Below are 347,140 nucleotides of genomic sequence, written 5' to 3'. Positions count from 1 at the left end.
CTATAACCTTCTGAGGTTCATGATGGCGCAGATGGCGTACAGCCTGAAAGGCGTGGAACCTTATCAGATGAGTTTTAAGCAGTCCGCACTGTATCTGAGAAGTCATCTGAGCCTGCTACCGGGCATCTCACCGGGAAAAATACCGCGGATAATGGAAGAGATAATGGCGATGGCTCCAGGGCTGGTGCTGCCGGAAAGAAGAGTGCGGCATTACCCAAGGGCGGTAAAAAAGAGGCCACAACGTTATCCGTTGCGGCCTCCATTAAGATCTTAACTGACAAGCATTACGCCATTGGCGGGCTTGATAGCAGCGGCTATCGAATAATCTCGTAGGTGACGCGCGTGTATGTACTGCAACCACGATTGTGGCAGTCCATTATTGCAGGAATATTTTGTTACTGAACATACCGTTTCCTGATGGCTGTATAGCCTTGGACTTCAAGCGCTGACTCATACGTATTGAATATTGAGCGCACCCTGTGCTGATGTGGTGATCTGCGCCTGAACCCGCCACGTTGTGTGTATGCGTTCGGGTGTGAGTACTGCTTTGGGCTTACCCGTAGAAACCACACGACCCTGATCGAGTACCACAAGGTGTTGGCAATATTTTGCCGCCAGATTCAGATCGTGAAGAGCAATCACCACCGTCACGGGCAGCGAAGAGATAAGACGCATCAATTCAAGCTGGAATTGGATGTCGAGGTGATTGACGGGTTCATCCAGCAGTAAAACATCCGGTTTTTGCGCCAGTGCGCGGGCGATTTGGCAACGCTGGCGCTCACCGCCGGATAATCGTTGCCAGCAGCGGTCGACCAAATTTTCCAGTTGCATTAACGCCACCGCCTCGTCAACGGCGCTGGCATCCTCTGCCGTCCAGAACTGGAATGCGCCACGATGAGGTGTGCGCCCGAGACGAATAATGTCAATCACCGTGAGTTCATCATCGGCCTCGGCGTGTTGCGGGACAAAGGCCAGTTTGCGCGCCAGCTGATTGCGCGAAAGTTGGTTCAGCCTCAGTTCGCCGAGCGTTATCTTCGCGCCCGAATCAGGCATTAGCCCAGCCAGCGCACGCAGTAGCGTTGATTTTCCTGAACCGTTGGGCCCAAGCAAACCTACGGTTGCAGACTGAGCTGCGTCGAAGGAGACCGTGGTAAGGATGCGGCGCGCTTGAAGTTGGACGCTGAGGTCACTGACCGATATCGTCATCGTTTAGTTGCCCTTTCGTTGATAGAGAAGGAAGGCAAAAGCAGGGGCGCCCACCAATGCAGTCACCACGCCAATGGGTAAAACCTGATGTGCGATCAACGTTCTCGACATCAAGTCGGCAAGGATCATGAAATGGCAGCCCGACAGGAATGTCACGGGAAGGGTGATAAGGTGTCGCTGTCCAACCAGCATGCGGGTCACGTGCGGGATGACCAATCCGACAAATCCCACCGCCCCAATTGAGCTGACAATCACCGCCGTGATGAATGCCGTAATCAACAGCAACACCACCCGCACTTTCACAACCGGAGTACCTAACGTTACCGAGACATCGACACCAAATGAAAACGTGTCCAGCGTGCGTGCATAGCACATGATCACCCCAAATCCGCTGACGATGACGATGGCGCACAGAACGGTATCTGCCCAACGAACGCCGCTTAAACTGCCTAAAAGCCAAAACATCACACCGCGCGATTGCTCCGCATTGGCTGATGTGCTGACGATGTAAGACGTGAGCGCATTGAACAGCTGTGTTCCGGCAATACCGGCCAAAATGATGCGTCCGGTGTTTTCCCCCATCCCTCGTGAGAGCAATATGATCAAGCCAAACGCCAGGCAAGCGCCGGCAAAGGCACCACTGCCAACCGTCAACACGCCGCTGCCAATACCCAGCAGCATCACCATTACGGCCCCGGTGGAAGCACCCGCAGAGATACCCAACAGATAGGGTTCCGCCAGCGGGTTTCTTAACAGCGATTGCAATACCAGACCACAAATCGCTAAGCCACCTCCGCTGCAGGCTGCCATGAAGGCCCGGCTCATCCGATATTGCCAGACGATGCCAGCTTCAACGGGAGGGAGATCATAATGCGTCAAGCCCACCCCGTTGGTGATCGCCTGGAAAGTGGCGCGCAATGAAATGGACATATCGCCAATGCTGGATGAGAAGATCATCATCACGGGCAGGCTGATAAGGCCCGTGATGAAAATAAAGCCGATCTTAAATGGGTAAGCCCGATTCATACTATTTAAACGCGGCAATCTGCTGACCGATCAGCTCAACCGCATCGACATTGCGCAGGGACGGATTAAGTGACATCGCAGGCACGACCACGATATGACCCTGCTTAACCGCGTTCATTTCTCGTGTGACGGGATCGCTTTTGAGAAAGGCTTGCTTTACCGCGACATCATCGGCTGGATACAGCCTCCTCTCCATGCTGGCGATGACGATGATATCGGGCTGAGACTGTGCGATATGTTCCCAACTCACGGCGGGCCATTCATCGGAGGAATCAATGATATTTTTGAGGCCTAGAGTCTGAGTGATCCAGCCTGGCGCACCATCACTGCCTGCGATCCACGGATCGCCTTTAAGGCGTGTGCTTGAGAACCAATACACCACCTTAAGGGGTTTGCTGGTGTGAAGCGCCGCCTGTTGTTGTGCCTGAGCGATTCGTGCAGATAACTTCTCCTTTAAGGCATCACCACGCTCCGTCACATCGAAGATGTTGGCAAGCGCGGTGATTTCATCATAAATCACCTCAATCGAGTAAGGTTTCACGCGCGCACCGTCGCCGTTTGAAGTGGCGGTGACCGATTTGCCCTGACAATCAGCAGGTGAAATCCAGGTTTTGATGCCAAGCTGTTCAAATTGATCGCGAGTAGCGACTTCACCCTGAGGCCCAACATGCCAACTGTACTGCGCCAAAACCAAATCAGGTTTTTGCGCGACGACGGCTTCAAACCCCGGTGAGTTGTCCGCGAGGCGTTTAATACTACTGCCAGCCTGTGCTAATTCAGAGGGGAGAGGGCCGAACCAGACGGCGCTTCCCGCGATTTTACTCCCCAGGCCAAGCGCCAGAAGGAGTTCAGTTTCATGCTGACCAATGGTCACCACGCGTGCAGGTGGTCGCGAAAAGGTTTCCGTTTTACCGCAGTTTTCAATGTTGAGTGGAAAGGCGGAAGCCAGTGCGGCTGAACTGCTGAATACCATTATGAGTGCTAAAAGGCGGGTCGAAAAAGTGCGCATGATTAACCGATTATGTAGTGTTATGTTATAACGTAACATAATGGCAAGCCTGATGTATTCATGTCAATTGATTCTGATACCCATTGTGAGTGTTAAGTGTTAAGGCTGTTGAAGCGAAGTCCGTGGCCCGGACTTCACTCTGATCTTAACCCGGACCATCACTTCCTGCCGCCAGCAGAGGCACCACCACATCACTGATCGGTGTCGCGATGCCTTGTGCTTTGCCGCGTCGCTGCACCACGCCATTACGGATGTCCCACTCAAGCGGGCGATTGGCCTGACGATCCGCCAGGATCGAGGTGCCTAAATCTGCCGGGGCGCGATGGAAGCCAGCCATAATTTCCTGCGGCACGTTGTCGCTCAGATTGGCGCCTTCCGCACGCGCCACAGTCATACACTCCCGCAGATAGGCCAGACCCAGCTCGGTGATATCTTCGCGCTGAAACATCCCGGCGCGGCGATTGGCGAGCACCATTAAACCGGCGACGGCGTTTTGCAACAGTTTGCGCCAGGCAATGGTGAGGAAATCTGCCTCCAATTCGACCGCACAGCGCGAGTCTTGCAGTGCTTGCACAATACGCTGTGCTGGCGCGACGTCGGGCACAGTCAGGCGCGGCTTCGCGCGTAACCACACCGAGGCATCAGGCTCGCGCTGAGCCGGGAACCACACCACAGAAGGCAGTACCGTTGCGCCATTGACTAACGGAGACAGCTGTTCAACTTGCTCCACGCCATTTTGCAGCGCGCACACCACCGTATTCTCATCGCACAACACCGCCAGCCAGGGTGCAATTTCCGCCACCTGGGTGGTTTTGACCGCCACAAACACCAAATCAAAGGGCCTGGCGATCGCTTCAGGATTGCTCAGCACCGGGCCAGGCACCACAACCTCACCGTCTTCGTGGCGCAGCAGCAATTGTGTATGTGCTGTACGTCCGCACAGTGTTGGCGTGCGATTCATTTCATGTAGCGCGGCAGCCACAGTGGTACCGATGGCGCCGGGTCCGACAAGGGCGATGGTTGGAAACTCAGACATGCAGCTATTCTCCTGTTTATCCAGTGCTGCCCACAGGGTCAGCGAAAACTCTCTATTACAGCCTGGCATTGTGACTGAATGATGTGCGTTCCATCGGCCAGATAGAAAAATAATAGCGCGGGATAATCACTCAACGCCTGCCATAAAAGGGCGAATTACAGCAGGGCTATCTGTTTCTGTTGCAGCAGTTGCTGCATCTCAGCATCAGGTTCTCCATCAACAATCAGTGTGCTGGCCAGTGACAGATCGCCAATGGCGAACGCCGATGCTGAGTTGAGTTTCTCTTTAGAGACCATCACCACCGTTTCCGCCGCACGCGCCGCCAGTGCACGTTTCACACCGGCTTCTTCGTAATTACCCGTGGTTAACCCTGCGGTTTTGTGTACTCCCGTGACGCCCATAAAGAACAGGTCTGCATTGATGTGTGCAATCGCTTCGATCACCGCTGATCCCACGGCAACCACCGAGTGACGATACAGTTGGCCGCCAATCAGAATCACCTCAACCAGAGGAAAATCAACCAGGGCGACGGCAATACTCGGACTGTGGGTCACCACGGTAAAAGCCAGTTCTTTGGGCAGCAGTTGCACCATTTCCGCTGTGGTTGTACCGCCATCAATGATCACCACCTGACCCGGTTGAATCAGTTGCACCGCTTTTTGCGCGATCAGGCGCTTAGAACTGATTTGCACGTTTTTGCGTGTTTCGAAAGGGGCAATAGCAGCAGAAACCGGCAGCGCACCCCCGTGGACACGTTGCAGTAATCCCTCGCTGGCCAACTCCCTTAAGTCACGGCGAATCGAGTCCTCAGAGACGCTAAAGCGCTGGCTAAGCTCGCCTGACATCACTTGCTGCTCATCGGCAAGAATCGTCAATATCTGCTGTTTACGTTGACTGGAAAGCATAATTCTCTCATTCGTGTTTTTGCTTGTATGTGCACGATTATGCATGATAACGTCTGTTTTGTCAGCCATCGGGAGACCAAACATGCAGCATAAAGTGCGCAATATTCGTGAGCAGTTGTTATCCGACAACTGGTACACCTTAAAAAAATACACCTTCGATTTACAGCGTGCCGACGGCAGTTGGCAACAGCAAAGCCGCGAAGCTTACGACCGTGGCAATGGTGCGGTGATCCTACTTTATAACCGCTATAAACAGACAGTCGTCCTGACACGGCAATTCCGCTTTCCCATCTTTATCCATGGGCATGATGGCTTTTTAATCGAGGCAGCAGCCGGTTTGCTGGATAACGCCTCGCCGGAAACGCGCATTATTGCCGAGGCAGAAGAAGAAACTGGTTACACTGTCACAAATATTGAGAAGGTGATGGAGGCTTATATGAGCCCGGGTTCGGTGACGGAGAAGTTGTTTTTCTTTATCGCGGAATATCACGATGGCGACCGAAAGCATGCTGGCGGCGGTCTGGAGGAAGAGGGGGAAGATATCGAAGTACTGGAGTGGCCTTTCGCACGCGCGATGGACGCGATCCGAAACGGTGAAATCGAAGATGCCAAAACCATCATGTTGCTGCAACACCTGGCATTAAACATTCAATTTGAGGAGAAAGTGCAATGATGATTCTGATCGCAGGTCCGGTTCGCAGTGGCACTCACGGTGATCAGCAATTGATTGAGCAAAATATGCAGAAACTTGATCACATGGCGTTGCAGGTTTATCAAAAGGGCCATACCCCGGTGATAGGTGAATGGCTGGCGTTACCGCTCGCCAATGCGGCGGGTTCGCAGCGGATCGGGGATGAAATCAGCGAAGCCTTCCTTTATCCCGTTGCGCATCGTCTTATTCAGAGTTGTGATGCCATTTTACGCATGCCTGGCGCTTCAACGGGTGCGGATCAGGATGTGCAAGTTGGCAAGGATTTGGGGTTGAGTATTTTTTACGATATCGAACAGGTCCCCTTGGTTCAGGCCCAGGCAGGATACATATAGACAGATAGGGCAAGCTCTGTTTTGCCGATTTGAACACCAAGGGCGGAGGATAGTGTTATGGATAATGTGATGACGGAGAGAGCCTACTATTTCAGCGATCTGCTGGAGATGGATACGGAAGTGGTGCGGTGTGAAGCGCAGGAAGATGGCCGTTTTCGTGTGCAACTGGCGGCGACGCTGTTCCATCCGCAAGGCGGCGGGCAACCCGCTGACCAGGGTACGATAGGTGAGGCGACGGTGTTACAGCTCATCCAGCAAGAGGGTGAGTTGATCCATATCACTGACCGCGAAGTGGCGCTGGGCTGCGTGCATATCCAAATTGATGCGACATTGCGTAAGCTGCATACCCGTTACCATTCTGCGGGGCATCTGATTGCTTATGCCGGCGAGAAGTTTGGCTGGTTAGGTTACAAAGGCGATCATCGGCCCGGCAATGGACGTATCGTTTTTAAACCGCAGGGCGAACCGCAAGCCGTTGATGAAGCGATCATCGCTGAGGGTGTCGATGAGCTGGTGGCGCAGGATTTAGCGCGCGTGCTGCGGGATGAAGCCGGACGCAGAATGGTCAGTTGGGGCGATCTCACACCTTACGCCTGCGGTGGTACGCATGTGCATCGCACCGGAGACGTTGGCGATATCGTCATTACCCGAGTGAAAGAGAAGAAGGGCGAACTTTCGGTGCAGTATGAAGTGCGGGATTGATGAGCAGGCGGATTAACGCCTGCACTGCGCTACTTAAATTCATCTATTTTTAATTGTGCGAAAGCCTGATCAACATCGCTATACGCTTGTGAGGTGGTATAAGTGCCAGACAGCTGCCAATAAAAAACCGGAGCGCCAGGTTCTTCGCTGCTTTCCGCTACCCGATAGCGAGAGAATTTTATTTGCGCGGCTTCAGTCAGATCATCATTGTCCTGATTTGACGAGAATTTCATCGCGCGGATCAGGTAATAAACGCCCTGGATATTGTGCAGTTCAAAACCAATGATTTTGTCAGAGGAACCCGCAAGACGAAAATCAGACCAGGTAAAACCATCATCATCCGGAACCGGTAAAATAAACCAGTTGCCGTTTTTATTGATGAAGGCAGAGAGCGTCTGGCTGGGATGCGAGGTGTTATTGTCAAAGGTCGCAGAGACCAGCAAATCCGGTACGCCATCCTGATTAAGGTCGATATTATTCGCCCCTGCCAGCAACCCGACCCGCGTAGCACCCTGCGCACCGAAAACGGTACATAATGACAGAACGATAAACGCGAAAGTTTTTAATTTCACAGCACGCTTTCCTTACTGGTTAAGACAATATCAGGGATTAACACCTGAATATTGAAAGACAGCATGGTATTGCTGCCTGATAGCCATCATGGCGTATTTTAAAAATTTTGCTCTCCAATCGCGCTGAATTATGGGTGTTTTTTCTGAGATGTGAAAGGGTGAGAGGAATAATTAAAGGCATAGAGATTAACCGACGAAGCGCGTCATCCGTTTACGCACTTCGTTAGAGGAAAACAGACCTAATGTTAACGTCTTTCCTGAACCATCAACTCATACTTGCGCCATGCCACCATCCACGAAAAGTTCGGCGGCATTAATAAAACTCGAAGCATCGGATGCGAGAAACGCGACGACCTGACCAATCTCACCGGGTTCCCCCAGACGGCCCAAGGGCACCTGAGCAGCTAACGCATCGAACAATCCCTGACGCTGATCTTCGGGCACTAAATCGCCTAAACCTGGCGTGCGCACCGGACCGGGGCTCACCACGTTGACACGAATACCGCGATCTTTCACATCCAGCGCCCATGAGCGGGCAAAGTTGCGCACGGCGGCTTTACTGGCGCTATAGACACTGAATCCTGCGGTGCCCTGAACCGAAGTGGTGGACGAGGTCAAAATCACCGAGGCTTTGTCGCTCAGCAGCGGCAGCGCTTTCTGTACGGTAAACAGCACGCCTCGCACGTTGGTGCCAAAGATACGGTCAAAGTGCTCTTCAGTAATAGCACCGAGCGGTAACATATCGCCGCCGCCTGCATTGGCGAACAGAATATCCAGACGACCCGCCTGACGTGCAATCTGCGCATACACCGCATCCAGATCGCTCAGCACAGAAGCATCAGCGCGGATACCGGTTGCCTGTGCGCCGATAAGCGTCACTGCGGCATCCAGTTCTGGCTGGCGACGACCGGTAATAAACACGCGAGCGCCCTGTGCTGCCAGCGCCTGAGCGGACGCTAAACCAATTCCGCTGGTGCCGCCGGTGACCAATGCAATTTTACCGTTTAATGAAGTATTCATGTTTGCTCTCCCAAATGGATTTAAGTGTGTGATGACTGCATCGCAGTGCATGGGAGGCAATGTAACCGTGCGCGGTTTAGTGATAAATAGTGTAAAATCGAAATCACTATTCCTGTGTGTGGATAATCAATATGGACCAACTGTTGGCAATACGAGCCTTCGCGCGCGTAGTGGAGGCGGGAAATTTTACCCGCGCGGCCGATTCATTGGATATGCCCAATGCCACGTTGAGTAAACTGGTGCAGGAGTTAGAGGGGCATCTTGGCGTTCGCCTGCTACAGCGCACCACACGACGCGTCACCGTCACGCCGGAGGGACGTGATTACTACGATAAAGCGCTGCGTATCGTGCGTGACCTGGAAGATATTGATGGTGCATTTAACGCGGTAAACGGTACACCGCGCGGGTATCTGCGCATTGATATTGGTGGATCAACGGCGCGTGACGTCCTCATCCCACTGTTACCTGATTTCGTCGCGCGATTTCCCGAAATCCGCCTCGATCTCGGCGTATCAGACCGGGCTGTGGATCTGATTAGCGACAATGTAGATTGCGTGATTCGTGGCGGTCCACTCGGTGATTCATCGCTGGTAGCGCGTCATCTTGGTGATGCTGAGATGATCACCTGCGCGGCACCCGCTTATCTCAAAACTTACGGCGTGCCAGCCTATCCGCAAGAGCTTAAAAATGGCCATCACTGGATTAGCTATTTATCTCCGCAAAGCGGGCGCGCCTTCCCGCTGCGCTTTCTGCAGGGTAATGAGAAACAGGAAATGAAAATCGAGCATCGTATTGGGATTAACGAAAGCAATGCTCATCTGGCCGCAGCGGTGGCAGGATTAGGCATCATTCAGACTTTCCGGTACGCAGCAGCCAAAGATTTAGCGTCAGGCGCACTGGTGGAAATACTGAAGGATTGGCGGCCCGCCAGCTATCCGTTTCACGTGGTATATCCGCAAAACCGCCATCTGACCCAGCGTTTACGGGTGTTTATCGAATGGTTGCGTGAGGTATTTCCTGCGCGACTCAATGGATGACAAGCGCAAAGCAATCTGTTAACTTTTTGTTTCTGAACTCCCTATTTTGACTACAGGCCTGCGTAAATGACATTTTCAGCCGTACTTTCCCCGTCATACGAACATGGCCTGTATGCGATCTGCTGTCCGCCACCGCCTCCTGCACGCGTTGTGGTTCGCTAAGAACCGGAAGTCTTCACGCTTAAATTTCCAACGTTTGTTTTAGGAGCATTTTCATGCGTTCTTCGTCTTTGACGTCGCAAGCGGCGACGTCGGGCTTCGTGCTGCTGTGGGGCAGTGCGGCCATCTTCTCACGCCTGGGTTTGGACAATGCCTCACCCATCGCGCTATTGATCGTGCGCTTCGGTGTGGCGCTGGTTGCATTATTGCTGGTGGGCCTATTTCGGCGTTGCTGGTTACCCGATGCGGGCAGCCGAAAAACGGTGATGTTTACCGGTCTGATTTTGATTGGTGCCTATTCGGTGTGTTACTTCCAGGCGATGGCCGAGGGGGTGACGCCAGGTTTAATCGCCACCATCATGGGCATACAACCTATCCTGACCCTCTGCATCGTGGAAAGGCGCATGCAGGGCACGCGATTACTGGGATTGGTGATCGCCTTAGCAGGATTAATACTGCTGGTGTGGCGCAGTCTGGCGGCATCGCAGTTGCCGTTGAGCGGCATTGTCTTCGCTCTCGGCGCACTGCTGTGTATGACGTTTGGTGCCATCATGCAGAAAAAGGTGTCCCAGCATCCCGCGCAGGTACTGCCGCTGCAATACGCGGTGAGCCTGGCGCTGTGTGCTCTACTGCTTCCGGTTAAAGCCTTCCATATCGACTTTACGTTGCACTTCTGGATTTCCGTACTGTTTCTTGGGGTGATGATCTCGGTGGTGGCGCAGCTGCTGCTGTATCGGCTGCTGGGTGCGGGAAGCATCGTTAACGTCACCAGTTTGTTTTATCTGGTTCCGGTGATAACGTCAGTACTGGATTACCTGTTGTTAGGTAATGCGCTGCCGTGGTCGGGGATGATGGGAATGCTGGCTATTCTGCTCGGCATCATGCTGGTGTTTCGCACACCGCGCCTGAAAACATCGGGGTAAGATCGAACAGGGCGCATCAAAATGGATGCGCCCTTTATCGTGGTTAAACCGTGCCGGTGCCGCCATCAGAACACCAAACCTGTCCCGACGTGAAGCTATTGGTGGTTTCCGCAAACGTCACATACAGCGGCGCGATTTCAGCAGGCTGACCGGGCCGACCCAGTGGCGCGGAAGCGCCAAATTGCTCCACTTTCTCCTGCGGCTGTCCGCCACACACCTGCAATGCAGTCCAGTAAGGGCCGGGTGCCACGGCGTTGACGCGGATTTGGTCTTTACTCAACTGCTTGGCTAAAGCTTTAGTAAAGGCCGCAATCGACGCTTTGGTCTGGGCATAATCCAGCAGGATGGCGCTGGGATCGAAGGCCTGCACTGACGACGTGTTAATGATCGATGAACCGGCCGGTAGGTACTCCAGCGCCGCCTTCGTGATCCAAAACATGGCATACACGTTAGTCTTAAAGGTCGCATCAAAATCTTCTGTCGAGAGGGTACGAATCGATTCATTGAACTGCTGACGGCCGGCGTTATTGACCAAAATATCCAGACCACCGAGTTTCGTCGCCGCTACCTTTACCAGTTGCTGGCAAAAGGCTTCGGAGCGAATATCTCCCGGTATGGCAATCGCCTTACGACCTTCCGCTTCAATCAGTTTTATCACCTCTGCCGCATCCTGTTCTTCATCGGGCAGGTAATTTATCGCCACGTCGGCACCCTCACGCGCGTAAGCAATCGCCACCGCACGACCAATCCCGGAATCGCCGCCGGTAATCAGCGCTTTACGACCGGTTAAACGACCAGTGCCACGATAGCTGGTTTCACCATGATCCGGGCGCGGTTCCATTTTTGCCGCCAGCCCAGGAAAATCCTGTAATTGTTTTTTAAAGGGAGGTGTCGGATATTGATGGGTGAGCAGCGTTTTATTAGTCAATGAACTCATCTTAATCTCCATGTTCTTCGCTAGTGATAAATTAAGCCTGGCATAAATGTGATATATGTCACGTCAAAAAATGACCAATTGAAATTTTTCAGCTTAAGCGAGGCGTTATTATGGCTGCGGCGATGGAAATAAAAGGCGTGACTGGAATGAGAGGGGAGAGCAGAATAAGCGCAAGACGTCAGTCATATATCGTCATTGCACTTATTCAATTGCCAGTAGAATGTATTGGCATCCTTGTCGTTGAGGCGACTAGCACGCCCGATGCGGCTTAAGAGCCTTTGTTACTGCTTTTTCCGCCTTTTTTCCCGGCTTCGGAGGCTTTCTCGGGGTTATCTTTAAAACTTCCGCCGCCGCTGCTTTGCCCACCTTTTTTACCCGCTTCAGATGCCTTTTGTTTATCATCTGCGAAGTTACCGGAACCGCCTCTATGCTCGGCCATAAAATGCCCTCATTCATGCATTGCGATTACATAATCGTGGATAGCGTCACACGTTATGTCCAGACTGCAGAATTAAGGTTAGTGCCACTGTGAATATTAACAAGCGTGGCGGCAGCGTATAAGTGGATTATCGAGTATTTTTTTCGCATCTTATTTTTTAAGCAAATGAATTATGAAGGTTAATATTTAATCATTAATATAATCGAAACGTATTTAACGCTTCGATTATAAATAAGGTCGATTATCTCGCAGGGATTTGAGTGAAATAGGTTCCGCTATAGGGTATGGGTAGGAAATCATGGAAGATTTGCTTTAACGTTTGCTCGGGTTCGACATCCGCGAACAGCTGAGGATAAAGCGTTTTTGCCATAAATTCCGTTGCCGCGATGTGCCATGGGCTGAGGTAAAAATTCATCCAGATGACGGCGGAGTGGCCGTTACGTAGCGCGGCTAATTCACGCAATCCGTTTTGCTGCGCGGTCAGTTGGGCGAAGCTGCTTTGCACCGCTGGCAGTGCCACTTCAGGCCCCAGCTTCAGCAAACCCTGCGCCTCGTTATCGCCAAATCCGGTGGCGAAATAATAATCCGGCTGCGCCGCGATCACCATTTCTTCACTCAAGCGACCAAACACGCCGTGCTGCGTTTCAGCCGCGATATTGTCGCCGCCCGCCGCATTTAACAGTTCGCCCAGGCTGCCGTTAATTGCGGTGACGCAACATTCATTGCGACGACCAAGATGCAGCTGCAACAACACTGAAGGCTTAGCGCCGTGATAACTGGCCAGCCGATCACGAATCACCTGCATATGCGCGTCATAAAAACGGTTAAACGCCTGCGCGCGAGCTTGCTGATTCAGCACCTCGCCAAAAATCTCCACGCTGCGACGGGTATTCTTCAGAAGATGCACGCGCAGATCGATCTTCACCACCGGAATATGCGCGGCTTTCAGCATACTCACCAGGCGCAGATCAGCATCATCGTAGCGCGCCAGGCTCGGCAGGATCACCACATCCGGTTTGAGCGCCAGGATCTGCTCAGGATTGATGGCATTCGGGCCGCCCGAACCGAGCGAAGGGATTTTCAGCATTTGCGGGAACTGACGCGCAAAACTGTTCCACATCTGGCTATCGTACTTTTTCAAATCCTGAGGCCAGGCAACGATATGCTGAAAAGGATTGCCCGGTTCCAGCAACGCCAGCGTGTAGAGCATGCGACTTTCGCCCAAGACAATGCGCTGCGGATGGTCAGGGATATCCACCTGATTACCGTCAATATCCGTGACGGTTTTTGCCAGCGCGGCGCTACTAAGCACCAGTAAGAAGCAGGCCAGAACAATCAGCATTGGCCCCCAAAGGGAAGGGGCGCGCCGGGCGCCCGCTTTAACCACAGAATCAGAACTCAACGCTGGCCTCGACCATTAGGTTACGGGTTTCACCCTCACGCACGCGCAAATTGCCGCCGCTGGAGGTGTAATAGTGCTTGTTGAACAGGTTGTTCAGATTCAGCTTAAGTTGTGTCTTTTCACCAAACAGCTGATTGTTCCAGGCGATAAAGCTGTCCGCCACCACGTAATCCGGCATGGTGAAGCTATTTTCAGGATCGCCCGCTCGCGAGCCGACATAGCGCGCGCCGCCACCGACGCGGAAATCACCGGGAATGCCGTTGATACTGAGGTTGTGGCTGAGATAGAGCGCGCCCGAATGACGCGGTGCATTTTGCAGCCGATTGCCATTGTTAGCAGAATTTACGCCATCATCAACAATCTCAGCCTTATCGTAGCTATAGTTAGCGCTGAGATCCCAACCCGGCAATACTTCGCCGTTCAGCTCAAACTCTGCGCCACTGGAACGGGCTTTATCAATTGCCCGCGTTGAACCGTTAATGCTGAGCGACATGTCACGTTCATCAATGCGGTACAGCGCGACGCTGGCAAACAGCTTTGGCGAGATCTGCCATTTACTGCCGACTTCCCAGGTCGTGCCCTGTTCGGGTTTACCGACATTGCCGTCATCGTCCACATCGGTGGAAGGCGTAAAGGATTTGCTGACGCTGCTGTAAAGCGAGACATCAGGGGTGATTTTATAAATCAGACCCGCTTGTGGCAGGAATTTATTACCTTCACTGTTCAGTGTTTCCACCACCGGGTCGAAGCCTTTGGACGCACGCTGCTCGTAATGCTGATAGCGTCCGCCAAATACCGCAATCCACTGTTCCGTCAGTGAAATACTGTCTTTAGCGTAAACCGAACGGCTATGAATGCGGTTCAGGTTATTGGCGTTGGCGGTGTTTTCCGTGGTGCTATTGGTGACCGGTGACAGGATGTCGTATTGCGGATCGGTAAAGTTAAACCCGGTGTTGGATTTCCCTTGATACTGATGCGCGCGATAAGTCTGGTTCATCTCATAATCAGTCCCGATCACCACATCGTGGGTCATGCCCAACAGCTGTTGTGAGCCGAGCAGATCCCATGAAACGTATTTCGTTTTGTGGTTAAAGCCACGGTTAGCATCGGCACGACGCGTCACAACGCCGGTGGAGGGGTTAATGGCGGTGACGCGCACTTCGTTGTTGTCGTATTGACGCTGATTCCAGCCAAAAGTGACGCGCGTGCTCCAGTCATCATTAAACTGCCAGTCATAGTGCGCATTAAGGGTTTTGTTGTGACCCCAGGCATGATTTGCCTTGTCGTCGAGACGATCTTTGTAGCCGATATCCAGCGGTTTGCCATTGATAAAGGCGGTGCCACGGTCGTAGGGAATATCGTATTGATAATCTTCATAGCTCACGAGGAAGCTGGCTTTTTCACCGTACCACTGCAGCGAAGGCGCGATCAGCGTATGTTTGTCGCTGCCAAAGTTGCGCCAGTAATCCTGATTCTGCTTTTCGGCGATCAGGCGGAAAGCAAAGCCGTTGCCCAGCGGGCCGGTGATATCGACGGTGCCAGCGCCACCACCTTCGCTGGAGGAACGGCCGCTGACTTTGGTGTGCCAGTCATATTGCGGTTTTTTGCTCACCACGTTAATCACACCGCCCGGATTTTGAATGCCATAGAGCAGGGATGCCGAGCCTTTTAGCACTTCGACGCGTTCGGTGGTGGCATCGAAGTTCAGCCCCTGGCTGCTGCGAATGCCATCACGATAGATTGACCCATCAGAGTTGCTGCCAAATCCGCGACGTACAAAGCCATCTTCGGTGCCTGCCAGGGTATTGCCCTCTGTGACACCACTGACAAAGCGCATCGCATCAGTGAGACTAGCGGCCTGATAGTCTTCAAGCTGTTGTTGGGTCACCACACTCACCGATTGCGCTTCGTTCAGACGCGGCGTGGGCGCTTTGCTGGCGACGGAACTGCTGGTGGCGTTATAGCCTTGCGGGCTACTTTCCTGCGCTGTCACCGTCAGGGTATTACTGCTTTCCGCTGCCAGACTGCCTGCTGCAGTGAAAACGCTGACACCGTATATTGCGGCGATAATAGCCGGATGGCATTGTGCTTTAACAGCGAAACTCTTGTTGTTATTCATTTAAATAAACCTGGTGTTGGTGCGGAATTAATCTCGTCCATGAAACGAAGCTGGGATTAAATTATTTTCAGCAGAGAAAAGTGCATGAAATAAGCATTCTCTGTGGATCGTGCGCCTTAAACTGAGATGGCGTGATGTTATTGAGAATCATTCAAACATGAAAGAATGTAGTAGTAAACGGAAATAATGGCGTGGATACTACAGCAGGAATAGAGTCCATCAACGCCATTTCCATTTGAGGTTTAATTGTTATAAATGCAACAAAAACAGTTAGATAAATAGATTTCTTGCTGTAATCAAACGTTCCACCCCAAAGGAGCAATAGCGATCAGGGTGCTGGATTAAGCAAGAAATATCACTACAATACCGTGCCTAAATGGGGGACGAAATCACGCCCTGATGATCAACAGGTAAAAAGATGGCCATAAATAAAATTAAAAATCGGGTTGATGTATTAGGTGAACGCTATCGCGCACGCGCTCCGTCATTATCGTCCAGCCTTCAATCCGTCGCGCGATATATCCACGATAATCGTGAGGCAATATTAGATGCCACCGCCATGGAAATAGCCGATGCGACTCATACCTCGGATGCCACCGTGGTGCGTGCCGTTCAGGCATTGGGATTTGCCGGTTTGCGTGATTTGAAAACCACGCTGAAAGCCTGGTTTGGCCCGGCGATGAATTCAGAAGAGAAGATGAGCGCCACCGTCAGCGAGCTGTCGTGTGACATCAATTCGGGGATCGATTTCGTACTGGGTGGCCATAAACGCGCCTGCGATGCCCTTTCGGAACCTCACAATCGTCAAGCGGTGTCGCAGGCTGTCGCGATGTTGATCGACGCGCGTCAGGTCGCGCTGTTTGGCATTAATGCTTCAGGGATTCTGGCGGATTACAGTGCTCGGCTGTTCACGCGCATTGGCATTCCTGCCGTCACGCTCAATCGTTCGGGTATTGCCCTCGCTGAACAGTTGATCACCTTACAGCGTGGTGATGTGCTGATTATGATGGCGCAGAAATCTGCCCATAAAGAAGGGCTGACTACCCTGAAAGAGGCGAAGCGGCTGGGGATGCCGGTGATTTTGCTGACCAATGCCTTAGATTCAGCCTTCGCTAAAGAAGCGGATGTGATTATCAACGTGCCGCGCGGTGGGGAAAACGGCCGCATGCCGCTGCATGGCACCGTGCTGGTGTGCTTAGAGATGTTGATTTTATCAGTGGCTTCAGCGACTTCTTCGCGCACGGTAAAAACCATGAAGCGTATTCAGGATCTCAATCGGTCGCTAAAGCCCACCACTAAAAAATAGCGCTATTGACTGCCAGTGGTAGTCGGTCTGGCAGCTTTAACCATTCCGCTGCGCGTGACAAGCCATACCGCCAGCACGATCAACAATGCACCGCCCATAAAGCCCTGGTTGATCTGTTCATCCAGCACTAACCAGCCCCACAGGATACCAAAAGGCGGAATCAGGAAGGTGACGGTGAGGGTGCGCAGGGGGCCAATATCGGCCAGCAAACGGAAGTAGATGATGTAAGCCAGCGCGGTGCAAATAAAGCCGACGGCCAGGATACAGGCCCAAACTTCAGGAATGTGCCAGTTCGCCGCCGGCGTTTGTGGCGCGCTGAAGGCAAAGAAAGGCAGCAGGAATAGCGAGGCACCTAACTGGCTGCCGAACGCGACTTTCGTGGCATCAAGCCCGCCGCGCGATCCAATCCAGCGCTTAGCGAGAAAGCCGGCAAAACCATAACAGGTGGTGGCGACCAGACAAGCCGCGATACCGAGCACCAGCGCGTGTGAGAGCACCCCTTCGCCAGTGGTGCTGATTAACATAATGCCGACAACACCGGCCACCATGCCCAGCACTTTACTCACTGTAAGTTGTTCATTGAAGAACGCCGCACCAATCACGACACCCATTAACGGCGCAGTAGCGTTGAGTATTGCGGAGTAGCCTGCGGGCAGCACGCGAGCGGCAAGGCAATACATCAGGAAAGGTAATCCTGAGTTAATCACACCCAGCAACATTGCCCAACCCAGTTTGCCTTCGAAGCGACGCGGAATGCGCAGTACTGCCATCACGATGATTAAACCCAATGCGCCACATAACACGCGCAAAAAAGCCGTATTTATCGCACCCAGCGCGGGAACGGCAATACGCATAAAAAGAAAACTGGCTCCCCAGATAGCCGCCAGCAGCAAAAGTCGCAACGAGTCCGATGTTCGCATGGTTCAGATTCAATCATTAGCAAGATGGGCTGACATCATAGCAAAAATTCTTAACACTCAAAGCGATGTCGCGGTGCTATGTTACTTCACTGCATCACAAAACAAACGGCGAGGAAATGAATGCATTGGGAGTCTGAAAGGCTGCTGTATCGGCCGATTGAGCGCACGGATTTGCAGGCGCTTTTTCGCATCTATGGCGATGCACGAACACATCAATTTAACCCACGCGGGCCTTATCCAAGCCTTGATCATGCGCGAGAAGTGTTATTACGCAGAATCAAAGACCGCGCTATTCATGGTTTCGATGACTGGGTCATCATGGAGAAAAGCGATCCTCAACACGTGATTGGTTTCGGTGGCGTTTTCGTTAGCGAATTTAACGGTCGCAGAACCAATAATCTCGGTTACCGTTTTGAACCGGATGCCTGGGGAAAGGGCTATGCGACAGAACTCGCGCATCGCGCTATCCGCCACGGTTTTGAAGATGTAAAAATGAAAGAAATTGTCGGTGTGGTGAGAGAAAACCACACCGCATCACGCCGCGTACTGGAAAAGGTCGGGATGACTTTCCTCGAAAGGGTGTTTAATCCGCAAGATCCGCCCGCCAGTTTGATGTTCACCATCACACGCCAACAATGGAGAGAAAGAAATGGAACAGGTCATTAGAAAACTCACTGCAGAGGATTACGCACAGTGGAAATCGCTGTGGTTGGGCTATCTCGACTTTTATGTCAGTGAGGTCACGGAAGAAGTCACCAATACGACATTTCAACGATTGGTTGCGGAAGGCGAACCGATGCATTGTCTGGTGGCGGAGGAGCAGGGAAAATTGACTGGGCTGGTGCATTTTATTTGCCATCGCAGCACCTGGACCCTGGGTGACTATTGTTACCTGCAGGATCTGTTCGTCAGCCCAGACGGGCGTAAACAAGGCACGGGTCGCGCGTTGATCGCAGCGGTGAATGCTGCCGCTGAGGCATTGAACTGCTCGAAAGTGTATTGGATGACGCGCGAGAATAATTACCGCGCCCGAGCGCTGTATGATCAGGTCGCGACGAAGACTGATTTTGTGCAATACCGTGTTGCACCCTAATCAGCAATTTCACTCACACCGCTTGTCAATTCTTCCTACCATCCTGTACCATTTGGGAATCGATCATTTCCTAAATGGTATTTCCCCTACCGCAAACTCAAATCTTGATACGAGAACGCGGCCAACCATGCTAACCAGGAACGATTATGTTTTCGACCTATCCGACCAAAAATTTGACCAATTAGGAAGTAACCATTTCCAATTTTAGGAGTAACGGATGAATGCCTCAGAATTGAAATCAACGTCACGCTGGTCGCAGCCCGTTGACGGCCTGCCTGATTTTTCCCATCACTACGCCACCGTAGACGGAGTCCGATTGCACTACGTTAGCGGCGGCAACCCACAAGGTGAAACCCTGGTGCTGTTAGCCGGGTTCCCGCAAAGCTGGTTTGCATGGCGCAAGGTGATGGCTCTGCTCGGCGATCGTTACTCCATTATCGCGCCCGATCTCCCCGGTCAGGGGGATTCCGATAAGCCTTACAGCGGCTATGACACCACTTCTCTGGCAGAAAAAGTACAGGGCCTGCTGCTGCAACTGAACATCCATCACTACTATCTTGCGGCGCACGATGTCGGTGCGTGGGTGGCCTGGCCGTTTGCCCTGCGTTATGCCAATCAGATAAAAAAACTGGCACTGCTTGACGCCGGCATTCCGGGCGTGACCTTGCCGGATGCGCTGCCTGCCACGCCCGATAAGGCCTGGAAAACCTGGCATTTCGCCTTCCATCTGCTGCCGGATCTGCCTGAAGCCTTAATTGCCGGGCGCGAAGAGATCTATCTGGATTGGTTCCTGAAACGCAAAGCCGTCAGCCCAATGGTTTTTGACGCGGAAGATATGGCGGAATATGTGCGCTTGTTGCAACAGAACGGGGCATTGCGCGCAGGCATGGCGGCCTATCGCGAAGTGAGCGTCTCGGCGGAACAAAACCGTGCATGGCTGCATGATAACGGCAAACTGACGGTGCCGTTGCTGGCGGTCAGTGCCGATCAGGGTTCGATCCCCGACATGGCTATTCCGCTTCAGGAGTTTGCGGCTGAGGTTTCAGGCATCAAAATCGCGCACTGCGGTCACTTCATCCCGGATGAGCAACCGCAGGCGCTGGCTGAAGCACTGCGCGAGTTTTTTAGTTAGTTGCGCAGACTGGCGATCTCCACACGTTGACCACTGGCAGATGAGCGCACCATCGCTTCAATGATTTGCTGATTCTCCAGGCCAAAGCGGAAATCCGGGAAACAACCGGCTTCGCTGCTGAGGCCTTTAATCAGGTCGTAAATTTCGATCACTTTCACATCGAAGTATCCCAGGCCACCGCCAGCGAAATCGAAGCCAAAGAAGCCTCCAAACTGCTCGACCTGAGAACCGGCATAAATGGTTTTAAAGCCGCGATCGTGTTTCGCATCGCCATAACGTGCAATCTTCAGTTCGTTAAAGCGCTCACCGTCCATGATGATGGTGCCTTCGGTGCCCGAGATTTCCCAGGCAATGCCGAACACTTTTCCTGCGGAGATGCGTGAAGATTCAATCACGCCACCGGCGCGGTTCTCGAAAGTGACCAGCGCCTGGAACTGATCGTCGTTTTCCACTTTCAAACGCGCCGCCTGTTTATCTGCCTGGGCACCATAGCCTGAACCACCACCCGCAGCAGGACGCGTGTCAATAAACAACTGCTCCTGTCCTACCACGCTCTTGATTGGCCCCATCAAATATTGCGCCACGCTCACCACGTGTGAGCCTAAGTCACCGAGTGAGCCAGAACCGGCCTGTTCGCGTGAGCAACGCCAACTCCATGGCAGCTCGGGATCGTTGAAAAATCCCTGATCGAACCAGCCACGGAAGCGTGTCGGTGTGCCGATGTCACCGCGATCGATCATCTGCTTCGCCAACTGCGCTGCCGGCGTTTTGATGTTATTGAACGCCATGATGGTTTTCACACCTGCTCGCTCAGCTTCCTGGGTCAGGGTTTGCGCTTCCTGCAGCGAAACGGTGAGTGGCTTTTCGCAGTAGACATGTTTACCTGCACGAATCGCGGCCAGCGCCATGTCGAAGTGCATGCTATTAGGCGTGGTGATATCAACAATATCGATTTCAGGGTTGTTCACTAGCGACTGCCAGTCCGCCGTGCTGTGCTGGAAGCCGTAACGTCGTGCTGCTTCCTCGGCCAGCGGAGGTGTCACATCCGCCAGCGTATGCAGAACCGGCTGTAGCGCCAGGTTGCGATACAGTAAACCCGCGCGGCGCCATGCATCGGCATGTGCCTGGCCCATAAAGCCTGAACCGATCAGGCCAACATTCAGTGTTTTTCCAGCCATCAGCGGCTCCTTAAGCGTTTGCAGGTAAAATGTGTTGGGCAACAAAACGTTGTGCGCGAGTCACGGTCTCCAATGGGGGCGCTTTCGCCGGATCCTGCTCGGCTTCCACCACCATCCAGCCCTGATAACCGCTGCGAGCGATAAACTCTGCCAGCGGCCGATAATCAATACCGCCGTCGCCTGGCACGGTAAACATCCCTGCGAGCACGGCTTCGTTGAAGGTCATACCGCTGGCCCGTACTTGTTGCAGGCGATCCAACCGCACATCTTTTAGATGGATGTGGCAAATGCGGTCGGCGAATTCCTCAATAAGTTGCATATAGGAGAATCCGGCAGCGGTGGCGTGACCGGTATCCAGTAACAGGCCAACGGCGGGCGAACAGGCATTTATCAGCGCACGGATTTCCGGCAGTGTTTCGGCCACCATCATGAGATGGTGGTGATAGGCGAGGCGTAAACCGTATCGATCAAACAGGGCTTCGGCAAAGCGGGAAAGACGATCGGCATAGTCGGCGACCTGACTCTCCGGCAACAAGCGTCGGGTGTTCAGTGGCACATCCAGCGCGTTGTCAGCCATCCAGCCGCATTCGCCGTACACCATCACGTTGGCGCCATTTTCCTGCAGCAGGGCGGCATGGTTGTGCACTGCATCCAGCTCCTGCTCAACGCTGCGTTCGGTGAGAAATCCGTCATGCCAGCCTGACACCAGTTGCAGTTGATGTTGTGCCAACAGCTGCTTCAATGCACCCGGCTCGCGCGGGAATATGCGACTTAGCTCGACGCCCTGAAATCCGGCCTGTTTCGCTTCCTTCAAACAGTGTTCGGCCGAGGTCCCTGCGCCGAGGTATTGCAGCACTTCATTAACCCAGGAGAGTGGGCTGACGCCGAGTTGAGGTGCGGGGTGACCTGTGCGATAAAACGCTTCTTTGATCATCGGTTATATCCTGTAGGGGAGATAGTGATGAAATTAGCGGATGCGATGTGCAGCGGCGAGCGGTTATTTGACGTAAAACCATCAAAATTTGCAGGCTAAACGTCAAAAAAATATTGATGTGATTTTGGATGGAAATTGATGGGTTAACAGGGAGATAGGAATGCAAGTCAATAGAGGTGGCCTTTAGAAGGCCACCCATCAGGACTCAGAACGACAGGGTGACGCCAGCGTAATAGGCGCGGCCCGGTTCGTTGTAGGTCGATGCACCTGAGTTTTCGCGATAGATGCGTTTATCAAACAGGTTGTTGATACCCGCATTAGCACGCAAGCTTTTGGTGATATCGTAATTGAGGTTCAGGCCAACAACGGAATAAGGGCTGATCTCCTGTGTGGTCATGTTGCTCGTGTCGATATTCGTTTCAGCATTCTGACGCGGTTTTTGGCGACCATATTGCGTCCAGTTAATGTTGGCGCTTAGATCTTGAGTGGCCTGCCACTCTAACTGCGAGTTAATGGTGAATTCGGGAATAACCGAAAGTGGATTACCTGTTTTTTTGCTTTCAGAGCGGAACATGTACGTTGCATTCGAACGCCATTCCAACACGTCAGCGATTAACGGTATGGTGAGGTTTCCTTCCAGCCCTTCAACGATGGCTTTACCGCCATTTTCCCAACGCAGTACGTTATAGCCACTGTCAGTCACGGCAACACGATCGGTTCCTGAAATAATTTTGTTTTTGTAGTCATTACGGAAATAAGTAATGCCTGCGGAATATCCCGCGTTATTGAACTCAAGTCCTACTTCTTTATTGACGCTGACTTCAGGGTCGAGTTCATCGCTGCCAATCAGGTAGCATTGCGAGGCAATGCCAATCGGACATCCATTGCCACGTGTTGAGAGCAAATAACCTGGAGTTGACTGGTAAAGATTGGGAGCTTTAAAGGCGCGTGCAATCCCCGCTTTCAGCGTGAAGTAGTCACCCAAACCTTGGGATATGTTCAGGCTAGGGCTCCAGTTAGCACCAAACTTATCGTGATAATCGAAGCGTAAACCTGGAATCACTTCGGTGCTATCCGTTGCGGCGATATTGTCTTCAAAATAGAGGGAGCTAATGGTCGCGCTGTTCTTGCTATTACGCTGCGAAGGATCACCTGAAATACCACCAATATCTGTGTCGGTGCTGGTAGCGGAAAGCATTGATGCCGGATCGTTAAGTTCATCACGATTCCACTCCGCGCCCAACGTAACAGTCTGGTCGACCAACAACTGGAGCGGGAAGTTAATTTCCCCTCCTGCACGATAGCTCTCCAGGCGACTGGTTGCATACTCGTCAGTATTGATCATTCCTTCAGTTCGCCCAGCAGTACCCTCTTTCAGGCGGGTGTTGTTGGTCTTTTCATAGTTGAAGTTGAGTTTAGACGTACCCCAATCCCAAATACCGTTATGCGCAATTCCGTAAGTCTGACGATAGAGGCGGTTGGTTTCATCGCCGTACAGTGATTCCACCAATCCACCGGCGCTGGCATTACTGTTGCTGTTCTGGGTATCACCGGCGTAGATGTTGCCTTGACGGCTGTAGCCGTATGAGAAATCAATCACCTGCAATGGGGTGATTTTCCAGGACAACACACCGTTAATATCTTTATTGCGCACACCTTCACGACCGGCCGCGTATGAACCATTTTCTGCCGTGTTGATGTCGAACGCATCCGCATCAGTGCGGTTGATGTTGCCATACAGACGCATGGTTAACGCATCGCCTGCCAGCGGGCCGCTGAGGTTAAAGTTGGCGCGACGCGTGTCACCTTCTTTATTGTTCTCAGGCTGATTGGTGAACAGTGACAGCGATCCATGCCAGTCATTGGTCGGACGCTTAGTGATGATGTTCACCACGCCGCCCGCTGCACCGGAACCGTAACGCGCGGCGGCTGGGCCGCGAATCACTTCAATACGTTCTACCATCTCCGCGGGCACCCAGTTGGTATCACCACGCGAGTCACGTTCGCCACGCCAGCTGTAGCGCACGGAGTTACGCGAACTCACTGGCACGCCATCGATCAGGATTAAGGTGTTTTCCGGGCCCATGCCGCGAATATCAATCTGGCGGTTGTTGCCACGACTACCGCTGGCCCCGTTACCGGTCAGGTTGACGCCCGGCATTTTGCGGATGATATCGGAGAGGTCGTTAACCGGTGGACTTTTCTTAATGTCCTCAGCGGTAATGGTGGAAACGCCAGGCTGTTGTTTCAGCCCCTGTTCTGCAGTGACGATCATCGATTCATCGTCAGCCAGTTTTTCCGTGGGTTCTGCGGCATAAGCAGGTGAGGTGAGCAAGGCTGCCACAATCAGTGCAAGAGGGCGCTTCCTGACATACAAAGTTACATTCACTTAAATCTTCTCCCTGAAGTATTAACATATGTAAGCAAATGCGCATGATAATGAGAATGTTTCTCATTGTATATGCGACAAACCGGCGTCTCCTTTTTTTCTCCATGATTGGTGCTAAATGCGGGGAAAACGTGAAGAAACGTAAAGCCAGAGTGACGTTTGTGCTTAAAAAACGTTGCGGAGGAAAAGCGTTCATCAAACTGTCATCAATTCCTTGCAAATCAGTAGACTAAAATCAGTGATAACGCACAGTAACTACATGGGAATCCGTTTAGCTTCGAGCCTGCACCAAAAAGGGTGCCTGGGACTCTCATAAATCAAGGAGAAAGTGTGCGCCAGATCATACAAACCTTTACATTCCTGTTACTGATTTCGTTCACTATTTCTGTTGCCAGAGCCGCCGATAAGATGGATTTCTGGCTGCAACCTCAACATGGCGGCAACAGTTTTAATCGCATTCCACCCAATACTGCTTATTTCAATGCTCTCCACACTTACGGTGCCTCTTGGGTGCGGCTCTCCTGGGATAAATGGCCCACCAAACAGCGTGATTTTCTGCTGGGCAGTGCGGATCGCTACCAGGGATTAGTGGCGGAAGATGTCGCCACTTTGAGAAATGTGCTGGATAACGCTGAGGCAGCAGGGTTGAAAGTGGTGATTACGCCGCTTTCCTTACCCGGCATGCGCTGGTCACAAAATAACGGCGGACAGTTCGACGACCGGCTGTGGCAAGACAACGCTTTCTGGCAGCAAAGTGCCCGTTATTGGCGTGACCTTGCGGCTGCATTGCAAGACCACCCTGCAGTAGCGGCATACAACATCATTAATGAACCCGCACCGGAGAAAATGGGCGGTCTGGACGAACATGCGTCTGCCGCAACCATGAAAAGCTGGTATCTGCAGCACAAGGGTACCGCGCGGGATTTACCGGAGTTTTACCGCACCGTGATTGCGGCGATTCGCGAAGTCGATCAGCAGACGCCGGTGATGGTCGACAGTGGCTGGTACGCTGCCGCCGATGCCTTCACGTATTGGCCACAGCCGCTCGAAGATAAACGGGTGTTATATAGCGTGCACATGTATGAGCCTTATTCCGCCACCAGTGCACCGAATGCCAAACGCAAAGCGCCCTGGCCTTACCCGGGTAAAGTCCCGTTTGCGGGATTGCAGCAACAGTGGGATGCACAACGCGTAGCAGAATATTTAGCGCTACCGTTTGAGTGGGCGAAATCGCACGATGTGGCCCGCCATCAAATGGTGGTTGGTGAGTTCGGTTGTGTCCGCACCTTACCAGGGTGCACGCAATATCTGGAGGATGTGTTAAAGGTGCTGGATCAGCAGCAGTCGCACTGGGCGTTTTACAGCTTCCGGGAAGACAGCTGGGATGGGATGGATTACGAATTGGGCGACAAGAAAGTACCGTGGCAATACTGGCAGGCTGCGGAGCGGAATCTACCCGATACCGTTCCACGCCATGCGACGAAAGAGTTTGAGCCTATACGCAAACGCTTAGAACGATAGTGTCTTGCTAAGAAGAAAACGATCATAAGCCATGGTTAAAGCAGGCTGCCGAATACCTGACAAAATCTGAATACCTTACCTGATACCGCGCCATCGCTGGCGCGGTCATCCCCGTCACCACGGGTGCCGAGTTCTATTCCCGAAATCTGGCAATAGATATCCGTTTTTCGCATTTGTGATCGCTGCACATCTTACTGAGAATGGCTGCGGGACGTTCAGAGGATGAAAATTTCTTTCCGCCGTAAGGTGAGAAAGAAGAAAAATACATCGCTACCTCAACGCCTTTTCCCTACAGGGAAACATTTATATATATCAGGAGAAGGTTCCAGTGAAACTCGCCAAAGGTATCACCTTGCTTGCACTTGCATTGAGTGCGCACACCGCGTTTGCCGCCGATCAATCCGTCCCAACTGACAGCTCACTCCATGTTCAGGACGACCCTGCGCTGAAAAGCCTGCTGCCGGCGGATGTGGTTAAGCGCGGCTACATCGTGGCAGGAACCAACCCCAACACGCCGCCGACCACCTTCTATAAAGAAGACAACAAAACCCTGGCCGGACGTGAAATTGACGTGATGAACGCCGTGGGCGAACGCTTAGGGATCCAGGTCCAGTGGCGTGACACCGGCGGTTTCGACAACATCATTCCCGGCCTGAAAACCGGTCGTTACGATGTTGCGCTCTCGAACATTAATGCCACCGCGACCCGCGCCAAAATTATCGATTTCGTGAGCTATTACGATGCCAGTCTGTTGGGCATTATCTCGCGCAAAGATGCCAATGTGGCACCGTTCAAAACCCTGGACGCCGTGTGCGGCCTGGAAGTTGGCGCAGGTTCAGGCACCACGCAGGTGACGCGTCTGGAAGAAGCCAGCAAAGCCTGTGAAGCAGCGGGTAAAAAACCGATCAAAGTATCCGTATTCCCGGATCGTCCAGCCGGTGTTCAGGCTGTCGTCAGCGGTCGCGTACCGATGTTCCTCGGCCCGTACGAAGGTCTGCTGTGGCAGGCGAAGGTGATTAAACCTATCACCCTGAGCGGCGAAATCACCGTGCATGACGCGCCCGTTTCTGTGGCTTTCCCGAAAGATTCTGCGCTTGAGCCTGCGGTGCAAGCGGCACTTAACTCGCTGATCAAAGATGGTAGCTACCAGAAGATCCTCGACAACTGGGGCATCGGTTTTGGCGCGGTTAAAGAATCCAAACGTAACCAGGAAATCTTTCAATGAGTGATGTACGTGACCACACCGATGATTTGAAAATTGTCGGCAAACGTTACTACGGACGCTGGCTGAGTGCGCTGGTGGTGCTGTTGTGCGTCGTGGCAATGGCGCACTCGATGATTAACAATCCACGCTTCGAATGGAGCGTGATTGCGGAAAACTTCACCGGCGAATCGATCCTGCAGGGCGTATTAATGACGCTGCAACTGACGGCGATTTCGGTGGTGCTGGGCTTTGCGTTTGGTACGGTGCTGGCGCTGATGCGCCTCTCATCCAACCCCGTGCTGGTGGGCGTGAGTTGGTTCTACACCTGGTTTTTCCGAGGTGTGCCGATGCTGGTGCAGCTATTCCTGTGGTACAACATTGCCGCACTTTATCCAACGATTTCACTCTCTATTCCCGGATTGGGCGAGCTGTGGAGTACCCAGTCTAATGCGTTGGTGAGTCCATTCAGTGCGGCAGTGATCGCGCTGGTGATGCATCAATCTGCCTATGCCGCAGAAATTGTGCGTGCCGGTATCCAAAGCGTAGGAAACGGACAACTGGAAGCCGCACGTGCGCTGGGTTACCGCCCCGCGCAGATTTTCCGACACACGGTGTTGCCACAGGCAATGCGCGCGATTATGCCCCCGGCGGGAAATGAAATTATTGGTCAGTTGAAGACCACGGCGGTGGTGTCGGTGATTTCCCTGCAGGACGTATTGTTCTCCGCGCAGATCATTTATCAGCGTACTTATGAAGTAATTCCGCTGCTGCTGGTGGCGACGCTGTGGTATCTGCTGATGACTTCGGTGCTGTCGATTGGTCAGTTCTACGTTGAACGCTATTTTGGCCGTGGCGTAACGCGCCGTGAAAAACGCAGCCTGTTTAAATCATTGCCGGGCTTTAGCGCGCAGAAACCTGAAAGGAGCGTGAGCAATGGCTGAAGCGATCGCCTTACGTAAAGTCACTAAACGCTTCTCTGGCGTCACGATTCTGGACGAAGTGAATCTCGATATTCCTGCCGGTTCTGTCACGGTCATTCTTGGGCCTTCTGGTTCGGGGAAATCCACTTTGCTGCGCTGCATCAACCACCTGGAAAAACTGGATGGCGGCACCATTCGGATTGGTGGCGAAATCATTGGCTACAAGCAGAAAGGCCAGGCGCTGCATGAGTTAAGCAGCAGTGAGATTGCGCGTCAGCGTGCGCAAATTGGCATGGTGTTCCAGCAGTTCAACCTGTTCCCGCATCGCACGGTGTTACAGAACATCGTTGATGCACCGATGCGCGTGAAAAAGCAGAACCGCCAACAGGCGACCAGCAAAGCGCTGTCACTGCTTAAGCAGGTGGGGCTGGCAGGGCGCGAAGAGGAGTGGCCGCAGAATCTTTCCGGCGGACAGCAACAGCGTGTGGCCATTGCGCGCGCGCTGGCGATGGACCCGGGTGTGATGCTGTTCGATGAGCCGACATCGGCACTGGATCCAGAACTGGTGGGCGAAGTGTTGCAAGTGATTAAGCAACTGGCGCACTCCGGCATCACCATGGTGATTGTGACGCACGAGATTGGTTTCGCGCGCGAGGTTGCCGACAACATTGTCTTTATGGAAGACGGCAAAATCGTGGCAGCTGGACCCACTCAACAAGTCCTCGACGACCCGGAAAACGGGCGCGTAAGAAACTTTATTGCAACGGTGCTCTAAGCACCGTTTTTCATTTTTGACAGCCAGGAACAGTGATGACGCAAAAACCGGTAATGCACAGCGCCCACTGGGGCGCTTTTCATGCCCAGCAATCGGGCGACCAGCTCACTATCGAACCCTTTAAAGGCGATCCCGATCCCAGCCCGCTGCTGCAAAATTTCCGCACCGCTTTAAATCATCCGGCACGCGTCTCGCGCCCGATGGTGCGTCGTGGCTGGCTGGAAGAGGGCCCCGGCCCCGATCAGCGCCGGGGCAATGACGAATACGTTGCGGTTAGCTGGGAGCAGGCTTACGAATTAGTAGCGCGTGAATTGAAGCGCGTGGGCGACACTTATGGCCCAGAAGGCATTTTTGGCGGTTCTTATGGCTGGTCGAGCGCCGGCCGTTTTCATCACGCACAGAGCCAGGTGCACCGTTTTCTCAATACCACACTGGGCGGTTACGTACGTTCAGTGAACAGTTACAGTTCGGGCTCTGCTTCGGTACTGCTGCCACATATCGTCGGCGACATGAATGAGATTGCGCGGCGCGGCGTGAGCTGGGAAGAGATTGCTCAGCACAGTGAAATCGTCATCGCCTTTGGCGGCCTGGCGCTGAAAAACTCGCAGGTGGCGAGCGGTGGATTAAGTGAACACACCGAGCGCGGTTTTATGCAGCAGGCTGCACAACGCGGCACACGTTTTATCTCAGTAAGCCCATTGAAAAGCGATCTACCCGACGAAGCTAAAGGGGAGTGGCTGGCCTTGCGTCCAGGCACCGATGCCGCCTTTATTCTCGGTGTTCTGTCCGTATTGATTGAAGAACAGCTAACGGATGAAGCATTCCTGAGTCGCTATACCGTGGGTTGGCCGGAAATGGTCGCTTATATCCTTGGTGAAGAAGATGGCACGCGACGCGATGTCGCTTGGGCGGCAGAGATCTGCGGCGTCAGCGCGGCCTTTATCGCTGATTTTGCCCGTCACTTACCCGGTAAGCGTGTGCTGGTCACCGTTGCGCATGCGCTGCAACGTTCGGAGCACGGCGAACAACCGGTGTGGCTTGGGCTGGTACTGGCCGCGGCGCTGGGCCAACCGGGTTTACCGGGCGGCGGTTACACCTATGCGCTGGGCGCGTTGGGTCACTACGGTAAGCATCACAACCTGGTGAGTTTCCCGGCGTTACCGCAGGGCAAAAATGGCATCGATCGTCTGATCCCGGTGGCGCGCATCTCAGACATGTTGCTCAATCCCGGCAAACCGTTCGACTACAATGGTCGCCGCCTGACCTATCCGCATATTCGTCTGGCTTACTGGGCGGGCGGTAATCCGTTCCACCACCATCAGGATTTAGCGCGACTCCGTCAGGCATTTTGCCAGCTGGATACGCTGATTGTGCATGAGATTGCGTGGACGGCCAGTGCACGGCATGCCGATATCGTATTGCCCGCGACCATGACGCTGGAGCGAGAAGATATCGGCGGTGCGCCAACCGATCGCCATCTGTTTGCTATGCAGCCGGTCGCACAACCGCACGGCGAAGCCAAAGACGATTACGCCATTTTTGCTGAGCTGGCGCGCAGGCTGGGACGTGAAGAGGCATTTACTGAAGGTCGCGATACGCGTGGCTGGCTGAAACACCATTACGCGCAATTGCAGCAAAAGCTGGCAACGCATCAGGTCGACATTCCCGATTTTGAACAATTCTGGCAGCAGGGCGTGCTGGAATTGCCGCAGCTTAAAGACGGTGGACGGATGATGAATGCCTTCCGCGCCGATCCGGATGCTGCACCACTGCCAACGCCGAGCGGGAAAATCGAAATCTACTCGGCGACTATCGCCAGTTTCGATTATGAAAACTGCCCCGGACATCCGGTGTGGCGAGAGCCGCAGCAAAAGCCCGATGCCGACCATCCGTTCTGGCTTATCGCTAACCAGCCCGCGACGCGTCTGCACAGCCAACTGGATTTTGGTGATTACAGCTTGAGCGGTAAACGTGATGGGCGTGAGGTGTGCAGCCTGAATCCTGCTGATGCCGCCTCGCTGGGGATTACCGACGGAGAGATTATCGAGCTATACAACCAGCGCGGCCATGTACTCGCCAGCGCGCGTGTAACCGACACGGTGATGCCCGGCGTGGTGCAGCTACCGACGGGTGCCTGGTACGACCCCGTCGATCCCACCGCGCTGCGGCCTTTATGCCGCCATGGTAATCCCAACGTATTGACGCTGGATATTGGCACGTCGTCGCTGACTCAGGGTTGCAGTGGACAGATCACCGTAGTTCAGGTGCGCAAATACACCGGTGAACTGACGCCGGTGCAGGCATTTATCCCGCCGCAATAAACAACAAAGCGGGCTTGTGCCCGCTTTAGTTACTCTTCAGGCTGCAACCACATCACACGCAGACGATGTCCATCAGGATCGATGGCGGTAAAGGTGTAGCCAAAATCCATCTCAGCGGGAGACTGAATGATAGTGATCTCCCGGAACGCACCCCATTCGTTGTAAAGGAAATCCACGTCCGCTTTGTGTTGCACCTTGAAAGTGATTTCACCGTTGGGCGTGAACTGCTGGGTATCCACAGACGGCAGAACGGTGTATTTCGACCACAAACCCAGTTTGAATCCGTTCTCAAAAACAAACATCGCAAAAGTGGGCGTGACATTGATTGGCTTGATATCAAACAGCGATGCATAAAAGTCGGTGCTCTTCACAACGTTCGGGACGTACAGAATGGTCATATCAGCAGTGAACATGGTTTTTCTCCTTGTGTGTTTACCGCTGCAGAGTACGAGAGGGCTGTGACAGAATCTGTCAGTAGTCAGCTACGGTATACAGATATCTTTTCGTCATCGTATGTCTTAACAAAAAGTCCTTTTCAAACGGTCTCGATTTTTGAGTCGGTCTAAATGATTACGCTCAGTTCTTGAGTTAAAATCCGCATAACAAAATGGAGTGGAGGTGAAAAATGGACTTAAAAAACAGGTTTGAAGACTACACAGAAGCAGAATTCACTCATTTGGTGAGTGAGATCTTTAGCGCTGAAGGAAGTGACAGTTATCAGGACGAACTACTTGAAAACTTCATTGCGGTGACTCAGCATCCTGATGGATCGGACCTGATTTATTACAATTATGACGATGACCTCACGCCTGAAAAAGTTGTCGCGACAGTAGTGGAATGGCGTAAGAAAGCGGGGTTGTCTGAACTCCGTTCTTAGTCCTCGCTGTGCGCAATATACGATATTAAGGGAATAGGGCATCAACCTTAACATCTACTACGAGTAGACAATGCCTGTGTTAAAGAACCACTCGCCGCTGTGTTGAACTACATTAATCATCAGATCCTGTGCCAGAGCACTGCCACTTATAAAAACCAGCAGAGATAAAATAATGCAGTAAGCCGTTGGTTTCATATAACCCCCAGAAGGTTAAGTATCTTTAGCGTTAAAATGTGTAGCTGTAATTCATGCTGAAGAAATAGATATCAGGATTATGATAAGTGCCTTTCAGCAAGGGGTTGGCTACGCTGGAGGAGTCCATTTTTAGATATTCAAACGCAGCTCCGACATTGCTGGACTGTGTGACCTGATATTGTGCGCCTACACCGAAACGCCACGCTTGTCCTGATGGCATCGTCATAGAAGTATCATTTTGATTACGGTAGAAGCTACTGTCATACGCAACACCCGTATTTAAGCGCCAGCGATCGTTCGGGCGATACTGGACACCCAATGCGGTATGCCAGGTATCCTTTAACCGGTTATCGCGTTGAAGGGCATCACCTGATACGTAGATCTGGTTTTCGCCATACTGACTCCAGTTCTGCCAACCCAGATCGCCCATCACTGACCACTGCTGATTGAAATCATGCACCAGACTCAACATCAGTTGATCCGGTGTATTGATTTGCGCAGAAAGCGGCAGGTTATATTCAACATCAGGCAACTGAGGAAAACGTGCCTTTCCATCGATACTAAAATGATATTCAGTTTTGCTGGTGTAATTGAGACCGACGCGTGTCTTATCCGTCACATCAAACAACAGGCCAGTACGGAAATTTAATGCCCAGTCATGATCGCTCGCCTTCTCGTCCACGCCCTCCACGTTGCGTGTTAATGACAAATATCCGTAGTTAATGCCTAAACCAATACCCCATGACAACCGTGGGTTAATTTTCCACGCAAGGGCGGGACTGAGCGTCATGCCAACCAGCGTACTTTTCTTAATCAGCCGGTCGCCAGCCCATTCACCAAAGTCGAGCCCCAGCCCGTAATTGCCATAAAGGCCTATTCCTGCAGAAAGGTCATCCGTCAGACGATGGTGATAAAACAGGCTGGCACCGGGGAACCAGCCGATGGTATTGCCGGGGCTTTTGCCCTGATAGCCGGCATCACTATCAAGGCGGTAGGGTGTGTCACCGTAAAGTGCCTGCAATCCCCCGGTAATCATGTTGTCCGGCAGGCGTGTCATGCCTGCTGGGTTAGTCATCAAGGTTGAGGCATCTTGTGCACGTGCCGCTTGTCCCGCACCCGCCAGGCCTGTGTCTTCCGTCGCGATTTCATATAAATATAAACCGCTGCTGTGAGCCTGACTGGCATAAATAAAACCTGAAAGAGTGAGGATACGTAGCAAAGATTGGTGTGCGTTCTTGTCCATCATGGCATCCTCATTGTTTTTCAAAGGTTGGGCAGCGAATGTTCCCAATCATTGCCTGATACTCTTGTTGACGCCCTCCCTTTAATGCACTGCCCGCTGCGCTGAGCGATTGATGATTAATCTGGCTGTTAAGAAAGACGGATTTCACTTTCTCATCGGGGACAGTTTGAGGAATATCACAATGCGTTCGCAGGTCTTTAATCATGACCTGTTCGTTTAATGCATGGGCCAGCGTATCGTAAGGTGACGCCCATACAGACATCGATGAAACTAATAAGGTCGTTAATATAAACATTTTCATAGTATTATCGCCTCTGCTTATGACTTTATTTATTACTCGCTTATCTCAATTTAAAAACTGAATGTTCAGGCCAGCAAATATCTGCCATCGAGGTTGACCTGGGCCATGATCGGCGACTGAACCCTGCGGTTCGATAAAGAAGTTGTAAACCGTTCCCTGACTTTTAATCACCTGCCCAATACCTAACCCTAAAGGAACGCCGTAACTGTCATTCTGGAAATTATAGTTCCAGATGGGAGCCGATCTCAGATAGGTTCCTCCGCCCAACTGGAAAAACAAGAAAGGCTGGAAAGCCGCGACGTTAACATCACTGCGGTTGCTCTCTCCTGCAAAGCTATGCTGCCAGGAAGCCAAATAGCCGTATTGGAATTGAGGTGAACTGGCGTCGAAAAGCACGTTCACCAAACCAGCAGACCATTTTTCACTGCCTAATTCGTCCTGTGTCGCGGTTGGTGCGGTCAATTGCGGACCAAAACCAAAGCTGACAGCCGGATTTCCCGTATCGATTAACCATGCGGTAAACAGGTTGAGATCGCCTAAGCCTGTCTGGTGTCCTCCTGTTGGAGCAGAAGGCCAGGTATTAATCGGCAGAGAGGCGCGCAATAGCCAGTTACTTTCACCCAGAGAGAAAGGCTGGGCATAGCGGAACCAGAATTGATTGGCATCTTTATCACTGCCGCTCACATCACCTATATAGTAGTTCTGCATATTAAATGCAGTCATATTCGCCAAAGGGTTATTTGCTTGCGCAGAATCTCCACCCCCTTCAGCGGCAAAGACCGTTATTGGAAGTGCGATTACACTTGAGAGAAATATTTTTTTAAGCAGTGAATTCATAAAAACCTCCAGAGTATTGATTTCAGTTTCAACATGATGGACGAAATTATTGAATAATCTTTTCTTGCGACTAACCTGATGATATTTCGTATTGGATAACTGGCTTGGCCGGCCCTTTAGTTTCATCGAATTGCAGTAAACGTCCTGTATTTGCCAGTACCATTAGGGTACTCAGATTGTGTAATAGAGCTGCAATCAGCGCGCCAGCTGCACCTAATAAGCCCAGAGCCGCCGCCGAAACAATAAGGAGTGTCCAACCTAAACCGATAAAAACATTCACCACTAAAGTCCGTCGGCATTTGCGACTTAATCTTATCGCTGTCGGTAATCTTCTTAAGTCGCTACCCGTTAAGACGATATCAGCAGAAACCATGGCAATATCAGCGCCGTTTGCGCCCATCGCCATGCCCACTGCACCTGCTTTAAGGGCCAGAGCATCGTTAATTCCATCTCCTACCACCAGTGGACGCCATCCTTCGCTGACGGCTTTTTGTACCTCAAGCAATTTTGTGGAGGGTAGCGCCTGTGCAACCACTTCTTTTATTCGCAGAGTTTGCGCCACCTGGTTTGCGGCTGAATGCCGGTCACCGGTGAGCAATAAACGCCTCTCAATGCCCAGTTTTTCCAGTGACTCCAGCGCTTCTGACGCTTCCGGTCGGAGGGTATCAGCAAGAAGCAACCATCCTAAAAAATGGCCTTGATGTGCTAACCCTACAATGGGGCCGTCATGTTCCGGCGTGGCTGTGGGGGTAACTGAATACGCAGCGAAGAGATCTGCTCTACCCAGTAATGCGATACCCGTCTCCGTTCTGGCAACAACACCCAACCCCTGTTTTTCTTCGACATCGCTGATCTCTGGCCAGTATTCTTTAGCAACACTCGCAGCCAATGCGTGGCTCACCGGATGGCTGCTGGTGGCACCAAGCGCGGCAGCAAGAGCCAACACATCCTGATAGATAACTCCGTCTACCAAACGTGAATCCATAACGCGCAAGCGGCCCTGAGTCAGTGTGCCGGTTTTATCGATAATCAGGGCATCCACATCCGCCAACTCTTCAAGAAAAGCGGCATTACGGATCAAGATGCCATGACGTGCGGCAACAGCTATGCCAGCCATGGACGTTGCGGGGGCAGAAAGTACCAACGCACAGGGGCAAGCGGCGACCAAAACGGCCAGCATCGCCTGACTGTCATAGGTTAAAAACCAGGTACTGGCGGCGATCAACAACACAAGGATTAAGTAATGGGATGCGTAGCGTTCAAGTAATCGGGTAACAGGAGGCTTGGCCTGTTCCGCATCCTTCATCAATGCGATCACTTTTCCCAGTGTAGATTCATCACCGGTATGGGTGACCGCCATGCGCAGCAAACCATTCAGATTAATGGCACCGCCATAAATCATATTGCCGGGCACCGCTTCCTGAGGGACGGATTCTCCCGTGATCGAAGCAACGTCAAGGCTGGCATAGCCACTCAATACTTTCCCGTCAGCAGGGACGCTATCTCCGGCACGAATCTCAACAATGTCGCCGACCTTGAGCGATAAGCTGTCCACCTCTTCAAAGGTTTCATTGCTGTGCAATCGTCGGGTTCGGCTCCGCGTCAATTGGGTCAGCCCGGCAATAGCCTGACGTGTTCCCATCACGCTGCGCTCTTCGAGAATGTGGCCAAAGATCATCAAAACAGGCAGTAGTGCGGCGGTGATCAAATCGCCCAGCGCCCAGGCACCCAGCATTGCCAGAACGATCAATAAATCAGTGACGCCATGCAAATCGGGATGTCTTAGGCTATGCCAGCCTGCCCGAAAAACCGGCACCGCCACAATGAGCCACGCGACTCCCGCCAGCAGATCGCTTATCGCAGATTGTTCAGGTGAAAAAGTTCTCCACAGCAGGCTCAACAGAATGAGGCCAATCGTGGTCATTGCCAGGGTTAGCTGGATGGCCATATGGCGTCGTTCTTCGGGTGTTAACAGACCCTGACTGAAGTTGGGATGAATATGACCATGACTGCAGTGGTGGCTCATGGGAAGCTCCCGTAAATTTTTTGCGAGGAGGGGGTTGAAGTCGAAGCACCTGGGGCGGGGCCCTGCAGCAGCAATTGGCTGCTATTACCCGGTGCAACCGTAATGACCTGACCGGCAGAAGAGAGAATGTGCGTAATATTTTCCCGCCAGAGCCTTGGTAGCAGTCCCACCGCTGAACCTTCAGCTCGAGCCTGCGCCAGTTTGGTGATGGTTTGGGTGGAAACTTCCGCCTGAGCACGTGTTTCACTGCTGGTCGCCTCCGCCTGTTGCAACAATCGATCGGATTGTTGCTGAGCCTGCTGTAATCGCAGTGTGGCTGCGTTTTGTGCCTGAGCGATATTTTGTTCGGCTTGCTGACTGGCAGTCAGAACTGAATCAAAAGCGGAAACGGCATCGAAGGGCAAGGATGACGCAATGTCAACGCGCTCAATTTCAATGCCTGACGCGTTGCCGTTAGTCGCAAGCTGCTGGAGGTCCTGCTGAATTTTCTGCTTTAAGTCTGACCGCAGTTTTGAGCGGGCCTGCGCTGAATCACTATCATTCTGAACGCTTTCCGGACGAGCAACCAAAATGGTGTCCAGATCGCGACTGGCACTGACAATGGTTGCTGCATGCAGCGCCAGACGATCGATCAGCGCATTGATATGGGGGCGTTGAATCACGAACCGCAATGGGTCATTGATGCGATAGAAAATCTGCATATTGAGCTGGACCACCCCCGCATCTCCGGTGAGCAGGTAACCCGCTCCAGCTCCCGCATCGGATTCATACTGTTCAGGTGAAAGTTGCTTCAATTGCTGACTGCGCTGCAATGGCAGCACATTATGCTGAAGAATTCGGGCTGGACCTGGAATGACCTCAACGTTATCGACAGGATTTGGCCAGGCGAATAACACACCCGAATGTTCTACGGCGATGGGTTTGCCAAAACGCAGCACTACCGCCTGGCTATCCGGTGGAATCTGATGAAAACTCGAAAATAGCCAGGCCAGAGCAGCCAGTAACGTTGCAGCATACAGACCGAAAAAGGCGATGCGATAAGATTGTCCCCAAGGGGAATAGAGGGTTGACGGGTTTTTCATGGTGCGGGCCGCTCCCCGTCATTGGGTTGCTGTACCAACGCTCTGAAAGGCGCCGCATTTGTGCTCAGCACAATGCGCGTACTTTTATTGACCACATCATTCAACGTATCCAGAGAACGAAGCAGATTGTAGAGCTGTGGATCCAGTGAATACGCCTTTGCATAAATCGTCGCAGAGTCCCGTTGAGCCTGAGCCGTGATAGTTGCGGCCTTAACAGATGCATCAGCTTCCAGAACGCGTGCATCCCGATCCGCTTTAGAGTGGATCTCTGCGGCCATGCGTTTCCCTTCGGCGGTGCGTTCTGTTGCTATCGTCTCGCGTTCAGCGCGCATCCGGTCAACCGTCGCGTTTAGGGTCACCGCGGGTAAAGTCAGCCGTTCAATGCCGACATCAATCAGCTCGACACCGTAGCTATTCAATAGCTGCTCTTTTAATTGCGCTTTAATTTGCTGTTCCAGCTGTGGAATTTTTATCTGTTTACCATCAGTGTTCACGATTTCTGACAGGGCATAATTACTGGTGGTGGTTTCCAGAGAGGATCCGATGAAGGTACGGATTTGTCGTGCGGCTTCATCTGGCTGATTCTGGACCGCGCGAATGAAACGCAGGACATGTGACGCGTCAGGCGAGACTTTCCAGATGGCCCACGCCTGAACGATGATTCGCAGTCCATCCCGGGTCCCCACATCCTGTAGACCACTTGAGGTCGAACGACTACGCAAATCAACTTCCATTGGCGTTTCAAATGGGGCGGGTAAACGCCATGCAAGGCCGGGATTCAGAATGACCCTGACTGGGCTGCCAAAGCGGGTGATAACGGTGGCACTTCCTGCATGCACCTGGACTAAGCAGGCTATCAGCAGTGTGAGTACAAGAAGTAAAGCCGCAACTAAATAGCGTTTCAGGCCGCCTTCATTTTTACGTGTACTGCCATTGTTTTTAAAAACTTTGCCAATTTTGTCGGATTCGACAGCTGATGAGATTGTTCGAATTTTCATTATGCGCCGCCCTTTAATTATTCACGTCTGAGGATTGCCAGAACTGTCTTAAGTCGAGGATGGGAGCGTGCTGCTTCGAAATTTCATCATCCAGAATAAGAAGTGGCGTATGCGACAGGGCTTTGCTGAGAATCTGGTAGCGTCTTTCATTCACAAAGGCTTCCGGATTCATCTTCCATGAATCATTTTCAGCGTTAGCACGCGTTAGCGCATTATCTGCCATCGCTTGCTGTTCATGAGAAAAGGCCTGGGCGGTATTAATGGCGGTCAGGGCAACACGCTGGGAATCATTGGCGAGTGCGGCAGCGTAACCTTTCTCTCGCGCAATCAGCGCATTGGCTGCGATTTGTGCTGCCTGAACGCCGTGATAAGCATTGGCAGCGCCAGCGGGGGGATGAATAGATTCAACGCGTGTGAAAAGTAGCTCCACACCGATATTCATTTTATTCAGACGTTGTTGAATTTCTTTATTCAGAATAACCGACATACCAGCACGTTGTTCATTTAACAAGACATCAAGTTGTTGGTGCGCAAAATATTGCGTAAGGACTTGCCTCGCCACACGCTGAATGGTGGTAGGGATATCGTCCGCTTGATACAGGCTGTTCATGGCATCGGTATCATTCATGCCAACACGCCAGATGAGTCGAATGTCCATATTAACTATCTGGAAGCTTTGCTTTTCACCTGCAGCACTGGCGATGACTTGCGCCTGATCGGTGGCATGTGTGTTGTCCCACAGACGCCAACTCTCCTGAGGGGGTGGCCCCTCAATGAGGTCGTCGATTTTGGGTGCAGAGGTTTTAACCGGTGGAAGCTCATCACTCAGTTGCAACTCATAAACGGCTCCGAAGTCTACCGGACGCACTCGACCAAATGGCCATGGCAAACCGACATGCAAACCCGAGGATAAAACTTTGACGGGCTGTCCAAATCGCTCGTAAATGCCGCGCTGAGCAAGCGGTATCTGATGGAGCCCACTGATTAACCAACCCACAACAATAATACTCAGCAGCACAGGCGTAAAAATGCGCGCTATCAATGCAAATGCCTGGATCTTTCCAATATCTACACCGAAATGCTGATAAATCTTTTTTCTGACTATCAATAGTGGATGAAGTGGCCAGCGATAATATTCAGCAACGATACTTTTACTCAGGAAAGGCGAACGCCATCCTGCCCTGGGCAGAGTAAAAATACTCGTAACAGTGCGCAGCACAAATTCGGTTGCGATAGCGAATAAAATCGCACCAGCTATATAAAGAACCACAAGTGAGACTTTAGGAATGTAAGTGTAAAAAGCTAACGCTATGGTGATCGCCAACAAGATGCTTAATAACGCTCGCGTCAGTCCTGTGAGCATTGAATGGAGTGGCCACTGGCGTATGGGTTTGAAACTGAGCATGCGCTCACCGACCAACACGGAAAAACAAGCGGCCAGTAAAATGCAAATAACAGGAACTATCCCAGTTTTTATCGGCGTCAATAAAAAGGTATTGCTGAAGTTTGTCACCAGCATATAAATAGCCAGGACCGAACATGCGGCGGTTAACATATGTTGGTAGACATAGGTTAACGAGGTTTTGATGCCCGGCGACTGCAATTTCCTCCAGTATCGTTGGGCAAAACGTGGCTCTGGGGATTTTTCAGATGAAACTGACGTGTTGGGAGATGAAAGGTTCAGTGTTAGGTTTTCTAACACAGCAAAAACCAGCAAACATGCAGCAACGAGAGGTCGGGCGAAGATAAGCCAAGCCTGAAGCCCCGCATTATTATTAAGGTAGTCATAAACAAAGCATGCGAAGAAAAGCAAAATCAGGGCTAAGGATCGATACCACCTTAGACTTTTCCGTGCTCTCCAGAAAACATGTTGGTTATTCTCGTCTCTGAGGTTCGACATTATAAATTCTCCACCAGATCATCCAGGATTAAATGAAGCAGAGGGTAATTGAAAAGAATCGCGTTGCGCTTTAAGCAGTCCTAAACACACTATTGATATAATTATCAAACAAACAGTTTTTAGAATGCGGGCTACTTCTTTCGAAATAGCCCGCTTACCATTAAGGGGTGACGATGTTAAACCAGAATTCAAATTTATCCATTGAATTTAGCAACACATTAAGCTTGTCAGCATCGCCAGTGATTTTGATTTCACCCTTGTCCTGAGCTTGCTGTAAAGTTTCATCCTTAAGAATGATCTTGTTCAGTGTTTCACGACTCAAGGTCAAAGTTGCATCAGCATTATCAGCCTGAGAGTTAGCGCTATGGTTAAGCACGCCATTTTCCAGTTCAAGCTTGTATTTACCGCCGTCTTTGCCGAGATCCACATTCAATGTGGCTTTAGCGTCAGCGGCTTTTTCGCCATTGATATGTACCGCGAGATAATCAAAGAACATCTCTGGAGTCATTGCCCTGACGGTATCCGGGCTGGCGGTGTTAGGCGTCGGGCCTTTCACCACACCGCTGCGTAATTCCTGCGCGCCAGTAAGGTAGAAGTTACGCCACGGACCTGATTCAGCCTGATATCCTAACTGCTCAAGGGCATCCGCCTCCAGTTCGCGCGCGGCTTTGTTGTTCGGATCTGCAAATACAATTTTACTGACGACCTGAGCGACCCAGCGATAGTTGCCCTGTTCATAATCAGTTTTAGCCTTCTGCATGATGCTATCAGCACCGCCCATATACTCGACGAATTTCTTCGCGCCTTCTTCTGGTGGCAGTTCATCCAAAGTAGCAGGGTTGCCGTCGAACCAGCCAAGGTAAAGAACATAGGTGGCTTTAACGTCATGACTCACGGAACCATAATATCCACGGTTAGCCCAGGTGTTAGCCAGTGCTGGAGGAAGTTTAAACTTGGCCGCGATTTCGTCTCGCGTCAGGCCTTCATTAGCCATTCGCAGTGTCTGGTCATTGATATAACGATAAAGGTCGCGCTGAGATCTCAGTAAGTTGTTGACGTTATCATTGCCCCAGGTTGGCCAGTGATGCTGAGCAAGAATAATTTCAGCTTTACCGCCCCAACGATTAATGGCGTCATTGATATATTTTGACCATGGCAGCGGTTCTCGAATTTTCGCTCCGCGCAGTGAATAGGTATTGTGCAGGGTGTGAGTGACATCCTCTGCGGTTTCGATAATCTTTTTCTCTTCGATATACCACAGCATCTCAGAAGGTGCTTCTGAACCCGGTGCCATCATAAATTCATAGGTCAGCCCGTCGATGGTGTGCTTTTCACCTGTCTTGGTGATGTAATCGGTCGGTGCAATCAGCGTAACAGTACCTGCTGATGTTGTCGTACCTAACCCTGCACCCACTTGCCCTTTAGGATCCGCTTTGAGAAGGTTGCCGTACATATAACTGGCACGGCGGCTCATCACGTTACCCGCCATAATATTCTCTGCGACCGCCGCATCCATAAATCCTTCAGGGGCATAAATTTTGGTTTTACCGGACTTAACGTCCGCTTCGTCAACTACGCCACGCACACCGCCATAATGGTCAACATGACTGTGGGTATAAATAATGGCGATGACAGGTTTCTTACCTCTGTTTTTGTAATAGAGGTCCATACCTTCTTTTGCTGTTTCAGCAGAGACGAGGGGATCAACGACAGTGATCCCGTTCTTACCTTCAATGATTGTTATGTTAGAGAGATCCAAATTTCGGATCTGATAAACGCCTTCAGTCACTTCAAACAAGCCGCTTATGTTAATTAACTGAGACTGACGCCATAGGCTGGGATTGACCGTGTCCGGTGCTTTTTCACCCTCTTTAATGAAGGCATATTGGGCAGGATTCCAGATGACATTGCCGGCTTCGCCTTTGATGACCTCCGTTGGAAGTGGGGCGATAAACCCCTTGTGCGCATTAGTAAAATCAGTGTTATCAGAGAAAGGTAACTGGTCATACAACGCATTATTCGCTTGTTGCGTGGGGCCTGCTGCATCTTTTCTTAGCTCGTCTGCTGCTTGAACAAATGTTATTGAGCTCAGTGATGCGGCAAGTGCCATATACACCATTAAAGGCTTCAGTTTCATAATTGTCCTCAAAGATAAAATATCTAACAGTTTGAATTTAATGACTGAAGGATGAGCCTACCAGGAGGTATTCCATGCTCCTGATAGGTGGTACATGGCGAAATGGGAAATTACTCGAAACATTTCGATTTAAACGTAGTACACCGCTGTGCTTAATCAAATGTTAGTGATGGATTTAAATTTATTTAATTTAAAATGTTGACGGCGCTCAACTAATTACAATTAAATCTCATCGCAATTCTGAGTGTTTTATTTCTGATTTTTCAATGCTATGGATTGAAAATGGCACTTACCATGCAACTTTGTTGTAATAATATCACATTAAATTTAAGTGGTTGTTTTCGCATCTCTCGCTACTAAATTTTGAAGGGGTGGTAGATTTATTGGGTGGCGCAGTTCCAGAGAAAACGAATTATTTAACAATCTATTTACATTTCAATTGTTTTTTATGAAAATATCACTAAGCCATGTTGTGGTATATATTTTCATTATTTCAATGCGTTGGCTTTTCGCTGCTGGACTTTTAGGTCGGTTTTTTATTCATTTGATAATGATGAGGATCGGTACTAAAAATTTTGATCAATCACAATTTCAAAAATCAGACAATTCCTAAGGAGGGTTGTATGTTGCTCAATAGAATTAATAGTCTGGAGATTAAACTCTGGGAGAAGTTTATCCCCATATTTGCCAATCACTTAGGCTGTAAAAATGAAGACCCCTACAACTACTTTTCCGTTTACTTTAGAGACACCGATGACGCCTGTTACCTTCTCTCTGGGGCCAACTATGATCATGAGAAAAAAATACAACATGTATTATTATTGGAGGAAAAAGATAAAAACATGGCCGAAGTTAAGTTGCCAGCACTAGTAGAAATGAAATGTGAAATCACTCATTTTAAGAAAAACAGTTCTTCAGTCTATTACAACATAATCTCCTTTGGTCTGGACAGATACACTAAGTTATTTTTTTTAAAAAGAACGATATCCAGGGGGAAGGGAGGGGTTATTTCACTTGTGACCTCTAACACTTTAAGCCTGAGTCACAATCGTTGCGCCATTTTGAAAATAATGCTCAACGAGCACATTAAACTTAGAGCAGGTCGTCGAACTAATGGTTTTAGCGAGCAAGATGTTTTAAGTATTATTCATGGCCGATTATGGTATAAACACATTCGGCAGGAGGAATATAAAGTTAAGCTCAGGTTACTACTGGAATCATTAGTTATAACGGGCGACTTAAGTGAGTCTGATGGAATTTATTATATTCAAGGAAAGTCGATCAACACTATTGTGGATTATGAAAAAGAGTTGTCCTTAAGTAAACACCAGGCAAAGGTTCAAAATAATATCCTCAGGCTGACTATTGTCTTAACAGCTCTGCTGGCTATCATCATCCTTATGCTGCTTGCATTGGCGGGTGTTGTTGATCTCGAAAATGTCTGGAGTAAAGTGCTCGAAATCAAACCGGTCAGATTTTTGATGAAATTCATATAATCTTAATAATTTGCCAGCCTCGATAAGCGCTTTAACCAAGGGCAATTTAGGGTTTTATGTGCCGAAATAAACATAATCGAATTTATTGATGTTTTATCACTCCCTCACTCCCTCACTCCCTCACTCCCTCACTACCACCAGTATCTGCCAGGTTATGCCGTCGCTTAAATAAGCAAACGAGCATCATTTGCATGACTCACAACGAAATAAGCTTCCCGCGAATCTGATGTAGGCTTCTTCTATGATAAGAGAGGGACGTTTTGACTCAGCGACAGCAAGGGGCAGACGCCCGGCGTGAACTTTTAGTCGCACTCGCGCTCAATATCCTGATAATGCACGCAGGATTTAATTTATTGAACGCTCTAAACGGAGAGATGAAATGGTCAATGACTACTTTGCACCACCACCAATGGGTATGACGCCGGAACAACACAAGCGGACCATCGCTGTGGCGGCCGCTTTAGCTGTGGCGAAGGAATCCGTCAGTGCCTCAACCTCCGCCAGCGGTTCAAAAGCGTCGTGGGATCTTCAGGCAGTTGCCAATGAAATCTCCAACCTGGCGGATGCGATTCAGGACGCGCTCGAGCCAGAAGACCAGATTTAACCGCAGGTGACTGCACACATGACGGCTGTTTTGGCCGTCTTGTGATTTTTTTTAAAAATATTTTCTCTACCCTGCATCCAGTTGTGCCCCTCCTTACGTATATCCCGTTGTGAGCAACTCCTTCGCTCCCCTACAACGAGGATTTATGATGAAAAAGCTAATCACCACTGCAGTCATCTCAGGCGCGTTAATGTTCACTGCCACCACCTTCGCTGCCATGAATTCTGATTCTGTCATGGTCGGCGGTGCCGCCATGTACCCGCAGAAAAACATCATTGAAAATGCCCTCAACTCTAAAGATCACACCACTTTGGTTGCAGCAGTAAAAGCGGCGGGATTAGTGGAAACACTGCAGGGTAAAGGTCCCTTTACCGTGTTCGCGCCAACCAATGCCGCGTTTGCGAAATTGCCTGCTGGCACCGTGGATAATCTGGTGAAACCGGAAAACAAAGCCAAATTGACCAGCATCCTGACCTACCATGTCGTGGCCGGTAAATACGATATGAAAGCGCTGGAAATGAAAATCAAACAAGGCGGCGGTCATGCGGAACTGAAAACCGTTAACGGTCAGCCTTTATGGATTATGAGCAACGGTCCTCACAATATTCAGTTGAAAGATGGCATGGGCAATGTGGCCAATATCAGCACTTATGATGTGAACCAGAAAAATGGTGTGATCGACGTCATCGACACCGTCCTGATGCCTAAGTAATTGTCTATACTCGGAAGGCATTTCAATGCCTTCCGGGAAAAACATGGATAACGTTTTGGCTCAACAGCAGGTGAAATTATTGCGGGCGATTGCACAAGGCGATCGCCCGGCATTTGAACAACTGTATCGACTCACTTCTCCGCATTTGTTTGCAGTTGCATTGCGCACTTTACGCCAGCCAGCCTGGGCAGAAGAAGTGCTGCATGATTGCTTCCTCACCATCTGGAATCGTGCCGACAGCTATGATGCCGCACTTAGTGCACCCATGACATGGATGACGCATATTGTGCGTAACCGCTGTATCGACTGGTTGCGCAGTGGGCAGGCGCGTGAAACGCTGGCGTCAGAGGAATACAGTGACAGTACTCAGGAAACGGATACTGATAATACAGAGCAGCCGTTCGATGATTCGCAGGCGGCTCGTTTACAACACTGCTTGCAGCACCTCAGCAGTGAGCAACGGCAAAGTGTGACGCTGGCTTACTACCAGGGGATGTCGCACAGCGATATTGCCGCCTGGTTACAACAGCCGGTAGGGTCAGTGAAAAGTTGGATCCGTCGTGCGATGGAGCATCTTCGGGAGTGCGTGGGCCTATGAACAACAACAAGCAACATGATGACGCACTCGCGGCCGAATATGCATTGGGGACACTGCGCGGCAATGCCCGTTTGCGCTTTGAACGGCGACTACAGCAGGAGTCTGAACTCGCTGCGAAAGTCGCCAGTTGGCAGACGATGTTAACTGGATTAGATACGCATTTGCGGCCTCAAACGCCGCCTGAACGCGTCTGGAAAAAAATCACCTTAAGCCTGCCCGCCAAAACACCGGTCAAACGCGCCAATCCTTACGTCGGTTGGCTGGTTGCCGCGGGGCTGGCGGCGTTCACGCTGGTGTCATACTACAACCATCGACCGGATGAGTTTGCGCCGTTGATTATCTTGGGCGATGCCCAGCAGCAGGGGCAATGGGTCGTGAGCCGCAGCAGCGACAGTCATTTATTACAGCTAACGCCGCTCAAACCTGTCGTCCTCAACGCGGCAAATAGCCTGCAACTCTGGCTGATTCCTGCTGGCAAGCAGCCAATATCATTAGGCTTGCTGGCTAACAATGCGGCGACCCGAATTGAGCTGGACAACAAAACGCTGGCGGCAGGGAGCACCATTGCTATCAGTCTGGAACCACAAGGTGGCTCGCCGACGGGATTACCAACGGGGCCGGTATTGTATAGCGGTTTACTCTAATCCTTCGGAATGGCAGGTGTTATCCGATTTCTGACATACACTCAATGTGCACAAGGTCGTCAGGAATAACACCATGGCTCCATTGCAGCGCAGGAAAGACGATTGGGTTAAACAGGATTGGCACACACGCGACGAGATGGTTGCTCACGCCTTGTCGCTGAATTTGCTCTGGTTAGGCTTCATTAGTACCGGCTTTGCCGTCATTATTCTGCTACGCAATAGCTTGTTTCCCGGCTACGACCAAAATCTACCGGCCAGCCATCACACGCTATGGGTGGTTGACGGTTCCATGCTGTGCATTATTGTCCTGGTACTGTTTGCGATCCTGGTCGTTAAAAGCCGACGATTACCCCCAATCACCAGCAAACTCATTCTTGCCATTTTGTTGTGCTGGCAAGGTGTGCTCTGGTCAGTCTGTGCTTATCAGTTTGTTGCCGAGTGGCAATTACCGTTTGCTTATCCGTTCAGCGTGATGTTGATGCTGTCCGCGATGGCTGCGCTGTATGTTTATCCCCTCGCATTATTCCTGTTTATTATGCCGATTTTACTGGCGCTGCTGCTGGCGAGTTTGCATCTAAATCAGGGGATTAATAGCCATTTTCTGCTGATCTGGATGTTCTTTGGTGTGATTCTGATCACCGGCAGTCTGTTGCTGCAACGATGGTTTACGTTAGCCTGGCAGCGGCACAGTGACAATCAGTTGCTGATATCACGTCTGGACATGTTGGCACACCAGGATGCCTTAACGGGGGTGGCCAATCGACGAGTACTCGATGATTACCTTGCATTAATGCTGTCTCAACAAAAGCCTCTGGCGGTGATCATGCTCGATGTCGATTACTTCAAACGCTTTAACGATCACTATGGTCACCAGGCCGGCGACAGTTGTCTGAGCCAGATTGCTGACGTGCTTAATCTCTCTGTGCGCACACCAGAGGATTTGGTGGCGCGTTACGGCGGTGAAGAGTTTGTCTTGTTACTGCCGGAAGCGGCAATGTCACAGGCTATGACGGTGGCGGAACGCATTAAAGCAAGGTTGATTGCCACTGCGATCCCGCATGCAGCATCAGACGTTAGTTCAGTGGTCACCGTCAGCATGGGCATCGCTGTTTCAACAGGCCATACGCCAGCCAGGGCCCTTATCGCCGCAGCCGACGCGGCGCTATATCGTGCCAAGCAAGCCGGACGCAATGGTATTGCGCGGTGACGCTTCAGGAGTCGCGCATCACCACTCAACAAATTAAGGTTTAGCGGGCGCAAACATCGCTATTTTCGGGCAACTCACCTGTTCGATGTGCTGATGATAACCCGCCTGATTTTTCTTTTTCAGCGCATCCGCCGCGCTCACGATGGCATCGTGATTGTCCGCGCTGTTGAGAAACACCTGCTTAATGCGATCGTCAGGAATATCCTGCGCCAGATGGCAGTGAGCGCGCAGGTCAGTAATGATCTGCTGTTCGCGCAACGCATAGGACAGGTTGCTATAAGGGGATTTCGCCACCGCGAGAAACGAGATCATCACCAGCAGTGTGCTAACGCCAGTTTTCCAGTACATAGTGCCTCCTTTAAGGGGTGAGATAGTGATAGCGAGTAAAATAACTATCACGAATCTATGTATTGAAGAGTGATCGATAATCAGCCGTTCGGGTAGTTTTCTTTTGCAGATTCAGCCACTGCCCTCAAGGCGATGGCATAAAATGGTCGCTTCTGAGGATGATCATGGATCACGATACCCATTTTCCAGCCGCACCTGGTGATAATCCTTCCAGCGTTTGAGCAGTTGGTGACGAGTGCCAGGATAATATTCCTCACTCACTACAATCTCTTCTATGCGATCGACGCGGAAGTTGCGAAATTCCTGGCGAAGTTCGCACCAAGCGCACAGCAGGCGCACTTGGTCAAAATAGCCCAGCACCACTGGCCAAATCACCCGGGTTGAAGTGGCGTCTTTCAGATCTTTGTATCGTAAGGTGATCTTGTTGCGCGTATGGATTGCCTGGCGAATTTCGGGCAGATGAGTTTCAAACAGCACTTCACCACGTGTGGCAACCAGCAGCGATTGATGATCGAGCGCGTGAGATAAATGTTCCGGCAATACGGCGTGGATTTTAGCCAGCGCATGTTGTGCGGCAGATTTCAATTCGGCATCGGTATGGCGACTGACCCAGTCCAACCCCAACGCCAGCGCATCGAGTTCATGGCGCGAGAACATCAGCGGCGGCAGATGCCCATCCGATTTCAACAAATAGCCCAAACCCGCGCTGCCCTCAATCTCAACACCTTGCTGTTGCAAGCAGATGATGTCGCGATAGACGGTGCGCACGCTAATGCTGAGTTGCTCCGCAAGATGCTGCGCAGTCACCGGATAGCGGTGACAACGTAACAATTGCACAAGCTCCATCAGTCGCTGGGTTTTGGTCATGGTGTGTGCCTAAGCTAAGAGTCTGGCAGTCAGGAGCGGTTCAGGCCGCACGCCCAGAGTGGATTCCAGCGCAAGTACGGCGATAAGACCTGTAGTTTAATACGGCACTCGTCATCCCGATAGACGCAACTTCGTCTGTAATGTGGTGAACTAAAAGCGCTGCAACGGACGTGATATTAAACGCGTAATAACTGCTGCAGCACTGCCAGATCAGCGGTTGTCTGCAATGCGCTGCTTTGCAGCACCTGTTGCCGTCGCTCGCCCGATTCCTGACGCAGTGCCAGACGCAATTTACCTTCAACGTCCACACCATCGGCCAGCGATTGCTGACGGGTGCGTCGCTGTTGCAGCCGAGTGCCATCGCGCAAGGTAAGAGTGACCAGATGAAAACGTAATGCGGGATTAATGGCATCTGGCGGTGCGGTGTCGTCAGGTACTCGTCTTACTTTGGCTGCCAGTGGCATCACAGCACGGTTAAGATCGCCTTCCGCAAAATCTTCCAGCCGCAGATCGTTATAGATCAGCATTGCGGCAATCACGTATTCCAGACTGAAACGCGCTTCAATCCCATTGGTGGGCGATGTGACGGAAGCGGCAATATCGCCCCCTGGCGGGAAAGCTACGCTGATATCGGTAATGGTATCCAGCAGCGCTTCCAGCGAATTGCCGCTGGCTAACCAGCCATCACGCAGAATGCGCGCGGCTTCCGCTGCGCTATGCGTTCCGGCGCAGGTCGGGAAGGGTTTGTACTCCAGACCAGGTGACACAATGCGCCACGGCTCGCCCCAATGCGCGACCAATTTTTCAGGTTGAGCTGCGCCGTTGCTGCTGGCCGTAAGGAAAGCCTCAACCACGCCATCCTGTTTGCCATCGAAACCGGCCAGCGTCAGCTGGGCTGCAGTAACCGCACGTTCCGCCGCCAGACCCGCGTGGAGCGGTTTGACAGCGGAACCGAACTGCGCACGCAGCCCGCTGGCCTGAGTGGTGGCGATGCCGAGCATGTTGGCCGTTGCGCCGACATCCAGTTTTAATAGACGAGCCAGCGCGGCGGCGGCGGCCAGGGTGCCCAGCGTCGCGGTATTGTGATGACCTAACGCATAATGCTGCTGGCTGGCGGCCAACCCTAGTCGTCCGGCCATTTCCACACCGATGGCATAAGCATCAAGGAAATCATCAATCGCTGCCGCTTGTTGCTGCTGCCAGGCAAACAGCGCAGGCAAAATCACCACGCTGGGATGACCGCGAAAATCAGCGTGGAAATCATCGTAATCCAGCGCGTGAGCGGCGTAACCAAGCAGCAGCGCCTGCGATCGCGGACTACCATCGCCATAAACGGTTCGTAGTGCCGGCAAGCCGCTATCCGGCACCTGACCTTGCAGTACCGGCCAGCTGACGGCGAGAAAATCCTTTACCCCTTCGCGCGCCGCTTCACGTGCAGCGGCATCGGGTTGGCTGTGGATGATTAGCTCAGCGAGGGCAGCGGTTATACTCATTGCGGCGCCACACTGTTCAGTGCCGCTACGGCGAGATTGGCCAGATAGCGTGATGTTGGCAGCAGTACATCATCGTTAATACGAAACGCCGGATGATGCAGCGCATAAGGTTCACCGGTGCCAATCATCATAAAGGCACCCGGCAACTGCTGTTGATAGAAAGCAAAATCTTCACCAATCGGGCTGGCCTCTACCACGCGCGCTTCAAAGCCGCTGGCCGCTGCCTGCTGCAAGGCGAAATCGGCCCAGTGTGCATCATTCACCACCGACGGTGGACCTGCGTGCCAGTTGAATTCGACTTTGGCCGCAAAGGCCGCGCCAATACCCTGCACAATCTCGCGGAAGCGCTGCTCCAGTCGCTCGCGCGTCTCCTGCGAGAACGAACGCACTGTGCCTTCCAACCAGGCGCTGTCCGGGATGACGTTCCAGGTACTGCCGCTGTGAATCTGGGTAATTGAGACCACCGCATTGTCGCCGGAAGGGGCATTACGGCTGATCAGCGTTTGCGCGGCAGAAACGATTTGCGCGGCGATCACAATCGGATCGTTGCCCTGATGCGGCTTCGCAGCGTGGCTACCGGTGCCGATAATTTTGATATCAAAGCGGTCGACGGCGGCGGTCAGTGGGCCGGCTTTGCTGCCAATCACGCCCGGTGGTAATGAAGGATCGTTATGAATGCCGAAAATAGTTATCGCATCCTGCAGTGCGCCGGTAGCAATCACATCCGGCGCGCCCTGGCCGGTCTCTTCAGCGGCCTGGAACAGAATACGTACGCGGCCCGATAAATTCGCTTCCTGCTGTTTCAGCAGAATCGCCGCGCCTAAGGCTGCGGAACTGTGGAAGTCGTGGCCGCACGCGTGCATCACCCCCGGACGTTCTGAACGGAACGTCACATCAGACTGCTCTTCAATAGGCAGTGCATCAATGTCGGAACGCAGCACGATCAATGGCCCATCAACAGGACCTATCTCAGCCACCAATCCGGTTTTCAGCGGAAGATCCAAAACGCGAATCTGGTGCTGATCCAGTTGCTGGCGAATACGCGCGGTGGTTTCAAACTCTTCATTGGAGAGTTCTGGAAAACGGTGTAACTCATGGCGGAAGGCAATCAAATGTTGACCCAATGCGCTCTCATCAAAACTCATTATTTGCTTCCTTGTTGTGCGGCCTGACGTGTCATCCACGCATCATGCGCGCTGTCATCCAGCACTTTCTTCATATATTGGGTGATGTGGCCTTTGCCGAGATCGGTGGTATGCATCAACTGGAAGCCGCGTTTTTTATACATCTCGATCAGCCACGGATGGCTGGTGGCGGTGCCCAGTGACACCGCAGGGGCGCGCAGTTTGCCTAGCAGGATCTCGTGTTCCAGCCGGTCCTGTACCTGGCGGCCATACTGTTTGCCGGGATAATCGGGATGGGCACCGAACCAGCCAATATGCGGCAGACCAAACGGGCCTGGCAGCGGCCCCCACGGATAGCGCACGGTAACGGAGGAAACCATCACACCCTCCGCGTAAAGCGCATAAACGCCGTGGCTTTGCAGGTGACGCAGCGTCTTTTCACGGTCTGCTGTGGCGGCATCAAATTTGATGCCCAGTGCCAGCGTCGGCGCATACGCGGCGTGCATCAGCGCCTGATAGGTTTCAACCTCATCTTCTCTAACCTGACGAAATTCAAGTGACATAACTATCCCCGGAAAACCGCCTGGAAGCGGTAAATTGAATGCAGATTGAGCAGCGCATAGCGGTTGAAACAGCGCAATTTAAAGCGCTAATTCAAAATACCCAGCGTGCTAAGCAACTCAGAATATCAGTAATGCCTTGTGCTTCTATATGTGAAAAATGACTAAGCTAATGCGAATTTGTGAAAATGAAATGGCGGCTTTTCCATTGCTTATATCGCGATTTACCGTAGTATGCATAAATTACATAGCGCTATAACTATTTCGCATTAACCCCATGAAATAAAATAACTTTTCTCGTTATAGCCTTATTCTTAATCAGGGTGACGACGTGTTAGCGATCAAATCTCCGCGTGCTTATGCACATGAAGCTGGCCTGCGTAAGCGTGCCGGTGAATTTATCAAACCTTATGCCACACATATCCGCATCTTCACTTCTCCCAACGCCTGGCAAGCCGTTAATCCGGAATTAAGCCAGAGTTTAGAAGCCAACGGTATCCGCTGGGAGTTGGAGTATCTGCAAGGTGAATGCACTGATGCCGCCATCGAAACGCTGAGAAACAACGTTGAGCAACAGCAAGCCGAGCTGCTGTTTGCCGTGGGCGGTGGGCGCGTACTGGATGCTGCTAAAGCGGTGGGCAGCCAGTTACCCGATCTTAAGGTGATTAACTTCGCTACTTTGGCGGCGACCTGCGCTGCGTGGTCGCCGGTTGCCATCATTTATAACGAGCAGGGCGGCCACGTGCGCAGCCAGCCACTGGGTAAAATGCCGGAGCTGGTGCTGGTGGACAGTGAAGTGATCGCCCGCAGCGATGTACGCTACCTCAAAGCCGGAATTGTGGATGCGCTGGCGAAGTACTACGAATTCGCCCCATACCTGCGCAATAACCCGCACGATCTGGCGCTCGATCTCAAAGTGATGACGGCGCAACGTGCGCTGGATGTTTATCGCCAACTGGGTGAAGCCGCCGTCAGCGCCAATGAAAAACAGCAAGTCACGCCGGAGTTGGTAAAGGTGATTGATGCCAACATCGTACTGGCAGGCCTGGCCAACAGCGTGCGCGATCAACTTCCCACCCCCGGCTTTGCTCATGCCATTCATAACCGTCTCACTCACCAGCCCGAGCTGCATCATTGGCTGCACGGCGAGAAGGTTGGCTACAGCCTGCTGGTGCAATCGCTGATTGAAAACGATGGCGTGCCGGATGCAGAACTGCTGGCACTGCTGCGTCAGTATGCGATGCCACTGACGCTAGCGCCGTTGACTGGCGACCGCGCGGCGGCGATACGCACGATTGCGGAACAAATTAAATTCCCGGCGGCCAGCGCTGAACGTCTGCCGTTCCGCATTCATGCGGATGCGTTAGAACAGGCGCTGCTGGCAACCGAAAACCGTTTCTAACTTTTACTCTTTTATCGACCAGGACAACTTCATGGCTACTGCACAACCACAACGCATCCGCTTGGGCCTCTTCGTACAACCCGTAGGGCAGCACGTCAGCGGCTGGCGTCTCACGGAAAAACTCGGCGATCCCACTGACATTGACTGGCTGATCACCATCGCAAAAAAAGCCGAAGCGGGTAAATTCGATCTGTTCTTCGTCGGTGATGCGCTGGCGACCAGCATGTACCGTTTGCCTTCGACCATGGCACGTCTTGAGCCGCTGACCATGCTGTCGGCGCTGGCGGTGAACACCAAACGCATTGGTCTGGCGGCCACCGCGTCCACCACCTTTAGCGATCCATTCACCATGGCGCGCAGCTTCTCGTCGCTGGATCACATCAGCCGTGGTCGCGCAGCGTGGAACGTGGTGACGTCATTCTCCACCGACGTAGCGCGTAACTTTAGCCGCAACGATATGCCAAACCATGCCGAGCGCTATGCGCGTGCGCGTGAGTTCCTCGAAGTGACCAACAAGCTGTGGGAAGGTTGGGAAGCGGGGGCGGTACAACCGAACAAAGAGACCGGTGAATACTTCGTTAATGACAAAATTAAGTCGATTGATCATGACGGCGAGCACTTCCAGGTGCAGGGTCCGCTGAACATCACGCGTTCTCCGCAGGGACGTCCGGTGATCATCGAAGCCGGTTCATCAGCAGACGGTCAAAAACTGGCGGCCGAAACCGCCGAAGTGATCTTCACCGCTGCCGCCAGTCTGGAAGAGGCGCAAACCTTCTACCGCTCGCAGAAAGATCAGGTGATTGCCGCCGGGCGTAATCCGGATCATGTGGTGATCATGCCGGGCGTGATGCCGATTGTCGGACGTACCCGTGAAGAAGCCAAAGCGCTGTGGAAAGAGCTGAACACGCTGGTGGATATCGAAAACGGTCTGCGTCAGCTATCGCTGCGTTTCAGCATGGATCTGAGCCAGTATCCGCTGGATGGTCCGGTTCCTGAAGTGCCGCTCGGCGAAGGTAATCAGAGCCGCGTCAAGCTGATGACGGATATGGCGAAGCGCGAAAACCTGACCTTGCGTGAGCTGGCCGCCGTGGCAGCCGGTTCGCGTGGCCATCGCGTGATTGTCGGCACCGCAGAAGACATCGCCGATGACTTTGAGCTGTGGCTGAAAGAGGGCGGCGCTGACGGTTTCAATATCATGCCTGCCATCATGTCAGAGCAACTGGATCTGTTCGTCGAGCTGGTGATCCCGGAACTTCGTCGCCGTGGTCTGTTCCGCGACGATTACGAATTCGCCACGCTGCGCGAGAACCTCGGTTTGCCCGCGCTGTAAACCTTTTAGGAGCTGAACATGGTCACCTTATCAAAGCGTGTGCAGTCTGTGTCGCTCTCTGCCAATGCCGCGGCGCGCCAGTTGACGCGCCAGCTGAAAGAGCAGGGCGTAGATATTCTGGATCTCACCACTGGTGAGCCGGATTTTGATACGCCACAGCACATCCGTGATGCTGCCGTTGAAGCTATGAATAATGGTGAGACGCGCTATACGCCGACCAATGGCACCACGCCGCTGCGTAAAGCGGTGCAGGCCAAGCTGGCACGTGAAAATCAGCTGGATTATGCGTTGGGGCAGATTTGTATCGCCAACGGGGCGAAGCAGATCATCTTCAACGCCTTCGCCGCCACCTTGAATGACGGCGATGAGGTGATTGTGCCGGTGCCATACTGGCCGACGTTCCCGGATAGCGTGCGTTTTAACGGCGGCGAAGCTGTGCTGCTGGAGTGCCCGCTGGAGCAAGAGTACAAGCTGCAGCCGCTGCAGCTGGCGCAAGCGATCACCGACAAAACCCGCTGGCTGGTGCTGAATAATCCCGGCAATCCATCCGGTGCGGTGTATAACGCCGCAGAATTAACTGCACTGGCGGCGGTGCTACGTGACCATCCCAACGTATGGATCATGCTGGATGAACTGTATGAACACATTCTGTTTGATGGACGTGAACACGTCAGCTTGTTGCAGGTAGCGCCAGATTTAGCCGAGCGCATTCTGCTGGTGGGCGGCGTATCGAAAACCTATGCCATGACCGGCTGGCGCATCGGCTTTGGTGCCGGTCCGCAAGCGCTGATTGATGCCATGGTGGTGGTGCAGTCGCAGAACAGTTCTGGTGCCAGCGCCATCAGTCAGGCGGCAGCGGTAGCGGCGCTGAACGGCGGCCTGGATTTCCTGCCACCGCAACGTGCGGCCTATCAGGCACGTCGCGATGCGATTATGGCGCAGCTAAGCCCGGTTGAAGGCATTGAGGTGCTGAATCCCGAAGGGGCGTTCTTTATCTTCTGTCGCTGTGCTGGCCTGTTGGGCAAATCGCGTGCTGATGGACGTACGCTGGAAAGCGAACAGGATGTGCTGAATTATCTGCTGGAGAGCGGCGTATCCGGCGTAGCGGGCAGTGCGTATGGCTTGTCACCGTATTTCCGTTTGTCGATTGCCACGGATATTGAAAGCGTGCGCGAAGCCGGAAAACGCATTGCGACGGCCTGTGCAGCGTTGAAATAGGGATTTAATCGGTCGCCAGGATTGGCGACCCTACAATATCCATGCGGATCGTTTAAATCAGAAACTCATCCATCGAACCGCCCGCATCTAATACGGATTTGATCGGTGAAGGTGTACGACCCTGACCAGTCCAGAATTTTTCCTGACCGTTTTCGTCGGTGAACTTATATTTCGCCGGACGTGGAGCGCGTTTCGCTTTCGGTTTGGTTTCGCTCTGGTTTAATTTCGTTAATTCACTAATATCGATGCCATCATTCAGCAGCATCTCTTTATACAGCGCCAGTTTTTCTTCTTTTTCGCGCTGAGCGGCATTATTTGCTTCCGCTTCTTCACGGCGTTCTGCAACCACCACGGCGAACTTTTCCAGCATTTCGTCTAATACCGCAATCTCAACATCACGCGCATGGGCACGCAGCGTACGAAGATTGTTCAATGCTTTGAGTGCATCGCTCATGAATAAACCCTTATAACTTTTATAACGAAGATGAAAGTGGGCATTCTACGTTAATTTTAATCAAATGAAAATATTACCCATAATGCAGAATTGTCCGGAAAATAAGCTTTCAGCAGAGTGGTGTCAATATCGAACAATAAGACATAAAGCAGATATTTCACTCAAGCCAGTCGAGGGTGTAGCCGCGGAAAATAGCGGCTACAAGGGTATAAATATATTCTATAGACTGCGATAAAACGGGAAGCAACCGGTGATCAGTGCGACCACTAATAATACAATTGAGGTGATAAACGACCAACGCAGCGTGAACCGTTGTGTCTGTGCATAATCCAGTTTCAGCATGCCGACCAATAAATAGGTCGAGGCGACCAGTGGGCTAAGAATATGAACCGGTTGACCGACCAGGGCAGCGCGAGCCATTTCAATCGGTTCGATACCATAATGTCCCGCAGCCTGCACCAGCACCGGCAGCATGCCGAAATAGAACACATCGTTCGATACCATCCAGGTGACGGGAATACTGATCAAGGCGGTAATCACCGCAAGGTAAGGACCCAGCGCCGCAGGGATAGTGTGCACAATCGCCTGTGCCAGCGCGTTCGCCATACCGGTTTCAGCAAAAATACCGGTAAACACCGCCGCAGCGAAAATCAAGCCTGCCACGGCAAGAATGGCGGGCGCATGGCGGCCGATCTGCTCCTGCTGCTGGCTGAGTTGCGGATAATTGACGACGAACATGATGGCAGTAGCCAGCATAAACAGGTACGCCATGGGCATGACATCCAGCACCAGGAAGGTCATCAATGCAATGGTCAGCGCCCAGTTAAACCAGAAACGCCAGGCCACGCAGTGTTTCTCTTCGAACTGAAGTACGGCAGGTTCCAGCGGGACATGCGGCTGGAAACCCAGACGTTTGCGTTCACTTCTGCCGAGCATCACCGCGAGGATAAAAGTCCATGCCACGCAGGCCAGCAGCGGAATCAGCAGCGGGACAAACAGAGCAGAGACGTCAGCCTGAACGGCGGCGGCCGCACGCGCCGTGGGTCCACCCCACGGAAACATATTGCCCAGCCCGGTGCACTGTAATAGCAGAGCGGCAACGCTGAGCTTTGATAATCCGATGCGTTCATATATCGGCATAAACGCGGAAAGCACGATCATATATACGGTCGCGCCATCACCATCCAGGGCAACAATAAAGCCAAGCAGTGCGGTGCCGACAAATATTTTCACCGGATCGCCATCGACTGCAGAAACGATTCTTTTAATAATCGGATCAAACATCCCGGCATCCGTTACGCTCATAAAATAGAGCATCGCGAATATCAACATGACGCCAGTGGGCGCAACGGTACGCAATCCTTTGATCACCATGGCACCCATATCCGTGCCATGGCCAGATAACAGTGCGAATAGCGTAGGGATAAGGATTAATGCAGTCAGAGCGGAAAGCTTTTTGCTCATTAATAAGCCAATAAAGCAGATTATCATAAGCAGACTGATGATCAGCAGCATGACGAGGGTTCCTGTCCAGAGGGATAGAGCACGTTTGTGGGTAGCAAACGCAACGTGTTCGGAATAAATAAAAAACAGCGAATGATTATTTATTGTTCAAATTAACCTTCTGCAACCTCGTCTATCTGGCAATATTATCCAGCGTTTTTTTCGGCAGGCACAAGGTTAGGTATACGCGAAAGTTGTGCGTAACCTCTTAGTTTTAATAAATTTAAAATAGCGAACGGTGATGATTTATCTGAGTGTTATTTCCACCTGTTTATCAATAGAGAGATCGTTGAATAAGCGCGGCGTTACTACCGCGCTAAATAGCTTTAATCGGCACGTTATGGCTTATTGATGATCCCGCGGCGAAGGCTTAATCGGTAACGGCAGACGGTACAGCTTCACCGGATATTCCACGGTTGACGGTTTACCGCCGGTGGTCGCGGGCGTGCGATTGATCTGTCCGGACGGCATCCACAGTGCGCCGTTGGATACCCACATCGCGTCAATCCATACCAGTCGTGGATCCTGCACCACGGTGGTCACTTTGCCATCGGGCGCAATACGTTTAATGCTGCGGGTATTGATATCCGAAGCGTAAATGTTGCCCTCGGCATCAATGGCTGTTCCGCCGGTGCTCCAGGTTTCGCGTACTTTCTCCGCATGCTTCGCCACTTCTGCAGCCGATAGGGCACTGTCGTTCAGATAACGGGTTTCAATGCGAGCCAGCGGCCCCGGGATCGCCTGGTAATAGAGCCATTTGCCATCCGGCGAAACTTCCAGCTGATCGAGACCCACGCGTTTTTCACGGCCATCGCGCAGAATCAACTTCTTGCCATCTGCATAAATCGGCTGATGATCAATCGAGAGAGGGTGGTTATCCAGCACCCGCCAGCTTTTGCCACTTTTCAGGTTCAGCACCACTAATCCCACCGCACCCGGATCGGTGATATAGGCAAAATCGCCATTAAAACGCACATCATCCAGATAGCTGGTGGGTTGCAGCGTCGGTGCCTTGAACACATAGCTGTTCAACACTTTGCCAGTGGCCAGACTAATGTGGACCAGCTTAGCGCCACCGGGCACGGCCTGATCGCCAGTACCAATTCCTTTATTGCCCGAATCCATCACCCACAGATTGCCATCTGGGCCGATACGCAACGCATTCACGTGGTAGAAATGATGCTCCGGATCGTTAGCGTTCCACTGGTTCCAGCTGTCATCGGGAAACGCTCTCAGCTGATTGTTGATCACTTCTGTCAGTTGCAGACCCGTCCCTTCCGATTGTGTTAACGAGGCGAACAGACGGTTGTCATGACTGACGGTAATGCCATTCCACACGCGTGGTGAGGTGGCGACCTGCTCCAGACGACTGTCCTGTTGCGTTGGCAACGTCACGGGCAGCGTGTCTTGTGCCAAAACCTGGGCGCTGCTGGCCAAAGCGATCATCGCGACCAGTGCTTTCAGTGAATGTTTCATCCTTTACTCCCTTGTTAAGCGCCACAAGGTGACGCGAACAGCGTGTTGCTCTGTTGTTAATGTCATTCCATCCTGGCAGCGTAGAGTGATAAATTATATTCTCTGAATTTTATCAATTGATTCCTGGTGGGAATGAATGGAACTGAAAGATCTGCATTATCTGCTGGCGGTGAAGGAAACAGGACATCTGGGTAAAGCGTCGCAATCCCTTGGTATCACTCAGCCCGCTTTAACCAAATGTCTGCAACGTCTGGAGAAGTTTTACGCCACGCGGTTAATTCTCAAGGTGGGGCGTGGGATGCAACTCACCGAAGCGGGACTACTACTTTGTGAACGTGCTCAAAAAGTCGTGCACATGATGCAGGTCACCCGACAGGATTTACAGGCGCTGGGTGCGGGAACGGCGGGTGTAATCCGGTTGGGCGTGGCGGCCACGGCAGCGGAATTTATGCTGCCAGTACTGAGTAAAGACCTGTTGCACAAAGCCCCAACCGCCAGACTCGAAGTGACGGTCGGGATGAATGATTTGCTGCAAAAGTTACTGCGTGAGAACAAGGTCGATCTGATTCTTGGTTTTCTGCCACAGGGGAACAGCGAGTTTATTACCCGTCCGCTGATTGAGGATCCGGTGGTGATTGCCGCCAGCCGTCACCATCCGCTGGCGAACATTCATCCGACGCCTGAACAGCTTGATGAATATAACTGGTTGTTACCTTCCGATAACGTTGCGACGCGTCAGTGGCTGGAACAACGCTTGCGCAGCGGTGGCTATGCGGCGCCGCGTGCGCAAATGGAAAGTAATACGCTGTCCCCGCTGCGCGCCGTACTGGCGCAAACCCAGTTGTTGAGTTTTCTTTCCCGCCGCTTATTAAAAGGTGAGGGCGGTGAGTTGATTGAAATTCCGCTGCCACTGGTCATGATGCCGCGTACCTTTGGCTGGCAATTCCGCTCTCTCAGTGAGCTTTCCCCCGCGTCACGTCTTCTGGTGGATTTGGCGGAAAAACGCTGGCCCTGGTGATCCGTTGAATACCATCACGACGAGAACCTGTGATTTATCACAGGTTTGCTCCAATAATCTGCGTGATAATGTCCGAAAATAACCCACCTGTATTATTAATCATTGAAGAATAAGGAAATATCCAAATGTAAAATTGCCGGATAACCGGTAACAATTTCTTGCAATAGTAATCTTAATGCGTATATTTCTCATTTGCTTTCTTAACGGCATCTTTACGGTCGTTCTGTTTGTGCCAGGACGGCACGGTCGGGAAATACCTCATCCTGATATCCCTTTTCAGCACGTTATTTATGGCTGGATCTAACAGACGTCAGCAGCTATGCCGCCAACACAAAATAACGATAAGTTGATTGAGGAATATTATGTCTTTCAAAGAAAAGCGCGTCAGGGAATCTGGCCGTGCGCCGCAACGTGCCTTGCGTGTCTCTCTGCTGGCTATGATGGTGGCGTCAGGTATTGCCCAGGCCGCTGATAGTAGCAACACAGAACAAACTCTGACTGTGGATGCCAGCGCCAGCAGCGATGCGCAAGAGCAGGCAGCAAAAGATTACAGCGTCCCGGTCACCCGTGCCGGTACCAAAATGGCATTGACCGCGCGTGATATTCCGCAATCGGTCAGCATTGTCAGCAAGCAACGCATGCAGGACCAGCAACTGCAATCCCTGAATGACGTCCTGTCGAATACCACAGGTATCAAAGGCGTCAGCGGCGACATGGATCGCACGAACTATTATTCGCGCGGTTTTATCATCGATAACTACATGATCGACGGCATTCCAACGGCGTTTGCTTCGCGCTGGAACTTGGGGGATGCCCAAACCGATATGGCGCTGTATGAGCGCGTTGAAGTGGTGCGTGGTGCAACGGGCCTGCTGACTGGCCCAGGTAACCCGTCTGCTGCGATTAACATGGTGCGTAAGCACGCCGACAGCAAAGAGTTTACCGGCAACCTGGAAGCGAGCTACGGCAGTTGGGATAAGCAACGTTACGTCGCCGATCTTTCCGCGCCTCTTTCGCCTGAAGGCAACGTGCGTGGTCGCGTGGTGGCGGGTTACGAAGATAAAAACAGCTTTATCGAGCGTTATGGCTTCGAGAAGAAATTCATCTACGGTGTGGTGGATGCTGACCTGACCGATAAAACCAAGCTGTCTGTGGGCTATGAGTTCACGCAGGTGAATACCGACTCGCCGATGTGGGGTGGTTCACCGCGTTGGTATACTGATGGTTCTCAGGTGAAATTGCGTCGCGGCTATAACACCTCAACGGATTGGGCGTATAACGACAAAGAAAACAAAAAAGTCTTTATTAACCTGCAGCAGAACTTCGATAACGGCTGGAACATCACGCTTAACGGCACGCATAACGAAATGTTCCTCGACAGTAAGCAGCTGTATATCGACGGCTATGTGAATAAAGATTCTGGTCTGCTGGTTAACCAGTACGATCCTTCCTATGCCTATGATGCGGTTGGCGGGACGGGTTATAACACCGGTAAACGCAAAGTGGATTCCGTCGATGCGTTTGCCAGTGGTCCATACGAAATGTTTGGCCGTCAGCATGAGTTGATGTTCGGTGTGAACTACAGCCGTCAGGACAACAAGTATTACAGCGCCTGGACCAACATTTCACCTGACCAGTTGGGTAATTTCTACGACTACAATGGGAACTATCCTGAGTCCGACTGGAACCCTCGTACCCCAGCGTCTGATACGCAACTGGTGCGTCAGAAATCGGCCTACCTTGCCACTCGCATTACTTTAGCCGATCCGCTGCATGCCATTTTAGGCGCACGTTACACCAACTGGAATCGCCAAGGTTTAACCACCCGGCAGGAAGAAAACAACATCACGCCATACGGTGGTTTGATTTGGGACTTCTATGATAACTGGTCAGCCTACGCCAGTTACACTTCGGTGTTCCAGCCACAGGATAGCCAGGATGCCTCCGGCCAGTTCCTGAATCCTGTCATTGGTAAAAACTACGAAGCGGGTGTGAAATCTGACTGGCTGAACAGCCGTCTGACCACCTCGGTGTCGATATTCCGCACTGAACTGGATAACGCGCCAGTGAGCACCGGAACGTACACGGCTTCAGGCAACGAAATCTTTGAAGGTAAGAATGGCGTGGTGAGCCGTGGTGTCGAGTTCGAAGTGAACGGTGCGCTGACAGACAACTGGCAGATGACCTTCGGCGGTACCACTTATGTGGCTGAAGATCGTGATGGTGAGAACTACAACTCACAGCTGCCACGCACCTCGTTTAACCTGTTCACCAGCTATCGTCTGCCGATGCTGGATCAGCTGACGCTGGGTGGTGGAGTCAACTGGCAGTCGAAGACCTACAAAGATATTACCGGTCCGGAAGGTGTGGGCACATGGCGTGCACGTCAGGGCAGCTATGCGCTGGTGGATCTGTTCGCGCGCTACGACGTGACCAAAAACGTCACCCTGCAGGCCAACCTGAACAACCTGTTCGACAAAGAGTATGACGAAAACGTCGGTAACGGCGGTATCGTTTACGGTACGCCGCGCAACTTCTCAGTTACCGCGTCTTATCGTTTCTGATTTCAACCAACCGGGCACGCAGCGATGCGTGCTCTGCCAGTATTCACGCGGGTGTTTGTGAGTTAATGGCAGGGGCGGCAAGGATGCCGGCCCGGCGTTCTTCACATCAGACTTGATAAATTCTCAACATCCCGCCGCAATATAATCCCCGTTTGCACTGATCGGCACCACGGTTAAAAACAGCACCAGCGCAAATAAGATCAGCAAAGCGCCTCCGGCAATACGTACCATCCCCAGTATTTGCTGCGTGCGTGGCGATGACTCAGCCAACCATAATTCTCCCGCGCGATGGCGAAAATGGCGTACAAACAGGGCCAGCGCGACCAGTGCCATACCGGTGCCGAGTGCCATGGTCATCACCGCAAACATGCCCCAACGGGTAATACCAATCACGCTAGCAAACAGCAGCACCGTGAGTGCGCCGCTGCAAGGGCGTACACCCGTGGCAATAATAATGCCGATCCACGCTTTCCAGTTATCCACTGATTCCGTAGTTATGCCGTGATGGTGGCCGCAGCCGTTATGATGCTGCTCATGCTCATGCTCATGCTCATGCTCATGCTCATGCTCATGCTCATGCTCATGCTCATGCTCATGCTCATGCTCATGTTGGTGCAGATGCTTATTGCGGGCTCGCCAGGCTTGCACCATCATCATCACGCCCAGCGCGGCGATAAACAGCGCGCTGGCTTTTTCCAGATACCAGCGACTGGTGCTGAGATCGCCGGTCGTCAGGTTAAAGCCAACGGCCAGGCTAAACACAAAGGCGATGGCGCTAAGGCCCTGCACCAGGCTGCCAAGAAACGGCACGGTGAGGGCGACACCACGCGGCGGTTGATGAGTGGTAAGCCAGGTGGTAACGATAAATTTGCCATGGCCGGGGCCAACCGCGTGCAAAATGCCATAAATAAAAGTCACGCCGATCAACCACAACCCCGCGCTGTATTGCCCGCTATTGATTTGCAGCAGATGCGTCACCAGCAGGCGGTGGAGTTGGATCTGCGTTTGCAGTGACCAGGCGAGAAAATCCGTCCAGTGGGAAAACAGCACGGCGAGCGCGGCAAAAATTGCCAGCGCTGCAAGGGTAAATCCGGTTTTGGAGGTCATCATCACTATCGACTGTCATGGCGCTAAAAATGACTAGCATGCGCCATCACACCACGAAGTAAAGCGGGATAGTGATCTTAGGCGATGGAACGCTTAAACAGCAGTGGAAAACAGTAATTCACGCAACCAGCGGTGTCCGGCATCGCGGTGCGTGCGTTCATGCCAGACCACGATTTTGTTGAACCCCTGGATTGCTAACGGAGGAGGCAAGACCTTCAAACCAGGTAAATCGTGCGTTAAGCGACGTGGCACCACGCTGATCAAATCACTGACGCGTAAGATCTCAGGTAAGACTAAAAAACTGCATACCGAAAGTGTCACACGTCGTGAACGTCCAATCGAGGCTAACGCCTCATCCGTCACGCCCTTGAAGTTGCCTCCCAAGTAGGAAACTAAGGCGTGGTCCTGTGCGCAGAAACTGTCGAGCGTTAAATCTTTCTGCGCAGACAGCGGGTGGTCCTCGCGCATGAGACACACATACTCTTCATCGTACAGCGAGCGGGCGTGCAGATCGGGTGGGGCACTGTCTGGCGTGATCAACGCGATATCGATGTCACCTCGTTCAAACTGCGCAGATAACTGCTCGTTGTTAACGGGCAATACCGCCACGCGGATACCCGGTGCCTGCACTCGTAATGCGGCCATAAAAGGCACAATGACCGCACGGAGAGCATAATCGGTGGCCGCGATTTTGATGGTCATTTCGGCGGTCGCAGCGTCAAAGGCTTTGGGCTGCAACAGTTCTGACACTTCCGCCAGTATGGCCTTCACGGGCTGAGCCAACTCCAGTGCCCGCATCGTTGGGACAACGCCGCGCTGCACCCGCGTGAACAGCGGATCATCAAAACACTCTCTCAGACGCGTTAGCATGCCGCTGACTGCGGGTTGCGTCAGGGCTAAACGCTCAGCCGCGCGGGTGACGCTGCGCTCATCCAGTAAGGCATCCAGCGCTTTGAGCAAATTGAGGTCGAGGTTGCGGATATCGGTTTTCATCATCTTCCGGCGATGGCGAGGCAATGCTTCATCTTACGCTGCCTCCAGATATCACGAAAACGTATATTAAAAATAAATAATGGCAATTGGTCTTATTTCATAGGGAGTCAGATACTTCACCTACGATTTATCCACGGTGAGACGAATGAAATGAAAATGAACGCGATTAACTGGCCAGAGGGATTTGTACCGGGCTTTAGCGATAACTACTGTTCCAACGAAGTGATCGTTGCAGGTTTGAGTACCCAGGATATCTGGCCGCTGTTGAACACGCCGTCACTCTGGCCGACTTATTATCAGAACTCGGCGAATGCGCGTTTCTATGACAACAAAGGCCCCGAACTGGCGCAGGGCGTCCGCTTCTATTTTGAAACCTTTGGCTTCCCGGTGGAAGCGCAGGTCACCGAGTACGTAGCACCCGAAGCGGGTGAAGCCGCCCGTGTTTCCTGGCACGGCTGGGCGGGCGAGGTGGGTAGCGAGGACCGTTTAGATGTTCTGCATGCCTGGCTGATTGAAGATCTCTCTGACAATCGCGTGCGCATCCTGACCCAGGAAACGCAAAACGGCAAACCGGCGGTTGAGCTGGCGAGCGCGAAACCCAATCCGATGATCAACGGTCATCAGGATTGGCTGGATGGACTGGTCGCGGCTGCGAAAGCGCGCAAATAATCCCTATATTTTCGCTTCACGCCGGTTCAGTGCTTGCTGTGCGCGTGTTTAAAGTGATCAATCCGCCAGCGCCTTATGCGCACTGGGCAGAACGCTATCAGGTAAGCGAAGGATAATCACTCACGGATAAAACGCAGCCTGGCACCGATAAACAAATGCCGGTGGCAGGTTGCGCATCACGCGTGTGCGCGTCCAGTAAAAATGCTGTGACAAGAGGGGTTCCGACAGCGACGTATATTGAAATTGCACAAACACGCCACCGGGAGTCAGCGCGCGGCTGATTTGCATTAAAATCCTTTCACGCAGCGCCTGCGGCAGGGATAGCAGCGGTAACCCCGAGAAAATCGCATCGTAGCCTGTGTCGAGTGTTTCTGCGGAATCCGCGTGTACCGTCAAACGGAGATCGTTGAACGCATTGAGTTTATGGGCTAGATGCGGATTGATTTCATATGCCGCCAGCGTTGCATCGGCTCTCATGCTATGTAGTAAATGACGCGTCAGCACACCATCGCCAGCGCCGAGTTCCGCAATCCGTTGCGTCTGCTGCCAATCTACGGCTTCAGACATGGTGCGACACAGCGCAGAAGAGGAAGGTGCGATAGAACCAAAAGCGCGCGGGTTGGCGAAAAATGCCTGTAAATAGCGGGTTTTTTCTTTAAGTAATGAATACGTCGTTGTGATCACGATTATTACCTCCGGGTTATTGGAGGTGATTCAACCATCAATTTCTTAAGCAAAGCTTAAAGCCGTATTCTTTTATGCCCAGATGACAAACTTGTCATGATAAAGAAATATCCTGGTATAAGTTCAGTTAAATCTCCCTCATTGCAAGGATTCTGAGCCTTTTAATTGGGTTTCCATAAAATCAGTCACATGGTGCATCCAGCATCGCATACCAAACAGATCCAGGATTAATCCGCTCCAAACCAGCGCCACACAAACCAGTAGAGCTAAAGCGACATAATAAGGGAATGCTGACATAAATCCGTCCTGGACATTAAAACATGCATGGCGCGACAGTATTCTATAAATGGAGCACGCCAGCAACCTAAATAGAATTTTTCGCCAGGCTTACACAACGCGATAAGAATTTCTGGTTAATTTGTGTAATACAGGTGCGTTAATTTCCCCCCACCGCAGATGCGCAGTAGGGGGACAATTTATTTAAGGGAAGGGTTAGCTTTTAGCGAAAATCCACAGATCCTCTTTCGGCAGTGAGACGCGGAAGCGCTGATTCCCGCGGAACTCCTTGCCATACGCGCGCAGCGCAAAATCATCCCCTTCGGTGCGGAACAGGTATTCCCAGCGATCGCCTAAATACATACTGGTGAGCAAGGGCAGCTCAAGTGCGTTGTCATCAGCGGTGTCAGCGATATTCATACGTTCGACGCGAATCACCGCTGTCCCATCCTGTCCAACCCGCACATCGCCACTCGGTTTACCCCATAGCGCCCATTTTGCCCCGGCAATGCGCGCCCGGCCGCCTTCAACGTGGGTGATTTTGCCGTGCAGACGGTTATTGCTACCCATAAACTCAGCGGCAAACAGCGTTGAGGGCTGGCTGTACATCTCTTGCGGTGTGCCTTGCTGTTCGATCACGCCGTTATTCAGCAACAGAATACGGTCAGAGATCGCCATGGCTTCGTTCTGGTCATGCGTCACCATTAAGGCAGACAGTCCGAGACGAATAATCAGCTCACGCAAGAACACGCGCGCCTCTTCACGCAGTTTGGCATCGAGGTTAGAGAGCGGCTCATCCAGCAAAATCACGGGCGGGTTGTAGACCAGCGCACGACCAATCGCCACGCGCTGCTGCTGACCGCCGGAAAGCTGATGCGGGTGGCGTTTGCCAAGATGCCCGAGCCCCAGTTGATCCAACACCGCCTGAACGCGTTGATTAATCTCTGCTGTGGCCACTTTGCGCAACTTGAGCGGGTAGGCCACGTTCTCAAATACGGTTTTGTGCGGCCACAGCGCGTAGGACTGAAAAACCAGGCCGAGATTGCGCTCTTCAGCTGGGATTTCACTTTTCGGCGTGCCATCAAACACCACATTTTTGCCGATAGTAATGCGCCCCTGTGACGGTTTTTCCAGACCAGCCACGGCACGCAATAAGGTGGTTTTGCCGCTGCCGGATGGGCCCAGCAGTGAAACCACTTCGCCTTTCTTCAACTGCATCGATACGCCTCTCAATACAGGATTATCGCCGTACATCAGATGCAAGTTATCTACCGATAATTCAATCATGTAATTTCACTCCAAAGCGTAACGCGATGCCGAGGCCGATCACCACCAGCACGATATTAATCAGGGAGAGCGCAGCCACGATATCAATGGCGCCCGCTGACCACAGTGAGACCAGCATTGAACCGATGGTTTCGGTGCCGGGTGACAGCAGATACACACCGGTTGAGTATTCGCGCTCAAAAATCAGGAACATCAGCAACCATGAGCCAATCAGGCCGTGGCGAGACAGCGGTACGGTCACGTGACGCGTGGTTTGTCCCGGGGTGGCACCCACGCTGCGTGCAGCTTCTTCCAGTTCCGGGCCGACCTGCAACAGCGTTGAAGAGATCAGGCGCAAGCCATAAGCCATCCACACCACGGTGTAAGCCAGCCAGACGCTAAAGATGGTTTGACGCAACGAGCGGAGCCAAACAATAAAGTTTTCGCGCAGCCAGTCAGCAACCAGCAGGCTGGAGAGCCAGCCGTTTTTCAGGGACTGATCGAGCCACATCGGAATGAACAGGAACACCCAGAGAAAAGCCAGACCGGCTAACAGACCCGGCACGGCACGCGGCACCAGCACGCTGTAATCCAGGAAACGTGTAACCTGATCCTGCTTGCGATGCATGGCGATGCCGACAAACAAATAACAGATCACCGCCACCGCGCCACCGATCACCCCAATCAGCATCGAGTTGACGATGGCACGCAAAAGATTGGGTTGATCCCAGATACTGCGGAAGGTCGCGAAGGATATTTCATCCCACAGTGAGACGCCGACGCCCCAATGCGAGATGAACGCACGCATCACCACGCCCAGTAGTGGCACGCCGATGGTGATGGTCAGCCAGGCCAACACCACCGCACCGGCAATCCAGCGCCATTTGCCCAGAGGCAGGGCGCGCGCTTGTGACGCTTTGCCTTTCATGGTGACAAAACGGTTGGTGGTGCGCATCAGCCAGCGCTGCAGCATCACCAGCGGCACGGTAAAGCAGATCAGCACCACGGCAACAGCGGCCATCAGGTGGTAAGAAGGGGTGCCGAGCTTGTTAGTCAGCTTATACAGATAGGTGGCGAGCACCATGTTGCCTTCCGGATCGCCCAATACCAGCATCAGGCCGAACACCTCTAATCCCAGGAAGAATAGCAGCACACAGGCATACAGAATCGAAGGGCGCACCATCGGCAGGCTGACCGAAGTCATTACCTGCAACGGTGAAGCGCCGACTGTGCGCGCGGCTTCCTCTACATCGGAGCTGACGCTGCGCAGTGCCGATGAAATATAGAGATAGGCGTGTGGCACGTGAGTGAGTCCGGCGATCACCACGATGCTGGTCATCGAATAGATATTCCACGGCACCACGCCAAACAGTTGATTCGCCCATTGAGACAAGAATCCCACCGGCCCGGCGGCAACCACATAGCCAAAGGCCAATACCATCGGTGACACAAAGATCGGCACCAGAATCAACGGCTCAATCAGGCGGCGTCCTGGCAGGTTGGTTCTGACCATCAGGAAGGCCAAAATACCGCCGAGTGGAATAGCAATGATCACCAGACCAAACGCCAGAATAAAGCCCGACTCCAGCGCCTTATAAAAATCAGGATCGGAGAAAATAAATCCAAAAGAACCGAGAGTCAGCTCTTTCTTTTTGGCAAAGAATGGCGCGGAGAGAAAACTCTGCACCACAATAAACATCAGCGGTACGTAAATAACCAATGCCGTGATCAGAACAATCAATGCACGTGGCAAACTCTGCCACTTTTTCAGTAACCTGCTCATATGCCAACCCTATCAAACACCGGAGGCGAAAGGAGATGTTATGCGCCGCGACGGGCGCATAACGTGGGGAGCATTATTTCCCGGCGGCGGTACGCCACTGTTTAATAAATTCCAGGCGTTTTGCCGGTTCCAGATATTCCAGCAGAGATTCATCCACCGGAATCGGCTTCAAGGCATTGCCCAACGTTTTGGTCATACCGTCAATATCGTTTTTGCCTTCAATATCATTGCGCAGGGAAGGGATGTCCGCCTGATTCGCCAGAATGCTCTGTCCCTTTTCTGACAATACATAATCCAGCCACAATTTAGCGGCGTTCTCATGCTCACCCTCTTCGGTGATAAACGAAACGCGAGACAGCACCAGGATATAATCTTTCGGATAAGCGATGCCCAAAGCCGGATCGTTCTTCGCTCGGGCTTCGGCATAAGAACCGAGAATATTAAAGCCAATCAAATTCTCGCCTGAAGAGACGCGCTCCATCATCGTGCCAGTCGAAGATTGTACCGTCAGACCGCCTTTCGCCATCCCCGCCAGATTTTCTTTGTAGTGCGGATCCACTTTGCTGTCCTGAACCGTCAGCATGAAACCTAATCCTGATTTTTCAATATCGTAAGTGGTCACTTTATTTTTGAATTTAGCCGGATCGGCTGCAATCATTTTAGCCAGTGCGGTGTGAGAGTCAGGCGCGGTGTCTTTTGGGATGAGTTTATTGTTGTAAATAAACACCACCGGTTCGTAGGTCGTGCCGTAAGCTTTATTTTGCCACACTGCCCATTTTGGTATTTTTCCCTGCTCAGGAGAGGCATATTCCGCAGCGTAGTCGGTGGCCAGCTTCAACGCGGTATCCATTGATGAGCTCCACACCACATCACCGCTGCCGCTACCCGAAGCCTGCTCGCTAATATAGCGGTTGTAGAGTTCGGTGCTGTTCATGTCGTTATATTCCACTTTGATGCCCGGATAGAGCGACTCAAAGCCTTTGATCAACGGTCCCGCCGCTTTGGTATCTGTCGTGGAATAGACCACGACTTTTCCTTCTTTGGTACCGGCATCGATAATTTTCTGATAATCAGCAGGATAACCAGCAGGCACAGCAGCGATCGCAGAGAAGGAGAGCCCGGCCATTACAGAGGTTGTTAAAAAACGCAGTGAGGTTTTCATACAGATCCTTTTGGTTACATTTGTTACAAGAATTTAACAGTAACCCATTGCGACCCCGATGCAATCCGCTCTGTAAAGTTTTTACAGCTTTTGTGACCTTAGTTAAATTATTCATTTCTTCGATAAATTATTTCACTCTCATTATTGGACTAATAAATCATTTTTCAGTGATGCGCTCATGAAATCCTTAATTGAACATTAAGAAAGAGATTCATTTATTAAGTTTTCAGAAAAAGATAATCACAAGCGGAAAAACTATTTTTCCCTTTTAAGGGAGATTTAAGTTTACCCGGTCATCATGAGCGCAATATGTTGACGGGGAAACCGATCATGACTGACACCTTCTCAGAATTAAAAGCGAAAGTACCGCAAGCCACGTTGTTGTTTTGGGTGCTAAAAATGATGTCTACGACGGTCGGTGAAACCGGCGCTGACTGGATCAACTTTGGGCTGGGCTTTGGGCTTACCGGCACGTCCCTTATTTCTGCACTGCTGTTTTTATTTATCCTGCTATTTCAGCTGCGCGCACCCCGTTATATCCCATGGCTTTATTGGCTAACGGTGTTAATGGTGAGCATTACCGGGACCTTACTTACTGACTATTTGACCGATCAAATGCAGGTGCCACTGCTCTATTCAGTGGCGATGTTTGGATCGGGCCTGGTGATGGTGTTGATGTTTTGGCATCGCACTGAAGGCACGCTGGAATTCTCATCCATCAATACCAAAGGTCGTGAAATCTATTACTGGCTCGCCATTATGATCACCTTCGCGTTTGGTACGGCGCTGGGTGATGCGTTAGCGGAAAGATTATCGCTCGGTTACCTGACCACCACCCTGTTGTTTGCGGTGCTGATTGCGGCAACTGCGGCGCTCTGGCGTATCGGCAGGCTCAGCAGCGTGGCCTGTTTCTGGACGGTTTATGTGCTGACGCGCCCATTAGGCGCCTCCCTCGCCGATCTGTTCTCTCAACCGATTAAAGAGGGCGGATTGGGTTACGGCACCACGCCGGTCAATATTATTTTCCTGCTGGCGATGGCGATATTAATCGGCGCATCAACACTCTACGGCCACTCTTCGCGCCAGATATCCAAACTCTAACCCGATCAGGAATGAATATATGCTTCAGCATCTGATGGATTATCTCTCGGGCAGTCACCTGATTGCCCTGGTTAACGCCGACCCGTTGTGGGTGGTGGCGATCGTTGCGATGATGATTTTATGCGAAACCGGTTTAGTCATTTTGCCGTTTCTGCCAGGTGATTCGTTGTTATTCACCACAGGCGCCTTTTTACCGGCCACCTCTCTTTCACCTGTCACGGTGATCGCCCTGTTAACCGTTGCCGCGTTTATCGGCGATACGCTGAATTACCATATTGGCAAAGGTGCGGTGGGGCGGTTTATTTTACGCCGCCAGTGGCTGAAAGTTCAGCATCGTGAAAAGACGGAAGCCTTCTTTGGCAAATATGGCGCCGCCACCGTGTTTATCGGTCGCTTCGTGCCGATTGTGCGGACGCTCGCGCCGTTTATTGCCGGCCTGTCATCCATGCCTCGTTCGACATTCCTGCTGTGGAACTTCGCCGGAGGACTGGCCTGGTGTGGCGGTTTTATTGCGCTCGGTTATTTCCTTGGCGATATGCCCTGGGTGCGCGATCACCGCGAGTGGCTGGCGCTCGGCATCATTGGCGTTTCACTGCTGCCAGTGCTGACTGCGGTGATACGTCCTGCTCAGCAGGAAGAGTCATGAGAGTGCTGCTGGTCGAGGATGACCGCATGATCGGGGATGCGGTGTATGCGGCGCTAAAGGATGCCGCCTACGCCGCCGACTGGGTTCGTGATGGCGAACAGGCGCTGCTGAGTCTGGCCACGCACAGCTACGATTTGGTGCTGCTCGATCTGGGGTTACCGCGTCGCGATGGCGTGGAGGTGCTGCAACAACTGCGTCTACAGGGCAACCAGGTACCGCTACTGATCGTGACCGCGCGCGATGCACTGGAAGATCGTCTGAATGGCCTGGACGCGGGTGCCGACGATTATGTGCTCAAGCCCTTTGCCATGAGTGAACTGCTGGCGCGTGCGCGTGCGGTGATGCGGCGCAAAGCAGGCAATGCCGCGCCGTTGATGAGCAATGGTCGGTTTACGCTGAACCCGGCGACCCGCCAGGTGTGTCATCTGCAACGTGACGAAACCCACACGCTGTCGGCTCGTGAGTATGCGCTGTTGCAGGCGCTGATCGCCCAGCCCGGTCAGATTTTTTCGCGCAGCGAGTTAGAAAGCAAAATCTACGGCTGGGGCGAGGAAGTCGAGAGTAACGCGATTGAGTATTTCATTCACTCGCTGCGGAAAAAGCTTGGTAGCGATGCGATTCAGAACGTGCGGGGCGTGGGATGGAAAGTCTCAAAAGACGCCTGAGTGAATCCGTGCAGTTGCGGTTGTCGCTGGTGCTGTGTGTCGCCGTTGGCAGCATCGCCTTTCTCAGCGGTGTGCTGGGATTTCTCTCTGCGTGGGATGAAGCACATGAGTTGCAGGATTCCTCGCTGCAGCAAATCGCCAGTCTCGCCAAAGACGGCATGCTGACGCCCGGCAACAGCAGTTTCATTAGCCCACCGCTACAGGATGAAGAAGCCTCACGCATTGTGGTGCACTTTATCATGCCTGATGCTGCGCCAGCTGCTGATTTTCCGCTGCCCACGCATTTGGATGTGGGTTTTCACACCTTGAAAGTGAATCAACAAAGCTACCGCGTGCTGATAGAAAATATGGCGGGTGGCGTGCGCGTCGCGGTGGCACAGCGTGCTTCAGTACAGGAAAGTGTCGCGCTCTCATCCGCGCTACGCACACTGGTGCCGTTTGGCATTCTGTTCCCGGTATTGCTGTATTTAATCGCCGATCTGGTGAAGAAGATATTCAGGCCCATCAGACAGTTGGCCGCAGAGGTCGATCAGCAGCGCGACAGTGCCGCGATGTCGCTGAATGGCGCAACCATTCCCCGTGAAATCCAGCCCTTTATCACGGCGATCAATCGCCTGCTGCAACGTTCTTCTGACGCTATCACGTTGCAACGACGCTTTGTCGCCGATGCCGCTCACGAGCTGCGCTCCCCATTAACCGCGCTGATGCTGCAATCCGAGCGGCTGGCAAGCAGCGAACTTCCACCTGAGAGCCAGCATCGGCTGCGCGATCTACGTGCCGGTATGGAGCGTGCCAGCTGGCTGGTGGAGCAACTGCTGACCTTAAGCCGCGCCCAGAGTGGGGAAGCGGTGGCACTGCCGCCGGTCGAGCGCATACAAGTGTTCGCGGTGGTGAAACAGGTGATTTCCGATCTGCACCCGTTAGCGGAGCACAAAGTCCAGGATCTGGGAGTTCTCAGCATCAGTGATGCGGTGGTGAGGGTTCGTCCCTCTGATCTCTATACCGTGCTGCGCAACCTGTTGCACAACGCTATTCAATACACGCCGGAAGGTGGATGCATCGATATGGCTATCGAAAAGCATCACGGACAGGTGTTGATCACCGTCGAAGATTCCGGCCCCGGTATTCCCGCTGATAAACACACGCGAGTGTTTGACGCTTTTTATCGCATGGAAGGCAATGACGCCAACGGCTCAGGCTTAGGTCTGTCGATTGTCCACGCCATGCTGGTTCGTATGCAGGGTGAGGTGGTACTCGCTCCCGCCTCACGCTTCCCGTCAGGTTTAAAGGTAAGTGTTTCCCTGCCACTGGCTTAATTGATTACAAGGAGATAGCGATGTTTCTGACATCTGAGAACGCGGAAAATATTAACGATACGGTTTTTCTGCTGTTAAATGCGCCGGCACATGCATCGACGGCAATGCTGAGTTTTGGCAATGCCTGCGCGTCGTGGCTGATATTTACCTACCCGCTGGCGTTACTGATTTATTGGTTTAGTTTTAATCGCAATCATCAACAGGTGGCGTTGTCCGCTTTATTGACGTCACTGATAGCCTTGAGTATCAACGTGATCATCGGGGATTTCTTCCCGCATCCACGCCCCTTTATGGTGCCGATTGGCCACACCTTTATTTCCCACGTCTCAGACTCTTCATTCCCGAGCGATCATATGACCCTGGCCTGCGCGGTGACCTTTAGCTTGTTCTTTAGCCAACGGCTGATATTGGGTGCTGTATTGCTGATATTAAGTGGCTTTATTGCCTGGGGCCGAATCTATATGGGGGTGCATTTCCCTGGCGATATGCTGGGTTCCGTTCTGGTGGCATTAGGTTGTGCCTTCGCCGTTAATAAAGCGGAACCGTTACTCATTCCACTGTTTGATAAACTCAGTGATCTGAATGCTTATGTATTCGGCTATTTAAAGCTCACGCGCGCCAAACATTAATTTGAGGGTAAATAAACCGATGCGATTTTTAACGCGCCCTTATCTTGCGCTGATAATCTGCTGTGCATCATTGTTTGCTATTCCGCTGTTTGCCTGGGGCATTCACTGGAACTGGAATGCCAACGATCAATCCGCGCTATTATGGTGGTTTTATTTGCTGACGCAGACCGTGAGTAAACCTTTTGGCTTTATCACTTCGGCGTTAATGCTGTTTGTTTTGATTTATACCTTAAATATTCGCCGGGGAGAGTGGCTTAAATTTGCGCTGGTGATGTTGTTGCCGGTGATTGTCGGGCAAGTGGCGGTGAGCGAAATTAAAAAGACTAACCAGGAGCCACGCCCCTATGTGGTGTGGCTGAGTCAGACGGACACTGAGATCGATCGTCACTTTTATCAGGATGCTCCTGTCCAGCGGCAGCAGTTGATTACCCAGCGACTGGTTAATAACACCCAGATTCCGGATTGGCAGAAGCAGCACTGGCTGCAGCAGGTCGATCCGGCGTTTCCTTCCGGCCATACAATTTTTGCTGCTACCTGGGCACTCATGGCAGTGGCGCTGCTGGTGGCGCGGGGGAGATGGCTACTGGCGGGAGGGGTGCTGCTGTGGGCTTATGGCGTGATCATCAGCCGTCTGGCACTGGGTATGCACTGGCCGGGGGATCTGTTTACGTCGATTATGATCGCGCTGTATCTGAGTTTGCCGGCGGTGTGGTGGTGGTTGCGGTGGCAGTCATAGTCGCGGGGTGCGGGCCTTAACGCCTCTGCGGCTGCCGGGCCGTCCTCGCGCCGCTAGCGCGGTGCCTTCGGCTTCCACGTCGTGCCAACGGAACGTTCGGGTAAGGCCGTCCTGGCCAACCCGAACTGCCTTGCGCATCCCTGCGCCAGGCTCCTGGCCCAACGTAAAAGCCTCAGCGCTGCGGATAGCCCTTGCAGCCGCAGAGGCGTTATGGCCATTAGCATCAAGCCCTTTTTAGCTAAACTTACTCAAGCTATTGAGTAGATTTATTGCTGTTGATAGACCGGTGAATGCACCGATTTATCGGTCAAAGGGTGTTGCTGGCTGTCATTATCAAAATGACGGGGTTGATCCTCATCTCCCATATTAATTTTGCGCTCGCCGAGATCGAAAGGATAATTCTCGTACAGTTTATTTGGTGTGCCGGGATGCCAACTGGCGGGAGTTAATAGCCAGGTATTGGCGGTGCGTTCGACGCCGATATTGGCTTCAACCTGAGTGACAGCTAACAGGGAAAACGCGGCTAAAAGAATCATCACTAATTTCTGTTTCATGGTGGTCACCTTGTGGTTAATAACAACGGTTGTGTTGATAGCGTTATTTTCTCACTGTGGTGGTGACCACACTCAAACCTGAAGATGACAATTTTGACAGGCGATATTATTGCGGAATCGAGAAAGTAAAGGTGCTGCCTTTACCGAGTGTGCTGATGACCGCGACTTTACCGCCGTGCAACTCGGCGATGGTTTTCACAATCGCTAATCCCAGGCCGGTATTTTCGGTGCTGGTGCGTGAAGGGTCGGCACGATAAAAACGCTCAAACAGATGCGGAAGATGTTCGGGTTCGATGCCTTCACCATTATCCTGCACGCTAAAATGCAGCCAGTGAGGCTCGCGGACGGCGCGCAGAGTGATCTCACCGCCATTGGGCGTGTAGTGCAGAGCATTCGACAGCAGGTTAGAAATGGCGCGCTGAAAATGTAGCGGATCAGCGATAAATGACTCTTCGCCCGTTTGTATCAGCGTGATGTTCTTCTCCTCCGCCAGAATGTCGTAAAAGCCAATCAGACGACGGAACTCATTGGCGCTATTCAGCGACTCCTTTTTCAACGGCTCGCGACTGTTATCGGCACGCGCCAAAAACAGCATCGAGGAGACGGTGCGCGACAGTCGTTCACCTTCTTCCACTATCGCCTCTAACGTCTCCTGATAATCTGCCGCACTGCGCGGTTGATTCAGGGTCACGCTGGCTGCTGAAATCAAATTATTGATCGGTGCGCGCAGCTCATGCGCGAGGTCGGAAGAGAAGCGCGTCAGCTGGGCAAAGGAGGCTTCCAGTCTCGTGAGCATACTGTCGAACGAAGAGGCTAACACCACTAATTCTGACGGCCAGCGCTCGGTGGCCAACCGCGTGTGCAGCTCTTCCACGTTGATGGTCTCAATCTGGCGACTGATCACCCGCAGCGGACGCAAGCCTCGACGCGCCAGACCATAGCCGCAGGCAGCAAACAGCAGGATCGCCAGCGCAGCAGCAATCTGCATGCGCGCCCAGTAATTTTCGATAATTTCATTATTGCGTGAGACGTTGAGCGCGGCCTGCACCAGCCACAGCTCTTTGTCTTTGAGCGGGAAAGTGGTGGCGGTAATCAGATACTTCTCGTGCAGCTCACCGTCATGGTGCTTCCAGCTCTGGTAGTTAAAGTCTTTGGTCGGGGCAGGATAGGCGGATTGCGGTACGCGCATATTTTTCGACTGAGACCAGACCTTGCCATCCGGGCTGATAATGCGCAGTGACAGGCGATCCTGCTCAGCGATGAACTCGAACAACTCCTTTTGCCACTGCTCCTGCGGACCCTGACGTTCGCTGATGGTGCTGGCAATCTCTTTCTGGAACTGTAACGTGCTGCGCAACTCATTGACATCCTTGCTGTTGAGCTGGTCGCGTAACGTTTGATAGAGCAGGCCGGAGACGCTGTACAGGACTATCGCCATCGCCACAGAGAAGAACAGGGTGAGACGAACGGTGATCGGGACGTTACGGGGTATCAGCATGCTCTTTTTCTTCCAGGACATAACCGGCACCCCGGATGGTGTGCAGCAGTTTTACCTTGTAGTTATCATCAATTTTGCCGCGCAAACGGCGGATCGCCACGTCAATCACGTTGGTTTCAGGATCGAAATTCATGTCCCACACCTGCTCGGCGATCACCGTTCGCGATAACACTTCACCGCTGCGGCGCATCAACAGGCTCAGCAGCAGAAACTCTTTCTGCGTCAGCTCGATGCGGTTACCCTCGCGTGAGACTTTGTGCTTCACAAAATCCAGCACCAGCCCGCCAATCTGCAACTGGGATTCGTCATTGCTCAACACTGCACTGGGCGTCTGACGGCGTAGGATCACCCGCGCGCGTGCCAGCAGTTCACTGAAAGAGAAGGGCTTGATCAGGTAATCTTCCGCGCCCAGCTCCAGCCCTTTGACGCGATCTTCAATATCGTCTCTCGCGGTGAGAAACATGACCGGTGTGGCGCGATCGGCTTGCCGCGCCATCTCCAGCAGCTTCCAGCCATTGATACCGGGCAACATCACATCGAGGATTGCCAGGTCATAATCGTGGGTAAGCAGCAGGTGCAGACCATCAATACCGTTGGCGGCCACATCCACCACAAAGTCATTCTCGCGCAGGCCTTTGGCGATGTAATCCGCCGCCATCTGCTGGTCTTCTACCAATAACAGTCTCATGCTTCCTCCGTTGCGTGGGTCAGCGCATCCAGCCGCGAACCGGTACGGTCAAACAGTAGATACAGTACCGGCGTGATAAACAGGGTGATGAATTGTGAAAACACCAGGCCACCGACCACGGCCACGCCCATCGGCTGGCGTAACTCGGCGCCAGCACCCCAGCCGCAGGCAATCGGTAGCGCACCCATGATGGCGCACAGGGTGGTCATCATGATGGGACGGAAACGCTGCAAACAGGCCTGAATGATGGCGTCATGTGCGCTCAACCCCTGTTCACGCTGCGCCGACAAGGCAAAATCGATCATCATGATGGCGTTCTTTTTCACGATACCAATCAGCAGCAAGATGCCGATCATGGCAATAAAGGTCAGGTCCAGTCCCATCAATCTGAGCGACAGCAGCGCGCCAACGGCTGCAGAGGGCAGGCCCAGCAAAATGGTAATGGGGTGGATCCAGCTCTCATACAGTATGCCGAGAATCACATAAATCACCGCCAGCGCCAGCACGATCAACCACACCTGGCTACTCTGAGACTGCTGAAACAGCGCCGCTTGTCCGGCGTAGTTGCCAAACACCGTGGCGGGCAGGTTGATGGCGCTTTCCGCCTGGCTGATGGCTTGCGTGGCATCGGACAGAGACTTGCCTGGCGCAAGGTCAAAGGAAATGGTAATCGCGGGCAACTGGCCCTGATGGTTCACGGCGGTGACGCCCTGTACGCGGCTGATGTGCGTGAAGGTCGACAGCGGCAACAGATCGCCCGACGCAGAACGGACATAGATCTGTGACAGGTCACTCTCGTTCTGACGGAACGGTTGCTGCACTTCCATGATCACCTCATAGCTGTCTTCCGGTGCATAGATGGTGGAAGCCTGCAATGTGCCAAAGGCGGCGTACAAATTGCTGCGGATCTGGTCGAGATCGACGCCCAGTAGTGAAGCTTTGTTACGGTCAATGGTGAGCTGCGCCTGTAAACCGTTGAGCTGGGCATCGCTGTTCACACCGACAAACACGCCGCTCTTGTTCATCTCCGCCATCAGTTGATTAGTGTAGTCGTTGAGGCTTAAGCCGCTGCTGCTGCTCACCGATTGCAGCGTGTACTGATAAGTACTTTTCGCTGCACGGCCTCCAACCTTAAAGTTCTGCACCGGACTGAAGAACACCTGGATACCCGGCATGTAGTGGGTTTCAGCCCGCATCTGCTGCAATACTTGCGCCATGGCCGGGCGCTGGCTGGCGTCCTTCAGCGTAATGTTGAGCTGAGTGGTGTCGTGATCCACTTTCGTCACCAATGTCTCAACCGCGCTGTCCTTTAACAGCGTATTACCCAACTGGAAGGCCACTTCTTTACGTGCGTCGTAGGACATATCCTGCGGCGTATCGATATTCGCTGTGACCTGGCCGATATCCTCCTGTGGGAAGAAACCTTTGGGGGCACTGGTATACAGCCAGGCGGTGAGTGCCACGGTTAACACCGCCACCGAAAGCGTGACCGCGCGGTGATCCACCGCCCAATTCAATCCGCGCGCATAGTGCTGGCGCAGATTCTCAAACCCGCGCTCAAACAGCTGGCTCCATGCCGGTTCAGGTTTGGCGTGATGAGGATCATGACGCATCAACATTGGCACCAGCAGCGGGATGATGGTGAGTGAGGCGGCGGCCGATACCAGAATCGCCAGTGACACCACCCAGGCAAATTCATGGAACAGCAAGCCCATGGTGCCGGGCATAAAGAAGATGGGGATAAACACCGCCACCAGCGACAGCGAGATGGAAATCACGGTAAAGCCGACTTCCCTGACGCCTTTCAGCGCAGCCTTTTTAGGATCTTCGCCCTGTTCGATGTAGCGCATGATATTTTCCAGCACCACAATCGCATCATCCACCACCAGCCCGACGGCGATGGTCAACCCCATCAATGAAATGTTATCGAGGCTCAAACCAAAGGCATACATCAGGCCAAACGCACCCAGCAGCGAAATCGGCACGCTCAATGCCGGGATCACCGTGGCGCGCACATGGCGCAGGAACAGCAGGATCACCATGATCACCAGCGCAATGGTCAGCAGCAGGGTGAGGTTGACGTCGTGAATGGCGTTGCGTACCGAGATCGAACGGTCATTCAGCAACTGCATGTGCACCGACGCGGGCATCTGCTGCTGTAATTTTGGTAACAGTTGCTTGATGGTGTCGAGCGTCGCCACCAGATTAGCACCCGGCTGGCGTGTCACACTCAGCACGATGGCGGTGTGATTATTCACCGCACTGTGGCTCAGGGTGTTTTCGATGCTGTCCTGCACGCTGGCAATGTCTGAAAGCCTGACCGGCTGGCCATTGCGCGTTGCCACCACCACCTGACTGAAGTCGCTGGCATTACGCAGGTCGCCGCTGGTCTGCAACATCATCATTTGCCGTTTGCCATCCAGCTCACCCACCGGAGAATTGTCATTGGCTGCTTTCAGCGCGGTGTGCAGTTCTTCCAGCGTCATGTTGGTGGCAGCAAGCTTGGCGGGATCGACTTCCACGCGCACGGCATAGCGCTTCTGACCAATCACCGTGACTTCCGCCACGCCCTTGATCATCGACAGCGACGGCGAGATCAGATCGTCCGAGTAACGGTTGAGATCGGAGAGCGTCATCGAGGGCGAATCCAGACTGATCTGTGCAATTGGCGCATCCGCGGGATTCACTTTGCGGAAGGTCGGCGGCGTGGTCATCTGCGAAGGCAGTTTTTTCAGTGACTGATACAGCGCGGCTTGAACATCAACCGAGGCCGAATCGATGTTAACCGAGGGATCGAACTCCAGCACGATGGTGGTGGCGCCTTCGAGGTTGGTCGAGGTCATGGTCGCCACACCCGGAATAGTCGCCAGATTCTTCTCCAGCGGGGTGGCCACTGAGGAAGCCATGGTTTCCGGGCTGGCACCTGACAGTGAGGCGTTCACTTTGATGGTGGGCGTATCAAATGTGGGCAGGGCGGCCACCGGCAAATGCTGCCAGCACACTTCACCTGCCACCATGATGGCGATCCAAAACAACAGCACGGCAATCGGCCGCTGCAAACAGCGTTCAGAGAAGGTCATGGCTGCATTACCGCCTTATCAATGTTGCTGGCGATTTGCACCGTCATGCCGGGGCGTAAGTTATTCGCACCTTCATTCACCACTTTAGTGCCTTGCGCGAGTCCATTGATCACCGCCAGCGACTGCTGCACGCGCAGCAGTGTAATGGTTTGTGCTTGCGCCTGATTGTGCCCATCAATTACATAGACGAAGTGACCATCGGGGCCGTTTTGCACGGCTTGCGGCGGCAAAACTACGGCATCGGGCGTGACGCCCGCATCAACTTTGACGTTCTGGAACAGACCGGGCCACAGCAGGTGCTGATGGTTATCGAAGTGGGCTTTAAGCGTAATGGTGCCGCTGGTGGTGCTGACGCTGTTATCAATAAAGTCGAGGGTGCCTGGCGTCGGCTTACCGCTGGCATCCTCCACCCAGACGGTCACCGGGCCTTGTGACTGAGCAGCCAGTACGGGCTTTAGATCGTTCTCAGGCAGGGTGAAAGCGACACCAATCGGGTCGAACTGAATGAGCGATACCAGAGGCAAGGTACTGCCGGGTTGCACCAGGCTGCCGGGATGCACATTCAGCGCCCCGGTTTTTCCACCAACAGGTGCGGTAATGCGCGTATAGCCGAGGTTGACCTGTGCAGTTTGCACATCTTGCTGTGCGGCCTTGAACTGAGCCTGATACTGCTGAAGGTTACTTTGCAGCGTGTCCCAGTCAGACAAAGAGATGTAGTTTTTCGCTTTTAACAGGCGACCGCGTTGCAGATCATTCTGTGCTTTCACCAGCAACGCTTTGGATTCCCCTGCCGCGGCCACCGCCCGATCATAGGCGGCCTGCTGGCTGGCATCATCAAGCGTAAACAGTTGCTGCCCGGCTTTAACGAAATCCCCTTCATGGAAATCGACACTTTTCACCGTGCCAGTGAGTTGCGCCTGGATATCCACCTGGTTGAGTGGCACCACATGGCCCTGTGTTGCCAGCGTAATCGGCAGCGGTTTCACCGTGGCACTGATCATGCTCACCAGCACCGGGGCGTGGGCGGGTTTCACGGCCGCATCGGCCGGTTGTTTCGGCCAGAAATACCAGCCGCTCCCGCCGACGATCAAGCCGACCATCAGCAGAAGGGAGTGTTTAGATTGAAAAGCCATGGTGCCTCGACGAGCGTTGTCATTTTTCACAAGTTTATCGAAGGCCACCGAACAGAATGGAAAGAGGCAGATGACAAATTTGTCATCTTCAGATGCGCAGATACTTCAGTGGGTTACAAAAAGAAAAACGCCACAGTGTGGCGTTTTAGCGGGTGAACCAGATAGTCAGAAAACTCACAACGGCAAACAGGCTCAGCGCCAGCGCCATATATTCGCTGGCGGGACGAACAAACATCGATTTCATAAAAATATCCTCGTGGTCATGAGGCTATTTTCGCGAATCAAGATTAATTCAACCTTAGGACTGATGCGCTTCGGTTAGCCGCCCCAAAAAAATCAATTGTGGGTCCAGTAGGTGCCGGTTTCTGGAATCGGCAGGAACTGCCGGTTCATCTCTCTTAGCGTGTCGTCGGGAGAAAGATCGTGGAACAGCTGTGGATGGAACGTTTTGGCAAAAAATTCGGCGGCCAGCAGATGCCATGGGCTCATGTAGAAGTTTTGCCAGAAGGCGGCGGCGCGCTGCTGTTGCAGGGCGGGCAGGGCCGAGACCGTGCTATCCTGGGCTAACGCACGCAGGAAGGTGGTTTTGGCTTGTTCCGCATTCACCAGTGGCCCGAGTTGCAGCGCGCTGGTCTCTTCCGGGCCCGAAGATCCGGTGGCGATATAAATATCGGGATTAGCGGCAATCACTGCTTCCGGGTTGAGCTGACCAAACACGGCGGGGAAACGCCCGGCGGCAATATTGTCGCCCCCGGCGAAGGCGATCAAATCCGCCAGATTGCCATGCGCCACCGTGGTACAGCATTCGGCTTTCTTACCCAGATGTAATTGCAGCATCACTTTCGGCCGCGTACCGTGCCAGTTGGCTAAGCGATCGTGAATACGCTGCATGTGCTGCTGATAGAACGCGATAAAGCGTTCGCTTTTGGCTTCATCATTGAGTGCTGCACCGAGCGTACGCAGACTGGCAACGGTATTCGTCAGCGGATCAACGCGGAAATCGAGAAACAGCACTGGGATATTCGCGGCCTGTAGCTGCAGCATAAACTGCGAGTTATTGGGCGGAGTACGCGCATACACCGGCAGGATCACCAAATCCGGCTGCAGCGCGATAATCTTCTCTACGTTCAGCTGCGAGAAGTTAGAGTTGCCAATCTGGGTAATCTTGCCAATCTCCGGGAAGGCTTTGACGTAACGATCCCAGGTCTGTTTATCCAGATTGCGCAGATCTGCAGGCCAGCCCACCACCCGTTTCGCCGGGTTGCCGTCTTCCACCAGGGCGAGGGTATAGATCATCCGGCTTTCGCCAATCACAATCCGCTGTGGATTGTCCGGAACCTTCACCTGGCGTTGCAGGCTATCCGTCAGGGTTTTGCTCTGCGCCGCCAGTGGCAATACCAGCAGCAAAGTCAGTAGCACTCTTTTCATCGCATTGCTCACAGTGGGCTCCGCCCTGAAAGGCGGAGCGCAACAGATTAGAAGTCGACAGCGGCCTGTAAGTACATAACGCGCGGTTCACCCTCAATCACGCGCAGATTACCGGCGCTGGATTCGTAGTATTCGCGATTGAACAGGTTTTTCACGTTGAGCTTCAGCTGGGTGTGCTTACCGATCAACTGGCTGTCCCAGGCAATAAACGCATCGGCCACGGTGTAAGCAGGCATCACGAAGCTGTTTTCCGGATCGCCAGCACGAGTACCGACATAGCGTCCGCCGCCGCCCAGGCGCAGTTCACCCGGCAGCCAGGAGAAACGCAGGGTGTGGCTGAGATACAGGCTGCCCATATTGGTCGGGGCGTTCACCAGACGGTTGCCGACGTTGTCAGGATTCACGTTGTCGGAAACAATCTCAGTTTTGTCGTAGCTGTAGTTGGCGATCAGGTTCCAGTCAGGCGCAAACTCGCCGTTAACCTCCAGCTCCGCACCGGTCGAGCGTGCTTTGGGAATGTTGCGCGTCACGCCGTTAATGAAAATCGACATGTCCTCTTCATCAATGCGGTACAGCGCCAGTGTGGCCGCCAGATTGGGCGCAACCTGCCATTTAGAACCGACTTCCCAGGTGGTGCCTTTCTCGGTGGACGCCACGTTGCCGTCATCGTCGGTTTGGGTGGATGGCGTAAACGATTTGCTGTAGCTGCCGTACAGTGAGACATCCGGCAATACTTTGTACACCACCCCCAACTGCGGCAGGAAAGCGTTGCCGCGATCGTTGAGTGTGGTTTCAGGATCGATAAAGCCGTTGCTGGAGGTTTGGGTATAGCGCTGGAAACGGCCACCCAACACTGCAATCCATTTATCCGTCAGATGAATGCTGTCTTTGGCAAACACTGAGCGGCTATAAAGATTGGTGCGCAGATTGCTCAGCGCATCGTTATAGGTGCTGTCGCTGACGATCGGCTCTTCGCCGTACACCGGGTCGTACATATTGAAGGTGCGTGAAACAGTGCCGCGATAAGATCGCGCTTTATAGGTTTCGTTCTGCTCATAATCGACACCCACCAACAAGTCGTGCTGCATGCCCGCGATAGTGGGAGAACCGCTGATATCCCAGGAGACATATTCCGTCTGATGGTTGAAGCCGCGGTTAGCATCAGCACGGCGCGAAACGATACCGGTCGTGGTGTTGATGGCGGTGGCGCGCACTTCGTTACTGTCATAACGGCGCTGCATCCAGCCGTAGTTGAGATGCGTATCCCAGATGTCATTCAGGTTGTAACCGTATGAGACGTTCAGGCGCTTGTTTTTGCCCCAGGCATGGTTCGCATTGTCGTCGAGACGACGGTTATAAGGAATATCGACCGGTTTCCCGCCAATAAACGCCGTACCACGGTCGTAGGGCACATCGTATTTATACTCGACGTAGCTGACGTTGAAGGACGCGCGATCGCCGTACCAGCTTAATGACGGCGCCAGCAGGGTATGTTCGTTAACGCCAAAATTACGCCAGTAATCCTCGCGCTGACGTTCAGCCACCATGCGGAAAGCAAAGCCGTTACCGAGTGGACCGGTGATATCGACCATGCCAGTGCCACCGCCGTAACTGCTGGATTCACCGCTGATGTGGGTGTTCCACTCGTATTGCGGCTTTTTACTCACCAGATTGATAATGCCGCCGGGATTCAGAATGCCGTACAGCAGCGATGAGGATCCTTTCAGCACCTCAACATGATCGATGCTGGCATCCATGGTCAGACCCTGGTTACTGCGTACGCCGTCGATGAAGATTGAACCGTCGGTGTTGGAGCCGAAACCACGCTTAACAAAACCATCCTCTGTCCCCCCCAGCGTATTGCCCTGGGTGACACCACTGACGAATTTCACCGCATCATTCAGGCTGGTGACCTGATAATCCTTCATCACTTGTGGCGTCACCACGCTGATTGACTGCGGTGTTTCGTTGCGTGGCGTTGAGGTGCGCAGTGTCGCCGCAGCATCGTCCTGGTTGTAGCTGCTGGAGGTGGTTTCCGGAGCGGCTGTCACGGTCAAGGTTTGATCCGCGCCGCTGGCTGAATAACTGTACAGCAGGGTGGAAGCCAGTAATACCTGAGAGCCAGAGAGCGTATATTTTACCGCTGATGAAAATAAGCAAAGATACTTCATTAAGTTAAATCCGCATCAAAAAGGGAAATATTCAGAAGAGCGGATGGTAATGAGATTGATTTCCATTTACAACAAAATAATGCCGATTTTTCATCTCATTGACGTATTTTATTGATTATTTTTTTATTGGATTCTGCGGCATAAAACACCTGCTTCATGCAACTGTCGTTGATATGTAGTTTTTAAATGCACTGTTTTATCTAATATTATTCTAAAAATGTAGTAGTGAATGTAGTTTCATTAATCATGATTTAATTTTACTACATTTTATCGACGCTCGCCTCTCACTCTCCAGTGTCGTTAATATATTTGAGGCATTCATTTATTTTAATTAAATTAAGGTATTCTTAATTTTCATCGGAATAATACGTTTACTGCTGCCTCTTTTGTGAAGGGGTAAAGGCGCATTCACGCTTTGCTTCGTGACCTGTTCTGGATTACTCTCGCGCTGCGTGACGTTGCGAAGGTCGCGTTTGGCAGCGTAACTTACTTATTAACAAGGTGTTTTAACCGTGACTGATTCCGTGCCTAAAACCAGCAAGCGGCCCTACGATCTCTACGGAGAGCGTTTTCACACCGCTAAACATCAGCTCACGCCGCGCCTGTTTAAAGTGGCGAATTACATCCATCAGCACCGGAGTGTGGTACTGGATAAAACCGCGCTGGGCATTGCCATCGATACCCAAACCTCGGATGCCACAGTGATCCGCGCCATTCAGGCGTTAGGATTCTCCGGTTTCCGCGACTTGAAGATTGTGATGGCGGAGTTCCTGGGCGTCACACAGCGCTCGCCGGCACGCGTGGCTTCCACGGTGAATGCCTTGTCACAGGATGCCAAAGGCAGTGTTGATTTTGTGCTGGATAGTTATCGTATTAGCTGCGATATGCTTGCCTCCAGCGCCAATCGCCAGGCGATTCAGCAGGCGATCGACCTTTTGCAGCAGGCGGATCGCGTGGCTATTTTCGGCATTGGTGCGTCTGCAATACTGGCCGACTACACAGCCCGTCTGTTCAAACGCAATGGCACATCCTCATATGTCCTGAATCGCACCGGCATTGCCCTCAGCGAACAAATTGCCGAGATGCGCCATGCCGATGTGTTGATCATGCTGGTACAAAGTAGCGCGCATCCGGAAGGGCTGGTAACGCTGGCCGAGGCTCAGCGGCTGGGAATGAAAATCATTGTGCTCACTGGCGCGCCAGACAGCATCTTTGCCCAACGCTCTGATGTCACCATTGAGATCCCCCGCAGTCGCGACGCGGATAAAATGCCGGTACATGCCACGCCAATGATCTGTCTGGAAATTTTAGTGCTGGGGTTGGCGGCCACCACGCCGGTTGCCACCATGGAAAGCATGAGCAAACTGTATGAGATCAGTAATGCCTTGACGCGCCCCGGCGCGCGCAAAACCAACAAGTCCTGAACCTATTGTGGAAGCGAACATGACCAGCGATTCTCCTCTGCTTGAAGTGCAGAGGGTTACTTATGCTATGCAAGGGCGAACCTTACTGGCACCTGTTTCACTGCAACTTAACGCAGGTGATTTTTTGCTGCTGACCGGGCCCTCAGGCAGTGGAAAAAGCACGCTGTTGAAGATTCTGGCCTCGCTACTGGCCCCCACCGCTGGACAGATCCGCTTTGAGAACCGTGATATCGCCATGATAAAAGCCGAGCTGTATCGCCAGCAGGTATCGTACTGTTTTCAAACGCCGCAGCTGTTTGGCGAGACAGTGTATGACAATCTGGCGCTGCCGTGGCAAATCCGGCAACAGAAGCCGCCACGCGAGGCGCTGATGGCGTCTCTGGAGAGCGTGCATCTGGATGCTGAGATGCTGGATAAACCGGTTGAACAGCTGTCAGGAGGTGAGAAACAGCGCGTAGGTTTACTGCGCAATCTGCAATTCCTGCCCAAAGTGTTGCTGTTAGATGAGGTGACGAGCGCACTGGACGAAGAGAACAAGACGGTTGTCCAGCAGCTGATTCAGCAGCGGGTGCAGGAGCAACAGTTGGCGGTGGTGTGGATCAGTCACGATCCCGATGAGATCCAGCATGCGGAGAACGTGCTGCGACTGACGGCACCGGAAAGAGGAGAGTTGCATGAGTCAGCATAATATTACCGACTGCTCACTGCTGCTGTCGCTGATGCTGGTGATAATCGCACTGATCATCAGCCAGAAAGAGAAGCTCGGCATGAGCAAAGACATCATCTGGAGCGTGTGCCGGGCCATTGTGCAGTTAGTGATTGTGGGTTACGTGTTGAAGTCGATCTTTGACCTCAATAACCGTTGGCTGACCATCCTGATGGTGCTGTTTATCTGCGTGAATGCGGCACTGAACGCGCGCAAACGCAGCCGTAATATTGACCATGCGCTGACGATCTCTTTCGTGGCGATCACCACCGGCACGGCGCTCACCCTCACCATTTTGCTGTTGAGTGGCGCCATTGAGTTTATCCCGATGCAGGTGATCCCGATTTCCGGCATGATTGCGGGCAACGCGATGGTGGCGGTGGGTCTGTGTTTCACCAATCTCAATCAGAGGTTTAGCGATAATCGGCAGAAGATTCTGGAGATGCTGAGTCTGGGCGCTTCGGTGAAGCTCGCCTCGGGTCGGTTGATTCGTGACAGCATCCGCGCGGCAATGATCCCGACAGTCGATGCTGCAAAAACCGTGGGGCTGGTGAGTCTTCCCGGCATGATGTCAGGATTGATTTTTGCCGGAATCGATCCGGTGAAAGCGATTAAATACCAGATTATGGTGACCTTTATGCTGATCGGTACCGCCAGCCTCTCGACCATCATTGCCGCGTATTTGTCGTATCGTCGTTTCTATACTGCGCGTGCACAGCTGAAGATCGGGATTTAACTGGGTAGGGCGCGGCCCTCAGGGCCGCCCTGAATGTGAAGATTACTCCTGAAACCGCAGTGCCACGCCAAAAGCATGCTCAGCACTGACGATAAGCGCGGATTCCTCTTCGTGGAACGGGATATCGCCCAGCAGCAAACTGGCTTTCACCTTGCGCAGATCCACACTGCGTAAGCTCAACGCCGCCATGCGTGCACTACCGTTGTAATCGGGTGGTAATCCGGCGAAACGTTGTGTGACATAGCCGGCAGCCGCGAAGCGCACCGTCGCCACGCCGGCTTTTAATACGAAGGCACCTTGCTGGCAGGCGGTGAGCGCATTAGCCCCAAACAGCCGACTGTAAGGTTGTGCTGCCGCCGCAGGATCCTGCGCCACCACCACAAATTCGACAATATCAGTCACGCCATTGGGATGCTGACGCCATGTATCCTGCCATACCGCGTGTGGGGTCTCGTGCTGGCAGAAGAAACTGCGCCCATTCGGCACCAGCGCGGGTCGTAATTGCACGGTGCGGAAACGTGCCTGATCCTCATTGCCATCCGGCAACTGCACCGGACGGAAGAAGCTGGCAGGCAGAGCGCCATCAATGTCCTGGCTCTCAAGATAACGCCATACTGCATCGGCATCCTCGGTCTTCCACACCAACCCGCTCAGGCCAATCGGTGACTGCCACACATCCTGACGTAAACTGGCACGCCCCGGCTCGAAGCCGAGCAGCTCAAGATAGTTATCACCAAACACGGCCAGATGGTTACTGGATCCGAGCGAATGATGGCCGCGTTTGGTGAGCTGAAACCCCAACCGACGAAACAGCGCACTGGCCTCATCTAATTGATCGGCCACGTTGATCACCACGTGATCCAGCCGGGGAATCGGTACGGGAATCGCCATCGCTTTCCTCCTTGCTCTTATGGTCACCGCGCCCATGCTGGCGCGTCCGGTTCGGATGCTGACAGTGGCTGCCAGTGGACGTGCGTTTCCGCGCCAAAACCGGCGGCAATGCCGGCAATCAGGGTGGTGATTTGCTTATCGGTGTGCTGATCCTGACTGCGGACGATGCCCTCGATCTCCGCTGTCTGAGGCAGCACATTCCAGCTGTTACCGGCCGTTAAGCGCGTAATACCCAGCGTCCATTGGCGATGACGACTGGGGAGTGCATAGAGCGCAGAAACGATATGGCTGCCGATCACAATCACATCAATGCCTTCATGTGGCCGTGCGGCATGCGCGCCTTTACCGGTCAGGGTGATGTGAAAACGCTGCGCGGAGTGGGTTTGCCCGGTCATGGTCATCCTTGTGAGTGTTCAGGTAAAAAAGGCTCGCCCAGCGTCAACATCAAACGGTTTGCCCAGGCAAAGAAAGCAGCGGACTGGATCACATCAAGCAGTTCCAGCGTGGTGAAGCCCTGATCGCGTAATGTCTGCACCTGTTGCAGGCTGGCGGCAGCGGGAGTGATGGAAAGCGTCGCGACCAGGTCAATAATCGCGGCCCAGCGTGGTGACTGACCGTGTGCCAATTCTGCGCCCGGTGCAACATTCAGCAGCTTTTGCACTGCCGCATCGTCTTTTGATAACTGGCTGGCTTTACGCGCGTGGACCGAGGCGCAGAAGATGCAGCCATTCACTTTACTGACCACGGTGGCCGCCAGTTCACGCTCGGCACGCGGCAATCCTCCAGCGGTGTAAAAGATGCCTTTGTCGGTCAGCGTTCGCTGTTCCAGCAGCGGCAGATGACGTGCCAGCAGGCGGAAGTAATCGGAGTCGCTGTGGCCGTTTTTCTTCAACGTAGCCTGTTCATCGGCGGTAAATTCGTTGAGCGGTTTGGCTGCCAGCCAGGGTTCCCAGCCTAACTCTTGCTGGGTAAAGGCGGTGAGGGCGTTTTGGCCACTCAACGTCAACGGTGCATCGTGCCACTTGCCAGCCACGGCGTGCGCTTGCGCGTCACTCTGCTCGCCGTTGAGCAGGCGTAAACCGGTCAGTAAACGACTCTGGAAGCTCACAAAGGCGATTAACTGTGCGAGGGTGACGATGCCACGCGGTGCCCAGCCAGCGCTTTGCAGGTTTTGAATGTGTTTGGGCGCTGCATCCACCGGGTGCAAGCTGAGCAGTTCGGCAAAGGCGTGACCGGCCGCAAAGCGCGCGTCATGTGCCTTGTTGTTCACCTGTTGCTGATAATGCGCCTGTAAGCGGGTGGCGCCGTGCCAGTCGGCGACCTGCGCGGCTAAGGCAAACCGCCATTGCAGCGGGAGATCCGCATCATCTTCACCAAACAGCACCTCATAGCTCCCTTGCGTGTGCTGAGTGGCAGCCTGGCGCTCGTTGCGTGCTAACGCGAGTTGCGATGCGGGATCGATATCCGCTAAGGCGGCGAGTAAATCAACGGGTTGAGACATCATCTTCTCCTGTTAAGCCTGTTCCAGAGCACGCAGCTCTGGGGCGATGTGATCAGCGATTAATTCAATGGAACGCAGAATGTCGGCGTGTGGCGGATCGATCGAGTGCACCTGGAAGGTGATATCGGTGACACGTTGCAAGGTGGAGTCGGCGCGCAATGACGCCAGGACGGAAGGTGCATCGCCAAAGTGCGCATCAAGCTGGCGCGCATGGCTTTCCAGTGTATGGCCAGTGATGACGTGGCCAGCAGCCTGAAACTGCTCAGCCTGGCGCCGCAATCCTGGCTCTGCGAGACGACGCGCATAGTCATTCGAATCGGCAACAAACGCGGTGCGCGAGGCGAGTATGCGCGGTGCAATACCGGCCGGTAACGCGGCCAGATAGGCATCGATCATTGGATTTTGTATCGCCTCCAGCGGCAAATCAGGCTGGCCTGGCGGACGCGGTTGCGTGCGTGACAACATCAAGCCATGGCCAGCAGCGCCGGCTCGCGCGGCACCCTCAACCGAGAATGTGGCGATCCACACGCGCTGTGCCAGCGTTGGCGCGGGCGGGTAGAGATGATTATCCGGATGGGCCAGCGTATCGCCGCGCCAGGCGCTAAGCAGCGTGTGCAGCTGGTCGGCAAACACACTGGCGCGTTGATCGATGGTCAAGCCAAAGGGCAGGAAAGAGGTTTTTGTGCCGCCCGATCCCAATCCGACTTCCAGCCGCTCATGACTGAGCAGGTCTAATACGGCAGCATCCTCTGCCACGCGCAGCGCGTTTTCCATCGCCAGCGTAATAATGCCAGTGCCAAGACGAATCGTGCGGGTGTGCGCGGCCACGTGGGCGAGGAAAACCAGTGGCGCAGGCAGACCGCCTTCCTTCTCATGGAAATGATGTTGAGCGATCCAGGCGCTGTCGAATCCCAAACGTTCGGCGTGCTGAATCTGTTCGGTGGCGAGGCGATAACGCTCTTGCGCCGATACCTCATCCAGCAGGCGGGTGAAAAAGCCAATGCGTTTACGCGTCATGCAGACTCCTTAATCAGCGGACGGATAGCGGGGATGGCGTCAATGAGTGCACGGGTATAAGTATGCTGAGGTGCGTTAAATAATGTGACGGTGTCACCTTGCTCAACCACTTCCCCCGCCCTCAGTACGGTCACGCTGTGCGCAATGCGGCGCACCGTAGCGAGATCGTGGGTGATAAACAGATAGGTTAATCCCAGTTCCTGTTGCAGCTGTTGCAACAACTGCAGGATCTGCGCCTGTACGGTGACATCCAGTGCTGAAGTGGCTTCATCCAGCACCAGTATCGCCGGTTGCAGGATCAGTGCGCGCGCAATCGCCACGCGCTGGCGTTGACCCCCGGAGAGTTCACGCGGTTTACGTGTCAGTAATTCCAGCGGTAGTGCCACTCGCTGAGCCACGGCTTCAACCCGCTGGCGACGATCATCGGCACTGAGTTTTTCGAAATTACGCAGCGGTTCTTCGATTATGGCAAACAGCGTCTGGCGCGGATCCAGTGATGCAAACGGATTCTGATACACGAACTGGATTTTGCGTCGGAGTTGGCGCAGCGCTTCACCGCGCAGCGCACTGGCATCAATGCCGTCAATCACCACGCGTCCGCTGTCAGCCTGTTCAAATCCCAGCAGAATGCGCGCCAGCGTGGTTTTACCAGAGCCGGATTCACCGACCAGTGCGTGCGTGGTGCCGCGTGGCACTGTCAGGCTGACCTGTCTGGCGACCTGTAACTGCTGTTGTTTGCCAAGTGAGAACTGCTTGTTGATGGCTGAAAGCTGGATCGCGGGTGTCGAAAACTTTGCTTCAGGTGAAATCGCCAGCGCCGTGTGGTTCGGTGAAGCATCTTGCAGCAGCTGGCGCGTGTAAGGGTGCTGAGGCGCATTAAACACCTGAGCGGCTGGCCCTTGTTCCTGAATCTCGCCGTGACGGAATACCAGCAACCGGTCGGCGCGTTCAGCCGCCAGCGCCAGATCGTGCGTGACAAACAACACCGCAGTGCCCGACTCACGGCGCAGCACATCCAGCAGATCCAGAATGCGTTTCTGCACCGTGACATCCAGCGCGCTGGTGGGCTCATCCGCGATGATAATTTGCGGTCGCAAGGCGAGGGCGATCGCAATCAATACCCGCTGCTTCATGCCGCCAGAAAGCTGATGCGGATACTGCGTCAGTCGCTGTTGCGGATGGCTCAACCCGACTTTTTCCAGCAGTTCCAGTACACGCTGCTGGCGCTCAGACTTGCTGATTTTCTGATGCAGTTGCAGCATCTCACCCACCTGATCGCCGATGGTTTTCACCGGGTTGAGTGAGTTGCCGGGATCCTGCGGTACCAGGCTGATACTGACGCCGCGCAGGCTGTCCATACGTTTGGCTGACCAGTCGGCAATATCGGTGCCGTTTAACACGATCTTGCCGCTGTCGCGGCGACCATTTTCGGCCAGCAGGCCAATGATCGCCTGTGCGGTGGTGGTTTTACCGGAGCCGGATTCGCCGACTAATGCCACCATTTCGCCTGCCTGCAAGGTGAAGCTCACGTTGTGCACCACTTCACGCCACTGCCCGCTCTGTTGATAGCTGATGGAAAGATTTTCTATTGCGAGTAATGCTTTCATGCGTCACCTCCGGCGATCTGTTGGCTAATGCGATTCGCCGCCAGCACCACGGCCACCACCACAATGCCTGGGAAGGTGGTGAGCCACCAGGCGGTGGCCAGATAGTTACGCCCTTCAGCAATCAGTAATCCCCATTCTGGCGTAGGTGGCGGTGTGCCATAACCCAGGAAACTGAGGGTGGAGAGCGCCAGAATCGCCTGACCAAATTGCAGTGCGGCAAAGGCAATTACCGCCGTCAGCGAGTTGGGCAGAATGTGGCGCCACAGCACCTGCCAAAAGCTGCCGCCGCTGCCGTAGGCCGCTTCGACATATTCGCTGCGCCGCACACGCACCACTTCACCACGTGCAAGGCGGGCAAAACTGGCGATGGAGGCAATCCCCACGGCCAGCGCGGCATGCACTGTGCCAAATCCCAGCAGAATCAGTACGCTGAGTGACAGCAGCAATGAGGGAATCGACAGCAGCACGTCAACCAGGCGCATCAGGGTGTTTTCCGTACGCCCGCCTACCGCGCCCGCCAATACGCCCAGCGTGATGCCGCCAATCAGGCCCATCGCCACGGCGGCAAAGGCGGCGGACAGTGACTGTGAAGCACCGTAAACAATACGGGCAAACAGGTCGCGGCCGAGCTGATCGGTCCCGAGCCAATACGCGGCCTGCGGCGCTAAACGTTGCGCGCCGGGCACCCCTTGGGTCGGGTTGTAATGAGTCAATAATCCTGGCGCGAATGCCGCTAATAGGGCCAGCAGCATCACCGCCCAGGCCAGCCAGAGTCCGGGCTGAATCTGCCAGCTGCGTTGGGTACGTGGAGTGGCGCCGCGCTGGCGGGCGGTGGCGTAATCGACGAGGCTCATCGGCTTCCTCCGGCGATAGGTTGCAAACGGGGATCGAACAGTGGCATCAGCACATCGACCAGCAAATTGATCAGGACAAAGGCCAGCGCAGAGATCATCACCACCGCCTGTAACACCGCGACATCCTGATTATTGACCGCCTGCTGCGTCAGTTGGCCGATACCGCTGAGACCAAATACGGTTTCGGTGATCAGCGCGCCGGCGATCAACTCGCCCAGTAGCAGACCGGCCACGTTGAGCACCGGCAGCAGCGCATTGCGCATCACGTGTCGCCACAGCACGCGATTGGCGCTGGCGCCTTTGGCTCGTGCCACCGCCACATAAGGCTGCGTTGAAATCTGGTCAATACTACGCAGCAGGATTTGTGCCAGCGGCGCGGAGATCGGGATCGCCACCGTGATCACCGGCAGGATTAAACCCTGCAATGGCGACGGGTTGATCACCGGTATCCAGCGCAACTGGAAGGAGAAGAGCTGAATTAACGCGATGCCGAGCCAGAAGGTGGGCAGCGAGATAAACAGCGCAGGAACGGATTGCAGCAACGAACGCAGCAGACGCAGTGCGGGCAAGCGAGACAGTGCCGCCAGCGCAAAGGCCAGTAACGTGGCCAATGCAAAACCCAGCACCGCCAGCTGCAGGGTGGCGGGCAGGTTGCTGATCAACAAATCGCTCACTGACACGCCTGCCTGTACTGAATAGCCAAAATCACCGTGCAGCATCGCCAGCAGCGTATGAAAATATTGCTGCCACAGTGGATTATCCGCGCCATAAGCCAGCCGCATCTCAGCGATCTGATCCGGGCTCAAGCCCAGATCCGGGTTCTGGAATTTAATCAGCACCGCATCGCCCGGCAGCACCTGCAGCAGCAAGAAGGACAGGGTAAACGCGGTCCATAATACCAGCACGCTTTGACCCACTCTTCGCAGCAGAGAACGTTGCATCATCAGCCTGCCTTAGTGTTTTTCCAGCCACGCGCCGTAGAACGAAGGACGACCCACCGCTTCAAAGCTCACGCCTTTGAACCAGGGAGCACCCGCGAACACTTGCGGTTCTTCGAAGATCGGGATCACGTAAGCCTGATCGAGCAGATAGCGTTGGACATCACCGGTCAGTGCTAGGCGTTTAGCCGGATCCACTTCCGCTGAGATATCCACCAGCAGTGCATTCAGCTTGTCATCGCGGAAGTTTTGCACCTTGTCGCTGGAGCCGCCTTTTTGCAGCAGCGCGTTACGGTTGGTGGGGTAGAAACTGCTTTTGATCACATCCGGATCGGCACGGCCAACTTCCGTGACGTTGAGCGGCGTTTTCAGCGGATCGAGATTATCCAGCGTGGCGCTGCCCGCATCGCCCGCTTTCACCGCTAAGGCGACGCCCACCTGACGCCACTGCTGTGCCACCAGTTGCAGAACTTCTTTGTTCTGCGGCTGTGGCAGGGATTCGTAGATGGCGAGGGCGAGTTTTTTACCCTCTTTCTCACGGATGCCATCGCTACCGACCTTCCAGCCTGCTTCATCAAGCAGCTGTTTTGCCAGGGTGGGATCGTACTTCAGCTTGTCGGCGAGGTTGACGTAACCGGCTGCAGAATGAGCAATAACCGACGTGGCCTGCGGATAGTTAGGCGAGAACAGTGTCTGCACCACTTGCTGCGCGTTGGTAGCGTGCAACAGCGCCTGGCGCACCTTCAGATCACTGACCAGCGCATTGTCAGGACGGAAGCTGATGCTGTCGTTTACACCGCGTGTGGGTGCGGCATAAATCGGGAAGTTTTGCTGCTGCGCCTGTTTTTCGTCATAGGCCTGCACCTGGCGGATAAAGTCTGCCTGGCCCGCCAACAATGCGCCGATGCGCACGCTATCTTCCGGCGTGACGATAATTTTGATGCCATCGAGATTGGCCGGGCCTTGCTGGGCGATATTTTTCGGCCCCCACTGATAATCTTTACGCGCGGTGAGATCGACTTCACGCCCGAGTTTTTCATCACTGACCACAAACGGACCGGAGCCAATAATATGGCGTGCGTCACCCAGTTGATCGAAGCTTCGTTGCAAAGTGCTTAGAGAGACTAAGCCAGATCCGATGGTCGCGGTGCCCTGTAAAAATCCCGGAGAGGGTTTTTTGAAATAGAACTTCACCGTCAGCGGATCGACAACTTCGCTGTGATCGTAGTTATTGATCACTTCTGAAACCGGCAAGCGAAGGGCTTTATTGCCGAGGCCGTAGGTATCAAAGTTTTTGGCTACCGCGTTGGCATCCAGCGGCGTGCCATCGGAGAAGGTGACGTCCGGACGAATTTTAAAAGTGTATTCAGTTTTATCGGCGTTGCTGCTCCAGCTTTCCGCTACCCAGGGTTCAACCTGCAGCGTCGTTGGATTCTGCCACGTCAGTTTATCGGTGATCTGGTTGAGGATACCGCCGTTGGGGTAGAAACCACCAGCAGGCGGATAAAGGTTGGTATGCGGTTGCTGTTCAAGATACACCAGCGTACCTCCCTTGACCGGAGTGTCCGCCGCGTGCGCGCTAAATATCCCTGTCAGCAGGGCTAAGCTTAATGCCTGCAAGTGAAAATGCTTACTCATGGTGAATTCCTTATGATTCAATAGCCCGGCGGGCGGATTTCATCATCAAATGCCGCACCCGCGAGGAGAACCAAGGAATTGCACTAAGCTTTTGCGAAAAAAATAAAATGAATGGACTTGTGGGAAATAATTAAGATTCTTCGCCGATTAAAAGTGGCGTTAACTCTCTATAATGTAGAGGTTTTATATTTATGGTTTACAGCTTGAGGGGCGTTTAATGAGAGCATATTGGATCCCGGTTTTAATGTTTATGCTGTCAGCGTGCTCAAGCTCCGTCGGGCATAATTTCGATAGTGCGAACATTCAGAAAATACAGACCGGTAAAACCACCAGAGCCGAGTTGATAAATATGTTTGGGCCGCCTGACTCTGAATCCCCTTATCCGGAAGGGCAACGCCTTATGATGTGGAAATACAGCGAAACCCGTACGCTGGATACTACCGCAGGCAAGACACTTACCGTGCAAACCAAGAATGGCCGGGTGTTTACTTACACATTGAGTAAGAGTTGAGGGCAGTAGAAGTTGATGCCTGGTAAAACCATGCAGTACACCAACGATAATCTGACCTCAACTTGAAAACATTACGGATTGAAACCAGGTTCACCCCAGTAATTTATCTACCTACACGCGCCCTAAGGGATTCTGGATAACGCTCGCCAACCACATCGATAGCCTGAAGAGCTGTGGTGATTTTTTGTATTTCATGCGTGTTTAACGCTACTTGCGACGCCCCTAAATTTTCTCCCAGGCGATGCAATTTCGTCGTACCAGGAATAGGCACGATCCACGGTTTTTGCGCCAGTAACCAGGCAAGCGCAATTTGTGCAGGCGTTACCCCATTTTCGGTCGCGATATTTTGCACCAACGTCACCAGTTGCAGGTTGGCTTCCCTGGCTTCGGCAGCAAATCGTGGCACTTTGCTGCGAAAGTCATCTTCTCCAAATGTCATTTGCGCATCTATGGTGCCGGTAAGAAAACCTTTACCGAGCGGAGAGAACGGCACAAAACCAATGCCCAGTTCTTCAAGCAAAGGCAGGATTGTTTCTTCCGGCTCACGCCACCACATTGAGTATTCGCTTTGCAATGCGGTCACCGATTGCACGGCATGAGCACGCTTAATGGTCTCTGGGCCTGCTTCAGAAAGGCCGAAATGTTTAACTTTCCCTTCCGCAATTAGATCTTTAATCGTCCCCGCGACATCCTCAATGGGTACGTCAGGATCAACCCGATGCTGATAATACAGGTCAATCACATCGGTTTTCAGGCGTTTTAATGAGCCTTCAATCGCCTGGCGAATATGATCCGGTCGGCTGTTGAGGTTCTGCTGCTTATTATCATCGCCAAAGGTAAAGCCAAACTTGGTGGCAATCACGACTTTGTCGCGATAGGGGGCTAACGCTTCGCCCACCACCTCTTCATTGAGATAAGGACCATAAACTTCCGCCGTATCAAAAAACGTCACGCCCTTTTCGTAGGCGCTGCGGATCAGTTCAATGGCATGCTGCTTGCTTACCGCAGGGCCGTAGCCATGACTCAGGCCCATACACCCCAAGCCAATTGCAGAGACTTCGAGCTTAGTGTTTCCAAGATATCGTGTTTGCATTGGTCACTCCTATAAGTTTGGAAGCAAGGGATTAGACATCGAGTTTTCGACCGGTCAGCCACTCAACCATGGCCGGATCGCGATGCGAGAAGAAGGCGCTGGTTGCGGTATCCAGTGCGGTAATGCGGCCCATTTCATCGCTGCTTAATTCGAAATCGAGCACGTCAATATTTTCCGCCATACGCGCTTTGCGCACTGATTTTGCGAGAGACACCACGCCACGCTGGAAGATCCAACGCAACACCACCTGGCCCACACTTTTGCCATGCTTTTCGCCTATCGCAGTCAAAACCGGATGCTGGAACAAACCGTTTTTACCTTCGGCAAAGGGCGCCCATGCCTCTGGTTGAATGTTTCGACTCTTCATCCATGGCACCGCATGCAACTGCTGCTGAAAGGGATTGACTTCAATCTGATTCACAGCGGGCACAACCTTATTAAAGGCGATGAGATCGGCCAGGCGATCGGGATGGAAATTGCTGACGCCAATGGCTTTAATTTTGCCCGCTTCGTACAACTCTTCCATCGCACGCCACGCGCCATGCACATCGCCGTACGGTTGGTGGATCAAATAAAGATCGACATAGTCCATCTGCAGCCGGTTTAAAGAGCGTTCAAACTGTGCTTTAGCGCCTTCGTAGTTTGTATCTTGTAGCCACAATTTGGTGGTCACAAACAACTCGTCGCGCGCTATGCCGCTTTGCTGGAGCGCATTACCTACCTGCGTTTCGTTTTGATAAGAGGCCGCTGTGTCGATTAGGCGATAGCCGGTTTCGATAGCATCAATCACTGCGCGTTCGCACTCGGTGGCATCCGTCATCTGAAACACACCAAAGCCCAGCAGAGGCATATCGAGACCGTTATTAAGTTTTACTGTCTGCATGAGATTACCCTTTCGTGAATTTCGAAAAGCATAACGTCAGGAGATTGATTTGATTAGACCCTGTAATCAGCTAGGGTTTATTAGTTCAATTCATTAATAAACCCCGGCGGTTACGCTACTGCAGATTTTTTTCTTTTAAAAACTGACTCACCAGATCGGCTATTTGTACATTGTTGAGATCCGAGAAGGGGAAGTGGGTATTTCCTGTAATGCCAATCTCCGGAAGATGGATGACTTTCACATCTCCACCGTGTTTGTTCACGGCATCGCGCCATTGGCGAGCCATTGCCAGCCGCACACGCCAACTGTCCTGCGCTGGCATTGCGCTGGGTTTATCCGGGATATTATCTCCATAGATAATCAGAATGGGCATTCTGGTTAAAGCCATAAACTTATCAAGCGCAATTGACTCGCCCTTGAGCGTATCGAACGCGCTAGGCATTGGGGCCGGAAGTTCATTTTCGGGGAAAACAAAGCCGCTTCCAGGTTCAAAAGCGACTATCGCTTTGACCTTGCTATTCTTGATGGCGGTATACCAGCCAGGGCCGCCGCCCTGTGAATGGGTGAATAATATGGCAGGGCCGCTTTTGTCGATAACAGCGGACATGGCATCGGAGATCACATTGACGTCAAACGGTCCGGTATTCGGCGTCATTTGGCGGAAATACTGGTTCAGTGCCTCTTTATCCTGAGAAAACTGCACACCTTTAAAAAATGTGGGCCATACACCAAGGCGGAACTGATTGAACCATAGTTGCTCATCCGGTTTCGCTGTCAGCGTGGCGGCTATTGTGCTGCGCCCAGCACTGCCGCGGCGTGGTTGATCAACCAGATAGGTGGTGAATCCCCGACGGAGGAAAAGGTTCTGAAATCCTTCACGGCCATCTGGCGTGCTTTCCCAGGTTCGCGAGAACTGTCCTGCGCCATGGAGCATGACGATGGGATATTTGTGTGGATTTTGAGGTATTTGATAAAACACCGCTGCGTGGTCGCCGTGATACGTCTGGCCTGCAGAGTCCAGTGGTTTTCTTGCATCAAATTCCCCTGGCGCAGTAACTACCGTGCCGCCAGCAGCAAAGCTTCCTTGTTCCGCTATTACCAAGGGGGCAGCTTTCGACGTGGTGACAAAGCCTGTAACCAACAGACAGATCCACCAGGCACTTAGTTTTCTTCCCATACATTTTCCCTCTTCATATATAACCTCAGCGACGAATCGCTGTTAGCCAGTGAGTGACGGTTTCGGTGGTTTTCCTTTCCTGATTGCATTCGATAACCAGCGGTTTTTCTCTTTTTGCCGTGGCTGCCAATGTGGAGAGAACCTCTTCACTGTGACCCACCCCGTAACCACCATGGGTGATAAACGGGATAATCAGTTTGTTGTTCCAGTCACCACGACTGAGAAAAGTCTGCACGATCGGTGGCACCGTCATGCCCCAAATCGGAAAGCCAAGATAGACGGTTTGATAGCTTTCAAAATTCCCGACACTATTTTTTAATTCCGGTTTGAAATTTTGACCGCTTTGTTTTTTTGCCTGCTCAACCGTTGCGAAATAGTCTTCGGGATAGGCAGTGGCCGGTTCAATTTCGAACAGGTCAGTGCTGAGATGACGATGAATGACACCCGCAATCACGCGGGTGTTACCACTTCGGGAAAAATAGGCCACCAGCGTAGTGTTGTTGCTTTGTCCGTTGGACGTTCGGGCCTCTGCGTGGGGGAGTATAGAACTGGACAGTGCCACGCCCGCCAGCGCAGTGAGCAACATTCTTCGGTGGGCATCCGGTGAGTCGGACATCATTTCACTCCATCGGTCAGAAAGTTATTGAATAGCACTCAGCGCAATTTCTGCGCGTGCCGCAGCCTGCTCGTCGCCATCGGCCCGTAATATCTCTACGACCTGATGCAGCTGTTCTCGCGTTAACCCCACACGCAAGCTGGCACGGATATGCGAAAGCAATTGCGCTTCTACGCCCGGCGTGGCGGCTAGTGCACCTACAGTGGCCAACTCACGGCTTTGCCAGTCGAGGTTGTCACGGGCAAAAATATCGCCAAACAGATGAGCTTGCAGAAACTCATTGATCACCGGAGCAAACTCAAAAACAGGTCCTTTAACGGGCGCGCCTGATATTTTGGTTTGATTGTCGGTGCCCACCTGGCGTAATGCCTCTCCTACAGGAATTGGCTGGGTGGGTTCTTTGCCGGCCACATCTTTGATGCCGCGCTGTTTACGCGCTTCGGTGACTTTCATCAGCGCGTTCAAAGCATTCAGACTGCGAGGGAACCCGGTATAGGCATAGAGTTGCACCAAAATTTCTTTAACTTCATTCACCGTCAAACCGGCATCCAGCCCCTGCTTGAGTGCGATATCCAGTTTTGCCATGTTGCTGGTTGCCATAGCAGCAGCGATCGGTGGAATGGCTTGCTGGCGAACGGACAGCACCTTAGCCATCGTCGTGGCAGGGGCGGGCGTGTCAGCAGCAGCCGAATAAGGTGCCAGACTGCAACAGCTAATGACCATTAACCCGGCAGCCAACTGCTTAATTCGCGCGGTATTGTTCATCGGTCACTTTCTCCATCCAGTTAACGTTTTTTCCATCAACATTGCCTGTTACGGCGAGATGGGTCATTGCACTGTTGGCGCTGGCGCCATGCCAATGTTTCACGCCCGGTGGGCACGTCACCACATCGCCTGGACGGATAACCTGCACAGGTTGTCCTTCCTGTTGAGTTAACCCCACGCCTGACGTCACGATGAGCCGCTGTCCGGCGGGATGAGTGTGCCAGGCTGATCGCGCACCTGGCTCGAAGGTGACATACGCAGCCGATGCATTAATGGCGTTATCGGCGACAAACAGTGGATCAACCCGAACCTGACCTGTGAAGTTGATGGCCGGGCCCGTCACCGATTTTTGGCTGCCTGCCGGGGCAATATGGACGTCGTGCTCTCCAGGAAGAGAGGCGAAAGTGATGAAGGGCAGTAAAAGCCCGAGATAACCCCATTTAGCTGTCATGCAAGGCGTCCTTATGAGTTAAACGCGAAGGCTGCGTTGCAATGATTTTAACGAGGCTGAGATGTCCTCAGGCTGACGGCTTACTGACAATGCTGTCAGAATTCAGTGAGAAAGCAGGCAAGATGGCCTGCGCTGAGTCAGGAAATTGACCAGATTCAGATGTCAGAGCAAAGGTCAGGCCGAAGGTGTTGACGCCATTTTCACTGCGTGCGAACACATCGCCACGATGCATGATGGCGACATCAGGGAAAACGTGGCGGGCAAGGTCAATATTCATCCGGTGAAATATGATCTCCATGGCTTGCAAATCGCTGCCAACGTCTACACACCCGCGAACTACGATCCAGCGAAAAAATATCCGGCAATCGTGGTGGCACATCCCAACGGCGGTGTGAAAGAGCAAGTGGCTGGCCTATATGCGCAGCGACTCGCAGAACACGGCTACATCACCATTACCGCCGATGCGGCTTATCAGGGTGCCAGCGGCGGTATGCCACGCAGCGTGGATAAACCGTCTAACCGCATCGAAGATATTCACGGCATGGCGGATTACCTTAGTCGCTATCCCGGTGTAGATGGCGAACGCATCGGTTTGCTGGGCATCTGTGGAGGCGGCGGATATTCACTCAAAGCCGCCCAGACCGACAAACGTTTAAAGCACTGGCCACACTGAGTATGTTTGATTCTGGCCTGGTGCGGCGCAACGGTTATCAGGATTCACAGCTGGTGACGCGTCAAGAGCGTTTGCAAGTGGCCAGTGATGCTCGTCGTAAAGAGGCCTTAACCGGGGAAGTAACCTATTCCGGCGATGCCAATCTGACGGACGAGCAGATCGCCAAACTGCCGTTTGATCTCTATCGTCAGGGCTATGAGTATTACTGGAAAACCCACGCGCATCCGAACTCCACTTTTCGCTACACCACCAGCAGTCTGTTAGAACTGATGCGTTTTGACGCGCAAAGCAATATGGACCTGATCAATCAGCCTTTGTTAATGATGGCCGGGAGCAAAGCAGATTCGCTGTATATGACGCAAAGTGCCTTTAGCAAAGCAACGGGAACCGCGAACAAAAAGCTTTATCTGATTGAAGGCGCCACTCATATCGAAACCTATTGGGTGCCGCGTTATGTCGATCAGGCGATGAGCCAACTTGATCCGTTCTTCGATAAGAATATTTAGTCTGATGCTTCCCCGTGGCAGCGGCACCGCCACGGGGAATAATTTACCGCGTCGAATTCAAATACCAGCAGTAGAATTACGCGTCATCGTCCTCGTCATCTGTCTTGCCAGCAAAGCGGCTGCGCACCACCACAAAGAACACCGGCACAAAATAGATCGCCAGTAACGTTGCAGCGACCATACCGCCAATGACCCCGGTGCCCACCGCGTTTTGCGCACCCGAGCCGGCGCCGGTGCTGATTGCCAGCGGCATAACACCGAGGATAAACGCCAGCGACGTCATCAAAATAGGGCGTAAGCGCATGCGTGAGGCTTCAAGGGTGGCTTCGATGATGCCTTTACCCTCTTTCTCCGTCAGGTCCTTGGCGAATTCCACGATCAGAATCGCGTTCTTCGCCGCCAGGCCAATGGTGGTGAGCAGGCCGACCACGAAGTAGACATCATTGCTTAGACCTCTGAGCGTCGTCGCGGCCAGCGCACCGACCACACCCAGCGGCACCACCAGCATCACCGAGAAAGGAATCGACCAGCTCTCATACAGCGCGGCGAGGCACAGGAACACCACAATTAACGACAACGCATACAGCGCAGGAGCCTGATCGCCGGAAAGACGCTCCTGGTAAGACATGCCTGTCCAGTCATAGCCGATGCCGTCAGGTAACTGAGAGGCGAGTTGCTCCATCAGCGCCATGGCTTCACCGGAACTACGTCCCGCCGCGGGCTGTCCGAGGATCTCTACCGAAGATAAACCGTTGTAACGCTCCAGACGCGGTGAGCCATAAACCCATTGCGCGGTTGAGAAGCTGGAGAAGGGCACCATTTTCCCGTTGCTGGCGCGCACGTACCAGTCGCCCATGTCTTTCGGCATCATGCGATAGGGTGCATCACTCATCACGTAGACTTTTTTCACCCTGCCGTGATCGATAAAATCATTCACGTAGCTGCCACCCCAGGCGGCACTCAGCGTGGTATTAATATCGTCCAGCGTTACGCCAAGCGCGGTGGCTTTTTCCTGATCGATATTGATTTTGTATTGCGGGTTATCTTCCATGCCGTTGGGACGCACGGCGGTCAGAACATCGGGATGCTGACGCGCCAGATCCAGCAGCTTATTACGGGCTTCAATCAGTTTGTCATGGCCGAGGTTTGCCTGGTCAATCAGTTCAAAATCAAATCCCGTGGCATTACCCAGCGCAATAATTGGCGGCAGGTTGAACGCGACGACCGTACCATCGACGATGCTGGAAAAAGCCTGTGTGGCGCGGCTGACAATGGCATCGACTTTATTCTCCGCCCCAGCGCGCTGTTCCCAGTCCTTTAACCCTATGAACGCGATGCCGACATTCTGACCGCGTCCGGCAAAGCCAAAACCGTTCACGGTAAGCACGTTTTCAACGTTGGCTTTTTCCTGTGTCAGGTAATAGTCATTGATTTGGTCGAGCACTTTTTGCGTGCGTTCCTGCGTCGCACCCGCTGGCAGAATCGCCTGCGTCGCGAAAACGCCCTGATCTTCAGCCGGTAAGAATGAGGTGGGCAGGCGCATAAACAACACCGCCATCCCCACCACAATCACGCCATAAATCAGCAGGTAGCGGCCTGTTTTATGCACCATGCGGCCAACGGAAGAGGTGTAATGCTCCGCGCTTTGATCAAACTTACGGTTGAACCAGCCAAAGAATCCGCGCTGATGGCCGTGTTGACCCGGCTTAACCGGTTTGAGGATGGTGACGCATAACGCCGGGGTGAGAATTAATGCCACCAGCACTGAGAGCGCCATGGCAGAGACGATGGTGACTGAGAACTGGCGATAGATAACGCCAGTACTGCCGCCGAAAAAGGCCATGGGAACAAACACTGCGGAGAGCACCAGCGCAATGCCGACCAGCGCGCCCTGAATCTGCTCCATCGATTTACGCGTGGCTGCCTTGGGTTTGAGACCTTCCTCGGCCATCACGCGCTCAACGTTTTCAACCACCACGATGGCATCATCAACCAGTAGCCCGATTGCCAGCACCATGCCGAACATGGTCAGGGTGTTAATCGAATAGCCAAACATGCTGAGGATGCCGAAGGTGCCCAGTAACACTACGGGTACGGCAATGGTCGGGATCAGCGTGGCGCGGAAACTCTGCAGGAACAGATACATCACCAGGAAGACCAGGATGATGGCTTCGGCGAGGGTCTTCACCACTTCATGAATCGAGATGTTGATAAATGGCGTGGTGTCGTAGGGATAAACCACCTTCATACCCTGAGGGAAGTAGGGTTGAAGCTGCGCGATTTTGGCCCGGATGGCTTTGGCGGTGTCTAATGCGTTGGCACCGGTGGCCAGCTGGATCCCCAGCGCAGAGGCCGGTTTGCCGTTGACCTTCACCACAAAGTTATAGTTTTCGCCGCCGCGCTCGATGCGCGCCACATCATGCAGACGCACCTGCGATCCATCCGCATTCACCTTCAACAGAATATTGCCGAACTCTTCCGGTGAGGTGAGTCTCGTCTGCGCGATGATAGAGGCATTCAGCTGCTGGCCTTTCACCGGTGGCGCACCACCTAACTGCCCTGCGGCAATCTGCGCGTTTTGTGATTCGATCATGCTCATCACATCCACCGGCGTCAGTTGGAAGTTATTCAGCTTATTGGGATCGAGCCAGATACGCATTGCGTATTGCGAACCGAACAGCGTGGAATCACCGACACCGCTGATACGACTGAGAGGATCTTTGATATTTGAGCCAACGTAATCGGCGATATCTTCCATGCTCATTTTGCCGGTTTCATCGACAAATGCCGGTACCAGGAAGAAGGTGCTGGAGGATTTACGAACGGTAATCCCCTGCTGCTGGACCTCTTGCGGCAGCAGCGGTGTCGCCAGCTGCAGTTTGTTTTGCACCTGTACCTGGGCGATATCCGCATCGGTGCCATTTTCGAAGGAGAGTTTCAGTTCCAGCGTGCCGGATGAATCGCTGGTCGATGACATATACATCAGCCCATCCAGCCCACTCATATTCTGTTCGATCACCTGGGTGACAGTATTTTGCAGGGTAGTGGCATCGGCGCCGGGATAAGTTACGCGGATCTGAATAGCGGTCGGTGCGACGTCAGGATATTGCTCCACCGACAATCGCATGATGGAAATAGCCCCTGCCAGCATGACAATTATGGCCAGCACCCAGGCAAAAATCGGGCGATTAATAAAGAATTTGGACATCAGTGAGCAGTTCCTTGTGCAGCAGCATTGGCAGTCATATCAATCGGGGCGACACGTTGGCCGGGTTGAGCGCGCTGAATGCCCGAGACAATCACCCGTTCCCCGGCCTGAACACCGCCCGTCACCAGCCATTGATCACCTTCGGTTTGTGAGACCGATAGATTGCGAACTTCCACTTTATTGTCAGGACTCACCACCAAAGTGGTGGCATCGCCACGTGGTGTGCGCGTCACTGCCTGTTGCGGGATCAGAATGGCCTGTGGATTGGTGCCCTCATCAAGACGTGCGCGAACAAACATGCCCGGCAGCAAGGCGTGATCCGGGTTAGGTACGATAGCGCGCAGGGTGATTGAGCCAGTGGTCTGATCCACGGTGACATCAGAGAAGGCTAAGGTGCCCTGTTGCGGGTAGACGGAACCATCGGTCAGGATCACGTGCACCAGCGCTTTGCCGTTGTTTTGCTGCAACTGCCCTGAAGCCAGCTCCTGTTGCAACCGGAGGAAATCCTGGCTGGATTGAGTGACATCAACGTACAAAGGATCGAGTTGTTGCACGGTTGCCAGCGCATCCGTCTGGCCATTTTGCACCAGTGCTCCTTCGGTAACGGAAGAACGGCCAATGCGCCCTGCAATGGGAGCCGCAATGCTGCTCCAGTTGAGGTTGATGCGCGCACTGTTGAGTGCTGCCTTTGCCGAGTCTACGTTAGCGCGCGTCTGTGCTGCAGTGGCTTCCGCCTGATCCAGATCCTGACGGCTGATGTATTGCGTGCCGGCTAAGGGGCGATAACGTTGCAATGTGGCTTGTGCCATGCGGGCGTTAGCTTCTGATTCCGCCAGTGCGGCGCGCGCATTGTCATAAGCTGCCTGAAATGGCGCGGGATCGATTTGATATAGTTTTTGTCCGGCGGTTACATCACTGCCTTCGGTAAAAGCACGCTTTAATACCAAACCCGATACCTGCGGACGTACTTCTGCCACGCGAAAGGCAGAAGTACGTCCGGGAAGTTCGGTGGTAACCGGCAGGGATTGGGCATGTAGCGTAACCACGTTTACCTGGGGCGCATTTTTCGCCGGCGTTTCACTGCCCGTCGAGTTATCACAACCTGAAAGCGTCAATGCAATAAATGAACAGAATAGCGCACTGGGGGGTAGCGCCCATTTAATCGGCATTACTGAGATCCCTTGTAAGTGAAATTATATTGGTATAGTGAGATGCTGCGTATTTAATCGACGAAATCTTGCAGGTGGGAGGTTATATTTGCGCACAAAAGATCGGGTAAATGACTGTTGTGAGTCATAACCATATTTCACTGAAATATCGATAACCGCCTCGTGGCTACGCAGCAAGTCTTTGGCTGCAGATTCCAGCTTTCGGTCACGAATGTAGTGACCAAGGCTGACATGCATAATACGATGAAACATTCTTTGCAGATGCCATTTGGAGTATCCTGCACGCTCGGCAACCTGTTCTATTTTTAACGGAGAATGAATGTTAGCTTTAATCCACTCGGCCAGTTCATAAACAATTTTTTCATAACGATCCATAATTTCACCCGTTCTATTCTTAATCAAAGTAAAGGCGAAACAATTGAAAGCAATAGAATGCCCGGCGCTCTGTTTAATTGAGCGGATAAGCTATTAAGACGGTATGTTGTGCTTTCGAATCTATCTCGCCAGTGAACGATATCTCTTGCGACTGAATTAAGAGTAACATTACAAGATACAGATTATTAGCATGTGGAATCAGATAAGCTTTATGATCGGTGCTCATGAATAATGCATCATAAAGTGAACAAGTTGGTGGTACAGATGCTATAGAGTGATCCACTTCAAAGTGAACACCTGCGGTAAGCCGCGATATGTGAGATAGCCACATATGTTTCAGCTTGTTTATGATAGTTTCATTGAATCCGGACAGAGATGTGAGTAGGCGATGCTAAGAGAAAATTTCAGCGATCTGGTGTATCTGGTGATGGTCGCCCGGGAACGCAGTTTTACCCGTGCCGCCGCCAAATTGGGTGTCTCTCAATCCGCGCTAAGCCATGCCATGCGCGGTCTTGAAGAGCGGCTTAAGACGCGTCTGTTGACGCGCACCACCCGCAGCGTGGCACCCACGGAAGCTGGCGAGCAACTTATCCAGAATATTGCGCCCTTGATGTCAGATATTGAAAAAGCGCTGGTGGCTTTGACCGAACACCAGACGCGCACCTCGGGCAATATCCGGATTACCGCCGGTGAACATGCGCTGCACTCCACGCTTTGGCCATTAATTAAGCCCTATCTTCAGGAATACCCTGACGTGAACATTGAACTCTCCGTCGATAACACCCTTACCGACATTGTGAGCGGGCGTTTTGATGCCGGGGTGAGATTAGGCGAGCAGGTGGAAAAGGATATGGTGGCGGTGCGCATCGGTCCTGACTGGAGAATGCTGGTGGTTGCTACCCCCGAGTATTTTAAACATCACGGTATTCCTGAAACGCCGTATGAATTGCAGCATCACAACTGTATCAATATGCGCTTGCCGACACTGGGTGGATTGTATAACTGGGAGTTCACCAAAGATAAAAAAGAGATTCGCGTTAAAGTTGAAGGTCAGCTTATTTTCAATAACCTCAGTTCGCGTATTGAAGCGGCACTTAGCGGCATGGGGATTTTGTATGCGCCGGAAGATTCTGTGCGGAAATATATTGATGAAGGTCTGTTGCAGTGTGTGCTGATAGACTGGTGCGAACCTTTTAGTGGTTACTATTTATATTATCCCAGCCGCAAACAGCATACGGCGGCGTTTTCTAAATTGATTGAAGCGGTGCGCTACCAAGGCTGAGTGTTATTAGGCGCACTCTATTTTCAAAACTCACCACGCCGTCAAAGTCATTCCGATTCCATACTAAGGCGATTTTTCATTCTGAATAAGTTGCCTTTTAATTCGCTTTGCTTCCTCTGCTTTCTGCCGCATCCGCCCCTGCATGGTGACTTTGCTTCCTGGTTTCGCTTCAACCAGTAGCACTCAAATATTGGTGAATTTTACTCATAGAGGCATTCAGCTGGCGTGTATTCCGCATTTCACTATTATTTGTAAGGATAAAAAATTCCCCTCCGAACCGCCTTTTGTGAGCGTTGTACTACCAATGGGAGCGCATACCGATGGAACTGCACATCAACAATAATACCTACCAATCAGATGCTGAAGCGGACACGCCACTGCTTTGGGTGATCCGTGATGATCTGGCTATGACGGGCACCAAGTATGGCTGCGGCCTGGCGCAATGTGGGGCATGTTCAGTGATGATCGACGGACAGGTTGTTCGTTCTTGCGTGACTCCGGTTGAGAAAGCCGTGGGTAAACAGATCACCACCATCGAAGCCATCGAAAGTGATGACATAGGCAAGCGGCTGGTGGATGCGTGGATCAAATATCAGGTACCGCAATGTGGCTACTGCCAATCGGGCCAGGTGATGGCCGCAAGGGCACTGTTGGAAAATAATCCACACCCTTCCGAAGAGGAGATTGCCGCCGCCATGGTGAATCTGTGTCGTTGCGGAACCTACAACGCCATCCGTGCGGCGATTCATGAAGTCGCTGGCATAGGGGTAAAAGTATGAGCCGCCTTGCAGAATCCCTCGAAACACTTGGCGAGCAGCCCGCGAATCTCTCACGCCGCCGCTTTTTGCTGGCCAGCAGCAGCCTGGCCGGTGCTTTTGTGCTGGGCGTAGGTTTACCGATTGGTGAAGGGCGAGCGCAAACTGCGGACGTTTCTCTGCCTCCCGTCACTCGTGTGCCAGCCTTCCTGGAAATTCGCCCCGATAGCTCCATCAAATTCCTCTCGCCTTTTGTTGAAGGCGGACAAGGGATCTTTACCGCCATGGCGCAAATTGTCGGGGAAGAACTGGATGCCGATCCCGCTACCTTTGTGGTTGAGAATGCGCCCGCGGGTTCGCAATACAAAGTAATGGACAGTGGAATGCGCATCACCGGGGGCAGCCAGTCCGTTCGTTCCAGCTATACCACGATGCGACGCCTGGGTGCGCTGGCGCGGCAGATGTTATTGCAGGCTGCGGCTGCTGCGCTCTCCGTACCGGTTGATCAACTGCAAACTGAACCGGGACGTGTCATTCACGCCGCCTCTGGTCGCTCCCTCACTTATGGAGAACTGGCTGAGCGTGCGCGCGATTTACCGGTGCCGTCGCCTGAATCAATAAAGCTTAAAGATCCCGCGCAGTTTCGCTGGATAGGTAAGCCGGTTCAGCGCCTGGATATGCATGAGAAATCCACCGGACAGGCCATTTACACCATTGATTGCCGGGTTGATGACATGCTGCATGCGGCCGTTCAGCATGCGCCACGACTGGGGCTGACAGCGGGCGATATCCGTAATCTGCAACAGGTGAAAGGCATGAAAGGCGTACATTCAGTCCATGTGCTGACTGGCGCGGTTGCCGTGGTCGCTGAACGCTGGTGGCAAGCCAAACGCGCGGCCGAAACGCTCCAGGTTGACTGGCGAGAGCCGCAAACGCCAGATGCGAATTACATGCCTGCCGATTTCTCCAGTGAGGCGTTTGCCGCAGCACTGGCGCAGGAGCCCGGCAACGGTGAGGATGCGGAAGTGAAGGGGGATTTCGCCCAGGGGATGTCAGCAGCGAAAACAAGGCTTAGCGCGACCTATCACAGCCAGTATCTCAATCACGCTCAGCTGGAGCCGCCGTCAGCCCTCGCGCGCTTTAATAACGATGGCACGCTGGAATTGTGGATCCCCAATCAGGCCCCGGAGATGTTTCAGGCGGATATCGCTAAGCGCACCGGTCTGAAACCAGAAAACATCACCATCCATTCACCGCTGCTCGGAGGATTTTTTGGTCGCCACTTTGTTTATGACACAGCGATGGTCTATCCGCAGGCGATTCAGCTGGCAAAAGCGGTGGGCCGTCCCGTCAAACTGATTTGGAGCCGTGAAGAAGAGTTCTTGCGTGATACCCACCGACCTATGGCTGCCGTTCGCTTCCAGGCAGGACTGGATGCGCAGGGGTACCCGGTTGCACTGGAGGCCATCAGCATATGCGAGGGGCCAAGAGAAGGAATAGCCGGTAAACACGGTAGCAAACTGGATCCCACGGCGGTGGAGGGACTGGCTGGGAAATCCTACGCAATTCCTAACGTGCGCATCGCGCAGATTTATAAAAAGGGTCCGGTCAAACTCGGTTACTGGCGTTCGGTGGGCAACTCGATGAATGATTTTCTCTATGAGTGCTTCCTCGATGAAATGGCCGATCACAGCAAACTCGATCCCTTTGCCTTGCGTCTGCATTTGCTACAGGGCAACGAACGTTTAACCACTTTGCTGAATGCGGTGGCAGAGCTTTCAGGTGGCTGGCAGGCGGGGCCCTACACGGCGGCTGATGGTACTCGTCGTGCACGCGGTGTGGCGATGGCCTCGCCGTTTGGCACTGAGGCGGCAGCCATTGCTGAAGTGTCTATCGAAAACGGTCAGGTCACCGTGCATCAGATATGGGAAGCCATTGATCCCGGCAGCATTGTCAATCCGGCGATAGTTGAGGCGCAGGTTAACGGCGCCGTGGCGCTGGGGTTATCACAGGTTCTGCTGGAAGAAAGTGTGTATGAGAAAGGGCAGCCGGTAGCGCGTAACTACGATATGTATCCCATCTTGCCACCCTCACGGATGGCGCAGGTGCACGTACGTATCGTGGAGAGCGGCGCAAAAATGGGCGGCATCGGTGAACCGCCGCTGCCTGCGGTGCCGCCTGCCGTGGCGAATGCGGTGTCCCGACTGACTGGTGAGCGCATTCGCGCCATGCCTCTCTCTCGCTTTACCTTCAGCTGACAGGAATAGACCATGAATCTCAAAAGGTTTGGGCTGATATCAGCTGTCGTGGTTTGCGTGGCTGTGCTGGCATGCCTTTGGCTTATGCGCGCGCCTGCTTCGCATTTTGATGATCATCCCGTGACGCCGACTGTGGCTTCGGCGGACATGGTGCGCAAAGGCGAATATGTTGCCCGTCTTAGCGATTGTGTCGCTTGCCATAGCACTCCTGATGCACCGCCGTTCAGCGGCGGACTGGCGATGGCCACGCCGGTGGGCAAGATTTTTACCACCAACATCACGCCAGATAACGATACCGGTATTGGTCGCTACACACTGGCTGATTTCGATCGTGCAGTACGCCATGGCGTGGCGCAGGACGGCCATCGGCTCTATCCCGCTATGCCGTTTCCCTCTTATCAGAAGCTGTCCGATGACGATATTGCGGCGCTGTATGCGTTTATGAAGCAGGGTGTTAAACCGGTTTCTCGCCAGAACATCGCTTCTGAGATTCCCTGGCCATTGAACATGCGCTGGCCGCTGGCATTCTGGAGCGCGGCATTTTCACGTGGCGGACCTTATCAGTCGCAGGAAGGGCATGATGCTCTGTGGAATCGGGGTGCGTATCTGGTTGAGGGTCCCGGTCACTGTGGTAGCTGCCATACGCCGCGCGGGCTGGCATTTAATGAAAAAGCGCTGGATGCCGGCAGCCCTGATTACCTGGCGGGGGCATTATTGGACGGCTGGTACGCAACGAGCCTGCGTAATGACGCCAATACCGGCATCAGTCGCTGGAGTGAACAGGATGTTGTGACGTTCCTGAAACAGGGGCGTAATCAGCATGCAGTGGTGTTTGGATCAATGGCTGACGCCTTCAATAACTCGACGCAGTTTATGAATGAGGACGATCTGCGTGCGATAGCGCACTACCTGAAAGCGCTGCCATCGGGCAGTCAAAATGCAGGCAGCAGTTGGCAGTATCAAAATACGGAAAGCACGCTCGCAGATAACCCCTCTGGTAGCCAGATTTATACAGCGCGATGCAGTAGTTGTCACGGTGCCGATGGTCGTGGTCAGGCGCCGTGGATCCCACCGCTGGCGGGTGCAACCTCGATGCAAGTGGATTCCGCTTCGGCTATCAACGTGGTCCTCAATGGTTCAGCCCGAATTGTTGCCGATGGCGTGCCAGATGCTTACCGCATGCCACCGTACCGGAAACAACTGACCGATCAGCAGGCTGCTGAAGTGCTGAATTTTATCCGTACTTCGTGGGGAAATCAGGGTGAAAAAGTGGATGCAAAAGCGGTCAGTGAGCTGCGGGGTAAAACCGATCCGGCCAGCAGTAACGTGATTATTTTGCAGATGCGTTAGCCATGAAACTAGCGACTTTTGATAAGACGATGGAATGCCAAACGGGAGAACCCCATGCACAACCTTGATGAGCAGGTCATCAGTACTGCGCTGACGTGGGCAGAGGAATCTCCCCTATGGCTCTGCACGGTGCTCAGCACCTATGGCTCATCACCGCGGCAGCCGGGCGCAATGATGGTGATCAGAGAAGATGGGCGTTACTGCGGTTCGCTATCAGGCGGATGTGTGGAAGAGAGCTTTCTCACGCGCATTAGCGATGCGGTATTCTCCGCTGCTAGCCAGATAGTGCGTTACGGTGAGGGCGGCTTTGCGCCTGATCGCGCGCTGCCCTGCGGTGGCGTGCTGGATATTCTGGTAGAAAAATTGCTGCCCGGCATTGCCGCGACGGACTATCTGCAGCGCATGCAACAAGCGATGATCAGTGCCCACTCACTAGAGAAACGGCTGGTATTACCTCATGCCTGCCATGTTGTTAAACCCAGCGCTTATGCCAGTCACACCTTTGCTCAAATCAAGGGGGCTGAAGTGGTGCTCACACTGTCTGCTCCGCCCAGAGTGATTATTGCGGGCCTGTCGAACGTCGCGCTGTATTGCGCTAATTTCGCGCTGGCTCTGGGATTCGAAACGCTGGTGTGTGAACACAGTGAAGAGGTGCTGCTCAACCTGGCGGGCGATCTTGATAGTGGCATCACACTCATCAGGCAATTTCCGGCGGCTTATCTGGAACGAGAGGGCTGCCATCCCGGCACGGCGATCCTTTCACTGACCCACGATCCGCGGATTGATGATCTCACGATGATGGAGGCGGTGAATCTGCCGGCCTTTTACATTGGTGCGATGGGATCGATGAACAACAGCCAGCGACGTAAAGAACGGCTGGTGCGGATTGGCGACTTAGAGCCCCGGCAGGTCAGCAGAATCCATGCACCGGTGGGTATTGATATTGGTAGCAAAACACCCGCTGAAATCGCGCTGTCGATCATGGCGGATATCGTTCGCTATAAAAACGGTGTGTGCCGATCCGAGGTCGCCACGGCACATGACGTGAGCGCTGCGCATCCATGAAGTTCGCCATATTGATAATGGCTGCTGGCTTAAGCCAACGTTTCAAGCAGGCAAATAGCGGGCATAAATTGCTGGCGTTGCTACAAGGCAAACCTGTTCTGCAGCATACACTTGAGCAGGCACTTGCCAGTGAAATGGATGTCTATGTGGTATCCCGGCCTGAAGACAGAGACATTCATCTGCTGGCCTGTCGGGGGCACCTGATTAAAGTGGCAAGCGCAGGATTGGGCCACTCCATTGCCGCAGGTGTTGCAGCCACATCACAATATGATGGCTGGTTAATTGTGCTGGCAGATATGCCGTTACTGACCACCGCCAGCTATCTGGCGGTGGGGCGGGCGTTAAAGACATCCCCTTTGGTGCGCAGCGAAGTAAACGGTATACCCGGTCATCCGGTGGCTTTTCAAAAACCGTTTTATGCCGATTTGATTCAGTTAGAGGGTGATAATGGCGCGCGTGCGTTGCTCAGCACCCATCCCGTAATGCCAGTCAAATTAACCGATCAAGGGTGCCTGCAGGATGTTGATACGCCCGCGATGCTCAGCCTGTTAGCTCAGCGGTTATCCGAAGGCTAAAGAGGAAGCGTAGAGCGAGGGATAATTACTCCGCTTTGATTGTTGAATTTTGTTCATAAACCCATCCTGATTTGACTACCTTATCAATCAATCCGCGTGATCCTACACTCTTAGCTGCTATCAATGTGGCCGCCCATTCCAGAGCGGTCACCACCCAAACCTGAAGCACGGAGCTCCCATAATGAGAATGGCTGTTGCCCTCATACTGGCGTTATCTGTTTCAGTTGTTTCTGCAAAGGAGAACACATCGATGATCACTGTCTGGCAAAGTGGTGAAAAACCTTCGGTTAAAGGCAACTCAGAATATTTCACCGGTACGGTGCGTATTGATGCGCCGTTTCAGGGAAGCGAACCTGCACGTATCGGCGGCGCAACGGTGACCTTTGAACCCTCCGCGCGCACGGCATGGCATACCCATCCGCTCGGGCAAACGCTGATTGTGACAGCAGGTCTGGGGCGTGTGCAGGAGTGGGGCGGTGAAGCACGTGATATCCGTCCTGGCGATGTTGTGTGGATCCCGGCAGGCGTAAAACATTGGCATGGTGCCGCACCAGAAAACAGCATGTCGCACATTGCCATCGCTGAAGCTGAAAACGGCAAGGTGGTGGAGTGGCTGGAGAAAGTGAGCGATGAGCAGTACGGTTCCTCGGCCTCTTTGTAAGGAGTAAAAGATGACGAAAAGCATCAATGCCTCGTTAATGATGTGCGCTGCGCTCGCCTCTTCAGTGAGTCTGGCTGATGAACCCTCCGAGCCAGAACAGAAAAAATATGTCGCGCTACAGCAAAAACAGACTCATCCATTGACCCTGCAACAAAAGAGTATCGCGGTGATTGCGGCCCATGCCGCCACAGGCAATATTGCCAAACTGAATGACGCGCTGAATCAGGGATTGGACGCGGGTCTGACCCTCAGCCAGTGCCGTGAGGTGCTGGTGCAACTTTATGCCTATGCCGGTTTCCCTCGCAGCCTCAACGCGCTGGGAGAATTGATGAAAGTAACGGATGCCCGCCGCTTACAGGGCAAAAATGACCAGCCAGGCAACGAGGCCGGGCCGGTTCCTGCGCCCGAAAACATGCTTTCCGCCGGTACGCGCAATCAGACGGCGCTGGTCGGCAATCCGGTGAAAGGGCCATTGTTTGAATTCGCCCCGGCGATCGATCAGTTCCTCAAAGCGCATTTGTTTGGCGACATTTTCGCGCGCGATAACCTCGACTGGAAAAGTCGTGAGTTAGCTACTGTGGGCTCTTTAGCCGGAATGAGCGGTGTCGAGTCGCAACTGCAGTCGCATCTGCGCATCAGCATGAATGTCGGCTTCGACAAATCACAACTGGCGGAACTTCAGACTGTGTTTAACGCGCAGGGAGAAGAAGCGGTCGCTCAGCGAATTGAAGTGGCGTTGGCACAGATAAAATAATAAATCCCTTATAAACGCACCGGTATTTATTCCGGTGCGTTTCGCTGTTTAATATAATAACGAAGAGTATATTCCCTCAGGCTTATATCCAATCGTGCAAACCTTTCCCGATTAGTTTATTACGCTCAACCACCCGTCATTCGCAACGCTGAATGATGCACAACCCTCTGTTTTACATTATCTATTTATCTATGAATATTCCGCACCACCCTGATATGCATTAATTAAAAATGCATACGACAATAATATGTTTTACCCATTACCCGCCGCCATCACACACTGCTCGCCATCATCATTGAGGAAAAGGATTTGGCGTATGTCATATCGACTGAGCTTATTAGATAAATCGCCGATTGCCGATGGAGAGAGCGCGTCGCATGCCCTGCATCGCACATTACAGCTGGCGCAGCAGGCTGAGGCCTGGGGCTATCACCGCTTCTGGCTGGCAGAGCATCACAACACTGACCGTCTGGCGAGCCCCTCTCCTGAATTGCTGATCGCCTGGATCATTGGGCAGACGCAGCATATTCGCGTCGGCTCTGGTGGCGTGATGTTGCAACACTACAGTCCTTACAAAGTTGCCGAAAATTTCAACCTGTTAGCCTCGCTCGCGCCAGGCCGTATCGATCTCGGTGTGGGTAAAGCGCCCGGCGGTTTACCGCTCTCCACCCGCGCTTTACAGCAGGGCATCCATCAGGAAGAAAAGGGCAGCTTTGCTGAACAGCTTTCACTGCTGGATAGCTGGCTGGATGTTCCGCCGGTGGGCGATGAAGAGATCCTGCGCGCCACACCGCAGCCGCCACGTCCGGCTAACCGATTCCTGCTGGGTGCCAGCGAACAAAGTGCCAGGCTGGCAGCAGAACTGGGCTGGCAACTGGTGTTTGCGGCACATCACAACGGCGATCCGCTGTTAATGGAACAGGTGCTTAACAGCTATCGCCAATACAGCAACGGCAAGCAGGCGCTGGCGGCCGTGCAGGTGGTGGTCGCTGATTCCCCGGCTGAGGCTGATTTGCTGGTGGATAATCTGCGCGTCTATCACGTCAGTGTGAAAGACGGCCCAAGCGTCAACGTGGGCAGCGTTGAGCAAGCTGAACGTTACGTGAGACAGGGCGGTTATACCGATTATGTCATTGAGCCGCGCACGCCATCGTTGCTGAAAGGCACTGCCGCGCAGGTGCACGCCAAACTGGACGCCTTGCACCAGAATTTCGGCATTGAAGAGTTCGTGATTGATACCCCGATTGCTGAGGAGCAGGCGCGAGTGACATCTCTCGAACTGCTGGCAACGCATCGACTGGTTGCGGCGTAATTGGGAGATAACCATGACTCACACAAGCGAACAGCAACTGATTGACTGGCGACGCGAGCTGCACAGCTGGCCTGAGCTGTCTGGACATGAAGTGGAAACCACAGCGCGTTTGCGCCGCTGGCTACAGGACGCTGGCTTGCGGTTGCTCGATTATCCGCTGGAAACCGGTCTGGTGGTTGAAGTGGGTCAGGGTGAGACGCTGATCGCGTTGCGAGCTGATATTGATGCCCTGCCGATTCATGAAGCCACCGGCCTCGCCTACCGCTCACGTAATGCGGGTGTGATGCACGCCTGCGGCCATGATGTTCATAGCGCGGTGATGCTGGGCGCGGCACTGCAACTCCATGCGCTGGAAGATCAACTGCCGGGACGCATCCGTATTCTGTTCCAGCCAGCCGAAGAAAATGCCACCGGTGCGCGCAAGTTTATCCATGCTGGTGTGTTGCAAGATGTGCAGGCGATCTTTGGTATGCACAACGAACCAGGCTTACCGACGGGTGCCTTCGCCACGCGCGGCGGGGCGTTTTATGCCAATGCCGATAAGTTTGTGGTGCGCGTCGCCAGCCCTGAACAGGGAGTGGATGCCATTCTCGTGTCCAGCCAGATCATTCAGGCACTGCAATCACTCACCAGCCGCAGTTTTAACACCCTGGATAGCCTGGTGTTGAGCGTGACGCGCATCGATGCCGGTCAATCTGGCAACACTTTACCGAGAGAAGCCGAATTTGGCGGCACGGTGCGCACCCATGACAAGCAGGTGCGGGCGCAACTGGAACAGCGCGCGCGTCAGATTGTCGAGCACATTGCGGCGGCAAACGGTGCGACCGCGACCTTCAGCTGGCATCCGGGCCCGCCGGTGCTAGAAAACGATGCAGGCTGGGCGCAGTTTGCCAGTGAAATTGCTCAGCAGGTGGGGTATCGGGTGCAAACCGCAGAACTGCACCTCGGCGGCGAAGATTTTGCGTATTACTTACAACAGATCCCTGGCGCGTTTGTCAGCATTGGCAGCGCCAGTGAATTTGGTCTGCATCACGGCGGTTTCAACCCCGATGAAGCACTGATCGCGCCTGCCGCGCACTATTTCACCCAACTGGCGCAGCAGGCCTTGCAGCATCTCAATGCACGATGTCGTGACGCAATTCTGAGTTAGCCCATTTAACCCAATATCCTCCGCTTTGTATGGCGACGAAACCGTCGCCGTCAGGCTATGCCATGGAAAAGAGAGAACACTATGACTGCAAGACAACTGCGACTTGGCACTATTCTGCATGGCGCATCCGGCAATATGTCCGCCTGGCGTCATCCGGCGGCGCAGGCTAATGCCAGCATCAATTTTGACTATGCGAAGCATATTGCGCGCAAAGCGGAAGCCGGCAAGCTGGATTTTCTGTTTGTCGCCGACGGTTTGTTTATCAATGAGAAATCGATCCCCCATTTTCTTAATCGCTTCGAGCCGTTGACGCTGCTGTCGGCGCTGGCGGGGGTGACTGAGCATTTAGGATTGGTGGGTACGGTCTCCACTTCTTACAGCGAACCCTTTACGGTTGCACGCCAGTTTGCCAGTCTCGATCACCTTAGCGGCGGACGTGCAGGCTGGAACGTGGTGACCTCGCCATTGGAAGGATCGGCGAAAAACTTTTCGCGCCAGCAGCATCCGGAGCACGCGCTGCGCTATCGCATCGCCGACGAGTATTTGCAGGTGGTGAAAGGGCTGTGGGATTCATGGGAAAAGGATGCCTTTGTGCGGAACAAAGAGAGCGGCCAGTTCTTTGATGCCGCTAAACTGCATACCCTTAATCACCACGGTGATTTCTTCCAGGTGCAGGGGCCACTGAACATCGAACGCACGCCGCAGGGACGTCCGATCGTCTTTCAGGCCGGTGCGTCAGAGGATGGTAAAAAGCTGGCAGCGCGCCACGCCGATGCCATTTTCACCCATCAGCCGACGCACGAAGAGGCGCAAGCTTTCTATCAAGATGTGAAAAAGCAGCTGGTGGCGAACGGACGTGAACCGCAGGATCTGCATATCTTCCAGGGCGTTGGCGTCATCGTTGGCGATGATGCCGAAGACGTTGAGCGTCAGTACCAAACTACCGCTGCACTGGTTTCCATCAAAGATGCATTGAACTACCTCGGTCGCTTCTTCGATCACCACGACTTCTCGCAATACCCGCTGGATGAACCCTTCCCGGATATTGGCGATATCGGCCAAAACAGCTTCCGCAGCACCACCGATGAAATCAAACGTAAGGCGCAAGCGCACGGTCACACACTGCGTCAGGCCGCACTGGAAGCGGCCACGCCGCGCCCGCTGTTCTTTGGCACGCCAGAAGAGGTGGCGGATGGCTTACAGCTGTGGTTTGAAACCGAGGCCACCGATGGCTTCATTATTCAGGGCGGCACGCCGGATACCTTCGAACGCTTTGTTGACCGCGTTATCCCCCTCTTGCAAGCGCGCGGCCTGACCCGCAGCGAATATCCCGGCACCACGCTGCGTGCCAGCTTCGGTCTGAAAGACCCGGTTAATCAGTTCACACAACAATAAATTAAAGAGAAAACACGCTATGCAGAAAAAATCCCTGATTGCGCTGATGTTGCTGAGTTTAAGCAGTGCGGCTTTGGCTGAAGAAGTGGCGGTGAACGGTCAGCAGATCAGCATCGAAGCCAATAAAACACCGGTGAACACTGCGGCAAATCCCGCTGCGGTGGCGCAAATTCCGGCCGGACATAAGTTTGCCGTGCCAGGCTCATTTACCGTAGCGGTGGCCGCACTGAACTCCCCGCCATTAACCGTATTTAGTGATGACAACAAAACCCTGCTCGGCAGCGAAGTGGATATCGCTCGTCTGGTGGCCGACAGCCTGGGATTGAAACTCAATGTGGTGCCGACCTCGTGGGAAGACTGGCCGCTGGGCGTGGCTTCCGGCAAATATGACGCGGCGATTACCAATGTCACCGTGACCAAAGAGCGTAAAGAGCGCTTCGATTTCGCCACCTATCGCAAAGATTCTCTGGGTTTCTACGTGAAATCCAGCAGCCAGATTAAGTCCCTGAACAAAGCCGAAGACATCGCCGGGCTGCGCATCATTGTGGGTTCCGGCACCAACCAGGAAGCGATCCTGCTGGCGTGGGACAAAGAGAATCAGGCGAAAGGACTGAAGCCTTTCACGCCGGTGTACACCAAAGATGATGCTGCGCAAACGCTGGCGCTGCAGTCCGGTCGCGCAGATGCCTACTTCGGTCCGAATGTGATTGGCGCGTGGAAAGCCGCGTTAACCCATCAAACCAAACTGGTGGGCAGCGTGGATGGGGGTTGGCCGAAAGCCGCACACATTGCGGTGACGGTGAAAAAAGACAACGGTCTGGTACAGCCGATTAACACCGCGCTCAACGGCGTGATCAAGAACGGTGATTACGACAAGGTGCTGAACCGTTGGGGTGAAGGCGTGGAGCGTCTGGATCGATCTGAAATCAACCCAGCCGGTCTTGGCGACTAAGGAGGCTGCATGAGCCAGCAATTTTTCCGCGAAGTGCATCCTGAAGCCGCTGAGTTGCAGCCGATTATCACCGGTCTGTTTGGCGAGTATGCGGCACGTTACGGCGATTTCTTCAAAAGCGCGAACGAGGTGGAATTAACCGAATGGTACTTGCCGCCGCGTGGGCTGTTTATCGTGCTGGAGCGTGACGGCGAGATCATCGCCATGGGCGCCTATAAACCTTATGACGAGGTGACCGCGGAATTTAAACGCATCTGGACGCGTAGCGATCTGCGCCGTCAGGGATTGGCGCTGCTGATTTTGCAGGAGCTTGAACGGCGTGCGTTGCGCGCCGGTTATCAGCGCGTGTTCCTGACCACCGGATTTCGCCAGCCGGAAGCCGTGCAACTATATATCGGCCACGGCTATCAGCCGCAGTTTGCGCTACGCGAAGATATGGAAATCTACAGTCGGCCACCTCATGACGGGCGTTTACGCTTCCTCAAGGTGATTGATGTGCACAGCGTGGCGCAGGCCAGCTAAGGAGTTGAGATGAGTCAGGAAAAACATTTAACCGTGGTGCCCGCACGCTATCCAGGAAGGATCATCGGGGCGATTGTCGCACTGTTTATTCTCGCCAGCGTGATTGATTCGGTGGCCTTTAATCCCCGTTGGGAATGGCGCGTATTTGCCCGCTGGTTCTTTGATCCGGTGATTCTCACAGGGCTGGGACAAACGCTGTTACTGACGTTGTTCGGCACGGTGCTGAGTTTGATTTTTGGCGGCCTGCTGGCGCTGGCGCGGCTCTCTTCGTCATGGTTATTGAGCACGCTGGCGTTTGGTTACATCTGGCTATTTCGCTCGCTGCCGCTGATTGTGGTGCTGATTATTCTCTATAACTTCTCCTACCTGTACGACACGCTGTCGCTCGGCGTGCCTTTCACGGCACTGTCGTGGGGCCATTTCCAGACCATCAATGTGCTGGGGCAGTTCCCGGCAGCGGTGATTGGATTGACGCTGGTGCAGAGCGCCTACAGTGCGGAGATTATTCGCGGCGGCTTTTTGGGTGTCGATCACGGTCAGTTCGAGGCGGCATCGGCGCTGGGATTATCATCGTCCCGTCGAACCTTCCGCATCATTCTGCCGCAGGCATTGCGCGCCATTATTCCCACCACCTTTAACGAAATCATCAGCCTCGCCAAAGGGACTTCCATGGTGTACGTGCTGGCGATGCCGGAACTGTTTTATACCATCCAGATGATCTACAACCGCACGCAACAGGTGATCCCGCTGTTAATGGTGGGTGCGGCCTGGTATCTGATTATCACCACCGTATTGTCACTGCTGCAGCACAGCGTTGAACGTTGGCTGGCCCGCAGCGTGACACATGAACCGCAACCGTCGCGCTGGCGTCAATGGCGCAATCGCTCTGCTACCGCCAATGAGGAGCTTTCTCATGTCCGAAGCCATTGATTATCGCAATCTGCACACTACCGGTGCCATCAGCATTACCGGCGTCAGTAAGTCATTTGGTAAACACAAAGCGCTGGATGACGTCTCGCTGGAGCTGGAACCTGGCTCGGTGACGGTGATTCTTGGCCCGTCAGGATCAGGGAAATCCACGCTACTGCGCACCATTAATCACCTTGAGCGCGTGGACGAAGGTTTTATTCAAATCGACGGTGATTACATCGGTTACCAACGTCGTGGTGACAAGTTGTATGAGCTGAAAGAGAAGGCGATTTTGCGCCAGCGCATCAACGTCGGTTACGTGTTTCAGAACTTCAATTTATTTCCCCATCTGACGGTTTTAGACAACCTGATTGAAGCACCGATTGCCCATCGTCAATTGTCACGACGCGAGGCGATTGAGCGTGCAGGTGAGTTGCTGGATATCGTGGGATTGCGCCATAAAGCTGATGCCTGGCCGCGCCATCTTTCGGGTGGCCAGCAGCAGCGCATTGCCATTGCACGCGCGTTAATGCTGAATCCACGTGTGATGCTGTTTGATGAACCGACCTCGGCGCTCGATCCCGAGTTGGTGGGTGAGGTGCTGGACGTGATTAAGAAGCTGGCACGCTCTGGCACCACCCTGGTGATTGTCACGCACGAGATTGGTTTTGCGCGCGAAGTGGCGGATCAGGTGGTGTTTATGGTTGATGGTCGTATCGTCGAGCAGGGCAGTACGCACCAGGTGTTGAACCAACCGCGTCATGAGCGTACGAAACGATTTTTGGCGCGGGTGCTGTAATGGAAAGAGTGATAGTCAGCGCGCTGGCCGCATGGTTGTTCAGCTCGCCACTGTTTGCCGCAGAAACGCTGGATGCAAAAAACAACGAAACGCCAATCCACATTCCGGCTAACCCGCAAGCCATTGCCAAAATTCCGGCCGGTTTTCATTTTGTGACGCCGGGATATTTGACGGTCGCGACTTCCGCATCCAATTCCCCGCCAATAGGCTTGTGGGCATCAGACAATAAAACGCTGATTGGTAGCGACCCTGATTTCGCCCGGCTGCTGGCCGACAGTTTGGGGTTGAAACTCAAGCTGGTGCCTGCCGCCTGGGAAGACTGGCCGCTGGGCCTCACCGCCGGACGTTATGATGTGGCGATGTTTAATATCGCGGTGACGGAAGAACGGAAACAGAAGTTCGATTTCGCGACTTACCGCGCGGATAACCATGCGTTCGCCGTGAAAACGGACAGTGCAATCACGGCGATCAAAGGGCGCGAGGACGTGGCGGGTAAACGCATCATTGTCGGTTCCGGTACTAACCAGGAGAAAATTTTGCTGAGTTGGGATGCGAAAAACCGTGCACAGGGGTTGGCACCGGTTCAGCCGATTTATCTCAATGATGATGCTTCAGCGACGCTGGCGTTGCTCTCCGGGCGCGCCGATGCTTCATTTGGCCCACAAGCCATGGCGGCATGGAAAGTGGCGTCACGCGGTCAAACCAAAATCGTCGGTCACGGTCCGTTCCGCGCCTGGGTGGCAGTGACGACTAAAAAAGGTAATGGGCTGGATGTGGCATTACAGCAGGCGATCAATGGAGCGATAACCAGCGGACAGTACCAACAAGTGCTGGCACGCTGGGGAGAACAGGAGGAGGGCGTGGAGGCGTCACAGGTCAATCCGCCTGGGATTGTTTATCAATAAATAATTTTTTTGTTAATTGAGAGAAAACTCACAGCTTGATTGTTGTGAGTTTTTTATTTTCAGCGTTGTTGTGAACTTATTCATTCTTTTATTTATTTTTTTTTGGCATGAATTAAACGGTAAATCTCGATTTTTGACCGTGAAATAAACTCGCCTTGCATTTAATTAATCGCTTCAGATGTTTTTTGTATCTTCTCTTACAAGGAACGGTATTGTTTAGCCTGTCGGTAAAGTGTCATATTGACATTTCCTGAGGGAATGTGAGGTTGAAAAAGAGTAAAAAGGATTTTGAATGAGTCTGGCTTAACCTGCATTACCCAATCAACGTATAAAAGATTGGGGTTAACATGTTAGTTGAAAATATAAGAGGTCAACTTAATATCTGCCACGCGCAATCCCTACAGTGCAGAGAAATTAAGCGGCCGAGATTGGGGGGCGTTTTCATGGAGTCAAGAGTCAGGAAACGGGAAGAGACGGTTGCCATCATCGCTACAGATGTTGCCGTTATTAAATCGAATTACGCCACTAAACAGGATATGGCTGGAGTCAGGACTGAAATCGTTGAAGTCAAATTAGAAATAGCAGAATTACGGTCCGAGGTTCGCGAAGTGAAAGCCGATGTTGCGTCCATAAAGGAAAATTACGCGACCAAAGCGGATGTACTGGCGATCAGGGGCGATCTGTACCAGGCGTGAACAAACAAACCAAATGGATGGTTTCAATGCAACTCGTCACGTTAGGACTGGCGTTAACGATCGCCAAAGCGATATTTTAATCCTGTGCACAATGGCGGCTCAGCCGCCGCCATTGCAAAAGTCTCTTATGTGGTGGCTTTACGGATCCAAAGCGCAGCCTCTCCCGCAGGGAGCGGACGGGCAAAGTGATACCCCTGGAACAAGTTACAGCCTTTGTCGCGCAGGTAGTCGAAATACTCTTCGCTTTCGATCCCTTCAGCCAGCACGTTCAATCCCATTTCACGCGACAGTTCAATCGTTTTGTGTACCACAATGGCGGCGGATTCATTGTCAAAAATATGCATGATAAGCGATTTATCGATCTTGATATCATCAATCGCGAAATCACTGATCGATTTCAGCGATGAATAGCCTACGCCAAAATCATCGATCGCCCATTTAATGCCTAACTGACTGAAGTGCTCAATGACACTGCTGATTCTTTTTTGATCGTAAATAAAGGTGGTTTCAGTTATTTCAAACTTTAGTCTTTCCGGACTGATTTTGTGATGTGAGAGCGTCAGCAAAGTATCCTGGGTAAAATCCCGATGCATCAACTGCAGTGGACTGATATTGATCGAAAACATCAAATTACTAAGATGATACATGCGATCCCAGTCAGACATTTGCTGCAGGGTTCTCTCCATCACCCATTTGCCAATCTCAATAATCAGCCCACTTTTCTCCGCCACAGGAATAAACACCTCGGGCGAGATAAAACCTTTAACCGGATGTTTCCAGCGCAATAAGGCTTCGAAGCCTATCAACTTTTTATTGGTATCCACCTGTGGCTGATAGTACAGCTCCAGTTGGTTCTTTTCGATGGCGTTGGAAAGCTCCCGTTTAATCAGGTCGGTCTCCGAATAATCACCGCGTGACGTAAACACGGTTAACAGTAGCGCGATAATCGACACACTGCAGTTAACAATATAGAAACCAGGTTCCTCAGGTATGCTCAGCCTGAAAGCCCCACTTTGCCAGGTTAATCCCGTGGCGATAAACAGCAGATAAAACGCCAGGCAAATGAGAGGAAAAATTTTACTGAGGTAATTCGATTGCTGGCGTAGCACCAGCGCGGAACCGATGGTCAGAGCCATCAGATAATTGTATTCCGAGCGCTTAACAATTGAATGATAATTATCCAGTAATAGTAGCAGGATAATACTGAATAAGAGTGCATGCACGATGAGGTAAAGGTTGCGTTTTAAGCCACTGCAGAAGGCTGCACTGGTGATGTAACCACCCAGTAATGTGCTGGCAGCATATAACCAGGCAATGTCATGGTGCCCCCTGACAACGTTAAACAATACCATGTAAATACCGGCCACAATGCTGGATGTCCCGGCGATCAACAAGGTTAAACGCAATTTCTTTTCCAGGCTATCGCCTTTCAAAACAAACGGCAGATTGCGAATGATTGAAAATCCTGAACTGAAATAAGAGATCATTAGCTATTCTCAGTTTTATAGTCATAATTATTTAATGTTTTCAGTCAGGTATATTAAGGAAAAGCGTGACGGCTGTCATAACTGTTTTCACGTTATTTACACTCATTCAAGCTGCATTATGATTTGACCTATGTTAGGGGAAGCGGGTGCTTTTCCGGATTAAACTGGCTGCTTGAGGTGACTTAAGTCGATTATTTCCATTTGTATGCGGCAGGTTAAGAAATCGCGAAAGCCGCAGCGCATTTTCTGCTTAGCGCGATTGTGCCTACCCTATGGCAAGTCCACACGTTAGAATGAAATCTAAATGCCTTAAGGTAGTTGCAGTGCCAGAGGCAAAAACAACAAGCGCTGGACACGTATTCAGCCTGGCCTGGCCCGATTGTGAAACCCACTTTTAAACGACTGGTTGCAATGAAAATACGCTTTCTATCTGCCAATGAGCTAAAGCTTGCCGAAGTGCGCACCATCCTGGAGCCGGTCGGCGTCGAAGTCATTCCCATCGCCCGCCGCATCGAAGAGATCCAAACAGAAAATGAAGTTGAACTGGTACGTGACAAACTCACCAAAGCCTTTTCCATCATTGGGCGTCCACTGTTTGTTGAGCACACCGGCCTGTATCTGGATGGGTTGAATGGTTTGCCTGCCGGATTGACGCGCATTTTCTGGAGCCGACTGAACGCTGAGCGCTTCACTAAACTGGTCAGCGGGCTGGACACCCCAAGCGTTACCGCCAAAACCGTGCTGGGTTATTGCGATGGCCGTAAAATGTACCAGTTTGAGGGCGAGCTGCGCGGCACCATCGCACCGGCACCGGCAGGACCGCGCGAGTTTCAGTGGGACTGCGTATTCATTCCAGAAGGCCATTCGCAGACCTTCGCTGAAATGGGTGAATTCAAAAACGAAATATCCATGCGCCGCCTGGCACTGGATCGCTTCGCCACCTTTCTTAAAACATCACGGGGACTGGCATGAAACCGGAACTCAAACGCGCCTACGATGCAGGCAAACTGATCCTGTTTGCGGGCGCGGGTATTTCACGCAATCTGGGTTTGCCGGAGTGGCATGAGCTGATTGCGCATCTGGCCAAAGAACTGGGTTACGACCCGAAGATCTTTAATACTTATGGCACACATCTTTCGCTGGCGGAGTATTACAAGCAACGCAAAGGTTCGCTCGGACCATTACGCAGCTGGATGGATCGTGAATGGCATCGCCCGGATATTGACGTGCGCAGCTCTGAAATTCACACCATGATCACGCAGGGCAATTTCTCCCGTATCTATACCACCAATTACGATCGCTGGCTGGAGATGGCGCACGAAGCTCACAATGTGCCGTACAGCAAAGTGGCGAATGCGGCAGATTTGGTGTCACTGACCGAAGACAAGCGTCATATCATTAAACTTCATGGTGATTTTGACGATGATACGTCCATCGTGCTGGATGAGAGCAGCTACTTCGAGCGCCTCTATTTCGATTCGCCGCTGGATATCAAACTGACGCATGACGTGATGGGCAACTCAGTGTTGTTTGTCGGTTACAGCATCAGTGACTTTAACATTCGTCTGTTATTCTATCGCCTGACGAAAATGTGGGGCCGCACCGGATTAGCGACCGCACGGCCGAAATCCTACCTGTTTACCAACCGCAATAATCCGGTGGCTAAAGAAGTGTTGGGGCAGTGGGGTATTGAAATGATCGTTTCAGAAGAGGACGATCCGCGCAAAGCGCTGGCGACGTTCCTGGAAGAATTACTGGCTTAGTGAGCAGAAAACGTTTGCTCAAAAAAGTTTGCTTAGAATATACTGTATATAAATACAGTTAACCGAGGTGCATCATGGCAGTCGAAACCAAATATGTTGTTGTCAGAAAGGGTGAAGAAAAAATGACGTTTGCCAATAAAAAAGACGCGGATGCCTGGGACAAAATGCTCGATATGGCGGACGCCTTCACCGACTGGCTGCAGCAGCATCAGCCTGAACTGGATGAGGCACAGGCTGAAGCGTTAGGCATGTTACTGGCTGAACAGAAGGATGCGGTGCAGCATATCCTGCGTACCAGCAAATTACCGGATGCGGTAAAGGAAGAAGCGTCAGCTGAAGTCGAGACTGAGGCTTCTGCGGAATCTGAAACCTCTGCGGAATCTGAAGCCTCCGCTGAAGCAGACACCGGTAAATCCGAAAAGAAAGTGCGCGCGGTTAAAGCTGCCTGATACTTTGCTAAGAGCTAAGAGCTAAGAGCTAAGAGCTAAGAGCTAAGAGCTAAGAGCTAAGAGCTAAGAGCTAAGAGCTAAGAGCTAAGAGCTAAGAGCTAAGAGCTAAGAGCTAAGAGCTAAGAGCTAAGAGCTGAGAGCTGAGAGCTTAGAACTTAGAACTGGGAGCGGCGAGAAGGTCGCTCCTGTTGCCTCACTAAACTCTACAGCTTGATCTGATAACGCGTACTACGCCCACCGCCCGGTAGTTTCTCCAGACAGCCTTTCTCCAGCAACTCCGTTAAATGGCGCGTCGCCGTGGCTTTACTGACCTTTGCCACTTTTTGATATTGGCTGGCGCTGATGCCGTCCTCAAACCCTTGTTCTCCGCCATCGAGCAAGCGATTCAATACGCGATTTTGCTCAGCGTTCAATTGGGCATTGTGATGAATCAGCCAGAATTTCGCTTTGTTCTGTATCCGCGTGACCGATGCCAGCGCCTCTTCCAGACTGTCATTAAGCACATCGAGGAACCACAGCATCCAGGCAGTGATGTCCAAATCGCCACGCTGTGTCTCTTGCAAAATCCGATAATAATCCGTGCGCCGGGTCAGAATCGATGACGACATGGCATATAAACGAATGCTTTGGCTGTCTGCTTGTGCCAGCGCCAAATCCGTCAGCGCACGCGTAATACGGCCGTTGCCATCATCAAAGGGATGTAGCGTGACGAACCACAGATGGCAAATGGCGGCGCGCAGCAGCGGATCGAGCTGAACCTCGTCATGGCTCTGATTAAACCAGCGAATAAACTGATCAAGCTGCCGTTCAAGCCCATCACGCGGTGGCGCTTCAAAATGGACAGTTGGACGATCGATGCGTCCGGACACCACCTGCATCGGTTCTTCACCGCGCAAACCGCCTACGTTTAAACGCTTAATCGTCCATTCACTCGACGGGAAAAGCCACTGATGCCACAGACACAGCCGCTCAAACGTGAGTGGCGTATCGCGCTGAGTGATGGCATCCATCATCATAGTGGCCAGTCCTTCAGATCGTTCGGAAACGGGATAGGGCTGCTCCAGCGAGACACCTAATCGCCGCGCAAGGGAAGACCTGACCGATTCGGCGTTAACACGCTCATCTTCAATGGCGGAGGAAGACAGGATGTTGGTGAGCAAAGTATTCAACGTTTGCGTATCGGTGTTATCGGAGATGCTTGCGCGGCCCAGCAAAATGCCGCGCTGCTGCTGGAGATAGCGCAATCGTGGCAGGAGTTTTTCCTCTTGCCAGCGAAAACTTGGCCAATCAGGTTTCTGCCATATCCACATATATTGCCTCATATCCTTTGCGAGTGAGCCAAACAGTCTGGTGATTAGGCTCAATTACTGAGCCATAAAGCCGCTTTATTCGGCTCACATAATGAGTTGAATGATACTGCCTAATCGGCTTAAACGCCAGTTCATTCAGCCCACCAACGAATGTAAGCCGCATGAGAAGGCGAAATGGGTGGCGATTTCAGGCTGAAATTTTAGGTGAGCCAGGAAAGGGTCTGTGTGCCAGATGGCGACCTGAGCGCCGCCATCTGGGAAAATGAAGTGACTATCGCTGTAGCAGTGATGGAGAGCAGATCAATGGGTGAAAAGTGAAAATGTTCCAGAGTAGTAACTCACCATCCACGCCACATACACCAGCCAAACCAATAGCAATCCTGTTAAGCCTAATTTACCTGTCATGATGCATTCCTCTTGTTATTTGGCGTCATGCGCCCTGTAACGAATAAGCTGACAGGATGATGAGATGACGATCTTGCGCCAGATCAAAAACAGCAGGATTTTGTCGCGGAAATGCACAGGTAATAAATGATCCAGGCAGAGAAAAGGTGTTGGGTCTCGCTTCGCTAAACCATTTATCACAGAAATTATAAGGAATTTAAGCGGATAAAAGTGCCGCTTATTGAACATATTTGCCAAATATCCCGGCATAACCCTCCAGATATTCTAGAGTTAATCGCGAAGTTTAAAAAATACACAATCCTGCAATCGTTTATGGCAAAGGACATTATTTTGAACATCGCAAACCCAATACCCAGACTTTCGTTCTGGAATAAACTATTTGCTCTTATTCTGCTGTTGTTGGGGATTATTCTGGCCGCAGGCGGGGGCTGGCTGGTGGCCTTAGGCGGAAACTGGTACTACGTGCTGGCCGGCATAGGGCTGATCATCTCTGCTGTACTGATATTGATGAAGCGCACCAGCGGTGCAGGCTGGTTCGCGCTGGTGTTTGTCGGTACGCTGATCTGGACCATTCAGGAGTCAGGGCTGGATTACTGGCGCTGGGTGCCGCGCTTTGCCTTGATGCTGATTCTCGGCATCGTGTTTGCCTTTCAGTTACCCAATCTGGCGCCGCGCGTCAGTCGGGGTGCGTCACGCGCGCTGGCGGCCGTGCTGATTGTCGCCTTTGTGATTGCGGCTGCGCTGCCCTTTGCACCACTTAATGAAACGCCGGCTACCGATGTACCCGCTGCGGGTTCGGCCAACTTCATGGCGGATACCGGTAATGGGAAAGCGTCCACGCCAGACAATGGTGACTGGTATACCTACGGCGGTTCTCTGGCATCGCAGCGTTTCGCCAATGCCAGCCAGATTACCCCGGATAACGTGAAAGACCTCAAGCTTGCCTGGCAATTCCGCACCGGTGATTTACCCAAAGCGCGTTGGGGTGGTGAAAATACCCCAATCAAAGTGGGCGATACGCTCTATACCTGTACCGCACGCAATATGGTGTTCGCGCTGGATGCCGCTACCGGCAAAGAGAAGTGGCATTTTGACCCGAAAGTCAGCGACAAATCTATTCCGTACACCGCCGCCTGTCGTGGGTTAACCTGGTATGACAGCCAGACCAACAGCCATGCAACCACTGGACAGGAAGCGGCTGTTGCACCGAACAGTGATAACAGTGACTGCCAGCAGCGCATCATTCTCGGTACGCTGGATGCCCGCATCATTGAGTTGAACGCTAAAACCGGTGAAGTGTGCCGCAGTTTCGGCAATCAGGGCACGGTCAATCTCGCAGAAGATATGGGGGAAACCTACGACGGCTATGTGGCTATCAACTCAGCGCCGGTGGTGATACGCGACACGTTGGTAGTGGGACATCAGACGATCGATGGACAGCGCGCATTTGGCCCGCCGGGCGTCATCAAAGCCTATGATGTGCGCACGGGCGCGCTGAAATGGGCATGGGATGCTGCCGACCCGGATACGGCGACACCGAAGAAAGGACCTAATGCTTATAAACGCGGTTCACCGGATGTCTGGACCTCGTTCACCGGTGATGACAAGTTAGGATTAGTGTATCTGCCGGTCGGGAACTCCTCCGGTGACTATTGGAGCGGTACGCGCTCGCCTGCCGAAAACAAGTATTCGGTCTCACTGACGGCATTAAATATCGATACCGGCTTACCGGCCTGGACTTTCCAGACAGCACACAAAGATGTGTGGGATTACGATCCCGGTTCTCAGCCCACGCTGGTGGATTATCCGGATAAAAACGGCGGTAAGACACCGGCAATTATCATGCCGACCAAACAGGGTGAGATTTATGTGTTAGATCGCCGCACCGGTGAATCGCTGTTTGGTGTGGAGGAACGTCCTGTACCCGGCGGCGGCGTCGAGCCGGATCAGCGTTCGCCAACCCAGCCTTATTCGTTGTTCCATCACCTGAGCAAACCGGATCTTACGCCGCAGGATATGTGGGGCTTAACACCGGTGGATCAGTTGGTGTGCCGCATTCAGTTCCAGCAAGCCAGTTATAAAGGGCAGTACACACCACCGGAAGCCGATCGTCATTCGATTGAGTATCCGGGTTATAACGGCGGTTCTGACTGGGGCAGTGTGGCAGTGGATCCGACTCGCGGCATCATCATTGCTAACTACAACGATATGCCGAACTACAACATTCTGGTGCCGCGTGCGAAAGCCGATGCGATGGGCTGGAAACCCCGCGATGAAATCCCGTATAACCCACACGATACCGGTCATGCGGAAGGGGCAGGCGATCCACAAATCGGCGTGCCTTACGCGGTGAACGTGAATGCGGGTTGGCGCTTGCCGTACACCGGCATGCTGTGTAAAGAGCCGCCATATGGTGGCATCCGCGCCATTGACCTGCGTGATGGCCGCACTATCTGGGATCGTCCACTGGGCACCGCACGTCGCAATGGCCCGTTTGGCCTGCCAACCGGATTGCCAATTAACATTGGTACGCCGAATAATGGCGGCTCTGTGGTGACATCCAGCGGCCTGATCTTTGTCGCGGCAGCCACCGATGACTTAATCCGCGCCATCGACATGAAAACCGGTAAGGAAGTGTGGAGCACGGAACTGCCTGCAGGAGGCCAGGCCAACCCCATGATCTACACGCAAAATGGACGTGAGTATCTGGTGATTGTCGCGGCAGGGCATCACTTTATGGAGACGCCGGTGGGCGATTATGTGTTGGCATACGCGCTGCCTGAACAGAAATAACCACCATTGAAAACGGGATTAGGCTGCGGCCTAATCCCGCCATAAACACATTGTCATCACATCTCTGTGGTCATCACGTTCTCAGGGATTCACCTCTTCCAGACGGCGATTCAGCGTGCGTGGACCAAACACACCAATGGTAAACACCACAATCGCCATCGCGCCGGAAATCACGGCAAACACTGAACTGACCCCCATCTCACTCAGCACCCAGGCAATGGTAAAGCCTGACAACATGCCGCTGATACGGCTCACCGAATAGACCAAACCAATCGCTTTAGCGCGGAAGCGCGTCGGGAACAATTCCGCCTGATAGGCGCGGTAGGAGAAGGTCATACAGGTGCTGGCCAGCGACAATAGCAGTCCCAACGTCACCAGCATCACCGGTTGCGACTGCCAGGAAAACACCGTGCCGACGAGGGCAATGGCCAGCGCGGAGCCACTCACCAGCCACTTACGCTCAATGCGATCGGCAAAGGTCATTGCCACCAGCGGCCCCAATGGGCTGGCAAAAGCAATCAGGAAGGAATAGAGCAAGCTGTGGGTGAACGTCACACCTTTTGCTGCCAGCAGTGTCGGGATCCAACTGGCAAAACCGTAATAGCCAATCGACTGAAAGAAGTTGAATACCAGCAGCATGAGGGTGCGACGGCGGTAAGGCGGACGCCACATCTCATTTATCACTGCCGGTTTAGATTCAATGGGCTGCAACAAATGGTTATCAATGGCAGGCAGCGCCGCGCCGGTGGATTTAGCCACGCGCGCTTCGAGTCTGCGTACTACGTCTTCCGCTTCTTTGTAACGGCCTTGCTCAACCAGCCAGCGCGGGCTTTCGGGTAAGCCCATGCGCAGGATCCACACCAGCACAGCGCCGATACAGCCAAACAACACCACCCAACGCCAGCCGCTCAGGCCGAGAATTTCCTGGGGGACCAGCTGCCATGAAAGGAAAGCGATGGTCGGAATCGAGGTGTACTGGATGGCCTGCACGAAGGCATAAGATCTGCCGCGCAGACGCGCCGGAATGAATTCGGAGACATAGGCATCAATGGTGACCAGCTCGGCGCCAACGCCAATCCCCGACACAATGCGCCAGAACACAATGGAAAACGGATGGTGCTGAAACGCCATAATGCCACTGGCGATCGCGTAAACCAGTAGCGCGATGATAAACACCTTTTTGCGCCCGATGCGGTCGGCCAGATTGGCAATCAACAAGGTGCCGAGGAAAACCCCGAGGAACATCGCCGCGACAAACGCCCCCAGGCTATGGGGATCAAAAAAGTTATGGCTGCCGTGGGAAAAAATCCCCTCACGCACCATACCGGGACCGATATAGGCGGTCAGGAACACGTCATACACTTCAAACCACCCCCCCAACGCCAGTGCAAAAATAATCAGCCACAGCGGGCGGGCGGCAGGTAAGCGTTCCAGACGCGCAGAGAGTTGCGCACCAAATGCTTTGCCTTCTTCTGGTGTGAAGTTGTCACGCCAGGTCATCGGCGGGGGGATCGACTCGCTCAGCGAAATTTTTTTCAGCACGGTAGGGTACTCCGTTGTTTTTATAATGGTTTGTTAAGGGCTGGCCGGATGGCCATACCCGAAAACACAGGTGATTCAGGGTGTTAACGTTAAACCGGGCAGCCTTTCGCACGCAGAATAGCGTTGAAGCGCTCAGGGTCGTTATTGCCTGCCACGTTGCTGGCGCGGATCTTCTCCTCACGCTGTGCATGTTGCTGTACGCGAGGCAGCAGCACACTTAGCTCATCCTGCGGGATCGCAATCACGCCGTCGGCATCGGCGACGATCAAATCGCCTGGTGACACCACCAGTCCTGCACAGTGCACCGTGGTGTTCACTTCACCAGGGCCTTCTTTGGAAGGGCCGCGCAGAGTGTTACCCCGAGCCCAGCAGGCAATACCGCCTTCTGCCCATTCATTCAGATCGCGCACGGCGCCATCAATCACGAAACCGGCAATCTTTTTGGTGACGGCAGAGGTGCGCATCAAGCCGCCGATCAGCGCCTGAGTCAGATCGCCCGAGCCATCGACCACAATCACATCGCCCGGCTGCGCCATCTCGATGGCTTTGTGGATCATCAGATTATCGCCAGGACGCACCTTCACGGTGATCGCCGCGCCGCACAGCACCAGGTTGGCATCGTTGTGATACGCCTGTAAGCCAAGCGCACCAACACTGCGCCCCATGGAGTCGCCAATGTTTGGCACCGGCAAGGCACGGAAGGCATCAATCACGCCCGCATCAATCTGTGCGCCGCGCTCACCGATGAAATAGCCAATCGGCCAGTCTTTGTGGATGGTCATAAGTTAACTCCGGTTTAACACCTGCGGATTGACGCAGGCGGATGGGTTGATCTGTTGGTTATCAAGAAAAGCGAGACACTGACGTGCTGCGCTCTGTGCGACGGCATCCAATGCCTGCGGGGTGGAACCGCCAATATGCGGGGTTACGATCAGGTTGCTGAGCGCGCGGAAGGGATGATCGGCAGCCAGCGGCTCAAGGGTCACCGTGTCCAGCGCTGCGGCACGCAGTTGCCCGCTCTGTAATGCGGCAGCCAGCGCCTCTTCATCAATCAATTCACCGCGTGCGGTGTTGATCAGCGTGGCGTGAGCAGGCAACTTTGCCAGGCATTGTGCGTTGATCATCAAACGGGTTTTGGGCGTGACCGGACAGTGCAGACTCAGCACATTTGCCAGTGGCAGTAAATCGTCGAGTGAATCACAGCGTTGCGCCCCTTCAAAGTCACCATCAGCCGGAGCTGCGGGATCGAAAAATGCGACCTGCATCCCAATCACACTCGCGAAGCGCGCCACGCGGCGGCCGATTTCGCCAAAGCCGATCAGACCCAGGGTTTTGCCCTGTAGTTCTTCGCCATCACCGCTGCGGGTCCAGCGCCCGGCGGCGACTTCCTGCTGAAAATAGGGCAGACGGCGCGCGCAGTTCAGCATCAGCGCCAGCGTCAGTTCGGCAACAGATTGCGCATTGGTGGCGGGCGTGGTCAGCACCGGGATGCCACGTTCGGTAGCGGCAACCACATCAATATTGGTGACGCCCACGCCGTGTTTGCAGATGATTTTCAGCGTTGGACAAGCGTTGATGGCTTTCGCGTTCAATTCAACGGTGCGCGAGATCACCGCGTCATACGCCACGCTGCTCATACGCTGTTCAACTTCCGCAACGTCATTGGCGTCATCCAGATAATCGACCACACAGCCTGCTTCAGCGAGCAGTTCACGGCCGCCCTGGCCGAGGCTGGTAGTGGTCACGAGAAAGCGATAAGTCATGTCGGTTCTCCGATAGGGTTTACGTCATCCTGACATCGACAACCGATAAAAAATATTCTGCGAAGGTTATTAATTCATTCCTGACAGGAATAATGACTTGAGACGGAAGTTGAATCGTCACACGCCATAACGTTGGAATTTTGTTAACAAACAGATCGCATGTTGCTGGGATTGTGTTCTGCTATACGCTTTAGGATTTTTACTTAAAAAATCGTTAAAAACGCAGAGTTAGCGGAGCGCAGCGGCCGTATATCAGCAGGCTAAAGACCGCATAAATAGTGTGATCTACTTCAAAAGCCTCCCTCAGTACCCTGACACCCCTCAGTTATTTTATCGTCGTTGTTTTGAGCAAAGTGAGCCGCAAAGTTGCACAACTCATGCATTGCGCGTTTTTTAGCCGCACGAAATGATAAATGTAACTAAAGTTATAGAGTGTACCGTTTGGTTCATTAACAACTACATAATAGAACGGTTACATCATGTCTCACTCAAAAGATCTCTTCGCTGTGCTCGGCCGCGTCATGGCGGTGGGTCTGTTCTTCGCTTCGGGTCTCGACAAGATCACCCACTACGCAGACAACCTACAAACCATGGCGAACAACGGTGTTCCGACCTTTTTCCTGCCGCTGGTGATCCTGCTGGAAGTGGGGGGCGGTCTGGCCATTGCCTTTGGCTTTCTGACGCGATTCACGGCCATTTTTATGGCGGTGTTCTCGGTTCTGGCCGGATTCCTGTTCTATCAGGGATACAGCCACGCACACCTGATGGTGTGGTTAAAAAATATCTCCTGCGCTGCCGGTTTCCTGATGCTGTGTCTGAACGGCGGCGGTAAATGGAGCCTCGATCATCTGATTCAGCAACGTCTAGCACGTCATTAAGATTTTCACCTAACCCTTTAATTATTCAGGATAACACCCATGAAAAAACTCCCGACAGTGCTGCTGTGCGGTGGACTTTTCTGTGCCGCGAGCCAGGCCGCCGAACCCGTTAACCAGGTCGCCGTATTAACCCATCACCAGGCGCAACAACTGGTGGAGAAAGCCGAGCAGATTATTGGCAGCCATCACATCGGCGGAGCGATTGCGGTGGTCGATCCTTTTGGTCAGCTGATCGCTTATGAGCGTCTGGATGGTGCCACGCTGGCCAACATCGAACTCGCGCCGAAGAAAGCGCACTCAGCCGCAGCCTTTGGCGTGCCAACGTCCAGCTTCCAGCAGAAAATCGCTGCCGGTAATGTCGGTATGCTGGGTAACCCGGTGGTGGTGCCGCTGCCAGGCGGGGAGCCAGTGAAAGTGAACGGTGTGGTTGTGGGCGCCATTGGTGTCAGCACGCCAGATGGCAACGTAGATGCGGAAGCGGCGCAGGGCGCGCTGTCGGCATTGAAAGCAGGTTAGCCATGGAAAGAAGACGTTTTTTACAACTGATGATGACCACACCGGTCATCGTTTCTATCCCGTTGCAACCGCTGTTGGCCGCACCTGCGGATGCCGCTCAGGCGCTGCTGTTGCGTGCCAGTGAGCTGTTAACCGGACGCCGTGGCCTCGATATCGGCATTTCTGAACGGTTATGGACGCTGCTGTGTGAACAGGATGCAGGATTCCCGGCTCAGTTAGCGCGCCTGATGACGCGCCTCAACGCGCTGCACAGCGAAGATCGTGAGCAGATCGTCGCGCAGCTGGATGACGCGGATGTGAAGACCGCGCTGACAATTATCTCGCCGTGGTATCTCGGCTATACCGGTCATCCGTCTACGACCAAAGCGGTAGATGACGCGCACTTCGTTACCTTCCTGTCGGCGCTGATGTATGAGCCCACGCGTGATCACACCATTCGCCCAAGTTATGCCAGAGCGGGCGGGGATTACTGGGCCGAAGTACCACCGGGCGTGACAGCGCCACCGATGTCCACCTTGATCCGCGAATGGGGCGATCAATCGCCCCTCGCCGCAAAGCAGATTAAGCAGCCTGATGCACCCTGGTTACTGATGGTGCAGGGCAAAGCCAAAACCCTCGTGGAAGCCGAGGCGATGCTGGCGCAGCACAATACCCTATAACAAGAATCGAGCAGGTACATCATGAGTGAATTTGATGCCGACGTGGTGATCGTCGGCTCCGGTGCGCTGGGCGCCAACGCCGCTTATCAGCTGGCGAAAGCGGGCAAATCGGTGATTATGCTGGAAGCAGGGCCTTATATTCCACGCTGGAAAGTGGTGGAAAACTACCGAAACGGCGCCAGTAAACGTAACTGGTGCACGCCATATCCGAATCTGCCGTGGGCACCAAACTCTTACACCGAAGGCTATATCGATGCCAAAGGGGATGACGATTTCGAATACGTCACCAGCTACTTACGCGTGGCCGGTGGCAGTACGCGTCACTGGGCATCCGCCTGCTGGCGCTTGTTACCTAACGACTTCAAGCTGAAAAGCGTGTACGGCGTTGGCCGCGACTGGCCGTTTGAATACAGCGAGCTGGAGCCCTGGTATGTCAAAGCCGAGCGTGAAGTCGGCGTCGTCGGCACCGCCAATGAGGACCAAAGCGGGCAAGGGCGCGGTCACTATCCGCCACGTTCAGCGGAATATCCGCTGCCGCCGGAAGCCAAGCCGTATATGGTGCAGCGCATGCAATCAAAGCTGGGCCCGATGGGTTATCAGGTGATCCATGAGCCGCACGCGCGCGTGTCACGGCCCTATGATGGCCGTCCGGCTTGCGCGGGTAACAACAACTGCGAACCGATCTGTCCGATTGGCGCGATGTATTCCGGTGATATGCACGTCGATAAAGCCGTGGCGCTGGGCGTGCAGTTACGCACCGAATGTGTGGCCTGGAAGCTGGAGAAAGGCGCAGGTAACAAGATCGTCGCGCTGCACTACCGTCAGCCCGATGGCAAAGACACGCGCCTCACCGCCAAAACTTTCATCATCGCTGCTCATGGGCTGGAAACGCCGAAACTGCTGCTGATGAATGAAGTGGCCAACAGTTCCGATCAGGTCGGTCGTAACCTGATGGATCACACCGGTTTGAGCCTGACGTTCCTTGCCGACGAGCCGCTGTGGACCGGGCGCGGTTCAGTGCAGCACGGTACTATCGCCAATCGCCGCGATGAAGCCAGTCGCGCACAGCACTCGGCGATCCGTTATTCACTGCGTAACCTGGTGCCGAACGTTGATGTCACTGTGCCGCTGCTGAAGCAAGGCATGATGGGGCAAGCGCTGGATGATGCGATTCGCGACCGCGCCTCGCGCATCATGAACATCAGTACCATGAGTGAAACGCTGCCAAGTCCGACCAACCGCGTGACGCCAAATTACGATCGCAAAGATTCAATTGGCCTGCCGATGCTCAACGTCAATTACCATCTTGATGATTACGTGCGCGGTATGCGCCCGCAGGCGTACAAGGATTTCGCTAACTTCCTGCAGGCCTTTAACGGTGAAGTGATTGAAGCCCCGACCGGCTGGCGTAATCAGTATCACATCATGGGCACCACCATCATGGGGGATAATCCGCGTGATTCGGTGGTCGATGCGCATTGTCGTAGCTGGGACCATCCCAATTTGTTCCTCGCCACCACCGGCGTGATGCCGACCTCTGCCACGGTGAACCCTACGTTGACGGGGATCGCGCTGGCGTTGCGTATGGCCGATACCATCGCGAGGGAGATCTGATCATGCGCAAACATATCAGACATCTGGCTGCGGCAAGCCTGTTGCTGGCCGGTGCCGTGCAGGCACAGGATGCTTCGCCGGATCTGGTCAAACGAGGGGAATATCTGGCCACCGCCGGAGACTGCTCGGCCTGCCATCGCGATCCGCACAGTGGCAAACCTTTCTCGGGCGGTTACGCGATTCAGTCACCGATGGGGATGATTTACGGCTCCAACATTACGCCGTCGAAAACCGCGGGGATTGGCAACTATAGCCTGGCGGATTTCACTGCGGTGATGCGCAAAGGCAAAGCACCGGGCAATCATTACCTCTATCCGGCGATGCCTTATACCTCATTTGCCGGACTTTCAGATGAGGATATCCACGCACTTTATTCCTATCTGATGCTCGGTGTGCCAGCCGACGATCATCCAGCGCCTGAAACCGATCTGCCGTTCCCGTTCTCTTTCCGACCGGTGATGGCGATGTGGAATCTACTGTTCCTGGATAGCTCGGCAGTGCCAGGCAGCGATGCGGCCGCAGGCAGTGCAGAACGTGGCGAGTATTTGGTGCGCACGCTGGCGCACTGCTCCACCTGCCATACCCCACGTAACGGCATGATGGCGGAACAGGGCGATCGCTTCCTGTCGGGCGGCAAGGTTGGCAGCTGGACGGCACCGAATATCACGCCAGATGCACAGGCGGGCATCGGTGACTGGAGCGAAGCGGAAATTGTCACCTATCTGCGCACCGGCGCGCTGCACGGTAAAGCGATTGCCGCGGGTGAGATGGGCACCGCGGTGCAGAACTCGTTCTCGAAAATGCAGCAGAGCGATCTGGAGGCAATGGCGCATTACCTGAAGCAGGTGCCTGCGATTGGCGGCGCGGATCGTAAAGCCCCGTCGGTAGCGCCACAGCCTACACCGCTGTCAGCCATTGAAACCGGCATGAAAAATGAGATCGCCGATTATGTCTCCGGCGATGCGATGAGCGGGGCGCAACTGTACAACGGTGCCTGTGCCACCTGCCACGCCAGTGACGGGCGCGGAACCCACGATGCTCAGCGTTTCTATCCCTCGCTGGTGGGATCTTCAGCGGTGCTGTCGGACGATCCCGCCAACCTGATCATGACGATTGCGGAAGGTGTTGATCGCCAGACTGGCAACGATCACGCCTTTATGCCGGAATTCCGCACCCAGTTTAGTCAGGCCGAACTGGCCAAAGTGGCGAATTACGTCTCCACCAACTTCGGCAACCCGCAGCATGCGATTACGCCAGCTGATGTTGAGCAAACGCTGAAAGGCGAAAGCGGCAGCTGGCTGGTGCGATACGCGCATGCGTTAAGCATCATCGGTGGCGTCGTTGCGCTGCTGGTGATCGTGGGGGCGTTGATCCTTCTTCTGCGCCGCCGGAAATAACTTTTACGGGCGGCGTTGACGTCGCCCGCATTCAAAACGGTATGACCCTTTAAGGAGTAACTTCAATGAAAAAGGCTTTATCCCTTGCGCTGTTGAGCGCCGCGCTGTTCGGTTCTGCTGCTGCACATGCCACCTTGACGCAAACCATTCTTTCTCAGGGCGATGCGCAGAAGTTGATCGCGGCCGCGCAGGAAAAAGCGCACGCGCTAAACGCCAACGTCTGTATTGCCGTGTTGGATCAGTCAGGCCAGCTGCTGGCGTTTAACCGTATGGACAATGCCCCCGTTGGCTGCATCGATTCCTCCATTCTAAAAGGCCGTGCGGCTGCGTTGTATCGCACGCCAACAGACAAATATATGGATCGCGCCAACGGTAAAGAACCGGCGATTGCGACCTTACCGGGCGTCATTCCGCTCGGCGGCGGCTCACCGGTGTTGTGGCAGAACAACACCATTGGTGCGGTGGGCGTCAGCGGTTCTGCTAACCCGAACGAAATCGCCATCGCCAAAGCAGCAAGCGACAGCTTTAAATAACGACGCCGGTCGTTGCTCAAATATTCATGACGCAAAGGTGCACTTTGATGCACCGGTGGGCGGCCTGAGGGGCGCCCGCGCAACACAACACCTCATTCAGTTCTCCTCCGACCTGCTCATCCATCAAGTTCCTGCGCCGCGCGCCGATAGTCTCTACAGAGGGATGTAGGTGCACAGGGAGTGGTTCATTTTTTAACCGAAAAAGTGTCAACTCCAGGAGCGCCATAATGGCCAAACACGCATCAAAGAAAACAATGAGCACCCGCACGCAGATGCTGCTGACGGGCGCCTTAACCATCACCCTCGGCTTTGCCGTCACCATCGGCGTGTTGAGCTGGCAGTCTAGCAACGAGCAAAAGTCACTGGCCGAAAACTATCTGCAGCAGATTGCACAAACCCAGGCACTGCAAATCCAGCAGGAGCTGAGCTATGCGCGAGACGTGGCGCATAACCTCGGCCACAGCCTGATAGCACTGCCAGCCGCAGGGATTCAGGATCGTAAAGTCGTCGATAAAGTCATGGAGTCGGCACTGCGCGATAACCCTGACTACCTGTCGATTTCAGTGGTCTTTGAAGAAAACGCCTTCGATGGTCGCGACGCCGAGTTCGCCACCCAGCCAGGTGCTGCACCGAAGGGGCGTTATGCCTTCTTCGTCGATCGCGATCAGTCGGGCAATTTCAAGATGCACCCGCTAACCTCGATCTTTACACCGGGCCAGGGTGACTACTACCTGCTACCGCAGAAAAGTCAAAAAGACACATTAATTGAACCCTACAGCTATGCCTACAACGGCGTTCCCACACTGCTGACGTCCGTGGCGGCGCCGATTCTCAGCCAGGGGAAATTGTGGGGGGTTGTGACTTCAGATATTTCGCTGGCCTCGCTGCAGGAGAAGGTGAATAAAATCAAACCCTGGGAAGGCGTGGGCTACGCCATGCTGCTGTCCAGCGCGGGTAATGTGGTGTCATACCCGGATAAAAACCAAACCAGCAAAGCGTGGAAGGGCGATACCCATCACTACAGTTCAGACGTCATGGAACAGCATGACGCGTTACTGGGTGAAGATGCATTGGTCACCTGGCAGCCGGTGGTGATCGGTAATAGCGATCAGAAATGGTATCTCGGGGTGGTCGCGCCGGTGAGCAAAGTGATGGCGGCGGCGCATCGTCAACTGGTCAACGCCGTGATCCTGATGATCATTAGCATTCTGGTGGTCTGCGCCCTGCTGGGGCTGTTATTCAGCCGCAAAGTATTGAAACCGATCGGTGGCGAGCCGCTGGAAGCCGCGACCATTGCGTTGGCGGTGGCGGACGGCAAGCTGGATAACGTCATCACACTGAAAGGGCGCGATAACAGCAGCCTGTTCTATGCGCTGCATACTATGCAAAACCAGCTGCGTGAGATTGTTGGGCAAATTCAGGACGCCAGTTCCTCCGTTCGTCAGGGCGCAGGCGAAATTGCCAGCGGTAACCTCAATCTGGCCTCGCGCACGGAAGAACAGGCGGCGGCACTGGAACAAACCGCCGCCAGCATGGAGCAAATCACCGCCACAGTGAAACACAACGCCACTAATGCGCATCAGGCCACGGCGTTGACGGAAAACGCCACGCAGATCGCCAGCCGGGGTGAATCGCTGGTGGGTGAGGTGGTACAGACCATGGCGCAGATCGATGACAGTGCGAAGAAGATTGGCGATATCACTGCCATCATCAACAGCATCGCTTTCCAGACTAACATCCTTGCATTGAATGCGGCGGTGGAAGCGGCGCGTGCCGGTGAGCAGGGGCGTGGTTTCGCGGTGGTGGCTTCTGAAGTGCGTAATCTGGCGCAGCGCAGTGCTAACGCCGTGAAAGAGATTGCGGCGCTGATTGAGGAGTCGAGCCAGCGTGTCGGCAGCGGTGTTCAGCTGGTGCAGGACGCCGGTAAGACTATGCAGGAGATGACCCAGGCAGTGAATTCAGTGCGGACTATCATCGGTGAGATCGTGGTGGCATCCGATGAGCAGGCGCGCGGTATCAGCCAGGTCACCATCGCGGTGAATGAAATGGACGGCACCACCCAGCAGAACGCCGCGCTGGTGCAACAGATGTCGGCGGCGGCCAGTTCGCTGGAAGATCAGGCGGCACAACTGGCACAAACGGTGGGACGTTTTCAGTTGAGTTGAGCCAGCCGTCTGCGTTGAAGACCTTGTCACAACGGGCCGCGCCTTATAACGTAAGGCGCGGCCTTGTGCTATTTGCTCAAGGCCGGCAATCACTTCCACACATCGGGAACCCTCATGAATCGCCAGCAACTGTTCGAACACATCAGCCAAACCTACCAAGTTGAACCCGACTATCCGTGGAAAAAACACAGTGAATACGCGGTACTGCGGCACCCTCGCCACCGTAAGTGGTTTGCGCTGGTGTTCCCGCTGGAGAGCCACAAACTCGGATTGGACGCAGGCCCGGTGGTTCAGGTGATGAATATTAAAACTCGTCCCGAACTCACTGGCTCTCTGCGCCAGCAGCACGGCGTCTATCCGGCTTATCACATGAACAAAGAGCACTGGATCAGCCTGACGCTGGAAAATGGCTTGCCGGATAGCGAGATCATTGCGTTGCTGGATGACAGCTTTAGCTTAACGTTTTAGGCTTTCGCGCCACGATGACATTGAGCGGTGACATCGGGAAGGGTTGCATCCGCTGGACGCGCTCAATATCAAATCCTGCCTGCCGCAATTCCTCGCACAGCACACCCTCATTAGTGACGTTGTAACCTCGCATCATTAACGGGGTAAAGAATGGCAGCACCTGCCGTGCTTCCTCCGGCTGCTCAGGGACTTCTGCATGGGCGCTGAGCAGCAATCCGCCTGGCTTTAAGCGTGTTAACCACTCGCGCAGCATCGCCTGTCTGTCCGCCATAAAATAAAGAAACGATGAGCTCCAGATAATGTCCACCTGACGCCCTTCAGGCAATTTCGCCAGCGCGCAACAGCGATCGCTCAGGCCGGCTTTTTCGATGTTGCGCTGTGCCACGGTGGCGGTTTGAGGCAGGTCGAGCACGATCACCGAAAGCTGCGGAAAGCGTTGCGCTAACGCAATGCTGATCAACCCCGGACCGCCACCCATATCCAGCAGTAGCGCCGGACGCTGAAAATCAGCCAGGTTATCAGCGATTGCGCAGGCTGTGTCCGCGCTCAGCGCACGCTGTTCCTGGGCGATTTGATGCAAGGCGGCATCCGCCCAAGCGGTATCGATTTGCAAAGGATCCTGCCAGCCGGGTTCCGCCTGCGTCAGCAGTTGTGGCAACCGCTGAGCGAACTGCTGTAACACCTGATGACGATAGCGCCAGGCATCACCGATATAGCGGCGACTGTCGTGACACAGATAAGTATGCACATCGGGTGCCAGCACAAAGCACTCAGCGTCATGCGTTAGCAGTTCGGTACTCCATAACAGGCGTAACAGATGATAGGTCTGATGCGGCTGCCAGTCATAATGTTGAGCGACTTGCGCAGCCGTTGCAGGTAACGCCAGAAAATCAAACAAGCGGTGTTCAAATGCCAATGCCACAGCGCCGTTAAGGGCGTGCTGAGCCAGCAGGTGATCGAGGGTAGGAAGCGGTGAACGCATGGCAATCTCCTGAACAGGTAACGTGAACATCAGACTAGCCTTTGGCGTAAATGCAATTTATTCTCATTTGTCTGCGAGACGGTGATTTAACTCTGCGAAAGGAGAAAGGATGCAAAAACCGGGTGAAATGCGTGTGCGCCAGCATCAACTGTCACGAGAGATGCGCATGGTGCAATCGGATTACTGGCCCGTGCAGGCACTCTGCGAGTCTTCACAACCCGCTAACGAGCAGCCACAGCTGGTGCTGACTTTTGGTGTGCAGGGAGAATCGCGCTTTCGGGAAAGCAACGGACGTGAGATCGCTTTCAGTGCCGGGCATCTCACCGTGACCAGTTTTCAGGCCAGCCAGGGCGAGCGTTTGTATCGCGCGGGAGAGCGGGTGCAGCAGGTACGCCTGATTCTCAGTGCGGCGAATGTACGCCACTATTTTGGTGAACAGGCTGCAGAAGGATTGTTACAGCCTCAGCTTAAGCGCCATCTTTTTAGCCGTTTCGGCCACGCCACTGCGGCGCAACTTAGCCAGGTGCATGAGGATCCGCTGTTGCTGGAAATTCAGGCGCTCAGCCTGCTGGCTTTGCATCGCCATCAGCTTCAACCCACCAATACTCAGCACAAGCTACATCCTCAAATGGTTGAACGGCTGGAACAGGCACGCGACTGGATGCGCGATCATCTGGCTGAGGTTTTTTCACTGAACGCGCTGGCGCTGGCGGCAGGATTGAGTGACTACCAGTTGAAAACAGGGTTTCAGCAGCATTTTCACTGCACGCCGGGCGCGATGCTGTTACAGATGCGCATGGAGCACGCGTATCGCTTGCTGGAGGAGGGATTTCAGGTGGCTCAGGCGGCATGGCAGGTGGGATATCAACATCCGCGCAATTTTAGCGTCGCGTTTCAACGCTATTTTGGACGCCCGGCCAGTGCGATTACCGGGCGCAGAAAGCAGGATTAGCGTGAACGACGAGACGGCATCATGCGCAGTAACGTGTTGTCTTTGAATAAATAATGATGCGCTAGTGCCGCAACAGCATGAATACCAATCAGCCAGTAGCCGTAAGGGGCGAGTGTTTCATGCCAGTCTGTAATGCTGTCAGCAAAATCAGGATCGGGATCGCCGCTCACCGGCATCGGAATACCAAAAATCCACCAGGTGCGGCCCATATAGAAGCGCGACAAAATGCCGAGAATCGGCAACACAATAAAGAACAGGTAGATCGCCAGATGCATGAGGTGCGCCAGGCCGGTTTGCCAGTGTGGCGGTTTAGGGACTATCGCCGGGCTGCGATGACGAAAACGCAGAATGACGCGTGACAGCATTAGCACCAGCACACAACTCCCTGCGCTGAAATGACCAATGATCATGGCAAAGCCCTGCCAGGATCCGCGCGTCGCTAATCCGCGAAATTCCATGGTGCAATAGGCCGTGACGACCAGCAAAAAGGTCAGCCAGTGGAGAAAAATCTGCGAAGGTGCGTATTTGGTGCTCATCATTTATTCCATCAAAAGGCGTAGCAGAAGCGCTAACATAGCGGAAAGCGTACTGAATTAATTCATATTTTGACACATCCTCCGACGAAATGCTTACCGCTGGGCTTCCGATGCCTGCATCAGTTGGCTGAGTAAAGACTGCAGCTGCTGTTGCTGATCAACACTCAACATCGCGAGCAGATCACGTTGAGTCTCTGTATGCACCAGCAGGGCTTGCTCAATCTTCTCACGACCGGCATCGGTTAAGGCAACCAGCATGCTGCGTTTATCCTCGGGATCGGCCACGCGTTCAATGGATCCCACCTCCTCAAGACGATTGAGCCGATTGGTCATTGCGCCAGAAGTAATCAGCAGCGATTTGTACAACTGCGTGGGAGAAAGGCAATAGGGAGGGCCCGCACGACGCAACGTAGCGAGCACATCAAACTCCCCATCGCGAAAATGGAAAGGAGCCAGTGCCTCCGCGCGCCGGGTGGCGAGGTGCTTCATGATGCGCAACATGCGGCCAAATATCGCCATTGAGGAGGCATCCAACTCCGGCATGGCGTTGGCCCACTGCTCGATAACAAAATCAACGTGGTCGGTCATATTTCCCCTCGAATGTGTTGCTTAGTGCGCATCCCTCTATCGAAATGCCGTAAAGTATCTTAACGTTAAGATACTTTCGACGCACATGGAGATGCAAAGTGACTCGTACCTTACCTGCTTTAGGCATGTTTGCTTTACTGGTTTTCATCATCGCACTGAATTTACGCCCGATCATGGCCGCCATCGGACCGCTGTTTCCGCTACTGCAACGCGAATCCCACCTCAACGCCATGCAACTGAGTTTACTCACCACCTTGCCGGTGGTGATGATGGGGTTGTCTGCCCTGGCGGGGCCGTGGTTGCTGCGTTGCGTTGGTGAGGTGCGCGGCATCGCCGCCGGTTTGATTCTTTTAGCGTTAGCTTGCCTTGTACGCGGTGCTGTCCCAACTGCTGAGATGCTGATTGCCAGTGCGCTGGTGGCGGGCATTGGCATAGGCTTAATTCAGGCATTGATGCCTGCGCTGATTAAACGGCACTTTGCTGCACAGGCCGGCACGCTAATGGCACTGTTTACTACCGGAATTATGGCGGGTGCAGCGCTGGCTGCCGCGACGGCCGCCCCATTGGCGGATGCGCAGGGGTTGGGCATGGCGCTTGCCATACCCGTTGTGCCCGCGATTGTTGCGGTACTGCTGTGGTTGATCACGTTGCGCCACAGCGTTTCTGCTGCGAATACTCAGCGCGTTAAACCCGTACGGACACGCCGTAGTGGGTTGCTCATGGTGTTCTTCGGAATTGGTACGGGGGCTTACACGCTGGTGCTGGCCTGGTTGCCGCCGTTTTATTTGCAGCATGGCTGGACGCCGCAGCACAGCGGCTATGTGCTCGGTGCACTGACGCTAACGGAAGTGGTGGCGGGCTTTATCGTGTCGGGCTTGATCCATCGCTTCCGTGACCGCCGTTTTCCGCTGCTGCTGGTGCTGACCTCCTTGCTGCTGGGATTAATCAGCCTGATGTGGCTGGGCGGTGCGCTGGCCTGGTTGCCCACGGTGCTGCTCGGATTGGGGATTGGTGCGCTGTTTCCGCTTTCACTGATCGTGACGCTCGACCATGCGCATTCTCCGGAAGAGGCGGCGGGATTGTTATCCTTTGTGCAAGGTGGCGGCTATTTGCTGGCCGCATTGATGCCACTGATTGCCGGCATCGTCCGCGATCGTGCCGACTCACTGGATAGCGCATGGGCCATCATGAGCGTCGGAGTGGTGGTTTTGATGGTGATGGCATTGCGATTCAAACCTCACCTTACGCAGGGATGATGACGGTATGAAACGGTTGAATCGATATATATCTTGTTTTATAACGCCTGCCTGACTCTTCTATGTCCATCAAAAGGAAATGACCACGTGAACCTGTTTATCTTTTACGTTGGCGGTAATGCCGGAAAATCTAACATTGAAGTGCATGATATCCAGTTCGTTGCTGCAGAAAAGCCTGAAGATGCCTGGCCTGCATTGCGTGAAGCCTGGTTTGGTGATGCGGATAAAATCCACGTCGATGGCTATGCGCGCGTGACCTGGGCTGATGGCTATCGCGTGTCTCTGTCTGATAAGCCCACCACCGGCAGTGAAAAGCTGTTTTTTGTTAACGCCGGTGCGTACCATCCTTCCACTTTGGCTGAATTGCATGCCTTCGATCTTTTCGTTGCCAAAGACGTTAAGGAAGCGAAAGCCAAAGGACTTGCTAACCTGTTGCCCGGAACAGACCATCAGCACAAAGATAATCTGAAAGATGTGGATGATTGTTTGCTGCTGGAAAAGATCGGTGACCTCTATATTCAATTAACGCCGGATAGCGATGGCGAACCCTTCCGCCCGGAGTGGCAGGGTTATCAGCCGATCGGTATCGCGTGATCGTCGGGGCGCCGGTGGAGGCGCCCGCAAAACCCTGGAGGTTTTATGTCACCACAAGTGGGTGTAGGCGTTTTGATTTTCCGTGAAGGAAAACTGCTGCTGGGCCGCCGCAAGGGCAGCCACGGTGCAGGGGATTGGTCAGCACCGGGCGGGCATCTGGAATTTGGTGAATCTCCGGATGAGTGCGCACGACGTGAAGTGCTTGAAGAAACCGGATTAACCCTGACCGAATTGCAAAACGGCGCATTCACCAGTGATGTGTTCCCTGAGGCCAACAAGCACTACATCACCTTGCTGCTGGTGGCACATCACCCGCAGGGGGAACCGCAGTTGATGGAGCCGGAAAAGTGCGAAGGCTGGCAGTGGTTTGCACCTGAAGCCTTGCCGCAGCCGCTGTTCGCGCCGCTGCGCACATGGATTGCTCGCGATGGCTTAGCCGCGTTGCAACATCTCGCACAGGTTACAGCGCGATAATCGCCTCAATCTCAACCTTCAGATCCGGTGAGAACAGCTGGCTAATTTGCACCAGCGAACTGGCGGGTAGATGCTCGCCATAATGCTTAAAGAGTACGGCCCGCAGATCATTAATCTGGGCAAAGGAGGTGATGAAAATGGTCACTTTAATCAGATGGCTCAGCGAGGTATTTTCGGAAGCCGCAATCAGGTGCAGCTGCTGAAAGATAGACTCAGCCTGTGAGGCAATATCGCCTTGCTGCGAGGGTGTGGCAAAGGCTGTTAAACCTGAAACATATAAGGTGTCGCCATGCTTCACCGCGTGCACATATGGCGCTTTCACTTCGCCCAGTTCCGGGTAATTTTTGCGTATCAACATCGATTGCTCCTTAATCCAGTTTTAACACCATCACCGTGACGTCCTCATCGGCGATGTTTCGCTGTTCCACGTCCTGCCAGCCAAAGCGGCGATACAAGGCCTGTTGGTCAGGTGTATATAGCCAAAGTGCAGGGATCGATTTTGCTCGCGCTTCGGCAATCAGGCGGGTCACTAATGCACTGGCCAACCCTTTACCGCGATGTTCGCGGGCGGTGATCACTTCACCCAGCCAAAATTCACGCTCGTGGATGTCACTCAATTCGTAATGGATGATGCTGGCGGTGGCCATCAACTCGCCTTGGTGAGTGATGGCAAACAGCGTCATCGTCTGGGAATCAGCGGCATTGCGTGATTGCAGCCGCTGGCGGATCACATCGCGGTCATGCCAGTTAGGCAGCTCGGACCATTCGCGGTGTAGCATGTCAGCAATTTCATCATAGAAATGTGACATCTGGGCCAGACAGTGTATCTGCATCCATCATTCTTCAAGGTTAACAGAGGAGTCAAACAACATAACCGTTAACCTCGAAAGGAACCAGGCTATTCGCCTGGTTCTTATGCTTAGGTTGTCTGGTTGGCCACCGCCACCGCATCTTCCCCGGCGGGAATGCGCATCGGTGCGTTGGGATCGGTTGCCGCTTGCCATATCGCGGCGGCGACATCTTCGGCTTTGGTGGTAGGCTGCGGTTGGTGCATGCCCGCCATAATCCCATCCAGCATCGGTTGATAGGCGTCGAGGAAGGTTTGCTCCATGCGCGGCATGGCGTTCTTGCCGAAATCGGTGGTGGGTGCCAGGCCCGGTAACACCAGTCGCACATTAACATTAAACGGCTGCAACTCCAGCGCCAGTGATTCGGTAAACGCATTGACGGCGGCTTTGCTGCCGGCATACACCGCCAGCAGCGGCAGGGATTTCAGCGTCACGGTGGACGTCACGTTGATCACCGTACCGCCGCGTTTGGCGCGGAACTGAGGCAGCACCGCCTGCGTCATGGCGATAGTGCCCAGCGTGTTAGTCTCAAACACTTCGCGTACCGTGGACATCGGCGTACCTTCCAGTGAGGTCAGCACACCAATCCTGGCGTTGTTCACCAGTACATCGATTTCGCCTGCGTCAGCGATTGCCCGTTTGATGCTTTCTGCATTAGAGACGTCCAGCGGCAATAAACGTCAATTTTCCGAAGCCGGGAATAGCTCGGGGCGAGGATGACGCATAGTGGCAATCACCTTCCAGCCGCGTTCCAGGAAATAGAGCGCGGTGGCGTGTCCGAAGCCAGAAGAACAGCCGGTGATGAGGATCGTTTTCATTCTTCACTCCTGCATTGCATTGGGTAGATGCTCACTATAGAGTCAGCGAGATGGACTCACTACAATGCAAAGTCCATATTTCATTCGCAGGAGTCCATAATGATCGATCCCCTTGCTGAGATAGTGTCGCTGCTGCAACCTCAGGCGGCCTTTTCCAAACGAGCACGCGCCAATGGTCGCTGGCGCGTCAATCGCAGTGAAACCGGACAGCCGTTTTACTGCCTGGTACTGGCTGGGCGCAGTCAATTGAAGATGAAAGGGCATGAACCCATCTCACTTGAGCAGGGCGATTTTGTCCTGATCCCGGCGGCGTGGGAGTTCTGCATGAGCAGTGCCGAGCCACCCGATGACGATGCGCCCGAAACATTGCCGGAAATGCTTAGCCCCGGTGAATTCTGGATTGGCGATCAGCAGCAGCCTGCTGAAGTGCAAACGCTGATTGGCTATTGCCAGTTTGGTGCGCCTGACGCGGGATTGATCGTCTCGCTGTTACCCCAATTTATTCATATTCGCGGGGAGTCACGGCTGACCACTCTGGTACAACTGGTGATGGATGAGTGTCGTGCGCAGCGTCCTGCTCGCCATGTGGTACTAGAACGCCTGCTGGAACTGCTGCTGATTGAGGCGCTGCGTTCGATGCCAATCTGTCATGCTTACCCTGGCGTGATGAGTGGTTTAGCCGACGAACGTCTGGCGGCGGCCATCCGCGACATGCACGCCAACCCGGCGCATCCCTGGACTGTGGCGCAATTAGCCAAAGTTTCCGCGCTATCCCGTTCGGCATTCTTTGTACGTTTCCGCGCAGCAGTGGGCGTAGCGCCGATGGTTTATCTGCTCACCTGGCGCATGGCTTTGGCCAAAAATTTACTGCGTGGCAAAAATATGGCGGTAGCGGATGTCGCAGAACGCGTCGGCTATCGTTCCGCCAGCGCGTTTAGTGTGGCCTTCACCCGTTATGTGGGGCAACCGCCCGCATGGTTTGCCGCTCAACAGGAAATTTAGCGGAACAGCTTAAGATTGCCCGTCAAACCCGTAATTTTCTTTTTAGGGCCAATCAGACCAATCGCAACCAGCTCTATATGGTCACTGTGGGCGCTGGCAATCCGCTCGCCGTACTCCTCGTAAGTTTTGCAGGACTGCGCCAGCGCACTAAACGGCATCGCGAAGATCTCTGGGTCCGCGTTGCTTGCCTTTTGCAGTTCACGCAGATAGCCACCTTCCGCCAGCAGCACAGGCAGGGGAGCATAAATCACACCGGGATAGTTGAACCCATCTTCACTCTGCAAATCCGGGCCGACGATATGATCAATCAGCTTGCCAAAGCTGATGCCGATGACGCTGGCTGCATTCAGCGCCAGCCCGGTGGGTAACTGGTTGTCGATGATGAGTGTGCAGCGATGTTGGTGAGGATCGAATTGCATGGGTAACTCCGTAAGCAACTGAGATAAAGCGCCATGGTGGCTGAGGTGAAAATTATGCGGCAGGCAGTGAGAAAAGTGCTTGCGGAGTTCATTGAAAAAAGCATGAATTAAGGATGAATATTCCTGTTTAACGCTATCAATAGAAAGGATTAACCTGAAATGAGTTTGAGCAAGACAGATATCCAAATACTAGAACATTTGCAGCGGGACGCACGCGTAACGAATCAGGATCTCGCGGATGCCATCGGCCTCTCTGCATCACCGACATGGCGCAAGGTGCGCAAACTGGAAGAAGATGAGGTGATTCAGGGCTATCGCGCCGTGCTCAATCGTAGAAAGATTGGCCTGAATGTGATGGTGTTTGTGCGTGTCACCATCGACAGCCATAGCGAAGCCGAAGCGCGTAAATTTGAAGCAGAAGTGACCGCGCTGGAAAATGTGGTCTCCTGCTACAGTATTGGCGGCGATGCAGACTTCCTATTGCAGGTGGTATCGGCAGATATGGATGCCTATGCGGACTTTGCGATGTCGGTGATTCGGCGATTGCCGGGTATTAAAGAGATGCAGAGTATGTTCGTGTTGAAGGAAGTGAAAGGGATGGCGGGTCTGCCCATGACGGGGAACGTAAACCCATAAGGTTGAACTCGAGATTTCAACAACGTTGTCAAAACAACAAAAAAAACACTGTATGTATTGCCAGTTACATTGCTTTCAAAACGAAAATAAATTAGCATAAATTCCGTTTAACGCAACTAAGGTGGCTAAATGGAAAGCGCGCAGATTTTCAGTAGTATCAATAAATTGCTTACAACGCACTTTAATCGAGAGTTTTGGTTAAGCTTAGAAGATGAACTCACCACAAGTTATGCGAATGCAAACGCATCGATTGAAGGTCCCCTTGCAAAATTAGAGCAGCCGCAAAAAAGGCGATTACTACCGCAAACGCGGCATTATTATTTAAATTCTGCGTTTTACCGAGCGGCTAAAAGTTGTGGATTATCCTGCGATGACGCGTTTACTGAACCTAGAGGTGAAAACTATTACATCGTTCAATCTGGTCAGATAAAAGTCAGCCGTATTGGCTTAAGGTATGATGAAAACCTCATAAGAAAAGCGAATCACAGATTGTTGATCGCCGAACTGAATAGCGAATACGAAGGATTTACTCCCGATTTCTTTCAGGAACAGACGCAACAATCGTTCCCAGATGGTACTCTCGGCGTGCTCATCGTTAATGTAAACCCTCCATTTTCTCGCTCTCAGGGAGAGATGCTCGATTTACGTGTCACCGTCCCTTTCACCAATCTGAAGAACTATCATTACAACCAGTCGTTACGCGATGTCTTAGCGTTATACAATGAAATCGAATTCGCGCCAGAGGTGCCGGATTTAGCTATTCCACTATTAAAGAAGCGCTTGAAACAGCAAGAAGGTTAGTGTGGTGAACAAATGAGAGTGGGTGTTGCGGGCTTTGAACCAAACCGGTTGACGCAGATGCGTGAAGCGAGAGGTTTGTCAAAAATCAATCTTGGGCGTTTGGTTGAGCGATCCCCCTCGACAATTACTAAGTGGGAGCAGGGCTTTCATTCGCCAGATGCAGAAGCCCTGTTGGCGCTTTCAAACGTGTTGGAATGCCCAATGACTTGGTTTACCAAGCCGATGCCGCGTCACGAAAACAATCCAGTGTTTTTCCGCACGCTGGCAACAACAGCCAAAGATTTGTGCGCCGCGTCTGACCGCTACATGGAGTGGTTACAGGAAATCACATTACATTTGCAGCACGATCTCGATTTTCCTTCGGTGAATATTCCCTTCCTGGAGGTCACCGATCATCGCCAGATTGACGATCAAATGATTGAAATTATGGCGAGTCGATGCCGCAAACTATGGGGGTTAGGCTTAGCCCCTCTGAGCGATTTGCTGCTGGTCATTGAGAACGCCGGGATTATTTGTTCGCGCTTTGAACAAGGTAGCGTTGTCATGGATGGCTATTCACAATGGAATGAGTGTGAACAGCGTCCTTATATCATCCTCGCAGCCGATAAGAATAATTTTTATCGCAGCCGTTTCGATGCCGCCCATGAGCTTGGGCATCTTGTATTGCACCGTTACATTCGGCGTTTGGATTCGGTGAATTTCAAGCCAATTGAAGCCCAGGCACATAAATTTGCAGCCAGCTTTATGCTGCCAGAAGAAGCCTTTGCCGTTGAATTACCACCCAATCCTACTTTAGAAAATTTTGTCGCGTTAAAGCAGCGATGGGGGATGTCAGCCCAGGCAATGATGGTTCGTGCAAAAGAATTGCAATTGATTACGGATGTTGAGTACCAACGACTCTATAAGCAGGTGTCGGCACGTGGTTGGCGCAAAGGGGAACCTCTTGACGATCAGCGTGAACCAGAATCGGTGAGATTGCTGCCGCGCAGCTTACACCTGCTGCTGGACGAGGGAATTTATACTAAGCAGAGTTTTGTCGCTTCACTGAACATGGCTCAGAGGGATATCGAGAAGCTGTTATCTTTGCCAAGAAATGCATTGGCCGACACGGCCATATTGAAGCTAACACCTAAATTAAAAGTGAAAAGCGACAGCCTTAGCAGCGATCAACCTGTAGATAACGTGATCAGTATCTTTGGCCATAAATCCCCGACTTAAAGTTGAGTCCACGTTTATCTGAATCTCAATTCTTGAACAGCAGACCCAAATAATATGTCCATAACTAAAGGGCGCACCATAAAAGGGTGCGCCTTTTTAATGCCGGAGGATGATTACGCCTCTAACCCCGCATTATGCATCCCACGGCGCAGCGTGAAGTTCACGCCCATGGTCAGGAGGGGATCTGGCGGATTCCACTCAGGCTTCGGCAGTGACAGCAGGTAATCAATGGTATCGTTGCGTTTACCCGCCAGCCAGTCGGCCAGCATGGTGCCCATGGCGGTACAGCGTACCGTACCGAGACCATTACAGCCCAGCGCGCCATACACATTCTTGCGCAGTTCGCCAAACAGGCTGGAACCGTTGCGCGTCATCCCTAAGCCACCGCCCCAGGTGTGTTCGAAAGGCACATCTTTCAACGTTGGATAGCGACGTTCAAATGACTGGCGATGGGTTTGACGATACTTCTCGGTGTAGCCTGGCTTGTGGCGTCCATCTTCGTTGAAGCTAAAGCTGTTACGAATCAGGATGCGATTGTCATGGGTACGTCGCGAAGTGGTGCCAAACGGATCCGCTGGAATAATGCCCCAGAAATCCTCACCGCCAATGCTGTCCTGCTCGGACTTGGTCAGCGGGCGGGTCAGGCTGCCGTAGGTGAAAATCGGGAAAATGGTGCGTGGGCCAAAGCCAAAGTGGGTACCAAAGGCGTTATTGCCCAGAATCAGCTTATCGGCAATGATGCGGCCGGTCGCATGATGCAACACGATCTGCGGTTCATACTCAATCGCAGTAATGGCGGTATCTTCATACAGCGTAACGTTTTCTGGCAAGCTGTCTGCCAGACCTTTCACCAGTCCTGAAGGCTGAACCAGAATGGTACCCGGCGTATAGAGCGCTTTGCGATAGAAGCTGGTGCCGAAAATATCTTTCAGCGCACTGCCTTCGATGATTTTGCACTTCTCACCTAAAGCTTCAAGGCCACCGCGATAGGCATCCAGCACCGCCATGCCGCTGTCTTCAACGGCTGCCTGATATTTACCGGAGTGGCGCATATGCGCGTCGGTAATATTATGCTCCTCCACCAGGTCCTTCAGGATGCGCTGGCCGGTCTGGTTCAGATTGAGGATATTGCGGGCAACGGTTTTATCGCCGATGTAATCCGGTGCGCTGATGTCGTGCGGAACGTCGATCAGGAAGCCCGCGTTACGTCCAGAAGTGCCAAAACCAACCTGTTGGGCTTCGACCAGAATCACCTGATCGTTAGGGAAGTTCAGCGCCAGACGACGCGCGGCTGCCAGGCCAGCAAAACCTCCGCCGATCACCACCCATGGCGCTTTGGCATCACCGACCAGCGCGGGCTTAGGAATACGCTTCTGGCTGGTGTGGAACCAACCCGGCGTGGGATCATCGGAAGGCAGCGCATCAATGCGCAGTAACGATTCAGGATCGTTTGGCAGATTGTCTGTCAACAGCGTTGCGCCACCGCCCGCGGCAATGACTCCGGCACCGATTCCTGTGCCCACCAACAATTTCCTTCTGGAAATACCCATGTAAAAAAGACTCCTCGATGCAGATAAGTTGTTCTAAAAATTGCCTGCGCTGCCTGAATTCGGGTCAGATAGCGACGTTACGCATTGCTAAAAATGTGTGACTTATGTTTCTAGGTATATTTCATGTATACATGATGTATTCAGATTATTTCGATTTGTAAAATCCGTGTCAACCCTGTTTTGTGTAAGCCGATGGCGAGTGGGCAGGTCAGTACCTGGAATAACTCTTGCATCTTCACCAGCGATCAATGCCGTGACTTGCTGGAGAAAGCTGTGAACCTCAATACTTATAAATATTTCAATGAAGTCGCTGCGACGGGATCGATACGCCGTGCCGCAGATCGCCTGCACGTTGCGCCATCCGCCATCAGTCGGCAGATTGCACTACTGGAGCACACGCTCGGTGTGATGTTGCTGGAACGCACCAATACAGGGATTCGATTAACCCCAGCGGGGACACTGCTGGAAGGTTTCACGCGTAAGATGTGTCGCGATCTCGACCGTATTCATGAGTCGATAAAGAATTTAAAAGGCTTGCGCGAAGGTGAAGTCAAAATATGGGTGATTGAAGCAGTGGTGCAGGCGATTTTACCGCGCATCATGACGGACTTTAATGAAAATTACCCGGCGATACAGTTTTCGATTAATAGTGAATCGTCCGACCGCACGATAGAAGCGATTATTCGCGATGAAATCGATATTGGTATTGTGTTTAACATGGGTGACCGACCTGGAATAGAAGTGATTAAACGCTGCGCTGCACCCATTCAGTGCCTGGTTTCACCCGGTCATCCCCTGGCACAACATCAATCCCTGAGTCTGGAAGATATTTGTTTTTATCCGATTGCGCTGCCGGTCTCCAGTTTTGGCATGCGACAAACCTTCGATAAAGTCACGCGCAGCCTGCATCTCCATCCGCACTCGATCGTGAATACCAACAACCTGGAACTCACCAAAGCTATGGCGATCGCCGGGCGTACACTGACCATCGGTCCGAAGCAGATTGCTGCCCGCGAAATCGAACAGAATATGCTGCGTGCAATCCCCATTGATAATGAAGCAATGGAATCCGCCAACATTGAAATATGTGTCCATCGCGACCGTACACTCTCTTTTGCTGCTCACCAATTCCTTAAACATGTGTGCCGGGAATTCAATTAAAGATGAATTCATCCGTTATCGTCATAATTTTCCCTTATCCATAAATTAAAAATCGAGGAAATTGACCGGGTTAATGCGTTGGTTTTTGGTGTTCTAAAAGCGGCAACACAGCGTGCTGCATTCGATATTACGGATAGCCCGAAATTGCGTGGTATTTATTTCCCATCGCAGAGTTTACACACCAGAAGTGAATGCTTGTCGCCAACCAGGGGAAAAACATGCCGGACATCATGACTAACGGAATTCGAACGCATTACGACATCGAGGGAACAGGTCCGGCGCTTATTTTTGTGTCAGGACTCGGCGGCACGGCCGCGTACTGGCAGCCGCAACTGGCGGCTTTTGCCCAGCACTATACCGTGGTGACTTACGATCAACGCGGTGCAGGCAGCTCAGATCATCCAGCCGGGCCATACAGTATCGACACGTTGGTCGAGGATCTGCTGGCGCTGATTACTGCACTGAAACTGGAGAGACCGGCGTTGATTGGTCATTCAACCGGTGGCGCGATTGGTCAGCTGCTGGCCGCGCGCCATCCTGAGTTGCTTTCCGGCATGGTGCAATATGCCAGCTGGGCAAAATCGGATAGTCATTTTAACTGGTGCTTCCGCATGCGCCGTGCGCTGCTGCTCGGTAGCACCATGGAAGAGTATGTGCACGGTAGTGCGCTGTTTCTGTATCCGCCTGAGCATATCAAAACCCATGCGGAGAGCCTGTCACCGGGACTGCTGGCCTCAGCAACCCGTTTTCCCGCACGCGATGTGGTGCTCAGCCGTATCGATGCCATCATGGCGCATGACGCCACCGCGCAACTGGCCGCCATTCAAACACCAACGTTAGTGCTGTGTGCGCAGGATGACATCCTGACGCCGCCCTATCAGTCGCGCTTTCTGGCGCAACACATCCCCGGCGCGGAACTAAAAATTGTGCCGCAGGGTGGCCACAGTTTTTCCGAAAGCGAAACATCATTATTCAACCAAATTACGCTCGAGTTTATCGCGGGCATTCACGCGTCAGCGTAATGAATGAAGGAGTGTCACATGAGCCAATCTGATCAACGCAATGTGGAATTCGGCGTGTTTCTGCCGGTGGGCAACGGCGGCTGGATCACCTCAACCACCAGCCCGCAGCTGCCAGCCACCTACGACTACAACAAACAAGTGACGATTCTGGCGGAGCAACTGGGGTTTGATTTTGCCCTGTCGATGGCGAAGTGGCGCGGCTACGGCGGTCCTTCGCAACACTGGGATGTCACGCTGGAAAGTTTAACCACCATGGCGGGTCTGGCCGAAGCCACCAGCCGGATTGGTGTTTGGGGCACCGTGCACACCATGGTGTTTCACCCTGCGGTGGTAGCCAAAATGAGCGCCGTGTTGGATCAAATATCCAAAGGACGTTTTGGCCTCAACATCGTATCGGGTTCGAACCCAACCGATCAGGGACAGATGGGCTTATGGATGGATCTCGACCACGCCGAGCGTTATGAACTGGCGGCTGAGTGGCTGACGGTGCTGAAGCGCTTGTGGACCGAGGATCGTGTCGATCATCAGGGCAAGCATTATCAGCTGACCGACTGCATGTCGAATCCTAAACCGGTTTCGCCGCCGCCGATTATCTGCGCAGGCGCGTCGGATCGCGGTTTCCTGTTCACCATGGAGCACTGCACCGGCAGTTTTATGCTGGGTTCTGATCACGATGATTTCATCAAAACCGGATTGCGTGCCAAAGAGCTGGCGATGCAGCAGGGCAAGCCGGATTTCAAAACCTACGGCCTGTTCACCATCGTACCGGGCGCGACTGATGCCGAAGCGCGTGAACGCGTGGCGCTGTATGACGCCGGTGTCGACACCATCGCGCTTGATAACCAGACGCGCGAGTACTCCGGTGATAAGAGCTTTAAACAGAACACCATGGCGCAGCGCTTTGTTTCGCAGGGGGAACAGCGTAACTCCATGACGCGTGCCGCGCTGGTGGGGTCAGCAGAAACCATCGGCAACAAGCTGGCTGCGATTGTGAAGGGCGCACAGCTGGATGGCGTGACGGTGATCGTGCCGGACTTTATCGATGACCTGCGCATTGTCGGTACCGACGTGCTGGAAGTGCTGGAGCATCACGGCGTGAATACCCATGCACGCGCCTATCAAAAATCCATGACCGCTTCGTAGGGGAATTCCCCTGCCAAAACGTAAATCACTTTACCGGGAGTCAAATGATGAGAATAAAGATGATGATGGCTGTTGCTGTGGCTGCGGTATTGGCGAGCAGTGCAATTCAGGCGGATGAGAGCAAACCGCGCGTGGCAGGTCTGTTCACGCAAACGGTGACACAGGGTTCCTGGGATATGGCGGGCTATGCCGCGTTTAAATCCATGGCGGATAAACAGGGCTTTGCGCCCAGCTATCTTGAGCACACCACTTATGAAGCGGCTCCGTCGGTATTACGTCAACTGGCTTCCGATGGCGTGAAGTTAATTATCGCGCACTCTTCGGGCTATTCAGCGGCCATCAAAGAAGTCGCTCCATCGTTCCCGAACACCCAGTTCGTGTTGTATTCCTACGAGGGGTCTACCGCCAACTTGCCAAACTACTCGGCGTGGTCCGTGGATTGGGATGAATACGGCTTTGTGCTCGGCGCATTAGCCGCCAGCGCCAGCAAAAACGGGCACATCGCGGTGATCAGCGGTGAACCTATTCCGTCTGCGGAACGCACCGTGCAGTTCATCAAGAAAGGTGCTGCCTACGTGAACCCGAAGGTGCAGGTGGATTCTGCCTATGTCGGTTCATTTACCGATGTCGCGCGCGCCAAAGAGATCGCCACTGGCGCCATCGCACGCGGTGCAGACTTTGTGATTCCTTCTGCGGATACCGCCGACGCGGGTATCCAGCAGGCGGCGGATGAAGAGGGCGTGCTGACCATCGGTTCCTACACTGATCAATCCAAATCCTTTCCGAACTCAATCATGACCTCAACGGTGATGAACTTTGAAAAATCCTATGCGGATATTGGCAAACACTATGCCGATCACCAATTAGGTAACCGCATCATCACCGAGAACCTCTCCACCAATGGCTGGACGCTTTCGACGCCGTTTGCGCACGTCGACAAATCAGTACAGGACAAGGTGTTCCAGGTTATCGCCGACCTGAAGTCCGGCAAAGTGAAGATTGAGGAGTAGTGCATGAGCAGCCCGCTAATCGAACTCGATCATGTTTCGAAGCGCTATCCCAATGGCTTCGTGGCGCTGGAGAACGTGTCACTGTCGCTGTTTCCTGGTGAGATTCATGCGTTGTTGGGGGAGAACGGAGCGGGCAAATCCACGCTGATGAACATTCTGTACGGCGTGCACGAACCCAGCGCTGGCGGGGTACTGATGGGCGGACGGCAGGTGATTCATCGGCGACCGGCAGATGCCATCGCTAATGGTATTGGTATGGTGCATCAGCACTTCAAGCTGGTAGCACCGTTTAGCGTGGCCGAGAATCTGGCGCTGGTGGCGCGAGGCGCGCAGCGAAAAACGTTACGGCGTCACGCAGAGATTCGCGCCTTTATGCAACGCTATGGCGTGGATCTCGACCCTAACGCGATTGTGGGGCATTTACCGCTGGCATTACAGCAGCGCGTGGAAATCCTCAAGGCGCTGGTGAATGACACGCGCGTGCTCTTGCTGGATGAACCCTCCACCATTCTTACGCCGGTCGAAATCCGCGCACTTTACGCTACGTTGCGCCGCATCAGTGATAGAGGCACGGCGGTGGCGGTGGTGACGCATAACGTCGATGAAGTGCTGGCGCACGCCGATCGCTATACGGTGTTGCGTCGCGGTAAAACCAACGGCAGCGGACTGACGGCGGCGTGCAGCGCAGAACAGTTGGTCGAAAAAATTGTGGGCCGCACTGTCAGCAGCGGCACACGGTTGGGCGCGCAGCGTCTTGCGGGCGGAGAACAGCTGAAGATTCAAGGGGTGAATGTACGCCCGGGCAGCGGCTCGCCGGGTTTGCATGACATTAACCTCAGCTTAGCGGCGCGCGAGGTGGTGGGCGTAGCGGGTGTGGAAGGTAATGGTCAAAGCGAACTGTTTGCGCTACTGGCCGGGGAGTCTTTTCCGGACAGCGGTGAAATTCAACGCAGTGATGCACAGGTAACGCTGGCGCTGGTGCCACAAGACCGTCATCACGAAGGGTTATCCCTCGATCTGCCGGTGTCTCACAATCTGCTCTATCCCGACATTATGCAGGGACACTATCGCCGCTTCGGGCTACTCGACCACTCAGCGATTGCGCAGCGCGCCTGCGAGATGATCACCCAGTCCGACATTCGTACGCATTCACACGCCAGCCCGGCCCGATCTTTATCGGGCGGTAATCAGCAAAAAATCGTCGTGGCGCGCGCCATGGCCCAGGACGCCTCGATCATCGTGGTGTATCAGCCAACGCGCGGTCTGGATTTGGCCGCCGCTGAAGCGGTGTTGATGCGCCTGGCCGATGCTGCGGATGCGGGCACCACGGTGCTGATTATCTCCTCCAACATCGAAGAACTGATTCGCGTATCAGATCGCATTGTGGTGATGAATGGCGGGCGGATAACAGGCGAAGTCACGGGCGAAGCGATGAATATTGAACGTATCGGTACGCTGATGACATCGGGCCGTAGTCTCTCTTTACAAGGTGCAGGAGAAGTTCATGTCTGAATCATTAAGCGCCTTAACCGAGACCCGCGCGGGATTGCGGCGGGCATTGTCGCAGCTGAGCGCTTCGCGATCGCTGTGGGTCACGCTGAGTGCTTTTGTCGGATCGCTTATTTTGGGGTTGGCGCTCATCACCGCGCTCGGCGTGCCGATGCAAGGGGCGATGAGCACCGCCTTTGACGGCGCGTTTGGTTCGGTGCGCGCGCTCTCCGACACGCTGGTGTTTATGACGCCGCGCTTGCTGGTAGCGCTGGGGGCGTTAATCGCCATTCGGGGAGGCATGTTCAACCTCGGCGGTGAAGGGCAACTGCAGATGGGGGCGATTGGCGCCATGCTGCCATTCCTCGCCTTCGGTGACCTGGGGCCCGCGCTGCTTCCCTTCGCCATCCTGAGCGGTGCACTGTGTGGAGCCCTTTGGGGCGCAATTCCGGCACTGCTGAAAGTGTGGCGCGGCGTGGATGAAATCATCGTTACGTTAATGATGAATTTCATCGCCATCTACACGCTGAAATATCTGGTACAGGGGCCGATGCGTCCGATGGGTTCCAACTTCAATATGTCCGCGCAAATTCCCGCCGATGGGGTGTTTCAGCCACTGATTGAAGGGGCGCGATTGCACGCCGGCGTCTTCCTCGCACTGCTTATCGCGCTGGCGGTGTGGGTAATGCTCAATCACACCGCGTTTGGTCTCAAGCTGCGGGCCAGCGGACAGAGCCCGCGCTTTGTGAAATTGCAGGGGCAGTCAGCCGCCAAAACCGTGCTCTCCAGCATGGCGATTTCGGGTGCGGTGAGTGGGCTGGCGGGCACTTTTGAAGTCCTCGGCGTGCAGTATCGCCTGATTGATGGCTTCTCTTCCGGGCTGGGCTTCGAAGGACTGGCGGTGTCATTTCTTGCCGGATTACAGCCGATTGGGGCGGTGATCGTCTCCCTTTATTTCGGGGCGATTAACAGTGCGGCGCTGGCGCTGCAAAGCACCTTCTCGATTCCGGCCGCGCTGGCGGATGTGCTCGGCGGCATGCCGATTCTGATTCTGGCGGTGTTGAGTGGCGTGATGTTAGTGAAAGGGAGGCCGGTATGGAATTCAACACTGTAACGCTGGCGCTGTTTCTGGCTGGCGGCTTGCGACTGTGTGTCCCGGTGCTGCTGGCGGCATTAGGGGAAACGATCTCTGAGCGCGCCGGTGTGTTCACCATCGGGCTAGAAGGATTGATGCTGTTTGGTGCGGCGAGTTCCGCGCTAGGGCTGATGTGGAGCGGTTCGCCCGTGCTGGCGCTATGCGTGGGCATGCTCGGCGGATGCGTGGCGGCGCTTCTGCTGGCATTGGGCACGGTGATCGCGCGGGCTAACCAAATCGTGATGGGTATTGGCTTTAACCTGTTTGCCATTGGGGCGACTTCGCTCATGCGTCAGCTGTGGCTCAGCGGTGCACCGCCAGCAGGTTCAATGCGTGCGGTATCCATGCTGAAACTGCCGGGGTTGTCCGATCTTCCGGTGGTGGGACGCGCGCTGTTTTCCCAAAGCCCGGTGTTTTATCTGGCGGTGCTGGTGGCGCTGGTGCTGTGGAGCGTGTTGCGCTTCAGCCGTGCTGGCTTGCTGCTGCGTGCCGTCGGGGAAAATGCGCTGGCCGCCGATGCGGCCGGGCACTCGGTGTTGCGTATTCGTTTTAGCGCCACCTTGTTTACCGGTCTGATGGCCGGGCTGGGCGGCGCGTATCTGTGTATCGTCGCGTCCGGTGGCACCTTCGTTGACAACATGACCGCCGGTCGCGGCTATCTGGCCATCGCCATTACCCTCTTTGCGCGCTGGATGCCACTGCGCGTGCTGCTGGTCGCGATGGTGCTGGGCCTGCTCGAAGCCCTGCAGTTCCAGGGGCAATATTTGGGCGTCAACATTGCGCCCTCGCTACTGATGGCGATGCCCTTTGCTGTTGCACTGATCGCCTGGATCATGATGGGCAAGGCAGGTGCGGCACCGGGTGATTTAGGGCGTCCGTTCCTGCGCGGCAACGGGCGCTAGTGCATTTTCAACTAACAGGAGTGACAGATGAATCAGGCAATCAATCCAGAAGGCTGGATTATCGGCAAAACCGCAACGGGTCTTAATCACCTGAACTGGGGTATTAAAGCAGGCAATCACGTGTATGTGGCCGGCATGTTGTCTACCGACCCCATTGATGGTGGCCTGGTGGGGGTGGGCGATATTGAAGTGCAAACACGCCGTGTGCTTGACAGTATCAAAGTGGTGCTGGAATCGGCAGGCAGCAGTATGGATCACGTGGTGATGAACCAGATCTTCCTGCGCAATCTGGAGGATTACCACAAGTTCAATGAGATCTACGTCAGCTATTTCCCGGCGATTTTACCCGCACGGTTCTGCGTCAAGCTGGAGATGGTACGACCGGAGTTTCTGGTTGAGATCGCCACCACGGCAGTGATCCCCGCATAAATGGGCGGCTCCAGGGCCGCACTTCACTGAACAGCACTCACTATTGAGGATGTTTGCATGCAATACCGTTATCTCGGGCGCAGCGGGCTAAAAGTGTCCGAAATTTGCCTCGGTTCCATGATGTTTGGTGGAGCCACCGATGAAGCCATAGCCCAGCGCATTATCGCCGATGCCAATGCCAGCGGGGTCAACTTCATCGACACCGCTGATATGTACAACAAAGGCGAGTCAGAACGCGTGGTGGGTCGAGCCATCGCTGCCGATCGTCATCGTTGGGTGCTGGCGACGAAAGTGGGCAATCCGATGGGCGATGGCCCGAACCAGCGCGGCATGTCACGCAAATGGATTCGTGAGGCAGTGCACGGTTCTCTGACGCGTCTGGGTACCGATTACATTGACGTGCTCTACATGCACAAAGCAGATTTCGCCGCGCCACTGGAAGAGATGGTACTGGCCTTTGCCGACCTGATCCGTGAAGGGAAGATCGGCTACTTTGCCGTGTCGAACTTCAAAGCCTGGCGTCTGGCGGAAACCGTGCGTCTGGCACGTGAAGCGGGGATTGCCGGGCCAGTTGCCACTCAGCCGCTGTATAACCTCGCCAACCGTGAAGCCGAAGTGGAGATTCTGCCTTCAGCCGCCTATTTTGGCGTCGGAACCGTGTGTTATAGCCCGCTGGCACGCGGCATTCTCACCGGAAAATACCGCGTTGGTGAAGCGCCGGACAGCACCAGCCGTGCCGGGCGCGCCGATCCGCGCATGCTGGAAGCCGAATGGCGTCCGGAATCGTTGCAGATGGCCAGTGAGTTAGCGACTTATGCCGAACGCACCGGACGCCAACCCGCGCACTTCGCGCAACAGTGGGTGATGCGCAATCAGTTGGTGACCAGCACGCTGGTGGGACCGCGTACTTTTGAACAGTGGCGTGAGGGCATTGCCGCGCTGGATTGTCCGTGGTCCGAAGAAGATGAAATGTTCTGCGACCGTTTGGTATCACCGGGTAAAGGCACCAGCCTGGGTCCGGTCGATCCCCATCATCCGATTGAAGGCCGCATCGTCGGTCGATTTGCAGCAGGTGTAGAATGACAGATTCACTTCTGATGCCGGACATCGCCGAGGCCTATCGCGGCGGTATGCGCCAACTGGCGGCGGGCGTCTGCCTGATTACCAGCGCTGATCAACAACAGCCGGGCGGTATGATCGCCACGGCGGTGACGTCGGTCAGCGCTGAACCTCCCACGCTGTTGGTGTGTGTCAATCGCAATGCTTCGATGTTTGAACTGATTCAGCGTAGCGGCCATTTTTGCGTCAATGTTTTGTCAGCTGACGCGCTGGGATTGGTAGACATTTTCAGTAATACAGCACGCCGCGCTGAACGGTTTGCGACCGGTAAATGGCATCAGGATGCTGAAGGATCGCCAGTGGCGGCGGATGCGCTGGTGGCGTTTAGCTGCAAACTGGTCAATACCGTTGACTGGCATACGCACGCGATATTTCTTGGCGAGGTGACCCACGTGGCACACCCCAATAGTGATGGGCAACCGCTGTTGTATCACGACCGGGGGTTCCATCAACTCTCAGCGCTGTAACTTAAAGAACGGGAGGGCAAGTGCCTCCCGTTATGTTCAGGGCAACATAATCACCACATCAATTTCCAACAGCAATTCCGGTTCGGCGAGCGCAGAGATCTGAAACAGCGTGCTGGCAGGTAACTCAAGTCCTTCAAAGAAGCGCTGGCGCACCGGATGAATATGCGGCACCAGCGCCAGGTCGGTGACATAAGTGGTGGTGCGCACAATCCAGTCACGCTGTGCACCCAGCCCCTCCAGCAAACGATCGATATTGGCATACACCTGTTCGACCTGCTGCTGCATATCTCCAATGCCGACCACGTTTCCTTCTTCATCCCACGCGACTTGCCCGGTCGGGAATACCGGCGTTCCGGGACGAATTTTGACGTGATTGTAATAGCTGCGCGCCTTCAAACCGGCGGGATTGATAATGCTCATAACGCTCCTTAACCCTGTTTCGTTCGCGAATGTTCTCGCTTCAAGGCTATCACTCGTGCGCGTTGCCGGGTAAAGGTATCCTGGCAACGCCGCATTGCCGCTAAAGCAACACGGCGGCGGTTACAAACGCTTTTGTGACGCGGCATCGAACAGCATCGCACGCGCATAATCCACTTCAACGGCAATCATATCGCCTGCTGCGGCACCGGAACGTTGGGTGGTAAACAGCATCACCTCATGCCCGAATAAGTTGCCGTGGATGAGCTCGGATAAACCGGTGGGTTCGACGAGAGAAACCTCCAGTGGCAGCGCGTGTGGAGAACCTGCTGAAGCCAGTGCGATGTTTTCAGGTCTGATGCCATAAATGACTTCACGACCTTCAGGCTGATTGGCCCATGCCGGATTAGCGGGCAACAGCGCGCTGTCGCCGATGCGCACGCCATTCGGGGTGACAACGCCGTTGATAAAGTTCATGGACGGTGAACCGATAAAGCTGGCGACAAACTTGTTGGCTGGCGTGTCATACAGTTCCAGAGGCGTGCCCACTTGCTGAATCACGCCATGGTTCAGCACCACAATCCGGTCGGCCAGCGTCATTGCCTCAACCTGATCGTGCGTGACATACACGATAGTGTTGTTCATCTGCTGATGCAGGCGTTTAATCTCGACGCGCATCTTGCCGCGCAGTTGTGCATCCAGATTGGAGAGCGGTTCATCAAACAGAAAGACCTGCGGCTGGCGCACGATCGCGCGTCCCATCGCCACACGCTGGCGCTGGCCGCCGGACAGTTCTTTGGGACGACGATCCAGAAGATGTGAAAGATTAAGGATATCCGCCGCTCGCTTCACTTTCTCCTTAATCTCCGCACGCGGACGTTTCTGGATTTCGAGGCTAAAGCCCATGTTGCGTGCCACCGTCAGGTGCGGGTAGAGCGCATAACTCTGAAACACCATTGAGATATCACGATCTTTCGGGGCGACATCATTCATCAGTCGTTTTCCGATGCGGAGATCGCCGCTACTCGCCAGTTCCAGACCCGCAATGGTGCGCAGTAAGGTGGATTTGCCACAGCCGGACGGCCCGACCAATACCACGAACTCACCATCGTTAATGGTGAGGTTGATATCGCGCAGGACTTCAACATTGCCGTAGCGTTTGTCGATCTGCGCCAGTGTAATTTCTGCCATATTTACCCCTTAACCGCGCCAGCGGTCAGACCCTGAACCAGATAACGTTGAATAAAGGCGAAGAACAAACAGGCAGGAATCAGCGCCATTACGGCGGCTGCCATCATTTCACCCCATGAAACGGCAAATTTGGAGACGAAGCTGAGTAAACCCACCGGGAAGGTCATCACTTCGTTTTTGTTGATCAGCATCAGCGAGAACAGCAGTTCGCTCCATGCCGCGGTAAACACGAAGCCGAGCGTTGCCGCCATTCCCGGTAACGTCAGCGGAACCAGTACCCGATACAGCGCCTGAAAACGTGTGCAGCCCTCAAGCATCGCAGACTCTTCCAGATCTTTGGGAATGGCATCAAAGAATGACTGCATCAAAAAGGTGGCGAAAGGCACGTTAAAAGCGGTGTAAATCAGGATCAGGCCCAACAGACTGTTGGTCAGGCCGAGCGGAGCCATGACGCGATAAATCGGGGCAATGATCATCACCAACGGGAACATCTGCGTGAATAACAGCAGCGCCGCCATCACCATCTTGCCGCGAAAGTGAAACCGCGAAAATGCATAGCCGGCACCAGCAGCAATCAGCGTGGTCAGGAATGCGGTGCTGAAAGAGACGATCAGGCTATTGCTGAAGAAGGTGGGGAAATCACTGTCGGTCAGCACTTTTTGAAAGTGGCCTAAAGTGAAGCCGCCCGGCAACAGCGTGACGCCCTGGCTGAACAGCAGCTGATCCGGCGTGACCGAAATCTTAATGATCCAGTAGAGCGGAAACAGGGCAAACAGCAGGTAGAGGCCAATACTCAGGCGATGACCAATCATGGGTAACAGTTTCATTTCGCCTCCTTATTTCAACAGTTGATGACGAATGCGCAGCAGAACCAGCGCGTAGCAGGTCATCAGCAGTAACAGAAACACCGCCATTGCCGAGGCATAGCCAAAATCGAGTTTGCGATAGGCGGTGGTGAAGATGTAGCTGGACAGAATCGAGGTGGATCCGGCGGGGCCACCGTCGGTCATCACCACGATCAGATCGGCGAAGTTGGCGATCCAGATGGTACGTAGCATCACGGTGATGGCAATCATCGGTGCCAGGAAGGGCAGCGTGACGCGACAGAATTGTTGCCAGCCGCTGGCACCGTCAATCGAAGCCGCTTCATACAGATCTTTCGGGATGGATTGCAAAGCGGCCAGCAGGGTAATGGCAAAAAACGGAATACCAAACCAGACGTTAGCAATGATCGGTCCCCACATGGCCAACTGAGGATCGGACAAGATATTGTATGGCTCGCTCAGTAACCCGAGATCGCTCAGCCACTGTGGTAACGGGCCGACCACCGGGTTAAGCAGCCAGGACCAGGTCAGGCCGGAGAGAAAGGCGGGCACCGCCCAGGGCAGAAACACCAGCGCCTGCACCCAGCGACGAAAACGAAATTCGCGGTTGAGCAACAGCGCTAACGCCAGACCGAAGATAAACTGCAACAGCAGTGAGCTGAGCGTCCAGTTCAGCGTGTGACCGAGTGCTTTAAAAAAGCGCCGATCGTCAAACATTTCGGCAAAGTTATCCCAGCCCACCCACCCGCTATCCATCGGATTGAGCAGATTCATGCTCTGAAACGCGTAGGAAATGCCGATCGCCATCGGCACAAAAATAAACAAGGCGATCAGCAACAGTCCCGGCGAAAGATAAAACCACGGCTCAGCCAGCCGCAGCCAGCGCGTGAAGCGCAGGCGCGGCGAGCGGGCATCAAGTGAGGTTTCTAACATCATCATTGTTCTCCGCGCGATCGGTGATTACTGCGTGGCGAGCCAGCTTTTCTGCTCTTTGGTCAAATATTTAGCCCAGTCTTTCACCATGTCTTCGGTGTCGTTTTCACCCAGCAGGGTTTCCTGGCTGCTCTCTTTCACAATCACCGAGTTAAAGTAACCCCAGCCTTTCAGATGTGTCGGCATGGTCAAGGGCACATAGTTCGGATCGTTTAACTCTTTAAACCAGCCGGCAAACTGCGGTGTTTGATAGAAAGGATCCTGCTCTGCACCTTTATAAATCGGCAGGGTGCCAACAAATTTTGCCCATGCGAGGTTGTTGGTCTTATTACTCAGGAAGGTGATGAGTGGCCAGGCGAGATCTTTTTGTTTGCCCTGTTTAAACATCGCCCAGCCGGTATAGCCAATGGTAGGGAAAGCTTTACCCGACGGCCCGACAGGCATCGGCGCAACGGCAAAATCATCGGCGGCCATGCTGTTTTTAATCGCAATCAGCGCATCGGGGTCCTGATCGAGCATGGCGCACTTGCCGGAATAGAAACCGGAGACGATTTCGTTAAAGCCCCAGTTCACACTGTCCTTTGGCGCGCCGCCTTGTTTGTACATGTCGACCAGCAACTGCGCCCCTTTGATCGCCCCTGGCTGAGTCAGAGTACTGTTGCCGGATTTATCGAAGAAATCCGGTGAGCCGTTCATTGCCGCCATAAACATCATCCAGGCGTTGGTGCCGCCGACGCCGCCGCGCATACAGTAGCCGCTGATGCCGTTACCCAACTGGCTGATGCGTTTAGCATCGCTGGCAAACTCATCCATGGTTTTTGGCGGCTCACTCAATCCGGCCTGCTGGAAGAGTTTCTTATTCCAGAACAGGGCGCGCAGGTAGAAGCCGTAAGGGATCATGGTGGCTTTGCCATTGGCGGCACGCGCCATCGCCAGCGTTTTATCGGTTAACTGGGCGGTGCCATCCCAAGTTTTGAGACGTGGTTCCAGATCCTCCAGCATGTTGTTGCTGGCATACAGCCCTTGCCAGGTATCTGGCATTTCCACCACATCGGGCACTTGTCCGCTTTGCAACATGGTGCCTAATTTTTCAAACGCCTGACCCCACGGCAGCGAGATCAGCTCAATTTCCGTGCCGGGATGCTGGGTTTTGTATTCGGTCAGCATCTTCTGCAGCAGTTCAGTACGGGGCGGGCTGGTAATCACTTCCACCACGGTTAATTTTGCCGCCATACTGCTGAGTGCTGAACCCAATCCAATGGCTAAAACCAGTGCGTTAATCGCAAAACGAGTCGTCATTGCAGCTTCTCCTGGGAGTGAGTGATTATGCGCGGGTTGCGGTGGCCAGCGCCTGTTGCAGGTCGTTCCAGAGATCTTCGGTCTCCTCCAGACCAATCGAGATGCGGATCAAACGTGGCGAGACGCCGAAATCAACGGCTGAGTTAAATTCGCTGGCTTGATTGATGACTGAGATGGCGGGCATCACCAGACTTTCGAATCCACCCCAACTCACCCCCATATGGAAATAGTGCAAGGCGTTGCAGAAGGCGGGGATATCGATTTGTTCGGTCACTTCAAACGCAAACAGGCCACTGTAGCCGCGCAGCGATGACCAGGATTTGGGGGACAAACCGGGATGGCACACTGCCGTAACCTGTGGATGGGCACTCAACTTTTGCGCCAGTTCCATGCCGCTTTGGTGATGCTGCTTCATGCGCAGGGGGAGCGTGCGCAGACCACGGATCAGCAATGAGGCTTCATGCGCCGATAGCTTGCCGCCGAGGAACGGGCTGATGTGGCGTGCGATATTGCCGATGTGCTGTTGACTGGCAATGACCAGGCCGGCCACCACATCACTGTGCCCGCTGATGTATTTCGATGCCGAGTGCACCACGATGTCGATCCCACACAGTAACGGCTGCTGGAAAATCGGCGACGCCCAGCTGTTATCGATAATGGTGACCGCACCAGCATCACGCGCCAGCGTGGCCAGTTTATTCAGGTCCAACTCGCTCATCACCCAACTCACCGGACTTTCCAGGTAGAGCAGGCTGGCACCCGGCAGCGCGGCACGAATTGCCTCTTCATCATCACCATCGACGAACTCGGTGGTGATACCAAAACGCTGGCAGAAGCCACGCAGGAAGCGATACGTATCGGGATAGACGTGATTAACACACACCACTTTTGCGCCGGGTTGCAGCACGCTGAGAATGGCATTGCTGATGGCGGCCATGCCGCTGCCGAACGCCAGGCAAGCCTCGCCCCCTTCCAGTGCGGCAACTTTCTCCTGCAGCGCTCGGACCGTGGGATTATCGACGCGCGAATAGAGCGGTTGATCGCTTTCGCCACGGAAGCGGGCAATCATGCTGTCGTAATCGCTGAAGGTGAACAGTGACGATTGGTAGATCGGCGGGGTGACCGCGCCTTTTTCATGGCGTAAATCATGGGACAAAAGTGTTTGTTGCGAGACCGGTTTATCGTTTGGCATTGATGACATCCTTCATGTCGCGTTCAGTGATATCGAGAATTTGATGGCAAATGGCGCGCGCGGCTTCGCCATCCCGCTGGCAAATGGCATTGAAGAGATCGCGGTGTAACGGGAAGGAGTCGGCAAACAGTGCCTGCTCCGGTGGCGATTCAAAAAAGGCGTGCATGCTGTCGTAGATGCCGTTAAGCATTTGCAACAGAAGGGGGTTGCCGGAAGCGCGATAAATGCTGGTGTGAAACGCCCAGTCTTCGGCACCGGCTGAGCCGACCGCCAAATGCACGCGCTCCATTTCTATCAATCGCTGTTCGATTTCCAGCAGGTCTTCAGCGCTTGCACGCTGTGCAGCGAGCACACAGGATTCCGATTCGATAATGCGACGGACCTCCAGTGCGTGCAGCATATTGGCGGAGTCATTTTTGAATCGCAGTGAGAGAAAGCTGTCGTTGATGCCGACATCTGCCTGCAAAAACGTGCCGCTGCCTTTCTTACGCAGAATGATGCCCAGTGCTTCCCAGCGTTTTAACGCCTCACGCACGGTGTTGCGGCTCACCCCGAGTTTTTCCGCCAGCTCGCGTTCAGGCGGTAAGCGACTCCCCGGCTGCGCGCCGGATTGCGCCATAAAACGCGTGAGTGCATCAAGAATCAGCGTGTCACTGCGCGGTGTGATTATCGGTTGAAGCTCAAAAGGGGATTGCATAGCGCTGCCTTAATTGGTCCAACATCTCTACCAATTTCATAGCAAGGCGCGTGCCATTATTTTTATGCCTGATTTAATTGACATTTCTGGGCAGTAATAAGCAGGAGATCTGAGTTTTACTGGTGCAAGGCGAAAAAATATGCACCGGGATGTCACAGCGAGGATATAAAAAAGGCGCGAATTAACGCGCCATTTATATATGCGTAAATAAATTAGCTGGCGTCAAAAATCACATACAGTTTACGCATCGTGTTTTCAATTACCCAGGTCCCTTCAGTATTGGCTTCGAAGAAAAAGGAATCACCCGGTTTAAAATTTAGGGTTGCTTCGCCATCAGGAGTAAATGAACCTGTGCCGTTAAGAAAATGCATAATTTCAGCCTGTTTCACTGAGCGACGATAGGAACCTGCTGCGCATTCAAATATGCCCGTATCGATATCTTCTTTGCCGGGAATCACTTTCTGGATACCGGAAAGGGCAATAGTGCCGCTGCCCGGTAAGCCTTCCACGCTGCCCCAGGGTTCCATTGTTTCAATTAACGCCGGCTGTTCAATTTTTTGCACTTTCATCAGTTCTTTTTCCTGTAAGCAGTGACAAATAGCACTCACCACAATGGCAAAGTGCATTGGGGAAAAACTCAATTCAGACTAAGCGATTGCAGTAAAACCTGAGGGGACTTATTGCCGTGCGAATAACATATTTGAATGATTATTCGCACGGCTTTGGCAGAAACTTTTGTTTCCTCACCATGCTTCAAGCTGCAAGTGGGGGGGCGGCGTCCATTCACCCCCGATCAGTCATCTGAGTCGGTTCCAGGCGATGCCTGCCTGCACTTTGAAAGGGGGGGAGAGCGCCGCCTAACTCAGCGTTTGGCAGCATGAGCAGGGTTGCGCCACGGTATTACCCAGAACACGGCGCAGGAAATCTTGCGTGCGCGCTTCTTGTGGTCGCAGTAACAGGTTGTCAGCGGGACCTTGTTCTACAATCTGTCCGCTGTGCAGGAAGCAGACGCGATCGGCCACTTCACGCGCGAACTGCATCTCATGGGTGACCACGATCATGGTCATCCCTTCACGGGCGAGATTGCGCATGACCTGCAGCACTTCACCCACTAATTCGGGATCAAGCGCGGAGGTGGGCTCATCAAATAAGATCGCTTTGGGCTGTAGGGCCAGCGTGCGGGCAATCGCCACGCGCTGTTGCTGTCCGCCAGATAACTGGGCTGGCCATGCGTTGATTTTCTCAGCCAGACCTACCATTGCCAGTAAGTCTTTGGCGCGCTTTTCCGCCACGTTGCGAGATTCACCGTTGACGTGAATCGGACCCTCCATCACGTTTTCCAGCACGCTGCGATGCGGGAAAAGGTTGAAACGCTGAAACACCATGCCAATCTGACGCCGCAGGTCGTTAATGCTCTTGTGCTTGTTGTTGACGCGCTGGCCCAGTACGGTGATATCGCCGCCTTCATAGGTTTCAAGGCCGTTGATACAGCGCAGTATGGTTGATTTACCTGAACCCGAAGGGCCAATCAGGCAAACCACTTCGCCTTCGCTGACCTTGAAACTCACGCCTTTCAGCACCTCAATGGGGCCGAATTTTTTGTGTACCTCATGAATTTCAATCATCTTAAGCCCCTTTCATCTGACGTTTTTCCAGCTTCTTGGTGAGTGCCAGCAGCGGCAGGCAAAGCACCAGATACAGCAGTGCCACCAGCGTGTACACCGTGGTGTTATCGAAGGTTGAGGCAGCAATCAGCTGGCCCTGACGTGTCATTTCCGTCACCGCAATGGTCGAGGCAAGCGCAGAGTCCTTGAGCATCATCACGAGCGTATTGCTGAACGGGGGTAAGGCAACATGGAAAGCCTGAGGCAGCACCACGCGGCGCATGGCTTTGCCATAACTCATGCCCATTGATCGCGCGGCTTCAAGCTGCCCGCGATCAACCGATTCAATGCCGGAACGAAATATTTCAGCGATATAGGTCGAAAAGCAAAAGGCAATCCCAATAACACTGGCCTGAAACGAGGTGAGGGTGATGCCAATATCCGGGAAGACAAAGTAGATATAAAACAGCACCACAATCATCGGCAGACCGCGCGTGATATTAATGATGGTGGCAATCGGCCATGAAATGATTTTCCACGGACACATTTTGGCTGCGGCAAAAATCAACCCCAATGGTGTACTGATTATCAGAGACAAAAGGGTGATATAGATCGTCATTTCAGCCCCTTTCAATAAAAAGGGCAGATACTGGTGGATGCTGCTCCAGTCCATTTTGTTCTCCTGGCTTGTGGTGTCACCCTAAAATCAGGCGATAAATTCATTATAATGAATATCGTTGATAGCAAATCGCTGTCAATCTTTACTCTCATGACAGAGATAGCATTTACTTATTACGCTCATACGAACAAGCTATAGGTGTGATATTTAGTGAAATCAAAGGCTTTATTGTTAATTTGTGAGTTGGCGCATTTTCATTAAATAAATCGTTGACAGCAGGCATGCAATTTTCATTATAGTGAAAAAGAGCGTTATTCCTTCCATTGCATCCAGGAGTGAGTCATGTCTGCCATGCGTTCCCCGTTAATGATCCTCGGCCTTACGGCTGCGTTGAGTTTCAATGCCAGTGCAGCGGTGTTAACCGCGGGTTCACCGCCATCGAGTGCACCCACTACCTTTCTCAATACCCAAACGGGCAAGATTGAGGGTTTTATGCCGGATGTGGCCGCAGAAGTGGCTAAACGTGAGCATTTGGACATCCAATACAGCGCAATCCCTTTTTCCACGCTGATACAATCTGTTATTGCCGGCAAGATTGACATGATAGTGGCGGGAATGACACCGACTGAAGAGCGCGCGAAACGTATTACGTTCTCTCAACCGGTGACGGCTTTTGGCGCGGGATTGATCGTGCGGGATGACAATAAAAAAGCGTATAACTCGTGGCAGGACCTTAAGGGTGAAGTGGTAGGCACCATGGCCGGTACCGATTATACCCAAAGCCTGATGGCCAGCGGTATTGCGAAAGAAGTGAAGGTCTACGACAGCCCTGCGGATATGACGCGAGATTTGTCACTGGGTCGCGTGGCGGCCGGATTAAATGACTATCCGATATTAAAAGCGCAGGAAAAAGCCGGTGGACTAAAAGGCATGCACGTGGTGGATAATTATAAGCCGGAACATGTTTCCCCCATGGCGTTTGGCGTGAAGAAAGGCAACGATGCCTTAATGGCGCAGATTAATAGCGCGTTAACCAGCATGAAAGAGGATGGCACGTTGCAGACGATTAAAACCAAATGGGGCATGCCCTGATTGATGACACCCTTAAGCTCAGCTGACAGGGATGCGAATGGAATTCAGCCGATGAAAAAAGAACCGATCATCAAAGGGGAGTCAGGCGCGCAGGAAGCGGATATCGGCTCCCGCGTAAAACGTGTGCGCAAGGCGCGGAATATGACCATTACTGAACTGGCGCTGCTGGCGAATGTCTCCGCTGGCGCGATCAGTCAGATCGAACGCAATCTGACGAATCCGACAGTGCGTGTGCTGGAACAACTGCGTCTGGTCTTAAAAGTCCCCCTTTCGGCCTTTCTGGAAGAGGCCGAAGCTCACACTCGTGGTGCTGAGCATTATGTCCGGCGCGCAGCGGAACGCCCGCACTTTAACGTGGGTAAACAGGGCATTTCAAAACAGATGCTTTCCCCCTCGGGCGACCATGATTTGCAGTTCATGTTCATCAATATCCCGGCTGGCGTGCAGTCCGCTGAGATGTTAATGGGGAAGGGGGAAAAAGCAGGCTTAGTGATGGCGGGTGAACTGACGCTGGAGATTGACGGTGACACCGTGCTTTTGACACCCGGTGACAGTTTTCAATTTCAGAGCCATCTACCGCACAACATTTTTAACCCGACGTCCAGTGACGCCACTGTGTTGTGGATCATGCATATTTCCTCTGAGCAACATTTATAAAGATCAGGATTGAACATCATGCGCATCAACGTGAATACCTTAGCAGACAGTGAAACTTTCCCCAGCGCGGTGGATGTCATCGTCATTGGCGGCGGGATTATTGGTACTTCCGTCAGTTATGAACTGGCAAAGCAGGGCGTTTCCGTGGCGCTGTTTGAAAAAGGCGTGATTGGCGGTGAGCAGTCGGGACGCAACTGGGGCTGGGTCCGCCAGCAGAATCGCGATCTGTATGAGCTGCCGATGGCGATACGCAGTTTGCAGCGTTGGGAAGCGTTGAGCGGCGAAATCGGACTCGATCTTGGCTTTAGCCGCCAGGGAATCACCTACGGCACATTGAGTGAAGCGGATGTGGCGCGCTGGGAAGCCTGGGGCAAGCAGGCGAAACAAATCGGCTTTGTTAGCCACTTATTGACGGGCAAAGAGACGCGCGAGCGCATTGGTGAACAGGCCCAATGGGTGGGCGGCGTGTGGTCACCGAGCGATGCGCGTGCCGAACCCTCCATGGCCGCCCCGGCCATCGCCACGGGCGCGAAAAATCTGGGTGCTTCGGTGCATCAACAATGCGCGGTGCGTGGATTGGACATCAGTGGCGGGCGCGTCACCGGTGTGTGGACCGAGCGCGGCTTAGTGAAAGCGAACCGGGTGATCTGCTGTGGTGGTGCCTGGAGTTCACGTTTCTGCAAACAGTATGGTGTTGAACTGCCGAGCGCCAATATTTTGGGTACAGCGTTTAAAACCACGGTGGCGCCGGAAGTGATTAAAGGGTGTCTGAGCATCGGGGGATTGTGCATTCGCCGTCGTCAGGATGGCAGTTACACCGTGGCACTCTCCGGTCGTGGGCAGATCGACCTGGCTCCGCAAAATATCCGCTATGCCACCAAGTTTTATCCGATGTATCGCAGCAAAATTGCCAAAAAACTCAAAGTGCGCATTAACGGCTCTTTCTTTAATGGTCCGGAAGCCGCGGGTTCCTGGTCGAATCAGAGCTTATCGCCATTTGAAAAGATCCGTGTGCTCGATCCCGCCGGCGATCCGTCGATTGTACAGGAAGCGATGCAACTGCTGGTTCAGTTTTACCCGGAACTTGCCGGGATCAAAGTGGATCATGCCTGGGGGGGCTGGATCGACACCACGCCGGACCTGGTGCCAGTGATTGATGAGATGGATAATGTGCCGGGCCTGTTTATCGCCTCAGGCTTCAGTGGCCATGGTTTCGGCATCGGTCCTGGAGCGGGCTTATTGTGTGCGCAGATGGTGAATAACCAACCGCTGTTTACGGATGCTGAACCTTACAGTCTGGCGCGCTTTGCCAAAGGTAATGCGATTCGCGAACCGCAGATGATGTAAAAGTTTGCCAGATACTGACCGATTGTGGCATCGGTGATGTCATGCGCGGTTAAAAGTGAAAGGCGGCCTTCAGGCCGCCTGAGTATCGCTGATGGGTGATCACCTAAACATCCAGTCGATGAATGACATTCACAAACTCATGCACACCACTGTTTATTTCACGCAGGCTGCGCGATAGCACGCTGATTTTATCTTGCTCTGTCACCACGAACTGTTTCACTTCGCCTAACTGCTGCTCCATCTGATGAATCAGCATGGCGTTGTGCTCCACGACTTGAGTGATCTTTTTGGTTGCGCTGGAGGTGGAAGCCGCCAGACGCCGCACTTCATCCGCTACCACACTAAATCCACGCCCCGCTTCACCTGCGCGCGCGGCTTCAATCGCGGCATTTAACGCCAGGATATTGGTTTGTGAAGCTATCAGGTTGATGGTTTCCACCACTTCGTTGATGCTTTTCGCTGAGGCATTTAACTGGGTGCCAATATCGGTGGCGGCATTGACCTGCACTGCCACCAGGCCGGAGTTGCGGATGGTTTCATCCAGCACTTCGTTGGCGTTATCCGTTATTTGCGAAGTTTGTTCTGAGGTGGTGAGGGCAATATCAGCGACCCGTTTTGCCGCTTCAACCCGCGTGGTGATATCGGAAGCAATTTTGATCACCTTGTACACTTTGCCGTCGGCATCAAACACCGGATTGTAGCTCGCCTCCAGCCAGATACGTTCGCCTGCGGCGGTCTTCCGCTCAAAGCGCCCGACAAAGTGTTGTCCCTTAGCGATTTTGCGCCAGAACTCGGGATTTTCCCGATAAAAGTTATCGAAACAGAACAAGCGATGATGCTGACCGACAATCGTTTTGAGCTCGTAACCCATGTGTGTCAGGAAATTCGCGTTGGCTGTCAAAATATGACCATCGGGCGTGAATTCAATGACGGCCATAGAGCGGTCGAGGGCGGTGATCACTGCCTCTTTATGCTCGAGTTCTTCATGGCGGGCGGTGATATCGCTGGCGACCTTAATCACCTTGTAGACTTTGCCTTTATCATCGCTAACCGGGAAGTACGTTGCGCTCAGGTAGAAACGTTGGCGTTGTTTATTAAAGCGCTCAAAGATTCCAGTGACGGATTCGCCGGAAGCCAGCGTCTGCCAAAAAGCAAAGTACTCTGATGACTGGCTGTAGGCCGGGCTGCAGAAAATGCGGTGATGTTGTCCCTGAATCTCATGCAGACTGTAGCCGGTGACTTCCAGAAAGAGCGGGTTGGCACTGAGGATTTCCCCGCTGGGCGAAAACTCAATCCATGCCACATGTTGTTTAATTGCATTGATATCTTTGAGTACATCGCCACTTTTATAAAATGGCAGAGAAAGGCTGGATTTCTTCACCCCAAACATGTGTGACCTCAGGCGATATTATGTCATTGAACATAATGCGTGCAGCTTTTGCCGCTCCGCTGAATTTACTCAGCTGAACACTTTTCTTGCGATGTGCTTCTCTGCGCGTACGCAGGCTGGGTGTATTGAGTTTTGATTGCCTGATGTTGTGGTAAACGGACCGGTTACGGTCCGCTTTGATAAAGGTAGCTTAATTATCGGCGCGGTTTCCAGAACATTTAACTAAAATGCATGAAAAAGCGTTTCACTTGCCAGACTGCGGATAAGCAAGGGTTTTCAACCGATCATTTGGTGGTCGCGAGACGATAATGCCAATCACGCCACCCGCGATCAGTGCCACCGCCACCACCAGTAAACCTGAATGATAACTGTGGGTCATATCCTTGAGTTTTCCCAGTACGGGTGGCAATCCCAAACCGACAAATGAGAGGAAAAGTAAACTCATACCCACAAGCAAATTATCGCGCCACAACCCTGTATGGCGCGAATAAATGCGGCTTAATGCAACTGTTGCGCAATCGCGCTGTACATCAGAGCCGCTTCGAGTGGCTGCGCGCTGAAGGAGGGTTCAGCCTGAGGCCAGGTTGACCATTGTACGATGACCAGGTTTTCTGCACGGTTAACCATAATGATTTGCCCATAAATGCCCAGAGCCCAGAGTGAGTGCTTCAGCCCCTCTGCTGCAGTGGGCACGACATGTTTTGCATTGGCAGGGATAGCATTATTCCACCATTGATAACCGTAAATACCCTCCGGATGGGCCGCACTGACAGAGTCTTTTGCCTGTGTCCAGGTAGCTGCGTCATTCACCCAATTGTCAGGCAAGATTTGCTTACCATCGGGCAGGCGACCTTCGTTGAGGATAAATTCACCAAAGCGACCCCAATCTTCCAGCGTGGCGTTGAAACCATGAGCACCCACGTCATGCTTTCCTGATTGGTAAGCATGCCAGACGCCATCACTGGCCATGCCATTGGGTTGCCATACGGTTTGCTGCAGGTAAGCCGCCAATGACATGCCTGTTGCCCGTTCCAGCACATCCCCCAACAACCATGCGCCACCGGAAGAGTAAGACCACTGTTCACCCGCTGGATGCGCGCGTTTCAGATGAGTGACGATATTACGCACACAGGCATAGGCGCCAGCTTGCGCTTCGCACTGAGTCAACTGCGCAAAGTCAGAGTTCGGATTAGTGTAGTCCTCATTCCATGCCACGCCGGATGTGTGCTGGATGAGCTGTTTAAGGGTTATGCCATCCCAAGCGGTTCCCTTCAGTTCGGGTTCATATACTGTGATGTTGTCATCCAGTGAATGAATTTTTCCCTGCTTGATGGCAATACCCACCAGTGTAGACACCACCGATTTACCCACTGAGCGCGAGGTCCACAGGGTGGTGTCGGTATTACCTTCGGCAAAATATTTGTAGGCGACTTTGCCGTTTTTCAGCACCAGCATGCCCGCGACATTTTCACGTTTTAAGTAATCAGCGAGGTGATAGGTGTGGCCATTAACCTGATACTGCGCATCGACTAACAGGTTATTGGCACGCGCCAGTGGCTTCGCTTGCCCATGATGAAACACATCTCCCGCATAATTTCGGTAATCATTACGGAAACCGACTACTCGATCTTTTTGACTCCAGCTCAGCATCTGGTGAGGGTCAGGTAACTGATGATCAAAGGGTGCAGGACAGGGCGTGAGCGCCACGCCATCGCACTCTGTCGCAGCAGTTGCATAGCTACTCACAGCTAATGAGAGGGAAAACAGCAGGGGTTTAATCACGGTGTGACGTTGCATGAAAAGTGCCTTTGTAGTGCAGTTAAGAGTGCGGCGAGTATAGAAATCTATGGGGCGAGGTTAAAATCACCCCATGGGGGAAATTCCCCCCAAGTGTTAGACATAGGATTTCAGATGAATGCGCTGCGCTATTCCTTTTCACAAATTGAAGCCTTTGCGGCGATTGCAGAGTTCGGCACGGTTTCCCGTGCAGCAGAGAAACTGAGGAAAGATCGCACCACCGTGCGCGATCTCATCGATTACCTGGAGGATGCCCTTGGCTACTCGTTGTTTGAGCGTGAAGGGCGCAAATTGGTGCTGACATCCAGGGGGGAGCAGTTACATCGTCAGGCGCATTTGCTGGTACGTCAGGCACATGCATTTGAAGCTTTCGCGCAGACCTTGCCGGAGTCGCGCATGCAGCAAATCACGCTGGTGTATGACCCTTTTGTCCCGCAGTTATTTTTGCAGGCTTTCATCAGTGAGTGCAGCAGGGCGCAGGTGCAATTAAGTCTCTGGTGTGCTTCGCGTTTCGAAGCTGAGAGTGCCCTAAAATCGGGCAAGGCCGACCTGGCAATTTGTCAGGCAGTGAATCGTTCGTTGGGTAATGAGATGGAGTGGAGCGCGTTAGGTGCCATTGAACTGAACTTTTATGCGGCGACAGCATTGTTCGCTCATCAAGATTCACCTCTGACGTTGCTAAACCTCGCCCTGGAACCGCAATTGGTAATGCATGCGCATGCTGATGAACAAATCACGCACCGTCTGCAAATTTCGGGACAGTCACTGTTTGTGAACGAGCGAACCATGCTGCAGTCTCTGATGGAGCAGGGGCAAGGTTGGGGATTTCTACCAACGCATTTTCAGGCGCAGAAATGGCATCAGGTGCAAGTTTTGCCAACTGAGGTGGGGCATCAGGGACTCAATATCACTCTGGTGGCACTGTGGGCGCCGGGAGCGAGAAGGCACCAGGTCGTTAATGATGTGGTGGTTAAATTGCAACGGCTGTGGCAGCAGTACGGGGCATTCTCTTCCTGATAAGAGCCGTGAGTGGCGCTCCACGGCTCTGAGGATAGCATCAGGGCAGCGACTTAGCGGATTCTACAATCTCAACCGGCCCATGGTTATCGCAATGATCACCGTGTGGATGATGCAGATGCCCATCAACCAGGTAGTCCACATGGTCGCCATGCGGTACGGCTTCATGCCCACATCCGGGGCCATGAACATGTCCTGGTTCATGACCACTGCAATGGTGGTCTGGCGTGCATTGATCGGGATTGTGCGCATTCACCGGTAATACATGTTCATCAACATGATCTCCGTGTGGATGATGAAGATGGCCGTCGTGCAAGTAATCGATATGTCCTTCATGGCGAATCGCGGTATGCCCACAATGCGCACCATGTTGATGGTCATGATGTTGGTGATGCTGCTTTTTACAATCACTCATTTACTGACTCCATATCCAGAGATGTGGCGCTAATTGCGGTTGCCGAATCCTTGCCCGGCAACCCCATAACTATAGATCAGTCCTTCCTTCATGAGAGACGGGTGGTAGTGTGAGCGAGGTTAAATTCCTAAAAATACTCGCAGTAATCTTATGTATGCAAACTGGTATTACCTTCCCTGACTGACTACACCTTAAACGTCCTTGTTATCTCCTTAACGTCCTTTTCGCATCCTTGATGCGACCTTATTGACTTGTGTTGCTGCGGTGTCATGCGCAAGTCACATCTTTTAAGCGTCAGGCACAAACCGTCTGACTCATCACGGAGTGGATGATGAAAAAACGCAAATCCGCACTTTCCCTTGTCGCGATAGCGACCATAAGTACCCTGCTGGCAACACCTGACGCTGAGGCGTGGGACAGCTTAACGGTTTTTGGTGATAGCCTGAGCGACGGTGGCAATGTTGGGCGTTTTACCGCCGACGGCGCGCAGCATCCGCTGTACGATGAAATTTTGGCTGTGCATCTGGGTGAAAATCTACAGCCTTCCGATTTAGGCGGCAGTAACTATGCCCAAGGTGGTGCTGTTGCGGTACCTGCTTTGGATCCTGATTTGAACACCCAGGACCAGCTGGCGACCTATCTGCAATCCACCGGTGGACGCGCTGACAGCAACGGCTTGTACATTCATTGGGTCGGTGCAAATGATATTGCCGCCGCCGTCACCAATCCGCTCACCGCACGTGAAACCATTAGCAACAGCGCAGTTTCTGCGGCTTCCCAGGTCAAAACGCTACTGGATGCGGGCGCGGGAGCGGTCATCGTGCCCAATGTTCCGCAATTGGGGCTGACGCCCTACATGGTGCAGATCGTCTTGAGTACGCTTGGAACATCAGCCATGGTCGCGGCTTTTCAGTCGCTCGATAACGCTGCCACACCGGATGCTGCCGCCCGTCAACAGGCGGTGAAAGAGGCCTTTACAGCCGCCGCCGGACAAATTTTGGGCGACCCCACGGCGCGTGAAGTATTGGCTCAACAGCTTTACGACGCCTGGCAAGCACTCAGTACTCAGGTGACAGCCTTGTCCGATGGCTACAACCAGCAGGAAGAGGCCCAGTTGGCCGCGTTGAAAGGCAACATCGTTCGGGTGGATATCGCTGGACTGTTTAGTGAGGTGGTCGCAAACCCGGGACGTTATGGTTTGACCAACACCATCGGCATTGCCTGTCCGGTGGGCACCTCTGCAGATGAATGCCACTCCTCTGATGCGGGTTTTAGTAGCGCACAAGCGTATCTGTTTGCCGATCGCCTGCATCCCAGCCCGGCAGTGCACGCTATGCTGGCAGATTATATTCAATCGATTCTCGATGCTCCTGCACAGGTCGCGGCACTGTCGCAATCCACACTGCTGATGGCGCGCGACATGCATAATACGCTGGATGGGCATTTGCAACAGCAGCGCCAGCAACCGGCCAGCGCGGGACAGTTCACGGTGTTTGGTGGCTACGCCGGGCAGCACGTTGATTATCAAGGTGATGACTGGAGCGACGGTGATGCAAACACCACTAATCTGACGTTGGGGATCGGCTATCAATTGACCGATAACTGGCAAACGGGTTTGTTGTTCTCAAACAGCAATCAGCGCATGGATCCCTCATCAAACTATGACTACAAGCTGCGCGGTAATCTGGTGGCGCTCTACAGTCAGCTCACCTTGTTAGATCAAGGCTGGATCAATGCCGATCTCCATTATGCCGATCTCGATTTCGACAGTATCGAGCGCAATATCAACATCGGCCCTGCCACCCGGACTGAACAAGGCAACAGCAGCGGTAAATTACTGGGAATGCGGGTACAAACCGGCTGGGATTTACCCTTGGGGAACCATATCACGACCGGCCCGGTAGTCAGCTATGCGTTGGATTATGGTCGCGTGGGTGGCTATCAGGAAAATGGCAACACCAGCACCTCGATGCGCTTCTCTGATCAAACGCTTCACTCACAGATCGGTTCAATTGGCTGGCGCGTCGATAGCCGGCAGTGGGTGGTCAATCCGTGGGCTCAGGTCAGTTATAACCATCAGTTTGGTGACACGGATGCCACCGTACGCGCGGGTTTGAAATCCACCCAGACCTCTTTTGAGCGGACGGTGGCGGCTGGGGATAAAAACTGGCTGGATGTGGCGGTCGGTGCCAATGTGCCGTTGGGCGATACGGTCAATGCCTTTGCTGGCGTGTCTACCGTCGCCAGTAACAGCGATTACCATCAGGTGACCTGGAACGTCGGGGTGAATGCCACATTCTAGGATGATGTGCCAGCAAGTCGTGGCTTGCTGGCACCGTTTTAGCTTCACTTAACCTTAATAAATAAGTGAATGAATCAGTTACCGGCTTAAGGTATTCGATCGGAATCTTGCGTAGATTGCTCAATTTTTGGGGCCGCGATAAGCAATAATGTGCCTGCGATTATTCTGTAAAACCCCGCCCTTACCGCTGCGCTTTCTTTCTGCAATCATTATCTTGGTTAATTCCATTTATCTGTTGGATGTTTAACGCCTCTAATTACACTGGCACACATCAACATATTAACTATCAGCTACTTATACTGCATGGGGGCAGTTATTTTCTCTTAATATTTAAGGGGTACACCATGGTTAATGCGTCCAATAACACCACGCCACAAAATGCCGTCAACGCCGCAACGGGTACCGTTGTGCAGTTAAAAACCATTGATGAATTACGTGCTACAGAACCGACATCCGCCGGGGAAATTGCGTCGGTGCTGGAGTACACCAAAGGCAGTAAAATGGGCGGCGGGGTGTTTGTGTATGACGCGACCGATACCACCAGCCCAGACGATGGTGGAATTGTCTTTATCGCGGCAGGCAATAAACGCTGGAAGCGAGTGATTCAGGATTACAGCACCGTCACCGTTTTGGATTTTGGTGCTATAGCCGACGGTAAAACGGATTGTATCGAGGCAGTAAAACGTATGTTTACCTGGTCACAGCGTGTGCTGCCTGCTGCCGGTATCCGTTTTACCGCCGGGGTATTTAGCATGTCTACTTTCGACATTTCAGACAAAGAGATTAACCGCTTCAAGGTTTCGGGTGCTAATGTCAACTTTGGATATTTTCCCACCACCACGTTGACATTTAACTGGGGGACGCAGCCAAGAGGACTCCACTTTTTTAAAGTCAATGCGCGCTATGCAGAGATTTCGGGCATTGTGGTGAAAGGCATGAGTTCAAATAACGGCGGAGACGGCGGTACCGCATTTAATAAAGTCGGTTTTTACGCCAACATTATTACTGGCGGGCAGTTTCTGCGCGTGAGCAGTATGGAGTTTCGCTATCTGGGCGGACGAGCACTGGATCTGATCGATACGCTGGATTGTAAGATTGATCAGTTTTATTCAAGAGGCTGTCAGGACAGCATTGTGTATGCGCGCTGGTCCGATCGTGCAGCAGGTGCCTGGGACCACAGCACGGCCATTGAATTATCCAACTTCAATTTGCAAGAAAATACCCTAAAGCCGGTGTTGGATTTACCGCGCTGCACCCAATCCTTTATTCGTAACGGCTGGATTGAACATTCAGAATTCGCCGGGGATTTAACCAATGGCCAGTGGGTGATTGAGGGGCTGGCGATTGAATCAACGACTAATCCGTTAAAATTGGGCTATTGCCGCGCGTTGATCATTCAGAAAAGTATTCATAACCAAAGCGCCGGATTTGATTACAGCACCGAAGGTATCGAACCCTGGTCACTGCTGGCGGAAGGTGATCGCGGGCTGATGGAAATATCGGATTGGGGTGCCATCATTCAGGGCTCGCTAAACTATGATTATATTACCTCGCAACACCATATGGATAACCGTAGCGATAAAGAGAAATGGTTCTACATTGGCGAATTTAATTTCTCCGATGAAGGGACTCAGATACACGTGCGTGTGGTGGGGACATCGCAAATATTATCGCAAAGCGCTACGCAAACTCAGTACTCTGGACGAACGCCAGAAGGGGTAGCCAATATTTACCTTCAGGCGCGCAACAATGCCAATACCATTGGCAGCTGGTATGGCGAAGGCTCATGCCCGGTGACGAAAGTGCACATTGAAGGCGGTGCCACCCGCACGAAGCTCTACGTTAAATTGGCGCAATTCACTGGATTTGCCACCGCGCTGGTGGAAACCAATGGTAAAGATCGCTACAAGGCGGGATTATGTTTTATCTTCCGCAAAAGTTATACCGCCTGCTCTGAAGCCGATGCGCAAAAGTTTGATGCAGCCCCTGTTGTGGCCTTCGAACAGCACTGGATTGGCAATGAAAAGGTGGGCATTGGCTATAACAATGACCAGGAGTTGCTGTTAAATGGGACGGTTATTACCGGTCAGCCTGAAGAGTATGAGCCAGGAAAATGGCGTACCCGTCGGTACTTAAAAGTGCGGGTCAATGGGAACGAATGGAGCATTCCTTTAAATAGTGCAACAGAACCCTATATTTAACGCGATTTGTTTAAAAGAAAAATAAAGCTGACCATCGGATGATCAGCTTTTATCATTTAATTCAGGGAATCAATTCACGCCCTGGATATGCACGTCCGGTAGCGTTTCACGCACTTCCCAGCCGCGTAGCTTCCCGGGATTTAATAAATTATGCGGATCGCAGGCGCGTTTCATCGCGACTACATCGGCGCGGACCATGCCTTGTTTGCCATCTTCAATATGAATCACATGCGGATTATTGATTTTAATACCCTGGCTGCGGTAAATATCCATAATCTCATTTAAGCGCTCCTCCGTGCTGTAACGCACTAGCGGCAATCCACTGCAGGTGAGTGTGCCGTTCATATCACGCAGAAACTCAATATGAGACATCACTTCACTCGATAATTGTGATTCCATCATCAGCGCCTGCTGGTGGTAATTTTCAGCCGCATACGCAGTTTGCAGATAGGTCAGGGTTTTATCGATTTTGAGCGCCTGCAACGTGGTGTGGTTCCAGCAATATTCAATCAGTGAATGACCGCTGTTTTCACCCTCTGCATAGCGCAGTGCATTGTGTCCCGCATGCTGCGCCAGTATTGCGGGCATCAGGACATCACTTTCGCAGCCCACCACTGAAATCACACCGTGCTTGCCGCTGACGTTGGCATCGGACAAATCGCTGAAGTAATCCAGCACCGGTGCAGCAAACACCGCTATCTGGCGTTTCACCAGACCTGGTGAACGGGCCAGCGCATCGGCAAAGGCCATCGCCGTTGAAAAATCAGCGAAGATGTCGAGACGCTCAATCCAGTCGTGGCGCGGGGCCAGCGCCAGTTCGATCTCCAGCACAATGCCATTGCTCCCATAAGCATGATGCAGCAGCAGCGCATCCGGTGCCTGCAAGCTGATGATGCGTGGCGTTTCCTCCATGGTCATCATGCGCACTGACAGCACGTTGCCCGGCGCGGCTAATGGCCCGTAATTGATCGATCCTACACCGCCAAATCCCCCGCCAAACAACCCTCCCAGCGTGGCCAGTTTCCAGGTGGACGGCATGCAGCGTAACTCCCAGCCATGCGGGCGCGTATAGGCTTCCAATTCCCCAAGACGAATGCCTGCCTGTGCTCGCACCGTGCCTCTGCCCATCGCCGTGACGGCATTGAGGCGCGTCATATCCACCATCACACCGCCATCCAGTGGGATCAGTTGTCCGTAGTTACCGGTGCCACCTCCGCGCAAATTAAGCGGTACGCGGGCTTTGGCGCAGGCGGCGACGACCGCAGCGAGTTCGGTCTCATCGCGCGGGCGCACCGCCAGTTCCGCAAATTTCTCCTCCAACTGCGGCTTCAGCACCGGACTGAACCAGTGGAAATCACGTGACAGACGTTTAACCTTGGGTGCTTCTTTAATCCAGTCAAGTTCAGGCAACGCCGCGACCAGCGCCGCCAGTGCAGACTGGCGATCGGAATCAGACATGTGGACATCCTATGCATATTTTGGGGAGGGCGGCCTGAAGGCCGCGCCTGATGTAAATCAGAGCGATGTGCAACGGCAATCATCAGCCGCCACGTCGATTAACCAAGACTCAACTCGCTCTCGTGCCAGGCGGCCAGCACCCGACGTGTCAGCCACGACATCAAGGCAAACAGCAGGAATCCAGCCAGAGAGATCAGCAGCAATGCGGCAAACATCAGCGGAATATTAAGCTGATAACCGGCCTGCAGAATCTGGTAAGCCAGCCCGGTATCGGTGCCACCGGTGCCCGCGACAAACTCTGCCACCACGGCACCAATCAACGACAAACCGCTGGAGATGCGTAATGCGCCGAAGAAGTAGGGCAGCGCCGAAGGAATGCGCAGACGCAGCAGAATTTGCATGCGTGATGCATGGTTGAGTTTGAAATAGCTCAACAAACCGGGCGAAACGCTTCGTAAGCCCTGCGTGGTGTTAGAAATGATCGGGAACACTGCCATCAGTGTGGCGCACACCACCAACGACAGCGTGGTGTCTTTGACCCAGATGATGATCAACGGTGCAATGGCGACAATCGGCGTGACTTGCAGAAAAACGATATAGGGAAACAACGCCGTTTCAATAAAGCGGTTCTGCACCAGCAGAAAGGCAATGATTGAGCCGATGACAATCGCAACCACAAAGGAGATCACGGTGATCTTCAGGGTATAGAGCAAAGACATGAACAACGTTGGAAAGTTTTGCACCAGACTTTGCGCGACCACCATCGGTGAAGGTACCAGAAAGGTCGGCACCTTAAAGGTGGTCACCAGAAATTGCCATAACAGCAGCATGACAACCGCGACAATCGCCGGGAATAGCCACTGCTGGAATTTTAAACTGGCGGCGAGTGGTTTCATTATTTGCTCTCCTGACTGGCTGCCAGCAAGCCACGTTGCAACTGTTGCGCATAGTGCGTAAATGGCTGACTGACGCGGAATTCATCGTCGCGCGGCTGAGTGGTTTCAATGCGAATGTCATCCACCACGCGCCCTGGACGTGCCGCCATCATGATCACACGTTGAGACAGGAACACCGCTTCCTGAATCGAGTGAGTAACGAACACCACGGTGAGCTTCTGTTCCTGCCACAAATCTAGCAGGTCACTGTCGAGTTTGTTGCGCGTAATCTCATCCAGCGCACCAAAGGGTTCATCCATTAACAGCACTTTGGGGCGCGTAACCAGACCGCGCGCAATCGACACGCGCATCTGCATGCCGCCCGAAAGCTCGCGCGGCAGAACGTGACCAAACTGGCCCAGTCCCACCAATTCGAGAATCTCTTGTACACGCGTATCCGCTTCAGCGCGTGGCACGCCGGCTAAATCCAGCGGCAGGCGCACATTTTTATGCACTGTGCTCCACGGCATCAGCGTGGCTTCCTGGAAAACGAAAGAGAGCGGAAGATCACGCTGATTTTCCCGACGATCGCGGCGGAATAGCATCAGCTTGCCGTCTGTCGGATCAATCAACCCAGCGATCATTTTCAAAAGGGTACTTTTGCCACAGCCGGAGGGCCCCAGCAGCGAGACAAATTCACCCTGACGAATGGTGAGATCCACGGGCAGCAGTGCACGCGTGCCATTGGGGTAAATCTTCTCCGCTGAAAGCACCTCAATCGCTGGGGGGGCCGCAGGCAGCGGCACCGGTTGCGCATCAGCATTTCTCAGCGTTAATTTGCTGGCGGTGTTCATGGCATAACCTTGACGTCTTTAATGAACTGCAAGGTATAGCTACCTTCAAATGGGACTTTAGCCGGATCGATCAGCTTGTTGTCCACCAGCAGCTGCCAGGTCTGTTTGAGACGTGGTTCGGTAATAATGCCAATCCCTCCGGTTTGCGCATCACCGCCGGTCACCATCTGGTATTTCTTCATCTGGGCGATACCAAAGGCAATCTGTTCATCGCTCATCTGCGGGTTTTCTTTCTTGATCAGCACGTTGCCAGCGCTGGGATCCTGCAGATAATTTTTCCAGCCTTGCATCGAGGCTTTAACGAAAGCGGCAACAGCCTGTGGACGCTTCTCGATGGTCGATTTCATGCAAACAATGCTGTTGCCGTACGGTGGATAGCCCCAGTCACTGATTGGATAGACGTTGGCCTGGGCATTGGCTTTCTGCACCGCAAACGGCTCGGAGGTGATATACCCTTGCTGCACCAGCGTTTTATCCGCAAGGAACGGCTGAATACTGAAGGTGTATGGACGCACGCGGGCATTTTTCAGGTTCAGCGCGCTTTGTGCCCATGGCCAGTAAGAGGTATAGGCTTCTGCAGCGAGCAGGAAGGTTTTGCCCTGCAGATCGGCTTTATCTTTCACATCGGGATGGGTGAGAAATGCGATGGCTGAATGCTGGAAGGTGGTGGCGACGGGCACGGCTTCAACCCCTTGCTGCCACGATTCCAGCGCTTGCATATTATCGCTGATGATACAGTCCGCCTGACCCGCCGCCATCAACTGCATGGTGTGCACCTGTGGGCCGCCCATTTTAATCGTGACGTCCAGGCCAGCGTCTTTATACAGATTCTGTGCCTGCGCCTGATAGAAGCCGCCATGTTCCGCCTGGGCATACCAGTTGGTCATAAAGGTAAAGGGTTCAGCCGCCATGCTCTGGGCCGACAGCGCCAGTGAAAGTGCGGCTACCATGCTCAATTTTTTCATCATCGTCGATCCCCGTTTAGCGCGGTTGTAATAGTGATGCAGCGTCGTTGCGATCTAATACCTTGCCCTGCCATTGGCCCGTGCCCCACGCCGGTTCGGCGCGTGTCACCCAGACCATCTGGTGCACTTCAGTGATCACCTGCGCCCAGCTTTCGGCGAGAGAATCAAGAATGGCCGCGCCTTGCTCAGGGGTGGAAGGCAACGGATCGCCAATCACACCGCTAGGACCAAAATCATAAGAAGCCCAGGCCGCCATCGGCTTGTTAGTGGAGAGCGTCGGGCAGGGGAATTCAGGCGGATAATTCGCCACCGCTTTGCTCATCTGGACGGTGTCGGGTGCCAGCGCCAGCATCAGTGCGGTTTCGGCGTGTCCTGCGTGCATCGCCATTTGCCGCTCTTTGTCATCCATAAAGCTCTCGGCGCAGTTCGGGACTTTGAAGGTGTCCTGCATGATGATGATCATATCGCCGTGACGCAGGCGCAGTTCACGCGCAGCCATCTGCAACGGCTGTGGCTGGCCACCATGACCATTTACCATCAAAAACTTACGAAAACCGGCGCGATACAGCGACTCGCCAATCTCCAAAATGGTGTGCAACAGCGTTTCCCCAGTCAGCGTCAGCGTGCCTGGGAAGTGAAGGTGCTCATCGGATTTGCCGTAGGTGATGGGTGGGATGGCGAAGGCGGGGACCGCCGCCGGTAAGCGAGCCAGCGCATGCCCGACCACGCCCGAGGAAATCACGCTGTCCACCGCGCACGGCAGATGCGGACCATGCTGCTCAATGGCGCCGGTTGGCAGCACAATTACCGTGTTGGCTTTATCGTCCAGCGTGGCAATGTCAGTCCAGCTCAGGTACGGCAAAAAGCGGTTTGCCGGGATATAACCATGCAGCATACATAATCCTCGTGTTATTGCGGCAACCACGCCGTGGCTTCAACTTCGATTAAAACGTCCGGACTGGGCAGCATTTCACTAATCTGTACCACCGTGGAAACTGGCGGCTCATCGGGGAAAAACTGCTTTCGCACCCGACTGTAATGGGGAAAATGATCGAGATTGCGGAAGTACTGCACCAGCTTAAATACATCGCTCATCTGGCCGCCGGCGCTTTCAATGGTGGTGCGGATACTTTCCAGTACGTACCAGCTCTGTGCCAGAATCGGACCTTCTTTAATATCCGTCGAAAATTCACCGGTACGTCCAAGTAATCGTTGAGCAGCTTCCGGGATATCGCCGTAACCGCGCACGATGGTGGCAGTCTGCGGGTTCACCGGAATAATGCCGGAGAGAAAGATAAAGTCGCCCACGCGTCGCCACGCGGCATATTTTGCCAGCGGTTTTCCCGCTCCCTCATCAAGCGCCATTGCTCTCGTCTCCATAACGCACACCCTGTTTTAACCGATAGCGCTGACGCTGACGCAACGGCCAGCTGGCGACGTCGGCCTGCGGAAAGATCACTAAATCGTTTTGCTTGAATGCCTGCGGATGGCAGATAAGTTGGGAAGCTTCATCGAATGCAGCGCCCAGTTGCAGGCTTAACAGGCCGCTGAACAACGTATCCAGCGGGTCGTAACTGCCTACGGGGCAAAAGGCGTCCTGCACGTTGTCCGCGCCCAGCAGTACGGGAATGCCTCGCGCGCTCGCCTCTTTCACCAGCGTTAATCCACGCTGGCGCGGCGTGCGGCCGGGTACCGCGTCTTGCAGCAATAAATTGGTCATAGGCAGGGCGATCAGCGTCACACGCTGCTGGGATAGCTGGTCGAGTATCTGCAACGCATCGTCCTGTTGCGTCAGCGCGCAGCTATGGCTGCAGGTGAGATTTCCACTAAAAGGGTGATGCTCCAGATAGTTCGCGAGCCAGCGCATACCTTGCGCATCCGCATTCAGCTCTTCATCAATGTGCAGGTCAATATCCAACTGCCACTGCTCGGCAGCCTTCATCAAATGGGTAAAGGCTTGCGCATCCCAGTTGCTGCTGTGAATAAATCCGCCCAGCAGTGCACCTGGCCCGCTCACGGCAACCTGTGCCGCAATGTGTTGGGCATCTGCGGCATTGGTGAAGAAACTGAGGGGCGCCAGCGCCACACGTTCAATTCGGCACAGTGGATGATCGAGATCGCCGATGACCTGCCAGGCGAGCGGTGCATCGGGAGTAAACCAGTCAATATGGGTGCGCAACTGGCTAACGCCACTTTCCGCTGCCCAGTCTAATGCCCGCCGGGCGCGTTGCAGCAGATCGTCATGGCTCCAGTGCTCGCGGTCCTGATGCATTGCGGTAATAGCGGCCAGCAAGCCCGGTTGCAGTGCCGGACTGCGCTGAATGGTGAAGGTTTTATCCAGATGCGCATGGGGTTCGATGAACGCGGGCAGCACCAAAGCGCCATGCAGTGGTAAATAATCGTGATGCGCAGGCTGTTCAGGCTCGCATTGCGGACCTTCAGAGGAGAAATGCAAGGTGGCGAGCTGTGGCGCACCGTTATGCATCGGCCAGTTGTCGGCTAATAGCCAGCGGGGTAATCGCGCCCCAGTCACACCTGTATAGACTTTCATAAATCCAGCACCAGGACGGACGAGTGCGCGCGTGAACAGCACAGCACGATGCAATCATTGGCCGCGCGCTCTTTTTGGCTCAACACTTCATCACGGTGATCCGGTACGCCCGACAACACGCCGGTAATACAGGCTCCACACATGCCTTGTTCACAAGAGAGTTCAATTTCAACGCCCGCGTTTTCCAGTACTTCAGCGATGCTTTGCGCTAGGCCGACGGTGAAACGAGCCCCGGACGAGGCGATCTCAATGTCAAAACTGTCGCCTGGAAGGCGTGGGGCTGATTCCGGTTTGAAACGTTCACTGTGCATCTGCTCACTGCGCCAGCCATATTCCAGCGCCAGACTTTGCAGGTGGGACATAAAACCCGCTGGGCCACAGGCCACCAATGCACCATTTTCAGGTGAACCCAACTCCGCAGGGTGATGAGTCCGAAGACTGTCGCCCTCAGCGCTGTAATGGATCACCGCGCGGTCGCCGAGCAGTGCCAAACGTGTAGCAAAAGCCAGCTCATCCTGCCGCTTTAGATAAAGGTGCAGCACAAAATCAGCCTCCTGCACAGCCAGCGCTTCCGCCATCACTAACAACGGCGTTAAGCCGATACCTGCCGCAAAAAGCAGGGTGCGCGGGGCATGAGGCAATGGGAAATGATTGCGAGGAGCCGAGATGGTCAGCTCATCGCCGATGTGCAACTGATGATGCATCCACTGCGAACCGCCTTTAGAAGCGGGATCGAGCCTTATACAAATTTCATAATGCGCTGCGTGAGCAGGGGAACACAGGGAGTATTGGCGTATTCCGCCGATGGGCAGATGCACATCAATATGTGCGCCCGGCGTAAAATGCGGGAGTGGTTGGCCGCTAGTACTGCCCAGCGTGAGTGATACGTTGCCAGCACCGTTTAACTGCTTTGCGATGACGGTGACAGCCAGGTGTGTTGATTTCATAATCAGCCTGTCTGAACAGAGATGTCACAGCGCTAAAGCCGCGCATACCCTTGTTTTTATCCTGGCTGCGATTATTATTTTGCCATCGTGTAAGCGTCCATCTGTTTAATTCGCATGATGTGTTGCAAAAAAGAGAGCACCCACTATGTTCGCCTTCTCCCGTTTTTTACTGTATTTCACCGAAGTGGCGCGCCAGGGTTCACTGCGCAAGGCTTCGGAGGTGTTGCACGTTTCAGCCTCATCCATTGATCGACAGATCCTTCGCGTTGAGGAGCAGTTGGATATGCCGCTGTTTGAACGCCATCCATCAGGATTACGTATGACGGCAGCGGGAGAGATTTTGCTCAATGCGGCGAAAAACTGGCAGCGGGAGTTTGGTCGGGTTTGTACCCAGCTGGATGATTTGCGCGGGCTCCGCCACGGGCATGTGCATATCGCCACTATTGATGCGATAAATCGCGGCTTTTTTTCATCAATCCTGCAACGGATTCGCGAAGAGTACCCCGGCATTTCCTTCACACTCACCACCATGAGCAATATCCATATTGCCAATGCGCTAACCGCCGGAGATGCAGATTTCGGCATCATGTTGAACCCGCAAAGTTCGCGTGAGCTGTTGGTAAAGTCCTTTGCTGATTTACGCCTGGGAATTGTGGTGAGCAGTCAACATCCGCTGGCAAATCTGGAATCTATCCGCTTCAGCCACTGTGAATCCTGGCCGTTTATCGTTCCTGCCGCGCCCCTGATGTTGGCCGATCCGCTGGAAGCGCTGGTAAACAGTTCCGGTATTCGCCTGAATGAAGTTGGCCGAACCAATAACATTCATATGCTGCGCTCGCTGGTCCGTGATGGGGTAGGCATCAGTTTGATGTGCTGGCTGGATATTGTTGACGAGTATCGCCGGGGAGAATTGAAGTTCATTCCGCTAATCGACACGGTATTGAAACCCTTCACGTTGTCGTTGTGTGTGGCGCCACAGCGTCAATTGTCGATTGCCGCATCGATGATGCTGCGCGAGTTGGAATCGTTTTTTGCATTGATGCAGAGCGAAGAGGCTTTGGCGGGAGTTGAACAGTCGCGCTGACGTTGATTGCATCCTGGAAACAAGAAGCCCCAGCTTGGCTGGGGCATTGATTCTTGCGCTTCATGTCTTGGATCTGGCACCGTACGAGTCGGGAGAAGAACGTCAGACTAGCTACAAATGGAATTCTAATCGCATAAATTAAGGATTGCAATATCGCCGAATAGACATCAGCGGTATAACGTCTTCCACGATATGGAAATTGGATAAAGCATCACATGCCTAAAAATTTTGATTTTACCGATATGGTAAAGCTAACCTCTTCTGCTCGCCTATCAAGCTATCGTTCCACATTTACTATTGCTGATGATGCGGAGTTATTTGGTCTGTATAGCTGGAATCTTGAATTGTCAGGTGCTTTTTGTAGTCTGATACAATTGATTGAAGTCGCTATACGTAATGCCATAAACGAAGCAGGCAAGAAATATATTACAACTGAACATAATGTACATTGGTTTAACGTCATCCCCTACAGTTTGAGTTGTGAAATAAACTCTGATGTTAAATGTGATGGTAAAGATAAGCTGGTTAAGTCTGCTAAAGTTAAAGGTTTTGAGAGTGGCATAGTAAAAGCTGAAAGAAACGCACGGAAGATGCTGCAGAAAAAATTAGGCAAAGATACATTAGCCACCCCGACCCTGGATCAGATTATTTCTCAGACTGATTTCAGTGTATGGGAGCATATTCTTGATAAGAGTTTTTATGATGGCGATGCCAGTAAGGGATATCTTTGGCCAAAGGGTTTCGCCACTGCGTTCAAGAAAATGCCGATGGTAACAGGTAAAAACAGGCAGTTTAAACAACGTGATATTATTCGTCGTAGAGTGGAAGCCGTCAGGGTATTAAGAAATCGCGTAGCGCATAACGGACCAATCTGGAAAGATGCCTGTTTTATTGATCGATCTTCAGTAATACGTTGTCTGGAAGAGAAAATTGCGGATATCGTTGAGTTAGCGTATTGGATATCACCCGTTTTGCATGCTTTTATCAGAGACGGAGCATTAGTGCAAAGGCTAAAATCGATTGTGTGTGCGTATGAAATGAATAACGCAATGTACCTGAATTTAAGTTCTAATATTGACAGTATGGAAACGTTAATTCAGGTGTTGCAAGAGTGCCACGTATATAACAGAAGAATAATGATTCAGAATGAAAATATCAAAGCTCTGGTCTGTGCGAATAAAAATCGGTTTTATTAATCAACGTTAGAGCACTACATCGTTAACAACGCCGAGAGAGCAGAAACTCCCGGCGTTGTTTTGAAAATTAACTTCCCCAACGGCTGCGTAAATAATTCACCGCCTGCTGAGTTTGCGGTTGATTAAGGTAGTTTTCGCGGAACAGAATAGTGCCGTTAATTTGTGGCACAGAGTCATTAAGGTCGAGCTGTTTTTTCAGTTCTGGCACGCCACCATTAATGGTCCAGTCTGGCTCCATCTTGGAGGTTTCACCGACTTTATACAGCGCTACACCGATATAGAGCCGGGTGTGCGTGGGTTTGACTACATTGGCCCACCAGTTCGCGAGCACATCATAACGTGCAGCCTGGCGTGAAAATGGCCAGTAGATCTGTGGCGCGATGTAATCTAACAGGCCCATCTGCACCCATTTGCGTGTATCGGCGTAAGCTTCGTCGTAGGCCGCCGCGCCGCGCGTGTCTGAGCCTGCGGGATCGTGGGATACGTTGCGCCACACACCAGCGGGGCTGACGCCGAATTCGACATGCGGTTTTAACTGCTTAATGGTGCGGGACACTTGTTCAATCAGCTGCTGAGTATTGTGACGTCGCCAGTCCGCTTTCGAGGCATATCCCTGACCATACTGGCGGAAGGTGGTGCTGTCATTCAGCGTTGAGCCGGGCGATTCCGCATAGAAATAGTCATCAAACTGCACGCCATCGATATCATAATTTGCAACCACCTCCGCCACGATGCTGGTAATCCAGTCGCGGGCATCAGGAATGCCTGGGTCCAGCACAAAGCGATCACCTGCGGTGCGGATCCAGTCACGATGGAGCACAAAAACGCTGGCTGGATGCAGGGAGAGTGTGTTGTTGAGTTCTGCCACCGTCGAGGGTTTCACGTTGGTGGAAACGCGATAAGGGTTAAACCACGCATGCACTTTGATACCGCGTTTGTGTGCTTCATCCAGCATAAACTGCAGCGGATCGTAACCGGGATCTTCCCCAATCTTTCCGGTCATCATATCTGACCAGGGTAAGATTTTAGAACGCCACAGTGCCGTGCCGTCAGGTTTCACCTGGAAGAAGACGGTATTAATACCGAGACTTTTAAGTTTATCCAGCTTATCGGTCAGCGCCTTTTGTTGCTGGCTGATGCGATTTGCCGGGCTGGCATTCACTGAGGCTATGGGTGGCCAGTCAAGGCGCGACACCGTGGTGAGCCACACACCACGCACCGGTTCTGCGCTGGCAACGGGCTGAACAGGATGCGGTTTCGGCGTTACTGTCGGGAACGGGGTGACCAGTGATTTAGGCGGCTCGGAACTGCAGCTTGCTAAAAGCAGTGCAGCCAATAGCGTGGCCATTTTATTCACGGTAGTTATACGGGGGAAACGCGCGGAACAGGCTATGATAAACTCCATTTCTTTCAATTTACTGTTCGAAGAGCCTCATTCTCTTCTCATCAGCCTTAAAGTCAATAAGAGCCCTCGGTAACGTTGTTATGCCATCCATGACGAACGCTGCCCACGGGAACTCACCAAAAACAGGAATACACTGCTATGACCTATGAAGACCTTTACCGCCGCATCGCGATGATTGTTTTCAGCTGTGGACCGCAAGGTGCACGTGAATTAATCGTAAAAGCTGAACTGTTTGCCGATGACGAGGGCGGTGAATACCAGTTCGATTATCTGGATGAAAACGGCGAGCCAGACTGGTTTGAACCGGATGCACAGGCAATTGGTGATTTAACTGAAGCATTGAAAGATTTCCAACACTACTTCGTTGAGCACGATATGACCGAAGGGAAGCCGGTGTGGAATAAATGCGTTGTGGTGATTAACGTGCCGGAAGAGTCGATCAGTATCGATGTGCAATATGAGTAAGGCTTCCGGGCCTCCCAGCCCGGAAATTTCTGGCGTTATGAACGCACTGCCACTAACGCCTCGCGCTCGCGCAAAGCACGCTTACGATGCACGATACGGCTGGTGATCAACACCGCCAACGTGAGTAAGCCGGTGGCGATGATTTCCGAGCGATGCGCCGGCATAAACAGCATTGAGACCAACACTCCCACGATGAACACCATGGTTGCCCAGGTTAAGCCTGGGAACAGCCACATGCGATAACTTAAGATCTCACCCCGTGCCTCGCGCTTTTTGCGCAACACCAGATGCGAGGCCGCTATCACCAGGTAAACCAGTAACGCAATCGCGCCGGAACTGGCTAGCAGGAACTCAAATACCGCTGCGGGTGCCAGATAATTGGCGATCACCGCGAGAAATGCAGCGGCAGTTGAGGCGATGACTGCAACCCAGGGCGTACCGCTGCGAGTGGTTTTAGATGCAGCGGCAGGGGCATCCTGACGACGGGAAAGCGAGTAAAGCATGCGTGAAGCTGTATAGAGCGCAGAGTTAAGACAGCTGCACACCGCGATCAACACCACTACATCGACGATTTGCCGCGCATAAGGAATATTCATCATCTCCATCGCCGTTTGATACGAACCGGCTTTCATCAGCGATGGGGTATTCCACGGCACCAGCGCGATAACAATGAAGATCGACAGCAAATAAAACAACGCAATACGCCAGATCACTGAGTTGGTGGCCTGCGTAATCTGCTTTTTCGGCTCGCGGGATTCCGCTGCCGCGATGGTGACGATTTCCGTTCCCATAAAGGAGAACATGGTGGTCAGAATGGCAGCCAGTACGGCACCGATGCCGTTTGGCATAAAGCCGTGCGTGTCATATAGGTGAGAAATGCCTTGCGTACTACTACCCGGCATCAGGCCAAAGATAGCCAGACTGCCGACAATCAGGAAGGCGACAATGGCGACCACTTTCAACAAAGCAAACCAGAATTCGAACTCACCGTAATTCTTGACGCTGAACAGGTTGCTAACCGTCAGAAACGTGGTGATCGCCAAGGTATATTCCCACACGGCAATCTGCGGGAACCAACTGTGCAATATCGTGCCTGCGGCATTGGCTTCAAGCGGAATGACCAGCACCCAAAACCACCAGTAGAGCCAGCCAATGGTAAATCCGGCCCAGCGTCCCAGTGATTTATCTGCATAGGTGGAGAAAGAGCCGGAGTCCGGTGAGGCAACGGCCATTTCCGCTAACATGCGCATAATCAGCACCACCAGCGCACCGGCTGCGATGTAGGCCAGTAACACGGCGGGGCCTGCTTCGGCGATAGCATGACCGGAACCGACAAACAGGCCGGCACCTATCACACCGGCAATGGATAACATGCGGACATGACGCGGCTTTAAGCCTTGCGCAAGCGCATCGGCATTCTGTGAACTCATTGTTTTCTCCAGATTGTCTCTCGGGCTGTGATTTGACACAGCCTGGCTGCAGCAGGTGGATGACCAGCCCGCATACGGGCTGGCTAAGCTGGGGGCCTACGAATCCTGGTGCGCGCTCAGCACATGGCTAAGAATCTCCAGCGCCTGGCTGAATTGCGCATCCGGAATGGTGAGCGGGTAGAGGAAGCGAATCACGTTGCCCTGCGGACCACAGGTCAACAACAGCAAACCGTGTGACATGGCTTGTTGCTGGATGGCCTGAGCGGTTTGCGCCTCGGCAAACTCCACCGCTACCATCGAACCTAATGCGCGGATATCGGTGATCGCAGAGCAGTGGCGACGTGCCTCATTGAGGAATTCGACCAGTTGCGCACCCAGTTTCACTGAGCGCTCACACAGTTGTTCTTCAGCAATAATATCCAGCACCGCATGCGCGGCGGCAATGGCCAGCGGGTTTCCAGCATAGGTGCCACCCAGACCACCTGGGCCAGGCGCATCCATGATCTCTGCGCGACCACTCACCGCAGACAACGGCATGCCGCCCGCCAGACTTTTCGCCATGGTGATGAGGTCAGGTTTGACGGTGTAATGGTCCATGGCAAACAGTTTGCCGGTACGACCAAAGCCGGTTTGCACTTCGTCGGCAATCAGCAGAATGCCGTGCTGATCGGCCAGCTGGCGCAGGCGAACGAAGAACTCAGCAGGAGCAATGTGGAAACCGCCTTCGCCTTGTACTGGCTCCAGCACAATGGCCGCCACATCTTGCGGCGCGATGTCCTGAGTGAAGATGTCTTGCAGGCTTGCCAAAGCAGCATCAATGCTAATACCGGCCACGCTGTTGGGATAACGAGCGTGCCACACGGAAGCGGGCATCGGGCCGAAGTCACGCTTATAGGGGGCCACTTTGCCGGTCATCGCCATCGTCATAAACGTACGACCATGGAACGCGTTACCGAACGTGATAATGCCGTGACGGCGTGTGGCGGCGCGCGCAACTTTGACGGCATTCTCAACCGCTTCAGCACCGGTTGAGAAAAAGGCGGTTTTGGCTTTACCGGCTATGGGCACCACGCTGTTGATGCGCTCTGCCAGGCCGACATAGCTCTCGTAAGGCGTCACCTGGAACGCGGTATGGGTGAATTTTTCTAACTGTTCCGCGATGGCTTTCACGATGCGCGGATGACGGTGGCCGGTGTTGAGCACCGCGATACCACCAGCGAAATCAATCCAGCTGTTGCCTTCAACGTCACGCAACGTCGCATTCTCTGCTTGATCGACATACCACTGGCAAAGATTACCGGTGCCACGTGGGAGTGCGTCATCTTTACGTTGTTGCAGCTGGCTGTTTTTACCTTCCATAACCTTTCCTTAGCGATAAGCGTCTTTACAAATCACGACAAACACGCTTATTTATCCCTGCGCTAAGGTTTGTTGCCAGAGCCACTTTTACAGAAAAGGATGGAGCCAATTGCGGAGTTTGTACGCCGATCATGTATTAGAACGTTTGCAGTTTATGCCGGAAGGGACGTTGCAGCAGCGCCTGTTGGCGTGTATGCAGGCGGCGATTGTTGAGGGGATTTTTCCACGCGCCACGCGATTACCGGCCACGCGCGATATGGCACGGGAGTTATCGGTGTCACGTAATACCGTACTTAACGTTTATGAAAATTTGATGTCACAGGGCTATGTTACAGCGCGCACCGGCAGCGGAACCTGGATCGTCGAAACGCTGCCTGAAGGGTGTTTAAACAGCCCGCGTGGCGATGACCTGACGCTGCCGCTGAGCGTGAAAACGGCGGCGATTTCTAAACGCGGTGCATCGCTGTTGGGCCATGCCAACGCCTCGCCTTATCAATGGGGCGCGTTTGTGCCAGGCGCGCCGGATGTCACGCAGTTTCCGCACAAACTCTTTAGCCAGATTCAGGCGCGATTAAATCGCGAGCCCGATGTTGATCGACTAATTTACAGCAGCAATGGCGGCTGTCCGCTATTGCGACAGGCACTGGCGGACTATCTCAGCGTGGCCCGATCGGTGCGTGCGGATGCGGATCAAATCATCATCACCGAAGGCATCCATCAGGCGGTTGATCTGGTCACGCGCGTACTCTGCGATCCGGGTGATACCGCGTGGATTGAAGAGCCTGGCTACTGGGGCACGAGAAACCTGTTACGCATTAACGGTCTGAAAATCCAGGCCATGCCGGTCGATGATCAGGGCATTATTCCTGATTTACCTTCGCGAGCGCGGGCACCAAAAGTGATATTTGTGACACCGTCACACCAATATCCATTGGGCGTTCATCTCAGCCTTGAAAGACGTAAGCAGTTGCTGGATTTAGCCAGCAAACATAAAACCTGGTTGATAGAGGATGACTACGACAGTGAGTTTCGCTTCGCGGGGCAGCCATTCCCCTCGCTGCAAGGTTTTGAGCCCGATGCGCCGGTGATTTACATGGGCACGTTCAGCAAAACGCTCTATCCGGCACTGCGACTGGGTTATCTGGTGGTGCCAAAAGCGCTGGCTCAACCTTTGCGCGTTGCGGCGGCGGAACTCTATCGTGGCGGGCATCTGCTGGTGCAGCGGGCGCTGGCGGAATTTATCCAGAAAGGGCATTACATGGCGCATATCCGCCGTATGCGCAAACTCTACAGCCAGCGTCGTCGCTTTTTAGCGGGTCTGATTGAGCGTTATCTTGGCGCTGATTTTATGCCGCGCGTCAATCATGAAGCGGGCTTGCATCTGGTGGTGAATTTACCGGCTGGATGTGATGATGTGGCGATTGCTGCACTGGCGCTGCGGCGCGGTGTGAAGGTTAGACCGCTGTCGCAATATTACATGCACCAGCAGGAGCGACGAGGATTGCTGCTGGGTTATGCCTGCGTGGATGAGCGTCAGTGTCAGGATGCATTTGGCGTACTAAAGGCATGTCTGGTGGAGAGCGAGATTTTATCGCGTTCGTAGGCGTGTGTGCCTGCAATCATAATGATGGGCGGCCCGAGGGCCGCGTCATTCAGGACTGAGCGATACCGTTTAAACGTTGCACGACATCAGCACTCAACACCAGATCGCCACTGGCGAGATTCTGCTGGAGATGTTCTGGTGATGATGTGCCAGGAATCAACAGAATGTTTGGCGAACGCTGAAGTAACCAGGCCAGGGCAACCTGCAATGTAGTGGCATTCAACTCTTCGGCCACGGCGGTAAGCTGCTCGGATTGCAGCGGTGAGAAACCACCCAGTGGGAAGAACGGCACATAAGGAATACCCTGCGCAGCCAGTTGATCAACCAGAGCTTCATCCTGGCGATTCGCCAGATTGTAAAGATTCTGCACACAGGCGATGGGCGTCATTTTCTGCGCGTCCGCCACTTGTTTGGCCGTTACGTTGCTCAGACCAATATGCTTAACCAGTCCGCGCTCTTTAAGCTTGATCATCGCTTCGACCTGCGGTTCGAGTGAGCCTTCTGCGGGCCCAAATACTTGCAACATAGAACGAAAATTGACGACCTCCATCACATCAAGGCCAAGGTTACGCAAATTATCTTCCACCGCCTGGGTTAATTCATCCGGCGAAAATGCGGGTAACCAGTCACCTTTATCATTACGACGCGCGCCCACTTTAGTGACTAACACTAATTCGTCACGGTAAGGGTGCAGGGCTTTTTTGATGAGTTGATTAGTAATGTGCGGACCGTAATAGTCACAAGTATCAATGTGATTAACCCCAGCCGCTATGACCTCACGCAGCACCTGCAGCGCCCGAGTTTCATCAGCCGGTGGGCCAAATACCCCTGGACCGGCGAGTTGCATGGCACCGTAGCCCAAGCGTTTAACCTGACGATCGCCCAAAGTATAAGTATTTACGTTGTGAGACATGGAAACCTCCTTCGTCGATGTGTGTACAGATTGTAATTGACAGATCGCTGTGCAACTATCCGCATAAATCGGGACACAGTGTACGGAAGGGCGAACAATGGCATTGGATATTGCACTGCTCCATGCGGTGGTGGCCGTGGCAAAAGCGGGCGGGTTTCGTGAAGCGGCTCGGATGACCGGCAGTAATCCTTCACGTTTAAGTGACGCCGTAAGACGAGCGGAAGAACAACTAGGCGTTCGGTTATTTAACCGCACCACTCGCACCGTGGTGCTCACCGAAGCGGGCAGAGCGTTAATGTCGCGCTTGATGCCAGCGATGAACGAAGTTGATGCTGCTCTGGATGCACTGAATAATTTTCGTAATACGCCGGGAGGGACACTGCGTTTGAATGTCCCCGTCAGCGCTGCCCGGCTGGTGCTGCCCTCCATCGTGCCCGGCTTCCTTGAGCGCTATCCCGACATTCAGTTGGAGGTCGTGGCGGAGAGCAACGTGCAGGATATTTTCCGCGATGGCTGTGATGCCGGTATTCGTTACGATGACCACCTTGAACAGGATATGGTGGCAATGCCAATTGGTCCGCGCAGCCAACGTTTTGCTGCAGCCGCAGCGCCTGGCTATCTGGCAAAGCATGGCATGCCGCAGCACCCCCGCGATTTAATGCAGCACCGCTGCTTGTACGGTCGCTACGCGACGGGTGTCGTTGCCGATTGGGAGTTCGAGAATGGGGATGAGGTCGTGCGCTTACAGCCGAAAGGTCCATTGATTTGCAGTATTGGCGCGGCAATGGATCTCACGGTTTCTGCTGCTGTTGCAGGCGTGGGAGTGGCCTATTTATTCGAAGACTGGCTAAAACCCGCCTTGATTGACGGTAGTTTGCAGCCGGTTTTACCAGAGTGGTGGCAGAGATTTTCCGGTCTGTGGCTCTACTATAACGATCGCCGGCTGATCCCGGCACCGTTACAAGCCTTCCTCGACTATGTGCGCGAACTCAATGCGCAGCCGCCAGCGGGTTAACCAGCAGTCCGGACATCAATGCGCGAAACGCATCAACCGCGCGCGGAAGCGCAGCTACCGGTTCGCTGGAGGCGGCAATCCACAGCGCGGCATTTACTGCGGCGCCATTGACTAAATGTGCGGCCGCTTCAGTATCCATCGGCTTCACCGTGCCCTCTGCAATCAGCGCAGAGAGCCTGTCTGCAGTGGTGCGCAGACAGGCAGTTTGATTGGGCCACTGTGAAGGATCGCCGAGCACAGCGGGACCATCAAGCAGCATGATGCGTTGCACCTCTGGCTCCAGTGACATCTCAATGTAGGTCATCGCTTCTGCCAGAAAGGCATGCCACTTTGATTCAAACTGCTGCCCAGCGGCACGCATCTGCACCAAAATCTCTGTGTCGATCTGGTCGATAACCGCTTGTAAAAGTCCCTTTTTATCGCCGAAATTGTGATAAAGCGCTCCCCGCGTCAGCCCTGCTTCAGCGGTCAGATCATCCATTGATGCGGCGTTATATCCTTTCTCTGCGAAGGCCCTTCGAGCAGCCTCGATCAATTTTGCCCGCGTTTCTTCAACCTGTTCTGTTCGCCGTTTGGCTGCCATAGCAACTCCAAAAATTTGCATTGACATACGATGCGTATGTTATCCATATTAATACATACGCGGCGTATGTTAAAGCGATAACCGGGTTAGCTACCCGGTTTCACCCTTTTTTTCCATCAGGAGTGCGATTATGAACAAACGTAATGCCATTTTTCCAGCGGGACGTCAGGCGCTGTATGAAATTAACCAATATTCTGCCGCAATACGTTCCGGAGACCTGTTATTTGTTTCGGGGCAGGTAGGAAGTCGGGAGGACGGCTCTGCGGAACCTGACTTTGCAGGTCAGGTCAATCTGGCGTTTGAAAACCTGCAGGCTGTGCTGAAAGCAGCGGGATGTACGCTGGGTGATGTGGTGGATGTCACCAGTTTTCATACCGATCCTGAAAACCAATTTGCCATCGTGAATGAGGTACGTTTACGGCATTTTGGTGAAGCGCCGTACCCAAACTGGACGGCAGTGGGGGTAAACTGGTTGGCGGGGTTTGATTTTGAAATCAAGGTGATCGCACGAATTCCTCAATAGTTCAGCGTGCCGCACAGGGAGGTGTGTCTGTTGAATCAGCGCACCCGGCGCATAATCTGCAATACCGCCAGGGCAATGAGTGCAGAAATGGCTGCCTTAATCAGGAGTAGGGTGAAATCGTATTGATCCATCGCTGTTTCACCATCACCGGATACGCGGACTACATGGCTAATGAGCCCATCGGGAATCAACACGATGCCGGCAATAAGGATGATAAAGAAAATAAGTATTTTCATTTGATTTCACACTTTGAGTAATCAGGAATGCCGCGCACATCAATTCGCCCATAGGCCAGCAACCCATTGCCACCGGGAACCTTAACTTTAGGCCGACTGAGTAGCGTACGCCTCAGGCTGTGGAATTCATTGGCACGGTAAAGTGTAATACAGCCCCATGAAACACCAGAGCCGTCAGTATTGAGCGGGTGCAAACGAAAACTGCCACGACGATTGCCGTTAACAAAAACATAATCGTTCATGGTTTGACTGTTATAGAGAGCAAACCATTCTGCATGATGATTGCGATACAAATGTGCCATATCTATCGCCTCAGCACGTAGGCGATTAAAAAAACTCCCTTCTGGACGATCAACTATCCAATATGTACCAGGCGGAATAGCCGCTTTTTCTTTATCTGAGCAGTCGGGATTATTAATGTAACGTTCAATTCCCGATAATACGTCAAAAGAACCAATGCCATAGCATTCGAGCGGCAACGTTTTACCATCTCGCGACAGCTTCTTGTAATCCATGGTGCAAACCTGCATCAGCAACACTCCTGTCATCAATGTCCGGTGAATGGCAGCGCAGAATGAAGGCGTTTATACCAGTCAGAATTAGAGAGAGTTTACACAAAGGTATATGGCTATTAAGTGACAAGAAGGGAATTATTCGACCGATCAATCGGTTATCAGAATCATCCTGGAAATAGGGTGCGGGATATTTGTAATTAAAGATGGCAGGCAATAAAAAAGCCGATGACTGTTTCCAGTCACCGGCTTTATCGAACATAGCGAAATTACGCGTTCAGCAACTGATTCGCGGTTTTCTCAACCAGCGCCAGCAGGACTTTGATGTCTTCCAGCGTCACGGTTGGGTTCAGCAGCGTCAGTTTCAGGCAGGTAACGCCCTGGTTTTCAGTCACGCCAACGTTAGCGCGGCCTGAATCCAGCAGAGCATCGCCGATGCGCTGGTTGAACAGAGCAATCTGCGCGATATCGGTCAGCTGCTCTGGACGATAGCGGAACAGCACGCTTGCCAGTTGTGGCTGCATCACCAGCTCAAGGCGTGGTTCTGACGCAACAAACTTCGCCACTTCCTGTGCCAGCGTCACACCGTGGTCGATGATCGCGGCATACTGTTTCTGGCCCAACGCTTCCAGACCCATCCACAGTTTCAATGCATCGAAACGACGCGTGGTCTGCAGAGATTTTGAAACCAGGTTAGGAACACCGGCTTCTTCATCGAACTCAGAGTTCAGGTAAGCCGCCTGATAACGCATCAGCTCGTAGTGACGCTCGTCTTTCAACAGGAATGCGCCACAGCTGATGGTCTGGAAATACTGTTTGTGGAAGTCGAGAGTCACCGAATCCACTAACTCCAGGCCGTCCAGGTAGTCACGATACTTTTCAGACAGCAGCAGTGCACCGCCCCAGGCTGCATCGACATGCATCCAAATGCTGTGCTCAGCCGCGATGCCCGCGATTTCGCGAAGTGGATCAATCGCACCCGCATCGGTAGTACCAGCCGTCGCGACAATCGCCAGAATCTGCTCGCCATTGGCTTCGGCCTGCGCCAGTTTGGCTTTCAGGTCGTTAACGTCCATGCGTGCGAACTGATCAGACTTCACCTGCACCACAGAATTGTAGCCGTGGCCAAGCAGCGCCATGTTTTTCTGTACCGAGAAGTGCGCGTTCTCAGAACACAACACTTTGATCTTACGCAGATCGCCAGTGATGCCGTCCAACTGCACTGAATGACCTTGACGCTGATAGAACGCATCACGTGCCAGCATCAGACCCATCAGGTTGCTTTGGGTGCCACCACTGGTGAACACGCCAGCATCGCCTGCTGGATAACCCACCTGTGCACGCAACCATTCGATCAGTTTGACCTCAATGATGGTGGCAGAAGGGCTCTGGTCCCATGAGTCCATACTCTGGTTGGTGGCGTTGATCAACACTTCGGCAGCCTGGCTAACCACCAGGCTAGGGCAGTGCAGGTGCGCCACACATTGTGGGTGGTGCACTGACAGGCTGTCTTTCAGGAAATACTCAATCGCGCGTTCAATCGCGGCCTGGTTACCCAGGCCGTTTGGATTGAAGTCGAGCGTGATACGCTCGCGCAGTTCGGCAACGCTTTTGCCTTGATACATCTCAGGCTGTTGCAGCCACTGCACAACCGCGGCGCTGCTTTGGGCAATCGCCTGCTGGTACGCCTCAATGCTCTGTGCAGAGGCGGCCAGAATCGGGTTTACTTCAGACATTTACTCTTCCAATCAAACAGGTTTGACGCCAGCGCCAATCAGCGCCTGCTCAAATTTATCCAGGAAAATCGCCAGCTCTTCGTTGGTGATCAGCAGTGACGGCAACAGACGCAGTACTGCACCGTGACGACCGCCACGCTCCAGAATCAGACCTGCTTCGAAGCACTTCTTCTGCAGCAGTGCAGAGAGTTCACCATCAGCCGGCAGGCTACCCATATGGTCAGCCGCTTCGTTTGGTTTAACGATCTCTATACCGATCATCATGCCCAGACCGCGGATGTGGCCGATAACCGGGAAGCGTTTCTGCATCTCAGCCAGCTGTGCTTTCAGCCATTCACCTTGTTCAGCCACTTTACCGGCGATGTTCTGCTCGGTCAGGACTTTCAGAGTGGCCAGACCGGTGGCCATCGCCAGCTGGTTGCCGCGGAAGGTACCGGTGTGGTGACCTGGAGACCAGGCGTCGAACTGCTTTTTGATACCCAGAACAGCCAGTGGCAGACCACCGCCTACTGCTTTAGACATCACGATAATGTCTGGCTCAATGCCTGCGTGTTCAAAGGCAAAGAATTTGCCGGTACGGGCAAAGCCTGCCTGAACTTCATCAAGAATCAGCAGAATACCGTGTTCCTGAGTGACTTTACGGATGCGCTGCAGCCACTCGACCGGAGCAGGGTTCACACCGCCTTCACCCTGAACGGCTTCCAGGATAACGGCTGCAGGCTTGCGCACGCCGCTTTCCACGTCGTTGATCAGGTTTTCGAAGTAGTAAGTCAGGGCTTTCACACCCGCTTCACCGCCGAGACCCAGTGGGCAACGATACAGATGCGGGTAAGGCATGAACTGCACTTCTGGCATCATGCCGTTAACGGCTTCTTTCGGTGACAGGTTGCCAGTCACAGCCAGCGCACCATGAGTCATACCATGGTAACCACCAGAGAAGCTGATCACGCCGCTACGGCCAGTGACTTTCTTCGCCAGCTTCAGTGCTGCTTCAACCGCATCCGCACCGGAAGGACCGGTGAACTGCAGGCAATATTCTTTACCCTGGCCAGGCAGCAGCGAGAGCAGAGATTCTGAGAATTGATCTTTCAGAGGTGTCGTCAGATCAAGAGTATGTAACGGCAAGCCGCTGGTAATGACATTTTGGATGCTCTGCAGAACATCAGGATGGTTATGACCAAGTGCCAGCGTCCCTGCGCCAGCCAGGCAGTCAAGATATTGTTTATTCTCGACATCTGTGATCCACACGCCGTTGGCTTTGGCAATCGCTAAAGGCAACTTGCGCGGGTAGCTCCTGACGTTTGATTCAAACTCAGCCTGACGGGCTAAGAAAGCGTCGTTGTTTCCATTGAATGCGTTGGCACCAAAATTATCAATACGGACTTTATCCGTCATCATATCTCTCCTTCAACCGGGGCTCGTGATGGCTGGCCGATTGACTAGTTGAACAAAAAAGTATCAGTGGTTTAAAAAACGCGGCCAATATAGAGCCTTTTGACGTACATCACAATGATTTATTTTGTTTAGATTTGTTTATTCTTTTCATATAGGAATCAGGGCGTTGGCCACTAATTGGCCGGCTATTTTAGCGCCAGCAGATGAAGTGGTTATTAAATAATCGTGTTAATAAAAAGACTTATGCCCGCCAGAGCAATCCAGGGACCAAAAGCAAGGGGTTGATTAAGGTCACGTTGCCAGCCCAGTTTGGCGATAAACAGCGCACAAATTGCCCCGCTACAAGCCAGTAATAGTACATAGGGTAAGAGTGCCCAACCCAACCACGCGCCTAATGCTGCCACTAACTTTGCGTCTCCTAAACCCAATGCCAGTCTCCCGCTAAAATATTGATATATATAGCGGATTAGCCAAAGCGCGCTGTAACCCCCCACCGCACCAAAGACGGCATCATGGAGTGAGCCTGGTAGCCATTCGCCTGCTTTTAATAATAGCCCAAGCCATAGCAATGGCAGGGTGATTACATCTGGCAACAAATAATGCTCGTAATCGATGATCGCAACGGTCAGCAGTAGCCAAAACAGCATAAGTAAGGCGAGCAATGATTTATCAACCGGGAGGATCGCGACAAATACCAGACTGATTGATGCACAGGCAGTTTCTGTTAACGGATAGCGCAGGCTGATAGCACAACGGCAAAAATGACACCGACCGCGTAGTAAAAGCCAACTCACTAACGGGATATTGTCTCGCCAGCGCAAACATTTTTTGCAAACCGGACAGTGTGAAGCCGGTTGCCGTAAATCCACGCTATTGCCGGGCTGTAAAAGCTGCAGAGGTACGCGATAAATAACGACATTAATAAAGCTACCGATGCTCAAGGCTATCACCGTTGCCAGCAACCACAATATCCACTCCATGTTGACCTCTTGTTCCTTTCCGGTTTTATCGAAAAGAAACCTACGCCTGAAGCGCGAAGGAGGCGAGTATCAAAGGGGAATTACGGTGTTTTACATCGCGTTTCACGATCGGTGTTCAGGCGATGAGGAGCATATGCCGATCGTGACTGACCCGTTACCGCTTCCCCGTTGGGAGGAGGTGTGCCAAAAACTTTTCAGCAGATGAACAGGTGGTGCAGAGCAGTGGAAATGGGACGGCGTCCGTGGCGAGGAGGGATGCGTTTAGCGCAAGGCGCACAGCTTACCGTGCTAACAGCAACCCATGCATCATGACTGCTGTTTGAACATCTGGATAGCTTCCTGCACGTTGCTGGTCGCCAGGGACATCACACGGTCATTATTGAGGAACACGTCATAGTGACCCGCATTGTAGCGGAAGACATAGAGGTCTCCGCGGAAACGTAACCCTTTGGTTTTCACCCCAATATGATGGCGACGCAGGGCGGCCTGCGCCAGTCTGTCAGCTCCGGTGTTCATCTTCATCCCCTCCAATCGTTTCAACGCCAATATCCCGACATAGAGTATGGTTTGAAGCTTAGCTTAACCTTAAGAACAGCGCTGCGACTTTGCTAACACACTGTTTAATTGTCATTTTTCCTTCATCTTCAGATTTCAATTTTTTGTGTTTAGAAAAGCAGCAAATGAAATGTTTCACGTATTTAGTCATCTTGATGAAACTTTGGTGACGACTAAATAGCAGCACATAACGGTTGAGCGTACATCTTCTACCAATCCTCAACATTTAAGAAAAAAGCCAGCTTGCGCGTTACCCATTTAATGTTCAGTTAAGTTTTCATCCGTATTTTGTTCTACGAGCAATAAGACAGGTGTGCTTAAGTTTTTTGCTGTAGGTTAAAAAATTAACACTTAGTGCTATCTAATTTTTCCTGCGCAATCTAAGTTTAAACAGCAAGTTACTGAAAGTTGTTATGGATCTGAATCACTGCACACTGCAATTGGTCCTGTTGCAGGCAATTTTAGGTGTAAAACGTTAAGGTAAACTTATGACTTTTCTTCCATTCTCGCGCCCCGCTTTGGGCGAGGAAGAGTTAGCGGCAGTAAAAGAGGTTTTTGAATCAGGTTGGATCACCACCGGCCCGAAAAATGCGGCGTTGGAACAAGCCTTTTGCCAGTTAACCGGTAATCAACATGCGATTGCTGTCAGTTCCGCCACGGCAGGCATGCACGTCACCCTCCTCGCGTTAAACATCCAGCCGGGTGATGAGGTGATCACACCTTCACTGACGTGGGTATCCACCATCAACATCATTACGCTGCTGGGTGCAACGCCAGTGATGATTGATGTTGACCGCGATACGCTGATGGTCACGCCTGAGCAAATTGAAGCGGCCATCACGCCACAGACGCGTGCCATCATTCCGGTGCATTATGCCGGTGCTCCTGCGGACATTGACGCCATTCGCGCCATTGGTGAACGCCATGGCATCGCAGTGATCGAAGATGCGGCACACTCTGCAGGTTGTTATTACAAAGGTCAGCATGTCGGAAATAAGGGCACGGCTATTTTTTCTTTCCATGCCATTAAAAACATGACGTGCGCGGAAGGTGGCTTAATTGTTACCGATGACGCTGAGTTGGCCGATCGCATGCGCAGCCTGAAATTTCACGGCTTGGGTGTTGATGCTTATGACCGTCACACGCATGGCCGTAAACCGCAGGCTGAAGTGATTATGCCTGGGTTTAAATATAACTTGCCGGACATTAGCGCTGCGATTGCTCTGGTTCAGTTGGACAAACTGCCCGCCATCAATGCTCGTCGTGCAGAGATTGCCCAACGCTATCTAAAAGAACTGGCTGATACGCCATTCCTGCCATTGTCTCAACCCACCTGGGCGCATCAACACGCCTGGCATTTGTTCATCATTCGCGTTGATGAAGCGCAGTGTGGACTCAGCCGCGATGCGTTGATGGAAACGCTGAAAGCACAAGACATCGGCACTGGTTTGCATTTCCGCGCGGCACATACCCACAAATATTATCGCGAACGCTACCCACAACTTTCCTTGCCAAACACGGAATGGAATAGCGACCGCATTTGCTCAATACCGCTGTTCCCAGATATGAGCGATGACGACGTTAGCCGCGTGATCGGCGCATTACGTCATATCGCTGGAGTTTGATTGACATGCTCGAAGAAAAAGATATTCGTAAAGTCTCCGTGGTGATCCCGGTTTACAACGAAGAGGAGAGCCTGCCAGAGTTGGTGCGTCGCACCGATGCGGCATGTGCTGTGCTGAATCTCGATTATGAGATTTTGCTGGTGGATGACGGCAGTAGCGACCGCTCAGGTGAGATGATCGCCGATGCTGCTGACATGCCCGGAAGCCATGTGGTCGGCGTATTGCTGAACCGCAACTATGGACAGCACTCGGCAATCATGGCGGGTTTTAGCCATGTATCAGGCGACCTGATTATCACACTGGATGCGGATTTGCAGAATCCACCCGAAGAGATCCCCAATCTGGTGCAAGCCGCTCAGCAGGGTTATGACGTGGTCGGTACTGTGCGTCAAAATCGTCAGGACAGTTGGTTCCGTCGCCGCGCTTCCCGCACCATCAACCAGCTGATTCAACGCGTCACCGGTAAAGCAATGGGTGACTATGGCTGCATGTTACGTGCTTATCGCCGTCACATTGTTGATGCCATGCTCAACTGTCACGAGCGCAGCACTTTTATTCCTATCCTGGCCAACACCTTTGCGCGCCGCACGATTGAGCTGCCTGTCGCCCACGCCGAGCGCGAATTTGGTGATTCGAAATACAGCTTTATGAAGCTGATCAATTTGATGTACGACCTGGTGACTTGCCTGACCACCACGCCACTGCGCCTGCTGAGTATTGTCGGCAGTCTGATTGCATTGGCCGGTTTCGCCTTCTCACTGGTACTGATCGTATTGCGTCTGTTCCTCGGTGCCGACTGGGCCGGAGACGGGGTGTTCATGCTGTTTGCGGTGCTGTTTATTTTTGTCGGCGCGCAATTTATCGGTATGGGCCTACTCGGCGAATACATCGGCCGAATTTACAACGACGTCCGCGCTCGTCCGCGCTACTTCATTCAACGTGTTATTAACTCGCAGAAAGATGTCTCCTCTGTACAGGAAATTGAGCAATGAAAACTATCGTCTTCGCCTATCACGATATGGGCTGTGCAGGTATTACTGCACTGTTAAATGCGGGTTTCGAAATCAGCGCGATCTTCACCCATGCTGATTCTGCTAATGAGAACCACTTCTTTGGTTCTGTCGCCCGTTTGGCGGCAGAGCAGGGTATCGCGGTGTATGCGCCGGAAGATGCTAACCATCCGCTGTGGGTCGACCGCATTAAATCCATGGCACCGGATTACATTTTCTCCTTCTACTATCGCAATCTGCTCAATGACAGCATCCTCAGCAGCGCGCGCCTGGGCGCTTTCAACCTGCATGGTTCATTGCTGCCTAAATATCGTGGGCGCGCGCCACTTAACTGGGCGTTAGTGAATGGCGAGACTGAAACCGGCGTGACCCTGCATCGCATGGTAAAACGCGCGGATGCAGGCGATATCGTGGCACAGCAGCGTGTCGCCATTGATGAACAAGACAACGCCTTAACTCTGCATCGCAAACTGACAGCCTGTGCTACACAACTGCTGGAGCAGGCACTGCCAGCGATGAAACGTGGTGAAATTGCGGCAATTCCTCAGGATCACAGCCAGGCGACGGTGGTGGGACGTCGCACACCAGAAGACGGTCGCATTAAGTGGGAACAGCCTGCACAGTCAATCAACAACCTGGTTCGTGCGGTCACCGATCCATGGCCGGGCGCATTTGCTTTCGCGGGAACCGTGAAGTTTGTCGTGTGGAAAGGGCGCGTACATGCTGATGCGCCAAAAGCGAAGCCAGGCACAGTGATTTCCGTTGAGCCTTTCCTGATTGCTTGCGGGGAAGGTGCACTGGAAGTGGTGACCGGACAAAGTGAAAATGGCGTCTATATGAACGGCAGCCAGTTGGCGCAGAGTCTGGGGATGGTGCCGGGCGCACTGTTGTACTCTCAGCCGGTTGCAGCCGTTAAACGTCGTACGCGTGTACTGATCCTGGGTGTAAACGGATTTATCGGTAACCACTTGACCGAACGTTTGCTGCAGGATGACAACTTTGAAGTTTACGGTCTGGATATCGGCTCTGATGCTATCAGCCGTTTCCTCGATCAGCCGCGCTTCCACTTTGTTGAAGGTGATATCAGCATTCACTCAGAGTGGATCGAATATCACATCAAAAAATGTGACGTGGTGTTGCCACTGGTGGCGATTGCTACGCCAATTGAATACACCCGCAACCCGCTGCGCGTGTTCGAACTCGATTTTGAAGAGAACCTCAAGATCATCCGCGATTGCGTCAAATACAAAAAGCGCATCATCTTCCCTTCCACGTCAGAAGTGTACGGCATGTGCACCGATAAACACTTCGATGAAGATCACTCCAACCTGGTGGTGGGGCCGATCAACAAACAGCGCTGGATCTATTCGGTTTCCAAACAGCTGCTGGACCGCGTGATTTGGGCTTATGGCGAAAAAGAAGGGCTGCGTTTCACGCTGTTCCGTCCTTTCAACTGGATGGGCCCACGTCTTGATAACCTCAACGCTGCGCGTATTGGTAGCTCCCGTGCGATCACCCAATTGATCCTCAACCTGGTTGAAGGTTCGCCGATCAAGTTAATCGACGGTGGTGCACAGAAGCGCTGCTTCACTGACATTCGTGATGGTATTGAAGCTTTGTTCCGCATCATTGAGAACAAGAACAACAACTGCGACGGTCAGATCGTCAACATCGGTAACCCGGAAAACGAGGCGAGCATCAAAGAGCTGGCGGAACGTCTGCTGGCAAGCTTCGAACGTCATCCGCTGCGCAACCAATTCCCGCCGTTCGCCGGTTTCCGCGAAGTAGAGAGCAGCAGCTACTACGGTAAAGGTTATCAGGACGTCGAGCATCGTAAGCCGTCAATCAAAAATGCGCGTCGCTTGCTGGACTGGACGCCGACCATTGAGATGGATACCACGATCGATAACACGCTGGATTTCTTCCTGCGCACCGTTGAGTTGCAGGATAAGCCATGAAGAAAATTGGTTTGCGCGTAGATGTTGATACCTGGCGTGGAACCAAACTCGGCGTTCCGGCGCTGCTAGAGCAGTTTAGCCTGCATCAGTTGCAGGCCAGTTTCTTCTTTAGCGTTGGGCCGGATAACATGGGGCGCCACTTGTGGCGCCTGATGAAACCGCGCTTCTTATGGAAAATGCTGCGCTCGCGCGCAGCTTCACTCTACGGCTGGGATATTTTATTGGCTGGTACGGCCTGGCCAGGACGTGAGATTGGCCGCGGTCTGGAGGAGATCATCAGCGCCACAGCCGATCATCATGAAGTCGGTCTGCACGCCTGGGATCACTTTGCCTGGCAAACCTGGGCAGGCGTGTGGTCAGAAGAGAAGTTGCTGGAACAGATTTCGCGTGGGAAAGCCGCACTGGAAGCGATTATCGGTGACACTGTCACTTGCTCTGCCGTGGCCGGATGGCGGGCGGATGGCCGCGTTGTCGCCGCTAAGCAGACCTTCGGTTTCAGCTACAACAGTGATTGTCGTGGTACTGGACCCTTCTTGCCGCGTCTGCGTGATGGCAGCTTAGGCACGGTGCAAATCCCCGTGACATTGCCTACCTGGGATGAAGTAGTCGGACAGTCGGTTAGCGCCGCTGACTATAACGATTTCATTCTTGAGCAGATGCTCGCAGCCGCAGGATCTCCGGTGTACACCATTCATGCTGAAGTTGAAGGCATTATCGGTTCTAAGGCGTTTGGCGAGTTATTAACCCGCGCGGAGCAACAAGGCATTCACTTCTGTCCTCTGAGCGAGTTGTTACCTGACGATCTCAGCACACTCCCGCAGGGCAATCTGGTACGTGGGCATATACCCGGACGCGAAGGCTGGCTGGGCTGCCAGCGCTAAACGTTAACAGGAAACTTTATAGGAACCACGGATGCGTACAGGCACCAAAACGGCGCTGCTGCTGGCGCTTTTCGCGCTTTATTATCTTATCCCGGTCGAATTCCGCGCCTTATGGCAGCCGGATGAAACCCGCTACGCTGAAATCAGCCGTGAAATGCTGGTCAATGGCAATTGGGTGGTACCGCACTTCTTTGATTTGCGTTATTTCGAAAAGCCTATAGCGGGTTATTGGGTCAACAATATCGGCCAGCTCTTGTTTGGCCATACCAACTTCGGTGTACGCGCCGGTTCGATTTTTTGCACTACGCTCAGTGCAGTGCTGATTTATTGGCTGGGTCATCAGATGTTTGCCAGCCGGAAAATCGCTCTGACCGGCAGCATCATTTTTCTCACTTCGCTTCTGGTGTATGGCATTGGCACTTACGCGGTGCTGGATCCTATTCTGCTATTGTGGATGGTTGCCGCGATGTGCAGCTATTGGCTGGTGGCGCAAGCTTCTACTACGCAACAGCGTCTCTGCGGTTATGTGCTGCTGGGCGCAGCCTGCGCGATGGGCTTTATGACCAAGGGCTTCCTTGCGCTGGCGGTGCCGGTATTGGCGATAGTGCCCTGGGCGATTTGGCAAAAACGCTTCGGCGAGCTATTACGTTGGGGACCTTTGACGATCATCGTTGCCGCACTGCTCAGTGCGCCGTGGGCGCTGGCCATTTATCGCCAGGAAGGGGATTTCTGGCATTACTTCTTCTGGGTTGAGCATATTCAGCGCTTTGCAGAGAAAGATGCACAGCACAAGGCCCCCTTCTGGTATTACCTGCCGGTGTTGCTGGCGGGATGCCTGCCGTGGCTGGCGCTGCTGCCGGGCTCACTGATGGGCGCATGGCGCCAGCGTCGTCAACATGCGGGAGCCGTTTACCTGTTAAGTTGGGTGATCTTGCCACTGCTGTTCTTTAGCATCGCTAAAGGCAAACTGCCGACCTACATTCTGCCGTGCTTTGCACCTTTAGCTCTGTTGATGGCGCATTACGCCCACAGTGGTTATGCACAGTTAGTGAAGGTGTTTAAAGTTAATGGCTGGATAAACCTGCTGTTTGGCGCCATAACCACCTTAGTCCTGTTGGTGGTGGTTGCGCCATGGGGATTGGCGCACAAGCCCGTTTATACCCATGATGAAATACTGCCGTTAATCTGTGGCGTATTGGCCTTTGCTGGCTGGGGCATTATGGGGTGGTTCAGTCTCAAACCGGGTGCCTGCCGTTGGCAACTGGCGGCGCTTTGTCCGTTAACGCTGGCGTTACTGATCGGCTTCGCGATACCGCAGAAGGTTCGTGATTCCAAACAGCCGCAGAGTTTTGTACAGGCTGTGCATCATCAACTGGCAGACAGCCGTTATCTGCTGGCTGACAATCCTGGCATCGCGGCTGCGGTGGCATGGGAAACTGAGCGCAGTGATATCACTTTCTATGATGCCAAAGGCGAACTGCAATACGGTCTTAGCTATCCCGATGCGAAAACGCGCTATGTTGATGGCGCAGCATTTGCTGACTGGCTGCGTGAACATCGTCGCCATGGCAAAGTGTCCGTGGTGATGATGCTCAACTCGGGCGAGAACGGGCCTGACCCTGCAATGCCAACGCCGGATGACGTTTATCGTCAAGGTCGACTGGTCTATTACGGTTATAACGCGACACCATGAACCTGTTGCTTATTCTTCTGGTCAGTTTGTTGAGCTGCGCCGCCCAGCTTTGTCAAAAGCAGGCGGCGTATCTGGGGATGCGCCACGGCAAGAAGCAGCTCATCTTGTGGATTGCGCTGAGCCTCTTTTTGCTCGGCGTGGCGATGTTGCTGTGGCTGCTGGTATTGCGTGTGGTGCCGGTCAGCGTGGCCTATCCGATGCTGAGTCTCAACTTCGTGTTGGTGGCCATCGCAGCTAAGTTGATCTGGCGTGAGACATACACCTTGCAACAATGGTTCGGTACGCTGGCGATTGTTGCCGGGGTCGCGCTGATGGGGAGCCACCTATGAAAGGGGTGGTCCTCGCGCTGTGTAGCGTGCTGCTGGTGTCGCTGGCGCAATTGGTATTGCGAGCTGCGATGCTGGATTTCCCGCCATTAGCAGCCTTACTCAGCCCGCAATTCTGGCAGCATCTGCAGCCGCTACTCCTGCTGTGCCTTGGACTGGGAGCCTATGCGTTGTCGATGCTGTGCTGGATGCTGGCGCTACGTCATATGCAGCTTAACCGCCTCTATCCGTTGCTGAGCCTGAGTTATGTGCTGGTGTGGCTGGCAGCTATTTCGTTGCCAATGTTCGGTGAAGCCTTCCGCTGGAGCAGTTTTGCCGGAGTTGTATTAATTGTGTTTGGATTGTTGTGCGTTTCACTGCCGCGTAAACCTTAGCCGCAGAACGTTAGATGTGACAGGCGATCCCCATGGAACCAAAGCGGGGACCACATTTCGTCGACGAGCTACATGGCATGACACTGTCACTTTATCAGGCGTAAATGCTTTTCACTGAGGTCAGCGAGCGAGGGTGCACCCAGCATGCCCAGATCGCGACTGACTTCATTAGTGATAAGGTCAATGGCCCACTCAACCCCCGATGTTCCGCCTACTGCACTTGCATAGTTAAAAGGCCTGCCAACAAAGCAGGCCCTTGCCCCCAGCGCCAATGCTTTGATGGCGTCGGTGCCACGTCGGATGCCGCTGTCCATCATCACCGTCATATTTCCCGCAGCGGTGACAATCTCGGGCAGGACACAAATCGGCGGGATCACCGTATCCAACTGACGACCGCCGTGATTCGAGACCACAATGCCGTCGATGCCAATGGATCTACAGCGCAATGCATCATTTCGACTCAGAATGCCTTTAATAACCATCGCGCCCGTCCAGCGCTGACGAATATGTTCGATATGCTGCCAGGTGAGATGGCTGCGCCCACTGAAGTCACGCACGGCATTTTTGGAAAACAGCGGTGCGCCACGCACTGCGTTGTTGTTCTCAAAATAAGGTATGCCCGAGGTCAGTAAGGTTTTCAACAGCGTGCCGTAAAGCCAGCGGGGATGAGTGACACCTTGCCACGCCAAGGCCAGACTGGGGCGGAATGGCGTGGAAAATCCGGCGCGCACGTTGTTTTCCCGGTTAGCTTTGACCGGCGTATCCACCGTCACGACCAGTACGGATATGCGCGCACGCTTGACGCGATCCACCAACGCATCAATCTCTTCCAGCGTCTTTGGCAAATAGGCCTGGAACCACATCGCCGGATTAGCCGCAGCCACGTCCTCCAGTGGAATCAACGAGGAACCGCTCATGATAAAGGGCACGTTCTTGCTCGCCGCTGCCCGCGCTAAAGCAATATCGCCCTGAAAACCGGTGATGGCAGAGATGCCCATCGGCGCAATACCCACAGGCGCCGCATAGCGATGCCCAAACAGATCTACCTCAGTATTACGTTGCGACACATCGACCATGTTTTCAGGTATCAGGCCGTAATGAGCATAGGATTGCTGAGTGTGATGGAGCGCAATGTTGTCCTCAACACCACCGGACACATAAGCGAACAGCGGATGGGGCAGACGCTTTTGGGCATATTTCTCGAAATCATTTAACGAGAGGCAACGTTGATACAGTTTGCGCATGGGCTAGCGATTCAGCTGTGAGGATAAAGAAGAGAAAAGTCATGCTATTGCAAGAAGGGGATCTGGCAAATGCTTTAAATGGCATTGCATATCTGAATAAAACATATGGGCGCACCTTAGTGCGCCCATCGTTAATTAATGTTGTTCCCAGGTATGATATTCGCCATCACGTCGGCCTGGAGCCGTTTCAGGCAATCGCAGCAGGCCTACAACGGAAATCACCCCCAGTACCGCAACATACAGCGCCAGACCATACCAGTGCCCATCGGTGGCCTGCAGGATTTTCACCGCGACTAAGCCAAGCACGCCACTGCCAATTAACGATCCCACCTGCCAAATCACTGCAATGCCGCTGCAGCGAATATGCGTCGGGAACAGTTCCGGGAACCAGGAAGCCTGTGGGGCGTAGCACATACTGTGGCCCAGTGTCAGCGCGACAATCATCGCAATTTGCGTTAGCCAGTAGCTGTTTTGGGACAGGGCATAAAAGAACGGCACGATGGAAATCACAATCAGCAGTGCACCCATCATGTATACCGGTTTGCGACCGATCTTATCGGATAACGCCCCCATCAGCGGAATGGCAAACACCTCGAGAATCACCGCTACAATCATGCTGTTCATCAGTATGCCGGCGTCGAGATTGTTGGCTTTGCCCCATGCCAGAATGATCACCGTGAAGAGGGCAAAGGCGCAGGCTTCGATTAATTTTGCCGCCACACCGTTGATCACTAGTTTTGGATTACCGCGAATCACTTCTTTCAACGGACGTGATTCGGCGGCCTTGGTTTCGCGAATGGCGGCGAACACCGGTGATTCGTCGATGCGTAAACGAATAAACAAACCTACGATCACCAGCAGTGCGCTCAGTAAGAAGGGCACGCGCCAACCCCAATCCATCATTTGTTCCGCGCTCAGGGAGGCATTAAGAATTGCGAACAGTGCCAGCGGCAGCAGGAACCCAACCGGCGCACCGATTTGTACCCAGCTGGCAAAAAAACCACGACGTGATGCTTGCGAATATTCTGCGGTCATCAGGACCGCGCCAGCTTGTTCGCCGCCCACGCCAAAACCTTGCAGCAGGCGAATAGCGATCAACAACACCGGTGCCCAGATGCCGATCTTTTCATAGGTTGGCAGCAAGCCAATACAAAAAGTACCGAGACCCACTATCAGGATGGTGGCCACCAGCGCTTTTTTACGTCCCACTTTGTCACCAATATGACCAAAAACAATGCCACCAATCGGCCGGGCGAGGAAGCCAACCGCATAAGTCGCAAATGCGGCGAGGGTGCTGATCAAAGGGTCGTGGCTGGGGAAGAACAGGTGGCCAAAAAACAGCACTGCAGCCGTGCCATAGGCAAAGAAATCATAATATTCCGCCGCGGTGCCAATCGCCGAAGCACTGGCGACACGACGAATGAGTGAGGTGTGATTTCCCTGTGCCGTTTGGGTCTGAGTAAAAGTGGAAGATGCCATAGTCAAAATCCTGCAGGTTTATAATTTTAGACTACCATACAAGGATGTTTGTTGGTTTGTTGCGCGAACGATCACAAATTTACGATGGCGCGAATTTACATCCTCGCTTTGATTCCTGCATTCGATAATCGACAGCATATCAATTTTGAGTCAATTATTTCCGACCCGCTACAGCGCTGCGCTTATTAATCTTCATAACATTAACATTCAAAATAGAATGGATCTATTTCACTGGGAAGCCGTTTTTTCTGTTATCTGCGAACATCGATAATGAGAATATATAAACCTCAATAAACCCAGTAATGAATGGACTTTAAATTTAAACTAATGCATTGATATAAATGAAGATGAAGTCATTAAGTTATTGCGTGTTACCTGCTGATTTTCAAGGGTTAATTCTTAATTTGACTTAAACCTGCCTGTTCACCTTAACTCCAGCTAGACGTTTTCTTTACGAAATGATGAGATAACTCGACATAATGCGCTCTCCATTCTTGTTCTCACGTTTATTAAACCAATCGTCATGCACGGTATTAGTTTTTGCCGCGCGAAAAATATTATTTTCTCTCTGGAGGAAAGGATGTTATTTAAATTAAAACCGCTGGTTATCAGTTTGCTGGCTGCACAAGGCATTATGATTCCTGCGATGCAAACCAATGCCGCCGTTATTCAACCCTTTGACCCTGCGAAAAATGACAACAAAGTGGGGGTGTTTTGCGTGTGCAACGGCAGCACACAATCGCTAACGGGGTTGCCGCAATTTACGCCGGGTAAAAGTGGCGAATTGCAGGTCTCCATTGGCGAGTTACAGGATCAAGGCCGGTTGGTGACAGATAACAACTTATTGGGTAAAGAGAGGTTGAGTCTGGGGGCGCAGGATTTCACGATCTCCGTGCCTAATGAAGATCACCGCTCTTACAGCAATTTCCAGACTTACAACACTGCCGCGTTAAGCAATCTCGCTCCGGTCGATAGCAGCACCCTGGTCACCGATTTCGAAGAGGTGAAGAATCAGCAGTACATTGATGCGCGTGTTGCCTCAGTGAGTAATGGCACTATCAACGTGCAACTAGGCACTGAGGGAGCCAGCACGGTGGCAAATGGTTGGGAGATGGCGGCAAAGCAGAGCCGCTTATTCACTGCCAGCAACAAAGGCAACATGAACTGGGATTCGGATAACCGTATCACATTCACCGCGACGCAGATTCCTGCCGTGTCTCGGTGGGGTCTGAATGTGGACAATCTGGTGGCGTATAATGGCGCATTCAGTGTGACCAGCCTCTATGGCGACACCACCGACTTCAACGTGACGTCATTGACCGATCTGCAAAATTACAACGACTGGCTGATTGAGCAACTGCAGAATGGCCAAATCAGTTCCGCTGACTACAACAACGAATTTAATAAAGCAGTGACGCTCAGCAGCGGGCAGGTGGTGTGGGGAGTGAATACCCCGGATGACGATGAAGCTTTCCTGCCAATAGGCGAGCGCGTGGTACTCAGCGCTGACGGTGCCAATGCGCGTGCCACTATTGAGGCAGGAAAAACCCTTGAGGTCGCGAATGCCAATGGCGGGGCCATGCGTGCAGACAATGGCGCTACCGCAACCATAAACGGCAAGCTCGCCAGTACCGGCAGCGGAATCACCGATAATGATGCTCTGGTATTAACCAATGGCAGCAGCGGCATCAATAACGGTGTGATTAATAGCGGTTTCTTTAATAACGCCGATGGGAGTGGCATTGATAACAGCACGCTCGGCATTAACGGATTAGCGGTAAATGCCAGTGATAGTCACTTTATCAACAACGGCATTATCAACAGCGCGGGATCAGCCGTTGTGCTGGATAACAGCGAAGGGGTGAATAACGGCACCATCAATCTGGTCGACGACAACGGCAGTGCAATAGCGGTGACGCTGAGCGGCGATGCGAGCACCTTTACTAACAACGGCACAATCTATCTTGGTCGTACGCCGCAAAATCATCCCGGTGATGCAACGTCTGACATTATGCTGGATAGCGCCACCGGTATCCTTCAGTTGGGTAGCAACAGCGCAGTCAACAACGGCCACATCATCATGGGTTCGGGCGTACAAAGCGGCGCGGCGATGAGCGTGACGGGCGGCGCGGATGCCGTCACCCTGAATAATGGCGTCATTGATGTCAATGGTCGCGGCACTGGACTGGCGGTGATGGACTCTGGCAGCGGCGGTCAGGTGGGCAATGCCGGAGTGATTAACCTGAATGGCGATAACGGTACCGGCCTGTTGGTGACGGCGAATGACGGTGGTTTTGCGCACGCCTGGTCTGATGGACAAATCAATATTGCTGGCAATGCAAATGTCACGGAAGGAATACGTAACACCGCAGTATGGGTGAACGGTATCGATAGCGGCGTCGCTTCGGCGGAGATCAGCGGACCGATCACCTTAAACGGAGTTGGCGCGATTGGGATACGCGCGGAAGGCAATGCCACGGTGAATGTGTCGCAGGCGGCTCTACCCACGGGTAATAGCGGTGCCGATCAAATCACCTTTCTCGCTATGGGGCCGAACGCAAAAATTTTACTGCCCGAGAATGGCCACTACGGCGTAACGGGAGATAACGCATCCATCTTTCGTGTGCAGGATGGCGCGAGCTTTGATGGCAGTGGCATGACGTTAACTTCAAACGGCAACCTTTCCACCGCCGTCCTGGGCAGTGGTGATAACACCACGGTCAGCACTGGCAATGCCATCTTTAATCTCGGCGAAAATGGCATCGGGTTGCGTATTGAGGGTGCTGCGCAGGGCACGATTGACGCTGCAACCACCGTCAATATGAATGGCATACATAGCATCGTGGCACAGGTACAAGGCAATCGTACCGACCTCAATGGCAATATTACCAACTCCACAACGCTGCCTTACACCAACACGCTGCTGACTAACAATGCCAATATCCATGGCTCGCAGGATCGGCAGATTGGTTTTATTGCCAGTAGCTCTGGGCAGCTGATCAATAACGGTGATATCGCACTGGAAGGCAGCAACACGGTGGGGATTGGCTCGCTCGGCGGGAATGCCACCAACAATGGCACTGTGTCGATCACGAATGGCAGTAGCGGGCTTTACTCCGAGGGTTATACCTATTCGGTTGGCGCTCGTGCGACCAACAACGGCACGATCAATGTCTCCGCCGGCAATGCCAGCGCGACACAGCCTTCCGTGGGCGGCGTAGCTTTTGGGGACGCAGCTTATTTCTACCAAAATGGCACCATCAATCTGTACGGTGAACATGCGGTGGGCGCACAGGCGGGCAATGGTGGAACGGTAGTGATTGGTGAAGGCAGTCAAATTGCATTCCATGCTGCCAATCAAATCGGTTATCAGGCGCTTGAAGGCTTTAGCAGCATTAGCAACAGCTCCAATTTGACGACGGATGCGGAGAACATCTCGTTACTGAGTGCAGGTGACGGCGGCTATATCAATAACCAGGGTACCGTCACCGTCAATGGCAATAACAGCCGCGCGGTTGCACTGGCGGATGGCGGCCTTCTGATCAACAGTGGTTCGATTTCCGCTTATAAAGGTGTGGCTTTGGATGCCTCATCAGGAGCGTCAACTTATCGGCAAAACAGTGGACAGATCTATTCCGAAGGGACCGCTGCCATTCGTGTTGGCAATGGCGGTTCGCTTAACATTATTGGTGATGGGCAAGGCGAACAGTACAACAGTTACAGCAGCAATATCTGGTCCAGCGGTGACGCAGACACGGTGTTGATTGATAACGGTGCCGGAGGATTTATCGCCGATCATGTGGAATTGAGTGGTGCCCGCAATCTTATCAATAACCGCGCTGAAACCAGCAATATTGCACTGAATTATGTGCGACTGGACGTCAATGGCGGTAATGGCATTCGCTCGGCAACGTCGTTCGGCTATGACGACCATGTTTATATCAACGTCAGCAGCAACAGCCTGACCAACGCGCCCGGCATCGGCTATCTGTTTGCTAATGAAGATGGTTCTGTCACCCACAACGATTTGACCCTCGGTCCCAATTACACCATTTTCCTTTCGGGTGCCAATACTACCGGCGTACGCGCTAATACGACCGGCAGAGTGATCAACGAAGGCTTTATCGGTGTGTATGACTTTAGTGGCGGATCGGCGATTGTCACTGACACCGCCAGTGAAGTGATTAACCGGGGCAGTATCGTCTCAAACAGTAAAGTCTCACCGGTGATTGATCTGCGCGGAGGGCAAACACTGTTTATCAACCAGGGGCAAATCAGCGCCACCTTCCCGGATATTGAGGTGGTGGCGGGCGGCGCGACCAACGACCGCATTGCACTGATGTCAGGCAGCGTGGTGGGGGATGTGAATACGGGGGCCGGTAACGACATCGTGCAGGTGTCCGGCGGCACGCTTAATGGCAGCGTGACAATGGGGAGCGGCACTAACCAGGCGCTGGTGGAGAAGGTTGATCTGGCTAATACCCGGCACATCACCACGCAGAATGGCGCAGGCAGCACGCTCTATTTTAATGACATCAATGCGCGCGGCGGGTCATTTAGCGCCGATGACCTGAGCAAAGGCACCAACCTTGGCGGTGGCTGGAGCACTATTAACTTCAATAACACCCAATGGACGTTGACCGATAATCTGAAACTGGCGCACAGCACCATTAATATCGGTGAAGGTTCAACGTTGTATGCGGGCAACGGCGTCAATCCACTGCTGAGTGGCGCCACCGACGGTTCGCTGGTAGTGAATAATGCCGGTACGCTGGATCTGACTAATGGCAATGGTGTTCCCGGCAACACGCTAACCATCGATGGCGATCTCAACTCAGCTGGCGGACGCGTGAAGCTCAATACGCAAATTGATACAGGCGTCAGTGACAGTGTGCGTGTGAATGGCAATACCAGCGGCACCACTCTGCTGGATGTCAACCCGACGGGGAACCGTCTGGCGGTGATGACGCCTGAACAGGGCATTGCACTGGCGCAGGTAACCGGCAATGCCAGTGCTAACAGCTTCGCGCTGGAAAAGGGCTATGTCGCCGCGGGTCCTTATCAATATGGCCTCTACAACAGTTCAAACGGAACCGGTCAGGATTTTCGTCTCGCGAGTAACTTTGTCAGCGATGCAGCAGGTAATGCGGTGCGTCCACAACTTACGCCTCAGATGCCATCTTATATTTCTGCGCCGGTCGGGCTGGCCTACTACAACATGGCGGTGATGGACGATCTTCATAAGCGACTGGGAGAGCTACGTCAGGATTCAGGCAGCAGCGCGGGCAACGGCGGTGAGATGTTTATCCGTTATCTGGGTTCCAATCTCACCTACAAGACGGATCGCAGCCTGAGTCAAAACGGCTACGATTTCGATCTTGATTACAGCGCAGTGCAACTGGGCGGCAATCTGATTCATCTTCAAGGCGCCAGCGACAGTTTGCGAGCCGGGGTCGCCTATACGCGCGGAAATGCCCGTATTCGTCCTGATGCAGCGGACGGTTACAGCTCGACCACTTTCGATAGCGATACCTTGTCGCTGTACGGCACCTGGCTGCGTGACAGTGGCTTCTATGTTGATGGGGCACTGTCATTCGACTGGCATCGTGGCGATACCGATATTGCGCGGCAAAAAGAGGTGGGCAAACTGAAAGGCAATGGCTGGGGCGCTTCACTGGAAACCGGCTATCCGTGGCAGTTGGGCAATGGCGTACGTCTCGAACCGCAGGCGCAGTTAATGTACTTGCAACTTAACATGGATGATCTGGTGGATCGGGATAACACACGCGTCAGTTGGGGCAATTACGATCAAACCATTGGCCGCGTGGGCGCGCGTTTGGAACGCACCTGGCAAGATACAGCCGGCCAGCAATATACGCCTTATCTGCGCACCAGCTACACGCGTGGTTGGGGAGGGGCGGCCACTACGCGAGCGGGCATTAACGGCGGCGCGGACAGTGTCAGTTTCGACAGCGGGAAGTTCGGACAGATGTGGGATGTGGGCATCGGTGGTACGGCCGCGCTAAAAGGGAATCTCTCATTGTATGCCGAGGCCGACTATCGTCAGGAAATTGATGGTAACGGTACAAAAGGCTGGCGCTATAACGGCGGGGTTCGCTGGCAATTCTGATCGCGTTTACCTTACGCCAATATCCATTGGCGTAAGGTTTTTCTTATTTCCTCTCTCGAATGTTTAAATACATACACGCCGCTATTAATAAACATTGCCCACCTCAATCCAGGGTTATTCGAATCCATCTTCGCCTCTTACTCTTTAAATTAACGCTCCCTTTTGATGTTTAACCATCAAAATAAATCAGCCAGAATGCTTGATATCACATTTCGGAAAATGAATTTCAAATAAAAATTAACATGAAATAAAAATACCGATAGCGTCATTTTCTGTTTTGTTCTGCTGTATTTCCAAATGCGTTTTTACCAGGAGAGGTTATGGAAAAAGAACTGTATATCTCGACCAATACCGCGTCAGGCCCGAATAGCGTGACGCGAACTGAGCCTTTTGTGAAGATTATTGCGCTGGTGGCAACGCTCGGCGGATTATTATTTGGCTACGATACTGGGGTGGTATCGGGTGCGCTGTTATTTATGCGCAGTGACCTGCAATTAACGCCCTTCACCACGGGTCTGGTGACCAGCTCATTACTGTTTGGAGCCGCATTCGGCGCTTTACTGGCCGGACATTTCGCCGATGCCATGGGCCGGCGCAAAATCATCATCACTCTGGCGTTTATTTTTGCCCTTGGCGCAGTCGGTTCAGCCTTTGCGCCGGATGTTGTGTCGATGATTATGTCACGACTTTTCCTCGGCATTGCCGTGGGCGGTGCTGCGGCGACTGTGCCGGTGTATATCGCTGAAATCGCGCCAGCCAATAAACGCGGCCAACTGGTGACCTTACAGGAGTTGATGATTGTATCGGGTCAACTGCTGGCGTATGTCTCGAATGCAACCTTCAATGAAATCTGGGGCGGTGAACATACCTGGCGCTGGATGCTGGCACTCTCGACTGTTCCCGCCGTGCTGTTGTGGCTGGGCATGATTTTTATGCCAGAAAGCCCGCGCTGGCTTGTGATGCGAGGCAATATCCGCGAAGCCAGGCATGTGTTGGAGAAGACCCGTGCAGCAGAGGATGTTGAGTGGGAGTTAGAAGAGATTGAAGAGACCATTGAAGAAAACCGGCAGAAAGGTAAAGGTCGGCTGCGCGATCTGCGTACGCCCTGGCTACGTAAGGTGTTTCTGTTAGGTATTGGTATCGCTGCCATCCAGCAGTTGACCGGCGTGAACACCATTATGTACTACGCTCCGACCATGCTGACAGCAACGGGGCTGAGCAACGATGCCGCGCTGTTTGCCACCATTGCCAACGGCGTCATTTCCGTGTTGATGACCCTGGTCGGGATTTGGATGATAGGCAAAATCGGTCGTCGACCGCTGGTGCTGGTGGGACAGATGGGCTGTACGGCTTGCCTGTTCTTTATTGCCGCCGTGTGCTTCTTCATGCCGGAATATCTGGCAGGCGGAGAGGTCAATCTGCTGCGTGCCTATCTGGTATTGACTGGCATGCTGATGTTCCTGTGTTTCCAGCAAGGCGCACTTTCCCCGGTGACCTGGCTGCTGCTTTCGGAGATCTTCCCGGCGCGCATGCGTGGGATCTGCATGGGCGGCGCGGTGTTCGCACTGTGGATGGCCAACTTTGCTATTTCAATGGCATTTCCGATATTGCTGGCTGCTTTTGGTCTTGCAGGCGCATTCCTCACCTTCGCGATCATCGGTATTGGTGGCTCGATGTTTGTGCTGCGCGCCATTCCGGAAACGCGAGGGCGCAGTCTGGAACAGGTCGAGCATTACTTCTTCGCGCTGTATGACGGCAAGCCTTAGGATGGATTCGCGAGCTTGATGTAAATCACTCAACGATGACGCAGTATAAATCCAGAAGATAAATTACTATCAAAACACGCTAAACACTGCAGCAAAACAGAATAACCAAAACACAATGCGCTGATAATCATTTCAGGAAATAACATGAGCCAGAAAATAAGCCGTGACCGTTTTTGTATTAATCGAAAAATTGCGCCGAACTTAACTGTTAATCAGTTTTTCACCCTGGTGAAAGATTTAGGGGTAAATAAGGTCGAGATTCGTAATGATATGAAGAGCGGAAGTGTCACGGATGGTTTAGGGGGCGAGAAAATTCGTGAATTGGCAAATCAACATGCGCTGACCATCGAAACAATCAACGCGGTGTATCCGTTTAACCAGTTATCCGCTGAGATATTGGAAAAAACACGGGGTTTATTAAAGGACGCACGTGAGACCGGGGCGAAAGCGCTGGTGCTGTGCCCACTCAATGACGGAACGGTGGTCTCCAGTGAACAAACGGTTGCCGCTTTAAAAACGCTCGCGCCGCTGTTCGCCGAATACGGCATTGAAGGGCTGGTGGAACCCCTGGGCTTTCCACAGAGTTCTCTGCGTTCGGCGGCACTGGCACAACAGTTGATCAAACAGGCAGATGTGCCATTCAAGATCGTGCTCGATACCTTCCATCATCATTTGTATGAAGGCGCAGAACAGGATTTCGCTGGTGGCGTTGACGTTAACCGCATCGGATTGGTTCACCTGTCTGGCGTGACGGATACACGTCCAACTGCAGAATTGACTGATGAAGAACGCATCATGCTCAGCGCTGATGACATGTTGCAATCGAAACGACAAGTCCAGCGCCTGGAGGAGAGAGGTTACACCGGCACTTACGCGTTTGAACCTTTCTCGTCAGTGATGGAAGCGTGGAGCGAAGCGGATATCGCGCGTGAGATTCGTACCAGCATTGATTATCTGAACCATTAATTTTACTCGTACAGAAGAACGAAGGAACAAACCATGACGCTGAATATTGGTGTAATTGGCACTGGCGCAATCGGGCGCGAACACATTCGTCGTTGCAGTCAGGTGCTGCAAAACGCTCGCGTGGTTGCACTGAATGACATCAACCGTGCTAACTGCGAGCAGATCCTGACCGATCTCGCGCTCAAAGCCGAGATCTATGACAATGCACATGACCTGATTAATGCTCCCGATGTACAGGCGGTTCTGGTGACATCATGGGGCCCGACACATGAAGAATTTGTGCTGGCAGCGATTAAAGCCGGGAAAGCGGTATTTTGTGAAAAGCCGCTGGCGGTGACGGCGCAGGGTTGTATGAACATTGTGGAGGCGGAGATCGCGAGTGGTAAAAAGCGCGTGCAGGTTGGCTTCATGCGCCCGTACGATAGCGGCTATCGTGCATTGAAAAGCGTTATTGATAGCGGAGACATTGGCGAACCCTTGATGCTGCACTGCGCACACCGTAACCCGGAAGTCGGCGATGCCTACACCACGGACATGGCGATTACCGATACGCTGATCCATGAACTGGATGTTCTGCGCTGGTTGCTGAAAGACGATTACGTCAGTGCTCAGGTGATTTATCCGCGTAAAACCCGTAAAGCCTCATCGCATCTGAAAGACCCACAGATAGTGCTGCTGGAAACGGCGAAAGGTGTGCGTATTGACGTCGAAATTTTCGTCAACTGTGCCTATGGCTATGATATCCAGTGTGAAGTGGTGGGTGAGACCGGGATTGCGAGCTTACCTGAGCCGATGTCCGTTCAGACGCGAAGCGCGGCTAAACTCTCCACGGGAATTCTGACCGACTGGAAAAAGCGCTTCATCGATGCCTATGATGTGGAATTGCAGGATTTCATTAACAATGTGTTGTCTGACAACATGACGGGCCCATCGGCCTGGGATGGCTATGCTGCGGCGGTTGCTGCCGATGCTTGTGTTGCCGCGCAGAACAACGGTGAGATTGTGCCGATTACCATGCCACCACGCCCTGCGTTTTATCAATGACGGAAACACGGGCGCACCAGGTGCGCCCGTGTCAGTAGCCAGCGTCAGAAAGTGTGCTTGATTTATCGTTGGAGATTTACCGCTAAGTGCTGTATAAATATTCAGTTCATTTAAAGCGAGATGGCTTGTTTCGCCTTCTAAAAGGGCTACTTTTTCAGACTTGAATTGAATGTTGCCCACATTTAAATGTCGAAATTTCAGGAAAGGTTGAGTTTTTACTTTGAGGAGGCATCATGTTGAAACGGTTGATGCCCGTTGACGGTTTAAACTTCGTGAAGTCAGGAGATCATATGCCAAAATTTCTGGAGCGTTTTCTCAGCATGCCGGGGCGATTGATGCAATCAATCAACCAGCAGGATATTGAGCAGTCAAATGACAGCAAAATTATCACTGATGCGAACGGTAATGCCTGGTTAAATATGAGTAATCCTCAGGTCCGCGATTCCATGCAGGCTCGCATGAAGGAATTGGCCGCGAAACGTTAAGGATTAACGATGGGTCCCTTGGTGATTATGGTGGTATTGGTCTGTGGCTTTTGGTTTACAGAAAATCATTATCAATCACGCATACGCCAGGCCAGAACTAATGGCTGGACATCGTACTTTTATGTTGCCATGCATGGTTGCAAGTTTGTCATTCAGGGATTTTGCCTGGTTCTGTTCATCTACCTGTTTTTACTCATTGTTAGTCTCATTATTTCAATCCCCCATCTGTTTGTGTCCACCTATGGCATCAAAGACTTCTATTCGTGGTTAACGAACAAAACGGCTCTCTCATATCCACTGTTTTTCATTCTCTCTTTGTGTGCAGGGTGTTTTATCGCCTGGAGGGCAGGTGATGCCGCACAAAAATCATTGCGTGACGAACGCGTCCGTCAGGCCGCCTATCGTGAAATGGCAGCCCTGGATGCGATTGAATCCCTGCTGGTTCAGGCTATTGATGAGGACATGTTGATTTTCGTTACGCTTAAATCACGCAAGGTCTACATTGGTTATGTCGCCGCACCTCGTATAGAGCACAGTCTCACCCAGCACCTGTCTATCATCCCTTGTATCAGTGGCTACCGGGATAAGGACACGTTGTATTATCACGAACAACATCGTTATTACGAACTCTATCTGAAGAAGGGGATTACGGCGGACTCAAAGGGATTGAACCTGCAACATTTCCGGCATGTGATACCAATGAATGAAGTAGAGGCCATTTCGTTATTTGATACCAGCACTTACCAATGTTTCGATGAATTCATCAACAACAAGTCTGAACACGCCACCAGCGAGTGACGCTGTCACCCTAAGCTGACACTCACCGCACCACGACCTGCTGCCGTTGCCTCTCCCTCACGCCGCTTTCCGTGTAATATCGCCGCCTTTGATGTTTGCAGGGATTTTACAAAATGACGGATTTAACCTTGAGCCGTCGCCAACCCTCTGTTTGGTGGGGCGCGATGATTATCTGCGGCACGGTGGTGGGTGCGGGTATGTTCACCTTGCCAATTGTGATGGCCGGTGCATGGTTTGGTTGGGCGCTGCTGCTGTTATTGGTGACGTGGGGCGCGATGTTGCTATCAGGTTTGCTGTTTATGCGCACCAGCCTGCATTACCCACAGGGATCCGGTTACGATACCTTAACCAAAGATCTACTGGGTCGCGGTTGGGCAACGCTTAACGGTCTCAGTATTCTCTTTGTGCTGGGCATCCTGACTTATGCCTACATCTCCGCCAGCGGTCCGGTTTATCAGCACTCGCTCAATCTGGCGGGGCTGCCGCTCTCAACCGCAGGCGCTAAAATCGCGCTTACGCTTTGCGTTGCCGCCGTGGTGTGGCTCGGTACCACTGGCGTGAGTCGTTTAATGACCTTCTGCGTACTGGCGAAAATCCTGCTGTTGATCCTGCTCTTTGGTGGTTTGCTGACGCAGGTTAGCTTGCCTTCGTTATTCAGCGTCGCCCCAGCGGGAGAGCACTATTGGCCCTATGCGTTGGGCGTATTACCGTTTTGTCTGGCGTCTTTTGGTTATCACGGCAATATCACCGGGCTGGTGAGTTATTACCACGGCAATAAACGGCATATCACTCAAGCGCTGGTGCTCGGTACCCTAATGTCGCTGGCACTCTATCTGTTCTGGGTTACCAGCACCATGGGCAATTTGCCGCGCGCGGCATTTCCTGCAATCGTGCAGCAGGGTGGCGATATCGCCGCGCTAATGGCGGCGCTGAGCAATCATCTGCACGTCAGCGCACTGGCATTGATGATGTCGATCTTTTCGCATTTCGCTGTGATTGCGTCCTTTCTCGGCGTTACAGCCGGTCTGTTTGACTTCATCGCCGATCGTTTAGGCTGGGGCAGTTCTCCTGCTGCACGGCTGAAAACCGCCTGCCTGACCTTTCTGCCACCGTTGATGGCGTCATTACTCTGGCCACATGGCTTTGTCGCCGCGATTGGCTTCGCAGGACTGTTTGCAACGCTTTGGGCGGTGTTTATCCCGGCCATGCTGGCATGGAAAGCACAACAGCGATTTGCCGGGATGCCGCGTTGCACGCTTCCGATTGTGCTGGTGATGATTTTCGGTGTGCTGAATATCGTCGCCTGGTTACTGAGCTGGGTGGGCTGGCTGCCCACCTTCGGTGGCGCTTGATTTAAGCATCGTGAAATAAACAGAGTGGTGCGCCGCATAATGGGTCGGCCACCACGCTGGCTTCGACCTGAAAAACCTCGCGTAAGACTGGCGGCGTCAATACTTCTGTCGGTGTGCCTTGAGTCACCAACTGCCCCTGCTTCAGTAACACCAGGTGATCGCAATAGCGGCCGGCCTGGTTAAGGTCATGCAGCACGGTAATCACGGTTTTACCCTGTGCTTTAAGTTCACCCATCAATTTCATCAGCTCAACCTGATGATTGACGTCTAACCAGGTGGTGGGTTCATCGAGTAAAACCAGCGGCGTATCCTGCGCCAGCAACATAGCAAGAAAGACCCGCTGGCGTTGGCCTCCTGATAAAGCGGTGACACGTTGACGCGCCAGGTCACCAATATCCATCCGATCCATCGCATGCTGAACCTGCATTTTGTCGCTGGCTGACAGGCGGCCCCAGAAGGGCAGCCACGGACTCCGTCCATATCCCACCAGCTCTTCAACGCTGATGCCTTCGGGTATCAAATGCTGCTGCGGCAACAACGCCAGATGCCGTGCCAGTTGACGAGAAGTCAGAGACGTTAAAGCTTGCTGTTCAATGCGTATTTCGCCTTGCTGCGGGGTAAGTAAGCGAGCAAAACTTTTCAGCAACGTCGATTTGCCACAGCCGTTGGGACCGAGCAACGCGCTAATCTGTCCTGCCGGTAGCGCAAGATTTAAATGGTGAAGGATGCGTTTGTTGCCATAACCGATACAGAGATCGTGAGTTGAGAGTTGCATTTAGCGCATCCTAATCAGTAACCAGAAAAAGCAGGGAGCACCGAGTAGTGCTGTAATCACACCTGCAGGCAGTTCCATCGGGGGGGCAATAGTGCGTGCAAATAAATCAGCGAATACCAGCAGCAATGCACCGCCAACAGCCGCTAGCGGCAGTAAGTGGCGATGACGTCCGCCAACCCAATGGCGCATCACATGAGGAACCACCAGGCTGATAAAGCCGATGGGCCCACAGATCGCCACGCCGATCGCCGCCAGCGCCACGGCGATGATTAAAGCCCAACGCTGAACGGACGCCAGACCAACGCCAAGGGTGGCGGCGCGTTCATCGCCGAGGGCCAGCAGATCAAGATCGCGCGTAAAACGCAGGCTGCCCAACAGCAACAGTGGGACAGGCAATGCCAGCGTAACCATCGACCAGTCACGTCCCCACAAGCTGCCAGTCAGCCAAAGCAGCGACATGTTGACATCCTGCGGGCGCGATAACATCAGGTAATCCGTCAAACTTACCCAACAAGCAGACAGCGCGATGCCAACCACTGCCAGACGTAAAGGTGTCGAGAAATTCACCAGCATGCGTAATATCAGTAACGCCAGACATCCACCGCCGAAGGCAAACAGGGGCAGCAAGAAGCCAGGAAGCGCAGGGAAGAGCAGCAGTACTGACAACGTAGCCAGGCTCGCGGCATGGTTGACGCCGAGAATGTCCGGTGAAGCCAGGGGATTGCGAATGATGCCCTGTACCAGAACACCGGAAACGGCCAGCGCCGCCCCCACCAAAACCGCCAGCACCAGGCGCGGCAAACGATATTCGAACACGGCATAGTGGGCATCGCCAGCGGAATGCCATGATTGCCAAAACACCGTCCAGCTCATGCCTTGCACGCCGAGTTTCAAACTGAACAGCGCGGCGACTATCATCCCCGCCAACAGTAAACAGAATACTAAGCGTGCACTCATGAATGGCGTCTCCGCGCCAGCCAGACAAATCCCGGCGCGCCAATCAATCCCAGCACCACGCCAGCGGGTATTTCACCGGGCCAGGCTAACCACCGGGCGGCGATATCCGCCATTAACAAAATCAACGCGCCGAGGATCATCGACATCGGCAACATGATGCGTAAATCATGCCCAATCCACGCCCGCGCCAGATGAGGAACCAACAACCCGATAAAGCCTAACGGCCCGGCAACACTCACACAGGCGCCCACTAGTATCAGCAGTGCCACGCTGAGGAGTCGTCGAAGGCGATACAAATTCACCCCCAGCGCATGAGCAGCCTCATCACCGATGCCGAGCAGATTGAGCGCACGAGCCTGTAATAAAATCAGCGGCGTCAGAAAACCGACAAACGGCAGCAGTAACCAGACTTGTTGCCATCGTGCATGAGAAATACCGCCAGCCAGCCAGTAAAGAATGCCAAAGGCGTGATCTTCTGACAGCAGCAGCGTCACACGCGTTAACGCCATGCAAAACGCAGAAAGGGCAATGCCAGCAAGGATCAGCCGCTGGCGGTCGGTGCGCTGGTTGTTGCCTCGGCCTGCTGCACTGACGCATAGCCAGCTCAACCCACCACCCGTAGCCGCGATAATCGAAAGCGGATAGCCCTGCAACGCCATCGGGCTAAATGCAGACGTCAGCGCAATCGCCAGGGCCGCACCACTATTGATGCCAAGAATAGCCGGTGAGGCCAGCGAATTGTGGGTCAGCACCTGCAATAGCGCACCAGCCAACGCCAGACTGGCTCCCAGCATGATGGCCACCAGCGCACGCGGCAGGCGAAGGTTAAAAACCAGGGCTTCAGCCACGCTGTGCGCGTCTCCTGGCAGCAGTGCATGCCAGGCCGCCTGCGCGGATATCGGCAGTGCGGCAAAACTTATCAGGCTGAACCAAAACGCGGTGCCCAATGCCATCAGGCTGATTAACCAGCGGTGAAATTGTGTCATGGCGCAGTCAATAACGTGACGGTGTCACTGGCAATTTTTTCTGCGGCAAACAAGCCACGTGCGCGCGCCCAGCTATTGCTGTCCACCGAGCGAATATGCTGCTGTTGATCAGCCTTCATCAGGCTCCACAATGGATCTTGCTGCCATTTTTTCACGATACTTTCATCGCGATAGTGCGCCACCAGTAACCAATCAGGATTAATCGCCAGCAACTGCTCCAGGCTGAGCACGGTCATCGGCGTGTGATTGACAGACTGGGGCACCTGAATTCCTAACGCCATTAAAACGCCGCCGGTATAACTGGCTGAGGAGTGCAAAGTGAACTGGTTTTCACGTGAAGTGCCAAACAGCACCGAGGTATTTGGCGGCAATTTTGCAGCCGCGTCATGCATACGTTGCTGATGTAATGCCAGACGCTGCTGCATTTCAGTATTTTTACCAACCACATCGCCAATGATTGCGGCAGATTGCAGGTTTTCCGCGTAAGTTTCATTCCTCGATTGCAGTAATAAAACCGGGGCGATGCGCTGCAGTGCTGCATAAATCGTGGCGTGGCGGCTGCTGTCGGCAATAATCAGATCAGGATGTAAGGCGCTAATGGCTTCCAGACTTGGCTGCGCGCGCAGACCGACGGATTGCCAGGGTTGCAGCTGCTGACGGACCTCTGGCAGCAGACGCTGCGGATCATTGTCATCAGCGATGCCCACCGGGCTCACTGCCACTGCCGCGAGGGCATCCGCAAAGGATAACTCCAGTACCACAATGCGCTGAGGAACCTTCTCGATGGTGAAAGTCCCATGTTGATCCTGCACCGTGACAGCGTGCGCGTTTAAAGCCGATGCGATGAAACATCCCATCATCAGCCAGCGTAATAACTGTTGCATAGTGATATCTCCACAAAGCAAAAAACCGGGCTAGCCCAAGGGCTGTCCGGTTGTAAATGGCTTATCAGAACTTGAGTGAACCCTGCAAATAGAAGGTGCGCGGTTGTCCAGCGTACAGGCCTTTGTTGTTGTCATCATACGATCGAGTGAAATAGTCCTGATCAAACATATTTTTCACGCCAACGGCCAGATTGAGGTTGGCCATTTGTGGGCCGAAATCATAATTGGCACGTGCGCCCCACAGCATAAAGCCGGGAATGCGGCCAGTGCTGCCATCAGCACTCTCATGAACGGTATTGGCGTTATCAGCGAACTGGCTCGACTGGAAATCACTGTTGAGGTTGAAGGTCCAGTTGCCCGGTTTGTAGTCAACGCCAAGCGTGCCTTTTTGACGCGGTGAGAACGGTACCTGATTACCATAGGTATCGCCTTTTTCACGGATTTCGGCATTCACGTAGGTGTAGCTGGCATAAACTGAGACGTTTTCCAGCGCAGGCGTCAGGGCGGAAAGGTCATAACGTACCTGCGATTCCAGGCCGGTATGACGGGTTTTCCCGCGAGCCGTCACAGAATCGTCAGTCTGATTTGAGTCGTACTGATTGTTAAAGTTAATCAGGAACAAGCCCATTTCGGCCGTCAGCGCGCCGTCATCAAAGCGCGTACCGATCTCCCAGGTGCGTGCTTTCTCAGGTTCAACGCTGCCACTCTCTACGGCTTTACCAATCTGGCTATATTGCACTGTACCGAAGGAGCCTTCGGTGTTGGCGTAGAGGTTCCAGCTGTCGGTCAGGTGATAAAGCACATTCAATGCAGGCAGTGGCGCGTTATAACTGACGTCCTGCTGAGTGCCGCGAATGGCATTGCGTTGATAGGAGCTGATGTGCTCGAAACGCATCCCTGGCGTGATGGTCCAGTTGCCAATATCAATGCGGTCATCAAGATACCAGGCGTGCGCTTCGGTACCGGAACGCGTGTCGCGATCGTAAGGGCTGGCAGTCGAGGGCAATTCACCACTCACGGTTGGGGTGTAATAGCGCATTTCATGACCGGATTCGCTGACATAGCGATAGCCGACGCCGACTTCATGGGCAGAAGGGCCAAGGTTGAAGCTCTGGCTGTAACGTGGCTCAATGCCGCGCACCCAGTACTCACGCGGTGATAGGGTGATACGCGACCCTTGTTCGAGATAGCCGCTGCGCAAGGTATGGGTGTAGAAACCAAGAATGTTGAATTTATGCTGTTGATCGGGTTGGAACTGATAGCCCAGGCTGGCTAACTGACGACGCCCCCAGAAGCGGTCATAAGGACGGGTGGATTGCCAGCGATCGGCATTATAATCCGCGCGCGATAGGCCGCCCGGCATATCGGCTTCACCATCGTAATATTGCAACAGGCTGGTGAAGGTATGGACTTCATTCGGCGCATAACGGCTTTTCAACATCACATCATCAATACGTGTGGCACTGTGTTCTCGCCAGTCACTGCCTCGGGTGCCCGAATAAAGTAGCGCGCTGCCAAAACCGTTGTCAGCCGTTCCGCCGACCAGAAGATTATGGGTTTCCTTTGGGTTATTTTGTGAGGAGGTGGGGCTGAGCTGGCCTTCAACGCCGGCTTCGATACCAAAATGCTCAGGGATGGCACGCGTCACAAAGTTGACCACGCCGCCGACACTTTGTGGCCCGTAACGTACTGCACCGCCGCCGCGCACCACGTCAATAGCATCCATATTGCCCAGTGAAACCGGAGCGAGAGAGAGTTGCGGTTGTCCGTAAGGTGCGAAGGGTACTGGTATGCCATCCATCAGCACGGTTGAGCGGCTGGCGAGACGAGGATTGAGACCACGGATACCAAAGTTCATCGCCAGATCGTGGCTGCCGGTACCGTTATTCTCCGGCGCATTAACGCCCGGAATGCGGTTCAGCACTCCACGCATGCTGGTTGCACCATTTTTGGCGAAATCCTCGCGACGGATCACATCGCGTGCACCGGCGTGTTCGAATACGTCGGATTCACGCGCATCACCCAACCAGTCACCGACTACAGTCAGACTGGCTTCGCCCGCGGCACGATTGAGCGGTTTGACGGTCCATAGATTCGCACCAAGACCGTTAGCCTGAAGTTCGCTGCCCTGCAGCAGATGAGTGAAAGCTTCATTAATCGTAAAGTCGCCCTGCAAGCCGGGACTCTTTTTTCCTCTTGTCAGCTCAGCATCCATTGACAGAGTAATACCCGCTGAGGCCGCAAACTGGTTCAACGCGGCATCAAGAGGACCCGCAGGAATGGCGTAATGCGCGGTCGCTGGCGCTGCAGCCTGCGCGATGCCTGGTGTGAAACAAGCCAAAGGTAACAAACTCAGGCGAATAGCCATTACCAGCGGGCTGGCTTTGGACAATGCGCGCAGTGAAGAGGCACGTGAAACCGTCATAACGTCTCCAAAAATTATCATTGTTTTGCTGTATTCAGAGAGAAGTCGTGTGAGCGGCAGAAAAGGGACAATCCCCGGAGACATTTTTTTAAAAAAATTATCGGGTCTTCACCGTGACCCAATAGCGCGTAACGCGTTGCAGGGAAATGGGCAGCGTTTGTTGCAAAGCATTGAGCGCAACATCGCTTTGCACCAGGGGATAAGTTCCACTCACGCGCAGCTGAGCGACTTGAGGATCACAGCGCAAAATGCCCTGGCGGTAACGTGCCAGTTGCGCGATGACTTCGCCGAGCGGACGATCGCTGACACTCAACAGGCCACGTGTCCATTGCAGTTTTTCGTCAACCTTTTGCACTGCATCGAAGGCGTTAGCGCTGAAACGCAGCATCTCACCTTGCTGCACGGTCATGAGCTGATCCGGTTGATGCGCCAATCGCACTGCCACGGCGTGTTGGTTCACCCTCAGGAGGGTGCGATTATCTTGCTGCTCCACGCTAAATTCGGTACCCAGCGCAGTGAGTTGTCCTTGTGGGGTATAAACACGAAGCGGGCGCTTCAGCGCATCCTTGCCACTGGTGAGCGCCAGGGTGCCAAACAGCAATTCAATACGGCGCTCGTTATCGTCATAACGCACATTGGCGGCGGAAGCGGTGTCCAGCGTGAGCATGCTGCCATCTTTTAACGGGAACTGGCGAATTTCACCTTTCGCCGTGTGATAGTCAGCGCGGATGCCAGTGGAAAGGTCACTTTGCCAAAGTTGCCAGCTCCCGCCAGCACCCACAGCGAGCAGTAAGCACTTCAGAACGTGGCGTCGGGTCAGTTGAGAATCATTCAGCGCTTTGCTTGCAACATTGCCTGGCATGGTCTGCATTTGCTGGCGCAGATTTTCCACTTGCTGCCATGCCCACTGATTTTCATGATTCGCATCGACCCACTGCTGCCACTTTTCTTCCTGCTGCGGGCTGACACGTTCGCCGCTTAACACGGCATACCAGTGTGAGGCGTTACGCAGAGCCTGACGTTGTTCAGTCGTGAGGGATGACATGATTTAGAAACCGTGCTCAAGGCGAAACAGCAGACAGTGCTCGGTGGCTTTTGCCATATACTTTTTCACTGAACTGACAGACACCGAAAGCTGCTGTGCGATTTCGGCGTAGGTGAGGTTATCCAGCTGTGACAGCAGAAATGCCTGACGTGCTTTGTTACCCAGTCCATCCAGCATCTGATCCACGAGTTGCAGCGTTTCCAGCTGACTCTGTTGTAACTCGGGTGAGGGCGTTACCGCTTCCGGCAGTTGGCTGAGAATCTCAAGGTAAGCTTTTTCCAGCGCATGACGTCGAAAACGATCGACCATCACGCGTTTGGCAATGGTACACAGGAAAGATTTGGCATCGCGCACTTCGGAGAGGCTGTTGCCACTCATCACGCGCAAGAAGGTATCTTGCGTGACGTCATCCGCATCAAAAGCGGATCGCAGCTTTGCGGTGAGCCATTGCGTCAGCCAGCCGCGATTATCGGCATAGAATGTCGCAAGCGAAGGCGCAGCATAGGAAGTGGCAGCGGGCAACATGATGTCAAAGTGTGTCAAATGTAAAGTTGAGCTGATACTAACTGCGAATAGTTATCATTACAATCGATGGACTGCTTTTTTTGCTTGCGAAACTAACTCAGTAAGTGGATGAAATTCCGTGCAGGGTATGAATGAACAGCGTTGGCACATGGAGCTTTCACGCCAAAAAAGGGGGGCCATCATCATCCGTGTAACTGGCGGCCCTGTCGACCGCCATCATCTCACTTTTGATTCTTGTCACTGAAGGCCTGGTAATTTTCCTTCGTGACGGTCTGATAGGGCACCCAGTTATAGGCTTCGGTTTTTTTGCCGGTCAGCATATCGCTTGCCACATTAACTGCGCCAATGGCCTGGCCTTTCGCATCCTGGAAAATGGTCACCGCCATTTTGCCATTCTTGATGAATTGCAAACCATCCGGTGTGCCATCAATGCCAGCCACTAACACATCGCTCTTCTTCAACTGATCCAGTGCCATAATCGCACCAATTGCCATCTCATCATTGTTAGCAACAATGGCGTTGATCGAATTGCCATCCTGTAGCCAGGAGAGGGTTTTATCGACGGCTTCATTGCGTTGCCAGTTAGCGGTCTGCTTTTGAATGACTTTAAGACCTGGATGAGCGCTGACATAATCTTCAACGGCTTTAGTGCGTTGGCGCGCTTCCTCGGTAGAGAGTGAACCCATCAGGATGGCGATGTTCCCCTGGTTGTTCATGCGTTTTGCCAGCGCTTCAATCTCCATTTTTCCACTCAAAGCAGAGTCGGAGCCAACGTAAGCCATCTTACCGCTCAGGGGCACTTCAGGTTTACGGTTGACGAAAACCAGAGGGATGTTGGCTTTCTTTGCTGCAGCAATTACAGGCATAACACCTTGCGTGTCTACCGGGTTTACGATAATCGCGTCGGCACCCTGATTAATAAAATCATCAACCTGCTGGATTTGCAGTGAAACATCGCCTTTGGCATCGGCAAACTGGCTATTCAATCCTTTCTCTTTCAACTGCGTTTCCATTTGACTGCGAAGGATTGAAACAAAGTTAAGATCCAGATTAGCCAGAGCAACGCCCACCATATACGTTTTGGCTTGCACGACAAACACACTGAGTAAACCACAGGCGATTATTATTGCTTTGATTATATTCATGTTTGTATCTCTGTAAGGTGGATAGGGTATTTGTGCACCCGGGTGCAATAAATTGCGTATCAACACACAGTGCTGTGTATATTTTTCGCTGTGACCCTGAGCGCTTAACATTACTTTCAGATGAGGTTAGAAATTAGTCAACGCGCTAAAAATTGATTCCTTCATCTGGATCACAAAATTTGGGCGAAGCATCCTAAAAAGAGAATAAAAATGCTACCGGGTGCAAATTTTTCTGGCAATGCTCCGCTTGTCTATTACGGGCTTAAGTTACAACATCCAATAAAATCTCTGAAAGATGCGCATCAGTAAGCTACTGCGTCTATTGAAGCTAAACAGCAGTTTATCGCGCGCATCTAAAGATCTTTCATCGGGGGGCAGTTAAAGATTACAAAGGTATTGATAAACTTCAGCATCGCGTTTATCTGGCGTGAATCGAGAGCACTGCCGGCATTGGTGAGAGATAACCCGATATTGCTTCAACAACCCAAGTTCGTTCAGGATGCGCAGCCAACCCCTTGAGCCATAACACTTCTGCTCATAGATTTTTTCGCGAATGCTTTTCACGTCCACACGTAGTAGGGAGGCTTCAAGATTGCTGTAATCCGGATGCAGCTTGTTCTTCCCTACCTTTTTGAACAAGAAATTACGCACATAAAATGAGGCCACATTTGCCTTAACTTGAATGAATATATCATCCACTTTTTCAACAAATATGGTGTAAATCATGATCTTGAGATAAAGCATAAACACCAAATTGTCGCTATCTGATTGGTGTTTTACTGAGAGGGTGCCTAACTCAACCACTTTGCGTTGTTCCAGGCGCAACGCGTCAAGTTCTTCACGAAACAACGTGGCACAAGGGATGTTGTTTTCATGGCGGCCTATCACGCTGATGGTGCCCAAAATATCTTGTTCTTTTCTCGCGAGGAATAGGGTGCTGTTAGGATTCAGCAGACCTTCGTTGTAGAGGAAAATAGAGCGGCTGTCTTTAACTATGCCAGTGCGGCGATACTCGCCGTTGGTCATTTCCATGCCTTTGAGAAACTCTATAAAACCGGTGGCAGGTGCAATGCTAATCCTGTCATCAATATCATTAAGTATTTTGCAGATTCTATGCGTTCTCTTATTAAGTACGCCATCAGATATCGCACTGCTAATAACTGATTTCCTTGATAAATACACGGTATACCTCAACCTATCCACGTTAAAGTATCGCTAATATAATAAACAAAAATGAACAATGGAATTACTTTGAGATGAAAATTTAGATCCACTTATGTGTTTTGCTAGTTGGATATGGCTTAAACGAAGAATTGGACTGATTCGCGAGATAAATGTGATGAAGCCCTACATTTTAGTGGGTTTACATATTAGCAGGGTTTATTGATTTTGGTGGTGGCGAGCGGAGGTTATAGGCTTGCCCGGCAAAAAGGTGCCGGGCACTACAGGGCTAGTCTTCAATACTGCTTAGCAGCGCATTTTGAATGATTTTCTGGGCTTTGAGTGGATTTTGTTCACTTTGCGCCGCTTGCAATGCGGCAATATCCAGCTTATCCAGTGCACGGTAAATATGCTTCAGGAATCGAATCGACAGATTGGCGGCTTCAACATGGTCTTCACGGAAGGGAAATTGGTCCAGTTGCCATACGCCATCCCAATTATTGATTTTGAGCACATAGAAGAACTCAAAAATTTCTGTCATGTGCACTGTGCCGACAACGAGATCGTCATCCCAACCACGTAAGTTATCGTTCACGTCCATCCCAAACAGTCTTCCACGATCAATAATCAGCTGGGCTGAGTCCGCTGGTGATTCACCGGCAAATAGCGCGTGGCCAAAGTCCAGCAACACGCCGACGTTATCGAGTCCAATATCTTCAATCCCTAGTAAGGTGCGTGCAGCGGAATCCCAGGTCATTTTAACGCGTGGTTCACGCGGTTTATACTCGATGGCAAATTTGACATCAGGATTGGCACTCGCCAGTTCGCGCATGCCATCAACCGCCAGTTTCCAAAGATTTTTATGATCAACCTGGAAGGGGTAATCCCATCCATCTTGTCCCGGCCAGATTTTCACATAATTAGCACCCAATTCTCGCACGACTGTGGCCGCTTCATGCATCAGGTCGAAGGCCTGTTTGCGCAGTGCGGGATCAGGATTAGTAAAGGCACCGCGAGAAAAGCGGCGCAGATAGATTTCAGGCGTCACGCCAATCGCTTTCAGCCCAGCCTGGTCTAAGGCTTCTTTAACCTGGGCAACGGTAACACCTTCAGTAAAGGGATAGGGCACATCAACATACGATAAGTCTTCAACACTGCCAGCCAGTTTGATCTGGTCTAGCGTGCTGAGCGCCGGACCGTATCCGTCGACGGCATAACGATCTATGTAGTTAGCAAAATGCCACAAACCGGCACCAAATTTCGGGTAGGTGTAACCACTCATAAGATATTCTCCTTAGGGATTAGGGTAATCCGAGACGCTACAATGCTGGATTGAATATATATTCACTAACGGTTATATATTCCATTCTGCGCCTTGAGCTTCTTGCTTAACCAGCATTGAGTGAAGAAATTGAGGGTGGCCTCACACAAAATTTGTGTGTCTGAAGTGAGAAAGGAATCGGGAAAGACATTATCCGTGCACATTTAAAATCAACAGGTGCTACCTTGCTTAATCCTGCGGCAATCAGTTTCCGCCACTCCAGCCTTAAACACGTTAACCTGAGGTCATTCATCATGATGTCTCCCCCAATTCAGCTTGGCCCGACTAAAGCACCGATAAAATTTACCCAGGTTGAACCCGTTTTCCTCTCCGACGAGACTATGCTGGAGCGAAAAAATAAGGTTATGCAAGAGATGGTCGACGGCGGTTTTGATGCGCTTGTCATTTATGCAGACAAAGAACACGGCGGGAATTTTGAATACTTAACAGGGTTCATCCCGCGTTTTGAAGAGGGGCTGTTGATCGTTGATGCCAGTGGAGAATGTACCGCTATTCTCGGGAATGAGAATCTCAAACTGGCTCGCTTTTCACGCGTACCTGTCACGTTGCTTCACTGCCCGTTGTTTTCGCTGCCTAACCAGCCAATGGATCATGAAACACCGCTTGAAAACCTTCTGGCATCTGCCGGCTTGAGTAACAAAAGTAAAGTAGGCCTGGTGGGATGGAAAATGTTCACCCCAGCCGCAGGCAATGGTTCTGCCTATTTCGATCTACCTTATTTTATTGTTGATGCGTTGCAATGCACGCTGAAAAAAGAGGCTGAACTGCTAAATGCAGCGCACTTATTTATTAGCGGCGCTGGCGGTGCAAGAGTGACCAACAACGCCAATGAAATCGCGCATTATGAGTATGGAGCCAATCTGGCATCAAACTGTATTCTTAATGCGATGGACGCGGTTGAAGTGGGTGTAAGAGAAGTCGATTTAGGCGCGCTTCTGGCTGCTGAAGGCCAATACAATACTGTGGTATCTATTGCTGCCACGGGCGCTCGCTTTGATCATGCTAACCTTTATCCTGGTTACAAAAAGGTGCAGCAGGGCGATACTCTGTCGCTAACTACGGGATTTAAAGGTGGTCTGTCCAGCCGAGCGGCCTTCGTCATTGCTCATCCTTCCGAACTGCCTGATGCACAGAAGGATTGGCTGGACCGAATCGCTAAGCCTTACTTTTCCGCGCAGGTGGCCTGGCTTGAAAATATCTGTGTTGGTATGCCCGGCGGAGCGCTTTATGACTTGATCGAAGATGTGCTGCCTAAAGCTCGTTTTGGCTGGCATCTGAATCCAGGCCATCTGGTTGCTGATGAAGAATGGATGTCATCGCCGATTTACCATGAATCTCGCGAAAAGTTGAAAAGCGGCATGATATTGCAAATCGATATCATCCCCTCTGTACCGGGCTATAACGGTGTCAGCGCAGAAGAGTGTGTTGCGTTGGCCGATTCATCACTTCAGGCTAAGATCGCTGAAGCGTATCCGAAACTTTGGCAGCGAATTACATGTCGACGTGATTACCTGCGCGATGAAATCGGCATTAAACTCAATGCCGATGTATTGCCGCTATCCAATGCTGTTGGCTATTTAAGGCCGTTTTTGCTCGCTAAAACCTTGTCTCTTAGCGTGGAGAAATAGCGCTGTTTAGCATCCATCAGGGCTTAATTTGATTGCGTCCGCTGCGCTTTGCCAGATATAGGGCCTTATCGGCGTCCTGTTTCAGCTGGTCTGCTTCGCCGGTTTTACCGGTTGACGTCAGCGTACTGTAGCCGGCGCTGATGGTCACTACGCCAGCTGGAACCTCTGAGCTTTCATGCGCAATACCGGTTTCCGCAACAAATCTGACCGCGCGCTCAGCCACTTTTTTGGCATCATAGGCTGAGGTGCTGGGCAGAATGATCGCGAACTCTTCGCCACCATAGCGTGCTACGATATCGCCCTGATAATGCACGCTATCTTTGAGCGCCAGACCCACATCCTGCAGGCACTCGTCGCCGGCAACGTGTCCATAAGTATCGTTATATCGCTTGAAGTAGTCGATATCGATCATCACCAGAGATAACGGCTCGCCATTCTTTTCAGAACGGAGCAGCGCCTGCTCCAGTAGAGCATCAAACTGACGACGGTTGGCCAGGCCCGTTAAGCCATCCACCAGTGCTAAAGATTGCAGCGTGTGGTTGATTGTGGTTAGTTCATCACGAACATGGGTCAGCTCAATTTGATTGCGCACATTGGTGCCCACCTGGCGCAATACAAAAACGCCCATGCCGGTAATGGTTAATAACAGCACGATGTTAAGCAAGACATTGGTCAGGTTGGCCGCCATCCACTCCATGCGAATCCGGTCGCGGTCATATCCAGCCGTCACGATCAGTGGATAACGCTCCAGTCGAGCGTAACCGAATACACGCTCAACACCGTCCAGCGTTGACCGCCAGGTCGCACTGCCGCTTGACGCCGATTTCAGTTCGGTTTTAAACAACGGGCTGGCGGAAAGCGTTCGACCAATATAGGTGTCGGGGAACGGGCGGATATAAAGGGCCGTGGCATCCGCAAGGATCAATCCCAGCGCATCTTTATCCCCGAGTGTGTAGTAGCTGTAGTACTGACGGAAATAGTCCACTTTGACCGTAGCCAGGGCAACGCCTGCAAAATTTCCTGCCATATCATTAAGACGAACCGAAACAGGTATCACCAGATCACCGGTTGAACGGCTACGGATAACATGACTGATGTGGATATCAAGACTGGGATGCGTCCTATGCCAGACAAAGTAATCGCGATCGGCGTTACTTGCATTGGTCGGCGTGAAGTTGCCAGATGAAGCGACCCAATGTCCCTCGGTATCGTAAACAAACAACCCATGAAGTTGCGGCAATTTGCTCTGCTGGTCCTTAATTTGATGAAGGAACTGCGGCGTTGCAGCAAAATTGTTGCCGTTTTGACGTAGCTGTCGCACGGCATCCGCTAGGGTAATATCGACCTGTAAGAAGGCATCCTCAGCTTGTTTCGCTAATGAGAGCGAAAGATTACGTGCATCTTCCTCTTTCTCTGTCAGGTGCTGCTGCCAGGAATGCCAAAGAGACCAGGCATTAATCGCCACCACCAGCAAACTGATGGACAGCAGAAATACGGCCATACTTCTTCCAAGAGAGGTCTTTAGCAGGCGAGGAGCGCTATCAGAAAGGACACTTTTACGCATTGATACTCTTTGTGAATGCTGAAAAGGTGGGCAGAGTGGGTATGGATATTACAGGATTCACGCAACTGCAATAAGCCGAGTAAAGAAAAATTTATGCATTCACACGTTCGTCTCGCTTTTTTGACGGTTTTGGATCAGGTTGTCTTGTGTCAGGCCCAAATAAACTTGTTGTGATCACTCATCCGCGCATGTCTGGTGGTGAAGCCGGCGGAGTAAACCAGGACTCACGGCTTACGACAACAGCATGATCAGGTTGACTAATGAAGTTAGGCGACATGATTTGGACACCATATTCATTAAATATGTCCTGGATTTGACTGTGGAGTTCTGTGCGTGCAGCGGACAATGCGGTGCCTGGGGGCAAACTCACCTGCAACTCATAATTGACGTACCAGTCCTGTAAAGCTAATTGTCTTATCAACGGTGCTGGTAGCGCGTTCACGCAATCACATTTGCTGGCGGCCAGTAGTAGCATGGCATGAACCTGCCGCCAGGGAACATCATAGCCAATGGTAACCGACGTGGTGAGATTCAATGTTTTGCCTTGAGAAGCGCTACTCAGGTTAATGATTTTGCCACTTACGACGACTGCGTTAGGAATGGTGACATCGTAATTTTCCCGTGTCTGAATTTTGGTGGCCAAAATGCCCACATCTGTGACGACGCCTTCATGCTCCAGGATACGGATGATATCGCCTTTGCGAAGGGCTCGTGAGTAGGTCAGCACCAATCCGCTCATGGCATGATTCATCACTCCGGCCGATCCCAATGTCAGCATCAGGCCAAAGAATACGCTAATTCCTTTGAAAGCCAGCGTGTTGGCACCCGGTAAAAAGGGATAAGCGGCTGACAATGCCAGCAACCAAATGGCTAGGCCAATTAATCGGCGCGTGACCCCCAATGTTTCCGGATGAAAACCGGCCACGTTGAGTTTGCCATGCTCAATGCGAGTCAAGGCGAGATTAATCAGCTTCATGATGCCGGCAGTAATCAGGAATATGACCGCGACCACGGTCAATCCCGGCAATGCCGCTAGTGAGGTTAGCGCAATGCCCTGCACTAGGGCCATCGCGTAATCACCTAAGTCCTGTCCCCACGTACGAGTCCATGGAAATAGCCGCAGCGTCCAACTTAGCCAGACATAGGTCACGAGTATCGCTACGAGGAGAAACAATATGTTCAGCGTTCGCTGCAAGATCGGGCGTACGAACTGCCGCAGCGGGGGTAGAACCCTCCCATGAGGTTTTAATTCATCAACATGGAAACGACGTGACACCAGACGATTAATGCCCACAAGACCAACAATGAATAGCAGCAGGCTCACAAAGCCGAGAATACTTTTTCCACCAGAGATCAGCAGATAGTGTCTGGAATACTGTTGGATCAAGGCATGGCGCAGATTTTCAAAACGCAGCTGTACACGCTGTGCCGCCTGATCGAGTGTCAAATCGTCACCTTCATCAAGATCCTGCTCGGCCAGCAACATGAAAGGCTTGTTGTTGATGGTGAACACCACGACCTGTTGCTGATAACGATGCAGCGTTTCGATCTCAACCGGGTGCTTAAGATCTTCGTCACTTAGGGCTCGGACATTGCCGACGATACGCTTAATACGTTCCTCGGGTGTCGTCAGTCCAAAGGTTGCCTGCAGCATGACCACCGGCTGATTGAGTAAAATCAATGTACGGGCACGTTCCTGTGTTGTTGGGGACTGCCGCGGTTCTGCCGCCAACGCACCGTTTGTAACGGAGATCAGGCAGAGAAACATCAGTATGATCCATTGCATAACTCAGCACCCCAACGTAATGCTAAGGTTTAGCGTGCGAAAAAATCACCAGTTTTGGACAACTGACAGACGCATAATGCTGACCTGGTGTCTCGGAATAAGGGTGATTGCTGGCCGCCAACAGTTTCATTCCGCCGAACATTCACAGGCGTACGATCTGTTAGGTTGGAATCGTATTGATATCGTTACCAGGTGCCGCGTGTGAGCTCCATGAACGAGTTGCAGCCGACAACATTGAGGTGAGAAGCGATTTGCGATAAGGGGTTCTGGACATATCTGCACTCCGGTTAGGGCAGGTTCTGACAGACGTCGTTGACCCGTGATGAGTCTACGTTGTTATCAAACCTTCCTGAATAGATTGTCTCAAACGAAAATAGATATAAAAATCCATGAGCTAGCATGCATACGACATACGCTCAGGGTATGAAAACTATATATTTTAATTTACACCGCCATGGAGCCATTTACGGCTGACTTCACATTTAAACGAGAGTCGAAAAGGGCATCCGCATATCAAAGCAGTTAATAATGGTTTGTTTATATGAACTGGCTGTCTTGAGATGTTTCTGATTATCAAAAGACAATAGCGGGTTAAAACTGGAATGCCAAGTGCCATTTTAAAATTGTGATAAAGGTCTAAATTCGCCGCGTACACGCCAAATATTTGAATTCATCCTTAAGAATTATCTTAATTGAATTTTTAAATTTATGAAAAACTTCAACCTCATGATATTGCATGTGAACGAACTGTTGTTGAAAAGAATTTGGCGACAACTATCAAAAGCGATGAATATTTATTTTGCATTTCTGTTGTTTGTCATCTAGTCATTATTACTGCCTGCACACTAATGTGAGGCAAACATCAATCTGGGTGGTGATATGAACAAATTCAATATGATAGCAATATCAGCAACAGTATTTATGTCAATGTCATTTTCAGTTATGGCTGCGCAAGAAATTTCTAAGGATGAAGCAAAAAATTATACTGAAGTTGGAACGGTCTCCACTTCGGGTACCTTTACTGATCCGAAGGATGCCAAGGACGAACTATCAAAACTAGCCGATGAGAAGGGCGGAAAATATTACGTCATCACATCAGCAAGGGTAGACGGGAAAGTCCAGGGCACTGCAACAGTTTACAAATAAATTCAATGCCCTGCGAAAGCAGGGCATTAATTAAATAGCATGATAATTATATTTGTCGCAACCATTCTCATTGCTTTATTTTATTGCTCTTAAAATACCTGAAGCATTGAAAAAAATTATCCTGGGGATAATCTCTGACGATAACAAGCTGAAATACAATTCATTTTACAAATGTTAATTAAGTGACTTTAACAAACCAGAGTGTTTTTTAACGTTTCACCGGTATCAATTCAAAATATTTCCATAACCTGGATTTGACTATGTCTGATATTTTTTTCGGCACAGTTGTACATGCATTACAGACTATACCGGATCTGGCTATTTTTCTTTCTCTCACAATGGGATATGCCATCGGTCAAATTCGCCTGGGGCCTATTCAGCTCGGCGGCGTTTGTGGAACATTGATTGCCGCTTTGTTGATTGGCCAACTCCATATTTCAGTCGATACCGATCTCAAAAATGTTTTCTTCATGTTGTTCATCTTTGCTTTGGGATACAGCGGCGGGCCGCAGTTTTTTGCCAATCTCAATGCCCGAAACATTCAACTGGGGATATTTTGTTTAATTGAGGTCATCGCGGTTTTAACACTGGTTTTGGCCGCAACTTACTTCATGCATCTGGATCCTGGCACGGCTGCGGGTATGATGGCCGGAGCTGCGACTGAATCCGCGGTGGTAGGAACCGCAACCGATGCAATCTCTCGCCTTGACCTACCAATCACTGAAATCCAGCGCCTGCAAGGCAATGTGGTCACCGCATATTCCATAACTTATATCTGTGGGCTGATCACCATTGTGATCGTAACCAGCCAAATTTTTCCACAGCTGCTGCGTGTGAATTTACGTCAAGAAGCAGAGAAACTTTGGATAAAAATGGGAGGGCAGTCGGCTGCTGATGGTGTATCTGCTTTACCGACCGTAGTGGGCCGGGTTTATCGGGTGAAAAACGGTGCGGGTCATCGCGTGGCCGATATCCAACAAAGACTGGGTCAGCAAAGCAGTATTGTCCAAATACAGCGTCATGGCCGCACGCTGGTTCTCTCACCTCATCTCAAACTCAGGCAGGGAGATCACGTCCTTCTGGTGGGGTATCGTGGCTCGCTAATTGATGCTGAGACTACTTTAGGAAACGAAATCCCCGATAGCGACTTGGTTTCTTCAGCGCTTGATACTTACCACGTTGTTTTACTCGAACCGTCGATGTCGAACAGAGCGCTACACGAGTTGAATTTGCCGGCTGGTGCACACGTAGCTGCTGTTAAAAGAGGTGAAACGATACTGCCTGCGCTGCCTGAAACCCGGCTGCAGCTTCAGGATGTATTGCAAATTTATGATGCCAACCCTGACCGTGTTCGGCTGCCTGTTTCCATATTCAGCACTATCGGAAAGCTTCTCCCAGATAAACTGGCCAGCAACCTCGTAAAATGGATGATGGGCAGGATGAAACCGAATCAGGCGTTGTTCCAACTGGCAGAAGAAACCGGCGTGATTTTGTTGCCGGGCAAGGGATTTGGTACGCCGCATCCATCATGGCGGGTTTCTCTGGCGAATCTCAATGAATATGACTACGCCAATATCGGTAAGGCGATACGTAAACTCGCGCGTGAATACTATGAAAAATTCATCGCGGAAACAGGAGCCAGTGAGCCGCCTCCGGCGGAGAAAGCGGCGAAGGTGGTTAGCAAAGAGAAAGCTAAGAGTAAAAAGAAATGATGTTGGCTAGCTAAGTCGTTTTAAGCCTTGAGTGATTAATGGCGCCGCCGCGCCGGACAGATTACATCCTGGATGAGGGGCGGCGCGCATGAGGGGTGAGGCGAAGGCATATTTTCAGCAGGAGATAGCCGGTCATGGTCTGGAGTGCGTATTGCGATATCTTATTTAACATAATCATGATTATCCGTACTTTTATTGAGAGTCCAATTTGATAATGTCACTTTTTAGCTAGTTCATAATGTCACCCAGATGCGGCGCGTATGCCACCTTTCTGGGAGATTTCTGCTGATGCTGGTGACCATGTCGAACAAAGAACTTCACCGTCTTTCCGTCATTCAGGCTGTTATTGAAAAACGTCTGCGTCGCCGCGATGCTGCCTCTCAGCTGGATCTCACCGAACGTCAGGTTCAGCGGCTGATGAACCGCTACCGCGAGTCTGGTGCAGCCGGTCTTACCGATGCACGGCGTGGAAAGCCCGGCACGCATCGCATCGATGAGGCTCTGCGCCACCGCATACTGACGCTGCTACGTGAAAATTACGTGGGTTTTGCCCACAAATTACCGCAGAAATGCTTCAGGTACTTTCCGAGATTGATAAGCGGCTTACTTCACCCAGTCTTCAAGCACCAAATCCGGTACCCTCGCAAATTCCCTGGTATTATTTGTCACCAATATAACGCCGGCCGCAATGGCATGACCGGCAATAGCCGTGTCATTTGGGCCTATCGGTGTTCCGGCTGCGCTTAGGGTGGCCTTAATTAAAGCGGTGGCGTCCACCGCCGCCCGATCCCAGGGCACAATCGCATCAAGTCGGGCGCAGAATTCGTCAACCAGTTGACCATGACGCGGCGAGGCTTTCTTTCCAATAGCACCAAAGCGCATTTCTGCGTAAGTAATAGCCGAAACTACAATGCGATGGTTGCGCAGCACCGCTTGTTCAAGCCGTCTGATCACGTCCTCTGGTTGCTCGCGCATAATGAACGAACATATACAAGTATCCAGCATGTAGGTTTTGTTCACAGATCAAATCTTCCCTCATCACTGACAACATCCCCGCGATCCATCATAAAATCCGGGTCCGCTTTCTCAAGCTGCATAAATGAGCCCCAGGTCGGCCGTACGGGACGCAGTATGATGCTGTCACCTTCCCGGACAATCTCCAACTCACTCACCCCGTCAAAATCCATATCGCGTGGCAAACGAATGGCGCGGTTATTGCCATTTTTAAATACAGAAACAGTTCGCATGATCAATCCTCCTGAACGGACTTCCGGCACGGTGCCGTCACCGGCTTTATGTTTTGAGCTTTATCACTCAGCATATGTCTAGTATATGCCCAGCTTTGACATATGTATATGCCCTGTTCTCTTCTTCAGAAAAACATCAGAATGTGACATACGAAGCCTTAAGTTCCGGGTGACATTAGCAACACGAAAGACATTTCTTGTTTTCATTTTTCCCTCTGTGGGTAAAGAAACGTGAAGTAACTTACGCACGCGCACGGTTCCACTAACCTTGGTAGTACACGTTCTTTAACCTGCCGGGGAAACCATCATGTCGAAGACGAATTTACTGCTGAAGACGCCACTGCTGCTGTTGACCCTTTGTTCAATAATGAGCCTTAACAACGTTCGTGCGGCTGAAGAGCCCCTGTTCCAACCTTTATCGCCGAAGGTCTCAGACCTCACTCAATATCGCTGGCACAATCGTCCTCTGGTGATCTTTGCCCCATCTAAAACAGATCCTGCTTATGTCGCGCAGATAGCGATGCTGGAGAAGCAGAAAGCAGAACTGGCCGATCGCGATATCATTGTGTTCAGTGATACTTCACCCACAGCTAATGGTACTTTGCGTAAACAACTTAATCCGAAAGGATTTGAAGTGGTGCTGGTTGGAAAAGATGGTGGAATGAAACTACGCGAAACAACACCTCTGAATACAGAGGTGTTGCTCTCAACCATTGATAAAATGCCCATGCGCCAGGCCAAACTCAATGAATGAATTGGACGGGTTCACTCGACATCCAGCAGTGAGCCCGTTTTATAAAAACGTTTCCCGGCGATGTAATGCAAACTGCGCATCTCGTCTGGTGCGTCCTCGAATAACCAGCGCCCTTCTTTAAACACCCGGCTATCCGCCCAGGCACCCTTGATTTCACCGATGAACAAATCGTGGTCGATCTGATTTTGTTCGATAGGTATCAACTCGCAGTACAACCAAGCCGCACAGCCAGCCACCAAAGGGAGATGACTTTCCGGTAACTGGAAAAACTCGACGCCAGTTGTGGCTAGCTTATCTGACTGATCAGCGCGGGAATGCGTACCGAGATAATGAACCATCTGCGCCTGGCTGACGGTTGGGACATGTATAACGAATTTCAGGCTTTGCTCAATCAACTTACGCGTGAAGGTGGATTTATCCAGCACAACCGTCAATTTCGCCGGTTTGAACTCTAATCCACATACCCAGGATGCAGACATCACATTGTCAATCCCGTCATGGCGGGAGGAAACCAATGTCGTTGGGCCATGGTTGATCAGGCGATAGGCTTTTTCCAGCTCAACAGATTCAATATGGGCATTCATAGATTCATTTCATCGCTTAAATTTCAAAGGCCTTTATTGTCGCCTGGTCAATTCGACTTTGCCAATCTCCAGCCATCATCAGGGGCAAATCCTCTGCACCCCACGAGTGCAGTGGTTGCTCCATCTTAAGCGTTTATGACGGCGTCGTAGCTGTGCCAGTGCCTATACCGCTGTAATTAAGCCTGGCGCGTTTCTTGCGTGTAACAAAAGGTTTCCCACCGCTGACGTTGCTTTCCCATTCATCCAAAGAGGTCTTTGCTATGGAATTGAAATGGTTTGAAGATTTTCTCAGTGTTGCACGCTGTTATAGTTTTACCCGTGCCGCGGATGAGCGGCATATCACGCAATCGGCGCTCAGTCGGCGCATCCGGCAACTGGAAGAGTGGCTGGGTGTTCCGTTATTCGATCGTAAAACCTATCCGGTTACGCTCACGCCAGAGGGACAAACCTTCCTCGCGACCGCCAGCGAAACGGTATTTTCCATGTCGCATCTGCGCAATGATCTGCACCAGCGCTACAGTTCGCGCACTGCGGTATTACGCTTTGCGATGCTAAATACCCTTTCTCTGACGTTCTTCCCTGACTGGATACAGCGATTAAATCTGCAGCCCAATCTCAGCTATATCCGCCTGTGTAATCAAAAACCGACTTTCGCTGAGCACATCTCCACCTTACACAGCGGTGAAACCGATTTTCTACTGACTTACGCGCACGATGCGGTGTCGCTAATACATCAGCTGGCGGCGTATCCCATGGTGCAACTGGGCCGTGAGCGTGCCATTGCCGTGTGTCGCCCGGATAGCAGTGGCAAGCCACTCTATCCGGTGCGCGCGGATGGCGGTCCGATTCCGTGGTTGAGCTATGGACAACATACCTTCTTTGCTCATGCGCTGGCGCAAATGCTCAGCAAACGCCCGCTTCCTCTTGAAGCGGTATATGAAAATGGTATGTCAGTGAATCTCAAAGCCATGGTCCTGGCCGGTGGCGGCGTGGCGTGGTTGCCTCTGAGTCTGGTACATGAAGAACTGGCCAGCGGCAGTTTAGTGCGCGCCGATGACAGCAGCTGGGATATGTCGCTGGCGATTCGGCTCTATCGTCAACCGATTCTGCAAAATTCTCAGGCTGAACAACTGTGGCTGCGAGCATGTGCCAGCGAGACGGCTAATGCGGCCTGACATAAAACTATGCCGTTTTGGAATGGGGAGTGTGAATTGCTCATTGGCCTTACGCTGATGATTTACTCCATGCTGGGGCTTCAGAGAGACGAAAACCTGACCAACCAAGCTGGGGACTATCATGGAAAACAAAGCGTTAGTCTGGAAGTGGGTAGAAGAATATCAAGGGGTATTTTGTGAACTGAGCGATCGCGTCTGGGGCATGCCGGAAATTTGCTATACCGAGTATCGTTCGGTGGCTGAACACACCGCGATGCTAAATCAGCAAGGATTCCGCGTCACAGAAAACGTGGCCGACATCCCCACGGCGGTGATGGGTGAAGCCGGTGAAGGCGGTCCCATCATCGCTTTCCTCGGAGAATATGATGCCTTGCCAGGGTTGAGTCAGGAAGCAGGCGTGGCGCGTTATTCTCCACTGCCGGGCAACGGCCATGGTCATGGCTGCGGGCATAACTTGCTGGGATCGGCTGCCATGCTGGCGGCTACTGCGTTGAAGTCATGGCTTGAAGAGAGCGGCACACCGGGCCGCGTTCGCTATTATGGCTGTCCGGCAGAAGAAGGCGGTGCGGCCAAATCCTTTATGGCGCGTGCTGGCGCATTCGATGGCGTCGATGTGGCCATCACCTGGCATCCAAGCGCGCATCATGAAGTGGCAAAACCGCTTTCTCTCGCTAACACCCGCATGGATTTCGCTTTCCGTGGCCGCTCATCCCACGCTGCGGCTTCTCCACATCTTGGGCGCAGTGCGCTGGATGCCGCCGAATTGATGAACGTTGGCGTACAGTTCCTGCGCGAACACGTGCCGCAAGATTCCCGCATCCATTACGCCTTCCTCGATGCCGGTGGTGTGGCTCCCAATGTGGTACAGGCAAAATCTACCGTGCGCTATGCCATTCGCTCGCGCGATGTCCACGCGATGTTTGAACTGAATGAGCGGGTCAAGCGCGTGGCTCAGGGTGCCGCCATCATGACCGATACCGAAGTGGATATCAGCATCATGAGCGCGGTATCCAACCTGCTTGGCAATCGTCCGTTAGAAGAAGCGATGCAGCGGAATCTGGAAGCGCTTGGTCCGGTACCATTTGACCAGGCTGACCTCGCCTTTGCAGCTGAAATTCAGGCCACGCTAACAGCGGAAGAGATTGATAACTGCTACCGCAAAACCGGTGTGAAACCCGCCGATCCTAAACCCCTCAGCGATTACATCATTCCGCTCGATACCCACGGAGAGGTCATGATTGGCTCGACCGATGTCGGTGATGTCAGTTGGGTGATCCCGACCGTGCAGGCGCACGTACCCACCATGGCGATTGGAACCCCTGGTCACTCATGGCAACTGACCGCGCAAGGCAAAATGCCGGCCGCACACAAAGCGCTGGGCCATGTCGCGAAAGTCATGGCCGCGACGGCTGTGGACGTGCTGACCGACAAAATACTGATGGCCCAGATGAAGAAAGCCCATTTCGAGCAGGTCAGTGAAAAACCGTATCACTGCCCTATTCCAGCTGAGGTGAAACCGCCGATTCAGCCACGCCCGGATACTCTGTAACGCCTCAGGAGAAATAAATGAAAAACAAGATGTTAACTGCTGCATTGACGCTGGCAGCGACCTGTTGCGCCTCAGCACAGGCCGCCACTCCCGCCGATTCTTTAGTGATGGCGTGGAACATTGATGCCATCAGTACCTGGGATCCGGCGCAGATTGGTGAAGTGGTCACCAGTGAAATCTATTCAAACACCTGTGACACACTGGTTGATTTTCGTGTCAGTGATGAAACGCAACTCGATCCTGCATTGGCCAAAAGTTGGGATGTCTCTGCCGATCGCAAGACCATCACCTTTCATTTACAGGACAACCTGAAATTTGCCGATGGCTCAGCCGCAACTGCCAGCGACCTGGCGTGGTCGATGCAGCGCGTAGTGAAACTGGGCTACGGCAATGCAGCCGCTATCAAGGAGTATGGCTTTGATAAAGATAACGTCGACTCACGCATTAGCGCGCCCGATGACAAAACGCTGGTGATGAGTTTCGATAAAGCTTACCCCACTAACTTGGTGCTCCAGGCGATTGCCGCCAATAACGTCTCTTCCCTGCTTAACCGCAAAGAAGTCGAAAAACAGGCAGTGGATGGCGATCTGGGACACAAATACCTTTCCACTCATACCGCCTGTGTTGGTCCTTATCAACTGGTGCGCTGGAATGCCGGTGAAGGTGTGGTGCTCCAGGCCACCCCGAACTACTGGGGAAAAGCGCCGGTACTGAAGCGCATTCTGATTCGTCATGTGGCTGAAACCGGCACTCAGCGTCTGCTGGTGACGCAGGGCGATGTGGATATCGCCCGCGATCTCTCAGCTGACGATCTGAAAACGCTGGATCAGGGCGGCAAAGTGAAAGTGGAAAAAGTGTTGAAGCCACAGCTGTTTTTCTGGACCTTCAATAATGAAGACCCCATTTTCCAAAATGAAAAAGTCCGTCTCGCCATGCGCTATCTGATCGATTACGACGGGTTAGCGAAGAGCGTCATGCCTTATCTCGGCGTGCCGCGCGCCAGTTTTGTTCAACAAGGGGCGTTTGGTGCGCTGGATGCCAAACAAGGTCAGCCTTTCCATCTCGATCTGGATAAAGCCAAACAGTTGCTGACGGAAGCCGGTTATCCCAATGGTTTCAGTACGGCGGTGTTGTTTGGCACCCTGCCGCATTCGGCGCCAATCGCGCAAAGCGTACAGCAGAATGCCGCCAAAATCGGCGTGAAACTCAATCTGGAACGCATGGCTAACGCGCAGTTGTTCAGCCGGGTACGTGGCCGGGAATTCCAGAGCGCAATGATGGCGTGGCAAACCTCGGTGCCCGATGCCTACGGCAATGCCTCACGTCTGGTTTATAACCCTGACAATCGTAAAGAAGCGCGTGCCACGCAATATCCAAGCTGGCGTGCCGCTTATTACGATCCGCAGATGAATCAGAAAGTGGAAACCGCACTGTTAGAACCGGATGACACCAAACGCGCTGCACTCTATGGCGATCTGCAGAAAGAGCAGATGCAAAAAGGACCTATGGCGATCATGTTCCAGATGTACAACACCGCGGGAATTAGCCCAGCGGTGAAAAACTGGACCTGGAACGGTTTTCGCGTTTGGTATGGTGCCGCAAGTAAATAACGGAGGTGGCAGATGTCACAGGTCATGATACCCGTTGCACACAACCCCCCTTCCGCTGGCTGGCGTCTGCTAAGACGCCTTGCTCGTGGGCTGATCTCGATTGTTTGCACGCTACTGGGGTTAGCGGCCCTGACCTTCTTTATTGGTCGCTTACTGCCTATCGACCCGGTGGTCGCGATCATCGGCGATAACGCCAGTCAGGAAGCCTACGACAAGATGTTTCATCAGTTGGGGCTGGATCAACCGTTGTGGCACCAATTTGCCGACTACGTCTGGCAACTGCTGCACCTCGATTTTGGTATCGCTCTGACCACCAGCCATCCGGTGGCGCAGGATATCGCGCGCGTCTTCCCCGCTACGCTGGAACTGGCCACCGTGGCGGCCATTATCGGCGTCGGTTTCGGTATTCCCGCGGGCGTGTTGGCGGCAATGTACCGCAACACCTGGTTCGATCATCTGATCCGCTTCGTGGGGCTACTCAGCTATTCCACCCCGCACTTCTGGCTGGGTCTGATGGGATTGCTGCTGTTTTACGCCACGCTCGGCTGGATTGGCGGACCAGGACGCATCGATTTTATCTACGAGTTCGATTTACATCCGGTGACGGGATTCTGGCTGATCGACAGCGCGCTGAGCGGAAACTGGGAAATGTTCCGCAACGTGTTTGGTCACATCATTTTGCCCGCGTCGATTCTTGGCTTGAGCGCGCTGGCTTACATCAGCCGTATGACGCGTAGCTTCATGCTGGAACAACTGTCGCAGGAATACATCATTACCGCTCGCGTGAAGGGTTTGTCGTGGGCGCGATGTGTTTGGGTGCATGCTCTGCGCAATATCGCCGTGCCCACGTTGACAGTGGTGGCCCTTTCCTGGGCCTGGCTGCTGGAAGGTGCAGTTCTCACCGAAACCGTATTCGCCTGGCCCGGCTTTGGTCGCTATCTGACCAACGCACTGCTGGCGGGCGATATGAATGCGGTGGTGGGCTGCACACTGCTGATCGGCGCAATTTTTGTCGCAATCAATCTGCTGTGCGATCTGCTTTATCGTCTGTTCGATCCGCGTACGCGTCAGGAGGAAGCATGACCGATTCCGTCAACAAATCGATGCGCATGAATCCTTCGCGTCACTTACTCGCCTGGCTGCGCGATCCTGCGCCACAGTCACCGTTTCAGGCGCACATGCAGCTGTTATGGATTCAGTGGCGACGCTTTTGCGCTAACCACTCGGCGCTCTTTGGTTTGCTGGTGCTGTTGATGATTGCTGGCGCGGCGGTGTTCGCGCCCTGGTTAGCCACTCACGATATCTATGCCCAAAACCTCGCCTTCCGCCTGCAACCGTTTTCTGCTGAGCACTGGCTGGGCACCGACGAATTGGGTCGGGATATTTACAGCCGTCTGCTGTATGGCGCGCGAATCACGCTGTATATCGCGAGCTTAACCGCGCTGATTATCACCCCCATTGGCTTACTGGTCGGGACCAGCGCGGGTTATCTCGGCGGTTGGGTTGATACGGTGCTCATGCGTCTGGTGGATATCTTCCTTGCCTTCCCCAGTTTGATTCTGGCGCTGGCGTTTGTCGCGGCATTGGGGCCAGGCATCGAGAATGCGATCATCGCGATTTCTCTCTCCGCCTGGCCGCCGATTGCCCGCCTTGCGCGCGCCGAAACTCTGGCCATCCGTAAGATGGATTACATCGCCGCGGTACGCTTACAAGGGGCATCCGCCTGGCACATCATCGTGCGACATATCATCCCCATGTGCCTGCCTTCTGTCATCGTGCGCGTCACCCTTAACATGGCGGCGATTATCCTTACCGCCGCTGGACTGGGTTTCCTGGGGCTTGGCGCTCAAGCGCCTAGTCCGGAATGGGGCGCAATGCTGGCTTCCGGCCGCGAGTTCATGCTGAACAATGGCTGGATCGCTGCCATCCCTGGATTAGCAATATTGTTCACCAGTCTCGCCTTCAACCTGTTGGGTGATGGCCTGCGCGACGTAATGGATATCCGCCATGAATAATCTGCTTCAGGTGAAAAACCTCAATATCGTATTTCGCAGCGCGCACGGGGAGCACCGCGCGGTACGTGACGTCTCTTTCCATGTTGGACGTGAGAAAGTGGCGATTGTCGGTGAATCCGGTTCGGGAAAATCACAGACCTGCCGTGCATTGCTACAGCTGACGCCCAAAATCGGTCGCGTCACCGCCGATCAGATGCAGTTCGGTGATATTGATCTACTCAACAGCAGTGAAAAGCAGATGCGCCAGATTCGCGGAAATCGTATTTCAATGATCCTGCAGGATCCCCGCTTCTCGCTTAATCCGCTAATGCGCATTGGCGATCAGGTGGCGGAAGCCTTCAGGTTGCATCGCCGGGTGAGTAAAAGCGAAGCCAGAGATCGCGCGCTAACGATGCTGGAATCGGTGCATATTCGCGACGTGGCGAAAGTGGCACGCCTCTATCCCCACGAGATTTCAGGTGGTATGGGCCAGCGCGTGATGATCGCGATGATGCTAATCCCCGAGCCGGATTTGATCATCGCCGACGAACCCACCTCCGCACTGGACGTGACGGTGCGCCAGCAGGTGCTGAGCATCCTTAATGAACAGCTGGCGCGGCGTCAAACCGGCCTGCTGTTTATCAGTCATGACCTTAATCTGGTCTCTCGTTTCTGCGATCGCGTGCTGGTGATGTACGCCGGGCGTATTGTCGAAGAGATTCGTGCCGAACGTCTGGAACAGGCGCAGCATCCTTACACGCAGGCATTACTTGCCAGTCAGCCACGTCTGCATCATCCCCTTGATACGCTGCGTGTGCCGACCCGTGATGCCAGTTGGCTCACCGGCCCCTGTTTTCGTGATGGAGTCGCATTATGAATCCCATTCCAACCGCACAACGCAGCATTGAAATGGTGGATGTCAGTATTGCATTCGGTCAGGGAGCACATCGGCGACAGGTGGTTGATAACGTTAGCCTGACGCTGGCACAAGGAGAGTGTTACGGCCTGATTGGTGAATCGGGTTGTGGAAAATCCACCATTTTGCGCGCGCTGGCTGGCCTGAATCACGATTATCAGGGCCATATTCTGTTCAATAACCGTGAACAGCAGCCGCAGCGAGATAAAGCCTTTTATCGCCAGGTGCAGATGGTGTTTCAGGACCCTTACGCCTCGCTCCATCCACGAAAAATGGTGTGGGCCAGTCTGCGTGAACCGCTGAAGCTGCATGCTATGGACCACCATGAAGCGCGCATCAGCGATGTGCTGCATGCGGTCGGACTTTCCGATGCCTACCGTTATCGTTATCCCCATCAACTTTCTGGTGGTCAACGTCAGCGTGTGGCCATCGCGCGGGCCCTCATTCTCGAACCTTCCGTGCTGTTACTGGATGAGCCGACATCAGCGCTGGACGTCTCAGTTCAGGCTGAAATCCTCAATTTACTCAGCAGCATGCAACGGCAGCGCAGCCTCACTTATTTAATGGTGACGCATGATTTGGCGGTCGTGACACACCTCTGCCGTCGCATCGGCATCATGCATCACGGCAAATTGCTGGAAGAACTCAGCGCGGACAGCGTGCGTCAGGGCGGAGCACGGGAAATCTATACCCGCGAGTTTCTGGCGGCGAGTGAGGCGTGAACCTCTGATCCACACTAAAACGATGAGGCTTTGCCATGTTTGAATCACTTCAGCAACAACTTGAAGGCCAGGCCACTGCCGTGCTGCTGGTGGCGCAGGGTGATGAAATCCTGTTCAGTTACGGCGATGCTGCCCAGCGTTACCCCTGCCACTCGATGCGCAAAAGTTTTCTTAGTGCGCTGATCGGCTGCGCAGTGGCAGAAGGCCGTTTTGATCTCTCCTTAACCTTGCAGACGCTGGGAATCGATGACCGTGAAGGACTGAGCGTCAGCGAGAAACAGGCCACGCTATACGATCTGTTGACCGCCCGTTCTGGCATTTATCATCCGGCGAACTATGAAACCGCCTGGATGCAGCGTATTAAACCCCCGCGCCACCTGCATGCGCCAGGCGAGAACTGGTGCTATAGCAACTGGGATTTTAATGTGCTGGGCAGTGCCTACCGTCAGCTGACTGGAGAGGAGATCAACCAGGCGTTTGCGCAGCGCATTGCCGACCCGTTGGGAATGCAGGATTATCGCGTTGATCAGGACAGTTGGCTGGAACCCGGTGAATTTTCTGATCACCCTGCCTATCCCTTTACGCTCTCAAGTCGCGACCTGCTGCGATTCGGCCAGCTCTTTCTGCAGCAGGGGCGCTGGGGCGATCGACAAATCATCCCGCAACAGTGGGTTCGCACCAGCACCTTGCCTGTTTCGCATGCGGGCGATCGCGGGGGTTACGGCTATATGTGGTGGATCACGCGCGATGGCGTGGCCTGGCCAGAGGTGATTCTGCCAGCGGGCAGTTACTCAGCGCGTGGAGCAGGCGGTCACTTCTGCCTGGTGATGCCGCAACAGAATAGGGTGATCGTACATCGTGTTGACACCCGCACACCGGGGCAAGAGGTGAATCGTTTCCAGATTGGCTCGTTGTTGCACAGGCTACTCACCGTATTGGACAGGGAGACATCATCATGACGCTCATCGAATCTCTGGCACAGTGGTGTGCCAATCCACCGCCCTTTACTCTTCGTGCTCGTGAACTGGCGATTGACGCCATCGTTGATACCCTGGGCTGCATGGTAGCTGGCCGTAGCGACTTTTCTACCCAGGCGGTGCAGCAGGCATGGCCTCAGATACCCCGTAGCCAGGCGCTCGATGCGTTGTTCAACGCCACGGCCGCTCACGCTATCGACTTTGACGACAACTTTGCACCGGGCATGAGTCACGCATCGGCCGTTTTGGTACCGGCCCTGCTGGCCGTGGCGGAAAACAGCGACGGCGCATCGTTGATACACGCTTATTTAATTGGTCTGCAGGCACAAGCCTATATAGGCGAAGCCATCGGCTATCAGCACTACACTGCTGGCTGGCATGGTACATCCACCGTGGGTTGCATTGGCAGCGCGGCAGGTGTTGCTGCCCTGCTCGGCCAGGATGCAGCAGGGATTGCCCGTACGTTGAGCATTGCGGTAAGTCTGGCCAGTGGGGTCAAAGGCCAGTTTGGCACGCCTCTGAAACCGTTTCATGCCGGAATGGCGGCGCGCAATGCCGTTGAAGCCGCGACGCTGGCGCAAACCGGCATGCAAGGTCGTCTGGATATTCTTGAGTGCGCACAGGGTTTTGCGGAACTCTATGCCGGTCTATTAAGCCAACCGTCGCTGCCCGGCGCTGAGCAGCATGTCATTGAACAAATCGGTGTGATGCCGAAAAAATATCCGTGCTGCGGGTCTACCCACCGCATTCTCGATGCGATTGCCGATATCCAGCAACAGCAAACATTGAAGATTGACGACATTGAAAGCGTGCACTGCCAGGTGGGGATCGCCAACTGGCGCAATCTTGCCTACCACCAGCCGCAAGATGAAATGCAAGCGCGCTTCTCAATGCAATATTGCGTTGCCATGATGCTCAGGAATGGCACGTTGAGCGTGCAGGACTTTACCGCCGCCAGCGTAAAACAACAGGCAGATGTACAACTGTTGGCGATGATTACCCTCGCGCCATGGACAGCGGAACAGGAGGCTGAAGACAGAAACTTGCCGCATATCCTCACTTTGCGTTTCAGGAATGGTCAGGAAATTGTCCACGCCAGATGGCGGGCGCGTGGTGCGTTAGACGAACCTTTCAGCACCGACGATCGCCAGGCAAAGTTCTTAGATTGTTGTGCAGCGCTACCCCAGGCAGAATTGCTTTATCAGCGCCTAAAGGAATTAGCGCAGCAAGCTGATTTAACGTTTATACGTCAGCTTATGGTTTAACCCTGACAGTATGGGTAGCAGCCATCGTTGAATGGATCCCGTTCATCGCAGGAGAATACGCTTCGTGAGCAGCGGTGAATCGGATCGGTAGAACAACACCGAATCACCGCTAAATTTATAAGCTCGGAAAATATTTTCACTTCTTTGGCAATATTCACATCGCTCATTCGTCTACCTCAGTACGAGCCAATATCGGCTACTGTAATGAGGAATAACAACAATGAGAGATTTCGATATGCGCAGACAACACCGCCGTGACCACCATTTTGGTGGTCATCGCATGATGAAACCCTTGTTGCTCGGCGTGGTGATCATCGCGGCACTTGGGCTGCTGGTGATGTCGTTGTGGAATGCCGTGCTGCCTGCCATCATCGGCGTGAAGGCGATTGGGTTCTGGCAGGCACTTGGGCTGCTGGTATTGTGCCGCATTCTGTTTGGTGGCTTAGGTTTCCGCCCCGGCATGTTTGGTATGGCACGTCGTCGCATGCACGAACGCTGGATGCAGATGACCCCAGAACAGCGCGAAGAGTTTATGCAACACCGCCGTGAACGTTCGCACCGTGGACGCCGCGATCGCTGTGACTGGCATGGCCGTCGCGGTGATGCGCGCTCACCCTCCGACGAAACTCCCGCTAAATCGTCAGACGCAGAGTAAACGCCATGGCGCAGGATTCTCTGCTGATGTCCGCGTTGAACGCCTGTCGGGCAAAATTGAGCGCATTTATTCGCGGCCGCACCTCGATCCGTGAAGATGCCGACGATATCCTGCAGGAAGTGACCTACAAGCTCATGCAGGTTGAGCAACCGGTGGAAAATGTCGCGGCCTGGTTATTCCGTGCCGCACGCAATGAAATGACCGACCGGGCGCGAAAGAAGCGTGAACTGCCGCTAGCCGATATGATGAACGGCGATGAGGAGGCGGATTTTCCCGAAGATGAGCTGGCTGAAACGCTATTTGGCGTGCCGGAAACGCCGGAAGATGAGTATCTCAAAGCACTGCTATGGGAAGAACTGGAGGAAGCCTTAGCGGAACTGCCACTCGCTCAGCGCGAGGTGTTTGAAAAAACAGAGTTGTTGGGTTACAGCTACAACGACCTGTCTGAAGAGAGCGGCGTCAGCGTACAGGCGCTGTTATCACGCAAACATAAAGCGGTGCTTTCTCTGCGTACGCGATTGCGCAGTCTTTATGATGAGCTTACCGCTGAGTAATGAAAACATGGCGTTTTACTGACTGAATCGTAAAAAGAATGGCTGCTACTTACAGTAAATAGCAGCCTATATTTCCAGTTACCACCAGACCGCTTCTTCCCTTGGTTGCACAATGTTCACGGCTTGTCCGATGACCGGTAAAGACAATTTAATTTTTTGCTCACGCGCCAGCGCCGCTATTTGTATCAGGGGGTCATTCCAGTGATGGAAAGCAAGATCGAAGGCCGCGTTATGAATGGGCATTAACCATTTTCCCTTTAAATCCTGAAACGCCCGGATGGTATCCCCTGGCATCATGTGAATATCCGCCCACCGGCTGTCATAAGCCCCATTTTCAAGGCAGGCAACATCAAATGGACCGTATTTATTACCGATTTCTTTAAAGCCCGGAAAATAGCCGGAGTCACCACCAAAAAATAAACGAAATTCATCGGTGATGATGCTCCATGAACACCACAAACGTTTATTGCCGTCAAACAAACCACGTCCGGAAAAGTGCTGCGACGGTGTGGCGACAAAATGCACCTCGCCCACCTCCGTAGATTGCCACCAATCCAGTTGGGTGATCTTCTCCTCAGCCACTCCCCACTTCGCCAGCAAATCGCCGACGCCCAGCGGAGCGAGGAAATAGCGAACACGATCTTTCAACTGCATGATCGTCTGGTAATCCAGATGATCATAATGGTCATGGGATAAAATAATGCCCTCAATAGGCGGTAAATCGCTCAGCTCGATGGGTGCAGCCTGAAAACGCTTTGGCCCGAGCCACTGAAAGGGAGACGCTCGCAGATTAAATACTGGATCAGTAAGCCAATACTTGCCTTTCAATTTGAGCAGCAGCGATGAATGCCCCAGTCGAAACACACTGTTGTCGGCTGCCATGGCGAGCGCCTCGGACGTGATGGGCTGCACAGGTAATTGCTGCTGAGGTACCGTTTCTTTTGGCTTGTTGAACGCCAAATCCCAGAACATCTTCATATATTCGCTGAATTTCAACGGCTGCCGGGGAGCAGCATTGGTGAAACGCTTGCCATCGAACTGTGCGGATTGCGGATAACCCTTGATGGCACTGCGGGAGATGCCTGAACAATTCAACATTGATCTTTTCCTGGCCGGATACGATGGCTCACAATACCGTGTTTTAGTGAACCCTATATGGCATAACGGGCGGTCTGGTCATGATATTCAACCTTCAGATGACTTTTCATTTCCTGAGCGCTAAAGTCACTCTTTTGTTTGATTTTTCGAGGGAAAATGAAACCTTTATTTGTATACGGCACCTTGCAACCAGGTCATTCAAATGCGCATATTCTGGACAGTATCGGTGGAGAGTGGCTGCCCGGAACGGTCAACGGCATCTTCTATGAACGTGGTTGGGGCGCGGCAGCGGATTTTCCCGGCATTGTGCTGGACAACAATGCGGGCCTTGTCAAAGGCTCACTCTTCTTCTCAGAGCATCTGACCGCGCACTGGACAATGCTGGATGAGTTCGAGGAGGGCTATGATCGTGTGGATGTTGAAGTCACCACCCTTGAGGGAGAGAAAATCATCGCGTGGATTTATCAGTTACAACCGCAACAGGCCTGATTTTCCCTGCTCATTTCCAGCCTAAGCAAGCGCAGCGCCCACGATAACTTGCGAGATGAGAATACATCTGGCTACTGTGGCACAGGTATTCTCTGCGGAATTGGTTGCAGCACGCTCGCACTTAATAAGCCAGGCTAGAATGAATGCAAACCGCATCAAGGAGCATTCAGATGAGCAAACTCTGCACCGCCTGCAGTACTTCTTATGAAGATGATCCAGGCATCTCACATTGCAAAATTTGCGAAGACGAGCGGCAGTTTGTGCCTGTCAAAGGGCAGCAATGGCTGGCATTCTCGGCTCTGCGTGCCACACATCAAAATAAATGGCAGCAGCATCTAAAGGGATTATTCAGCCTGCAAACTGTCCCGAGTTTCGCCATCAACCAACGTGCTTTTTTACTGCAAAGCGCGCAGGGGAATATTCTCTGGGACTGCATTGCGAATCTGGATGACGCCACGGAATCATTGATACACGCACTCGGCGGTATTGATGCCATTGCCATTTCTCATCCCCATTACTACAGCACCATGCAAGACTGGGCTGCGGCATTTGATGCACCCATCTATTTGCATGAGGATGATCGGGAATGGATTATGCGCCAGAGCTCGCATATTCATCTCTGGCAAGGTGACGAATTGGATTTACTGCCCGATGTCACGTTATTACGCCTGGGTGGGCATTTTAAAGGAGGCTGTGTACTGCACTGGTCGCAACATGATGGCGTGCTGTTGAGTGGTGATGTTGTGCAAGTGACACCCGGTGCAAATTCCGTGTCATTTATGTGGAGCTATCCCAACATGTTGCCGCTTTCTGCAGCTACGGTGAATACGCTCATTCACCGACTGGATAAGGTCACCTTCTCGCAGATTTATGGCGCTTTTGCCGGTCGGGAAATGACACAGCAGGCACAATCCATTGTCAGACAGGCAGCTGAACGTTATATCCGCTGCCTGCAATAATGACCCGATTAGCCCGGTATTGCCCCGTTTACCTGGTTCTTACAGATGGGAATAACGGGCCATCATCAATAGTTTTGATTGCATCAAGACCCGTAAATTGAACACGCAACGGGGCTTAGCCCGTAGACAAACTTAAGGACTCGTTTCACTGAGGCTGGGGGGCGTGTGCGTTTCGCACAAAAAGATCTATAGGAATTAATGGTGGTGCAGGAAGCTGAAGCGCGGGAACAGGCAATCAGCGATCTGCATGCCTTTATTAAACTCGCGCTTTGAATAATAGAAATTTTTCGATTCAGGACGTGGTCACTGAACTGTCCGATTTGGCGACAAAATAGTTATCGTGTTTTTCAATCGTGACGCCGCGTTCACGCCAGTATGCTGCCATATTGAAAAACGCATCACTGGTTAAATTGAAGCCAATAATAACTGAAGGGTGTTTACCGCTACTCAGAAACGAGTTTAACTGCTCCATATCCAACGCTTTAACAGACTCCATCATCTTCTCCCGATCTATAACAAGATAATCTGCTTCAACAGATTATCTTGTAAGTCTCTTGATGCACAATGCAGTTATATTAATATTACAGTCTGCAAAAAATCCGATGAAGGATTGCGGCCACCCGCTTTAAAACCCGCAGATTCTCTGATTAATGAGATCGATCTCAGCTCTGAAGAGTGCAATTTACCCTTAAAGCGAAACGTAAAACTGTGGGTTTTCTTGATGATTGCTTGCTGGATATATCAACAACGCACAACGTCACTCACCGATATTAATTATTATTTGCTATACATCGGTGCTTTTTAGACCGGACGAAATTTCGACGAACGAACCATTCACGGATGTACAGACGTCCAGACGTATATTATAGTCCGTCTCCTACGTTACTCAGGGACTCGTACTATGAACAAATTACTCGTTACCACCCTTCTCGCCGCTGCGGTTTCACTGCTGAGCGCCTGCGACAACAACAAAGACAATGCCATCAAAGTCGCCATTAACACCGGTCCTGACGAAGCGCTCTGGCAGACCGTTAAACAGGTCGCTCATGATAAATATCATCTGGATGTCGATGTGGTGGCATTTAACGATTATGTACAACCGAACGAAGCCCTGTTCAATAAAGATGTCGATGCCAACGCCTTCCAGAGCCTGCCTTATCTGGAGATGCAGTCGAAAGAGCGTGGCTATAAGTTTGCCGTGGTCACCAACACGTTTGTGTTCCCTATTGCCGGCTATTCCCGCAAGATCAAAGCGCTCGATGCACTGCCAGATGGCGCGACCATCACCATCTCTAACGAAGCAACCACTCTCGGTCGCAGCCTGTTGCTGTTGCAAGCTCAGGGACTGATCAAGGTGAAACCCGAAGCGGGCTTGCTGCCTACCACGCTGGATATCACGGATAATCCGAAGAAACTTAAAATCGTTGAAGTGGATACCCCACAACTGGCCCGCACCCTTGATGATCCGCAGGTATACATCTCCATCATCAATAACAACTTTGCCGCGCTGGTTAACCTCTCCGCGTCGAAGGATGGCATGTTTATGGAAGGCAAAGCGTCGCCGTATGTGAATGCGATTGTGGCGCGCGAAGATAACAAAGACAGCGCAAATGTGCAGAAGCTGAAAGAGGCTTTCCAGTCGCAAGAAGTACTGGATAAAGCAAACGAGATTTACAAAGGCGACATTATCAAGGGTTGGTAATAGCCGCTAAAAAAGCCGCGCAACAGGCGTGTTGCGCGGCTTTTTATTACTTAAAATCCACTGCCATCAATTCAGCGATGGTTGAATCCTGTGTCGAGGTCACGCAGCGGTGCAGGTAATCAGTAAATTTCGAGGAGGGCGGCATGCCTAACTCCAGCAATTTCTCATTGCAGAACACCACGTTGAGTTTGGAGAAATGGCCGTAAAGATTCATGGCGCGCAACACAATCCGCTCATTGCACGGCCCAAATAACGACGCGAAGTTTTTCTTACTTTCGGCCAGTTCGCGATAATTCACTTTCTGATAACTCTCGCCCACGGGCACATTGCCTGAGGCTTTCGCCATCGCTTTATCGATCTCCGCGAAGGTGACACTGCTGTTGAGCCCCGCCGAAATGTGAATAATGCTTTTATCGACGTTTTCAGCGGTCAACAACAGCTCCAGCGCATCTGCACAATAATCCACAGGCACCACATCAATACGATCGTCCAGCTCACACATAAACTTACCCAATGTCAGTGCCATGCGGAACACCCAGAAAATACTCGGCGATGGCGTGCAGCCATGATCGGAATGGCCCACAACAATAGAGGGACGCGCAATAACCAGCGGCAGTTCGGGCAACATCTCGCTCATCATTTTTTCCACCGTGGCTTTACTCCAGGTGTACTCAACAATGTGCTGATCGCGCAGCGTATTCAGTTCGCTCTCGGTCACCAGGGTGTTAGCTTCCGGCGCACAAGACATTGCCGTTCCGACATGAATAAAGCGCTTAAGTCCGCTGACCTGATTCATACGACTCGCGAAGGTGAAAGTTCCTTCAACGTTAACTTTCCAGATGTAAGGATTCGCCCCAAACGAAGCCACAGCCGCACAGTTGAGCACATGTGTAACGCTATCCAGACGCGGGTCGGCAGTAAACCGCTCTGGTTCCGCGAGATCGCCAATAAGAATGTTATCTGTGGTCAGTGTATCCAACAGATTTTGTGCCACGCCAAATTTAGCCAGATTGGATTGCAACCGACTCAGTCCTTCGGCGGGTGAATCACCGCGAACCAGCAGTAACAGTCGATTATTCTCGCTTTTCTTCAATAAGTTAACCGTTACTGCTCCGCCTAAAAATCCGGTTGCGCCAGTAATTAAAATCGTATTCATAGTATTCAGCTATCAGTTGGTTTCTGGACGAAAACGGTCCATTGAGCGTGGCTTCGAATGTATGCCAGCGAAGATAAATGGCGGATAAATGCGATCTGCACAAGGTGAGGGAAAAAGCGGTCCAGTTAGCTTTCGTTTATCTCTGATAACCATCCGTCATTTTATTTCTCACCGTTCGTCTATTCTGAGATTAAAAAACCGACGCGATATAAAAATGTCGTAAAAATTTCGCTACCAGGCGTAAAAATGCAGGTCACAAAACCACCACCCGCTATTAACCGTTCGGGTAAACAGGTATGTTCGCCGTCATAGACACAGCCATCGCCGTTCCACGCTGATAAGAAACAGGAAATATATGAGTCAGACCGAGAAACAGTCTCTGCCTGCTGGCATGTTGGCCGCCGCAGGGATCGTGTTTGGTGATATCGGTACCAGCCCGCTTTACACCCTGAAAGAGTGCCTGTCGATCTTACCGGATGGATCAATCTCAACCACTGCCGTGATGGGTTTTCTGTCACTGATTTTCTGGGCGTTAACCCTGATCGTTACCCTGAAATATGTCTGCTTTGTCATGCGTGCCGACCATGATGGTGAAGGCGGTATTTTAACGCTGATGTCACTGGCGCGTCGTAACGTCGGTCCGAAGATTGGTCACATCATTATTCTGGCCGGTTTGACGGGTGGCGCCTTCTTTTACGGTGATGGCATCATCACGCCGGCGATTTCGGTGCTCTCTGCCATTGAAGGGATTGAGGTGGTATCACCCCAACTCGACAAATACGTGGTCCCACTGGCGGTACTCATACTCACGCTGTTGTTCTTCATCCAGAAACACGGTACGGAAAAAGTCAGTAAAGTATTTGGGCCGGTGATGTTTGTTTGGTTCGTCTCGATTGGTTTACTGGGTATTCGCGGGATTGCGCTCAATCCCACGGTCTTGCAGGCGCTGAATCCCAGCTACGCGCTGACCTTTTTGCTGACTCATGAAGCGCTCGCCTTTGCCGCGATGGGTATGGTGGTACTGGCCGTTACCGGTGCTGAGGCGCTGTATGCGGATATGGGACATCTCGGCAAAGCGCCGATCCGCCTGGCGTGGCTGGTGATTGCCATGCCTGCCCTGGTGCTCAATTACTTTGGCCAGGGTGCACTGGTGATTGCGGATGCGAAGACGATCAATAACCCGTTCTTCAACCTCGCGCCGGGCTGGGGGCAAATTCCCCTGATAGTGCTGTCAACGCTCGCCACGGTGATCGCAGCCCAGTCGGTCATTACCGGCGTTTACACCCTGACGCATCAAGCGATTCGTCAGGGGTTTCTGCCACCCATGCGCATTGTGTTCACCTCCCATACTGAATCTGGCCAGATCTACATTCCGGTGGTGAACTGGCTGTTGTTTGTGGCGGTTACCGTGATTGTGCTGGCATTCCGTCAGTCCTCGGCCCTCTCCTCCGCTTACGGTATCGTGGTGACCGGCACCATGGTGATCACCGCCTGTCTGGCCGGCGTGGTGGCGCTGCGTAACTGGAAATGGCCACTGCCGCTGGCGGTGATTTTCCTGCTATGTATGCTGAGCATTGACGTGCCGCTGTTTGCGGCGAACCTGATGAAACTGCTGTCAGGTGGTTGGGTTCCGGTACTGATGGCGCTGACCATGATGGGGTTGATGCTGATCTGGAGCACCGAGCGTAATCGGTTAATCAAAAAATTGAACAACGATCCGGAAAGCCTGCAGGCGCTGGTGAGATCACTGGAAACCAATCCGCCCAGTCGTGTAGCGGGTACTGCCATCTTCCTGGCGCGTAAAGAGTTTGAGATTCCACAGGCGCTGCTGCATAACCTCAAGCATAACCGGGTGCTGCATAAGCGCGTGGTGTTGCTGAACATCCGCACCACAGATACGCCACGCGTGCACAATCAGAAGCGCATCACCATCACCCAACTTTCGCCGTCCTTTTGGCAGGTAACCGCGGCATACGGCTGGCGAGAAGTCCCTTCAATGGCGGAGGTTTTACACCTGTGCGGACTGGAAGGTTTTGGCTGCACGCTGAATGAAGCGTCTTTCTTTACCTCACACGACACCCTGGTGATGAAAAAACGCCGCGGACTGGCAAGAATAAAAGGCGGCATCTTTCACTTCTGCCAACGCAATGCGCTGCGTGCGCATGAGCAATTTAATATTCCCCCCAATCGCGTTATCGAACTGGGTGGACAACGCGAGTTTTAACAAAATGGGGCGTGCATGACGCCCCAATCAACTTATTGCCCTGCCACAAATGTAACCAGATGAAAGAATATTCCCGAAAGTTTAACGGAGTTGTGGCTGAACTTTTCTTAACAACTAATTAGCAATTAAAGCTAAAACGCATAACCTCAAAAGGTGTTTATTAAGCCTACCGGCACTCATTACCTGCCGTGCGCAACTGTCGGAATGTATAAAATCACCATCAACAATAAAATGCATAGCTTCGAAATCGGCTCAGCAGTTATTTTGAGGAGTAAGACCATGAAAGAACTTATTAATGACGTTATCTCTATTTTCACACCGCAAAATGTTAAACCCGTTTTAGTCCGTGCGGATTTGACCCATCGTGAATTATCATCGATTCATCCTGTGGGCTTTACTTCCGTGAGCTGGGCCACTTCGATGGAAGAACTGACTGATGCGATTGTGAAAAAAACGCTCGCTGCAGGGGCCGTGGGTTATCACATCACTGATGTTGAATCCCATGAGCCGGGCCACGATGGTCAGCATGTAATGGCGGCTACCGCAACCCTGTACCATATCAATAGCAAAGTGGCGTACGGCTGATGTTAACCCCCCCTTCGCTGTTGTATTTAAGCCTGCCACTCTTGTGACAGGCTTTTATCTGCAAAGTATTCGGCGAGAAAATCAATAAACACTTTCATGCGCGGCGATTCCGATGTCCGTTGCGTATACACCGCCCAGATATTCGCCTGCTGATACCACTGCGGTAAAACATGGACCAATTCGCCAGTGCTGAGATAAGGCGCCACATCCCATGCCGAGCGGAGCGCAATCCCGTGTGACTTCAACGCCCAGTTTAAAATGACCTTGCCACTGTTTGACGAATAACGGCTATTCAGTCGGCATAATACCTGTTGCTTACCGTCAGTCAGCGCCCAATTGCCGAATGAATTGTTCTTTTCATTGATGATAAGGCAGCTGTGGTCAATTAATTCATCCAGCGAATTGACCGCCCCAGCGCGCGCTAAATATTCAGGGGATGCGCAAAGAATACGCCGATTAACGGCCAGTTTACGCGCGATGTAAGAGTGATTCAGATTATCGCCAACCTGTATATCCACATCGGTGCCGGATTGCATCAAATCAATCTCACGATCGCTTAAAATGAGTTTGATATTTAAAGATGGATGCTGAGAAATAAAGGCTGAAATGGCATCAGATAAATACGCCTGACCAAATCCCAGCGAACAGCCAACGGTCAACTCACCGGTTAATTCGCCGCGCCACTGCTGAAAATTATTCAGAAACGCATCCATTTCCTGTACCACTAGCAGCGCCCCCTCCAGCGCTTTCTCACCTTCTGGCGTCAGGCGCATCACCCGATTGGTGCGGAAGAAAAGCCGGGTGTCGAGCTGTTTCTCAAGAATGGCGATACGTTTGCTGATATACGATGGAGACTGGCCCAGCTCCACGGCAGCGCGACCAAAACCACCATGACGCGCCACGCTGATAAACACATAGAGATCTTCGACAGAGGGCCAGCCCTGTAGCGGTTTCTGAACGTTTTTCCCGGCAAGCAAGAGCTTCATACTATTACGCAGTTAGCCAACATCGAGCGGTTATAACACAGAATCGAGAAAGCCCTGAAGCTGTGCTAAAAATACCGCCGGGACTTCTTCCTGTGGGGAATGCCCACAAGGCAGTGCCTTGCCCTGCACATTGATGGCCTTCTCCTGCCAGGTTTCAACCACATCGTATAGCTGACCGACCGTGCCCTTTTCCCCCCACAGCAATTGAAGCGGACAAACGATGCGTTTGTCGCTGTCCTCTGCATCGTGCTCTAAATCCACCGTGGCGGCCGCGCGGTAATCTTCGCAGACGGCGTGGATCATCTCGGGTTGCTGATAGCAGCGCAAATAATCATTGAATACCGCTTCTGAAGTCGCCCCCGCTGTCTTGAGTTGACCGTCAATATGTTTTCGCAGGAAGAAGGCCGGATCGTGGCCGATCATTGTCTCCGGCAGTGGGTAAGGCTGGATCAGAAAGAACCACCAAAAATAGCGCGTAGCAAACGCCTTATCGGTCTGCGCATACATGGTGGCAGTCGGGGCGATATCGACGAAAGTGCCGCAAGCCACTTTCTCCGGATGGTCAAGCGCCAGACGATGTCCGACCCGAGCACCGCGATCGTGTCCGACAAACGCGACACGCGAAAGACCCAGTGCATCAATCAACTGGCTGATATCTTCAGCCATGGCGCGTTTTGAATAGGCCAGATGGCGTTCGTCGCTGGCGGGTTTGTCGCTGTCGCCGTAGCCGCGCAGATCAGGCAGGATCACCTGATACTTCTCTGCCAGCTGCGGAGCGATTTTCCGCCACGCCAGATGGTTTTGTGGATGCCCGTGCAGCATCAGCAACGGCGGTCCTTCGCCCCCGATTGCCACGCGCAGTGTGATACCGTTGTCCAGCGTGACCGCTTTCAAGGCAAATCCGTCGATAAACGGCGATGCGCCGCAATCCTTGATGTCACTCATGCTGTTTGTCCTTTAACCCGCTGCAGCCAGGGGCGCTGAGCAAAGTGCCGATGTTCAAACTGCGTAATGTCAGTCTCGTATTGGAGCGTCCAGTCTACCGCGCTGCCGCCACCCATTAACATCTCACGTTTGAGCGCGCTGACCTCAAAATGCAACACCTGCTGATTGAAGGTGAGGGTCTTATATTCCAGAGAAACCGTAATCTGGTTGTGTTCTGCATCAGCGGTAGCAGCGCTGAGCTGCTGATACGCCTCCTCACTTAGCGTTAGCGTCAATACGCCGTTGCGCTGGCAGTTATCGTCAAAGATGCCGGCAAAACTGGTGCCGATGATGGCGCGAATGCCCAGCTGATTGAGTCCCCACACCGCATGTTCGCGACTGGAACCACAGCCAAAGTTGGGTCCCACCAGCAAGAATGTCGCGTTCTTTCCGGCAGGCTGGTTGAGGATAAACGCGGGATTCGCACTGCCGTCGGGCAAAAATCGCAGGTCAAAGAACACGCCCCGATCCAAACCCTGGCGATCGATGCCTTTCAGAAACTGCTTTGGCATGATCACATCCGTATCAATGTTGGCCGCCGGTAAATGGGCAATGCGTCCGGTGATGCTGTGAAAAGCGTCCATATTAAACCTCTGCTGTCGTGAAGTTGCGTACATCGACCAGATGACCGGCCACTGCAGCGGCGGCGACCATCGCCGGGCTCATTAAATGGGTTCGTGCTCCTGCACCCTGGCGGCCCGCAAAATTGCGGTTGGTTCCTGAAGCACAGCGATCGCCGGGTTCCAGGACATCTTCATTCATTGCCAGGCACATTGAGCACCCCGACTGCCGCCACTCAAAACCTGCATTGATAAAAATGTCGGCTAAGCCTTCAGCCTCTGCTTGCTGACGCACCTGCGTGGAGCCTGGCACGATGATCCCGCGCACGTGTCGGGCGATTTTGCGCTCGCCAATCACCGCTGCTGCAGCGCGCAAATCTTCGATTCTGCCGTTGGTACAGGAGCCAATAAACGCATGGGTGATGGCGATGTCAGACAAGCGCATACCGGGTTCCAGCCCCATATATTTCAGTGCGACTTGTATTGCCTGCTGTTTAATCAAATCGGGTTCGTATTGCGGATCAGGTACACAGCCGCCAATAGCACAGGTCTGATCCGGGCTGATGCCCCAGGTCACTTTAGGTTCAAGGTCGCTGCAATCCAGCTCAATCGCACGGTCGAATTTGGCCCCGTCATCACTGCGCAAAGTCATCCATTCGGCCTTTGCCTGCTCCCACAATACGCCTGTTGGCATTTGCGGTTTGCCCTGGATATAGGCGAAGACCTTCTCATCTGGCGCAATGATCGCTCCACGCGCACCGGCTTCCACCGCCATATTGCATAGCGTCATGCGCCCTTCCATACTCAGCGCGTCAATCGCCAGGCCGTCAAACTCGATGGCATAACCGGTTGCCCCTGAGGCGCCAATATCTTCAATCAACGCCAGAATGATGTCTTTAGCCGAACAGCCATAAGGCAGCTCACCCGTTACCGTGACGCGCATGGTTTTCAGCGTGCGATAAATCAGAGTTTGCGTAGCGAGAAGATGTTCAATTTCTGACGTTCCGATGCCGAAACCCAACGCACCAAATGCGCCATAGGTGGTGGTGTGGCTGTCACCGGCGGCAATCACCATACCGGGCATGACCAGCCCCTGCTCATGCGCAACCACATGCTCGATGCCCTGGCGCGGGTCCATGACATCAAACAGTTCGATGCCAAAATGGGCGGCATTTTGACGGAAGTAATCCACCTGCAGCTGCCCGCCGGCATCGGTCATCGCATCGTCACGCTCAGGACGCGTGGGATTTACGTGATCGACATTGAGTAAGATAGTCGCCGGATGACGTACCGGGCGATGATGTTCACGCAGCCCGCTAAAGGCCTGCGGGCTGGTGTATTCGTTGAGTATTGATCGATCAATATAGAGCAACACATGCCCTTCATCGTCTAACTGACGTACCACATGCTGATCGATCAGTTTTTCATACAGTGTTTTGTTAGCCATGCGATTGCCCACATAAAAGTATCAACAAGTCATTAGAGACTCTAGGGTAATACAGTTGTGGTTAAGACTATGAACACAGTACGTGAAGTGATGGTTTATGAAGTGTGTTTAATGGGCGACTTCACAGCCGCCGATAGAAGTATGACGCTACTGCAAGCGTTCGAAGCGATAAGGTGCGGGATCGATAAGCGGCGTATGCCCGGTCACCAAATCTGCGGCTAACTGCCCGGCTGCGGGTGATGTCCCGAAACCATGCCCTGAAAAGCCCGTCGCCAAAGTTAGCCCAGGTATCGATGCCACTGGGCCAATCACCGGGTTCGAATCCGGGGTAACATCTATCACGCCAGCCCATGACTCCGCCATCTCCGCCTGCTGGAACACCGGCCACGCCGCGCGCAGGTTGCGCATCGCTTCCTGGTTCAGTGCCGGATTGGCAAGAGGGTCCAGCGTGCGGACCTGCTCAAAGAGTGAACGCCGATCGTTGCGCCAGCGACGTGCCAGTGCAAGATCCTTCACAAAGTATTTGCCCAGCGAAATCCGCAGGTTGTCACGCGCCTGCCGTAGCTGAGGCATATAACGTGTGCCGATCAATAGATGATCAAGCGTTATTGGCGCATCCAGCGCACCGCGTTGAGTGATGATAAAGCCACCGTCCTGGTGTTTTCGGAATGAGAAGTCAGGAGCGCCCACCGCTATATTGGCCGGTCCTTCCAGCGGTTTGGTACGCATCACCGAACAAATCAGCGGCAGCGTCGGCAGATTAATACCGTGATTGCCAAGGAAACGACGCGACCAGGCACCTGCCGCCAGCAACACCTGGTCACAACGAATCTCACCGCGTTCGGTCATCACACCACTGACCTTGCCGTTGCTGGTGACCAGGCCACGCACCGCACAGTGATCCATGATAATCGCCCCCCTGGCGATGGCGGCATTCGCCATCGCGCTGGCCGCCAGCGTGGGTTCGGCCCGCCCGTCAGAAGCAGTGTAAATCCCGCCTGCCCATTTCTCCACGCCGCCAGGCACCTGAGCCGCAATCTGCGCGTGGCTCAGTAAGCGCGTATCCAATCCCGCAGTGCTAACCCCGCTTAACCATTTTTCATGCAGTGACATCTGCTGCTCGTTGCGTGCCACAAACATAATGCCAGCCTGACGATAGCCTACATCGCTGCCAACCCGCGCGGCCATCCCCGCCCACAAGCGGTCAGCGGCCTGCGCCAGCGGAATATCCTCCAGCGCACGGCTGGTTTTACGGATCCAGCCGAGATTGCGGGAAGACTGCTCGCCCGCAATCCGCCCTTTTTCCAATACCACCACCGGAATATTGCGCTCCGCCAGCGTCAGTGCGGCGGTCAACCCTACAATCCCGCCGCCAATAACGACCACCGTGGTGGTATCCGGCAACGTTGGCGAAGGCGTAACCGGAGAAATAACAGGTGCCATATCGCGTCTCCTGCCCTTACAGGGCCACGGTGATTTCCTGAACCTGAGCGTTACCGGCCCCGCGATAGGCCGTAACTTCCAGTTCAACTTTATAAACGGTCGATCCCAGCGGCGGGCAGGTCACTGTTGAGGCGGGATTAACCCCACGGAACTTCTCACCAATGATCGCCATCACTGCAGGCACATCCGCCGGATCCTGAATAAACACGCGCGAGCACACCACATCCTGTAATGAGGCATCGACGGCTGCCAGTGCGGCTTCGATATTGGCAAACACCTGCAAAGTCTGCTCGCGCAGGTCTTCGGGAATTTCTTTGGTTTGTGGGTTGCGACCGGCGGTGTTCGAGACATAAATCCAGTTATCCACGGCCACGATGCGCGAATAACTCGCCTGCTCTTCAAATTTCGAACCGGTTTTCACTTTAATGATATTGGTCATGATGTTTTCTCTGTTAATCAGTGGATTAGCTTAAAACCGGTGATTCCCACAGGTTGAGTTTGATGCCAATGCCTTTTTCCAGCGCATTGCGATACAACACCGTGCCCCAGGCCACATCTTCCACCGGCATACCACCGACAGACATGATGATGATCTCGCTATCGTTTTGGCGGCCTGGCGCTTCGCCGGCGACGATCTTGCCGATATCTTCCAGCTGCTCCGCCTGCAGCTGCCCTTCAGCGACCATATCCATAAAGCGCACACCGATAATCGGCACGCAGCGATGCGCAGGCTTGGGAACTTCATCAAACCAGGCATGATAGAGTCCGGTGTTATCCAGCACCTTACGCACATCCGACTGCTCCATGCCTTCATCGATATTGCACAGCGCAGGCATGGCGAGGAACGCGCCAGCTTTCACCCATTCACGTTTCACCAGCGGATAAGTGGCGGGATCACCGACTTCACCTGAGCTGCAATAAGTGACAATGTCACTATCGCGCACTACCGCTTCCAGCGAGTCGACAATTTCTATCTGCTTAATTTGCGGATAGGTCTCCTGCACCCAGGTAATGAAGTTATCGAGGCTGCGCTGGCCGCGTCCTTTGACTTTGATGGTGTCGATGTGTGGGCACACAGCAATAAATGCCGCTACAGCGGTTTTTCCCATCACGCCCGGTCCGAGCAAACCGATCACACGAGAATCCTTTCGCGCCAGATGACGTGCGCCGACGCCCGGCACCGCCCCGGTGCGATACGCCGACAGCAGATTGGCTGACATATGCGCCAGCGGCGCGCCGGTATCCGCATCATTGAGGGTGAACATCAGAATCGAGCGTGGCAGCCCTTTCTCACGGTTGGCGATGTTGGAGCCATACCACTTAACCCCAGCCGTGCCGAAATTGCCGCCAAGGTAGGCAGGCATCGCCATCATGCGGCGATCGGCAGTGGGTTTTGGCATCGTCGGGAACGGCGAATTTTCCGGAAAGGTCACCATCGCGCCGTGAGAATCATTGTTGGATCCGGCCATGCGATAGTCGCCGTGATACAACAGGCCAAACATCTCTTCCATGGTATCGACACAGGCGGCCATATCGGTCACGCCCGCACGAATCATGTCTTGCTCCGACAGGTAAATAAAATCAATCCGGGTTGAATCACTCATAAGTCGCCTCATCAATCAGTCTTTTGGTCTATTTCCCGCCGTGGCGAGCGCTGCCATAAATAGCGATTTCACTGGCTAAAACCGTCTTAGGTGTCGATGGTCTTCGCTGGGTGAAATAGAAATAGCGCGTCAGTTGTCGAGCTGTATTGAATATTTGCGACATGACGAAATTCGTGCGTGGCACAGCCCTTGCATCACACAGACAGTAAATAGCCCGCAGCGGAGCCCGCCATGACACAATTGCCCCTCTATCGCCACAGTGGATTTCAACCTGAGCAGCCATGGTTTGTGCTGAACGCCGCGCAGCATTACTCGCTGATTGCGTCAGACAACCCGGCTATTTCCCATTTTTATAGTTTTGATGTGGCGCAGAGTGCCAGCATGACGCTGGCGATTCCCGACGGCTGCGTAGATATTGTGTTTGATTGCGATGCGCAGCGTCCTGCTGCACGCGTGTGTGGCACCACGCTGGAGGCGCGCGGTGCCGATATGCAGCATAACCACCACTATTTTGGTGTGCGCTTCGCACCGGGCATCATTCCTGATTTCCTCGATGTGATGGCAGAAGAGATTCCCGATCGTGAGTTTAATTTCCTCGATGTGGTGCCGGATGCACGGTTAGCCTTTGAACAAATCGTGCAGACGCGCGATTTTTCGCGGCAGATTGCTTTGTTCAACGCCAGTTTCACGCCGCGCCTGGTGCGCAAAGCTTCCGCCGTCACATCCTTGATCATCCACACCATGCGCCAGCAGAAAGGCAACATTCGCATTGATCAACTGGAAGCGCTGACTGGCTACACCTGCCGCACTATCCAGCGCCAGTTTCGCCAGGATACCGGGATGTCACCCAAGGCTTTTAGCCGCATTTTGCGCTGCCAGTCGGCGCTGGGCAGCATTCACTTACAGCAGGAAGTATCGTTTAGCGATCTGGCCTTTGATCTTGGATTTAGCGATCAGTCGCACTTCCTGCGCGAGTTTAAAAAGTTTGTCAGCACCACGCCCTGTGATTATCAGCGGCGTATTTCGCATGATGCCTATTTCCATCGTTTGCGTTTCCACTGAGCACTAAAAGGGTGCAGCGTTGCACTATGACGCTGTCCGATTTTTTCTATCCGCCAGATGCTCAGCTGAGAAATGATGCCGCTATGTTACCTGCCTCAGGCGGCACAGATTGCCTGAGAACTTTCTCTTAGCGGTTGAGGGCTTTGGCGATGAATACGGATTCCGGCTTACGCAAAAATACGTTGGGTTTGTTTTCTCTGGTCTTTTTTGTCGTCGCGGCAGCCTCGCCGCTGACAGGCGTGGTGGGCGGCTTGCCGGTGGCGATTATTTCTGGCAACGGCGGTGGCATTCCGGTGTTTTATATTCTCTCGTGTATTATTTTGATGTTATTCGCCGTGGGCTTTATTGCCATGAGCCGTCATGTCAATAATGCGGGGGCCTTTTATACCTATATCTCTAAAGGAATGGGCGAAAACTGGGGCGCTTCCGCGTCAGTATTAGCGTTGATGGCGTATATCTCTATTCAGATTGCCATCGTGGCAATGCTGGGATTCTTCACGCAGTTATTTATTGAAGAGCACTTTTCTGCCCATATTCCCTGGTGGGCATTGAGCATGCTATTTGTGATGGTATGCTGGGTATTGAGCATTAAACGCGTCGAAGTCGGTGGAAAATTACTCGGCATATTAATGCTGGCGGAAGTGGCTATTGTGTTACTCACCGACGTGATGCTGTTAATCAAAAAAGTCGGTCCTTATAGCTTCCAATCGTTCGAGCCGTCGGTGTTTATGCAGGGTAACCTCGGCATCGCCTTTATTTTCACCATCGCCGCTTTTATCGGTTTTGAATCTACCGCCATATATGCGGAAGAGTGCCGTGACCCACATAAAACTGTGCCGCGTGCCACAGTATGTGCCTTGTTACTGATCACGGCATTTTTCTGTTTCACCAGCTGGTCACTGGTGCAGGCATACGGTTTTGATCAGATTGTCGCGATTGCCAGCAAAGATCCCGGTAATTTCGTGTTTAATATTACCCGGCAATATGTTGGAGAGTGGGCCGTAGAAACCATGTCGGTATTGCTGATCACCAGTTTGTTTGCGGCGGCGCTGGCGTTTCATAACAATATTTCACGTTATCTGTTTAGCATTAGCCGCGATGGTTTGATCTGGAAAGAGTTGTGCAAAACTCATCCCACCAATGGCACGCCACATAATGCCAGCCACGTTCACAGCGTGATCATGCTGATGCTACTGGCAGGTATGGGCAGCGCGGGATTGGACCCGATGGTGCACATCTTTGCTATCGGTTCTGCCGTCGCCACACTGTGTATTTTGATTTTACAACTGGGCGTTTCCGCTGCCGTGATACTGTTCTTCCGTCGGATGGAGAATAGCGAAAATCCATTCACCGTATTCTGGGCACCGTTACTGTCAATGGTGTGCATGAGCGTGACGATTATTTTGGTGGTCAATAATCTGCAATCCTTAAGCGGCAGTGATTCCAGCGTGGTGAAGATGATTCCCTGGTTCATTGCTGGCTGCGCCTTGATGGGATACGGCATGTCGCTGAAACGCAGTTTTAAAGTTCGCGCTTAGTCATCGTTGCGGTGCGCAGCAATGCGCACCCAGTTAGCGAGTAAATATTTAACCTGGCGTTATGGTGTTTTATTTGACCTAAGTCGCGATGCTCGCTATAAAGAATAACCGCGCAGTACTCACGGATATATCTCCCTACCTTTCGCATTCATTGCTTAAATTCCCGCCACATTGGTTTTATGTAAGTTAAGTAATTAACACCAATACTTTATTAACTAAAAACAAGTTAATCTTTTCGTAACAATCTTTTAATTTGCAAACCGAAATTTTAACGTTCACCTGCAAAGTACAAAGATCAGGATCAGAATGACTCACTCTAAAAAAATCGTGTCTGCCCTTTCACTGGCAGCGCTGCTTGTTTCTTCAGTGGTCCACGCTGAAAACGCACCAGAAAAAACCGATGTTCTGTTGATTGGCGGCGGCGTCATGAGCGCCTCACTGGGAACCTGGCTACAGGAACTGCAACCAGGCTGGAAGCAGCTGATGGTTGAGCGTCTGGATGGCGTCGCACTGGAATCGTCTAACGGCTGGAACAACGCCGGTACCGGTCACTCTGCGAACATGGAACTGAACTACACGCCAGAGCGTGCAGACGGTTCAATCGACGTGAGCAAGGCGCTGGAAATTAACGAAGCTTTCATGATTTCCCGTCAGTTCTGGACCTCTCAGGTACAGCGCGGCGTAATGCATGACCCGCGTTCATTCATCAACTCCACCCCACACATGAGCTTTGTCTGGGGCGATAAAAACGTTGAGTATCTGACTAAGCGTTACGATGCACTGCAGAAAACCACCCTGTTCCAGGGCATGAAGTTCTCTACCGATCACAAGCAGATTGAGCAGTGGGCTCCGCTGGTGATGGAAGGTCGCGATCCTAATCAGAAAGTGGCAGCCACCTGGACGCCAGTGGGTACTGACGTTAACTACGGTGAAATCACCCGTCAGTTGATTGGAAGCCTGAAGAAAGATCAGAACTTCAAATTAGAAACCTCTTCAGAAGTTACTGATTTCAAACGTAACAGCGATAATTCATGGCACGTCACCATCAAAGATGTGAAGAGCGGTGAGAACCGTTCGGTTGACGCGAAATATGTGTTTATCGGTGCAGGCGGCGCGGCCATCAAACTGCTGCAGAAAACCGGTATTCCTGAAGCGGATAACTACGGCGGCTTCCCGGTCGGTGGTTCGTTCCTGATGACCGAGAATCCAGAAGTGACCAGTCGTCACCTGGAAAAAGTGTACGGCCAGGCTTCAGTCGGTGCGCCACCGATGTCTGTTCCACACATCGATGCCCGTAATCTGGACGGTAAACGCGTGGTGCTGTTTGGGCCGTTCGCGACCTTCTCCACCAAATACCTGAAAAATGGCTCACTGTTCGATCTGTTAAGCGCTACTACCACCAGCAATATCATGCCGATGACTCACGTCGGTATCGATAACTTTGACCTGGTGAAGTACCTGATTGGTCAGGTGATGCTGAACGACGACGATCGTTTTGCCGCGCTGAAAGAGTACTACCCGAACGCACGTAAAGAAGACTGGAAACTGATCCAGGCGGGTCAACGCGTACAGATCATCAAGAAAGATGCGGATAAAGGCGGCGTGCTGAAACTCGGCACCGAAATCGTGACCGATCAGCAGAAAACCGTGGCGGCCCTGTTGGGTGCATCACCAGGTGCTTCAACTGCTGCGCCAATCACCCTCGACGTGATGAAGAAGTTGTTCCCGGAGCAGTTCGCTTCTCCTGAGTGGCAAGAGAAGATTCGCGGCATTATCCCAAGCTTCGGCCAGAAACTGAACGGCAACACCGCACTGACTCAGCAGGTCTGGGACAACACCGCTGCTACGCTGCAGTTGACCAAACCACCGGTCATCAACATGGGTGATCAGTCCGTTGCCCCTACGCAGGCTAAGCCTCGCGCAGAATCCGCTAAGCAGGATATGGCGCTGTAATTCTCCCTCGCGCTAATGAAGAAAGCCGGACAATGTCCGGCTTTCTTGTGTCTGGAATAAGGTCAAATCGCATAGCAGACACTCAACCTTCTGCGTGCTAAAATTGGGTATCATTGAATGAGGCAAAGACATGAATAAATCTGCATCATTAAGTGTTGCTAATCAGGTACGTGAACTGGCTAAATTTCACCAAGTAACGGCTGACCGTGATGGTATGAGTCGCATGGCTGTTGCAATTACTCGCCTGGCCGATGACATCGTAGAACTTGATGTCATCGAACAACTTCTGGTTAATCTGAAGAAAAAAGGCATTTTAACCAAGGCAGAAACGCTGGAGATGCAAGGCGACTATCTGCGTGAGAAAAGACAAATTAAACAGAATTTTTTGCATGATTTTTGATCCTTTCGGCGACTATGAAACAGCGGGTTATTTACAGAATGCCTTACATTTAAAAGATACTGATGAAGTTAAAGCTTCTGAACATCTTTCATTCGAACTGAGTCTGGAAGATGCGCTGCTGTACCTATCAACGCTAAAACACGTAAAATATTCTTCCATACTTAAAGTTCACGAAATTCTTTTCGGTGACTTCTATCACTGGGCAGGAAAAGACCGAGACGAGTTAGTTCCTCACCTATCGATCTTTAAAGGCGCGCGTGAAGACGAACACTTTACGGTATTTGAATATCCACATCTTATTCAGCGTGCAGTGGAGTATGCGCTTAAGCTTGCCAGTGACAGGGACAAATTTCGTCAAAAGCCAGGAGAAGTGATGGGGCAGCCTGGCTTTTGCTCACCCTTTTCTTGATGGTAACGGACGTACAATTTTGCTAACTTTCATGGAAATAAGTTTCCGTGCAGGTTTTTCTGTCGACTGGTCTAAAACAAAAAAAGACGATTACCTTCGCACATTGAGTAGAGAAATTCGTGAACCAGGAAAAGGACATCTGGATCGTTATCTCCAACCGTTCATTATCGAGATTCATAGCAGGGACGAATGGCCTTTAACCATCGGTAGTATTAAAGGCCTGGATGGATTGGATAAAGGGCAAATCAATTATAGCGACATTGACGATCCGTTAGTCAGGAAACATTATAAAAGCTACCAGTCACAACATTTAGATAATAAATCTTAATGGCTGTTATTCATCCCCCAAACCAGTGCCTGTCTTGCATGGGCAATACGCGGTTGGCGCAGAGCGCTGGGTAACCAGATAAGGTGATAACGAATTTCCGTATCCCCCACCGGCGCGTCCAGCACCACCAACTCCCCTTGCGCGATTTGCGCCTGACATAAAAATGCCGGTATCACCGACCAGCCAAATCCGCCGCAGAGTAAACTTCGCAAACCACGTAAATCCTGCCCAACTACCGCAGGTAACAGCGTCTGGTATTTAATGCGATTTTTATCCAGCCAATGATCAATTAATGACAGTTTCAGGTCATAAGCCAGCAGAGGTTCTTTAATCAAATCCGCGGAAAAATCTGCGCTGTTGTGTAAGCGAGCCGCCACGGCCGGTGCAGCCACAGCAACCACACGGTCCTGAAAAATCACTTCCCCCTTTAAACGTGGATCGGTCACCGGATGTGCCGTCACGCCGAGATCACAATGCCCTTCAATCACCATCTGCGCAACGAGCGGACCATCACCGCTGTGCATATGCACGCGAATGCCGCTTTCAAGCAGTGGCAGCAATTCAGCCGATAATTTCTCCGCCATAAAATCAGCATGTCCAATGATCTGCAACGTTCCACTCACATCCATCGATCGGGCACGCGCCGATGATAAAGCGGACTCTGCGGTATCCAGAGAGTTGCCTATATCAGCGGCCAAATCGTCGGCAGCGGCCGTTGGCATCACGCCATGGGCCTGACGCTCAAACAGCGGTCGACCCACTGCGACTTCCAGGCCGCTAATGTGTTGCGAAACCGCAGGCTGCGTCAGATTCAGTGCGCGCGCCGCACCGGAAATTGAGCGCTGGCGATACACTTCCATAAACGTTCGTAAGCGAACCAGTGACATAGTGCCCCATAAATTATTTTATACCCCTGCCAAAATAGCCTTGTTAGCCGTCAAATACCAGCGCGAGTAAGCTGCCCACATCTTGAAAAGCACGGGAAAAAATCATGTCACTTCAGCAAGAATTACTGCATGTGCTGCACACAATGAAACAGGCTCATCTGCAGAACGAACCTGCTAGCGCCGAACTTCGCCGCGATCGCTTATTACGCAGCGTGGCATTAATTCGCGAGAATCATGCCGCGTTTACTGCGGCCATCAGCGCCGATTTTGGTCATCGCAGTGCCTATCAAACCCAGGCGGCCGACCTGATGACCACCATCAATATGTTGCAGCACTCCGCTGAACATCTGGATCAGTGGATGCAGCCGGAGATCGCCGAAGTCCCGGTTGCGGGTATGCAGGCGCGCATCGAACCACAACCCTTAGGCGTAGTCGGCATTATCAGCCCATGGAACTTCCCGATTAACCTGGCATTTGGCCCGCTGGCCGGTGTGTTTGCTGCGGGCAACACTGCGATGCTTAAACCCTCTGAGCTGACACCCCACACCTCCGCATTACTGGCGGAGTTAGTGCCGCGTTACTTCGCCGCCGATGAACTCAGCGTGGTTCTGGGTGACGCCAGCGTGGGACAAGCGTTTAGCGCTCTGCCATTCGACCATCTGGTCTTCACCGGCAGCACCGCCGTCGGTAAGCATGTGATGCGTGCAGCGGCAGAGAATCTGGTGCCTGTTACGCTGGAACTGGGTGGAAAGTCGCCGGTGGTGATCCACGCAGATGCGGATGTGGCAATGGCGGCAGCCCGAACCCTGACCATAAAAACCTTTAACGCCGGTCAAATTTGTATCTCACCGGATTACCTATTACTTCCGTATGCCGCTGAAGCGGAATTTATCACCGCGTCACAGCAGTTCATGCATCAGACGTACCCAACGCTACAAAGCAACGTGGATTACACCGCCATAATCAGTGCTCGTCATTATCAGCGATTGATCGGTCTGATCGAAGATGCCCGAGCTAAAGGAGCCCGGATCGTTAGCCTGGCCCCTGCGGGTGAGCCGGACTTTGATGCGCAAAGCCGCAAAATCGCGCCGCATTTGATCCTCAATGTCTCCGAAGAGATGACGGTCATGCAGGAAGAGATTTTTGGCCCGCTGCTGCCAGTCAAAAGCTATAGCGGAGAGGTAGAGGAAGCGATTCGTTATATCAATGCGCATCCACGTCCACTGGCCGCTTACTATTTTGGCCACGATGAACAGCGTCAAAAGCTGATGGCTCAGCACACCACTTCTGGCGCCCTGGTGATAAATGATGTCATGACCCATGCTTCTCTCGACAGCCTGCCATTTGGTGGCGTGGGCGCATCCGGTATCGGCGCGTATCACGGGGTTCATGGATTCCGTCGTTTCAGCCACGCCAAGCCGATTGTGATCCAGGATGAGGCGGGCACCACAAATTTACGGCTGCGTGCGCCCTATCAGGACAAAAGCGCAGCATTGACTGCATTACTGAATAACCAACATTAATCGAGGACAGACAATGAAAATTTTGATGGTTCTGACATCACATGACGCGTTGGGCAACACCGGCAAAAAAACCGGGTTCTGGCTGGAAGAGTTCGCCGCACCCTACTTCGTGTTTAAAGATGCGGGTGCCGAAGTGGTGTTGGCTTCTCCGGCTGGCGGACAACCGCCGCTGGATCCAAAAAGTGATTTACCTGAATTCCAGACTGCTATGACCGAACGTTTCAAATCCGATGCGGCGGCACAGCAGGCGCTGGCCAATACCGTGAAGTTGGCAAGCATTGATCAGCAGGATTTCGATACGGTCTTTTATCCTGGCGGCCACGGTCCACTGTGGGATCTGGCGGAGTCAGCAGACTCCATCCAGTTGATCGAATCTTTCGATCGTGCGGGTAAGCCGATGGGTTTTGTCTGCCATGCACCCGGCGCGTTGCGCCATGTGAAAGCTGCGAGCGGCGCCCCGTTAATTCAGGGTAAGCAGGTCACCGGCTTTACCAATAGCGAAGAAGCAGCCGTTGAGCTCACCGACGTGGTGCCTTTCCTGATTGAGGATGAGTTCATCAAACTGGGCGCGCATTATCAAAAAGGCGCTGACTGGGCACCGTTTGTCGTACAAGATGGTCATTTGATCACCGGACAAAATCCGGCCAGCTCAGAAGATGTGGCGAAAGCGCTGCTGCTGCAACTGGCAGCACAACAGCCTTAATCGCGTTAAAGCGCATCACTGCTCTGGCGGTGATGTGCCCTCGTCTTATTAACCCTCCCATTAATGAATATTGCTCATAGGTGCTAGTAGACTGGCGCACCTAATCAATCCCTTCTGCCTTTGTTAAGCTACTTCACAACCCCTTTTCCATCACTGTAATTAAGCCCTGGCACCGCACAGGTCCTTTCCTTTGCTCATAAAAAGACACTATGGATATCAAAACTGCAACGCATCCTCCGGATATGAAAACCGGCATCGCTTTTATTGTCATTCTCAGCGCGTTGATGGCATTTACCTCGCTCTCAACCGACATCTATCTACCGGCGATGCCCGCGATGTCAGCCGCGTTACACGGCGATTCGGAACTGACGGTCACCGGATTCCTGATTGGCTTTGCCATCGCACAGCTAATCTGGGGCCCGATTAGCGATCAACTCGGCCGCAAAACACCGCTATATATCGGGATGATTATCTTTGCTGTCGGCTCAGCGGGATGCGCACTCTCCAGCGACATGCCTCAGATTGTCTTCTGGCGTGTCATTCAGGCCACTGGCGCGTGCACCGGCCCGATGCTGGCGCGTGCCATGATCCGCGACCTTTTCAGCCGCACGCGTGCTGCGCAAATGCTGTCGACGCTGATCATTGTCATGGCGATTGCCCCTATCGCGGGGCCATTAATGGGTGGGCAAATCATTCGTTACTCGCAATGGCCGGTGATTTTCTGGTTTCTGGCGGTAGTCGGCGCATTGATGTTCATATCACTGCTCTGGCTTCCTGAAACACTGCCGGCAGAAAAACGGGTAACGGCGTCACCTCGGCAAATAATGGGTAATTATCGCGCATTGTTGCAAAATAAAAACTTTATGCGTTTTACCTTGTGCGTGACTTTTTATTACGTTGCCGCTTACGCCTTTATTGTCGGATCGCCTGCGGTGTATATCAGCTATTTCGGTATCGATCCGCAACATTATGGTTGGCTGTTCGCCATAAATATCCTTGGACTGGTGACGGTCAGCACCGTTAATAAACGTTTAGTGCAAAAGGTCCGGCTTGAGACGCTGCTGAAATCCGCCTCTTTTATCGCCGCACTGATGACTTTCGTAATGTGTTTTGTACTGAAAACGCATCCGGCAGCATTGGCGGGATTGGTCATCTGTATCTTCATTTTCTTCTCAATGAACGGAATTATTGCCGCCTCCGCTACCGCAGCCGCGCTGGATGCCGTGCCGAATGCCACCGGTTCAGCCTCCGCGCTAATAGGTTCATTGCAATACGGTAGTGGCATTGTCTCCTCACTGCTGCTGGCAGGGCTTAACAACGGTACGCCATGGATTATGGTGAGCATTATGACGGTATTCACCCTGCTCAGTTTTCTCAGCACGCTTGGCGGTGGAAAATCTCAGCCAAAAATGGCAGAAATTTAATGCTACGGTGAAACATTAAATATGACATTAAACATTTGGTGCGGTGCGTTCAGCATGCAATTGCTAAATCTAAAATAGTCGGTAACGTCGTGGCTTCATCTGCTAATAAAAATAAGCGAGCTTAATTAATGAGCAATATCCAGTCTTCATTCCTTTCTTACACCGTGGACAACGAGACATTTGAAGGTTATTTAGTTTATCAGGCTGATAATAACCCTGCTAAACCAGGCATTGTTATTGCGCCCAACTGGATGGGGGCTACCGCGGATGCTGCTGAACAAGCCAAAGCCATTGCTGCCCACGGCTATGTGGTGCTGGTGGCTGACCTGTACGGTCAGGGTCAACGCCCCACTAACGGCGAAGAAGCGGGTGCGATGATGATGGCAGTGAAAGACACCCCCGCCGAAGTGGCGCGCATGCAGGCGGCGCTCAGCGCATTGCGCACGCAAACTACGGCTCCCGTTAATGCGGATAAGGTAGCGGCTATCGGTTTCTGCTTCGGCGGCCACTGCGCGCTGGAGCTGGCACGCAGCGGCGCGGATATCAAAGCGGCCGCCTCTTTCCACGGCACGCTGGATACCCAGGGCGCTTATGACAGTCATACTATTCAGGCTTCACTGCTGGTACTGGACGGCGCGGCCGATCCCCTGGTGCCGCGCGAGCAGTTAGCCGCCTTCGCGAATGAGATGAACAGCAAGGGCGTTGACTGGCAGCTGGTGAGCTTTGCCGGTGCGGTGCACTCCTTCACCGATCCGAAAGCCGATAATGCTGGCGTATCGCAGTATCATCCGGAAGTGACGCAGCGTGCCTTCAAACGCCTGTATCAATTGCTGGATGAAGTGTTTTAATGACGCGGCGGGAGGATGACTAGCCTCCCGCTATTTCCCCCGTCTTTCAGCGCACGCGTAAAATCCCGCCATCAATATCCGCTACACCGGTTTTGCCGCAAAACGCCATCGACAGATCAAACTCGTTACGGATGATGCTTAGCGCTGTGGTCACCCCTTCTTCACCTAGCGCCCCCAATCCATACAGCATACTGCGCCCGATATAAGTGCCTTTGGCGCCTAACGCTATGGCTTTTAATACATCCTGCCCGGAACGAATGCCGCCATCAAAATGCACTTCTATTCGATCGCCTACCGCCGCCACAATTTCCGGCAGCAGTGTAATTGACGAAGACACGCCGTCCAGCTGACGCCCACCATGGTTGGAAACAATCAACGCATCGGCACCCGCTTCGATCGCCAGTTGCGCGTCAGTGGCATCCATTATGCCCTTCACAATCAACTTGCCGCCCCAGTGCCGTTTAATCCATTCGATATCTTTCCAGGAGAGCCGCGGGTCATACTGCTGTGCCGTCCACTCCACCATCGAGTCAATGTTATCCACACCGCTTACATGCCCGATGATATTGCCAAAATTACGATGTCTGGTATTCAACATCTGCCAGCACCAGCGCGGTTTAGTGGCAATATTGAGCACATTGCGCAGGGTCATTTTGGGCGGCGTGGAAAGGCCATTCTTAATGTCTTTATGGCGCTGACCAAAGACCTGCAAGTCCATGGTCACGACCAACGCGCTGCAGTTAGCTGCTTTAGCGCGATCGATCAGATTTGCCACAAACTGCCGGTCACGTAATACATACAGCTGAAACCAAAATGGATGTCCCTGCGTGGCCTGCGACACAGCTTCCAGCGAACAGATGCTCATGGAAGAGAGCGTAAAGGGAATACCAAATTTTTTGGCTGCGCGTGCCGCATGAATTTCACCATCGGGATGGATCATGCCGGTCAGCCCGGTGGGGGCAATCGCCACCGGCATCGCGACATCGTGCCCCATCATTCGGCTTGCCGTGCTGCGTTCCGCAATATCCACCGCAACACGTTGACGAAATTCGATGAGACGTAGATCTGCTTCGTTGGCACGATAGCTGTATTCCGTCCAGGAACCTGCATCGACATAGTCATAAAACATCTTTGGCACACGTTTTCGCGCCAGTTGCCGCAATTCTTCAATACAGGTAATGGTCACTTTTCCACCTGATAAAAAAAGCGGCCAAATAAAATAACATTTAGCCGCCTGCGATCACGCAAATACACACACAGATAACTTACGATTTCTCGTAGTCGGTATAGGCATTCTGTAGCACGATATGATCGGCAATATATTTTGCATCGTGCCACACACCATAAATAAAGGAGGAGGCGCGATTCACCAGATTCGGTAAACCAAGGAAATAAATACCCCGCTCCGCAGAAATACCACGCTTATGGAAAGGCACGCCTTTCTCATCAAATGCATCCGCCTGCAACCAGCTAAAATCAAATTTAAACCCTGTCGCCCAGATAATAGAGGTGATACCGGCCTCGGCCAGGTTTAATTTCGTTAAAGGATTAATCAGGCAGTCTGGATCGGATAATAATGCCCAGGCCTGTGGCTCCAGCGGCAGATCCAGACCATTACGCTCGATATAAGCATCGGCATCACGTAGTACGTCGAAATAAGCTTTATCACCTTCTGCAATATTCTCAGCCAGGCCATCAGCAAAGCTCAACACGCCGTTATCCCATTGCTGAGTAATACCCACCAGGGTAATGCCCATATGAGCCAGACGACGAAAATCAACCGTTTTACCGCCTTCATAGCCACTCACGGCAAAGGCCACGTGCTGTTTTTTCGGCTTGATTTTCACTTCATCCCACAAGCCTAAAGCACCCAGCCACCAGCAGTAATCTCGGTCACGATAAGAGCGTGGTGGTCGATAATGTTCGCCGACCGACAGATAGACTTTGCGGCCCGTTTTACCCAGCTCTTCCGCGATTTGTGATCCTGACGCCCCCGCGCCCACCACCAGCACGCCGCCTTCTGGCAACTGCTGCGGATTCTTATAGGAAGAGGAATGAATTTGATGCAGGTTGGCACTGTCCGGCACGATTTGCGGGAATGAAGGCTTCTGGAACGGCCCTGTTGCCGCCACCACATTATCTGCTTCAAATTCTCCAATAGAGGTCAGCACTTTGAAACCGCTACGTCCCGGCAGACGTTCAACCTGATGCACTTCAACGCCAGTGCGCACCGGCGCATTGAGCATTTTGGCATAATCTTCGAAATATTGAGCCATGCGCTCTTTAGGAGGAAAAGCTTCCTGAGAAATATTATCGAATTTCATTGAAGGAAAACGATCGTGCCAGGCAGGGCCATTGGCGACCAGTGAATCCCAACGCTCTGAACGCCAGCGCTCTGCAATGCGGTTACGCTCAAATACAATATGCGGGACACCCATCAATGAAAGATGTTCACTCATTGCAATGCCCGCCTGACCTGCACCGACAATTACGGTATTAATTTTTTCTACTGACATGTGGAATCCCTAAATAGATTTTAACGCGATGGGTTATTCATCATCGTAATCATTGTTCGTGTTAACGCTAAGCAAGCATTTTTAATTCAGCGCTTCGGTAAAACCAAAGCGCACAGGTTCATGATTAGTGGCGGGCTTCAACGTTTAATATCTTCCCAAGGCCCAAAAACTTATTCGCAATAACCAGCATGGCTGCCGTTACCGCAATATAAATCACTGACAGCGCGGCCAGCGTTGGGTCGGCAAATTCACGCACATAGTTGTACATGGCGACCGGCAAGGTCTGTGTTGCCTGGGTGGTAATAAACAGCGACGCGGTAAATTCATTAAAAGAGAGAATCGCAGCAAACATCCAGCCACCAAACAGGCCCGGTAAAATCAACGGCACCGTAATGGTCCACACGACCCGCAGTGGCGAAGCACCCAGACTGGCTGCCGCCATTTCAATACGCTGTTCGAGGTTCTTGAGCGAAACGTAGACGCTGCGCAATACAAATGGCAGCACCAGCACAATATGGCAGAAAATCACCAGCGGATAGCCGCGCCCGAGGCCCAGCTGTGAGACCAGCATCAGCAGTCCTAAACCGATAGTGAAATGCGGGATAAACAGTGGCGACAGTAAAATGCCTTCCAGCACGCGCTTACACGGAAAGGAATAGCGCTCAATGGCAATCGCCAGCGTTGCACCAATGATCACTGCCAGCGAAGATGCCCACGCGGTGACGATCAGTCCGGAATAAAAGCCGTGACGAAAATCATCGTAATTCACCGCACGCTCGAACCAGCGCAGCGACCAGCCTTTGGGCGGGAAAAACAGGACCGCAGTGCTGCTGAACGAAGAGATAAACACCACAATGGTGGGCAGCATGACAAAAATGAGGATGGCGGCCACCAGCAAACGTCCGGCCAGCGTCACCAGTTTATCGTTCATCGAACGGGTCATATTAATGTTCTCCCATAGCGTGCAGGAAGCGGGTCAGGCGTTTCAATGCCATCAGCAGCAGGATGGTCAGAATCAAGCCGGCAATACTCAGCGCGGCGGCAAACGGGAAGTTCATTGACGAGAAACCAAGCTGATACACCATGGTTGCCACGGTGCTTACGCGTCCGCCACCAATCAACTGCGGCGTGGCGAAGGCACTAAAGGTCCAGGCAAATGCCGTGGTCAGACTGGCCACGATACCTGGGATCGATAGTGGAATCGTCACCGTCAATAAGGTACGAACGGGTCCGGCACCGAGACTGGTTGCCGCTTTTTCATAGTCAGGATTGATATGCGACAGCGCCGTGGCCAGCATCAGCACCATGATCGGCATGGTGACGTGCACCAGTGCTACCACCACACCGCTCTGGGTGAACATAAACTGAATCGGTTTTGAGATGATGCCGAGTGCCAGCAGCAGGCTGTTCAGGAAGCCACTGTTTCCCAACACGATAATCCACGAGTAGGTACGCACCACTTCACCGAGAAACAGCGGCGTAATCGCAATAATCAGAATCGTCGATTTGATCCAGGTGGTGCGCGTGCGCACCAGCGCATAGGCCAGTGGGTAACTCATCAACAAGCCAAAGATGGCGGTTTTGGCACTTAACATCACCGTGTTAATAAAAGCATCGGCGTAAATGCTTTTCAGCAGTCCGTTAAAGTTAGCCAGGGTAAATCCGCCCACGTCGAGCGAACCGGGAATATAAGCCCGCACGCTAAACTGCATCACCGCGAACATGGCCACAACCAGTCCGAGTGCTGTCAGTGTGGCGGGAATAATGAACCAGGGTAAGAATGTCGGTTTTCTCGTCATAGACGTTGCTGCCTGAATAAAGTGTTGCTTGTGGGCGGCCTGGTGGCCGCCCGTGATGAACCAATCAGTGAGACATGATGTTTTCAGAGAACCACTGGCGCCATTCGGCTGTTTTCTCGGCACGCAGTTGTGGATCGGTGTTGATGGTGGCATTCCACTGCGCTGGCGTGGTCAACATGCCAGGCAATTTCGCCAGTTCTGGATCGATATGCGCGTTGGTCACCGTTGGGCTGCCACGATAGATCTTCGCCACCTGCTCCTGAATTTCCGGTTTCAGCGCGATATTCATAAACTTGTAGGCCAGATCGGCGTGTTTGGTCCCTTTGTTGATGCCCACGGTGTCCACACCCAAAATGGCACCCTCTTTCGGTATCGCCAGTTTGATGTTCACCCCTTCGGCCATCATGCTGTAGGCATTCATCGACAGCATCACCTGCACAGGTGTTTCACCGGTGGAGATCAACTGCTGGCTGTTAGCGTCATCGGTATAGAAGGATTTGATGTTCGGGATCAGCGCTTTCATCTTCGCTTCGCCCTGCTGCCAGTGTGCGGCATCAGCCCCGGAGAGTTTGGCGGAAACGGCAATGATATGGCTTGGGTCCCAATCTGGCAGGGCCAGCGTGCCCTTCAGCTCTGGTTTCCACAGGTCATTCCAGCTGGTGAAGGTTTCACCTTTCGGTACCAGATCCGGGCGATAGCCGATGGTATAGACATAGCCCCACACGCCAAGGTGATACGGGCTGACCTTCGCCTGCTCAACCAGATTCACCGCGTTAGGAATTTTGCTCATATCGAGCTTTTCAAACAGGCCGCTGTTGGCATACAGATAGCCGACGTGCGCGGTGGTAAAGGTCACATCCGTCTCCGGAGTGCCACCCGCCAGCTTGGCTTTGTTCAAACGATCAATGGTGCCGCCGGTGACAAACTGCACCTCGACGCCGGTTTCTTTGGTGAACTCTTTGGCGATGGTTTCATCAATCAGGTCTTTAAAGCTGCCGCCCCAGGTGCTGACAATCAGCTTGTCGGCGGCCATTGCATTACCTGCAGTTAATACACTCGTCGTCAGCAACGTTAAGGCAAAAATCTTACGCAACATATTCTCGTCCCCAATGAATGAAATGGCTGTAACAGCAATGTGAAACGCGATGCACCAAAACAGTGCTATCGGACTCTTCTGGTGTTGCTGGGATAATGCCGTCGCGAGGTGATTCGGTAAAACAGCCTTTTCCTCGCCCTTGCATCAGAATTTCTGAGGCTAAAAAGGACGCTGCTTTACAACGGATTTTCTTAACCAGTGATGAGGCAGAAGCGAATGGGCGTGAAAGAGCGGTCAGGCGATTATGCTGTTAACCGGCCTCTGGCATGATTAATGCAGGGTCATCGGGACTATTAGAATGACTGGCGCGACATGATCGCGTCGGCGATCCCAGGAGAATCTGCATGCTCAGTCGCATCACCCAGCGTCAGCTGGAATACTTTGTCGCGTCCGGTGAGGCCGGAAGCATTATTGGTGCCTCGGAACGTATTCACGTTTCATCACCGTCGATTTCCGCAGCTATTACACATATTGAATCTGAGCTGGGGGTGCAGCTGTTTGTGCGTCACCATGCGCAGGGCGTCTCCCTGACGGCTATTGGTCATCAAGTGTTAAAAGAGGCCAAGCTGATTCTGGATCAGATGAACAATCTCTATACCATCGCCTCTGAGTCACTCAACAACGTGCGTGGTCCTCTGCGTGTGGGCTGTCTGGATACGCTGGCACCGATGCTGACGCCGGAACTGGTGTTTGGCTTTGGTCGCGCATTTCCTGGCGTGCGTATCACCCTCGTCGAAGGCAACCACGAGCAATTGCTGAAGCAATTACGCTCGGCAGATATCGACATCGCCCTCACTTATGATTTAGTGCCGGCCAATGACGTGGCGTTTAAATCCCTGGCGCAGTTGCCGCCGTATGTGATGGTGGGCGAACATCATCCATTGGCGACACAATCGGCGGTAACCATTCAGGACCTGGCAACGATGCCGATGGTGTTGCTGGATATGCCATGGAGCCGCGAATATTTCCTCGGCCTGTTCAGTGAAGCGGGTGTGGCGCCAAATGTGGTGATGCGCTCGAGCAATATGGAAGTGGTACGCGCCATGGTGGCCAACGGCGTCGGATTTGGCATTGCCAACGTGCGCCCGAAAGCGCACCTGTCACAGGATGGCAAACGACTGATCCGGGTGCGCCTTGCGGGGGTGAACAAGCCGATGCAACTCGGCTATGCCACCATGGCTAACACCCAGCAATCCATGGTGGTGAACGCCTTTGCCGAACGTTGCCAGATGTTCATCTCCGATCAATACATTCCGGGCATGGCAGCCCCGAGCTATTTCGACCCGCAAGTGGTGCGCGTGGCCTGAACCCGCTTAGTATCCGCGTTCCGGGAACACCTGATTGAATACCGCTTCCCCGTGCGCGGCGCGCTGAATATTTTCAGCAACCTGTAACGCTGCGCTGGCGGGAATGGCGACCGAGGCCAGATGGGGGGTGATTAACACATTCTCCATACGCCACAGCGGATCTTCCGGCGGCAACGGTTCGCGGTCAAACACATCCAGCGTAGCTTCGGCAATATCTCCCAATTGTAGCGCGCAGGTCAGCGCAGCCTGATCTACAATCGCGCCGCGTGACACATTGATAAAGGCCGCCCCCTTTGGCAGTTGTGCCAGCCGTTGTTGGCTGAGCAAACCGGTGGTACTCGGCGTTAATGGCAACATCACGACCAAAATGTCGCTCTGACTGAGGAAATCATCCAGCGATGCCAGCCCGCTGCTGCATTCAATACCGGCAATGTTTTTTTGTGAGCGTGACCAGCCGCGCACAGCAAACCCCTGCCGTGCTAATTCCTGCGCCGCAAAAGCCCCCAACTCTCCCAAACCCATCACGCCAACCCGTACGCTTGATGGCACCCGAGGATGAAGGTAGTGCCAGCGCCGCTCGCGTTGCGCCCGTTCAAATGCCGGGATGTCGCGCGCATAGCGCAGCACCGCGAACAGCACATAGCCAGCCATCATCCTGGCCATATCAGGATCGGACAGGCGGATAATCGGGATATCCGGCAGGTCATCGCGACCTACCAGCGAATCAACACCCGCACCGAGATTCACCAACAGCTTAAGATTGCGGTACGGGGCAAAAAAACCGTGCGGCGGTTTCCACGCCAGCGCGAAGTGCACGTCATTGGCGTCCAGAACCTCCTCTGCGCGGCAAATTGTGACACCGGGGAGATGTGGGGCCAGCAGTGCTGACCACTCGGAGTAACTGTCAAACTCGCTGTAAAACACCAGGGTTGTCATGCCACATCCGCCTTAATTAGCGTAACCACCGCATCAATGGCCAGTTCGTAGCCCAACACGCCGAGTCCAGCTATCACACCGGTTGCCGCTTTGGACACCATGGAGTGATGGCGAAACGGCTCGCGCTTCCAGATATTACTCATGTGCGCTTCGATGATCGGGCGATCAAACATCAGCAATGCATCCAGAATTGGCACTGAGCTGTAGGTCAAACCAGCGGCATTGATGATCAGCCCAGCGGCGTTTTGTCGCGCTTCCTGAATCCAGTCGACCAGTACGCCCTCATGGTTACTTTGACGAAAGTGCAATACCACGCCATGTGATGCTGCGCGGCGCTGGCAACGTTCGCCGATGCTGACAAAACTCTCGCTGCCGTAGGTGCCGTTTTTATCCAGGCCGTACAAATTGGCATTGGGTCCATTCAGAAAATAGATTTGCTGTGACATGAAAACTCCTGATTAAACGTGCGGACGCGTTGCGGCCATTGCCGGATGAGCATCAAAACCAGCGAACCATGCGGCAGTCAGCGGATAGCTATCACGCCAGTTAAGCGTTGCGAAACGAAAATCGAGATAGCCCAGTGCACAGCCAATCGCAATCAAACCAATATCATCAGGCTGCGGGCTGAATTGCGAAACCTGTCGTTCGATTTCTGCCAGAGCGGCGGTGACTTTTTTTAACTGCGCGTCGGCCCAGTTTTGCCACTGTTTCTCTTCCGGACGCGCGCTAAATTCATAGCGTGCCAATAAAGCGGCATCGATTAAGCCATCGCCCAATGACTGTCTTGTCAGGCTTTGCCAGCGTGCATCCCCGGTTGCGGGGAACAGCGTGCCTTGTGACAGCGTGTTCAGATATTCACAAATGACGCGGCTGTCATACAGACAAAGTCCATGATGGGTTCGCAATGCGGGCACTTTCGCCAGAGGATTAAACGCCGCGATGCGCTCATCCCGTTCGATAGGGTGTGCGGCTGAATCCAGCCACGCGATCGCGTCAGCTAACCCCAGCACCTGCGCACAGACCATGACTTTACGTACATACGCCGAGGTGCTGGCGTAGAAGAGTTGCATCATGGCGCCACCTTTAACAGCACTTTGCCGATGTTGGCGTTGGCTTCAAGAATGCGATGGGCGTCGGCGGCCTGTGCCAGCGGTAGTGTCGTATGAATGATCGGGGAAATCCTTCCGCTCGCCATCAGTGGCAACAGGTGTTTGCTGATGTTCTGCGCCAGCCGTGCTTTCTCTGCGGCGCTTTTGGGACGCAAGGTGGATGACGTCAGGCTTAACCCTTTGCGCATCACCAGCTGTAAGTCGAGCTCAACTTTCGCCCCCTGTATAAACGACAAACTCACGTGGCGTCCGCCGGGTGCCAGAGCGCTGAGGTTGCGTGCCACGTAATCGCCGCCTACGTTATCCAGCACCACATCCACACCGCGGCCCTGGGTTTCATCCTCAATAACGGAAACAAAGTCTTCGTGATGTCGGTCAATGGCACGACAAACACCGAGTTGCTGTAGCGCGGCGATTTTATCGGCACCGCCTGCGGTGGCGAATACCTTTGCTCCGCACGCCTGAGCGCATTGAATCGCAAAGGTCCCGACGCCGCTGGCAGCACCATGGATCAATACGGTTTCACCCGGCTGCAGACGGCCCAGCTCGAACAGGTTGTGCCAGACGGTAAACGCGGCTTCCGGCACGCCAGCGGCCTGATCCAACGGCAAGCTATCCGGAACGCTCAGGCAGAGTTCGGCACGCGCGACACAATAGTCGGCGTATCCGCCACCGTTGAGTAACGCCATCACGGCGCTCCCGATTCTCGGGTATTCGACACCCGCGCCGAGTGCGACCACGGTGCCTGAGACTTCCAGCCCGAGAATATCGGTGGTGCCTGGCGGTAGCGGCATACCGTTACGCTGCATAATATCCGGGCGATTAACGCCGGCACAGCTGACGCGAATCAACACTTCTCCAGCCGCCGGTTGCGGCACAGGACGGCTGACTGATGCCAGTACTTCAGGACCGCCGGGCTGGCGTGCTATTACGGCGTTCATCATTTCAGGTAACATCGATTATCCTTGCTTCGCCGCGCTAAACGCACAAACACCTTCATCATCAACGCTCACGCCCACCACACTGCCAACCGGCCAGCGAGTCAGGGAATCGAGTCCCGATTGGCGCGCAAATAACGCCGCGCTGCCCAATGCTGGTGCATCAAGATGCACATCCACATGATCGCCCTGGAATACATGGGTAATCACTGTGGCACTGAACAGGGAGTGTGGGCTTAGGGGGGCCAGTTGCAGGTTTTCTGGGCGCATGTAGACATCAAGACGTTCGCCCACATGGGCATTTACTCGCTCTGCCGGAAGACGCAGTTTATTGCCACCTAGCTCAATAACGGCGGTGCTGTCGCGGCCAGCGTAATGGCCTGGCAAGATATTCACATCGCCGACAAATCCCGCGACAAAAGGATCCTGCGGACGGCGATAGATGTCATCCGGGGTACCAATCTGGCGAACGTGTCCAGCAGACATCACCACTACCCGGTCACTCATGCTCAGCGCTTCGCCCTGATCGTGGGTGACAAATACCGTGGTGACGCCGAGTTTGCGCTGAATCGCTTTTAACTCGACCTGCATCGATAGACGCAGATTTTTATCGAGTGCGGAAAACGGCTCATCCAGCAGCAGCACTTTCGGGCGAATCACCAGGGCGCGCGCCAGGGCAACACGCTGTTGCTGTCCACCAGAGAGTTCACGCGGCTTGCGCTGACCGTAGCCCGCCAGTTTGACCAGCGCTAATGCCTGTTCCACGCGCTCAGCGATTTCCGTTTTGGGCACACCGCGCATGCGCAAACCATAACCGACATTCTTCTCGACGGTCATATGCGGGAACAGCGCGTAGTTCTGGAAGACGATGCCGATTTCACGCTGGTAAGGGGGGATCTCGGTGACCAGATCACCATCAATAAAGATCTCGCCGCCATCTGCTTCGGCGAAGCCTGCCATCAGGTTCAGTAGTGTGGTTTTGCCACAGCCTGATGGGCCGAGCAGCGTAATAAACTCACCCTCTTCGATGGTTAACGAAATTTTGTGTAGCGCTATGGCATCGCCAAAGCGTTTAAGTACGCCATCCAGTTGCACGGCAACGTTGGCTTTATTGGCTACAGGATGCAGCACGTCGGGCTGCGGGAACGGGGTGACTTCTGCACTGACCATGGACTCTCCAGAAACGGGCTATCTTTGCTTAACACCAGCATACGGTGAATGCGTGCATCATGCGGTTAGTGCTTCCTGAAGCTGGTGTTTGGAAAAGTTAAAGCAGGCAAATCGGCTGCGCGCGGCCTGATAACCGCGCCCTTCAGCCTGGTGTGTGATTGATGAAAACAGGGACAAGATAACTGAAGGGTGCGGCTCAAAAAGTATGCGCAATGAGTGACAATGTCACTTCATAGACACATCCACTCCGCTAACCGCCTCAACATGGCATCGCAGGCGGTCAGCTGTTCCAGGCTGATAAACTCATCGGGTTTGTGCCCTTGCGCCATACTGCCAGGACCGCAGATCACACTTGGGATACCAGCCTGATGGAACAAGCCGCCCTCGGTGCCAAAGGCCACCGTGCTAAAGCTGTCGGTACCGGTCAGGTGCGCAATCAAACGCGCTGCGGGACTCTCCGCGTCAGTATATAAACCGGGATAACCACTGATAGATGTGAAACGAATCGACGTGTCGCGATTGACGGCCTGCATCCGGGGCAACAGGTCGCGCTGTGCGTAACGCTCCAGTTCGTCTGCTACCTGTTGCGCATCATCTTTGGGTAAGGTGCGAACTTCAAAATCAAAACTACATTCTGCAGGCACAATATTCAGCGCCCGCCCGCCCTGAATCACGCCGGTTTGCACGGTGGTATAAGGCGGATCAAAACGCGCATCCTGATTTTCCGCAGCAGCCAGTCGCTCACCCATCTCGGTTAGTCGATGAATCAATTTCGCTGCGTACTCGATAGCATTCACGCCTTGTGGCGCATAAGCAGAGTGGCACGCCGCGCCCTGCACTTCACATCGCATGCCCAGTTTGCCTTTGTGGCCTAAAACCGGTTGCAGCTCGGTGGGTTCGCCGATGAGGCAAATGTCCGGCTTTTCCGGGCGCAGCGCTAACGCATCCAGCAAGGTTCTGACGCCGAGGCAACCCACTTCTTCGTCATAAGAGATCGCCAGATGCAGCGGCTGAGTGAGAGGTTGTGCCAGAAAATGCGGTACGGCCGACAGCATACAGGCGATAAATCCCTTCATATCCGCGGTGCCGCGCCCGTAGAGTTTACCGTCACGCTCGGTCAGCGCAAAAGGCGGAACGCTCCACGCTTGCCCATCCACAGGTACCACATCGCTGTGCCCTGAGAGCATCACACCGCCCTTGCCAGCAGGACCGAGCCTGGCATAAAGATTGGCTTTACTGCGCTCAGCGTTATGAATCAGTTCGCAGTTCACACCCAGATCGGTCAGATAGCGCCAGACAAAATCGATCAGCGCCAGATTGGATTCGCGGCTGGTGGTATCAAAGGCTACCAACTGAGCCAGTAACGTACGGCTGGTCACCATAGAAGTTCCTTGCATCACTCGTCGCCCGGCACGCCATAGCTGGGGGCTTTTGTCGGATCCAACGCGCGGACCACGTAATCCTGCATTTGTGGCTGATATGCCTGCCACAGTGTGCTGAGTTCATCGATAGGATTGGCCTCCGTCCAGTCAATGCGCAGGTCAACGATTGGCCAGACAGGTTCAGCCACAATCGACAGTGCTGCTGAATGCACCGGCCCAGCTTCGCCTCCCGCCGTCATACCGGCTTGCATGGCACACAGAAGGCGATCGGCGAGGTGCCCCTCGCTCCGCTCAAAGGCGTTAACCATCGCGACAATCACCTCGGTATTGGCGAGTAAATTTCCTGCCGCCACACATTCCACGCCACTCAAAGCATGGTTCACTCCCAAGGTTTTTTCTCCGCTGAAGCAGGCACTTTGCCCATCAGCCGCCAGCACGGTGACCTGGCGATATTGATGATATTCGTCAGACGCCAGCCCGGCGGCTAAGGCGGCCTGAGCAGATTTTCCCTGCTGCAACTGGTCAAGAATGCGCGGGCCCAGCGCCGGTAAGGTGATGTTCTGTGTGGAAACGGCGCCCACCTGGGTGCGTAACCAAGGGCAGCGCGCGCCGACGGCAATACTGGATGAGCTAATGGCGATACCCATCTGCCCGGTCTCAGCACAGCGTCCTACAATCGATAACGTCATGATCAGGCTCCTGCTTGTGGCTGCCAGTCGTCCGGGATAACCGCGATTACATCAATTTCCATCAGCCACTGCGGCTGACCCAGCCCTGAAATCACCAGTCCGGTTGAGATCGGATACACACCCTTCAGCCATTTACCCACGACCTGATAAACCGGCTCACGATAACGCGGGTCAATAATATAGGTGGTGGTTTTTACGATGTGTGACAGGTCGCTGCCCGCCTCTTCCAGCAGCTGCTTGACGTTTTTCATCGCCTGATCGGCCTGTGCAGCCGGATCGCCAAGCCCAATCAGATTGCCCTCGAAGTCAGTGCCAATCTGACCGCGTACGTAAACGGTATTCCCGGCACGCACAGCCTGGCAAAGATCGTTGTCGAGGTTTTGGTTAGGGTACGTTTCTTTGGTGTTGAATTTGCGGATGCGTGTATGTGTGCTCATGTCTGCCTGCGGAGATGAATGGATGTCCCGCAAGGTATACCGCGCGACGCGCAGCAGACAAAACAGCATTAACCGAGGTGTTGGTTTTGAAAATCCTAATCCAGTGAATCAATGGCTATCTGCCATGAATGGCAGATAGTTTTCGTTAGCTTTGCCACTTATTCATCAACAATGACACCAGCTCACCCGCAGGCATTTCACGTGCCAGCGCCGCTCCCTGCCCAGCCCACTGCGCGCCAAAGCCGTGGTGCTGTTTCGCCGCAGCGGCTGCGGCCAGCGCTTTGCCCAGCGAATAGGTCAACGGATAATCCGGTACATCACTGGTGGCGAAGTCACGACTAAAATCGCAGAAATCATTGCGTAGACAGCGCGCCTGACGTCCAGAAATCGCAGCAGTAAGTTCGGTGCCGGTTGCACTGGCCTGTTTCATTGCCGCGCGATACGCCGCGTTTGCCGCCGATTCCGGGCATAACACAAAGGCGGTACCCAACTGCACACCGTTTGCGCCCAGTTGCAACATGGCAGCGATACCTGAACCCTCCATGATGCCACCCGCCGCAATCACCGGATGCGAAGTTTGCTGACGGATCGCCTGCACCAGGGTGAAGGTCGACATTTGATGGTCGAAAGCCTGAGGATCAAAATGCCCGCGATGCCCGCCTGCTTCAATCCCCTGCGCCACGATGAAATCAATGCCGCTGCGCGCGATGGTCAATGCTTCTGCCACACTGGTCGCGGTGGCCAGCAACACGATCCCACGTTCCTTGAGTCGTTGAATCACTGCCGAAGAAGGGATGCCAAAATGAAAGCTCACTGCTGCCGGCGCCGCCTGCTCAATCACGTTGAGCATCGCGTCATTATTCAGGAAGGTTTGATAGATCTCCGAGAGAGTCGAAGGTAACTCGGCTTCATAACGCGCAAACAACGGCGCAAAGCGATTAATCCACGCCTGCTCGCGTTCAACGTCGCGTACCGCTGGCGCATGGCAAAAGAGGTTGACGTTGATGGGGCCTCGGGTGAGCGCCTGCGTTTGCGCGATCATCACCGCTGCCTGTTCGGGAGTGGAGGCCCCCACACCGATAGAACCTAGCGCACCGGCATTGGTGACGGCGGCGGCCATTTCAGGGGTGGAGACGCCCGCCATCGGTGCCTGAATAAGCGGGTATTGCAGCTGAAGCGCCTGACACAGGGCGTTCGTCATGTTGCTATTCCTTTGATTTTGCAGTTGGGCACAGCTAAATTCCCCTTCTGCGGCAGAGAAATCAACCCAAAATTTGGACCAGGAACCTCAACAGCACAGCGTGCAACGTAGAACGGTAAACCAAACGAGGGAATGAGACTAATTCGCAGGAGATAAACAGAGAGGGCTAGTTGCGCCCTCTGGAGAGTTAATAATTGAATTTACGTTTCTCTTCATCTTTTGCATTGGGCGCGGCAATTAAATTCCACAGCGCTTTGCCGAGACGCAACAGGCTTTTACCCGGTTTGATGTAGGAATTTTCAATGATGCCATTACTTACCGCGCAGAATATCACATCAATTTTCTTCACACTTCCTTTGGCGCGATGCCTTCCATATGCCTTATGCGGGAGTGCCGTGCGCGCTATCAGATTACAGGTTGACCCTTTCATTTCAGCCTCACAGTATATCCGTGAATTCGTAAGGGAATAATTGCACCAGCACGCAATGTTGGTCAACCTGACACCAAAGTGGAAATAATATGAAAATTCACATCAATATAATATTTATCACCCGCCACCAGACAAACACCCATATTATCAATGATATAATTAATTAACAATTCATTCATATCCTTTTCTTATTTTTGTGAAATGGGACATGATTGATGTTTTTCTTTATACCCAATCTCACGCTTTGAAATTCAGTCGAGTAGTGAAAATAATAAAGCCCACTCCGCATTGATAGCGTGTGGGCTTTACATCAAAAAAGTGAGGGTTATTGAATTAATCTTTCAACATCCCGCCGTCGTTTGCGATAATCGGCGGGCGTTTCACCATACTGTTTTCGGAACCAGGAAATAAGATGTGAAGCATCAGAAAAACCGCATGATTTCGCGACACTGTTAATACTCACATTACTGCTGGTCATTAATTTTCGCGCATGCTCCAGCCGCATTTTACGCCAGTGAACGGCTGCGGTATCACCGGTGCTGTGCAAAAATGCCTGGTTCAGCTGACGAAGGTTAATCTGCATGGCATGCGTCAGGGTTTGCAACGGCTCAGGCGAAGACAGATGCTGCTGCATGTACGCAACGGTGCGCTTCACCAGCTCATCATCATAGTTTTTTAGCTCCCCGCCCATGCTGGAGCGTGCTGTGGAGACTTGCCGCTTTTTACTCTCTTCCATCAACAGGTACTTCTGCACTTTCTTCGCCCGCAACTCACCACAATGCTGCAGGATGATATCCATGGCCAAATCGCGCGCGGTGCCAACCGGACAGGAAATGACCCCGCCGTCACTCAGGTAGGTTTGATCGATCACCGGCGTCACCGAAGGGAAGCGCTGTCGAAATTCATCGCGCGTCGTAAAGTGAATCGCACACTTCTTGCCTTCCAGCAAGCCAGCCTGGGCCGCCATAAAGGTGGCACTGCAAAGGGTAATAATGGGGATACGCCGCGCCTGCAGTGACCGCATCGCTTCCAGCAGCCACGCAGGCGAATCGCGCGTCTCATCAAGCAGGCCACCGGCAAACACCACGTAATCCCACTGATCGTCCAGGTTAAAAGGCGCGGTTGGCGTAATCTGCAAGCCACAGCTGGATGTCACGGGCTGATTGTCACAGCTCATCCACTCCCACTGACAGAAAATCTGACGACTGAGGAAAGACACATCCGCCGCAAAGCGGATGGGTTCGATCAGTTCTGACACGCAGTGCAGCGTGAACTTGTTGATCAGCACAAAGCCGATGCGAATGTCAGGTCGCAGCGGCAATGTCGGTTCGTCAGTGGCTGGATTGGGATAATTGTCCATCTCCACTGCACCTTACCGTGAAAACACCACGGTGCGATTTTCATACAGGAACACTCTGCGCTCGGCATAACACGAGACCGCATGTGCCAGCGTTAAGCGCTCGATATCGCGCCCTTTATCCACCAGATCGTCGGCGTAATCGGCATGACTCACCACCTCGACTTTTTGGCTGATGATCGGCCCTTCATCGAGATCTTCATTGATGAAGTGCGCGGTGGCCCCCACCAGTTTTACCCCCTTGTCATAGGCCTGATGATAAGGCCTGGCCCCTTTGAATCCGGGTAACAAGGAGTGATGGATGTTGATGGCACGACCCGACAGCTTCTGACACATCTCCGCCGACATCACCTGCATGTAACGCGCCAGCACTACCAGTTCCGCCCCCGTCTCCTGTACCACCTGCCAGATTTGTTGCTCCTGTTCCGCACGATTCGCCGCAGATACCGGGAAATAGTGGTAAGGCAAACCATGCCAGGCCACGATGGGCTCCAGCAGCGGATGGTTAGAGATCACCGCTTTGATATCAATGGCCAACTTACCGGCGCGATGGCGATACAACAGATCGTTGAGACAGTGATCGGTTTTCGACACCATGATCACCACCGGCACTTTATAGCCGGGTTCGGTGAGTTCGAACGACATGGCGAAGTCAGCCGCGCGCGTGCTGAATTCATCACGAAATGCCGCCGCATCAAAGTTGTCGGTCTGCGGTTCAAATACGGTGCGGATGAAAAATCGCTGCGCACATTTGTCATCAAAGCTGTGCTGCTCATTAATGTAACAACGCTGTTCCTTAAGAAAGCGCGTGACTACGTCCACGCTGCCCAGTTTACTCGGGCATTGGGCGGTCAAAATCCAGTTGGCATTACTACGACTCATAAAAGACCCTCACATCATTGGCAACTGAGCCGAATGGCGGTGACTTGCAAGCCACCGCGTAAATTGACGACGATGTCCTATCAGGACAGCACGCTAATGCCATATTCCGCGCCGGCATCCAGCAGCCAGCGATAGCTGTAGTCCGCAAAACTGCGGCGCACCACCAGTTCCCAACGATCTTCTGTTGGGCGACGCAGGATCACCGTGATGGTGGCAAAGCAGGTCATCACACCTTTACCTACCGGGAAATTCTGCGGATGAACGTCATACACCACCGATTTTTTCAGCAGATTGATCGCCTGTTCACCGCGCAACTCCAGCAAGGTTTGCCCGCCGCCAATGTTCACAATTGCGTAGTGCGCATCGCCGAGCGCAGCGCGTAACTGCTGCTCAATGGCATACTCTTCACCCTGCGGCACAATCAGCAGCCACTCGTCCGGTGACATCCACTGCGCGCTGTATGCACCGGCTTGCGTCAGGGATAAAGGCTGCGCGGGCAGAGAGAGCTGTAATACGGCGCGCAGCGCTTTATCCAACTCGATAGCCGATCCGCGCAGCGTCAGATGACCGAGGTCAGCGCGCTCGCGCAATGTGATATCAGAGGCGCCCGCTACAGTAGGGATACCCGTTTTGATATAGCTCCACACCAGTGGAGATTCGCCCATCCCCGGCGTCACAGGATGTGCATTAAAGAGGTTGGCAGTGAGGGTCTCAGACATTCTGGCGCTCTCCTTTTGGATCGATAAACACGGAGCTAACAATTTTGGCTTCAGTGAATTGACCGTCTGAACTGGCGAGCCAGACGGTTTCGCCCATGCGGTGATGTCCGCGTGTCACCACGGCCATGGCAAAGCCGCTGTCCAGCGTCGGGCTGTAGTAACTGGAGGTGACGTGGCCATACATCGGCACAGGCACCGCGTGCTGCGGATCGAACACCACCTGCGCCCCCTCTTCCAGCACCACTTTAGGATCTTTCGGTAACAGCCCCACCAGTTGTTTGCGATCCTCGCGCAGCACATCGGATCGGGTGTGCGATCGTTTGCCGATCCACGAGAACGGTTTGTCGTTGCCCACACACCACTCCATGCCGAGATCGTGCGGTGTCATTGATCCGTCGGTGTCCTGACCGCCAATAATGAACCCCTTCTCCGCACGCAATACGTGCATGGTTTCTGTCCCATAAGGGGTGAGGTTGTATTTCTTGCCGTGCGCGAACAGTACTTGCCAGACATGCAACGCATAGTTGGCTTGCACGTTGATTTCATACGCCAACTCGCCGGTGAACGAGATGCGGAACACGCGAGCCGGAACATCCGCCACCTTGCCTTCACGCCAGTCCATAAACTTAAAGCTGTCTCGCGCTAAATCGATATCGCTGAACTCCGCCAGCAGATCGCGGGCTTTAGGCCCGGTGACAGTGATGGTGGCCCAGTGATCGGTGACCGAGTTGAAGTAAACTTGCAATTCAGGCCACTCGGTTTGATGCCAGAGTTCCAGCCACTCCAGCACGGTGGCGGCATTGCCGGTGCTGGTGGTCATCAGGAAGTGATTCTGGCCAAGGCAGCTGGTGGTGCCGTCATCAAACACCATGCCATCGTCGCGACACATCAGGCCGTAGCGCACACGGCCCACCGGCAGTTTGGCCCACTTATTGGTGTAGACGCGTTCGAGGAATTCACGCGCATCCGGCCCCTGAATATCGATTTTGCCGAGGGTTGAGGCATCGAGTACGCCGACGCTTTCACGCACTGCGCGACATTCACGCACCACCGCCTGGTGCATCGTCTCCAGTTGGCCATTGACGCGCTGCGGGAAGTACCATGGGCGCTTCCACTGCCCAACATCTTCGAACATCGCACCCTTTTCCACGTGCCACTGATGCAGCGCGGTATAGCGTTCCGGCTGGAACAGCTCGTTGCAGTGGCGTCCGGTCACTGCGCCAAAGGCCACAGGCGTGTAGTTGGGGCGGAACATGGTGGTGCCAACGTCAGGAATGCTGCGGTTCAATACCCGCGCCGCAATCGCCAGGCCATTAATGTTGCCGAGTTTGCCCTGATCGGTGCCGAAACCCATGACAGTGTAACGTTTGATATGTTCAATCGATTCAAAGCCTTCACGCGTGGCCAGCTCAATGGAAGCGGCCGTTACGTCATTCTGCAAATCGACAAACTGTTTCGGTGCGCGCATGGTGGTTTTCATGTGCGGCACCTGGTACAGCGCCAGCGCCGAGCCATCACGACGCGCCCGTGTTTGCGGCAGCGCCATCGGTTGCGGTGTGCCTCCGGTCTCTTCAGCAGCACGTTTTCCCGCCTCGAAACCGCTGCTGAGCACGTCAGGCAAGCTATAGATGCCCTGCGCGCCTCCCACTACCCTCATCCCTTTTACCTGGGGCGCCACAAAACCGAGGATATCGTCACGCCACTGCGGGCGCCCGCCGGTATGTGATGCGAGATGGATGACCGGACTGTAGCCACCCGAGCTGGCGACGGTGTCGCACACCAGACGCGTGGCGCTACCGACCACCACAAAGCTTTCGCTGTTGATTCGGGCGATATCGACACTGCGCACGCGCGTAGCGCCCTGCGCTTCAATCACCGCGCTGCCGGTCATGATGGTGATGCCTTTGAGACGCGCCTGTTTCACCAACTCGCCGTCCGGACTCGGACGCGCATCAGCAATTGCCACCACTTCACGCCCGCTCTCCAGCCAGTCCAGCGCTGCACGGTAGCCGTCATCATTGCTGGTGGAGACCACCAGTTTGTTGCCCGGCACGACGCCATAGCGATGGATATAGGTGGAAACCGCACCCGCCAGATAGTTACCGGGAATGTCGTTGCCGCTGTACACCAATGGACGCTCATGCGCGCCGGTGGCCAGCACTACCCGTCCGGCACGTACCCGGTGCATACGTTGACGCGCCTGTTTGTGGCCCTTGATAACTGGCGCAGTGATCGACAGGTGATCGGTGCGACGCTCAAGTAGCGTGACAAAGTTATGGTCGTGATAGCCGTTGGCGGTGGTTTTCGCCAGCAGCTGTACGTTGTCCAGCGCCTGCAAGGTTTGCAGCACATCGCGGGCCCACAGCGCGGCGCCTTTCTCATCAATGATTTCACGGCTGTCGAGCAGGCTGCCGCCCATCTCTTCCTGCTCATCCACCAGGATCACGCGCACCCCACTGCGCCCTGCGGCCAGCGCCGCAGCCAGTCCGGCTGGGCCAGCGCCAATCACCAGCACATCGCAGTGCTGATTGAAGTGATCATAAATATCGGGATCGGCGACAGTTGGGCTACGGCCCAGACCGGCCCCTTTACGAATGTATTTTTCGTAGGTTTTCCACATCGACGCCGGCTGTTTGAAGGTTTTGTAGTAGAAACCTGGCGGCATAAAACGCCCACCGATTTTGCCTACCACGCCCATCAAATCGCGATCGACATTCGGCCAGCCGTTGGTGCTGGCGGCTTCCAGCCCCTGGTAGAGCGCTTGTTGGGTAGCACGCACGTTGGGGATCTGCTCCTGTTCCGCGCCACCGAGCTGTACCACGGCGTTCGACTCTTCCGCACCGGCCGCAACAATGCCGCGTGGTCGGGAGTATTTAAAGCTGCGATTGACCACATCAATGCCGTTGGCGATCAGTGCTGATGCCAGGGTGTCACCAACGAAACCTTCCAGCGTTTTGCCATTGAAAGTGAAAGTGATTTTGCGGCTGCGATCGATGCGACCGCCCTGTTTGAGGCGATTGACCTGGCTCATGATGCGCCTCCGGCCTGCACTTTTACGTTCTCATTGGCCGCTTCTCGTGCTTCCTGGCGCACCGGTAAGGTCACCACTTCTGCCTGCACGTTTTTGCCTGGCTGCTCACCGATTTTGTAGGTTTCCAGGATCTCGTAGGTCACGGTATTGCGCGTGATATTAAAGAATTTTCGGCAACCCACCGCGTGCACCCAGAGTTCGTGATGCACGCCGCGTGGATTATCACGGAAGAACAAATAGTCGCCCCACTCTTCGTCACTGCAAGCTTCCGGATCCTTAGGGCGCGCCAGATGTGCCGGGCCTTTGGCATGAAACTCTTCTTCTTCGCGATGCTCCTGGCACCACGGACAATAAATATGAAACATGTTGTCTTTCTCCCGAACAATAATCAGTGCGCAACGGCCGCAGCGCCGTGCTCATCCACCAGAGCGCCGGTGTGGAAACGGTCAATAGAGAACGGTGCCGCCAGAGGGTGCATCTCACGTTTAGCCAGACTGGCGGCAAACACATGCGCCGATCCCGGTGTCGCTTTAAAGCCGCCGGTGCCCCAGCCACAGTTGAAATAGAGGCCGTTGACCTTAGTTTTCGAGATGATCGGACTGGCATCTGGCGTGGTATCTACAATGCCGCCCCATTGGCGGTTCATGCGCACGCGCGAGAAGGCCGGGAACATCTCAACAATCGCCTGCAGGGTGTGTTCGATAATCGGATAGCTGCCGCGCTGGCCGTAACCGGTGTAACCATCAATGCCCGCACCAATCACCAGATCGCCTTTATCGGACTGGCTGATGTAACCGTGTACGTGGTTCGACATCACCACCGTGTTGACCACCGGTTTGAGCGGTTCGGAGACCAGTGCCTGCAAAGGATGTGATTCCAGCGGCAGTTTGATGCCGGCCATATTGGCCAGCACGCCCGAGTTACCCGCCACCACGCAGCCCACCGTCTTCGCTTCGATATCACCGCGATTGGTGTGCACGCCGTAAATCTGGCCGTCACGGATCATCAGGCCGGTGACTTCGGTCTGTTGCAGGATATCCACGCCATGCGCATCTGCGCCGCGAGCAAAGCCCCACGCCACCGCATCATGACGCGCCACACCGCCGCGCGGTTGCCAGGAAGCGCCCATGATTGGGAAACGTGCGCGAGCAGAGCAATCCAGCAGCGGTTCAAGATCCTGTACGCCGCGAGTATCCAGGACTTCACCGTCAATGCCATTCAGGCGGTTGGCGTTGACACGTCGCTGGATATCACGCATGTCCTGCAGGGTGTGCCCCAGATTCAACACGCCACGTTGCGAGAACATCACGTTGTAGTTCAGCTCCTGAGTCAGCCCTTCCCACAATTTCACGGAGTGCTCGAACAGCGCGGCGGCTTCATCCCACAGATAGTTCGAGCGCACGATGGTGGTATTACGCGCGGTGTTACCGCCGCCCAGCCAACCTTTCTCGATCACCGCCACATTGCGGATACCAAACTCTTTTGCCAGGTAATAAGCCGTCCCTAAGCCATGTCCGCCCCCGCCGATGACGATCACGTCGTAGGACTTTTTCGGCGTGGGGTTGCGCCACATGCGCTGCCAGTTTTCGTGATAACTCAGTCCGTGGCTAATCAGCCCGAAACCAGAAAAACGTTGCATACTCGTCTCCTAAAACTCCCGGCCTGAGCCGGGAAAAATGGTCAGGCAATGGCTTTTTTGGCGATAGCCTGTGGTGAATGCTCGCCATACACCGGATGTCTGGCACACAGCTCTGATACGTTGAAACGCACCCAGGCTTCGATGTTGTCGCTGTTCTGTTTCAGCGCCAGCACATCAAGGATGTCGCAAATCCAGCCCGCCAGGGTCTCGCACTCCTTCTCGCCAAAGCCGCGCGTGGTCACGGCTGGCGTGCCGATGCGTAAACCGGAGGTCACAAACGGGCTTTGTGGATCGTTGGGCACGGAATTTTTATTCACGGTGATATGCGCGCGGCCCAGGGCAGCATCGGCCTCTTTGCCGGTGATCTCCTGACCAATCAGCGAGACCAGGAACAGATGGTTGTCAGTGCCGCCTGACACCACGTCGTAGCCGCGTTTGATGAACACTTTCGCCATGGTTTTGGCGTTATCGATCACCTTGGCCTGGTAGTGAATGAAGTCCTGCTCCATCGCTTCACGGAAGGCCATCGCTTTGGCAGCAATCACGTGCATCAACGGGCCGCCCTGCTGGCCAGGGAACACCGCAGAGTTGAGTTTTTTGTACAGCGCTTCATCACCGTTCGCTGAAAGAATCAGACCACCGCGCGGGCCGCGCAGGGTTTTGTGCGTGGTGGTGGTCACCACATGTGCATGCGGTAACGGGTTGGGATAACAGCGAGCAGCGACCAGACCCGCCACGTGCGCCATATCCACCATCAGCCAGGCGCCAACGCTATCGGCGATTTCGCGGAAGCGTTTCCAGTCAACGATGCGCGAATAAGCAGAGAAACCGGCCACAATCAGTTTCGGCTGGTGCTCCTTTGCCAGGCGCTCCACTTCCTGATAATCAATCTCACCGGTTTCGGCATTCAAACCGTATTGCACGGCGTTGTAGTGCTTACCGGAGACATTCGGTGCGGCGCCATGGGTTAAGTGACCGCCGTGCGCCAGGCTCATGCCGAGAATGGTGTCGCCGGGTTTGATCAACGCCATAAACACCGCGGCGTTCGCCTGAGCACCGGAATGGGGCTGCACGTTGGCGTAATCCGCACCAAACAGCAGGCAGGCGCGTTCAATCGCTAAACGTTCGATGGTGTCGACATGTTCGCAGCCGCCGTAGTAGCGTTTTCCCGGATAGCCTTCAGCATATTTGTTGGTGAGCTGGCTGCCCTGCAGCGACATGACCTGGGAGCTGGCATAATTTTCCGAGGCGATTAATTCGATGTGTGTTTCCTGTCGCACCAGCTCACCCACTACGGCGGCAAACAGTTGTGGATCGGCACTGTTCAAATCATTTGCATTCATTGCTACACCCTCATCATCAGGATTAGTGGCCAAATTCAGTACGTTTTCACACTACTGAATATCGCCGGGTGCAAGCTTGAACGTTTGCGACATTTAATATGACAAAATCGCGACAACCATTATTTATCAATGATTTAATTTTTTAAGGTGATTTGTATTGTTTGAGGTGCATCACGATTGGATAAGAAAATGTGATGTCTGAATGGAAATGCTTAAATCGGGTGGGAGGAAAAAATTAAGTAAATCAGTGGGTAATCATTTTTTGCAGTAACAATGAAATAACGAGAGCGCTGAAATCAACGCCCTTCAATTGCACTATCAATATGAATAAAGAATGGATCGACATGCTGCTGATCGCGCAATGCGGCCTGCTTGCGTGCCAGGCTGGGAGGATAACCAAAGGCATCGCGGAAATGGCGGGAAAAATGCGCGGTATCGGAGAAGCCACAGCGCTCGCCAATTTCTGTCACTGTTTTCGCGCTGTACAGCAGTAGCCACAAACCATAGCGCAGTCGCAAGTCACGCGCGAAGCGTTGCGGACTGACACCCAGTTCATCCTTGAATTTGCGCTCAATATTGCGTCGCGAGGTATTCAGGCGCTGAGCGAGTTGCTCAACCGAAATCACCTCGCCCATATGTTGGGAGATGACATCAACGGCACTGCGCACCATGCGATCTTTTATTTTTTCGAAGATCACCGGTTGCGGCTGCGGATGATGCGTGGTGCGCGCTTCATCAATCAGCATGATATGCAGACTTTTTATCGCCCATGCGCGGCCCAGATGGCGTTCAATCAGGTGCGCGGCAACATCCGCCGCCGCCACGCCACCGGCACAGGTAATCAGCTTGCCTTCATCGACAAAGATGCGATCGGCTACCGGGGTGATATCGGGAAAACGCCGCTGTAAATCACCATGGTGATACCAGCTGACACAACACTCTTTTCCCTTCATGACGCCAGCCTGAATCAATGCAAAGACACCGGTACATAAGCCGACCAATGGCGTGCCAAACTGCGCGGCAAGGCGAATATAATCCAGCGCGCGATGATCGGTTTTGTCCTTCTCATCCTGCACCCCGCCAATCACCACGATGTAGTCAAAATGTTCCGGGTTCTTGAGGGCTTCACAAGGCGAGATCACCGCGCCACAGCTTGAAGTCGCTTCACTGCCAGAGCTGGACATGAACGTCCAGCTACAGCGCAGCTGACGGCTGCGATCGCCTTCATCGGCGGCGAGACGCAGGCAATCCACAAAAGCCGCAAACGGTAGCAGCGTAAAGCGGTTCAGCAGGACGAAACCGACCGACAGCGGCGTTGCCTGTTCATTGGGTTTGTTACGGGAAGTCATGGCAAGATCCTCGTTCCATCATTGCGATGCCGCCGCAAATGCACCCGGCGTAATGCCAAAATGGGCGCGGAATTTCTTGATGAAGTGGCTCTGGTCGAAGAAGCCCACTTCACTGGCGGTGTGCGCGGCATCGAAGCCTTGTGACAGCAGTCGTTTTGCCCGCATCAGGCGAATCTGCGTGAGGTATTGATGTACCGATAAGCCAGTCAGCTTCTGGAAGGTGCGCATAAAATGGTATTCGCTTAGCCCGGCGACGGCGGCGATTTCACTGACCGCCAGCGGCTGATGGTAATCGCTGTGCAGAAAATCGATCGCCTGCCGAATATCGGCGCGTAACGCATGCCGCTCACCGCCTTTTAACGTGCGTTCGCCGTGTTGACGGATTAACGCGCTCAGCACCTGAAACAGCGCACACTCTTTTTCCACTGCGTCCGGACTTTCTTGCATCACGGCGGAAGCCTGCAACATCTGCTGCGCCAGCAACGGATCATACCGCATCCCTTCCGCACCAAAATTGAGTTCACCTTTGCCGCCGATTTGTGACTCCGCGATCTCATTAACCAGTGTGGCGGAAGGATAAAACGCGCAGTAATCCCAGCCTTCCTCACGCTGGACCGCTTCACCGGTGTGCACCTCCCCCGGCAGAATCACCATCACCGTGCCAGCGGCGGCAATGCCCTGTTGACGGCAAATGCGGGTACGTTGTGCCCCTCGGGCAAACGCCGCGATCACGAATTCGTCGTGGAAGTGTGGCGGATAACTGTGCTCGTAGCAGCGTGCACGCAGGATTTCCATACCGCCGTGCATACCACGATCACGCCACAATTTGATGTCATCACGTTTTTCCTGCATCACAAATCCTTCGCTGATGTACTCCGGGAGCAGGATTTTACTATAGCCTTGCGCATCGTGGCTTAAAATTGGTGCATCTGTTGAGAAGGTTTTGGAAAATTGTCATGTCGTTGAATAGTCACACCCTGCCGAAACACAGCGATCCACTGAGTTTTCGCGCGGGTTTTATCGCCTGTTTGCCTACCGTGCCCGGTTACCTGAGCATCGGTTTTGCTGCGGGTGCCATTGGCACGCTGGCCGGTTTCTCCGTATTGCAAACCGCGCTGCTGGCGACGCTGCTCTACACCGGTTCGGCGCAGTTCTTATTTTATTCGCTATGGGCAGCAGGCGCGGAAATGACCTCGGTGGTGCTGAGTGTGATGCTGGTTAATCTGCGCTATTTGCTGATGAGTTCAGCGATTAGCGTGTTCTTCCGTGGCCAAAGTGGCTGGCAGAAAGTCGTCAGCGGCCTGCTGCTCACCGATGAGACCTTCGGCGTCGCGGTACAGCACGGCAGCCAGCATGGCAAAATCGCTTTCGCCTGGATGTTTGGTCTTAACCTGCCCGCCTGGCTGAACTGGATTATTGCCTGTGTGATTGGCGCTTATGCCGCATCTGCCGTCCCTGAATCGCTGATGGCCGGATTGAGTTTTAGTCTGGTATCGATGTTTATCGGGCTGATTCTAATGACGTGGTTTGCCAGCCGGCGCAAATGGCTGGAGACGCTGGCGATTGTGGTTGCGGTGCTGGTGACCTATTTTTCTGCGGGACATCTCGATCTCAGCGTAGTGGTGATCATCGCCGCCTCGATGGCCGCCAGTCTGGCCACGCTGCTGTTACGCATGAAATACAAGGAGGGGAAATAACATGGAGCGTAATGTCCTGATGACCATTGTGGTTGCCGCGCTGGTCACCGCGGTGATGCGCGTTGGCCCGATTCTGTTGCTTTCCCGCTTCCGACTCGCCCCGCTGGCACAACAGTGGCTGAGCTTTATCCCGGCGGGCATTATGGCGGCCATTGTCACAGCCGAGTTGATTGAAAAGCCGGCGTTAACCGCTTCAGGTTTGAGTTTATCGTTACTGGCGGCGCTGATTGCGGCGATCACCGGCATCGTCACGCGCGGTTTGTTTGCCACCGTGCTGGCTGGCATGGTGGCGTATACTGCGCTGCGTTATGGGTTTGGTTTGTAACGTGAAGCATCGGGTGCGGAATGAATTCCGCACCGTGATGTCAACTCGCCTCTGCTGCAGGTGTCCGTTTTCCCTTCAACATATTTCTCAACGCTGGTTCGAGATATTTGGTGATAAACCAGGCCAAATAATAGAGCCCTCCGGCGACCACAATCGGCATGAGCAGCATGACTGTTTCACTTTTGATCTGCACATTCATTTTTATCAGTATGGCAATCATGAGGTTTTCATGTATCAGATAGTAGGCGTAACTGGCAAAACCTATCGCAGTGAAAAATCGAACGGATAACAAACGTTCCAGTTGTTTTGAATAAAAACTGGCAATAAAGAAAAGCATGACCAGCAGTAAGGGAATGACCGTTAGGGCACCCGCATTTTTAACGTAGTAGCTGAAGTTAATGAGCATCGCGACAACCACAACCGCATAATGAAAGCCTTTGTCACGGCCATGCATTCTTTCATATACCAGGCAGCCGATCATAAACCACGCGTAGTGAATAAAACCAAACTTAGCAATAACATCAATGAAAATGGGATGACCTAAAGATTTTAATACCGAGGAGGCGGACAGCAGTAACATCGGCACCAGCAAGCCCGGCAAGCAATATTTCCGTCCCAGGGTAAAATAGATGGCACCAATAATCAGATAGAATACCGCTTCAACGTACAGCGACCAAAATGAGCCCGCCATCGATTTAAATTCAATACCGGTTATTTGTGTCAACGTTTCAGGATTAGTGAAGATCAGCCCCGGTAGCAGATTCCTGACATAGGGTGTCATAGCTGACCATTCCGGGAAAAACCCACCAATAGCATAGAGTAACAAACTGGCAATCAGCATTGCCGGAAACAGTCGCAGCCAGCGTTTTTTCAGGAAGCTGATATAGCTATCAGACTTATCCAGCGTCATAAATATGACAAAGCCGGAAATCATGAAGAATAACTCTACGCCAAGCCAGCCGAATGAAAAAACTGGAATATGTTGTGTGAGGTTTACATAGGGCAAGAGTTCTGGCCAACGTGCATAGGCGTGGTAACCAATCACCATTAAGATGGCAAGACCGCGCATTCCGTCAAGATGCTTGATGCGTGCGTGCATAATTCCCTCAGGAAAGATGTCCGGATGTGTAAATTCAACTTAGCACTGACAATTATTTACTCACAATAAGACTTATTCTGATTAAAACTTTTCTTAATGCACGTTTTTTAATGCTTGAAGGCATCAAGCATTAATTTCCACTGGACTTACCAATCCAGGATGGAGCAAATTCTAATCCTTTTATTACCCGGCACTTAAGACCATCCGCCTTCTTAAAACACCTTTGTCTGGATATTGAACAAACCCGTTATAAGTAAAGCTTAAACGGGTTTGTTCATGATTCTTCAACAGTGGAGCTAATGAATTTAAAATGACATATTTAAAAAAGCACGATTTATTCCGGTGGCAACGCCTGTAAAATTCGCTGCGCGTCATTCGCCGTCAGCGAGTAGTCATAAAATTGTCGATAAAACGCCTGCGTAGCGCTCACTAAATCTAGCTGAGGAAACAACGCCGGATGCAACTGTTTTGCGGCCCATTGAATCTGTAACGCCACCTCGGTGCCATAACGATCCCACGGAAATACTCCTGCCGGATTCTGCCACACACGATGTTGCTGGACGGCTTTCACACTGGCAAACAACGTCTTAAAGTCGGAATCTGCCAGCGATCCGGCACCCGCACCGATGATAATGACATCAGGATTCCAGCGAATCACTTCTTCAGGGGAGATGGGCTTCATATTGCCGACAATGCCTGCAGCGACATTTCGACCACCGGCGAGATTAATCCAGGTATCAATCAGCGTATCGCGCCCATCGACTTTCAATGGATGCAGCGACTGGATGTGCAACACCCGTGGTCGTTGTGCCTCACTTAAACCCGCCGTTTTCCCGCTGATGTCAGCAATGTGCTGATCAAGGTAGCGGTTATAAGCTTCTGCTCGCTTCGCCGCCTCGGGCGTACCCACCACTTGCGCAGTCGTGATCAATGAACGCTTCATCGAAGCAAAATCATCGAAGTTCATTGCCAGTACCGGAATACCCGCAAGTCGATACGATTCCGCATCAGGATCATTCGCTGGCACAAAGATAGCGTCAACATGGCGCACCACCAGTGCTTCACTGGCAAAGGTTTTCCCCTTCGCCTGCAGTGCCTGATTGAGGGATGGCTGAACCTTAAACATCCACGGACGATCGGCAGGATGATTTACCGTCGCCACGATGCGATCCCCCGCGCCCAACGTCATCAACAACGAGTGATGCGCAAACCAGGCGTCAGCAATATGCATCGCCGGTTTGCTGATTTCGACATGATTACCAGTGTCATCGATCACCGTTTGGGCTGAGGCCAGTGTACTCACCATCAACATCGGTAATAGCCGACGCCACATTTTGCTCATCATTCACTCCCTTAGAAGTTAAGTTGCATGGAGACTTGCACCATACGCGGCGCACCGAGAGAAGCGCTGGCATAGCCTGCACCGCTATACCCGTTTAACCCACCGGGCACGATATTGGTCCAGTAATGGCGGTTGGTCAGGTTAGTGACATCAAGTCGGAAGGTGGTGGCGGTATCAAACAGCCGGGTCTTATAAGCTGCACCGGCATCCAGCGTGGTATAGCTCCCTACCCAACCGTCATTTTGATTGTCGGTAGTGCGACGCCCAACATAGTGAATGCCGCCGTGAATATCGGTACCGCTGAACATCGGTAAATCGTAAGCGGCAAACAGGCTGGCGGTATAGCGAGGCAAGCCAACAATCTGTTTGTCATCGGTTTGTGTGCTGGCGGTGTCCAGCAGACGCGGATCTAACCAGGTCATGCCGCCGAACAGATGCAGACGATCGGTGAGGTCACCATCCGCCATCAGTTCCAGCCCACGGTTACGCTGTTCGCCATCGATAGCGTAGTCGCCGCTGGCGTTGGTGTAAGCGAACGGGCGTTTAATCTGGAACAGCGCGGCAGTCAGCAGCAGTTTATTGACCGCCAGCTTGCTGCCCACTTCCACCTGACGGCTGCGATAAGGCGCCAAAATCGCACCGGCATTGTTGGCCGTGGCCGGTGCGGTGTCCCCTTGTTGCAGGCTATCAGCGTAAGTGACATACAGCGTCAGGGGATCAACCGGTTTATACGTCAGGCTGGCGGAACCGCTGAATCCGCTATTAGCAGAGTCACTGCTGCGACTGCCCGTTTTGCTGTAGTTGGACGAACTCAGCAGGCTCTCACTGCCCGCCAGTAACAGGCTCCATTGCGGGGAAAACTGCAGATTATCGCTGAGCAGAAATGCATGCTCGCTGGCAGTGGCGGAATGATAGCGGTCGGTAAAATCAGGGTAGTCCGGTTCAGCGAAAGCCTGGGGATTATCCAGTGAAGCGCTGCCCAGGGTCGAGGAAGCACCGTTGCGGGGGTTGTAATTCTTCCAGACAAAACCGCGCAGCCCGGTTGAAATTTGATGATGAATCCAGCCGGTATCCAATTCCCCATTCACATTCGCCATGTAGCTGTTAATCGTAAAGCGGCTGGCGGTGGCAGATGAGGTGGTGGTGGTGTATTCGCCGTGGCTGTCGGTGAAGGTGTTGGTTACCGCCGTGGATTCACGATCGGCAATCTGACGTAAAACGCCAATTTCACCCTGCCAGTTTCCGTCGAAGTCATGTTTGAGATGCAGGCCAGCAGTCAGCGTGTGATTGTCATCACCCGCATAAGATTGCCCCAGGTGCGCCGTTTTCGGATCGGGCGCAGAGGGGAATGACAACCCCTTGCCAAGCGCAAATTTGCCCGGCAGGCCTTTGTCGTAGAAATGGTAATAGCTGAAGTTGGTTTCCAGCACCGTTTGATCGGTCAGATTCGCATCGAGCGCCAGGCTGAACAGCTGACGGCGAACTTTGCTGCCTTTCACATAGCCATCGCCTTCATCATCGAGGAAATTAAGGCGATAACGCAGACGATCGTTGCTATCCAGCGGCCCACTAAAATCACCGGCCAGCTGATGGCTTAATCCGGTACCCGCACCCACAGTAATGGAGTGCTGCGGTGTGTCACTGGCGCGTTTGCTCACGAAATTGAACAGACCTGCCGGATTGGCCGGACCATACAAGGATCCGGCGAGACCATTCAGCACCTCAATGTGATCAAACTGTTCAGCGGCGTAGTCGGTGGTCGATACCACATTCAGCCCATCGATCATGCTGTTCTGCACCACACTGCCCTGCATACCCCGGGTTTGCGGGCGTGCCCCATCCCCCTGCACCGATGGCATGTAACGATAAAGATCGCTGACGCTTTTCAACTGCTGGCGCGTCATCAACTCAGGTGACAGGGTTTGCACCGACCACGGCGTATTGCGCACTTCCTGTTTGCCGAGATTGCCCAGCGTGGCTTTTTTATCGGTTTCTGCAGGAGGTTGATTCGGCGAGGCAGTCACTGCAATGGTCGGTTGCTCGGATGTGGCATACAGCGGAACGGCGGACAACAACATGGCACCGGTGAAACCTGTTTTCACCAGGGTGATACGCTTGATAAACATGACATTTCCAGGATGACTGACGAAAGGGGGTGAGCGCGTTAAGCTAGCGCTATATTTTCGATTATATATCGATAAGATTCGTCAACCTATTGTTTATCAGCGTTATATTACTGATCCGTCACTGTTTTTTATCAGGCGAAAGGTCCTGGGCCGACGGATTCTCGCATCATCACTTCACCCGCGAAGCGCTGGCGATTGCGCATTTCGCCCCCGTCGAGCATCGATATCAGCCTTGCAAGCGTTTCCTGAATCATCTCCGTCACCGGCATTTTCACGCTAGAGAGCGACGGAACGGTGAAGGGGGCCAGCGGAATATCATCAAATCCCAGCACGGAGACCTGAGCCGGAACCGCAATGTTGTGCGATGCCAATGCTCTTAACGCCCCTACCGCCATATCATCATTACTGGCCACCAGTGCGCTAAACGGACGGCCCTGGTTTAACAAGGTTTCTACCGCCGCTACGCCGTTTTGCGCCTGCCACCTCCCTTCAATAATCAACGCTTGCTGAACCGGAATCTGGTGTTTTGCCAGCGCCGATTGGTAGCCCGCCAGGCGCTCACGGCCGGTGGGCGAATCGAGCGACCCGGTAATAAAGGCAATGTCACGATGCCCTAGTTTGATTAACGCTTCAACGGCGTCGGCGCTGGTGCGTTGTTGATCGGCGTAAATACAGTAGCTGTCGTGTTGCCGCAGACGACGGTTGATCACCAGAATCGGATGCGAGTGCTGATCGATGATAGCGTCCATTTCTTCAATGGTGAGAAAGCGTGGATAGATGATGATGCCGTCACAGCGCAAATCGAGCAAAAATTGAATCGCAGCACGCTCCTCTTCCGCACTTTGTTTGCCATCCACCAATAGCAGTTGTCGCCCCTGCTGCTCCATCAGTCGGGCGGAATGCTGCATAAGTTCCGTAAAGTAGCTGCCGGAATAGAGGGTGTTGGTGATCACCAGACCAATGGTCTGGCTCGACTTGGTTGCCAGATTTCGCGCCAGTAAATTGGGGCGAAAACCGGTTTCCGCGATGGCCTTAAACACCAATTCCCGCTTCTCTTCGCTGACATAACCGTTGCCGGACAGCACACGTGACACCGTGGCTTTAGATACGCCTGCGACCTTCGCCACCTCAACTATGGTTGCCATTTTTCACTCTGATTTACGCCTGTATCGCTGAAGTGTACCTAAGTCGCGAATTATGCGGAGAATTTTTTCACCGTAATGTTTGCCCGCTCCTCACTTCGTTATCGATCACTATCACAATTTTAAACATCAAATTTTAAACTTCTTGCCTGCCTTTGATTTCATATTCATGATTTTGTGAAACCGGTTTCTCATGACTCGCAATAGATATGCGGGCAAACGTACCCCTACTCAAAAAAATCAGAGACCTACAATCCATGGCTAAAAATTATGCTGACGTTTCACGCGCCATCGTGGCTTCGCTCGGCGGCTTAAGCAATATAGAAGCCGTCACGCACTGCATGACGCGCCTGCGTTTCGTGCTACGCGACACTACCCTGATCGATAACGCCACGCTAAAAGCGATTCCGGGCGTGATGGGCGTGGTGCATACCGATACGCAATGCCAGGTGATCATTGGCAATAACGTTAATCTCGCGTACCAGGAAGTGCTTAAACTCGGCACACCGAATAGCGACAACAGCGCCCCGATAAAACGCAAAATCACCCTTCGTAGCATTGGCGCGGGCATTCTTGACGCGCTGGTGGGCACCATGTCGCCGCTGATCCCGGCGATCATCGGTGGATCGATGGTAAAACTGCTGGCAATGGTGCTGGAGATGAGCGGTGTGCTGGCGAAAGGTTCGTCTACGCTGGTGATCCTGAATGTCATCGGTGACGGTGCCTTTTTCTTCCTGCCGGTAATGGTGGCGGCCTCGGCGGCACTGAAATTTAAAACCAATATGTCATTGGCGATTGCGATTGCTGGCGTACTGGTGCATCCCAACTTTATTGATTTGATGGCCAAAGCGGCACAAGGCCAGGCCGTGGAGTTCGCCTATATCCCGGTGACGGCGGTGAAATACACCTACACCGTCATCCCGGCGCTGGTGATGACCTGGATCCTGTCGCACATCGAATACTGGGTGGATCGCTTTACCCCTGCGGTCACCAAAAACTTCCTCAAACCGATGCTGATTGTGCTGATTGCCGCACCGATTGCCATTGTTTTGATTGGTCCACTCGGCATCTGGATTGGTAGCGGTATTTCAGCGCTGGTTTATACCATTCATGGCTATCTCGGCTGGTTATCCGTAGCGATTATGGGCGCGTTATGGCCGCTGCTGGTGATGACGGGCATGCACCGCGTCTTCACCCCGACCATCATTCAGACCATCGCGGAAACGGGCAAAGAAGGCATGGTGATGCCCTCTGAAATCGGCGCCAATCTGTCACTCGGCGGGTCATCGCTGGCCGTAGCCTTCAAAACCAAGAATCCGGAATTGCGTCAGACCGCGTTTGCCGCAGCGGCTTCAGCGATCGTGGCTGGGATCTCGGAACCCGCTCTGTATGGTGTTGCGGTGCGACTCAAACGACCACTGATCGCCAGCCTGATCAGCGGATTTATCTGTGGCGCGGTAGCCGGCATCGGCGGGCTCGCCAGCCACTCCATGGCCTCACCCGGCTTGTTTACCAGCGTACAGTTTTTTGATCCGGCCAACCCGATGAGCATTGTGTGGGTGGGTGGCGTGATGGTGTTGTCGGTGGTGCTTTCATTTGTTCTGACCCTGATTCTTGGCTTTGAAGATATTCCGGTGAGTGAAACAGCGCAGCCTAAACCGGTTGTGGATCCTGCTAAAGCCGTCAATGTGAATTGATTAACTGAGGTTTTTTATGTCTGAAGTGACATTTCCAGAGGGATTTTTATGGGGCGGCGCGTTAGCCGCTAATCAGTCGGAGGGGAGCTATCTTGCGGGCGGTAAAGGCTTAACCACGGTGGATATGATCCCGCATGGCGAACACCGTATGCCGGTCAAACTCGGGCTGGAACCGCGCTTCACCTTGCGTGATGATGAATACTATCCGAGCCACGATGCCATCGATTTTTATCGTCGTTACAAAGATGACATCGCGTTGATGGCGGAAATGGGCTTCACGGTGTTTCGTACGTCCATCGCCTGGAGCCGCATCTACCCGAAAGGCGATGAGTTAACGCCAAATCCTGAAGGTATCGCTTTCTATCGCAGCCTGTTCGAAGAGTGCCAAAAATATGGCATCACGCCGCTGGTGACGTTATGCCATTTTGACGTACCGATGCATTTGGTTACCGAGTACGGTTCATGGCGCAACCGCAAGATGATTGAATTCTTCGCCCGCTATGCCCGCACCTGCTTTGACGCTTTCAACGGGCTGGTGAAATATTGGCTGACGTTTAACGAAATCAACATTCTGCTGCACAGCCCGTTCTCTGGCGCTGGCCTGGTCTTCGGACCAGAGGATAATCGAGAGCAGGTTAAATACCAGGCGGCGCATCATGAACTGGTCGCCAGTGCGCTGGTGACGAAAATTGCACACGAGATTGACCCCGAAAATCAGGTCGGCTGCATGCTGGCGGGCGGCAATTTCTATCCGTGGTCATGTAACCCTGAAGATGTCTGGACGGCGATGGAAAAAGATCGCGAGAACCTGTTCTTTATCGATGTGCAGGCGCGCGGTGCCTATCCTTCCTACGCAGCACGCGTGTTCCGCGAGAAAGGCATTGAGATTGAGTGGCAGGACGGTGATGCAGCACTCCTGCGTCATACCGTGGATTTTGTCTCCTTCAGCTACTACGCGTCTCGCTGTGCCTCAGCCGATATGAACGAGAAAAACAGCAGTGCGGCAAACGTGGTGAAATCGCTGACCAACCCGCACATTCCCCGGAGCGCATGGGGCTGGGGCATCGATCCCTTAGGGCTGCGCATCACCATGAACATGATGTACGACCGCTATCAAAAGCCGCTATTTTTGGTGGAAAACGGCCTGGGGGCGCGCGATGAAATCGATGCCAACGGCGAGATTCATGACGATTACCGTATCAGCTACCTGAAGCAGCACATTCAGGCAATGGGCGAAGCGATAGCCGATGGCATCCCGGTGATAGGTTACACCACCTGGGGATGCATTGATCTGGTCGCAGCCTCAACGGGCGAGATGAGTAAACGCTACGGCTTTGTTTACGTCGATCGTGATGATCAAGGCAAGGGCTCACTGGCGCGCACCCGCAAAAAATCTTTCTGGTGGTATAAAAAAGTGATTGCCAGCAATGGCCGCGATTTAAGTGAATAATCTTTGCGATTCACTGCCGGGCGATGTGAGTTCGCCCGGCATGTTTATATAACTACAGCATTAAATTCTCTATTAATGATTGGATCTGATTATCCTGCCAGAGTAAATAGTCCGCGTTTTACGCTATTGAACACCTGTACTCTTTTATAAATGCCGATGGTACTATTTGCGGGTTGAATCCAGCGGAATAGCGTCATGTTACGTTTTGAACCTCGTCTTCACCCTCGTAAAGTTTTATTTCTGCTTTTGGCTCAGCTTAAAGCCGCGCTGATCTGCATCGGTTCGCTGGCACTGTTGATATTGCCGCTATCCCTGCCTGCCGCTGCGGCGCAAAACCCCGCGACGAAAGATGACAAAGCCAACCGTATTGTCAGCGGCATCATTAGCTTCACCCGCTGGCCAGCGTTGCACGACGCCCCACAGTTGTGTGTGTTCAATTCTGCGCGCCACGTCAATTTTCCTGCCAGTGCCACCGCGACATCGCTGCCCTTTAGCGTGGTCTATCTCAACAGTGAAACCGAGTTAGCCAGCAATCGCTGTGATGCCCTCTATTTCGGCGATCAGTCGCCGCAGCAACAGACCGAATTGCTCAGCCTGGAGAAAGGCCACGCCGTTCTCTCTCTGGCTGAAAATAATACCGATTGCGCCATTGGAGCCGCTTTCTGTCTTATTTTTAATGCCGATCATCCGATGTTTGCCGTAAACCTTGATTCACTGGCTCGCAGTGGCGTTCGCGTGAGTCCGGATGTGTTATTGCTGTCGCGCAAAGGAAGCCAATAAGATGAAATTTGAAAAAATCAAAAATGAAAAATCATCTATCCGCATCAGGCTGCGCAAGATCAGCATCATCAACTCCGCCGTTATCTTGTTGCTGTGCTGGTTGCTGCTGACCTCCACTTCGTTACTTTTCATCAAGCGTTATGAGAAGCGCAACCTGGAGTTGATTGCCGCAACGCTGAGCAACAGCCTGACCGCTGCTACCGTCTTTGAAGACAGTTATGACGCCCACAAAAAAATTGCCATGTTGGGCAATGAAGGCATGTTTGCTACGGCGAAACTGGTAACGGACGACCAAACGGTGCTGGTTAACTGGCAAGATCAACAGCAGCAGGATGGCTGGTATGAGAACTTCTTACGCGAATGGATCTACGCGCGCCCGCTGAGCGTCAATATTAATCATGCGGAAAATGTCGTCGGGACGTTGACGCTGGCGGGTACGGTCAAAGGGGCGACGGATTTTATCCGTTACTCAGTGATGATTTTATCCAGCGGTATGCTGTGTGTGCTGATCGTCGCCTTTATGCTGAGCGCATTCTTGCATCGGGGCATTTTGCAGACGCTACGCAATATCACCAGCTCGATTCATTACGTCATCAGCTCGGGTGATTTTTCGCTGCGTATTCCCGAAAGCCCGACCAAAGAGTTTCAGCTGTTTTCGGACGATCTCAACTCGTTGCTCGCAGAGATGCAATCATTACAGGCTTCGTTACTGCGTGATAACCGGTCGTTAGCGGCGAAAGCGTTGGAAGATCCGCTCACCGGACTGGCCAACCGCGCCGCCTTTGTCACGCAGTTAACCCGATTGCTTGATGGCCAATTCGCTCATGAGCGCTTTGTGTTGCTGTTCCTGGATGGCGATCGATTCAAGAGCATCAATGATAACTGGGGACATGCGGCGGGCGATGAGGTGCTGAAAGCCATCGGTTCCCGCCTGCTTGCACTGGCCTATAAACAGGATATGGTCGCGCGCCTCGGCGGTGATGAGTTTGCGATGTTAATAACCAGCCGCGCGACTGAGAAACAGCTGCTGCAGCTGACAGAGGAGATCAGGGAAGCCATTGCGCAGAAGATTATGATCGCGGAAGGCACACCGATCACCACCTCGGTCACTATTGGTTACGCCTGGTCGCAGCATGGCGATACGGTGCAATCAATTCTGGAACGTGCAGATATGCATATGTACAAAAACAAAGGGATAAGTAAGGTACGGGTATGAAAATCAAACTCTTTCTGCTGCTGTGTATTCTGGTTTGCGCGGGATGTCAGTCAAAAGGTCGTTTCACCGCCGCACAGATTGCAGCGATGCAAAGCGCGGGCTTTACTGAAAACATGGAAGGCTGGGGATTAGGTTTATCGGACAAAATCCTGTTTGGGGTAAATGAGTCTGAACTCACCGCGACCAGTAAAGCCAACATCGCCAATATGGCGAAAAACCTCTCAGCGACGGGCATTCAGCATGTCCGCATTGACGGTCATACGGATAATTACGGCAAGGCGGATTATAACCAGCAGTTGTCACTGAAACGTGCTGATGCTGTGGCAACACAATGGGCGTTGGGTGCGGATGTACCGCGAACCAACATCACCACCCGAGGTCTGGGCATGAGCGCCCCCATTGCCAGCAATAACAGTGCACAAGGCCGCGCGCAGAATCGCCGTGTGGCGATTGTGATTACCTCGCCTTAATCTCACCCTGGTCGAGCGCATAACGGTATAAGCGCTCGACCGCCAGATTTTTCATTTTCACTTCGCACATAATGTCGAAGTCAGTAAATGATAACGCCCAGTCGTTTAAATCCTGATTAAAGTAGTAGTCAGAATGTGCACGCAGTTTGGTTTTTGCCACCGTTAAATCGCGCTGATCCGGGAAGCCATGTTCTGGGATTAAACCTTCCTGAGCAATCGAATAGTGTAATACCGGACGCACATCGCGCCACGATTCGATAATTAACGCAATACGCGCATCATCCGCTTGAATAAATTGATTCTCTTTTACCCAGTGATGGTGAATATCCAGCACCACCGGACAGAGATCGCGCGCCTGTAATACATCATCCAGCGAACAAGATATTTCGTCATTTTCGACCGTCAGCATATTGCGTGCTTCAGGAGAGAGACGCTGAAACGCCGCGCGAAACCCCTCGATGCCTTTTTTGCCGTTCATATGGATATTGATTTTGAAATCCTGAAACTGGCGACCATACCCCATTAACACGGCACACAGCGCATGGTACTCCACATCCTCAATTGCCCGATCCACTACCCCTTCATTATCCGAAGCGAGTACGGAATATTGTCCAGGATGGAATGAGAGACGAATGTTATGAGCGCGGGCAAATTCGCCACAGCGGCCCAGCAGCGGCTGTAAGTCGAGCATCAGTTCGCTGTAGATGGCGGTGGCCTCTGGTACGGTATACAGCGGCAACAGGTCGCTGCCAATCCGCATCATGCGCATCGCATCCGGCAGTTTCGCCAGTTGTTGCAGCGTGAGGAATTGGTTTTCGAGGTTGTTGGTTGCCAACTGCGCCAGTAAACGCGCTTGTTCTTCGCGATCAAGACTCAGGAAACGCGTACGCGTGGTGATTTTAAACGGAAACGGCTGCTTAGCCTGTGCATCGAAGTACTTACACGCAAAACCCAATTTCATTTCAGTCTCCCTTAGAGCAGGCTGAAAGTGTAGCTTGCTCCAGGGAAAGTGCACGGACAGCGGCAGGGCTGCCGCTGTCCGTAGGCTTACACGCTTGGGAAAGTGATATTGCTGCCCGGTGCTTCGCGATGCAAATGGATAAAGTTCAGGTGGCGTTCGTACTGATCGAGAATATCGATAATCACCTGCTCCTTGTTGTAGTCCATCAAATCGTTGCCCTGGCTACCTTCCAGCAGGAATGTCTCCAGACGATAATAGGTCGATTTACCGCTGCGCGCCCGATAGGTAAAGCCTGGAACCGAATACTGCTGCGGCCAGATCTGATACACGAAGTCCTGCTCTTCACCCAGCAGCACGCGCAAATCCAGATAACCTAACGGATGGCCCTCTTCCGGCTCCACGCGGTCCAGTGAAACCCGACCGCCGCGCAACTCCAGTTCTTTCGCCACATCCTGCATCGCCGGGAACAAGACGTTCTCCATCATTTGCTGGGTGTAGCGTGTGCCTGGATAGTTCATCAGACGCGACAGACGTTTCTTCCAGCTCAGGCGATCGTTGCTGGCCGGAATGTACGGTGCCGTTTCACGACTGGCGCTGGCGCGGCGATGGTCTTCCACTTTGAGAGACTTATACAAACCGGCCATCACAAAGAAGATCACAAAGCTGAACGGCAGTCCCATGATCACCGTGGCATTCTGCAGCGCAGAGATACCGTTGGTCATCAGCATACCCATGGTCAGAACACCGATTGCCACTGACCAGAAGATACGCAGCCAGTTCGGTGCATCACTGTTGATGTCTTTCAGCTTCGAAGTGAAGTTACCCAACACCAGTGAACCGGAATCCGCTGAGGTGACGTAGAACAGCATGCCGGTAATGGTGGCGACCGAAGCACTGAATTTGAACGCCGGATACTGCGCCAGCAGGCTGTAGAAGCCACGTTCTGCATGCGCCATCACTTCCTGAGCAAAGCCGGCATCACCGTGGATAATTTCATACAGCGCGGCGTTACCAAAGACCGACAGCCACAACAGCGTGAAGGTGAACGGAATAATCAGCGTACCGAGCACGAACTCACGGATAGTGCGACCACGTGAAATACGCGCCAGGAACAAGCCAACAAACGGGGACCAGGCGACCCACCATGCCCAGAAGAACAACGTCCAGCTGTTCATCCACTCTCTTGGCTGATCAAACGCAAAGGTGTTCAGCGTCATGCCCATAAAGCGGTTGATGTAATCACCGACATTGAGCACCAGTGCATTCAGCAGGAAGTCGGTTTTGCCCATGAACAGCACAAACAGAATCAGCCCTAATGCCAGCGCAACGTTGAGTTCCGACAGAATACGGATGCCTTTATCCACGCCGGAGGTCACGGAAATGGTGGCGATAATCACCGACAGCACAATCAACGCCGCCTGCGCGGTAAAGCCTTCCGGAATATCGAACAACACGTTCAGGCCATAATTGAGCTGAACCACGCCGATCCCTAAGGTGGTGGCGATGCCGAAGATGGTCCCCACTACCGCTGCAATATCCACGGTATGGCCAATCGGCCCGTTAATACGTTTGCCAAAGATTGGATACAGCGCAGAACGGATGGTGAGCGGCAAATTGTAGCGGTAGCTAAAGTACCCCAGCGCGATCCCCATCAGCGCGTACATAGACCAACCAGTAACGCCGTAGTGGAACAGCGTCCAGACCATCGCCTGGCGTGCGGCTTCCATGGTTTGTCCGGCGCCTTCAGGCGGTTGCATGTACTGCGTGACCGGTTCGGCCACTGAGAAGAACATCAGATCGATACCGATACCGGCCGCAAACAGCATCGCTGACCAGCTTAATAAGCTGAATTCTGGTTTGGATTGCTCTGGCCCGAGCTTGATGGCGCCGTAACGTGAACAGGCCATGTAGATAACGAACACGATATACAGCGTCGCGGCCAGCATGTAGTACCAGCCAAACGTAGCGGTAACCCAGTTAACCGCAGTCTGAATCAAGCTGGCAGCCAGCTCGCTGTAAAAAATAGTGACAAGTGAAAATGTCAGAATCAGTCCGGCTGAGGTGTAGAACACCACAGGATTGATTCTGTCTTTTTCACTGGCAGGTGGATTAATCATCGATGACCTCTGGTTAATTTCCTGTAATGACTCAATGGATTAGCGTGACCTGTCTGCCAGGCCTTGTTGTTATCAGTACCCCTGTTGTCCCTCCCTGTAGTGCTTTCTTCTGACGATGAGCCGCATAGCCCGGTTCACCGCTGTGCTTTTGTAACAATCGAAGCACAGTATCCTAACAAAATTCTTTTTTATATTGAACGTGCAATCAAAAAAAGTTTAAATAGTCCTCTGACATTGTGGTGGAGCTGGAGTCATGCCAAAGGTGGGAATGCAGCCGATTCGTCGTCGGCAGCTGATTGATGCAACCCTCGATACGATTAACGAGGTAGGAATTAATGACGCAACTATTGCGCAGATTGCCCGCCGTGCGGGGGTTTCGACCGGCATCATCAGCCACTACTTCAAGGACAAGAACGGTTTGCTGGAAGCCACCATGCGCGATATCACTCGTCAGTTACGTGATGCCGTGGCTGCCCGCCTGAAACCGTTGGCGGGCGCGAAGACCGAAGCACGCTTGCTGGCGATTGTCGAAGGTAACTTCGATGACACACAGGTGCACAGCGCGGCGATGAAAGCCTGGCTGGATTTCTGGGCCAGCAGCATGCATCAGCCGCAGTTGGGTCGTCTGGAACGGGTCAGTAGCCGACGCCTGTTTTCAACCCTCGCCGCCGAGTTTCACCGTGAATTGCCGCGTGAACAGGCGCGACTGGCGGCTCACGGATTGGCATCGCTAATCGATGGCCTTTGGCTGCGAGCTGCGCTAAGCGGTCTGCCCTTCAATATCGATGTCGCGAAAACGCTCACCACCCAATTTATCCGTCAGCAACTTGCTGGCGCACTGAATCACTGAGGAAGGAGAAATCATGTCCCGATTCACCGAACAGCAGCTGTATATCGATGGTCAGTTCATTGCGGCGAGCGCAGGTAATACATTCCAGACCATCAACCCGGCCAATGGCGAAGTACTGGCCGAAGTACATGAGGCGGAACAGGCCGATGTTGATCGTGCTGTCGCTGCCGCGCAAAAAGGCCAGAAAGTCTGGGCCGCGATGACCGCCATGGAGCGCTCACGCATTCTGCGCCGTGCCGTCGATATTCTTCGTGAGCGCAACGACGAGTTGGCCGCGCTGGAAACCCTCGACACCGGTAAGCCGCTGAGCGAAACCCAATATGTTGACATCGTGACCGGTGCTGACGTGCTGGAATATTACGCCGGTCTGATCCCGACGCTGGAAGGCCAACAGATCCCACTGCGCGACACGGCGTTTGTTTATACCCGTCGTGAACCGCTCGGCGTGGTCGCTGGTATTGGTGCGTGGAACTACCCGATTCAGATCGCCTTATGGAAATCTGCCCCTGCGCTGGCAGCGGGTAACGCGATGATCTTTAAGCCAAGCGAAGTCACCCCGCTTACCGCATTAAAACTGGCAGAAATTTACACCGAAGCCGGCGTGCCTGCCGGGGTGTTCAACGTGTTAAACGGTCGCGGCGCGGTCACTGGCCAACTGCTTACCGATCATCCTGGCATCGATAAAGTCTCTTTCACCGGTGGCGTTGCCAGCGGCAAAAAAGTGATGGCAAATGCCGCAGGCTCCACCCTAAAAGAAGTCACCATGGAACTGGGTGGCAAATCGCCGCTGATTATCTTTGATGACGCCGATCTCGATCTGGCCGCCGACATCGCCATGATGGCCAACTTCTACAGCTCTGGTCAGGTTTGCACCAACGGTACGCGCGTGTTTATCCCGGCAAAATTCCAGGCCACGTTTGAAGCGAAAATCGCTGAGCGTGTTGCACGCATCAAAGCGGGTGACCTCAACGATCCCGACACCAATTTCGGCCCGCTGGTGAGCTTCCCGCATCGTGACAACGTTATGCGTTATATCGAATCCGGTATCAGCGAAGGCGCACGCCTGCTGTGCGGCGGCAAACGCCTGAGCGGTACCGGGTTTGATAACGGTGCCTGGGTTGAACCGACCGTATTCACCGATTGCCGCGATGAGATGACCATTGTGCGTGAAGAGATCTTCGGGCCGGTGATGTCGATTCTGACTTACGAAAGCGAAGAAGAAGTGGTACGTCGCGCCAATGCCACCGATTTCGGTCTGGCTGCGGGCGTGGTGACGCAAGACCTGAACCGCGCACACCGCGTGATTCACCAGATCGAAGCGGGTATCTGCTGGATCAACACCTGGGGCGAATCTGCCGCCGAAATGCCGGTGGGCGGCTACAAGCACTCCGGTATTGGCCGTGAAAATGGCCTGATGACCTTGCAAAACTACACCCAGGTGAAGTCGGTGCAGGTCGAGTTATCCCGTTTTCAGTCCGTATTTTAATTGAGCTTTAACCTGAGGAGCGACTAATGGAATTTGATTACATCATTATCGGAGCCGGATCCGCAGGGAACGTTTTGGCAACAAGACTGACCGAAGACAGCAGCGTGAATGTGCTGCTTTTAGAAGCGGGTGGCCCTGACTACCGCTTCGATTTCCGCACGCAGATGCCAGCCGCGCTGGCTTATCCGCTACAGGGAAAACGCTACAACTGGGCGTATGAAACCGAGCCAGAACCGCATATGAATAACCGCCGCATGGAGTGCGGACGCGGTAAAGGTCTGGGCGGATCATCGCTGATCAATGGTATGTGTTATATCCGCGGCAACGCGATGGATCTCGATAACTGGGCGCAGCAGCCTGGGCTGGAAAGCTGGAGCTACCTGAACTGCCTGCCCTACTATCGCAAGTCAGAAACCCGCGATATCGGCGCCAATGATTATCACGGCGGCGAAGGCCCGGTCAGCATCACCACCTGTAAACCCGATAACAATCCGCTGTTTGCTGCGATGATCGAAGCCGGTGTTGAAGCCGGCTATCCACGCACGGAAGATTTGAACGGCTATCAGCAGGAAGGCTTCGGACCGATGGATCGCTTCGTCACGCCAAAAGGTCGTCGTTCCAGCACCGCGCGTGGCTATCTCGACACGGCCAAAGTGCGTCCGAACCTGAAAATCGTCACCCATGCCACCACCGATCGCATCCTGTTTGAAGGCAAGCGCGCGGTGGGCGTGGAATATTTGCAGGGATCGGGCAACACGCCACATCAGGTGCATGCGCGACGTGAAGTGTTGCTGTGCGCCGGTGCCATCGCCTCGCCGCAGATTCTGCAACGTTCTGGCGTGGGCGCTGCTGCGCTGCTGAACAAATTCGACATTCCGGTGGTACATGATCTGCCGGGCGTCGGCGAAAACCTGCAGGATCACCTCGAAATGTACCTGCAGTACGAGTGCAAAGAGCCGGTTTCCCTCTATCCGTCGTTGAAATGGTGGAACCAGCCGAAGATCGGTGCAGAGTGGCTGTTTAACGGCACTGGCATCGGTGCCAGCAACCATTTTGAAGGCGGTGGCTTTATCCGCAGCCGCGAAGAGTTTACCTGGCCGAATATTCAGTATCACTTCCTGCCAGTAGCGATTAACTACAACGGCTCTAACGCCGTTGAAGCGCACGGTTTCCAGTGTCACGTAGGTTCAATGCGTTCACCGAGCCGTGGGCATGTGCAGATTAAATCGCGCGATCCGCGTCGTGATCCGGCTATTTTGTTCAACTACATGGCGCATGAACAGGACTGGCAGGAATTTCGTGATGCGATTCGTATTACGCGCCAGATCATCAATCAGCCCGCGCTGGATAAGTATCGCGGCAAAGAAATCAGTCCAGGCCTCGATTGCCAGACTGATGAACAGTTGGATGAGTTTGTGCGTAACCATGCGGAAACCGCCTATCACCCCTGCGGCACCTGCAAAATGGGCAGCGATAGCATGGCGGTGGTTGATGGCGAAGGTCGTGTGCATGGATTGCGGGCGTTGCGCGTGGTAGATGCGTCAATTATGCCGCTGATCATCACTGGCAACCTGAACGCCACCACCATCATGATCGGTGAAAAGATCGCGGATAACATTCGTGGTCGTCAACCGTTGCCGCGCAGCGAAGCAGATTACTTCGTCGCTGGCGATCTGCCGGTGCGTGGTGAACCGAAACGAGCCTAAGCGCCTCTCTCAGGGTGACGATCGCGTCACCCTGCTCTTTTCTTGCTAGCTTTGCAGATAGGCCATAATCAGCCGCTGTAATTCGACCTTGATCTCATCTGAGCCCAGTTGATCACGTCTGGCGGCATCATGCACCCCCTTTTACAACTTAAAGCAGGGAGGTTCGTCATATTCTGCAGTGACTGACGCTCCCTTCTTTCCTGTAGACTGATGACGCACAATTGCCGGCATTTAGCGTATTGATGCAGCTTTAAAGTATGTTGTAACTAGTAACGTGTTCGTTTTACGCCTTGTGGTAAAACTCATTCCCAATCAATCGCCTGTAAAAATCGTTCAAGAATGGCATTCTGGCTGCGCCCTTTGCGTGTTACCACGGCAATTTTACTGGTGAAATGACAACGTTCTGGCGCGATAGCGCGCATCATATTTTTCGCCACCCACTGTGCGGCATAGTGATCGGGTAAAAAACCGATAAAGCGCCCGGTGAGAATCAAAAACGCAATGCCTTCGCGGTCGGTGGCCGTGGCGTTGCAGTTGAGTTTCTGATGCATGGCAATGGCTTCTGCAGTCATGCGGAAAGCAGGCGCGATAGCATCACACCTTTTCAGTTGCTCATCGTCAGGCACGAGGGAAAACAACGCGTGGGTGTCGCTACAGTAAAGCTGTGATCGCTCGTCATACAACGGCATGTAATCCAGGCCTGAAATCGGCGCGGTGACCGGCAGTGCTCCGACGTGCAAGCGACCATCCATCAGCCCTCTTTCAATCTCTGCGGCCGTCATCATGCTGATATTCAGCCGAATATCGGGACCTATCTCATGCAGTTTCTCCAGCGCATGGGTAATTTTCATGCGTGGTTGCGTGACCAGATTATTGATAATCCCGATATTCAAATCCCCGCGCAGCTGCTTATGCATCTGATTAACCTGCAGGCGAAACTGCTCGATAGCCGCCATCATACTTTCGCTGTGTCGCAGGATCTCACGCCCTTCTTCGGTCAAGGCAAAACCCGCCCGTCCGCGTTGACACAATCGCATGCCAAGTCGCTTTTCAAGATCGCCCATGTGCAGGCTAATGGCCGATCGCGTCATGCCCAACAAACTTTCTGCTGCAGAGAAGCTGCCGCTCTCATTCACAGTTTTAAACAGGCGCAATAATTTGAGATCAAAGTCGGTGACCTGCGCGAGCGATTTGCTTTTCATATAGGTGAGTAAATCAATAACTGAAGATGAATTAATAGGGATTTAACTTAACTAACCGTTAAATGCAAACTCTTCATACACCTGTCTGGAGAAACATCATGTCTGATGCTGTCAACACTACCGATCTCAATCTGCAAGCGCACTGGATGCCGTTTACTGCCAACCGGAATTTCCAGCGCGATCCCCGTATCATTGTCGGCGCTCAAGGCCGCTGGCTGACTGATGATAAAGGACGGCAGATTTTTGATAGCCTTTCCGGTTTATGGACCTGTGGCGCGGGCCACTGCCGCAGTGAAATCCAGCAGGCGGTGGCGAAACAACTGGGTACGCTCGATTATTCCCCCGGCTTCCAGTACGGCCATCCTCTGTCATTTCAGCTGGCAGACAAGATTGCCCAGCATATGCCGGGTGATCTAAACCATGTGTTCTTCACCGGATCGGGCTCGGAATCAGCAGACACGGCGGTGAAGATGGCGCGCGCTTACTGGCGCATCAAAGGCCAGCCGTCGAAAACCAAATTTATCGGACGCGCGCGAGGTTACCACGGCGTAAATATCGCCGGAACCAGCCTGGGCGGCATTGGCGGCAATCGTAAGATGTTCGGTCAGTTTATGGACGTTGACCATATTCCACACACGCTGCAAACCGATCTGCCCTTCACTGCTGGCCAGGCCGAAACCGGCGGTGTGGCGTTGGCTAATGAGATGCTGAAATTGATTGAGCTGCATGATGCTTCTAACATCGCCGCCCTGATTGTTGAGCCTCTTTCCGGCTCTGCGGGGGCGATTATCCCACCGGTAGGCTATCTGCAACGCTTGCGTGAAATCTGCACCCAGCACGATATTTTACTGATCTTCGATGAGGTCATTACCGGTTTTGGCCGCATGGGCCGCTGGAGCGGCGCTGAGTATTTTGGCGTCATGCCCGATATTCTCAATTTCGCCAAGCAGATCACCAATGGCGCGGTGCCGCTGGGTGGCGTGGTCGCCAGCAGCGAAATCTACAACACCTTTATGGCGCAAAAACTGCCAGAACACGCGGTTGAATTTGCTCACGGCTACACCTACTCTGCCCATCCGGTGGCCTGTGCGGCGGGCCTGGCGACGCTGGAGTTACTGGAACATGACGCGCTGATTGCGCAATCCGCCGAGCTGGCACCGCATTTTGCCCATGCACTGCATGCGCTGCGTGATTGCCCGAACGTCATCGATATCCGCAACTGCGGTCTGGTGGGTGCCATCCAGCTTGCGCCTCGCGGCGGCGATGCCACCATTCGGCCGTTTGAAGCGGGCATGGCACTATGGAAAGCCGGTTTTTATGTGCGCTTCGGTGCCGATACGCTGCAGTTTGGACCGATGTTCAATACACAGCCTGCCGAGTTGGATCGCTTGTTTGACGCTGTAGGTGAGACGTTGCATCACATAGCGTGATGGCACAGTGCCCGCGCAGAGAACGGATTAATCAAAGCTGCGGGCGGCAAATCTCCAAAAGGCGTCCAGCGCGGGGGAAACTTCCCGGCCCGCAGCGCGAACCAAACCAAAACGCCTCACCGTGAGCGGTTGGATTGGCATGGCAATAACGCCTGTCATGTTCTCGGGTAACGTGGATTCCGGCACTATTGCCATACCCATACCTTCTTTCACCAGCGCGCATGCGCTGGCCCAATCTCGCACCGTAATTCGCACATCGGTTAAGGCTAGTCCTGCCTCTTCCACCAGGCTCCCGCCATTCACTTTGCAACCCCCGGTTGCCAGAATGAAAGGCTGTTGTTGGAGTTCCTGTAATGTCATACCCGCGCGGTGGCTGCGTGCCAGTTTATGCTGAGCAGGCAGTAGCGCCATCCAGCGATCTTGCCCGAGCAGGATGGCGTTATCTTCCAGCCGAGGATTTAATACCACGCCCACATCCACCTCATCACGCTGCAGCCAGGTGACGACCTCCTCGTCACTGCCCTCAATAACATTCAAATTGATGCCGGGGAAATCGTGCGCGAACTGCTTTATCAAATCAGGCAATAAGACTGAGACCACCGAAGGAAAGCACGCCAACCGCACGCGACCCTGGTCCAGACCCCGCGCCTGGTGAGCCAGCGAACGAATAGCGTCTAAGTGATCAAGCATTTGCTGCGCCTGTTGCACCACTTCACGGCCGACATCCGTCAGCGAGATGGCGATGCGGCTGCGATGGATCAACGTGACGCCGAGAGATTTTTCGAGCTGCGTAATGGCCTGGCTGGCGGCGGATTGCGTCATGCCAATTGCGGCCGCCGCACGGGTTAAGTTCTCGTGCGCGGCGACCGCGACTAAAAGTCGCCAATGAGTAAGATTCATCATGTCAGTAGCCCAGCTAATGATGAGGTAATTAAACATTAATTTTACTGACAACATGCACGCAAGCAAGATGCATGCAGACAACAGCAACCAGGATTTTCGATGAAACTTTATTTTGCCCCTGATACCTGTTCACTGGCGCCACATATCGTTCTGCGTGAACTGGCACTGCCTTTCACGTTGGTTCGAGTCAACAACCAGTCAAAAAAGACCGAAGACGGAGAGGATTTTTATCACATCAATCCCAAGGGTTATG

At 53.1% G+C, this 347,140-nt stretch carries 320 protein-coding genes and 6 pseudogenes (1 of these 326 cut by a window edge); 156 read left to right on the top strand and 170 right to left on the bottom strand.

Features of this window, described 5'->3' with window-relative positions; translation table 11 throughout:
• Window positions 1-274 (top strand): annotated as a pseudogene (locus FD744_RS25550) (IS4 family transposase); the annotation flags it as partial.
• Window positions 275-450: 176 nt separating this feature from the next.
• Here the strand turns inward: FD744_RS25550 and FD744_RS06760 are convergent.
• The 5 genes from FD744_RS06760 to FD744_RS06740 form a co-directional block, all read right to left on the bottom strand.
• Entirely contained in the window at window positions 451-1,206 is a 756-nt protein-coding gene (locus FD744_RS06760; RefSeq protein WP_160833243.1) for an ABC transporter ATP-binding protein, read from the bottom strand.
• A 3-nt stretch (window positions 1,207-1,209) separates the two neighbouring features.
• Window positions 1,210-2,232, bottom strand: coding sequence for an iron ABC transporter permease (locus FD744_RS06755; protein ID WP_160867789.1), 1,023 nt, complete (start codon window positions 2,230-2,232; stop codon window positions 1,210-1,212).
• A gap of 1 nt (window position 2,233) precedes the next feature.
• Window positions 2,234-3,205 (bottom strand): ABC transporter substrate-binding protein, encoded by a 972-nt coding sequence (locus FD744_RS06750; protein WP_237449356.1) that lies wholly within the window; start codon window positions 3,203-3,205, stop codon window positions 2,234-2,236.
• 181 nt (window positions 3,206-3,386) lie between these two features.
• Window positions 3,387-4,277: an oxidoreductase gene (locus FD744_RS06745; RefSeq protein WP_160867787.1), complete on the bottom strand. Its 891-nt coding sequence runs from the start codon at window positions 4,275-4,277 to the stop codon at window positions 3,387-3,389.
• Window positions 4,278-4,432: 155 nt separating this feature from the next.
• Window positions 4,433-5,182, bottom strand: a complete 750-nt coding sequence (locus FD744_RS06740; protein WP_160867786.1) for a DeoR/GlpR family DNA-binding transcription regulator — start codon at window positions 5,180-5,182, stop codon at window positions 4,433-4,435.
• 82 nt (window positions 5,183-5,264) lie between these two features.
• Here FD744_RS06740 and FD744_RS06735 point away from each other — a divergent pair, with 82 nt between their 5' ends.
• The 3 genes from FD744_RS06735 to FD744_RS06725 are packed head-to-tail and all read left to right on the top strand — an operon-like array spanning window position 5,265 to window position 6,928.
• On the top strand, window positions 5,265-5,855 hold the full coding sequence (locus FD744_RS06735; protein ID WP_160867785.1) for an NUDIX domain-containing protein: 591 nt from the start codon (window positions 5,265-5,267) through the stop codon (window positions 5,853-5,855).
• A complete protein-coding gene (locus FD744_RS06730) occupies window positions 5,852-6,226 on the top strand; it encodes an NUDIX hydrolase (protein ID WP_097117790.1) in 375 nt (124 codons plus the stop codon). The genes FD744_RS06735 and FD744_RS06730 overlap by 4 nt, the downstream gene beginning before the upstream one ends.
• 57 nt (window positions 6,227-6,283) lie before the next feature.
• Window positions 6,284-6,928, top strand: coding sequence for an alanyl-tRNA editing protein (locus tag FD744_RS06725; RefSeq protein ID WP_237449355.1), 645 nt, complete (start codon window positions 6,284-6,286; stop codon window positions 6,926-6,928).
• A 29-nt stretch (window positions 6,929-6,957) separates the two neighbouring features.
• On the opposite strand, the gene FD744_RS06720 is transcribed toward FD744_RS06725, so the two are convergent.
• Both FD744_RS06720 and FD744_RS06715 read right to left on the bottom strand, forming a co-directional pair.
• Window positions 6,958-7,500, bottom strand: a complete 543-nt coding sequence (locus FD744_RS06720) for a CpmJ protein (protein ID WP_160867784.1) — start codon at window positions 7,498-7,500, stop codon at window positions 6,958-6,960.
• A 270-nt stretch (window positions 7,501-7,770) separates the two neighbouring features.
• The gene (locus FD744_RS06715; RefSeq protein ID WP_160867783.1) at window positions 7,771-8,520 is read right to left on the bottom strand and encodes an SDR family oxidoreductase; all 750 of its coding nucleotides are present in this window, start codon (window positions 8,518-8,520) and stop codon (window positions 7,771-7,773) included.
• Between the two features lie 131 nt (window positions 8,521-8,651).
• On the opposite strand from FD744_RS06715, the gene FD744_RS06710 reads away from it, so the two are divergent.
• The gene (locus FD744_RS06710) at window positions 8,652-9,557 is read left to right on the top strand and encodes a LysR family transcriptional regulator (protein ID WP_160867782.1); all 906 of its coding nucleotides are present in this window, start codon (window positions 8,652-8,654) and stop codon (window positions 9,555-9,557) included.
• Between the two features lie 209 nt (window positions 9,558-9,766).
• Window positions 9,767-10,639, top strand: a complete 873-nt coding sequence (locus FD744_RS06705; protein WP_160867818.1) for a DMT family transporter — start codon at window positions 9,767-9,769, stop codon at window positions 10,637-10,639.
• Between the two features lie 43 nt (window positions 10,640-10,682).
• Here the strand turns inward: FD744_RS06705 and FD744_RS06700 are convergent, their stop codons facing one another.
• The 4 genes from FD744_RS06700 to FD744_RS06685 all read right to left on the bottom strand — a co-directional run bounded on the left by FD744_RS06700 (window position 10,683) and on the right by FD744_RS06685 (window position 15,536).
• Complete coding sequence (locus tag FD744_RS06700; protein ID WP_160867781.1) at window positions 10,683-11,576, bottom strand: SDR family oxidoreductase; 894 nt, start codon at window positions 11,574-11,576, stop codon at window positions 10,683-10,685.
• A gap of 268 nt (window positions 11,577-11,844) precedes the next feature.
• Window positions 11,845-12,015: a KGG domain-containing protein gene (locus FD744_RS06695; protein ID WP_034827492.1), complete on the bottom strand. Its 171-nt coding sequence runs from the start codon at window positions 12,013-12,015 to the stop codon at window positions 11,845-11,847.
• A 241-nt stretch (window positions 12,016-12,256) separates the two neighbouring features.
• Window positions 12,257-13,357 carry an ABC transporter substrate-binding protein gene (locus tag FD744_RS06690; protein WP_160867780.1) on the bottom strand — a complete coding sequence of 367 codons (1,101 nt, stop codon included), beginning with the start codon at window positions 13,355-13,357 and terminating at the stop codon, window positions 12,257-12,259.
• Window positions 13,358-13,406: 49 nt separating this feature from the next.
• Window positions 13,407-15,536, bottom strand: a complete 2,130-nt coding sequence (locus tag FD744_RS06685) for a TonB-dependent siderophore receptor (protein ID WP_160867779.1) — start codon at window positions 15,534-15,536, stop codon at window positions 13,407-13,409.
• 418 nt (window positions 15,537-15,954) lie between these two features.
• Here FD744_RS06685 and FD744_RS06680 point away from each other — a divergent pair, with 418 nt between their 5' ends.
• Window positions 15,955-16,842, top strand: coding sequence for a MurR/RpiR family transcriptional regulator (locus FD744_RS06680; protein ID WP_160867778.1), 888 nt, complete (start codon window positions 15,955-15,957; stop codon window positions 16,840-16,842).
• Window positions 16,843-16,844: 2 nt separating this feature from the next.
• Here FD744_RS06680 and FD744_RS06675 read toward each other — a convergent pair whose 3' ends face one another.
• The gene (locus tag FD744_RS06675; protein ID WP_160867777.1) at window positions 16,845-17,762 is read right to left on the bottom strand and encodes a DMT family transporter; all 918 of its coding nucleotides are present in this window, start codon (window positions 17,760-17,762) and stop codon (window positions 16,845-16,847) included.
• A gap of 120 nt (window positions 17,763-17,882) precedes the next feature.
• Here FD744_RS06675 and FD744_RS06670 point away from each other — a divergent pair, with 120 nt between their 5' ends.
• The 3 genes from FD744_RS06670 to FD744_RS06660 all read left to right on the top strand — a co-directional run bounded on the left by FD744_RS06670 (window position 17,883) and on the right by FD744_RS06660 (window position 19,987).
• Complete coding sequence (locus FD744_RS06670) at window positions 17,883-18,428, top strand: GNAT family N-acetyltransferase (RefSeq protein WP_160867776.1); 546 nt, start codon at window positions 17,883-17,885, stop codon at window positions 18,426-18,428.
• Window positions 18,412-18,855 carry a GNAT family N-acetyltransferase gene (locus tag FD744_RS06665; protein WP_160867775.1) on the top strand — a complete coding sequence of 148 codons (444 nt, stop codon included), beginning with the start codon at window positions 18,412-18,414 and terminating at the stop codon, window positions 18,853-18,855. The genes FD744_RS06670 and FD744_RS06665 overlap by 17 nt, the downstream gene beginning before the upstream one ends.
• A 217-nt stretch (window positions 18,856-19,072) precedes the next feature.
• Window positions 19,073-19,987 (top strand): alpha/beta fold hydrolase, encoded by a 915-nt coding sequence (locus FD744_RS06660; protein ID WP_160867774.1) that lies wholly within the window; start codon window positions 19,073-19,075, stop codon window positions 19,985-19,987.
• Here the strand turns inward: FD744_RS06660 and FD744_RS06655 are convergent.
• The 3 genes from FD744_RS06655 to FD744_RS06645 form a co-directional block, all read right to left on the bottom strand.
• The gene (locus FD744_RS06655; RefSeq protein ID WP_160867773.1) at window positions 19,984-21,165 is read right to left on the bottom strand and encodes a Gfo/Idh/MocA family protein; all 1,182 of its coding nucleotides are present in this window, start codon (window positions 21,163-21,165) and stop codon (window positions 19,984-19,986) included. The two genes, FD744_RS06660 and FD744_RS06655, sit on opposite strands and share 4 nt — an antisense overlap.
• Before the next feature lie 10 nt (window positions 21,166-21,175).
• A complete protein-coding gene (gene iolE, locus FD744_RS06650; RefSeq protein ID WP_160867772.1) occupies window positions 21,176-22,099 on the bottom strand; it encodes a myo-inosose-2 dehydratase in 924 nt (307 codons plus the stop codon).
• 205 nt (window positions 22,100-22,304) lie between these two features.
• The gene (locus tag FD744_RS06645) at window positions 22,305-24,488 is read right to left on the bottom strand and encodes a TonB-dependent siderophore receptor (protein ID WP_160867771.1); all 2,184 of its coding nucleotides are present in this window, start codon (window positions 24,486-24,488) and stop codon (window positions 22,305-22,307) included.
• Window positions 24,489-24,818: 330 nt separating this feature from the next.
• Here FD744_RS06645 and FD744_RS06640 point away from each other — a divergent pair, with 330 nt between their 5' ends.
• From FD744_RS06640 to FD744_RS06620, 5 genes are all read left to right on the top strand, one after another.
• Window positions 24,819-26,009 (top strand): glycoside hydrolase family 5 protein, encoded by a 1,191-nt coding sequence (locus FD744_RS06640; RefSeq protein ID WP_373424367.1) that lies wholly within the window; start codon window positions 24,819-24,821, stop codon window positions 26,007-26,009.
• Between the two features lie 328 nt (window positions 26,010-26,337).
• Window positions 26,338-27,234: an ABC transporter substrate-binding protein gene (locus FD744_RS06635; protein ID WP_160867770.1), complete on the top strand. Its 897-nt coding sequence runs from the start codon at window positions 26,338-26,340 to the stop codon at window positions 27,232-27,234.
• Window positions 27,231-28,154, top strand: coding sequence for an amino acid ABC transporter permease (locus tag FD744_RS06630; protein ID WP_034827514.1), 924 nt, complete (start codon window positions 27,231-27,233; stop codon window positions 28,152-28,154). Before FD744_RS06635 ends, FD744_RS06630 begins: the two co-directional genes overlap by 4 nt.
• Entirely contained in the window at window positions 28,147-28,908 is a 762-nt protein-coding gene (locus FD744_RS06625; RefSeq protein ID WP_058961754.1) for an amino acid ABC transporter ATP-binding protein, read from the top strand. Before FD744_RS06630 ends, FD744_RS06625 begins: the two co-directional genes overlap by 8 nt.
• Window positions 28,909-28,943: 35 nt before the next feature.
• Window positions 28,944-31,229 carry a molybdopterin-dependent oxidoreductase gene (locus FD744_RS06620; RefSeq protein WP_160867769.1) on the top strand — a complete coding sequence of 762 codons (2,286 nt, stop codon included), beginning with the start codon at window positions 28,944-28,946 and terminating at the stop codon, window positions 31,227-31,229.
• A gap of 29 nt (window positions 31,230-31,258) precedes the next feature.
• Here FD744_RS06620 and FD744_RS06615 read toward each other — a convergent pair whose 3' ends face one another.
• Window positions 31,259-31,642 carry a VOC family protein gene (locus tag FD744_RS06615; protein WP_160867768.1) on the bottom strand — a complete coding sequence of 128 codons (384 nt, stop codon included), beginning with the start codon at window positions 31,640-31,642 and terminating at the stop codon, window positions 31,259-31,261.
• Window positions 31,643-31,854: 212 nt separating this feature from the next.
• On the opposite strand from FD744_RS06615, the gene FD744_RS06610 reads away from it, so the two are divergent.
• The gene (locus tag FD744_RS06610) at window positions 31,855-32,106 is read left to right on the top strand and encodes a bacteriocin immunity protein (RefSeq protein WP_160867767.1); all 252 of its coding nucleotides are present in this window, start codon (window positions 31,855-31,857) and stop codon (window positions 32,104-32,106) included.
• A 226-nt stretch (window positions 32,107-32,332) separates the two neighbouring features.
• Here the strand turns inward: FD744_RS06610 and FD744_RS06605 are convergent, their stop codons facing one another.
• From FD744_RS06605 to FD744_RS06570, 8 genes are all read right to left on the bottom strand, one after another.
• Complete coding sequence (locus FD744_RS06605; RefSeq protein ID WP_237449354.1) at window positions 32,333-33,547, bottom strand: OmpP1/FadL family transporter; 1,215 nt, start codon at window positions 33,545-33,547, stop codon at window positions 32,333-32,335.
• A 7-nt stretch (window positions 33,548-33,554) separates the two neighbouring features.
• Complete coding sequence (locus FD744_RS06600) at window positions 33,555-33,845, bottom strand: YicS family protein (RefSeq protein ID WP_160867766.1); 291 nt, start codon at window positions 33,843-33,845, stop codon at window positions 33,555-33,557.
• Between the two features lie 45 nt (window positions 33,846-33,890).
• Window positions 33,891-34,682, bottom strand: coding sequence for a hypothetical protein (locus tag FD744_RS06595; RefSeq protein ID WP_237449353.1), 792 nt, complete (start codon window positions 34,680-34,682; stop codon window positions 33,891-33,893).
• A 70-nt stretch (window positions 34,683-34,752) separates the two neighbouring features.
• The gene (locus tag FD744_RS06590; protein ID WP_237449352.1) at window positions 34,753-36,708 is read right to left on the bottom strand and encodes a heavy metal translocating P-type ATPase; all 1,956 of its coding nucleotides are present in this window, start codon (window positions 36,706-36,708) and stop codon (window positions 34,753-34,755) included.
• Entirely contained in the window at window positions 36,705-37,790 is a 1,086-nt protein-coding gene (gene hflK, locus FD744_RS06585) for a protease modulator HflK (RefSeq protein ID WP_160867765.1), read from the bottom strand. Before hflK (FD744_RS06585) ends, FD744_RS06590 begins: the two co-directional genes overlap by 4 nt.
• Window positions 37,787-38,788 (bottom strand): protease modulator HflC, encoded by a 1,002-nt coding sequence (hflC, locus tag FD744_RS06580; RefSeq protein WP_160867764.1) that lies wholly within the window; start codon window positions 38,786-38,788, stop codon window positions 37,787-37,789. Before hflC ends, hflK (FD744_RS06585) begins: the two co-directional genes overlap by 4 nt.
• Before the next feature lie 13 nt (window positions 38,789-38,801).
• Window positions 38,802-40,688 (bottom strand): protease modulator HflK, encoded by a 1,887-nt coding sequence (gene hflK / locus FD744_RS06575; protein ID WP_160867763.1) that lies wholly within the window; start codon window positions 40,686-40,688, stop codon window positions 38,802-38,804.
• Window positions 40,689-40,848: 160 nt separating this feature from the next.
• Complete coding sequence (locus tag FD744_RS06570) at window positions 40,849-42,807, bottom strand: alkyl/aryl-sulfatase (protein WP_373424370.1); 1,959 nt, start codon at window positions 42,805-42,807, stop codon at window positions 40,849-40,851.
• A 641-nt stretch (window positions 42,808-43,448) separates the two neighbouring features.
• Here FD744_RS06570 and FD744_RS06565 point away from each other — a divergent pair.
• The 6 genes from FD744_RS06565 to FD744_RS06540 all read left to right on the top strand — a co-directional run bounded on the left by FD744_RS06565 (window position 43,449) and on the right by FD744_RS06540 (window position 48,086).
• Window positions 43,449-44,321, top strand: a complete 873-nt coding sequence (locus tag FD744_RS06565; RefSeq protein ID WP_160867761.1) for a hypothetical protein — start codon at window positions 43,449-43,451, stop codon at window positions 44,319-44,321.
• 379 nt (window positions 44,322-44,700) lie between these two features.
• A complete protein-coding gene (locus FD744_RS06560; RefSeq protein ID WP_100704068.1) occupies window positions 44,701-44,925 on the top strand; it encodes a hypothetical protein in 225 nt (74 codons plus the stop codon).
• A gap of 148 nt (window positions 44,926-45,073) precedes the next feature.
• Window positions 45,074-45,637: a fasciclin domain-containing protein gene (locus FD744_RS06555; protein WP_160867813.1), complete on the top strand. Its 564-nt coding sequence runs from the start codon at window positions 45,074-45,076 to the stop codon at window positions 45,635-45,637.
• Window positions 45,638-45,680: 43 nt separating this feature from the next.
• Complete coding sequence (locus FD744_RS06550) at window positions 45,681-46,235, top strand: RNA polymerase sigma factor (protein ID WP_160867760.1); 555 nt, start codon at window positions 45,681-45,683, stop codon at window positions 46,233-46,235.
• Window positions 46,232-46,879 carry an anti-sigma factor domain-containing protein gene (locus tag FD744_RS06545; protein ID WP_160867759.1) on the top strand — a complete coding sequence of 216 codons (648 nt, stop codon included), beginning with the start codon at window positions 46,232-46,234 and terminating at the stop codon, window positions 46,877-46,879. The genes FD744_RS06550 and FD744_RS06545 overlap by 4 nt, the downstream gene beginning before the upstream one ends.
• A 136-nt stretch (window positions 46,880-47,015) precedes the next feature.
• A complete protein-coding gene (locus tag FD744_RS06540) occupies window positions 47,016-48,086 on the top strand; it encodes a GGDEF domain-containing protein (protein WP_160867812.1) in 1,071 nt (356 codons plus the stop codon).
• Between the two features lie 33 nt (window positions 48,087-48,119).
• Here the strand turns inward: FD744_RS06540 and FD744_RS06535 are convergent, their stop codons facing one another.
• The 5 genes from FD744_RS06535 to FD744_RS06515 form a co-directional block, all read right to left on the bottom strand.
• On the bottom strand, window positions 48,120-48,434 hold the full coding sequence (locus FD744_RS06535) for a YicS family protein (RefSeq protein WP_160867758.1): 315 nt from the start codon (window positions 48,432-48,434) through the stop codon (window positions 48,120-48,122).
• 162 nt (window positions 48,435-48,596) lie between these two features.
• Window positions 48,597-49,301, bottom strand: a complete 705-nt coding sequence (locus FD744_RS06530) for a YafY family protein (protein WP_160867757.1) — start codon at window positions 49,299-49,301, stop codon at window positions 48,597-48,599.
• 176 nt (window positions 49,302-49,477) lie between these two features.
• Window positions 49,478-50,794, bottom strand: coding sequence for an MmgE/PrpD family protein (locus tag FD744_RS06525; RefSeq protein WP_160867756.1), 1,317 nt, complete (start codon window positions 50,792-50,794; stop codon window positions 49,478-49,480).
• Window positions 50,791-51,939: an amidohydrolase gene (locus tag FD744_RS06520; RefSeq protein ID WP_160867755.1), complete on the bottom strand. Its 1,149-nt coding sequence runs from the start codon at window positions 51,937-51,939 to the stop codon at window positions 50,791-50,793. The genes FD744_RS06525 and FD744_RS06520 overlap by 4 nt, the downstream gene beginning before the upstream one ends.
• Window positions 51,939-52,481 (bottom strand): GNAT family N-acetyltransferase, encoded by a 543-nt coding sequence (locus FD744_RS06515; protein ID WP_160867754.1) that lies wholly within the window; start codon window positions 52,479-52,481, stop codon window positions 51,939-51,941. The genes FD744_RS06520 and FD744_RS06515 overlap by 1 nt, the downstream gene beginning before the upstream one ends.
• A 328-nt stretch (window positions 52,482-52,809) precedes the next feature.
• On the opposite strand from FD744_RS06515, the gene FD744_RS06510 reads away from it, so the two are divergent.
• Genes FD744_RS06510 through FD744_RS06500 form a run of 3 tightly spaced genes read left to right on the top strand, consistent with a single transcriptional unit; the run spans window position 52,810 to window position 56,428 of the window.
• A complete protein-coding gene (locus tag FD744_RS06510; protein WP_160867753.1) occupies window positions 52,810-53,880 on the top strand; it encodes an iron-containing alcohol dehydrogenase family protein in 1,071 nt (356 codons plus the stop codon).
• A 31-nt stretch (window positions 53,881-53,911) separates the two neighbouring features.
• On the top strand, window positions 53,912-55,210 hold the full coding sequence (locus tag FD744_RS06505; protein WP_160867752.1) for an LLM class flavin-dependent oxidoreductase: 1,299 nt from the start codon (window positions 53,912-53,914) through the stop codon (window positions 55,208-55,210).
• An 18-nt stretch (window positions 55,211-55,228) separates the two neighbouring features.
• On the top strand, window positions 55,229-56,428 hold the full coding sequence (locus FD744_RS06500) for an aminotransferase class I/II-fold pyridoxal phosphate-dependent enzyme (protein ID WP_160867751.1): 1,200 nt from the start codon (window positions 55,229-55,231) through the stop codon (window positions 56,426-56,428).
• Between the two features lie 52 nt (window positions 56,429-56,480).
• Here the strand turns inward: FD744_RS06500 and FD744_RS06495 are convergent, their stop codons facing one another.
• From FD744_RS06495 to FD744_RS06485, 3 genes are all read right to left on the bottom strand, one after another.
• Entirely contained in the window at window positions 56,481-56,882 is a 402-nt protein-coding gene (locus FD744_RS06495; RefSeq protein WP_097117820.1) for an H-NS family nucleoid-associated regulatory protein, read from the bottom strand.
• 219 nt (window positions 56,883-57,101) lie between these two features.
• Window positions 57,102-58,397, bottom strand: a complete 1,296-nt coding sequence (locus tag FD744_RS06490; RefSeq protein ID WP_160867750.1) for a CitMHS family transporter — start codon at window positions 58,395-58,397, stop codon at window positions 57,102-57,104.
• Window positions 58,398-58,730: 333 nt separating this feature from the next.
• Window positions 58,731-59,861: an L-dopachrome tautomerase-related protein gene (locus FD744_RS06485; protein ID WP_160867749.1), complete on the bottom strand. Its 1,131-nt coding sequence runs from the start codon at window positions 59,859-59,861 to the stop codon at window positions 58,731-58,733.
• A gap of 136 nt (window positions 59,862-59,997) precedes the next feature.
• On the opposite strand from FD744_RS06485, the gene FD744_RS06480 reads away from it, so the two are divergent.
• Both FD744_RS06480 and fhuE read left to right on the top strand, forming a co-directional pair.
• Window positions 59,998-60,879, top strand: a complete 882-nt coding sequence (locus FD744_RS06480; RefSeq protein WP_160867748.1) for a LysR family transcriptional regulator — start codon at window positions 59,998-60,000, stop codon at window positions 60,877-60,879.
• A gap of 362 nt (window positions 60,880-61,241) precedes the next feature.
• Complete coding sequence (gene fhuE, locus FD744_RS06475; RefSeq protein WP_160867747.1) at window positions 61,242-63,443, top strand: ferric-rhodotorulic acid/ferric-coprogen receptor FhuE; 2,202 nt, start codon at window positions 61,242-61,244, stop codon at window positions 63,441-63,443.
• Between the two features lie 123 nt (window positions 63,444-63,566).
• Here the strand turns inward: fhuE and FD744_RS06470 are convergent, their stop codons facing one another.
• Together FD744_RS06470 and FD744_RS06465 are read right to left on the bottom strand one after the other, a co-directional pair.
• Complete coding sequence (locus tag FD744_RS06470) at window positions 63,567-64,553, bottom strand: nickel/cobalt transporter (RefSeq protein ID WP_160867746.1); 987 nt, start codon at window positions 64,551-64,553, stop codon at window positions 63,567-63,569.
• Window positions 64,554-64,643: 90 nt separating this feature from the next.
• Window positions 64,644-65,543: a LysR family transcriptional regulator gene (locus FD744_RS06465; protein ID WP_160867745.1), complete on the bottom strand. Its 900-nt coding sequence runs from the start codon at window positions 65,541-65,543 to the stop codon at window positions 64,644-64,646.
• Window positions 65,544-65,699: 156 nt separating this feature from the next.
• Between FD744_RS06465 and FD744_RS06460 the strand changes: the two genes are divergently transcribed.
• A complete protein-coding gene (locus FD744_RS06460; RefSeq protein ID WP_160867744.1) occupies window positions 65,700-66,212 on the top strand; it encodes an SRPBCC domain-containing protein in 513 nt (170 codons plus the stop codon).
• Window positions 66,213-66,332: 120 nt separating this feature from the next.
• Here the strand turns inward: FD744_RS06460 and FD744_RS06455 are convergent, their stop codons facing one another.
• The 5 genes from FD744_RS06455 to FD744_RS06435 form a co-directional block, all read right to left on the bottom strand.
• On the bottom strand, window positions 66,333-66,896 hold the full coding sequence (locus FD744_RS06455; protein WP_160867743.1) for a methyltransferase domain-containing protein: 564 nt from the start codon (window positions 66,894-66,896) through the stop codon (window positions 66,333-66,335).
• 138 nt (window positions 66,897-67,034) lie between these two features.
• Window positions 67,035-67,193: a hypothetical protein gene (locus FD744_RS06450; protein WP_160867742.1), complete on the bottom strand. Its 159-nt coding sequence runs from the start codon at window positions 67,191-67,193 to the stop codon at window positions 67,035-67,037.
• Window positions 67,194-67,388: 195 nt separating this feature from the next.
• Window positions 67,389-68,459: an ABC transporter ATP-binding protein gene (locus FD744_RS06445; protein WP_160867741.1), complete on the bottom strand. Its 1,071-nt coding sequence runs from the start codon at window positions 68,457-68,459 to the stop codon at window positions 67,389-67,391.
• Window positions 68,452-70,221, bottom strand: a complete 1,770-nt coding sequence (locus FD744_RS06440) for an iron ABC transporter permease (protein ID WP_160867740.1) — start codon at window positions 70,219-70,221, stop codon at window positions 68,452-68,454. The genes FD744_RS06445 and FD744_RS06440 overlap by 8 nt, the downstream gene beginning before the upstream one ends.
• 73 nt (window positions 70,222-70,294) lie before the next feature.
• On the bottom strand, window positions 70,295-71,383 hold the full coding sequence (locus FD744_RS06435) for an ABC transporter substrate-binding protein (RefSeq protein WP_160867739.1): 1,089 nt from the start codon (window positions 71,381-71,383) through the stop codon (window positions 70,295-70,297).
• Between the two features lie 309 nt (window positions 71,384-71,692).
• On the opposite strand from FD744_RS06435, the gene FD744_RS06430 reads away from it, so the two are divergent.
• From FD744_RS06430 to FD744_RS06405, 6 genes are read left to right on the top strand one after another with little or no spacing between them, the layout of a single operon-like run.
• The gene (locus FD744_RS06430; protein WP_237449350.1) at window positions 71,693-72,484 is read left to right on the top strand and encodes a hypothetical protein; all 792 of its coding nucleotides are present in this window, start codon (window positions 71,693-71,695) and stop codon (window positions 72,482-72,484) included.
• A 19-nt stretch (window positions 72,485-72,503) separates the two neighbouring features.
• Window positions 72,504-73,130: a VTT domain-containing protein gene (locus tag FD744_RS06425; RefSeq protein ID WP_160867738.1), complete on the top strand. Its 627-nt coding sequence runs from the start codon at window positions 72,504-72,506 to the stop codon at window positions 73,128-73,130.
• Window positions 73,127-73,795: a response regulator transcription factor gene (locus FD744_RS06420; protein ID WP_034829727.1), complete on the top strand. Its 669-nt coding sequence runs from the start codon at window positions 73,127-73,129 to the stop codon at window positions 73,793-73,795. The genes FD744_RS06425 and FD744_RS06420 overlap by 4 nt, the downstream gene beginning before the upstream one ends.
• Window positions 73,771-75,111 carry an ATP-binding protein gene (locus FD744_RS06415; RefSeq protein ID WP_160867737.1) on the top strand — a complete coding sequence of 447 codons (1,341 nt, stop codon included), beginning with the start codon at window positions 73,771-73,773 and terminating at the stop codon, window positions 75,109-75,111. Before FD744_RS06420 ends, FD744_RS06415 begins: the two co-directional genes overlap by 25 nt.
• Window positions 75,112-75,131: 20 nt before the next feature.
• Window positions 75,132-75,740: an undecaprenyl-diphosphatase gene (locus FD744_RS06410; RefSeq protein WP_160867736.1), complete on the top strand. Its 609-nt coding sequence runs from the start codon at window positions 75,132-75,134 to the stop codon at window positions 75,738-75,740.
• Between the two features lie 19 nt (window positions 75,741-75,759).
• Window positions 75,760-76,476: a phosphatase PAP2 family protein gene (locus FD744_RS06405; protein WP_160867735.1), complete on the top strand. Its 717-nt coding sequence runs from the start codon at window positions 75,760-75,762 to the stop codon at window positions 76,474-76,476.
• A gap of 266 nt (window positions 76,477-76,742) precedes the next feature.
• On the opposite strand, the gene FD744_RS06400 is transcribed toward FD744_RS06405, so the two are convergent.
• The 7 genes from FD744_RS06400 to FD744_RS06370 all read right to left on the bottom strand — a co-directional run bounded on the left by FD744_RS06400 (window position 76,743) and on the right by FD744_RS06370 (window position 87,028).
• The gene (locus tag FD744_RS06400; protein WP_160867734.1) at window positions 76,743-77,030 is read right to left on the bottom strand and encodes a hypothetical protein; all 288 of its coding nucleotides are present in this window, start codon (window positions 77,028-77,030) and stop codon (window positions 76,743-76,745) included.
• Between the two features lie 106 nt (window positions 77,031-77,136).
• A complete protein-coding gene (locus FD744_RS06395) occupies window positions 77,137-78,528 on the bottom strand; it encodes a heavy metal sensor histidine kinase (protein ID WP_160867733.1) in 1,392 nt (463 codons plus the stop codon).
• Complete coding sequence (locus FD744_RS06390; RefSeq protein ID WP_160867732.1) at window positions 78,512-79,216, bottom strand: heavy metal response regulator transcription factor; 705 nt, start codon at window positions 79,214-79,216, stop codon at window positions 78,512-78,514. Before FD744_RS06390 ends, FD744_RS06395 begins: the two co-directional genes overlap by 17 nt.
• Window positions 79,213-82,296 (bottom strand): efflux RND transporter permease subunit, encoded by a 3,084-nt coding sequence (locus FD744_RS06385; protein ID WP_160867731.1) that lies wholly within the window; start codon window positions 82,294-82,296, stop codon window positions 79,213-79,215. Before FD744_RS06385 ends, FD744_RS06390 begins: the two co-directional genes overlap by 4 nt.
• Window positions 82,293-83,429, bottom strand: coding sequence for an efflux RND transporter periplasmic adaptor subunit (locus FD744_RS06380; protein ID WP_160867730.1), 1,137 nt, complete (start codon window positions 83,427-83,429; stop codon window positions 82,293-82,295). The genes FD744_RS06385 and FD744_RS06380 overlap by 4 nt, the downstream gene beginning before the upstream one ends.
• A gap of 336 nt (window positions 83,430-83,765) precedes the next feature.
• Window positions 83,766-84,857 (bottom strand): ABC transporter substrate-binding protein, encoded by a 1,092-nt coding sequence (locus tag FD744_RS06375; RefSeq protein WP_160867810.1) that lies wholly within the window; start codon window positions 84,855-84,857, stop codon window positions 83,766-83,768.
• Window positions 84,858-84,904: 47 nt separating this feature from the next.
• A complete protein-coding gene (locus FD744_RS06370) occupies window positions 84,905-87,028 on the bottom strand; it encodes a TonB-dependent siderophore receptor (RefSeq protein WP_160867729.1) in 2,124 nt (707 codons plus the stop codon).
• 512 nt (window positions 87,029-87,540) lie between these two features.
• On the opposite strand from FD744_RS06370, the gene FD744_RS06365 reads away from it, so the two are divergent.
• From FD744_RS06365 to fetB, 3 genes are read left to right on the top strand one after another with little or no spacing between them, the layout of a single operon-like run.
• The gene (locus FD744_RS06365) at window positions 87,541-88,452 is read left to right on the top strand and encodes a MurR/RpiR family transcriptional regulator (protein WP_160867728.1); all 912 of its coding nucleotides are present in this window, start codon (window positions 87,541-87,543) and stop codon (window positions 88,450-88,452) included.
• Window positions 88,453-88,471: 19 nt separating this feature from the next.
• Window positions 88,472-89,140 carry an iron ABC transporter ATP-binding protein FetA gene (fetA, locus tag FD744_RS06360; protein ID WP_160867727.1) on the top strand — a complete coding sequence of 223 codons (669 nt, stop codon included), beginning with the start codon at window positions 88,472-88,474 and terminating at the stop codon, window positions 89,138-89,140.
• Window positions 89,127-89,894, top strand: a complete 768-nt coding sequence (fetB, locus tag FD744_RS06355) for an iron export ABC transporter permease subunit FetB (RefSeq protein ID WP_160867726.1) — start codon at window positions 89,127-89,129, stop codon at window positions 89,892-89,894. Before fetA ends, fetB begins: the two co-directional genes overlap by 14 nt.
• Before the next feature lie 42 nt (window positions 89,895-89,936).
• Here fetB and FD744_RS06350 read toward each other — a convergent pair whose 3' ends face one another.
• From FD744_RS06350 to FD744_RS25545, 15 genes and pseudogenes are all read right to left on the bottom strand, one after another.
• A complete protein-coding gene (locus tag FD744_RS06350) occupies window positions 89,937-90,785 on the bottom strand; it encodes a VOC family protein (protein WP_160867725.1) in 849 nt (282 codons plus the stop codon).
• Window positions 90,786-90,808: 23 nt separating this feature from the next.
• Window positions 90,809-91,180 (bottom strand): peptidase dimerization domain-containing protein, encoded by a 372-nt coding sequence (locus FD744_RS06345; protein WP_373424365.1) that lies wholly within the window; start codon window positions 91,178-91,180, stop codon window positions 90,809-90,811.
• A 2-nt stretch (window positions 91,181-91,182) separates the two neighbouring features.
• Window positions 91,183-92,286 carry an alkylhydroperoxidase domain protein gene (locus tag FD744_RS06340; RefSeq protein WP_160867723.1) on the bottom strand — a complete coding sequence of 368 codons (1,104 nt, stop codon included), beginning with the start codon at window positions 92,284-92,286 and terminating at the stop codon, window positions 91,183-91,185.
• A 12-nt stretch (window positions 92,287-92,298) separates the two neighbouring features.
• On the bottom strand, window positions 92,299-93,303 hold the full coding sequence (locus FD744_RS06335; RefSeq protein WP_160867722.1) for a putative FMN-dependent luciferase-like monooxygenase: 1,005 nt from the start codon (window positions 93,301-93,303) through the stop codon (window positions 92,299-92,301).
• Window positions 93,300-94,910, bottom strand: a complete 1,611-nt coding sequence (locus FD744_RS06330) for an ABC transporter ATP-binding protein (protein WP_160867721.1) — start codon at window positions 94,908-94,910, stop codon at window positions 93,300-93,302. Before FD744_RS06330 ends, FD744_RS06335 begins: the two co-directional genes overlap by 4 nt.
• A complete protein-coding gene (locus FD744_RS06325; RefSeq protein ID WP_160867720.1) occupies window positions 94,907-95,764 on the bottom strand; it encodes an ABC transporter permease in 858 nt (285 codons plus the stop codon). The genes FD744_RS06330 and FD744_RS06325 overlap by 4 nt, the downstream gene beginning before the upstream one ends.
• Window positions 95,761-96,705, bottom strand: coding sequence for an ABC transporter permease (locus FD744_RS06320; RefSeq protein ID WP_202403425.1), 945 nt, complete (start codon window positions 96,703-96,705; stop codon window positions 95,761-95,763). The genes FD744_RS06325 and FD744_RS06320 overlap by 4 nt, the downstream gene beginning before the upstream one ends.
• 12 nt (window positions 96,706-96,717) lie before the next feature.
• Window positions 96,718-98,340, bottom strand: a complete 1,623-nt coding sequence (locus FD744_RS06315) for a TIGR04028 family ABC transporter substrate-binding protein (protein WP_160867718.1) — start codon at window positions 98,338-98,340, stop codon at window positions 96,718-96,720.
• Between the two features lie 614 nt (window positions 98,341-98,954).
• Window positions 98,955-99,944 (bottom strand): aldo/keto reductase, encoded by a 990-nt coding sequence (locus FD744_RS06305; RefSeq protein WP_160867716.1) that lies wholly within the window; start codon window positions 99,942-99,944, stop codon window positions 98,955-98,957.
• Between the two features lie 31 nt (window positions 99,945-99,975).
• Window positions 99,976-100,827 (bottom strand): aldo/keto reductase, encoded by an 852-nt coding sequence (locus tag FD744_RS06300; protein ID WP_160867715.1) that lies wholly within the window; start codon window positions 100,825-100,827, stop codon window positions 99,976-99,978.
• 115 nt (window positions 100,828-100,942) lie between these two features.
• Window positions 100,943-102,004, bottom strand: a complete 1,062-nt coding sequence (locus FD744_RS06295) for an alpha/beta fold hydrolase (RefSeq protein ID WP_160867714.1) — start codon at window positions 102,002-102,004, stop codon at window positions 100,943-100,945.
• Between the two features lie 25 nt (window positions 102,005-102,029).
• The gene (locus tag FD744_RS06290) at window positions 102,030-102,620 is read right to left on the bottom strand and encodes a flavodoxin (RefSeq protein ID WP_160867809.1); all 591 of its coding nucleotides are present in this window, start codon (window positions 102,618-102,620) and stop codon (window positions 102,030-102,032) included.
• Window positions 102,621-102,644: 24 nt separating this feature from the next.
• The gene (locus FD744_RS06285; RefSeq protein ID WP_160867713.1) at window positions 102,645-103,385 is read right to left on the bottom strand and encodes a carboxymuconolactone decarboxylase family protein; all 741 of its coding nucleotides are present in this window, start codon (window positions 103,383-103,385) and stop codon (window positions 102,645-102,647) included.
• Window positions 103,363-103,836, bottom strand: coding sequence for a cupin domain-containing protein (locus FD744_RS06280; protein ID WP_160867712.1), 474 nt, complete (start codon window positions 103,834-103,836; stop codon window positions 103,363-103,365). Before FD744_RS06280 ends, FD744_RS06285 begins: the two co-directional genes overlap by 23 nt.
• A gap of 67 nt (window positions 103,837-103,903) precedes the next feature.
• Window positions 103,904-104,077: pseudogene (locus tag FD744_RS25545) on the bottom strand (two-component sensor histidine kinase); the annotation flags it as partial.
• On the opposite strand from FD744_RS25545, the pseudogene FD744_RS06275 reads away from it, so the two are divergent.
• Window positions 104,063-105,015, top strand: a pseudogene (locus tag FD744_RS06275) (alpha/beta hydrolase). The pseudogenes FD744_RS25545 and FD744_RS06275 overlap by 15 nt on opposite strands.
• A gap of 76 nt (window positions 105,016-105,091) precedes the next feature.
• Here FD744_RS06275 and FD744_RS06270 read toward each other — a convergent pair.
• Genes FD744_RS06270 through FD744_RS06260 form a run of 3 tightly spaced genes read right to left on the bottom strand, consistent with a single transcriptional unit; the run spans window position 105,092 to window position 109,767 of the window.
• A complete protein-coding gene (locus tag FD744_RS06270; RefSeq protein WP_160867711.1) occupies window positions 105,092-108,223 on the bottom strand; it encodes an efflux RND transporter permease subunit in 3,132 nt (1,043 codons plus the stop codon).
• Complete coding sequence (locus FD744_RS06265; RefSeq protein ID WP_160867710.1) at window positions 108,223-109,392, bottom strand: efflux RND transporter periplasmic adaptor subunit; 1,170 nt, start codon at window positions 109,390-109,392, stop codon at window positions 108,223-108,225. Before FD744_RS06265 ends, FD744_RS06270 begins: the two co-directional genes overlap by 1 nt.
• Before the next feature lie 24 nt (window positions 109,393-109,416).
• Window positions 109,417-109,767 (bottom strand): helix-turn-helix domain-containing protein, encoded by a 351-nt coding sequence (locus tag FD744_RS06260; protein ID WP_160867709.1) that lies wholly within the window; start codon window positions 109,765-109,767, stop codon window positions 109,417-109,419.
• A gap of 388 nt (window positions 109,768-110,155) precedes the next feature.
• Here FD744_RS06260 and FD744_RS06255 point away from each other — a divergent pair, with 388 nt between their 5' ends.
• From FD744_RS06255 to FD744_RS06175, 17 genes are all read left to right on the top strand, one after another.
• Complete coding sequence (locus tag FD744_RS06255; protein WP_160867708.1) at window positions 110,156-111,049, top strand: LysR family transcriptional regulator; 894 nt, start codon at window positions 110,156-110,158, stop codon at window positions 111,047-111,049.
• A gap of 320 nt (window positions 111,050-111,369) precedes the next feature.
• On the top strand, window positions 111,370-111,828 hold the full coding sequence (locus tag FD744_RS06250) for a (2Fe-2S)-binding protein (RefSeq protein WP_160867707.1): 459 nt from the start codon (window positions 111,370-111,372) through the stop codon (window positions 111,826-111,828).
• On the top strand, window positions 111,825-114,062 hold the full coding sequence (locus FD744_RS06245; protein ID WP_160867706.1) for a molybdopterin cofactor-binding domain-containing protein: 2,238 nt from the start codon (window positions 111,825-111,827) through the stop codon (window positions 114,060-114,062). The genes FD744_RS06250 and FD744_RS06245 overlap by 4 nt, the downstream gene beginning before the upstream one ends.
• 120 nt (window positions 114,063-114,182) lie before the next feature.
• The gene (locus tag FD744_RS06240) at window positions 114,183-115,412 is read left to right on the top strand and encodes a cytochrome c (protein ID WP_373424364.1); all 1,230 of its coding nucleotides are present in this window, start codon (window positions 114,183-114,185) and stop codon (window positions 115,410-115,412) included.
• A gap of 54 nt (window positions 115,413-115,466) precedes the next feature.
• Entirely contained in the window at window positions 115,467-116,477 is a 1,011-nt protein-coding gene (locus tag FD744_RS06235; RefSeq protein ID WP_160867704.1) for an XdhC family protein, read from the top strand.
• Window positions 116,474-117,052: an NTP transferase domain-containing protein gene (locus tag FD744_RS06230; RefSeq protein ID WP_160867703.1), complete on the top strand. Its 579-nt coding sequence runs from the start codon at window positions 116,474-116,476 to the stop codon at window positions 117,050-117,052. The genes FD744_RS06235 and FD744_RS06230 overlap by 4 nt, the downstream gene beginning before the upstream one ends.
• A 250-nt stretch (window positions 117,053-117,302) precedes the next feature.
• A complete protein-coding gene (locus FD744_RS06225; RefSeq protein ID WP_237449349.1) occupies window positions 117,303-117,713 on the top strand; it encodes a cupin domain-containing protein in 411 nt (136 codons plus the stop codon).
• A gap of 10 nt (window positions 117,714-117,723) precedes the next feature.
• Window positions 117,724-118,467, top strand: coding sequence for a carboxymuconolactone decarboxylase family protein (locus FD744_RS06220; protein WP_160867701.1), 744 nt, complete (start codon window positions 117,724-117,726; stop codon window positions 118,465-118,467).
• 316 nt (window positions 118,468-118,783) lie between these two features.
• Entirely contained in the window at window positions 118,784-119,779 is a 996-nt protein-coding gene (locus FD744_RS06215; protein ID WP_160867700.1) for an MsnO8 family LLM class oxidoreductase, read from the top strand.
• Window positions 119,780-119,792: 13 nt separating this feature from the next.
• Complete coding sequence (locus FD744_RS06210) at window positions 119,793-120,929, top strand: amidohydrolase (RefSeq protein ID WP_160867699.1); 1,137 nt, start codon at window positions 119,793-119,795, stop codon at window positions 120,927-120,929.
• An 81-nt stretch (window positions 120,930-121,010) separates the two neighbouring features.
• Window positions 121,011-122,324 carry an LLM class flavin-dependent oxidoreductase gene (locus tag FD744_RS06205; RefSeq protein WP_160867698.1) on the top strand — a complete coding sequence of 438 codons (1,314 nt, stop codon included), beginning with the start codon at window positions 121,011-121,013 and terminating at the stop codon, window positions 122,322-122,324.
• A 19-nt stretch (window positions 122,325-122,343) separates the two neighbouring features.
• Window positions 122,344-123,276, top strand: coding sequence for an ABC transporter substrate-binding protein (locus FD744_RS06200; protein ID WP_160867697.1), 933 nt, complete (start codon window positions 122,344-122,346; stop codon window positions 123,274-123,276).
• Window positions 123,277-123,285: 9 nt separating this feature from the next.
• Window positions 123,286-123,798 carry a GNAT family N-acetyltransferase gene (locus FD744_RS06195; RefSeq protein ID WP_160867696.1) on the top strand — a complete coding sequence of 171 codons (513 nt, stop codon included), beginning with the start codon at window positions 123,286-123,288 and terminating at the stop codon, window positions 123,796-123,798.
• Between the two features lie 9 nt (window positions 123,799-123,807).
• A complete protein-coding gene (locus FD744_RS06190) occupies window positions 123,808-124,728 on the top strand; it encodes an amino acid ABC transporter permease (protein ID WP_160867695.1) in 921 nt (306 codons plus the stop codon).
• Complete coding sequence (locus FD744_RS06185) at window positions 124,712-125,506, top strand: amino acid ABC transporter ATP-binding protein (RefSeq protein ID WP_058962363.1); 795 nt, start codon at window positions 124,712-124,714, stop codon at window positions 125,504-125,506. Before FD744_RS06190 ends, FD744_RS06185 begins: the two co-directional genes overlap by 17 nt.
• Window positions 125,506-126,411: an ABC transporter substrate-binding protein gene (locus tag FD744_RS06180; protein ID WP_160867694.1), complete on the top strand. Its 906-nt coding sequence runs from the start codon at window positions 125,506-125,508 to the stop codon at window positions 126,409-126,411. The genes FD744_RS06185 and FD744_RS06180 overlap by 1 nt, the downstream gene beginning before the upstream one ends.
• 443 nt (window positions 126,412-126,854) lie before the next feature.
• Window positions 126,855-127,106 carry a hypothetical protein gene (locus FD744_RS06175; protein WP_237449348.1) on the top strand — a complete coding sequence of 84 codons (252 nt, stop codon included), beginning with the start codon at window positions 126,855-126,857 and terminating at the stop codon, window positions 127,104-127,106.
• Window positions 127,107-127,231: 125 nt separating this feature from the next.
• Here FD744_RS06175 and FD744_RS06170 read toward each other — a convergent pair whose 3' ends face one another.
• Window positions 127,232-128,593: a bifunctional diguanylate cyclase/phosphodiesterase gene (locus tag FD744_RS06170; RefSeq protein ID WP_160867693.1), complete on the bottom strand. Its 1,362-nt coding sequence runs from the start codon at window positions 128,591-128,593 to the stop codon at window positions 127,232-127,234.
• Between the two features lie 411 nt (window positions 128,594-129,004).
• Between FD744_RS06170 and FD744_RS06165 the strand changes: the two genes are divergently transcribed.
• The 3 genes from FD744_RS06165 to FD744_RS06155 all read left to right on the top strand — a co-directional run bounded on the left by FD744_RS06165 (window position 129,005) and on the right by FD744_RS06155 (window position 130,805).
• Window positions 129,005-129,565: a non-canonical purine NTP pyrophosphatase gene (locus tag FD744_RS06165; protein WP_097117855.1), complete on the top strand. Its 561-nt coding sequence runs from the start codon at window positions 129,005-129,007 to the stop codon at window positions 129,563-129,565.
• Window positions 129,562-130,356: an SIR2 family protein gene (locus FD744_RS06160; RefSeq protein ID WP_034829783.1), complete on the top strand. Its 795-nt coding sequence runs from the start codon at window positions 129,562-129,564 to the stop codon at window positions 130,354-130,356. Before FD744_RS06165 ends, FD744_RS06160 begins: the two co-directional genes overlap by 4 nt.
• Window positions 130,357-130,430: 74 nt before the next feature.
• Window positions 130,431-130,805, top strand: a complete 375-nt coding sequence (locus tag FD744_RS06155) for a YebG family protein (RefSeq protein ID WP_160867692.1) — start codon at window positions 130,431-130,433, stop codon at window positions 130,803-130,805.
• Window positions 130,806-131,008: 203 nt separating this feature from the next.
• On the opposite strand, the gene FD744_RS06150 is transcribed toward FD744_RS06155, so the two are convergent.
• The gene (locus tag FD744_RS06150; protein ID WP_160867691.1) at window positions 131,009-132,115 is read right to left on the bottom strand and encodes a Fic family protein; all 1,107 of its coding nucleotides are present in this window, start codon (window positions 132,113-132,115) and stop codon (window positions 131,009-131,011) included.
• A gap of 735 nt (window positions 132,116-132,850) precedes the next feature.
• On the opposite strand from FD744_RS06150, the gene FD744_RS06145 reads away from it, so the two are divergent.
• On the top strand, window positions 132,851-135,313 hold the full coding sequence (locus tag FD744_RS06145; protein ID WP_237449347.1) for a membrane-bound PQQ-dependent dehydrogenase, glucose/quinate/shikimate family: 2,463 nt from the start codon (window positions 132,851-132,853) through the stop codon (window positions 135,311-135,313).
• 81 nt (window positions 135,314-135,394) lie between these two features.
• On the opposite strand, the gene FD744_RS06140 is transcribed toward FD744_RS06145, so the two are convergent.
• The 3 genes from FD744_RS06140 to FD744_RS06130 form a co-directional block, all read right to left on the bottom strand.
• Window positions 135,395-136,855: an MFS transporter gene (locus tag FD744_RS06140; protein WP_160834496.1), complete on the bottom strand. Its 1,461-nt coding sequence runs from the start codon at window positions 136,853-136,855 to the stop codon at window positions 135,395-135,397.
• Between the two features lie 89 nt (window positions 136,856-136,944).
• Entirely contained in the window at window positions 136,945-137,637 is a 693-nt protein-coding gene (locus FD744_RS06135; RefSeq protein WP_160867690.1) for an RraA family protein, read from the bottom strand.
• Window positions 137,638-137,640: 3 nt separating this feature from the next.
• On the bottom strand, window positions 137,641-138,618 hold the full coding sequence (locus FD744_RS06130) for a hydroxyacid dehydrogenase (RefSeq protein WP_160867689.1): 978 nt from the start codon (window positions 138,616-138,618) through the stop codon (window positions 137,641-137,643).
• A 479-nt stretch (window positions 138,619-139,097) separates the two neighbouring features.
• On the opposite strand from FD744_RS06130, the gene FD744_RS06125 reads away from it, so the two are divergent.
• From FD744_RS06125 to FD744_RS06090, 8 genes are all read left to right on the top strand, one after another.
• Window positions 139,098-139,496: a DoxX family protein gene (locus tag FD744_RS06125; RefSeq protein ID WP_160867688.1), complete on the top strand. Its 399-nt coding sequence runs from the start codon at window positions 139,098-139,100 to the stop codon at window positions 139,494-139,496.
• A 39-nt stretch (window positions 139,497-139,535) separates the two neighbouring features.
• On the top strand, window positions 139,536-140,012 hold the full coding sequence (locus tag FD744_RS06120; protein WP_160867687.1) for a heme-binding protein: 477 nt from the start codon (window positions 139,536-139,538) through the stop codon (window positions 140,010-140,012).
• A 2-nt stretch (window positions 140,013-140,014) separates the two neighbouring features.
• The gene (locus tag FD744_RS06115) at window positions 140,015-140,671 is read left to right on the top strand and encodes a sugar dehydrogenase complex small subunit (RefSeq protein ID WP_160867686.1); all 657 of its coding nucleotides are present in this window, start codon (window positions 140,015-140,017) and stop codon (window positions 140,669-140,671) included.
• Between the two features lie 21 nt (window positions 140,672-140,692).
• A complete protein-coding gene (locus FD744_RS06110) occupies window positions 140,693-142,285 on the top strand; it encodes a GMC family oxidoreductase (protein ID WP_097117863.1) in 1,593 nt (530 codons plus the stop codon).
• A 2-nt stretch (window positions 142,286-142,287) separates the two neighbouring features.
• Window positions 142,288-143,682 carry a c-type cytochrome gene (locus tag FD744_RS06105; RefSeq protein WP_160867685.1) on the top strand — a complete coding sequence of 465 codons (1,395 nt, stop codon included), beginning with the start codon at window positions 142,288-142,290 and terminating at the stop codon, window positions 143,680-143,682.
• A 65-nt stretch (window positions 143,683-143,747) separates the two neighbouring features.
• Window positions 143,748-144,215, top strand: coding sequence for a heme-binding protein (locus FD744_RS06100; protein WP_160867684.1), 468 nt, complete (start codon window positions 143,748-143,750; stop codon window positions 144,213-144,215).
• 227 nt (window positions 144,216-144,442) lie between these two features.
• The gene (locus FD744_RS06095) at window positions 144,443-146,380 is read left to right on the top strand and encodes a methyl-accepting chemotaxis protein (protein ID WP_160867683.1); all 1,938 of its coding nucleotides are present in this window, start codon (window positions 144,443-144,445) and stop codon (window positions 146,378-146,380) included.
• Window positions 146,381-146,494: 114 nt separating this feature from the next.
• Window positions 146,495-146,848 (top strand): MmcQ/YjbR family DNA-binding protein, encoded by a 354-nt coding sequence (locus tag FD744_RS06090; RefSeq protein WP_160867682.1) that lies wholly within the window; start codon window positions 146,495-146,497, stop codon window positions 146,846-146,848.
• Here the strand turns inward: FD744_RS06090 and FD744_RS06085 are convergent.
• Window positions 146,832-147,830 carry a class I SAM-dependent methyltransferase gene (locus FD744_RS06085; protein ID WP_160867681.1) on the bottom strand — a complete coding sequence of 333 codons (999 nt, stop codon included), beginning with the start codon at window positions 147,828-147,830 and terminating at the stop codon, window positions 146,832-146,834. The two genes, FD744_RS06090 and FD744_RS06085, sit on opposite strands and share 17 nt — an antisense overlap.
• A gap of 109 nt (window positions 147,831-147,939) precedes the next feature.
• Between FD744_RS06085 and FD744_RS06080 the strand changes: the two genes are divergently transcribed.
• Window positions 147,940-148,782 (top strand): AraC family transcriptional regulator, encoded by an 843-nt coding sequence (locus tag FD744_RS06080; protein ID WP_160867680.1) that lies wholly within the window; start codon window positions 147,940-147,942, stop codon window positions 148,780-148,782.
• Here the strand turns inward: FD744_RS06080 and cybB are convergent.
• Complete coding sequence (gene cybB / locus FD744_RS06075; protein ID WP_160867807.1) at window positions 148,779-149,318, bottom strand: cytochrome b561; 540 nt, start codon at window positions 149,316-149,318, stop codon at window positions 148,779-148,781. The two genes, FD744_RS06080 and cybB, sit on opposite strands and share 4 nt — an antisense overlap.
• Window positions 149,319-149,411: 93 nt before the next feature.
• Window positions 149,412-149,906, bottom strand: coding sequence for a MarR family winged helix-turn-helix transcriptional regulator (locus FD744_RS06070; RefSeq protein ID WP_097117871.1), 495 nt, complete (start codon window positions 149,904-149,906; stop codon window positions 149,412-149,414).
• 98 nt (window positions 149,907-150,004) lie between these two features.
• On the opposite strand from FD744_RS06070, the gene FD744_RS06065 reads away from it, so the two are divergent.
• From FD744_RS06065 to FD744_RS06055, 3 genes are all read left to right on the top strand, one after another.
• The gene (locus FD744_RS06065; protein WP_373424363.1) at window positions 150,005-151,162 is read left to right on the top strand and encodes an MFS transporter; all 1,158 of its coding nucleotides are present in this window, start codon (window positions 150,005-150,007) and stop codon (window positions 151,160-151,162) included.
• Between the two features lie 87 nt (window positions 151,163-151,249).
• Window positions 151,250-151,756, top strand: coding sequence for a DUF1543 domain-containing protein (locus FD744_RS06060; protein WP_160867679.1), 507 nt, complete (start codon window positions 151,250-151,252; stop codon window positions 151,754-151,756).
• Between the two features lie 45 nt (window positions 151,757-151,801).
• Window positions 151,802-152,230, top strand: coding sequence for an NUDIX hydrolase (locus tag FD744_RS06055; protein ID WP_160867678.1), 429 nt, complete (start codon window positions 151,802-151,804; stop codon window positions 152,228-152,230).
• Here the strand turns inward: FD744_RS06055 and FD744_RS06050 are convergent.
• The 3 genes and pseudogenes from FD744_RS06050 to FD744_RS06040 form a co-directional block, all read right to left on the bottom strand.
• Window positions 152,217-152,588 (bottom strand): RidA family protein, encoded by a 372-nt coding sequence (locus FD744_RS06050; RefSeq protein WP_160867677.1) that lies wholly within the window; start codon window positions 152,586-152,588, stop codon window positions 152,217-152,219. The two genes, FD744_RS06055 and FD744_RS06050, sit on opposite strands and share 14 nt — an antisense overlap.
• A 10-nt stretch (window positions 152,589-152,598) precedes the next feature.
• A complete protein-coding gene (locus tag FD744_RS06045) occupies window positions 152,599-153,063 on the bottom strand; it encodes a GNAT family N-acetyltransferase (RefSeq protein WP_160867676.1) in 465 nt (154 codons plus the stop codon).
• Window positions 153,064-153,149: 86 nt separating this feature from the next.
• Window positions 153,150-153,896 (bottom strand): annotated as a pseudogene (locus tag FD744_RS06040) (SDR family oxidoreductase).
• Window positions 153,897-153,995: 99 nt separating this feature from the next.
• Here FD744_RS06040 and FD744_RS06035 point away from each other — a divergent pair.
• Window positions 153,996-154,898, top strand: coding sequence for an AraC family transcriptional regulator (locus tag FD744_RS06035; RefSeq protein WP_160867675.1), 903 nt, complete (start codon window positions 153,996-153,998; stop codon window positions 154,896-154,898).
• Here FD744_RS06035 and FD744_RS06030 read toward each other — a convergent pair.
• Complete coding sequence (locus FD744_RS06030) at window positions 154,895-155,317, bottom strand: DUF2000 domain-containing protein (protein ID WP_034829808.1); 423 nt, start codon at window positions 155,315-155,317, stop codon at window positions 154,895-154,897. The genes FD744_RS06035 and FD744_RS06030 overlap by 4 nt on opposite strands.
• A 159-nt stretch (window positions 155,318-155,476) precedes the next feature.
• Between FD744_RS06030 and FD744_RS06025 the strand changes: the two genes are divergently transcribed.
• The 3 genes from FD744_RS06025 to FD744_RS06015 all read left to right on the top strand — a co-directional run bounded on the left by FD744_RS06025 (window position 155,477) and on the right by FD744_RS06015 (window position 157,972).
• Window positions 155,477-155,953: an Lrp/AsnC family transcriptional regulator gene (locus tag FD744_RS06025; RefSeq protein WP_160867674.1), complete on the top strand. Its 477-nt coding sequence runs from the start codon at window positions 155,477-155,479 to the stop codon at window positions 155,951-155,953.
• A gap of 129 nt (window positions 155,954-156,082) precedes the next feature.
• Window positions 156,083-156,754, top strand: coding sequence for a hypothetical protein (locus FD744_RS06020; protein WP_034829810.1), 672 nt, complete (start codon window positions 156,083-156,085; stop codon window positions 156,752-156,754).
• A 12-nt stretch (window positions 156,755-156,766) separates the two neighbouring features.
• Window positions 156,767-157,972: an ImmA/IrrE family metallo-endopeptidase gene (locus FD744_RS06015; protein ID WP_160867673.1), complete on the top strand. Its 1,206-nt coding sequence runs from the start codon at window positions 156,767-156,769 to the stop codon at window positions 157,970-157,972.
• A 113-nt stretch (window positions 157,973-158,085) separates the two neighbouring features.
• On the opposite strand, the gene FD744_RS06010 is transcribed toward FD744_RS06015, so the two are convergent.
• Window positions 158,086-159,495 (bottom strand): NAD(P)/FAD-dependent oxidoreductase, encoded by a 1,410-nt coding sequence (locus FD744_RS06010; protein ID WP_373424362.1) that lies wholly within the window; start codon window positions 159,493-159,495, stop codon window positions 158,086-158,088.
• 300 nt (window positions 159,496-159,795) lie between these two features.
• Between FD744_RS06010 and FD744_RS06005 the strand changes: the two genes are divergently transcribed.
• The 10 genes from FD744_RS06005 to FD744_RS05960 all read left to right on the top strand — a co-directional run bounded on the left by FD744_RS06005 (window position 159,796) and on the right by FD744_RS05960 (window position 169,398).
• Window positions 159,796-160,683 (top strand): LysR family transcriptional regulator, encoded by an 888-nt coding sequence (locus tag FD744_RS06005; RefSeq protein ID WP_160867672.1) that lies wholly within the window; start codon window positions 159,796-159,798, stop codon window positions 160,681-160,683.
• 218 nt (window positions 160,684-160,901) lie between these two features.
• The gene (locus FD744_RS06000) at window positions 160,902-161,705 is read left to right on the top strand and encodes an alpha/beta fold hydrolase (RefSeq protein ID WP_160867671.1); all 804 of its coding nucleotides are present in this window, start codon (window positions 160,902-160,904) and stop codon (window positions 161,703-161,705) included.
• A gap of 18 nt (window positions 161,706-161,723) precedes the next feature.
• Window positions 161,724-162,848 carry an LLM class flavin-dependent oxidoreductase gene (locus FD744_RS05995; protein WP_160867670.1) on the top strand — a complete coding sequence of 375 codons (1,125 nt, stop codon included), beginning with the start codon at window positions 161,724-161,726 and terminating at the stop codon, window positions 162,846-162,848.
• Window positions 162,849-162,892: 44 nt separating this feature from the next.
• Window positions 162,893-163,858 (top strand): BMP family protein, encoded by a 966-nt coding sequence (locus FD744_RS05990; RefSeq protein WP_237449345.1) that lies wholly within the window; start codon window positions 162,893-162,895, stop codon window positions 163,856-163,858.
• A gap of 3 nt (window positions 163,859-163,861) precedes the next feature.
• Window positions 163,862-165,370: an ABC transporter ATP-binding protein gene (locus FD744_RS05985; RefSeq protein WP_160867669.1), complete on the top strand. Its 1,509-nt coding sequence runs from the start codon at window positions 163,862-163,864 to the stop codon at window positions 165,368-165,370.
• Entirely contained in the window at window positions 165,363-166,460 is a 1,098-nt protein-coding gene (locus tag FD744_RS05980) for an ABC transporter permease (RefSeq protein WP_160867668.1), read from the top strand. Before FD744_RS05985 ends, FD744_RS05980 begins: the two co-directional genes overlap by 8 nt.
• Window positions 166,442-167,383: an ABC transporter permease gene (locus tag FD744_RS05975; protein ID WP_160867667.1), complete on the top strand. Its 942-nt coding sequence runs from the start codon at window positions 166,442-166,444 to the stop codon at window positions 167,381-167,383. The genes FD744_RS05980 and FD744_RS05975 overlap by 19 nt, the downstream gene beginning before the upstream one ends.
• Before the next feature lie 27 nt (window positions 167,384-167,410).
• On the top strand, window positions 167,411-167,812 hold the full coding sequence (locus FD744_RS05970) for a RidA family protein (protein ID WP_160867666.1): 402 nt from the start codon (window positions 167,411-167,413) through the stop codon (window positions 167,810-167,812).
• A gap of 57 nt (window positions 167,813-167,869) precedes the next feature.
• On the top strand, window positions 167,870-168,895 hold the full coding sequence (locus FD744_RS05965; protein ID WP_160867665.1) for an aldo/keto reductase: 1,026 nt from the start codon (window positions 167,870-167,872) through the stop codon (window positions 168,893-168,895).
• Entirely contained in the window at window positions 168,892-169,398 is a 507-nt protein-coding gene (locus tag FD744_RS05960; protein ID WP_160867664.1) for a flavin reductase family protein, read from the top strand. The genes FD744_RS05965 and FD744_RS05960 overlap by 4 nt, the downstream gene beginning before the upstream one ends.
• Before the next feature lie 36 nt (window positions 169,399-169,434).
• Here the strand turns inward: FD744_RS05960 and FD744_RS05955 are convergent, their stop codons facing one another.
• The 10 genes from FD744_RS05955 to FD744_RS05910 form a co-directional block, all read right to left on the bottom strand.
• Window positions 169,435-169,818, bottom strand: coding sequence for a RidA family protein (locus tag FD744_RS05955; protein WP_160867663.1), 384 nt, complete (start codon window positions 169,816-169,818; stop codon window positions 169,435-169,437).
• A gap of 120 nt (window positions 169,819-169,938) precedes the next feature.
• Window positions 169,939-171,006 carry an ABC transporter ATP-binding protein gene (locus FD744_RS05950; protein WP_160867662.1) on the bottom strand — a complete coding sequence of 356 codons (1,068 nt, stop codon included), beginning with the start codon at window positions 171,004-171,006 and terminating at the stop codon, window positions 169,939-169,941.
• A gap of 2 nt (window positions 171,007-171,008) precedes the next feature.
• Window positions 171,009-171,833, bottom strand: coding sequence for a carbohydrate ABC transporter permease (locus FD744_RS05945; protein ID WP_160867661.1), 825 nt, complete (start codon window positions 171,831-171,833; stop codon window positions 171,009-171,011).
• A gap of 9 nt (window positions 171,834-171,842) precedes the next feature.
• Entirely contained in the window at window positions 171,843-172,769 is a 927-nt protein-coding gene (locus FD744_RS05940; protein WP_237449344.1) for a carbohydrate ABC transporter permease, read from the bottom strand.
• 21 nt (window positions 172,770-172,790) lie between these two features.
• On the bottom strand, window positions 172,791-174,062 hold the full coding sequence (locus FD744_RS05935; protein ID WP_160867660.1) for a sugar ABC transporter substrate-binding protein: 1,272 nt from the start codon (window positions 174,060-174,062) through the stop codon (window positions 172,791-172,793).
• A 25-nt stretch (window positions 174,063-174,087) separates the two neighbouring features.
• The gene (locus tag FD744_RS05930; RefSeq protein WP_160867659.1) at window positions 174,088-175,254 is read right to left on the bottom strand and encodes a PLP-dependent transferase; all 1,167 of its coding nucleotides are present in this window, start codon (window positions 175,252-175,254) and stop codon (window positions 174,088-174,090) included.
• Entirely contained in the window at window positions 175,241-175,951 is a 711-nt protein-coding gene (locus tag FD744_RS05925) for a FadR/GntR family transcriptional regulator (RefSeq protein WP_160867658.1), read from the bottom strand. Before FD744_RS05925 ends, FD744_RS05930 begins: the two co-directional genes overlap by 14 nt.
• Window positions 175,952-176,163: 212 nt before the next feature.
• Entirely contained in the window at window positions 176,164-176,520 is a 357-nt protein-coding gene (locus FD744_RS05920) for a cupin domain-containing protein (protein WP_045815471.1), read from the bottom strand.
• 288 nt (window positions 176,521-176,808) lie between these two features.
• Window positions 176,809-177,576: an amino acid ABC transporter ATP-binding protein gene (locus FD744_RS05915; RefSeq protein WP_034829813.1), complete on the bottom strand. Its 768-nt coding sequence runs from the start codon at window positions 177,574-177,576 to the stop codon at window positions 176,809-176,811.
• A 1-nt stretch (window position 177,577) separates the two neighbouring features.
• Window positions 177,578-178,228, bottom strand: a complete 651-nt coding sequence (locus FD744_RS05910; protein ID WP_058961056.1) for an amino acid ABC transporter permease — start codon at window positions 178,226-178,228, stop codon at window positions 177,578-177,580.
• Window positions 178,229-178,516: 288 nt separating this feature from the next.
• Between FD744_RS05910 and FD744_RS05905 the strand changes: the two genes are divergently transcribed.
• The 3 genes from FD744_RS05905 to FD744_RS05895 are packed head-to-tail and all read left to right on the top strand — an operon-like array spanning window position 178,517 to window position 181,270.
• Window positions 178,517-179,266 (top strand): transporter substrate-binding domain-containing protein, encoded by a 750-nt coding sequence (locus FD744_RS05905; RefSeq protein WP_160867657.1) that lies wholly within the window; start codon window positions 178,517-178,519, stop codon window positions 179,264-179,266.
• A 51-nt stretch (window positions 179,267-179,317) separates the two neighbouring features.
• The gene (locus FD744_RS05900; protein WP_160867656.1) at window positions 179,318-179,923 is read left to right on the top strand and encodes a cupin domain-containing protein; all 606 of its coding nucleotides are present in this window, start codon (window positions 179,318-179,320) and stop codon (window positions 179,921-179,923) included.
• Window positions 179,924-179,941: 18 nt separating this feature from the next.
• A complete protein-coding gene (locus FD744_RS05895; RefSeq protein WP_160867655.1) occupies window positions 179,942-181,270 on the top strand; it encodes an FAD-binding oxidoreductase in 1,329 nt (442 codons plus the stop codon).
• 103 nt (window positions 181,271-181,373) lie between these two features.
• Here the strand turns inward: FD744_RS05895 and FD744_RS25880 are convergent, their stop codons facing one another.
• The 3 genes and pseudogenes from FD744_RS25880 to FD744_RS05880 all read right to left on the bottom strand — a co-directional run bounded on the left by FD744_RS25880 (window position 181,374) and on the right by FD744_RS05880 (window position 184,457).
• Window positions 181,374-182,660, bottom strand: coding sequence for a PAS domain-containing methyl-accepting chemotaxis protein (locus tag FD744_RS25880; protein WP_160867654.1), 1,287 nt, complete (start codon window positions 182,658-182,660; stop codon window positions 181,374-181,376).
• A 244-nt stretch (window positions 182,661-182,904) separates the two neighbouring features.
• Window positions 182,905-183,087 (bottom strand): annotated as a pseudogene (locus tag FD744_RS05885) (MFS transporter); the annotation flags it as partial.
• A gap of 71 nt (window positions 183,088-183,158) precedes the next feature.
• Window positions 183,159-184,457: a serine hydrolase gene (locus FD744_RS05880; protein WP_160867653.1), complete on the bottom strand. Its 1,299-nt coding sequence runs from the start codon at window positions 184,455-184,457 to the stop codon at window positions 183,159-183,161.
• Window positions 184,458-184,571: 114 nt separating this feature from the next.
• Here FD744_RS05880 and FD744_RS05875 point away from each other — a divergent pair, with 114 nt between their 5' ends.
• On the top strand, window positions 184,572-185,474 hold the full coding sequence (locus tag FD744_RS05875; RefSeq protein ID WP_160867802.1) for a LysR family transcriptional regulator: 903 nt from the start codon (window positions 184,572-184,574) through the stop codon (window positions 185,472-185,474).
• A 63-nt stretch (window positions 185,475-185,537) separates the two neighbouring features.
• On the opposite strand, the gene FD744_RS25320 is transcribed toward FD744_RS05875, so the two are convergent.
• Window positions 185,538-185,726: a hypothetical protein gene (locus FD744_RS25320; RefSeq protein ID WP_202403411.1), complete on the bottom strand. Its 189-nt coding sequence runs from the start codon at window positions 185,724-185,726 to the stop codon at window positions 185,538-185,540.
• Between the two features lie 36 nt (window positions 185,727-185,762).
• Between FD744_RS25320 and FD744_RS25540 the strand changes: the two genes are divergently transcribed.
• The 3 genes from FD744_RS25540 (at window position 185,763) to FD744_RS05860 (ending at window position 190,392) form a co-directional block, all read left to right on the top strand.
• Window positions 185,763-186,002 (top strand): hypothetical protein, encoded by a 240-nt coding sequence (locus tag FD744_RS25540; protein WP_237449343.1) that lies wholly within the window; start codon window positions 185,763-185,765, stop codon window positions 186,000-186,002.
• Between the two features lie 218 nt (window positions 186,003-186,220).
• Complete coding sequence (locus FD744_RS05865; RefSeq protein WP_160867651.1) at window positions 186,221-188,191, top strand: autotransporter outer membrane beta-barrel domain-containing protein; 1,971 nt, start codon at window positions 186,221-186,223, stop codon at window positions 188,189-188,191.
• 344 nt (window positions 188,192-188,535) lie between these two features.
• Window positions 188,536-190,392: a hypothetical protein gene (locus FD744_RS05860; RefSeq protein ID WP_160867650.1), complete on the top strand. Its 1,857-nt coding sequence runs from the start codon at window positions 188,536-188,538 to the stop codon at window positions 190,390-190,392.
• Window positions 190,393-190,461: 69 nt separating this feature from the next.
• Here the strand turns inward: FD744_RS05860 and FD744_RS05855 are convergent, their stop codons facing one another.
• The 8 genes from FD744_RS05855 to FD744_RS05820 form a co-directional block, all read right to left on the bottom strand.
• Window positions 190,462-191,850, bottom strand: a complete 1,389-nt coding sequence (locus tag FD744_RS05855; RefSeq protein ID WP_160867649.1) for an FAD-binding oxidoreductase — start codon at window positions 191,848-191,850, stop codon at window positions 190,462-190,464.
• A 98-nt stretch (window positions 191,851-191,948) separates the two neighbouring features.
• A complete protein-coding gene (locus tag FD744_RS05850) occupies window positions 191,949-192,746 on the bottom strand; it encodes an ABC transporter permease (RefSeq protein WP_160867648.1) in 798 nt (265 codons plus the stop codon).
• Window positions 192,746-193,579 (bottom strand): ABC transporter ATP-binding protein, encoded by an 834-nt coding sequence (locus tag FD744_RS05845; protein WP_160867647.1) that lies wholly within the window; start codon window positions 193,577-193,579, stop codon window positions 192,746-192,748. Before FD744_RS05845 ends, FD744_RS05850 begins: the two co-directional genes overlap by 1 nt.
• Window positions 193,576-194,547, bottom strand: coding sequence for an ABC transporter substrate-binding protein (locus tag FD744_RS05840; RefSeq protein ID WP_160867646.1), 972 nt, complete (start codon window positions 194,545-194,547; stop codon window positions 193,576-193,578). Before FD744_RS05840 ends, FD744_RS05845 begins: the two co-directional genes overlap by 4 nt.
• Before the next feature lie 13 nt (window positions 194,548-194,560).
• A complete protein-coding gene (locus tag FD744_RS05835) occupies window positions 194,561-195,439 on the bottom strand; it encodes a creatininase family protein (protein WP_160867645.1) in 879 nt (292 codons plus the stop codon).
• Between the two features lie 14 nt (window positions 195,440-195,453).
• The gene (locus FD744_RS05830; RefSeq protein WP_160867801.1) at window positions 195,454-195,909 is read right to left on the bottom strand and encodes a RidA family protein; all 456 of its coding nucleotides are present in this window, start codon (window positions 195,907-195,909) and stop codon (window positions 195,454-195,456) included.
• On the bottom strand, window positions 195,899-197,095 hold the full coding sequence (locus FD744_RS05825) for an amidohydrolase family protein (protein ID WP_160867644.1): 1,197 nt from the start codon (window positions 197,093-197,095) through the stop codon (window positions 195,899-195,901). The genes FD744_RS05830 and FD744_RS05825 overlap by 11 nt, the downstream gene beginning before the upstream one ends.
• Window positions 197,092-198,042 carry a PDR/VanB family oxidoreductase gene (locus FD744_RS05820; protein ID WP_160867643.1) on the bottom strand — a complete coding sequence of 317 codons (951 nt, stop codon included), beginning with the start codon at window positions 198,040-198,042 and terminating at the stop codon, window positions 197,092-197,094. The genes FD744_RS05825 and FD744_RS05820 overlap by 4 nt, the downstream gene beginning before the upstream one ends.
• Window positions 198,043-198,187: 145 nt before the next feature.
• Here FD744_RS05820 and FD744_RS05815 point away from each other — a divergent pair, with 145 nt between their 5' ends.
• Window positions 198,188-199,126, top strand: a complete 939-nt coding sequence (locus FD744_RS05815; RefSeq protein WP_160867642.1) for a LysR family transcriptional regulator — start codon at window positions 198,188-198,190, stop codon at window positions 199,124-199,126.
• A gap of 215 nt (window positions 199,127-199,341) precedes the next feature.
• The gene (locus tag FD744_RS05810; protein WP_160867641.1) at window positions 199,342-200,322 is read left to right on the top strand and encodes an Abi family protein; all 981 of its coding nucleotides are present in this window, start codon (window positions 199,342-199,344) and stop codon (window positions 200,320-200,322) included.
• Between the two features lie 67 nt (window positions 200,323-200,389).
• Here the strand turns inward: FD744_RS05810 and FD744_RS05805 are convergent, their stop codons facing one another.
• Window positions 200,390-201,727 carry a glycoside hydrolase family 10 protein gene (locus tag FD744_RS05805; RefSeq protein ID WP_160867640.1) on the bottom strand — a complete coding sequence of 446 codons (1,338 nt, stop codon included), beginning with the start codon at window positions 201,725-201,727 and terminating at the stop codon, window positions 200,390-200,392.
• 138 nt (window positions 201,728-201,865) lie between these two features.
• Between FD744_RS05805 and FD744_RS05800 the strand changes: the two genes are divergently transcribed.
• The gene (locus FD744_RS05800; RefSeq protein ID WP_045815361.1) at window positions 201,866-202,192 is read left to right on the top strand and encodes a hypothetical protein; all 327 of its coding nucleotides are present in this window, start codon (window positions 201,866-201,868) and stop codon (window positions 202,190-202,192) included.
• Between the two features lie 35 nt (window positions 202,193-202,227).
• Here FD744_RS05800 and gabP read toward each other — a convergent pair whose 3' ends face one another.
• Together gabP and gabT are read right to left on the bottom strand one after the other, a co-directional pair.
• Window positions 202,228-203,622, bottom strand: a complete 1,395-nt coding sequence (gene gabP / locus FD744_RS05795; protein ID WP_034829828.1) for a GABA permease — start codon at window positions 203,620-203,622, stop codon at window positions 202,228-202,230.
• A gap of 96 nt (window positions 203,623-203,718) precedes the next feature.
• Entirely contained in the window at window positions 203,719-204,981 is a 1,263-nt protein-coding gene (gabT, locus tag FD744_RS05790) for a 4-aminobutyrate--2-oxoglutarate transaminase (protein ID WP_160867639.1), read from the bottom strand.
• A gap of 109 nt (window positions 204,982-205,090) precedes the next feature.
• Here gabT and FD744_RS05785 point away from each other — a divergent pair, with 109 nt between their 5' ends.
• A complete protein-coding gene (locus FD744_RS05785; protein ID WP_202403410.1) occupies window positions 205,091-206,584 on the top strand; it encodes a PLP-dependent aminotransferase family protein in 1,494 nt (497 codons plus the stop codon).
• Between the two features lie 49 nt (window positions 206,585-206,633).
• Here the strand turns inward: FD744_RS05785 and FD744_RS05780 are convergent, their stop codons facing one another.
• Window positions 206,634-207,497: an aldo/keto reductase family oxidoreductase gene (locus tag FD744_RS05780; RefSeq protein WP_160867638.1), complete on the bottom strand. Its 864-nt coding sequence runs from the start codon at window positions 207,495-207,497 to the stop codon at window positions 206,634-206,636.
• 97 nt (window positions 207,498-207,594) lie between these two features.
• Between FD744_RS05780 and FD744_RS05775 the strand changes: the two genes are divergently transcribed.
• Entirely contained in the window at window positions 207,595-208,512 is a 918-nt protein-coding gene (locus FD744_RS05775) for a LysR substrate-binding domain-containing protein (RefSeq protein WP_160867637.1), read from the top strand.
• Here the strand turns inward: FD744_RS05775 and FD744_RS05770 are convergent.
• Window positions 208,487-209,095: a TetR/AcrR family transcriptional regulator gene (locus FD744_RS05770; RefSeq protein ID WP_160867636.1), complete on the bottom strand. Its 609-nt coding sequence runs from the start codon at window positions 209,093-209,095 to the stop codon at window positions 208,487-208,489. The genes FD744_RS05775 and FD744_RS05770 overlap by 26 nt on opposite strands.
• 130 nt (window positions 209,096-209,225) lie before the next feature.
• Here FD744_RS05770 and FD744_RS05765 point away from each other — a divergent pair, with 130 nt between their 5' ends.
• Entirely contained in the window at window positions 209,226-209,618 is a 393-nt protein-coding gene (locus FD744_RS05765; protein ID WP_034829836.1) for a RidA family protein, read from the top strand.
• 35 nt (window positions 209,619-209,653) lie between these two features.
• Here FD744_RS05765 and FD744_RS05760 read toward each other — a convergent pair whose 3' ends face one another.
• The 6 genes from FD744_RS05760 to FD744_RS05735 form a co-directional block, all read right to left on the bottom strand.
• Window positions 209,654-209,854 (bottom strand): hypothetical protein, encoded by a 201-nt coding sequence (locus FD744_RS05760; protein ID WP_160867635.1) that lies wholly within the window; start codon window positions 209,852-209,854, stop codon window positions 209,654-209,656.
• On the bottom strand, window positions 209,851-210,369 hold the full coding sequence (locus tag FD744_RS05755; protein ID WP_237449342.1) for a DUF2778 domain-containing protein: 519 nt from the start codon (window positions 210,367-210,369) through the stop codon (window positions 209,851-209,853). The genes FD744_RS05760 and FD744_RS05755 overlap by 4 nt, the downstream gene beginning before the upstream one ends.
• A 266-nt stretch (window positions 210,370-210,635) precedes the next feature.
• Entirely contained in the window at window positions 210,636-212,102 is a 1,467-nt protein-coding gene (locus FD744_RS05750) for an aspartate aminotransferase family protein (protein ID WP_160867633.1), read from the bottom strand.
• A gap of 12 nt (window positions 212,103-212,114) precedes the next feature.
• Window positions 212,115-213,497: a diaminobutyrate--2-oxoglutarate transaminase gene (locus FD744_RS05745; protein WP_034829839.1), complete on the bottom strand. Its 1,383-nt coding sequence runs from the start codon at window positions 213,495-213,497 to the stop codon at window positions 212,115-212,117.
• 215 nt (window positions 213,498-213,712) lie between these two features.
• Window positions 213,713-214,477, bottom strand: coding sequence for an A24 family peptidase (locus FD744_RS05740; protein ID WP_160867632.1), 765 nt, complete (start codon window positions 214,475-214,477; stop codon window positions 213,713-213,715).
• A gap of 306 nt (window positions 214,478-214,783) precedes the next feature.
• On the bottom strand, window positions 214,784-214,993 hold the full coding sequence (locus FD744_RS05735) for a hypothetical protein (RefSeq protein WP_034829841.1): 210 nt from the start codon (window positions 214,991-214,993) through the stop codon (window positions 214,784-214,786).
• 527 nt (window positions 214,994-215,520) lie between these two features.
• Here FD744_RS05735 and arnB point away from each other — a divergent pair.
• Genes arnB through arnF form a run of 7 tightly spaced genes read left to right on the top strand, consistent with a single transcriptional unit; the run spans window position 215,521 to window position 222,899 of the window.
• Window positions 215,521-216,657, top strand: coding sequence for a UDP-4-amino-4-deoxy-L-arabinose aminotransferase (gene arnB / locus FD744_RS05730; protein ID WP_160867631.1), 1,137 nt, complete (start codon window positions 215,521-215,523; stop codon window positions 216,655-216,657).
• A 5-nt stretch (window positions 216,658-216,662) separates the two neighbouring features.
• Window positions 216,663-217,649 carry an undecaprenyl-phosphate 4-deoxy-4-formamido-L-arabinose transferase gene (gene arnC, locus FD744_RS05725; RefSeq protein ID WP_034829843.1) on the top strand — a complete coding sequence of 329 codons (987 nt, stop codon included), beginning with the start codon at window positions 216,663-216,665 and terminating at the stop codon, window positions 217,647-217,649.
• Window positions 217,646-219,625, top strand: coding sequence for a bifunctional UDP-4-amino-4-deoxy-L-arabinose formyltransferase/UDP-glucuronic acid oxidase ArnA (gene arnA, locus FD744_RS05720; protein WP_160867630.1), 1,980 nt, complete (start codon window positions 217,646-217,648; stop codon window positions 219,623-219,625). The genes arnC and arnA overlap by 4 nt, the downstream gene beginning before the upstream one ends.
• Window positions 219,622-220,506 carry a 4-deoxy-4-formamido-L-arabinose-phosphoundecaprenol deformylase gene (gene arnD / locus FD744_RS05715; protein ID WP_160867629.1) on the top strand — a complete coding sequence of 295 codons (885 nt, stop codon included), beginning with the start codon at window positions 219,622-219,624 and terminating at the stop codon, window positions 220,504-220,506. Before arnA ends, arnD begins: the two co-directional genes overlap by 4 nt.
• 31 nt (window positions 220,507-220,537) lie before the next feature.
• Window positions 220,538-222,199: a lipid IV(A) 4-amino-4-deoxy-L-arabinosyltransferase gene (gene arnT / locus FD744_RS05710; protein ID WP_160867628.1), complete on the top strand. Its 1,662-nt coding sequence runs from the start codon at window positions 220,538-220,540 to the stop codon at window positions 222,197-222,199.
• The gene (arnE, locus tag FD744_RS05705; RefSeq protein ID WP_034829847.1) at window positions 222,196-222,528 is read left to right on the top strand and encodes a 4-amino-4-deoxy-L-arabinose-phosphoundecaprenol flippase subunit ArnE; all 333 of its coding nucleotides are present in this window, start codon (window positions 222,196-222,198) and stop codon (window positions 222,526-222,528) included. Before arnT ends, arnE begins: the two co-directional genes overlap by 4 nt.
• Complete coding sequence (arnF, locus tag FD744_RS05700; protein ID WP_160867627.1) at window positions 222,525-222,899, top strand: 4-amino-4-deoxy-L-arabinose-phosphoundecaprenol flippase subunit ArnF; 375 nt, start codon at window positions 222,525-222,527, stop codon at window positions 222,897-222,899. Before arnE ends, arnF begins: the two co-directional genes overlap by 4 nt.
• Before the next feature lie 86 nt (window positions 222,900-222,985).
• Here arnF and FD744_RS05695 read toward each other — a convergent pair whose 3' ends face one another.
• Together FD744_RS05695 and FD744_RS05690 are read right to left on the bottom strand one after the other, a co-directional pair.
• Window positions 222,986-224,143, bottom strand: coding sequence for an alpha-hydroxy acid oxidase (locus FD744_RS05695; RefSeq protein WP_160867626.1), 1,158 nt, complete (start codon window positions 224,141-224,143; stop codon window positions 222,986-222,988).
• A 135-nt stretch (window positions 224,144-224,278) separates the two neighbouring features.
• Window positions 224,279-225,622 (bottom strand): MFS transporter, encoded by a 1,344-nt coding sequence (locus tag FD744_RS05690; protein WP_160867625.1) that lies wholly within the window; start codon window positions 225,620-225,622, stop codon window positions 224,279-224,281.
• Between the two features lie 580 nt (window positions 225,623-226,202).
• Between FD744_RS05690 and FD744_RS05685 the strand changes: the two genes are divergently transcribed.
• From FD744_RS05685 to FD744_RS05655, 7 genes are all read left to right on the top strand, one after another.
• On the top strand, window positions 226,203-231,752 hold the full coding sequence (locus tag FD744_RS05685) for an autotransporter outer membrane beta-barrel domain-containing protein (RefSeq protein ID WP_160867624.1): 5,550 nt from the start codon (window positions 226,203-226,205) through the stop codon (window positions 231,750-231,752).
• A 320-nt stretch (window positions 231,753-232,072) separates the two neighbouring features.
• Window positions 232,073-233,518, top strand: coding sequence for a sugar porter family MFS transporter (locus tag FD744_RS05680; protein ID WP_160867623.1), 1,446 nt, complete (start codon window positions 232,073-232,075; stop codon window positions 233,516-233,518).
• Between the two features lie 144 nt (window positions 233,519-233,662).
• The gene (locus FD744_RS05675; protein ID WP_160867622.1) at window positions 233,663-234,484 is read left to right on the top strand and encodes a TIM barrel protein; all 822 of its coding nucleotides are present in this window, start codon (window positions 233,663-233,665) and stop codon (window positions 234,482-234,484) included.
• Between the two features lie 33 nt (window positions 234,485-234,517).
• A complete protein-coding gene (locus FD744_RS05670) occupies window positions 234,518-235,528 on the top strand; it encodes a Gfo/Idh/MocA family protein (RefSeq protein WP_160833845.1) in 1,011 nt (336 codons plus the stop codon).
• Window positions 235,529-235,761: 233 nt separating this feature from the next.
• Window positions 235,762-236,013 (top strand): hypothetical protein, encoded by a 252-nt coding sequence (locus tag FD744_RS05665; protein ID WP_236699759.1) that lies wholly within the window; start codon window positions 235,762-235,764, stop codon window positions 236,011-236,013.
• A gap of 9 nt (window positions 236,014-236,022) precedes the next feature.
• Window positions 236,023-236,811 (top strand): hypothetical protein, encoded by a 789-nt coding sequence (locus FD744_RS05660; protein ID WP_160867621.1) that lies wholly within the window; start codon window positions 236,023-236,025, stop codon window positions 236,809-236,811.
• Between the two features lie 113 nt (window positions 236,812-236,924).
• Window positions 236,925-238,163, top strand: coding sequence for an aromatic amino acid transporter (locus FD744_RS05655; protein WP_160867620.1), 1,239 nt, complete (start codon window positions 236,925-236,927; stop codon window positions 238,161-238,163).
• Between the two features lies 1 nt (window position 238,164).
• On the opposite strand, the gene fecE is transcribed toward FD744_RS05655, so the two are convergent.
• From fecE to FD744_RS05605, 10 genes are all read right to left on the bottom strand, one after another.
• Window positions 238,165-238,938 (bottom strand): Fe(3+) dicitrate ABC transporter ATP-binding protein FecE, encoded by a 774-nt coding sequence (gene fecE / locus FD744_RS05650; protein ID WP_160867619.1) that lies wholly within the window; start codon window positions 238,936-238,938, stop codon window positions 238,165-238,167.
• The gene (gene fecD, locus FD744_RS05645) at window positions 238,939-239,895 is read right to left on the bottom strand and encodes a Fe(3+) dicitrate ABC transporter permease subunit FecD (RefSeq protein WP_160867618.1); all 957 of its coding nucleotides are present in this window, start codon (window positions 239,893-239,895) and stop codon (window positions 238,939-238,941) included.
• Window positions 239,892-240,881 carry an iron-dicitrate ABC transporter permease FecC gene (gene fecC, locus FD744_RS05640; protein ID WP_160867617.1) on the bottom strand — a complete coding sequence of 330 codons (990 nt, stop codon included), beginning with the start codon at window positions 240,879-240,881 and terminating at the stop codon, window positions 239,892-239,894. Before fecC ends, fecD begins: the two co-directional genes overlap by 4 nt.
• A complete protein-coding gene (locus FD744_RS05635; RefSeq protein WP_160867616.1) occupies window positions 240,878-241,765 on the bottom strand; it encodes a Fe(3+) dicitrate ABC transporter substrate-binding protein in 888 nt (295 codons plus the stop codon). Before FD744_RS05635 ends, fecC begins: the two co-directional genes overlap by 4 nt.
• 64 nt (window positions 241,766-241,829) lie before the next feature.
• The gene (gene fecA, locus FD744_RS05630; RefSeq protein ID WP_160867615.1) at window positions 241,830-244,190 is read right to left on the bottom strand and encodes a TonB-dependent Fe(3+) dicitrate receptor FecA; all 2,361 of its coding nucleotides are present in this window, start codon (window positions 244,188-244,190) and stop codon (window positions 241,830-241,832) included.
• A gap of 97 nt (window positions 244,191-244,287) precedes the next feature.
• Window positions 244,288-245,235 (bottom strand): ferric citrate uptake sigma factor regulator FecR, encoded by a 948-nt coding sequence (fecR, locus tag FD744_RS05625; RefSeq protein ID WP_202403409.1) that lies wholly within the window; start codon window positions 245,233-245,235, stop codon window positions 244,288-244,290.
• Between the two features lie 3 nt (window positions 245,236-245,238).
• Window positions 245,239-245,760 (bottom strand): ferric citrate uptake sigma factor FecI, encoded by a 522-nt coding sequence (fecI, locus tag FD744_RS05620; RefSeq protein ID WP_160867798.1) that lies wholly within the window; start codon window positions 245,758-245,760, stop codon window positions 245,239-245,241.
• 221 nt (window positions 245,761-245,981) lie between these two features.
• On the bottom strand, window positions 245,982-246,905 hold the full coding sequence (locus FD744_RS05615) for a substrate-binding domain-containing protein (RefSeq protein WP_160867614.1): 924 nt from the start codon (window positions 246,903-246,905) through the stop codon (window positions 245,982-245,984).
• 378 nt (window positions 246,906-247,283) lie between these two features.
• The gene (locus tag FD744_RS05610) at window positions 247,284-247,937 is read right to left on the bottom strand and encodes a hypothetical protein (RefSeq protein WP_237449341.1); all 654 of its coding nucleotides are present in this window, start codon (window positions 247,935-247,937) and stop codon (window positions 247,284-247,286) included.
• Window positions 247,938-248,355: 418 nt separating this feature from the next.
• Window positions 248,356-249,348, bottom strand: a complete 993-nt coding sequence (locus FD744_RS05605; protein ID WP_097117921.1) for a sugar phosphate isomerase/epimerase — start codon at window positions 249,346-249,348, stop codon at window positions 248,356-248,358.
• Between the two features lie 293 nt (window positions 249,349-249,641).
• On the opposite strand from FD744_RS05605, the gene FD744_RS05600 reads away from it, so the two are divergent.
• Window positions 249,642-251,036 carry a Xaa-Pro peptidase family protein gene (locus FD744_RS05600; RefSeq protein WP_160867613.1) on the top strand — a complete coding sequence of 465 codons (1,395 nt, stop codon included), beginning with the start codon at window positions 249,642-249,644 and terminating at the stop codon, window positions 251,034-251,036.
• 16 nt (window positions 251,037-251,052) lie between these two features.
• Here FD744_RS05600 and FD744_RS05595 read toward each other — a convergent pair whose 3' ends face one another.
• Together FD744_RS05595 and FD744_RS05590 are read right to left on the bottom strand one after the other, a co-directional pair.
• On the bottom strand, window positions 251,053-252,537 hold the full coding sequence (locus tag FD744_RS05595) for a GGDEF domain-containing protein (RefSeq protein WP_160867612.1): 1,485 nt from the start codon (window positions 252,535-252,537) through the stop codon (window positions 251,053-251,055).
• A 241-nt stretch (window positions 252,538-252,778) separates the two neighbouring features.
• Window positions 252,779-254,386, bottom strand: coding sequence for a mechanosensitive ion channel family protein (locus FD744_RS05590; RefSeq protein WP_160867611.1), 1,608 nt, complete (start codon window positions 254,384-254,386; stop codon window positions 252,779-252,781).
• An 879-nt stretch (window positions 254,387-255,265) separates the two neighbouring features.
• On the opposite strand from FD744_RS05590, the gene FD744_RS05585 reads away from it, so the two are divergent.
• The 3 genes and pseudogenes from FD744_RS05585 to FD744_RS05575 all read left to right on the top strand — a co-directional run.
• The gene (locus tag FD744_RS05585; RefSeq protein WP_202403408.1) at window positions 255,266-255,532 is read left to right on the top strand and encodes a DUF1471 domain-containing protein; all 267 of its coding nucleotides are present in this window, start codon (window positions 255,266-255,268) and stop codon (window positions 255,530-255,532) included.
• A 260-nt stretch (window positions 255,533-255,792) separates the two neighbouring features.
• Entirely contained in the window at window positions 255,793-257,244 is a 1,452-nt protein-coding gene (locus FD744_RS05580; RefSeq protein WP_160867610.1) for an aspartate-alanine antiporter, read from the top strand.
• 300 nt (window positions 257,245-257,544) lie between these two features.
• Window positions 257,545-257,823: pseudogene (locus tag FD744_RS05575) on the top strand (helix-turn-helix domain-containing protein); the annotation flags it as partial.
• A 24-nt stretch (window positions 257,824-257,847) separates the two neighbouring features.
• Here the strand turns inward: FD744_RS05575 and FD744_RS05570 are convergent.
• The gene (locus FD744_RS05570; protein ID WP_160867609.1) at window positions 257,848-258,264 is read right to left on the bottom strand and encodes a type II toxin-antitoxin system VapC family toxin; all 417 of its coding nucleotides are present in this window, start codon (window positions 258,262-258,264) and stop codon (window positions 257,848-257,850) included.
• A complete protein-coding gene (gene vapB, locus FD744_RS05565) occupies window positions 258,261-258,491 on the bottom strand; it encodes a type II toxin-antitoxin system VapB family antitoxin (RefSeq protein WP_160867608.1) in 231 nt (76 codons plus the stop codon). The genes FD744_RS05570 and vapB overlap by 4 nt, the downstream gene beginning before the upstream one ends.
• 307 nt (window positions 258,492-258,798) lie before the next feature.
• Between vapB and FD744_RS05560 the strand changes: the two genes are divergently transcribed.
• Window positions 258,799-259,245, top strand: coding sequence for a DUF4174 domain-containing protein (locus FD744_RS05560; RefSeq protein ID WP_160867607.1), 447 nt, complete (start codon window positions 258,799-258,801; stop codon window positions 259,243-259,245).
• A gap of 11 nt (window positions 259,246-259,256) precedes the next feature.
• Here the strand turns inward: FD744_RS05560 and FD744_RS05555 are convergent, their stop codons facing one another.
• The gene (locus FD744_RS05555; RefSeq protein ID WP_160867606.1) at window positions 259,257-259,829 is read right to left on the bottom strand and encodes a flavin reductase family protein; all 573 of its coding nucleotides are present in this window, start codon (window positions 259,827-259,829) and stop codon (window positions 259,257-259,259) included.
• 260 nt (window positions 259,830-260,089) lie between these two features.
• On the opposite strand from FD744_RS05555, the gene FD744_RS05550 reads away from it, so the two are divergent.
• From FD744_RS05550 to FD744_RS05500, 11 genes are all read left to right on the top strand, one after another.
• The gene (locus FD744_RS05550; protein WP_058962178.1) at window positions 260,090-261,004 is read left to right on the top strand and encodes a LysR family transcriptional regulator; all 915 of its coding nucleotides are present in this window, start codon (window positions 260,090-260,092) and stop codon (window positions 261,002-261,004) included.
• Between the two features lie 121 nt (window positions 261,005-261,125).
• Window positions 261,126-262,553: a M20 family metallopeptidase gene (locus FD744_RS05545; RefSeq protein ID WP_160867605.1), complete on the top strand. Its 1,428-nt coding sequence runs from the start codon at window positions 261,126-261,128 to the stop codon at window positions 262,551-262,553.
• A gap of 17 nt (window positions 262,554-262,570) precedes the next feature.
• A complete protein-coding gene (locus FD744_RS05540) occupies window positions 262,571-264,163 on the top strand; it encodes an ABC transporter substrate-binding protein (RefSeq protein WP_160867604.1) in 1,593 nt (530 codons plus the stop codon).
• Between the two features lie 12 nt (window positions 264,164-264,175).
• Complete coding sequence (locus FD744_RS05535; protein ID WP_160867603.1) at window positions 264,176-265,246, top strand: ABC transporter permease; 1,071 nt, start codon at window positions 264,176-264,178, stop codon at window positions 265,244-265,246.
• A complete protein-coding gene (locus tag FD744_RS05530) occupies window positions 265,243-266,178 on the top strand; it encodes an ABC transporter permease (protein ID WP_160867602.1) in 936 nt (311 codons plus the stop codon). Before FD744_RS05535 ends, FD744_RS05530 begins: the two co-directional genes overlap by 4 nt.
• Complete coding sequence (locus tag FD744_RS05525; protein WP_097119175.1) at window positions 266,171-267,034, top strand: ABC transporter ATP-binding protein; 864 nt, start codon at window positions 266,171-266,173, stop codon at window positions 267,032-267,034. Before FD744_RS05530 ends, FD744_RS05525 begins: the two co-directional genes overlap by 8 nt.
• A complete protein-coding gene (locus FD744_RS05520) occupies window positions 267,031-267,795 on the top strand; it encodes an ABC transporter ATP-binding protein (protein WP_160867601.1) in 765 nt (254 codons plus the stop codon). The genes FD744_RS05525 and FD744_RS05520 overlap by 4 nt, the downstream gene beginning before the upstream one ends.
• 35 nt (window positions 267,796-267,830) lie before the next feature.
• Window positions 267,831-268,754, top strand: a complete 924-nt coding sequence (locus FD744_RS05515) for a serine hydrolase (protein ID WP_160867600.1) — start codon at window positions 267,831-267,833, stop codon at window positions 268,752-268,754.
• Window positions 268,751-270,037, top strand: coding sequence for an MmgE/PrpD family protein (locus tag FD744_RS05510; RefSeq protein ID WP_160867599.1), 1,287 nt, complete (start codon window positions 268,751-268,753; stop codon window positions 270,035-270,037). Before FD744_RS05515 ends, FD744_RS05510 begins: the two co-directional genes overlap by 4 nt.
• Window positions 270,038-270,257: 220 nt before the next feature.
• Window positions 270,258-270,692 (top strand): hypothetical protein, encoded by a 435-nt coding sequence (locus FD744_RS05505; RefSeq protein ID WP_160867598.1) that lies wholly within the window; start codon window positions 270,258-270,260, stop codon window positions 270,690-270,692.
• Between the two features lie 5 nt (window positions 270,693-270,697).
• Entirely contained in the window at window positions 270,698-271,246 is a 549-nt protein-coding gene (locus tag FD744_RS05500; RefSeq protein WP_034823960.1) for an RNA polymerase sigma factor, read from the top strand.
• A gap of 78 nt (window positions 271,247-271,324) precedes the next feature.
• Here FD744_RS05500 and FD744_RS05495 read toward each other — a convergent pair whose 3' ends face one another.
• Entirely contained in the window at window positions 271,325-272,344 is a 1,020-nt protein-coding gene (locus FD744_RS05495; protein WP_160867597.1) for an MBL fold metallo-hydrolase, read from the bottom strand.
• 156 nt (window positions 272,345-272,500) lie between these two features.
• Here FD744_RS05495 and FD744_RS05490 point away from each other — a divergent pair, with 156 nt between their 5' ends.
• A complete protein-coding gene (locus FD744_RS05490; RefSeq protein ID WP_160867596.1) occupies window positions 272,501-272,833 on the top strand; it encodes a gamma-glutamylcyclotransferase family protein in 333 nt (110 codons plus the stop codon).
• Between the two features lie 170 nt (window positions 272,834-273,003).
• Complete coding sequence (locus FD744_RS05485) at window positions 273,004-273,792, top strand: MBL fold metallo-hydrolase (protein ID WP_160867595.1); 789 nt, start codon at window positions 273,004-273,006, stop codon at window positions 273,790-273,792.
• 292 nt (window positions 273,793-274,084) lie between these two features.
• Here FD744_RS05485 and FD744_RS05480 read toward each other — a convergent pair whose 3' ends face one another.
• Complete coding sequence (locus FD744_RS05480; RefSeq protein WP_153012345.1) at window positions 274,085-274,291, bottom strand: hypothetical protein; 207 nt, start codon at window positions 274,289-274,291, stop codon at window positions 274,085-274,087.
• A gap of 402 nt (window positions 274,292-274,693) precedes the next feature.
• On the opposite strand from FD744_RS05480, the gene FD744_RS05475 reads away from it, so the two are divergent.
• The gene (locus tag FD744_RS05475; protein WP_160833866.1) at window positions 274,694-275,494 is read left to right on the top strand and encodes a MetQ/NlpA family ABC transporter substrate-binding protein; all 801 of its coding nucleotides are present in this window, start codon (window positions 274,694-274,696) and stop codon (window positions 275,492-275,494) included.
• 46 nt (window positions 275,495-275,540) lie between these two features.
• Here the strand turns inward: FD744_RS05475 and FD744_RS05470 are convergent, their stop codons facing one another.
• Window positions 275,541-276,650 (bottom strand): SDR family oxidoreductase, encoded by a 1,110-nt coding sequence (locus FD744_RS05470; RefSeq protein ID WP_160867594.1) that lies wholly within the window; start codon window positions 276,648-276,650, stop codon window positions 275,541-275,543.
• Window positions 276,651-277,005: 355 nt separating this feature from the next.
• On the opposite strand from FD744_RS05470, the gene kup reads away from it, so the two are divergent.
• Together kup and FD744_RS05460 are read left to right on the top strand one after the other, a co-directional pair.
• Window positions 277,006-278,874, top strand: a complete 1,869-nt coding sequence (gene kup / locus FD744_RS05465) for a low affinity potassium transporter Kup (RefSeq protein ID WP_160867593.1) — start codon at window positions 277,006-277,008, stop codon at window positions 278,872-278,874.
• A 279-nt stretch (window positions 278,875-279,153) separates the two neighbouring features.
• Entirely contained in the window at window positions 279,154-279,459 is a 306-nt protein-coding gene (locus FD744_RS05460) for a DUF1471 domain-containing protein (RefSeq protein ID WP_045815559.1), read from the top strand.
• A 26-nt stretch (window positions 279,460-279,485) separates the two neighbouring features.
• On the opposite strand, the gene FD744_RS05455 is transcribed toward FD744_RS05460, so the two are convergent.
• The 7 genes from FD744_RS05455 to FD744_RS05425 all read right to left on the bottom strand — a co-directional run bounded on the left by FD744_RS05455 (window position 279,486) and on the right by FD744_RS05425 (window position 286,483).
• Window positions 279,486-280,445 carry a LysR family transcriptional regulator gene (locus FD744_RS05455; protein WP_160867592.1) on the bottom strand — a complete coding sequence of 320 codons (960 nt, stop codon included), beginning with the start codon at window positions 280,443-280,445 and terminating at the stop codon, window positions 279,486-279,488.
• A gap of 30 nt (window positions 280,446-280,475) precedes the next feature.
• Window positions 280,476-281,390: an alpha/beta fold hydrolase gene (locus tag FD744_RS05450; protein ID WP_160867591.1), complete on the bottom strand. Its 915-nt coding sequence runs from the start codon at window positions 281,388-281,390 to the stop codon at window positions 280,476-280,478.
• The gene (gene leuD, locus FD744_RS05445; protein WP_160867590.1) at window positions 281,387-282,013 is read right to left on the bottom strand and encodes a 3-isopropylmalate dehydratase small subunit; all 627 of its coding nucleotides are present in this window, start codon (window positions 282,011-282,013) and stop codon (window positions 281,387-281,389) included. The genes FD744_RS05450 and leuD overlap by 4 nt, the downstream gene beginning before the upstream one ends.
• 1 nt (window position 282,014) lies before the next feature.
• Complete coding sequence (leuC, locus tag FD744_RS05440; RefSeq protein ID WP_160867589.1) at window positions 282,015-283,436, bottom strand: 3-isopropylmalate dehydratase large subunit; 1,422 nt, start codon at window positions 283,434-283,436, stop codon at window positions 282,015-282,017.
• Between the two features lie 147 nt (window positions 283,437-283,583).
• The gene (locus tag FD744_RS05435; RefSeq protein ID WP_160867588.1) at window positions 283,584-284,879 is read right to left on the bottom strand and encodes an FAD-binding oxidoreductase; all 1,296 of its coding nucleotides are present in this window, start codon (window positions 284,877-284,879) and stop codon (window positions 283,584-283,586) included.
• A gap of 16 nt (window positions 284,880-284,895) precedes the next feature.
• Complete coding sequence (locus FD744_RS05430) at window positions 284,896-285,318, bottom strand: RidA family protein (RefSeq protein WP_160867587.1); 423 nt, start codon at window positions 285,316-285,318, stop codon at window positions 284,896-284,898.
• 25 nt (window positions 285,319-285,343) lie between these two features.
• Window positions 285,344-286,483: a tyramine oxidase subunit B gene (locus tag FD744_RS05425; RefSeq protein WP_160867586.1), complete on the bottom strand. Its 1,140-nt coding sequence runs from the start codon at window positions 286,481-286,483 to the stop codon at window positions 285,344-285,346.
• A 231-nt stretch (window positions 286,484-286,714) separates the two neighbouring features.
• Here FD744_RS05425 and FD744_RS05420 point away from each other — a divergent pair, with 231 nt between their 5' ends.
• From FD744_RS05420 to FD744_RS25905, 6 genes are all read left to right on the top strand, one after another.
• Window positions 286,715-287,545 carry a helix-turn-helix domain-containing protein gene (locus tag FD744_RS05420; protein WP_034823993.1) on the top strand — a complete coding sequence of 277 codons (831 nt, stop codon included), beginning with the start codon at window positions 286,715-286,717 and terminating at the stop codon, window positions 287,543-287,545.
• Window positions 287,546-287,694: 149 nt separating this feature from the next.
• Window positions 287,695-289,083, top strand: coding sequence for an APC family permease (locus tag FD744_RS05415; RefSeq protein ID WP_160867585.1), 1,389 nt, complete (start codon window positions 287,695-287,697; stop codon window positions 289,081-289,083).
• Between the two features lie 306 nt (window positions 289,084-289,389).
• A complete protein-coding gene (gene mqo, locus FD744_RS05410) occupies window positions 289,390-291,036 on the top strand; it encodes a malate dehydrogenase (quinone) (RefSeq protein WP_034823997.1) in 1,647 nt (548 codons plus the stop codon).
• 130 nt (window positions 291,037-291,166) lie between these two features.
• The gene (locus tag FD744_RS05405) at window positions 291,167-291,436 is read left to right on the top strand and encodes a hypothetical protein (protein ID WP_160867584.1); all 270 of its coding nucleotides are present in this window, start codon (window positions 291,167-291,169) and stop codon (window positions 291,434-291,436) included.
• On the top strand, window positions 291,426-291,845 hold the full coding sequence (locus FD744_RS25910) for a hypothetical protein (RefSeq protein ID WP_306439523.1): 420 nt from the start codon (window positions 291,426-291,428) through the stop codon (window positions 291,843-291,845). The genes FD744_RS05405 and FD744_RS25910 overlap by 11 nt, the downstream gene beginning before the upstream one ends.
• 19 nt (window positions 291,846-291,864) lie before the next feature.
• Entirely contained in the window at window positions 291,865-292,173 is a 309-nt protein-coding gene (locus FD744_RS25905; RefSeq protein WP_306439522.1) for a hypothetical protein, read from the top strand.
• Here FD744_RS25905 and FD744_RS05395 read toward each other — a convergent pair.
• Window positions 292,170-293,060, bottom strand: coding sequence for a LysR family transcriptional regulator (locus FD744_RS05395; protein ID WP_160867583.1), 891 nt, complete (start codon window positions 293,058-293,060; stop codon window positions 292,170-292,172). The two genes, FD744_RS25905 and FD744_RS05395, sit on opposite strands and share 4 nt — an antisense overlap.
• 104 nt (window positions 293,061-293,164) lie before the next feature.
• Between FD744_RS05395 and FD744_RS05390 the strand changes: the two genes are divergently transcribed.
• The 4 genes from FD744_RS05390 to FD744_RS05375 all read left to right on the top strand — a co-directional run bounded on the left by FD744_RS05390 (window position 293,165) and on the right by FD744_RS05375 (window position 297,558).
• Complete coding sequence (locus FD744_RS05390; RefSeq protein WP_160867582.1) at window positions 293,165-294,583, top strand: coniferyl aldehyde dehydrogenase; 1,419 nt, start codon at window positions 293,165-293,167, stop codon at window positions 294,581-294,583.
• 13 nt (window positions 294,584-294,596) lie between these two features.
• A complete protein-coding gene (locus tag FD744_RS05385) occupies window positions 294,597-295,286 on the top strand; it encodes a type 1 glutamine amidotransferase domain-containing protein (RefSeq protein ID WP_160867581.1) in 690 nt (229 codons plus the stop codon).
• Window positions 295,287-295,495: 209 nt separating this feature from the next.
• Complete coding sequence (locus FD744_RS05380; RefSeq protein WP_160867580.1) at window positions 295,496-296,710, top strand: multidrug effflux MFS transporter; 1,215 nt, start codon at window positions 295,496-295,498, stop codon at window positions 296,708-296,710.
• 128 nt (window positions 296,711-296,838) lie between these two features.
• Entirely contained in the window at window positions 296,839-297,558 is a 720-nt protein-coding gene (locus FD744_RS05375) for a dienelactone hydrolase family protein (RefSeq protein WP_160867579.1), read from the top strand.
• A 46-nt stretch (window positions 297,559-297,604) separates the two neighbouring features.
• Here FD744_RS05375 and FD744_RS05370 read toward each other — a convergent pair whose 3' ends face one another.
• The 5 genes from FD744_RS05370 to FD744_RS05350 form a co-directional block, all read right to left on the bottom strand.
• The gene (locus FD744_RS05370; protein WP_160867578.1) at window positions 297,605-298,744 is read right to left on the bottom strand and encodes an alpha-hydroxy acid oxidase; all 1,140 of its coding nucleotides are present in this window, start codon (window positions 298,742-298,744) and stop codon (window positions 297,605-297,607) included.
• 79 nt (window positions 298,745-298,823) lie between these two features.
• The gene (locus FD744_RS05365; RefSeq protein WP_160833881.1) at window positions 298,824-300,074 is read right to left on the bottom strand and encodes an NAD(P)/FAD-dependent oxidoreductase; all 1,251 of its coding nucleotides are present in this window, start codon (window positions 300,072-300,074) and stop codon (window positions 298,824-298,826) included.
• Between the two features lie 124 nt (window positions 300,075-300,198).
• Window positions 300,199-301,017 carry an ABC transporter permease gene (locus FD744_RS05360; RefSeq protein WP_160867577.1) on the bottom strand — a complete coding sequence of 273 codons (819 nt, stop codon included), beginning with the start codon at window positions 301,015-301,017 and terminating at the stop codon, window positions 300,199-300,201.
• 1 nt (window position 301,018) lies between these two features.
• A complete protein-coding gene (locus FD744_RS05355) occupies window positions 301,019-301,873 on the bottom strand; it encodes an ABC transporter permease (RefSeq protein WP_097119146.1) in 855 nt (284 codons plus the stop codon).
• Between the two features lie 64 nt (window positions 301,874-301,937).
• Window positions 301,938-302,969 (bottom strand): ABC transporter substrate-binding protein, encoded by a 1,032-nt coding sequence (locus FD744_RS05350; protein ID WP_058961376.1) that lies wholly within the window; start codon window positions 302,967-302,969, stop codon window positions 301,938-301,940.
• A gap of 344 nt (window positions 302,970-303,313) precedes the next feature.
• Between FD744_RS05350 and FD744_RS05345 the strand changes: the two genes are divergently transcribed.
• A complete protein-coding gene (locus FD744_RS05345; protein WP_045815580.1) occupies window positions 303,314-304,276 on the top strand; it encodes a LysR family transcriptional regulator in 963 nt (320 codons plus the stop codon).
• A gap of 6 nt (window positions 304,277-304,282) precedes the next feature.
• Here the strand turns inward: FD744_RS05345 and FD744_RS05340 are convergent, their stop codons facing one another.
• The 19 genes from FD744_RS05340 to FD744_RS05250 form a co-directional block, all read right to left on the bottom strand.
• The gene (locus FD744_RS05340; protein WP_160867576.1) at window positions 304,283-305,212 is read right to left on the bottom strand and encodes a glyoxylate/hydroxypyruvate reductase A; all 930 of its coding nucleotides are present in this window, start codon (window positions 305,210-305,212) and stop codon (window positions 304,283-304,285) included.
• Complete coding sequence (locus FD744_RS05335) at window positions 305,209-305,658, bottom strand: type II 3-dehydroquinate dehydratase (RefSeq protein ID WP_160867575.1); 450 nt, start codon at window positions 305,656-305,658, stop codon at window positions 305,209-305,211. Before FD744_RS05335 ends, FD744_RS05340 begins: the two co-directional genes overlap by 4 nt.
• A gap of 12 nt (window positions 305,659-305,670) precedes the next feature.
• Window positions 305,671-306,285: a glutathione S-transferase N-terminal domain-containing protein gene (locus FD744_RS05330; protein ID WP_160867574.1), complete on the bottom strand. Its 615-nt coding sequence runs from the start codon at window positions 306,283-306,285 to the stop codon at window positions 305,671-305,673.
• The gene (locus tag FD744_RS05325) at window positions 306,282-307,277 is read right to left on the bottom strand and encodes an NAD(P)H-quinone oxidoreductase (protein ID WP_160867573.1); all 996 of its coding nucleotides are present in this window, start codon (window positions 307,275-307,277) and stop codon (window positions 306,282-306,284) included. The genes FD744_RS05330 and FD744_RS05325 overlap by 4 nt, the downstream gene beginning before the upstream one ends.
• A 3-nt stretch (window positions 307,278-307,280) precedes the next feature.
• Complete coding sequence (locus FD744_RS05320; protein ID WP_160867572.1) at window positions 307,281-308,429, bottom strand: ABC transporter ATP-binding protein; 1,149 nt, start codon at window positions 308,427-308,429, stop codon at window positions 307,281-307,283.
• A 230-nt stretch (window positions 308,430-308,659) separates the two neighbouring features.
• A complete protein-coding gene (gene argE / locus FD744_RS05315; protein ID WP_160867796.1) occupies window positions 308,660-309,811 on the bottom strand; it encodes an acetylornithine deacetylase in 1,152 nt (383 codons plus the stop codon).
• A gap of 14 nt (window positions 309,812-309,825) precedes the next feature.
• Window positions 309,826-310,500: a DUF1028 domain-containing protein gene (locus FD744_RS05310; RefSeq protein ID WP_160867571.1), complete on the bottom strand. Its 675-nt coding sequence runs from the start codon at window positions 310,498-310,500 to the stop codon at window positions 309,826-309,828.
• Between the two features lie 2 nt (window positions 310,501-310,502).
• Complete coding sequence (locus tag FD744_RS05305) at window positions 310,503-310,937, bottom strand: RidA family protein (RefSeq protein WP_045815588.1); 435 nt, start codon at window positions 310,935-310,937, stop codon at window positions 310,503-310,505.
• A gap of 145 nt (window positions 310,938-311,082) precedes the next feature.
• Window positions 311,083-312,138, bottom strand: coding sequence for a nitronate monooxygenase family protein (locus FD744_RS05300; RefSeq protein WP_160867570.1), 1,056 nt, complete (start codon window positions 312,136-312,138; stop codon window positions 311,083-311,085).
• Between the two features lie 187 nt (window positions 312,139-312,325).
• Complete coding sequence (locus tag FD744_RS05295) at window positions 312,326-312,487, bottom strand: hypothetical protein (protein ID WP_155287984.1); 162 nt, start codon at window positions 312,485-312,487, stop codon at window positions 312,326-312,328.
• Window positions 312,488-312,893: 406 nt separating this feature from the next.
• Window positions 312,894-313,928 carry a GlxA family transcriptional regulator gene (locus FD744_RS05290; RefSeq protein ID WP_160867569.1) on the bottom strand — a complete coding sequence of 345 codons (1,035 nt, stop codon included), beginning with the start codon at window positions 313,926-313,928 and terminating at the stop codon, window positions 312,894-312,896.
• Window positions 313,929-313,940: 12 nt separating this feature from the next.
• Complete coding sequence (gene purU / locus FD744_RS05285; RefSeq protein ID WP_160867568.1) at window positions 313,941-314,807, bottom strand: formyltetrahydrofolate deformylase; 867 nt, start codon at window positions 314,805-314,807, stop codon at window positions 313,941-313,943.
• 80 nt (window positions 314,808-314,887) lie between these two features.
• A complete protein-coding gene (locus FD744_RS05280) occupies window positions 314,888-315,526 on the bottom strand; it encodes a sarcosine oxidase subunit gamma (protein ID WP_160867567.1) in 639 nt (212 codons plus the stop codon).
• The gene (locus FD744_RS05275) at window positions 315,519-318,557 is read right to left on the bottom strand and encodes a sarcosine oxidase subunit alpha family protein (RefSeq protein ID WP_160867566.1); all 3,039 of its coding nucleotides are present in this window, start codon (window positions 318,555-318,557) and stop codon (window positions 315,519-315,521) included. Before FD744_RS05275 ends, FD744_RS05280 begins: the two co-directional genes overlap by 8 nt.
• Window positions 318,554-318,922 (bottom strand): sarcosine oxidase subunit delta, encoded by a 369-nt coding sequence (locus FD744_RS05270; protein WP_034824015.1) that lies wholly within the window; start codon window positions 318,920-318,922, stop codon window positions 318,554-318,556. Before FD744_RS05270 ends, FD744_RS05275 begins: the two co-directional genes overlap by 4 nt.
• 23 nt (window positions 318,923-318,945) lie before the next feature.
• A complete protein-coding gene (locus FD744_RS05265) occupies window positions 318,946-320,196 on the bottom strand; it encodes a sarcosine oxidase subunit beta family protein (RefSeq protein WP_160867565.1) in 1,251 nt (416 codons plus the stop codon).
• 41 nt (window positions 320,197-320,237) lie between these two features.
• Window positions 320,238-321,539, bottom strand: coding sequence for a serine hydroxymethyltransferase (gene glyA, locus FD744_RS05260; protein WP_160867564.1), 1,302 nt, complete (start codon window positions 321,537-321,539; stop codon window positions 320,238-320,240).
• Window positions 321,540-321,835: 296 nt separating this feature from the next.
• On the bottom strand, window positions 321,836-322,888 hold the full coding sequence (locus tag FD744_RS05255; RefSeq protein ID WP_034824021.1) for a GlxA family transcriptional regulator: 1,053 nt from the start codon (window positions 322,886-322,888) through the stop codon (window positions 321,836-321,838).
• Window positions 322,889-322,906: 18 nt separating this feature from the next.
• Window positions 322,907-323,740: an AraC family transcriptional regulator gene (locus tag FD744_RS05250; protein WP_034824023.1), complete on the bottom strand. Its 834-nt coding sequence runs from the start codon at window positions 323,738-323,740 to the stop codon at window positions 322,907-322,909.
• A gap of 104 nt (window positions 323,741-323,844) precedes the next feature.
• On the opposite strand from FD744_RS05250, the gene FD744_RS05245 reads away from it, so the two are divergent.
• Window positions 323,845-324,585, top strand: coding sequence for an AzlC family ABC transporter permease (locus FD744_RS05245; protein WP_097119136.1), 741 nt, complete (start codon window positions 323,845-323,847; stop codon window positions 324,583-324,585).
• Between the two features lies 1 nt (window position 324,586).
• Window positions 324,587-324,910, top strand: coding sequence for an AzlD domain-containing protein (locus FD744_RS05240; RefSeq protein WP_160867563.1), 324 nt, complete (start codon window positions 324,587-324,589; stop codon window positions 324,908-324,910).
• Between the two features lie 40 nt (window positions 324,911-324,950).
• On the opposite strand, the gene FD744_RS05235 is transcribed toward FD744_RS05240, so the two are convergent.
• The 4 genes from FD744_RS05235 to FD744_RS05220 form a co-directional block, all read right to left on the bottom strand.
• Window positions 324,951-326,009, bottom strand: coding sequence for an acyltransferase (locus FD744_RS05235; RefSeq protein WP_160867562.1), 1,059 nt, complete (start codon window positions 326,007-326,009; stop codon window positions 324,951-324,953).
• Window positions 326,010-326,343: 334 nt separating this feature from the next.
• Window positions 326,344-327,351 carry an ABC transporter substrate-binding protein gene (locus FD744_RS05230; RefSeq protein WP_160867561.1) on the bottom strand — a complete coding sequence of 336 codons (1,008 nt, stop codon included), beginning with the start codon at window positions 327,349-327,351 and terminating at the stop codon, window positions 326,344-326,346.
• Window positions 327,352-327,362: 11 nt separating this feature from the next.
• Window positions 327,363-329,477 (bottom strand): TonB-dependent siderophore receptor, encoded by a 2,115-nt coding sequence (locus tag FD744_RS05225; RefSeq protein WP_237449340.1) that lies wholly within the window; start codon window positions 329,475-329,477, stop codon window positions 327,363-327,365.
• Between the two features lie 131 nt (window positions 329,478-329,608).
• Entirely contained in the window at window positions 329,609-330,622 is a 1,014-nt protein-coding gene (locus FD744_RS05220) for a LacI family DNA-binding transcriptional regulator (protein ID WP_160867560.1), read from the bottom strand.
• Between the two features lie 254 nt (window positions 330,623-330,876).
• On the opposite strand from FD744_RS05220, the gene ascF reads away from it, so the two are divergent.
• The 5 genes from ascF (at window position 330,877) to FD744_RS05195 (ending at window position 336,232) form a co-directional block, all read left to right on the top strand.
• A complete protein-coding gene (ascF, locus tag FD744_RS05215) occupies window positions 330,877-332,316 on the top strand; it encodes a PTS cellobiose/arbutin/salicin transporter subunit IIBC (RefSeq protein ID WP_160867559.1) in 1,440 nt (479 codons plus the stop codon).
• A 16-nt stretch (window positions 332,317-332,332) separates the two neighbouring features.
• A complete protein-coding gene (locus FD744_RS05210; protein WP_160867558.1) occupies window positions 332,333-333,766 on the top strand; it encodes a 6-phospho-beta-glucosidase in 1,434 nt (477 codons plus the stop codon).
• 195 nt (window positions 333,767-333,961) lie between these two features.
• A complete protein-coding gene (locus FD744_RS05205; RefSeq protein WP_160867557.1) occupies window positions 333,962-334,546 on the top strand; it encodes a YfiR family protein in 585 nt (194 codons plus the stop codon).
• Window position 334,547: 1 nt separating this feature from the next.
• Window positions 334,548-335,762 carry a diguanylate cyclase domain-containing protein gene (locus FD744_RS05200; RefSeq protein ID WP_058961349.1) on the top strand — a complete coding sequence of 405 codons (1,215 nt, stop codon included), beginning with the start codon at window positions 334,548-334,550 and terminating at the stop codon, window positions 335,760-335,762.
• Window positions 335,759-336,232, top strand: a complete 474-nt coding sequence (locus FD744_RS05195) for an OmpA family protein (RefSeq protein ID WP_034824042.1) — start codon at window positions 335,759-335,761, stop codon at window positions 336,230-336,232. Before FD744_RS05200 ends, FD744_RS05195 begins: the two co-directional genes overlap by 4 nt.
• Here FD744_RS05195 and uvsE read toward each other — a convergent pair.
• Window positions 336,219-337,193, bottom strand: coding sequence for a UV DNA damage repair endonuclease UvsE (gene uvsE, locus FD744_RS05190; RefSeq protein ID WP_160867556.1), 975 nt, complete (start codon window positions 337,191-337,193; stop codon window positions 336,219-336,221). The genes FD744_RS05195 and uvsE overlap by 14 nt on opposite strands.
• Before the next feature lie 86 nt (window positions 337,194-337,279).
• On the bottom strand, window positions 337,280-339,310 hold the full coding sequence (locus FD744_RS05185; protein WP_045815600.1) for a choline transporter: 2,031 nt from the start codon (window positions 339,308-339,310) through the stop codon (window positions 337,280-337,282).
• A gap of 253 nt (window positions 339,311-339,563) precedes the next feature.
• On the opposite strand from FD744_RS05185, the gene betI reads away from it, so the two are divergent.
• From betI to betA, 3 genes are read left to right on the top strand one after another with little or no spacing between them, the layout of a single operon-like run.
• The gene (gene betI / locus FD744_RS05180; RefSeq protein ID WP_034824050.1) at window positions 339,564-340,160 is read left to right on the top strand and encodes a transcriptional regulator BetI; all 597 of its coding nucleotides are present in this window, start codon (window positions 339,564-339,566) and stop codon (window positions 340,158-340,160) included.
• A gap of 13 nt (window positions 340,161-340,173) precedes the next feature.
• Entirely contained in the window at window positions 340,174-341,646 is a 1,473-nt protein-coding gene (gene betB / locus FD744_RS05175; RefSeq protein ID WP_160867555.1) for a betaine-aldehyde dehydrogenase, read from the top strand.
• A 26-nt stretch (window positions 341,647-341,672) separates the two neighbouring features.
• Window positions 341,673-343,352: a choline dehydrogenase gene (gene betA, locus FD744_RS05170; RefSeq protein WP_160867554.1), complete on the top strand. Its 1,680-nt coding sequence runs from the start codon at window positions 341,673-341,675 to the stop codon at window positions 343,350-343,352.
• A gap of 302 nt (window positions 343,353-343,654) precedes the next feature.
• Here betA and FD744_RS05165 read toward each other — a convergent pair whose 3' ends face one another.
• Window positions 343,655-344,554 carry a LysR family transcriptional regulator gene (locus FD744_RS05165; protein ID WP_160867553.1) on the bottom strand — a complete coding sequence of 300 codons (900 nt, stop codon included), beginning with the start codon at window positions 344,552-344,554 and terminating at the stop codon, window positions 343,655-343,657.
• 98 nt (window positions 344,555-344,652) lie between these two features.
• Between FD744_RS05165 and FD744_RS05160 the strand changes: the two genes are divergently transcribed.
• On the top strand, window positions 344,653-345,984 hold the full coding sequence (locus FD744_RS05160; protein WP_160867552.1) for an aspartate aminotransferase family protein: 1,332 nt from the start codon (window positions 344,653-344,655) through the stop codon (window positions 345,982-345,984).
• A 27-nt stretch (window positions 345,985-346,011) separates the two neighbouring features.
• Here FD744_RS05160 and FD744_RS05155 read toward each other — a convergent pair whose 3' ends face one another.
• Window positions 346,012-346,887 carry a LysR family transcriptional regulator gene (locus FD744_RS05155; RefSeq protein WP_160867551.1) on the bottom strand — a complete coding sequence of 292 codons (876 nt, stop codon included), beginning with the start codon at window positions 346,885-346,887 and terminating at the stop codon, window positions 346,012-346,014.
• 99 nt (window positions 346,888-346,986) lie between these two features.
• On the opposite strand from FD744_RS05155, the gene gstA reads away from it, so the two are divergent.
• Window positions 346,987-347,140: the beginning of a glutathione transferase GstA gene (gene gstA / locus FD744_RS05150; RefSeq protein WP_160867550.1), read on the top strand. Its footprint extends 446 nt past the window's final position; the window shows 154 of its 600 coding nt (coding positions 1-154); it begins with the start codon at window positions 346,987-346,989; its stop codon lies beyond the right edge, outside the window.

Origin of the sequence: Pantoea sp. Taur (genome assembly GCF_009830025.1) — a bacterium.
Classification (GTDB): domain Bacteria; phylum Pseudomonadota; class Gammaproteobacteria; order Enterobacterales; family Enterobacteriaceae; genus Pantoea; species Pantoea communis.
This window is presented reverse-complemented; position numbering and strand designations above follow the sequence as displayed.

Coding starts and splice junctions, on each gene's coding strand:
- FD744_RS06760 (WP_160833243.1), bottom strand. CDS start 1,206: ATGACGATATCGGTCAGTGACCTCAGCGTCCAACTTCAAGCGCGCCGC.
- FD744_RS06755 (WP_160867789.1), bottom strand. CDS start 2,232: ATGAATCGGGCTTACCCATTTAAGATCGGCTTTATTTTCATCACGGGC.
- FD744_RS06750 (WP_237449356.1), bottom strand. CDS start 3,205: ATGGTATTCAGCAGTTCAGCCGCACTGGCTTCCGCCTTTCCACTCAAC.
- FD744_RS06745 (WP_160867787.1), bottom strand. CDS start 4,277: ATGTCTGAGTTTCCAACCATCGCCCTTGTCGGACCCGGCGCCATCGGT.
- FD744_RS06740 (WP_160867786.1), bottom strand. CDS start 5,182: ATGCTTTCCAGTCAACGTAAACAGCAGATATTGACGATTCTTGCCGAT.
- FD744_RS06735 (WP_160867785.1), top strand. CDS start 5,265: ATGCAGCATAAAGTGCGCAATATTCGTGAGCAGTTGTTATCCGACAAC.
- FD744_RS06730 (WP_097117790.1), top strand. CDS start 5,852: ATGATGATTCTGATCGCAGGTCCGGTTCGCAGTGGCACTCACGGTGAT.
- FD744_RS06725 (WP_237449355.1), top strand. CDS start 6,284: ATGGATAATGTGATGACGGAGAGAGCCTACTATTTCAGCGATCTGCTG.
- FD744_RS06715 (WP_160867783.1), bottom strand. CDS start 8,520: ATGAATACTTCATTAAACGGTAAAATTGCATTGGTCACCGGCGGCACC.
- FD744_RS06710 (WP_160867782.1), top strand. CDS start 8,652: ATGGACCAACTGTTGGCAATACGAGCCTTCGCGCGCGTAGTGGAGGCG.
- FD744_RS06700 (WP_160867781.1), bottom strand. CDS start 11,576: ATGAGTTCATTGACTAATAAAACGCTGCTCACCCATCAATATCCGACA.
- FD744_RS06695 (WP_034827492.1), bottom strand. CDS start 12,015: ATGGCCGAGCATAGAGGCGGTTCCGGTAACTTCGCAGATGATAAACAA.
- FD744_RS06690 (WP_160867780.1), bottom strand. CDS start 13,357: ATGCTGATTGTTCTGGCCTGCTTCTTACTGGTGCTTAGTAGCGCCGCG.
- FD744_RS06685 (WP_160867779.1), bottom strand. CDS start 15,536: ATGAATAACAACAAGAGTTTCGCTGTTAAAGCACAATGCCATCCGGCT.
- FD744_RS06680 (WP_160867778.1), top strand. CDS start 15,955: ATGGCCATAAATAAAATTAAAAATCGGGTTGATGTATTAGGTGAACGC.
- FD744_RS06675 (WP_160867777.1), bottom strand. CDS start 17,762: ATGCGAACATCGGACTCGTTGCGACTTTTGCTGCTGGCGGCTATCTGG.
- FD744_RS06670 (WP_160867776.1), top strand. CDS start 17,883: ATGCATTGGGAGTCTGAAAGGCTGCTGTATCGGCCGATTGAGCGCACG.
- FD744_RS06665 (WP_160867775.1), top strand. CDS start 18,412: ATGGAACAGGTCATTAGAAAACTCACTGCAGAGGATTACGCACAGTGG.
- FD744_RS06660 (WP_160867774.1), top strand. CDS start 19,073: ATGAATGCCTCAGAATTGAAATCAACGTCACGCTGGTCGCAGCCCGTT.
- FD744_RS06655 (WP_160867773.1), bottom strand. CDS start 21,165: ATGGCTGGAAAAACACTGAATGTTGGCCTGATCGGTTCAGGCTTTATG.
- iolE (WP_160867772.1), bottom strand. CDS start 22,099: ATGATCAAAGAAGCGTTTTATCGCACAGGTCACCCCGCACCTCAACTC.
- FD744_RS06630 (WP_034827514.1), top strand. CDS start 27,231: ATGAGTGATGTACGTGACCACACCGATGATTTGAAAATTGTCGGCAAA.
- FD744_RS06625 (WP_058961754.1), top strand. CDS start 28,147: ATGGCTGAAGCGATCGCCTTACGTAAAGTCACTAAACGCTTCTCTGGC.
- FD744_RS06620 (WP_160867769.1), top strand. CDS start 28,944: ATGACGCAAAAACCGGTAATGCACAGCGCCCACTGGGGCGCTTTTCAT.
- FD744_RS06615 (WP_160867768.1), bottom strand. CDS start 31,642: ATGTTCACTGCTGATATGACCATTCTGTACGTCCCGAACGTTGTGAAG.
- FD744_RS06610 (WP_160867767.1), top strand. CDS start 31,855: ATGGACTTAAAAAACAGGTTTGAAGACTACACAGAAGCAGAATTCACT.
- FD744_RS06605 (WP_237449354.1), bottom strand. CDS start 33,547: ATGATGGACAAGAACGCACACCAATCTTTGCTACGTATCCTCACTCTT.
- FD744_RS06600 (WP_160867766.1), bottom strand. CDS start 33,845: ATGAAAATGTTTATATTAACGACCTTATTAGTTTCATCGATGTCTGTA.
- FD744_RS06595 (WP_237449353.1), bottom strand. CDS start 34,682: ATGAATTCACTGCTTAAAAAAATATTTCTCTCAAGTGTAATCGCACTT.
- FD744_RS06590 (WP_237449352.1), bottom strand. CDS start 36,708: ATGAGCCACCACTGCAGTCATGGTCATATTCATCCCAACTTCAGTCAG.
- hflK (WP_160867765.1), bottom strand. CDS start 37,790: ATGAAAAACCCGTCAACCCTCTATTCCCCTTGGGGACAATCTTATCGC.
- hflC (WP_160867764.1), bottom strand. CDS start 38,788: ATGAAAATTCGAACAATCTCATCAGCTGTCGAATCCGACAAAATTGGC.
- hflK (WP_160867763.1), bottom strand. CDS start 40,688: ATGTCGAACCTCAGAGACGAGAATAACCAACATGTTTTCTGGAGAGCA.
- FD744_RS06570 (WP_373424370.1), bottom strand. CDS start 42,807: ATGGTGTATATGGCACTTGCCGCATCACTGAGCTCAATAACATTTGTT.
- FD744_RS06565 (WP_160867761.1), top strand. CDS start 43,449: ATGTTGCTCAATAGAATTAATAGTCTGGAGATTAAACTCTGGGAGAAG.
- FD744_RS06560 (WP_100704068.1), top strand. CDS start 44,701: ATGGTCAATGACTACTTTGCACCACCACCAATGGGTATGACGCCGGAA.
- FD744_RS06555 (WP_160867813.1), top strand. CDS start 45,074: ATGAAAAAGCTAATCACCACTGCAGTCATCTCAGGCGCGTTAATGTTC.
- FD744_RS06550 (WP_160867760.1), top strand. CDS start 45,681: ATGGATAACGTTTTGGCTCAACAGCAGGTGAAATTATTGCGGGCGATT.
- FD744_RS06545 (WP_160867759.1), top strand. CDS start 46,232: ATGAACAACAACAAGCAACATGATGACGCACTCGCGGCCGAATATGCA.
- FD744_RS06540 (WP_160867812.1), top strand. CDS start 47,016: ATGGTTGCTCACGCCTTGTCGCTGAATTTGCTCTGGTTAGGCTTCATT.
- FD744_RS06535 (WP_160867758.1), bottom strand. CDS start 48,434: ATGTACTGGAAAACTGGCGTTAGCACACTGCTGGTGATGATCTCGTTT.
- FD744_RS06530 (WP_160867757.1), bottom strand. CDS start 49,301: ATGACCAAAACCCAGCGACTGATGGAGCTTGTGCAATTGTTACGTTGT.
- FD744_RS06525 (WP_160867756.1), bottom strand. CDS start 50,794: ATGAGTATAACCGCTGCCCTCGCTGAGCTAATCATCCACAGCCAACCC.
- FD744_RS06520 (WP_160867755.1), bottom strand. CDS start 51,939: ATGAGTTTTGATGAGAGCGCATTGGGTCAACATTTGATTGCCTTCCGC.
- FD744_RS06515 (WP_160867754.1), bottom strand. CDS start 52,481: ATGTCACTTGAATTTCGTCAGGTTAGAGAAGATGAGGTTGAAACCTAT.
- FD744_RS06505 (WP_160867752.1), top strand. CDS start 53,912: ATGGCTACTGCACAACCACAACGCATCCGCTTGGGCCTCTTCGTACAA.
- FD744_RS06500 (WP_160867751.1), top strand. CDS start 55,229: ATGGTCACCTTATCAAAGCGTGTGCAGTCTGTGTCGCTCTCTGCCAAT.
- FD744_RS06495 (WP_097117820.1), bottom strand. CDS start 56,882: ATGAGCGATGCACTCAAAGCATTGAACAATCTTCGTACGCTGCGTGCC.
- FD744_RS06490 (WP_160867750.1), bottom strand. CDS start 58,397: ATGCTGCTGATCATCAGTCTGCTTATGATAATCTGCTTTATTGGCTTA.
- FD744_RS06485 (WP_160867749.1), bottom strand. CDS start 59,861: ATGAAACATTCACTGAAAGCACTGGTCGCGATGATCGCTTTGGCCAGC.
- FD744_RS06480 (WP_160867748.1), top strand. CDS start 59,998: ATGGAACTGAAAGATCTGCATTATCTGCTGGCGGTGAAGGAAACAGGA.
- fhuE (WP_160867747.1), top strand. CDS start 61,242: ATGTCTTTCAAAGAAAAGCGCGTCAGGGAATCTGGCCGTGCGCCGCAA.
- FD744_RS06470 (WP_160867746.1), bottom strand. CDS start 64,553: ATGATGACCTCCAAAACCGGATTTACCCTTGCAGCGCTGGCAATTTTT.
- FD744_RS06465 (WP_160867745.1), bottom strand. CDS start 65,543: ATGAAAACCGATATCCGCAACCTCGACCTCAATTTGCTCAAAGCGCTG.
- FD744_RS06460 (WP_160867744.1), top strand. CDS start 65,700: ATGAACGCGATTAACTGGCCAGAGGGATTTGTACCGGGCTTTAGCGAT.
- FD744_RS06450 (WP_160867742.1), bottom strand. CDS start 67,193: ATGTCAGCATTCCCTTATTATGTCGCTTTAGCTCTACTGGTTTGTGTG.
- FD744_RS06445 (WP_160867741.1), bottom strand. CDS start 68,459: ATGATTGAATTATCGGTAGATAACTTGCATCTGATGTACGGCGATAAT.
- FD744_RS06440 (WP_160867740.1), bottom strand. CDS start 70,221: ATGAGCAGGTTACTGAAAAAGTGGCAGAGTTTGCCACGTGCATTGATT.
- FD744_RS06435 (WP_160867739.1), bottom strand. CDS start 71,383: ATGAAAACCTCACTGCGTTTTTTAACAACCTCTGTAATGGCCGGGCTC.
- FD744_RS06430 (WP_237449350.1), top strand. CDS start 71,693: ATGTTGACGGGGAAACCGATCATGACTGACACCTTCTCAGAATTAAAA.
- FD744_RS06425 (WP_160867738.1), top strand. CDS start 72,504: ATGCTTCAGCATCTGATGGATTATCTCTCGGGCAGTCACCTGATTGCC.
- FD744_RS06420 (WP_034829727.1), top strand. CDS start 73,127: ATGAGAGTGCTGCTGGTCGAGGATGACCGCATGATCGGGGATGCGGTG.
- FD744_RS06415 (WP_160867737.1), top strand. CDS start 73,771: ATGGAAAGTCTCAAAAGACGCCTGAGTGAATCCGTGCAGTTGCGGTTG.
- FD744_RS06410 (WP_160867736.1), top strand. CDS start 75,132: ATGTTTCTGACATCTGAGAACGCGGAAAATATTAACGATACGGTTTTT.
- FD744_RS06405 (WP_160867735.1), top strand. CDS start 75,760: ATGCGATTTTTAACGCGCCCTTATCTTGCGCTGATAATCTGCTGTGCA.
- FD744_RS06400 (WP_160867734.1), bottom strand. CDS start 77,030: ATGAAACAGAAATTAGTGATGATTCTTTTAGCCGCGTTTTCCCTGTTA.
- FD744_RS06395 (WP_160867733.1), bottom strand. CDS start 78,528: ATGCTGATACCCCGTAACGTCCCGATCACCGTTCGTCTCACCCTGTTC.
- FD744_RS06390 (WP_160867732.1), bottom strand. CDS start 79,216: ATGAGACTGTTATTGGTAGAAGACCAGCAGATGGCGGCGGATTACATC.
- FD744_RS06385 (WP_160867731.1), bottom strand. CDS start 82,296: ATGACCTTCTCTGAACGCTGTTTGCAGCGGCCGATTGCCGTGCTGTTG.
- FD744_RS06380 (WP_160867730.1), bottom strand. CDS start 83,429: ATGGCTTTTCAATCTAAACACTCCCTTCTGCTGATGGTCGGCTTGATC.
- FD744_RS06375 (WP_160867810.1), bottom strand. CDS start 84,857: ATGAAAAGAGTGCTACTGACTTTGCTGCTGGTATTGCCACTGGCGGCG.
- FD744_RS06370 (WP_160867729.1), bottom strand. CDS start 87,028: ATGAAGTATCTTTGCTTATTTTCATCAGCGGTAAAATATACGCTCTCT.
- fetA (WP_160867727.1), top strand. CDS start 88,472: ATGACCAGCGATTCTCCTCTGCTTGAAGTGCAGAGGGTTACTTATGCT.
- fetB (WP_160867726.1), top strand. CDS start 89,127: ATGAGTCAGCATAATATTACCGACTGCTCACTGCTGCTGTCGCTGATG.
- FD744_RS06350 (WP_160867725.1), bottom strand. CDS start 90,785: ATGGCGATTCCCGTACCGATTCCCCGGCTGGATCACGTGGTGATCAAC.
- FD744_RS06345 (WP_373424365.1), bottom strand. CDS start 91,180: ATGACCGGGCAAACCCACTCCGCGCAGCGTTTTCACATCACCCTGACC.
- FD744_RS06340 (WP_160867723.1), bottom strand. CDS start 92,286: ATGTCTCAACCCGTTGATTTACTCGCCGCCTTAGCGGATATCGATCCC.
- FD744_RS06335 (WP_160867722.1), bottom strand. CDS start 93,303: ATGACGCGTAAACGCATTGGCTTTTTCACCCGCCTGCTGGATGAGGTA.
- FD744_RS06330 (WP_160867721.1), bottom strand. CDS start 94,910: ATGAAAGCATTACTCGCAATAGAAAATCTTTCCATCAGCTATCAACAG.
- FD744_RS06325 (WP_160867720.1), bottom strand. CDS start 95,764: ATGAGCCTCGTCGATTACGCCACCGCCCGCCAGCGCGGCGCCACTCCA.
- FD744_RS06320 (WP_202403425.1), bottom strand. CDS start 96,705: ATGCAACGTTCTCTGCTGCGAAGAGTGGGTCAAAGCGTGCTGGTATTA.
- FD744_RS06315 (WP_160867718.1), bottom strand. CDS start 98,340: ATGAGTAAGCATTTTCACTTGCAGGCATTAAGCTTAGCCCTGCTGACA.
- FD744_RS06305 (WP_160867716.1), bottom strand. CDS start 99,944: ATGCAAACACGATATCTTGGAAACACTAAGCTCGAAGTCTCTGCAATT.
- FD744_RS06300 (WP_160867715.1), bottom strand. CDS start 100,827: ATGCAGACAGTAAAACTTAATAACGGTCTCGATATGCCTCTGCTGGGC.
- FD744_RS06295 (WP_160867714.1), bottom strand. CDS start 102,004: ATGGGAAGAAAACTAAGTGCCTGGTGGATCTGTCTGTTGGTTACAGGC.
- FD744_RS06290 (WP_160867809.1), bottom strand. CDS start 102,620: ATGTCCGACTCACCGGATGCCCACCGAAGAATGTTGCTCACTGCGCTG.
- FD744_RS06285 (WP_160867713.1), bottom strand. CDS start 103,385: ATGAACAATACCGCGCGAATTAAGCAGTTGGCTGCCGGGTTAATGGTC.
- FD744_RS06280 (WP_160867712.1), bottom strand. CDS start 103,836: ATGACAGCTAAATGGGGTTATCTCGGGCTTTTACTGCCCTTCATCACT.
- FD744_RS06270 (WP_160867711.1), bottom strand. CDS start 108,223: ATGTCCAAATTCTTTATTAATCGCCCGATTTTTGCCTGGGTGCTGGCC.
- FD744_RS06265 (WP_160867710.1), bottom strand. CDS start 109,392: ATGCCGATTAAATGGGCGCTACCCCCCAGTGCGCTATTCTGTTCATTT.
- FD744_RS06260 (WP_160867709.1), bottom strand. CDS start 109,767: ATGGATCGTTATGAAAAAATTGTTTATGAACTGGCCGAGTGGATTAAA.
- FD744_RS06255 (WP_160867708.1), top strand. CDS start 110,156: ATGCTAAGAGAAAATTTCAGCGATCTGGTGTATCTGGTGATGGTCGCC.
- FD744_RS06250 (WP_160867707.1), top strand. CDS start 111,370: ATGGAACTGCACATCAACAATAATACCTACCAATCAGATGCTGAAGCG.
- FD744_RS06245 (WP_160867706.1), top strand. CDS start 111,825: ATGAGCCGCCTTGCAGAATCCCTCGAAACACTTGGCGAGCAGCCCGCG.
- FD744_RS06235 (WP_160867704.1), top strand. CDS start 115,467: ATGCACAACCTTGATGAGCAGGTCATCAGTACTGCGCTGACGTGGGCA.
- FD744_RS06230 (WP_160867703.1), top strand. CDS start 116,474: ATGAAGTTCGCCATATTGATAATGGCTGCTGGCTTAAGCCAACGTTTC.
- FD744_RS06225 (WP_237449349.1), top strand. CDS start 117,303: ATGATCACTGTCTGGCAAAGTGGTGAAAAACCTTCGGTTAAAGGCAAC.
- FD744_RS06220 (WP_160867701.1), top strand. CDS start 117,724: ATGACGAAAAGCATCAATGCCTCGTTAATGATGTGCGCTGCGCTCGCC.
- FD744_RS06215 (WP_160867700.1), top strand. CDS start 118,784: ATGTCATATCGACTGAGCTTATTAGATAAATCGCCGATTGCCGATGGA.
- FD744_RS06210 (WP_160867699.1), top strand. CDS start 119,793: ATGACTCACACAAGCGAACAGCAACTGATTGACTGGCGACGCGAGCTG.
- FD744_RS06205 (WP_160867698.1), top strand. CDS start 121,011: ATGACTGCAAGACAACTGCGACTTGGCACTATTCTGCATGGCGCATCC.
- FD744_RS06200 (WP_160867697.1), top strand. CDS start 122,344: ATGCAGAAAAAATCCCTGATTGCGCTGATGTTGCTGAGTTTAAGCAGT.
- FD744_RS06195 (WP_160867696.1), top strand. CDS start 123,286: ATGAGCCAGCAATTTTTCCGCGAAGTGCATCCTGAAGCCGCTGAGTTG.
- FD744_RS06190 (WP_160867695.1), top strand. CDS start 123,808: ATGAGTCAGGAAAAACATTTAACCGTGGTGCCCGCACGCTATCCAGGA.
- FD744_RS06185 (WP_058962363.1), top strand. CDS start 124,712: ATGTCCGAAGCCATTGATTATCGCAATCTGCACACTACCGGTGCCATC.
- FD744_RS06180 (WP_160867694.1), top strand. CDS start 125,506: ATGGAAAGAGTGATAGTCAGCGCGCTGGCCGCATGGTTGTTCAGCTCG.
- FD744_RS06175 (WP_237449348.1), top strand. CDS start 126,855: ATGGAGTCAAGAGTCAGGAAACGGGAAGAGACGGTTGCCATCATCGCT.
- FD744_RS06170 (WP_160867693.1), bottom strand. CDS start 128,593: ATGATCTCTTATTTCAGTTCAGGATTTTCAATCATTCGCAATCTGCCG.
- FD744_RS06165 (WP_097117855.1), top strand. CDS start 129,005: ATGAAAATACGCTTTCTATCTGCCAATGAGCTAAAGCTTGCCGAAGTG.
- FD744_RS06160 (WP_034829783.1), top strand. CDS start 129,562: ATGAAACCGGAACTCAAACGCGCCTACGATGCAGGCAAACTGATCCTG.
- FD744_RS06155 (WP_160867692.1), top strand. CDS start 130,431: ATGGCAGTCGAAACCAAATATGTTGTTGTCAGAAAGGGTGAAGAAAAA.
- FD744_RS06150 (WP_160867691.1), bottom strand. CDS start 132,115: ATGTGGATATGGCAGAAACCTGATTGGCCAAGTTTTCGCTGGCAAGAG.
- FD744_RS06135 (WP_160867690.1), bottom strand. CDS start 137,637: ATGACCATCCACAAAGACTGGCCGATTGGCTATTTCATCGGTGAGCGC.
- FD744_RS06130 (WP_160867689.1), bottom strand. CDS start 138,618: ATGACTTATCGCTTTCTCGTGACCACTACCAGCCTCGGCCAGGGCGGC.
- FD744_RS06125 (WP_160867688.1), top strand. CDS start 139,098: ATGTCTCACTCAAAAGATCTCTTCGCTGTGCTCGGCCGCGTCATGGCG.
- FD744_RS06120 (WP_160867687.1), top strand. CDS start 139,536: ATGAAAAAACTCCCGACAGTGCTGCTGTGCGGTGGACTTTTCTGTGCC.
- FD744_RS06115 (WP_160867686.1), top strand. CDS start 140,015: ATGGAAAGAAGACGTTTTTTACAACTGATGATGACCACACCGGTCATC.
- FD744_RS06110 (WP_097117863.1), top strand. CDS start 140,693: ATGAGTGAATTTGATGCCGACGTGGTGATCGTCGGCTCCGGTGCGCTG.
- FD744_RS06105 (WP_160867685.1), top strand. CDS start 142,288: ATGCGCAAACATATCAGACATCTGGCTGCGGCAAGCCTGTTGCTGGCC.
- FD744_RS06100 (WP_160867684.1), top strand. CDS start 143,748: ATGAAAAAGGCTTTATCCCTTGCGCTGTTGAGCGCCGCGCTGTTCGGT.
- FD744_RS06095 (WP_160867683.1), top strand. CDS start 144,443: ATGGCCAAACACGCATCAAAGAAAACAATGAGCACCCGCACGCAGATG.
- FD744_RS06090 (WP_160867682.1), top strand. CDS start 146,495: ATGAATCGCCAGCAACTGTTCGAACACATCAGCCAAACCTACCAAGTT.
- FD744_RS06085 (WP_160867681.1), bottom strand. CDS start 147,830: ATGCGTTCACCGCTTCCTACCCTCGATCACCTGCTGGCTCAGCACGCC.
- FD744_RS06080 (WP_160867680.1), top strand. CDS start 147,940: ATGCAAAAACCGGGTGAAATGCGTGTGCGCCAGCATCAACTGTCACGA.
- cybB (WP_160867807.1), bottom strand. CDS start 149,318: ATGAGCACCAAATACGCACCTTCGCAGATTTTTCTCCACTGGCTGACC.
- FD744_RS06070 (WP_097117871.1), bottom strand. CDS start 149,906: ATGACCGACCACGTTGATTTTGTTATCGAGCAGTGGGCCAACGCCATG.
- FD744_RS06055 (WP_160867678.1), top strand. CDS start 151,802: ATGTCACCACAAGTGGGTGTAGGCGTTTTGATTTTCCGTGAAGGAAAA.
- FD744_RS06050 (WP_160867677.1), bottom strand. CDS start 152,588: ATGTTGATACGCAAAAATTACCCGGAACTGGGCGAAGTGAAAGCGCCA.
- FD744_RS06045 (WP_160867676.1), bottom strand. CDS start 153,063: ATGCAGATACACTGTCTGGCCCAGATGTCACATTTCTATGATGAAATT.
- FD744_RS06035 (WP_160867675.1), top strand. CDS start 153,996: ATGATCGATCCCCTTGCTGAGATAGTGTCGCTGCTGCAACCTCAGGCG.
- FD744_RS06030 (WP_034829808.1), bottom strand. CDS start 155,317: ATGCAATTCGATCCTCACCAACATCGCTGCACACTCATCATCGACAAC.
- FD744_RS06025 (WP_160867674.1), top strand. CDS start 155,477: ATGAGTTTGAGCAAGACAGATATCCAAATACTAGAACATTTGCAGCGG.
- FD744_RS06020 (WP_034829810.1), top strand. CDS start 156,083: ATGGAAAGCGCGCAGATTTTCAGTAGTATCAATAAATTGCTTACAACG.
- FD744_RS06015 (WP_160867673.1), top strand. CDS start 156,767: ATGAGAGTGGGTGTTGCGGGCTTTGAACCAAACCGGTTGACGCAGATG.
- FD744_RS06000 (WP_160867671.1), top strand. CDS start 160,902: ATGCCGGACATCATGACTAACGGAATTCGAACGCATTACGACATCGAG.
- FD744_RS05995 (WP_160867670.1), top strand. CDS start 161,724: ATGAGCCAATCTGATCAACGCAATGTGGAATTCGGCGTGTTTCTGCCG.
- FD744_RS05990 (WP_237449345.1), top strand. CDS start 162,893: ATGATGAGAATAAAGATGATGATGGCTGTTGCTGTGGCTGCGGTATTG.
- FD744_RS05985 (WP_160867669.1), top strand. CDS start 163,862: ATGAGCAGCCCGCTAATCGAACTCGATCATGTTTCGAAGCGCTATCCC.
- FD744_RS05980 (WP_160867668.1), top strand. CDS start 165,363: ATGTCTGAATCATTAAGCGCCTTAACCGAGACCCGCGCGGGATTGCGG.
- FD744_RS05975 (WP_160867667.1), top strand. CDS start 166,442: ATGGAATTCAACACTGTAACGCTGGCGCTGTTTCTGGCTGGCGGCTTG.
- FD744_RS05970 (WP_160867666.1), top strand. CDS start 167,411: ATGAATCAGGCAATCAATCCAGAAGGCTGGATTATCGGCAAAACCGCA.
- FD744_RS05965 (WP_160867665.1), top strand. CDS start 167,870: ATGCAATACCGTTATCTCGGGCGCAGCGGGCTAAAAGTGTCCGAAATT.
- FD744_RS05960 (WP_160867664.1), top strand. CDS start 168,892: ATGACAGATTCACTTCTGATGCCGGACATCGCCGAGGCCTATCGCGGC.
- FD744_RS05955 (WP_160867663.1), bottom strand. CDS start 169,818: ATGAGCATTATCAATCCCGCCGGTTTGAAGGCGCGCAGCTATTACAAT.
- FD744_RS05950 (WP_160867662.1), bottom strand. CDS start 171,006: ATGGCAGAAATTACACTGGCGCAGATCGACAAACGCTACGGCAATGTT.
- FD744_RS05945 (WP_160867661.1), bottom strand. CDS start 171,833: ATGAAACTGTTACCCATGATTGGTCATCGCCTGAGTATTGGCCTCTAC.
- FD744_RS05940 (WP_237449344.1), bottom strand. CDS start 172,769: ATGATGATGTTAGAAACCTCACTTGATGCCCGCTCGCCGCGCCTGCGC.
- FD744_RS05935 (WP_160867660.1), bottom strand. CDS start 174,062: ATGACGACTCGTTTTGCGATTAACGCACTGGTTTTAGCCATTGGATTG.
- FD744_RS05930 (WP_160867659.1), bottom strand. CDS start 175,254: ATGCCAAACGATAAACCGGTCTCGCAACAAACACTTTTGTCCCATGAT.
- FD744_RS05925 (WP_160867658.1), bottom strand. CDS start 175,951: ATGCAATCCCCTTTTGAGCTTCAACCGATAATCACACCGCGCAGTGAC.
- FD744_RS05920 (WP_045815471.1), bottom strand. CDS start 176,520: ATGAAAGTGCAAAAAATTGAACAGCCGGCGTTAATTGAAACAATGGAA.
- FD744_RS05915 (WP_034829813.1), bottom strand. CDS start 177,576: ATGATTGAAATTCATGAGGTACACAAAAAATTCGGCCCCATTGAGGTG.
- FD744_RS05910 (WP_058961056.1), bottom strand. CDS start 178,228: ATGGACTGGAGCAGCATCCACCAGTATCTGCCCTTTTTATTGAAAGGG.
- FD744_RS05905 (WP_160867657.1), top strand. CDS start 178,517: ATGTCTGCCATGCGTTCCCCGTTAATGATCCTCGGCCTTACGGCTGCG.
- FD744_RS05900 (WP_160867656.1), top strand. CDS start 179,318: ATGAAAAAAGAACCGATCATCAAAGGGGAGTCAGGCGCGCAGGAAGCG.
- FD744_RS05895 (WP_160867655.1), top strand. CDS start 179,942: ATGCGCATCAACGTGAATACCTTAGCAGACAGTGAAACTTTCCCCAGC.
- FD744_RS25880 (WP_160867654.1), bottom strand. CDS start 182,660: ATGTTTGGGGTGAAGAAATCCAGCCTTTCTCTGCCATTTTATAAAAGT.
- FD744_RS05880 (WP_160867653.1), bottom strand. CDS start 184,457: ATGCAACGTCACACCGTGATTAAACCCCTGCTGTTTTCCCTCTCATTA.
- FD744_RS05875 (WP_160867802.1), top strand. CDS start 184,572: ATGAATGCGCTGCGCTATTCCTTTTCACAAATTGAAGCCTTTGCGGCG.
- FD744_RS25320 (WP_202403411.1), bottom strand. CDS start 185,726: ATGCGCACAATCCCGATCAATGCACGCCAGACCACCATTGCAGTGGTC.
- FD744_RS05865 (WP_160867651.1), top strand. CDS start 186,221: ATGAAAAAACGCAAATCCGCACTTTCCCTTGTCGCGATAGCGACCATA.
- FD744_RS05860 (WP_160867650.1), top strand. CDS start 188,536: ATGGTTAATGCGTCCAATAACACCACGCCACAAAATGCCGTCAACGCC.
- FD744_RS05855 (WP_160867649.1), bottom strand. CDS start 191,850: ATGTCTGATTCCGATCGCCAGTCTGCACTGGCGGCGCTGGTCGCGGCG.
- FD744_RS05850 (WP_160867648.1), bottom strand. CDS start 192,746: ATGAAACCACTCGCCGCCAGTTTAAAATTCCAGCAGTGGCTATTCCCG.
- FD744_RS05845 (WP_160867647.1), bottom strand. CDS start 193,579: ATGAACACCGCCAGCAAATTAACGCTGAGAAATGCTGATGCGCAACCG.
- FD744_RS05840 (WP_160867646.1), bottom strand. CDS start 194,547: ATGATGAAAAAATTGAGCATGGTAGCCGCACTTTCACTGGCGCTGTCG.
- FD744_RS05835 (WP_160867645.1), bottom strand. CDS start 195,439: ATGCTGCATGGTTATATCCCGGCAAACCGCTTTTTGCCGTACCTGAGC.
- FD744_RS05830 (WP_160867801.1), bottom strand. CDS start 195,909: ATGGCGCTTGATGAGGGAGCGGGAAAACCGCTGGCAAAATATGCCGCG.
- FD744_RS05825 (WP_160867644.1), bottom strand. CDS start 197,095: ATGAAAGTCTATACAGGTGTGACTGGGGCGCGATTACCCCGCTGGCTA.
- FD744_RS05820 (WP_160867643.1), bottom strand. CDS start 198,042: ATGAAATCAACACACCTGGCTGTCACCGTCATCGCAAAGCAGTTAAAC.
- FD744_RS05815 (WP_160867642.1), top strand. CDS start 198,188: ATGTTCGCCTTCTCCCGTTTTTTACTGTATTTCACCGAAGTGGCGCGC.
- FD744_RS05810 (WP_160867641.1), top strand. CDS start 199,342: ATGCCTAAAAATTTTGATTTTACCGATATGGTAAAGCTAACCTCTTCT.
- FD744_RS05805 (WP_160867640.1), bottom strand. CDS start 201,727: ATGGAGTTTATCATAGCCTGTTCCGCGCGTTTCCCCCGTATAACTACC.
- FD744_RS05800 (WP_045815361.1), top strand. CDS start 201,866: ATGACCTATGAAGACCTTTACCGCCGCATCGCGATGATTGTTTTCAGC.
- gabP (WP_034829828.1), bottom strand. CDS start 203,622: ATGAGTTCACAGAATGCCGATGCGCTTGCGCAAGGCTTAAAGCCGCGT.
- gabT (WP_160867639.1), bottom strand. CDS start 204,981: ATGGAAGGTAAAAACAGCCAGCTGCAACAACGTAAAGATGACGCACTC.
- FD744_RS05780 (WP_160867638.1), bottom strand. CDS start 207,497: ATGTCTCACAACGTAAATACTTATACTTTGGGCGATCGTCAGGTTAAA.
- FD744_RS05775 (WP_160867637.1), top strand. CDS start 207,595: ATGGCATTGGATATTGCACTGCTCCATGCGGTGGTGGCCGTGGCAAAA.
- FD744_RS05770 (WP_160867636.1), bottom strand. CDS start 209,095: ATGGCAGCCAAACGGCGAACAGAACAGGTTGAAGAAACGCGGGCAAAA.
- FD744_RS05765 (WP_034829836.1), top strand. CDS start 209,226: ATGAACAAACGTAATGCCATTTTTCCAGCGGGACGTCAGGCGCTGTAT.
- FD744_RS05760 (WP_160867635.1), bottom strand. CDS start 209,854: ATGAAAATACTTATTTTCTTTATCATCCTTATTGCCGGCATCGTGTTG.
- FD744_RS05755 (WP_237449342.1), bottom strand. CDS start 210,369: ATGGATTACAAGAAGCTGTCGCGAGATGGTAAAACGTTGCCGCTCGAA.
- FD744_RS05750 (WP_160867633.1), bottom strand. CDS start 212,102: ATGTCTGAAGTAAACCCGATTCTGGCCGCCTCTGCACAGAGCATTGAG.
- FD744_RS05745 (WP_034829839.1), bottom strand. CDS start 213,497: ATGACGGATAAAGTCCGTATTGATAATTTTGGTGCCAACGCATTCAAT.
- FD744_RS05740 (WP_160867632.1), bottom strand. CDS start 214,477: ATGGAGTGGATATTGTGGTTGCTGGCAACGGTGATAGCCTTGAGCATC.
- FD744_RS05735 (WP_034829841.1), bottom strand. CDS start 214,993: ATGAACACCGGAGCTGACAGACTGGCGCAGGCCGCCCTGCGTCGCCAT.
- arnB (WP_160867631.1), top strand. CDS start 215,521: ATGACTTTTCTTCCATTCTCGCGCCCCGCTTTGGGCGAGGAAGAGTTA.
- arnC (WP_034829843.1), top strand. CDS start 216,663: ATGCTCGAAGAAAAAGATATTCGTAAAGTCTCCGTGGTGATCCCGGTT.
- arnA (WP_160867630.1), top strand. CDS start 217,646: ATGAAAACTATCGTCTTCGCCTATCACGATATGGGCTGTGCAGGTATT.
- arnD (WP_160867629.1), top strand. CDS start 219,622: ATGAAGAAAATTGGTTTGCGCGTAGATGTTGATACCTGGCGTGGAACC.
- arnT (WP_160867628.1), top strand. CDS start 220,538: ATGCGTACAGGCACCAAAACGGCGCTGCTGCTGGCGCTTTTCGCGCTT.
- arnE (WP_034829847.1), top strand. CDS start 222,196: ATGAACCTGTTGCTTATTCTTCTGGTCAGTTTGTTGAGCTGCGCCGCC.
- arnF (WP_160867627.1), top strand. CDS start 222,525: ATGAAAGGGGTGGTCCTCGCGCTGTGTAGCGTGCTGCTGGTGTCGCTG.
- FD744_RS05695 (WP_160867626.1), bottom strand. CDS start 224,143: ATGCGCAAACTGTATCAACGTTGCCTCTCGTTAAATGATTTCGAGAAA.
- FD744_RS05690 (WP_160867625.1), bottom strand. CDS start 225,622: ATGGCATCTTCCACTTTTACTCAGACCCAAACGGCACAGGGAAATCAC.
- FD744_RS05685 (WP_160867624.1), top strand. CDS start 226,203: ATGTTATTTAAATTAAAACCGCTGGTTATCAGTTTGCTGGCTGCACAA.
- FD744_RS05680 (WP_160867623.1), top strand. CDS start 232,073: ATGGAAAAAGAACTGTATATCTCGACCAATACCGCGTCAGGCCCGAAT.
- FD744_RS05675 (WP_160867622.1), top strand. CDS start 233,663: ATGAGCCAGAAAATAAGCCGTGACCGTTTTTGTATTAATCGAAAAATT.
- FD744_RS05670 (WP_160833845.1), top strand. CDS start 234,518: ATGACGCTGAATATTGGTGTAATTGGCACTGGCGCAATCGGGCGCGAA.
- FD744_RS05665 (WP_236699759.1), top strand. CDS start 235,762: ATGTTGAAACGGTTGATGCCCGTTGACGGTTTAAACTTCGTGAAGTCA.
- FD744_RS05660 (WP_160867621.1), top strand. CDS start 236,023: ATGGGTCCCTTGGTGATTATGGTGGTATTGGTCTGTGGCTTTTGGTTT.
- FD744_RS05655 (WP_160867620.1), top strand. CDS start 236,925: ATGACGGATTTAACCTTGAGCCGTCGCCAACCCTCTGTTTGGTGGGGC.
- fecE (WP_160867619.1), bottom strand. CDS start 238,938: ATGCAACTCTCAACTCACGATCTCTGTATCGGTTATGGCAACAAACGC.
- fecD (WP_160867618.1), bottom strand. CDS start 239,895: ATGAGTGCACGCTTAGTATTCTGTTTACTGTTGGCGGGGATGATAGTC.
- fecC (WP_160867617.1), bottom strand. CDS start 240,881: ATGACACAATTTCACCGCTGGTTAATCAGCCTGATGGCATTGGGCACC.
- FD744_RS05635 (WP_160867616.1), bottom strand. CDS start 241,765: ATGCAACAGTTATTACGCTGGCTGATGATGGGATGTTTCATCGCATCG.
- fecA (WP_160867615.1), bottom strand. CDS start 244,190: ATGACGGTTTCACGTGCCTCTTCACTGCGCGCATTGTCCAAAGCCAGC.
- fecR (WP_202403409.1), bottom strand. CDS start 245,235: ATGTCATCCCTCACGACTGAACAACGTCAGGCTCTGCGTAACGCCTCA.
- fecI (WP_160867798.1), bottom strand. CDS start 245,760: ATGTTGCCCGCTGCCACTTCCTATGCTGCGCCTTCGCTTGCGACATTC.
- FD744_RS05615 (WP_160867614.1), bottom strand. CDS start 246,905: ATGAATATAATCAAAGCAATAATAATCGCCTGTGGTTTACTCAGTGTG.
- FD744_RS05610 (WP_237449341.1), bottom strand. CDS start 247,937: ATGGAAATGACCAACGGCGAGTATCGCCGCACTGGCATAGTTAAAGAC.
- FD744_RS05605 (WP_097117921.1), bottom strand. CDS start 249,348: ATGAGTGGTTACACCTACCCGAAATTTGGTGCCGGTTTGTGGCATTTT.
- FD744_RS05600 (WP_160867613.1), top strand. CDS start 249,642: ATGATGTCTCCCCCAATTCAGCTTGGCCCGACTAAAGCACCGATAAAA.
- FD744_RS05595 (WP_160867612.1), bottom strand. CDS start 252,537: ATGGCCGTATTTCTGCTGTCCATCAGTTTGCTGGTGGTGGCGATTAAT.
- FD744_RS05590 (WP_160867611.1), bottom strand. CDS start 254,386: ATGCAATGGATCATACTGATGTTTCTCTGCCTGATCTCCGTTACAAAC.
- FD744_RS05585 (WP_202403408.1), top strand. CDS start 255,266: ATGAACAAATTCAATATGATAGCAATATCAGCAACAGTATTTATGTCA.
- FD744_RS05580 (WP_160867610.1), top strand. CDS start 255,793: ATGTCTGATATTTTTTTCGGCACAGTTGTACATGCATTACAGACTATA.
- vapB (WP_160867608.1), bottom strand. CDS start 258,491: ATGCGAACTGTTTCTGTATTTAAAAATGGCAATAACCGCGCCATTCGT.
- FD744_RS05560 (WP_160867607.1), top strand. CDS start 258,799: ATGTCGAAGACGAATTTACTGCTGAAGACGCCACTGCTGCTGTTGACC.
- FD744_RS05555 (WP_160867606.1), bottom strand. CDS start 259,829: ATGAATGCCCATATTGAATCTGTTGAGCTGGAAAAAGCCTATCGCCTG.
- FD744_RS05550 (WP_058962178.1), top strand. CDS start 260,090: ATGGAATTGAAATGGTTTGAAGATTTTCTCAGTGTTGCACGCTGTTAT.
- FD744_RS05545 (WP_160867605.1), top strand. CDS start 261,126: ATGGAAAACAAAGCGTTAGTCTGGAAGTGGGTAGAAGAATATCAAGGG.
- FD744_RS05540 (WP_160867604.1), top strand. CDS start 262,571: ATGAAAAACAAGATGTTAACTGCTGCATTGACGCTGGCAGCGACCTGT.
- FD744_RS05535 (WP_160867603.1), top strand. CDS start 264,176: ATGTCACAGGTCATGATACCCGTTGCACACAACCCCCCTTCCGCTGGC.
- FD744_RS05530 (WP_160867602.1), top strand. CDS start 265,243: ATGACCGATTCCGTCAACAAATCGATGCGCATGAATCCTTCGCGTCAC.
- FD744_RS05525 (WP_097119175.1), top strand. CDS start 266,171: ATGAATAATCTGCTTCAGGTGAAAAACCTCAATATCGTATTTCGCAGC.
- FD744_RS05520 (WP_160867601.1), top strand. CDS start 267,031: ATGAATCCCATTCCAACCGCACAACGCAGCATTGAAATGGTGGATGTC.
- FD744_RS05515 (WP_160867600.1), top strand. CDS start 267,831: ATGTTTGAATCACTTCAGCAACAACTTGAAGGCCAGGCCACTGCCGTG.
- FD744_RS05510 (WP_160867599.1), top strand. CDS start 268,751: ATGACGCTCATCGAATCTCTGGCACAGTGGTGTGCCAATCCACCGCCC.
- FD744_RS05505 (WP_160867598.1), top strand. CDS start 270,258: ATGAGAGATTTCGATATGCGCAGACAACACCGCCGTGACCACCATTTT.
- FD744_RS05500 (WP_034823960.1), top strand. CDS start 270,698: ATGGCGCAGGATTCTCTGCTGATGTCCGCGTTGAACGCCTGTCGGGCA.
- FD744_RS05495 (WP_160867597.1), bottom strand. CDS start 272,344: ATGTTGAATTGTTCAGGCATCTCCCGCAGTGCCATCAAGGGTTATCCG.
- FD744_RS05490 (WP_160867596.1), top strand. CDS start 272,501: ATGAAACCTTTATTTGTATACGGCACCTTGCAACCAGGTCATTCAAAT.
- FD744_RS05485 (WP_160867595.1), top strand. CDS start 273,004: ATGAGCAAACTCTGCACCGCCTGCAGTACTTCTTATGAAGATGATCCA.
- FD744_RS05480 (WP_153012345.1), bottom strand. CDS start 274,291: ATGATGGAGTCTGTTAAAGCGTTGGATATGGAGCAGTTAAACTCGTTT.
- FD744_RS05475 (WP_160833866.1), top strand. CDS start 274,694: ATGAACAAATTACTCGTTACCACCCTTCTCGCCGCTGCGGTTTCACTG.
- FD744_RS05470 (WP_160867594.1), bottom strand. CDS start 276,650: ATGAATACGATTTTAATTACTGGCGCAACCGGATTTTTAGGCGGAGCA.
- kup (WP_160867593.1), top strand. CDS start 277,006: ATGAGTCAGACCGAGAAACAGTCTCTGCCTGCTGGCATGTTGGCCGCC.
- FD744_RS05460 (WP_045815559.1), top strand. CDS start 279,154: ATGAAAGAACTTATTAATGACGTTATCTCTATTTTCACACCGCAAAAT.
- FD744_RS05455 (WP_160867592.1), bottom strand. CDS start 280,445: ATGAAGCTCTTGCTTGCCGGGAAAAACGTTCAGAAACCGCTACAGGGC.
- FD744_RS05450 (WP_160867591.1), bottom strand. CDS start 281,390: ATGAGTGACATCAAGGATTGCGGCGCATCGCCGTTTATCGACGGATTT.
- leuD (WP_160867590.1), bottom strand. CDS start 282,013: ATGGACGCTTTTCACAGCATCACCGGACGCATTGCCCATTTACCGGCG.
- leuC (WP_160867589.1), bottom strand. CDS start 283,436: ATGGCTAACAAAACACTGTATGAAAAACTGATCGATCAGCATGTGGTA.
- FD744_RS05435 (WP_160867588.1), bottom strand. CDS start 284,879: ATGGCACCTGTTATTTCTCCGGTTACGCCTTCGCCAACGTTGCCGGAT.
- FD744_RS05430 (WP_160867587.1), bottom strand. CDS start 285,318: ATGACCAATATCATTAAAGTGAAAACCGGTTCGAAATTTGAAGAGCAG.
- FD744_RS05425 (WP_160867586.1), bottom strand. CDS start 286,483: ATGAGTGATTCAACCCGGATTGATTTTATTTACCTGTCGGAGCAAGAC.
- FD744_RS05420 (WP_034823993.1), top strand. CDS start 286,715: ATGACACAATTGCCCCTCTATCGCCACAGTGGATTTCAACCTGAGCAG.
- FD744_RS05415 (WP_160867585.1), top strand. CDS start 287,695: ATGAATACGGATTCCGGCTTACGCAAAAATACGTTGGGTTTGTTTTCT.
- mqo (WP_034823997.1), top strand. CDS start 289,390: ATGACTCACTCTAAAAAAATCGTGTCTGCCCTTTCACTGGCAGCGCTG.
- FD744_RS05405 (WP_160867584.1), top strand. CDS start 291,167: ATGAATAAATCTGCATCATTAAGTGTTGCTAATCAGGTACGTGAACTG.
- FD744_RS25910 (WP_306439523.1), top strand. CDS start 291,426: ATGATTTTTGATCCTTTCGGCGACTATGAAACAGCGGGTTATTTACAG.
- FD744_RS05395 (WP_160867583.1), bottom strand. CDS start 293,060: ATGTCACTGGTTCGCTTACGAACGTTTATGGAAGTGTATCGCCAGCGC.
- FD744_RS05390 (WP_160867582.1), top strand. CDS start 293,165: ATGTCACTTCAGCAAGAATTACTGCATGTGCTGCACACAATGAAACAG.
- FD744_RS05385 (WP_160867581.1), top strand. CDS start 294,597: ATGAAAATTTTGATGGTTCTGACATCACATGACGCGTTGGGCAACACC.
- FD744_RS05380 (WP_160867580.1), top strand. CDS start 295,496: ATGGATATCAAAACTGCAACGCATCCTCCGGATATGAAAACCGGCATC.
- FD744_RS05375 (WP_160867579.1), top strand. CDS start 296,839: ATGAGCAATATCCAGTCTTCATTCCTTTCTTACACCGTGGACAACGAG.
- FD744_RS05365 (WP_160833881.1), bottom strand. CDS start 300,074: ATGTCAGTAGAAAAAATTAATACCGTAATTGTCGGTGCAGGTCAGGCG.
- FD744_RS05360 (WP_160867577.1), bottom strand. CDS start 301,017: ATGACCCGTTCGATGAACGATAAACTGGTGACGCTGGCCGGACGTTTG.
- FD744_RS05355 (WP_097119146.1), bottom strand. CDS start 301,873: ATGACGAGAAAACCGACATTCTTACCCTGGTTCATTATTCCCGCCACA.
- FD744_RS05350 (WP_058961376.1), bottom strand. CDS start 302,969: ATGTTGCGTAAGATTTTTGCCTTAACGTTGCTGACGACGAGTGTATTA.
- FD744_RS05345 (WP_045815580.1), top strand. CDS start 303,314: ATGCTCAGTCGCATCACCCAGCGTCAGCTGGAATACTTTGTCGCGTCC.
- FD744_RS05340 (WP_160867576.1), bottom strand. CDS start 305,212: ATGACAACCCTGGTGTTTTACAGCGAGTTTGACAGTTACTCCGAGTGG.
- FD744_RS05335 (WP_160867575.1), bottom strand. CDS start 305,658: ATGTCACAGCAAATCTATTTTCTGAATGGACCCAATGCCAATTTGTAC.
- FD744_RS05330 (WP_160867574.1), bottom strand. CDS start 306,285: ATGATGCAACTCTTCTACGCCAGCACCTCGGCGTATGTACGTAAAGTC.
- FD744_RS05325 (WP_160867573.1), bottom strand. CDS start 307,277: ATGTTACCTGAAATGATGAACGCCGTAATAGCACGCCAGCCCGGCGGT.
- FD744_RS05320 (WP_160867572.1), bottom strand. CDS start 308,429: ATGGTCAGTGCAGAAGTCACCCCGTTCCCGCAGCCCGACGTGCTGCAT.
- argE (WP_160867796.1), bottom strand. CDS start 309,811: ATGGTGACCAGCCGTACGTTACTGGCTCAGTTGGTAGCCTTTGATACC.
- FD744_RS05310 (WP_160867571.1), bottom strand. CDS start 310,500: ATGACGTTATCGATTGTAGGACGCTGTGCTGAGACCGGGCAGATGGGT.
- FD744_RS05305 (WP_045815588.1), bottom strand. CDS start 310,937: ATGAGCACACATACACGCATCCGCAAATTCAACACCAAAGAAACGTAC.
- FD744_RS05300 (WP_160867570.1), bottom strand. CDS start 312,138: ATGACGAACGCCCTGTGTCAGGCGCTTCAGCTGCAATACCCGCTTATT.
- FD744_RS05290 (WP_160867569.1), bottom strand. CDS start 313,928: ATGGACAATTATCCCAATCCAGCCACTGACGAACCGACATTGCCGCTG.
- purU (WP_160867568.1), bottom strand. CDS start 314,807: ATGAGTCGTAGTAATGCCAACTGGATTTTGACCGCCCAATGCCCGAGT.
- FD744_RS05280 (WP_160867567.1), bottom strand. CDS start 315,526: ATGTCTGAGACCCTCACTGCCAACCTCTTTAATGCACATCCTGTGACG.
- FD744_RS05275 (WP_160867566.1), bottom strand. CDS start 318,557: ATGAGCCAGGTCAATCGCCTCAAACAGGGCGGTCGCATCGATCGCAGC.
- FD744_RS05270 (WP_034824015.1), bottom strand. CDS start 318,922: ATGTTTCATATTTATTGTCCGTGGTGCCAGGAGCATCGCGAAGAAGAA.
- FD744_RS05265 (WP_160867565.1), bottom strand. CDS start 320,196: ATGCAACGTTTTTCTGGTTTCGGGCTGATTAGCCACGGACTGAGTTAT.
- glyA (WP_160867564.1), bottom strand. CDS start 321,539: ATGAATGCAAATGATTTGAACAGTGCCGATCCACAACTGTTTGCCGCC.
- FD744_RS05255 (WP_034824021.1), bottom strand. CDS start 322,888: ATGACTTCCCGTAACAAACCCAATGAACAGGCAACGCCGCTGTCGGTC.
- FD744_RS05250 (WP_034824023.1), bottom strand. CDS start 323,740: ATGCAGGAAAAACGTGATGACATCAAATTGTGGCGTGATCGTGGTATG.
- FD744_RS05245 (WP_097119136.1), top strand. CDS start 323,845: ATGTCGTTGAATAGTCACACCCTGCCGAAACACAGCGATCCACTGAGT.
- FD744_RS05240 (WP_160867563.1), top strand. CDS start 324,587: ATGGAGCGTAATGTCCTGATGACCATTGTGGTTGCCGCGCTGGTCACC.
- FD744_RS05235 (WP_160867562.1), bottom strand. CDS start 326,009: ATGCACGCACGCATCAAGCATCTTGACGGAATGCGCGGTCTTGCCATC.
- FD744_RS05230 (WP_160867561.1), bottom strand. CDS start 327,351: ATGAGCAAAATGTGGCGTCGGCTATTACCGATGTTGATGGTGAGTACA.
- FD744_RS05225 (WP_237449340.1), bottom strand. CDS start 329,477: ATGTTTATCAAGCGTATCACCCTGGTGAAAACAGGTTTCACCGGTGCC.
- FD744_RS05220 (WP_160867560.1), bottom strand. CDS start 330,622: ATGGCAACCATAGTTGAGGTGGCGAAGGTCGCAGGCGTATCTAAAGCC.
- ascF (WP_160867559.1), top strand. CDS start 330,877: ATGGCTAAAAATTATGCTGACGTTTCACGCGCCATCGTGGCTTCGCTC.
- FD744_RS05210 (WP_160867558.1), top strand. CDS start 332,333: ATGTCTGAAGTGACATTTCCAGAGGGATTTTTATGGGGCGGCGCGTTA.
- FD744_RS05205 (WP_160867557.1), top strand. CDS start 333,962: ATGTTACGTTTTGAACCTCGTCTTCACCCTCGTAAAGTTTTATTTCTG.
- FD744_RS05200 (WP_058961349.1), top strand. CDS start 334,548: ATGAAATTTGAAAAAATCAAAAATGAAAAATCATCTATCCGCATCAGG.
- FD744_RS05195 (WP_034824042.1), top strand. CDS start 335,759: ATGAAAATCAAACTCTTTCTGCTGCTGTGTATTCTGGTTTGCGCGGGA.
- uvsE (WP_160867556.1), bottom strand. CDS start 337,193: ATGAAATTGGGTTTTGCGTGTAAGTACTTCGATGCACAGGCTAAGCAG.
- FD744_RS05185 (WP_045815600.1), bottom strand. CDS start 339,310: ATGATTAATCCACCTGCCAGTGAAAAAGACAGAATCAATCCTGTGGTG.
- betI (WP_034824050.1), top strand. CDS start 339,564: ATGCCAAAGGTGGGAATGCAGCCGATTCGTCGTCGGCAGCTGATTGAT.
- betB (WP_160867555.1), top strand. CDS start 340,174: ATGTCCCGATTCACCGAACAGCAGCTGTATATCGATGGTCAGTTCATT.
- betA (WP_160867554.1), top strand. CDS start 341,673: ATGGAATTTGATTACATCATTATCGGAGCCGGATCCGCAGGGAACGTT.
- FD744_RS05165 (WP_160867553.1), bottom strand. CDS start 344,554: ATGAAAAGCAAATCGCTCGCGCAGGTCACCGACTTTGATCTCAAATTA.
- FD744_RS05160 (WP_160867552.1), top strand. CDS start 344,653: ATGTCTGATGCTGTCAACACTACCGATCTCAATCTGCAAGCGCACTGG.
- FD744_RS05155 (WP_160867551.1), bottom strand. CDS start 346,887: ATGATGAATCTTACTCATTGGCGACTTTTAGTCGCGGTCGCCGCGCAC.